Origin of the sequence: Lutimonas halocynthiae, assembly GCF_030409835.1 — a bacterium.
Classification (GTDB): Bacteria; Bacteroidota; Bacteroidia; order Flavobacteriales; family Flavobacteriaceae; genus Lutimonas; species Lutimonas halocynthiae.
In genome coordinates this window covers 57672-519044 of the sequence record NZ_JAUFQO010000004.1, presented here as the reverse complement: position 1 = coordinate 519044, position 461373 = coordinate 57672, and the positions used below count along the sequence as shown (strand labels likewise).

The 461373-nt window shown below is 36.3% G+C and carries 393 protein-coding genes, 6 tRNA genes and 1 other RNA gene (2 of these 400 running past the window's edge); 239 read left to right on the top strand and 161 right to left on the bottom strand.

Translation table 11 applies throughout. The annotated features are described in order from the left end of the window. From rsmA to QWY87_RS08080, 3 genes are all read right to left on the bottom strand, one after another. On the bottom strand, positions 1 to 629 hold the 5' portion of the coding sequence (gene rsmA / locus QWY87_RS08090; RefSeq protein WP_290290127.1) for a 16S rRNA (adenine(1518)-N(6)/adenine(1519)-N(6))-dimethyltransferase RsmA. It extends 148 nt beyond the left edge of the window; 629 of the gene's 777 nt are visible here — the first part of the coding sequence; the start codon lies at positions 627 to 629; its stop codon lies beyond the left edge, outside the window. Positions 630 to 641: 12 nt separating this feature from the next. Next, complete coding sequence (locus QWY87_RS08085) at positions 642 to 962, bottom strand: DUF4286 family protein (RefSeq protein WP_290290125.1); 321 nt, start codon at positions 960 to 962, stop codon at positions 642 to 644. 68 nt (positions 963 to 1030) lie between these two features. After that, complete coding sequence (locus QWY87_RS08080) at positions 1031 to 2824, bottom strand: tetratricopeptide repeat protein (RefSeq protein ID WP_290290123.1); 1794 nt, start codon at positions 2822 to 2824, stop codon at positions 1031 to 1033. Between the two features lie 220 nt (positions 2825 to 3044). On the opposite strand from QWY87_RS08080, the gene QWY87_RS08075 reads away from it, so the two are divergent. Then, positions 3045 to 3179 (top strand): hypothetical protein, encoded by a 135-nt coding sequence (locus QWY87_RS08075; RefSeq protein WP_290290121.1) that lies wholly within the window; start codon positions 3045 to 3047, stop codon positions 3177 to 3179. A 30-nt stretch (positions 3180 to 3209) separates the two neighbouring features. Here the strand turns inward: QWY87_RS08075 and serS are convergent, their stop codons facing one another. From serS to QWY87_RS08060, 3 genes are read right to left on the bottom strand one after another with little or no spacing between them, the layout of a single operon-like run. After that, a complete protein-coding gene (gene serS / locus QWY87_RS08070) occupies positions 3210 to 4484 on the bottom strand; it encodes a serine--tRNA ligase (protein ID WP_290290119.1) in 1275 nt (424 codons plus the stop codon). A gap of 53 nt (positions 4485 to 4537) precedes the next feature. Further along, positions 4538 to 5473, bottom strand: a complete 936-nt coding sequence (locus tag QWY87_RS08065; RefSeq protein WP_290290118.1) for a bifunctional riboflavin kinase/FAD synthetase — start codon at positions 5471 to 5473, stop codon at positions 4538 to 4540. A 12-nt stretch (positions 5474 to 5485) separates the two neighbouring features. Further along, entirely contained in the window at positions 5486 to 6007 is a 522-nt protein-coding gene (locus tag QWY87_RS08060) for a hypothetical protein (RefSeq protein WP_290290116.1), read from the bottom strand. Positions 6008 to 6323: 316 nt separating this feature from the next. On the opposite strand from QWY87_RS08060, the gene QWY87_RS08055 reads away from it, so the two are divergent. The 7 genes from QWY87_RS08055 (at position 6324) to QWY87_RS08025 (ending at position 18277) form a co-directional block, all read left to right on the top strand. Next, positions 6324 to 9074, top strand: coding sequence for a T9SS type A sorting domain-containing protein (locus QWY87_RS08055; protein ID WP_290290114.1), 2751 nt, complete (start codon positions 6324 to 6326; stop codon positions 9072 to 9074). 120 nt (positions 9075 to 9194) lie between these two features. Then, positions 9195 to 11978, top strand: a complete 2784-nt coding sequence (locus QWY87_RS08050; protein WP_290290112.1) for a TonB-dependent receptor — start codon at positions 9195 to 9197, stop codon at positions 11976 to 11978. Between the two features lie 20 nt (positions 11979 to 11998). Then, positions 11999 to 13540 (top strand): SGNH/GDSL hydrolase family protein, encoded by a 1542-nt coding sequence (locus QWY87_RS08045; RefSeq protein ID WP_290290111.1) that lies wholly within the window; start codon positions 11999 to 12001, stop codon positions 13538 to 13540. Positions 13541 to 13636: 96 nt separating this feature from the next. Beyond that, the gene (locus tag QWY87_RS08040; RefSeq protein WP_290290109.1) at positions 13637 to 14854 is read left to right on the top strand and encodes a cytochrome-c peroxidase; all 1218 of its coding nucleotides are present in this window, start codon (positions 13637 to 13639) and stop codon (positions 14852 to 14854) included. Between the two features lie 17 nt (positions 14855 to 14871). Continuing rightward, positions 14872 to 16359 (top strand): parallel beta-helix domain-containing protein, encoded by a 1488-nt coding sequence (locus QWY87_RS08035; protein ID WP_290290107.1) that lies wholly within the window; start codon positions 14872 to 14874, stop codon positions 16357 to 16359. 119 nt (positions 16360 to 16478) lie between these two features. After that, positions 16479 to 17987: a F0F1 ATP synthase subunit beta gene (gene atpD, locus QWY87_RS08030; protein ID WP_290290105.1), complete on the top strand. Its 1509-nt coding sequence runs from the start codon at positions 16479 to 16481 to the stop codon at positions 17985 to 17987. Between the two features lie 11 nt (positions 17988 to 17998). Continuing rightward, positions 17999 to 18277, top strand: a complete 279-nt coding sequence (locus QWY87_RS08025) for a F0F1 ATP synthase subunit delta/epsilon (protein ID WP_290290104.1) — start codon at positions 17999 to 18001, stop codon at positions 18275 to 18277. Between the two features lie 51 nt (positions 18278 to 18328). On the opposite strand, the gene QWY87_RS08020 is transcribed toward QWY87_RS08025, so the two are convergent. The 5 genes from QWY87_RS08020 to QWY87_RS08000 form a co-directional block, all read right to left on the bottom strand. Then, positions 18329 to 19960 (bottom strand): DUF6029 family protein, encoded by a 1632-nt coding sequence (locus tag QWY87_RS08020; protein WP_290290103.1) that lies wholly within the window; start codon positions 19958 to 19960, stop codon positions 18329 to 18331. Next, positions 19961 to 20461, bottom strand: coding sequence for a TlpA family protein disulfide reductase (locus tag QWY87_RS08015; protein ID WP_290290102.1), 501 nt, complete (start codon positions 20459 to 20461; stop codon positions 19961 to 19963). It abuts the gene before it with no gap. A gap of 2 nt (positions 20462 to 20463) precedes the next feature. Then, complete coding sequence (locus QWY87_RS08010) at positions 20464 to 21504, bottom strand: DUF3179 domain-containing (seleno)protein (protein ID WP_290290101.1); 1041 nt, start codon at positions 21502 to 21504, stop codon at positions 20464 to 20466. Between the two features lie 87 nt (positions 21505 to 21591). Then, positions 21592 to 22926: an RIP metalloprotease RseP gene (gene rseP / locus QWY87_RS08005; protein ID WP_290290099.1), complete on the bottom strand. Its 1335-nt coding sequence runs from the start codon at positions 22924 to 22926 to the stop codon at positions 21592 to 21594. Positions 22927 to 23015: 89 nt separating this feature from the next. Then, a complete protein-coding gene (locus tag QWY87_RS08000; protein WP_290290097.1) occupies positions 23016 to 24944 on the bottom strand; it encodes a M1 family aminopeptidase in 1929 nt (642 codons plus the stop codon). A gap of 39 nt (positions 24945 to 24983) precedes the next feature. On the opposite strand from QWY87_RS08000, the gene QWY87_RS07995 reads away from it, so the two are divergent. The 5 genes from QWY87_RS07995 (at position 24984) to QWY87_RS07975 (ending at position 29238) form a co-directional block, all read left to right on the top strand. Continuing rightward, positions 24984 to 25676: an SCO family protein gene (locus tag QWY87_RS07995; protein ID WP_290290095.1), complete on the top strand. Its 693-nt coding sequence runs from the start codon at positions 24984 to 24986 to the stop codon at positions 25674 to 25676. Between the two features lie 112 nt (positions 25677 to 25788). After that, the gene (locus QWY87_RS07990; protein ID WP_290290093.1) at positions 25789 to 26016 is read left to right on the top strand and encodes a FeoA family protein; all 228 of its coding nucleotides are present in this window, start codon (positions 25789 to 25791) and stop codon (positions 26014 to 26016) included. Positions 26017 to 26019: 3 nt separating this feature from the next. Further along, positions 26020 to 28131 carry a ferrous iron transport protein B gene (gene feoB / locus QWY87_RS07985; RefSeq protein WP_290290091.1) on the top strand — a complete coding sequence of 704 codons (2112 nt, stop codon included), beginning with the start codon at positions 26020 to 26022 and terminating at the stop codon, positions 28129 to 28131. Positions 28132 to 28135: 4 nt separating this feature from the next. Further along, positions 28136 to 28255, top strand: coding sequence for a FeoB-associated Cys-rich membrane protein (locus QWY87_RS07980; RefSeq protein WP_290290089.1), 120 nt, complete (start codon positions 28136 to 28138; stop codon positions 28253 to 28255). Positions 28256 to 28389: 134 nt separating this feature from the next. Continuing rightward, the gene (locus QWY87_RS07975; RefSeq protein WP_290290088.1) at positions 28390 to 29238 is read left to right on the top strand and encodes a porin family protein; all 849 of its coding nucleotides are present in this window, start codon (positions 28390 to 28392) and stop codon (positions 29236 to 29238) included. Positions 29239 to 29308: 70 nt separating this feature from the next. On the opposite strand, the gene dtd is transcribed toward QWY87_RS07975, so the two are convergent. The 3 genes from dtd to QWY87_RS07960 all read right to left on the bottom strand — a co-directional run bounded on the left by dtd (position 29309) and on the right by QWY87_RS07960 (position 32838). Beyond that, positions 29309 to 29761: a D-aminoacyl-tRNA deacylase gene (gene dtd / locus QWY87_RS07970; RefSeq protein ID WP_290290087.1), complete on the bottom strand. Its 453-nt coding sequence runs from the start codon at positions 29759 to 29761 to the stop codon at positions 29309 to 29311. Positions 29762 to 29772: 11 nt separating this feature from the next. Continuing rightward, a complete protein-coding gene (gene rsgA, locus QWY87_RS07965; RefSeq protein ID WP_290290086.1) occupies positions 29773 to 30720 on the bottom strand; it encodes a ribosome small subunit-dependent GTPase A in 948 nt (315 codons plus the stop codon). An 81-nt stretch (positions 30721 to 30801) separates the two neighbouring features. After that, complete coding sequence (locus QWY87_RS07960) at positions 30802 to 32838, bottom strand: dipeptidyl-peptidase 3 family protein (protein WP_290290085.1); 2037 nt, start codon at positions 32836 to 32838, stop codon at positions 30802 to 30804. A 147-nt stretch (positions 32839 to 32985) separates the two neighbouring features. On the opposite strand from QWY87_RS07960, the gene QWY87_RS07955 reads away from it, so the two are divergent. Further along, complete coding sequence (locus QWY87_RS07955) at positions 32986 to 34038, top strand: SRPBCC family protein (RefSeq protein WP_290290084.1); 1053 nt, start codon at positions 32986 to 32988, stop codon at positions 34036 to 34038. A gap of 3 nt (positions 34039 to 34041) precedes the next feature. On the opposite strand, the gene QWY87_RS07950 is transcribed toward QWY87_RS07955, so the two are convergent. Next, positions 34042 to 34620: a DNA-3-methyladenine glycosylase I gene (locus tag QWY87_RS07950; protein ID WP_290290083.1), complete on the bottom strand. Its 579-nt coding sequence runs from the start codon at positions 34618 to 34620 to the stop codon at positions 34042 to 34044. A 90-nt stretch (positions 34621 to 34710) separates the two neighbouring features. On the opposite strand from QWY87_RS07950, the gene QWY87_RS07945 reads away from it, so the two are divergent. Next, positions 34711 to 35163 carry a 3-oxoacyl-ACP synthase gene (locus QWY87_RS07945; protein WP_290290082.1) on the top strand — a complete coding sequence of 151 codons (453 nt, stop codon included), beginning with the start codon at positions 34711 to 34713 and terminating at the stop codon, positions 35161 to 35163. Positions 35164 to 35186: 23 nt separating this feature from the next. On the opposite strand, the gene QWY87_RS07940 is transcribed toward QWY87_RS07945, so the two are convergent. After that, positions 35187 to 37325 (bottom strand): prolyl oligopeptidase family serine peptidase, encoded by a 2139-nt coding sequence (locus QWY87_RS07940; protein ID WP_435389488.1) that lies wholly within the window; start codon positions 37323 to 37325, stop codon positions 35187 to 35189. 23 nt (positions 37326 to 37348) lie between these two features. Next, positions 37349 to 38233 (bottom strand): NifU family protein, encoded by an 885-nt coding sequence (locus QWY87_RS07935; protein ID WP_290290080.1) that lies wholly within the window; start codon positions 38231 to 38233, stop codon positions 37349 to 37351. Positions 38234 to 38317: 84 nt separating this feature from the next. Here QWY87_RS07935 and QWY87_RS07930 point away from each other — a divergent pair, with 84 nt between their 5' ends. After that, entirely contained in the window at positions 38318 to 38827 is a 510-nt protein-coding gene (locus QWY87_RS07930) for a gamma carbonic anhydrase family protein (protein WP_290290079.1), read from the top strand. An 88-nt stretch (positions 38828 to 38915) separates the two neighbouring features. On the opposite strand, the gene QWY87_RS07925 is transcribed toward QWY87_RS07930, so the two are convergent. From QWY87_RS07925 to QWY87_RS07895, 7 genes are all read right to left on the bottom strand, one after another. Beyond that, positions 38916 to 39422 (bottom strand): OmpH/Skp family outer membrane protein, encoded by a 507-nt coding sequence (locus tag QWY87_RS07925; protein ID WP_290290077.1) that lies wholly within the window; start codon positions 39420 to 39422, stop codon positions 38916 to 38918. 46 nt (positions 39423 to 39468) lie between these two features. Continuing rightward, on the bottom strand, positions 39469 to 40350 hold the full coding sequence (locus QWY87_RS07920) for an OmpH/Skp family outer membrane protein (RefSeq protein ID WP_290290075.1): 882 nt from the start codon (positions 40348 to 40350) through the stop codon (positions 39469 to 39471). 63 nt (positions 40351 to 40413) lie between these two features. Next, on the bottom strand, positions 40414 to 43080 hold the full coding sequence (bamA, locus tag QWY87_RS07915; protein WP_290290074.1) for an outer membrane protein assembly factor BamA: 2667 nt from the start codon (positions 43078 to 43080) through the stop codon (positions 40414 to 40416). Continuing rightward, a complete protein-coding gene (gene uppS, locus QWY87_RS07910) occupies positions 43061 to 43813 on the bottom strand; it encodes an undecaprenyl pyrophosphate synthase (protein ID WP_290290072.1) in 753 nt (250 codons plus the stop codon). The genes bamA and uppS overlap by 20 nt, the downstream gene beginning before the upstream one ends. A gap of 7 nt (positions 43814 to 43820) precedes the next feature. Next, on the bottom strand, positions 43821 to 44477 hold the full coding sequence (gene porG, locus QWY87_RS07905) for a type IX secretion system protein PorG (RefSeq protein WP_290290070.1): 657 nt from the start codon (positions 44475 to 44477) through the stop codon (positions 43821 to 43823). 110 nt (positions 44478 to 44587) lie between these two features. After that, positions 44588 to 45469 carry an NAD kinase gene (locus tag QWY87_RS07900; RefSeq protein ID WP_290290068.1) on the bottom strand — a complete coding sequence of 294 codons (882 nt, stop codon included), beginning with the start codon at positions 45467 to 45469 and terminating at the stop codon, positions 44588 to 44590. Between the two features lie 14 nt (positions 45470 to 45483). Further along, a complete protein-coding gene (locus QWY87_RS07895; RefSeq protein ID WP_290290067.1) occupies positions 45484 to 46143 on the bottom strand; it encodes a CBS domain-containing protein in 660 nt (219 codons plus the stop codon). Between the two features lie 109 nt (positions 46144 to 46252). On the opposite strand from QWY87_RS07895, the gene QWY87_RS07890 reads away from it, so the two are divergent. The 7 genes from QWY87_RS07890 (at position 46253) to dnaG (ending at position 53751) form a co-directional block, all read left to right on the top strand. Continuing rightward, positions 46253 to 46966 carry a pyridoxine 5'-phosphate synthase gene (locus QWY87_RS07890; protein ID WP_290290066.1) on the top strand — a complete coding sequence of 238 codons (714 nt, stop codon included), beginning with the start codon at positions 46253 to 46255 and terminating at the stop codon, positions 46964 to 46966. Next, positions 46966 to 47736, top strand: a complete 771-nt coding sequence (locus tag QWY87_RS07885; protein WP_290290064.1) for an alpha/beta fold hydrolase — start codon at positions 46966 to 46968, stop codon at positions 47734 to 47736. Before QWY87_RS07890 ends, QWY87_RS07885 begins: the two co-directional genes overlap by 1 nt. Before the next feature lie 27 nt (positions 47737 to 47763). Further along, on the top strand, positions 47764 to 48102 hold the full coding sequence (locus QWY87_RS07880) for a phage holin family protein (protein ID WP_290290062.1): 339 nt from the start codon (positions 47764 to 47766) through the stop codon (positions 48100 to 48102). Between the two features lie 151 nt (positions 48103 to 48253). Continuing rightward, on the top strand, positions 48254 to 49576 hold the full coding sequence (gene tig, locus QWY87_RS07875) for a trigger factor (RefSeq protein ID WP_290290059.1): 1323 nt from the start codon (positions 48254 to 48256) through the stop codon (positions 49574 to 49576). A gap of 174 nt (positions 49577 to 49750) precedes the next feature. Further along, entirely contained in the window at positions 49751 to 50413 is a 663-nt protein-coding gene (gene clpP / locus QWY87_RS07870) for an ATP-dependent Clp endopeptidase proteolytic subunit ClpP (protein ID WP_290290057.1), read from the top strand. Between the two features lie 39 nt (positions 50414 to 50452). Further along, the gene (gene clpX / locus QWY87_RS07865) at positions 50453 to 51691 is read left to right on the top strand and encodes an ATP-dependent Clp protease ATP-binding subunit ClpX (protein ID WP_290290054.1); all 1239 of its coding nucleotides are present in this window, start codon (positions 50453 to 50455) and stop codon (positions 51689 to 51691) included. 86 nt (positions 51692 to 51777) lie between these two features. Beyond that, positions 51778 to 53751 carry a DNA primase gene (gene dnaG, locus QWY87_RS07860; protein WP_290290052.1) on the top strand — a complete coding sequence of 658 codons (1974 nt, stop codon included), beginning with the start codon at positions 51778 to 51780 and terminating at the stop codon, positions 53749 to 53751. A 3-nt stretch (positions 53752 to 53754) separates the two neighbouring features. On the opposite strand, the gene nadE is transcribed toward dnaG, so the two are convergent. Beyond that, positions 53755 to 54543, bottom strand: coding sequence for an NAD(+) synthase (nadE, locus tag QWY87_RS07855; RefSeq protein ID WP_290290050.1), 789 nt, complete (start codon positions 54541 to 54543; stop codon positions 53755 to 53757). Positions 54544 to 54639: 96 nt separating this feature from the next. Here nadE and gldB point away from each other — a divergent pair, with 96 nt between their 5' ends. Together gldB and gldC are read left to right on the top strand one after the other, a co-directional pair. Next, complete coding sequence (gene gldB / locus QWY87_RS07850) at positions 54640 to 55578, top strand: gliding motility lipoprotein GldB (protein WP_290290048.1); 939 nt, start codon at positions 54640 to 54642, stop codon at positions 55576 to 55578. A gap of 68 nt (positions 55579 to 55646) precedes the next feature. Continuing rightward, a complete protein-coding gene (gldC, locus tag QWY87_RS07845; RefSeq protein WP_290290046.1) occupies positions 55647 to 55985 on the top strand; it encodes a gliding motility protein GldC in 339 nt (112 codons plus the stop codon). A 25-nt stretch (positions 55986 to 56010) separates the two neighbouring features. On the opposite strand, the gene folK is transcribed toward gldC, so the two are convergent. Continuing rightward, positions 56011 to 57150, bottom strand: a complete 1140-nt coding sequence (gene folK, locus QWY87_RS07840) for a 2-amino-4-hydroxy-6-hydroxymethyldihydropteridine diphosphokinase (protein ID WP_290290044.1) — start codon at positions 57148 to 57150, stop codon at positions 56011 to 56013. 190 nt (positions 57151 to 57340) lie between these two features. On the opposite strand from folK, the gene sppA reads away from it, so the two are divergent. Next, on the top strand, positions 57341 to 59107 hold the full coding sequence (sppA, locus tag QWY87_RS07835; RefSeq protein WP_290290041.1) for a signal peptide peptidase SppA: 1767 nt from the start codon (positions 57341 to 57343) through the stop codon (positions 59105 to 59107). 2 nt (positions 59108 to 59109) lie between these two features. On the opposite strand, the gene QWY87_RS07830 is transcribed toward sppA, so the two are convergent. Next, positions 59110 to 59982 (bottom strand): AraC family transcriptional regulator, encoded by an 873-nt coding sequence (locus QWY87_RS07830; protein WP_290290039.1) that lies wholly within the window; start codon positions 59980 to 59982, stop codon positions 59110 to 59112. Positions 59983 to 60187: 205 nt separating this feature from the next. Here QWY87_RS07830 and QWY87_RS07825 point away from each other — a divergent pair, with 205 nt between their 5' ends. The 3 genes from QWY87_RS07825 to QWY87_RS07815 all read left to right on the top strand — a co-directional run bounded on the left by QWY87_RS07825 (position 60188) and on the right by QWY87_RS07815 (position 62607). Continuing rightward, entirely contained in the window at positions 60188 to 60778 is a 591-nt protein-coding gene (locus QWY87_RS07825; protein WP_290290037.1) for a hypothetical protein, read from the top strand. Positions 60779 to 61095: 317 nt separating this feature from the next. Then, on the top strand, positions 61096 to 61686 hold the full coding sequence (locus QWY87_RS07820; protein ID WP_290290035.1) for a hypothetical protein: 591 nt from the start codon (positions 61096 to 61098) through the stop codon (positions 61684 to 61686). A 330-nt stretch (positions 61687 to 62016) separates the two neighbouring features. Continuing rightward, complete coding sequence (locus tag QWY87_RS07815; protein WP_290290033.1) at positions 62017 to 62607, top strand: hypothetical protein; 591 nt, start codon at positions 62017 to 62019, stop codon at positions 62605 to 62607. A 47-nt stretch (positions 62608 to 62654) separates the two neighbouring features. Here QWY87_RS07815 and QWY87_RS07810 read toward each other — a convergent pair whose 3' ends face one another. The 8 genes from QWY87_RS07810 to QWY87_RS07775 all read right to left on the bottom strand — a co-directional run bounded on the left by QWY87_RS07810 (position 62655) and on the right by QWY87_RS07775 (position 68710). After that, positions 62655 to 63149 carry a dihydrofolate reductase gene (locus QWY87_RS07810; RefSeq protein ID WP_290290032.1) on the bottom strand — a complete coding sequence of 165 codons (495 nt, stop codon included), beginning with the start codon at positions 63147 to 63149 and terminating at the stop codon, positions 62655 to 62657. A 17-nt stretch (positions 63150 to 63166) separates the two neighbouring features. Next, positions 63167 to 63523: a 2TM domain-containing protein gene (locus QWY87_RS07805; protein WP_290290030.1), complete on the bottom strand. Its 357-nt coding sequence runs from the start codon at positions 63521 to 63523 to the stop codon at positions 63167 to 63169. Between the two features lie 14 nt (positions 63524 to 63537). After that, complete coding sequence (locus QWY87_RS07800) at positions 63538 to 63756, bottom strand: hypothetical protein (RefSeq protein WP_290290029.1); 219 nt, start codon at positions 63754 to 63756, stop codon at positions 63538 to 63540. Between the two features lie 24 nt (positions 63757 to 63780). Continuing rightward, positions 63781 to 64605 carry a thymidylate synthase gene (locus QWY87_RS07795; RefSeq protein ID WP_290290027.1) on the bottom strand — a complete coding sequence of 275 codons (825 nt, stop codon included), beginning with the start codon at positions 64603 to 64605 and terminating at the stop codon, positions 63781 to 63783. Between the two features lie 156 nt (positions 64606 to 64761). Continuing rightward, positions 64762 to 66156: a NupC/NupG family nucleoside CNT transporter gene (locus tag QWY87_RS07790; protein ID WP_290290025.1), complete on the bottom strand. Its 1395-nt coding sequence runs from the start codon at positions 66154 to 66156 to the stop codon at positions 64762 to 64764. Between the two features lie 4 nt (positions 66157 to 66160). Next, positions 66161 to 66769, bottom strand: coding sequence for a bifunctional nuclease family protein (locus QWY87_RS07785; RefSeq protein WP_290290023.1), 609 nt, complete (start codon positions 66767 to 66769; stop codon positions 66161 to 66163). Positions 66770 to 66936: 167 nt separating this feature from the next. Then, positions 66937 to 67902 carry an electron transfer flavoprotein subunit alpha/FixB family protein gene (locus tag QWY87_RS07780; RefSeq protein ID WP_290290020.1) on the bottom strand — a complete coding sequence of 322 codons (966 nt, stop codon included), beginning with the start codon at positions 67900 to 67902 and terminating at the stop codon, positions 66937 to 66939. A gap of 61 nt (positions 67903 to 67963) precedes the next feature. Next, positions 67964 to 68710, bottom strand: a complete 747-nt coding sequence (locus QWY87_RS07775) for an electron transfer flavoprotein subunit beta/FixA family protein (protein WP_290290018.1) — start codon at positions 68708 to 68710, stop codon at positions 67964 to 67966. Positions 68711 to 68919: 209 nt separating this feature from the next. Here QWY87_RS07775 and QWY87_RS07770 point away from each other — a divergent pair, with 209 nt between their 5' ends. From QWY87_RS07770 to QWY87_RS07760, 3 genes are all read left to right on the top strand, one after another. Next, positions 68920 to 69897 (top strand): pyruvate dehydrogenase complex E1 component subunit beta, encoded by a 978-nt coding sequence (locus tag QWY87_RS07770; protein ID WP_290290016.1) that lies wholly within the window; start codon positions 68920 to 68922, stop codon positions 69895 to 69897. A gap of 177 nt (positions 69898 to 70074) precedes the next feature. Next, a complete protein-coding gene (locus QWY87_RS07765; protein ID WP_290290014.1) occupies positions 70075 to 70956 on the top strand; it encodes a helix-turn-helix transcriptional regulator in 882 nt (293 codons plus the stop codon). A 117-nt stretch (positions 70957 to 71073) separates the two neighbouring features. After that, positions 71074 to 73554: a DUF5686 family protein gene (locus QWY87_RS07760; protein ID WP_290290012.1), complete on the top strand. Its 2481-nt coding sequence runs from the start codon at positions 71074 to 71076 to the stop codon at positions 73552 to 73554. Here QWY87_RS07760 and QWY87_RS07755 read toward each other — a convergent pair. The 15 genes from QWY87_RS07755 to QWY87_RS07685 form a co-directional block, all read right to left on the bottom strand. Beyond that, a complete protein-coding gene (locus QWY87_RS07755; RefSeq protein ID WP_290290010.1) occupies positions 73551 to 75644 on the bottom strand; it encodes a gliding motility protein RemB in 2094 nt (697 codons plus the stop codon). The genes QWY87_RS07760 and QWY87_RS07755 overlap by 4 nt on opposite strands. A 64-nt stretch (positions 75645 to 75708) precedes the next feature. Continuing rightward, entirely contained in the window at positions 75709 to 76290 is a 582-nt protein-coding gene (locus QWY87_RS07750; RefSeq protein WP_290290008.1) for an acyltransferase, read from the bottom strand. 31 nt (positions 76291 to 76321) lie between these two features. After that, positions 76322 to 77182, bottom strand: coding sequence for an aldehyde dehydrogenase family protein (locus tag QWY87_RS07745; RefSeq protein WP_290290007.1), 861 nt, complete (start codon positions 77180 to 77182; stop codon positions 76322 to 76324). A gap of 2 nt (positions 77183 to 77184) precedes the next feature. Continuing rightward, the gene (locus QWY87_RS07740) at positions 77185 to 78651 is read right to left on the bottom strand and encodes an aldehyde dehydrogenase family protein (RefSeq protein WP_290290005.1); all 1467 of its coding nucleotides are present in this window, start codon (positions 78649 to 78651) and stop codon (positions 77185 to 77187) included. Between the two features lie 2 nt (positions 78652 to 78653). Next, positions 78654 to 79550 (bottom strand): deoxyribose-phosphate aldolase, encoded by an 897-nt coding sequence (deoC, locus tag QWY87_RS07735; protein ID WP_290290003.1) that lies wholly within the window; start codon positions 79548 to 79550, stop codon positions 78654 to 78656. A 99-nt stretch (positions 79551 to 79649) separates the two neighbouring features. Continuing rightward, on the bottom strand, positions 79650 to 80378 hold the full coding sequence (locus QWY87_RS07730) for an energy transducer TonB (RefSeq protein ID WP_290290001.1): 729 nt from the start codon (positions 80376 to 80378) through the stop codon (positions 79650 to 79652). 179 nt (positions 80379 to 80557) lie between these two features. After that, positions 80558 to 81277: an energy transducer TonB gene (locus tag QWY87_RS07725; protein WP_290289999.1), complete on the bottom strand. Its 720-nt coding sequence runs from the start codon at positions 81275 to 81277 to the stop codon at positions 80558 to 80560. A gap of 64 nt (positions 81278 to 81341) precedes the next feature. Further along, on the bottom strand, positions 81342 to 81734 hold the full coding sequence (locus QWY87_RS07720) for a VanZ family protein (protein ID WP_290289998.1): 393 nt from the start codon (positions 81732 to 81734) through the stop codon (positions 81342 to 81344). Beyond that, a complete protein-coding gene (gene gcvH / locus QWY87_RS07715) occupies positions 81700 to 82080 on the bottom strand; it encodes a glycine cleavage system protein GcvH (protein WP_290289997.1) in 381 nt (126 codons plus the stop codon). Before gcvH ends, QWY87_RS07720 begins: the two co-directional genes overlap by 35 nt. A gap of 15 nt (positions 82081 to 82095) precedes the next feature. After that, positions 82096 to 89115 carry a T9SS outer membrane translocon Sov/SprA gene (gene sov / locus QWY87_RS07710; RefSeq protein ID WP_290289995.1) on the bottom strand — a complete coding sequence of 2340 codons (7020 nt, stop codon included), beginning with the start codon at positions 89113 to 89115 and terminating at the stop codon, positions 82096 to 82098. A 51-nt stretch (positions 89116 to 89166) separates the two neighbouring features. Next, a complete protein-coding gene (ruvA, locus tag QWY87_RS07705) occupies positions 89167 to 89748 on the bottom strand; it encodes a Holliday junction branch migration protein RuvA (RefSeq protein WP_290289994.1) in 582 nt (193 codons plus the stop codon). A gap of 157 nt (positions 89749 to 89905) precedes the next feature. Then, positions 89906 to 92176 carry an NADP-dependent malic enzyme gene (locus QWY87_RS07700; protein WP_290289992.1) on the bottom strand — a complete coding sequence of 757 codons (2271 nt, stop codon included), beginning with the start codon at positions 92174 to 92176 and terminating at the stop codon, positions 89906 to 89908. Positions 92177 to 92239: 63 nt separating this feature from the next. Beyond that, on the bottom strand, positions 92240 to 93166 hold the full coding sequence (gene queG, locus QWY87_RS07695; RefSeq protein WP_290289991.1) for a tRNA epoxyqueuosine(34) reductase QueG: 927 nt from the start codon (positions 93164 to 93166) through the stop codon (positions 92240 to 92242). Positions 93167 to 93284: 118 nt separating this feature from the next. Next, a complete protein-coding gene (ruvB, locus tag QWY87_RS07690; RefSeq protein WP_290289990.1) occupies positions 93285 to 94307 on the bottom strand; it encodes a Holliday junction branch migration DNA helicase RuvB in 1023 nt (340 codons plus the stop codon). A 28-nt stretch (positions 94308 to 94335) separates the two neighbouring features. Next, positions 94336 to 94740, bottom strand: coding sequence for an SPOR domain-containing protein (locus QWY87_RS07685; RefSeq protein ID WP_290289989.1), 405 nt, complete (start codon positions 94738 to 94740; stop codon positions 94336 to 94338). A gap of 227 nt (positions 94741 to 94967) precedes the next feature. Here QWY87_RS07685 and QWY87_RS07680 point away from each other — a divergent pair, with 227 nt between their 5' ends. The 9 genes from QWY87_RS07680 to QWY87_RS07640 all read left to right on the top strand — a co-directional run bounded on the left by QWY87_RS07680 (position 94968) and on the right by QWY87_RS07640 (position 108944). Continuing rightward, positions 94968 to 96470 carry a c-type cytochrome gene (locus tag QWY87_RS07680; protein ID WP_290289988.1) on the top strand — a complete coding sequence of 501 codons (1503 nt, stop codon included), beginning with the start codon at positions 94968 to 94970 and terminating at the stop codon, positions 96468 to 96470. Between the two features lie 63 nt (positions 96471 to 96533). Continuing rightward, a complete protein-coding gene (locus QWY87_RS07675) occupies positions 96534 to 99572 on the top strand; it encodes a TAT-variant-translocated molybdopterin oxidoreductase (RefSeq protein WP_290289986.1) in 3039 nt (1012 codons plus the stop codon). A gap of 53 nt (positions 99573 to 99625) precedes the next feature. Next, a complete protein-coding gene (gene nrfD / locus QWY87_RS07670) occupies positions 99626 to 101014 on the top strand; it encodes an NrfD/PsrC family molybdoenzyme membrane anchor subunit (RefSeq protein WP_290289985.1) in 1389 nt (462 codons plus the stop codon). 35 nt (positions 101015 to 101049) lie between these two features. Beyond that, entirely contained in the window at positions 101050 to 101574 is a 525-nt protein-coding gene (locus QWY87_RS07665; RefSeq protein WP_290289983.1) for a DUF3341 domain-containing protein, read from the top strand. Between the two features lie 10 nt (positions 101575 to 101584). Then, a complete protein-coding gene (locus tag QWY87_RS07660; protein WP_290289981.1) occupies positions 101585 to 102148 on the top strand; it encodes a c-type cytochrome in 564 nt (187 codons plus the stop codon). Positions 102149 to 102180: 32 nt separating this feature from the next. After that, positions 102181 to 103509, top strand: coding sequence for a quinol:cytochrome C oxidoreductase (locus tag QWY87_RS07655; RefSeq protein WP_290289979.1), 1329 nt, complete (start codon positions 102181 to 102183; stop codon positions 103507 to 103509). A 168-nt stretch (positions 103510 to 103677) separates the two neighbouring features. Further along, positions 103678 to 104700 (top strand): cytochrome c oxidase subunit II, encoded by a 1023-nt coding sequence (locus QWY87_RS07650; RefSeq protein WP_290289978.1) that lies wholly within the window; start codon positions 103678 to 103680, stop codon positions 104698 to 104700. Between the two features lie 29 nt (positions 104701 to 104729). Beyond that, the gene (locus QWY87_RS07645; RefSeq protein WP_290289976.1) at positions 104730 to 106502 is read left to right on the top strand and encodes a cytochrome c oxidase subunit I; all 1773 of its coding nucleotides are present in this window, start codon (positions 104730 to 104732) and stop codon (positions 106500 to 106502) included. An 87-nt stretch (positions 106503 to 106589) separates the two neighbouring features. Next, a complete protein-coding gene (locus tag QWY87_RS07640; protein WP_290289974.1) occupies positions 106590 to 108944 on the top strand; it encodes a penicillin acylase family protein in 2355 nt (784 codons plus the stop codon). 26 nt (positions 108945 to 108970) lie between these two features. On the opposite strand, the gene cysM is transcribed toward QWY87_RS07640, so the two are convergent. The 5 genes from cysM to QWY87_RS07615 form a co-directional block, all read right to left on the bottom strand. Further along, entirely contained in the window at positions 108971 to 109858 is an 888-nt protein-coding gene (gene cysM, locus QWY87_RS07635) for a cysteine synthase CysM (RefSeq protein ID WP_290289973.1), read from the bottom strand. Then, a complete protein-coding gene (gene epsC / locus QWY87_RS07630) occupies positions 109848 to 110645 on the bottom strand; it encodes a serine O-acetyltransferase EpsC (RefSeq protein ID WP_290289971.1) in 798 nt (265 codons plus the stop codon). Before epsC ends, cysM begins: the two co-directional genes overlap by 11 nt. A gap of 71 nt (positions 110646 to 110716) precedes the next feature. Then, positions 110717 to 111439, bottom strand: coding sequence for a nitroreductase family protein (locus QWY87_RS07625; protein ID WP_290289969.1), 723 nt, complete (start codon positions 111437 to 111439; stop codon positions 110717 to 110719). A 66-nt stretch (positions 111440 to 111505) separates the two neighbouring features. Beyond that, on the bottom strand, positions 111506 to 112624 hold the full coding sequence (leuB, locus tag QWY87_RS07620; protein ID WP_290289967.1) for a 3-isopropylmalate dehydrogenase: 1119 nt from the start codon (positions 112622 to 112624) through the stop codon (positions 111506 to 111508). Between the two features lie 10 nt (positions 112625 to 112634). Continuing rightward, positions 112635 to 113810: a 2-isopropylmalate synthase gene (locus QWY87_RS07615; protein ID WP_290289966.1), complete on the bottom strand. Its 1176-nt coding sequence runs from the start codon at positions 113808 to 113810 to the stop codon at positions 112635 to 112637. Between the two features lie 155 nt (positions 113811 to 113965). On the opposite strand from QWY87_RS07615, the gene QWY87_RS07610 reads away from it, so the two are divergent. The 8 genes from QWY87_RS07610 to QWY87_RS07575 all read left to right on the top strand — a co-directional run bounded on the left by QWY87_RS07610 (position 113966) and on the right by QWY87_RS07575 (position 125901). Then, positions 113966 to 115504 carry a hypothetical protein gene (locus QWY87_RS07610; RefSeq protein WP_353959157.1) on the top strand — a complete coding sequence of 513 codons (1539 nt, stop codon included), beginning with the start codon at positions 113966 to 113968 and terminating at the stop codon, positions 115502 to 115504. Between the two features lie 344 nt (positions 115505 to 115848). After that, a complete protein-coding gene (ilvD, locus tag QWY87_RS07605) occupies positions 115849 to 117534 on the top strand; it encodes a dihydroxy-acid dehydratase (protein ID WP_290289963.1) in 1686 nt (561 codons plus the stop codon). Positions 117535 to 117561: 27 nt separating this feature from the next. Next, positions 117562 to 119295, top strand: a complete 1734-nt coding sequence (gene ilvB / locus QWY87_RS07600) for a biosynthetic-type acetolactate synthase large subunit (RefSeq protein ID WP_290289961.1) — start codon at positions 117562 to 117564, stop codon at positions 119293 to 119295. Between the two features lie 5 nt (positions 119296 to 119300). Further along, positions 119301 to 119825, top strand: a complete 525-nt coding sequence (ilvN, locus tag QWY87_RS07595) for an acetolactate synthase small subunit (protein WP_290289960.1) — start codon at positions 119301 to 119303, stop codon at positions 119823 to 119825. Between the two features lie 18 nt (positions 119826 to 119843). Beyond that, on the top strand, positions 119844 to 121319 hold the full coding sequence (gene ilvC, locus QWY87_RS07590) for a ketol-acid reductoisomerase (RefSeq protein ID WP_290289959.1): 1476 nt from the start codon (positions 119844 to 119846) through the stop codon (positions 121317 to 121319). 82 nt (positions 121320 to 121401) lie between these two features. Next, on the top strand, positions 121402 to 122655 hold the full coding sequence (ilvA, locus tag QWY87_RS07585) for a threonine ammonia-lyase IlvA (RefSeq protein WP_290289958.1): 1254 nt from the start codon (positions 121402 to 121404) through the stop codon (positions 122653 to 122655). 54 nt (positions 122656 to 122709) lie between these two features. Continuing rightward, complete coding sequence (locus tag QWY87_RS07580) at positions 122710 to 124323, top strand: NADP-dependent glyceraldehyde-3-phosphate dehydrogenase (RefSeq protein ID WP_290289956.1); 1614 nt, start codon at positions 122710 to 122712, stop codon at positions 124321 to 124323. A 123-nt stretch (positions 124324 to 124446) separates the two neighbouring features. Next, positions 124447 to 125901, top strand: a complete 1455-nt coding sequence (locus tag QWY87_RS07575) for a carbohydrate porin (RefSeq protein WP_290289955.1) — start codon at positions 124447 to 124449, stop codon at positions 125899 to 125901. Here QWY87_RS07575 and QWY87_RS07570 read toward each other — a convergent pair. Continuing rightward, the gene (locus tag QWY87_RS07570; protein ID WP_290289953.1) at positions 125898 to 126611 is read right to left on the bottom strand and encodes an RluA family pseudouridine synthase; all 714 of its coding nucleotides are present in this window, start codon (positions 126609 to 126611) and stop codon (positions 125898 to 125900) included. The two genes, QWY87_RS07575 and QWY87_RS07570, sit on opposite strands and share 4 nt — an antisense overlap. Positions 126612 to 126768: 157 nt before the next feature. On the opposite strand from QWY87_RS07570, the gene QWY87_RS07565 reads away from it, so the two are divergent. Next, a complete protein-coding gene (locus QWY87_RS07565; RefSeq protein ID WP_290289951.1) occupies positions 126769 to 127254 on the top strand; it encodes a hypothetical protein in 486 nt (161 codons plus the stop codon). Positions 127255 to 127265: 11 nt separating this feature from the next. Here QWY87_RS07565 and yihA read toward each other — a convergent pair whose 3' ends face one another. The 3 genes from yihA to QWY87_RS07550 form a co-directional block, all read right to left on the bottom strand. Then, positions 127266 to 127865, bottom strand: a complete 600-nt coding sequence (yihA, locus tag QWY87_RS07560) for a ribosome biogenesis GTP-binding protein YihA/YsxC (RefSeq protein WP_290289949.1) — start codon at positions 127863 to 127865, stop codon at positions 127266 to 127268. Positions 127866 to 127910: 45 nt separating this feature from the next. Further along, positions 127911 to 129080: a glycoside hydrolase family 130 protein gene (locus QWY87_RS07555; protein WP_290289948.1), complete on the bottom strand. Its 1170-nt coding sequence runs from the start codon at positions 129078 to 129080 to the stop codon at positions 127911 to 127913. Positions 129081 to 129149: 69 nt separating this feature from the next. Next, on the bottom strand, positions 129150 to 129920 hold the full coding sequence (locus tag QWY87_RS07550) for an alpha/beta fold hydrolase (protein WP_290289947.1): 771 nt from the start codon (positions 129918 to 129920) through the stop codon (positions 129150 to 129152). 232 nt (positions 129921 to 130152) lie between these two features. Between QWY87_RS07550 and QWY87_RS07545 the strand changes: the two genes are divergently transcribed. The 12 genes from QWY87_RS07545 to ftsZ all read left to right on the top strand — a co-directional run bounded on the left by QWY87_RS07545 (position 130153) and on the right by ftsZ (position 143559). Further along, entirely contained in the window at positions 130153 to 130626 is a 474-nt protein-coding gene (locus QWY87_RS07545; RefSeq protein WP_290290958.1) for a division/cell wall cluster transcriptional repressor MraZ, read from the top strand. Then, positions 130613 to 131509, top strand: coding sequence for a 16S rRNA (cytosine(1402)-N(4))-methyltransferase RsmH (gene rsmH / locus QWY87_RS07540; RefSeq protein WP_290289945.1), 897 nt, complete (start codon positions 130613 to 130615; stop codon positions 131507 to 131509). Before QWY87_RS07545 ends, rsmH begins: the two co-directional genes overlap by 14 nt. Positions 131510 to 131533: 24 nt before the next feature. Then, positions 131534 to 131860 (top strand): FtsL-like putative cell division protein, encoded by a 327-nt coding sequence (locus tag QWY87_RS07535; protein WP_290289943.1) that lies wholly within the window; start codon positions 131534 to 131536, stop codon positions 131858 to 131860. Between the two features lie 2 nt (positions 131861 to 131862). Next, positions 131863 to 133839 (top strand): penicillin-binding protein, encoded by a 1977-nt coding sequence (locus QWY87_RS07530; RefSeq protein ID WP_290289942.1) that lies wholly within the window; start codon positions 131863 to 131865, stop codon positions 133837 to 133839. Between the two features lies 1 nt (position 133840). After that, positions 133841 to 135304, top strand: a complete 1464-nt coding sequence (locus QWY87_RS07525) for a UDP-N-acetylmuramoyl-L-alanyl-D-glutamate--2,6-diaminopimelate ligase (RefSeq protein ID WP_290289941.1) — start codon at positions 133841 to 133843, stop codon at positions 135302 to 135304. 9 nt (positions 135305 to 135313) lie between these two features. Further along, positions 135314 to 136546 (top strand): phospho-N-acetylmuramoyl-pentapeptide-transferase, encoded by a 1233-nt coding sequence (gene mraY, locus QWY87_RS07520; RefSeq protein WP_290289939.1) that lies wholly within the window; start codon positions 135314 to 135316, stop codon positions 136544 to 136546. Between the two features lie 28 nt (positions 136547 to 136574). Further along, entirely contained in the window at positions 136575 to 137123 is a 549-nt protein-coding gene (locus tag QWY87_RS07515) for a glutamate ligase domain-containing protein (protein ID WP_290289937.1), read from the top strand. Between the two features lie 15 nt (positions 137124 to 137138). Further along, the gene (locus QWY87_RS07510; RefSeq protein WP_290289935.1) at positions 137139 to 138341 is read left to right on the top strand and encodes an FtsW/RodA/SpoVE family cell cycle protein; all 1203 of its coding nucleotides are present in this window, start codon (positions 137139 to 137141) and stop codon (positions 138339 to 138341) included. Then, on the top strand, positions 138325 to 139416 hold the full coding sequence (gene murG, locus QWY87_RS07505; protein WP_290289934.1) for an undecaprenyldiphospho-muramoylpentapeptide beta-N-acetylglucosaminyltransferase: 1092 nt from the start codon (positions 138325 to 138327) through the stop codon (positions 139414 to 139416). The genes QWY87_RS07510 and murG overlap by 17 nt, the downstream gene beginning before the upstream one ends. Positions 139417 to 139510: 94 nt before the next feature. Beyond that, entirely contained in the window at positions 139511 to 140239 is a 729-nt protein-coding gene (locus QWY87_RS07500) for a cell division protein FtsQ (RefSeq protein WP_290289933.1), read from the top strand. A gap of 5 nt (positions 140240 to 140244) precedes the next feature. Continuing rightward, complete coding sequence (gene ftsA / locus QWY87_RS07495) at positions 140245 to 141543, top strand: cell division protein FtsA (protein WP_290289932.1); 1299 nt, start codon at positions 140245 to 140247, stop codon at positions 141541 to 141543. Positions 141544 to 141570: 27 nt separating this feature from the next. Continuing rightward, positions 141571 to 143559, top strand: coding sequence for a cell division protein FtsZ (gene ftsZ, locus QWY87_RS07490; RefSeq protein WP_290289931.1), 1989 nt, complete (start codon positions 141571 to 141573; stop codon positions 143557 to 143559). 236 nt (positions 143560 to 143795) lie between these two features. On the opposite strand, the gene QWY87_RS07485 is transcribed toward ftsZ, so the two are convergent. The 5 genes from QWY87_RS07485 to QWY87_RS07465 all read right to left on the bottom strand — a co-directional run bounded on the left by QWY87_RS07485 (position 143796) and on the right by QWY87_RS07465 (position 153133). Further along, positions 143796 to 144668, bottom strand: a complete 873-nt coding sequence (locus QWY87_RS07485) for an OmpA/MotB family protein (RefSeq protein ID WP_290289929.1) — start codon at positions 144666 to 144668, stop codon at positions 143796 to 143798. Between the two features lie 274 nt (positions 144669 to 144942). Then, positions 144943 to 146400 carry a glutamate synthase subunit beta gene (locus tag QWY87_RS07480; RefSeq protein ID WP_290289927.1) on the bottom strand — a complete coding sequence of 486 codons (1458 nt, stop codon included), beginning with the start codon at positions 146398 to 146400 and terminating at the stop codon, positions 144943 to 144945. A gap of 2 nt (positions 146401 to 146402) precedes the next feature. After that, positions 146403 to 150914, bottom strand: coding sequence for a glutamate synthase large subunit (gene gltB / locus QWY87_RS07475; protein ID WP_290289925.1), 4512 nt, complete (start codon positions 150912 to 150914; stop codon positions 146403 to 146405). 165 nt (positions 150915 to 151079) lie between these two features. Beyond that, the gene (locus QWY87_RS07470) at positions 151080 to 151988 is read right to left on the bottom strand and encodes a TIGR01777 family oxidoreductase (RefSeq protein ID WP_290289924.1); all 909 of its coding nucleotides are present in this window, start codon (positions 151986 to 151988) and stop codon (positions 151080 to 151082) included. A gap of 5 nt (positions 151989 to 151993) precedes the next feature. Next, positions 151994 to 153133: an acyl-CoA dehydrogenase gene (locus tag QWY87_RS07465; protein WP_290289922.1), complete on the bottom strand. Its 1140-nt coding sequence runs from the start codon at positions 153131 to 153133 to the stop codon at positions 151994 to 151996. A gap of 82 nt (positions 153134 to 153215) precedes the next feature. Between QWY87_RS07465 and QWY87_RS07460 the strand changes: the two genes are divergently transcribed. The 10 genes from QWY87_RS07460 to QWY87_RS07415 all read left to right on the top strand — a co-directional run bounded on the left by QWY87_RS07460 (position 153216) and on the right by QWY87_RS07415 (position 163017). Next, positions 153216 to 154298: an anhydro-N-acetylmuramic acid kinase gene (locus QWY87_RS07460; RefSeq protein ID WP_290289920.1), complete on the top strand. Its 1083-nt coding sequence runs from the start codon at positions 153216 to 153218 to the stop codon at positions 154296 to 154298. A 19-nt stretch (positions 154299 to 154317) separates the two neighbouring features. Next, positions 154318 to 155550 (top strand): Glu/Leu/Phe/Val dehydrogenase dimerization domain-containing protein, encoded by a 1233-nt coding sequence (locus QWY87_RS07455; RefSeq protein WP_290289919.1) that lies wholly within the window; start codon positions 154318 to 154320, stop codon positions 155548 to 155550. 143 nt (positions 155551 to 155693) lie between these two features. Next, a complete protein-coding gene (gene nhaD / locus QWY87_RS07450) occupies positions 155694 to 157055 on the top strand; it encodes a sodium:proton antiporter NhaD (protein ID WP_290289917.1) in 1362 nt (453 codons plus the stop codon). An 82-nt stretch (positions 157056 to 157137) separates the two neighbouring features. Then, positions 157138 to 157839, top strand: a complete 702-nt coding sequence (locus QWY87_RS07445) for a MotA/TolQ/ExbB proton channel family protein (protein ID WP_290289916.1) — start codon at positions 157138 to 157140, stop codon at positions 157837 to 157839. Positions 157840 to 157855: 16 nt separating this feature from the next. Then, complete coding sequence (locus QWY87_RS07440; RefSeq protein WP_290289915.1) at positions 157856 to 158248, top strand: ExbD/TolR family protein; 393 nt, start codon at positions 157856 to 157858, stop codon at positions 158246 to 158248. Between the two features lie 8 nt (positions 158249 to 158256). After that, a complete protein-coding gene (locus QWY87_RS07435; protein ID WP_290289913.1) occupies positions 158257 to 159204 on the top strand; it encodes an energy transducer TonB in 948 nt (315 codons plus the stop codon). 2 nt (positions 159205 to 159206) lie between these two features. Then, positions 159207 to 160427: a bifunctional folylpolyglutamate synthase/dihydrofolate synthase gene (locus tag QWY87_RS07430; protein WP_290289912.1), complete on the top strand. Its 1221-nt coding sequence runs from the start codon at positions 159207 to 159209 to the stop codon at positions 160425 to 160427. 50 nt (positions 160428 to 160477) lie between these two features. Next, positions 160478 to 161290, top strand: coding sequence for a hypothetical protein (locus QWY87_RS07425; protein WP_290289911.1), 813 nt, complete (start codon positions 160478 to 160480; stop codon positions 161288 to 161290). A gap of 85 nt (positions 161291 to 161375) precedes the next feature. After that, positions 161376 to 161450: transfer RNA gene (locus QWY87_RS07420), tRNA-Val, on the top strand. A gap of 562 nt (positions 161451 to 162012) precedes the next feature. Then, positions 162013 to 163017 carry a sugar kinase gene (locus QWY87_RS07415; RefSeq protein ID WP_290289909.1) on the top strand — a complete coding sequence of 335 codons (1005 nt, stop codon included), beginning with the start codon at positions 162013 to 162015 and terminating at the stop codon, positions 163015 to 163017. 62 nt (positions 163018 to 163079) lie between these two features. Here QWY87_RS07415 and QWY87_RS07410 read toward each other — a convergent pair whose 3' ends face one another. After that, positions 163080 to 164564: a hypothetical protein gene (locus QWY87_RS07410; RefSeq protein WP_290289907.1), complete on the bottom strand. Its 1485-nt coding sequence runs from the start codon at positions 164562 to 164564 to the stop codon at positions 163080 to 163082. A gap of 167 nt (positions 164565 to 164731) precedes the next feature. On the opposite strand from QWY87_RS07410, the gene yiaA reads away from it, so the two are divergent. The 3 genes from yiaA to QWY87_RS07395 all read left to right on the top strand — a co-directional run bounded on the left by yiaA (position 164732) and on the right by QWY87_RS07395 (position 168011). Continuing rightward, on the top strand, positions 164732 to 165238 hold the full coding sequence (gene yiaA / locus QWY87_RS07405) for an inner membrane protein YiaA (protein WP_290289905.1): 507 nt from the start codon (positions 164732 to 164734) through the stop codon (positions 165236 to 165238). Between the two features lie 131 nt (positions 165239 to 165369). After that, positions 165370 to 166662 (top strand): MFS transporter, encoded by a 1293-nt coding sequence (locus QWY87_RS07400; RefSeq protein WP_290289903.1) that lies wholly within the window; start codon positions 165370 to 165372, stop codon positions 166660 to 166662. Continuing rightward, a complete protein-coding gene (locus QWY87_RS07395) occupies positions 166659 to 168011 on the top strand; it encodes a 1-acyl-sn-glycerol-3-phosphate acyltransferase (protein WP_290289902.1) in 1353 nt (450 codons plus the stop codon). The genes QWY87_RS07400 and QWY87_RS07395 overlap by 4 nt, the downstream gene beginning before the upstream one ends. Positions 168012 to 168024: 13 nt before the next feature. On the opposite strand, the gene QWY87_RS07390 is transcribed toward QWY87_RS07395, so the two are convergent. From QWY87_RS07390 to QWY87_RS07360, 7 genes are all read right to left on the bottom strand, one after another. After that, entirely contained in the window at positions 168025 to 168465 is a 441-nt protein-coding gene (locus QWY87_RS07390) for a hypothetical protein (protein WP_290289901.1), read from the bottom strand. Between the two features lie 149 nt (positions 168466 to 168614). Beyond that, entirely contained in the window at positions 168615 to 169409 is a 795-nt protein-coding gene (locus QWY87_RS07385) for a PhzF family phenazine biosynthesis protein (RefSeq protein WP_290289899.1), read from the bottom strand. A 52-nt stretch (positions 169410 to 169461) separates the two neighbouring features. Further along, positions 169462 to 169749: a DUF1330 domain-containing protein gene (locus tag QWY87_RS07380; protein WP_290289898.1), complete on the bottom strand. Its 288-nt coding sequence runs from the start codon at positions 169747 to 169749 to the stop codon at positions 169462 to 169464. Between the two features lie 17 nt (positions 169750 to 169766). Beyond that, a complete protein-coding gene (locus QWY87_RS07375; protein ID WP_290289897.1) occupies positions 169767 to 170588 on the bottom strand; it encodes an alpha/beta hydrolase in 822 nt (273 codons plus the stop codon). A gap of 18 nt (positions 170589 to 170606) precedes the next feature. After that, entirely contained in the window at positions 170607 to 172712 is a 2106-nt protein-coding gene (locus QWY87_RS07370) for a prolyl oligopeptidase family serine peptidase (protein WP_290289895.1), read from the bottom strand. A 292-nt stretch (positions 172713 to 173004) separates the two neighbouring features. Further along, on the bottom strand, positions 173005 to 173322 hold the full coding sequence (locus QWY87_RS07365; protein ID WP_290289893.1) for a hypothetical protein: 318 nt from the start codon (positions 173320 to 173322) through the stop codon (positions 173005 to 173007). A gap of 160 nt (positions 173323 to 173482) precedes the next feature. Continuing rightward, positions 173483 to 174052: a DinB family protein gene (locus QWY87_RS07360; protein ID WP_290289891.1), complete on the bottom strand. Its 570-nt coding sequence runs from the start codon at positions 174050 to 174052 to the stop codon at positions 173483 to 173485. A gap of 100 nt (positions 174053 to 174152) precedes the next feature. Here QWY87_RS07360 and nhaC point away from each other — a divergent pair, with 100 nt between their 5' ends. After that, the gene (gene nhaC / locus QWY87_RS07355; protein ID WP_290289890.1) at positions 174153 to 175610 is read left to right on the top strand and encodes a Na+/H+ antiporter NhaC; all 1458 of its coding nucleotides are present in this window, start codon (positions 174153 to 174155) and stop codon (positions 175608 to 175610) included. Between the two features lie 60 nt (positions 175611 to 175670). Here the strand turns inward: nhaC and QWY87_RS07350 are convergent, their stop codons facing one another. Continuing rightward, the gene (locus tag QWY87_RS07350; protein WP_290289888.1) at positions 175671 to 177230 is read right to left on the bottom strand and encodes an NAD(P)/FAD-dependent oxidoreductase; all 1560 of its coding nucleotides are present in this window, start codon (positions 177228 to 177230) and stop codon (positions 175671 to 175673) included. 47 nt (positions 177231 to 177277) lie between these two features. Then, a complete protein-coding gene (locus QWY87_RS07345; protein ID WP_290289886.1) occupies positions 177278 to 179248 on the bottom strand; it encodes a putative porin in 1971 nt (656 codons plus the stop codon). 94 nt (positions 179249 to 179342) lie between these two features. Between QWY87_RS07345 and rnhB the strand changes: the two genes are divergently transcribed. The 3 genes from rnhB (at position 179343) to QWY87_RS07330 (ending at position 181570) form a co-directional block, all read left to right on the top strand. Beyond that, positions 179343 to 179942, top strand: a complete 600-nt coding sequence (gene rnhB, locus QWY87_RS07340; RefSeq protein WP_290289885.1) for a ribonuclease HII — start codon at positions 179343 to 179345, stop codon at positions 179940 to 179942. Positions 179943 to 180000: 58 nt separating this feature from the next. Next, the gene (locus QWY87_RS07335; RefSeq protein WP_290289884.1) at positions 180001 to 180345 is read left to right on the top strand and encodes a protease inhibitor I42 family protein; all 345 of its coding nucleotides are present in this window, start codon (positions 180001 to 180003) and stop codon (positions 180343 to 180345) included. A gap of 172 nt (positions 180346 to 180517) precedes the next feature. Beyond that, positions 180518 to 181570 carry a nucleoid-associated protein gene (locus QWY87_RS07330; protein WP_290289883.1) on the top strand — a complete coding sequence of 351 codons (1053 nt, stop codon included), beginning with the start codon at positions 180518 to 180520 and terminating at the stop codon, positions 181568 to 181570. A gap of 25 nt (positions 181571 to 181595) precedes the next feature. On the opposite strand, the gene lipB is transcribed toward QWY87_RS07330, so the two are convergent. Beyond that, positions 181596 to 182300, bottom strand: coding sequence for a lipoyl(octanoyl) transferase LipB (gene lipB, locus QWY87_RS07325; RefSeq protein WP_435389487.1), 705 nt, complete (start codon positions 182298 to 182300; stop codon positions 181596 to 181598). Further along, positions 182300 to 182461 (bottom strand): YqaE/Pmp3 family membrane protein, encoded by a 162-nt coding sequence (locus tag QWY87_RS07320; RefSeq protein WP_290289882.1) that lies wholly within the window; start codon positions 182459 to 182461, stop codon positions 182300 to 182302. The genes lipB and QWY87_RS07320 overlap by 1 nt, the downstream gene beginning before the upstream one ends. A 206-nt stretch (positions 182462 to 182667) precedes the next feature. Here QWY87_RS07320 and lysS point away from each other — a divergent pair, with 206 nt between their 5' ends. The 7 genes from lysS to QWY87_RS07285 all read left to right on the top strand — a co-directional run bounded on the left by lysS (position 182668) and on the right by QWY87_RS07285 (position 191902). Beyond that, the gene (gene lysS, locus QWY87_RS07315; RefSeq protein ID WP_290289879.1) at positions 182668 to 184371 is read left to right on the top strand and encodes a lysine--tRNA ligase; all 1704 of its coding nucleotides are present in this window, start codon (positions 182668 to 182670) and stop codon (positions 184369 to 184371) included. A 63-nt stretch (positions 184372 to 184434) separates the two neighbouring features. Continuing rightward, the gene (locus QWY87_RS07310) at positions 184435 to 184896 is read left to right on the top strand and encodes a DUF2846 domain-containing protein (RefSeq protein WP_290289878.1); all 462 of its coding nucleotides are present in this window, start codon (positions 184435 to 184437) and stop codon (positions 184894 to 184896) included. A gap of 156 nt (positions 184897 to 185052) precedes the next feature. After that, positions 185053 to 187212 (top strand): S9 family peptidase, encoded by a 2160-nt coding sequence (locus tag QWY87_RS07305; RefSeq protein ID WP_290289877.1) that lies wholly within the window; start codon positions 185053 to 185055, stop codon positions 187210 to 187212. A 177-nt stretch (positions 187213 to 187389) separates the two neighbouring features. Then, the gene (locus QWY87_RS07300; RefSeq protein ID WP_290289876.1) at positions 187390 to 188661 is read left to right on the top strand and encodes an alpha/beta hydrolase-fold protein; all 1272 of its coding nucleotides are present in this window, start codon (positions 187390 to 187392) and stop codon (positions 188659 to 188661) included. Between the two features lie 168 nt (positions 188662 to 188829). Continuing rightward, the gene (locus QWY87_RS07295; RefSeq protein WP_290289875.1) at positions 188830 to 190347 is read left to right on the top strand and encodes an AsmA family protein; all 1518 of its coding nucleotides are present in this window, start codon (positions 188830 to 188832) and stop codon (positions 190345 to 190347) included. Positions 190348 to 190579: 232 nt separating this feature from the next. Next, positions 190580 to 191524: a nuclear transport factor 2 family protein gene (locus QWY87_RS07290; RefSeq protein ID WP_290289874.1), complete on the top strand. Its 945-nt coding sequence runs from the start codon at positions 190580 to 190582 to the stop codon at positions 191522 to 191524. 54 nt (positions 191525 to 191578) lie between these two features. After that, the gene (locus QWY87_RS07285; protein ID WP_290289872.1) at positions 191579 to 191902 is read left to right on the top strand and encodes an EthD family reductase; all 324 of its coding nucleotides are present in this window, start codon (positions 191579 to 191581) and stop codon (positions 191900 to 191902) included. A 72-nt stretch (positions 191903 to 191974) separates the two neighbouring features. Here the strand turns inward: QWY87_RS07285 and QWY87_RS07280 are convergent, their stop codons facing one another. Next, complete coding sequence (locus QWY87_RS07280) at positions 191975 to 192277, bottom strand: hypothetical protein (protein ID WP_290289869.1); 303 nt, start codon at positions 192275 to 192277, stop codon at positions 191975 to 191977. A gap of 201 nt (positions 192278 to 192478) precedes the next feature. Here QWY87_RS07280 and QWY87_RS07275 point away from each other — a divergent pair, with 201 nt between their 5' ends. From QWY87_RS07275 to QWY87_RS07230, 10 genes are all read left to right on the top strand, one after another. Then, the gene (locus QWY87_RS07275) at positions 192479 to 193096 is read left to right on the top strand and encodes an alpha-ketoglutarate-dependent dioxygenase AlkB family protein (protein ID WP_290289867.1); all 618 of its coding nucleotides are present in this window, start codon (positions 192479 to 192481) and stop codon (positions 193094 to 193096) included. A 58-nt stretch (positions 193097 to 193154) separates the two neighbouring features. Next, positions 193155 to 193934: an SDR family NAD(P)-dependent oxidoreductase gene (locus tag QWY87_RS07270; RefSeq protein ID WP_290289866.1), complete on the top strand. Its 780-nt coding sequence runs from the start codon at positions 193155 to 193157 to the stop codon at positions 193932 to 193934. Between the two features lie 5 nt (positions 193935 to 193939). Then, entirely contained in the window at positions 193940 to 194434 is a 495-nt protein-coding gene (locus tag QWY87_RS07265) for a GNAT family N-acetyltransferase (RefSeq protein ID WP_290289865.1), read from the top strand. Between the two features lie 87 nt (positions 194435 to 194521). Then, entirely contained in the window at positions 194522 to 195784 is a 1263-nt protein-coding gene (locus QWY87_RS07260) for a TolC family protein (RefSeq protein WP_290289864.1), read from the top strand. Positions 195785 to 195801: 17 nt separating this feature from the next. Further along, a complete protein-coding gene (locus QWY87_RS07255) occupies positions 195802 to 196704 on the top strand; it encodes an HlyD family secretion protein (RefSeq protein ID WP_290289863.1) in 903 nt (300 codons plus the stop codon). Further along, the gene (locus tag QWY87_RS07250) at positions 196701 to 197624 is read left to right on the top strand and encodes an ABC transporter ATP-binding protein (RefSeq protein WP_290289861.1); all 924 of its coding nucleotides are present in this window, start codon (positions 196701 to 196703) and stop codon (positions 197622 to 197624) included. The genes QWY87_RS07255 and QWY87_RS07250 overlap by 4 nt, the downstream gene beginning before the upstream one ends. A gap of 2 nt (positions 197625 to 197626) precedes the next feature. Continuing rightward, positions 197627 to 198355: an ABC transporter ATP-binding protein gene (locus QWY87_RS07245; protein WP_290289858.1), complete on the top strand. Its 729-nt coding sequence runs from the start codon at positions 197627 to 197629 to the stop codon at positions 198353 to 198355. 11 nt (positions 198356 to 198366) lie between these two features. Beyond that, a complete protein-coding gene (locus tag QWY87_RS07240) occupies positions 198367 to 199473 on the top strand; it encodes an ABC transporter permease (protein ID WP_290289856.1) in 1107 nt (368 codons plus the stop codon). Continuing rightward, complete coding sequence (locus QWY87_RS07235) at positions 199473 to 200588, top strand: ABC transporter permease (protein ID WP_290289855.1); 1116 nt, start codon at positions 199473 to 199475, stop codon at positions 200586 to 200588. The genes QWY87_RS07240 and QWY87_RS07235 overlap by 1 nt, the downstream gene beginning before the upstream one ends. A gap of 131 nt (positions 200589 to 200719) precedes the next feature. Further along, positions 200720 to 202969 (top strand): beta-glucosidase family protein, encoded by a 2250-nt coding sequence (locus QWY87_RS07230; protein WP_290289854.1) that lies wholly within the window; start codon positions 200720 to 200722, stop codon positions 202967 to 202969. A gap of 40 nt (positions 202970 to 203009) precedes the next feature. Here the strand turns inward: QWY87_RS07230 and QWY87_RS07225 are convergent, their stop codons facing one another. Beyond that, positions 203010 to 203780: an NUDIX hydrolase gene (locus QWY87_RS07225; protein WP_290289852.1), complete on the bottom strand. Its 771-nt coding sequence runs from the start codon at positions 203778 to 203780 to the stop codon at positions 203010 to 203012. An 86-nt stretch (positions 203781 to 203866) separates the two neighbouring features. On the opposite strand from QWY87_RS07225, the gene QWY87_RS07220 reads away from it, so the two are divergent. Together QWY87_RS07220 and QWY87_RS07215 are read left to right on the top strand one after the other, a co-directional pair. Continuing rightward, a complete protein-coding gene (locus QWY87_RS07220) occupies positions 203867 to 205849 on the top strand; it encodes a glycoside hydrolase family 3 protein (protein WP_290289850.1) in 1983 nt (660 codons plus the stop codon). A gap of 157 nt (positions 205850 to 206006) precedes the next feature. Further along, on the top strand, positions 206007 to 207908 hold the full coding sequence (locus QWY87_RS07215) for a beta-N-acetylhexosaminidase (RefSeq protein ID WP_290289849.1): 1902 nt from the start codon (positions 206007 to 206009) through the stop codon (positions 207906 to 207908). Positions 207909 to 208009: 101 nt separating this feature from the next. Here QWY87_RS07215 and QWY87_RS07210 read toward each other — a convergent pair whose 3' ends face one another. From QWY87_RS07210 to QWY87_RS07200, 3 genes are all read right to left on the bottom strand, one after another. Beyond that, positions 208010 to 209599, bottom strand: coding sequence for a phytoene desaturase family protein (locus tag QWY87_RS07210; RefSeq protein WP_290289846.1), 1590 nt, complete (start codon positions 209597 to 209599; stop codon positions 208010 to 208012). A 104-nt stretch (positions 209600 to 209703) separates the two neighbouring features. Then, entirely contained in the window at positions 209704 to 210435 is a 732-nt protein-coding gene (locus QWY87_RS07205) for a slipin family protein (protein ID WP_290289844.1), read from the bottom strand. Positions 210436 to 210636: 201 nt separating this feature from the next. Then, entirely contained in the window at positions 210637 to 211728 is a 1092-nt protein-coding gene (locus QWY87_RS07200) for an acyltransferase family protein (protein WP_290289842.1), read from the bottom strand. 391 nt (positions 211729 to 212119) lie between these two features. On the opposite strand from QWY87_RS07200, the gene aqpZ reads away from it, so the two are divergent. The 9 genes from aqpZ (at position 212120) to QWY87_RS07155 (ending at position 220765) form a co-directional block, all read left to right on the top strand. After that, positions 212120 to 212824, top strand: coding sequence for an aquaporin Z (gene aqpZ, locus QWY87_RS07195; protein ID WP_290289841.1), 705 nt, complete (start codon positions 212120 to 212122; stop codon positions 212822 to 212824). A 23-nt stretch (positions 212825 to 212847) separates the two neighbouring features. Next, a complete protein-coding gene (locus tag QWY87_RS07190; RefSeq protein ID WP_290289839.1) occupies positions 212848 to 213465 on the top strand; it encodes a DUF1572 family protein in 618 nt (205 codons plus the stop codon). Between the two features lie 109 nt (positions 213466 to 213574). Continuing rightward, a complete protein-coding gene (modA, locus tag QWY87_RS07185; RefSeq protein WP_290289837.1) occupies positions 213575 to 214339 on the top strand; it encodes a molybdate ABC transporter substrate-binding protein in 765 nt (254 codons plus the stop codon). Then, on the top strand, positions 214340 to 214738 hold the full coding sequence (locus QWY87_RS07180; protein ID WP_290289836.1) for a TOBE domain-containing protein: 399 nt from the start codon (positions 214340 to 214342) through the stop codon (positions 214736 to 214738). After that, entirely contained in the window at positions 214735 to 215415 is a 681-nt protein-coding gene (modB, locus tag QWY87_RS07175; RefSeq protein ID WP_290289834.1) for a molybdate ABC transporter permease subunit, read from the top strand. Before QWY87_RS07180 ends, modB begins: the two co-directional genes overlap by 4 nt. After that, positions 215408 to 216283, top strand: coding sequence for an ATP-binding cassette domain-containing protein (locus QWY87_RS07170; RefSeq protein ID WP_290289832.1), 876 nt, complete (start codon positions 215408 to 215410; stop codon positions 216281 to 216283). Before modB ends, QWY87_RS07170 begins: the two co-directional genes overlap by 8 nt. Positions 216284 to 216390: 107 nt before the next feature. Then, entirely contained in the window at positions 216391 to 217686 is a 1296-nt protein-coding gene (locus QWY87_RS07165; RefSeq protein ID WP_290289830.1) for a carboxypeptidase-like regulatory domain-containing protein, read from the top strand. A 103-nt stretch (positions 217687 to 217789) separates the two neighbouring features. Beyond that, the gene (locus QWY87_RS07160; protein ID WP_290289828.1) at positions 217790 to 218461 is read left to right on the top strand and encodes a hypothetical protein; all 672 of its coding nucleotides are present in this window, start codon (positions 217790 to 217792) and stop codon (positions 218459 to 218461) included. 54 nt (positions 218462 to 218515) lie between these two features. After that, positions 218516 to 220765 (top strand): transglycosylase domain-containing protein, encoded by a 2250-nt coding sequence (locus QWY87_RS07155; RefSeq protein ID WP_290289827.1) that lies wholly within the window; start codon positions 218516 to 218518, stop codon positions 220763 to 220765. Positions 220766 to 220782: 17 nt separating this feature from the next. Here the strand turns inward: QWY87_RS07155 and QWY87_RS07150 are convergent, their stop codons facing one another. Continuing rightward, complete coding sequence (locus tag QWY87_RS07150) at positions 220783 to 221028, bottom strand: hypothetical protein (RefSeq protein WP_290289826.1); 246 nt, start codon at positions 221026 to 221028, stop codon at positions 220783 to 220785. After that, positions 220997 to 222013 carry an endonuclease/exonuclease/phosphatase family protein gene (locus QWY87_RS07145; protein ID WP_290289824.1) on the bottom strand — a complete coding sequence of 339 codons (1017 nt, stop codon included), beginning with the start codon at positions 222011 to 222013 and terminating at the stop codon, positions 220997 to 220999. Before QWY87_RS07145 ends, QWY87_RS07150 begins: the two co-directional genes overlap by 32 nt. Positions 222014 to 222124: 111 nt before the next feature. On the opposite strand from QWY87_RS07145, the gene rpsU reads away from it, so the two are divergent. The 23 genes from rpsU to bioB all read left to right on the top strand — a co-directional run bounded on the left by rpsU (position 222125) and on the right by bioB (position 242729). Next, positions 222125 to 222322, top strand: a complete 198-nt coding sequence (gene rpsU / locus QWY87_RS07140) for a 30S ribosomal protein S21 (protein WP_290289823.1) — start codon at positions 222125 to 222127, stop codon at positions 222320 to 222322. Positions 222323 to 222477: 155 nt separating this feature from the next. Continuing rightward, on the top strand, positions 222478 to 223368 hold the full coding sequence (locus QWY87_RS07135; RefSeq protein ID WP_290289822.1) for a tyrosine-type recombinase/integrase: 891 nt from the start codon (positions 222478 to 222480) through the stop codon (positions 223366 to 223368). Positions 223369 to 223371: 3 nt separating this feature from the next. After that, positions 223372 to 223668, top strand: a complete 297-nt coding sequence (gene hpf / locus QWY87_RS07130) for a ribosome hibernation-promoting factor, HPF/YfiA family (protein ID WP_290289821.1) — start codon at positions 223372 to 223374, stop codon at positions 223666 to 223668. 155 nt (positions 223669 to 223823) lie between these two features. Then, positions 223824 to 223897: transfer RNA gene (locus QWY87_RS07125), tRNA-Thr, on the top strand. A 29-nt stretch (positions 223898 to 223926) separates the two neighbouring features. Further along, positions 223927 to 224007: transfer RNA gene (locus QWY87_RS07120), tRNA-Tyr, on the top strand. 32 nt (positions 224008 to 224039) lie between these two features. Then, positions 224040 to 224112, top strand: a tRNA-Gly gene (locus QWY87_RS07115). Between the two features lie 114 nt (positions 224113 to 224226). After that, positions 224227 to 224298 (top strand) — tRNA-Thr (locus tag QWY87_RS07110). Positions 224299 to 224367: 69 nt separating this feature from the next. Continuing rightward, on the top strand, positions 224368 to 225555 hold the full coding sequence (gene tuf / locus QWY87_RS07105; protein ID WP_290289819.1) for an elongation factor Tu: 1188 nt from the start codon (positions 224368 to 224370) through the stop codon (positions 225553 to 225555). Between the two features lie 153 nt (positions 225556 to 225708). Then, positions 225709 to 225781, top strand: a tRNA-Trp gene (locus QWY87_RS07100). Positions 225782 to 225797: 16 nt separating this feature from the next. After that, a complete protein-coding gene (secE, locus tag QWY87_RS07095) occupies positions 225798 to 225989 on the top strand; it encodes a preprotein translocase subunit SecE (RefSeq protein WP_290289818.1) in 192 nt (63 codons plus the stop codon). Between the two features lie 9 nt (positions 225990 to 225998). Next, complete coding sequence (gene nusG / locus QWY87_RS07090; RefSeq protein WP_290289816.1) at positions 225999 to 226553, top strand: transcription termination/antitermination protein NusG; 555 nt, start codon at positions 225999 to 226001, stop codon at positions 226551 to 226553. A gap of 66 nt (positions 226554 to 226619) precedes the next feature. Then, positions 226620 to 227066 carry a 50S ribosomal protein L11 gene (rplK, locus tag QWY87_RS07085; RefSeq protein ID WP_290289815.1) on the top strand — a complete coding sequence of 149 codons (447 nt, stop codon included), beginning with the start codon at positions 226620 to 226622 and terminating at the stop codon, positions 227064 to 227066. A gap of 4 nt (positions 227067 to 227070) precedes the next feature. Then, a complete protein-coding gene (gene rplA, locus QWY87_RS07080) occupies positions 227071 to 227760 on the top strand; it encodes a 50S ribosomal protein L1 (RefSeq protein WP_290289814.1) in 690 nt (229 codons plus the stop codon). Between the two features lie 19 nt (positions 227761 to 227779). Continuing rightward, a complete protein-coding gene (gene rplJ / locus QWY87_RS07075; RefSeq protein WP_290289812.1) occupies positions 227780 to 228298 on the top strand; it encodes a 50S ribosomal protein L10 in 519 nt (172 codons plus the stop codon). A 45-nt stretch (positions 228299 to 228343) separates the two neighbouring features. Beyond that, positions 228344 to 228718 (top strand): 50S ribosomal protein L7/L12, encoded by a 375-nt coding sequence (rplL, locus tag QWY87_RS07070; protein WP_290289811.1) that lies wholly within the window; start codon positions 228344 to 228346, stop codon positions 228716 to 228718. A gap of 111 nt (positions 228719 to 228829) precedes the next feature. Further along, on the top strand, positions 228830 to 232645 hold the full coding sequence (gene rpoB, locus QWY87_RS07065) for a DNA-directed RNA polymerase subunit beta (RefSeq protein WP_290289810.1): 3816 nt from the start codon (positions 228830 to 228832) through the stop codon (positions 232643 to 232645). A 73-nt stretch (positions 232646 to 232718) separates the two neighbouring features. Beyond that, entirely contained in the window at positions 232719 to 236987 is a 4269-nt protein-coding gene (rpoC, locus tag QWY87_RS07060) for a DNA-directed RNA polymerase subunit beta' (RefSeq protein WP_290289808.1), read from the top strand. A 49-nt stretch (positions 236988 to 237036) separates the two neighbouring features. After that, entirely contained in the window at positions 237037 to 237345 is a 309-nt protein-coding gene (locus QWY87_RS07055; protein WP_290289806.1) for a DUF3467 domain-containing protein, read from the top strand. Positions 237346 to 237392: 47 nt separating this feature from the next. Continuing rightward, positions 237393 to 238523: an aminotransferase class I/II-fold pyridoxal phosphate-dependent enzyme gene (locus tag QWY87_RS07050; protein ID WP_290289804.1), complete on the top strand. Its 1131-nt coding sequence runs from the start codon at positions 237393 to 237395 to the stop codon at positions 238521 to 238523. A 17-nt stretch (positions 238524 to 238540) separates the two neighbouring features. Further along, entirely contained in the window at positions 238541 to 239161 is a 621-nt protein-coding gene (gene bioD, locus QWY87_RS07045; protein ID WP_290289803.1) for a dethiobiotin synthase, read from the top strand. Further along, the gene (gene bioA, locus QWY87_RS07040) at positions 239161 to 240426 is read left to right on the top strand and encodes an adenosylmethionine--8-amino-7-oxononanoate transaminase (RefSeq protein WP_290289802.1); all 1266 of its coding nucleotides are present in this window, start codon (positions 239161 to 239163) and stop codon (positions 240424 to 240426) included. Before bioD ends, bioA begins: the two co-directional genes overlap by 1 nt. A 1-nt stretch (position 240427) precedes the next feature. Continuing rightward, positions 240428 to 241585 (top strand): beta-ketoacyl synthase N-terminal-like domain-containing protein, encoded by a 1158-nt coding sequence (locus QWY87_RS07035; protein ID WP_290289801.1) that lies wholly within the window; start codon positions 240428 to 240430, stop codon positions 241583 to 241585. A 52-nt stretch (positions 241586 to 241637) separates the two neighbouring features. After that, the gene (gene bioB, locus QWY87_RS07030; RefSeq protein WP_290289799.1) at positions 241638 to 242729 is read left to right on the top strand and encodes a biotin synthase BioB; all 1092 of its coding nucleotides are present in this window, start codon (positions 241638 to 241640) and stop codon (positions 242727 to 242729) included. A gap of 10 nt (positions 242730 to 242739) precedes the next feature. Here bioB and QWY87_RS07025 read toward each other — a convergent pair whose 3' ends face one another. Then, positions 242740 to 244602 (bottom strand): hypothetical protein, encoded by a 1863-nt coding sequence (locus QWY87_RS07025; RefSeq protein WP_290289798.1) that lies wholly within the window; start codon positions 244600 to 244602, stop codon positions 242740 to 242742. 135 nt (positions 244603 to 244737) lie between these two features. Between QWY87_RS07025 and QWY87_RS07020 the strand changes: the two genes are divergently transcribed. Together QWY87_RS07020 and QWY87_RS07015 are read left to right on the top strand one after the other, a co-directional pair. Further along, on the top strand, positions 244738 to 245412 hold the full coding sequence (locus tag QWY87_RS07020; RefSeq protein ID WP_290289797.1) for a DUF2461 domain-containing protein: 675 nt from the start codon (positions 244738 to 244740) through the stop codon (positions 245410 to 245412). Beyond that, complete coding sequence (locus QWY87_RS07015; RefSeq protein ID WP_290289795.1) at positions 245409 to 245729, top strand: Mpo1-like protein; 321 nt, start codon at positions 245409 to 245411, stop codon at positions 245727 to 245729. Before QWY87_RS07020 ends, QWY87_RS07015 begins: the two co-directional genes overlap by 4 nt. Before the next feature lie 68 nt (positions 245730 to 245797). On the opposite strand, the gene groL is transcribed toward QWY87_RS07015, so the two are convergent. The 7 genes from groL to miaB all read right to left on the bottom strand — a co-directional run bounded on the left by groL (position 245798) and on the right by miaB (position 252379). Continuing rightward, positions 245798 to 247432 (bottom strand): chaperonin GroEL, encoded by a 1635-nt coding sequence (gene groL / locus QWY87_RS07010; protein WP_290289793.1) that lies wholly within the window; start codon positions 247430 to 247432, stop codon positions 245798 to 245800. Between the two features lie 31 nt (positions 247433 to 247463). Beyond that, complete coding sequence (locus QWY87_RS07005; protein WP_290289791.1) at positions 247464 to 247742, bottom strand: co-chaperone GroES; 279 nt, start codon at positions 247740 to 247742, stop codon at positions 247464 to 247466. A gap of 134 nt (positions 247743 to 247876) precedes the next feature. Next, positions 247877 to 248218 carry a preprotein translocase subunit SecG gene (gene secG, locus QWY87_RS07000; RefSeq protein ID WP_290289789.1) on the bottom strand — a complete coding sequence of 114 codons (342 nt, stop codon included), beginning with the start codon at positions 248216 to 248218 and terminating at the stop codon, positions 247877 to 247879. Positions 248219 to 248226: 8 nt separating this feature from the next. Beyond that, the gene (locus QWY87_RS06995; protein WP_290289787.1) at positions 248227 to 249036 is read right to left on the bottom strand and encodes a DUF8458 domain-containing protein; all 810 of its coding nucleotides are present in this window, start codon (positions 249034 to 249036) and stop codon (positions 248227 to 248229) included. 3 nt (positions 249037 to 249039) lie between these two features. Beyond that, the gene (locus tag QWY87_RS06990) at positions 249040 to 249543 is read right to left on the bottom strand and encodes an LptE family protein (protein WP_290289785.1); all 504 of its coding nucleotides are present in this window, start codon (positions 249541 to 249543) and stop codon (positions 249040 to 249042) included. Positions 249544 to 249646: 103 nt separating this feature from the next. Beyond that, positions 249647 to 250888: a sigma-54 interaction domain-containing protein gene (locus QWY87_RS06985; protein WP_290289783.1), complete on the bottom strand. Its 1242-nt coding sequence runs from the start codon at positions 250886 to 250888 to the stop codon at positions 249647 to 249649. A gap of 54 nt (positions 250889 to 250942) precedes the next feature. Next, the gene (gene miaB / locus QWY87_RS06980; RefSeq protein WP_290289781.1) at positions 250943 to 252379 is read right to left on the bottom strand and encodes a tRNA (N6-isopentenyl adenosine(37)-C2)-methylthiotransferase MiaB; all 1437 of its coding nucleotides are present in this window, start codon (positions 252377 to 252379) and stop codon (positions 250943 to 250945) included. A gap of 230 nt (positions 252380 to 252609) precedes the next feature. Between miaB and topA the strand changes: the two genes are divergently transcribed. The 7 genes from topA to QWY87_RS06945 all read left to right on the top strand — a co-directional run bounded on the left by topA (position 252610) and on the right by QWY87_RS06945 (position 262391). Then, positions 252610 to 255099: a type I DNA topoisomerase gene (topA, locus tag QWY87_RS06975; RefSeq protein ID WP_290289780.1), complete on the top strand. Its 2490-nt coding sequence runs from the start codon at positions 252610 to 252612 to the stop codon at positions 255097 to 255099. 130 nt (positions 255100 to 255229) lie between these two features. After that, positions 255230 to 256387 (top strand): formimidoylglutamase, encoded by a 1158-nt coding sequence (locus QWY87_RS06970; RefSeq protein WP_290289779.1) that lies wholly within the window; start codon positions 255230 to 255232, stop codon positions 256385 to 256387. Between the two features lie 151 nt (positions 256388 to 256538). After that, a complete protein-coding gene (porK, locus tag QWY87_RS06965) occupies positions 256539 to 257942 on the top strand; it encodes a T9SS ring complex lipoprotein PorK/GldK (RefSeq protein WP_290289778.1) in 1404 nt (467 codons plus the stop codon). A gap of 52 nt (positions 257943 to 257994) precedes the next feature. Then, the gene (porL, locus tag QWY87_RS06960) at positions 257995 to 258627 is read left to right on the top strand and encodes a type IX secretion system motor protein PorL/GldL (RefSeq protein ID WP_290289777.1); all 633 of its coding nucleotides are present in this window, start codon (positions 257995 to 257997) and stop codon (positions 258625 to 258627) included. A 52-nt stretch (positions 258628 to 258679) separates the two neighbouring features. Beyond that, a complete protein-coding gene (gene porM / locus QWY87_RS06955; RefSeq protein ID WP_290289776.1) occupies positions 258680 to 260224 on the top strand; it encodes a type IX secretion system motor protein PorM/GldM in 1545 nt (514 codons plus the stop codon). Between the two features lie 13 nt (positions 260225 to 260237). Continuing rightward, complete coding sequence (gene porN / locus QWY87_RS06950; protein WP_290289775.1) at positions 260238 to 261134, top strand: type IX secretion system ring subunit PorN/GldN; 897 nt, start codon at positions 260238 to 260240, stop codon at positions 261132 to 261134. Between the two features lie 198 nt (positions 261135 to 261332). Continuing rightward, positions 261333 to 262391, top strand: coding sequence for an NAD(P)/FAD-dependent oxidoreductase (locus tag QWY87_RS06945; protein ID WP_290289774.1), 1059 nt, complete (start codon positions 261333 to 261335; stop codon positions 262389 to 262391). Here QWY87_RS06945 and QWY87_RS06940 read toward each other — a convergent pair. Beyond that, a complete protein-coding gene (locus QWY87_RS06940) occupies positions 262388 to 262762 on the bottom strand; it encodes a DUF983 domain-containing protein (RefSeq protein WP_290289773.1) in 375 nt (124 codons plus the stop codon). The two genes, QWY87_RS06945 and QWY87_RS06940, sit on opposite strands and share 4 nt — an antisense overlap. Positions 262763 to 262817: 55 nt before the next feature. Between QWY87_RS06940 and QWY87_RS06935 the strand changes: the two genes are divergently transcribed. Then, a complete protein-coding gene (locus tag QWY87_RS06935) occupies positions 262818 to 264731 on the top strand; it encodes an ABC-F family ATP-binding cassette domain-containing protein (protein ID WP_290289772.1) in 1914 nt (637 codons plus the stop codon). 31 nt (positions 264732 to 264762) lie between these two features. Here the strand turns inward: QWY87_RS06935 and QWY87_RS06930 are convergent, their stop codons facing one another. Then, positions 264763 to 265335, bottom strand: coding sequence for a DUF4136 domain-containing protein (locus QWY87_RS06930; RefSeq protein ID WP_290289771.1), 573 nt, complete (start codon positions 265333 to 265335; stop codon positions 264763 to 264765). Positions 265336 to 265475: 140 nt separating this feature from the next. Continuing rightward, positions 265476 to 265631, bottom strand: coding sequence for a C1orf53 family protein (locus QWY87_RS06925; protein ID WP_290289770.1), 156 nt, complete (start codon positions 265629 to 265631; stop codon positions 265476 to 265478). Positions 265632 to 265745: 114 nt separating this feature from the next. Here QWY87_RS06925 and QWY87_RS06920 point away from each other — a divergent pair, with 114 nt between their 5' ends. Together QWY87_RS06920 and QWY87_RS06915 are read left to right on the top strand one after the other, a co-directional pair. Further along, positions 265746 to 266669: a 1-aminocyclopropane-1-carboxylate deaminase/D-cysteine desulfhydrase gene (locus QWY87_RS06920; RefSeq protein WP_290289769.1), complete on the top strand. Its 924-nt coding sequence runs from the start codon at positions 265746 to 265748 to the stop codon at positions 266667 to 266669. Further along, complete coding sequence (locus QWY87_RS06915; protein ID WP_290289768.1) at positions 266666 to 267565, top strand: glucosaminidase domain-containing protein; 900 nt, start codon at positions 266666 to 266668, stop codon at positions 267563 to 267565. Before QWY87_RS06920 ends, QWY87_RS06915 begins: the two co-directional genes overlap by 4 nt. A gap of 67 nt (positions 267566 to 267632) precedes the next feature. On the opposite strand, the gene QWY87_RS06910 is transcribed toward QWY87_RS06915, so the two are convergent. Then, positions 267633 to 268067 (bottom strand): DUF4890 domain-containing protein, encoded by a 435-nt coding sequence (locus tag QWY87_RS06910; RefSeq protein WP_290289767.1) that lies wholly within the window; start codon positions 268065 to 268067, stop codon positions 267633 to 267635. Positions 268068 to 268265: 198 nt separating this feature from the next. On the opposite strand from QWY87_RS06910, the gene QWY87_RS06905 reads away from it, so the two are divergent. The 17 genes from QWY87_RS06905 to QWY87_RS06825 all read left to right on the top strand — a co-directional run bounded on the left by QWY87_RS06905 (position 268266) and on the right by QWY87_RS06825 (position 287327). Continuing rightward, positions 268266 to 269864: a sulfatase family protein gene (locus QWY87_RS06905; RefSeq protein ID WP_290289766.1), complete on the top strand. Its 1599-nt coding sequence runs from the start codon at positions 268266 to 268268 to the stop codon at positions 269862 to 269864. A 161-nt stretch (positions 269865 to 270025) separates the two neighbouring features. Then, the gene (locus QWY87_RS06900) at positions 270026 to 270889 is read left to right on the top strand and encodes a helix-turn-helix transcriptional regulator (RefSeq protein WP_290289764.1); all 864 of its coding nucleotides are present in this window, start codon (positions 270026 to 270028) and stop codon (positions 270887 to 270889) included. A gap of 65 nt (positions 270890 to 270954) precedes the next feature. After that, complete coding sequence (locus tag QWY87_RS06895; protein WP_290289762.1) at positions 270955 to 271599, top strand: hypothetical protein; 645 nt, start codon at positions 270955 to 270957, stop codon at positions 271597 to 271599. Positions 271600 to 271761: 162 nt separating this feature from the next. After that, complete coding sequence (locus QWY87_RS06890; RefSeq protein WP_290289760.1) at positions 271762 to 272346, top strand: DUF7486 family protein; 585 nt, start codon at positions 271762 to 271764, stop codon at positions 272344 to 272346. A 31-nt stretch (positions 272347 to 272377) separates the two neighbouring features. Then, positions 272378 to 273004 (top strand): class I SAM-dependent methyltransferase, encoded by a 627-nt coding sequence (locus QWY87_RS06885; RefSeq protein WP_290289758.1) that lies wholly within the window; start codon positions 272378 to 272380, stop codon positions 273002 to 273004. A gap of 13 nt (positions 273005 to 273017) precedes the next feature. After that, complete coding sequence (locus tag QWY87_RS06880; protein ID WP_290289756.1) at positions 273018 to 273719, top strand: GW dipeptide domain-containing protein; 702 nt, start codon at positions 273018 to 273020, stop codon at positions 273717 to 273719. Positions 273720 to 273807: 88 nt separating this feature from the next. After that, positions 273808 to 275325, top strand: a complete 1518-nt coding sequence (locus tag QWY87_RS06875) for a TolB family protein (protein ID WP_290289754.1) — start codon at positions 273808 to 273810, stop codon at positions 275323 to 275325. A gap of 27 nt (positions 275326 to 275352) precedes the next feature. Further along, entirely contained in the window at positions 275353 to 276216 is an 864-nt protein-coding gene (locus tag QWY87_RS06870; protein WP_290289752.1) for an alpha/beta hydrolase, read from the top strand. A gap of 225 nt (positions 276217 to 276441) precedes the next feature. Beyond that, positions 276442 to 277209 (top strand): outer membrane lipoprotein-sorting protein, encoded by a 768-nt coding sequence (locus tag QWY87_RS06865; RefSeq protein ID WP_290289750.1) that lies wholly within the window; start codon positions 276442 to 276444, stop codon positions 277207 to 277209. Between the two features lie 15 nt (positions 277210 to 277224). Beyond that, positions 277225 to 278448 carry an ABC transporter permease gene (locus QWY87_RS06860; RefSeq protein ID WP_290289748.1) on the top strand — a complete coding sequence of 408 codons (1224 nt, stop codon included), beginning with the start codon at positions 277225 to 277227 and terminating at the stop codon, positions 278446 to 278448. Positions 278449 to 278450: 2 nt separating this feature from the next. After that, positions 278451 to 279677 carry an ABC transporter permease gene (locus tag QWY87_RS06855; protein WP_290289746.1) on the top strand — a complete coding sequence of 409 codons (1227 nt, stop codon included), beginning with the start codon at positions 278451 to 278453 and terminating at the stop codon, positions 279675 to 279677. Between the two features lie 21 nt (positions 279678 to 279698). Next, positions 279699 to 280385 (top strand): ABC transporter ATP-binding protein, encoded by a 687-nt coding sequence (locus tag QWY87_RS06850; protein WP_290289744.1) that lies wholly within the window; start codon positions 279699 to 279701, stop codon positions 280383 to 280385. Positions 280386 to 280423: 38 nt separating this feature from the next. After that, positions 280424 to 281584, top strand: a complete 1161-nt coding sequence (locus QWY87_RS06845; protein WP_290289742.1) for a hypothetical protein — start codon at positions 280424 to 280426, stop codon at positions 281582 to 281584. A 19-nt stretch (positions 281585 to 281603) separates the two neighbouring features. Beyond that, positions 281604 to 282038, top strand: a complete 435-nt coding sequence (locus tag QWY87_RS06840; protein ID WP_290289740.1) for an SRPBCC domain-containing protein — start codon at positions 281604 to 281606, stop codon at positions 282036 to 282038. A 42-nt stretch (positions 282039 to 282080) separates the two neighbouring features. Then, positions 282081 to 283550, top strand: coding sequence for a M20 family peptidase (locus QWY87_RS06835; protein ID WP_290289738.1), 1470 nt, complete (start codon positions 282081 to 282083; stop codon positions 283548 to 283550). A gap of 71 nt (positions 283551 to 283621) precedes the next feature. Next, positions 283622 to 285559 (top strand): YgiQ family radical SAM protein, encoded by a 1938-nt coding sequence (locus QWY87_RS06830; protein WP_290289737.1) that lies wholly within the window; start codon positions 283622 to 283624, stop codon positions 285557 to 285559. Between the two features lie 97 nt (positions 285560 to 285656). Then, positions 285657 to 287327 (top strand): mechanosensitive ion channel family protein, encoded by a 1671-nt coding sequence (locus tag QWY87_RS06825; protein ID WP_290289735.1) that lies wholly within the window; start codon positions 285657 to 285659, stop codon positions 287325 to 287327. Between the two features lie 2 nt (positions 287328 to 287329). Here QWY87_RS06825 and QWY87_RS06820 read toward each other — a convergent pair whose 3' ends face one another. Continuing rightward, entirely contained in the window at positions 287330 to 288028 is a 699-nt protein-coding gene (locus QWY87_RS06820; protein WP_290289733.1) for a DUF4294 domain-containing protein, read from the bottom strand. A gap of 133 nt (positions 288029 to 288161) precedes the next feature. On the opposite strand from QWY87_RS06820, the gene QWY87_RS06815 reads away from it, so the two are divergent. Further along, positions 288162 to 289250, top strand: a complete 1089-nt coding sequence (locus QWY87_RS06815) for a M42 family metallopeptidase (RefSeq protein WP_290289731.1) — start codon at positions 288162 to 288164, stop codon at positions 289248 to 289250. Beyond that, on the top strand, positions 289250 to 290071 hold the full coding sequence (locus QWY87_RS06810) for a hypothetical protein (RefSeq protein WP_290289729.1): 822 nt from the start codon (positions 289250 to 289252) through the stop codon (positions 290069 to 290071). The genes QWY87_RS06815 and QWY87_RS06810 overlap by 1 nt, the downstream gene beginning before the upstream one ends. Before the next feature lie 11 nt (positions 290072 to 290082). On the opposite strand, the gene cobA is transcribed toward QWY87_RS06810, so the two are convergent. The 14 genes from cobA to QWY87_RS06740 all read right to left on the bottom strand — a co-directional run bounded on the left by cobA (position 290083) and on the right by QWY87_RS06740 (position 304872). Further along, positions 290083 to 290847, bottom strand: a complete 765-nt coding sequence (gene cobA, locus QWY87_RS06805; protein WP_290289727.1) for a uroporphyrinogen-III C-methyltransferase — start codon at positions 290845 to 290847, stop codon at positions 290083 to 290085. Next, complete coding sequence (locus tag QWY87_RS06800; RefSeq protein WP_290289725.1) at positions 290837 to 292945, bottom strand: ferredoxin-like domain-containing protein; 2109 nt, start codon at positions 292943 to 292945, stop codon at positions 290837 to 290839. Before QWY87_RS06800 ends, cobA begins: the two co-directional genes overlap by 11 nt. Positions 292946 to 292968: 23 nt before the next feature. Continuing rightward, on the bottom strand, positions 292969 to 293598 hold the full coding sequence (locus tag QWY87_RS06795; protein WP_290289722.1) for a phosphoadenosine phosphosulfate reductase domain-containing protein: 630 nt from the start codon (positions 293596 to 293598) through the stop codon (positions 292969 to 292971). Position 293599: 1 nt separating this feature from the next. Next, positions 293600 to 293833, bottom strand: a complete 234-nt coding sequence (locus QWY87_RS06790) for a DUF2061 domain-containing protein (RefSeq protein WP_290289720.1) — start codon at positions 293831 to 293833, stop codon at positions 293600 to 293602. 104 nt (positions 293834 to 293937) lie between these two features. After that, entirely contained in the window at positions 293938 to 294342 is a 405-nt protein-coding gene (locus QWY87_RS06785) for an RrF2 family transcriptional regulator (protein WP_290289718.1), read from the bottom strand. A gap of 122 nt (positions 294343 to 294464) precedes the next feature. Then, complete coding sequence (gene dsrP / locus QWY87_RS06780; RefSeq protein WP_290289716.1) at positions 294465 to 295679, bottom strand: sulfate reduction electron transfer complex DsrMKJOP subunit DsrP; 1215 nt, start codon at positions 295677 to 295679, stop codon at positions 294465 to 294467. Positions 295680 to 295697: 18 nt separating this feature from the next. After that, the gene (locus tag QWY87_RS06775; protein WP_290289713.1) at positions 295698 to 296750 is read right to left on the bottom strand and encodes a 4Fe-4S dicluster domain-containing protein; all 1053 of its coding nucleotides are present in this window, start codon (positions 296748 to 296750) and stop codon (positions 295698 to 295700) included. A 15-nt stretch (positions 296751 to 296765) separates the two neighbouring features. Continuing rightward, positions 296766 to 297389 (bottom strand): cytochrome c3 family protein, encoded by a 624-nt coding sequence (locus tag QWY87_RS06770; RefSeq protein ID WP_290289711.1) that lies wholly within the window; start codon positions 297387 to 297389, stop codon positions 296766 to 296768. An 8-nt stretch (positions 297390 to 297397) separates the two neighbouring features. Continuing rightward, positions 297398 to 298075 carry a nitrate reductase cytochrome c-type subunit gene (locus QWY87_RS06765; protein ID WP_290289710.1) on the bottom strand — a complete coding sequence of 226 codons (678 nt, stop codon included), beginning with the start codon at positions 298073 to 298075 and terminating at the stop codon, positions 297398 to 297400. A gap of 11 nt (positions 298076 to 298086) precedes the next feature. Next, positions 298087 to 300414: a molybdopterin-dependent oxidoreductase gene (locus QWY87_RS06760; RefSeq protein ID WP_290289707.1), complete on the bottom strand. Its 2328-nt coding sequence runs from the start codon at positions 300412 to 300414 to the stop codon at positions 298087 to 298089. A gap of 15 nt (positions 300415 to 300429) precedes the next feature. Continuing rightward, positions 300430 to 300663 carry a hypothetical protein gene (locus QWY87_RS06755; RefSeq protein ID WP_290289705.1) on the bottom strand — a complete coding sequence of 78 codons (234 nt, stop codon included), beginning with the start codon at positions 300661 to 300663 and terminating at the stop codon, positions 300430 to 300432. Between the two features lie 214 nt (positions 300664 to 300877). Further along, complete coding sequence (acs, locus tag QWY87_RS06750; RefSeq protein WP_290289704.1) at positions 300878 to 302788, bottom strand: acetate--CoA ligase; 1911 nt, start codon at positions 302786 to 302788, stop codon at positions 300878 to 300880. Positions 302789 to 302925: 137 nt separating this feature from the next. Next, positions 302926 to 304614, bottom strand: a complete 1689-nt coding sequence (locus QWY87_RS06745; protein WP_290289703.1) for a sodium:solute symporter family protein — start codon at positions 304612 to 304614, stop codon at positions 302926 to 302928. Positions 304615 to 304617: 3 nt separating this feature from the next. Next, a complete protein-coding gene (locus tag QWY87_RS06740) occupies positions 304618 to 304872 on the bottom strand; it encodes a DUF4212 domain-containing protein (protein ID WP_290289701.1) in 255 nt (84 codons plus the stop codon). A gap of 173 nt (positions 304873 to 305045) precedes the next feature. On the opposite strand from QWY87_RS06740, the gene QWY87_RS06735 reads away from it, so the two are divergent. Next, positions 305046 to 306686: a L,D-transpeptidase family protein gene (locus tag QWY87_RS06735; RefSeq protein ID WP_290289700.1), complete on the top strand. Its 1641-nt coding sequence runs from the start codon at positions 305046 to 305048 to the stop codon at positions 306684 to 306686. An 84-nt stretch (positions 306687 to 306770) separates the two neighbouring features. On the opposite strand, the gene QWY87_RS06730 is transcribed toward QWY87_RS06735, so the two are convergent. From QWY87_RS06730 to QWY87_RS06720, 3 genes are all read right to left on the bottom strand, one after another. Then, complete coding sequence (locus tag QWY87_RS06730) at positions 306771 to 307259, bottom strand: SixA phosphatase family protein (RefSeq protein ID WP_290289698.1); 489 nt, start codon at positions 307257 to 307259, stop codon at positions 306771 to 306773. Positions 307260 to 307358: 99 nt separating this feature from the next. Further along, positions 307359 to 308006 (bottom strand): pyridoxamine 5'-phosphate oxidase, encoded by a 648-nt coding sequence (pdxH, locus tag QWY87_RS06725; protein WP_290289697.1) that lies wholly within the window; start codon positions 308004 to 308006, stop codon positions 307359 to 307361. A gap of 21 nt (positions 308007 to 308027) precedes the next feature. Next, positions 308028 to 309497, bottom strand: coding sequence for a sodium:solute symporter (locus QWY87_RS06720; protein ID WP_290289695.1), 1470 nt, complete (start codon positions 309495 to 309497; stop codon positions 308028 to 308030). Positions 309498 to 309626: 129 nt separating this feature from the next. Here QWY87_RS06720 and recR point away from each other — a divergent pair, with 129 nt between their 5' ends. Continuing rightward, positions 309627 to 310244 (top strand): recombination mediator RecR, encoded by a 618-nt coding sequence (gene recR / locus QWY87_RS06715; protein ID WP_290289693.1) that lies wholly within the window; start codon positions 309627 to 309629, stop codon positions 310242 to 310244. A 29-nt stretch (positions 310245 to 310273) separates the two neighbouring features. On the opposite strand, the gene QWY87_RS06710 is transcribed toward recR, so the two are convergent. Beyond that, on the bottom strand, positions 310274 to 310744 hold the full coding sequence (locus tag QWY87_RS06710; protein ID WP_290289691.1) for a hypothetical protein: 471 nt from the start codon (positions 310742 to 310744) through the stop codon (positions 310274 to 310276). A gap of 84 nt (positions 310745 to 310828) precedes the next feature. On the opposite strand from QWY87_RS06710, the gene QWY87_RS06705 reads away from it, so the two are divergent. Then, positions 310829 to 311950, top strand: coding sequence for a glycosyltransferase family 2 protein (locus tag QWY87_RS06705; protein WP_290289689.1), 1122 nt, complete (start codon positions 310829 to 310831; stop codon positions 311948 to 311950). A gap of 11 nt (positions 311951 to 311961) precedes the next feature. On the opposite strand, the gene QWY87_RS06700 is transcribed toward QWY87_RS06705, so the two are convergent. Then, positions 311962 to 314019 carry an acetate--CoA ligase family protein gene (locus QWY87_RS06700; RefSeq protein ID WP_290289688.1) on the bottom strand — a complete coding sequence of 686 codons (2058 nt, stop codon included), beginning with the start codon at positions 314017 to 314019 and terminating at the stop codon, positions 311962 to 311964. A 177-nt stretch (positions 314020 to 314196) separates the two neighbouring features. On the opposite strand from QWY87_RS06700, the gene QWY87_RS06695 reads away from it, so the two are divergent. Continuing rightward, complete coding sequence (locus QWY87_RS06695; protein ID WP_290289686.1) at positions 314197 to 315354, top strand: aminotransferase-like domain-containing protein; 1158 nt, start codon at positions 314197 to 314199, stop codon at positions 315352 to 315354. 1 nt (position 315355) lies between these two features. Here QWY87_RS06695 and QWY87_RS06690 read toward each other — a convergent pair whose 3' ends face one another. Next, the gene (locus QWY87_RS06690) at positions 315356 to 315949 is read right to left on the bottom strand and encodes an indolepyruvate oxidoreductase subunit beta (protein ID WP_290289684.1); all 594 of its coding nucleotides are present in this window, start codon (positions 315947 to 315949) and stop codon (positions 315356 to 315358) included. Positions 315950 to 315960: 11 nt separating this feature from the next. Continuing rightward, on the bottom strand, positions 315961 to 317574 hold the full coding sequence (locus tag QWY87_RS06685; RefSeq protein WP_290289683.1) for a thiamine pyrophosphate-dependent enzyme: 1614 nt from the start codon (positions 317572 to 317574) through the stop codon (positions 315961 to 315963). A gap of 191 nt (positions 317575 to 317765) precedes the next feature. Between QWY87_RS06685 and QWY87_RS06680 the strand changes: the two genes are divergently transcribed. The 7 genes from QWY87_RS06680 (at position 317766) to QWY87_RS06650 (ending at position 325167) form a co-directional block, all read left to right on the top strand. Beyond that, positions 317766 to 318350, top strand: coding sequence for a precorrin-2 dehydrogenase/sirohydrochlorin ferrochelatase family protein (locus tag QWY87_RS06680; RefSeq protein WP_290289681.1), 585 nt, complete (start codon positions 317766 to 317768; stop codon positions 318348 to 318350). 65 nt (positions 318351 to 318415) lie between these two features. After that, positions 318416 to 319003: a DUF4202 domain-containing protein gene (locus tag QWY87_RS06675; RefSeq protein ID WP_290289678.1), complete on the top strand. Its 588-nt coding sequence runs from the start codon at positions 318416 to 318418 to the stop codon at positions 319001 to 319003. A gap of 127 nt (positions 319004 to 319130) precedes the next feature. Beyond that, positions 319131 to 319301 (top strand): ATP-binding protein, encoded by a 171-nt coding sequence (locus tag QWY87_RS06670; protein ID WP_353959165.1) that lies wholly within the window; start codon positions 319131 to 319133, stop codon positions 319299 to 319301. Between the two features lie 190 nt (positions 319302 to 319491). Further along, positions 319492 to 320811 carry a dihydrolipoamide acetyltransferase family protein gene (locus QWY87_RS06665; RefSeq protein ID WP_290289675.1) on the top strand — a complete coding sequence of 440 codons (1320 nt, stop codon included), beginning with the start codon at positions 319492 to 319494 and terminating at the stop codon, positions 320809 to 320811. Positions 320812 to 320847: 36 nt separating this feature from the next. Further along, a complete protein-coding gene (locus QWY87_RS06660) occupies positions 320848 to 321666 on the top strand; it encodes an exonuclease domain-containing protein (protein WP_290289673.1) in 819 nt (272 codons plus the stop codon). Positions 321667 to 321670: 4 nt separating this feature from the next. Continuing rightward, entirely contained in the window at positions 321671 to 322156 is a 486-nt protein-coding gene (locus tag QWY87_RS06655) for an ABC transporter ATPase (RefSeq protein ID WP_290289671.1), read from the top strand. Between the two features lie 104 nt (positions 322157 to 322260). Further along, positions 322261 to 325167 (top strand): serine hydrolase domain-containing protein, encoded by a 2907-nt coding sequence (locus QWY87_RS06650; protein WP_290289669.1) that lies wholly within the window; start codon positions 322261 to 322263, stop codon positions 325165 to 325167. Here the strand turns inward: QWY87_RS06650 and QWY87_RS06645 are convergent, their stop codons facing one another. The 6 genes from QWY87_RS06645 to QWY87_RS06620 form a co-directional block, all read right to left on the bottom strand. After that, positions 325168 to 326181 carry a lysophospholipid acyltransferase family protein gene (locus tag QWY87_RS06645; RefSeq protein ID WP_290289667.1) on the bottom strand — a complete coding sequence of 338 codons (1014 nt, stop codon included), beginning with the start codon at positions 326179 to 326181 and terminating at the stop codon, positions 325168 to 325170. Next, entirely contained in the window at positions 326178 to 327089 is a 912-nt protein-coding gene (locus QWY87_RS06640) for a bile acid:sodium symporter family protein (protein WP_290289665.1), read from the bottom strand. Before QWY87_RS06640 ends, QWY87_RS06645 begins: the two co-directional genes overlap by 4 nt. 22 nt (positions 327090 to 327111) lie before the next feature. Continuing rightward, entirely contained in the window at positions 327112 to 327786 is a 675-nt protein-coding gene (locus QWY87_RS06635) for a DUF4159 domain-containing protein (protein ID WP_290289663.1), read from the bottom strand. 11 nt (positions 327787 to 327797) lie between these two features. After that, entirely contained in the window at positions 327798 to 328511 is a 714-nt protein-coding gene (locus tag QWY87_RS06630; RefSeq protein WP_290289660.1) for a 16S rRNA (uracil(1498)-N(3))-methyltransferase, read from the bottom strand. Between the two features lie 62 nt (positions 328512 to 328573). Next, on the bottom strand, positions 328574 to 329701 hold the full coding sequence (locus QWY87_RS06625; RefSeq protein WP_290289658.1) for a GTP cyclohydrolase: 1128 nt from the start codon (positions 329699 to 329701) through the stop codon (positions 328574 to 328576). A 9-nt stretch (positions 329702 to 329710) separates the two neighbouring features. Next, positions 329711 to 330877, bottom strand: a complete 1167-nt coding sequence (locus QWY87_RS06620; protein ID WP_290289656.1) for a transporter — start codon at positions 330875 to 330877, stop codon at positions 329711 to 329713. Positions 330878 to 330972: 95 nt separating this feature from the next. Between QWY87_RS06620 and QWY87_RS06615 the strand changes: the two genes are divergently transcribed. The 6 genes from QWY87_RS06615 to wecB all read left to right on the top strand — a co-directional run bounded on the left by QWY87_RS06615 (position 330973) and on the right by wecB (position 337917). Continuing rightward, complete coding sequence (locus QWY87_RS06615) at positions 330973 to 331245, top strand: DUF4834 family protein (RefSeq protein WP_290289654.1); 273 nt, start codon at positions 330973 to 330975, stop codon at positions 331243 to 331245. 43 nt (positions 331246 to 331288) lie between these two features. After that, positions 331289 to 333700: a YfhO family protein gene (locus tag QWY87_RS06610; RefSeq protein WP_290289652.1), complete on the top strand. Its 2412-nt coding sequence runs from the start codon at positions 331289 to 331291 to the stop codon at positions 333698 to 333700. 11 nt (positions 333701 to 333711) lie between these two features. After that, positions 333712 to 334242, top strand: a complete 531-nt coding sequence (locus tag QWY87_RS06605) for a methyltransferase (RefSeq protein WP_290289649.1) — start codon at positions 333712 to 333714, stop codon at positions 334240 to 334242. 12 nt (positions 334243 to 334254) lie between these two features. Further along, entirely contained in the window at positions 334255 to 335457 is a 1203-nt protein-coding gene (locus QWY87_RS06600; protein ID WP_290289648.1) for a glycosyltransferase family 4 protein, read from the top strand. Beyond that, positions 335454 to 336725 (top strand): glycosyltransferase, encoded by a 1272-nt coding sequence (locus QWY87_RS06595; protein WP_290289647.1) that lies wholly within the window; start codon positions 335454 to 335456, stop codon positions 336723 to 336725. Before QWY87_RS06600 ends, QWY87_RS06595 begins: the two co-directional genes overlap by 4 nt. Before the next feature lie 112 nt (positions 336726 to 336837). Beyond that, positions 336838 to 337917, top strand: a complete 1080-nt coding sequence (wecB, locus tag QWY87_RS06590) for a non-hydrolyzing UDP-N-acetylglucosamine 2-epimerase (protein ID WP_290289644.1) — start codon at positions 336838 to 336840, stop codon at positions 337915 to 337917. Positions 337918 to 337982: 65 nt separating this feature from the next. On the opposite strand, the gene QWY87_RS06585 is transcribed toward wecB, so the two are convergent. Continuing rightward, positions 337983 to 339434: a pyridoxal phosphate-dependent decarboxylase family protein gene (locus QWY87_RS06585; RefSeq protein ID WP_290289643.1), complete on the bottom strand. Its 1452-nt coding sequence runs from the start codon at positions 339432 to 339434 to the stop codon at positions 337983 to 337985. 258 nt (positions 339435 to 339692) lie between these two features. On the opposite strand from QWY87_RS06585, the gene asnB reads away from it, so the two are divergent. Beyond that, a complete protein-coding gene (gene asnB / locus QWY87_RS06580; RefSeq protein ID WP_290289642.1) occupies positions 339693 to 341366 on the top strand; it encodes an asparagine synthase B in 1674 nt (557 codons plus the stop codon). 16 nt (positions 341367 to 341382) lie between these two features. Here the strand turns inward: asnB and QWY87_RS06575 are convergent, their stop codons facing one another. Next, on the bottom strand, positions 341383 to 343791 hold the full coding sequence (locus QWY87_RS06575; protein WP_290289640.1) for a TonB-dependent receptor: 2409 nt from the start codon (positions 343789 to 343791) through the stop codon (positions 341383 to 341385). A gap of 129 nt (positions 343792 to 343920) precedes the next feature. Then, on the bottom strand, positions 343921 to 345738 hold the full coding sequence (locus QWY87_RS06570; RefSeq protein ID WP_290289638.1) for a fasciclin domain-containing protein: 1818 nt from the start codon (positions 345736 to 345738) through the stop codon (positions 343921 to 343923). 184 nt (positions 345739 to 345922) lie between these two features. Between QWY87_RS06570 and QWY87_RS06565 the strand changes: the two genes are divergently transcribed. The 6 genes from QWY87_RS06565 (at position 345923) to QWY87_RS06540 (ending at position 351106) form a co-directional block, all read left to right on the top strand. Then, a complete protein-coding gene (locus tag QWY87_RS06565) occupies positions 345923 to 346810 on the top strand; it encodes a MerR family transcriptional regulator (protein ID WP_290289636.1) in 888 nt (295 codons plus the stop codon). Between the two features lie 315 nt (positions 346811 to 347125). Further along, entirely contained in the window at positions 347126 to 348589 is a 1464-nt protein-coding gene (gene crtID, locus QWY87_RS06560) for a bifunctional phytoene desaturase/3,4-desaturase (protein ID WP_290289633.1), read from the top strand. Between the two features lies 1 nt (position 348590). Beyond that, positions 348591 to 349430, top strand: a complete 840-nt coding sequence (locus QWY87_RS06555) for a phytoene/squalene synthase family protein (RefSeq protein WP_290289631.1) — start codon at positions 348591 to 348593, stop codon at positions 349428 to 349430. A gap of 26 nt (positions 349431 to 349456) precedes the next feature. Beyond that, on the top strand, positions 349457 to 349942 hold the full coding sequence (locus QWY87_RS06550; RefSeq protein WP_290289629.1) for a hypothetical protein: 486 nt from the start codon (positions 349457 to 349459) through the stop codon (positions 349940 to 349942). Positions 349943 to 349969: 27 nt separating this feature from the next. Continuing rightward, positions 349970 to 350419, top strand: a complete 450-nt coding sequence (locus QWY87_RS06545; RefSeq protein ID WP_290289628.1) for a sterol desaturase family protein — start codon at positions 349970 to 349972, stop codon at positions 350417 to 350419. Positions 350420 to 350422: 3 nt separating this feature from the next. Further along, a complete protein-coding gene (locus QWY87_RS06540; RefSeq protein WP_290289627.1) occupies positions 350423 to 351106 on the top strand; it encodes a lycopene cyclase domain-containing protein in 684 nt (227 codons plus the stop codon). Positions 351107 to 351132: 26 nt separating this feature from the next. Here QWY87_RS06540 and QWY87_RS06535 read toward each other — a convergent pair whose 3' ends face one another. After that, entirely contained in the window at positions 351133 to 351567 is a 435-nt protein-coding gene (locus tag QWY87_RS06535) for a GNAT family N-acetyltransferase (protein ID WP_290289625.1), read from the bottom strand. 18 nt (positions 351568 to 351585) lie between these two features. After that, entirely contained in the window at positions 351586 to 353526 is a 1941-nt protein-coding gene (locus QWY87_RS06530; RefSeq protein ID WP_290289623.1) for an AMP-dependent synthetase/ligase, read from the bottom strand. 99 nt (positions 353527 to 353625) lie between these two features. Between QWY87_RS06530 and QWY87_RS06525 the strand changes: the two genes are divergently transcribed. After that, entirely contained in the window at positions 353626 to 353961 is a 336-nt protein-coding gene (locus QWY87_RS06525; RefSeq protein ID WP_290289621.1) for a cupin domain-containing protein, read from the top strand. After that, complete coding sequence (locus tag QWY87_RS06520; RefSeq protein ID WP_290289619.1) at positions 353958 to 354185, top strand: DUF8828 family protein; 228 nt, start codon at positions 353958 to 353960, stop codon at positions 354183 to 354185. The genes QWY87_RS06525 and QWY87_RS06520 overlap by 4 nt, the downstream gene beginning before the upstream one ends. A 6-nt stretch (positions 354186 to 354191) precedes the next feature. Here the strand turns inward: QWY87_RS06520 and QWY87_RS06515 are convergent, their stop codons facing one another. Further along, a complete protein-coding gene (locus QWY87_RS06515; RefSeq protein WP_290289616.1) occupies positions 354192 to 356453 on the bottom strand; it encodes an endonuclease MutS2 in 2262 nt (753 codons plus the stop codon). A 41-nt stretch (positions 356454 to 356494) separates the two neighbouring features. On the opposite strand from QWY87_RS06515, the gene QWY87_RS06510 reads away from it, so the two are divergent. Further along, entirely contained in the window at positions 356495 to 357160 is a 666-nt protein-coding gene (locus tag QWY87_RS06510) for a uracil-DNA glycosylase (protein WP_290289614.1), read from the top strand. A 62-nt stretch (positions 357161 to 357222) separates the two neighbouring features. Here the strand turns inward: QWY87_RS06510 and QWY87_RS06505 are convergent, their stop codons facing one another. The 6 genes from QWY87_RS06505 to QWY87_RS06480 all read right to left on the bottom strand — a co-directional run bounded on the left by QWY87_RS06505 (position 357223) and on the right by QWY87_RS06480 (position 364609). After that, a complete protein-coding gene (locus QWY87_RS06505; protein ID WP_290289612.1) occupies positions 357223 to 358683 on the bottom strand; it encodes an aminoacyl-histidine dipeptidase in 1461 nt (486 codons plus the stop codon). Between the two features lie 11 nt (positions 358684 to 358694). Beyond that, entirely contained in the window at positions 358695 to 359339 is a 645-nt protein-coding gene (locus QWY87_RS06500) for an NAD(P)H-dependent oxidoreductase (protein ID WP_290289610.1), read from the bottom strand. A gap of 43 nt (positions 359340 to 359382) precedes the next feature. Beyond that, positions 359383 to 361212, bottom strand: coding sequence for an ABC transporter ATP-binding protein (locus QWY87_RS06495; RefSeq protein WP_290289608.1), 1830 nt, complete (start codon positions 361210 to 361212; stop codon positions 359383 to 359385). Positions 361213 to 361239: 27 nt separating this feature from the next. Then, positions 361240 to 362964, bottom strand: a complete 1725-nt coding sequence (locus QWY87_RS06490) for a phospho-sugar mutase (protein ID WP_290289606.1) — start codon at positions 362962 to 362964, stop codon at positions 361240 to 361242. Positions 362965 to 363099: 135 nt separating this feature from the next. Then, positions 363100 to 364065, bottom strand: a complete 966-nt coding sequence (locus QWY87_RS06485) for a glycosyltransferase family 2 protein (RefSeq protein WP_290289605.1) — start codon at positions 364063 to 364065, stop codon at positions 363100 to 363102. Positions 364066 to 364081: 16 nt separating this feature from the next. Beyond that, on the bottom strand, positions 364082 to 364609 hold the full coding sequence (locus QWY87_RS06480) for a DUF4199 domain-containing protein (protein WP_290289604.1): 528 nt from the start codon (positions 364607 to 364609) through the stop codon (positions 364082 to 364084). Positions 364610 to 364734: 125 nt separating this feature from the next. On the opposite strand from QWY87_RS06480, the gene ffs reads away from it, so the two are divergent. Beyond that, an RNA gene (gene ffs, locus QWY87_RS06475) (signal recognition particle sRNA small type) lies at positions 364735 to 364833 on the top strand. A gap of 86 nt (positions 364834 to 364919) precedes the next feature. Beyond that, positions 364920 to 365720 (top strand): SDR family oxidoreductase, encoded by an 801-nt coding sequence (locus QWY87_RS06470; RefSeq protein ID WP_290289603.1) that lies wholly within the window; start codon positions 364920 to 364922, stop codon positions 365718 to 365720. 6 nt (positions 365721 to 365726) lie between these two features. On the opposite strand, the gene QWY87_RS06465 is transcribed toward QWY87_RS06470, so the two are convergent. The 3 genes from QWY87_RS06465 to QWY87_RS06455 form a co-directional block, all read right to left on the bottom strand. Next, a complete protein-coding gene (locus QWY87_RS06465; RefSeq protein WP_290289601.1) occupies positions 365727 to 366416 on the bottom strand; it encodes a nitroreductase family protein in 690 nt (229 codons plus the stop codon). Positions 366417 to 366583: 167 nt separating this feature from the next. Beyond that, positions 366584 to 367225 (bottom strand): peroxiredoxin, encoded by a 642-nt coding sequence (locus QWY87_RS06460; protein ID WP_290289599.1) that lies wholly within the window; start codon positions 367223 to 367225, stop codon positions 366584 to 366586. Between the two features lie 81 nt (positions 367226 to 367306). After that, complete coding sequence (locus QWY87_RS06455) at positions 367307 to 367912, bottom strand: peroxidase-related enzyme (RefSeq protein WP_290289598.1); 606 nt, start codon at positions 367910 to 367912, stop codon at positions 367307 to 367309. Between the two features lie 200 nt (positions 367913 to 368112). Between QWY87_RS06455 and fsa the strand changes: the two genes are divergently transcribed. Both fsa and QWY87_RS06445 read left to right on the top strand, forming a co-directional pair. After that, positions 368113 to 368766, top strand: coding sequence for a fructose-6-phosphate aldolase (gene fsa, locus QWY87_RS06450; RefSeq protein ID WP_290289596.1), 654 nt, complete (start codon positions 368113 to 368115; stop codon positions 368764 to 368766). A 163-nt stretch (positions 368767 to 368929) separates the two neighbouring features. Then, positions 368930 to 369757, top strand: a complete 828-nt coding sequence (locus QWY87_RS06445) for a carboxylesterase family protein (protein ID WP_290289595.1) — start codon at positions 368930 to 368932, stop codon at positions 369755 to 369757. 51 nt (positions 369758 to 369808) lie between these two features. On the opposite strand, the gene QWY87_RS06440 is transcribed toward QWY87_RS06445, so the two are convergent. The 4 genes from QWY87_RS06440 to QWY87_RS06425 all read right to left on the bottom strand — a co-directional run bounded on the left by QWY87_RS06440 (position 369809) and on the right by QWY87_RS06425 (position 376469). Further along, positions 369809 to 372574 carry a T9SS type B sorting domain-containing protein gene (locus QWY87_RS06440; RefSeq protein ID WP_290289594.1) on the bottom strand — a complete coding sequence of 922 codons (2766 nt, stop codon included), beginning with the start codon at positions 372572 to 372574 and terminating at the stop codon, positions 369809 to 369811. Between the two features lie 113 nt (positions 372575 to 372687). Beyond that, a complete protein-coding gene (gene uvrB, locus QWY87_RS06435; protein WP_290289592.1) occupies positions 372688 to 374679 on the bottom strand; it encodes an excinuclease ABC subunit UvrB in 1992 nt (663 codons plus the stop codon). Positions 374680 to 374709: 30 nt separating this feature from the next. Further along, positions 374710 to 375546: an ABC transporter permease gene (locus tag QWY87_RS06430; protein ID WP_290289590.1), complete on the bottom strand. Its 837-nt coding sequence runs from the start codon at positions 375544 to 375546 to the stop codon at positions 374710 to 374712. A gap of 23 nt (positions 375547 to 375569) precedes the next feature. Further along, entirely contained in the window at positions 375570 to 376469 is a 900-nt protein-coding gene (locus QWY87_RS06425) for an ABC transporter ATP-binding protein (RefSeq protein WP_290289589.1), read from the bottom strand. A 143-nt stretch (positions 376470 to 376612) separates the two neighbouring features. Between QWY87_RS06425 and QWY87_RS06420 the strand changes: the two genes are divergently transcribed. From QWY87_RS06420 to QWY87_RS06410, 3 genes are all read left to right on the top strand, one after another. Then, a complete protein-coding gene (locus QWY87_RS06420) occupies positions 376613 to 377674 on the top strand; it encodes a hypothetical protein (protein WP_290289587.1) in 1062 nt (353 codons plus the stop codon). A gap of 44 nt (positions 377675 to 377718) precedes the next feature. Continuing rightward, positions 377719 to 378840, top strand: a complete 1122-nt coding sequence (locus QWY87_RS06415) for a helix-turn-helix domain-containing protein (RefSeq protein ID WP_290289585.1) — start codon at positions 377719 to 377721, stop codon at positions 378838 to 378840. Between the two features lie 142 nt (positions 378841 to 378982). Beyond that, positions 378983 to 381112, top strand: coding sequence for a DUF418 domain-containing protein (locus QWY87_RS06410; protein ID WP_290289582.1), 2130 nt, complete (start codon positions 378983 to 378985; stop codon positions 381110 to 381112). Between the two features lie 60 nt (positions 381113 to 381172). Here the strand turns inward: QWY87_RS06410 and QWY87_RS06405 are convergent, their stop codons facing one another. Beyond that, on the bottom strand, positions 381173 to 381952 hold the full coding sequence (locus tag QWY87_RS06405) for a hypothetical protein (protein WP_290289580.1): 780 nt from the start codon (positions 381950 to 381952) through the stop codon (positions 381173 to 381175). A gap of 119 nt (positions 381953 to 382071) precedes the next feature. Further along, complete coding sequence (locus QWY87_RS06400) at positions 382072 to 382575, bottom strand: IS1096 element passenger TnpR family protein (RefSeq protein WP_290289578.1); 504 nt, start codon at positions 382573 to 382575, stop codon at positions 382072 to 382074. Between the two features lie 91 nt (positions 382576 to 382666). On the opposite strand from QWY87_RS06400, the gene QWY87_RS06395 reads away from it, so the two are divergent. The 4 genes from QWY87_RS06395 (at position 382667) to menD (ending at position 386867) form a co-directional block, all read left to right on the top strand. Continuing rightward, complete coding sequence (locus QWY87_RS06395; protein WP_290289577.1) at positions 382667 to 383083, top strand: hotdog fold thioesterase; 417 nt, start codon at positions 382667 to 382669, stop codon at positions 383081 to 383083. A gap of 11 nt (positions 383084 to 383094) precedes the next feature. Beyond that, positions 383095 to 383970: an alpha/beta fold hydrolase gene (locus QWY87_RS06390; RefSeq protein WP_290289576.1), complete on the top strand. Its 876-nt coding sequence runs from the start codon at positions 383095 to 383097 to the stop codon at positions 383968 to 383970. Then, positions 383960 to 385075, top strand: coding sequence for a chorismate-binding protein (locus tag QWY87_RS06385; RefSeq protein ID WP_290289574.1), 1116 nt, complete (start codon positions 383960 to 383962; stop codon positions 385073 to 385075). The genes QWY87_RS06390 and QWY87_RS06385 overlap by 11 nt, the downstream gene beginning before the upstream one ends. 73 nt (positions 385076 to 385148) lie before the next feature. Next, positions 385149 to 386867: a 2-succinyl-5-enolpyruvyl-6-hydroxy-3-cyclohexene-1-carboxylic-acid synthase gene (gene menD, locus QWY87_RS06380; protein ID WP_290289572.1), complete on the top strand. Its 1719-nt coding sequence runs from the start codon at positions 385149 to 385151 to the stop codon at positions 386865 to 386867. Between the two features lie 7 nt (positions 386868 to 386874). Here the strand turns inward: menD and QWY87_RS06375 are convergent, their stop codons facing one another. Then, the gene (locus tag QWY87_RS06375) at positions 386875 to 388107 is read right to left on the bottom strand and encodes an alpha/beta hydrolase (RefSeq protein ID WP_290289570.1); all 1233 of its coding nucleotides are present in this window, start codon (positions 388105 to 388107) and stop codon (positions 386875 to 386877) included. Positions 388108 to 388257: 150 nt separating this feature from the next. Here QWY87_RS06375 and QWY87_RS06370 point away from each other — a divergent pair, with 150 nt between their 5' ends. From QWY87_RS06370 to QWY87_RS06355, 4 genes are read left to right on the top strand one after another with little or no spacing between them, the layout of a single operon-like run. After that, a complete protein-coding gene (locus QWY87_RS06370) occupies positions 388258 to 389097 on the top strand; it encodes a 1,4-dihydroxy-2-naphthoyl-CoA synthase (protein ID WP_290289569.1) in 840 nt (279 codons plus the stop codon). A 16-nt stretch (positions 389098 to 389113) separates the two neighbouring features. After that, positions 389114 to 389983: a formyltetrahydrofolate deformylase gene (purU, locus tag QWY87_RS06365; RefSeq protein ID WP_290289568.1), complete on the top strand. Its 870-nt coding sequence runs from the start codon at positions 389114 to 389116 to the stop codon at positions 389981 to 389983. A 24-nt stretch (positions 389984 to 390007) separates the two neighbouring features. Further along, positions 390008 to 390616 (top strand): fumarylacetoacetate hydrolase family protein, encoded by a 609-nt coding sequence (locus QWY87_RS06360; RefSeq protein ID WP_290289567.1) that lies wholly within the window; start codon positions 390008 to 390010, stop codon positions 390614 to 390616. Positions 390617 to 390619: 3 nt separating this feature from the next. After that, positions 390620 to 391093: a CYTH domain-containing protein gene (locus QWY87_RS06355; protein WP_290289566.1), complete on the top strand. Its 474-nt coding sequence runs from the start codon at positions 390620 to 390622 to the stop codon at positions 391091 to 391093. A gap of 36 nt (positions 391094 to 391129) precedes the next feature. On the opposite strand, the gene ahr is transcribed toward QWY87_RS06355, so the two are convergent. The 4 genes from ahr to QWY87_RS06335 all read right to left on the bottom strand — a co-directional run bounded on the left by ahr (position 391130) and on the right by QWY87_RS06335 (position 394867). Then, positions 391130 to 392134, bottom strand: coding sequence for an NADPH-dependent aldehyde reductase Ahr (gene ahr, locus QWY87_RS06350; RefSeq protein ID WP_290289565.1), 1005 nt, complete (start codon positions 392132 to 392134; stop codon positions 391130 to 391132). A 59-nt stretch (positions 392135 to 392193) separates the two neighbouring features. Next, entirely contained in the window at positions 392194 to 392727 is a 534-nt protein-coding gene (locus tag QWY87_RS06345) for a hypothetical protein (protein WP_290289564.1), read from the bottom strand. 4 nt (positions 392728 to 392731) lie between these two features. Beyond that, entirely contained in the window at positions 392732 to 393235 is a 504-nt protein-coding gene (locus tag QWY87_RS06340) for a hypothetical protein (protein ID WP_290289563.1), read from the bottom strand. Positions 393236 to 393370: 135 nt separating this feature from the next. Beyond that, positions 393371 to 394867: a M28 family peptidase gene (locus tag QWY87_RS06335; RefSeq protein ID WP_290289562.1), complete on the bottom strand. Its 1497-nt coding sequence runs from the start codon at positions 394865 to 394867 to the stop codon at positions 393371 to 393373. Positions 394868 to 394995: 128 nt separating this feature from the next. Between QWY87_RS06335 and QWY87_RS06330 the strand changes: the two genes are divergently transcribed. From QWY87_RS06330 to bshC, 7 genes are all read left to right on the top strand, one after another. Beyond that, positions 394996 to 396261, top strand: coding sequence for a competence/damage-inducible protein A (locus QWY87_RS06330; RefSeq protein ID WP_290289561.1), 1266 nt, complete (start codon positions 394996 to 394998; stop codon positions 396259 to 396261). A gap of 56 nt (positions 396262 to 396317) precedes the next feature. Continuing rightward, positions 396318 to 396557 (top strand): 50S ribosomal protein L28, encoded by a 240-nt coding sequence (gene rpmB / locus QWY87_RS06325; RefSeq protein ID WP_290289560.1) that lies wholly within the window; start codon positions 396318 to 396320, stop codon positions 396555 to 396557. Positions 396558 to 396563: 6 nt separating this feature from the next. Further along, entirely contained in the window at positions 396564 to 396749 is a 186-nt protein-coding gene (gene rpmG / locus QWY87_RS06320) for a 50S ribosomal protein L33 (RefSeq protein ID WP_290289559.1), read from the top strand. Positions 396750 to 396793: 44 nt separating this feature from the next. Beyond that, on the top strand, positions 396794 to 396946 hold the full coding sequence (locus QWY87_RS06315; RefSeq protein ID WP_290289558.1) for a DUF4295 domain-containing protein: 153 nt from the start codon (positions 396794 to 396796) through the stop codon (positions 396944 to 396946). Between the two features lie 137 nt (positions 396947 to 397083). Beyond that, a complete protein-coding gene (gene ftsY / locus QWY87_RS06310; RefSeq protein WP_290289557.1) occupies positions 397084 to 398040 on the top strand; it encodes a signal recognition particle-docking protein FtsY in 957 nt (318 codons plus the stop codon). A gap of 100 nt (positions 398041 to 398140) precedes the next feature. Then, on the top strand, positions 398141 to 399451 hold the full coding sequence (gene rimO / locus QWY87_RS06305; protein WP_290289556.1) for a 30S ribosomal protein S12 methylthiotransferase RimO: 1311 nt from the start codon (positions 398141 to 398143) through the stop codon (positions 399449 to 399451). A gap of 149 nt (positions 399452 to 399600) precedes the next feature. Continuing rightward, entirely contained in the window at positions 399601 to 401199 is a 1599-nt protein-coding gene (gene bshC / locus QWY87_RS06300; RefSeq protein ID WP_290289555.1) for a bacillithiol biosynthesis cysteine-adding enzyme BshC, read from the top strand. Positions 401200 to 401201: 2 nt separating this feature from the next. Here bshC and QWY87_RS06295 read toward each other — a convergent pair whose 3' ends face one another. The 3 genes from QWY87_RS06295 to QWY87_RS06285 form a co-directional block, all read right to left on the bottom strand. Then, entirely contained in the window at positions 401202 to 401633 is a 432-nt protein-coding gene (locus QWY87_RS06295) for an NUDIX domain-containing protein (RefSeq protein WP_290289554.1), read from the bottom strand. 73 nt (positions 401634 to 401706) lie between these two features. After that, the gene (locus tag QWY87_RS06290) at positions 401707 to 402231 is read right to left on the bottom strand and encodes a hypothetical protein (protein ID WP_290289553.1); all 525 of its coding nucleotides are present in this window, start codon (positions 402229 to 402231) and stop codon (positions 401707 to 401709) included. Positions 402232 to 402510: 279 nt separating this feature from the next. Next, positions 402511 to 402762 carry a type B 50S ribosomal protein L31 gene (locus tag QWY87_RS06285; RefSeq protein WP_290289552.1) on the bottom strand — a complete coding sequence of 84 codons (252 nt, stop codon included), beginning with the start codon at positions 402760 to 402762 and terminating at the stop codon, positions 402511 to 402513. A 138-nt stretch (positions 402763 to 402900) separates the two neighbouring features. Here QWY87_RS06285 and QWY87_RS06280 point away from each other — a divergent pair, with 138 nt between their 5' ends. Next, entirely contained in the window at positions 402901 to 403917 is a 1017-nt protein-coding gene (locus tag QWY87_RS06280) for a glutaminyl-peptide cyclotransferase (RefSeq protein WP_290289551.1), read from the top strand. A 5-nt stretch (positions 403918 to 403922) separates the two neighbouring features. Beyond that, positions 403923 to 405440: a hypothetical protein gene (locus QWY87_RS06275; RefSeq protein ID WP_290289550.1), complete on the top strand. Its 1518-nt coding sequence runs from the start codon at positions 403923 to 403925 to the stop codon at positions 405438 to 405440. Between the two features lie 12 nt (positions 405441 to 405452). Here the strand turns inward: QWY87_RS06275 and QWY87_RS06270 are convergent, their stop codons facing one another. Then, complete coding sequence (locus tag QWY87_RS06270) at positions 405453 to 406727, bottom strand: metal-dependent hydrolase family protein (RefSeq protein WP_290289549.1); 1275 nt, start codon at positions 406725 to 406727, stop codon at positions 405453 to 405455. A 51-nt stretch (positions 406728 to 406778) separates the two neighbouring features. On the opposite strand from QWY87_RS06270, the gene QWY87_RS06265 reads away from it, so the two are divergent. The 5 genes from QWY87_RS06265 to QWY87_RS06245 are packed head-to-tail and all read left to right on the top strand — an operon-like array spanning position 406779 to position 411924. Then, positions 406779 to 407471, top strand: coding sequence for an SDR family NAD(P)-dependent oxidoreductase (locus QWY87_RS06265; RefSeq protein ID WP_290289548.1), 693 nt, complete (start codon positions 406779 to 406781; stop codon positions 407469 to 407471). A 38-nt stretch (positions 407472 to 407509) separates the two neighbouring features. Then, on the top strand, positions 407510 to 408109 hold the full coding sequence (locus QWY87_RS06260) for a SprT-like domain-containing protein (RefSeq protein ID WP_290289547.1): 600 nt from the start codon (positions 407510 to 407512) through the stop codon (positions 408107 to 408109). A gap of 5 nt (positions 408110 to 408114) precedes the next feature. Further along, entirely contained in the window at positions 408115 to 409185 is a 1071-nt protein-coding gene (locus QWY87_RS06255) for a mannose-1-phosphate guanylyltransferase (protein ID WP_290289546.1), read from the top strand. 43 nt (positions 409186 to 409228) lie between these two features. Continuing rightward, positions 409229 to 410677 (top strand): DUF389 domain-containing protein, encoded by a 1449-nt coding sequence (locus QWY87_RS06250; RefSeq protein ID WP_290289545.1) that lies wholly within the window; start codon positions 409229 to 409231, stop codon positions 410675 to 410677. 32 nt (positions 410678 to 410709) lie between these two features. Continuing rightward, on the top strand, positions 410710 to 411924 hold the full coding sequence (locus QWY87_RS06245; protein WP_290289544.1) for a retropepsin-like aspartic protease: 1215 nt from the start codon (positions 410710 to 410712) through the stop codon (positions 411922 to 411924). A gap of 3 nt (positions 411925 to 411927) precedes the next feature. On the opposite strand, the gene QWY87_RS06240 is transcribed toward QWY87_RS06245, so the two are convergent. Then, the gene (locus QWY87_RS06240) at positions 411928 to 412689 is read right to left on the bottom strand and encodes an ABC transporter ATP-binding protein (RefSeq protein ID WP_290289541.1); all 762 of its coding nucleotides are present in this window, start codon (positions 412687 to 412689) and stop codon (positions 411928 to 411930) included. Further along, positions 412690 to 413430, bottom strand: coding sequence for an MlaE family ABC transporter permease (locus tag QWY87_RS06235; protein WP_290289539.1), 741 nt, complete (start codon positions 413428 to 413430; stop codon positions 412690 to 412692). 91 nt (positions 413431 to 413521) lie between these two features. On the opposite strand from QWY87_RS06235, the gene pafA reads away from it, so the two are divergent. Further along, on the top strand, positions 413522 to 415162 hold the full coding sequence (gene pafA, locus QWY87_RS06230) for an alkaline phosphatase PafA (RefSeq protein ID WP_290289538.1): 1641 nt from the start codon (positions 413522 to 413524) through the stop codon (positions 415160 to 415162). A 404-nt stretch (positions 415163 to 415566) separates the two neighbouring features. On the opposite strand, the gene QWY87_RS06225 is transcribed toward pafA, so the two are convergent. Then, entirely contained in the window at positions 415567 to 416907 is a 1341-nt protein-coding gene (locus tag QWY87_RS06225) for a DEAD/DEAH box helicase (protein WP_290289536.1), read from the bottom strand. Positions 416908 to 416987: 80 nt separating this feature from the next. Here QWY87_RS06225 and QWY87_RS06220 point away from each other — a divergent pair, with 80 nt between their 5' ends. Continuing rightward, positions 416988 to 417539 carry a hypothetical protein gene (locus QWY87_RS06220; RefSeq protein ID WP_290289534.1) on the top strand — a complete coding sequence of 184 codons (552 nt, stop codon included), beginning with the start codon at positions 416988 to 416990 and terminating at the stop codon, positions 417537 to 417539. A gap of 24 nt (positions 417540 to 417563) precedes the next feature. Here QWY87_RS06220 and QWY87_RS06215 read toward each other — a convergent pair whose 3' ends face one another. Next, positions 417564 to 417953: a DUF302 domain-containing protein gene (locus tag QWY87_RS06215; RefSeq protein WP_290289531.1), complete on the bottom strand. Its 390-nt coding sequence runs from the start codon at positions 417951 to 417953 to the stop codon at positions 417564 to 417566. An 826-nt stretch (positions 417954 to 418779) separates the two neighbouring features. On the opposite strand from QWY87_RS06215, the gene QWY87_RS06210 reads away from it, so the two are divergent. The 20 genes from QWY87_RS06210 to QWY87_RS06115 all read left to right on the top strand — a co-directional run bounded on the left by QWY87_RS06210 (position 418780) and on the right by QWY87_RS06115 (position 456375). Continuing rightward, a complete protein-coding gene (locus QWY87_RS06210; protein WP_290289530.1) occupies positions 418780 to 420408 on the top strand; it encodes a glycoside hydrolase family 16 protein in 1629 nt (542 codons plus the stop codon). A 132-nt stretch (positions 420409 to 420540) separates the two neighbouring features. Beyond that, positions 420541 to 423345: a helix-turn-helix and ligand-binding sensor domain-containing protein gene (locus QWY87_RS06205; RefSeq protein WP_290289528.1), complete on the top strand. Its 2805-nt coding sequence runs from the start codon at positions 420541 to 420543 to the stop codon at positions 423343 to 423345. A 281-nt stretch (positions 423346 to 423626) separates the two neighbouring features. Further along, positions 423627 to 426641, top strand: a complete 3015-nt coding sequence (locus tag QWY87_RS06200; RefSeq protein WP_290289526.1) for a SusC/RagA family TonB-linked outer membrane protein — start codon at positions 423627 to 423629, stop codon at positions 426639 to 426641. Between the two features lie 5 nt (positions 426642 to 426646). Further along, positions 426647 to 428110, top strand: a complete 1464-nt coding sequence (locus tag QWY87_RS06195; RefSeq protein WP_290289525.1) for a RagB/SusD family nutrient uptake outer membrane protein — start codon at positions 426647 to 426649, stop codon at positions 428108 to 428110. A 21-nt stretch (positions 428111 to 428131) separates the two neighbouring features. Continuing rightward, the gene (locus QWY87_RS06190; protein ID WP_290289524.1) at positions 428132 to 431335 is read left to right on the top strand and encodes a hypothetical protein; all 3204 of its coding nucleotides are present in this window, start codon (positions 428132 to 428134) and stop codon (positions 431333 to 431335) included. A gap of 29 nt (positions 431336 to 431364) precedes the next feature. Next, positions 431365 to 433005, top strand: a complete 1641-nt coding sequence (locus QWY87_RS06185; RefSeq protein ID WP_290289523.1) for a glycoside hydrolase family 16 protein — start codon at positions 431365 to 431367, stop codon at positions 433003 to 433005. Positions 433006 to 433134: 129 nt separating this feature from the next. After that, entirely contained in the window at positions 433135 to 434631 is a 1497-nt protein-coding gene (locus QWY87_RS06180) for a glycoside hydrolase family 30 protein (protein ID WP_290289521.1), read from the top strand. Positions 434632 to 434670: 39 nt separating this feature from the next. After that, positions 434671 to 436182 (top strand): sugar porter family MFS transporter, encoded by a 1512-nt coding sequence (locus QWY87_RS06175; protein WP_290289519.1) that lies wholly within the window; start codon positions 434671 to 434673, stop codon positions 436180 to 436182. Between the two features lie 66 nt (positions 436183 to 436248). Beyond that, entirely contained in the window at positions 436249 to 439707 is a 3459-nt protein-coding gene (locus QWY87_RS06170) for a 1,3-beta-D-glucan phosphorylase, GH149 family (protein WP_290289518.1), read from the top strand. A gap of 7 nt (positions 439708 to 439714) precedes the next feature. Beyond that, on the top strand, positions 439715 to 441001 hold the full coding sequence (locus QWY87_RS06165; RefSeq protein ID WP_290289516.1) for a glycoside hydrolase family 17 protein: 1287 nt from the start codon (positions 439715 to 439717) through the stop codon (positions 440999 to 441001). A gap of 43 nt (positions 441002 to 441044) precedes the next feature. Beyond that, entirely contained in the window at positions 441045 to 442073 is a 1029-nt protein-coding gene (locus QWY87_RS06160) for a glycoside hydrolase 5 family protein (protein ID WP_290289515.1), read from the top strand. A 64-nt stretch (positions 442074 to 442137) separates the two neighbouring features. Continuing rightward, positions 442138 to 443613: a glycoside hydrolase family 30 protein gene (locus tag QWY87_RS06155; RefSeq protein WP_290289514.1), complete on the top strand. Its 1476-nt coding sequence runs from the start codon at positions 442138 to 442140 to the stop codon at positions 443611 to 443613. Positions 443614 to 443650: 37 nt separating this feature from the next. Further along, a complete protein-coding gene (locus tag QWY87_RS06150; protein WP_290289513.1) occupies positions 443651 to 445999 on the top strand; it encodes an MFS transporter in 2349 nt (782 codons plus the stop codon). 2 nt (positions 446000 to 446001) lie between these two features. Further along, positions 446002 to 446889: a glycoside hydrolase family 17 protein gene (locus tag QWY87_RS06145; protein ID WP_290289512.1), complete on the top strand. Its 888-nt coding sequence runs from the start codon at positions 446002 to 446004 to the stop codon at positions 446887 to 446889. A 40-nt stretch (positions 446890 to 446929) separates the two neighbouring features. Next, entirely contained in the window at positions 446930 to 447859 is a 930-nt protein-coding gene (locus QWY87_RS06140; RefSeq protein WP_290289510.1) for a glycosyl hydrolase family 17 protein, read from the top strand. 20 nt (positions 447860 to 447879) lie between these two features. Further along, entirely contained in the window at positions 447880 to 448644 is a 765-nt protein-coding gene (locus QWY87_RS06135) for a glycoside hydrolase family 16 protein (RefSeq protein WP_290289508.1), read from the top strand. 152 nt (positions 448645 to 448796) lie between these two features. Continuing rightward, positions 448797 to 450305 carry a CotH kinase family protein gene (locus tag QWY87_RS06130; protein ID WP_290289507.1) on the top strand — a complete coding sequence of 503 codons (1509 nt, stop codon included), beginning with the start codon at positions 448797 to 448799 and terminating at the stop codon, positions 450303 to 450305. Between the two features lie 120 nt (positions 450306 to 450425). Next, entirely contained in the window at positions 450426 to 451883 is a 1458-nt protein-coding gene (locus QWY87_RS06125) for a sugar porter family MFS transporter (protein WP_290289504.1), read from the top strand. 417 nt (positions 451884 to 452300) lie between these two features. Beyond that, positions 452301 to 453914 (top strand): MFS transporter, encoded by a 1614-nt coding sequence (locus QWY87_RS06120; protein WP_290289503.1) that lies wholly within the window; start codon positions 452301 to 452303, stop codon positions 453912 to 453914. A 25-nt stretch (positions 453915 to 453939) separates the two neighbouring features. Then, positions 453940 to 456375 (top strand): glycoside hydrolase family 94 protein, encoded by a 2436-nt coding sequence (locus QWY87_RS06115; protein WP_290289499.1) that lies wholly within the window; start codon positions 453940 to 453942, stop codon positions 456373 to 456375. Positions 456376 to 456496: 121 nt separating this feature from the next. Here QWY87_RS06115 and QWY87_RS06110 read toward each other — a convergent pair whose 3' ends face one another. The 4 genes from QWY87_RS06110 to QWY87_RS06095 form a co-directional block, all read right to left on the bottom strand. Next, positions 456497 to 457369 carry a helix-turn-helix domain-containing protein gene (locus QWY87_RS06110; protein WP_290289497.1) on the bottom strand — a complete coding sequence of 291 codons (873 nt, stop codon included), beginning with the start codon at positions 457367 to 457369 and terminating at the stop codon, positions 456497 to 456499. A 291-nt stretch (positions 457370 to 457660) separates the two neighbouring features. After that, positions 457661 to 459166 carry a BCCT family transporter gene (locus QWY87_RS06105; protein WP_290289495.1) on the bottom strand — a complete coding sequence of 502 codons (1506 nt, stop codon included), beginning with the start codon at positions 459164 to 459166 and terminating at the stop codon, positions 457661 to 457663. Between the two features lie 151 nt (positions 459167 to 459317). Next, the gene (locus tag QWY87_RS06100) at positions 459318 to 460070 is read right to left on the bottom strand and encodes a head GIN domain-containing protein (protein WP_290289493.1); all 753 of its coding nucleotides are present in this window, start codon (positions 460068 to 460070) and stop codon (positions 459318 to 459320) included. A 159-nt stretch (positions 460071 to 460229) separates the two neighbouring features. Next, a protein-coding gene (locus QWY87_RS06095; RefSeq protein WP_290289491.1) for an adenylate/guanylate cyclase domain-containing protein crosses the window boundary here: on the bottom strand, positions 460230 to 461373 show its 3' portion. 554 nt of this gene lie beyond the right edge of the window; the window shows 1144 of its 1698 coding nt (coding positions 555–1698); the start codon falls outside the window, past its right edge; the stop codon is at positions 460230 to 460232.

The following is a 461373-nucleotide window of genomic DNA, read 5'->3' as shown; positions in this document are numbered from 1 at the left end:
TGATTAAAAGCGGTCTTAACCACTCTAAAGAAAAAGGCTACATCAACTTGTAATTGATAGTCTTTTTTTCTAACCAATCTGATAACACCAGAATCAACTCTTGGTGGCGGATTAAATACCGTTGGAGGAACAGAGAATAAGTATTCAACATCATAAAAAGCCTGGGTTAAAACAGAAAGGATACCATAGGTCTTGCTGCCAGGTCCTGCTGCAATTCTCAATGCTACTTCCTTCTGGAACATACCGCTGAATTCAGGAATTTGATCTCGGCAGGCTATAGATTTAAATACAATCTGAGAAGAAATATTATAAGGAAAATTTCCAATAATGGCTATCGGCTCATTGTTGAACTGAGCGGCCAAGTCCATTTTTAAAAAGTCTGCATTGATAATTCTATCCGATAAATGCAGGTAATGACCTTTTAAATAATCTATGGATTCAGGGTCTATTTCTACTACCCATATTGTTTTATCTTTTTTTAAGAGATATTTTGTTAAAACACCCATGCCAGGCCCGATTTCAAGTACGTGCTGGTATCCTTCAAAAGATAGGCTATCAGCAATTTTAGAAGCTATAGATTCGTCTTTTAAGAAGTGTTGCCCGAGGTGTTTTTTAGCTCTTACGCTCATGTTATCATTACATTATTTTTGAATAAATTCGCTCACAACTTTCATTTCAGTACGAAAGGCTCCGAACTTATTTCCAAATTTTTTAAATATGGCTTGTCTGAGTTGGGGAGCATCCTTTTGGTAATAATCGAATAAAAGTTCCTTTGATTCGCAGGTGAATTGAATGGAATAAGTAATTCCTCCCATGTCTTCTTTTACAAGAACCTGGCTCATAATGGCTTTTAAAAACTTGCCGGTTGCCATTACATTTGGGATGTGGTTATCCTGCATCCAGTTAAACCATTCATCATGAATGCTCTCGTCTACATTAATGGTTACATTATAAATATACATGTTGTTTTTTAAAAGTTTAAAGGTAGGGTTAATTGATCAATATTTTTAAAATCGCAGTATTGTAAATTCTAGATATCGTCTCCTCTGAGCTTTCTGTAATACTTCCTCGCATCAACTAAATAAATACTAGATGGAAATTCAAATATGATTTTCTCGAACATTTCCTGAGCCTTTTCTGGATCATTGAGACGGTCTCTATAAAGTATTCCCAAAGCAAAAATACTATCATCAATTAATAAACTTTCAGGATGGAAATTAAGGATAGTGAGTAAGTTGGCCTCGGCACTTGTATAGGCCTCAAGCTCTTGATAAAAAATAGCCTGAGTATATAAAGCATCATCTTCAATTTGCTGGCCTTTATATTGATTCAAAACATATGAAAGGGTGTCAATGGCTTGTTGATGTTTTTTTTGAAATCCCAATAATTCTGCCTTGGCATAAATTTTTAAGCCTTCATTGAGACTATCTTTGTCGCTGTTATTGCCAATTTTCAGGCTTAGTTCAAGCGCATCATTTGCAATTAGTTGAGACGTTGATGATTTTAAAACTTTTAATTGATTTTGTGACCATTGGAAGTCTCCTTTAAAATAAGAGGTTCTGGCCACTTTGAATCTTGCTTCCTGAGCTAGTTGACTATTCTTAAGGTCGTATTGGATCTGTGTATATAAAATCAACGCCTGGTTGAACTGGTTAGAAAAAACAAGAATGTCAGCAATTTTCATTTGAATAATTCCTTTTTCAAATGCTGATTCAGCGGATGGAATAATTTTTTCCAGATGTGCTATCGCTTTTTCCGGATCATCATAGTCAAAGGTCAGGAAATCAGCAAAAGATAAATGTAGCTCCAAAGTTTCTTTGCCCTGACCGTATATTTGAATTAACTCCTGGTACCTTTCTTCTATTTTACCTTTGTCTTTCTTCTCGCTAAAAGAGCGATTTTCAATCTTTAGCAAGTATATCTCAGCAAGTAATTTGCTTTCTTTATCAAGTAAGACCTCTTCGCTGTGGCTCAGCATAAACACGAATGCCTCCTTTGAAGTTTTAAAATCTTGTTTGTTAAATGACAGATAACCTATTTCTCGGACTCTTTCAAGATTCCCAGGCTTTCTTTTGTATAATGATTTTTCCTGAGTCAAGGCCTTGCTATAATCCTGTTCTTGCATAAATAGCCAACTCAAAAGTATGTTCCATGCATCTTTAGGATCTGATTGTGCTCTTTTTAGTAATAGTTTTTTAAACAAAAGATTGTTGCTGTCATTTTTATCCTCTGTGATAAAATTCCCAACATATCGCTGAACAGTTGAAAAATAATTGGCATTTTTATCGACTAGATCTAGATAAAGACTGAACATTTTTTCAAGATCTCCTTTCTCTCCATAAATTTGAGCCTCACTGATTTCAGTATTGAGTTTAGGATTCAGTTCTTTTGCAATTTGATACGATAGTAAAGCTTCATCGAGCAAATGATTTTGCCTGAACGACCTGCCAATCATGAATACGAAGCCCGGATTTTTTCGTACATATTCTATTGACTGTTCATAATACTTTTCGGCAATTTCAGGCTGATCTTGTAATTGATAATTGTATCCGAGTTCTATAAATAGATGCATTTGTTCCGGAAATCGCTGGATTTGTTCTTCGATAAGTGACTGTGATGCCTCATAAGACGCTACTTGCTGATAACAAGTAACTAATGACTTAAAGTAGTCTTGCCGAATTGGGTTATTCTCAAATAGAGGTTTATATAAAAGGATTGCCTTGTCATATTCTCCTTTTCGAAAATATGAATTGGCTAGTTCGGCACTTTGTGCATTTCCATAAATGGAGAACAGCACCGCTATGATGATTAAAAATGACCTCATAATATAATTGGCTAAAAATATACTTTTCAGTTCTATTTTTTTAAATTATCTAATTCGTAATAATAAATAAATTTATTACCAGAGTCTTAATATTCTCTTCGATTTTATTAGAATTTCTAAACAATGTTAAAATTTTAATAAAATAAATTCCAAAATGTAACGTTATTTAAAAATGTCAGTCTTAATAGTATAAGATTACAATAACAAAAACCTTACAGTTATGATCGAAGTAAAAACATTCTACGAAAGAGCTAAGCAAAGTGCAAAGAACCATATGAAAAATGGTCAGATAAACGATTATTTGAATGATTTGTTAATCATGAATCATTACAAAAAAATGATGGACGCTGCTTAGTCAGTGCTTTTAGATCGAATTAAATTAAACCTAATCGATCAGATCGAATCCGGTATAGGCCTGTAAAACTTCAGGAATTTTAATACCCTCTTCGGTTTGGTAATTCTCTAAAAGTCCGGCCAATACTCTAGGTAATGCTAGAGAGCTGCCATTCAGCGTATGTGCCAATTGACTTTTCCCATCTTTATTTTTAAAACGCAGTTTTAATCGATTTGCCTGGAATGTCTCGAAATTAGACACTGAACTAATTTCCAGCCATCTGTCCTGAGCAGTTGAGAAAACTTCAAAATCATAGGTTAAGGCAGAAGTGAATCCGAGATCGCCTCCGCAGAGACGTAAAATTCTATAGGGTAATTTCAATTCTTGTAGTATTCCTTTGATATGCTCAACCATACCTTCCATGGCCTCATAAGACTTATCAGGATGTTCAACTCTTACAATTTCCACCTTGTCAAATTGATGTAATCTGTTAAGACCTCTTACGTGAGATCCGTAAGAACCTGCTTCTCTTCTGAAACAAGGCGTATAGGCAGTGTTGCAGATAGGAAAATCACTTTCTTTTAGCAATACATCACGGTAAAAATTAGTTACAGGTACTTCTGCAGTTGGTATGAGATATAGATTGTCTACACCAACATGATACATTTGACCTTCCTTGTCAGGTAATTGACCGGTACCGAAGCCTGAAGCTTCATTAATCAATAAAGGAGGTTGAACCTCAGTATATCCTGCAGCAGAATTTTTATCCAAAAAGTAAGCGACAAGAGCTCTCTGTAATTTTGCTCCCTTACCTTTATAAACAGGAAACCCTGCGCCAGTAATTTTATTTCCTAATTCAAAATCAATAATGTCATATTTCTTGCAAAGGTCCCAATGAGGCGTTGCCTTTTCGTGCAATGTTGGGATATCTCCTTCACTGAAAACTATCTCGTTATCTTCTTCATTGCTTCCGGCCGGTACCAAAGCATGAGGAATATTTGGAATTTGATATAACAATTCATTTAATTCTTGCTCGACTTCTCCAAGATTATCAGAAAGATTTTTAGATTTTTCTTTTAATAACCCGGTCTTCTCTTTAGCAATATTCGCTTTTTGGACTTCTCCAGATTTAAATAGTTTCCCTATTTCTTTAGAGATCTTATTACTATCAGAAAGGATATTGTCTAATTCTGCCTGGATGGCTCTCCTTTTGCGATCAGATTCAAGAACTGATTCGATTAACGTATCAGCATTTTTGAAGTTACGAACAGCAAGTCCTTTGATAACCAACTCTTTATTGTCGCGAATGTAAGGTAATGATAACATATGTTATTTTTTTGACTTGCAAAGATAAGTAATGCCATTGGAAGAAGGAATGCTTATTTAATTTTCATAAGCCAATTTCTGGCTGATTCTTCATCTTTGCTTATTTGTGTTGCTAACTCTTCGATTGATTCAAACTTTTTCTCATCCCTTAATCGCATCAAGACTTCAATTTGCATACTGCTTCCATAAAGGTCATCTTTAAAATCCAAAAGATGTATTTCGATGGTTTGGCCTTTTCCTCCAACAGTAGGTCTAAAACCGATATTCATAATGCCAAAATTCGATTTATCATTAAAATTGGCCTTTACGATATATACACCTTTATTAGGAATCAATTTATAATCTTCAGCGATATGTAAATTCACCGTGGGGAAATTGATTTTTCTGCCAATCCCTTGACCTGTAATAATTTTACCGGTTAAAAGGTAGTTATAACCAAGGTACTTATTCGCCTTTTCCATGTCACCATTTTCTATGGCTTTCCTTATTTTAGTTGAACTTACAGAAACACTTTCTATTTCCTGAGCAGAAATTTCTTCTACTGAATAATCATATAATTCTCCATATTCAGAAAGTTGTTCAAAATTTCCTTCGCGATTTTTGCCGAAATGATGGTCATATCCAATTACCAACTTTTTGATATTGAGTTGATTGATTAAAATATTTCTAACAAAATCTAATGCGGATAATCTTGAAAACTCTTTAGTGAAAGGTTCAATAATCAAATCATCTAGCCCAAATTTCTCCAAAAGATATATTTTTTCTTCCATGGTCGTAAGCATCTTAATATCGTTGCTTTGATCAAGAACCATTCTGGGATGAGGATAAAAAGTAAGTATCATGGATCGTTCAAAGTCCTGACTTTTAATTTGATTTAGTCTTTCTATAATCTTTTGATGACCGATATGAACCCCGTCAAAGGTCCCAATAGTGAGCACTGATAAATGCTCCTTGTGATCATAATTTTCAACCGATTGATGAACCCTCACGAATGCTGCTATTTAAAATTTAATATTTTCATCTATTTGATCTATGATTTGAGGAACCTTGTTTATTTTAAAAGAGGTTCGTACATGAAGATTACCATTTGAAGTGAACAAAAACAAGTTACCTTCTCTTACCGGGAAGTACCCCATACTGCCCTTGCAATAACATATACGTCCGAAAACCATTTTCACCTTCTGAAGTTCATTGTCCTTTAATATAATTTGCTTGTCATTTGGGTCGAATTCAAAATAAACGTATTCTGAATAGCTGCTGTCCATTGCATTTTCAATAGTCTTTCTTTTGTAATGGTATTTTATAACAATTTTTTCTCCTTCCGTAACTTCGGGATACAATTTACCCGTGCTGTCATAGGAGAGATTTAGTGCAGAATTTTTAAAAACTTCAAACAAGCAGTCACCATTCTCAGGGCAATTTATATGTGGTGGTGGGAGCGACACCCTTTCATCACTTTTTTGCTCTTTAGTGACAGCACACGAAAGGGTTATAAATAAAAGGCTACATAAAATAAGTCTCATTCTTTTATATTGAGTAATTCAATTATAAGTTGCTTCAAGAAAAATAATCATCCTTTAGCACCATCAGATAAATGGCCACCTAATCAGGCAAAAATAAGTATTTCAAAGTTTCAAAGTAAGAATGAGCTTAAAAAATATAATTCATCTCGATTTGACCCTAGGTGTGTGCAAGATAAACTGGAATTCCAAGGTATTCTATTCATGCAAGTTAAGACAGAAAGATAATTCAAATGTTGAAAAGTTAGGCATAAATTAATGCTGCAAAGCTTGTTGAAAATTCATATTTTTGTCACCCTTCATTAATACGTGCTAGAAAATGACCAGAAATCAAATTAGATTTTTTGCAATCCTTTTTATTTTCTTTACAAATTTCATGGTTGCGCAACAGCGAAATCTATGGACAAGAATAGATGACAGTGGGATAAAGAAAGAAGATCTTAAACGCAAAGCGAATGTTGATAAACATAAGGCTTACAGGTTGGATCTTGAAAGATTGGAGAGAAACCTGCTGGACGCCCCTAAAAAAGAAGCGACTATTGGGAAGTCTAATAAAAAGGTCGTTTTTCCTGATGGAAGGGGAGGAATGATCACTTATTTGGTAAAGGAAGCTTCGGTAATGCATCCGGATTTAGCGAAAAAATATCCAAAGAACAAGTCGTATGTGGGTGTTTCTGAAAAGAACGGTTCCAAAAGAATTCGTTTTAGCATCAATGAATTGGGTTTGAATGCAGTGATTCGAGATGTTAATCAAAATGTACAGTATATAGAGCCTTTAACTCGTGACAAAAAGAACTATAAATTATTTTATAGAGACGATCTGAGTGGAGAAGGGAAATTTCAGTGTTTTACGGAACAAGAGTCGGAATTTCAAAAAGCTTTACAGGGATTAAAGATAACTGACGATGGGAAACTAAGAACTTACAGGCTGGCTTTGGCAACAACGGGTGAATACTCCCAGTTTCATATTGCGGATCAAAATGCAGAAGATAAAACAGATGAAGAAAAAACAGCGATTGTATTATCTGCTGTGACAACCGCTTTAACTCAGGTTAATGCTATTTATGAAACAGATCTTGCGGTTACTATGCAATTGGTAGCTGATAATGATGAATTAATATACCTGAATCCTGATACCGACCCTTATACGAACCTTACCGGTAGCTTGTTACTTGATGAAAATCAGTCTAATCTTGACAATGTCATTGAGGAGGATAATTATGATATAGGGCATGTTTTTAGTACTGGAGGTGGAGGTGTAGCAAGTCTTTCAGTTGTTTGTAGAAATGGGTCGAAGGCTCGTGGTACTACTGGATTGCCTGAACCAATTGGAGATTATTTTTATTATGATTATGTGGCGCACGAAATGGGGCATCAATTTGGTGCGAACCATTCTTTTAATGGAGATGATGGAAATTGTGCCGGTGATAACCGGAATGATCAAACGGCGGTTGAGCCGGGTAGTGGCTCTTCGTTAATGTCTTATGCTGGTCTTTGTGAATCTCAAAACGTTCAAAGCAGTGTAGATCCTTATTTTCACATTATTAGTATTGAGGAAATAAGAGGTTATATAACCAATGGTCAGGGCGGTAGTTGCCCAGTAGAGTCAAATTTGATTTTTAATGCCAATGCGCCAGATGTTGATGCCGGCGAAGATTTTACGATTCCCATCGGAACACCTTATAGATTAACTGCTACAGCGACCGACGCAGACGGAGATCAACTCTCCTTCTCTTGGGAACAGGTAGATAATCAAATTACTACAGTTCCCCCAAGTGGCACTTCAACTTCTGGGGCTTTATATAAATCGCACAAACCCTCTTTGGACCCTGTTAGATACCTTCCAAAATTAACAACCTTGGCTACTGGTGTTATTTCATCAACATGGGAGGTAACCCCTCTGGTTGAAAGGGAAATGAATTTTATTTTATCGGTAAGAGATAATCATGCCGAAGCAGGTCAGGTTTCTACCGATGATCTGAAAGTAAATGTAACGGCTTCAGCCGGACCGTTTTTGGTAACTTCTCAGGCAACTGAGGATCTCATTTGGACACAAGGTGAACAAGAAACAATTACCTGGGACGTAGCAGGAACAGACGGAAATGGTTTAAATGTGTCACAAGTCAATATATTATTGTCTACAGATTGGGGGAAAACTTATGCTACGGTTTTAGCTAGTAATATACCTAATAACGGTTCTCAAACTATTACTGTACCTGAGATAAAAGGTTCTCAATGTTTCGTAATGGTAGAGGCTATTGGAAATCACTTTTTTGCCATAAACAGTAAGAGCTTTTCAATTGGGGAGTTCAATGTTATATGTAATGAGTACGAATCAAATGATACGCCAATTGCTATTCCGGATGATGACCGCGAGGGTATTTCTTCAGTAATTGTGGTTCCTGAAGATATAAACGTGGAAAGTTTAAAAGTGAGTTTGATAAAGAAAGGAACTCCTGAATCAGGAGGTGAAGACGAGCCTGGAATTACGCATACTTATTTAGGAGATCTGTCTATCACACTTGAAAGTCCTGAGGGAACAATTATAGAATTAATCAGCAACGCTTGTGGTCCAAGAGAAGATATGCAGGTTGTCCTTTCGGATAATGGTGATCAAATTGATTGTAATCTAAGTAATCCCGGACTTACGGGAATCAGAAGACCCGTTGATGAACTGGCTATCTTTAGTGGGGAGAATGCCCAGGGTAACTGGATACTTAATGTAGTTGACGGGGCTCCGGATGATACAGGAAATATTGAAGCCTGGAGTTTGGAAATTTGCAGCTCTGAGGCAGTCTTAGGCGTTAATAATTATGTATTTGATAATTTTACTGTTTTTCCAAATCCTTCAGATGGTTTGTTTACCATAAAATTTGAATCGGAAGAAACAGGGGATGTAGATGTCATGATTTATGATCTTTTGGGTCGGACTGTGGCAAAGAAAACCTACAAGACTATAAGCTCTAGATTTGAGCAGGCACTTGATCTTCAAGGTGTTTCGGGTGGGATTTATATGCTAAGTGTTAAACGCGGCAACAAGGTGTCTGCGCATAAGATTAGAATCAAATAATCAACATTCCTTGATTTAGCAAGCCTTTTTTTGTCATTTTTATATTTTTTGTTAAAAATTTAGTGAAATTCGAAAAAAATTGTACTTTGCCACATTCTTAATTTACACAAATTATTTTATATGAACAAGATTTTAGTGGTGCTCGCATTATTTTGCGGGTCGTTTATGTTTGGTCAGACGTCATTTTCCGGTACGGTAACTGATTCAAACACACAAGAACCTATACCTGGAGTTAATGTCAAGGTAGTGGGTAAATCAATAGGGGCTTCAACTGATTTTGACGGAAAATTTAGTTTGAATGTTAGTGATGAAGTACCTTTTAGTATTGAAATAACTTCAGTTGGATACCAAAGTCAGATTTTGGAGATAACAGCTGATGATACAGAATTACAAATAGTGTTAACAGAAAATGCAACCTCTTTAGATGAAGTTGTTGTTTCTGCTTCCAGAACTCCTGAAAGCATTAGAGAATCTCCGGTTACTATCGAAAGAATAGGTATCAAGGATTTAAAAACTTCTACTTCTGCCAATTACTATGACAGTATGGAGAACTTAAAAGGGATAGATTTAAATAGAGGAAGTTTAACCTTTAATTCTATAAATACACGTGGTTTCGCAACTTTTTCAAATACGAGATTTGTTCAATTGGTTGATGGGATGGATACCGCCTCTCCAGCATTGAACTTCGTGCTTGGAAATCTGGCTGGTGTAAGTCAGTTGGATCTTCAAAGCGTTGAAATCATTCCTGGTGCTGCTTCAGCATTGTATGGAGCAAATGCTTTTAATGGGATTATGTTTATGACGACGAGAAGCCCTTTCGATGATCAGGGAGTTAGCGCTTATGCTAAAACAGGTTTGACCATTCAGAAATCGGCAGGTGATCATGTGTTTTATGATGTCGGGGTTAGATATGCTCATGCATTTAGTGAAAAATTTGCCTTAAAAGGATCACTTACTTATTTAAAAGGAACTGACTGGTACGCCGATGATACGTCAGAATACTCAAATGATTTTACTGCGGTTGGTGAACCTGATGAGATTTTACCTTTTAGATCAAGCCCAACCCATGATGGTATCAATATTTATGGAGATGAGGTTTCTTTAGGAGCGCTTGGTTTAAATTTTAATGAATTTGCTCAATTACTTGAGGCTGGCGGATTGATTCCTGCCGGTTCGAGCAATTTGATTCCTGCCGTTAATGTGGGAAGAACGGGTTATTTAGAACAAGCTTTTACAGATTATAACGCTGAAAGTTTAAAATATGACCTTTCCTTTCATTTTAGACCCAATGCAGATGACCTCGAAATTATTTTTAACACCAGAGGTGGATATGGTTCTACAATTTATCAGGGTACAAACAGGTACAATATCAAGAATTTCTTACTACAAAATCACAGACTTGAGGTTAGAAACGATGATTTTTTTGTTAGGGCCTATATGACTACTGAAGATGCAGGAGATTCTTATGATATGCGCTTTACAGGAATTAATATTGCAAAATACAAGGCGCAAGAGTGGTTTGGTGCCTATACTGGTGGATATTTACAAGCGATTCTGGGAGGTGCAAATAACGATCAAGCTCATGCTGCAGGAAGATTATTAGCCGATTCAGATGAAACTACTACGCCAAGACCGGGCTCAGACTTGTTCAACGAACTTTTTGACGAAATTACTTCAAACGGAGATTTATCCGAGGGTTCTAAATTTATTGATAAAACCTCAATGATTGTGGGTGAAGGAAATTACAATTTCGCCAGACTATTAGATGATAAATGGGATCTGCAAGTAGGTGGTTCCTACAGACGCTATTCTTTGAACTCCGAAGGAACTATTTTTACTGATTATGACGGGCCTATTAAATATAGTGAATATGGCGCATATGTTCAAGCCATCAAAAAATTGATGGACGATAGATTGAAACTACAAGCATCTATTAGATATGATAAGAATGAATTTTACGATGGTAATTTTTCACCTAGAGCTTCAGTTACATTTGCAGTTGATGAAGCTAGAAACCATAACTTAAGAACTTCATACCAAACTGGTTTTAGGTATCCTACTACGCAAGACTTGTTTATTGGTCTAGATTCTGGCCAGGGTATTTTGGTAGGTTCATCTCCTGATAATTTAGATAGAGATTTGCCTAGTACTGATCTTACTGGAAGGAAAGTGTATGGTGATTCTTATACCTTATCTTCAGTTCAAGAGTTTCAAGCAACAGGAAACCCTACGCTCCTTGTTCCAATAGAAACAGGATTGGTGCAACCAGAGAAAATTCAATCTTTTGATTTAGGTTACCGAGGTGTTTTTGGTAAAATATATGTAGATATCAATGGATATTATAGTAAATATGATGATTTTATCAGTAATACCTTCGTGGTCACTCCCAATGACGGAACAACCGCAGATGAAACGGGAATTGCTGATCTTATAAGTGGAAACGTTCAAGGATTTCAGACGTATACAAATTCAAAAGCGGATATATCGTCTTATGGTGCAAGTATGGGTTTGAACGCCAAAATAGTAAAAAAATTAGATGTTGGTTTAAGTTACACATTGGCCAAGTTTGAATTTGATCAAGAATCTGACCCTGACTTTGCTGCAGGATTTAATACTCCAGAACACAAGGTTAAATTTTCTTTGGGAAGCCAGAATATTATTGGCCACTTAGGATTTAATATCAACATAAGATGGAGCGATGAATATTTATGGCAGTCGACGATTGCAAATGCTGTTATTCCGCAAAGAACAGTTGGCGATGCGCAAATTAATTATGCTGTTCCCAAGATGAATTCCTTATTTAAACTTGGTGGATCGAACCTTGGAGGCAAGGAGTATCAAAGCGCACCGGGTTCACCCTATATTGGATCACAATTCTTTGTATCATGGGTATTCAATCAATAATAAAATTTAAAAAGAAAAAAATGTTTAGAATAAAATATTTATGGGCCTTATCACTGATTGTTGTGCTCGCCTCTTGTGAACAAGGGAAATATGATCTTGAGCCAGAGCCAGTAGTAGAACTGGTATCAGGTCAGGCTGATTTTACAAATTATGTAGCAATTGGAAATTCATTGACAGCTGGTATTTCTGACGGAGCCCTGTTTATTGCAAGTCAAACCAGTGCTTACCCAAATTTGTTGGCTGAAAAAATGGCTTATGCAGGTGGTGGTGAGTTTACCCAACCTTTGATGAATGATAATATGGGGGGCTTATTATTCGCAGGAAATCAAATTACTCCGAATAGATTATTTACAGACTTGGAAAACTTGATGCCTTTACCAGGTACTCCAACAACTGATGTTACTAATGTGATGGCTGGTCCATATAATAATATGGGTGTTCCTGGTGCCAGAAGTTACCATTTGGTGGCTCCTGGATATGGAGATGTAGCAAATGTACCTTTAGAACTTGCAAATCCTTATTATGCCAGAATGGCTTCCAGTTCAAGTGCAACAGTACTTGGCGATGCCATGGCGATGAATCCAACCTTTTTTAGCCTTTGGATCGGTACAAACGATGTTTTGGGTTATGCAACATCTGGTGGAGATGGAACTAGTGAAATTTCGAATCAAGCGCTTTTTGATGGTTCTATGACAGCGATAATAGGAACATTGGCAGCGAGTGGAGCTAAAGGTTTGGTCGCTAATATTCCGCCTGTTTTGACAGGTGCTTACTTTACAGCTGTGCCATACGCCCCTTTGGACCCTTCTATTCCAGAATATGCTGAACAGATTCCAACTTTAAATGCAGCTTATGCGCAATTAAATCAGGCATTTGCCTTTTTAGGTGTGCCAGAAAGGTCAGTTGTGTTTTCTGAAACTGAAGCAAGCCCTGTAGTTATTTTTGACGAATCTTTGGCAAACATACAACCACAACTTAATGCAGTACTTATTGGAGGAGGGTTAGATCCGCTCACAGCTGGTTTACTGTCTGCTCAATATGCACAATCAAGACAAGCGAATGAGAATGATATTTTAACCTTGCCAAGTAGGGCCGCTATATCTCAGGTCAATACAGAATATTTTCAGCAATTGGTAGCAATGGGAGTTCCAGCAGCAACGGCCGGACAATTGTCAGTCAATGGTTTGACCTATCCTCTTGCAGATACTTTTGTTTTGATTCCTACAGAACAGATGGAAATTAATGATGCCACAACACAATTTAACCAAACGATAGCTCAATTAACGACGAATGCCGGATTGGCAGCCTTTGATGCTTTTGGATTGATGAGTGAAATACATGAATCAGGATACTCTAGTGATGGATTTAATATTACAACAGAATTTCTTTTTGGAGGTTTATTCTCTTTAGATGGTCTTCATTTAACGGCTAGAGGTAATGCGATTGTGGCCAATGAAATGATGAAATTGATTGATGACACTTACGAATCAAACTTTGAAGAAGCAGGAATGCTGAATGATATTGGAGATTATCCTCAAATTTATTCACCTGTACTTCCATAGATGGATATATGAACTAAAATAATAAAAGATCCGTCCGAAAATGACGGATCTTTTTGTTATACGGATTTTTCTTAAAAACAAATTGAACAGTATACGATGAATCGTAAAGGGTGGATTTTAAAAGTGCCAATTGTATTGCATTTGATCCTTATGAGCTCTTGCAGCAACAAGAGCTCTGAGAAGGAGTTGGCGCCTTATGTATCCCTTTCATCTGAAACTATTCAATTGTCTACAAAGTGCCCACCTGGGTTTCTGTTGAATGAGAACAACGAATGTGTTGCTAAAAATCTTTATCAGCAATACGAATCATTACAAGACGTGGGAGTCGGTGGATTAAAAACAGCTTTGCCAGAGGTAAGAGATGGTTTTTCTCCTCAGCAGATTGATTTAGGGCGCTATTTATTTTTCGACCCTGTACTGTCTGTAAATGGAAAGGTTTCTTGTGCCACTTGTCACCAACCAGAAAAAGGATTCAGCGACGGAAAGGCTGTTTCAAAAGGGGTGAATGGTACAGCATTAACAAGATCTTCTCCGAGTTTATGGAACGTAGCTTATCTCCAAAAGTTTTTTTGGGATGCCAGAGCCACTTCGTTGGAAGCCCAATTGCAAGACCCCCTTTTTTCGGCTGATGAAATGGGTAATACTCCAGAAAATTTAAAACAGACTATGAATAGCATTCCTTTATACAGGCGCTTATTCAAGGATGCTTTTCCGAACAAGAATCAAAATGACAGCATAGAAGTATATGACATATATACAGCACTTGCGGCCTTTGAAACGTCTTTGATATCGTTGAATTCAAAGTATGATCAATATGCACATGGTTTTAAGGGAGCCTTAAATGAGAGAGAAATTGAAGGGTTGAATATTTTCAGATCTTTTGTTGCACGATGTGCTGAATGCCATACCCCACCTTTATTTACCAATCAACAAGTAGCGGTTATAGGAACTCCGGAGCCAGAAGGTAAAGCCAGGGATGTTGGTGCAGAAAAAACCTTTAACGACCCGAGTAGAAGAGGAGGTTTTAAAGTTCCCAGCCTACGAAATATAGAGAAAACAGCCCCTTATATGCATTCAGGTAAGTTTCAAAACCTTCGTGAGACGGTTGAGTTTTATACCAAGGGCCGGGGGCATGCGGTTCCAAAAGGTGAAAAATTGTATCTTCATTGGCATATTTGGGAACCGAACTTAAGTGAGAAGGAATTAGACCTTCTTGTGGATTTTTTAAAAACCTTAACGGATGAGTCTTTCATGCCTATGACACCTGATTTACTTCCATCGGAAATGGATAAATCTGTTGATATTAATTCTTAACATAAATATTTGACCTCATGTTTAAAAAAGTAATTCTAGCCCTTGTCTTTATCGCAGCAGGCGTTTTGATTGGCAAATATTTCCTAGGAAATTCACAAACTACTGTGATGCCTAGTCCAAATAATCTGTACAGAACAGTTTCTTCAGGGGATGATGCTAAATCTTTGAACCGAGCTTTTAGTGGTAAAATTCATGAGGTTAAAAATGGAGATCTGATTATGGATGCCGTTCGAAGCGCTGCACCTGGTGACCTCATCCGTGTTTATCCTGGAACATATAAAGAGACGGTATATATAGACAAAGATGATATTAGTTTTCAAGGGATAATAATAGAAGGTGAATGGCCTGTATTGGATGGTGAAAAAGAATTGAACGATGCATTTTTGTATTCAGGAAACGGAATACAAATTGAGAGTTTTAAAATCATCAATTACAAAGGAAACGGTATTATGGGACAGGCTGGTAATAATTTTGTCCTTAGAAATAATTGGATCATTGATGCTGGTGTGTATGGTATATTCCCGCAGTTTGGTAAAAATGGATTGATAGAACATAATGTTTTATCTGGAATTGAAGACGCAGCTATTTATGTGGGGATGTGCGATAATATTGATGTATTGAATAATGAGGTGTTTGGCAATGTGGCGGGTATTGAAATTGAAAATTCAAGACATTGTCTTGTTGAGAACAACCTGGCTTATGACAATACAGGCGGTATTTTGGCATTTATTACACCAGGACTACCTATCAAAACAACCTTTGACGTGATCATTAGAAATAATTTTATTACTAAAAACAATCATGAAAATTTTGGGGCACCGGGTTCTATTGTTTCTGGAATTCCTCCAGGTACAGGTATTTTGGTGATGGCTGCTGATGACGTGATTATTGAAAATAATATTATTTCAGGGAATGACAATGCAGGTATTATTATTACAGATTTCGCCAATGGTGGGGCAGAAGCTTCAAATGATCCGGATTCTGATCCTAACCCTGACAGGATTATTATTCTGGATAATTTTATGATTGACAACGGCAATAATCCTGTCGGAGAATTAAAGGCCTTGATGATGACACAGTTTTCTACTACCGGCCCTGATATTTTGGCTATCGGGGGAGGAGAAGGGAGCACGATCAGGGATGTCGAAAGATATAGAACCTGGGGCTTAGGTGACTTTGGAACACCCGAGATCAGTACTACCCAGGAAATCAAATCGTTGCTTTTAGACAGCCCTGCACAACCTCGTGAAATAAGTAAAGAAGATCTTGGTGAGATGACCTATTATGGGATTTGCTCCGGATGTCATGCTTTTGACATTCGTTTAATTGGTGTACCAACAAATGTGATTCAGATGATTTATAAGGATAATCCACAAGGTATCGTTGACTACATCAATCATCCTAAAAACCTAAGAGAGGATTACCCTGAAATGCCACCTCAGGATTACCTGTCCCAAGAGGCTAAAATGGCTGTGGCTGAGTATATTCTGGCTCTAAAAAAATAATAAAAAAAAACTTTAATTTTTGTATTAAAAACATATCTTTGCACCGCAAAAGAAAAATGCAATTAAATTGTTTCTGAGCAAAATCAGAAGGCATAAAGAATAATAAATATTTTATAAGAATGGCAAAGATCACAGGTAAAGTTTCTCAAATTTTAGGAGCGGTAGTTGATGTTGAGTTTTCATCAGATAGTCAACTTCCAAGAATATACGACTCATTGGAGATCAAGAGAGAGGATGGTTCTATTTTGATTCTTGAGGTGGAACAACACATTGGTGAAGACACAGTGAGATGTATCGCTATGGATTCTGTCGATGGATTGAGCAGAGGCGTGGAAGTTCTTTCGGAAGGAAATCCTATTAAGGTTCCTGTTGGGGGTGAAATTTATGGAAGATTGTTCAATGTGAATGGAGATCCAATTGATGGTTTGAAAGCACTTCCTAAAGACGGAGATAACGGTTTACCAATACACAGATCATCGCCAAAATTTGAAGAGTTATCTACTTCAACTGAGGTTTTGTTTACTGGAATTAAAGTAATTGACCTTATTGAGCCATATTCAAAAGGTGGAAAAATTGGATTATTTGGTGGAGCAGGAGTTGGAAAAACGGTTCTTATCCAAGAATTGATTAATAATATTGCTAAGGGTCATGGTGGTTTATCTGTATTCGCAGGAGTTGGTGAAAGAACACGTGAAGGTAATGACTTGTTAAGAGAGATGCTTGAGTCAGGTATTATCAAATATGGTGACGCTTTTGAAAAATCAATGGAAGAAGGCGGATGGGATCTTGACAAGGTAGATATGTCAGCCTTAAAAGAATCAAAACTTACTTTTGTATTTGGTCAGATGAATGAGCCTCCTGGAGCACGTGCACGTGTTGCTTTATCAGGATTGACAATAGCAGAATATTTTAGAGATGGAGCCGGAGACGGTCAAGGTAAAGATATTTTGTTCTTTATTGACAATATATTTAGATTTACGCAAGCAGGTTCTGAGGTATCAGCACTTTTAGGACGTATGCCATCAGCAGTAGGTTACCAACCAACATTGGCAACTGAAATGGGAGCGATGCAAGAAAGAATTACTTCTACAAAGAACGGATCGATTACATCTGTACAGGCGGTATATGTTCCTGCGGATGATTTAACGGATCCTGCACCAGCAACAACATTTGCTCACTTGGATGCTACAACGGTATTGTCTCGTAAGATTTCTGAATTAGGTATTTATCCTGCAGTTGATCCATTAGATTCAACTTCAAGAATTCTTAGTAGAGAGATTTTAGGTGATGAGCATTATGATACGGCACAAAGAGTAAAAGAAACGCTTCAAAAATATAAAGAGTTACAAGATATTATTGCGATTCTAGGTATGGAAGAATTGTCTGAAGAAGATAAGTTGATCGTACACAGAGCACGTCGTGTACAACGTTTCTTATCTCAGCCATTTCACGTAGCTGAGCAATTTACTGGTATTCCTGGTTCGTTAGTTGATATTAAGGATACGATTAAAGGTTTCAACATGATTATGGACGGAGAATTGGATAAATATCCTGAAGCCGCTTTTAACCTTAGAGGAACTATTGAAGAAGCTATGGAAGCAGGAGAAAAAATGTTGACTGACGCTTAAAACCAAAAACCATGTTTTTAGAAATTGTAACACCTGAGGCAAGTATTTTTCAGGGCGATGTTGACTCAGTAATTGTTCCCGGAGTAGTAGGAGAATTTCAAATACTGAATAACCACGCTCCGATTGTGTCTTTGCTTAAAGAAGGAAAAGTAAGAATTCGAGGTAGTTTTGCACTTGATGAAGCATTTGAAGGTAAATTTTCAAATGGTGATAACGGAACTAAGGTTTTGGATATCAATAGCGGAACTATCGAAATGAATGATAACAAAATCATTATTCTGGTAGATTGATATTAGAGTTGATTATATAAAAAAAACCTCATGCAAAGCATGAGGTTTTTTTTATATAAAAAGGTTCATTCCAAAACTAAGGCCGTTTGATTTAGGTACAAATCGGCAGACACCACCAACACAGATCAGCCCCCCTCTTTGTCGTCCATAGTTCAATGAGAATTTAGTCTTTTTATGCCTGAAGCTACCTCCGGCATTGTAATAATGAATTCGTTCAATTTCATTCTCGTTACCATAATTGTATTGGTCACTTACATAGACTGAGAATTTTCTTAAAAAATTGTACTCTATAAGCCCTCCAACCCAATTCTGTTTATCGTCTTTGGTCCAAAGATGCTCGAGCTGAAATCTCAGTTCATTCTTGTTATTAATAGTATAGTGCGAATCGATGGCTGCTATGTTCGTCGTGACAGTACCTGAAGAGGCCTCTAAACGTTCTTTATTGTAAAATTGGCGTATCCAGTACACTGAGCTTCGCCATTGCTTAGACCACTGATTCCTGACTTCCAGATTAAGGTCTGTATAATATTTATCGCCATATTTGAAGAAGTCTGCTGAATATTGTCGGTTTTCCAAATCAAAATCAGCATTTAAGCCATACCAGGCCGCGTAGTTCAAAGCCAAAACTGTTCCATATTTTTCTGCCCAACTATTTTTTTTAGTGAACTTATAATACAGGTCTATTTGTTGCCCAATTTCACCTGCCTTTCCTCCGGCAATAAAACTTAATTGGGGTTGAGACTGATAAACATAAATATTAGAAAGCCCTACATTGTGTTGTTTGGTGAGGGCTGGCAAATAATTTACGATGAGTTGGTTGTAAATATTAGCATATGATTCTCGATCTGTGTAAAAGGCCATATTTTCCATTCTTCTAAAAGTCAGATCAACACCAAATCCTGGTTTAAAAAACCCAATGTTAAAAGCAAGTGCATTTCCTGAGAACAGTCTGCTATCTATTACATTTCCGAATTCTACTAAGGCGTCATCGCCTTTGTACACTGCTTCTATATGCGTATACAGACTGCCAGATGTGTAGGTTATTTTTCCTGAATACAAATTTGTGAATTCCTTAAAATCAGGATTTGATGATTCAAAAGCCTGATAACGCCCTACGATTCCTAAATCAAGATTGAATTTTGTTCCTAAGGAGAAAATCGAGTTGAGGCCATAAAGCGTACCATCAGAAATATCAAAGCCATATTTTTGCTTACCAACAAAACTTTTTAACTGAATTTTGTTCGATAAATGAGCATCAATATTGATTCCTACTAAGGCATTATTAATTCCTAATTGTCTGTCTTCCCAAGAGCGATAAGTCATGCCGCTGCTAAATTGATCAAGAAGATACCCTCCTGACAGTTTTACATGCTTAGTGTTATAGCTTACCGAAGCCATTGAAAAGCCAAATTTTTGATCAAATTCAGGAGCATAACCTAATAAGGCTTCTTCAATATAAGATTCAAACTGAATTGAAGCATTAAGTTTATTTTTGAAATAATTAAATCGCAGGTAATTGTTTGATCTAAAATCAGTGTCACCAGGGTTGACTACTTTATCATCGTCAGTATAGTAAGTAATTTGAGATTCTAAACTGCCAGATAAATCATTAATAAACTGTGCCTTTAATGCATTGCTCGACGCCATGACAAATAGAAAAAGTATCAATAGCCTGTTATACATTTAGTCGCGATTTATGTCTTTTATTTTTGAAAAAAGTGTGATTTCATCACCATTAAGGTAACCTGTGCTCTCATATAGAATTTGATTCTGATAAATAAGTACTGTATGCGGTATGTTTATAATATTCAGAGTTCGTTTAACCTCCTGATTTGAATCAATGAAGACTTCAAATTTCCAGTCATTCCCATTCAGCATTGGTGCAATTCGCGAAATGGTGCGTGAATCGTCTATTGAAACCGCCAACACTTTTGCATTGAGATCATTTTCAATATAATCAAGGTTTTCATTAAAAGCATCCAATTCCTTTAAACAAGGTTCACACCAAGTTGCCCAGAAGCTAATTATCACAACTTTATCTAAACTGAGCTCGTTCACATTTGTTTGACTTCCATCAATTGCATGTAGATTTAATAAAGGCAATGTTTTCTGAGAAAAAGAAATTTGCACAGATCCAGCAATTAAAACCAAAAGTAAAATAAATTTAGAATCAGAAAATCTCATAATTATTCGTCAAAGGAGAAATTATCATAGAATTTCCCCCAAGCCCAGAATAGGGCAAAAAAGCCTGTATGCGATTGGAGTTGATCTCCTTGCCTTGGGCCTGAAATAGCTTGCCCAAAAACGTTCCACTGGTTATTATCACTATCTCTCATTACAATTGGAAAATTATTTTGAACTGCTTCAAAAGATGCATTTGAATCATTAATATAAGAGGTAATATAATGGTCACTTTTATTGCCGATGACCAAGGTTTTCTTATTGTTAATAATGACGGATTTCAGCGTAGTTGAAACGCCAAAATCATCATAATGATAGATAAATACTTTTGCAGTCTTACCGTTTACTGAACTTAAATTATTTCCGCCGATAATACCATATACCAGGTCTCCTATTTTCACGTCAGCTTTGTTGGCCGTCGATCCAGATTGTAATTCTGGGACACTGGAATTGGTAAACACTTTGGCATCAGGAAAGTTTTCTTTCACGGTTTTCCAAGTCATTTCGACAAAATTCAGTGTTTCACTAAATTCTCCTGCATAAGAACCTTTGATACATTGGCCCATCATTTGAGACCAATAGGTATCGCTCTTCTCATTCTTCAGTATTACGTTATCATGAAGCAGGTAGCCTGAGGCCCTTAATATAAAAGAGTCATTATTATACTCACCGTTGATGAGCAAGGCACTTTGAGTTAGCGGACAGTAAGTTATGGCATAAGGTTTACCATTAATCCTGTCATTGACTGACTCAAAATTATTTAAATAATTATAGGGATATATTTTGACTTCTCCATCGAGACTTACAGCAGCTACTAGAATATCGTCAGCTAAAAATTCAACATTTTTAGCTAGAAACATTACTGGGTCTTTAGCCAATGGGAATGGATTGTCAGAGCCATTGATCAGGCCCTTGTCGATTGTCCATTCAAATTCTCTTTCAACCGGAGGTGATACAGTGTTATTTGTTTCCGGAAAGTCATCAGACCCGCCACCACATGACAGCATCATACAAGCTATTATCACCAAAATAAATGGATACTTCATTTTCAGACTTTTGCCTTAAGTCGTTAAAATGATGTCTGTCTTACAAAAACATAAAAAAAGCAATAGATTGTTATAAAATCTAGCGGTCTAGAATTGACCGGTCAGCCATTTATAAATATCATTACCATTTGCAAAAAGCAGCAGAGAAATAAGAATTATAAAACCAGTGATTTGTGCGTACTCCAAAAATTTATCACTAGGTTTTCTTCCACTGATAATTTCAAAAAGGGTAAATACCACATGTCCTCCATCCAATGCTGGGATGGGCAATAGATTCATAAATCCTAGCATAATTGAAAGCAGTGCTGTAATGCTCCAAAATGCCTGCCAATTCCATTTCGATGGGAAAATGCTACCAATGGTAATAAATCCGCCCAACTGCGTTGCGCCTTTTTTAGTAAACACATATTTGAACTGACCCATATAATCTTTAAGCGTCCAGTATGCTTTTGAAAAACCTGGAACAATACTTTCTCCAAAACTATAATCCTTATGAGTTATGGCGATCACGTCTTCTGTATATCCTTTTGGATAAACGCCAAGTTTTTGTTCATCATTGGGAACGATTAAGAAAGATTCTGTACGCCCTTCTCTATCTACGGTTACTTTTATTTCTTTTCCTTTTGGATTATTCTTGACCACTTCAGTGAATTCATTCCAAAATAATACTTCTTGATCATTTACTGCAGTTACTACATCTCCTTTTTGCAAACCTACTAGTTCTGCAGGTGATTCAGCGATAACACTATCAAGAATAGCATGGATTCTCGGATTGAACGGATCCATATTCCCAGTTTGCCACATTTGTAAGCCAATATCTTCAGGTAACTCAATAATTTCGGAATTACCATCAACATGCGACACCTCAATATTATTCACTTCTCTCAAAAAAAGATGTTTGTTAATATCGAGAACATTGACAGGTATTTCATTATTGACCTTTACAATTTTATCTCCATCCTTAAAACCAAGGTCTTTGAATAGATCAGTAACTGAAAACCCTTCTTTGACATCTTGAGGCGCTACAAAGTCATTTCCCCAGGCATTAAACATCATGATATAGATGAAAATTCCAAGAATAAAATTCACGGTAACTCCTCCCAGCATAATGATAAGTCTCTGCCATGCCGGTTTTGATCGAAATTCCCATGGTTGTGGAGGTTGAGCCATTTGCTCTTTGTCCATACTTTCATCGATCATTCCCGAAATCTTTACGTATCCTCCTAAGGGAATCCAGCCTATTCCGTATACCGTATCACCAATTTTCTTTTTGAAAATAGAAAATTTATAATCAAAGAAGAGGTAAAACTTTTCAACTCTGGTTTTGAATAGTTTGGCAGGGATAAAGTGTCCAAGTTCGTGTAAAACAATGAGCAAAGATAAACTCAATAAGAACTGGGTAATTTTTATGTATGTTTCCATTGATAAATTTCAAAATTTTAAGGGTGACAAATGTACACTTTATGCATTGTATTAGGAAATATGAATTCTGAAAAAAAATGTTAATACTGTTATTTTTTCAAAATTGTCTTGTGCAGGCTCCCTTGATCAGTATCTATTACTATTAAATGCACTCCGAAGCTGAGTTGGTTTAAGCTTATTTGATTTGTTGGGTCAGCCATTTCTAACATTTTTTCGCCCAAAACGTTATAAATCGTAATTTTTTTGATGTAAATAATTCCATTAGTTGACAAATTTAGGATGTCACTTGCCGGGTTAGGATAAACTGAAATAATGTTTTGAAGACTCTCTGAGTCAAGTCCTAACACTGCTCGGTTGTTTTTTGAGATAAGTTGTGTTTCAGGATCAATCTGAACTGATACAACTTTGAAATTTAATTGAATGCTGAACAACTGTTCATCTTCGGATACTTCAAGGCGCAATTTTTCAGATTCACCTGAAGGACCAGTTACCGTTACAGGCAAGGGCATTTCAAAAAACGAAACGGAAGGGTGAGACTGATCTTGACTGACTTGAAGATGTATGATTTGATCTGAATCATTCTGGCTCCACACGAGGTCATATTCAGGATATCCCTGACCGTAAAACCAGTCGGCAAAAAATTCATCAAGGTCTACAAGGCTTGTAGCTTCTAAATGTCTTTGAAGATCTTTAGTTTTTGCATAAGAAAAGGCGAGTGTAGGGTCAGCTAAATAGTTTTTAACAGCAGTAAAAAAATGATCATCTCCAATTTTATACCTGAGCATATGAAGAATCATGGCTCCTTTTCGATACGTCAATCTGCTGTCAAATATTCTGGAAACAGAAGTTGTATCGGTTACGAATGTCGATCCTGAAGAAATTGAAGTGACACTGTTAACCACTGACTTTCTCCATTGTGAAAACGTTTCCTGTCCGTTAAAGTTTTCATAGACTAAACCATCTAAATACGTTGCAAAGCCTTCATTCAGCCAGATATCTTCCCAACTTCCGCACGTTATTTTGTTTCCAAACCATTGATGAGCCAATTCATGGGCTATAAGACCGCGACTCCATCCACCCATAAAAGTCATGGTAGTATGCTCCATACCGCCACCCCAACCAAATTGTGCATGGCCGTATTTCTCCTTTGAAAATGGATACATTTCAAAAAGATCATTAAAAAGAACCATGATATCTGGTGTAATTGCAGTACTGCTTTTTGCAGCATTCAATCCTTCTGGATAGACATAATTGACGATGTCAAAGGGTAATTCTGGTGCATTTTCTTTATAAACGGAGTAATTTGTAACTGCAATGGCAATTAAATATGCCGGTATCGGATATTTGTGACGCCAATGTGTAACGGTGTTAAACCCTTCAGCTTTTTCTGAAATCAATAGCCCGTTAGATGCCGCTTTGTATTGACTGGGGTGTTTGATCATGACATCAATAGAGTCAATTTTATCTATCAAATCCTGCTTGCAAGGCCACCAGCCTTTGGCGCCATAAGGTTCTGATAAAGTCCATAATACCGGTGTATTACTACTTCCATGAGTATTGATTTCGAATGATCCAAAACCTGAACTTACCGGATTTCCTCCATAAGATATGGTTAAAGAATCCAGTTTGCCTTTATTTTGTGTTATGGAAAGATCAATAACGAGCTCTTCATTATTTTGATTATAACTCAATGATTTTCCTCGCTGCATGATAGCACTTACCTGCATGTTGTCAGCTAGATCAAATACAATCTGATTCATGTCACTTAGAGCGGTATAATAAGTGGTTACTTCTCCTTTTATTTGAGCCTTTGTCGGGTCTACTTCCCAGTAAAGTCTATGGTAACTTATGTCGTAATTTGCAGTGTTTGGATTGGCTTTAAAGGCAATCTTATTTGCAGAATATTTTTCTTCAGAAGAGGAAATTTCCTTCAGATATTCGAGGTCAATTTCACCAGACTGTTGGGCACAGATAGAAACAGAAAATAATAGGAGAACATTGCGTAATATATACCTCATAAAGATTATTTTTGTAAGTCTGTTAGCAATTTTTTAGGAATGCCAAAGATACAAAATATGTATTTAATCCAATTTTTCAAGAAATCGAAATCGACTTTAATATTCTTATTGTTCTTTACAATTATCTTTGTTCCAATCCTTTATTTCCTTGTAAAGCCTAAAAGTCAACTTCCTGTTTATAATCCTGTTGATGTCAATCCAAGACTGGTAGATGATGCGGTTAAGCACATTAGCCGTGATCATAGAATAGGAGAATTTCATTTGATTAACCAGCAAGGAGACTCTATTGGTTCAAAAGATTTTGAAGGTAAAATCTATATTGCTGATTTCTTTTTCACCAGATGTCAGACCATTTGCCCAATTATGGCCATTAACATGGCCGAATTACAGGAATTTTATAAAGATGATATTGAAATGAAGTTCCTTTCACATTCGGTTACACCAGTAATCGACAGTGTTCCTGTATTACAAGCTTATGCTGTTAAAAATGGTGCCATAGATGGAAAGTGGGAAATAACTACTGGAGATAAAAAACACATTTATGAATTGGCCAGAAAATCATATTTTGCTGTATTGGATGAAGGCGACGGCGGGGAACAGGATTTTATTCACACCGAACAATTTGTGTTGATTGATAAACAAAAACAAATCAGAGGATTCTACGACGGTACCGATGCCGAAGAAATAGAGCGAATTAAAAAGGATGTTGCTATACTGCAATCAGAAGAATAATAAGCCTGCCATTTTACTGTCTATTTTATTTAGTCTTTAGTGATAATTATCAGTTTTAAACAAATAAATTTGCGTAATTTCGCATAGTATTTATAATTAATCTAAATAAAAATTGGCTACTAGCATCGCAAGTTTAAAGGTTGGAGAAAGAGGAATAATTGAGGATATTTCAATTGATAGTATTCCTTTGTCACTTCTTGAAATGGGTTGCTTACCCGGAGAAAGCGTTGAATTATTGCAAAAAGCGCCACTGAAAGATCCATTATATATACGTGTTAATGGTAGTCATCTCGCTATCAGAACAGAAACAGCTTCACAAATTCTGATCATCAAAGAATAATACATGCCGGAGATTAAAGCCATAAAAGTTGCTTTAGTAGGAAATCCCAATACAGGAAAAACCTCTTTGTTCAACACCTTAACAGGGTTGAATCAAAAAGTAGGGAATTATCCAGGAATAACTGTAGATAAAAAAGTAGGTAAAGCCCAATTATCTGAAGACATCAATGCCTCAATTGTTGATTTACCGGGAACCTACAGTATCAACCCGACCAGTATCGATGAGAATATTGTTTTACAAACTTTACTAAACAACAAGCATCAAGATTTTCCTGATGTTATTGTGGTAGTGGCGGATGTTGAGAATATCAAGAGGAACCTGCTTCTTTATTCTCAGATCAAAGATTTAAAAATACCAACCATACTTGTCATCAATATGGCTGATCAACTGAGCAGAAAAGGAGTTGACATTGACCTAGATGAATTAAAGAAAAAACTTAAAAGTGAGGTTGTTCTCATAAGTGCCAGAAAGAATACGGGTATTGATAAGCTGAAGCAAGCCATACTTGATTATAAAGATTTAAATACATCAGTCTTAGCTAATATTTCAGAAAAAATTGATAAAGACTATTTTGAAAAGATGGCGAATGATTTTCCGAATATGTCTCTTTATAAAACATGGTTGTGCATAACTCAATTAGATGATTATGATGGTCTGAACGCAAAAGAACTGGCATTAATCAATGACTATAAAAAGGACACATTAAAGTTAAAGAAATACCAGCATAAGGAAACTATATATCGTTACCAACAGATCAATGCAATTTTAAAAAAAACCTATAGGGTTGATAAATCAAAGGCGAAAGACCTGCGAACCAAGCTTGACAAAGTACTGACGCATAAAGTGTTTGGTTATGTGATTTTTGCGGTTATTCTGATGGTTATATTTCAATCAATATTTGATTGGGCGTCTGTTCCAATGGATTTTATTGATGCTTTTTTTGCAGAAATGAGTACCAAGGTAAAACAGGTATTGCCAGAAGGGCGACTCACTGATTTGATCAGTGAAGGTATCATTCCTGGTATAGGAGGGATTGTCATATTTATTCCTCAAATAGCGATCCTCTTTCTGTTTGTCTCTATTTTAGAAGAGACAGGCTATATGAGCAGGGTGGTATTCTTAATGGATAAAATAATGAGGCGTTTTGGGATGAGTGGAAAGAGTGTTGTTCCCCTAATTTCTGGAACAGCCTGTGCGATTCCAGCAGTAATGGCTGCTCGTAATATCAGTAGCTGGAAGGAAAGATTAATTACAATTATGGTGGTTCCCTTTGTGACTTGTTCAGCACGCCTGCCTGTATATGCCATTATTATTGCCTTAATTATTCCTAAAGAAAGAGTCTTAGGGATATTTAGTTTGCAGGGTTTGACTTTACTTGGTTTGTATTTATTAGGGTTTTTAACAGCAATGATATCAGGATACCTGCTTCATAAAACACTGAAGATTGAAAAAAAGAGTTTTTTCTTAATTGAAATGCCCGATTATAAGTTACCATCTCTTAAGAATATTTTTTACACTGTTATTGAAAAAACAAAAGCTTTTGTTTTTGGTGCAGGAAAAATTATTCTTGCTATTTCAATAATTTTATGGTTTTTGGCTTCAAATGGTCCGACAAAATTTGATTCGGCTGAAGTAGATTTTGCTTCCAGATCTGATATGAAAATGGCTGAACCTGAAACTTATAATGAAGCGCTAGCATCTTATAAATTAGAACAGTCTTATATTGGGGTGATGGGTAAAGCCATAGAGCCTGCTATTCGACCTTTAGGCTATGATTGGAAAATTGGAATTGCTTTAATTGCTTCCTTCGCAGCCAGAGAGGTATTTGTGGGTACCTTAGCAACTATCTATAGTGTTGGGAACGATGACGAGGAGAACACAACTATCAAACAGAGAATGTCTGAAGAAGTAAATGAAATAACAGGTGAAAAATTGTTTAATATTCCTGTTGGGATGTCACTCTTGGTGTTTTATGCATTTGCTATGCAGTGCGTCAGTACGCTGGCTATTGTGAAACGAGAAACCAATAGCTGGAAATGGCCGATGATACAGCTTTTTGGAATGGGACTAATTGCTTATGTAGCATCCTACATTACCTTTACTCTTTTAAGTTAGTATTATGGTCCAAGAAATATTAGTATACGCCGCTGTTATTCTTGCCTTACTTTTTTTGTTTAAAAAGTATATTTTTAAAACAAAAAAGAAAGGCGGTGATTGCGATTCAGATTGTAATTGTTGACCTTTTCATTATCAAAAACCACTTTTTCATAAACATTAATGTATAGGGTTTGTATTATTTTTCTATATTTAATCCATGCTAAAGGTTCATCATAACCATTTATAAAGCCAAAATCAAATCATTAATTCTTTTTCATGAAATCAACTACAACATTCAAATTTATACTTCTTGCTTGCTTCTTGCTAAGTCAGGCAATTGAAGCACAGATTAAGATCGGGGCAAAAGCCGGATATAGTGTAGGTAGACTTACCGACAATTCAAACAATATTTATACCGAAGATTATGAATCAACCTCAGGAATCGACTTTGGGATGACCCTCGAATTTCCGGTCTCGGAATTATTTTCGATACAAACTGAAGTTCTTTATACGCAAAGGGGTGGGACAAGAGAAGGCATGCAACCTATCCCTACAAAAGCATTAGAATCTTTTGGATCTATTGAACAGTTAAATTTTATGTTGGCACTTCAGGGAAAAGATCCGGTAAGTGATACAAATCCAATGTATGCCGATTTTACCAATGAGTCAGATCTAAATTATATTGAAATACCAATTTTAGGAAAATTAGGTTGGGGAGAAACCTGGAGGTTTTATGTAGAAGCCGGACCTTATGTAGGCTTTTTGGTGAGTTCAACTCAAAGAACCAGTGGATCAAGTTTAATCACCTTAGATGAGCAGGGAACTGATCCGCTTAGGGTTTTGAATCCGAATTATGTTCCAGGGGATCCTACTTCCGGACCACCATGGGTGCCGCTTCCTCCGCAAAGTTTCGATGCTGATACAGATACAAAAAGCGAGTTGAATACTTTGAATTTTGGGTTCCATGCAGGTGCCGGATTGATAAGAGAGATTTCAGACAAACATGAAGTATATCTTGGATTTAGAGGATCCTGGGGTGCCAAGACAATTCAAAAAGATAAAGTATACGGTGAAAGTCACATTGGAGGATTGGTCTTCTCCTTAGGTTACGCCTATACCTTATAAAGTTAAAAATAATAATAAAAAAAAGGAGCGGCATTTACCGCTCCTTTTTTTATGGCCCCTTGTTCCGGAACTATTGTTTATTTTCTGTATCAATTATGATGGTAACCGGCCCGTCATTAAGAAGGTCAATTTTCATGTCGGCTCCAAAGATTCCAGCGCCTACTTTTTTGTTGATAAGGGCTTCGGTTTTAGCAATAAATTCCTCATACAACGGAACCGCTATGTCTGCATTTGCAGCTTTTATATAGGAGGGTCTATTGCCTTTTTTTGTGCTGGCCATCAAAGTGAATTGGCTTACAATAATTAGATCGGCATCAACATCAATCACAGACTTATTCATGACGCCGGATTCGTCATCAAAGATCCTTAAATTGACAATTTTATTAGACAGCCATTGTATAGCTTCATGATCGTCAGTAGAGGTGATTCCAAGCAAGATTAAAAGGCCCTGATCTATTTGACTTACTACTTTATGATCAATGGTTACAGAAGCCCTGCTTACCCTTTGTATAACTGCTTTCATAATTATTAAATTTAAAAATCATAGCTGTTAGTTCGGTAATTTTCTTCATCTCCTTCAAGAATTTGAAGGTAACTTCTATATCTTGATTTTGCGATGTCGCCATGCTCTAATGCTTCTTTTACGGCGCATTTAGGTTCATTTACATGAAGACAATTATTAAATTTACAAAGGTGTTTTACTGCAAAAAATTCAGGAAAATAATCACCGATTTCGTGGTTTTCAAAATCGACAACTCCGAATCCTTTTATTCCGGGTGTATCAATAATATAGCTCTCCGGATCAGTGGGTAAGGCAAACATCTCAGCAAAAGTAGTGGTGTGCTGGCCTTGTTTATGTTGTGTCGAAACGATAGCTGTTTTTAATTGAAGCGTGTGATCTATAGCATTGATTAAGGTAGATTTTCCAACTCCTGAATGCCCAGAAAACATACTGATTTTACCCAGCATTAGTGCCTTTACCTTATCTATATTTATATTTTCAGTAGCAGATATTTCCAAGCACTTGTAACCTATATCCTGGTAGATTTTAATCAGTTTATTTTTTTTCTCTTCAAGAATTTCATCGTTGAGGTCCATTTTGTTGAATAATAGCACAGCTTCGATGTCATAAGCTCGGGCAGTGGCCAGAAAACGGTCTATAAAGGATGGGAAAGTTGGCGGATTATCAAGGGTGACAAGTAAAAAAGCAAGGTCTATATTGGCAGCAATGATATGTGTTTGTTTTGAGAGATTTACTGATTTTCGAACAATATAATTCTTTCTCTCGTGAATATTTGAGATGATTCCTGTATTGGAATTTAATTCCATTTCAAAATCAACATGATCTCCAACAGTCAAAGGACTGGTGCTTTTTATGCCTTTGGTCCTGAACTTACCTCTGATACGGCATTGAATTTGAGAATGTGAATCAGTTCTTACCCAATACCAGCTACCTGTTGATTTAACAATAACACCTGTCATAGATTCAATTAGTCTTTTAATATATCCAAAAGACCGTATCTAGTATTACGGTCTTTTGGCTTATTTTTTCCTTTATTAGGATTAATTATTGTCAGGTAAGGTAGTAAAGTCCTTAGCGTATTGCAGCATTTGGTCTGTAAAACTTTCAGGTTGAATTACTTCAATATCAATTATCTCATCGTTCTCATCCATTTTAGGAGATAAAACAGGATTAATAAAACCTGAGTAAGGTGCAGATTTAAACTGGCTATTTCTTTCAAGTACTTCTTTGTGTATTACCTGATCAACTTTTACCCCATATGTTTCAACCAGATTTTTACCGGATTCAAAATCGCCTTCTGATTTTATTCTTTGTATTTCTTTTAGAAGCTCTCCGAACAAGGCTCTTAACTTAACATAGTCATTGATCTTAAAATAGGTTTTTCCGTCTTTCTCAACTTTCTCTATCACATTGTCAGGGGCTCCTTTTTCGAAAGCCCATGCCGCAACTAATTGCCTGTTTCTCATGTGTGCTTCTTCTATATCGTCACCGAGGTTTAATCTAATTAATTGTGTCAGCAGACCATTTCTGATATACCCATCAAAAGCTGCTTTTCCGATACCATCGGCATTAGGAGAAATACCAATCTCTACTAACTTGTTATCTGGTAAGTAATAAAGACCAACAAGATCTGCTCTTGCTTCTTCCAGTGTAGAGGAATAATTTTTTAAAGTCTCCTTTGGTGTTCCAACGCCTGGGTTTAGTTTTCCACTGGCATGTCCAATTACCTCATGCAATGCGGTATGTAATTTATCGGCAAGCTGCCCGTATTCTTCCTCGGTTTTAATCTCTTCTTCATCAAAAGCAAACTCTTTTAACCTTCCACTGCTTCCGGCATTTGCATAGGCATGTATGATATTCCCTAATGAAACAGATTTGGATCCGTGTTGTTCTCGAATCCAATTGTTATTTGGTAAATTGATTCCGATAGGGGTAGAAGGAGATGCATCACCAGCTTCTCCGGCAACATTTACAGTCTTATAAGAAACACCGACTACATTTTCTTTTTTATGCGAAGGATCTAATGTAGAATTATCTTCAAACCATTGGGCATTTTCTGCCAATGCAGCCATTTTTTTAGACATTTCAAAATCTTTGATTTGAACAACTGATTCATAGGAACCCTTATAACCCTTAGGGTCATTATATACTTCGATGAATCCATTGATATAATCTATATCACCATCGGTTGATGTTGCCCATACAATATTATATTCATCCCATATTTTTAAGTCACCCGTAGCATAATACTCAATAAGTAGTTCAAGGCCTTTCTTCTGTGCATCATTTTCAGTTACTTCTTTCGCTTTATTTAGCCAATATATAATTTTGTCAATCGCAGCACCGTACATGCCATTGCTTTTCCAAATCTTTTCTATTACTTCACCGTTTTCTTTGACCAATTGAGAGTTTAACCCTTTTTCAATTGGTTGGTTTTTATCCACTTCAATCTGAGCATAAAATGCATCTACTTCTTCAGTTGTAAGGTCTTTACCATAGAAATTAATTGCAGACCCTTTAATAAGCCCAGTTGAGGCATTAAGGTTAACTTTTTTTAAATCCTCTTGGTTAAAGATTACTTCGAAAGCTGAATCCTCAAGTTTGACACGCGTTTCTTTCATAATCTCCTTTAAGTAATCAGCCGAAAATTTCGGAACAAATTTGTCATTCGCATAGTGATGATGTATACCATTTGCGAACCAAATCTTTTTCAGGTACGTTTCGAAATTTTTCCAGTCATCGGTATTTCTGTCTCCTTCATATTTTACGTAAACAACTTCAAGTGCCCTGCGAATTTTCAGGTTGTGTCTGTAGTTTTGATCATACATGATATCACGCCCTGATAAACCTGCCTGATTCAAATAATAGACATATTGTTTTTGTTTTAAACTAAGTTGATCGAAACCAGGAATTTGATACCTTAAAATTTTGATGTCATCAAATTGTTCTGAAAAGAAAGCAAAGGCTTGCTCATCGGTTTGAACCGGAGCTGAAATAGCTTTGTCTTCTGGTTTTGGTTGGCAAGAGCCAAGAATAAATACAATTGCGATTGCACTTATGATATATTTGAAATTCATGGAATAATTGTTTTAAATATTGTAGGTTCAAATTTATAGAAAAGTGGAGGGTTTACCAAATAAGCAAAGCTTATTAACACGCTGATAAATAATTAATTCTTAATTAATTATTATATTTGATTTCGTTCGTTACCAAACTTAATCCAAATGAGATTTTTAAAAAATATATTTCTTTTATTGCTTGCCGTGATCATTATTGCAGCATTGTATTTAGCCACTTTAGATGGTAGTTATGATATTAAACGAAGTAGGTTGATACAAGCTGATCAGATCTTAGTGTTCAATGAACTCAATGACTATAAAAACTGGCAAGAATGGGGGCCTTGGTTTGAAAAAGACTCTACAATTCGCGTACAATATAGTGACAATACAGTTGGTACAGGAGGAGCTTATACCTGGACTTCTGATATTGAAGGTGGCGGAAGAATGAAAACATTAGCTGTACATGAACCTGAACGATTAGATCAGGAAATTGTATTTGAAACTCCTTTTGGTGATATGATGTCAGATGTTTATTGGATGATTCAATCTTCTGACGATGGCACAAAGCTCACTTGGGGAATCAAAGGCGAAATGTCATTTTTCACAAGATTCATGGCTAGTGGTATGGAGGAGCAATTAGCACCAATGGAGGAAAGAGGACTTGAATTGTTTGATGAGAACCTTCAAAGAAAATTAAAAAAGCACAGTATAGATTCAATTGGAGTTGTTGATTTTAGCGGAGGGTTTTACTTATACCTTTCAACGTCTAGTAAAATAGCCAGCATGGATAATAAGTTGCAACCTATGATGCTCGAAATAGAACAATATATAGAAGATAATAGTATACGTGTTACAGGCAGCCCATTTACGATTTATCATAATTTTGATGAAGAAAATGGAACGACCATGTTTTCGATTGGTTATCCAATAGCTGAACGAATAGTGACGGTTGGATCAGATATACTTACCGGCTTTTTTGAAAGAGGAACATATTTCAAAACCGTATTAAAAGGCTCCTATGAAAATAGTAAACCAGCTTGGGAAAAAGCAATTTTCGATGCTTCCTCATTAAAGGAGTATAATTTTGTAGAAGCTGGAGAACCATTTGAGATTTATGTGAACAATCCTACCAATACACCTAACCCTGCTGAATTAATTTCTGAGATCTATTTACCGGTAGAAAAAATTAAGGTTTTAGAGTTACATGAAGATTATTGAAAATTAGAGCGCTTCTGATTTTATCTGCTCGTACCTGAAACAGGAACTAACATGATCATTCACCATTCCAATTGCCTGCATATATGCATAGATTACCGTTGATCCAACAAATTTAAAACCTTTTTTCTTAAGCGCTTTTGATATGGTGTCTGATAAGTCGGTAGTCGCTGGAACTTGACTCATATTATCCCATTGATTCGATATCGATTGGTTATCAGTAAAACTCCAGAAATAGTTGGAAAAACTGCCATATTCTTTTTGAATTTCAATAAATAATTGTGCATTGGAGATAGCACTTCTTATCTTTAGTTTATTTCGAATAATTCCAGTATTCATCAGTAACTCCTCATATTTAGCTTCATCATAATGAGCGATTTTTAAATAATCAAAATCGTCAAAAGCTTGTCTGAAATTCTCTCGTTTTCTCAGAATAGTTATCCAGCTCAATCCAGCCTGAAATGTTTCCAGAATTAAGAATTCAAATAAAATTTTATCTTCAAATAACGGGACTCCCCATTCATGGTCATGATAACTCATATAAAGCGGGTCGTTTCCACACCAATCACATCTCGATTTATCCATACTGATATTTTATAGGAACTAAGATAAATGCTTTTCATTAAAATGAGGTCGACGAAATAATTTTCTCTTATTTTTGACCAAATTATTTTTATGAGAAATCTGAAAGAAGATTTATTTGAAGCTTGTACGCTATTTGTTAATAGAAAGCTGAAGAACATAGAAGAGATCATGCACGCAAATCGAATGGGGCTTGAAAATGAATCAAAAAGCTCTGCAGGTGATAAACATGAAACCGGAAGAGCCATGCTGCATCTTGAAATGGAAAAAGCTTCACAACAATTTGAGGTCGTTAGCGCTATGAAAGATGTTTTGCAGAGAATAGATTTAAACACAACTGCCAATCATGTCAGACTAGGAAGCCTGGTTGATACAAATCAAGGATCTTATTTTCTTTCAATAAGTGCAGGCAAAATTGATATAGATGATGAAGTTTATTATGCAGTTTCTGCTTCCTCACCGATTGGTGCCTTGCTTATAGGTAAAAGCCAAGGTGACCAAGTAATATTGGGTACAAAAACAATACAAATAAGATCTATTCTTTAGCTTAGATATTCAAGTCAGATTCACTAATTCTTAATTGTCGCATTGAGGTCAGTAATACCCATGTTAAATAAGGTAAAACTGAATATGTCTGCATATTGATCAATGGTCTTTGATACCGGAGTTCCGGCACCATGACCAGCCTCAGTTTCTATCCTGATTAACACTGGATTATCGCCTTGTTGTTTATCTTGCAATTCTGCAGCGAATTTAAATGAATGCGCAGGTACAACTCGGTCATCATGATCTCCTGTTGTAACCAATGTTGCCGGGTATGATGTCCCTTTTTTTACATTGTGAACCGGAGAGTAATTATAGAGGTATTTAAACATTTCTTCATTTTGTTCTGAAGTTCCATAGTCATATGCCCACCCTGCTCCTGAGGTAAAAGTATGGTATCTGAGCATATCTAAAACGCCTACAGCTGGCAAGGCTACCTGCATGAGGTCTGGTCGCTGGGTCATTGTTGCTCCAACGAGTAATCCTCCATTTGAACCACCTCTGATAGCCAAGTATTTACTTGAAGTGTATTGCTCTTTTATGAGGTATTCAGCAGCTGCTATAAAATCATCAAAAACATTCTGCTTTTTTAATTTTGTTCCTGCATTGTGCCATGCTTTTCCATATTCACCACCACCTCTAAGATTTGCTACAGCATAAACACCGCCCATTTCAAGCCAACTTGCATTGACTATGCTAAAGGATGGGGTCAGGCTGATATTGAAGCCGCCATATCCATATAGAATGGTTGGGTTACTCCCATCTAATTTAGTTCCCTTTTTATAGGTGATGATCATGGGTACCTTGGTTCCATCTTTGGAAGGATAAAAAACCTGTTTGGACTCATAATCATCTGAATTAAATCCAACTTTTGGTTTTTTGAATAGTTTTGAAGTTCCTTTATCAGCGTCAAATAAATAAATGGATGACGGGCTGATATAATTTGTAAACGAATAATAAAGTGTTTTATCTTTTAGTTTCCCACTAAAACCAGCGCTACTGCCAATACCAGGTAATTCAATCTCTCTTATTAGTTTGCCTTTCAGGTCGTATTGATATACTTTTGAAATGGCATCTATCATATATTCAGCAAAGAAATAGCCTCCACCGCCTGAGATACTTAATACATTTTTGGTTTCAGCAATTAAATCCTTCCATTTTGAAATTTCATAATCCTTGATATCAAAAGTAACAACCTTTTTATTTGGAGCCTCCAGGTTTGTCGATACATAAATCATACTTCCTTTACTGTGGATAACACCATGGTCGTTCTCAAAATTATTAATGATACAAACCAATTCATTTTCCGCCTTACTTAAATCTTTGATATATAATTCATTTCCTGATGTAGAATTAGAAGCATTGATAACAAGGTATTTTTCATCCTCAGTTACGTATCCAAATACATACCGCCTCTTTTCATCGAGGCCAAAAATTACTTGGTCTTCACTTTGAGAAGTTCCTAGTTTGTGATAGTAAAGTTTGTGTTGGTCTGTTTTAGCAGACAATTCGCTGCCATCAGGTTTGTCATAACTCGAATAATAAAAACCTTCATTTTTATACCATGAAAGGCCGCTAAATTTCACATCTAGTATGGTATCTCCCAAAACTTTTTTGCTTAGAGCATCCATGATGATAACTTTCCTCCAGTCAGATCCACCTTCAGAAATAGAATAAGCAACCAGATTTCCATCTTTTGTGAATGAAACCGAACTCAATGAGGTAGTTCCATCTTTTGAGAACGTATTGGGGTTAAGAAAAACTTCTGCTTCTTGACCAGTTTTTTGTCGGTATAAAACATATTGGTTTTGCAGGCCATCATTTTTATAAAAATAGTCGAATTCACCATGAGTCGTTGGGGAGCTATATTTTTCATAATTCCATAACTGGGTCATCCTTTCTTTGATCTGGTCTCGATAAGGAATTTGACTCATATAATCTTGGGTTACTGAGTTCTGAGATTTTACCCAGTTTTCTGTTTCTTTAGAGCGATCATCTTCGAGCCATCTGTATGGATCCGACACCTCGTTTCCAAAATAATTGTCAGTAGTTTTTCCTTTGGTAGATTCAGGATAAGTCACATTTAATCCGGTTTTTTGCGCATACAAATTGCCAATCATAAGGCTAATTGAAACACATAAAATTAATTGAAGTTTGCTATTCATTGACAGCTAAATTATAAGCGATATTAATTTAAGGCATTTACTGCACCAATTTTACCAGGTAACAATTGTTTTAATGTCGCTTCAATCCCGTTTTTTAAGGTGATGGTTGATGAAGGACAGCCATTACAAGCGCCTTGCAGTAAAACATTTACTTCTTTTGTTGCAGGTTCATAAGAGAGGAATTGAATATTTCCTCCATCTCCAGCCACAGCAGGTTTGATATACTCCTCAAGAACGGCAATAATCTCTTTTGAAATATCATCATCAGTCGCTTGAAATTTCACATCGCTCTTTTGTGCTTCCTTTACTTTAGGGGCATAATCCTCAGCAACAATTCGTCTATCACTTTGAAGGTATTCCTTTAAAAAATCTCTCAAGGTATTGTTCACCTCAAACCATTCCAGGTCATTTGACTTTTGGATGGAAACATAATTATCTGAAATAAAAACCTCTTTTACAAAAGGAAATTCAAAAAGCTCATAGGCAAGCGGCACTTCATGTGCATCTGCCTGTTCACTTAATTCAATATGCTGATTACTCAGTAATTTATTGGTTACAAATTTTTGAACGTTCGGATTAGGTGTGCTTTCAGCATAGACCTCAACTAGTTGTTCATTTTTATCCTCTGAAAACACTGAGTCATTTTGTTGTAAATAAACTTCAAGTATTTCTTGCAGCTCTTTTTCAACTTCCTTCCATTCAAGGATGTCAAACTTTTCTAAAGCAATAAAATTAGCCGTTATAAAAACTTTTTTAACAAAAGGTAAATGAAATAACTGCTGCACCAAAGCTGAATTCTTGGCATCATCAATTGAATTGTATTCGTAACTGCTTTCAGTTAACATTTTATCTGAGATAAACTTAATTATAGCAGGATTTGAAGTGTATTCTATTTTAATTTTTGACATATCTATATGGGATCTAACTGCAAATTTACGAAAGTATTTTTTCTTACTTTTGATGCATATGTTAAATCAATCAAAAAAAGAATTATGATTTTACGAGAAGTCAATGGAAAGATGCCGATTAGCGGGAAAGATTGTTTTTTTGCAGAAAATTCAGTTGTAGTAGGTGAGGTCATTATGGGAGATCAGTGCAGTGTTTGGTACAATGCTGTAATAAGAGGAGATGTACATTTCATCAAGATGGGAAATAAAGTTAATGTCCAGGATGGAGCAGTGATTCATGCCACTTATAAAAAATCTCCTACCACGATTGGTAACAATGTGTCTATCGGCCATAACGCTTTGGTTCATGGTTGCACCATTCATGACAATGTACTAATAGGCATGGGAGCCATTATTATGGATGATTGTGTTATTGAAAGCAATAGTATCATAGCTGCAGGAGCTGTAGTGACTAAAGGCACCTTAGTGCCTTCCGGTTCAGTATTTGCCGGAATGCCAGCGAAGAAAATAAAGGATATTAACCAAGAATTGATTTCAGGAGAAATAGATCGAATTGCAAATAATTATATAAAATATGCGAGTTGGTACAAGTAATCAACTAAAAACGAAATAATTTAAATTTAAAGCAAAAAAAAACATCCTAGAACCAAGGATGTTTTTTTGTATTAGAGTGAAATTCTTTCTATTGAATTCCAAGTTTAGTTTTAACACTTGGCATAAGGTCTTCACCTTCAAAAACAATAAGTCCTTTTCCAGGAGAAGAATCCATTACATATTTGAAACCTTTTTCAGAAGCAACATCACTTACGGCTTTCTGTGCTTTTTCAACGATAGGCTTCAAAAGATCAAATCTTTTCTTTTGAATTTCTTGATCTGCTGTTTGAGCATATTTTTGAATCTTTTGCTTAAGACCTTCTACTTCAACTCTTCTTTCTTCATTTTTTGCATCTGTTTGCGTTGGAGCTTCAGTATCATACTTTTGTAATTTTGCTTGAAGTGCCGTTGCTTGAGCATTATACTCATCTGCATAAGTTTGTTGAACTTTTTTTAATTCTGTCTCCATCGCTTTTGTTTCTGGCATGGCCATCAAAAGTTGTTCGCTATCAATATGAGCAACATTTTGAGCCTGAACTGAATTAAAAGCCATTAAAAGTGCGACTGCCACGAATAAATTTCTAAATAATTTCATTTTTCAAATAGTTTGTTATTAATAATTTTTTTGTTTTTACTTCTTTTTAATTGTTGTTATCTATTGCTTCTTCTCTCTGTTTCTTTCGATTTTCAATTTCTTGTAACTTAGCGGCTCTTTTTTCTTCAGCCACCTGCTTAAGAGAATCTCTCATTCTTGCTCTCGATTCTTGTTGCGCTTTAATTCGCGCTTTTAGCTCTTCTCTTTTTGCGATTCTCTCTTCAAGCTTAATCTGCTCTTCAGTCTTGACTTCATCTACTTGAGCATCTTCTGTTTCTGCAGCTGGATCTGCCATATCATCTTCAATTCCTTGCTCAGCATCTTCATTTTCAAGCACTGTAGGGCTGGCAATCACTCCTGCCTTTACAAGTCTGTCAGTCTTAAGGTCTTGAACTGCTTGTCTTTTTCTATTTTTCACTATAGCATTAAGGACCAACTCACTGATATCATATTTACTATTACTATACAATAGTATTAAATCACTTGATTTGTCAAAAACAAAATCATAACGCTTCTTACCTGCAATATCTTGAATTGCATTATAAACCTGATCTTGTACAGGTTTAACAAGTTGCTTTCTCATTTGAAACAAGTCTCCCGTAGGACCAAAATAAGCCTGTTGTAACCTGCTTAATTCTTGTTTTTTTATATCTATATCTTCTTCTCTTTCACTAATCAAATCCTTCGTAAGCAAAGTCTTTTCATTGCTTAAATCAGTATTCATTTGCTCAATTTCTGCTGTAAGAACTTCCAGCTTTTTTTGCCAGGTTTTTACTTTAGAATCTAACTGAGATTGGGCATTTACATATTCCGGAACATTTTCCAGTATATAGTTCATGTCAATATAGGCAACGCGCTGTGGCTTTTGAGCATTAACAATAAAGTTAAAACATATAATGACGATAATTAAAACCCTATTTACTTTCATTCTATTTGTTTTCAAGAAAATATCGTGCCATTTCTTGATTTGGGGCAAATATAACAATTTAGCTTAAAACTGTTGTCCAATGATAAAATGTGTTTGCCACCCCGAAATTATATTGGATCCTGGTATCGTATCGAACCCGTATCCAAAATCAACTCCAAGTAAACCAAAGGCTGGCATAAATACCCTTATACCACCACCAGCTGACCTTTTCAATTCAAAAGGTCTATATTCTCTATATTCGTTCCATGAATTACCGGCTTCAAGAAAGGTCAGCGCATATATTGACGCTGAAGGCTTAAGTGTTATCGGATATCTTAGTTCAAATGCAACCTTGTTATATATTGTTCCACCAGTTTGTGATGAAAGACTGGAATTCGGATATCCTCTAAGTGCTACCGTTGTTCTACCATCAAATCTTCCTGTGGCTAAACCATCACCACCCACATAAAATCTTTCAAAAGGTGGTGCACCAATCTCATCATTATAATGTCCGAGAAAACCTAATTCCGCATTAGACATCAAAACCAGTTTTCCTGCAACCGGACTGTACCATTTACCGGTAAATACTATTTTATAGAACTCGATCCATTCATACTTCTCTTCATCAGGAAGATCTGTATAATCTCTGTCATTAAATAATGAATATGGAGGCGTAAGCTTTAACAAAATATTAAACTGCGAACCTCCTGAAGGAAAGACAGGGTTAGGTCCGGCAGAACTTCTTCCAAAATTCACAGCAAAGTTAAAGTTGTTAGAAATACCATTATCAAAATCAAATGATGAAATAGTATAATTTTGAAGCTTATACCTTTGATAATTAAATGAAGTTGACAGGGTAAAGAAATCATCAGGCCATTTTAAGCGCTGGCTCAAGCCAACTGAGGCACCAATAATATCCAGCAATTGATCTTTATCTACACTATTTGTGAATGGGTCATACCCAAATTGACTCGAATTATAGATAGAGAAATTAAACCCTTTTGGCTTTTTACCACCCATCCAAGGCTCTGAGAATGATAAACTATACGTTCTGTAGAATTTACTGACCTGTAGTCTAAGTGCTATATTTTGACCATCACCTCTAGGAACAGGTTTGTATTCTTCAAAGTTAAATAGGTTTTTAATCGAGAAGTTATTGAATGAAAGACCAAGTGTTCCAACAAAAGTACCTCCACCATATCCACCTTGTAATTCAATCTGACTAGATCCTTTTTCAGAAACTGAAAATTCAATATCAGCTGTTTTATCAGCAAAATTAGGCTGTACATCAGGAACAATGTTCTCAGGATCAATAAATCCTAATTGTCCCAATTCACGAATAGATCGAACAATATCACTTTTACTGAAAAGATCTCCTGGTTTGGTACGAAGCTCTCTATAAAGAACATGGTCATTCGTAACATCATTTCCTTTGACAGTTACCTTTCTTATTAAGGCCGGTTCATCTTCAATAATTCTGATTTCAAGATCGATAATATTATTTGCAGCACTTGTTTCAACTGCATTTACTCTGGAAAATAGGTAACCATTGTCTAGATAAGTATTGGTGATATCTTGAGATTCTGGAGTCCCATCTCCATATACTCTCTCATTAAGTGCTTTCCCGTTATAAGTAACCCCATTATCTATTCTTAGAATGTTTCTTAGCTGCTGATCCGTAAAAACGGTATTACCTAAGAAATTAATACTTCCGAATTTGTAACGCTCGCCCTGGGTCAAAAAGATATCCAAATTAATGGTATTGTCATCATTCCAGGAGATGGAATCCTTTATGATCAAAGCATCTCTAAAACCTTTTTCTTGGAATACGGAGACCACTTTATCAAGATCTTCTTCATATAAATCTTCTACAAATTTGGAAGGTGAGAACATTCTTGTAATCCCTTTCTCCTTTGTTTTTTTCATGATCTTTTTAAGCTTCTTATCAGTCAAAGCCGTATTCCCATGAAATGTAATATTCTTTATTTTTATTTTATTCCCTTTATCAATAACAATAAGTGCATCTTGAGTATTTGGAAAAGCCGTATCTTTTTTGGTATTAATCGTTACCTTAGTTTTCAGAAATCCTTTAGCTCGATATTTATCTTTGATATAGTTTTCAGTAGTGGTTATCAAATTTTCTGTCAACATCGAACCTGCCTGAAATTCTATTTCTTTTTGAAGTTCCTCAATTTTTGACTTTTTGAGCCCGGTAATCGTTAATCGTCCAACCTTATCTAATTCTTTTACATTAATTTCAAGGTATATCGCATCTCCATCTAGTTTCGTTACAAAAACATCAACATTTGAAAACAACTTTGAACTCCATAATCTCTTTATAGCAGAAGACAGCTTGTCACCAGGTATTTTAAGTCGCTGACCTGAATTAAGTCCAGAAAATATCAAAATTGACTGCTCAGAAATGGTTTCATTTCCTACAACTGATATTCCTCCTAATAAGTATCTTTTATTCTTTTCAAGAACAATAGGCCCCGCTGGAACCTTTTTTATAGTATCCTGTACTTGAGCTGTGGCACCCAACGAATCTGAAGGATTCAAGACAACAGGAGTTTTTATTGAGTCTGTTCTTTGTTGGGATAAGGGTATCGTATCCAATGCCTTGGTGGCAGGGATGGTATCTTGAGTAGCTGTGTTACTTTGGGAAGTATTTTGCCCATTCACAGTAACGCCGATTAAGATAAAAACTAACAGTAAAACTGTATACCTTAAATTATTTATTACTGTTTTCAATTTGTTCACTTGTTTTTCCAAATCGCCTCTCTCTTCTTTGATAATTCAGTATTGCTTCGTAAAAATCCTTCTTCCTAAAATCGGGCCATAAAATATCAGTAAAATACAATTCTGCATAAGCAATTTGCCATAATAAAAAGTTGCTAATGCGCATTTCCCCACTCGTTCGAATCAAAAAATCAACGACGGGCAAAGTAAATGTATATAAATGACTATTTATAATTTTTTCATCAATTTCTTCCGTTTTAAGTTCATTATTAACAATTTTTTTAGAAATGGATTTTACCGCCCTGATCAATTCTTCTTTAGCCCCGTAGTTAAGGGCAAGAGTCAATATCATGCCATCATTTTTTTCAGTCAAATTCATGACTTCTTTAAGCTGATTTCTTGCGATTAAGGGTAATTTCTCTAAGTTGCCAATTGCTTGGAGTTTGATGTTGTTCTTCTGAAAAGTAGCAATCTCTTTTTTTAAGGAGTTTACTAAAATACTCATCAAAGTATCTACTTCGATTTTTGGTCGTTTCCAGTTCTCAGTTGAAAAAGCGTAAAGCGTAAGCGCTTCAATTCCAAGTTCAACGCTGGCTTCTACAGTTTGTCTGACAGATTCCACACCTTTATTATGCCCAAAAACTCTTTTAAGGCCCTGGCTTTTAGCCCATCTTCCGTTACCGTCCATAATGACCGCAACATGTTTTGGTATAAAACCCTTATCTATTTGAGAAACTAAATCCATAATTATGTTAAAAACTTCCTGTATAACAACCTTCCCTTCCAAAAGCGAAAACTAAGGTGATTCCTGTAAAAACATACCAATCATTATTATTAGGATTGATCTGAACATTTTCACTTAAAGGGTCGTACGGGTAGCCATCTATATCATCTTTAAATGTGTATCTAAAGCCCGTTTCAAAAGCGATACCCACATTGGGTGCCAAAATTGTTTTGTATCCAGCTCCAAAGGGCATGGTAAAATTAAAGCTCCGTCCGTCATCTAATGTGCCGTAGTTCACCGTACCGGCTTCAAAAAATATATACGGTGTATGTGTATAGCCTATCTTACCAAGACTGTACTTGAAAAAATGATACTCTATACCGACTGCTAATTCATGAATATCATTGGTAAAACTGAGATCTCTATATTTTCTAAATGAATTATTAGTTTCAGAATCGCTCCCCGAAATTTTTGAATAATTATAGGTGGCTCTAATCGAGTAATGAGGATGCATGTTCCATTTATATATGGCCCCTACCACAAAACTATTAGGATATATAAAGTTTGTTCGCCCAATGTCTCCAATATAATTACTCCCTCCTACAAATATTCCAGCCTCATTTATTTGAGAAAAAACACCAGTTGAAAAGAAAGAAATTAGGATTACAATTACAATTTTTTTCATCATAAAAAATAGGTCGCAAATATAAAAAAATACATTTGCATTTAGTTGAAATGAATGTTCTTTTTTGATTAACAGATTTTTAAGCGTAAAATTGTATTATATCCTTTGATTTAATTGCGTTTATCCTCACCCCATAGAAGTTTTTCACGGAGTGTTTTTATAAAGGTTTGATCGTCTAATTGAAGGGTCATTATCGAAAAGGAGCATTTCTCAATAATTAGTTTTGATTTATTGTGCAAAGTATACATGCGTGAGTCTAATGTGAGTAACACTTCGTCTGCTCTGCTATCAATGTGCAATTCTATAACTGTCTGCTCAGGAATTACCAAGGGTCGAACAGCAAGACTATGGGGGGCAATTGGTGTGAGAACAATATTTTGCGATGATGGAGAAATGATTGGCCCGCCACAACTAAGTGAATAGCCGGTAGACCCTGTTGGAGTTGAAATGATTAAGCCATCACTCCAGTATGTCGTCAAAAATTCACCGTCTAACATCGTATCTACTTTGATCATAGAAGCGGTATTCTTTCTGGTGACGGTTATTTCGTTCAGCGCAAAATTTATTTGGTTTAATTCGCTGTTATCATTTTCAGTCTTGATGCCTAACAAAGACCTTTTTTGAACTATATATTGGCCGTTGATTATTTTATTGAAGGCTGCTGCAATGCTATCTTTTTGGATATTCGCAAGAAAACCAAGCCTTCCGGTATTAATTCCTATTACCGGGATTTCCAGATCTCTGATAAAAGTGATAGACCTAAGAAAAGTTCCATCGCCTCCAACTGAAAAAAAGTAGTCAAGGTCTCGGTCTAAATCGTTATATCCAGAAAAAGTGGTGAAATTTTTAGCGTCAATTAGTTGATCAAAGCCTTTATAGAAATTCTCTTCAAAGACTATTGCAACATCATGCTGTGAACATAGGTCAACAAGCTGGCCCACATATTTAATAGTGGTTTCATTATTGGATTGTCCGAAAATTCCTACTTTCATCGATTAATGCGCTCTTAAATATTTAAGTATTTTTGCAAGTAATTTGATCTGTCATTCAGCTCCTCTAGGTATTTATCCTTTTCAAATTCATTGAGAATCTCATAATTATATCTTCTAAAAGAATGCAAGGTGTTGTTGATATCGTGAAGGCTAAGTTTTAGGGTGATATGCGCAATTTCACTATCGATTTTAGACACAAAAGCACCGAATAGAGTAGCATTATTTGATTCGACTATTTGAGATATTTCACTAAATGAATAATCATTAACATTTTTTGACACTACGAGAATTACGCCTTCTTCATGTAAAAAAGGAGTGCATTTAAAAATGTTTAAAAAATCATCGAGTTCGTAATAACCTATATATTCTTTTTCAGCATTCAAAATGGGCATCAAATTGGTGTTGTGCGTAGCAAAATACTGCAAGACCTCGAACCAGTTCATATTCTCAGTGGCATAAAAAGGTTGCGCTAAATGCTTGAATTCATTCAGTTTTAGACTTTCAGGATTTAACAATTCAATTTCCTCATGAGAAATGGCTCCATAGTAAAGATTGTCATCGACCACTGGTAAATGAGAAAAAGGATATTGCCCAAAAGCCTCCTTCATTTGAGTGATATCATTCTTTAAATTAAAAGGTTGAATGTCGTTTAATATGTAAGTGATGGTTTGCATTAAAATAGATGGTTACTAAAGATAAAATTGTAATTTTGCCCCCTTAAGTATGCGAACTAGTTGGTAAAGATATAATATCTTTTGCATTAAAATTATAAATAAGGAAGTAATGACTAAATTAAGCGTCAATATTAATAAAATAGCTACCCTAAGAAATGCTAGGGGTGGAGATGTTCCAAATCTGCTGAAAGCAGCTACTGATATCCAAAATTTTGGAGCTGAGGGAATCACTATTCATCCAAGACCAGACGAAAGGCATATTAGATATCAAGACGCAAAAGATCTTCGCTCTGTTGTACATACTGAATTTAATATTGAAGGAAATCCGATCCCTGAGTTCGTTGATTTGGTATTAGGAATTAGACCAGAACAGGTTACACTGGTTCCTGATTCAATCGATGCAATTACTTCTAACGCTGGATGGGATACAATTAAAAATGCCAGTTTCTTAAAAGAGGTGGTTTCTGAGTTTAAAAGGAATGGAATTAGAACTTCCATTTTTATGGATCCGGATATTTCGCTCATAGCCGCTGCCGCTGATACAGGTGCTGACAGAATAGAGTTGTACACAGAATCGTATGCCGTATCTTATGAAAAAGATGATCTAAATGGAGTAAGACCATATGTAATTGCCGCTGAGAAAGCTATAGAACTTGGTCTTGGTATCAATGCCGGACATGACCTAAGTCTGTCTAATTTAAATTATTTTATAAAGAAAGTTCCGGGTGTAATGGAGGTGTCTATCGGTCATGCCTTGATTTCAGAAGCTTTGTATTTTGGGCTTCAAAATGTGGTAAGTATGTACCTTCAAAAACTCAAATAATGAAACTTTTACATTCTTTAGTTATAGGCAAAGGAGAGCCTCTGATAATTTTACATGGTTTTTTGGGGATGGGGGATAATTGGAAGACATTGGCCAATAAATTTTCTGCAAACTATGAAGTGCATCTTGTTGATCAGCGCAATCATGGACGTAGTTTTCACGATGATGATTTTTCATATGAATTGTTAGTTGCAGACCTTTTATATTACTTAGATCAGCATGAGCTAGATCGGGTACATATTCTGGGTCATTCAATGGGAGGTAAAACCGCTATGCTGTTTGCTGTGGAACATGGAAATAGAGTGGATAAACTTGTTGTAGCAGATATTGCACCAAAGTTTTATCCGCCGCATCATCAATATATACTCGATGCGCTCAATGATGTGGATTTTGGCAAGGTCTCGTCTAGAAATGAAGTGGATGAGGTTCTTCAAAGACATATACCTGAATTGGGTATAAGACAGTTTTTACTGAAGAACGTTTATCGAATTGATAAAGATAAATTAGCCTTTAGGTTTAATTTAGAAACCTTAGAATACAATATTGACGAAATTGGAGTAGCGCTGCCTCCAAGAACTCTTTTTGATGGCCCTGTCTTGTTTTTAAGAGGGTCTTTGTCAGGGTATGTTACTGATGAGGATGAAGGTTTGATTTCAGGACATTTTCCAAACAGCAGAATTGTGACAATATTTAAAGCGAGCCATTGGTTACATGCTGAAAACCCAACGGATTTTTACGATAATGTTGCCGGATTCCTCGAAAATGATTAATTTCCCTGAAGTATTTAAAATTTATATATGAATTACCTATTTAAAGTTTTGCTAACGGCTCTTGCGGTTTTGTTGATAGCCTATTTATTGCCAGGTGTTGAAGTTGATGATTATGGAACCGCTATCTGGGTGGCCTTTATTGTTGGTATTTTATTTTCTATTTTAAAGCCGATTCTGGTAATTCTGACATTACCCGTAACGATTCTTACTATGGGTCTGTTTCTTTTCGTCATTAATGCGGCCATGATTTTATTAGCAAATAGCTGGATAGACGGGTTTAGCGTTTCAGGATTTTGGACTGCTTTACTGTTTAGTATTCTGTTGTCATTTTTTGAGTCAATCCTTCATAAACTAATCGAGAAATAGGTTTTCAAGGAATTTATAGCCACACACTTTATCAATTTTAACATAAGATTAGCCAATTTTACATTTCAATTGGAATAATCATGGTTATAAATTAATCAAAAATCATTATTTTTGCATCCTCAATTTTAAAAAGAGATAAATATATTTTATAATGAAGATTACTAAAGAAGACATTGATGCGTTGAATTCAGTTGTTAAAATTGATATTACAGCGAATGATTATCAGGAAAAAGTTGATACCCAGTTAAATGATTATAGAAGGAAGGCAAACATACCCGGATTTAGAAAAGGGCATGTTCCAATGAGCCTGGTGAAGAAACAGTATGGGAGGTCTGTAATGATTGATGAAGTAAACAAGCTTCTTCAAGAATCTTTAAGTAAATATTTAGTTGAAGAGAAATTAGATGTTCTTGGAAATCCTTTGCCAAAAATGCAGGATAATTTTTCATGGGATGAAGATAAATTTTCTTTTGAATTTGAATTGGGATTAGCTCCTGAATTTGAGGTGAACCTAAAACCAAAAAAAGCAATTAATTCATATAAAATTGTTGCTGATGATAAAATGATTAATAATCAGCTTGAGAATATCAGAGAGCAATACGGTAAAATGATAACTCAGGATGCGATTGAAGATAATTCAAATGTTACCGGGACTTTTGTAAATGAAGAAAAGGAAATAGAGAAGAAGTCTACTTTCAAACTTGAAAAAATAAAAGGTAAAGCTAATCTAAAGAAATTTGTAGGATCAAAAGTTGGTGACGTTATCGAATTAAAATCGAAAAACTTGTTTACTGATGATCATATGTTGATGAATGTGTTAGGTCTTTCACATGATGATGCACATGATTTTGAAGCCCTTTTGACTTTTACTATTGAAGAAATAACACAAACAGAACTTGCAGAATTAAATCAAGAATTATTTGATAAATTATTCGGTGAAGGTCTTGTAAAAAGTGAAGAAGAACTTAAGACAAGATTGAAAGAAGATGCTGAGAAGCAATTCGGATCTCAGGCTGACCAGCAATTGCTTAACGCTGTAACAGAGAGTTTGATCGAGAACACCAATTTTGAACTTCCATCTGAATTCTTAAAAAAATGGCTTGCTGTATCAGGTGAAAAGCCAATGACGCCAGAACAAGCAGGTGAAGAATATGAAAGATCTGAGAAAGGTTTGAGATACCAGTTGATTGAAGGAAAGTTGATGAACGACCATAAATTACAGGTAAATTATGATGACCTTAAAGAATATACTAAAGGGTTTGTAAAAACGCAAATGGCTCAGTTTGGAGATAATAAAATTGAAGACAAGGAGTTGGAAGAAATCGTGGGCAGAGTTCTTTCAAATCAGGAGGAAGTTAAGAGATTATCTGATCAATTGAAAAATGAGAAGTTATTGACATTCTTTAAAGAAAATATTAAGATTAAGGCCAAGGAAGTTACATATGAAGACTTTGTAAAAGAAGTTTACAAATAAGCCTTGAGGATCATATAAAGCTCCATAATGATTAATCATTATGGAGCTTTTTGTATACAGCAAAACCGTATAGTGTAGAAAGGTCTAAAATTGCTGAGCGAGAAGATGATTAGGGATGAGGTACATCCTAATTAATTACTATATTTACATTCTTAACGATTAAAAAGAAGTTATATGAATATTGGAAATGAATTTAAAAAATTCGCTGTAAAGGATCAAGGTATTAACAGCCTTCATGTTGACCAGCTTGTCAGTAGTGTAACCCCATATATTATAGAAGAAAGACAATTGAATGTTGCTCAGATGGATGTGTTCTCAAGGTTAATGATGGATAGAATCATTTTTTTGGGAACAGGAATAAACGATCACGTAGCCAATATTATTCAGGCACAATTATTGTTCTTAGAAAGTGTAGATTCGTCTAAAGACATTTCGATCTATATCAATTCTCCTGGAGGAGGCGTTTATGCCGGACTAGGAATTTATGATACCATGCAATTTATCAAACCTGATGTTGCGACAATTTGTACCGGTATGGCTGCATCAATGGGAGCTGTTTTAATGTGCGCAGGAGAGAAAGGGAAAAGATCAGCACTTCCTCACTCAAGAATTATGATTCACCAACCTTTAGGTGGTGCGCAAGGCCAGGCTTCTGATATAGAAATCACGGCTCGCGAGATCATGAAATTGAAGGATGAGTTGTATGCAATCATCGCGAAACATTCTGGTCAGAAAGTAAAAAAAGTACATGACGATTCAGATAGAGACTATTGGATGAAGGCAGATGAAGCTAAGACCTACGGAATGATTGATGAAATTCTGACGAGGAACAAATAGGTATTGCAGGATGTATATCCTGTTTAAATTAAGAAGATTATGGCGAAGAAAGAAGAATTAGAATGTTCGTTTTGCAAGAGAAAGAAGGAAGAAACCAATTTGCTCATTGCCGGAGTAGACTCTCATATATGTGATAAATGTATTGAGCAGGCTCATGGGATTGTTTTGGAAGAATCCATTAATGAAAAGAAGAATTCAAGCACTGATTTTTTGGTAAAGAAACCAAGAGAGATCAAAGATTTTCTAGACCAGTATATCATCGGGCAGGATCAGGCTAAAAAAGTCATGTCAGTTGCGGTATATAATCATTATAAGCGTTTACTGCAACAGCCAACTACTACAGATGACGATATTGAGATTGAAAAAAGTAATATTGTTTTAGTAGGAGAAACAGGTACCGGGAAAACACTAATTGCCAGAACCATAGCTAAAATGCTTGATGTTCCTTTTGCTATAGTTGATGCCACTGTGCTAACAGAGGCCGGTTACGTAGGAGAAGATGTGGAAACTATTTTAACCAGGTTGCTTCAGGCTGCAGATTATAAGGTTGATAAAGCTGAAAAAGGGATTGTATTTATCGATGAGATTGATAAAATTGCTAGAAAAAGTGACAATCCATCTATTACAAGAGATGTTTCTGGAGAAGGGGTACAACAAGCCTTGCTAAAGTTACTTGAAGGTACTGTAGTGAATGTTCCGCCAAAAGGAGGAAGAAAGCATCCTGACCAGAAATTTGTGGAAGTAGATACAAAAAACATTCTTTTTATTGCTGGTGGGGCGTTTAGTGGAATTGATAGAGTGATTGGTAAAAGATTAAATATGCAAGCTGTAGGATACAGCGCTTCGATATCTGATGATAAAATAGATGAAGAGAATTTATTGCAATATATCATTCCTTCGGATTTAAAGAATTTCGGATTGATCCCTGAAATTATAGGGAGGCTTCCAGCGCTTACTTTTATGAGGCCTTTAGACAAAAAGACTCTAAGATCTATTTTGACAGATCCTAAAAATGCCATTATCAAACAATACACAAAACTGTTTGAAATGGACGGGATCACCTTTAAAATTGATGAAAAGGCGCTTGATTTTATTGTGGATAGGGCGGTAGAATACAAACTTGGTGCAAGAGGGCTTAGGTCATTATGTGAAGAAATTCTAACTGATGCCATGTTCGATATGCCTGGTGCTGATGAGACCAGTTTAAGAGTTACTAAAAAATATGCGGAAGATAAGTTGACTAAATCGACTATTAAAAAGTTAAAGGCCGTATCATAAAAGGCATTTAAAATATCAAATTGAAAAAAAACTGTCATCCTTTGACAGTTTTTTTATCTTTATATCCTAAAATCTTCGTTCAAAAAATGATTGCAAGAGAAACCATTGACAAAGTTTTTGAAACTGCTCGAGTAGAGGAGGTCATAGGTGATTTTGTAAACTTAAAGAAGGCAGGGGCTAATTACAAAGGCTTAAGTCCTTTTACAGATGAAAAGACGCCTTCTTTTATGGTGTCTCCAGTGAAACAAATCTGGAAAGATTTTAGTACCGGAAAAGGTGGGAATGCCATTACTTTTTTGATGGAGCACGAGCATTATTCTTATCCCGAAGCAATTCGCTATCTGGCAAAAAAATACCAGATTGAAATTGAAGAGACGGTCCAGAATGATGAAGAAAAGAAACGATCTGATGAAAAAGAAAGTATGTTTTTGGTTTCTGAATACGCCAAGACTTATTTTATGGATATCCTTTGGAAATCTGAAAAAGGAAAGGCCATCGGGCTTTCCTATTTTAAAGAAAGGGGATTCACGGATGAAACGATTAAGAAATTTGAATTAGGCTATTCTCTTGATGAATGGTCGGCCTTCACTGAAACAGCCGAAAACAAGAAATACGAGATTGAGTTTCTTGAAAAGACCGGCTTAACTATTGTTAAGGAGAACAGGAAATTTGACCGATTCAAAGGAAGAGTGATGTTCCCGATTCAAAGTATGAGTGGTCGAATACTCGGTTTTGGAGGAAGGACCTTATCTTCAGATAAAAGAGCCGCCAAATACTTAAACTCTCCAGAAAGTATTATTTATCATAAGAGTAAAATCTTATACGGCTTGTATCAAGCCAAGCAGAGTATTGCTAAAGAAGATAATTGTTATTTGGTTGAAGGATATACAGATGTGATATCTATGTGGCAATCAGGTGTAGAGAATGTCGTAGCATCTTCAGGAACCGCACTTAGTTCAGACCAGATTAGATTGATCAACAGGTTGACCAATAATATTACGGTATTGTTTGACGGTGATGCTGCAGGAATAAGGGCTTCTATACGAGGAATTGATCTCATTCTGGAACAAGGTATGAATGTTAAGGTTGTTGCTTTTCCAGAAGGAGATGATCCGGATAGTTTTGCCAAAGCAAGAACAACCGAAGAAATTCAGACTTATCTCAAAGAGCATTCCCAGGATTTTATACAATTTAAAACATCTCTTTTACTGGAAGAAACAAAAAATGATCCTATAAAAAGAGCTGAGTTGATACGGGATATAGTTTCGAGTATTTCCAAAATTCCGAATAATATCCAGAAGGAGATTTATGTGCAGGAATGTGCGCGTATCATGAATATTTCAGAAAGTGTTCTCTTTAATGAATTGTCGCAGATCTTAAAAAGAGGAGGGAAGGAAGCACATCCGTCATCTGTTCAGAAAACGCCATTCACCGGTGTCAAGAAGGAGACAAACAAGATCGAAAAGATTGATCAACTGTTTGAAATGGAGAAAAAAATAATAGAAATATTATTATTATACGGAAATGAGCAAGTAGATTTTATAGACTTTACGTCTGAAATTGGTGAGGATGGAAAAATAAAAATTGTGAAAAACAATTATTCTAATGTGGTCTGTAAAGAGATTTATATGCACTTGCAAGAGGATGAAATTGAATTTACAAACCCAATCTTTTTGAAGATATATTATGAAATTATTCATCTGCTGAATCAGGAACAAGGCATCACAGCAGATCTGTTCACCAATCATGAGGATGGTGATATTTCGTCAACTGTAACGGATATCCTTATGGAAGAAGAAAGACATATCTTAAGTAGTTGGGAAAAACATGATATTTTCGTCAAAAACAAAGAGAGTTACCTGCCAAAGTTGGTCATGGATGTTTTATATAATTTAAGACGTTTACTCATCGCCGAAAAGATACACTCTTTAAAAATAGACCTCCAGACAGGGCAGGAGTCTGCTACTGAAACGCTAGATAATAGTGACACATTAGAGTCAATCAGAGACTATACAGCTCTGAAACAACTCTTATTCGAAAAATTGAATCGGGTTATTTGATTTTTACTTCTTCAGGGCTTCAGGAACTTCACAAACCGGAATCGGAACCATTTTATGTATATTGGCATTATGCAATTTATTGTAGATGGCCAGCACTTTTGATTGTCTGTCATTTAAATTTTCTGTCAAACCCTGATCCATTGCCTTCATAGCCCATTCCAATTCGTCATAGCTTGCTCCGATTTGATCTTCATCTGTTCGATCATCACCCCAAAGACCATCTGTAGGCGCGGCTTCAATAATTTCCTGGTTTATACCTAAGTGCCTTGCAATTTCATAAACTTCACTTTTCATTAGGTCAGCAATTGGGCTAAGATCTACACCGCCATCTCCATATTTAGTAAAAAAGCCGACTCCAAAATCTTCGACTTTATTTCCGGTGCCTGCCACAAGTAGTCCTTTTAAGGCCGCAAAATAATACAAAGATGTCATTCTCAGCCTGGCTCTGGTGTTGGCTAAAGACATAAACCGCTCCTCTTCATTGTCAACTTTTGGTAAGGCATTAATCAGTCCATCAAAAACAGGGGTCAGGTTTACTTGAGTTAAACTGACATTTTTATAATTAGAATTTAACCAGTCAATATGATTTAAGGCTCTGTTTACTTGGGTCGGAGCCTGATGTATTGGCATTTCAAGACATAACAGTTCCAGCCCGGTCCTGGCACATAAGGTAGAAGTAACCGCTGAATCAATACCTCCAGATATTCCAATTACAAAACCATTGACGCCGGCTTTTGTGGCATAATCTTTTAACCAGTTCACGATGTGATTTGTAACTTTTTCAGTGTTCATTATTGCTAAGTATTTATTAGTTTTGCGAAAAACAAAAATATTAATTTTTATTGGCAATTATTTTAAATGAACATTATTAAATATTTTTTCCTTTTTATGATCCTTTTAAACCTTGTTGCTTGTGACAAGAATGAAAAGGAGGTGGTCGATGTATCAAAGATAGATGTCAATGTTGATGTGAGAAGATTTGAACAACGGTTTTATACTGCAGGCCCTGAGAACCTCTCGACATTGAAGTCGGATTTTCCTTTTCTTTTCCCTGAACCCAATCCAGATTCCGTTTGGACCGCTAAAATGAAGGATGAAGATGAATTGTTTCTTTATAAAGCTTCACAAGAAGTGTTTGGAGATTTTTCAAAAGAGAAAATAGGCTTGGCCGAATTGTTTAAGCACGTGAAATACTATTTTCCAAAATTTGAAGCTCCTCGGGTTATTACAATTCTTTCTAATGTGGATTATGACAATAGGATTATTTACGCTGATAGTTTGATGTTCGTTTCGCTTGATGTCTATTTAGGGCGAGAGCATGAAGTTTATGAGGATTATCCAAATTATATCAAACAGAATTTTACTCCAGATCATTTAATGGTGGATGCGGCCAGAGAGCTTGCAAATCCTGTTGTAAAACCGAACCCTTTAAAATCATACATATCAAAAATTATCCAAGAAGGAAAAAAAATGTACACAATAGCTGCTTTTCTTCCTGCCGAGAGTGAACAAGAAATTATGGGTTATTCGCCTGAGCAATACGAATGGGCAGTGCAAAGTGAAAGTAATATTTGGAAATATTTTATCCAAAAGGAAATGCTTTATTCCAATGATCCCACCCTTACAGAACGTTTTATTTCAGACGCTCCTTTCTCTAAATTTTATTTAGAAGTCGACAAGGATTCTCCGGGTAGGATAGGTGTTTGGTTTGGATGGCAGATTGTGAATTCATTTATGGAACATAATGATTTGAGTTTACAGGAAATGCTTGCCATTGATAATGAAGAGTTGTTTACAAAGTCAAAGTATAAACCCAAAAAGAAATAGAAATATCAAACCATTTTCTAATAGAGAATTATGGTATTTGAGGAATATTAATAAATTATTATTTAATTATGGCAGTAAAACATAGTTCAGAAATAAATATAAAGGTAGGCTTGGATGAAAATAGAGTACCTGAAGAATTAACTTGGTCTGCTGAAGACGGAGCTATAAATGACATGGACGCGAAAGCGATGTTGTTGTCAGTTTGGGATTCAAATGAGAAGGATACTTATAAAATAAACCTTTGGACAAAGGAGATGCCGGTCAATGAAATGATTCAATTTTTTCACCAGACTTTGACTTCTATGGCCGATACCTTTGAATCAGCTACCAGTGATGAAAAAATGAGCGCCACTATGCGTGATTTTTGTGATTACTACGCAGAAAAGATGGGAATCAAAAGGCAATAGGGCCTGGCAATGATTCATGAATGAATCAATTTGTTTTTGGATTGAAATCTAATATTTGCTTAAGGATTTTTCGGTAGTCATCGTCGTTATTTACGAAGTCAAGCTCTGAAACGTCAATAATCAATGGGTTTAACTCATCTTTTGAATTGATAAAAGATAAATAACCCTTGTGAATTTTTTCAAGGTAATCAGCTTGAATGTTTTGTTCGTAATCTCGCCCCCTTAATTTGATGTTTTCGATGAGTCTTTCGGTGTTTTGATAGAGAAAGACATATACATCGGGCTTGGTAATCTCCTTATACATGATATCGAACATTTTTCTATAAAGACTGTACTCTTCTTTGGGCAGTGTCACTTGAGCGAATATCAGCGATTTGAATATGAAATAATCGGAAACTATAAAATTTTTGAACAAATCAAATTGGGCCAGGCCATCAGTTAATTGATGGTACCTGTCAGCTAAAAAACTCATTTCCAAAGGGAAAGCATAACGATCGCTATCTTCATAAAATTTTGGAAGGAAGGGGTTGTCGGCAAATCTTTCCAGAACTAATTTGGCATTATAGTCGTCACCTATCCGTTTGGCCAGACTTGTCTTTCCTGACCCGATATTACCTTCTATGGCGATATAATTGAATTTTTCGACCAGAGATATAGGCCTGATGAGCGAGGCCGTTATCTTTTCAATAGCCTGACTGTCATTACAGTGCTGCAGGCAAATTAGGATTGTTTGTTTTGCAATAGGATGCATAACATTCGGCGCAATTTCAGTCAATGGTACCAAAACAAACTTTCTGTTTAACATCTCAGGGTGAGGTACCTTTAGATCGTTAAAAAAGATAATTTCATCATCAAACAGCAAAATGTCAATGTCGATAACCCGGTTGTGATATGTTTTCCCTTCATGTCTGGTCCTACCTAGTTTTTGCTCAATACCTAGAACAGACTGTATCATTTTTTCAGGACTTAAACTGCTTGATATTTCAAGACAGATATTGTAAAAATCATCTCCGTCAAATCCCCAGGACTTGGTCTTATAGACTGAAGAAATATGTTTTACATGCCCTATTACTTGATTTATTTCATCAATAGCATACTGCAGATTATTAAGTTTGTTTCCCTGATTACTTCCGAGGGATAAATATGTAGTACGAACTATTTTCAAGGTGAGCTCTTTTTTAAATCAAATCGTCGAAAAATTAACAATAACATCCTATATTGGCCTAAAATACTTTACTGGATTAGACCATTGCAAAGAAAACAAAACAGAAGCTGAATTAGAACGCGTTTTGGTTTAAGTTTTTAACATTTGTAACTTTGATTGGAAGTAAGCGACATATATAAAAATACATTGAATGACTTTTTTAAGAGAATTATTGGCGGCGATTTTAGGTGTTTTCATTTCATTTATGATCATGTTTTTAGTGTTAATCGCGATTGGTTCAGTAATCGGATCAAGTTTTGTAGATGATGGTAGTGTGGTGGTAAAGAAGAATTCTGTTTTGGTTCTGAAATTGGAGGATCTGATTAAAGATTATGCGCCTAAAAGTGACGATCCAATTGCCCAAATATTAGGCCTCGAAGAAAAGAAAATCGGATTGAATAGCATTTTAAATGCTATAGATAATGCCAAATACGATGATGACATTATTGGTCTTAGTATTGAATCACTAATGATTCAAGGAGGTATGGCACAGGTTCAGGAGATTAGGGATAAAATATACGAATTTAAAGAGTCAGGAAAGTTTGTAACGGCCTTTGCGGATGTCTATGAACAGAAGAATTATTATTTGAGTTCTATCGCAGATTCCATTTATGTTAATCCGGAAGGGCTTATTGATTTTCGTGGATTATCTGGAGAAGTATTGTTTTTCAAGGATTTTCAAGAAAAATATGGCATTAAAATGGAGGTGATCCGACATGGAAAATATAAAAGTGCAGTAGAGCCATTCTTGGCAAGTGAAATGAGTGAGGCAAACCGGGAACAAACAGAGGCTTTTTTAAATTCAATCTGGTCAGAAATGATCTCGGATATTGATGAGAGTAGAAAAGTTGAAGTTGAAGAGATCAATCATATTGCTGATGAATTGCTTGCTAGAACACCAGACCTGGCCATTGAAAATAAAATGATCACAGGAAAAATGTATAAGGATGAGTACGTTAAGATTCTTAAAGAGCTTGGTGGTCTTTCAGAGAATGCAGCTATTTATGCTGTCAGTGTTAAGAATTATATCGATTCAGGTAAAGGAAGAATTATAAATAAAGCTTCTGATAAAATTGCTGTAATTTATGCTCAGGGTGATATTATGTACGGGAAAGGAGATGAAAGTTATATAGGTCCTGAACTCATTATTGAATCCTTAAAAAAGGCTCGAAAATCCAAAGATATAAAAGCCATAGTGCTTAGGGTTAATTCGCCAGGAGGAAGTGCACTTGCTTCAGATATGATCTGGAGGGAAATAGAAGTTACAAAAGAGGATAAACCAGTTGTAGTGTCTATGGGTAATTTTGCAGCTTCAGGAGGTTATTATATTTCTTGTAATGCAAATAAAATTCTGGCTGACCCAACAACAATTACTGGTAGTATAGGAGTCTTTGGGATGGTACCAAATATGAGTGAATTTGCCGATCGAATCGGTATAAACGCTGAACAGGTGGGGACAAATAAAAGATCCATGAATTATAGTCTGTTTGAGCCTATGACGGATGATTTTTATAACGTTACCAAAGAAGGAATTGAAAGGGTGTATCATTCTTTCGTTACCAAAGTGGCTGATGGAAGGAATATGACTTTCGAACAAGTTGACTCAATTGCCCAAGGAAGGGTCTGGACCGGTGTTCAGGCACTTGAGAATGGCCTGGTAGATGAATTAGGCGGGTTGGAAGATGCTATTAAGGTGGCAGCTGATCTGGTTGATATTGACGAGTATAAAGTACGTAGTTATCCTGACTATAAAAAAGAGTTTAAGGATATGGTTTCCGGACCATTTGGAAGTGTAAAACAACATATTCTTGAAGATGAGATTGGGATAGAAAATGTAAAGATTTATAATAGAATCCAACAGTTTGGTGATTGGAAAGGCTTGCAGACAAGACTACCGTTTCTATTAGAAATCAGATAAATTTAATGAATCATTCTTTTCATTTCACTTCTGTATTTTGACGCACTTTTCCCAGTAAATTCTTTAAATAATCTATTAAAGTGTGAAAAGTTGTTGAATCCACATTCAAAGCAAATGTCAGTAATACTTGTTTGATTTTCTTGCAAAAGTTTAGTAGCATGAACAACTCTGTATTCATTTACCAATTTTGTAAATGTTTTACCTGTCGCCTTTTTAAAGTATCTACAAAAGGCAGGTGTCGTCATGCTGACAGTATCCGCAATTTCATCAAGACTGATATGTCTTTTGAAATTATTATTCACGTGTTTAAAAATAATGTCAATCTTTTTACTGTCTTGTGGTTCAGTTTCAAATGCAAATCCATCAACATTTAAAAGGGAATAGTCGTTTGCCAGCGACAAGTCGTTAAGAATTTCTAATAATTTGATAACTCTTGACATTCCCTGGCATTCTAAAAGCGTTTCAATTTTGGGACCAACTAATTTTTTGGTTTCGGGTTTAAAAATGATACCCTTCTTCGCTCTTTCGAAAAGCGCATTAATATTTCCCATTTCAGGGATGTTATAGAATATTTTGCCAAGAAAATCCAATTTGAACTGTACAATGGTTTCAGAACCATTAGTTGTAAGTCTGTCTACAAAGCCGTGATGTGGAAGGTTTGCACCAATTAGAATCAGCATGCTGTTATTAAAGTATGACAGGTGATTTCCAATATGTCTTTTACCTTGTCCTTGATTTACATATACCAATTCTACTTCTGGGTGAAAATGCCAGTAAGCGATGTTATTCTGAACTTCTTTATTATGTTGCTTAACCGAAATGCTGCTTCCAAAACTTGGGCTGATCTTTTCAAAACTCGGTTTTTTGTTAATCATGATAATAAGGTTTTATAATGCAAAAATAAACTAAATCAGTTTTGTATTCTATACGAATTTACCAATATTGTGTGTAAAATTACCCATTACGAGTGTTAAGTAATTGTAAACTGTTAATTATGTATATAAATTAGCCAATTAAGATGTTTTCTGACAATTAAAGTGAGCATACTTTTGCCATGTCTAATTTTAATAAATATATAAAATGAAAAATTTAGCAAGAAAGAGTTTAGTAGCGATTATGTTAACAATGTCTTTATCAATGCAAGCAAATGAGACTGAATTGACATCAAAAGAAAAAGAAAGAGTTGTAACCAATTTACACTTTGATAATGTAAAGCAAGGTTCTGTCTTAACGATTATAGATGCAAACGGATTGGTATTGTACAACGAGGCTATCAAGAAGAGCGGTGATTATTCTAAGGGATTTGATTTGACTACACTGCCAGATGGCGAATATTTTTTCGAAATGGATTCTGATCTAAAAATTATTGTCATTCCTTTTAATGTAAAATCGAATGAAGTAATCTTTGACAAGGAAGCAGAAAAGTCAATTTATAAACCAGTAGTTAGAGCTAAAGACCATATGGTCTATGTTTCAAAAGTAGCCATGGATGAGTCTCCTTTATCTTATAAAATCTACTTTGCAGATAATCGTGATCTCGTATATTCAGAGAAATTTGAAGCTGATGATGAGATTAAAAAAGTATATGATTTTTCAGCATCTCAAAAAGGAAGTTATCTTTTCGTATTTGAATCTAATGGAAGAAGATACACGAAGGTCGTAAAAATCTAAAAAATATTATTAATTAGTTATTGTCCAGTGATTTGTAAAAGTGAGCTTTCCCATAAGAGCTCACTTTTTTTATGCCCTATTGACCGATATTTTTTTGTTTACGAATAAGATAAACAGTTTACAGGTTCAATTAAGTTTATCAGGTTTTTAAAAATCAACTTTGAAGAGATTAACATCAATGTGTGTTAAATTACCCTTGCAGATAAACTTGATTAATTTTTGTAGATAAATGAGTATATAAATTGGCCAATAATGTTGTTTTACAATATTTATATGCCGCATATATTTGTCATGTCTAATTTTAATAAATATATAAAATGAAAAATTTAGCAAGAAAGAGTTTAGTAGCGATTATGTTAACAATGTCTTTATCTACTCAAGCAAATGAGACTGATATGACATCTAAAGAAAAAGAAAGAATTGTAACCAACTTGCACTTTGATAATGTAAAGCAAGGTTCTGTCTTAACTATTATAGATGCAAACGGATTGGTATTGTACAACGAGGCAATCAAAAAGACTGGTGATTATTCTAAGGGATTTGATTTGACCACCCTGCCTGATGGCGAATATTTTTTCGAAATGGATTCTGATCTAAAAATTATTGTCATTCCTTTTAATGTAAAATCGAATGAAGTAATCTTTGACAAGGAAGCAGAAAAGTCAATTTATAAACCAGTAGTTAGAGCTAAAGACCATATGGTCTATGTTTCAAAAGTAGCCATGGATGAATCTCCTTTATCTTATAAGATTTACTTTGAAGAAAATAGTGATCTCGTATATTCAGAGAAATTTGAAGCTGATGATGAGATTAAAAAAGTATATGATTTTTCAGCATCTCAAAAAGGAAGCTATCTTTTTGTATTTGAATCTAATGGCAGAAGATACACGAAGGTTGTAAAAATCTAAAGAATATTATTAATTAGTTATTGTCCAGTGATTTGCAAAAGTGAGCTTTCCCATAAGAGCTCACTTTTTTTGTATCCTTTTTACTAAGCGTTTTTTTTAGTTTACGAATAAGATAAGCAGTTGATAGCTATAATTCAGGTTATCAGATTCTTAAAAATCACCCTTGATATGATTATGTCAAATTAACTAGAATATGTGTTAAATTACCCTTTTAAATACGAATAACTAATATTGGGAGATAATTAAGTATATAAATTGGCTAATAATGTTGTTTTACAGTATTTCTATGCCACATATATTTGTCATGTCTAATTTTAATAAATATATATCATGAAAAATTTAACAAAGAAAAGTTTGCTCTTTTTGGTATTATTTGCGTCAATGATGACCTATGCAAATAATGAAATTAACACAGTTAAAGAAAGAGAGTCAAAGGTTACGATTGTCAGTTTTAAAAAACTTAAGCTGGGATCAAAGTTATCTATTAAGGATGTAAACGGTATTGTACTTTACAAGGAATCAATCATTAAAGCTGGTGATTATTCTAAAGGATTCGATCTTACAAGTCTACCAAATGGAGATTATGTTTTTGAGCTCGATACGGAGTTAAAAATAACGATCATTCCATTCAATGTAGTGTCTAATCAGGTAGCATTTAAGAAAGATAAAAAGTCAACCGTTTACAAGCCTTTTGTAAGAGTAAAAGATGATCGTGTTTATGTATCCCGATTATCTTTGGAAGAAGACCCAATTGAATGTAAGATTTATTATGAAAATAATTATGAATTGGTCTTGGCTGAGAAGTTTGAAAAAGAGTCTCAATTAAAAAGAATTTATGATTTTTCTACAGCCGAAAAAGGAAATTATGTTTTCGTATTTAAATCTAACGGAAGAACATTTACTAAAACCGTTAAAATTTAACGCTCATTATTAATTAGTTATTGTCTGTGAATAAAAGTGGGTTCTTATCAAAAGAGCTCACTTTTTTTATAGCTGACAAAACTATAATCATACTTGTGCTTTTCATCTGCCTTGAAATCTTCTCTGTATGATTCTTCCCATTTTGTAAAATCAATTTCTGGAAAATAAGTATCTGCTTCTTCAAATGAATGATGAACTAATGTAAGATCAAGTGCATCGGCGTATTCTAAGGCTTGTTTGTAGATTTCTCCTCCGCCAAGGATGTAAGGATTATCATCTTCTCTCGCAGCTATGATCGCATTCTCAAGTGAATTTACCACGATACAACCTTCTACTGAATAATTTACATTTCTGGAAATAATTATCGTTGTCCTGTTTGGTAAAGGTCTACCTAGTGATTCAAAGGTTTTTCTTCCCATAATAATATGGTGACCTAACGTAACTTTTTTAAAACGCTTTAAATCGTTGGGTAAACTCCAGATCAAATCATTATTTTTCCCAAGTGCATTGTTCTTTGCTACAGCGGCAATTATAGTAAGCATAGTATTGATTTAAGAATTTAGGATTTGCTATCCAATTTGTCAAATGCACCGGATTCTTGCAATTTTGACTCAAGTTTTTCAACTTTTTTCATATGCTTTTGAATTAGTTTTTCGGTTTGAAGTCTTTCCCATTCTTTTCCAAAAAACCTTGACATTACAAAAACATTAATAAAGTGAAGAATAAGAATTACGAGCCAGGCAGAAATAACCCAAACATACCAATCCAATTCAGGATGAAATTTTATAACCTTATTAAGTAAAATAAAAAAAACTGATCCAACAAGGAACAACACAAAATGAAAATACAATCTTTTCTTTTGCTTTGTTCGCTTTCTAGCCTTTTCGTAGTACTCGTGATCTAAAGTTGCATTCAAAATGAAGCTTTATTTTACATGTCTTTTACCCATTCCTTAATGTAATCGGTAAAATCCTCTTTATCGTTAAACTCAGTATCTTTATTATTACGCAATGAAGGAATTTCATTTAACGTATCATTATACAAACTTCCCGATGTGTTAAGAAAAGCTTGCATTCTTTGAAGTAAATTAACATCTTCAATTTGAGTAATATGTTTGATCAAATTTAATTTTAGTTGCGAGGCATTCATAGTTTTGATTGTTTTTTTGGGGGATTAGACCGATACAGTTCCTCTAATATGAGGATGAGGTTCGTAAGACACTAAGTTAAAATCATTAAATGAGAAATCAAAAATATTTTTAATCTCTGGGTTAATGATCATCTTTGGGAGTGGTTTTGGATCTCTACTAAGCTGAAGATTAATTTGTTCCATGTGATTGTTGTAAATATGTGCATCTCCAAAAGTATGGATAAAGTCACCATAACCTAAGCCAGTAACTTGAGCCAACATCATTGTAAACAGCGCATAGGACGCAATATTAAAAGGAACACCAAGAAAAATATCAGCGCTTCTTTGGTATAATTGACAAGAAAGCTTCCCGTCGCTTACATAGAATTGGAAAAAAGCATGACAAGGAGGCAAGGCAGCCTTTCCATTGGCTACATTTTCAGCAAAGCTTATGCCAGTGTCAGGTAAAACACTTGGGTTCCATGCCGAAACAATCATTCTTCTGCTATCCGGATTATTTTTAATAGTTTCAACTACTTCTTTGATCTGATCAATTCCATCTCCATTCCAGTTTCTCCATTGATATCCGTAAACAGGGCCTAGATCTCCATTTTCGTTTGCCCAGGCATCCCAGATTTTGACACCGTTTTCTTTTAAGTATCCAATATTGGTATCTCCTTTTAGGAACCAAAGTAGCTCGTATATAATTGATTTAAGATGCAGCTTTTTAGTAGTAACCATAGGGAAACCTTCATTAAGATCAAACCTCATTTGATAACCAAAAACACTTTTAGTTCCTGTACCTGTTCTATCTTCTTTGGTGATTCCATGATCGATCACATGCTGGATCAAATCTAAATATTGCTTCATATGCTAACCTGATATTATTAATTATTATCGAAAATACAGTTGATTAAAAGTCTGTATTGCTCAAAATACTAGTGACTTCAAAGATAAAATATTCTAATGTAATTTCGCTTATTGTCTTGTTAATATTCTTTTGAGTGTAGGAATTTAAAAAGAAGCTTATCCAATGATCATACCTGCAATTGTAGCCGATAGAAGGGAAGCAATAGAGCCCCCAATCAAGGCTTTCATACCAAATTCGGATAAGGTTTTTCTTTGTCCAGGGGCAAGTGAACCGATACCTCCTATTTGAATCCCAATCGAGGCGAAATTGGCAAAACCACAAAGCATATAAGTTGCCATGATGATAGATTTGCTATTGTTCAAATGAACGGCATTACTTATATCTTTTAATTCGGCAAGCTGTATATAGCCAACAAATTCGCTTGCAGCAAGTTTTATTCCTAATAATTGACCCATCATCATCATATCATTTTTTGCTACGCCTATAAGCCACATCAAAGGCGCGAAAACAGTACCGAGTATAGATTCAAGTGTAAACTTGGGGTAAGGCGTATTGGAGGCCATCCAGTCGTTTAACGAAGTAATATCGCCAATCCAGCCTAGAATACCATTGATCATCGCAATGAATGCTACGAAAACTAATAACATGGCACCGACATTGACGGCTAATTTTAGCCCTTCTGTCGTACCCTTAGATATTGCGTCCAATAGATTTGTTCCAATTTGTTGGGTAGACACCTCAACATCTGTAGAAATAGTTTCTGTTTGAGGATATAAGATCTTAGAAATTACAATTGCACCGGGTGCAGCCATTACAGAGGCAGCAAGAAGGTGTTTCGCAAATTTTAATCGTGCAACAGGATCATCCCCTCCTAAAAATCCTATATAAGCAGCTAAAACGGCACCTGCAACGGTAGCCATACCACCTATCATGACTAAGAGCATCTCAGACTTATTCATTTTTTCGAGATAAGCTTTGATTAATAAGGGAGCTTCAGTCTGGCCTAAAAATATATTCCCTGCAACACTCAAACTTTCAGCACCTGAAATCTTTAAAGTTTTAGATAAGAGCCAGGCCATAACTTTTACAACTTTTTGGATAATTCCTAAATAGTATAACAAAGAAGTTAAGGCGGAAAAAAATATGATAGTGGGTAGCACTTGAAATGCGAAAATATACCCGAAGGTATTCATGTCAACAACTAAACCTTCAAATAAGAATTTACTACCTGCTCTTGTATAATCGAGGACACTTACAAAGATTTGTCCCACAGCTTCAAATAGAGATTGGATAAATTTAATTCTTAATACACCAACAGCAATGAGTAATTGCAAGGTCAGTCCTATCCCGACTGTTTTCCATTCAATGGCTTTTTTATTCGCACTAAATAAATAAGCAATAAATATAAGTACCACCATGCCTAATACACCTCTCCAGATCGATTCGAATGAAGCTCCTTCACTTGGAGCAATCTGATCATTTACTTGTTGGGCTCTTAAAGGAATAGATAAAAGGAAAATAAAAATTAAAGAAAGTAACTTTTTCAGCATAGCCTTATTTTTGCTCTCTTTTAGAGATTTCATCTCTTAGCTTGGCCGCCAGTTCGTAATCTTCGTTATTCACTGCTTGATCCAATTGTTTATAAAGTTCCTCAATAGTCTCGTCTTTAAAAGTAGAGGTATCTTCCACAACATTTGCGACAAGATCTTCCATTTTGAATTTTGATTCTTCTAACTTTGATTCATCCTTTATTTTTAGAATGATACCTGCTTTATCAAGGATGTTTTCAAAAGTAAAAATTGGTGCCTTAAATCGCGTAGCGAGCGCTATTGCATCCGAAGTTCTAGCGTCAATAATTTCTTCTATTTTGTCACATTCACAAATAAGACTGGAATAAAAAACACCATCCACAAGTTTATGGATAATGACTTGCTTAACGATAATATTAAATCGATCTGCAAAACTTTTAAACAGGTCATGTGTTAGGGGGCGTGGTGGTTTGATCTCTTTTTCAAGAGCTATAGCAATTGACTGGGCTTCAAATGCACCAATTATGATGGGTAAAGTTCTCTCACCATCTTCTTCACTTAAAACCAAAGCATACGCACCGCTTTGTGTTTGACTATAGGATATTCCCTTTATATTTAGACGTACTAGACTCACAGGTTTGACTCTATATTTTATAATACCAGGTTTGAAAAAAAACTAAGTATTAGCCTTTTCAATTTACAAATAAAAATGAAAAAGACCATCAAAATCATAGACTAATGATTGTCACTAATTCTGGTAGCCTTTTTCAAGGGGGCAATTTACTAAAAAATAATATTGTTTTACAGGGAGCCTTTAAATTCTTTTAGTTTTTTGGTCAGTTCAGGCACAACTTGAAATGCATCTCCTACAATTCCATAATCAGCAGCCTTAAAGAACGGGGCTTCAGGGTCAGTATTGACGACAACCTTGACCTTTGAAGAATTAACACCAGCTAAATGTTGGATAGCACCTGAAATACCAATGGCTATATATAAATTAGAAGTTACCGGCTTACCCGTCTGACCTACATGTTCGCTATGTGGTCTCCAGCCAAGGTCAGAAACAGGTTTGGAACATGCGGTAGCAGCTCCTAAAACCTCCGCCAAATCTTCGATCATCCCCCAGTTCTCAGGACCTTTTAATCCTCTGCCTCCAGACACAACGATATCTGCATCAGCAATGGTTACTGTTCCTGTAGACTTATCTATTGACGAAGAAGTGATTTGAAAATCGGCATCGTTCAATTCAGGGCTAAACTCCTCTTCTACTGAAGTAACTTTTTCCTCAGTCAAGCCTACAGAATTCTTGGCCAGACCAAGTAATTTGTTTGTAGTTTGAATTTCAGTAAAATTATACCCCTTCGAAGAAAAAGCTTTTCGCTTTACTACAAATGGCGCAAAAGAGCTAGGAAAGTCAATCACATTTGAAGCGTATCCCGCTTCTAGTTTTACAGCTAGAATAGGTGCTAAATACAAACCATTGTTTGTTGAATCAACAGCAATTATATGAGCTGATTCTTTTGAACTGGCTTGATATATACAATCGGCATATGCTTTAGCATTAAAATTATCAAGTCTTGAATCTTGAATTTTTAAAATTTTGTCTGCGCCATAGTCTGACAGGGCGCTTGTGTCTTGAGCGTTTATAGTTAATACGACTAAAGTTGTCTCTGACTGTTTGGCGAGTTGCTTGCCAAATGAAACGATTTCGAAGGCTGTTTTTTTAAACTTTCCTTCTGAATTATCTGCAAATACTAATACTGACATATTATATTGTTTTAGACCTAAGAAAACACATATGAATTTTCTAGATTATTCTTTAAACTTTTTAAATCACTTTGGCTTCATTGTGAAGCAATTGAATCAATTCACCAATATTTCCGGCATCAACCATCTTACAAGCTCCTTTGGCTTCAGGTTTTTCATATTTTACTGTAGAGGATGTTGCTGTAAATTCAATAGGCGGAATCACTTTTAATGGTTTTTTACGCGCCATCATAATTCCTCTCATATTTGGAATTCTAAGGTCTTTTTCTTCAACCATCCCTTTTTGACCAGCTGCAACTAAAGGCAAACTACAAGCTAAGGTTTCTTTGCCACCATCAATCTCAATAACTGCAGTGACCGATTGGTCATCCACTTCAAGCCCGATGCAGGCATTTACAAAATTGAAGCCGAGAATTTCAGCCATCATTCCGGGTACCATCCCTCCATTATAATCAATGGATTCTTTTCCGGTTAAAACTAAATCGAAGCCTTCGGTTTTAACGACCTCGGATAATTGTCTTGCTACAAGGAAGCCATCGCTTGGTTCAGTGTCGATCCTGATAGCATCATCTGCACCAATAGCAAGTGCTTTTCTTAAAGTGGGCTCAACATTTGAACCACCAACAGTGGCAACAGTTACAGATGCACCTTGTTTTTCTTTGAACCACATGGCTCTTGTTAGTGCAAATTCATCATAAGGATTGATCACAAACTGCACGCCATTAGCGTCAAAATTGGTGTTATCTTCTGAAAAATTGATTTTGGATGTCGTGTCAGGGACGTGACTTATACAAACTAATATTTTCATTTTTAATGAGTTAAAATGATTGTTAAACTTTCTTCGCAACGAAGGTAAAAAATATTTTTAATATATTATGCATGCATAATATATTTTTAAAGTTAGCTCAATGACCTTTTAATAATGGCTAAATGCATTTTTTTCTATAAAAATTGTCTTTAGCACTCTGATGTTATTCATCAAAATTAGTTATTTTTGCAGTCCTTTATTACTAAAATATGAAAGTATTACAATTTAGAGAAGCTATTGCTGAAGCAATGAGCGAAGAAATGCGCAGAGATGAATCTGTTTACCTAATGGGTGAGGAAGTAGCTGAATACAATGGTGCTTATAAGGCGTCCAAAGGAATGTTAGATGAATTTGGAGAAAAACGAGTCATTGACACACCAATTGCTGAACTTGGATTTTCTGGGATAGCTATTGGTTCGGCAATGGGGGGAACACGTCCTATCGTTGAATTTATGACTTTTAACTTTGCTCTTGTAGGTATTGATCAGATCATTAACAATGCGGCAAAAATGAGACAAATGTCGGGTGGACAATTCAATATACCTATTGTTTTCAGAGGTCCTACAGGATCAGCTGGCCAGCTTGGTGCGACGCATTCTCAATCTTTTGAAAATTGGTTTGCAAATACACCAGGATTAAAAGTTATTGTTCCTTCTAATCCATATGACGCTAAAGGTCTTTTAAAAGCAGCTATACGTGATGATGATCCAGTTATTTTTATGGAATCAGAGCAAATGTATGGTGATAAAGGAGAAGTTCCTGAAGGAGAATATATTTTACCTATTGGCATAGCTGATATTAAAAGAGAAGGTACAGACGTTACTATTGTTAGTTTTGGAAAAATTATAAAGGAAGCATATAAAGCGGCAGATGAGTTAGAAAAGGATGGAATTTCAGTTGAGATTATTGACCTTAGAACGATTCGACCTATGGATCAAGATGCTATTTTAACTTCAGTTAAAAAGACCAACAGGTTAGTGATATTAGAAGAAGCTTGGCCTTTTGCAAGTGTGTCTTCAGAAATTACATATCTGGTTCAGGAAAAGGCATTTGATTTTCTAGATGCACCAATTCAAAGAATTACAACAGCTGATACACCAGCACCATTTTCACCGGTATTACTTGAAGAATGGATGCCGAATAAAAACGATGTGATTAATGCGGTTAAAAAAGTAATGTATCGTTAGATTTTAACGAGTTTACTATATAGAGCCATTTGATATTTCAAATGGCTTTTTTTATACACAGGCAGTTTTATATCGATAGAAGTTGAGATAAAATGAATTTATTTTATGTATATTTGAAGCGTTTAAAGCCTTTAAAATAAGGGAAAATCTCAATATTTTATTTAAATGATATAGGTAATGATTAATCAGAATGTCGATAAAAGTGTGTTGCTTGATAACAAGATAGAAGATGGATTTTACTTGTTGAAATTTCATAATGAAGAAGATCATACAATTGAAATTTTAAGAGATGTAGACAAGTCTTTTTTGCAGTTACACTTCTGCATTAAGAATTCAGCAGCACTTAAGTTTAACGGAGGTCATTATGTATTGGACCTGCCTGAAAATAAATCTTTTTTACTCTATAATCCAGAACAAGACCTGCCTATCAACCTCGAAATGAAGGCAGGGGCAAAGGTAATCAGCTTGTTAATTAGCATTGAAAAATTTCACGCCTTCTTTACCCAAGAGGCAGGTCTTATTCATTTCCTCAGTGGTGAAAATAAAAGCAAAAAATGTTATAGAGACAAAGAGCTGAACCCGAATGAAATGATGGTATTGAATCAGATTTTTCATTATGGCCTACATTCTTCACTTGAAAAACTCTATTCCAGAGGAAAGGTCTATGAATTGATCAGTTTGTATTTTCATAAATCTGACAATGAAGGGATACAAAATTGTCCATTTCTGGAAGATGAGGCCAATGTTGAGAAAATTCAAAAAGCGAAGCAGATTTTGATTGAAAGTATGACGGAGCCACCAACTTTAACGGAGTTAGCGAACCAGATCAATTTACCACTCCAGCATTTAAAAGACGGTTTTAAACACATATATGGCGAAACGGTATTTGCTTACCTTGTAAATTATAAAATGGAGTATGCAAGAAAATTATTGACGACAAGAAAATATAATATTTCAGAAGTAAGTTTTGAGGTTGGATATAGTACATCGAGTCATTTTATTGCAGCTTTTAAGAAGAAATTTGGAGCAACTCCTAAACGTTATATGAGTAGCCTCTAAGCACCTTAAGTACAAAAGTTATTTAACAAGTAATTACTAAGTATTTATGCTAAAATTAATATTTTTGTTCACCATTACTCCTTTCTTATTGAAAGGTTTTTTTATTTGATTTTGATAATGCAAAAGCATCTGGTTTATATATTATTCTTTTTTTCTGTTGGCCTTTCGGCTCAGATAAAGGTCAATGGTTTTGTTGTCGATCCATCAGATGACCCGGTACCCTTTGCAAATATCATATTTAAAGGATCTATTGAAGGAACCATATCGGATGAGAATGGAAAATTTTACCTTGAATCAGACATTACACATAAGGAACTCGAAATCTCATTTGTTGGTTTTGAGACCAAGGTTATTTCTTTAGATGGAGTAACTACGAATCTTCGCATCAAATTAGAGGAAGGAAGGGATCAGTTAAAGGAAGTAACAATTTATTCGGGTAGGATTGCTAAGAAGAATAATCCCGCGATTGATCTGCTGAAGAAAATTTGGGCTCAGAAGAGAAAGAATGGGCTTAATATGTACGACAGATATGAGTTTGACCGTTATGAAAAAATAGAGTTTGATCTTAATAATATTGATGAAAAACTCATGGATAAAAAAGTTTTTGACGGTATGGAAATGGTCTTTGATCAGATAGATACTTCAAAAATAACGGGTAAAGTCTATTTGCCCATATTCATTAATGAATCTGTATACAAAACGTATGGAAAAAATATTTTTCCAAAGAAGAAGAATAGCGTCATGCTTGCGAATAAAAATTCAGGGTATTCGGATAATCAGGCTTTGATTTCTTTTCTGAAACAATTATACGTTGATTTTGACATCTATGATAATTATCTTTTATTTTTTGACAAAAAATTCTCAAGTCCGTTGTCAAAATTGGGTCCTGATGTTTATAATTATGTTTTAACTGATAGTAGTTTTATAGATAATAAATGGTGCTATAATATTCTGTTTTATCCAAGGCGTAAAAATGAACTTACTTTTAAAGGAGATTTTTGGGTAAGTGATACAACCTTTGCGATTAAGGAAATTCAAATGTATGCCACCAAAAACGCGAATGTCAACTGGGTAAAGGATATCTATATTGAACAAGAGTTTGATGTATTAAACGATTCTGTTTTTCTCCTTAAAAGAGATTATATCATGACAGATTTCGCCTTGAATCAGAAGGATAAATCAAAAGGGGTGTACGGGAAACGAACCACCTTATTTGATAGGCATATCTTTAATGTGAAACGTCCTGAAGATTTCTATAAAGAACAGGTACAGGATAATGAATTGATGTATAGTCAATCAGATGATTTTTGGGAAAAGAACAGACAAGAAGAATTAAGCAAGAACGAGATAGGAATCTACGAAATGCTGGATACTTTGCAAACTGTAAAGCGATTCCAGCAAATTAATACTATAGGTGAAATTCTCGCATCTGGATATTGGAACTTTGCTAAAGGCTGGGATTTTGGCCCTGTTTTTTCAACCATTGGTTATAATGATATTGAGGGATTACGTCTTAAAGCAGGAGCTCGCACCTATTTTAGTCAGAATGATAAATGGCGTGTCAAGGGTTATTTGGCATATGGCTTTATGGATACCAAATTCAAATATGGTGTTGAAGGTAAGTACTTGTTTAAAGGAGACAATAGGTGGGTTATGTCTGTTGGTACCAGGAAGGATATTGAGCAGTTAGGGGTGAGTTTGACAACCTCAAACGAGGTATTGGAACGAAGTTTTGCAACAACTTCAATCTTTACCAGGGGAGATAATTCTAAACTATCGAATATTGATTTGACCAATATAAAAGTAAGCTTTGAACCCGTAAAGAATTTGGATTTAAGAATAGGGACTACTTTTAAAACTTTGGAATCGGCAGACCCAGAGAAATTTAATGTTGATTATTATGACGAAAATGGTGAAATTCAATCGGACATAGAACAGGTGGATGTTAGTTTTGCGATGCAATATACTCCCAAAAGAAAATCTTATGGGTTTGGAGTGGAGAGAAGTATCAGTAATCAAGGTAGGTATCCAACCTTCTTTTTAAGTTATACCAAAGGAATTAAAGGGGTCTTCAATAGTGATTTTGATTATCATAAGGTCCAATTCTTTTATGAGCAGCCCATACAATTGGGATTGTTTGGTAAGTTGAGGTCGACTTTTGAGATTGGTAAAACATTTAATGCGGTTCCGTTGCAGCTTTTAAATATTGTGCCTGGTAACCAGACTTTCTTCACTTCGAAAAAACTTTTTGACCTCTTAGATTATTACGAATTCATTACTGATGAATACGTTTCGCTGCATTTAGAACATAATTTTAATGGTAAAATATTTGCAAAAATTCCCTTTATCAGAGATTTACAATGGAGAGAAATTATAGGTATTCGGGGAGTGGTTGGGAGTATTTCACAAGCCAACAGAGATATTAATGCATCCGATACAATATATCGTGCTCCAGAGGATCTTTATTGGGAATACCATTTTGGTATAGGTAATATTTTTAAATTACTAAGAGTAGATTTTGAGTATAGAGGAAGTTACCGAGATGCTCCTGGTGCTACTAATTTTGCTGTAAAAGTTGGGTTCGGCTTCTATTTCTAAAAATCATAATACGAGTTGAATAGACTTGATTTGAAACCAATCGTAAACCATGTTGTATTGTCTTTAGAAATCACGTCACCATCAACATCAGGAGAAAAGTTCCTAAGAGTAACACCACCAAACAATTGTAAATTGTTTACGGGGTTTACCACATAGCCGCCTTGGAAATCTGCGATAAAGATATTTGTAGAATTCCCTTGACCTACATCATTACCTATGTCAGAAACACGATCATCATAAGAACGCCAAATGTCACCTCCATAGCTGCGATTATCCACGTTCTCATCATAATCAAAACCCTTCTTGCCAACAATTAATTTGGCACTTCCAAACCATCGATCTTTTTTATATCTTGCGATACCAATGATTTCGTAAAAATTTGCACCCCAAAGGTGTGTAATAGCTTGATTAAAATGCCCTGCATTTAACCCAGTATCAAATTCTTCAGGATTGTTCGGATTATTATCACCATGGGAATAGGTATAAGGTCTTACCCAGTTAAATTCTCCTTGTAGCATTAAGCCATCAATTTTAAACGCATTATAGTATTTGACACCTAGTTGGAAAGCAAATTTATTACCCCAATAACCAGTTCCATCGAAAACTCTTTTTGTTGTTAACTCGTCAATCAAAAACTGAGAATATATCGAAATATTATTTTTCACCTTATATTTCATATTTAACCCAACTTGAACGTTTCCACTCAAATCCCCTCCATTTGAGAATTCCACAGCACGATAAAAAATGATAGGATTAAAAAAGGAAACATCAAATCCATTATAACTATCTTGATTTGTTATTACAGCCTCAAATAACCCGATATTAAAATTTTTGGTCACGTTCCAGCTTAAATGATGCATAGCCACATATTTTCGAAAATTAGTCCCATAAATACTATTATCTTCATTTGTAATTCTTCTAACATCATCCATCCACATCCAAAGATTTGTGTATTTAATTTTCCAGAATTGTGTACTGATTTTCAGAAAAGGATACGGTGAGGCAACATCCGATAAAAAGAGGGAGCGGTAGCCATCTCCAATAAAATTCTTGCCATTTCCAAACTGGAAATTAAAGAATTTATTTGGTGTATAACTTAAATAAGCTTCTGCAACAGGATAGTCAAACCCTCCCTCTTTGAAACTCGTTGCTTTACCTCTACCATGAACAATAGCATTTGCACCAATTGGTGCTCCTAGCCTCCTAGTATCTTTGTTTACATATTCTGCAAACCTTCCTTGGCTTTCATAAAAAGAGGTTGAGAAACTAAATTTCTCACCTAAAGAACCTTGAATTTGTAAACCTCTGGTATTATTATAAGTATAATCAACATCTGAATTGTCTTTTCCTACTTGCAAATCAAATACCGGATTCAATGTAAACCAATAATTTTTCCCTTTAACCAATGCTAAATGCTCATTGTGTAATTTTCTACCTCCCCAGGTCTCTCTGTTTTTTAACAAGCTGGTTCTTTTGGCTTCTAAATCAATATAAGGTTTTACCTCATTGAAAAGGTATGGTTTTGAAGCCGTATGGGTATTTTCATCTTTATTCAGATTGTATATAATGTCATCGTATTCCTGATGTACAAATGGTATATTTAATTCACTCTGAAATTCTGGAAATAAAGTGTTTTGAAGGTCAGGTATTACATCTTCAATATCTTTTTTATCTTCAATAACGACAACTTTTTTGTTATTATCACTTAAAGGGATTGCCAGAGGAAACTGATAACGTTCATCGATGGCGCGCCCATTATAAGTAGGGGCTTGCACAGTAGGCAAAGTTTTGAAAACCCTGTGAACTTCATCTTCTAATTCCTGATACATGGCATTTATATAAAGAATTTCAAATTCACCTTCTTTGGTAATTACAAATACGATTTTAACTGTTCCCTTGTAATTTTCATTTTCGGCTATGGCAGGAACTTGAAACTCCTCCATTAAAGCTGCTTTTAGTTTGTTGTTAAAACAACCCATTAGCTCATTTAAGACTATGTCTTCACAACCTGGATATACAGGAGGTTTAGTTTCTTGCGCTTTTAATGAGAATGAAAGAAGTATCAAAAAGGATAAAAGAAAATGTTTCATATGAATTTGGTACAATTGTAAAAATATGTCAGTATCGGTTTTACTAAAAGTAAACGTTGCAAATCTAATTTATTTTACTAACAAGGTTATTTTTTAATTCATATTTTTCATTGCTTTCCGGGCATAAGGCTATGCCTTTTTCATCAAAGGTCAAACGATGGCCAAATTCACTAATCCAACCAATCTGTTTAGAAGGATTGCCCACAACAAGGGCATAAGGTTTGATCTCTTTTACTACTACAGCCCCAGCCCCTATAAAGGCAAATTCTCCTATATCATTACCGCATACAATAGTAGCATTAGCGCCAATACTGGCACCTTTTCTGACCGTTGTTCGCATATATTCACTTTTGCGATTCACAGCGCTTCTCGGATTTATAACATTTGTAAAAACCATAGACGGCCCTAGAAATACATCATCTTCACAATTTACGCCTGTATAAATTGAAACATTGTTCTGAACTTTTACATTCTTTCCTAAATGTACATCGGGTGAAATGACCACATTTTGGCCAATATTACAGTTTTCACCCATGCTGCAATTTGCCATGATATGACTAAAATGCCAAATTTTAGTTCCTTTGCCTATTTTACAAGGCTCATCGATTATAGCCGAGTCATGCGCAAAATATTCTTCAGTTTTCATAGAAATTAAATTATTTTATATAAGAAATAGACTAAACTTTTGTTGGATGCCAGGTCGTTTTGATCTCCAGTGTTTTTTCAATGAAATAGGGAGATTCATTATGATCTCCTAACCAATCATTTTTTTTATAGAGAACAACCCTTTTTATATTCTCGCTTGAAAGCTCAGAAATATTTTTAATTTCGTCTTCTGAATTTCCACTATAAACTATGGCATTTACATCCATATGAGAAGCCATATGAGAAACCAATTCTTTCCTTTCACCTGTTAGGATATTAATAACTCCTGGCGGTACGTCAGAAGAGTGTAAAACTTCGGCAAATGAAATTGCACTTAGTGGCATGCTATTACTCGCTAATATTACTGAAGTATTTCCACCGACTAATACAGGCGCAATAACTGAAACCAATCCTAATAATCCCTGTGATTCCGGAGCCACAATAGATATGACACCCGTAGGTTCTGGTGCAGAAAAATTGAAATGAGCACTTGAAACTGGATTTACAGCACTAAATATTTGTTGAAATTTATCGCTCCAACCCGCATAATAAACCAATCGATCGATGGAAGCTTCTACTTCCTCAGTTGCCTTTTTAGCACTGTACCCTTGGGTTTCAAGCTCTTTTATGAATTGGTCTTTTCTTCCTTCAAGCATTTCTGCAATTCTATATAAGATCTGGCCTTTATTGAGCGCTGTTGCATTCTGCCATCCACTTTGTGCCTTTCTGGCAACAACAACAGCATTTCTAAAATCTTTCCTTGAAGCCAAACACATATTCGCAAGGAGCTGCCCTTTTTTATTGTGAACCGGGAAATACCTGCCAGATTCTGTTCTAGGGAATTTACCTCCGATATATAATTTATAGGTCTTCATGATATCTATCCTACTCATAATTATTCAAATTTTACATAAGGTTTAAGGCCATGGAGACCTCCTTCTCTTCCAAATCCACTTTCTTTATAACCACCAAATGGTGATGTCGCATCAAATTTATTAAAAGTGTTAGCCCAAATGACGCCGGCCTTTAATTTTTGAGTGAGATAAAAAATCTTTGATCCTTTTTCAGTCCATACACCAGCCGATAAACCATAAGGTGTATTATTAGCCTTTTCAATTACTTCGTCAACTGTTCTGAAGGTTTGTATGGCTAAAACGGGGCCAAATATTTCTTCTTGTACTATACGATGTGATTGGGAAACATTGATGAAAAGAGTAGGTTTACACCAATTTCCTTTATCAGGAACCTGACATTCAGGTTGGTAAATTTCACCTCCTTCGTTTAATCCGATTTCAATATAGTTTTTAATTGTCTTTAATTGTTTTTCGGAATTAACAGCCCCTATATCAGTGTTCTTATCTAGTGGATCTCCAATCATTAAAGAATTCATTCTTTCTTTTAACTTATCAATAACCAATTTTGCTACAGACTCTTGAACAAATAATCTCGATCCTGCACAACATACATGTCCTTGATTGAAGAAGATGGCATTGATAATGCCTTCTACTGCCTGATCAATAGCTGCATCTTCAAATATGATATTAGCTCCCTTACCTCCTAATTCAAGGGTGAGTTTTTTATCTGTTCCTGCTATTGCTTTTTGAATATATTTTCCTACTCCTGTAGATCCAGTAAAAGCTATTTTCTGAATGTCTGGATGTTCAACTATCGCGGCTCCTGTTTTCCCTGCACCCGTTACAATATTTACCACTCCTTTTGGCAAGCCACTGTCTTTAATGATTTCGGCTAACTTCAACGCTGTCAAGGGAGTTGTTTCAGCTGGTTTCAAAACGACGGTATTTCCTGTAGCAAGGGCTGGGGCAATTTTCCATGCAGCCATTAATAAAGGGAAATTCCAAGGAATGATCTGACCAACTACTCCTAAAGGCTTGGTCTTACGATTGGGGAAGGCGTAATCAAGCTTATCCGCCCAACCCGCATAATAGAAAAAATGATTGGCGGCTAAAGGAATATCGATATCCCTTGATTCACGAATGGGTTTCCCTCCATCCAGGCTTTCAATAACGGAAAATTCTCTGGCTCTTTCTTGGATTAATCTGGCAATTCTGAAAATATACTTCCCTCTTTCTTTTCCCGATAATGCAGACCATTTTTTAAAAGCTTTTCCTGCAGCAACTACGGCCTTATCCACATCTTTTGAGGAGGCGTCAGCCACTTTAGAAATTAGCTCATGGTTTGAAGGGTTAATCGTTTCAAAATATTGACCTTCAACCGGAGAAGAAAACTCACCATTGATAAAGAGATCGTATTGTTTTTTAATTTGAATATGGTCGGTACTTTCTGGCGCTGCATCATAAGTCCAAGAAGCTTTGAATGCAGAGCTATCTGTTTTTTTTGTCATGGTTAATCCTTTGAAAAATAATTAGCGGATTGGTAATAACCTGTTTCCGATTTTACTAACTGCATTAAAATGTCATTTGCTAAACTACTGGCCCCAAACCTAAAATAGGTGCTGTTCATCCATTTTTCACCTAGTACCTCATTGAGCATGACTAAATATTGCAAGGCTATCTTCGAAGTTGAGATGCCACCAGCTGGTTTCATGCCGATAATTTTACCGGTATCCATGTAATATTTCTTGATGGCATCAAGCATCACATAGGTAACTGGCATTGTGGCTGCTGGTTGTATTTTTCCGGTCGAAGTTTTGATGAAGTCAGCTCCTGCATACATCGCAATTTCACTTGCTTTTCTCACATTATCCAATGTGTCTAATTCACCTGTTTCGAGAATGACTTTTAAATGTGCTGACCCACAAGCTTCTTTTACAGCTGCAATTTCATCAAATACAAAATTGTATTCGCCAGCCAAAAACGCACCTCTTGAAATGACCATGTCAATTTCATCGGCTCCTTGATCGACAGCGAATTCAGTATCCATAATTTTTGTATTCCTGCTTGATTGTCCGCTTGGAAAAGCTGTGGCAACAGAAGCTACTTGAATAGTTGAATTTTCTAATGCTTTCTTTGCTATTTTAACATAGGTTGGGTAAACGCAAATAGCCGCAACTGTTGGTATATTATCTAATTGATCGTGAAGATGCAGTGCCTTATAGCATAGCTGCTGAACCTTGCCCGGGGTGTCTTTCCCTTCAAGTGTAGTAAGGTCTATCATGCTAAGCGCTAATTTAAGCCCCTCTAACTTAGAAGTGTTTTTGATGCTTCTTTTGCAAAACCTATCAACACGTTCCAAAACTCCAACAGTGTCATAGGATGGTAAATTATTTATATTTGGAATCATTCATGTGAATTATAAATTCAAATTTACAAATTAATAATGATAAGTGCGAAGCAGTTTTATAAAGAATGGGATGAAACCTTACACGGTTAGAATAGTATATTATTGGATAACAACGAGTGTTACAGGTAGGGTATAGGATACACGAACTGGTTTAGTTCGTTGTTTCCCGGGTGTCATTTGAGGTAATAACTTGACAACTCTAATCGCCTCTTTTTCTAGACGGGCATGAGGGCCTCTGGCTCTAATATCTACGATTTCCCCTGTTTTATCGATTTTGAACTGTACATAAACTTTTTTCTTACCTTCAGTCAGACCAAGTTCTTGCGCAATTTGAGTCTTGAAATTTTTTTGAACATGTTTGTTAATTTTGTCTTGAAGGCATTTTTTTAATTCTTCTTTTGTGCCTTTGCACCCTGGATAAACAGGAGCTTCTTCAATAATGGCAAAGGGTATATCCTTGAGGATTTCTTCTTCTTCAATAATCTCATCGATATCCTCATATTCGGTCACTTCAACAAATTCGCTTTCATCCGTTTCAGTTGATTCCAAAACAGTTTCTATGATATCTTCATCATTGGTCACAATTTCTATTTTTTCAGGAGCAGGAGGTGGGGGAGGAGGTTTTATCTCTAAAATTCTTTGGGTAATTGGGATGTCGATAAACTCCTCTGTTTCCGTTGAAACTTGTTCAAGTTCACCAATATATCTTTCTACAGTTTTCCATTCCAATCCAATATAAACAAGTAGCAAAGTCAAAACCAGACCCAATTGAAAGAAAAGCTTTCGATAGGGAGACAACCTTGCCTTACTGCTTTTTTTTGCTAACATGATATGATGAATTGATAATACCTTCTAATTTAGGATATTAGTTCAAGAAAAAGAATGATTTTTATCATGTTTTCCTTAATTCAGTAGAATGAGCTATTATTCTGCTGAGATAGAAAAAAGCAAAAAAAAAGACCATCTGTCTGTTGACGGATGGTCTTTTTTTTATTTATAGAAAGTTATTATTCCACTACTAGTGTAATAGGTAGGGTGTATTTTACCCCTACTGGTCTTCCTCTTTGTTTTCCAGGTGTCATTTCCGGTAACAATTTAACAACTCTTACCGCTTCTTTTTCAAGACGTGCATGAGGTCCTCTTGCGCGAACATCTGTTATTTTTCCTTGTTTGTCAATCTTAAATTGAACATATACTCTTTTCTTTCCTGGACTCAATCCCAGATCCCCAGCCAGGCCAGTGTTATATTTTCTGTTTACGTGTTTGGAAATTTTATCAACCATACACTTTTTCTTTTCATCATTACTACCCTTACAACCTGGGTAAACAGGCACATTCTCAATAATAGCAAAAGGAACATCGTCAATGACTTCTTCATCTTCAACAATTTCTTCAATTTCCTCAACTTCTACCGCTTCAGATTCATCGGTCTCAGTAGATTCTAATACAGTTTCTTCTATATCTGACTCATCCTCAACGATTTCGATCTTTTCTGGAGCTGGTGGAGGCGGTGGCGGTGGTTTCACCTCTTGAATTCTTTCTGTAATTGGTATATCAATTTCTTCTTCAGCATTAATATCAGCCATTCCTAAATCAGCAACACTTCTTTCAAAGGTTTTCCATTCGATTCCTATATATATAAGAATCAAAGCAAGGGCTAAACCTAATAGCATGAATTGTTTGTTATGCTTTTCAAGATTCGCTTTCGGGTTCTTTTTTACTTCCATGTTCTCTTAATATTTTTATACTGCGCTAATTTAATGAAATAATCTGCACAAAAACAAGTAATTTTTAAATTGTCCTGTACCACTTTAATAATCGGTTGAAAACCAACAGGGCTACAATAACTCCTGAGGTGTTCGCGATGGCATCATAAACATCACCTGTTCTATAGGTAGTTAAGCCACTTTGTAATCCTTCAAGAATTATGCCATAAAGGATTATGGCTAAAGGTACAAAAAATTTAAACATCTTTTTGTCAATCCTATCCTTCAAGGCGAAATACCATAACAGGGTCAAACCAAAGTATGCTATGAAATGCAAGTATTTATCTCCAGATTTAATTCTAAGACCTAAATTTAGTTTGGGTACTGCACTAAGACTCAAAACAGCAAGAAAGAGGGTGGCAGCTATGGCAATAAATAGCGAATTACGCTCCAATAATTTCTTTATATCCTGCAGCATCTAATAAACCAGCGATTTCTGAGTCATTACTCATTTTAATTTTTATCATCCATCCATCACCATAAGCATCAGTGTTCACTTTTTCAGGAGCATCTTCTAGCAATTCGTTAAATTCAACAATCTCACCGCTCAAAGGCATGAATAAATCTGAAACTGTTTTTACAGCCTCTACGCTTCCAAACACTTCATTTTGATCGATGCTTTCATCAACAGTCTCAACATCTACATAAACGATATCGCCTAGTTCACCCTGAGCAAAATCGGTGATACCTACTGTAGCAATATCACCTTCAATTTTTACCCATTCGTGGTCTTTTGTGAATTTCAAATCTTCTGGTATGTTCATTTTAAAATCTTTAAGTTAATTTCCAATAATATATCTCACACTAATCCCCCCATTAATCGAAGTACGAGGATATGTAGTAGATATTGCAAATTTAGAATTATTATAGTCAAGGAAAAAGGAGGTGAGTAAATTTTTATTAAGAGAATAATCTGCAAGAAATTTAAAAGAAATCAAATTTTGCCCTCCAGTGATTTGATCATTGTCTATATCGTCTTCAAGTCCATAGGCTCTAACTATGGTTAGATTTTCACGAATTCCCATGTCTAGCTTTAAATTAATGTCTCCTTGAAAGGTAGTGGAACCTCCGCCACTTCCTGACTTGAATTTCATTTTTACATTTTTTATTCTGTATCCCATACCTAAAACGATCTCCTCACCTGCTACTTCAGTTACCGTATTATTATTGAAATTTAAATTCAGTGCTTTATCTTTATTAAACGCAGCCCTGACTGAGAGTGAATTTTTTAACTTGAAATCAACTCTGATCAAAGGTGAGAATTCTTCAATCATATTGACCCCATTATACAACTTTTCTGGATTGAAATTACCCGCGATATCTCTGTTTCCATCTTCATATGGATTGTCAGCATCATATTTAAGGTTATTCGTAAAAGACAGTACTGAATAGACAGATCGATAACTGTGTTCAAGCGTGAAGCTCCTAAAGTTGGTTTTTACCCAAGGAATTGCCATAAGCCCTTTATAGGATATTCTCCAATTGGGAACCGGCGTCTTTTTAAAGGCGGTTAATGAAACAGAATTCGCATCCTTGCCCGTATAGGCTGCAATAAAGGCAGGAAGTACGACATCTTGATTTGTGTCACCAAAACCATCAATATCTCCGCCAGTATCATCGGCTAGTCGCTGAGAGATGATCGAACGATTATCTTTAAATTCTTGGAACAATGTTCCGGGGTCAGCGAAAGAACTTCCTAGCATTATTTGCGAAATACTAAAATTCCCAACACCATTTTGAGGCGTAGGATTAAGCAATCCATTTACAACATCCAGCTGTTGATTAAAACTTTCAGTGTAGGTTCTGTTACCGAAAACTTCAATATCCAGATCTCTGGTGAATTTAATACTGGCAGAATAATCGAACTTATCGAAATGAGATCTGCTGTAGTTCTTTGCATAAAAATTTTCATTAGGATCTCTCGAAATAAGCCATCCATTAGTGAGTGCCTTATCCAAAATATCCACCTGACTACCAAAAGCAAAACCCAGGGACGGTGCCATGGAGCCTGAAGAACTACTTTGACCTAAGAATCCGAATTCTGGTATATAGCCAGGTAAAAATGTACCGTTGTTTTCAGTATATGAGAGCCTGATATTTTTTACCGAAGTCAAAATATCAACAGCAACCCTACCTACTTTTTGGCCTGTTGACAGGCTTTTTTTGGCTTTGAGTTGTTGCCCTGTTTCTGCGTCCTGTTTGACATCGACAGTTTTTCTTTTCGTGAATAATTTAGACAGCCCAATATAATCGTATAGTCTGTCCATATTCATGTCTGCCGTAAAATTATGTGTGTTGGCGTTTTGAATTGTATTACCCACATTATCGATGGTAGTAAAGGCTGGAGCCTGCCAGTCATAATCAGCAGTATAATTATAAGTACCGTTAATAAAACTAAGTGCAGGGAACTTATCAAATGGTATTTTATAGGTTACATTGAAGGTTTGATGATAGTGATCTGGTCTGCCAATCCTAAAGAAATTATCATAGATCTGAATGTCTTCATCTTCTTCAAATTGATCATAAACATAATTGTTCAAAGCTCTTAGTGAGAATTGAAGTGACTTGGTCAGATTGTAAGCCACAAGATAGTCCCAGTCAAACATAAAATTCCTTTGTTGCAATAAGGGAAGGTCGGGTAAACCTTCAACAAGTGATCTTGACAACTGTTCGTTATAGGTTCTGATAATATTTGAATTGATAGCAAAGGACGTAGGAAGTAGATTGATATTAAAATCTTTGATAAACTGCAGATAAGCTTTATCACTTACAAGCCCCCATGACTTGAATGGTTCAATAATTTTAGGCTGGAAACTATGCGTGTAATTGGCTGATGCCCTAACTTTTTGATCCAGGAATTTCTGGATATTATAATCCCGGTGATAGGTTTCATTATATAGAAAGGAGAGCGATAAATTCTCTACGTCGTAAAATCGAGGCTTAGCACTTTGCGAGGTCCTGTTTTTTCTAACATTTATAAAATTAAGACTTTTTCTTTGCGTATAATCTCTGGCCAGTTCACTATTGGTACTTCCGTTTTGGAATAGAACATCTTGGTAACGTGGGTCGTATTTAGGATCTCTATATTCTTCACCAAAACTAAAATTGATAGGAATACTCATGCTTGCTCTTCTCGGTAAAAGTTGACCAATATTAATATTGGTAACCAAACCATATTGCTTCATTTCATCCTGACTCCTTTCATTTACCATCTGATCAAGGCTACCAAAACCAATGGTGTGCATACTTCCCGTTAGAGAAATATCTGCAAAATCCGCAAAATTGGCATCCGCATTAACGATTGCCGCCCAACTAGATTTATTGTCAAAATCAGATACACGCAATTCATTGAACCACAATTCCATACTTTTTGGCGCCAGTGTTGCATTCTTTACACCCAACATGATGGTTCTAATATTGGATAGATTTGGATTCCCTTTAACCCTGATACGATAAAGAGGTTCCTCTCCAATTTGAGGCTGAGGATATAGTTCATTAATTGGAGCTCCAATATCGGATCGTTCTAATTTTAAATTTCCAAAATCTTTTATAGCTGCGTCTATATTGTTTTCCTCTGGCCATACTTCTTCTTGAGTCGTAGCGCTAAATGCAGAAATTTTTAAGGGGATTTCAATTTGATAATAGTTGTCGTCCGTATCACTCCCCAGTCGAATAATACCTAATAACTCATCATCTTTAACTTCCAGTTGTCCAATCTTGCTTTCAGCGTGAATAAACATTTTTAACTGCTTATACATCCTGATATCAAATGTTGTGTTTTTAAAGATTGCACGTGTATCACCAGGCTGCAGGTCATCAACCTTTATCAATACTGATTGTTCATTTTGCTGCTGAATAGTAGTGGTTCCCTGAAGTCTCTCTCTTTCAATTCCAGGTGGTAACCTGTAAGGTATAGGCTGTCTGTCTTCATTCTCCTCAATATTGACAACTCCAGTTTCAAATTTTTGATTTTCATCGGGTGTAATTTCCTGAGGTGGCTGCGTAGCTTCGTCAAGGGTTTTAGTATACCTTCTCCAATCTCCTCTTACCAACTGTAATTCACCAAAACGCAAAACAACCGGAATCTTAAATTTGGTAAGGAACATTCTCATGAATCTGATCGAAGTAAAGCCAGCCATATCGTTAATGATATTATTTGGATCTTCAGGTGTTGTAATCGGAATTCTAAATTGATACCAAGTAGTTGTTTGGGTAGTATTATTGGCCAATTGAACTGTAGTTACTCTCTTATCTACAATATTGTTCTTGCCCACAATCAAATCAGTTTTGTTTAAGGAAACCCTATATTGATAATAGCTTTCGATCGCACTCATCGTCTGATCTTTATTGATATCTTCTACATCCGGGAAAGTAGTTGATGAGGTTGGATAGCTTTCAGTAGAATTATTAATAGTGGGAGAGTTCCCTTCCGTTAAACTAAATTCCTTGTAACGCGTAAGAATCGATGCGTCTTCTGCATCGAAATCGGAACCCCTAAAATAATGAAAGTTATCCGCTGAGGGATCGTCTCCAAAAACAGCTCCGTATTTTGTGGTCTCATCCGCATCATTAATACCATCCAGACCGAGATCCTGATTTAACCTGGCTTCATCACTTTCAGGAAAGGCATATAAAAGAGACTGATCTGTTGGAATAGAAGACCAAGGTGTTGATTCAATATTAGACCCCGGAATCTGATCCCCATCAATTGGAAGTCCGTTTTCAAACATCTTACGGTCATCTCTTAAAATATCTTCAGAAATATTACCAAAATTAAAATATAATTCACCTTGCATGTCCTGAAGAGTCGGAGGAGTAGAAGGTCCGCCTTCATCGGGTTCTATAGAGTAATTCTCATAGGGGTCCATCAACCAAAATTGAACATATTCTATATTTGCCTGTTGAAAATTCGTTGTAGTAAGCGCCCTGGTGATTCCAGCCCACCTGTCTTCAGGGTCGATATACTTGCCATCAGCACCAAAACTATCATCATAGTTGTTAGTTCCCCGTTCAGCAGGATAATAAGCCAAATCTAGAGTTCTGATGATACTTGATTGGGTCACATCCAGATCTACCTGAGGAAATAATTCACTATAGTTAACCTGTCTTACTTCGGCCCTGGATAATTCGTCACTGTCGATGTTCGGCGGACGCAAACTGGATCCGTAAAAAATCTGATCAATATTGTACCACGAGAATTTTGATCTTTTTGCTCCGGTCTCGAGTTCAGGAGGTAAGCCAGGTGCAACATTACCGTTGGTAAAATCAAGATCGCCACTTTGCCCTAAAGGAGTACTTGCCGTAAACCACTGCTTGGGAGATTTAATATCCAAGGGTATCTGCGCTCCTTCAAAATCATCGATGTATGATGTTGCTGCCCCTTCTAAATCAATACCTTTTGGTGTACCAGGTAATAAGTAGGCTAATTCAGATCTTACAGAAATAAAGGATGGCACGTCAGTATTGATATTGGGTAAGGCATTCACCCATTTTGTCAATTTTGGAACTTCTGTTCGATACGTTACATATGCGCCTATGATGGTATTATTAACTGGCTCTGATCCAAACTGGGCTTTTTGCGTTAACGGTTTCTCATTTAAATTAATGATATTTCCTCCAACAGCTAGTTTTTCACTGAAAACGTGTAAAACGTCCACCCCCATATACCTTCTTCTTTGCTGGTTGAAGCCAATATTGTTTTCAACATCTACTTGAATCGGAGCATCTGAGGCAATCAGGGTAGGATTGATAATCTGTACATTTCCAATATTATAATCTACCACATAATCAACACCTTCGACTAGTTCTCTACCTCCTGTGGTCACTTTAACAGATCCTCTCGGAACATTGAAAGCTCCTAAAGGAATACCGCTCTTACCGTCAGATTTGAAATATCCTTTAAAAGAGTATTTGTCCTTTTGTTGAAAATCATTTTGCGCCTCTGTTTGTGTTCTATCATATAATTCACGGAAAATATAGACATCATCTTCTGGGTTTAATTGATCGTCTAAATCCTCACCAAATGGTTCTACGGTTGGGAATATGAAATACCCGTTGGGCGAATCAATGGTAATCCCTTCTACATAATCAAAGAAACCGTCCCCTTCAGGTTTGTTGTTATTATTCTGATCGAGTCGGTCAAGTTTAAGTAAATTCAGTAAGGTTCTGTCATTTATTCCCGGGGTTTGTGCGTTTTGCAGGATATTTATTGGTTCTCCTGTACTGTCATCATAGTACAACAATTCCAATCTAAAACCCTCTCTTTGCAACTGGAAGGCCCCTGGAATTTCATATACGTTTTTCATCAAAAGATCAAACATCGGTATGGTTGGATTGATGATTTCACTCCTTAACATTTTTAGCACTAAATTATCAGGAGCTATAACACCTGCATCTGTAAATTCACCTACTCTGTGTACTTCTGTTCCGTCCGAATATTCATAGGCAACAGCTAAGACATCACTATCAACGAGTCTTCTGTTTAAGGTGATAAACCCTAACTGGGCATTCATGGTAAAATCAACCCCTTGAACCAGTTTAATGGCGTTTTCCAATATGGTATAATCTCGACCCTGAGACATGTCGTAGGGTGTTAAGGCCTGACGAACTGAAGAGATATCTCTAATGGGGCCGTTTAAAGTCAATAGATTATTCAAGTCATTGGCTTCATTTGAAGGGTCTTTCCCTCCAGGAACTGGTGTTACATTTGCCGGACCAATATTATTTGGATCATTTTCTCCAAGATCAGCTAAGGCAACTATGTTTCTGGTTCCTGTTGTAGTCGCATTTCTGTTCGTAACCCAAATTTCTATCCTTGTAATGTTAATAGAACTATTGATTAAGGGGAAATTGGCTAAGGCATTATTGTATTTATCCCGAAATCCATGTGCGATAAAAAAGTGACGGTTATTGTCGTAATTACTGGCCTTAAAATCAAATTCATTCAGTACAGCGCCACCTTGAGCAGAAACGCTTCTGGTTTGGGATCGTTGTTGTGAAAAAATTCCTGTGACCGTTGTTTTACCAAATTGCAGTTCCATTTTGGCTCCAAAAAGATTTTGAGCTCCTGAAACCAGTGAGTTTCTTATAGGCATGGATACATTACCTACTTCGATTTTCCGAATGATATCATCTTCAGTTGGCGTGTATTCCAACTTTACCATGTTCTGAAAATTAAATGTAGACTGCGTATCAAAGTTGGCAAGAACTCTTAGACGGGTTCCTATTCTCGCATTTAAACTGGCATTGATTTCTTGGTCAAAATCAAAAGTGGTGCTTTGTCTGTTGTTTTCCGATAGTTGCGGGTTTTCAACTCTTTGGTAGATCAGTCCCATTTTAACTAAAATAGAACCTTGAACGTTTACATCGATATTATTTCCTCCAAAAACACTTTCAAAAAAGTTGGAATTGACATAATAAGTGGGCAATAGATTTTTTTGAACATCTGCAGCATCTTTTGATTTTCCGCTGATGGCATTTATTTTATCCTTAGAATATTCCAGCATATCTCTTTCAAGACGGTAGTCTTTATATTCCTCAGGAGTCATTTGGGTGGGATATTTGATGTAATAGTCACCTATTTTTTCCATCAAAATATAGTTGCCGGTTTTGGGGTCATAGATTACCTCAAGTTCCTTGTTGTCGTTAAGAAATAAGCTTCCGCTTTGGTTGTTAGTAAAAGAATATGGAAGTGGCTGAATTGTGTCGTTTCTGACTGAAGTAGTTGATTGACCGCTAGTTACTGAATTATTGTTTGGATTTATTTGAGCCGAGGCAAAAGTCGTACTTAATAAAAGCACAATTAATATAATAGGGAGATTATATTTAAATCGTTTTATTTTGATCAATCGTTACAAGTTTTTAAGCGCTTGTTTAATCAGTTCCTCCAGGCTTATTTCCGGAGAATTTTGTAAAATAACTTGTATAACTTTTTCAATTTTTTTTCTAGAAAATCCTAAGACTTCTAAAGCTGATAACGCTTCAATTTTAATAGTATTGTTCGAAACTGATAAATCTTCTGAAATTTCATAAGTTTTTAAGATTTTATCTTTCAAATCAACGATCACCCGCTGAGCCGTTTTTAGTCCAATTCCCTTAACAGATTGAATTTTTGAGACATCCTCACTACCTATAGCTCTTTGGATTTCTTCTGTGTCCATGGATGAAAGCATAGTGATGGCTATGCTTGGTCCCACGCCAGAAACCGAAATCAACATTTTAAATATTTCTCGTTCAGTTTTACTGTAAAAACCGAAAAGAATATGCGCATCTTCTCTAATCACTAGATGTGTGAATAATTTCAGGTTTTCCTGATCCGGAATGTTTGAAAAGGTTTGTAAAGAAATATGGATATGGTAGCCTAAACCATTGCATTCAACAACTACATGGTCGGGGTTTTTCTCGACCATTTTCCCTTGAATATGTGTAATCATAAATTTTGAATCGTGATGGATTCAAATGTAATAATTTTATGCACTTAAAATGAAAATGTTATGCTTAATTTAATAACATTATAAAGTCTAAAACATGACACTAATATGTGTGCTTTTCAGGACTTAAATCACTTCTTCTTTTATAAAAGAAACGGGTTTATTTTTTTCTGCTTTGGGCGTCAACCACAGCAATACAAACAATGTTGACAATTTCATCAACACTGGCGCCTAACTGAATTAGATGGACAGGTTTTTGAAGCCCCATAATGATTGGTCCAATCGAATCAGAGGAATGAATTTCTTTTAATAATTTATAACTGATATTCGCTGATTCCAGGTTAGGATAGATCAAGCCGTTTACTTTTTTACCTTGAAGTTTAGAAAAAGGAAATTTTTCATTCCTCATTTTTTCATTTAAAGCAAAGTCTGCTTGAAGCTCTCCGTCAATATTTACATTCGGAAAAAATTTGTGCAAATAGTTAACTGCTTCTGACATTTTTTTCGCAGAGTCAGATTTTGACGAACCAAAATTTGAAAACGAAACCATGGCCAGATTAGGCTTAAGGCCAAACATCTTCATGGTCTTATCAGTCATTCTGGCAATTTCGGTTAATTCTTTAGCATTAGGATTAATATTCATCGCTGTATCTGAAAGAAATAAAGGCCCTTTTTCAGTAAGCATTAAATTTGTTGCGGCAATTCTCCTGATGCCTTTTATTTTTCCAATAAGTTCAATCATGGGTTTGGCAACCGTTGGATAACTACGTGTATATCCTGTAACCAAAGCATCAGCGTGATTTTCATTGACCATCATAGCCGCAAAATAGTTGCGTTCACGCATCCATTTTTGTGCTTCCAATAAGGTCATTCCTTTACGTTGCTCTTTTTTCCAATAGATTTCGGCGAAGGCATTTCGTCTTTTTTCCTCAGATTTTGATTTTGGATCAATGATCGTAATATCCCCTTCAAACTGGATTTCTTTCATTAAACTTTCTATGGCTATCTGGTCACCTAGCAATACGGGAATAGCGATCCCTTCATCATATGTGATTTGGGCTGCCTTCAAAACATTTAGTTGATCCGCTTCAGCGAAGATGACTTTTTTAGGATCAGATTTAGCCCTATTCGTAATCAGTCGCATCAATTTACTGCCAGTTCCCAATCTTTCAATCAAAGACTCCTTGTAGGCCTCCCAATCTTTTATTGGCTGTTGTGCTACCCCAGACGCCATGGCTGCCTTGGCAACCGCTGGAGGAATTTCACTGATCAATCGAAGGTCAAAAGGCTTCGGGATGATATAATCTTTTCCAAAACTAATACTCTTTTTATTATAGGTGATATTAACCTGCTCTGGCACACTTTCTTTAGCCAAATTGGCCAAGGCATGAACAGCGGCCATTTTCATTTCTTCATTTATTTTTGTTGCTCTGACATCCAATGCCCCTCTAAAAATAAATGGAAAACCAAGTACATTATTTACTTGATTCGGATGATCTGACCTTCCGGTAGCCATGATAATGTCTTTTCTGGTATCAACAGCCAGTTTATATCCAATCTCAGGATTAGGATTCGCAAGCGCGAATACGATAGGATTGTCAGCCATGGACAAGAGCATTTTAGGCGTTACAATATCTCCTACTGAGAGACCGATGAGTACGTCGGCATTTGTCATTGCATCCTCTAAAGTATATAGATCTTTATCGGTCGAAAATTCCTTTTTTTGTTTGTTTAAGTCGTCGCGATCATTTCTTAAAACCCCTTTGCTATCGCACATAACGATGTTCTCTTTCAAAACACCCAATTTCTTGTATAAACGGGTGCATGATATAGCAGCAGCGCCGGCACCGTTAATCACAATACGCACTTCTGATGGTTTTTTTTCGGCTATTTCTAAAGCGTTTTTTAAGGCTGCAGCTGAAATAATGGCAGTTCCATGTTGGTCATCATGCATGACCGGAATATCCAGTTCTTCTTTAAGCCTTCTTTCTATTTCAAAGGCTTCAGGTGCCTTAATATCCTCTAAGTTTATGCCTCCAAAAGTAGGAGCGATGGCCTTTACAGTTTCAACAAATTTATCCACGTCCTTGGCATCAACTTCGATGTCAAAAACGTCAATATCAGCGAATATTTTAAAAAGAAGCGCCTTACCTTCCATTACTGGTTTAGAAGCTAAAGGGCCAATATCACCTAGTCCTAATACAGCAGTTCCATTTGAAATCACCGCTACTAAATTCCCTTTGGCAGTATATTTATAAACATCTTGGCTGTTTTTCTCAATTTCAAGACAGGGTTCTGCAACACCAGGTGAATATGCTAATGACAGATCTCTTTGAGTAGAATGTTTTTTTGTGGGAATCACTTGAATTTTTCCTGGCGTTGGAAATTCGTGATAATCTAAAGCATCAGTTTTTTTTATTTTGGATCCCATTATTTTGGTTTTAAGCCTAAGTGTACAAAGTTATATTTTTTCACAGAAGAAGGGCAGTGAATTTTATTTTTTTAGGAAGCTGATATTCCTTTTTAATCCCTCAAATTTAGTTCTTTTCACAGCGGATCTTCTAAAAATATCTTGAAAAACATCCTTTGTGATTTCTTGCCAATCGTTTTTGTCGTAATTCAACAAGCGATCATCTGGTTTAAACCTTGCTTCATGGTTAGGTTCTGAGAACCTGTTCCAAGGACATACATCCTGGCAAATGTCACATCCAAACATCCAATCGTCAAAATGATTCTTAAATTGTTTGGGGATTTCATCCTTTAATTCTATCGTAAAATAGGAAATACATTTGCTGCCATCAATAGTGTTGTTTGGTAAAATGGCTTGAGTAGGACAGGCATCAATACATCGAGTGCATGAGCCGCAATGGTCAGTTTTAAAGGCTTCATCATGTATCAGGTCAAGATCTAAAATGATTTCGGCCAAAAAGAAATAAGAACCTTTGCTCTTAGTAATGAGCAGCGAGTGCTTTCCGAGCCACCCTAATCCGCTTTTTTGCGCCCAGGCCCTTTCCATGATTGGTGCAGAATCAGTAAAGACTCTGGCGTGAAAATCACCGATTAGATCTTGCATAGAAGCGACCATTTCTTTCAGCTTATCCTTGATTACATGATGATAATCTTCTCCATATGCGTATTTGGAAATTTGGTAACTGCTTTTATTCTGCTTCTCTTCCGGAAAATAATTATATAATAAGGAAATTACACTTTTGGCGCCTGGTACAAGTAAACTCGGGTCAAGACGTTTGTCAAAATGATTAGCCATATAATGCATTTCTCCATGAAAATTTTTGCTGAGCCATTGTTCCAGGCGAGGCGCTTCATCCTTGAGGAATTCAGCTTTTGAAACACCGCATGCACTGAAGCCAAGGCGTTTGGCTTCTTCTTTGATCCACTGTGTATGTAATGCTTTGTTTGTCAAGAGTAATCCAAAGTACTGAATAAGACTTAAAAATATTGATGGCGTTTCATTTTAAGACATGCTTCACCATACTACATGTCTTAAATGGGTTAAATATGATGTGTTATTTTTATCGAATTTAAAACAATTCCCCTGGAGTGATTCCCTTGATTCTGCCGAGGTGTTTATAAGCCAGGTCAGTGACTTCTCTCCCACGTGGCGTTCTCATTATAAATCCTTCTTGTATTAGGAAAGGTTCATAAACTTCCTCAATCGTTTCTGCATTTTCACCAACTGCCGTAGCAAGGGTACTGATTCCTACAGGACCGCCTTTAAACTTATCTATAATGGTCGTCAGAATTCTGTTGTCCATTTCATCAAGACCGTGCTTGTCAACATTCAATGCATTTAAGGCATACCTTGCGATTTTGATGTCAATGTTCCCATCTCCTTTAATTTGAGCAAAGTCTCTAACTCTTCGAAGAAGGGCATTTGCAATTCTGGGAGTTCCTCGACTTCTTCCTGCAATTTCAATGGCTGACTCCATGGCATTAGAAACATTAAGAATTTTTGAGCTTCTTTGAACGATATGTGTGAGTAATTCTGTGGTGTAATATTGCAGCCTGCTACTGATTCCGAATCTAGCCCTCATTGGAGCTGTTAATAAGCCCGAACGGGTTGTAGCACCTATTAAAGTGAAGGGTTCGAGATTGATCTGAACGCTTCTTGCATTTGGACCTGACTCAATCATGATATCAATTTTGTAGTCCTCCATGGCAGAGTAAAGGTATTCTTCGATAACCGGACTTAAGCGATGAATTTCATCTATAAATAGTACATCTCTTTCTCCTAAATTTGTAAGTAAACCGGCAAGGTCACCTGGCTTGTCAAGAACGGGGCCTGAAGTAACTTTTATATTGGTTTTTAACTCGTTGGCAATGATATGGGCCAGTGTAGTTTTACCAAGTCCTGGAGGGCCATGAAATAAAGTGTGGTCTAAGGCCTCTTCTCTTTGGTTGGCGGCTTCAACGAAAATTTTTAAATTCTCCAGGACCTGATCCTGACCTGCAAAATCGTCAAACGACAAAGGCCTGAGTTTTTTTTCAAGATCAAATTCTTCGGGATTTAGATTTTGACTGGAGGCATCTAAATTTTCGTTCATTTTTGGGTTATCAGTTAAATAAGTTGTTTTATTCTATCTCAATTTCAGTTGCTAATACAATAGCCCCGGGATACTCTTTTTTTATATTTACCATAGCATGATCAGCTTCTAAGCGGGTCTTATAGTTGCCAATCTGAAGCTTCCATTGAGGTGTACTGAAAATTATAGATGTATCAATATCAGGGTATAAAGACGTGAATTCTTCTTTTATTTTATAACACTCTTTTTCACTACCGTAATAGATTTGTATTTTAAATCCTTCAAATTTTTCTAGCGTCTTATTATAATCTTTTTTCTGAGCAAGCATTTCATCAATATGAGCGCTGCTTTCAATGCGCACAGTAGCGTCGTTTGATTGCGCTGACAGATTAAACTGCCAGAATGCTATAAAAGCTAGTGTAATTAAGAATTTCAAGTTTGATGAATAGCGCATAAATCGTTTTTTTTTACAAATCTAAAAGAATATTTTAAGATAGGTGTTTTTTTCGTTATTTAGAATGATTATAAATTAATATTAACAGATCTTTAATACTTTGTCTATACGCAAGAAAATGTATTTTTGCACAATCTTTTTACTTTATATGATTTTTATCATAGGTTTAAAAGTGTTGGAATATTTTCACCCTGAAAAGTGATTTTAATATAACGTAAACAATGCAAATGAAAATTGTAATACCCAGCAGTTCATTTAAGAAATTCTTAGCTAGCCTTTCTTTCCTTTTTTTACTCTCATTTAGTCTTACTGCACAAGAAAGTGATCCCGCAAACGGGAAGAAATTATTCAATGCTAATTGTGCGGCATGTCATAAAATGGATAAGAAACTTATTGGTCCACCTTTGGGAGGTATCAATGATAGAAGAGAAAACGAATGGTTACAGGCTTGGATCAAGGATAACAATGCCTTAAGAGCAAGTGGAGATCAAGACGCCATCGATATATTCGAAGAATATAATGGTATGCCAATGACTCCTTATCCACAGTTGTCAGAACAAGATATTAATGATATTTTGGCCTATACTGATGGAGAACCAAAAGAAGCTGCTGCTGATGTGGCAGCCGCCCAGGAAGTAGATCCTAAAGTGGCTATTGGAAAGAAAATATTTCAAACCAATTGTGCTTCCTGTCACAAGCTTGACAAAAAATTGATTGGACCAGCTCTTGGAGGAATTGCAGACAAAAGAAGTGCAGAATGGTTAAGAGCATGGATCAAGGATAATAATGCCTTAAGAGCCAGTGGAGATCAAGACGCTATTGATGTATTCGAAGAGTATAATGGAATGCCAATGACATCGTTTCCTCAATTATCAGATGATGATATTGATGCGATTATTGCTTATACAACAGTAGGTGATATGAAACAAGTTGCTGCAACTGCAGGTGGTGAAGTCGTTGCGACTGCAAAAACTTCTACAGCTTGGATGAGTTACATTGTAGTCTTTGTACTACTTGGAATCATAATTTGGATTTATGTTGCCAGTAATAATGGATTCCTCAAAATCGCAGCAACAATATTTGTTATGATTCTTACAGGATATATTCTTTTTGATAGTTTGATGGATATTGGTGTTGATCAAGATTATCAGCCAATTCAACCGATAGCTTTTTCACATAAAATTCATGCCGGAGATAATAAAATAGACTGTCAATATTGTCATTCATCGGCGAAACACAGTAAGACTTCTGGAATTCCTTCTGTGAATGTTTGTATGAACTGTCATAAGAGTATCTCAGAATATACGGGTCCTACTACATCAGATAAGGATAAAGCATTTTATGATGAAGAAATTCAGAAAATTTATGACGCCATTGGCTGGGATTCAGAGAACCTTCAGTACATAGAAGGTTACGAGCAAAAACCAATCAAATGGGTTCAGGTTCATAAGTTGCCAGACTTCGCTTACTTTAACCATGCACAACACGTTACTGCTGGAGGCGTTGCCTGTCAAAAATGTCACGGTCCTGTAGAAGAAATGGAAGAGATATATCAGTTTTCACCACTTACAATGGGTTGGTGTATGGACTGTCATAAATCAACTGACGTTAACTTAAAAGGAAATGACTATTACGCTAAGATCCATGAAGAATTGGCAAGTAAGTATGGTGTTGAATCCGTAACGATTGCTCAGTTAGGTGGTAAAGAATGTGGTAAGTGTCACTACTAGAATAATGAAAATAGATGAACTGAACGCCGTTCAGTTTTAAAAAAATAAACAACAAGATTAAATATGGCATCTAACAAGAAATACTGGAAAAGTGTTGAAGAACTAAACGAAAATAGTTCTATTGTTGAAAAGCTGCAGAAAAGTGAATTTATAGAAGATTTACCCACTGATAAATTCTTAGGAGACAAAGAGACCTTGGAAGCAAGTGATACTTCTAGAAGAGACTTTTTGAAATATGTAGGTTTTTCCACGGCAGTTGCTTCTCTCGCGGCCTGTGAAGGCCCTGTAGTGAATTCCATTCCTTATGTGATAAAGCCGGATGATGTAATTCCAGGAATTGCTGATTATTACGCATCTACGATAGCAGATGGTTATGATTTTGCAAATATATTGGTAAAGGTTAGAGAAGGTAGACCCATTAAAATTGAGCCTAACAAGGATTCAATGAATGGAACTACTAATGCCAGGGTTCAAGCTTCTGTATTGTCTTTATATGATAACAACAGATTAAGAGGACCTCTTTCTAAAGGAGAAGAGACTGATTATACTACTTTAGATAAAGAGGTAATGGCTCAGTTGAATGATGCCAAAGCCAAAGGTTTGAAAATTGTGCTGTTAAGTGGCACGAAAGCGAGCCCGTCTTTGAATAATTTGGTTGGCGAATTTGGTCAATCTTTTGGAAATTTTGAACATGTTATATATGATGCGGTTTCAGAAGATGCTGCACTTAATGCTTTTGAGAAAATGTATGGAGTTCGCGCTTTAGCGGATTATCATTTTGGAAAGGCAGATGTTATTGTTTCTGTTGGTGCTGATTTCCTAGGAGACTGGCAAGGAGGTAGTTTTAGTACTTCTTACGCCAAAGGGCGCAAGCCAAAGAATGGTAAGATGTCAAGACATATACAGTTTGAATCTAATATGTCTCTAACTGGAGGTAATTCAGATAAAAGAGTAGTTGTAAAGCCATCTGAGCAACTTCAGGTGATGAGCAAGTTATACGAAGCTATCGTAAACGGAAGAAGTGCGGGTAACGCGACACCTACTGATGATGCGATTTCAAAAGCGGTTTCCCAGCTTAAAAAAGCAGGAAGCAATGCGCTTGTAGTGACAGGTGTGCAGGATGATAATGCACAATTACTTGCACTGGCAATTAACGCAGCGCTTCAAAGTTCTGTAATAGATGTAGTGAATTATAGAAATGTACGTCAAGGAAATGTATCAAAAGTACATCAATTGATCAAGGATATGAATTCAGGTACTGTTGGCGCAGTTATTATCGCCGATACAAATCCGGTTTATTCATTATCCAATTCTGCTGAATTCACAGCAGCACTTGGAAAAGTGCCGTTGAGCGTAAGTTTTGCCATGTCAATGGATCAAACAGCAGCAGCAAGTGCTTATGTTGTGGCCAGCCCACATTATTTAGAATCATGGGGTGATGTTGAGATCACACGTGGAAACTATAGTTTGATACAACCTACGATTCAGCCTTTGTTCAAAACACGTCAATTGGATGAAAGTCTTTTAAAATGGATGGGTAGTGATGGCACAAGCTATGATTATATTAAAAATTATTGGCAAGCAAATGTTTTAGGAGGACAATCTTGGAACAAGACGCTTCAAACAGGAACTTTTTCAAATGTTACTGAAAGCAGTTCAACTATAAACGAATTAGATTTTGCAGCCGCAAGTGCAGCCTTGGCTAAGACTAGCGGAAGCGAAATGGAATTAACTGTATATACTAAAACAGGTCTTGGAGACGGTCAACAGGCTAACAACCCTTGGTTGCAGGAATTACCTGATCCGATCACAAGAACATCTTGGGATAACTACTTATTGGTTTCAAGAATCGACGCTGAGACTTTAGGCTTAACAAACAGAACTGTTGATAATGGGGCCTTGAATGGTGACCTTGTAACAGTTACAGCAGACGGTGTTACTTTAACAGATGTGCCGGTTTATATTCAACCGGGCCAGGCAGCTGGATCAGTATCAATTGCAGTTGGGTACGGAAGAACAGACCTTAAAAAGGATATGAATGTTGGTGTAAATGCTTACCCGCTTTCATCTGGAGCATTTCATAACGTAAGTATTGAAAAGACTTCTGGAGAGCATAAGTTTGCCTGTGTGCAATTGCATCATACTATAATGGGTAGAGAAGGGGAGATTACGAAAGAAACCACTTTGGCTGATTTTGTAACCAAACCAAAAGAAGATTGGAATCAAGCTCCTTTATTCTCTTTGAACCATCAGGAAGTAACTCAAGACAAAGTTGATCTTTGGGAAAAATTTGATGATACTTTAGGAACTAAATTTAATTTATCGATTGACCTCGCTACATGTACAGGTTGTGCTGCATGTGTAGTAGCTTGTCATGCTGAAAATAACGTTCCAGTTGTTGGTAAGCATGAGATCAGGGTGAGTAGAGATATGCACTGGTTAAGAATTGACAGGTATTATTCAAGTGATATGACTGTTGAAAAAGGTAAAGAAGACGGGTCCTTCGGATCAGGAGATTTCTTTAAAGCACAAGGAGAGCCATCAGATGCTCCTGAAGTTGCATTTCAACCTGTAATGTGTCAACATTGTAGTCATGCACCTTGTGAAACAGTTTGTCCGGTTGCCGCGACATCTCACGGTCGTCAAGGTCAAAATCAAATGGCTTATAACCGTTGTATCGGTACGCGTTACTGTGCAAATAACTGTCCTTATAGAGTAAGAAGATTCAACTGGTTTAAATACGCTAACAACAATGAGTTCGATTTTAACATGAACAACGAGTTGGGTAAAATGGTATTGAATCCTGATGTGGTTGTAAGATCAAGAGGGGTAATGGAAAAATGTTCTTTCTGTATTCAGAAAACACAATTGACCATTTTAAATGCTAAGAAAGAAGGAAGACCTGTAGCAGAAGGTGAGTTTACAAGTGCTTGTTCAAGTGCTTGCCCAACTGGAGCTATGGTATTTGGAGATGTTAATGAACCAGAAAGTGAGGTTGCTCACTTAAGTGAAGATGATAGAAGTTTTAAACTTCTGGATTTCGTAGGAACCAAACCAAATGTTTTCTATCAGTTAAAGGTTAAAAATACCACGGAAGCATAAGCTGAATTGGTAATTGAATAAAAAAGAGAAATAAATTAATATTATAACATACTATGTCTCATTACGAAGCACCTATTAGACAACCATTAATTATAGGAGATAAGAGTTATCACGACATTTCTAATGATATCGCAGCGCCGATCGAAGGTAAAGCCAATAAATGGTGGTGGGCTGTATTCAGTTTAGCATTGATTGCCTTTTTATGGGGTATTGGAGCTATTGCTTATACCATAGGAACTGGAATTGGTGTCTGGGGTCTGAACAACAAGATCAACTGGGCCTGGGATATCACTAACTTTGTTTGGTGGGTTGGTATTGGTCATGCCGGAACCTTAATCTCTGCTGTACTTTTATTGTTCCGTCAGAAATGGAGAATGGGTATCAACCGTTCTGCTGAGGCGATGACAATTTTTGCAGTATTTCAAGCTGGTTTATTTCCGGTAATTCACATGGGTCGTGTATGGAATGGTTATTGGACCATGCCGATTCCAAATCAATTTGGAAACTTATGGACGAATTTTAATTCTCCATTATTGTGGGATGTTTTTGCGATATCAACATACTTAACTGTATCAGTAGTGTTCTGGTACACTGGTTTATTGCCTGATTTCGCAATGATTAGAGACAGGGCAACAAAACCATTTCAAAAGAAAATTTATAGTTTATTGAGTTTCGGTTGGACAGGTAGAGCTAAAGATTGGCAACGTTTTGAGGAAGTATCTCTTGTGTTGGCCGGTTTAGCAACGCCGTTGGTACTTTCAGTACATACAATTGTATCCTTTGACTTTGCTACTTCAGTTATACCAGGTTGGCATAGTACGGTTTACCCTCCATATTTTGTGGCAGGAGCTGTATTCTCAGGATTTGCAATGGTACAAACATTACTTATCGTGATGAGAAAAGTGTCTAATCTTGAAGCTTATATTACAAGAGGACATATAGAGAATATGAACAAAGTAATATTGGTAACAGGCGGAATCGTTATGGTGGCCTATTTATCAGAATTCTTTGTTGGGTGGTATTCAGGAAGTTCTTATGAAGACTTTACTTATCTTTCTGTAGGAGCAGCAACCGGACCATACTGGTGGGCATTCTGGGCTTTGATTTTATGTAATGGCGTTTTTCCTCAATTACTGTGGTTCAAAAAGCTGAGAACAAATTATACGTTTTCTTTTATCATGGCATTGATTATTAATATTGGAATGTGGTTTGAGCGTTTTGATATTATTGTAATTAACCTTAGTAGAGGTCATCTTCCATCTACATGGACACAATTTGAGCCTACTTTCGTGGATATAGGAATTTTTATGGGTACGATAGGATTTTTCTTTGTACTCTTTCTGTTGTATGCAAGAACGTTCCCTGCTGTAGCGCAGGCTGAAGTGAAATCTATCTTGAAATCATCAGGAGATAATTTCAAAAGAGCCAGAGATACTAAATAAAACATACAATTAATATAATTGATAAATTAAACAAGATGAGTGATAAAGTTATACATGCCATTTACGACGACGACGATGTACTGTTAAAGGCCGTTAAAGAGGTTCGTGAAGCGAATCATCACATTGATGAAGTATATACTCCTTTTCCGGTTCACGGGCTTGATAAAGCTATGGGATTGGCTAATACCCGAATAGCGATTACTGCTTTTTTATATGGGATCACAGGTTTGGGATTTGCTGTATGGATGATGAATTATATGATGATTGAAGACTGGCCTCAAAACATTGGAGGAAAGCCAAGTTTTAGTTATGCTGAAAACATGCCTGCTTTTGTTCCAATTATGTTTGAATTGACAGTGTTTTTTGCGGCGCACTTAATGGTAATTACTTTTTATATGAGAAGTAAAATTGGCCCTTGGGTGAAAGCTTCTAATCCTGATCCACGTACAACTGATAATATGTTTTTGATGGAAGTTCCTGTAACAGGAGATGAAAAAGAATTGGAAACGTTTTTAACTAAAACAGGGGCAGTTGAAACTAAAATTGTTGATAAGCACTAAAAGATTACTAATGAAGAATATATTCAATTTAGCGTTAACAGGTTTGATCATGGTATTACTTGTAGCCTGTGGGGATGAAAAACCAACAGAAAGAAGTGTACAATACATGGGTGATATTGATATGTATGAGTCAATACCTTACGATGGTTATACAGAAAATCCAGTCTTTAAAGATGGGTATACGTCTCAGTTACCAGTTGCAGGTACAATTGCAAGAGGTGCTTCGGTTTATGATTATCCAAATTCTGAAGAAGGTTATCAGATGGCAAAAGATTCATTAAGAGCGCCGTTTGAAGTGTCAGAAAAAAGTCTTGAAAAAGGAAAGGTTACTTATAAAATTTACTGCTCGTCATGTCACGGTGATACAGGAGACGGAATGGGAACTCTTGTGAAGAACGAGAAATTCTTAGGTGTTCCTAACTATAAAGACAGAGACATTACAGAGGGTAGTATTTACCACGTGATCATGCACGGAAGAAATTTAATGGGATCTCACGCTGGTCAGTTGACAGAAGCTGAGCGTTGGAATGTGGTTCAATATGTTGAGCACCTTAGAGCAGATCTTTTAAAGTAAAAAAATAAAGTAAAAAATAAATACAGAATATAATGTATACATTTTCAGGTAAAATAAAAACGGTTTCACTTGTCCTAATGATTATAGGTGCACTGAGTATTGGATATGGGTTTTTTAGCGCTCCAAAAACTACTCAGGATATAGAGCAGGCTATGGCACATGATGATGGAGGTCATGGAGAGTCGACTGCTCACGCAGAAGAAGGTCATGGTGAAGAGCACAGTGCTGAAGAGGCTGAAAGTCACTTGGAGCATTTGTTACATCAAGGACAAAATCGTCCTTGGGCAGCTTTTTTCATAGCAGCCTTTTTCTTTTTGATGGTATCAGTGTGTGTATTGGTTTTTTATGCGATTCAGTGGGCTGCTCAGGCAGGCTGGTCAATTGTATTGTTTAGAGTAATGGAAGGTATTACAGCCTATATTTTACCAGGTTCAATATTATTATTTGCATTCTTGTTATTTTCTGGACTTCACATGAATCATATTTATGTTTGGATGGCAGAAGGAACTTTTGATCCAACAAGTGAAAATTATGATGTGATTATTGACGGAAAAAGCTGGTGGTTAAACACTTCAGGCTGGTTGATTCGTAGTTTCATCTATTTATTTGTATATAATATTTTCAGATATATGCTGAGGAAAAATTCTTTAGCACTAGACGTAAGTGGAGACATTACTATCTATAAAAAGAATTTCAATTTATCGGTAGCATTCATCGTGTTGTTTGGAATAATTGAATTGTTCATGTCTTTTGACTGGTTAATGTCATTGGATCCTCATTGGTATAGTCAACTGTACTCTTTCTATGTGTTTGCAAGTGTACTGGTTTCAGCGATAACAACTATAGCATTGGTGACGATATACCTTAGAAACAAAGGTGTGTTGCCATTCGTGAATGATAGTCATATTCATGATCTTGCAAAGTACATGTTTGGATTTAGTATTTTCTGGACTTATTTCTGGTTTGACCAGTTTATGCTTCAATGGTATGCGAATATTCCTGAGGAAGCAGCTTATTTCTTCCCAAGATTAATTGGCTCATATCAATTGCCATTTATCTCAATGTTAGTGATGAACTTTGTATTCCCGATTCTTATTCTAATGAATAGTGATTTCAAAAGAGTACCATGGTATGTTGTGACAGCAGGATTGGTAATCTTGACAGGTCATTATATCGATATTTTCCAATTGGTTTCACCAGCTACAGTGGGTGATAGTTGGAGTATAGGGATACCTGAATTAGGCTCATTGGCTTTCTTTTTAGGTCTTTTCATATATGTTGTTTTTTCAGCAATTGCGAAGGCTCCTTTGCATGCCAAGGGGAACCCATTTATGAAGGAAAGCGAAATTTATCATTACTAGACTAACTACCTAAAATATAAAAGGTTGCCCATATATGGGCAACCTTTTTTTTTGTCCGAATAATTTATTGATTTTTTTTTGGCTTAAAGCTGATATAAGTCATGAAAATTAATATTTTTATTTATATTTGCGGCACATAAAATCCGCTTATAAACTTATATATCATTGATGAAGGCACTATTTTATATTCTTATATTTTTTGTAATTGCGACAGCATTTTGGCAATTTTTTAAATTATTGGGATTAACAAAGAAGGATCAGGTAGCAACGGAGGAAGAAAATAACATTAACGGATGGTTGATGTTAGGTTTAGGTGGTTTTATATACGGGTTGATGCTCTATTCTATGATTCAGGGAAGGGTGGTTTTATTACCGCGTCTTTCAGCTTCACTAGAGGGTGAGGATATCGACAAATTATTTGTGATTACGATGGGGCTTATACTTGTAGTCCAGTTTATCACACAATTTCTAATCTATTATTTCACATTTAAATACAGAGGTATTAAAGGACGTAAAGCTGTCTTTTATGCCGATAGTCATAAACTTGAAATGTGGTGGACGGTAACGCCAACTATTGTTTTGTCAGTTTTGATTATATACGGATTATGGACTTGGAATAATGTTCAGGATCTTTCAAATGCAGAAAATCCTTTGATCATTGAAGTGTATGCAAAACAATTTCAGTGGGAAGCAAGATATGCCGGAGAGGATAATGAATTGGGAGTTGGGCATGTAAATTTCATCAAGGGTATCAATACCATGGGTGTAGACATGACTGATAAAAATTCAGCAGATGACATTCCTGTTAGAGAATTACACTTGCCAAAAGGCAGAAAGGTGATCTTTAAATTTAGATCTCAGGATGTATTGCATTCTGCTTATATGCCTCATTTTAGAGCTCAGATAAACTGTGTTCCAGGTATGACTACTTCGTTTGGTTTTACACCAACAGTAACTACTGAAGAAATGAGACTTGATGAAGATACCAAAGCAAAATTTGATGCAATCAATGCTTTAAGAATTTCTGAAGGGAATGAAGAAACTGTTGAGTTTGATTATCTTTTACTTTGTAATAAAATTTGTGGTGCCTCTCATTATAATATGCAGATGAAAGTTGTGGTACAAGAAGAAGCAGATTTCAATAAATGGTTAAAGGAGCAAAAAACTTTGACTCAGGTTATCAATAACTAAGAACTAATCGAAAAACTTATTTAAGGAAAATGTCAGATCATCATCATCATAAAGAAACATTTATAACCAAGTATATTTTTAGCCAGGATCATAAAATGATTGCTAAGCAATACCTAATCACGGGTATGTTTATGGGGGTTATTGGAGTGTTTATGTCTATGTTGTTTCGTTTACAACTAGCTTATCCGGATCAAAGTTTTAGTATTATTGAAGCCTTTCTTGGAAAAGGAGGAGAAGGAGGTCAGATGACGCCTGATATGTATATGGGGCTGGTAACCATTCACGGTACCATCATGGTGTTCTTTGTACTTACAGCAGGATTGAGTGGTACATTCAGTAACTTACTAATTCCGTTGCAGATAGGAGCCAGAGATATGGCTTCAGGATTTTTGAATATGATTTCTTATTGGTTATTCTTCTTGTCAAGTTTAATCATGTTTCTTTCGATTTTCGTACATACAGGTATGGCATCAGCAGGATGGACTATTTATCCGCCACTTAGTGCCTTGCCACAAGCCATGTCAGGATCAGGACTAGGAATGACCTTATGGTTGGTTTCTATGGCAATTTTTATTGCATCTTCTTTAATGGGATCCTTAAACTATATCGTAACCGTTTTAAATCTTCGTACAAAAGGGATGAAGATGACGCGTTTACCTTTAACTATATGGGCATTTTTAATAACAGCTGTGATTGGGGTAATTTCTTTCCCGGTTTTATTGTCAGCTGCCTTATTATTGATTTTTGACCGTAGTTTTGGAACTTCTTTTTACCTGTCGGATATATTTATTCAAGGAGAGGTATTGCATTATAAAGGAGGTTCTCCAATTTTATTTGAACACTTATTCTGGTTCCTTGGGCATCCAGAAGTATATATTATTTTATTGCCGGCACTTGGGATTACTTCAGAAGTAATTTCTACCAATTCCAGAAAACCAATTTTTGGTTATCGCGCTATGATTGGTTCCATTATGGCAATTGCCTTTTTATCGACTGTTGTTTGGGGTCACCATATGTTTGTAACAGGAATGAATCCTTTCTTAGGATCAGTATTTACTTTTACAACCTTATTGATTGCAATTCCTTCGGCGGTTAAAGCATTTAATTATATCACCACACTTTGGAAGGGTAATTTGCAATTGAATCCTGCGATGCTTTTCTCTATAGGGATGGTTTCAACTTTTATTACCGGTGGATTAACAGGATTGATCCTTGGAGATAGTGCCTTAGATATTAATGTTCATGATACCATGTTCGTTGTGGCTCACTTCCACCTTGTAATGGGTATTTCAGCATTATTTGGAATGTTTGCCGGGGTTTATCATTGGTTCCCTAAGATGTATGGGAAAATGATGAATAAGGATATGGGTTATCTACATTTTTGGATTACTGCCATATCTGCCTATGGTGTATTTTTTCCAATGCACTTTATTGGACTAGCCGGATTACCAAGAAGATATTATAGCAATTCAGCATTTCCAATGTTCGAAGATTTATTACATATTAATAAAGTAATAACAGTGTTTGCACTTATAGGTGGACTAGCACAGTTAATTTTCCTTGCCAATTTCTTCTTTAGTATTGGAAAAGGTAAGAAAGCTGTTCAGAACCCTTGGAAAGGAAATACTTTAGAATGGACTACTCCTGTTGAACATATGCACGGTAACTGGCCTGGAGAAATTCCAGAAGTTCACAGATGGGCTTATGATTATAGTAAGATTGATGAAAACGGAGAACTTTGGGGAGGACAGGATTTTACACCTCAGACCTTGCCAATACGTGAAGGCGAAGAAGAATTTTAAAAGCTACTACTAATTAAAAAAATCATATTTTTAGACCTCAATTTTATTGAGGTTTTTTTTTACCTTTAATTTAAATAACTGCAGCGCATGTTAAAAAAAGTCGGCTATTTTATTTTAGCATTACTACTTCTAGTAGGGGTAATTTCATACATTTTTATACAAAATAACAAACCGAATTATAAGGGTACTATTTCAATCAATTCTTTGGATGATCCGGTAAGTGTTTATTTTGATGATTTTGGTGTTCCCCATATTTTTGCTGATAACGAAATAGATGCCTACAGAGCCTTGGGCTATGTGCATGCCCAAGACAGATTGTGGCAGATGGAATTAATCAGGAGGATTGCGGCGGGAAGATTGTCAGAGGTCTTTGGTAAAGATCTGGTAAAAACTGATCAATTCTTTCGAGGACTAGGTATAGATGCATCCGCGGATAAAACAATTGCTGAACTCGATAAGAATTCACAACCGTATTTATTAGCTATAGCTTATTTAGAAGGTATCAATCATTTTATGGATGAAGGAACAACTCCATTAGAATTTAAGTTGATCGGAGTTGATAAGGAACATTATTCTTTGAAGGATATTTATAATGTATATGGCTATATGAGTTTCAGTTTTGCTCAAGCCCATAAAACGGATCTGTTTTTAACTGATCTAAAAGAGTTATTAGATAACAAATATTTATTGGATCTCGATATAGATATAAGTCCTAAAACGACTCTTATCAAAAACTCAAGAGGTATGAAAAGGATGTCATCCAACATGGGTGCAGAGGTGTCGAAGTTTATGGATGGATTACCAGTACCACCTTTTGTGGGAAGTAATAGCTGGGTTATTGGTCCTGAAAGAACGAAAAATGGCAAAGTGATTTTTGCAAACGACCCGCATATTGGTTTTTCTCAACCCTCTGTTTGGTATCAGGCTCATTTAATCACACCTGAAAGGGAATTGTATGGATTCAACCTTGCTTTAAGTCCGTTTCCTTTGTTGGGACACAATTACGATTATGCTTATGGATTGACCATGCTTGAGAATGATGATATTGATTTTTATTCGGAATCAACAGATCAAAAATATGCGATTCGAAAAGAGGTTATCAAAGTGAAAAACGAAGATGATGTGAGTTTTGAGGTTAAAACCGGTGTCCACGGACCTGTTATGAATGACCTTCTAGATCAAATCGAAGGAGAAACCGCTATTACAATGGATTGGATATATACCAAGTTAGACAATGAAATGCTGGAAGCTTCTTATGCCATTTCTCATTCTAAATCCTTGCAGGAGTTTAAGGATGGAGTTAGCAAAATCGTTGCCCCTGGATTAAACATTATGTATGGTGATGCAAGGGGAAATATAGCCTGGTTTGCTGCAGCAAAATTATATGAAAGGGGAGAAGGTGTGCATTCGAAATTTGTGTTGGATGGCGCTAATGAAAATGATGATCAATATGCTTATATCGATTTTGAGAACAACCCGCATGCCATTAATCCTTCATGGCATTATGTATATTCTGCGAATAACCAGCCAGAAGAAGTGAATGGAAAATTGTATCCGGGCTATTATTTGCCAGAAGATAGAGCCAAAAGAATTGTTGAAATCATAGAGGCATCAGAAAAAGTGTCTTTAGAAGATATGGAAGAGATGATTAATGATGTACAATCATCTGTAACACCCGATTTGGTGAAAATTATGTTATCCAATATTTCTATTGTCAATCTTAATGAAAAAGAGAAAGAAGCACTGATAATATTAAAAGAATGGAAAGGCGATTATTCAAAGGAACAGATAGCGCCAACAATTTATTTTAAATTTATTTATTTGTTTTTGAAAAATACTTTTGAAGATGAAATGGGAGCAGCGTTATTTGAACAGTTTTTGCAAACACATTTATACAAAAGACAGATAGCTAAACAAATGAAATGGAATAGGTCTGTGTGGTGGGATGATGTGAAAACAAAAGAGGTTAAAGAGTTAAAGGATGAAATCATTACAAGGTCTTTTCACGAAACCATGACCGAATTAGAATTACAGTTTGGAGACGATCTAGAAGATTGGTCATGGTCTGAAGCTTTAACTGTTACCCACAAGCATGCCTTCGATAAAAACGGAACTCTAAGAAGCTTTTTTAATGTAGGACCTTTTACAACCGATGGTGGAATTGAAGTAATCAATAACCAATTGTTTAAGTTAAACCCAACCGGAATCTATGAAGTTCATGCAGGACCATCGACAAGACGGGTCATTGATTTTTCTGATGTAGAAAATGCCAAGGCTATTTTGCCTACAGGTCAGTCGGGTAATGTTTTTAGCAAACATTACAAAGACCAGGCACAAAAATACCTCGATGGTGATTTTGTCAAGATGATGCTAAATAAAGAAGAAATCAAGGCCTCTGAAGACATATTGGTATTGCTGCCAAAGAATGACAGCATTAATTAAGACTCGTTTATTTATGGTTTATACCTTCAGTCAAAAAGATCTGAAGAAAGATACCGATCTCCACGATCGCAGATGATGCAAACAATAACACCTTTATCAATTTGATTTGCAATTTTTAAGGCTGTCGTTACAGAACCACCGCTGCTCATTCCGGAAAATACCCCCTCATCTTTAGCAAGACGAATGCTCATTGCCCTTGCTTCATCTTCACTAACTTCTATGATTCGATCTACTTTAGACTTATCAAAAATTTTAGGTAAATACTTCTCCGGCCATTTTCTTATTCCTGGAATTCTAGAATTATCAGTAGGCTGGGCTCCAATTATTTCAATATCTGGGTTCATTTCCTTTAAAAAAGTTGAGACCCCCATTATTGTTCCCGTGGTGCCCATAGCAGATACGAAATGTGTAACTTCATGATTGGTATCTCTCCAAATTTCAGGACCGGTAGTTTTATAATGCGCTTTCCAATTGTCTGGATTGGCAAACTGATTAAGCATAATATAACCTTCTTCAAGCACTTTTTTATCAGCATAATCACGTGAACCCTCGATCCCTTCAGAAGCAGCGGTCAATGTTACTTTTGCTCCATAGGCTCTCATCGTTTGAACTCTTTCTTTAGTTGAGTTTTCAGGCATTACCAATTCAATATTGAGTTTGAAAATTCCTGCAATCATCGCCAGAGCGATTCCAGTATTCCCACTGGTCGCTTCTATTAGTTTGCTTTTTTCGTCTATTTCTTTTCTATCAAGAGCAGATTTGATCATGTTGTAAGCAGGCCTGTCTTTGACACTTCCTCCAGGGTTGTTTCCCTCCATTTTGAATAAAAGCTTGACGTCTTTATTTACGAGTAAGGTTCTGGAGTTAACAAGAGGTGTATTGCCTATAAGATCTAGAATTCCTTTAGTCTGCATGATCAGTTTTTTGTTTAAGTTTAGTATCTGTTCTTTGATAAACTATGGAATTAGCAGGAACCGATTGTGTCAGCCAAACATTACCTCCAATAGTACAATTTTCTCCAATGATAGTGTCGCCGCCTAATATGGTAGCACCAGCATAAATAGTCACGTTATTCTCAACTGTGGGATGTCTTTTTGTATTTTCCATTTCCTTAGACACTTGTAAAGCACCTAAAGTCACACCCTGATAAAGTTTCACACTATTCTTTATAATCGTACTTTCTCCTATTACAACTCCTGTTCCATGGTCAATAAAAAATGGAGAGCCAATAACAGCTCCGGGATGGATGTCAATTCCTGTATGACGGTGGGCATATTCACTCATCATTCTTGGGACAAGAGGCATTTGTAAATTATGTAAATTATGACTTATCCTGTAGACAGCAATGGCGTAAAATCCGGGATATGCGAGAATAACTTCCTCGACACTTCGAGCGGCCGGATCATGGAGATAAATACATTTGGCATCCTGATTTAATTGATTTAGCAGTTCAGGAAGACCTATCAAGAATTTCTTCCAAATATTTTCAACTCCAAGACCGCCGCTGTTATCAATCATCAATGCGATGTCGTTAAAGGAGTTCGCCAAATCGTCTATGTTTTCAGAAACAGATATTTTTGAATCAAAAAGTATATGGAACAGGTCATCGGTGAAATCTTCAGTTTTTGATTTAAGTCTAAAATCTACCAAATGATTCTGTTTGTTATTTCTGATGCTTTGAATGATTTTATCTATTGACATAACCTATTTATTTCTTGTACTTATCGCCTAAAGACGAATTAATCTGTAAGATATTACAAACAGTATTTTTGTTAGACCCTTTTATAAACTTCTTTAAAAGGAATTCTGAACCTTTCCCCATAAACTCCTTCGGGTTTTCTGATGCCACAGCTTATTACCATGTTTATTTCAGCCCCATAAGGCAGTTTTAGCAACCTTTTTATACGAAGAGAATCTATTCCTTCCATTGGGCAAGTATCATAATTGATATCTGCCATGGCAAGCATAAATGTTTGGGCGGCTAAGCCAGCACTTTTGTGTGCTACAATTCTCATATCACTATTGCGAGCCTGTCTGTATATAGGTCTGAAAAGCCCTATAATCCAGTAAAGGCCATATTTTATATATCCAAAAATCCCTAAGAAATCAGCATAACTAACTGGAATAATTGTTTTGTAATAGGTGAATGCAAATTTGGCTCGTTTTGACTGTTCCTTTTTTGGAAGGTCTCCAAAAACCTCTTTTAGATTTTGTTCATGGGCTTTTGCTCTTTTTCTCCACAAGTCTTTTCTGACCACCATGACGAGCATCTGCTGAGCGGATTTTGCAGCATTTTGATCAAAGCAAAACTTCGACATTTTATGAAGCGTATCTTTAGAGGTAATATGATAAAATTCCCATAATTGCATATTACTGCTGTTCGGAGCTAATACTGAAAGCTCAATACATTGCCTTACCTTTTCTGGGTCTATCGCTTTATCCGGATCATATTTTCTCACCGATCTTCTCCTATTGACCGCTTCAGTAAATTCCATGCTTTTGCTTTTTCATTTCGTACAGCACTTGTTCATATGAATCTATAACTGCGGCAATAAAGATAATTAAATGATCGTAGACTGCCCTAATGAAATATTCTCCACATGGTAAAGAATGTTTTTCTTATCCATAATGTATTCAGAAATAAATTCTCCGACTGTTGTCGTATGTGCAAATTTCTTGGTTGAATTGATATCAGGAGTTGTAATATGATGCTCTATCGATTTTTCAACGGCATTTTTAATGGCATCTGCTTCTTCATAGAGCTTAAAATGTTCCAATAATAAGGCAGTTGATAAAATGGTGGCTAAAGGGTTTGCGAGGTTTTTCCCTTTCATTTCCGGGAACGAACCATGAATGGGTTCAAAAAGAACTGATTTTTCGCCTATAGAGGTTGATGCCAACAGACCAATTGATCCTGAAATAACACTTGCCTCATCTGAGAGAATATCACCGAATAAATTATCAGTTAAAATAACATCAAACTGTCTTGGGTTGATAATAATTTTCATCGCAGCATTATCTACATATAAATAGTCTACAGCTATCTCAGGGTATTCTTTGGCAAGTTCTTTAACACGTTTTCTCCAAAGTCTTGATGTTTCAAGAACATTGGCTTTATCTATTAAAGTTAATTTTTTTCTTCTTGTCTTGGCAGATTTAAATGCCATATGCGCAATACGATCTATTTCTGATATACTGTAATTAGAAGTGTCAGAAGCCGCAGTTCCGTCAGAGTTGGTGCTTTTATCTCCGTAATAAATTCCTCCAGTTAATTCTCTAAAAATGACAAAATCAGTATTTTTTATTACTTTTTCTTTAATTGGAGATTTATGGATAAGTGGCTCAAAGACCTTTAAAGGCCTTATGTTGGCATATAATCCAAGTTCTTTTCTTAGTTTAAGCAGTCCTTGTTCAGGCCTGATTTTGATGTCGTTACCGTCTTCAAATTTCGGATCTCCTATTGCGCCAAAAAGGATGGCGTCAGAATTCTTACAAAGCTCAAGTGTTTCATCTGGTAAAGGAACACCTTTAGCAGTCAATGCACTACCACCAACAAGACCATTGGTGAAAGTAAATTTATGATTGAATTTCTTTTCTATGGCTTTAAGAACCTTTACACCTTGTGCACAAACTTCAGGTCCAATACCGTCACCTCCTAAAACAGCTATGTTTAATTTCATTGGATTTAAATTAGGAAGCTAATTTATCCAATTCAATCCGAACAAACTTGATAATTCTTTCAATATCCATATCATTTACTTCCTTCATCTGGTCAGCAGTCTTTAAGAACTCAGGATACACCTGGTCAAGCTCTATTTTTGTAAGATCAAATCCAATTTTTTTTGCTCTATATGCTAAGGCCGCCCTTCCACTTCTGGCAGTTAAGACAATTGAAGATTCATTAACACCAACATCAGCTGGATTCATGATCTCGTAGGTTCCTCTGTTTTTGATAACACCATCTTGGTGTATTCCAGAACTATGTGCAAATGCATTCTCGCCCACAACTGCTTTATTGGGTTGAACTAAAATCCCCATATGATGTTGAACCATTTGAGAAGTATCGTATAAAAGCTGGGTATTGATATTGGTATCAAGATTTAAGTATGGATGCTGTTTTAAAACCATAACCACTTCTTCAAGTGCAGTATTACCAGCTCTTTCTCCAAGCCCATTAATAGTACATTCTATTTGTCTGGCTCCATTTTGAACGCCAGCAATAGAATTGGCAGTAGCCAATCCAAGATCGTTATGACAATGGCAAGATAAAGTTACGTTTTCAATGCCTTTCACATTTTCCATTAAATACTTCATCTTGGCTCCATATTCTTCAGGCAAACAATAGCCCGTTGTATCCGGAATATTTAATACTGTTGCTCCAGCTTTAATTACCGCTTCACAAACTTGAGCAAGGTAGGCATTGTCAGTTCTACCCGCATCCTCTGCATAAAACTCTATATCCTCGACATAAGTTTTGGCATATTTAACGGCATCTACAGCTCTCTCAATAATCTTTTCTGGTGTAGAGGCAAATTTATATTTGATATGTGACTCTGAAGTACCTATGCCAGTATGTATTCTTGGTCTAATGGCATGTTTTAAGGCTTCTCCAGCTGCATCAATATCTTTCTTATTCGCTCTTGTTAAACCACAAACCGTTGCATTTTTCACTAATTTTGAGATTTCCACAACTGAATTAAAATCTCCAGGACTTGAGATCGGAAAACCTGCCTCAATAATATCAACTCCGAGTAGGTCCAGACGCTCTGCAATTATTAATTTTTCTGGCGTATTTAACTTACAGCCAGGTACTTGCTCCCCATCTCTAAGGGTTGTGTCGAATATTTGGACTTGATTCATGCTCATTATTAAATATTTTTTATCACTTTTGAATAATCAAAATTAAAGGGAAATCAATAAAGTTGAGGGTTTCCTTTTAAATGTTTACTACATTCAGATTATTTGAAGACCGTTTAAAGTCTTGATAATCATTTGTTTAAAGGTATTTTATTACGATGTCTATGGAAAAAACTGATGCGCTTTTTTTATTGGTCAAATCCTTGACGAAATCTGAAAAAAGACAGTTTAAATTATATGCTGGAAGACTAGGAGGAAATTCTGAGAAGAATTTTATTGCCTTGTTTTCTATTTTAGACAAGCTCGAAGAATTTGATGAAAAACAGATTCTGTCCAATACAAATATCAAAAAACAACAACTTTCGAATTCTAAGGCACACTTATACCGACAGATTTTGGTGAGTCTTAAGTTGAACCCCATTCACCAGAGCGCCAAAATGCAGGTTAGGGAACAATTGGATTTTGCAACGATTCTATATAATAAAGGGCTTCACAAGCAAAGTTTAAAAGTTTTGGATAAAGCCAAAGGAATCGCCTTGCTTAATGAAGATAATAACCTGGCCTTTAGTATTGTGGAGCTTGAAAAAGTAGTTGAGTCTCAATATATTACCAGGAGCTTGAGTAGTCGAGCTGATAATCTGATATCTCAATCCAAAGAGTTAGGTGAAAAGACTTTGATGCTTAGCAAATTATCAAACTTATCTTTGCAATTATATAGTATGCTTCTCAAAAAAGGCTATGTAAGTAATGATAAAGATTTTGAAGAGATACAAATCTTTTTCAAAGGTGCTTTACCCGAGTATGAGCTGAAAAAACTTGGTATTATAGAGAGACTTTATTTGTATAAGGCTTATTTGTGGTATAGTTTTATAGTTCAGGATTTTGTTTCGAGTTATAGATATGCTCAGAAATGGGTTGATCTTTTCTATTATAACCCGCAAATGAAAAGAACTAATCCGGTGTTCTATTTAAAGGGCATCAACTATTTGCTGGAATCTTTATTTCTCATTCAGCATCTCACAAGATTTCGATCAACCTTGAATTTCTTTGAAGAGGAACTCAACAATCAAAAATTTCTTTTAAACGAGAATACGGAGTCTCTGGCTTTTTTATACCTCTATCTCAATAAGATTAATTTGTATTTTCTACAAGGAGATTTTAATCTTGGTCTGAGGTTGATTCCAGAAGTGTTGGACGAAATAGAGACTCACAGGTCAAAAATTGATGACCACCATGTGATGGTTTTCTACTATAAATTTGCCAGTTTGTACTTTGGTGCATCGCAATATGACAAGTGTATTTACTATTTAGAAAGAATTATAAAAAACAAACAGTTAGGTATGAGAGAAGACTTGATGTGTTTTACACGAATTCTAAATTTAGTAGCCCATTATGAGGCAGGTAGAGATCAGAACTTGGAAGTGTTAATCAGATCAACTTATAAGTTTTTAATGAAAATGAATGAATTGCATTTGGTGCAACAAAAATTTATAAGCTTTTTAAGAAATTTAAGCAATATCTATCCACATGAAATAAAAAATGCCTTTAAAGAACTTCATAAAGAATTAAAGGTGTTTGAAAATCATCCGTATGAAAAAAGATCGTTTATGTACTTGGACATTATTTCCTGGCTTGAAAGTAAGATTGAAAACGTATCTGTTGAATCGATAATTAAGAAGAAATCTAAACAGGTTTATAAATAAAATATGTAGTTTTGATCCATATTTAACATCATGAAATATAACAATATAATTTTAGTCACTGTCATTATTTTAAGTTCAATTGGAATTGGATAGGAAGTGCTAATGTTATAAGATCATATGAACCTTCCTTATGGAAGGTTTTTTTTTTGTTAAACCTTGTAAATTAGAGTAATTAAGTATTTGAATATCAGTTGTTAAGTTGCTCTCTTGTTGTGTTGAATGTTGTAATAAAATAAATAAGAAATCAAGAAACGGTTAAAGCCTTTTTATTTTTGATGATTATTTAAAAAATAATTGATTTTAATAAAAGAATATCAATATAAACAAATAGACCTTACTTATTAATGAAGCGATTAAATAAGCACAGCCAAAGATTAACGCAAGATGCAACACAACCTGCAGCACAAGCCATGTTGTACGCAGTGGGCCTGAATGATGATGATATGCAGAAACCTCAGGTGGGTATTGCAAGTACAGGTTACGATGGTAACCCATGCAATATGCATTTGAATAATTTGGCAGCGGGTATAAAAGCAGAAGTAAACAAGAAAGATCAAGTAGGATTGGTTTTTAATACCATTGGTGTTAGTGATGGTATTTCTATGGGTACCAGCGGTATGAATTATTCCTTACCATCTAGAGATATTATTGCAGATTCTATAGAGGTAGTCATGAATGCTCAAAGTTATGATGCACTTGTATCTGTAGTAGGATGTGATAAAAATATGCCAGGAGCGATTATGGCGATGCTTAGATTGAACAGACCTTCTCTTATGGTTTATGGAGGAACGATAGCTTCAGGAAGTTACAAAGGACGTAAATTGAATATCGTATCGGCATTTGAGGCATTGGGCCAGAAGATATCAGGTGAGATATCTGATGAAGAATATAAAGATATAATTAAAAGTGCCATTCCGGGAGCAGGAGCTTGTGGAGGGATGTACACGGCTAATACCATGGCATCTTCAATCGAGGCTATGGGTTTTGCCTTGCCTTATAATTCATCAATTCCAGCAGAGAACCCTCATAAGGAAGATGAAAGTAGCAGAATTGCTGCGGCCATCAAAAATCTGTTAGAACTTGATTTGAAGCCTTTGGATATCATAACAAAAAAATCTCTTGAGAATGCCGTGGCTTTAGTTAATGCACTTGGTGGTTCAACCAATGCAGTTTTGCATTTCCTGGCCATTGCTCATGCTGCAGATATTGAGTTTACACTTGATGATTTTCAGCGCGTAAGTGATCGTACTCCCTTGATAGCTGACCTAAAGCCTAGTGGAGAATATTTAATGGAAGATGTGCATGGGGTCGGAGGTACTCCGGCTGTTATGAAGTATCTGCTTGACGGTGGATATTTGCACGGTGACTGTATGACTGTTACTGGAAAAACTTTAGCAGAAAATCTTAAGGATATTAAAGCACTTAGCTTTGAGGAAGACCAAAAGGTTATTCATTCAACTAAAGATCCGTTAAAATCATCTGGTAATTTACAGATCCTTTTTGGCAATCTTGCAGCTGAAGGTTCAGTGGCGAAGATCAGTGGAAAGGAAGGAAATTTATTCAAAGGAAAAGCCGTTGTTTTTGATGGTGAACAAGAAGCGAATGATGGCATAGGAGCTGGACGGGTATCAAAAGGTGATGTAGTGGTTATTCGCTACGTAGGACCTAGAGGAGGTCCTGGGATGCCAGAAATGTTGAAACCAACTTCAATGATTATGGGTGCCGGATTAGGAAAAACAGTTGCATTAATTACTGATGGTAGATTTTCAGGTGGTACACATGGCTTTGTTGTGGGTCATATAACTCCAGAGGCACAATCAGGCGGTCTGATCGGTTTATTGAAGGATGGAGATGTGATCACTATTGATGCTGCCAATAATAAAATTGACGCTGATCTGAGCGCCGAGGAAATCACAAAAAGGAAGTCAGAGTGGGCAGCTCCGGCTCCTAAACACACAAAAGGAATTTTATATAAATATGCAAAAACAGTCTCTTCTGCATCTGAAGGTTGCGTGACAGACAAGTTTTAAATAATAGAATCAATTAAATTGTTATCTATGGAAACAATAACAAAATCTACACAGAAAGTGACAGATAAAAAGAGCGTTAAAATAACTGGAGCCGAAGCGATAGTGAAATGTTTGCTGGAAGAAAATGTCGACCTTATTTACGGTTATCCCGGAGGTGCGATTATGCCGGTTTACGATGAGCTGTTTAAGTATGAAAAGGAATTGCAACATGTATTAACAAGACATGAACAAGGTGCTATTCATGCGGCTCAGGGATTTGCAAGAGTTACCGATAAAGTTGGCGTTGCGATTGCAACATCAGGCCCGGGAGCGACCAATTTAGTTACTGGAATTGCAGATGCGCAAATTGATTCTACTCCTCTTGTTTGTATTACAGGTCAGGTAGGTTCCCATTTGTTGGGTAGTGATGCATTTCAGGAAACCGATATAATTAGTATTTCGACTCCTGTAACCAAATGGAATTATCAAATAACCAAAGCCTCAGAAATTCCTGAGGTCTTTGCAAAGGCTTTTTATATTGCAAAATCTGGAAGACCAGGACCGGTATTAATAGATGTAACAAAGGATGCACAATTTGGAGAATTAGATTTCACATATAAACCTTGTAGGCACGTTAGAAGTTATAATCCTGTACCTCCTATGGAACCGGCAAAGATTGCAGAGGCTGCAGAGATCATTAACAATGCTAAAAAACCTTTTATTGTTTGGGGTCAAGGTTTGACTCTTGGAAATGCTGAAGCTGAATTCAAAGATTTTATAGAAAAAGCAGGAATTCCATCTGCATCAACACTATTAGGCTTGTCGGCTTTGCCTTCTGATCATGAGTTGCATGTAGGAATGGTTGGGATGCACGGAAACTATGCGCCTAACAAACTCACCAATGAATGCGATGTGCTCATTGCTGTGGGTATGCGTTTTGATGACAGGGTTACTGGAAGTTTAGCTACTTATGCCAAGCAAGCTAAGGTCATACACTTTGAAATTGATCCGGCAGAAGTTGATAAGAATGTAAAAGCGGATGTTGCAGTGTTGGGAAATGTAAAAGATACTTTGACTGCGATCTTACCTTTGATAGATAAAAAAGAATACAAAGACTGGGAACAAGAGTTTCAGGATTTATATGATATAGAATACAAAGAAGTGATTGATGGTCAGATTAATGTCTCTACCGATGGAATTACAATGGCAGAAACTATGATGGCTTTGAACAAAGCTACTGATGGAGATGCTGTGATTGTTTCAGATGTAGGGCAGCATCAAATGATCGCTAGCCGTTTTAGTAAATTTAATAAAGGAAGAAGTAAAGTGACTTCTGGAGGCTTGGGAACTATGGGTTTTGCCTTGCCTGCAGCTATAGGAGCTAAAATGGGAGCTCCTGACAGAGAGGTCGTGGCTATTATAGGAGATGGAGGTTTTCAAATGAATATACAAGAACTAGGTACCATATTGCAAACTAAGGCTCCCGTAAAAATTGTTGTTTTGAACAATCAGTTCTTAGGGATGGTTCGTCAATGGCAGGAATTGTTTTTTGATGGTCGCTATGCATCAACCGAGATGACAAATCCTAATTTTGTTAAAATCGCCGAGGGTTATAGTATTAAAGCAAGAAAGGTTACTGAAAGAGCTGAACTTTCTGAAGCTGTTAATGAAATGATCGCTTCTAAAGAATCTTATTTTCTTGAAGTGATGGTTGAAATGGAAGAAAATGTATTCCCTATGATCCCAACAGGTTCTAGTGTTTCAGATATCAGATTAAAATAAAAGCAATGAAAACAGAAAAATATACCATATCAATATATTCAGAAAACAATCTTGGATTGTTACTTAGAATATCAACTATATTTTTAAAGAGACATATAAATGTTGAAAGTTTGACCGTTTCAGGATCAGAAATTGAAAACGTATCAAGATTCATCATTGTAGTTGACATCACTGAAGAACAAGTTAAAAAAGTGATTGGTCAAATTGAAAAACAAGTTGAAGTAATTAAGGCATATTACCATACGAATGAAGAATGTATCTTTTTACAATCAGCTTTATTCAAAATAAAATCGAATCTTCTTTTTGAAGAGCGACAGATTCAAAATATAATCAAGAATAGTAATGCCCAAATCGTTACAGTTTCCCCCGAGTTTTTTGTGATTGAAAAATCAGGTCGCCGTGAAGAGATTGATGCCTTGTATGATGAATTATTGTCTTATGGCATTATGCAATTTGTGCGTTCAGGAAGGATTTCTGTAACCAAAGAAGAAATGAAAATTTCAGAATTATTAAGAAAACAATTAAATTAAAAAATAAATCAAAAGTTAATGGCAAATTATTTTAACACTCTTTCGTTAAGAGATCAATTGGCACAATTAGGTAAATGTAGGTTTATGGATCCTTCTGAATTCACAGAGGGCGTGTCAGCCTTAAAAGGAAAAAAGGTAGTTATAGTGGGCTGTGGAGCTCAGGGCTTGAATCAAGGACTAAATATGAGAGATTCTGGTCTTGATATTTCTTATGCCTTGAGAGAAGGAGCCATCAAAGACAAACGCCAATCTTTTAAGAATGCTTCTGATAATGGTTTCAGTGTTGGGACTTACGAAGAAATGGTGCCAACTGCAGACCTTGTTTGTAACCTTACTCCTGATAAACAACATACATCTGTTGTGGAAGCGGTAATGCCCTTAATGAAAAAAGGAGCGTCTTTAGCTTATTCTCATGGCTTCAATATTGTTGAAGAAGGAATGCAGGTAAGAGAAGATCTTACAGTGATCATGGTAGCTCCTAAAAGCCCAGGATCAGAAGTAAGAGAAGAATATAAGAGAGGTTTTGGTGTGCCAACACTTATTGCAGTGCACAACGAGAATGATCCGGAAGGAAGAGGTCTTGCCGAGGCAAAAGCATATGCCGTTGCCACTGGTGGTGATAAAGCTGGGGTTTTAGAATCTTCATTTATTGCTGAAGTAAAGTCTGACCTTATGGGTGAGCAAACTATTTTATGTGGTGTTTTGCAAACAGGATCAATTCTTTGTTTCGATAAAATGATCGAGAAAGGTATAGATGCCGGATATGCTTCAAAGTTAATTCAGTACGGTTGGGAAACCATAACTGAGGCCTTGAAACACGGAGGAATTACCAATATGATGGATCGTTTGTCTAATCCTGCTAAAGTGAAAGCTTATGCATTGTCTGAAGAATTAAAGGATATTATGAGACCATTGTTTCATAAGCATATGGATGATATTATGTCAGGAGAGTTTTCTAAAACGATGATGGTTGACTGGGCTAATGATGACAAAAATCTATTGAGCTGGAGAGCAGCAACTGGTGAAACTGCATTTGAAAAAACACCTGCAGGAAATGTTGAGATCTCTGAACAAGAATATTTCGATCACGGTGTTTTAATGATAGCAATGGTTAGAGCTGGTGTAGAACTGGCTTTTGAAACGATGACAGAAGCAGGAATTATTGATGAATCGGCTTATTATGAATCATTACATGAAACTCCTTTAATCGCAAATACAATTGCGCGTAAGAAATTATATGAAATGAATGCAACCATTTCTGATACAGCAGAGTATGGATGTTATTTGTTTGATCATGCTTGTAAGCCATTGCTAACTGATTTTATGAAAGAAATTGATGTTGATGTAATTGGAAAAGCATTTGCTGAAGGAAAAGGTAATGGAGTTGATAACCAGGAGTTAATTGCAATTAACGAAGAATTACGTTATCATCCGGTAGAAATTATTGGGTCTGAATTAAGAGAGTCTATGACAGCAATGATCAAAATTGTATAGTCTGGGAATCGAAAAATAACTTATTTTGTGAGTTAACCATCGATTTCAAGATCTTGAAATCGATGGTTTTTAATTTAATACCATGTTGAATACCTATATAGAAATTGCAAAAGTGGAAAAAGCAGCCAGCCGAATCAAAGATTTGGTAAGGCATACTCCGCTTATAAAAATGCCTAATTTCTCAGAGCGGTATGAGGCGGAGATCTACTTTAAAAGAGAAGATCTTCAGCGGGTCCGCTCATATAAAATACGCGGTGCTTTTAATAAGATCAGTTCGCTTGTTGAAAATAAGGAGGTTTCAACTGTAGTTTGCTCAAGTGCAGGAAATCATGCGCAGGGAGTGGCCCAAGTATGTCATTTTCTGGGTATAAAAGGTGTCATTTTTATGCCTATTACAACGCCTCAGCAAAAAGTGCAGCAGGTCAAAATGTTTGGAAGAGAACATATTGAAATACGGCTTATAGGTGATACCTATGATGCATCCTATAAAGTGGCTAGAGCCTACTGTGAAGACAAGAATTTTGAGTTTGTTCATCCTTTTGATGATGAAAAGATTATTGAAGGTCAGGCAACGGTTGGTCTTGAAATGCTTGAAGATTTAGATCAGCCATTAGATTTTTTATTTGTTCCCGTTGGAGGCGGAGGCCTAGTTTCGGGATTGATTAGTGTTTTTAAAAAGGCTAGTCCAAATACTAAAATTATTGCTGTTGAGCCTGAAGGAGCACCTTCTTTGAGTAATTCTCTTTTAAAAGGATCAAACACGACGCTTGATCATATCGACAAATTTGTTGATGGCGCTGCCGTTAAAAGAATAGGAGACCTTCCTTTTGCCATTTGTAAAAATGGGGTGGATAAAGTGTTAGTGGTGCCTGAAGGTAAAATTTGCTCTACCTTGTTGAGTCTATACAATGAGAAGGCCATAGTAGTAGAGCCGGCAGGAGCCCTTTCTGTAGCCGCATTAGACCAGTATAAAGAAGAGATAAAAGGAAAACGAATTGCCTGTATCATCAGTGGCGGAAACAATGACATCTCACGGATGGAAGAAATCAAGGAACGATCAATGCTGCATGAAGGCCTGAAACACTATTTTATGGTCACATTTCCGCAGAGGGCCGGCGCACTGAAAGAGTTTGTTGTAAATGTTTTGGGCGAGACTGATGATATTACTTATTTTGAATATGCTAAAAAGAACAGTCGTGCAAGAAGTACTGCGGTTGTAGGAATAGAATTGAAAAGCCACCAGAATTTTCAGCCTTTAATCGAGAGAATGAAAGAATTAGGGTTTTATGGTGAATACCTGAATGACAGCCCCCAATTATTTCAATTTTTAATATAATATCAAAAACCAAATCAAAAAAAATCCAAATTAAATAACCTAAAAATACGCATTATGTCTATAAAGACGATTTTCGATGATCAAAATGTACCTGCACCCTTTCAGGTCCCACTAAACCAAAAGTATGACACCTATTTGTTGAATGGAGAAATCAAGAAATGGCAAGGTAAAACGTCAGAAGTTCATTCTCCAATTTTCACTAAGAATGCAGAAGGTAAGTTAGAACCTACATTGTTAGGCACTGTGCCGGTAATGGGTGAGAAAGATGCCTTGGAGGCATTAGATGCAGCCAATACAGCTTTTAATAACGGAACAGGTCTTTGGCCTACGATGAAGGTTGCAGACCGCATCAAATGTGTAGAAAATTTTGCAGCTATTATGGCGACTAAAAGAGAAGAGGTCGTTAATTTTATTATGTGGGAAATTGGAAAAACACTTCCGGATGCTCAAAAGGAATTCGATAGAACAATTGAATACATTCATGATACAATTGAAGAATTGAAAGAGCTAGACAGGAACTGTGCCAAATTGAAGTTGCACAGTGAAGTCTATGCCCAAATCAGGAGGGGACCTCTAGGAGTTGTTTTATGTCTTGGGCCATATAATTATCCTTTAAATGAGACTTTTTGTTTACTTATTCCCGCTATTATTATGGGGAATACAACCGTATTTAAACCTGCTAAGTTTGGTGTTATTCTAATTACACCTTTATTAGAGGCTTTTGCAGAAGCATTTCCTAAAGGAGTAGTTAATATTCTTTTTGGTAGGGGAAGAGAAGTGGCTACACCAATCGTTAAATCCGGCCGGGTTGAAGTACTGGCATTGATTGGAAATAGTAAGTCAGCCAACGCTTTACAAAGTCACCACCCTAAACAAAACAGATTGAGATTGGTACTTGGCCTGGAGGCAAAGAATCCGGCAATTGTTTTGCCTGATACAGATATGGATTTGGCCGTTGAAGAATGTGTTTTAGGATCACTTTCATACAATGGACAACGCTGTACGGCTCTAAAAATGATCTTTGTACATGAGAATATTATAGAAACTTTTAACAAGAAATTTGTTGAACGCGTTAAACAACTTAAATATGGATTGCCATGGGAAGAAGGCGTGAAGCTAACTCCACTTCCAGAACCAGGTAAACCTGAATACATTAAAAGTCTGGTTGACGACGCGATAGCAAAAGGAGCGGAGATTATTAATGAAGGTGGAGGTGAATCTCATCATAGTTTTGTCTATCCAGCGATAATGTATCCTGTGAATGAGAAAATGGATTTATACCATGAAGAACAATTCGGACCTGTGGTCCCGATTCTATCGTTTAAAGACGTTCAGGAGCCAATTGATTCTATTGTGAATTCAAATTACGGGCAACAGGTAAGTTTATTCAGTGTAAATGCTGATACGTTGGCACCCCTTGTCGATAGTCTTGTGAACCAGGTTTGTAGGGTGAATATCAATAGCCAATGCCAGAGAGGACCTGATGTTTATCCTTTTGTAGGGAGAAAAGATTCTGCTGTTAGCACGCTTAGTGTTCGGGCAGCACTAAGATCATTCTCAATAAGAACATTGGTTGCTTGCAAGAATAACCAGCTTAATAAAGACATTTTGAATGACATGCTGGATAATAACAAATCAAATTTTGTGAATACCAATTACATACTGTAATAAATGCGAATGGCATATGGATTTAAAAAAGGAGGCTTCATGCCTCCTTTTTTATTGAGTTCGTTTTTTTATTTTTATAGAACGAGATAATTAGTATCTTAGATTATCACTAATCCCTCAGTTATGTTTCGCCAAACCAAGTCTTTGACCTTTAACCTGTTTTCTTGTCACGTATTTATTTTAGTGTTTTTTGTGGGTTTGTTTTCAGCAAGCAGCCAAATTCAGTATCAGATTTCTACGAATAAAAAAGTATCCATTGGTTCATATGGTAGAGCGGGTGTTGATTGGTCTTTTGAAAATGGAGGGTCGATAGGGAGAAGGCTAAACCTGAATAATATGGGGAGTATTGGAGGTCGCCTTGAAGAACAGGACTATTTAGAAGTGGCACCCAATTTTAATTTTACTCCTAAGGCAGGTGACAGTACATTAATCTATGCACAGATCAGATTGTCTATGTATTCGACTGGTGTTGGTAGTTTTGCAAATAGCACTTCGTCAAGTATTGGAGGTCTGGCTTTTGCTATGCCTGAAATTTTTGTGGAAGCAAGAAATATAAATGGGTCCGGAGTGAGTTTATGGGCGGGTTCTAGATTGTATCGTGGACCTGACGTTCATATTGCGGATCATTTTTATTTTAATGACCATTCTGGAGCCGGTTTCGGTGTTGAATTTAAAAATACCAGATTATCAACCGTATTTGTAGCTTCTACAGATACAACTTCTACACTTCCACCTTATTTCTATCTGAATATTAAAACAGGTACACCAAGTGCTGCATTAAGACAAAGAGTTGTTGTTGTTGCGGAGCATGATATTGATATTAATAAGAGTAATGGGATTACACTTTTGGGAGAATTTCACAGAATGGCGGATGCTGATGGAGAGGTTGATGTTGATTCGGTTGCAACGGCTTATAATTTCCCTTCTGATTATGGATTTGTAATAGGTGTCAAACACGAGCATAAAATAAGAAATTTAAAACCGGGCTCATTTAATGACTTCTCTTTGCGTTATGGAACGGGTATAGCCAATGGAGGTGATGGTGGATTGTCAAAAACCTGGCTTACTTTTGGAGCACCGGATACGATTGCTCAAAATTTTCAAGGGGCTTATTCCCTTGCTTTGGTGAATCACGCTGTTTTGAATTTTTCAGACAGATATACCATGAACGGTTATGTAATCCTAACCAAGAGTAAAGGAGGAGCCGATACTGACGGGTTATCAAAAACGTATTTTGGTAAAGAAGTATATAATCGAAAATTTGATTTTACCGTTGGAGTAAGAAACGAACACTACATTTCTGATTATTTCCATTTACTTACCGAAGTACATTATTCACAGCGAAAAGATGGTGTAAACCCTTGGGCCAGCATGTTAAAATTCAGTGTAGCCCCGGTATATGTGCCAACAGGTCAAAGGGATACATGGGCAAGGCCTCATCTCAGATTTGTTGCCTCTGCAGCAAGGTATAATGATTATGCCATGGAAACACTTTATTCCCCTTATCTGGAATTTACTGGAAGTAGACGATGGGGCTATTATTTTGGTGTTAAGGTTGAATGGTGGGTATGGAACTAAGTCTTTTTCTGGAGTCTTGTTTCCTTACTGCAAATATCCCATAAAGGATCGTTTGGAAGTGGGGCCTGAACTGTTATTTCTTCTTTTTTAACCGGATGTACAAACTTGATTTTTTTCGCATGTAAATGTATACCTCCATTCTTATTTGACCTTTTACTGCCGTATTTTAAATCTCCTTTGATCGGATAGCCAGTAACCGATAATTGACATCTAATTTGATGATGTCTGCCCGTTTCCAGGTTAACTTCGAGTAAGGAGTAGTTGTCTAATCTCAGCAAAGTTTTATAGTGTAAAACGGCTTTTTTACAGTCTTTACCTTCTTTACTGTACGCAGTTGATTTATTATTTTTAGGATTTTTCCTGAGATAATGTTGCAGCGTCTCCGCGTTTTCGTCTGACTGTCCTTCAACTAGTGCCCAATACGTTTTTTCTATTGTTTTTTCGCGGAGCATTTTATTCATTCTCTCCAAAGCCTTCGAAGTTTTTGCAAAAATCACAACTCCCGTAGTTGGCCTGTCTAGGCGATGAACAACCCCTAAAAACACTTTGCCGGGTTTGCTATAGGTTTGGGCAATATATTCTTTAACCACATCGCTCAAAGGTTTGTCGCCGGTTTTATCACCTTGTACAATGTCACCAACTTTTTTGTTGATAATGATCAAGTGATTGTCTTCAAAAAGGACCTCCAGATTATCTTTTGTACTGCGCATATACGAATCGATTGAGCTGTAAAAATACAAATAAAATGGGCTTGTTAAATCTTAACTTTTAGCATGTCAAGATGTGACATGGGTCACATTAATTTGCTCACTGAAAGTTCGAATAAACCGTATCTTTAAATGATCAATATAATTAGTTAATTTAAATATGAGAAACTATATCTATCTAATATTTAGCGGTTTACTTATTTTGTCTTGCACAGACTCGAATAAAGAATCGAATGCTATTACTTCTGAATTAAAGAAAGAAAATCAAGTTGAATCGTCACAGGGTCTTGATTTGCTTCAAAAACATTGTTATATCTGTCATAGTCCAGAATCTTCTTCGCATGATGAGATTATTGCCCCTCCTATGGCAGCTATAAAAATGAGGTATAAAATGTCATATGAAAACGAGCAAGAGTTCGTTGACGCTATTGTGGCTTGGACCATGAACCCAATAGAGGAAAATGCTTTAATGAGAGGAGCAATTGATCGCTTCAAAGTCATGCCAAAGCAGTTGTTTGATAAAAATGAGATGAGGCAATTGGCTATATATATGTATCAGAATGACTTAAGCGAGCCCACGTGGTTTGCGGCCCATCAAAAAGAAATGCATGCTAATGGAGGAAAAAGGCGTCAAGGGATGCCTTAAAGAAATTTATTTTATTTCATGCTCTCATTGACATTTTGAATAAAATCAAGAATTTCATCTCTTCCGGTTTTATCCGTGGAAGATGAAATAAAATAGGGTGGTAACTCTTCCCAATAAGTCAACAATTCCTTTTTATAGTTCGCAATGTTTTTGGGTAAGGTAGACTTATTTAATTTATCTGCTTTGGTAAAAATGATGCAAAACGCGATTCCGTTTGTTCCCAGAAATTCCATAAAATCCAGATCAATTTTTTGCGGGGAATGCCTGCTGTCAACCAGAACAAATGTACAAGCCAATTGCATTCGCTTATTGAAATAATCTCTGATAAAGCTTTGAAAAGTCTTTCTTTTATCCTTTGAAACTGAGGCGTATCCATAACCAGGAAGATCCACCAGAAACCAATTTTGATTAATAATAAAATGATTGATCAATTGAGTTTTTCCGGGCTTTCCAGATGTTTTAGCCAATGATTTGTGGTTGGTTAACATATTGATCAATGAAGATTTTCCAACATTTGATCGGCCTATAAAGGCATATTCAGGTAAGTTGTCTTTTGGACATTTTGAAACATCCGTATTGCTAATGACAAATTCTGCAGTTTTAATTTTCATAGTTGAAATTCATTCAAATTGATAAGATCAATATTGTTCAATAGTTTATTTATTGACTAGTTCAAGTGACTCACTAACAGCCACTGCAATTTTTGAATCACCCGTTCCGTAATAAAGAAACCATTTGTTCTTAAAAAACACCATACCCTCTACAAAGCAAACATTATTAACTTCTCCAACCAGCTCATAATCTTTATCAGGGAAGATAAAGTAATCATCTGTTCTGTCGATGAGCTTATAAGGCATGTCTGCATCAAATAAAGCCTGTCCGGCTGCATAAGTATATTGAGGCAAGTCTGGGTCATTAAAATTTAATGCATTGCTGGCATTATAGATGAGCAAAACACCTTTTTCTGTCATCAAAGCGAAAGGCCCAGGCTCAACGAGACGACTGTCAAAATAGCCTTGTCGTGGGTGCAATACTTTGATCATTTGATCATTCTCATTATTGATTGCGAGCTCCCAATTGATGAGGTCTTTTGAATAGGCCATATAAAGATTGGTATCACCAAAATACATCCAATAATAGCCATCAATTTTAACAGCGATCATTTTATTTCCTTGTTGCTCCACTATGATTGCGCCAGCTTTGGACCAAAAATCTTTAAAAGATGCATCCTTCATTACAAGACCGTGTTTCTTCCAATTGATCAGGTCAGTTGATGAAGCTAAGGCAAGCCTGGCTGTTTTCCCGTCATAGGCCGTATAAGTCATGATATAGGTGCCGTCTTCACTTTCAATTATTCTAGGATCTTCAGCTCCGTCAAAATAGCAGCTTACACAATCCTGATCTAAGCTTTCACCATTGAGTTTCATGTAATTCCATTCCAAAGACTGCATTTCATCTTCTTTAGGATAGAACACAGGGTTGCTGTTTTTTTTAAAATGAAGCCCGTCATCACTTATGGCTAATCCAATACGTGATGTGCCTTTAGCGTCTTGAGCACGATAAAATAGAAACACCTTATCATCCTTGACAATAGCGGAAGGATTGAGAACGTTTCTTTCTTCCCACTTCACTTCCTTTTTATCAATTGGGCAAACAAAATGTAGCGTATCTGATGGTTCAAGAATAGGGTTTACGGCATCTTGTTTTACAAAACCGTCAAGTGTCCAAGAAGGGTCATGATCAACTATGGGATCGTTTATTGTTTCTTTTTTATTGCAAGAAATGACCAATAACACAAGTAGATAATAAATTATGACTTTTTGCATGGAGCCGCGTGGGAGTCGAAAAATAAAGCTTAAGAATTTAATACTTTATCTGAATCCTTTGTAAAGATACTATTTTGTTCCGAAGTGTTTTGTAAGCCATGGCTCAAGCTTTTCATTAAACTCAATTGGCCTTTCCATCATAGGTGCATGTCCGCACTTATCTATCCAATGCAATTCCGAATTAGGTAGTAACTTATCAAACTCTTCAGCAACTTCAGGAGGCGTTACCGAATCATTTTTTCCCCAAATCAAACAGGTTGGCACCGTCATAGTAGGAAGGTCCTTCCCCATATTATGTCTTATAGCACTCTTGGCGATTGCAATAGTTCTAATGAGTTTGTTTCGATTATTTAATGTGTCAAAAACATCATCTATGATCTCAGGTGTCGCCACTTCAGGATCGTAAAAAACATCTTGCGCTTTCTTCTTGATATATTCGTAATCGCCTCTTTTTGGGTAACTTTCACCCATTGAATTTTCATAAAGTCCTGAGCTGCCAGTGAGCACAAGTCCTGTAACATTTTTTGGGTTCAGTTTTGTATGAAATAAAGCGATATGCCCTCCCAAGGAATTACCCATGAGGATATATTTGTCAAGTCCTTTGTATTTTACAAAATCCTTGATAAACTTAGATAAGTTCTTAACGTTTGTCTTTAAAAGAGGTAGTGTGTAAATAGGTAACTCAGGCATAATGACCTGATAACCCAAATCTGAAAAATGGTCAAAAACCCCATCGAAATTACTTAAATTTCCCATAAGGCCATGTAAAATGATGAGCGGAGTACCTTCCCCTGACTCGAGGTAAGAATAGCCATCTTCGTTTTTGAGGGTGTATTTCATTTACGATCTAAATTCTTAGCGATTTGCAAATTTAAATAATTTGGTTCAAAGTACTAATTTTCTCTGCATAAGTTCAGAATATTTTACACAAAAATAATCGATTCAGTTTAAGCTTCATTTAATCAGCTACTTACGCGAATATAAAGAAAGTTATCAACAAAGTGGTAAAAAATGGTAAAAAGTGGTAAAATTCTCTATATTTGTCATTATAAATCAACTTTCAGGGCTCAAAGTGGTAAATCTAATCGGTACATATGAATGTAAGGCAGACGTCAAAGGGCGTTTGATGCTTCCGTCTCCACTTAAGAAACAACTGTCCAGCATTCTACAAGATGGTTTTGTTTTAAAGCGCTCCGTTTTTCAGCCATGTTTGGAACTCTATCCAATGAAGGAATGGAATGAAATGATGGCGAAAGTAAACAAGTTAAACAGGTTCGTAAAGAAGAATAATGATTTTATAAGAAGATTTACTGCCGGAGTTAAGGTGGTGGAGTTGGATGTATCTGGAAGGATGTTGATTCCAAAGGATCTTCATTTGTTTTCAGGAATTTCTAAAGAAGTTGTACTCTCTTCTTCAGTGAATATCATTGAGATTTGGGATAAAGATAAATATGAGAAGGCCATTGATGATGCGGCAATTGACTTTGCTGATTTGGCTGAAGATGTAATGGGTAATGTAAATGATGACGATAATGAGTTATCATGACCCGGTTTTGCTCTTTGAAAGTGTTGGTGGTCTAGAAATAAAACCTAATGGTGTCTATGTGGATGTGACCTTTGGAGGGGGAGGTCACTCCAGACAGATACTAAAACAGCTTGGAGCTGATGGTAAATTATTTGCCTTTGATCAGGATGGTGATGCCTTGAGGAACGAAATTGAAGATGATCGTTTTGTTCTGATAAATGAGAATTTCAGATTTATTAGTCGTTTTCTCAGATTGAACGGCGTTAAAAAAGTAGATGGAATTCTGGCAGATTTAGGGGTTTCATCGCATCAGTTTGATTCTGCAGAGCGAGGGTTTTCTACCCGATTCGATGCAGATTTAGACATGAGGATGAACTCAGCGGATACCGTATCTGCTTTTGAAGTGGTAAATCATTATTCGGAGGAGGAGCTGTCACAGGTACTTTTTCAATATGGTGAACTGAGAAACTCAAGAGCACTGGCAAAAGAAATAGTACAGGCTCGAAGTGAAAATGAAATAAGAACAAGTTTTCAATTAAAAAGTGTTTTAAAGCGCTTTTTGCCGAAACCTAAAGAACATAAAATCCTGGCGCAAATTTTTCAGGCGATTAGGATAGAGGTAAATCAGGAAATGCAGGTTTTAAAAGAATTTTTATTGCAGACACCAGATTTATTAGTCGAAGAAGGAAGGTTGAGTGTGATATCATACCACTCTTTAGAAGACAGGTTGGTCAAGAGGTTTATGCAGTATGGATTGTTTGAAGGGGAGCCTGAAAAAGATTTTTACGGGAATGTGGAGGTTCCTTTAAAAAAAGTAGGTAAGCTGATCATTCCATCACAAGAGGAAATCAAGAAGAACAACAGGGCTAGAAGTGCCAAACTAAGAATAGCAAAAAAGAATTAATCATAATAGAAGTTAAAAGTCGAAATGTCAAAAGTCAAACAAACCTTGTATAACATCCTTAGAGGTAAATTTCTGATAGATGAAGATGCGAAGAAGAATTGGGGCTTTATCATATTTCTAACGACTCTTGCCTTATTAATGATAACAAGTTCCCATCAAATAGATAGGAAAGTCCAAAGCATTGCCACACTCAATAAAGAAAAGCGCAAACTCTATTCTGAATTTGTAGCTACTCGATCGGATCTTATGAAACTTAAAATGGAGTCAAGTATTTCGAAAAGACTTGCTGATAACGGATTGTATGTTTCGCAAATTCCACCTCAAAAAATCAAAGTCATTATTAATAATTAAACATGGCCGTAGAAAAGAAACAAATTTTAAATAAACTCTACCTTCTTACAGGGTTTTTGTTCTTGTTTGCTATAGCAATTGTATATAAGCTCATCGAGATTGAGCATATTGACGGTGATATGTATCGTGTTCAGGCTGAGGAAGGAACGGTAAAAACATTTGAGATCGCTGCAAATAGAGGCAGTGTATATACATCTGACGGAAGCTTGCTGGCTACTTCGGTTTCGAGGTTTGACGTAAGGATGGATGCGGTAACCATATCTGATGATGCTTTTGAGGCTGGGATAAAAGACCTGAGCCAGGCCTTGTCCGAAATGCTTGGAAAATCAGCCGGTTACTACGAAAACAAAATCAGAAAGGCACGCGTAAATAAAAACAGGTACTTATTTATTACAAAAAACTTAAGCTATAACGATTACCAGCGATTGAGAAAATTTCCAATTTTTAAACTGGGGACCTATCGTGGAGGATTGATTATCGAACAGCGAACGGTACGCGAGCATCCAATAGGTAAGATTGCTGAACGTGCCGTAGGCTATGATGATTACCGCGGGAGAGTTGGAATCGAAGGTAGTTTTTACGAATTTTTAAGAGGTAAGAAGGGGAAGCGTCTGAAGCAAAAGATAGCGAAAGGCCAGTGGAAGCCTCTAAATGACAATAACGAGATTGAGCCAATTGACGGAAAGGATATCATCACTACAATAGATCTTAAAATACAGGATGTTGCCCATCATGCCTTGTTGGCCCAATTAGAAAAGTTTGAAGCTGATCATGGGTCAGTTGTCGTAATGGAGACGAAAACAGGCGAGATAAAAGCCATTTCCAATCTTGGTAGAACATCAGAAGGCACCTATTTTGAGCAGCGCAATTATGCCATTTATGAATCTCATGAACCGGGATCTACATTTAAGTTAATGGGTATGGTGGTTGCTTTGGAGGATAAAGTAATTGATACGGCAGATATTATTGATACGGAAAAAGGTGTGATTCGTTTTCACGGTAAGCCTGTAAGAGATTCTCATCATGGAGGTTATGGCAAGATATCCGCAGCCAGAGTTTTTGAGTTATCCTCAAATGTAGGTATCGTAAAAATCATAGATGAGCATTATAAGGATAATCCTCAGAAATTCATAGACGGTCTTAATCGCATGAAAGTTGGGGAGAAGATTGGATTACCTATTAAAGGTGAAGGGCAGCCAAAGATTCCGGATCCTAAAAATAAAGATACATGGAATGGTCTGTCACTTCCTTGGATGGCTTATGGCTACGGTGTTTCATTCACGCCACTTCAAACTTTGACTTTTTACAATGCCATTGCAAACAATGGTGAAATGGTGAAGCCAAGATTTGTTAAAGAGATCAGAGCCCAGAGTAATGTGGTGACAAGATTCGAAAAAGAAGTGATGCATCCTCAAATATGCTCACAAGAGACCATTGATAAGGTAAAGGAAATGATGTTGAATGTGGTAAAAAGAGGGACTGCCGAAAATATATATGATAAAAACTTTTCAATGGCCGGAAAAACAGGAACCTGTCAGACTGAATACTGGACTGATGAAACCAAATATATTTCGTCGTTTGTCGGCTATTTTCCAGCTGATGAGCCAAAGTATTCTTGTATAGTAGTAGTGCATAAGCCAAATAAAAAGACGGGTTATTACGGCAATATCGTTGCAGCTCCTGTATTTGAGAGAATCGCAAGAAAAATTTACACAGATACGCCTGTAATCGAAGAGGTGAATTTTGCAGATCATCTACCAGAGGTGGAAAAAGAATATAAAGGTTATTACACCATGGCTAATGAAGTGTATTCAAAAGTCCCGGATGTGAGAAATATGCCAGGAATGGATGCTATTTCATTATTGGAAAATATGGGATTTAAAGTGAATTCAAAAGGTATAGGAAAAGTTAAAACACAATCTATAAAGGCCGGATCGGATCTGAAAAAAGGGGAATTAATCAAGTTAGACTTGTCATAAATTGAAAAAATTAAAAGACATACTGTATGGTGTTTCAGTTGAATCTGTAAAAGGTTCAACTGACATTAGCATTGCAGCCGTAGCGTTTGACTCAAGAAAGGTTGTGTCTGATACGCTTTTTGTTGCTCAAAAGGGATTGCTCTTTGATGGGCATACCTTTATTGCAACTGCAATTGAAAAGGGAGCAGCAGTGGTTGTTTGTCAGGACCTACCTGTTGAAATGCCTGATGGAGTGACTTTTGTTCAGGTAATCGATGCCAATGAAGCCTTGGCTATTCTTGCTTCAAACTTTTATGACAATCCTTCATCAGAATTAACCTTGGTTGGTGTTACCGGTACCAATGGCAAAACTACGATTGCAACCTTACTAGCTGAACATTATGACAAAGCTGGCTATAAAAGTGGATTGATCTCTACGATCAAAATACAAATAGGAGAAGAAGAAATCACAGCAACCCATACAACACCTGATTCTGTTACTATTAATAGGGTGTTACGTGATATGGTTGCCAAGGGTGTGAGTCATTGCTTTATGGAAGTAAGCTCACATGGAATTCATCAGAAAAGAACTTTAGGTCTTGATTTTAAGGGAGGAATATTTACAAATTTAACTCACGACCACTTAGATTATCATAAAACTTTTGCCTCTTATAGAGATATCAAAAAATCATTTTTTGATCAATTACCTGCTTCAGCTTTCGCCCTTGTGAATGCAGATGATAAGAATGGAATGGTGATGCTTCAAAATACGAAGGCTAAAAAATTGATCTATGCATTAAAAACAGAAGCTGATTATAAAGCGCGAATTATTGAGAACCAATTTAATGGTTTGCTTCTGAATATCAATGGTCAGGAAGTATGGACCAAACTTATTGGCTCATTTAATGCCTATAATCTTTTAGCGATATATGCAACCGCTGACTTATTAGGCGTGGATAAATTTGAAAACCTTAGGATATTGAGTGAACTGGATAATGTTTCTGGGCGCTTTCAGCATACGGTTTCAAAGGGAGGTGTTAATGCGATTATTGATTATGCGCATACGCCAGACGCTTTAAAGAATGTATTAGAAACCATTAATTCGATCAGGACTTTTAATGAGCAAGTTATTACAGTTGTTGGTTGTGGTGGTGACAGGGATCGCACAAAGCGGCCAAAAATGGGGAATATAGCGTCTAGCTTGAGTAATCAAGTTGTATTTACATCTGATAACCCAAGAGGTGAAGATCCGGATGAGATTATCAAAGAAGTCGAAGCAGGTGTTCGACCTGAGAATTATAAAAAAACGATATCTATTGTGGATAGAAAACAGGCAATCAAAACCGCCTGTAAGCTGGCTCAGCAAGGTGACATAATTCTTGTTGCCGGGAAAGGTCATGAAACCTATCAGATTATCGGAGATCAAAAATCTGGATTTGATGATTTTGAGATTACCAATCAATTACTAACTGAACTAAACAAATAAACAACCAGGATGTTATATTATTTATTTGAATTTTTGGATCAAAATGCGAGCCTTCCTGGTACGGGTTTGTTTCAATATATATCCTTTAGATCAGCACTTGCTTTTGCATTCTCACTTTTAATTTCGACAATTTACGGTCGTAAAATTATTGATAAATTGAGAAACATGCAGGTTGGAGAATCTGTTAGAGATCTTGGTTTAGATGGGCAAATTCAAAAACAGGGGACTCCTACAATGGGTGGGTTGATCATCATCCTCGCAACCCTGATCCCAGTCTTTTTATTTGCGAAACTAGATAATATCTACATCATTATTTTGATTGTAACCATGATCTGGATGGGGGCTATTGGTTTTGTAGACGACTATATCAAAGTTTTTAAAAAGAATAAAGATGGTTTGAAAGGTCGATTCAAAATAGTTGGTCAGGTGTCACTTGGAATTTTTGTAGGCTTGATGCTTTATTTTAATCCTGATGTAGTTGTAAAGGAAAAACTAAGACATGGGGAGGTCGTAATCAGCCAAGAAGTAACAATATCATCTAATAGGTTTAGTGATGCTGAAAAATCTACAAAAACAACAATTCCTTTTGTAAAAAACAATGAATTTGACTATGCCAATCTACTTACCTGGATGGGTGAATGGACCAAGGATTATGTTTGGCTATTTTTTGTGCTCGTCGTTATTTTTATCATAACAGCCGTGTCTAATGGGGCTAATTTGACCGACGGGATCGATGGTCTTGCTGCGGGAAGCTCCGCCATAATAGTCCTGGCACTTGCCATTTTTGCATGGGTATCAGGTAATATCATTTTCGCAGATTATTTAAATGTGATGTATATCCCGAATTCAGGTGAGATGACCATTTTCATCAGCGCATTTGTAGGTGGCTTGGTAGGATTCCTTTGGTATAATACTTATCCGGCACAAGTTTTTATGGGTGATACAGGAAGTTTGACGATAGGTGCTGTAATTGCCGTGATCGCCTTGTCTGTTCGTAAAGAGTTTTTGATTCCTATTCTGGCTGGAATCTTTTTAGCTGAAAATTTATCGGTTGTATTCCAAGTGTCTTATTTCAAATATACAAGAAAGAGAACAGGAGTAGGTAAAAGAATATTTCTAATGGCCCCGCTGCATCATCATTATCAAAAGAGAGGCTATCACGAAAGTAAAATCGTAACAAGGTTTTGGATTGTAGGCATTTTGCTGGCCGTCATTTCAATCCTAACATTAAAAGTAAGATAACAACAATAACAATTAAATAAAAAACCACATGAGTATTTCATCATTTGCTTTACAGACCAATTTTAATGTAAAGAATGCAATGGCATCTAACACCTTGTCTGATTTGATGAGAGTCCGAAAGGAAACCATACGAAGTTGTATGTCAGACTTTGAAAATGAAGAACACAAATTAGAAAATGTGTTGACCATTAATGGCTCCCAATATGTCAATGATTCAAAAGCAGTTAATGTAAATGCTACATATTATGCATTGGATAGCATGGAGCATGCTACAATTTGGATAGTGGGAGGAGTTGATGAAGAGAATGATTATGACATATTGTTACCGCTCGTAAATGAAAAGGTAAATGCCATTATTTGCTTGGGTCATAATAATGATAAGTTGATCAATACTTTCGGTAACGTTGTTGATTTTATGATCGAAACAACCTGTGTCAGAGATGCAGTTAAGATAGCGTATAAGTTGAGTAGAGAAGGAGAAACAGTTCTTTTTTCACCGGCTGGTCAATGTGAAAGCATGACAGAAGGTTACCAGGAAAGAGGAAAAAGTTTTAAAGAAGCAGTTAGACAATTATAAACAAGTGTAAACAGCATGTTCACAAGATTTTTTGAAAATATCAGAGGAGACAAGACGATATGGGCAATCATAGCGGCTTTGGCTATATTTTCGTTTTTGCCAGTTTATAGTGCAAGCACAAACCTGGTATATGTGGCAGGAAAGGGTTCTACTCTTGGCTATTTGATGAAGCATGCAATTTTACTGTTACTTGGTTTTGCTATTGTTTATACAACGCATAGAATACCTTATAGATATTTTAGCGGCTTATCGGTTTTAATGCTACCGGTGGTCGTATTACTTTTAGTATATACTTTAACTCAGGGCACTGTTATCAATGGTGCAAATGCAAGCAGATGGATTAGTATTCCATTTATTGGTATTGGTTTTCAAACTTCAACCCTTGCAGCAGTGGTGTTAATGATATATGTAGCCCGTTACTTGGCAAGAAATAAGGAAAAGGAAATAACATTTAAAGAAAGTCTTTTGTATATGTGGATACCAGTAGGTTTTGTTTTGGCTTTGATTCTGCCGGCAAATTTCTCTACAACCGCTATCACTTTTCTAATGGTTATGTTACTAGCTTACCTGGGAGGATACCCAATCAAATATTTAGCTTCTATTTTAGGTGTTGGCTTATTGTGTTTCACCTTATTCATTTTAACCGCAAAGGCCTTTCCAGATTCTATGAAGACTAGTCGTATCGGCACATGGTCAAGCAGAATAGAAAATTTCGCATCGGGTGAGTCAGAAGATAATTATCAAGCAGAGAAAGCAAAGATTGCCATCGCATCTGGAGAAATATATGGAAAAGGACCAGGAAAAAGTGTTCAAAAGAATTTTCTTCCACAGTCTTCCTCGGATTTTATTTATGCCATAATAGGTGAAGAATTCGGTTTGATAGGTGCCATTTTAATTATTTTATTTTTCCTTGGACTACTGTTCCGAATCGTAATAATTGCAACAAAATCTGTGACCATTTTTGGCACCTTACTCTGTTTGGGGGTCGGTTTGCCAATTATTTTTCAAGCCATGATCAATATGGGCGTCGCTGTAGGTTTATTTCCGGTAACGGGCCAGCCATTGCCATTAATCAGTACTGGTGGAACGTCAATTTGGATGACTTGTTTCGCAATTGGAATTGTTTTAAGTGTAAGCGCCTCTGACAGCACAGAACCTGTTAAGCAAAAAGAAAGTATGGATAACCCTTTAGATATTTTACATGAAGCCATCGGTTAACATATTGCTCAGCGGAGGGGGAACAGGAGGACATATCTATCCTGCAATAGCTATTGCAAATGAGTTAAAAGAAAGGAATCCGGGAGCTAAATTCCTGTTTGTTGGTGCTGAAGGAAGAATGGAAATGGAAAAAGTTCCTCAATTGGGTTATGAAATTCAGGGGCTTAATATCACAGGGATACAAAGAAGTCTGACATTAAAGAATTTGAGTTTCCCATTTAAATTGATTTCCAGTTTGATAAAGGCAAACAAGATTATAAAGAAATTTAAACCCAACGTCGTCATCGGCACAGGAGGATTTGCATCTGGGCCAACATTATATATGGCGAACAGGAAGCATATCCCAAGTTTGATTCAGGAACAAAATTCTTATCCTGGAATTACAAATAAAATGTTGGGGAGTAAAGTGAAAAAAATATGTGTGGCATATGACGGTTTAGAGCGATTTTTTCCATCAGAGAAGCTCATTAAGACAGGGAATCCTGTAAGACAAGATCTGCTGAATATTGATGAAAAAAGGGAAGAAGCCATTGCATATTTTGGTCTAGATAAAAATAAGAAAACATTAATCATAATAGGGGGAAGTCTGGGTGCCAGAGCCATCAATCATGCCTTAGAGAAGCATATACAAACAATTCTGAAAAATGATATTCAGGTGATCTGGCAATCAGGCAAACTTTACTATGAAGAATATAAGAAATTCAATGATATTCCTGGGGTACAAGTGAAGGAATTCATTCAAAGAATGGATCTTTTGTACGCAGCGGCGGATGTCTTGATCAGCAGAGCAGGAGCAGGGTCAATATCTGAACTTTGCATTGTTGGGAAACCGGTGATCTTTATTCCATCCCCGAATGTTTCGGAAGACCATCAAACAAAGAATGCAAGATCAATTACGGATAAGGATGCAGCTATATTGTTAATGGAAAGTGATATAGATGACTTGCCTTTGATCATAAAAAGATTATTAAAGGATAAAAAGGAACAGATTTCTTTAAGTACAAACATTAAAAAAATGGCTTTGCCGAATGCAACGAAACAGATTGTTGATGAGGTAGAGAAAATATTAAAATAAAATTATGTGCTAAATACTTTGCTAACTATGGCAACCCTCTTAAATAGTGAGGGGATTATTTAAAGGGTTGTCATAGTTTTTTAAAAACAAAAAAATGAAAAGATATAAATCGGTCATAAAATTTACTTCACTCGCAATTGTGATTGTGTTTTTATATGGGTTTGCTGCACATAGAAACGCTTTGAAAACCAATAAAGATGTAAAAGTTATATTCGAGAATGGAGAAAATCTATTTGTTAGTTATGAAACGGTTAATAAGTTGTTAATACAAAATTTAGAGGCCTATAAAAATCAATCGAAAGAAAATATAAATTTGAATAATTTAGAAGGATTTTTGCAGCGCAACGAAATGATTGAAAACGCTGAGATTTTTCTAACTTTAAGTGGGGAATTAGGGGCAATAATTACACAAAGAACACCTGTTTTAAGAGTAGCAAATGAAACGGAAACCTATTATTACGATAAGTTAGGTACAAGAATGCCTTTATCGGATAATTATTCTGCTAGGGTTCCTATAACCGCTGATACAATTTCTGGACAAGGGAATTTTGATATTATCAAATTGTCAAATACCATAAGGAATGATGATTTCTTACAGAAACAGATAATTGGTATTAATCTAATAGAAGGTAAAACAAAAGACCAGTTTGAGTTGAAAACAAGGGTTGGTAATCAAAAAATTATATTCGGAGATTTATCCCGAATAGATGAAAAAATTGCGAAGCTAAAAGTATTTTATCAAAAAATAATGTTGGATAGTACCATAACAGACTATAAAACAATAAACTTAAAATTTTACAATCAAATAGTTTGTGAAAAATGAAACTTATGGACAATAACAATATAGCAGTGGGTTTAGATATCGGGACAACAAAGATTGTTGCGATGGTAGGAAGGCAAGATGCTTATGGCAAAATTGAGGTATTAGGTACCGGTAAAGCCAAAAGTTTAGGTGTTCATAGAGGGGTTGTCAATAATATTACCCAAACCATACAATCTATTCAGCAATCTGTTGATGAGGCTGAAAGTGCTTCCGGAGAGAAAATAGGAACGGTAGTTGTAGGTATTGCCGGGCAGCATATTAGAAGTTTACATCATAGTGATTACATCACAAGATCCAATTCTGACAAGGTAATTGATGAAAATGATATTGAAAGGTTAATCAATCAGGTATACAAACTGGTTATGTTACCAGGAGAAGAAATCATACATGTTTTACCACAGGATTTCAAAGTAGATGGTCAGGCAGAGATTAAAACTCCTATTGGAATGTACGGAGGGAGATTAGAGGCTAATTTTCATGTGGTTGTTGGTCAGGTATCCTCGATAAGAAATATAGGAAGATGCATCAAGAGTGCAGGATTAGAGTTAGGAAATATTACACTTGAACCATTAGCTTCAGCGGATGCAGTTTTGAGTCAGGAAGAAAAAGAGGCAGGTGTCGCACTTATTGATATAGGAGGTGGAACTACTGACCTTGCCATTTTTAAGGATGGAATAATTAGACATACAGCTGTAATTTCTTTTGGAGGTAATGTGATTACTGAAGATATTAAAGAAGGTTGCTCAATAATTGAAAAACAAGCTGAATTGCTCAAGACGAAATTTGGATCGGCTTGGCCAGGTGAAAATAAAGAAAATGAAATTGTTTCGATTCCTGGACTTAGAGGAAGAGAACCAAAAGAGATAACGCTTAAGAATTTATCGAAAATCATTCATGCCAGAGTTATTGAGATCGTAGAACAAGTGTTTTTAGAGATTAAGAATTACGGCCATGAAGAAAGTAAGAAAAAATTAATTGCTGGTATAGTGCTTACCGGAGGGGGTGCTCAACTGAAACATATTAAACAATTGGTGGAGTATATCACTGGGATGGATACGCGAATTGGATACCCAAATGAACATTTGGCAAGTAATTCGGATAGTGAGTTGTCAAGTCCATTATATGCCACTGTTGTAGGTCTTCTTATGAAAGGCTTGAAAGAGAATGAGAAAAGAATTAATACGACACAGGAGATAGAGGAAGAGGCCTATAAAAAAGCCCCTGATGCCACTATGGAAGAGAAGAAAACCATTTTTGAGAAATGGGGAGAGAAGTTTAGAGACTTTTTAGATAACGCTGAATAACAATACAACCCGAAAAATAAAATAGTTATGAGTTTAGAATTTAGTAATATATCTTTTGATTTACCAAAAAATCAATCCAATGTTATCAAGGTAATTGGAGTAGGTGGTGGAGGAAGTAATGCTATCAACCACATGTACAACAAAGGAATTAAAGGAGTTGACTTTGTAGTATGTAATACCGATGAACAGGCGTTGCAGAGCAGTCCTGTTCCTCATAAAATCCAATTGGGTGCGACCTTAACTGAAGGGTTAGGTGCAGGTGCAAACCCTGAAGTTGGCGAATTGTCAGCAATGGAAAGTATGGAGGATATCAAAAATATGCTGAATACTAAATCAAAGATGTTGTTCATCACCGTTGGAATGGGTGGTGGTACAGGTACTGGAGCTGCCCCGGTAATTGCTAAGATCGCACAGGAACTTGATATTCTGACAGTAGGGATCGTTACTATTCCATTTTCTTTTGAAGGAAAAATGAGAAATGAACAGGCTCAAAAAGGGATTGAAAAACTAAGAGCACATGTAGACTCTTTGGTCGTAATTAATAATAATAAATTAAGAGAAGTTTACGGTAATTTAGGGTTTAAAGCCGGTTTCTCTAAAGCTGATGAAGTATTGTCAACAGCTGCAACAGGTATCGCTGAAGTGATCACGCATCACTATACACAAAATATTGATTTACGAGATGCTAAGACGGTATTGTCGAATAGCGGAACAGCTATTATGGGGTCAGCACAATCTTCTGGATCTAACAGGGCTCAGGACGCTATCACTAAAGCGCTTGATTCTCCATTATTGAATGATAATAAGATTGAAGGGGCTAAGAATGTATTGTTACTGATTGTTTCCGGAACATCTGAAGTTACTATTGATGAAATCGGAGAAATCAATGATTATATACAGTCTGAAGCAAAAACCAATGTTGATATTATCATGGGTGTTGGTGAAGAGGATTCTCTTGGAGATGCCATCTCAGTGACTATTATCGCCACAGGGTTTAACCCGGAACAGCAAAGTGAAATATCAAAGATTGAATCAAAAAAGATAGTGCATAAGCTCTTGGAGGAAAGAGAAGCAAAGGTGGTTGCTAAACCAGAACCAATTGTTCAGGCTCCTCAGGTTACAAGACACGTTTTACACGAAGATGACTTTGTTGAAGAAGTAAAAGCACCGAAAGCTGAAGTTGTTATAGAGCCAGTAACGCCTGTTACAACTCCTGAAATAGTGAATCAGCAAGTAACCTATGAGGAAGTTAATCCGGTAGCAGTTGAAAAGCAAGAGATAAATGATATTCCTGTAAGTTTCGAACACGTTCAATCTCCAGTTGAGCAAGATTTTGAAATTACAAATATCACTCCGACAGAAGCGCCTGCAGAGACTGTAAGCGACGATAGTGAAGATCAATTTTCATTCACATTTGATTTACCTATTCAAAATGTGAAAAAGGAAGAAGTAAAAGAAATACATACTTTAGAGAATTTCAACATCAATGATATTGAAATTGTTGGATTAGAAGTTATTAAGCCAGAGCCAGTTGAGCCTGCTATTGTGGTTCCTGAAATAAGTGACGACAAGATTCGCCATACACTCGAAGATGAATTTTCAGCTGAGATAAAAGCGCTTAAAAATATGTCAGAAGCTGAAAAGGTTGAAGATGAAGGAATGAATTTCGAATTGAAAGTAGCGAAGAGTGACGTTGTTGAGAATGATGTAGTGGAAGCTCTTGAGGATAAGGATGTCTCTCCAATGAACTTGACAATTGCTGAATTACGCAATAGAGCAGAGATTAGAAGAATGAAAATGAAAGATTTCAATTATAAGTTCATTAACAATATGAACCAGCATATAGATGAAATCGAAAGCGAGCCAGCTTATAAAAGAATGGGCGTTAATTTGGATGAGGTACCTTTTTCATCTGAAGCAGATAAGAATCAATCAAGAATGACCTTAGGAACGGATGATAATGATGATATCCAACTTAGGTCGAACAATTCTTTTTTACACGATAATGTTGATTAGTTTTAGTTTTAGTTAGTGGGAAAGTCCGGAGTGAAACAATGTTTTACTCCGGATTTTTATTTTCTCATCACCTCAGAACCCATCACCTCAGAACCCATCACCTCGGAGCTGATCACCTCGGAGTTGATCACCTCGGAGTTGATCACCTCACCTCCGAGGTGATGGATTTCCTTCCTGTCAGAGCAAAAAAAAAGCAGCCCTAAGGCTGCCTTCTTTTCGATTTTAAATCAATTCAACTAGTCTAAGCTTACTACTTCTTCTTCAACCATAAGGGCAAAGAATTTGTTAAGGTTAGGCATGATGATGATGTTTGTACGTCTGTTTCTAGCTCTGTTCTTGTAAGAAGAGTTGTCAGTTAACGGTACATATGAACTTCTTCCAGAAGGGATTAATCTTGCAGGATCAACTTTGTATTTGTTTTGAAGAACTCTTACAATAGCAGTAGATCTTTTTACACTTAAATCCCAGTTATCAACGATAGTTTCTGTATGTATACCCTTTGAATCCGTATGACCTTCAATCATTACATCAATACTTGGTTCAGCTTGAATAACATCAGCTAACTTAGATAATAATGAATGTGCTTTTGAACTTACGGTATAACTTCCAGATCTGAATAATAAACTATCCGCAACTGAAATCATTACAACTGTTTGGTCAATTTTCACATCAATGTCACCATCATTTTCAATGTTGTTTTCATTGATAGATTGCTCCAAATTATAGGCAATAGCGATATTCATAGAATCCTTAAGCGTTTTAGCTCCTTCTAAAGATTCAGTAGGTAATTTTGCCAAAGTTTCTTGAAGTTTAGCCTTCATGTTTTCAGACATAGGAGCTGAACCGTCAGCTAATAAATCTATTTTTTGGTTGTTACTTGCAGTTAAATCAGCATTGTCTGATTGCAAAGAATTTACTTGAGCGTTATATATTTCAACTCTCTTTTCAATTTTTGCCATTTTTGCTTCTAATTCTTCTTTCTCAATTGTAGTCTTCTGCAATTCTCCCCTTGTCTCTGTCAAGTCTCCCTCTAATTCCACGTATTTCTTTTTAGATACACATGACACAATTAAGGTAGTCATTACAATTAGTGCTAGAATTTTTTTCATCATAATTTAAATTTAGGTTACTTTAGTTTTAGTTTTTTTTTGAACAAAAATGTTGATTAGTTCCTGTCCATTATATTTTAATACGCAGCAAAAGTAACTGTGAATTCTGAAGAGAATCTTAATATTCTGTCCTTGTTGATAAAAACTTCTTCAATTCTTTAATTTAATTTTGATAAACCTATATGTTTCTGGCATAGGGAGATAGGAAAGTTAATAAAAAACGGACATGACTTGAAGTCATGTCCGTTTATTATGTAGATGGTGTTTCTGTTTTTTAAACTCCAGGTAGATCTCCTTGTCCTTTTATTGGAAGGTTGCTCGATCCCATAAGAAAGATATCAGCTTCACGAGCGGCTTCTCTTCCTTCATTAATGGCCCATACTATTAAGGATTGACCTCTTCTCATATCGCCAGCAGTAAATATATTTGGAACATTAGTTTGGTAATTACTGGCTTTGTAATTCGTTCTAGCGTCTAATTCTAATCCTAATTGACTGCTTAAAGTATTTTCAGGGCCAGTGAAACCGAGTGCTAATAAAACCAGGTCACAAGGCCAGGTTTTTTCAGTTCCAGGTTTTTCTATTAATTCAGGTCTTTTGCCCGGAGTTAATTTCCATTTTACTTCGACCGTTTTTAAAGCTATCAATTCATTCTTGTCATTCGTTACAAATTCTTTTGTATTGATCAACCAATTTCTGTCACAACCTTCTTCATGCGATGAAGAAGTCTTCAATTGCAAAGGCCAGAATGGCCATGGTGTAGTCTCGCTTCTTCCTATAGGTGGTTTTGGCATGATCTCAAAATTAGTCACAGATGTTGCACCTTGACGGTTAGAAGTTCCGACACAATCTGACCCTGTGTCTCCACCACCAATAACAATAACATCTTTTCCTTTGGCAGAGATCATTTCCCCCTCAAACTTACTTCCGAAAAGCGTTTTGGTTTGTTGAGTTAAAAAATCCATGGCCTGTTCAACACCTTTTGCATCTATACCTTTAGTAGGAAGAGATCTGGCTTTTGTGGCACCGCCACAAAGTACCATTGCATCAAAATCTTCCAGTTTTTCAACCGCGTAATTTTCACCAATATGTGTATTGGTTTGGAAAGAAATTCCTTCTTCTTCCAATATGGCGATTCGACGGTCAATGATTCCTTTTTCCATTTTAAAATTAGGGATACCATATCTTAAAAGGCCTCCAATCTCATCGTCTCTTTCAAATACGGTCACCAGGTGGCCAGCTCTGTTTAATTGTTGTGCAGCAGCCAGACCTGCAGGTCCTGAGCCAACTACGGCTACAGTCTTGCCAGTTCTCTCTTTTGGAGGATGGGCAATAATCCATCCTTCTTCAAAACCTTTTTCAACAATGTTTTTTTCAATGTTTTCAATTGAAACTGGATCTTCGATTAATCCAAGAACGCAAGCCTTTTCACAAGGAGCAGGGCATAGCCTACCTGTGAATTCAGGAAAATTATTAGTAGAATGCAAAATCTCTAATGCTTTTTTCCATTCTCCTTTATATATCAAATCATTGAAATCAGGAATCAAATTTCCAAGTGGGCATCCACTATGGCAAAAAGGTATGCCACAATCCATGCATCTTGATCCTTGTTTTTTAAGCTCTTCCTCAGGAAGTGGAATAGTAAATTCTTTATAATTACTTAGTCTTTCCTTTACAGCTTTATTTTTCTCATCGGTTCTTTCAAACTCAATAAATCCCGTGTTCTTTCCCATAATTAAACTGTTTGTTTTTCTTTTGATTCTTCAGCTAATCTTTCAAGTGCTTTTTTATAATCTGTAGGTATAACCTTTATGAAATGCTTCAATTGACTATCCCAGTTCTCTAGAATCATTAATGCCTTTGTACTTTCAGTGGCATGATAATGATTCTGTATGAGTTCAAATAATTCTTGTAAATCAGAAACAGAAGGCTTTTCAAGCTCCACCATTTCCATATTACAGAGGCCGTTTTCAAATTTCTTATCCGGGTTATAAACGTAGGCAATACCCCCGCTCATACCTGCCGCAAAGTTCCTTCCTGTTTTACCAAGAACAACAACCTTCCCACCAGTCATGTATTCACATCCGTGGTCTCCGACACCTTCTACTACTGCAGTGATTCCTGAGTTTCTTACACAAAATCTTTCTCCGGCTACACCGTTGATATAGGCTTCCCCTTTCGTGGCACCGTAAAAACAAACGTTCCCAATGATGATATTCTCATCCGCAATAAAAGTTGCTTTTTCAGGTTTCTTAACGATAATTTTAGCTCCGGAAAGGCCTTTGCCTAAATAATCATTTGTGTTTCCGTCTACATTTAAAGTGAGTCCTTTGGTTGCAAATGCCCCAAAACTCTGACCGGCTGATCCGGTGAAATTAATTTGCAGGGTATTACTAGGTAGTCCATTTGCCCCATAAATCTTAGAAATTTCGTTGCTGATAATGGCACCAACTGATCTATCTGTATTCGCAATAGGATAGTTTAACTGCATTTTCTCTTTACGATAAATCGCTGGATGCGCATCTTGAATGATACGGAAATCAATTGCATTTTCGATTTCATGATGTTGCTTTTCAGTGTTTCTGATCACTTTATCATGATAATCTGAAGGCTGGTATAAAATCCCGGAAAGGTCTAGTCCCTGCGCCTTATATTGATCTACAGCAGACTTGGCATTGATCTTTTGAGATTGACCAATCATTTCCTCAATCGTTCTAAATCCTAAAGAAGCCATGATCAATCGAAGTTCTTCAGCTACAAAATACATGAAGTTAATCACGTGTTCTGGTGTTCCTGTAAAATTCTTTCTCAATTCAGGATCCTGTGTTGCAATTCCTACCGGGCAAGTATTCAAATGACATTTTCTCATCATGATACAACCAGAGGCAACAAGTGGTGCCGTTGCAAAACCGAATTCTTCGGCCCCAAGCAAACAGGCAATTGCTACGTCACGACCAGTTTTTAACTGACCATCACATTCCAATACCACCCGACTCCTTAAATTATTTAATACCAAAGTTTGTTGCGCTTCAGCTATTCCAAGCTCCCAAGGAAGACCCGCATGTTTTAAAGAGGTCAAGGGAGAAGCTCCGGTTCCTCCATCGAAACCAGAAACTAGAATTACATCTGCTTTGGCTTTTGCAACCCCTGCAGCGATCGTTCCAACTCCTACTTCTGAAACTAGTTTCACATTAATACGCGCTTCTCTATTTGCATTCTTAAGATCAAAAATCAATTGCGAAAGATCTTCAATAGAATAAATGTCATGGTGCGGTGGTGGCGAAATTAGCCCAACATAAGGTGTAGAGTTTCTAACTTCTGCGATCCAAGGAAATACTTTTTCTCCTGGTAATTGTCCGCCTTCACCTGGTTTGGCTCCTTGAGCCATTTTGATTTGTATCTCTTTAGCGTTTGTTAAGTAGTTACTCGAAACTCCGAATCTACCTGAAGCTACTTGTTTGATAGCACTATTTCTACTATCGCCATTTAAATCTTTTCTAAATCTATTCAGGTCTTCTCCGCCTTCTCCTGAATTACTTTTACCACCAATACGGTTCATGGCAATTGCAAGATTCTCGTGTGCTTCTTTACTAATTGAACCATATGACATGGCACCAGTTTTAAAGCGCTTCACAATCTCAGTCCAAGGTTCCACTTCTTCAACAGGGATGGGGTCCAGATTTTGAAATTCAAACAGACCTCTGAGCGTCATCAGACTTTCACTTTGTTCATTGATCATTTTTGAATAATCGGCATAGCTCTCTGTATTGTTGGTTCTAACCGCTTGTTGTAATTTAGATACTGTGGTTGGGTTAAACATGTGTTTTTCACCATTTCTTCTCCAACGGTAATCTCCACCAATATCCAGTTTAAGATTTTGATCTATTTTGTTATTGAAAAAAGCATTCTTATGTCTTTTGGAAATTTCTCTTTCAATTTCATATAATCCAATTCCTTCTATCCTGGATGGTGTATTTGGAAAATATTTGTCTGTAAATTTAGTATTCAATCCAAGAATTTCGAAAATTTGAGATGCTCTATAAGAATGTAGGGTTGAAATTCCAATCTTATTCATGATTTTTAGAATTCCTTTACCGATCGCCTTGTTAAAATTTTGAACGGCTTCTTCAGCATCGATACCGGCAATGATTCCTGAATTAACTTTTTCTCGTATAATTTCATTTACCATATACGGATTGATAGCACTGGCACCATATCCAAATAGTGTGGCAAAATGGTGAGGTTCTCTAGGTTCGGCTGACTCTATTATGATTCCGAATTTAGATCTCTTTTTAGCATTATTCAACGAATGATGTAAGAATGAACAAGCTAAAAGTGCAGGAATAGGTCCGTTGACTTTATCTGCTCCACGATCTGAAAGGATGACAATATTATAACCATCATCTACAGCTAATGTCGCTTTTGAAACAATTTGTTCAAGGGCCTTTTCTAATGAATTTAGCCCCCTTTTGATATCATAAAGCATCGGTATTTCGATAGACTTATAATCAGGATGGTCGATGTTCTTTATCTTATCAAGATCGTCATTTGAGATGACCGGATTTTGAATTTTTAGTTTTTTACAATGATCTGAGCTGGTTTCAAAGATATTTCTGTCTTCACCAACAGCAAGACTTATGTCAGTAATGATCTCTTCTCTTATCCCGTCTAATGGCGGGTTGGTTACTTGCGCAAACAATTGTTTGAAATAATTATATAGTAATTGATGCCTGTCTGACAAAATAGCAAGTGGCGTGTCAGTTCCCATAGATCCTATAGTCTCCTTACCCGTTTTACACATAGGGGTAATAACGGTATCGATATCTTCCATGGTATAACCAAACATTCTTTGTCTGGTTCTATAAGGTGTAAGCTCTATTGGGCATTTGTTTCCGGTATAAGGTACATCAGCCAATGGCAATAGATTTTCGTTTAACCATTTTCTGTAAGGATGCTTCTTAGTCACATTATTTTTGACCTCTTCATCCTCGATGATCTTTCCGGCATTCATGTCGACTAAAAACATTTTTCCTGGCTCAAGTCTACCATGTCTAACGACATCTTCTGGCTTGATATCTAATACCCCAATTTCTGAAGACATAATTACATATCCTCCTTTGGTAACGGTAAAACGAGATGGTCTTAGGCCATTACGATCTAACAGCGCACCGATATAGTTACCGTCTGTGAAAGGAACTGATGCAGGTCCGTCCCAAGGCTCCATGATACATGAGTTGTATTCATAAAAGGCCTTTTTCTGATCAGGCATATTATCATCTTTCTCCCAGGCTTCAGGCACCATCATCATCATTACTTCTGGTAATGAACGTCCGGTCATAAGCAATAATTCAACCCCCATATCCATAGAAGCAGAATCGGATTTCTTTTCAAGTATGATTGGGTAAAGTTTCTTTAAGTCATCGCCAAAAAGGTCACTTTTCATCAATTCTTCTCTAGCCTTCATACGGCTAACATTTCCTCTCAGTGTATTGATTTCTCCATTGTGACACATAAACCTAAATGGCTGTGCAAGGTCCCAGGAAGGCGCGGTATTAGTGGAAAATCTTTGATGTACAAGTGCTAATCTTGTCACCACATCCGGATCAGATAGGTCAGTATAATAATTTCTGATATCTTCAGGAATTAATAATCCTTTATAAATTAATGTAGTAGTTGAGAAACTAGGAATGTAAAACTGCTTGGCATGTTTTAATTTAGAACCGTTAATTTTGTGTTCTGCAATCTTTCTGGCTGCATATACCTTGGCATTAAAGGCCAAAGTTGATAAATCCTGTCCGTTTTTACCTACGAATATTTGGTTAATCATAGGTTCAGTTGACTCAGCAATTTCACCTAAATGATTTGGATTTACAGGAACTTCTCTCCATCCTAATAACTCCAAGCCCTGATTTTTCACCTCAGTTTCCAACGCATCAAAACAATACCTGTATTGGTTGACTCCTTTTGGTAAGAAGATCATTCCAACCGCATATTCCCCTTGTTCTGGTAAGTCGAAATCACAAACTTTTTCAAAAAATTTATGTGGGATATCAATTAATATACCTGCTCCATCACCAGTTTTACCATCGGCGCTAACCGCTCCTCTATGTTCTAGTTTGATAAGTATCTCCAAGGCATCATGGATGATGCTATTGGTTTTCTCTCCATTAAGACTGCAAATAAAACCAGCTCCACAATTATCATGTTCAAATTCTGGTAAATAGACACCCTGCTTTTCGTACGCCATAATTATTTAATTTTCACAAAAATAGCGAAATCTCTAGTAAATAATCAAGGAAAAGTAGAAAACCAAAGAAGAAATGTAATATCGTAATTTTAGCCTCGTAAAAAGTGTGGATATGTTAATTTCGTCTTTAATTTTTGACAATATGTAAAGAATCAATAGTTCATTTTACCCCAATAGATCATGCAAAGCGGATTTCAGTTTTGGGAATTTGAAGTCAAAACCTGTCTGCATTATCTTCTCAGATGAAACCTTGCTGCCTTCAGTAAGCAGAATTGAGCGTTCACCAAGAATAATTTTCAATACAAATTCAGGAACATTTGGCAACCACATATTTTTATTTAGAATTTTGGCAATTGTTTTTGAAAATTCTAGATTATCAACCGGCTCCGGGGCACAACAGTTATAGGCGCCTTTCATGGAAAGTGAGTTGATGGAATGTAGTATAATTTCCTTAAGATCAGTTACATGAATCCATGGAATGAATTGCTTGCCACTGCCTAAAGCTGAACCAACATGATATTGAAAGGGCTGGATCATTTTTTCAAGAGCTCCTCCCTTTTTCATTAAGACAATGCCTATTCTCAGGTTCACGGTTCTCATGTTTAAAGCACCAAACCTATTTACGCCTTCTTCCCATTGTTTGCATACCGAAGCTACAAAATCATTTCCAGGAGCGTCTTCCTCTTTAAAGGTTTTCTCCGAAGTGATTTGTCCGTAATAACCCACTGCAGATGCTGAAATAATGCCTTTGACCTGATGATCATGAGAGGCAAGAAAATTATAAAGCAGGTTTGTCGTTTTGACCCTGCTATCCAGTATTTCTTTTTTTCGTTTTGGAGTCCATGCCGCATCTGCGATTCCTGCGCCCGCCAAATGAATGATATAATCGCATTTTTCAAAAGCTGCAGCCTCTATAAAATTCTCCTTAAGATTCCAAATGAAGGTTTTGTATTTAGAATTTTCTCGTTTTGTCCTGCTTAGGATTGTAACTTCCAATCCTTGTTCCGAAAGATGCTCGCAAAGTAAGCTTCCTATTGAGCCGGTTCCACCTGTGACTAAAACAGTAGTTGCCATGAAAATTATTTAAGTATTGACCTGGAAATCACTATTTTTTGTATTTCTGAAGTGCCTTCATAAATTTGCGTAATCTTGGCATCTCTCATCAATCGCTCAACGTGATATTCCTTAACAAAACCATATCCGCCATGTATTTGAACTGCTTCAACCGTGTTTCTCATAGCCATATCTGCAGCATATAATTTCGCCATTGCTCCAGAAATATCATAATTTCTTTTTTCATCTTTATCACAGGCCGCTTTTAAACAAAGTAATCTTGCAACTTCTATTTCAGTGGCCATATCGGCAAGTTTAAATGCAATTGCCTGATGTTTGCTGATTTCCTTTCCAAAAGCCTTTCTTTCCTTTGAATACTGAAGGGCTAATTCATATGCACCGGCTGCTATTCCTAAAGCCTGTGAGGCAATTCCGATTCTCCCACCTGCCAATGTTTTCATGGCAAAAGTAAAACCAAATCCATCTTCTCCTATTCGATTTTCCTTAGGAACCCTTACGTCATTGAACATTAAGGAATGCGTGTCAGAGCCTCTTATACCAAGTTTATTTTCTTTGGTCCCTACAACAAAGCCTTCCATATCTTTTTCGATGATAAGGGCGTTGATTCCTTTATGTCCTTTTTCAACATCGGTTTGACAAATAACCAGATAAACACTTGCTGTACTTCCGTTTGTAATCCAGTTTTTGGTTCCATTTACCAGATAGTGATCTCCTTTGTCAATAGCTGTAGTTCTTTGAGAAGTAGCGTCACTACCCGCCTCAGGTTCACTCAGACAAAAGGCGCCAATAATCTCACCTGTAGCAAGACGGGTTAAATATTTTTGCTTTTGCTCTTCAGTACCATAGGTTTGCAGACCCCAGCAAACAAGAGAATTGTTTACAGACATGACTACCGAAGCAGAAGCATCTATCTTCGAAATTTCTTCCATGGCAAGCACGTAAGAAACTGTGTCCATTCCGCCACCACCATACTCAGGGTCGGTCATCATACCAAGAAAACCAAGTTCCCCCATTTTCTTAATTTGCTCATGAGGAAATTGCTGTTTTTCATCTCTTTCGATGACACCAGGTAATAATTCAGTTCTGGCAAAATCACGAGCCGCATCGCGTATCATGATTTGTTCTTCTGTTAGGTTAAAATCCATGAATTAAAAGAGTTGATTAAATACAAATTGAATTGCTCAAAGATAGTCAAATTCTCAAAATGTATTTGTAATTTTACGAAATATGGCGAATAAAAAATGGTATGTTATCGGATTGATGAGTGGAACTTCACTTGACGGCTTAGATTTAGCATATGTTAAAATTGAGCTCAATATGGGTTATCATTTTGAAATATTAGAAACAGAATCGATTAATTATTCCGATATATGGAAAAAAAGGCTGAGCGAAGCATTTGATTATTCTGCTGAAAAATTGAGTTTTCTCGACGCTGATTTTGGTAAATTCTTGGGTCGTGAGGTTTTGAATTTCATTGAGAAGAATGACTTGGAAAAGATAGATTTTATTGCCTCACATGGTCACACTATTTTCCATAACCCTGCTGAAGGTTATACTCTCCAAATTGGAAATGGAGCGCATCTGGCAGCCATGGCAAACCAAAAAGTTATATGCGATTTCAGGACGCAGGATGTAGCCTTGGGCGGGCAAGGAGCTCCCTTGGTTCCGATTGGAGATCATTTGTTATTTTCTGATTATGATTTTTGTTTGAATCTTGGTGGCTTTGCGAACATTTCTTATGAAAAGGGTTTGTCGAGGATCGCTTATGATATTTGTCCTGCTAATATTATTTTGAACCATTTTACTAGAACCGTTGATCTCGAATTTGATGATAAAGGCCAACTCGCTGCAAAAGGATCAGTCGATTCAGCACTCTATAATGAATTGAATAACTTGGGTTTTTATAAAGCATCGCAGCCTAAATCATTGGGATATGAATTCATTGTTGAATCAGTGCTCCCAATCATTAAAAGCTATGATCTTTCTCTGGAAGATATATTGGCAACTTGCATCGAACATAGCGCGTATCAGATTTCTATCGAGGTCAATAAAACCATTGACCAGATTGAAAAAGACAGATTAAGGATGTTGGTTACAGGAGGCGGAGCGTTTAACGATTATTTAATCAGTCGTATAGCAGCTATGAGCAAAGTAGAGATCGTTATCCCTTCAAGGGAAATTATAGAATACAAGGAAGCATTAATTTTTGCCTTTTTAGGAGTGCTTAAGAATGAAGAAGAAATCAATTGTTTGAAAAGCGTCACAGGCGCGAGAATGGATCACAGCAGTGGCGTGATCTATAATTTTTAAATTTTAATAGCCTAGAATCATGAAAGAACTTTTAAAAAAATATGAGAATAAGCCACCTGAAATTGTATTTCACTGGAGAGATCGTGAGACAGAAGCTGAAGGTTGGACTGTTATTAATTCTCTTAGAGGTGGCGCAGCTGGTGGCGGAACCAGAATGCGTAAAGGTTTAGATATGAATGAGGTTTTGTCTTTAGCTAAAACTATGGAGGTGAAATTTACGGTTTCAGGACCCAATATAGGAGGTGCTAAATCAGGTATTAATTTTGACCCTAATGATCCACGAAAACGAGGAGTTCTTGAAAGATGGTACAAAGCGGTCACGCCATTGCTGAAGCATTACTATGGAACTGGTGGCGATCTTAATGTTGATGAGATTCACGACGTGATTCCCCTAACAGAGAATTCAGGCGTTTGGCACCCTCAAGAAGGTGTGTTTAACGGGCATTTCAAACCGACAGAGGCTGAAAAAATCAATAGAATTGGTCAATTAAGGCATGGGGTAATTAAAGTAATTGAAGACCAGCATTATTCTCCGGATCTATCGAAAAAATATACGATTGCTGATATGCTTACCGGTTTTGGTGTGGCCAAGGCAGTGAAACATTATTATGATATCTATGGTGGAGACATTAAAGGAAAAAGAGCCATAGTTCAAGGTTTTGGAAATGTGGGATCTGCTGCTGCATATTACCTAACCCAAGAAGGCGCAAATGTTGTAGGGATAATTGACCGGGTAGGAGGCGTAATTAACGAGAAAGGCTTTGACATGGAGGAAATAAGGACCATGTTTTTAAACAAACGTGGTAATATGCTGGTTGCCGAAAAGATGATGTCTTTTGATGAAATTAATGAGAAAATTTGGTCAGTTCCGGCAGAAATATTTATTCCGGCTGCGGCTTCAAGATTGGTTACTAAAAATCAGGTTGAGCAAATGATTGGTGCAGGTCTTGAGGTTATTTCGCCAGGCGCCAATGTGCCTTTTGCAGATCAAGAGATCTTTTTTGGATCTATCATGGAGTTCACTGACCAACAGGTTAGTTTGTTGCCAGATTTTATTTCGAATTGTGGCATCGCCAGATTGTTTGCTTATTTAATGGAATCTCAGATTGACCTGCCAATGAGTGATCATTCAATCTTTGAAGATACTTCAAATACAATCAGACTGGCTCTTGAAAGAACACATCGATTACATCCGTATAATACGAATATTTGTAAAACAGCATTTGAAATTGCCTTGCAGCAATTAATATAGTTGACTAAAGCTTGAAATTTCTATTGGATTTAAAAGCTAGTCTTTCATTTGCTAAGTTTTGAAGGCTTGTTGAGAATTTTTCTTGAATTTTAAGTCATTTTGAATATGAAAAAATATTATATTTAGCACTTAAAATTATTTAAATGGAATCACTGGTCATTATCGTTTTCGTATTAGGATATCTCGCAATTACTTTAGAGCACAATTTAAAAATAGATAAACTGATACCTGCGCTTGGGATGATGGCGATAAGTTGGGCGTTGATTTCATTAGGTCATTTGGATGTTTTTGAAGTGAATACGGAAATGCTCAGATTGGAGCCTACCCATTTAGATGAAATTCTTTTACATCATTTAGGAAAGACTTCTGAAATACTAATTTTCCTTATTGGGGCGATGACTATCGTTGAAATAATAGATTATTTCAATGGCTTTTCAGCGATTAAAGATTTCGTAAGAACAAATTCCAAAGTGAGATTGCTTTGGATTTTTTCAATTTTGGCTTTTATATTATCTGCGATCATTGACAATTTAACAGCAACCATCGTATTGATCACGATCTTAAGAAAGATCATTCAGAAAAAAGAAGATAGATTATGGTTTGCGGGTTTAATTATTATTGCAGCCAATGCAGGAGGAGCCTGGTCACCTATTGGTGATGTAACAACAACCATGTTATGGATTGGTAAGAAAGTGACCACCGTTAATTTGATCAAATATTTATTCATTCCTTCACTCCTTTGTATGGTGGTACCAGCGCTGATAGCGTCTAGATTACCTGCGTTTAAAGGAAATATCGAACCTATTGAAGGGGCTGAGGATGAAAAAGTTGATCAGTATAGTAAGATCATGCTTTATCTTGGTTTGAGTGCCATTGTTTTTGTGCCCATTTTTAAAACTGTTACACACTTACCACCTTATGTAGGTATGATGTTGTCGCTTGCAGTGGTAGCCATCTTTGCGGAAATTTATTCAAATGCGAGAATATCTTTTACAAGCGTTGATGTGGATTCAGAAGCTGCTGGGCATTACAGTCCGGTTCATAAGGCATTGTCAGGTATTGAACTTCCGAGTATACTTTTTTTCCTTGGAATTTTGATGGCAGTAGCAGCACTGGAATCACTAGGAATATTATTTAATTTTGCAAATGAAATGAATGCAGCAGTGCCCATGCTAGGTACCGAACCAGCAATTGATGGGTATAATGTATCTGATACTGTAGTCATGTTGATGGGTGTAGCTTCTGCTGTTATTGATAATGTACCATTAGTTGCTGCAAGTATAGGAATGTTCTCTGATCCTGTAGATAGTCCTCTTTGGCATTTTATAGCTTTTGCAGCAGGTACAGGTGGTAGTATGCTGATAATTGGATCAGCGGCAGGAGTTGTTGCGATGGGAATGGAAAAAATTAATTTTTTCTGGTATTTAAAGAAAATATCTTGGCTTGCATTAATAGGGTTTTTGGTGGGTTCAGCAGCTTTTATCCTACTTAGATCTTTTATTTAAAATTTTAAGGAAACTTTCACATTTCTTGTACAATTTACGTACGATTGTATCGTTACGATTTAACACTCATTAATTCAGGAATATGTCATTATTTTTACTTCAGGATCCCGAAACAACGCCTGAAAACCTTGAAGAAGTTGTCTCCGAAGAAAAGACTTTATCAATTTTTAATCTGATCATGGAAGGTGGTCTTGGAGGGCAGATAATTATTGCCCTTCTCTTTGCATTATTATTGATTGGCTTGTATATTTATTTCGAAAGATTTTTAGCTATAAAAGCGGCTACGAAGATCGATAAGAATTATATGAATCAGATTAGAGATAATATTCAGAGTGGGAATATTGAGGCTGCTAAAATTTTAAGTCAGAATAACAAATCGCCGGTTGCCCGTTTGATTGAAAAGGGAATTTCTAGAATAGGAAAGCCTCTAGATGATATCAATACTGCAATTGAAAATGCGGGTAAGCTAGAGATTTATAAGCTGGAACGAAATGTAAGTGTGCTAGCCACCATTGCAGGTGCAGCTCCTATGATTGGTTTTCTCGGAACTGTGATTGGAATGATTATCGCCATTCACGAGATTGCAAATTCTGGCGGACAGATAGATATAAAAATGCTTAGTGATGGTTTATATACGGCCATGACCACTACGGTAGCAGGGCTAATTGTAGGTATCATCACCTATATTGCTTATAACCATTTGATTGTTAGAACAAACAAAGTGGTATATCAGATGGAAGCGAATTCTCTTGAATTCTTAGATCTTTTGAACGAACCAGTATAACCACATACTTTACCAGATGAACTTAAGAGGAAGAAATAAAATAAATCCAAATTTCAATATGTCGTCGATGACGGATATTGTCTTTTTGCTATTGATATTTTTTATGTTGACCTCAACTTTGGTTACGGTAAATGCATTGGATATCATTTTACCCAAGGCACAGGGAAAAACCGAGAATAACAAATCAACTGCGGTGAGCATAACAAAAAAGCTCGATTTTTATGTAGATAAGAAGAAGGTAAAAGAGGCCGAAGTAGAACAATATTTACTAGACAGGCTTAAAGAGAGTGATCAACCTACTATTGTTTTAAGGGCTGAAGAAGGCGTGCCAATTGAAAAGGCAGTAAAAGTATTAGATATAGCTAATCGTAACAAGATCAAAGTAGTCCTCGCCGTAAGGCCCAAATAGACCATCATATGTCTTTTTTAGATACATCACATAAGCGTAAATCTGCTGTAATGACTTCAATTATTGCAGTGATTATGTTGTTATTGATGTTTCTTTTTGGCTTGACTTATTTTGACCCACCGAAAGAATATGGAATCGCAGTGAATTTTGGAACCACTGATTATGGTAGTGGTAACAAGCAACCAACTGAGGCTTTAAAACCAGCTGAACAATCTCCTGATGTAGCAGAACCTGTTGAACAACCGGTAGAAGAGCTTATGGAAGAAGTGATTGAAGAGGTTGCAGAACCGGATGCTGCTCCTGAGGAAGTATCTGAAGAGGTGATAACACAGGCCAATGAAGAAGCTATAGCTATCAAGAAAAAGGAAGAAGCAAAAAAACGTGAAGAGGCGGAAGCCAAGGCAATAGCTGAAAGAAAGGCTGAAGCAGAAAGAAAAGCAGAGAAAGAAAGACAGGCAGAGGTAGAGCGTCAAAGAGTTGCAGAGCAACAAAGAATAGAAAAGGATAGACAAGAGAAAGAAGCTAAAAGGAAGAACCTAGATGCTTTGATGGGAGGTTTTAGCGATAGCGACGGAAAAGCTGATGGTGGAGAAGGTGATGATAACAAAGCCGGGGATAAAGGAAAAGTTACAGGTGATCCAAATGCCAGTGGTTATTATGGTGTAGGAGGTGACGGTAGCGGAGGAAATTATAGATTGGGTAATAGAAACGCACTAAACAGACCAAAGCCTGATTATCCTTGTAATGAGGAAGGTAAGGTAGTAGTTACCATATATGTAGATCAGTCTGGAAATGTAGTCGCTGCGGAAGCTGGAGCGAAGGGAACTACAAATTCAGCTCCTTGTTTATTGAATGAAGCTAAGGAGGCAGCTCTCAAAACCAAGTTTAATAAGGACGCTAAGGCACCACCCAAACAACAAGGTGCTATTATTTATAATTTCTCTTTATCTGAATAATTTTGAATTACCAGGAAACTTTAGAATGGATGTTTTCAAGACTTCCAATGTACCAAAGACAAGGAAGTACAGCATTCAAGAAAGACCTTACAAACATCCTGGCTTTTTGCAACAGATTAAACAATCCACAGGAAAGATATCCATGTATTCACGTAGCCGGAACTAATGGCAAGGGGTCTACGAGTCATATGATTGCTTCCATTTTGCAGGAATCAGGCTATAAAGTAGGTCTTTATACTTCACCACATTTAAAAGATTTCAAAGAAAGGATTAGAATCAATGGAGTACCGATTCATGAGGAAGCTGTCATTGATTTTATCGAAGATCAAAAGGATTTCTTAGAACAGCAAAAACTGTCTTTTTTTGAATTGACAGTGGGGCTGGCTTTTGATTATTTTGCTTCAAGTCATGTTGATATTGCCGTTGTTGAAGTCGGTCTAGGAGGTCGGCTTGATTCAACAAATATAATTCAACCTTTGGTATCGGTTATTACAAATATAGGGCTTGATCACACGCAGTTTTTAGGGGAAACCTTAAGGGAAATAGCTTTTGAAAAAGGAGGCATTATCAAGCAAAATACACCCGTTGTAATAGGTGAGTATCAAAAAGAAGTTATAGGTGTGTTTAAGGAACTTTCAGCATCTCATAAAGCGCCTTTATCAATAGCAGAGCAACTTATTACAGATGCGTATCACACCGATTTACTCGGTGAATACCAGTTGAGAAATGTGAAAACGGCGGTTCAAGCCATAAAGCTTCTCGATCAAAGTGATTTTCAGGTGACATCAGAGAATATTGTCAAAGGACTTAATCATGTGGTACAAAATACTGGACTAAAAGGAAGATGGCAAGTGTTGCAGGAAAATCCAAAAGTTATTTGTGACACGGCCCATAATAATGAAGGGCTTCTATTTGTGATGAATCAACTTGGAAGAGAAAAATTTTCAAACCTGCATTTTGTTTTGGGAGTAGTGAATGACAAGGATCTTAAGAATATATTATCTCTTCTGCCCAAAAAAGCAACATATTATTTTTGTAAACCTGACATTCCAAGAGGATTAGATGCTGAAAAATTGAGAGATGAAGCAGTTAGTCAAGGACTCACTGGAGCTGTGTTTAAATCGGTGTCTGCAGCCTATGATCATGCTTTGTTAAGAGCAGGTGCTGATGATGTAATTTATATTGGAGGAAGTACTTTTGTGGTTGCTGAATTAGATTTGTAGTTTTTGACCAAAAAAACTTAAATTTGTACTCATTCAATTAACCCACTCTTATGAAGTTTAGATTAATCTCGCTTTCGTTTTTATTGTTTTTATTTATTAGTGTTAATGAAACATGTGCTCAAGAAGCAACCGAAGAAGACAGACCCGTTTTTGTAACGATAACAACGCTTCAAGGGGCCGATGGTTTTGATTTTGACGAATGGAAGGAGATTGAAGAAGAATATTTTACCAAAGTGACAAGCAAAATTGAATTGCTCGTCTCTAGCGAAGTGCTGATGAGTTATTTTGCACCTCAATTCGGTGAAATAAAGGTTATTAATGTAATCAATTCATGGGAGGATATTGTTACGGTTAATGAGAGAAGAGAGGAGTTGATTCAGGAGGCCTGGCCGGATGAAGCGGAAAGAGCTGCTTTTTTCGAAAAACAAAACAGTTTTTATAAAAGTAAACACAGTGACGAGATTTTTCTGACTGCTGACTTTGCTAAACAAATAGTTAAAGAGCCCGGGCAAAATGTACCTTATGTTTTTATGCTCAAGACGAATATACTTTCTGATACCGAAGATGAAAATTCATATGATAATTATAAAAAATACGTAAAAGAGGTAGTGTACAATAATTCTAAAATTCAGGCCTACTATCCATTTAATCATTTTTGGGGTGACGATAGCAGAGAATTTGTTGAAATATTTGTGTTAGACTCTTTTTCAGATGCTGAATTGTCTCAGTATGAGGCAAATGCCCTTTTGGCTAAAATGTTTGCCGATGAAGAGGCAAGAAAGGAATTCTTAGCTTCAATCTTTAGTGCAATTGAAAGTCAAAACACATCCTTTTATAAAAATATTCCATCCTTGTCAAAGTAAGACTTTTTATTCTTTTTAAAAGTCTAAAAATTATACTAGAAATGTTTGTCAATATGAAAAACTAAATTATATTTGCATCCGCTTAGGGCAATTAGCTCAGTTGGTTCAGAGCACCTCGTTTACACCGAGGGGGTCGGGGGTTCGAATCCCTCATTGCCCACATCAATCAGAATCCCGATGAATGAAAATTCATCGGGATTTTTTGTTTTTATTTTGTGTTGAGCTTGCTCATAAGCAAAAGAGAAAACAAAAAATCCGTCAATGCGCTTCAGCGCATTGGGATTCTATCCGCCTCCGGCCGACAGGTTTGCAGCCGAGGTCAACCAGGGATCATGAAATAATCCCAGCTTCCTTGAGCTTGCTCATAAGCAAAAGAGAAAACAAAAAATCCGTCAATGCGCTTCAGCGCATTGGGATTATAATTGCAGCCGCGGTCAACCAGGGATCACGGAGTAATCCTGATTGAATGTCGAAGTTTTATTATTGGAATTCTATCCGCCTCCAGCAGACAGGTTCGCAGCCGAGGTCAACCAGGGATCACAAAGTAACCCAAGTTGAATATCGAAGTATTGCCTATATACCAAAGCACAAGTATTATTTATAACAAAAAAGTAAAGACTTGTTACAAAATAAAGCAAAGGACATATTTCATTTACCAAGGGTCGATTATTTAATATGCATATGTTAAATTTGTCGCCTAGCTTTCAATAAAATAGGAACAGATGAGTCAGGTTATTACATTCGGAGAAGTGTTGATGAGAATTTCTCCCAGAGGAAATAAAAAATTCATTCAATCAAATATGGTTGAATATTACTTCGGTGGTACGGAACTGAATGTTGGCATTTCAATTGCGAATTTTGGTGGTAACGTCAAACATATAAGCTCTGTTTCTGATGACTTTATTGGAGGTACAGCGATTTCTTACCTCAATAAATTTGGCGTAGACACATCCTCTATAGTTTATTCAAAACGACCTTTAGGTGTTTATTTTTTAGAGGTAGGTGCTGTAATGCGCCCAAGTGCTATCTCGTATAACAGGTCTCATTCTTCATTTTCTGAAATCTTACCAAGCATGGTAAATTGGGATGATGCTTTAGAAAATGGCAATTGGCTGCACTGGACAGGTATCACACCTGCCTTATCTAAAGGGGCTTTTGACACATTGAAAGCTGGATTGATTTTGGCAAAAGAGAAAGGGATGATCATTTCAGCTGATCCTACGTATAGAAGTGGTTTATGGAAATATGACCAAGACCCTAAGGAAGCGTTGACAATCTTATTGAATTACTCTACTATTTTTATAGGGGGCATCAACGAGATAAACGAAGTCTTAGAGACCAGTTTTGGTTATTCTAATGAAGACTTTTTGGAGGCGAGTAAATTGCTGATGGAAAAATTTCCTTCAATTGAGAAAGTTTTTGATAAGATCAGAACATCTCTGAATTCATCATGGCATAAGATTAGAGCGAGAATGTGGAATGGAGAGGAGTTTAGGGAGACTGATGATTTAGACATTACTCATGTGGTTGATCGAATAGGAACAGGAGATGCCTTTGCAGCAGGTCTGATTTATGGATTACAAGAGTTTGATGATTATAAAGCTATGGAATTTGCGAGTGCGGCATGTGCTTTAAAACACACATATGAAGGGGATGTGAACCTGTCTACCGTTAAAGAAGTCATGGGCATTTTAGATGGAAATACTTCAGGGCGTTTCATAAGATAGGGTCAACATCCAGTTGATTTAGATATATTAAAGGGTTCTTCTTGAATGCAGCCTTTTATGCGTTATAGTTTATTAATATAGTTAAGACAAGTTGTATACGTATCCTCTGATTTCATTTTTGACCTTAGCCAGGCATAAAAACTAATCGCGAATATATCTTCCTCCCTATTCTCGATATCTAATATGGCATCTAGTTTTTTTTCAAACTCATCTGAATGGATAGATTGTTTATCGTGATAGTATGCCGCTATTAGATTGACATAGTCTATAATCCTTTTTTCATCGTGATCAATAAGATGCGCACTATGTTTCTTTCTAAAACTTTTTAACCTTGATTCCACCAAATCGATGTAATCTAATTCGATAAACAATAAAATTTCGAGCAGGTTCTTTTTGATAACCCATATAAAACCAACTTTCTTCGAGTACCATTTATCGCTATGGAAAAAGCCCTTGTAGGTGTTCAGGGCATCATGAAATCTTTCATTGAGAAATAAGGCAACGATAAGTGTTAGTTTTAGATCGTGAATATGTTCTTCTTCATTTTTGTATTTGTCATAATTAAATTGAGATAGCTTTTGGATAACTGGTTCTAAATTATCGGTATAGATGAGAAGCAGGTTTTCTATCAATACATATTGACAATAGAAAATGTTATAATATTTTTCATTTTGTAAGTACATGTGATCATGCATACGCTGAAGATAAGTAGCGGATTTTTCAAATTTTTTAATCCTGAAATAAGTATTAGACAAATAGTATAAAACTTGAATGTGATAATAAAGGTGCTCATTTTCAGCTCTTTCAGAAACTTCTATTTTTTTTCTGGCCTTCTCTATGAAATCGAGTACGTCATAATAATTTCTTGTGGCGTTGGCTACTTGGTTACTAATCTGTAAAATTTTAAAAAGAGATTGATAGCTTAAATTTTTTGTAATAGAAATATTATAGGTACTGAAGTTTCTTTCGATTATATCGGATAGCACAGGGTCTTTTTGACTGAGTTCATTTTGAATCGCTGCATAAAAAAGGTTCAAGTTTTCTTCTTGAAGTATCTTGCGTTTGTTCTTTTGAAATTTTTTCAGTACTCCTTGAAAGTTGAGTAGATCATTTAAATGGGCGTGTGCTAATTGAAGCTCATAGACTTCATTTAAGGTATTGTATAATGCATATTTTTTAGCAATCAATTCAGCTTTTGCTAATGTTTTAAAGGCAATAGCCACTTGCTGTTGTTGAAAAAAACTACGGCTCACCATTACCAGTTTTAAGGCATTCATCTCCGTAGAAGATTGTTCTTCAATTTTTTTTGATGCTATAAAATCGATAAGTGCATCATGAAGCCTCTTGCACAAGGCATGATAAGCTCCTTTAGCACTTTTCCCATAGAGTATGAGATCTAAATTTTCTTGTGATTCTTGCCTGTCCAAAAGCATGAACAGATCAATGTTCTTTGTGTCATTTCTCTTGTTCCTATGCTTGAGCCTTAGAACAAAATTCTTTTTATCCTCTGCTGTTAAAGTGGCAATAATCAAAGAAATATTGTTCATTTATATCGTAAGTTATTTTAGTCAAATATACTTTAATATATGATAATTTAATTTATTATTTTGAATTTATATCGTAAGTTATATTGAAAATTTGATTTTGTTGTTCAATTCAATTGCTGCAAATTTGAACTTAATAATGAAATAATTTAAACACTAAATTTATAATTATGGATTACAATTTTAAGAGTGATAGTACAGATGAGAAAGGCACAAAAATGAAATCAAAAGCTTCCATTAATAAAGAAGCTAAAGAATTTGATCAGAGTCCAACCCCGGCTTTTATCGGAGCCTCGTGGATAGCGCTCTTATCTGGTATCATATGTTATTGTACAGGTTTGTGGAATTCGGATATGATGCTTAATGAGCAAGGGTATTACTTTACCATTTTGCTATTTGGATTGTTTGCAGCGGTTTCAGTTCAAAAAAGTGTTCGAGACAGGTTAGAAGGTTTACACGTGACCGATATGTACTATGGTATCAGTTGGGTTTCAGTTTTGAGTGCTATTTTGTTATTAATTATTGGTCTTTGGAACGCAGATCTTTTATTGAGTGAAAAAGGATTTTATGCAATGTCTTATACATTAAGTTTATTTGCAGCCATTGCTGTGCAAAAAAACACAAGAGACAAAGCTTTTATTGAGAGCAAGATGGATGATCTTGAAGATAAATTATAATGTCAAAAACAGGTTTGGGTTTTGAATACGTCCTTTGTAATTCTAATCTTAAAAGGGTCGTATTCTAAACCTATTTTTTTTAAGTATATTGACCAATATTTAATTCCTAAACTGATTCTAATTCAAATATTATGCTCGAAAAAAACAATGCTAAACTTATAAATGCATGGGCTTCATTTGATTGGGCCAATTCAGTTTATAATTTGATTGTTACAACTGCTATATTTCCCATCTATTATTTGGGTACAACACAAGAGGCCTTTGGGAGTGAAATGGTTGAGTTTTTTAATATGAGTATTAAAAATTCAGTTCTTTATTCTTTTGCCATTTCTTTTTCCTTTTTGGTGATTGTATTTATATCTCCGGTTCTTTCAGGAATTGCAGATTACGGTGGCTTGAAAAAACGATTTATGCAGTTTTTTACATATCTCGGTTCTCTGGCTTGTATTGGTCTTTATTTCTTTACAGGAGAAAATGTTGAATACGGCATTGCCTGTTCAGTTACGGCGAGTATTGGTTTTGCCGGATCATTGGTTTTTTATAATGGATTTTTACCCGAAGTAGCATCTAAAGATAGAATGGATAGCGTTAGTGCAAGAGGATTTGCCATGGGTTATATAGGCAGCGTTATCTTGCTGATTATCAATTTGATATTGTATCAAAAATATGAAGTATTCGGCTTTGAGAATGGCAGTTCAGCAACTCGGTTTGGATTCATACTGGTTGGGGTTTGGTGGTTGGGCTTTGCTCAAATTGCTTTTTATTATTTGAAAGATAATAATAGTCGAAAATCAATCACATTTAAGATTTTGGGAAATGGGACTAAGGAACTAATGAAAGTATGGGAGGTAGTCAAAAATAAAAAAGTAATGAAGCGTTTTTTATACGCTTTCTTCCTTTTTAGTATGGGGGTACAAACTGTTATGCTGTTAGCTCCTTTATTTGCTGACAAAGAAATAGGCATGGGTGCTGATGAAATGATTTACATCGTACTTATTTTACAAATACTGGCTATTGGTGGGGCCTTCTTTTTTGCATGGTTATCTAAATTAAGAGGAAATGGCTTTGCGATTAGTTCGACCCTGTTAATCTGGATATTTATTTGTATTTCAGGCTATTTTATGCAAGATAAAATCTCTTTTTACACTTTAGCGGCATTTCTGGGATTTGTAATGGGTGGAATTCAGTCTATGTCTAGGTCAACTTATTCCAAGTTAATACCCACAGAAGCTAAGGATACGGCCTCTTACTTTAGTTTTTATGATATCACTGAAAAACTTGCTATCGTAATAGGCTCCCTGTCATATGGTTTTATCGATCAAATTACTGGAAGCATGCGTTATAGTATGGTTTTTATGTCATTGTTTTTTATCTCTGGTTTTATAGTGCTTCAGATTGCAAACCTTAAGAAGAATATGGCATGATTTACCATTTTCTGAAACAAGTTATAAGGGCTTCTCTATTTTTCTTTTTTAAGAAAATTTTGATCTCAGGAAAGGAGCACATTCCTGATAAAGGACCATTGATAATTGTAGCGAATCACCCCAACACGCTTATGGATCCATTACTCATTGCTGCCATAACAGGACAAAGGATTGGTTTCGTGGCAAATGCGGGCATCTTTTTGAATAAGATTATAACTAAAATATTTAATTATTTTCATGTGATTCCTGTTTATAGGAAAAAGGATATTCTACCCGGAGAAAAGCCAGATAACAAAAAAGCTTTTGTGAAATGCCACGAGTATTTAGACCAGCGAGGAAGCTTGCTTATTTTTCCAGAAGGCACTAGTTATTATGAATTGAAACTTCGTGAAATAAAAACGGGTACAGCAAGAATAGCGCTTAGCTATGAGGATTTAAAGGGTTTTAAAGGCAACTTGAAAATTATTCCGGTAGCTTTAGATTATTCCGATTCTATACAATTCAGGAGTGTTGTTTCTGTAACCATTTGCAAAGCGATAGAAGTTAAGGAGTATAAACAGGCCTATGAAGCGAATGAATTTGACGCAGTATTGCAACTTACCGAAGATATTCGAAAAGAATTCGCGGAGATAGTACCTCAAACATCCGGTAAGGAGCAGGAAGAACTTTTAGTCAATGCACATCATTTTTATACAACATTCTATTCTCCAACCGAGTCGCTTCAGAAAAACCCTAAACAATCTTTAGAATTGAGAACTCAGGTCTCTAAAGCCTTACAATTGTTGAAAACGAGAAATTTGGAATTATATCTTGATACACAATCGAAACTTACTCGATTTTTTAAAATAATGAAAGAGGAAAGAATTGATCCAGCATTAATTTCGGCGAAGATTATCAGCAAGTATAGTATGCCTGTTATTGTCATTCAATTTTTAGCCTTCCTTTTTCTTTTTCCATTCTATTTATTGGGAATGTTTTTTAACTATATCCCCTACATATTACCTGCAAAAATATTCAAAGCCATGAAGTTGGATATAGAGTATAGGGCACCTGTTCAAATGATCCTTGGATTGGTTTGCTTTCCGATTTATTATGGCTTGATCATTTATATGTACAGGGTCTTTATAAATGATACAATGTGGCAAAGCTTGATCCTTATAGTTATCATGCCTCTTATGGGTTATGTAAGTATGTTTTATTATGCTGAGGTAAAGCGCTTTTCCAAATTATGGCGCTATAAGTTTTTGATCGACAAAAGTAAGAAGCTTGAAATTGATGATCTTAAAGATGGTATTTTGAACAATATAGAATCAGCCAGGAGGAATTTAGAATTGCATATCCAAGATTGATAAAAATGTTAGATCAATTGCCACTCCATTCCAATGAAATACTATCGGCAGCTGCATAACTAATGCCTGCCAAAACACCAATTATCACAACAGGCACTGCAATGGAAACGAGAGTAGAAGCGGTATGATTTTTTAAGTGCACAGATGCAATATTGTGATCATATAATTGGATTTTAGCATACTTTCCATCAGCATCTTTTTGGATCATTTGACCAGATAACTCTTTAGCCGCAAGCGAATTCTTTTTTGCATATCCATAAACCAGGCTATCGATTTTAACAAGATGATCGAATTTATAAGTGTTCTGCTCTGGTGAGACGATTTTTACTTTGTCAGTAGATTTGATCGCTTCGTCAATAGTTGATGGAGAACTGTGGTATACACTACAACTTTGTAACAGGATCAAAAATGAAAGGGCAAAGGCCAGAAATTTTATGTCATATTGGTTTTTCATGATGACAGAATCATAAACTATCCCAAATATGTTGAATTATTCATTCAGAAGCAATGATTCCAATCAAGCTATTTTGTGATTATGATCAAGATGTAGCCGCCTTATTTTCCTATTAATTTTACATTATGGAAATGGAGTTTTTAAGGAGCTTAGAAATAGATTTCACCAACCAAATAAGTAACGGCTTTTCCAGATATTTTTACTCTTTTCCCCGCAAGTTCACAAGTTAGTTCTCCCTTTCTTTGAGAAAGCTGTTGGGCAGTTAGTTTCGTTTTTCCTAATCGTTTGGCCCAAAAAGGGGTTAAACTTGTATGCGCAGATCCAGTAACAGGATCTTCGTCTACTCCTGAACCAGGGGCAAAGAATCGCGATACGAAATCAACCTCATTCCCAGGAGCGGTGATGATGATTCCTCTTGCATCGCTATTTTTTAGAATGAAGTGATTAGGGTCACTTTCTTCAATATCTTTCTGATTCTTATAGAGAAGAAGGTAGTCGGTTTTCCCTTTATAAAATTCTATCGGTGCTTTTTTAAAGGCAGCGAGAATATCCAGAGGAGGATCTATTTTATTCAACTCATCTTGAGGAAAATTAAGCGTCAGCAAGTCATTGTTTTTAGTTACTGACAAATTACCGCTGTGTCTGGAATAGAATTCTATTGTGTTTTTTTCATATTTAAGATGTTCAAAAAGAACATGAGCCGAGGCTAAGGTAGCATGACCACAAAGAGCCACTTCAAGAGCTGGAGTAAACCATCTAATTTCGAAATCTGATTCTCGTTCAAGCACAAAGGCTGTCTCAGATAGATTGTTTTCAGCGGCAATACTTTGCATGATTTCTGGCTTTAGCCATTCGTTCAATATACAAACGGCTGCTGGGTTGCCACCGAATAGCTTATTTGAAAAGGCATCTACTTGATAGATTGATTGCTTTGAAGTTTTCATTTATGGTTTTAAATTAGTTTGATCATGCGTAATTGAAAATGAGCAGAACTGGTTAAACACCTTCAACGATAGTCATTCTGGTAGTAGCTGCTTTTTGTCTTATTTTTTTTGCATCAGTATATGCTTCAGAATGCCACCATGAATTTGCTGTTTCTAAACTGGGAAATTCTAAGATAACGACTCGTTTTGGCGATTTATCTCCTTCAAGAATAATAGATGCTCCTCCACGAGCTAAAAATTTGCCTTTATAATTGTCTATGGTTTTAGGCGTAAGTGCAGTATAAGACTTATAAAGAATTGGATCATGTATTTCAATTTCAACAATGACATATGCAGGCATAAGGGCGCAATTTTCAGTTAATTTTCTTTTTTATTAATTCTTTCCACTTCCTTCAAGAGTAAAGGAAAAGCGGGATAGGTCATCCCATGGTCATAGCCCTGCATTTCAAGAATTCGGGTTTCTTTATGTCCGGATACTTTCATCATACGCATCATATAGGCATTCTCTTCGTATCGCCCAAGCAATTCTAATTCACGATCACCGGTAATCAGCAAAAGAGGAGGTGCATCAGGTCTTACATGGTACAGTGGTGCATACTGGTCAATGATTGGTTGACTTCCTTCAATTCCTCTTTCTTCCCTGACTGTAAAATGTGTAATGGTATGACCGCTAAAAGGAATCAATCCTGCAATTTGATTGGCATCAACCTGATGTTTTAATAGATAACTCTTATCTAGGCCCACCATACTTGCTAGATAACCACCGGCCGAATGACCTGATAAAAAAATGGCATCCGGGCTTCCTCCAAAATCTTCAATGTTTTTAAATACCCAGGCAACAGCTGCAGCGGCATCTTCTATATAAATCGGTGCTTTGACTTTAGGATAAAGTCTGTAGTTCACGCCTATCACGGCATAACCCTTCTCCATAAGAGCCTTTGGGATTTCTTTTTCGCCAGCTTTTAAACCACCTCCATGGAACCAAATTATGGTGGCGAAGGAATCAATCTCTCTGGGATAGTAAAGGTCTAGAACGCATCTTTGATTGATATAATCATCTGATTCATTTATAGAATCATGATAATAGGATATCGTGTTTTTGAGTTCATATTTTGCCTCCTGACTGTAACCGACTGCAAAGCTTATTATGAACGCGACTTGTAAAAATCGGTATTTCATTTAAATGGATTTAATACTTTATTCTTTTGTTAGCGGTTTGTTATTTAATTTCATATTGAAATAGGTATAAATACTCGCCCACATTTCTGCCTGCTGTGCATTGGTAGATGCAGCTCCATGTCCTCCTTCAATCGTTTCGTGATAAATAAATTTGTGGCCCATATCTTCCATTTTTGCTGCCATTTTCCTGGCATGACCAGGATGCACTCGATCATCTTTAGTTGAAGTCACAAAGTATACTTCTGGGTAAGATTTATTTTCTGACAAATTATGATAGGGAGAATATTTTTTGATATATTCCCAATCTTCCGGTACATCAGGATTTCCAAATTCACCCATCCAACTGGCGCCGGCAAGAAGTTTTGAATAACGTTTCATATCTAATAATGGTGCTCCAATAACCACAGCATTATAAAGATCAGGTCTTTGTGTGAAAACAACTCCCGCCATGAGGCCTCCGTTACTCCAACCAAAGGCTCCTAAATATTCTGGGGAGGAAATTTTCTTGGTTATGAGATCTTCACTCACAGCATAAAAATCATCATAAGCATTTTGTCTCTTATCTTTCATTGCCGCTTGATGCCATGAAGGGCCAAATTCTCCGCCACCACGTATATTGGCTAAAACATATACGCCTCCTTGTTCAAGCCAGCATATTCCGGTTGTGGCGCTATAATTTGGTTGTGAAGAAGCATTAAAGCCACCATAGGCATAGATCATGGTTGGATTCATACCATTAAGTTGAATGTCTTTATGGTGGACCACAAAATAGGGAATCTTCGTTCCGTCTTTTGATGTTGCATTATATTGTTTAACGGTTAAATCTTTGGTATCAAAAAAGTCTTTAAGTTTTTTGACTGAATTCACGTCATCACCATTGGAATGAAATAATGTTGTAGGTGTGATGAAATTGCTATAGCGGAAAAAGAAGTCATTTGACTGATTGTTTGATGTAGTGAGGTAAATGCTGCCAAATTCAGGTGACTTAATTGGTTTTGACGACCACTTATCACCTGCTAATGAATATTTTATGAGTTTATTCTGAACATTTTCCATAATATTAACAACTAGAAAATCTTTGGACGTGCTTGCCGAAACAAAACTAGACCTTTCGTTAGGCACATAAATCGTTTTTATAGTTACCTCTTTTCCAATACTCTTTTCCAGATTCATACTAACTAAAGAGCCTTTCTTGAAGATTTCATTATTTATATTCCAATCAGACTGCAAGGCAATGATAATCTCACCTTTATGAAACCCTGAAACTTCGGCATCAATCGGATAAGGAACTTTCTCAAACTTAGCATCCTTGAAATAAAAAAGATTAGAATTAAAAGTACTTGTGGCTTCATACAGAAAAACATACTCTTTATTTTCAATATTAAAAGAAAAAGGGAATACTCCCAAATGAGTGGTGTCTGTTTTAAAAATGGTTTGGGCATTCTCAATTGATTCACCTCTTTTAAAAGCCTTTACCTCGCTTGGGTAACCAGAGGTTGTCATGGTGCCAGCTCCAAAGTTTCTTGCCACTAAGAGGTTGTCTTTGTCAACCCAGGCTGCTCCACCTTTACTAGAAGGAAAAAATAAACCATCGTCAACAAATGTTTTGGTCTTGACATTAAATTCTCTGATTACGTCTTCATCTGTTCCGCCATCTGATAATGAAACCAAACAGATTTCATTGTCGGTCTCTAGAAACGAAGCGCCTGCAAATACCCATTTTTTATTCTCTTTTTTTGATAAGTCGTCAAGGTTGATTAAGATTTCCCAATCAGTTTTGTTTTTTAAATAATCTGCCGTTGTCATTCTTCTCCATATCCCTCTTTCATATTCAGCATCCTGCCAAAGATTGTATACATAATCTCCTACCATTCTGGGATAGGCAATTCGATCTTTGTTATTATAAACTTTAAGTAATTTCTCTTCAAATTCAGGAAATAATGGATTGGAAGCCAAACTTTTTTCAGCCTTTACATTCTGAGTTTTAACCCAATCTAAAGAATTTTCGCCTTCAATTTCTTCGAGCCATAAATAAGGATCTTCAACGGTGTCAGACTGTCCAAAGAGGTTAGCGCTTATTAAAAGTGCGAAAAATAATAAGTAGGAGTGTATTGATTTCTTCATAAGGTTGGTTTTTTAAGAGGTGGATGAATAATGAAGTTCTTTAGAATTAAAGCTCTTAAATTGATTTTGAAAAAAAGTATTTCAAATTAACGGAGCTGTAGTTAGACTTTTATAAAGATAATGAAATTCCAGAAGTAACTTAAAGGAGATTGGGAGCAGCTGAAATCAAGAAATATTTTGATCCATTTTTTTTCTGGTTTTTAGGCACAAAAAAAGGGTTTGATAAATCAAACCCGATCTATAATCCTAAGATTAATCTTGAGTAAATGTTATGTCATCTTTGTTTTAAAAGCTAAAAAAAATAACTAAGGCTCCAAGGGCTTTTTCTTTCTTCCTTTGATTTGCCTAAATTTTTAACTTTCAATGAATGAAAATAAATTCTTCCATTCATTTTAATTTTTGCCTTGATTGCCTTCTTTCTATCATTACCTATTCCAAAGGCTTCGAAATCTCTTCCGCTATTCTTGTCAACCAAGATCATGTTTTTTCCCTTTAATTCGTTTAATTTACTCATTAAAGAGGCATAATCGTCTTCGATAAAAGTAATATCGACAAACTTGCCATTATCGTTATTACTCAAATGCTCCAATATAGAATATTCAAGTTTCATAGGTGGGGGATTTGTTTTAAAGATGGTATTTTAACTAAGGGGTTGCGTAAAGAATAGAAAAAAAGCAATATTTCTTCAAGATTTCAGTGTTTTAGGGGTTTTTCGCGATAAAAAAAACCGTTCTTTTTTTGAAGAACGGCCTAAATCTTAAAAAAAGGGATTAAAATGGTCTATAAGGCGGAGCATCGTGGCCTTTAATTCGCAGGGTTGTGATCGCCTGTCCTCTATGATGGGTAATATGGTCTCTAATGAATATAAAACCTTGCTCTTTTGTCAGTTCTGGTTTGTTTGGTGCAAAGCCAAAAACAAAAGTTGCCTGTAGATCTTCATCACTCATTGATTCAATTGTTGCAATTATTTCATCAAAATTCTCATTGAGTAGTTTAATACAATCCTCCTTAGAAGCGCCAACAGATTTTTCAAGTTTAGCACCCTCAGCAGGGTTGAAATCAACTTTTTCTCCTTTGATAAACATGGTGTTCATCAATTTTGATGATAAGGCAATATGCGCCATTTGTTCTCCAAAAGTTCTTACTGAATCATGAGGCTTGAATGTGTAATCTTCAGCGGGCATGTTTTCAGCTACTTCAAGTGTATAAGTCTTAGCACTTTTAAGAACGTCAGTAAAAGAATCGTGAAATCCTTTTTTTTCTTCTTTTTTATTCGATACAAAAGCAAATAATCCAACGGTTAATGCTCCAAGTAAAAAATAAGTAATTGATTTTTTCATGGTTGATAGTTTTAGGGTTAATTTGTGAAAATATGAAAATTATAAGGGTTTCCTATTGTCGTAGTTTTTATGTAACATTACAAAATCAATTGACTTTTTTATGGATGATAAGATTATTAGGAATAAAGAACTAAATATTTACGAGGCTCTTTTACCTGTATTAGTGTTGGTGGGCATGCTAGCCTACAACGTGTTTGTATATGGTGATGACGCATTAAGTGGATCCAATCAATTCATTCTTTTATTGGGGGGAGCAGTGGCAGCAATTGTTGGTTTTTTAAATAAGGTTACCTATAAGAAGATGATAGAGGAGGTGGCCAATAATATAAAATCAACAACTGGCGCTTTGCTAATTTTGCTTTTTGTTGGTGCTTTGGCAGGAACCTGGTTGATAAGCGGAGTGATCCCAACGATGATCTTTTACGGACTAAAATTATTGAATCCAACCATTTTTTTGCCAGCAACAGTTGTTATTTGCGCAGTGATCTCAATAGCTACAGGAAGTTCCTGGACTACTTCAGCTACGGTGGGAATTGCCTTGATTGGGATAGGTGGAGCTTTAGGCATTCCATTAGGTATGGTAGCGGGAGCAGTTCTTTCCGGTGCTTATTTTGGAGATAAGATGTCTCCTTTATCTGATACGACCAATTTAGCGCCTGCTATGGCGGGTACAGATCTTTTTACCCATATCCGTTATATGGCTTATACTACTGTGCCAACAATTTCAGTCACATTAGTGGTCTTTATTATTTTAGGATTTACTTTTGACACAACCGGAACAGCAGATACTGAAGCTATTTTAACTTCTATAGGAGAATCATTTAATATTAGTGGATGGTTGTTTCTAGTACCTGCTGCTGTAATTTTATTGATTATTCGAAAAACGCAACCTTTGATTGCTTTGCTTATAGGAACATTGTTGGGTGGTGCTTTTGCCATTATTTTTCAACCTGAAGTTGTGATGCAAGTGGCAGGGGCTGAGCAATTGGATTTTAAAGCGGCTTATCAAGGCATTATGAATGCGATTACTGTAGATACTTCAATAGAGACCAGTAATACTGAATTAAATGATCTCTTCTCATCAGGAGGGATGTACGGTATGTTAGGTACCATTTGGCTCATTATTTGTGCGATGGTTTTTGGAGGTGTTATGGATGCCATAGGTGCCCTATCAACTATTAGTGAAGCCTTATTGAAAATGGCACATACAGTTTTTGGTTTATTTGCCAGCACAGTAGCAACCTGTCTTGCTTTAAATGTAACAGCCTCTGATCAATATCTGGCTTTGGTAGTTCCCGGAAAGATGTTTAAAAAAGCCTATGAGGATAGAAATCTTGCACCAGAAAATTTGAGTAGAACGCTGGAAGATTCAGGTACAGTGACCTCTGTTTTAGTACCTTGGAATACATGTGGTGCCTATCAGTCAGGTGTGTTAGGAGTAAGCGTGTACGACTATTTTATTTATGCCATTTTTAATTGGTTAAGCCCATTTATGACACTTCTATTTGCAGGTTTTCAAATAAAAATCAAACAACTTTCAACGAAAGAAACCGTATAATTTAAATGTAACTGAGGGGGTCACTCCCCATCACCTCACTTCCGATCACCTCACTTCCGATCACCTCACAAGCGATGCCTTCACTTGCACGGCGCATTTTTCACCATCGATAGCAGCTGAAATGATACCCCCGGCATAGCCAGCTCCTTCACCGCATGGGTAAAGCCCTTTTATCTGAACATGCTCAAGTGTTTTGTTGTCTCTTGGAATTCTAACCGGAGAGGAGGTTCTTGATTCAGGGGCGTGAACCACTGCTTCGTTTGTCAAGTAACCTTTCATGGATTTGTCAAATTGTTTAAACCCTTCCTGAAGTGTATTATGTATGAAATTGGGTAGTAAAGATCCTAGTTCGACACTCGTTGTTCCGGGTTGATAAGAAGTTTTAGGAATATCTACGGATAATTTTCCTTGGGTAAAATCTACTAATCTTTGCGCAGGAACTTTTTGGGTCATGCCCCCAAGTTTCCATGCATTTTGTTCTATTTCTTTTTGAAATGCAAGTCCGCTTAAAGGACCAAATTCTTTATAGGGCTCAAAGTCTTTTAAATCTAAAGAAACAACGATTCCTGAATTCGAAGTGGGTTGATCTCGTTTGCTAGGAGACCAGCCATTGGTTACGACCTCGCCTGGAGCTGTTGCACATGGTGCAATCACGCCTCCCGGACACATGCAGAAAGAATAAACACCTCGATTGTTTACTTGTTTTACAACACTATAAGGGGCAGGTGGCAGGTATTCTCCTCGGCTGGGGCAATGGTATTGGATCTGATCGATGAGCTGTTGTGAATGCTCTACGCGAACCCCTAGTGCAAAAGGTTTGGCTTCAATATAAATCTCCTTTTTATAAAGTAATTCAAAAATATCTCGGGCAGAATGCCCAGTTGCTAAAATCACTTTGTTCGATGCAATACGGTCTCCACTTTGGGTAACGACTCCCTGGATTTCCTGATTCTTTATAGAAAAGTCTGTTACCCTTGTGTTAAACAGAATTTGACCTCCATAACTAATAATCGTTTCTCGAATCGCTTGAATGATTTTTGGTAATTTATTAGTTCCGATATGAGGATGCGCATTTACTGCGATGTCTTTGTTTGCTCCGTGCGCAATTAACAGATCAAGAATTCTATTAACATCACCTCTTTTTTTAGAACGTGTATACAATTTTCCATCAGAATAGGTACCGGCACCTCCTTCACCAAAGCAATAATTGGAATCTTCATTAACCAAATGGTGTTTCGTGATGGCGGCAAGATCTCGTCGGCGTTCTCTTACATCTTTTCCTCTTTCCAGTACAATAGGCTTTAGTCCTTGTTCGATCAGTTTTAAGGCGGCAAACAAACCAGCGGGGCCTGCTCCAATTACGATTACTTCCTGGGCTTTGCTCACATCATCATAATCAGGTAATTCTACAGTAGTAAAAACAGGATTCTCATTGATATAAGCCGAAACCTTAAGGTTAATCTTTATGGTCTTCTGCCTTGCATCGATTGATCGCTTTAAAATCTCTATATGTTGAAGATCCTTTTTAGGGATGCTATATTCCTTCGAAATAAAAGCATGTAATAATTCTTGGTTATGAGCAGTTTCGGGAGTAACCTGTATTTGAAATTCTTTTTGCATAATATCGTTGGATAAGTCAATTAGTCAAGGAGATGGAAACATTCATTTTATATGAAGAAGTTCCATACAAGCCCAAACCTGATTACAAAATCCCTGTAAGGGTATGTAGGAGCTGAATAGTAATTATTCTCGCTAAAACCAGAATTAAAATGCTCTAGTTTGAAAAAGACTCTCATGGTCTTTACTTTAAAATTAACAAAGAAATCCAATAGGGGGAAACCACCATATTCTCTATCGTTTTGTAAATAGAATTCCGATATTAAAGGGTTGTAACTATTCATCAAATATTTACTGAAATAACTAAAGGTTACACCTGCTTCAAGGTATAGCGGTTTTCCTTTAAATATGTGATTTGCGTAGTAAAAAGTGTTTCGTGTTATAAAATCAGGAACTCTTAGAACATCTTCGCCATTGGTTACTTTTTGATAAATAAATTGATTGTCAAGTGCAAATTTTCCAAACCTGATTTCCTTACTTAGTTTAACTTTAAAGTAATTCACAGATGCCGAAGCTTGTTTTGGAGCCGTCTGGCCGGTATTATCATCAAGATCAAAATAAGTAAAATTGTCAATATTGGTCAGGTGCGCTGCAGCAAATATCCATTTGTCAGAATCAAAGACGACATCTATTCCAGTGACCTCCTCATTCTTGAAATCATTTTGCCAATTGTATCTTTTGTAGTCACTTTGGTTAAGTAAAAAATTAAAATTGGGAGCTCGACTGTTGCTAAAGACCCTCCCACTAGCGATAAAAGTACTATCAGTCTTAAAACTTGCCATAGCTGAATAGGCATATCCTGTCAGGTTCCCTGAAACAACCTGAGAAGCGTCGACATCAAGATTAAACTTCTTGAATTTCGTATGCCATTCACCACCCACTGCAAAACTATTTCCTTCAAGTTTTGAATCAATAACGCCATCTTCTGTAATCACAATACTGTTGTAGCTGTAATTATATAGATAGTTATTCACTTTGAATCTTACTTCACCTAAAGTAATAGGAGAGTTCAAAGAAATATAAGCCTCGTTATATAATTTAGAATACTTGGCGTCATCATAGATGTCACTTTTAAATGCCGGACCGAAGATGATATTGGCATTATCCTGTTCGTATTCATAATGCTTTCTTTCAAAATTAAACTGATGTCCAATTTTTAGATCTGAAGGAATTGATTTTAAGCTATCTTTTTTGTCCCATAGCACATAAAAATGATCAAAATAATAACGGTTTCCTCTAATAGAATTCTGAGCGTCCGTGAAATTTGTCTCAAGTCTGGCCCTATCCTTGAAATTTGGATCTGCAGCTTCAAAATAACCAACAGATTCATCAGTTAGCCCACCATTTTGCTCATTATTTATATCTTGAGCAACGAGGTGGCCACGAATAAAATACCTTTTATTTTTTGTGTGATAACTCATCGTGATCCGCGCTGAACCGTGGTCACTCAGGGCATGTCTGTATTTACCAAGTGAGCGAATACTTTTAAAGCTAAGTGAGGCATTGAATTGTTTGGACATATTAAAAGTAAACATGGCATCAAGTAAATGCCCCTGTTCCAATACTGTTGACCACATTAATTCAGTTGTAGGTGTGGGAACGCTGTAATATTTAATATCCTCTACTTCGTAGTAATTATAGTGCTGGGCCCTTGCTCCAATTTTTGGGTAGGTGCTATTGTTATCGAAGGTATAGGCAAGGGAATTGTAAGACTGTCCGGGATTATGGAAAGACATCAATTCAAATGCATCTTTTCTTTCAACATTAAAGTTATAATATTTTTTCATGCTGAGCGTCGTGTCAACAAAAGTGGTGTCTAATTCAAAATCTATTATTTTATAATCCCGGTTATAGGTCTTGTCGCTTAATTCGATCTCAACTTCATCAGTATAGATCTTAGCAGTATCACCATATTCATCAACATATCTATTGTCTAAAGTATTGAGCTGACCATCATTGATCTGGGCCGAACCTATGGCTGAAATAAACAATAAAAATAAAATGGAGAGTTTCCTTAGCATGGATTATTTTAATTGATGACAAAGGTAAAATTTTTGAGCATATTATTTGACCCAAATTGCTTGGCGTTCCTTATTTTTGAAAAGTGATCATTTTATGTTAGCACTTAAGTATTCTTCCTATCAATTAGAAGCCGGAACAGATGAGGCTGGTCGGGGTTGTTTATCGGGGCCTGTAGTAGCGGCAGCGGTTATACTGCCTCCTGATTTCAAACATGGAATGTTGACTGATTCCAAACAACTTTCAGAAAAAAAAAGACAATTACTAAGACCGATTATTGAAAAAGAAGCTTTATCGTTCGGAGTTTCTTTTGTTTATCAGCAAGAAATAGATGAAATAAATATCTTGAATGCGTCAATACTTGCCATGCATAAATCATTGGATGAACTTAAATTGAGGCCCGAATTTATCATAGTAGATGGAAACAGGTTTAAAAACTACCAGGAGATTCCACATCAGACTATCGTAAAAGGAGATGCAAAATACCTTAGTATTGCTGCGGCATCAATACTGGCAAAGACATATAGAGATGATTATATGGAAAAATTGCATCTTGAATTTCCAAGCTATAACTGGGCAAGAAACAAAGGGTATCCCACCAAGGAACACAGAAGTGCAATAAAAGAATCGGGTCCAACGATTCACCATCGTCTTAGCTTTAAGTTACTTCCAGACCAATTGAAGTTTGACTTGTGAAAATTTAAAATGAAGCATTTTCTGGGATTGATTATCTTTAGTGAAAACTTTGATTAATATGAAGCACAGAATCTTAGTAGCTTGTACATGTATAATACTATTGTCATTTCAAAGCAGCGTGATGAGCGTTCGCACAGGAGAAGTATTCAAGGTGATTTTAAAATCAAACCGGTCTACCGGTTATTCCTGGCATTGGGAGAATAAAAGCGAAGCCAAAATCATCGACTCTATTTATGTAGACTATGTTTTAAAAGATAAAGCCATAACTGGCTCAGGAGGTAACGAGATCTGGGAGTTCAGGGCGAAAAGAAAAGGAGAACAGGAACTGATTATGGTTTACAAACGACCTTGGGAGGATGCTGATGGAGACGAACGAAAAACTTTTTTAGTCAAAGTGAAATAGACCCTTCAAAATTATAAATAACAGACTTTTATTTTGTAAATTTAAGTCTCCAATTAAATTTGATCTCACATACAAACGCTGTCAATGGTTAAATGTATGTGAGATTTTTTTACCTATGTTTCCCAATAAAATTATCTAAAGTTGTATCATTGCAGCTCCAAAAAATGATGAAATGATTAAAAGATCCAAGGCCAGTATTCCAAAGCTTATTATCCATAAAATTGGTAACAAATTCAATGATACGAGAAACGTTTTTTCTGAATCTCCTGTTGTTTTTGATGAAGACAGTTATAATTTAATGTTGCCTTATCTTTTGAAGCCATTTGGAAATTTGACAGAAAGCTTCAGATTTAATCATCATGCAGATATCAACTTGAATGAGATTAATAGCTACTCTCAAAAGCTGTTCAAGGAAGAGGACTTCTTTTTAGAAGCCGCAAAGAATATAGGGCTTCATTTATATGAACAATCTAACTCTGCACAAATCAAAACCGGAGATGTTATAATCGTGCTTTTTGATGGTATTGAATACAACGAAGTGCAAACAAGTGCTTTGGGAATATTTAAAATTGAAAGTAAAACCAATTTCTTCCAAACCTATATGGAAGGTAACAGCCTTGATGTGATTGTTCAAAAGGGAATCAGTACGAAAAAAATAGATAAAGGATGTTTAATCGTTAATTATCAGGACGATGAAGGCTTGGTTGTTTTAAGTGTAGACAATAACAATTATGATGCCCAGTATTGGATCAAGAATTTTCTGAATGTAAAGTTTGCCGATGATAAAAATAACCACACCCAGTCATATATCGAAATGTGTAAGGATTTTGGGGATGAAGTGCTCAAGGTTGATTACAGCACTCAGGAGCAAAGCCATTTTTTAGCCAAAACAGTTGATTACCTGAAAGAGAATGATACGGTAAATATTCATGACTTTAAAGATGAGGTATTTGAAGATGAGGATCAAAAGAACTTGTTTGATGATTATAAGAAGCTATTCGAAACGGATAAAGAAGTATTGATCAGGAATCAATTTCATGTGTCTGACTCTGTACTTAAAAAGCAAAAGCAAAAGCTAAAAACTGAAATCAAATTGGATACGCATATTCAAATAAAGATGGATGTAGAAGCTCCGGATGCATCCTCCGAATATCTCGAATTAGGATATGACGAAGAAAAGAAAATGAAGTTTTACAAAGTTTATTTTAATGAGGAGACAAATTAATTGTCTTTACGCTAATTAAGAAGAATTAAAACTTATCAGCAACTAGCTGGGCTTCGAACACTTCTTCAAAGTATTTGTTTATAAGTAGCTTCACTTCTTGAGTAGGCGTCTTTTTGTTGAGTTCAGCCTCCATTGATGTTACCGCTTTGCCTCTTATGCCACATGGGATAATATGGTCAAAATAACCCAGATTCGTATTTACATTTAGCGCAAAGCCATGCATGGTAACCCATCTTGAAGTTCTTACACCCAAGGCGCAAATTTTTCGAGCAAAAGGTGTTCCAACATCCAGCCAGACTCCTGTTTCACCATCACTTCTTGTTCCTTTTAAACCGTAGTGTGCAATAGTTCGGATGATGACTTCCTCGAGGTTTCTCATATACCACCTTATATCAGGTTTGAATTCTTCCAGGTCGATAATTGGGTAGCCAACAATTTGCTCAGGACCATGAAAAGTAATATCTCCACCTCGGTTGGATTTATAGAAGGAAATGCCTTTTTGTTTTAGCTGTTCCTCATTGAGTAAGAGATTCGATAGATCGCCGCTTTTTCCTAAAGTATAAACCGGAGGATGCTCAGTAAAAAGAAAATAATTAGAACTAAGTTCTTTTATTTCTTTTTTACGATTGGAAAGTTTGATATCAATAATGCCTTGAAAAAGCTCATTTTGATAATCCCATGCGTCCTTGTAATCCATTGATCCAAGGTCTTTAAAAAGCACCTGATTCATCAGCTGTATTTTGGATTATTTAATATGATCAAGGCAGCGATTACTCCTGGAATCCAGGCGCAAAGTGTTAGGATAAAAACGATAACAACACTTCCACACCCTTTGTCAATAACAGCCAAAGGAGGAAATAAGATTGATAACAGGACCCTAAATATGCTCATATTCAATAATTGTTTCAGGTTGCAAAATTCGGTATAATATTCCAATTACAGGACGCTATTTTTAGGTATTCGTTACAAATTAATATAGAAACCAAGATTAAAATGTAAGGGATTAATGTATTAAGTTCTTCTTTCGTTGTTTGGTGTTTCTTAGTTTCATTGTATCCTCGTATCTTTGCGACCTATTTTTCAAAACATATTTAACAATGCAATTATCAGAACAGGAAATAGTTCGTAGAGAGTCTTTACAAAAATTACGTGATTTAGGAATTAACCCTTATCCCGCAGCACAGTTTAAGACATCTTCATCAGTTCAGGAAGTACTCAATAATTTTGAGAGTCTTGAAGGAAAGGAACTCGTTTTAGCGGGAAGAATCATGAGCAGAAGAATTATGGGTAAAGCCTCTTTTGCTGAACTCAAGGATGGTTCTGGTAGGATGCAAATCTACATCAATAGAGATGAAATTTGCACTGGAGAGGATAAAACGATGTACAATGATGTCTTTAAGAAATTATTGGATATTGGCGATATAATTGGGGTAAGAGGAACAGTATTTAAAACCAAAGTAGGTGAAATCTCAATCATGGTGAAAGAGCTTACGGTATTATCTAAGGCGCTTAAGCCAATGCCAATCGTTAAGGTTGATGCAGATGGGAATGCACACGATGCATTTAGCGATGCAGAGATGCGATACCGTCAACGTTATGTTGATTTAATTGTTAATGATCACGTAAAAGAGACTTTTTTAAAAAGAACGAAGATCACTAATTCGATTCGACAATTCTTTAATGATAAAGGATATCTGGAAGTGGAAACACCAATTCTACAACCAATTCCAGGAGGAGCTGCAGCAAGACCATTTATAACACATCACAATGCATTGGATATGCCATTGTATATGAGAATTGCAAATGAACTTTACCTCAAGCGCTTAATCGTAGGTGGATTTGATGCTGTTTACGAATTCGCTAAAGATTTTAGAAATGAAGGGATGGACAGGACCCATAATCCTGAGTTTACTGTTATGGAGTTATATGTTGCGTATAAAGACTATAACTGGATGATGACAATGACTGAAGAGTTACTTGAAAAGGTGGCTATAGAGGCTAATGGGACATCACAGGCCCAAGTTGGTGATAACACAATCAATTTTAAAGCACCTTATGCAAGGGTGCCGATTCTATCAGCGATTAAAGAGCATACTGGGCATGATGTTGCCGGCATGGATGAGGTTGAGTTGCGAGAAGCATGTAAGCAAATCGGAATTGAAGTTGATGAGACCATGGGTAAGGGAAAAATGATTGATGAACTGTTTGGAGAAAAATGTGAACATCACTATGTTCAGCCTACTTTCATCACTGATTATCCAAAAGAAATGAGTCCTTTATGCAAGGAACACAGAGATAATCCTGAACTGACAGAAAGATTCGAACTTTTGGTGAATGGAAAAGAACTTGCCAATGCTTATTCAGAATTAAATGACCCGATCGATCAATTGGAAAGGTTTCAGGACCAATTAAATTTATCTGAAAAAGGAGATGATGAAGCCATGTTTATCGACATGGATTTTGTCAGAGCCCTTGAATACGGCATGCCTCCTACATCAGGAATTGGTATCGGAATAGACAGATTGGTCATGTTCTTGACAAATAATGCCTCCATACAGGAAGTATTGTTTTTCCCACAAATGAAGCCAGAGCAAAAGGCTGCACCGACAGTTGAACTCAATGAAGATGAAAAAGCAGTTTTAAAAATGCTTCAGACGGCAGAAAAAATTGAATTGGGAGCATTAAAAACCCAATCAGGCTTGTCTAATAAAAAATGGGATAAAACGATTAAAGGTTTGACCAAGAATAAGCTTGCAGCCGTAAATAAGACGGATGAAGGTTTGTTTGTAGAGGTTTTGTAAAATGGAGTCAAGTTTTTTGAATAATTTTCAGTACCGAATCTTAACGTAGAAGAATAATAAACCATGATTAGAAAGACTAGTTTTATTACAATAGCCTTTATAAGTATTACATTTTTATTTGGTTTTACTATAGAATCAAATTCTAACATTGAATCAACAAGTCCAATATTAGATACAATTCAGTCCCCTGAAACGGGAACTGTTTATTTGTATCGAGCAGGTAGAGCTGTGGGTATGGTATTGAATACTCAGATTAAAATAAACGGACAAGATGCTGGAGGTACTTCGAATAAATCTTATTTTGAATGGAACCTTGAGCCTGGAGTTTATGTGTTTTCATGTTTTACAAAAGAAAGTAACGGGGTTGTTGAAATTGATGTTAAACCTAATGAAAAATATTATCTCCGACAGGATGTAAGAATTGGATTTACCAATGAAGGAAGGGTAACTTTGAAGCAAGTGGATGAGGCAAAAGGAAGCAAAGAAATGAAGAAATGTAAGAAACTGATTTCTACATATAAATAAGCTCTTTTTGAAAATATTAGAGACTGGATCTCGCAAATTAAAAAGAAAAACTATGAAGTAATTTCTTTTTTTGTTTACAGCTGTTAAATAAGCATCTACCTAATTTACTTATCTTTATACAAATCTTTAATTAACTAACTTACTAATACTGCCGCCATGAAATCAATTTGCTATGTCTTAATTGCGTTTTTACTTTTTTCAATTTCTTGTAAAAAGGAAAGCCAGAAACCTTCAAAAATTATAACCCAAGGACCTGTTGCCAAAATAATTTCTGATACTTTAACGATGCATGGGGATAATCGAATTGACGATTATTTTTGGATGCGTTTAAGTGACGAGCAAAAAAATGCTGAGAATCCAGATGCCCAGGCACAAGATGTGTTAGATTATATTAAGGCTGAAAATGATTATTTGGATACAACGATGAGTCATACCAAAAATCTCCAAAAAAAGGTTTATGATGAAATTGTGAGTAGAATCAAGAAGGATGACCAATCGGTTCCGGTAACGGATAATGGATATTCCTACTATTCCCGATTTGAAGAGGGTGGTGATTATAGATTGTACTGTCGGAAAAAGATAGGCAGTGATGTAGAAGAAATTATGCTAAACGGACCTGAAATGGCAGAAGGCCATGCCTATTTCAGTATTAGAGGGCGCTCGGTTAGTCCTGATAATAAATTATTATCATATAGTATTGATACAGTTTCAAGAAGGCAATACACTATTTATGTAAAGAATTTAGACAGTGGAGAATTACTGAACGACAAGCTTGAGAATACAACAGGTAGGGCAACCTGGGCAAATGATAATAAAACTGTTTTTTACAGTACCCAAGACCCACAGACCTTGCGTTCCGATAAAATATACAAACATACCCTCGGAACATTACAATCAGAAGATGTGCTGGTGTATGAAGAAAAAGACGATACTTTTGGTTGCTATATTTATAAGTCAAAATCAAAAAAATATTTATTCTTAGGGAGTTATCAGACGCTTTCCACTGAATTACGTTATTTAGATGCGAATAACCCGGGTGGTGAATGGACAATTATTCAACCTAGAGAGAAAAATTTAGAGTATGAAGTGGCTCATTATGGTGGTCATTTCTATATTAGAACCAATTTAGATGCTGAAAACTTTAGACTTGTAAAAACTCCTGTCAAGGCAACTACAAAAGAAAACTGGACTGATGTTATTCCTCATAGCGAGGAGCGTTTTTTGCAGGGAGTTGATCTCTTTGAAAATTACTTAGTAGTTAGCGAAAGGATAAATGGCCTGCGCGCCTTAAGAGTAAAACCTTGGAAAGGCGAAGAACATTATATTGAATTTAATGATCCTGCATATCTGGCCTATACCACATCTAATCTGGATTTTGATACAGATATTTTGAGATATGGCTATACCTCATTAACTACTCCAAACAGTACTTTTGAATATAATATGAGCACAAAAGAACAAGTGTTGTTAAAGCAGGAAGAGGTTCTCGACGCTAGTTTTTCAGCTGATAATTATGTTTCTGAACGCATCTATGCTACAGCAACTGATGGAACAAAAATTCCTATCTCTTTAGTTTATAGAAAAGGGGTAGAAAAAAATGCGGCAACACCATTGTTGCTTTATTCTTATGGTTCTTATGGTAGCAGTACGGAACCCTATTTCTCTGGAAGCAGGTTAAGTCTTTTAGATCGAGGATTTGTTTATGCCTTGGCACATATTAGAGGAGGTCAAGAAATGGGCAGGTATTGGTATGAGGATGGTAAACTATTAAAAAAGAAAAACACTTTTACAGATTTTATTAATGCAGGTGAGTTCTTGGTTCAAGAAGGTTATACCAGTAGTGATCACGTGTATGCCTATGGAGGTTCTGCCGGAGGCTTGTTAATGGGAGCCGTTTTAAACATGAAACCAGAACTTTGGAACGGCGTTATTGCTGCAGTACCTTTTGTTGATGTCGTTTCAACCATGCTAGACGAATCGATACCATTAACAACTGGAGAGTTTGATGAATGGGGGAATCCGAAAATTGAAGAATATTATCACTACATGAAATCCTATTCACCTTATGATAATGTGGAAGCCAAGGCTTATCCGAATATCTTAGTAACTACAGGTTATTGGGACAGTCAAGTACAATATTGGGAGCCATTGAAATGGGTGGCAAAACTGCGCGCCTTGAAAACTGATGATAATTTGGTATTGTTAGATTGTAATATGGATAACGGCCATGGAGGAGCTTCTGGAAGATTTGAAGGGTATAAAAGAACTGCCTTACTTTATTCGTTTATGTTCGATTTAGAGAACATCAAAGAATAGCATTTATAAGTGTATGCGAGAAATGTAAGTTGTTCTTATTGCACTTTTAAACTCATTATTCTTTTGAAAATTAATATGATGCTTTTGGACATTAATTATATGGATTCGTCCAAGAACGTTTTATAATCCCGATAATAAAACCTTTATTTGGATCAATAACCCATTAAATCTCAAACCATGAACAAGTTCGCAGCCTTAATGATCATTTTACTCTTTGTCAATTGCATTGATAAAAAATCTGAAAAGGATTCACCTAATGCCTCAAATGAAATCTCTTTTGGAAAGATAGACAGCTTATATTCGGACGTATTAGGCGAATCAAGAAAAATATGGGTTCATATTCCAGCAGGAGCTGATAATTCTACATTTAGTACTAAGAAGTATCCTGTTTTATATTTATTAGATGGTCCTGGACATTTTTATTCTGTAGCCGGAATGATAAAACAATTGAGTACAACCAATGGTAATACGATTGTTCCGCAGATGATCATCGTGGCAATTCCAAATACAAACAGGACAAGAGATTTGACACCAACACATACAGACGAGAGCCCTTTTGGCGATGATGTTGCTTGGTTAAAAGATTCAGGAGGTGGTGAGACTTTTACAGATTTTATTGAAAAAGAACTCATTCCATTTATAGATGAAAAGTATCCAACATCTCCGTATAGAACTTATGTTGGTCATTCATTTGGTGGATTGACAGTGATCAACACTTTAATTTCAAGACCTGAATTGTTCAATAATTATGTTGCGATTGACCCGAGTTTATGGTGGAATAATCAAGGGACATTGAATGAAGCAAAGAAAACGATAGCAGAGGCTGATTTTGAAAATAAATCACTTTTTGTAGGCGTTGCGAATACGTTACCTCCTGATATGGATTTGGTACAAGCAAAAAAAGATACAACCAAGGAAACTTTTCATTACAGGTCAATTTTGAATTTTGTAGAAAGCGCTGAAGAACATAAAGAAAACGGCTTAACATTGTCATGGAAATATTACCCTGAAGATGATCATGGAAGTGTTCCATTGATTTCTGAATACGACGCTTTAAGGAGTATTTTTTCCTGGTACAGGTTCGATAAAATGGCAGATTTTTATGACCCTCAATACAATCCCGAACCTGAGGAGATGATAACCATAATTGAAGAACATTACAGTACACTAACAGATAAATTCGGTTATGAAGTGCTGCCTGATGAAGTACTTGTAAACAGTTTAGGATATGGTTTTATGAGTGATGGTAAACTGAAACTTTCTGAAGCAGCTTTTGATCTAAACATAAAAAACTACCCAAAAAGTTTTAATGTTTATGATTCAAAGGGAGATTATTATCTCGCAGTGAAAGATTCGATCAAAGCGCTGGAACTATTTGAAAAGGCCATAGAAATTTCTCCAAATGAATTCTCTCAGGAAAAAGCAGATATGCTAAAATCCAAGAAATAATTTTATTGATATATTATTTACAGCGTTTCGACTTGTTTGAAACGCTTTTTTATTAGGGGCTATTTGCACTTTTTTGATAGTGTGAAAACGGCTGTTTAGTTTTTCTTTTTGATTAACTTTGATCTGTAGTCTTTTCCTGTAAAGGTATCGTTGTCATTTGCTCAAATCATGTCAGAAAAATCGAAAAAAAACCCCAGCTTCATTAAAATTCTCAGAAGAGGTATTATCCTACTTATAGTTGTTCTGTTGATAGCTGTTATTTCGTTTTTTACTTATCTCAATATTAAAAAAAATGATATTAGCGAAGATTTATTAAGATTTGTTAACAAAGAATTGAAAGGCGACTTTTCTGTTTCGGGGATTTCTTTGGGTTCATTGTTTTCTTATCCAGATCTCGAGATTACAGTAAAAGGCCTGCGATTTCATGCCCCTTCTGGCCCGATTACACATAGGGAGCTAATTTTAGAAGTAAAACGATTAAAGCTTAAAGCCGACTTAAGTGATATTTTGTCAAAGCAGATTCTAGTTCAAGATGTGTTTATTACTGGTGCTAAATTGTATATAGAACGTGATAGTGCTGAGCAAATGGTTATTGGAGAAGGGTTTAAGCCTTCTCATGAACAAGCTACAGCAACAGATTCGACGAAACTTATTATAGATATTAGAAATATTCTGATAAAAGATTCAGAAGTTGTAATCATTGATCGGCCTACAAATCTTGAGCTTCCTTTTAAATTGGATAATGTAAAAGGGACTTTCAAGTTAAATGATAAGCTAATACAGGGAGTGGCTGATATAGATTTATTACCCTTAAATTTTGAACAAATAAAAGCCTTTTATCTCAACAAATTGCCGATCAACCTGGTGACAAATTATTCAGTGGATATTGATAAAGAGTTGGTGATGGTAAAAGGTAAGGAATTGTATATAGGAGATGAACACTATAGTGTCAATTACCACTATAACTACACTGAAAAACCGTTTATGGATTTTCAATTGGCCTCTTTAGATGCCGGGGTGAACTTATCAACGCTCTTTGTAGAAGAGATGGATTCAATTGATGATAATCAAAAAATAGAACTCCTTGGTCAAGGTCAGTTCAGAACTGATCTTCATTGGAAGCCTGATTCCAAAAAACCTTTTTTTGAGGCTATTAAAGCAGGCTTTGTTTTGGAAGGCAGGAATTTGAAGATCTATGGAATGGATCTTGACAATGTGATTGAAAAATTCAAAAGAAGTCAAGAATTTAATCTTGCCGATGTGAGTGCAGTTATGTTTGCAGGTCCTGCTGGATTAGCTGTAACCAAAGGGACTGACTTTGCACGCCTCGCGTTTGCCAAGGCAGGGGATTCAACACAGGTTAAACATTTTTTAGCCGACTGGCGCATGAATAAAGGGCTTTTAACAGCTGAAGACGTAGCTTTAAGTACTAATAAAAACCTGGTATCAACTTCGGGTTGGTATAATGTTCGAAGTGATAGTTTAGATTTTAAAATTAATATTTTAGATAAACGGGGCTGTGAATTGGTTAGTCAGCAGATTTCTGGGGATGCTCTTAATCCAGAATATGGGAAAGTAAAATTGCTCAAAACATTCTTAGGTCCGGTTAAGAACTTTTTCAGGAATATGGGCATTACCAAATGCGATACGTTGTACATCGGAAAAGTGGAGCACCCGAGCAAGTGAAGGGCTGACTTAAGTGAGGGGGTGACTTAAGTGAAACCTTTACTGGAATTTATCAACTACTTCAGCATGTCGCAATAATTTTTTATTCTAATGATCATTTTACGCTTCGAAAATTAAATAGGTACTTACGGACACTAAAAGCATCCATTCGTCCTTGCTTGATTGTCTGTGATTTTTGAATACTGTTTATTTATAGGGTTATTTCAAAAACATTAACCTAAAACTTATTAAAATGAAAAAATTAACTCTCATTTTGTTGATGACAGTCACTATGCTGGCTTATTCACAAAAGAAGAAAAACGGAACAATTTACTCAGAACATCCTGCCATAAATGTGGTAGAAGATTTTCAAAAGGCATTTATATCAGGAGACGCTGATAAGGTCATGAGTTATCTGGCCGATGACTACAAATGGTGGAATGGTACAAATTCCAATAAAGATGCTAAACCTGGAACAAAGGAAGGAGCCGGAAAAAACACAACCTGGTGGAAAGAGAATATTGCTTATTTAAGTATGGAACGCTCAGGAGAGGCTTATCCAGATGCCATAGAATATAAGGATGCAGAACAGAAAGATGTAGTATGGGTGCAAACCTGGGATCATATAAAAGGTGTTCATAATGAAACCGGCGTAAAAATAGATATGCCTATGCATCGCCTATATGTTGTCAATGCAGATAATAAAATTGAAACGGTAATTGATTACAGTGATCGTACAGTTTGGGACGAGTTAAGGCAAAGTTTTGAACCTAGAGAAAATGGTACGATTTATAATCATCATGATTATATCAATCATGTTAGAAGAATGATGGCGGCTCTGGAAAACCACGATATGGAAAAATTTCATAGCTATTTTGACGAAGAAGCATCGTTCAGAAATATACACATGGCGGTTGGTACAGAATCCATGACACTTGAAGATGACAAAAAAGGAATGAAGGAAATGATGGAGAATTTTGAAATTACCGGCATAGATGTGCAGGGTTATCCAGATTACTTGAATTACGGTCTTGGAAATGCCAAAGTAGTCCAGTCTTGGTGGAAATTGAGAATGACAAGAAAATCTGACGATAAAAAGATTGTTATGCCGCTTTTTGTTATTCACAATTTTAACGATGAAGGTAAGATTACCGCAGAGAACGCTTATTATAGTCAGGCTCTTATGACTGCTAAATAAATTATTAACTTATAGCTGCCTCTCAAAAGAAGAGGCTTAGAAAAAACCATTATTATGAAAAAAGGCACTATTAAAGTAAGTGTTTTATATCCTTCAGGAGAAGGTAAACATTTCGACATGAATTATTATAGTAACAACCATGTGTCGTTGCTTCAGAAATTATTAGGAAATGCAATAATTGGAGCAACAATCGAAAAGGGTTTAGGAGGATCAGCTCCTGGTGAAATCGCACCCTTTGAGGCCATAGGTAATTTATACTTTGAATCTATGGAATCATTTCAGAACTCTTTTGGTCCCAATGCTCCAGCTATAATGGGAGACCTGCCCAATTTCACCGATATTGAACCAATAGTTCAAATAGCGGAAGTAATTTTATAAATAAAGAAACCTCAAGTATCATCATCTGTGCATACTTGAGGTTTTTTTTTGACAAATTATTATAGTTGACTACTATGTGTCTTCATCAAGGTCTTCTACTGAATCTGAATCTGGTGTTAGTATTTCATCATCATCAGTGACATCATCTTCGTCATCATTAACGTGAAATTTCTCCATCGTATCGGCAAGATGTTTACTAATTTTAACCAGATAGGTAATGTCTTCAGTTTTTACTTCTACAGCTTCAATTAATTCATAATCAGCATTCCTAAATGTTATGATATCGTTATCAGCATATCCGCCAGGAAATTTTGAAACCAATAATTCCAATATGTCTCGATTTAATTTTTTGAAATCTACAATGACTCTTTTCATGATTCAAGTTCTTAAAATGGACTATTTAAAACAACTTACACCAGTATAATAGGCGACTTAATTGATAATATTTTACTTTTATTATTGAGGATTAAAGTTAGTTATTTTTTCAATTACTTATCATATCTTTAATTTTGTTATTGTTAAGAAATCATCTCTTAATGCAACAAAAATCAATCAGATTGTGTAACGTTTTCTGTTATGAAGCCAACAACTTTAGGAAAAGAAGTCTCTAAAAATTTGATTCCCTATGATGGGGAGGTATATTACCTTGAAAATTTTCTGGAAGACAAGTTGGCAAAGCAATTTTTTTCGAACCTTCGTAATAATATTTACTGGGAACACGATGAATTTCTAATGTATGGTAAGAAGATCATTACAAAAAGAAAAGTGGCTTGGTATGGATCTAAAGCATTTGATTATACCTATTCACATAAGACAAGAAAGGCCAGAGTATTTACGGATGACCTTATGAAAATAAGGCAGTTGATTCAGGAAGCATCTAAAGATGTTTTTAATAGTTGTTTATTGAACTTATACCATGGGGGTTCAGAGGGAATGGGATGGCATAGTGATAATGAAAAGGAACTAGAACCGCAGGCAACGATTGCTTCCTTAAGCCTCGGAGCAGAGAGGAGGTTCGCTTTTAAACATAAAATTACCAAAGAAACAATTTCGCTAACACTTCAGAACGGAAGCCTTCTGCTAATGAAAGGTGAGGTTCAGGAGCATTGGTTGCATCAATTACCAAAAACCAAAAAAATAACAGACCCTCGAATCAATCTTACTTTTAGAAGTATTATTGAAGATAAGGATTGAATATCAGTTTGAATTTGCACCTAACTACATTATATTTGATAGTCTTAAATCTACGTCTATGACTTCCAGAAATCCTGAATACCCATCACTTAGTTTAAAAAATAAAGTAGCCTTGGTTACCGGAGCTGGCAGAGGACTGGGCAGGGCATGTGCTTTGGCTTTAGCCAATGCAGGAGCCGATGTGGCACTTGGTCTTAGAGATATCAATTCCGCTTTGGATTTGGAGTCAGAGATTAAAGCCATGGGCAGGAGCGTGATAAGGGTTCAAATGGATGTGTCAACTGTGAAAGAGATTCAAAATGCTGTTGACCAGATTATATTACATTTTGGAAAGATTGACATATTGGTGAATAATGTGGGTATTGCACCGGGAAATGCGGCAGAGAATGTGACAGAAAAAGATTATGATCTTACCATGAATCTCAATGTAAAAGCCATGTTTTTTACTTCTCAGGCGGTAGCTAAACATATGATAGCACAGGGAGGTGGTCGCATCATAAATATGAGCTCACAGGCAGGGTCGATTACACTTGATGATGAATCAGTTTATTGCATGAGTAAGGCTGCGGTAAATCATATGACCAAGAATCTGGCATCTGAATGGGCAAAGTACAATATTCAGGTGAATGCCGTAGCGCCAACCTTTATAGAAACCCCAGGTACAGAACCCTGGTTGAAGAATCCTGAATTCAGACAAAGTGTTTTAGATAGAATTCCTCTTGGCAGGATAGGTAAACCCATGGAAGTTGCAGGTGTCGTGGTGTTTTTAGCTTCTGGCACAGCTTCTTTGATCACCGGCGAAATAATTATGATTGATGGTGGATGGACCCTTAAATAAGCTAAATGATGATTAATTTTCATGAAGTAAAAAGCGATAGCGATTTGTTACTGATAGAAAGCATGGCAAATACAATTTGGCATGAACACTATACTCCAATTATAGGTCATGAGCAAGTAGTTTATATGCTCGATAAATTTCAATCTGTCAATACAATGAAGGCGCAAATTGATGCGGGATATCATTATTTTATCATCAATAAGGATGATAAGCCTATTGGTTATTTGTCATTTAATAAACGAAACGAGGAATTGTTTTTGAGCAAGATCTATGTTTTAAAGGAATCAAGGGGAAAAGGAATTGGTAAAAAAGCAATGACTTTTGTTTTAGACATGGCCAAAGGATTGGATTGCATGAAGGTGAGTCTTACTGTGAATAAATATAATCATGACGCTATCAGGGCCTATGAAAGTATTGGTTTCATAAACATACAGGAATTGGTACAGGATATAGGTGGCGGTTTTGTTATGGATGACTATCTTATGGAAAAGTCATTATAATTAAAACGCATATCATTGCCTATTCATTATAAGAAAATATATAGTTTCCTTATATTTAGACATCGTATTAGCTTTCAAACCTTGTTTATGAAACATTTTTACCTGAGCGCATGCATTTTCTTTTTTATTCTCTTCAGTTCCTGGGTCAGTTATGGGCAACTGAGTATTGATTCCTGTCAGGCAAAAGCAAGAAGGAATTACCCTTTGATTCAGCAATTCAGTCTTATAGACCAGACTACAGAATTTACCGTATCTAATGCTAATAAGGCATTCTTGCCACAGCTGAGTTTTAATATAATTGGTGGTGTTGTTGATGGTTTTCCGAGTTTTGACGCACCAGGGGCCACAGAGAGTTCCTCATCAAGCATGCAACTTATAAGCGTGGTTCAGCTTAATCAAGCGATCTGGGATGGCGGAATTACAAAAGCAAATAAAGAACTTATAAAAGCTAACGCTGAAAAGGACAAAGCAGACATTGAAGTGGCTTTATATCAAATTCGAGATCGTGTAGATAATTTGTTTTTTGGGATATTGCTTATTGATGCCCAGCTGGAACAGCAAAGAATCTATTATACAAGCCTCGAACGAAACGCAGAACGCATAGAAATTGCTGTGCAAAATGGAGCAGCGTACAAATCTGACCTGGATGAGATCAAGGTTGAATTGCTTAATGCGGAAGAGCGAATGTTAGAATTAGACTACAATAAACAAGCATATTCGGAAGTGCTGGCTGCAATGATTGGGGAACCCTTGGCTAAACCAGCTAGATTGATGAAACCTGAAATAGGGTTTATTGATTTGAACAATGAAATTAACAGGCCGGAATTGTCAATGTTTGAGAATCAAAAGGCGATGATAGATGCTAAGGCAGGTTTAAACAGATCGAGTTTATACCCGCGAATTGGTCTTTTGGGATTTGGAACCTTCTTAACCCCTGGGATTGATTTTGGCGCTTCAGAGATCAATCGAATTTTAGTAGCTGGCTTGAGCGTTTCATGGGATATTACGGGTCTTTACAGAAATGGTAATAATAAAAAATTAGAGGAGCTTAGTTTAATGCAGATTCAAAATCAAGAAGAAACATTTTTGTTTAATACCAATCTTCAAATTAGCCAGACACAAATGGAATTGCAAAAGTATAAGGAGTTAATTGAAAAAAGCGAGGAGGTTTTAGAAATTAAGTCGCGAATTAAAAAAGCCTATGAGGTCAAGTATGAGAATGGAATAAGCACGATGACTGAACTCATGGATAAGACAAACGAAGAGAATCTTGCGAGTCAAAAACTCATCCTTCAAGAGATCCAATATCTGCAAAAAGTGTATCAATACAAATACAATTCAGGAAATTAATCCTTTAAAAAAAAGAAATGAAAAAATTATATCTAATACTATTGAGCTCCTGGATGTTGGTATTATCATGTGATGATGGAGACAATGGAAAGGACGCAACCGGGGTGTTTGAAGCAATTGAAATTATTGTTTCTGCGGAAGCTACGGGCAAACTTTTAAATTTTGAAGCTTATGAAGGTCAGCAACTGCAAAAAGGACACGTGCTCGGCCAAATAGACACAGTGCAGCTATACTTGAAAAAAATGCAACTCCAGGCAAATCAGTTGGCATTAAATGCAACCAAACCCGATGTTGCATCTCAAATAGGCAGTACAGAAAGAGAAATTGAGAAGCTAGAATTTGAAAAGAAAAGAACGCAAAAATTATTGGAAGGTGATGTGGCCACACAAAAACAATTAGATGATATCATCGCACAAATTGATGTGTTAAAGGCCAGGTTAAGAGCGCAGAAAAAAAGTTTGAATTCAAGTTCTGATGCCATAGATGCACAATACAATGCCATTGATGTGCAATTAGAACAAATGGATGATCAAATATCTCGTTGTAAAATTCAAAGCCCGATAGAGGGCACTGTTTTGGTAAAATATACCGAGGCCGGTGAATTTGTAAATACAGGGAAGCCTCTTTTTAAGGTTGCAAACATGCAAGAAATGATTATTAAGGCCTATGTTACAGCCGAACAATTGAAAGACCTGCAACTAGGTCAAAACATTAAAGTTTTGGCTGAATTTGGAGCTGAGGAGTTCAAAGAATATCAAGGCGAAATTACCTGGATTTCAGATAAGTCAGAGTTTACCCCAAAGACCATTCAGACGCAGGATGAAAGAGCTAATCTTGTTTACGCCTTGAAAGTGAGGGTTGAGAATGATGGCTTCCTGAAAATTGGTATGTATGGAGGCCTTAAATGGACAACAGAATGAAAGTAGTTTCCGTCAATAATATCAAAAAGACATATAAAAAAGTACAAGCGCTAAATGGCGTAAGTTTTGAAGTTGATAAGGGTGAAATTTTTGGCATTATAGGGCCCGATGGAGCAGGTAAAACATCGCTTTTCAGAATTCTTACTACGTTGTTATTGGCAGATTCAGGTACAGCCGTTGTTGATGGTAATGATGTTGTTAAAGAATACAAACAAATCAGACAAAAGGTTGGGTATATGCCTGGAAGGTTCTCCTTGTATCAGGATTTAACCGTTGAAGAAAATTTAAAAATATTCGCTACTTTATTTGGTACGACCATTGAAGAAAACTACCACCTAGTCGAAGCCATCTACAGCCAGATAGAACCATTTAAGAATAGAAAAGCAGGAGCACTTTCAGGAGGAATGAAACAAAAATTAGCTTTGAGTTGTGCTTTAATTCACGAACCGGTGGTCTTATTTTTGGATGAGCCTACTACAGGGGTAGATCCGGTGTCTAGAAAAGAACTTTGGGATGTGCTAAAGGAATTAAAACACCAGGGAGTGACCATCCTTGTTTCTACTCCTTATATGGATGAAGCAAATTTATGTGATCGGATTGCCTTGATACAGGATGGCTCTTTTATGAAAATTGACACGCCCCAACAAATTATAGATGACTATGATCAAATTCTATGGTCAGTTAAGAGCAAAGAGATGTTCAGGTTATTACACGATTTAAGAGAAAATAAAAATGTTTTGTCCTGCTATGCATTTGGAGATGTGCACCATATAACAATTGATCCTTCGGTTATGGAATTAAAGAATCCTTTCGGTGCTTCAGAATTAAGCAGTTATTTAAACGATAAGAAACATGAAGAAGTTGAGATATCGCCAATTAAGGCAAGTATAGAAGATTGTTTTATGCAGCTTATAGCCTGAATATGAAAGTAATTGAAACCACAGACTTAACTAAAAAATTCGGCAATTTCACAGCTGTTGATAATATTAGCTTTGACGTTGAAAAAGGGGAGATTTTTGGCTTCTTGGGTGCCAATGGAGCAGGTAAAACTACAGCTATGAGAATGTTGTGTGGATTGATACACCCAACAAGTGGAACAGGGAAAGTGGCAGGCTATGATATCCACAAGGATTCTGAGATGATCAAGAAAAATATTGGCTATATGAGTCAAAAATTTGCTTTGTATGACGATCTGAAAGTTTGGGAGAATCTAAGGCTTTATGCCGGGATTTATGGCATGAAGGATTCTGAAATCAATAAAAACATTGATGCCCTTCTCAAGCGTTTAGGTTTTGAAAAGGAGAAAAACACCATGGTGAGTTCTCTTCCGTTAGGATGGAAACAAAAACTGGCATTTTCAGCGGCTATCTTTCATAAACCCCAAATAGTATTTCTAGATGAACCTACCGGAGGCGTTGATCCGATAGCAAGAAGACAGTTTTGGGAGATGATTTACGAAGCAGCTGCATCAGGGATCACCATTTTTGTGACAACCCATTATATGGATGAGGCCGAATATTGCAATAGAGTTTCTATTATGGTAGACGGAAGGATAGAGGCCTTAGACACGCCTAGAAATTTAAAAGATCAATTCGAGGCCAAGAATATGGATGAAGTATTTACCAAACTAGCCAGGAAGAAACAAGATTAATAGCCGATACAATGAAGCAATTCTTAGTATTTACAGAAAAAGAATTCTATCATATCTTCAGAGATAGATGGACGTCTATTGTGCTATTATTGCTCCCTGTATTAATGATAATTTTGTTTGGCTTTGGGATCACTACAGAAATAAAAAACACCAAGTTTGCGGTTTTTGATCCTTCTAAGGATGTGAGTACTCAGGAAATTATTAATAAACTCCAGGTGAGCGAGTATTTTAGTTTTGAGAAGAATCTTGCTGACCCAAATGACATTGAACGGATCTTCAAAAAAGGAAGGATTGGTTTTGTGATTGTTTTTGGTGAAAAATTCTACCAGAATTTAGTGCAAACTGGTGAGGCCCAGATTTTATTGATCGCCGACGGGACAGATCCAAATACCGCATCAACCCTTACCAATTACGCATCTGGAATCATCAGGGAATATATGGTAGATTTAAATAAAGGAAGAGAAATACCGTATACAATACATACTGAAGTCAATCTACTATATAACCCTACTTTGAAAGGAGCCTACAGCACTGTTCCAGGTGTTATGGGGATGATATTGATGTTGATTTGTGCCATGATGAGTTCCATTTCAATTGCAAGAGAAAAAGAGTTAGGGACTATGGAAGTTATATTGGTGTCACCCATGCCTCCTTTATTGATTATATTGGCCAAAGTTGTTCCCTATTTTGTTATTTCTCTGATTAATTTCGCAACAGTAATATGTTTAGCAGTATTTGTCTTAGATGTTCCTATTGTGGGTAGTTTATGGTTGTTGATTCTAATTTCAGTGATTTTTATTTTTGTTTCCTTGGCCTTGGGTTTGCTAATTTCTTCTATCGTTGACACCCAGATTGCGGCACTATTGTTTTCAGTTATGGGATTGATGTTTCCGGTTATTATGTTATCTGGTTTGATGTTCCCAATAGAGAATATGCCTTTGATATTACAGGGAATAGCTCAAATAATTCCAGCCAAATGGTACATCAGCGCAGCTCGAAATATAATGATCAAAGGAGTTGGAATTTCTTCTATTGCGAAGGAATTAATTGTATTGAGTGTTATGGCGGTCTTTTTTATTGGACTGAGCCTGAAAAAGTTTAAAATCAGATTGGAGTAATGATGCTAAAATATTTGATAGAGAAAGAATTTAAGCAGATCATTAGAAATAGTTTTCTGCCAAGAATGATCTTGGGATTACCTATTGTAGCCTTGATCATTTATCCTTTTGCTGCCAATTTTGAGGTAAAAAATATTGCACTAAGCGTGGTTGATCACGACAAAAGCAGTTATTCACAAGAATTAATACAAAAAGTCCAGGCTTCAGGTTATTTTAAGATAACTGATGTTTCTGATGGATATGAAGAAGCGCTGAGAAGTATTGAACTCGATAAATCTGATATCATTTTGGAAATTCCAAGTAATTTTCAATCAGACTTTATCAGAGAAAAGCAGGCATCTCTAATGATTTCAGCCAATGCTGTTAACGGTAATAAAGGAGGCTTGGGGAGCGCCTATCTCAACGGTGTCATCAACGATTTTAATGCGGATATCAGAACTGAATTGGCAGGAGGGAGGTCAGCGTCAATTACGCAGGGCATTGAGGTCATCCCATTATACAGATATAATCCTACCTTAAAATATGAGGTGTATATGGTCCCTGCTTTGATGGTCATGATCCTTGCGATGATTTGCGGGTTTTTACCAGCTTTGAATATTGTAGGGGAAAAAGAAAGTGGCACCATTGAGCAAATCAATGTTACCCCGATAAAGAAATCAACCTTTATCCTATCCAAGTTGATTCCATATTGGATTATTGGCTATTTGGTGTTAACTATTGGAATGTTAATTGCCATGTTCTTCTGGAAGTTGATTCCTCAAGGAAGTGTTTTAACCATTTACTTTTTTGCTACACTCTTTATAGTTTCCTTTTCAGGTTTTGGACTGGTCATTTCTAATTATGCACTTACAATTCAGCAAGCGATGTTCATGATGTTTTTCTTCGTGCTGACATTTATTTTTCTCAGCGGTTTATATACACCAGTGGAGAATATGCCGATTTGGGCACAGCGCATCAGTGACTTTAGCCCATTAAAATATATCATTCAGGTGCTGAGAATGGTCTATTTAAAAGGCAGTGGGATAAGTGATCTTCTCAGGCCCTTAGCTGCCCTTGTATCATTTGCAATCTTCTTTTATTCATGGGCGATCTTAAGTTACAGGAAAACGGGCTGATTTCACAATAAACATAATGGCATCTTATTGAGGCAAATTTTCCACCAATTTTCTAAAATTCAAGCTCTATTTTTTTTATCAATTCGTACTTTTGTTGTAGTATTGTGTCATAAATACACAATAAATTATTGATGAAGAAAATTGCAATTAAAATCTTAAAGGGTTTTGGGATCGTTTTACTGTTAATTCTGCTACTCGCCGGAGGGGTATATTATAAAAGCGTCAATTATAATATGTATGATTTACAAGCCAATAAAGAGCTTTTGGTAGAACCATCAGATGAAGAGGGCTATGCGAAGCTGGCAGAAGATTTGGTAAGCCAAATGACACTTGAAGAGAAGATTGACCAAATGTATGGTGAGAAAATGTGGCAAATCCCGAAACTGGGTATTGGGTTTTTGTTAAAGGAAAGATTTCCTCATGTGTATGCAGGTGGAAACGACAGATTACATATTCCACCATGGGTATTGTCAGATGGCCCAAGAGGGGCAAGGGTTATGGATCATGGGATTTACAGCGTAACAACTTTTCCGGTTGGTATGGCCAGAGGTGCGAGTTGGGATGTTGATTTAGAAGAAAGGATCAATGAGGTGATTGCTATTGAGATGAGAGCCAATAAAGTAAATTATGCTGCGACACCTTGTATAAATCTTTTGCGCCATCCTGCATGGGGAAGAGCACAGGAAACCTATGGTGAAGATCCTTGGTTGCTGGGTGAATTTGGTGTGGCTGCAGTGAAAGGAATTGAAAAACACAATGTAATGGCCTGTCCAAAGCATTTTGCTTTGAATAGTCTTGATAATTCAAGATTTGTTGTCGATGTCAATCTTGATGAAAGAACCTTAAGGGAGGTGTATTTACCTCACTTTAAGAAAACAATTCAAGTAGGAAAACCTGCTTCCATAATGAGTGCTTACAATAAGGCAAGGGGAGAGTATCTTGCAAATAATAAGTATCTCTTGAATGATATCTTGAGAGAAGAATGGGGTTTTGAAGGATTCGTGTCTTCAGATTGGTTTAACGGAACCTATGATGCTATTGGTAGTGTAAAAGCAGGGCTTGATGTTGAAATGCCATACCAGCAAGTCTATAAATATGATGTATTAGAAGAGGGCATAGAAAATGGAGAAATCAGTGAAGCTGATATTGATAAAATCGTTACCCGGACCCTTAAAACCCGACTTAAATATGCTTTTAGTAATGACCAGGAAACTTATGGACATGAAGAGATAGAGAAGGAGTCGCATGTAACGTTGGCAAGAATTGCTGCAGAAAAGAGTATGGTCCTTATAAAGAACGATAAGGTGTTACCATTGACTTCTGAAATAGGACAAAAGGTGTTGGTACTGGGCAGGTTGGCGAATATGGAAAACACAGGAGATGTTGCCAGTAGTAATTCTACATCTTTGAATATAACAACTCCTTATGAAGGCATCAGTGCCTTAAATGAGAGTTTACAAAATGAAGTGGTATTATATGATGGGCCTGACACAAAAATAGCAGCAGAAAAGGCAAAAGAAGCAGATCAAGTAATACTTGTTGTGGGTTATACTTTCGAAGATGAGGGAGAATATATAAATATTAACGGCGATATGGAAGGGTCGGCTAAGGCCGGAAAGTTGGTTGGTAAAAAAGGAATTGGTGGTGACAGGGAAAGTTTAAAATTGCTGCCTGAGGATGAAGCCCTTATTCAAGCAGTTTCTGCGGTAAACAAAGACATTGTGGTTGTTTATGTTGGAGGAAGTGCTATCAACATGAATGCTTGGGAGCCAAACGTGGCCTCAATTGTTTTTGCATGGTATGGTGGAATGGAAGGAGGAACGGCACTCGCAAATGTTTTGTACGGGAAAGTCAATCCAAGTGGTAAACTACCTTTTTCAATCGCAAGAAACGATTCGGACTATCCTTATTTCAATCCCTATACGCTCAAAATTGACTATGGATATTATCATGGATATACTCTTTTTGATAAAAAAAATATCGAAGTGGCTTACCCATTTGGTTTTGGATTAAGCTATACTACTTATGAATACGCTAAGCTCGAGATCATGAATGCTGAATTAAACAAGGAAGGTGTATTGAAAGCCAAGGTGAATGTGACAAATTCAGGAGATGTGGCCGGAGAAGAAATAGTACAGCTTTATGTGGGCTTCAAGAACTCAAGTATAGACCGACCGGTAAAATTACTTCGAGGCTTTGATAAGATACGTCTTGAACCCGGAGAAACAAAAACAGTTGAGTTTGAGCTTAATGTTCAGGATATAGCTTGGTATGATCCGGAGGCTAAACAATGGAAGGTTGAAGAGATGGAATATGAATTATATGTTGGAGCTAATTCATTAGAAAGTAATTTGCTTACAGATTCATTTCAGATAAAATAAGCATAAAAAATTGAAATTAATAGTGAGTGGAAATTGAAGATCAAGAATTAAAACTAAATCCCTGTTCCAGAAGTTTATTATATTTTTCATGATCAAAAGAATATAAATAAGGCGCTTTATGGGCGCCTCCTTCCAAGTGTTTTTCGTGCCTGTTAAAGATATCTAGTTTGAGCATTTTTCTTTGGAAGTTACCTCTGTCCAGTTTTTTCTCAAGTATTGATTCGTACAATAATTGTAATTCTTTCATCGTAAACCTTTCGGGAAGCAAAGTGATTCCAATCGGTAAATAGTTGATCTGATTCTTTATAAAACTGATGGCCTTTTTTACAATGTGTTTGTGATCTAAGATTAGATTCGGTAATTCATCTAAGGCAATCCAATCTATCTTTTCACTAAGTATGTCTGGTCTCGGGTCACACTTTTTTATGTCAACAAGAGACACATAGCCTGTGGAGATAAACCGTTGATTCATCCATTCTATATGTTCTGGTGTTATGCCGTCAATCTTAACCTTTTCGAGAGCATTATTTCTCTTACCTCTGTCTAAGTTTCCAAAAGTTTTGAATTGCTCGAGAAAAGGAAGTTCAACCCCAGTTCGTTCTTTTAAGACTCGTATAGCTGCTTTATCCAAGTCTTCGTTTTTTAAAACAAAGCCTCCAGGTAGTGCCCAGCCATCGATATCTGAATTCCATTTAAGAATCAATATTTTTAATTTATGATCTTCAAAACCGATGATTACACAATCAACGGATAGGCCAGGAACAAAAAGTTCCGAAAAGTTCATAGTCAAAAGTGATGGCTTATTTTTCATAATAACAAATATATAAAAAAAAGATTGTGTCATTTGTACACAATAAAGCTTTTATATATATTTGTATCAGTAAAATAAATTATGAAATGAAAAAGATTTTCAAAATTATCGGGATAGTACTAAGTGCTGTGCTTGTTTTACTGCTTCTTGCCGGTTTTATAGGGTATAGCCGCACGTCTAGTAAGGCAAGTGACAATTACGCAAAATTGGGTAAAAAAGCCATTGAATTGAATATTGATGGGCATAAATTCAGAGATCTAAATAAAAATGGAAAACTCGATGCCTATGAAGATAGTAGATTGTCAGTTGAAGATCGGGTTAATGATCTCGTATCTCAGATGTCTTTAGAAGAAAAAGCCGGAAGTATGTTTATCACAATGATTGGAATGACCCCTGAAGGTCGCCCTATAGATAAACCGTTTTTTACATCAAACTCTTTAGATATTATGATGGCCACTTTGATGCCTTCGAGTTCTGAGATGCTGATTAACAGGAAGATGAATAGCTTCAATATCATACATGCACACCCAGCAAATATTTTAGCCAGATATAATAATAATGTACAGCTTATTGGAGAGAAAACGAGATTAGGTATTCCGATTACTATAGCTTCTGATCCCAGACATGGTTCGGAGCACAATCCCGGAGCTGGTTTAAGTACGCCAACCTTTTCACAATGGCCTACATCATTGGGTCTATCAGCTACAAGAGATACACTTTTAGTAAGGGAGTTTGGAAATATTGCTAGGCAAGAATATTTGGCAACCGGAATCAGATTGGCGCTTCATCCTATGGCCGATTTGGCAACTGAACCAAGATGGGGACGTTCAAACGGTACTTTTGGTGAAGATGCTGAATTATCGGCAATGATGACCAAAGCCTATGTTTTAGGATTTCAAGGAGATTCTCTTGGGTCTGAGAGTGTTGCTTGTATGACGAAGCATTTTTCAGGAGGGGGGCCTCAGGAAAAAGGAGAAGATGCTCACTTTCCCTATGGAAAGAATCAAGTGTATCCAGGAGATAATTTTGACTACCATTTAATACCGTTCGAAAAAGGCGCTTTTCCTGCAAAAACTGCACAGATCATGCCTTATTATGGTATTCCAATTGATCAGACTGATGAAAATGTAGCCTTCGCTTTTAATAAAACCATCATTACAACGATGCTAAGAGAGAAATATGGCTTTGACGGAGTAATATGTACAGATTGGAATATTGTCAATGGCACTGCCGTTGGTGATGCACGTGCCTGGGGTGTTGAGGATCTCAGTCCTTTGCAAAGAACTAAAAAAGTAATTGATGCAGGTTGTGATCAATTTGGTGGAGAGAGCAGTCCGGAATTGATTATTGAGCTCGTAAAAACAGGTCAATTGACTGAATCGAGAATTGACCAGTCGGTAAAGCGAATCATGAGAGATAAATTTAGATTGGGTCTTTTTGACGATCCGTATACAAATGAAGAAGCTGCAAATAAAAGAGCTGGTAAAGAAACGTTCAGAGAATTGGGTAGAATAGCTCAGGCAAAATCCACGGTGCTTTTGAAGAATGATAACATACTTCCTTTAAAAAAGGGAACCAAGATTTATGCTGAAGGCTTAATGGATAACAAGGTGTTAGGTGAATTCGGAGAGCTTGTTTCGAGTCCATTAGAAGCAGATGTGATTTTAAAAAGAATCAAAACACCATATGACGAGAGAGATGATTATTTTCTTGAAAGTTATTTCCATCAGGGAAGGTTATACTATAGCGAGGAAGAGAAAAAGGAAATTCTTGATTTGATATCGAAAAAGCCATCAATTGTTGTTGCTAATTTGGATAGAGCCGCCATTTTAACTGAGATTTCAGAAGCGAGCGGTGCCTTATTGGTCGATTTTGGACTGTCAGATGAGGTCTTAAATCAGGTGCTTTTTGGTCTACGAAGCCCTGAAGGGAAGCTTCCATTTGAATTGCCTTCTTCATGGGAAGCAGTAGAAAATCAAAAAGAGGATGTCCCTTATGATTCAAAAGATCCCTTATATGAATTTGGATACGGGCTTACGTATCAATTAGAGATAGTTGGTATGAATTAAAACAGAATAAGTTGATTAGATTAAGTGAGATTAGAGTGAAAAAATACAGGAAGGTATCGACCTGTATTTTTTTTGTTTCAAACTTTAGTTTAATTTATTGAATTCGAGTATTTTCACTGCGCAAAAAAAAATGTATTCGCACCAAATATTTAACTACATGAAAAGATTTTATTCCTTACTGATAATCCTATTGTTTTTTTCCCATTCAATGGTACGGGCCCAACATCAAATTATTCCTGCACCTGTTTCATATGAAGCCTCTGAAGGTAGTTTGATTATTGATCAAAACATGAGTCTTGTTCTCCTTTCTGAAAGCGATGATTTAAGCAGGCAAGTTGAATTTTTAAAGTCAGACCTTAAAGAAATTGGAATTAACCTGTCTCAAATAACAGGAGATAGTACAATTGTAAAAAGTTTGCGAATTGGATTTCATGAAACAGCTCTTGATACGCTTGGCAATGAAGGATACCAGCTCGTAATAGAAGAAGGCGGTATTCTGTTGATGGCCAATACAAAAGCAGGGACATTTAACGGTATTCAAACCTTAAAACAATTACTGCCACTTTCAAGAACAACATCAGAAGAAGGAGTTGTAGCTCCTATTGAAATTCAGACTTGTATCATTGAAGATTTTCCAAGATTTGGATGGAGAGGACTCATGCTCGATGTAAGTAGACACTTTTTTACTGTTGATGAGGTCAAGGCTTATCTGGATCAAATGGCAGCCTATAAAATGAATGTTTTTCACTGGCACCTAACAGATGACCAAGGTTGGAGAATTGAGATCAAAACTTTTCCAAAACTAACTGAAGTAGGAGCGTGGAGAGTAGAACGACATGGTAAATTTGGGGCTGGAAGGGCTGCACCTAAAAAATCTGAAAAAGCTACTTATGGTGGCTTCTATACGCAAGAGCAAATTAAGGATGTAATAGCCTATGCTGCTGAGAGAAACATTACTATCGTTCCAGAAATTGATGTACCAGGTCATAGCATGGCTTTACTGGCGGCTTATCCTCAGTATTCAACCAAGAAAGAATACAAAATGGTAAACCCGGGTGCAAAATTTGTAGACTGGTATGGTAATGGTAAGTTCAAAATGAATATTGAAAACACCTTAAACCCTGCTGATCCTGCTGTATATGCTTTCTTAGATATGCTCTTCGGAGAGGTTGCAGATCTGTTTCCAGGAGAATATATCCACATGGGTGGAGATGAAGCGTATCATGGGTATTGGGAAGAAGATGCAAAGGTGCAGGAATTCATGGCAAAGAATGGCATAGAAGATGGCAAAGCATTGCAAAGTTATTTCGTAAAACGCGTCGAAAAAATTATTAGTAGCAAAGGAAAGAAAATGATCGGATGGGATGAAATCCTTGACGGGGGGCTGGCCGATGGAGCAGCTGTTATGAGTTGGAGAGGAACTAAAGGCGGAATTGAAGCCGTGGGGCTTGGCCATAAGGTAGTCATGACGCCAAATGAATTTACATACCTTGACTTTACGCAAGGAGATTATAGCGTTGAGAATAAAATTTATTCTGATTTATCGCTTAAAAAAGCCTACAGTTTTGAACCGGTACCAGATTTCGTTTTAGACCCTGAATTGATTTTAGGCGGGCAAGGGAATCTTTGGACTGAAGCAGTTCCGAGTATTTCGTATGCATTTTACATGACCTACCCAAGAGCATTCGCCATATCTGAAGCATTATGGAGTACTAAAGAAAGTAAGGATTGGGAAGGCTTTGTTAGAAGAACAGAATCTCATTTTAGTAGATTTGACCAGAAGGGTATCAATGTGGCGAAAACAATTTATGAACCTGAAGTTCGGGTTTATAATGAAGGTAGAAAACTCATGTGTGAGTTAAAGAATCCGTTTGAAGATATTGAAATGTATTACGCTATTGACAATGCCTATCCAATAGCTACTGGAATTAAATATGAGGGACCTTTCGAAATTCCGGCTGGTGACCTTAGTTTAAGAGCCCAATCTTTCAGAGACGGAAATTCAATCGGAAGATTGTTGCATATTAGTCGTAAGGATTTGGAAGCAAGAGTTAAATAATCTCGAGGTGATCGGAGGTGAGGTGATCGGAAGTGAGCACCTCACCTCCGATCACCTCGCAAGTGAAGCCTTCGGAGGTGAAGGGTTCACCTCCGAAGGCTTCACGAGCCAACTATTTTCTTCATAAAGTTTTTACCTGTCATGGCGGAAGCTGTGAGGAGACCAGAAAATAAGGCACCCCCTACGCCTGCAGTGACGATATCTTGTCCGGTAAGGTAGAAGTTTTTAATGGGTGTTCTGGGAACCAGAAACTTTTGACGAAATCTTTTTGGACTGTGGTCTAGTCCATAAATCTCACCTTTTGAATAATTCATAAAGTGCTTTGTAGAAAGTGGTGTGCCCAGCTCGTAATGCGTTATTTTTCCTTTGACTTGAGGCAACTGTTCATATAATTTTTCAAGTAATCTTTGTGAGATTGTTTCTTTAAAAGTTTCATAATCAATTCCTCTTTTCATCCATTTGGAATCTTCCCAGGATGTGAAAATGTCATAGGGTAGTAAGGTTATGATATCGATTGTGCTTTTTCCAGGATATCTGTTGGTCCAATCCGGATCTTTAGCTGCCGGGAAAGATACGTAGATCACCGGGAAGTCTTGTTCAATATCCTCAAGGTAGCGGGCTACTATTTCATCGTGATTTTCTCCTTCTGGGTATATCCATAAATTTGTTTTGGGCAAATCTAAGGCATCAGGCTCTCCTTCAAGACCGATATATAAACAGGCATGAGAAACGGATGGGTTAATCTTTTGCAATTGAGATTTTAAGTCATGTTTTTTAACCAATTCACTTGGAATTAAACTTTCATAAGTGGTAATCAGTCCTGCACCGCTGACAATATTTGAGGCCTTAATCGTTTTGCCATCTTTCATCATTACACCAATGGCCTTATTCTTTTCAACTAAAACCTTATCCACATCAGCATTGATCACAATTGTTCCACCGGCATTTTCAATAATTGGGTCTATGGTTTTTACTATTTGGGAAGAACCTCCAACAGGAAAGCTACCACCGTCAAAATAATGTTTCACAACCGTACTGTGCATAAAAAAACTACTTTGCTTTGGGGATAGACCATAATCACCATACTGACCGCATAATACCTTGATCAGTTCTTCATTTTTAGTCAATTTTCTAATCACTTCATCCGTTGTCTGGTCAGAGAATTTGAAAAAAGGATTAGACATCCAATTATACAGAAGTTTACTCAATAGAGGAGGTAAGGCTTTATTCATATAGAATTTACCCGCTGTTCTATTTGCTGCGAAGATGAGGTCAATATATTTGTTGATAGCATCTTCTTCATCAGGGAAATAATCGATAAGCTGTTGCTTGAAATTTTTCAATCCTTTCACAAGGTTGTATGAACGATCGCCAATAATGATCTTATCATAAACAGGACCCATATCTGCCCACTTCAATTTTTTATCAGTGACATAGTCAAAGAGTTTCTTCATGGCACTTTTTTCGCGCTGCATATCACCTATATAATGAATGCCCACATCCCACTCAAATCCTTTTCTTTTAAAAACATGGGTAAAGCCTCCAGCAGTATAGTGTCGTTCTAATATAAGTACTTTATGCCCTTCTTTCGCTAAGATGGCTGCCGCCGACAGGCATCCCATGCCTGATCCTATAAAAATAGTGTGATAGTGATCGTGTAATTTTGGGTTTCTTTTATAAGTCTGGATCATTTTCTTGAATTAAAGCAACAAGATACAAAATGAGCGCTGTTCTAAAAGGATATTTCTGCCTTTGTGATTTTACATTTGCTTCTCTAATCTATAGGGCTAGGGAGCTATTTTTTTCGAGAAAGTGCCTCTTCGGGAAACGGAAATACAATGGTTGAGTTTTTCTCACTGGCTATGTTGGACAACGTTTGATACAATCTTAGCTTTATAGCAGATGGAGATTGATCAATGATCTGGCCAGCTTGAAGCAATTTACCGGCAGCCTGCTCTTCTGCTTCTGCTAAAATGATTCGAGCCCTTCTTGAGCGTTCAGCCTCTGCCTGATTGGCCATAGAGCGTTTCATGTTTTCGGGCAGTTCAATGTCTTTGATCTTGACATCCTGAATGGAGATACCCCATATTTTAGTCTCCAGTTCAACAATTTCTTTGATATTTCTTCCTATTTCCTCTCTTTCTGAAAGTATCGTATCCAACTCTACTTTTCCGCATACATCTCGGAGGGTTGCCTGAGCCATTTGAGAAATGGCAAACACAAAATCTTCTACCTGAAGTATCGCTTTGGTAGCATCCTCAATCCTGAAAAAAAGAACACCATTGATATGACAAGGCACATTATCTTTTGTCATGACTTCCTGTTTCTGGATGTTTATTGTAATAACCCTTATATCGACAAGTTGAATTCTGTCAACCACCGGAATGATCCATCTGAATCCTGGTTGAAGAAGGGAAATGTATTTACCAAACCTGAATTTAACAGCTCGCTTGTATTCATATACAATTCGAATACCGGATAGAAGAAAAACAACGACAATAATTAGAAAAAAATTGATTGGATTCATAATGAGTGGTTTTAAATGAAAACTAGATATTTATGCAACCCTATAAGTTACAAAATCATTGCGTTTTTTCAAAACCTTTCTCAGTAAAATTATCAACCATTCTTTTGTATTACAAGGACTTATCCTTGTTAATAACTAAAGCGAAACGCCAACCTAATGGTTGGCGTTTTGGATAAGGGAACTGTATTGGCTAAGAAACTTTTAGACCTTTATAAAGATCTTTTTCTTGTACATAATATAGGCTGGAATAAAGCAGATAAACATATAAAGAAAAGCCCATAAAGCGGAGGCTAATTTTGGAGCCATACCAACGTCTACCAAGCCATTAAAAAATAGTCCTTTGACGCCTAGAACACCATTTAGAAGTACCGGTAACATGCCCGCAAGGACATATATAGTGATGGCATTACTGCCATAGATTACACCAAACTTGGCGACTTTATTGTATCCGTGAACATCAACAATAAGAATACAAGCAGCAAAAGACATAAAGGCCCAACCCGACGTGAATAAGACGAAAGAGCTACTCCAAAGGTTTTTGTTAAAAGGAAATACCAAATCCCATGCATAACCTCCTAGTACACATACAAAGCCAATAAAAAACAGGTAATTTAATTTCTTTTCTATATCCATATCCTGTTTCAATAGCTGACCCGCCAACATTCCTGTAATACCAGTGGCAATGGCAGGAAGTGTGCTTAATAAGCCTTCAGGGTCCCAGGTTCCTTGATAAAGCCTTAACGGGATAACAACACTATCTATCCAGGCAGCAAGATTCTTTCCTGGTTCTAAGACACCAGCTCCAATACCCGGAACAGGAATTAGCATCATTGCTAACCAATAGCCAACCAATAAGAAAACAGCAATTTTCAATTGCCCTTTCCAACCAGTGGATAGTCCTATAAGAGCACAAACTAAATAAACAATAGCAATACGTTGTAATACGCCTGGAATTCTTAATTCCATAAAATTAAAGTCAGGAAATAAATTCAAAAAAATACCCAATCCAAATATTTTTAATGACCTGATCCATATTTTTTTTCTCATTTTCCCCTTATCTGCTCCGGCATCGAGTTGTTTTGAAGAAGAAAGAACTACTGAAACACCAACGATAAAAATAAAGAAGGGATAAACAAAATCTGTAATGGTAATGCCATGCCATGAAGCATGCGCAAGAGGCCAATACAAATGCTCCCATGACCCGGGGTCATTTACAACAATCATTAAGGCAATGGTCAAACCTCTTAACATATCTAAAGAAATTAATCTCTTGCTTGAATCAAATGTGCTCATAGTAATAATTTTAAAGAATTCAGGTTATTAAGGTCTACAGTTTCACATCATAAATAGATATGCCAGAACAGCGATGCAAATCTGGTTTGAAACAAATAAACCATGGTAATATTAATTAATTATAACGTTCAGAACAAGCTTATTCTGCTAATAACCTGTTTCTACATACTATTGACATCATACTGCACAGGAGACGTATTTTTAACTTTTTTAAACGCATAATTGATTTGTGATTTTATGGATATCATTTAAGGTGAATCACTCTTTAATTAGTGGCTAAGTAATATAGAAACCAATGGTTTAAAAAAAATGTTTAAATTAGTCATCAACTTAAACTCTCCGATCTTAAAGAAATAGATCTTAGAGATTTTATTAACTAAACTTTATTTGAATGAAAAAATTAGTAGCTGAATTTATTGGTACGCTTTGGCTCGTACTTGGAGGTTGTGGAAGCGCAGTTCTTGCCGCAGGAGTGGAAAATGTTGGGATTGGTTTAGTTGGAGTCTCACTGGCTTTTGGTTTAACGGTGCTGACAGGTGCTTATGCATTAGGACATATTTCTGGAGGTCACTTCAACCCTGCGGTATCCATAGGGTTATGGATGGGAGGTAGATTTGATAAAAAAGATCTTTTACCTTATATAGGAGCACAAGTATTAGGTGGAGCAGTTGGTGCAGCTATTTTGTATTTAATTGTAAGCAGTTCTGCTGATTTTACCGGGGTAGGATCTGATCCAGGTTCATTTGCGAGTAATTTTTATGATGCAAATGTATATGGTGTTAATTTTGGATTAATGGGAGCACTAATTACTGAAATAGTAATGACTTTTATGTTTCTAATCGTGATATTAGGTGCGACTCATAAAAATGCTTCTCCGGGATTTGGTGGGATGGCCATAGGGTTGGCTTTAACATTAATTCATCTGATTAGTATACCCGTGACTAACACATCAGTAAACCCTGCAAGAAGTACTGCAAGTGCACTGTTTGTTGGAGGTGATGCAATGGGGCAGTTATGGTTGTTTTGGGCAGCACCTATTATAGGAGCTATTCTAGCGGGCATTGTTTACAAATATTTATCTCCTCAAGAAGCTTAGGAATTATTTTTTACATTTTATAAATGGGGTCAGTAAAGGTCAAAAAGACCTTGGGCCTCATTTTTTATTTAAAACGTATGGAAGAGAATTATTTAATGGATATCAGAAAGCTATTTGCATACTATAAAGCCCTGGGTGAAGGTGCTATGCAGCAAGTTTCAGAGAAAGACCTATTCTGGCAATATGATTCGAATTCAAATAGTATCGCCATTATAGTAAAACACATCTCAGGGAATATGCTTTCACGCTGGACTAATTTTCTCAGCTCAGACGGAGAAAAGAAGTGGAGAGATCGAGATAGCGAATTTGATTATGACTTGGGTTCTCAGAAAGAACTTATGGGAGTCTGGAATAAAGGCTGGGATTGTTTGTTTGACGCTTTGGATAGTCTTCAGCCATCCGATCTCCAAAAAATAATTTACATTAGAAATACAGGTCATTCTGTGTCAGAGGCGCTTAATAGACAATTGGCGCATTATGCAGCGCATATTGGCCAGATTATATTTTTATCGAAGATGATCAGTAAAGAAAAATGGCAAAGTTTATCCATTCCCAAAGGGGCTTCAAAAGACTTCAATAAAGTTAAGTTTTCAAAAAACACCGAAAACCAGCATTTTACAGATGACTTGACTTCGTCCTAATTTAAAAAAATGGTTTGATCAGTCGAAACTAAGCTGATTTGTTTTCATTATTTTTGAATTTAAATTAATCAATACCCTTATTTTTACCCTTTATTATATTGATAAAAACATGTGTCGTAAAACTCTTGCATTCGTTTTTTTTATCTGTTTAGGTTTCTTTTCTTCTTGTAAAGCGGAAAAAGAGAATTCATTGCGGATAGCTGTTGCATCTAATCTACAATTTGTTATTGGGGAACTTGTAGCAGATTTTTCAGAAAAAACAGGGATTGACTGCGAAGTAATTATTGGCTCTTCCGGTAAACTTACGGCTCAGATTGTAGAGGGCGCGCCATTTGATCTCTTGCTATCGGCAGATGTTAAATATCCTAATGAATTGTATGATAATGGATTTACAATAGATCAACCCAAGATATACGCTTATGGCAACTTGATATTATGGACAGTTAGAGAAGGATTAAAGCCAAATTTAGATTCATTGGTGTCAAGGCGAATAAAGCATATAGCAGTGGGGAATCCCAGAACGGCACCTTATGGAGTGGCTGCGATGCAAGTATTAAAGAATACAGAGATTTATGATAGTGTAAGTGATAAAATAGTGCTTGGAGAAAGTGTTTCGCAAACCAACCAATTCATTATTTCTCAGGCGGCAGACCTGGGCTTTACTTCTAAATCTGTTGTTTTATCATCTAAAATGATGAACAGGGGTTCTTGGATAGAAATTGAAGACACCCTATACGAACCCATGGCACAGGCAATGGTGGTGCTAAAGAACAGAACGGCCTTTAAGTCAAAAGCACTTCAATTCAAGGAATTTATTCTTTCTGCTGACGGCAAGAAAATTTTGCATAAGTTTGGCTATAATGTAAAAGAATAAATGAATATTCTAAAGGGAAAAATATCGAGTATTAAAGTTAATGGAGATCTATCTATTGTTAAAGTGGATATTGGGAAAACTATCTTTTCAACCATATTAATAGATACACCTGATACGGCATCTTATTTGAGACTGGAGAATGAGGTCAGTGTTATTTTTAAGGAAACCGAAGTGATTCTAGGTGTGGGAGATATGAGTGGAATAAGCCTGAGAAATAAACTAGTTGGCAAGGTCATTTCTATAGAATCAGACAGACTGTTGAGCAAAGTAACGATAAATACTGACCTAGGGCCTATTACTTCGATTATCACTTCGAATGCCGTAACACAGTTGAAAATTGTTGTAGGACTTGAAGTTAGTGCCATGATTAAAACCAACGAATTGATGTTATCAAAATGATAGATTGGAATCCACTTTTAATAACCTTTAAATTAGCATCTATAACTACGATTCTATTGCTGGTGATTTCAATTCCTTTGGCGTATTGGTTGGCCAATACCCGATCAAAAATTAAACCTGTTGCAGAGACTTTAGTGAGTATGCCATTAGTACTTCCACCAACTGTAATTGGATTCTATATGTTGCTTGCTTTGAGCCCGTCCAATGCTTTTGGAAGCTGGTTAGATGAGTGGCTAGGACTTCGTCTTGTGTTTTCATTTGAAGGACTCGTACTTGGTTCTTTGATTTACAGTTTGCCATTTATGGTGCATCCCATTCAAGCAGGTTTTGCAAATTTATCACCCTCATTAAAACACGCATCTTATGTAATGGGGAAGAGCAAATTTTTGACCTTGACAAAGGTGCTGCTGCCCAATATGAAACCTTCTCTGATTACTGGAATTATTCTGGCTTTTGCCCATACCATTGGAGAGTTTGGTGTAGTCTTAATGATAGGAGGAAACCTTTCAGGTAAAACTAGAGTAGCTTCGATAGCGATTTATGACGAGGTGGAAAGTTTAAATTATGGGGCGGCTAATACGTATTCTATGATTTTATTTGGCATTACTTTTTTAATTCTCATGATGGTATACCTTATCAATGGGGGATATTTCAAAAAATGGAATGGAAATGATTGATATACAACTAAAGAAAATATTAAAATCATCTTCAGGAGAGATGCTGCTCAATGTTCAAACGAGTCTTGAGGAAGGGAAATTTACGACTGTGTATGGTAAATCAGGCGCTGGTAAAAGCACATTGCTGATGCTTTTGGCTGGGCTTTTAAAGCCGGATGAAGGTTTCTTGAGTGTAGCCGGGCAAACTTGGACGGATACAAGTAAAAGAATTCACCTTCCGCCTCAAAAAAGAAATATCGGCTATGTTTTTCAGGAATACGCGCTCTTCCCTAATATGACGGTAAGAGAGAACCTTCTTTTTGCGTTGGCTAAGAAACAACCAAAATCAATAATTGATAAGCTTGTTGAAATTATTGATCTTGGGCAATTGCAAGACCGCATGCCACTAACCCTTTCGGGAGGTCAGAAACAAAGGGTGGCCTTGGCCAGGGCATTGGTAAGCAAACCAAAGTTGTTACTTTTAGATGAGCCCTTATCAGCATTGGATCATGAGATGAGAGTGAAACTTCAATCGTATATTCTTGAAGTTCATCAGGAGTTTAAGCTAACTACTATTTTAATAAGTCATGATGTTTCTGAAATCATCAGGTTGTCAGATTTTATGATCGAGATGGATCATGGAGAAATCATTCGCAAAGGAGACCCAGCTTCAATGTTTACAAATGACAGGGTGAATGCAAAATTTCAATTTACCGGTGAAGTCATTAAAATGGTGAAACAGGATTTTATTGTAATTGTTACGGTCTTGATTGGCAAGGATCTCGTCAAAGTTATTTCTAATGATAAGGAGGCCGAAACATTGCAAATCGGAGATCGTGTTTTAATTGCTTCCAAAGCCTTTAATCCAATCATTCATAAAATCAGTTGATGATATTATGGATTATTAACTAAGGCGTATTTTAAGTTAAAATCCTTTTCTAATTGCACATTATTTTTTAATTTCAATGGGTGAAATTCACTTTAAATAAAGTTATCATGAGACTGAATATGAATAAGTTAAATAATCGTCTTGGCATTCTAATCACAAGTTGTATTTATGTTGTTGCCTTTTTGGTCATGCATCCTTCAATTATAGCTCAAGAGGTAGGATCTTCAGATTTTAAGGAATACAAAGGAGTTGTTGTGAATGCAAAAACTCAAAAATCATTAGAATATGCTTCTATTTCTGTGACGAATTCGAATATTGCTACAATTTCAAACTTAGAAGGAGTGTTCTTGGTTAAAGTTCCAAATTCTTTGAAAGGTGAAAATGTGGTTATAAGTTATTTGGGATATCAGAATAAAACAATTCCATTGAGCACGTTTAGTGATGCTGAATATAAAGTAGAAATGGAAGAGTCCTTTGAAAAATTACCCGACGTTAATCTTGTAGAAGCCAATCCGTTAAGTGTAATTAGAAAAGTTATAGAGAAAAGAAAGATGAATTCCTATAATGAGTCGACTATCGTGAAGGCATTTTATAGAGAATCTATCAAGAAAAGAAGAACCTATGCCTCACTTTCGGAAGCGGTGGTCGATATTTATAAACAACCAAGAGGGACGCAAAGCGATTATGTGATGCTTGAAAAAGCAAGGAAGAGTACAGATTATAGAAAAATAGATACTTTAGTTATCAAGCTTCAAGGAGGCCCTTATAATAATATGAGCATGGATATGATCAGAAATGAAGAGCTGTTTTTCTCTCCAGACATGTTTGATATTTATCGGTTTAGCTTTGACAAAATGATGACTTTAGACGATAGAAATGTTTATGTCATCGATTTTGTTCAAAGGCCTTCCATGGTGGAGCCATTCTACAAAGGGAAGTTATATGTTGACATGGACACCTATGCACTTGTGAAAGCTGTTTTTGGTTTGAATCTCGAGAACCTCGCCAAGGCGAAAAAGTTCTTTGTAAAAAAGAAACCTAATAATGCAGACGTAATTCCCATGGACACTAAGTACATAGTAGATTATAAGGAAACCGATGGGAAGTGGCATTTTAGTTATAGTCGAATTGAGCTGGTTTTCAAAATCAAATGGGATAAAAAGTTGTTTAATTCAATTTATAATGTCGCTATAGAGATGGCTATAACTGATTGGAAAGATAACGCCCAGGGTGAAAGTATTAAAAATAGGGATCGTATGAGAAGGAGTGTTATTCTTACAGAGCAGACTTCTGGTTTTACTGATCCAGAGTTCTGGGGAGAATTAAACGTAATAGAACCAGACAAGTCTATTGATAATGCGATTAAAAAAATTCAAAAAAATTATCAGAAAGAACAGTCTTAGCTAAACCAAGACCCTAAGTTTTAATAAAGTTTTAATAAAAAGGTAGGCATTAATTTGTAATTTGCCCGCCGTAAAAATGTTTTATTAAACGATTTATTAGCTTTTGAAAAGGATCTTATTTATTTCTTTGTTTTTATGCTTTACTTCAGGTCTTTTGGCTCAGATAGACCAGAATACAATAGAAGAAACTGATGCGTTTCAGTATCAGCCTGACAACAGTAATGTCATTGAAATGGCACCTCAAAATTCCGATAAAGAAGATATTAAGGCCGAAACCGTTACACTTTTTGGAGACCTCAAAGATATTGCCGATAAATTTCCTCAGTATAGTGTTATCCCTCAAAAGAAGAAAAGGAGTATGAGAGACCTTAGTCAGGCGGACAAGGATGTGCTCGTATCGAAATATTGGAATGGTAAAAATGTCAGTGTCAAAAAATTCCGAACTTCATTGGAACTTGGGAAAATAGAAACGGAGTCAAAATCAATTCGAATCATTTGTCGAGATCATAGTTATGTTGACGGAGATAGAGTCAAGTTATATGTCAATGAAGAGGTTATTCGGAGAAGCATTACACTTGAGGGGGGGTATTATAGTATTGATATAAATTTGAAAGAGGGGTTCAATAGAATTGATATTGAAGCTTTAAACCAAGGCTCTTCAGGGCCAAATACGGCTGAATTTAAAGTATTGGATGAGTTTGGCGTAGTATTGGCAGATAAAGAATGGAATATTCTAACAGGTTATATTGCTACCTTGGTTGTAATGAGAAAATAAGAACTTCCTACAGGATCTTTTTAGGGAAACATCAGAGATCTGCTACAAAACGTTATGAAAAAAAAGCTGCTTATATTTATTGGAAAGCTTCTATTGTTAGCCACGATGTTAATCGGGCTCTTCATTGGTTTCGTGTACCTGGGTGTTTTTGGGCATGTTTTTTCAGAAAAAGAACTCAAAGAATTCAAGAATGAAACAGCATCTTTAGTTGTTTCGGATAATGGGAAAATTATTGGTAAATTTTTCGCGGATAACAGAACCAATGTTGAATTTCAACAAATCCCCAAAGACTTGATTAATGCCCTTGTGGCCACAGAAGATGCACGCTATTTTGAACATGAGGGTGTTGATTCAAGAAGTTTGTTAAGGGTCTTGGTAAAGTCAATAATTCTTCAACAAAAAAGTGCTGGTGGAGGAAGTACCATCACGCAGCAGCTTGCTAAAAACATGTTTGGAAGACAACGCTATGGTTTTCTTTCGATGCCTGTGAATAAGACAAAGGAAATTATTTTAGCGTCTCGGCTTGAGCGTATTTATTCAAAAGAGGGTATACTTACATTATATCTTAACACCGTGCCTTTTGGGGAAAATGTATTGGGTATAGAAGCGGCATCTCACAGGTTCTTTAATAAAGGTGTTTCCTCCCTGAAAACGGAAGAATCAGCTGTCTTAATTGGAATGTTAAAGGCAAATACTTATTACAATCCCAGACTTTACCCAGATCATGCTTTAGAAAGAAGAAATGTTGTTTTGGACCAAATGGAAAAATACGGTTATATAGGCTCGGATGGGGCTGATGAACTTCAAAAATTACCTTTAGAATTAGACTATGCCAATCTTCAATCTGAAGGAACGGCTAATTATTTTCTTGTAGAAATTAAGAAGGAGGCTGCCGATATTATAAAAGAAATCAACCGCAGATCAAATACGATTTACGATCTTAATAAAAGTGGATTAATCATTGAAACTACTTTGGATTATCGATTGCAGCAATATGCATTACAAGCCTTTAAATCTCATCTATCCAAGATGCAGCAACGTTTAAATAAACAATATAGCAGAGGTCAAGACAAAAAGGAGTTAAATTCATTGGTGTCAAGGGAAATAAAAAGACTGAAACTTGAAAAATACGCTGATGAAACCAAAGTTCGAGAAATGTTTTCTTGGGAAGGATTCTATTCAGACTCTATTAGTATTCGTGACAGCATCGCTAAGAATTTAACGCTACTTCATGCGGGCTTTATTGCTATCAATCCTCTTGATGGGGCTATAAAAGCCTGGGTAGGGGGTATTGATTTCAGAACCCAGCCCTATGATCAGATTTTTGCACAGCGTCAAACAGCTTCTGCATTTAAGCCTATTTTATATGCCTCGGCACTTGAGCAAGGAGCAATGCCCTGTCAATATTTAGACAATGACCCTATTGTGTTAAAGGATTTTGAAAACTGGGAACCTCAGAATTATGATCGCTCCCTTGGAGGAAAGTATTCATTGGCTGCCTCCCTGGCTCGATCTATGAATATTCCAACCGTAAATTTATTTTTTCAACAAGATTTTAATGTTTTGCAGCATACCTGGGATAATTTAGGGTTCTCTCAGCCACTTATTTATAATCCGTCTATAGCCTTGGGTACAGCAACGGCCAGTCTTTATGAAATGGCCATCGCATATTCAGCTTTTGCAAATTCCGGGAAACGAATTGAACCAGTTATGATCAGATCAATCAAAACTGCTAAAGGTGAAGAATTGTATAGTAGATCTGGCATTCAATCTGGTGAAGCGGTTCTTACTCAATCAACCAGCGGTATGTTAAGCGCAATACTTCGAAAGGCTGTAAAAGAGGGGACCGGGCGATCTTTGAATTCTGTATATGGTGTTTCAGTCCCGATTGCTGGTAAAACAGGAACCTCACAAGATTACGGAGATGCCTGGTTTGTTGGGTACACTTCTAATCTGGTAATGGCCACAAGAGTCGGTGCTAGTTTTCCAATGATACATTTTAACAATGGGTCAAATGGGGCAGGAAGTACCTTGGCACTTCCTATCGTGGCAAAAACGCTTCAAAAAGTGCAAAAAAACACAGGAATGAAACGCAAGTACTTAAGAACGTCAAATTCTCAATATTATACCGACGCCTTGTCATGCCCTGATCACATTGACGATTCAGAATTCGAGAAGTTTTTTGATGATATTTTTAAAGATAAAAATACAACCTTTGAAAAAGCATCCAAGAAAGCCAAACGTCAAGCCAAGAAGGAAAAGAAACAATCGTGGTTTAAACGTGTTTTTGGTAAAAAAGATTAAACTTTCAGCCTATAGATTTAATTGAACATTTGGCTCATAATTGCTATTCCACCAAAAAGGAAAAGGAATGCAAAAGCTAAAATAAATCCGATTATCCATAATATTAAGGTGCCCTTCGCCCAGTTTTTTTTATGAATATTAGCATCTTCAGTAAAGGCCCAGATCAACAACATAATAATTCCAATAAGTGGTAAGGAAGAAATAAAGATTGTTATGGCCCATTCTTTGGGATCAAGGGGTCGGTTGTTGTCTACTAGTTGCATATAATTGGTCTTTAAGTTTAAATTTCATTAGTAAAGGTAAGTGATCTGAAGCTAAATCAAATTGTGTCAAAATTTCCGCATCAATTTCATTTATGAATTTCTTATTGTAGAAAATATAATCTAGACGTTCAGTTGGTGAGGCGGAGCTGAATGTGTTTTGTGCTGTATTAGGATCAAATGCAGCACATCCAGTATTTGGTAATTTGAGGAAGATTTGAATTCCAGCCTCATCATAATTAATGTCACTATTAAAATCACCTAAAAGAATTACGGGGTGTTTCTTGTAGTACTTTAAATAAATGTTTTTTACTTGTTGCATTTGCAATTTTCTTGTTTTTACATCATATGCTTCAAGGTGTACATTGATCAGTATTAAGGTTTGTTCTAGAATTTTAATTTTAGTCACTTGTGCCAGGCGATCAATATAAAAACTATCATAGTAAAAGGGGTTATCGGCATTTCTTTTCAATTCAATTCTTTCCTGATCTATAATGGGGTATTTACTCAATAGAGATTGGCCGGATAATACCTGGCCAAATTGTCTTGATATAGGATAATAAGGAAAGGGTACATATTTTTTATCCCAATTGATATTTTGCCCATAATAGGGATATCCTAGTCTTGATAGCTCATTTTGCTGATTGACTCTGTGTGACCTGCTTGAATTGTAATCTATTTCCTGAAAAGCAATGAAATCAGGATCAACTTTCTTTAATTCATAAATCACTTTGTTTAAATTTTTGTCAAAAAGAGATTTTGGTCTTTCGAGTGGCAGGTTATTGGTCATGCCACTGAGATAGCCAATGTTATAACTTACAATACTGTGAATACTGTCATTTGATGTGGTAGAAGCGACTTCGTATTGACCTGTCAGATTATAATCCTTAGGGCTCAGATTAGGCGATGAAGCCCAAAAATAAAACCCTACAATTACAAAGAACAGGGCAGCAACAACGTTGAAAATAACTTTTAGAATTCGCTTCATTCGAGGGGTGGAATAAAAATTAAATATAATACATTTTTTTAAAACATTTTCTTTGTATATTTGCAGCCCAAAAAATAAACTTAAAGTACATATGAAAGGAGGTGCCCAACTATGTTAATTATTCCAGTAAAGGATGGTGAAAATATAGACAGAGCGTTAAAACGTTTTAAAAGAAAGTTTGATAGAACGAAGACAATGAGGACGTTGCGCGAAAGAAAGGAATTTACGAAACCTTCAGTTGTAAGGCGAAAGCAGATTCAGAAAGCCCAGTATGTTCAAGCTATTAGAACTTCAGAAGAGAAAGGTTAATACCTTTTTAAAATAAATTAAGTCCCGCTTTTGCGGGACTTTTTTTTTGTTAATTATTTAAGTTTATGCTGTATTTTTTGTATTTTTGAAAGAAGCGGCATAGGTTCGGAAGCGCTAAAACTATTTAATTACTTATAGATAACTAAAGATCGATTTTGAGTATATCTCATTTTATAACCTATCTGGATTGCGAAAAAAAATATTCACCATACACTCTTACGGCTTATAGGAAAGACCTTAGCTCTTTCGAGGAATTTTGTGAAAGCGAATTCGAGATAGAAGAGATCTCAGGTGTTTCCTATCCAGTTATAAGAAGTTGGGTTGTTAAATTAGTGGAAGACGGTATTTCTAATCGGTCGATCAATAGGAAAATTAGTTCTTTGAGGTCTTATTTTAATTTTTTATTAAAATCGAAACAAATAGAGGACCATCCTCTAAGAAAACACAAAGCATTGAAAGTTGAGAAAAGAATCAATGTACCATTTTCTGAAAAAGAAATTAATGAGGTGTTGGATTTTTTTGATCAGGCTGATGGCTTTGAGCAAATAAGGGATAAGTTGATTATCGAATTATTGTATACCACGGGGATGAGAAGGGCCGAATTAATAGGTTTAAAAAACACATCGATTGACCTTTCACAAAGTATTGTTAAAGTGTTAGGTAAAAGAAATAAAGAAAGACAACTACCCTTACTTTTGTCTGTAGTAGGGACAGTTGAAAAATACAAATTATTAAGGAAGGATATCGTCTCCGAAACGGACTCATTTTTAATTACAAAAAAGGGAGATGAAATTTATCCAACGTTAGTGTATAGAATCATTAATGAGTACTTTAGTAAGGTGTCAGTAAAAGTTAAAAAGAGCCCTCATATTGTAAGGCATTCTTTCGCGACACATTTATTAAGTGAAGGAGCTGATTTGAATTCGGTAAAAGAATTGCTTGGACATTCCAGTTTGGCTTCAACTCAGGTATACACACATAGTAATTTGAAGGATTTAAAAATAATGTATAACCAAGCTCATCCAAGGGGCAATAAAAACTATTAACTTATGAAAATATCTGTTCAGTCTGTTAATTTCAACATTAGTAATGATTTAGTCGATTACATCGAAAAAAAAGTTAATAACCTAGAGAAATTTCACGATCATATTATTGGTGCTGAAGTGTATTTAAAGGTTCAGAGTACTAGCGAGAAAGAGAACAAATTAGTTGATGTAAAAATGAATCTTCCCGGTGTTGATATAGTTGCCAAAAAACAGTCGAAGACATTTGAAGAAGCGGCCAGTCTTGCTATCGATTCAGTAAAAAGACAATTGGTTAAACGAAAAGAAAAATTAAGAGCATAAAATTTTTTAAAAATATAGTCAAAAAGTTTTGTAGAACTGATAAAACTTTTTACATTTGCAAACCGTTAGAAAAAGCGGTTTGTTTTTTTATATAGGGATCCTATAAAGACAAATTAAAAACGATGCGTTTTTTTAGGAAATCATAAAGTAAAAAAGCCGATGTAGCTCAGCTGGCTAGAGCAGCTGATTTGTAATCAGCAGGTCGTGGGTTCGAGTCCCTCCATCGGCTCAGATCTTTGAAAAAAATAGTAAAATTGAGGGGAGATACTCAAGCGGCCAACGAGGACAGACTGTAACTCTGTTGGGAAACCTTCGCAGGTTCGAATCCTGCTCTCCCCACAAGTTTGTTTAAGGTAAAAAAAATTATTTAAGCGGGAGTAGCTCAGTTGGTAGAGCTTCAGCCTTCCAAGCTGATTGTCGCCGGTTCGAGCCCGGTCTCCCGCTCTAATTTTCAATATGTTTTAACGAATATATTGGAATGAATAAAACCTATTCCAGGTGATATTGTACTTAAGCCCTGAAGACAATGAAAAGGATCCGGTTTTTACAAACACTTAAGCCGGTGTAGCTCAGGGGTAGAGCGTTTCCTTGGTAAGGAAGAGGTCACGGGTTCAAATCCCGTCATTGGCTCTATTATAGATGCTTCAAAAATAGAATAAACACGAATATATATATAACTAAGATTAAAATTTAACAATCATGGCAAAAGAAACTTTTGATCGTTCAAAGCCCCATTTAAACATTGGTACTATTGGACACGTTGATCACGGTAAAACTACTTTGACTGCTGCCATTACGAAAGTGTTGGCAGATAAAGGACTTTCTGAAGTAAAGAATTTCGACCAGATCGATAATGCTCCTGAGGAAAAAGAAAGAGGTATAACTATTAATACGGCGCACGTTGAATATTCAACTGCAAACCGTCATTATGCACACGTTGACTGTCCAGGTCACGCGGATTATGTGAAGAACATGGTAACTGGTGCTGCACAAATGGACGGTGCTATCTTAGTAGTTGCGGCTACTGATGGTCCAATGCCACAAACTCGTGAGCACATCTTATTAGGACGCCAGGTTGGTATTCCTAGAATGGTTGTGTTTATGAATAAAGTAGACATGGTTGATGACGAGGAATTACTTGAATTAGTTGAGATGGAAGTAAGAGATCTTCTTTCTTTCTATGAGTATGACGGTGATAACGGTCCTGTTATTCAAGGTTCAGCTTTAGGTGCATTGAACGGTGAAGAAAAATGGGTGAATACAGTTTTAGAATTGATGGATGCTGTTGATTCTTGGATTGAAATTCCAAAGAGAGATATTGAAAAAGATTTCTTAATGCCTGTTGAAGATGTATTCTCAATTACTGGTCGTGGTACTGTTGCTACTGGTCGTATCGAATTAGGTGTTGCTAATACTGGTGATTCTGTTGATATTATTGGTATGGGTGCTGAAAAATTAACTTCTACAGTTACTGGAGTAGAGATGTTCCGTAAGATTTTAGATAGAGGTGAAGCTGGTGATAACGTTGGTATCTTATTAAGAGGTGTTGATAAAGAATCAATCTCAAGAGGTATGGTAATCTGTAAGCCAGGTTCAATTACTCCTCATGCAAAATTCAAAGCTGAGGTTTATATCTTGAAAAAAGAAGAAGGTGGACGTCACACTCCATTCCATAAAAATTACCGTCCTCAGTTTTACGTAAGAACAACTGATGTTACAGGAACAATTAACTTGCCAGATGGTGTTGAAATGGTAATGCCTGGAGATAACTTGACAATTACTGTTGATTTAATTCAACCAATTGCCTTGAACTTAGGTTTACGTTTTGCAATCCGTGAAGGTGGTAGAACAGTTGGAGCTGGACAGGTAACTGAAATCATTGATTAGTTATAATCGATTTCAGTAGAAATAATAAAATTTGAATATCAGGTGCTTCCTTTCGGAAGCGCCTAATGTTCTTTTTAAAAAGTATGTTTTTTATTGAAATATGCTGATTAATTGGGAGACAAATGAACTTGTAAAAGTGCATTTTCTGACCATACGGGTGTAGCTCAGTTGGTAGAGCACTGGTCTCCAAAACCAGGTGTCGGGAGTTCGAGCCTCTCCACCCGTGCGTAAAAAGATAATAAATGGGTATAGTGAATTACATTAAGGAATCATTTGGAGAGTTACAGCATAACGTTTCTTGGATGCCAAGGGAGGAAGCTCAAAAGAATACAGTATTGGTAGCAGTATTTACTGTGATTTTTGCAATCGCTGTTTTTTTAGTTGACAAGTTCTTTCAAATGGGCTTAGAAAAATATTTCAATATTTTTAATTAATATATCAATATGTCGGATTCTTCTGTAATGAAATGGTATGCCGTAAGGGCAATTGGTGGTCAAGAAAATAAGGTAAAAACTTATATTGAGAATGAAATAGCTCGATTAGGTTTGTCTGATTTTGTAAGCCAAGTGTTGGTGCCAACTGAGAAAGTGATCCAGATTCGAAATGGTAAGAAATACCATAAGGAGAAGGTTTATTTCCCAGGATATATTATGGTCGAAGCTAATTTGAGTGGTGAGGTTCCTCACGTAATCAAATCAGTTACTGGTGTAATTGGTTTTCTTGGAGAAACAAAAGGAGGAGATCCTGTTCCGTTGAGAAAGTCTGAGGTGAATAGAATGTTGGGTACAGTTGATGATCTGGCAGTTCAAAATGAAAATGTTGCAATACCATTTATTTCTGGTGAAACAGTAAAAGTTATTGATGGTCCGTTCAATGGATTTGACGGAACTATTGAAAAAATTAATGAAGAAAAGCGTAAGCTTGAGGTTATGGTGAAGATCTTTGGGAGAAAAACTCCTTTGGAACTGAACTATATGCAGGTTGAGAAAATATCATAAATGTTACGATATTATGTAAATGCATTAGCTTCCACTTAATGTGTTTTATTAATTAAAGTTAAAACGATGGCAAAAGAGATTAGTAAGGTAGTAAAATTGCAAGTTCGAGGAGGCGCGGCAAATCCGTCACCACCAGTAGGACCAGCATTAGGTGCTGCCGGAGTTAATATTATGGAGTTCTGTAAGCAGTTTAATGCTAGAACTCAAGACAAACCCGGAAAGGTTTTACCAGTTGTAATTAATGTTTACAAGGATAAATCATTCGATTTTGTAGTTAAAACTCCACCAGCAGCAGTTCAATTGTTAGAAGCAGCTAAAGTTAAAAAAGGTTCTGGAGAGCCTAACCGTAAAAGAGTAGCATCAGTTACTTGGGATCAAGTACGTACCATTGCAGAGGACAAAATGCAGGATTTAAATGCATTTCAAGTTGAATCGGCTATGTTAATGATTGCAGGAACAGCTAGATCTATGGGAATTCGTGTAAAAGGAACAGCTCCAGTTAAAACAGCATAATAAGATGGCAAAACTAACAAAGAAGCAAAAAGAATCTAGATCTAAAGTAGACCCTAAAGCATCTCATGATGTCTTAGCGGCTTCAACTCTAGTAAAGGAAGTAACCACCGTAAAATTTGATGCAAGTGTTGATCTTGCAATACGTTTAGGTGTAGATCCGCGTAAAGCTAACCAAATGGTAAGAGGTGTTGTAACCCTTCCAAATGGTACAGGTAAAGATGTTAAAGTATTGGCATTGGTTACTCCTGATAAAGAAGCAGAAGCTAAAGAAGCAGGAGCTGACTACGTAGGATTGGATGAATACCTTCAAAAAATTAAAGGAGGATGGACAGATGTTGACGTAATTGTGACTATGCCAAGTGTAATGGGAAAATTAGGTCCTTTAGGTAGAGTATTAGGCCCACGTGGTTTAATGCCTAACCCAAAGACTGGTACCGTTACTATGGACGTTGCTAAGGCAGTCAAAGAAGTTAAAGGTGGTAAAATTGACTTTAAAGTTGATAAAACTGGTATTGTTCATGCATCAATTGGAAAAGTTTCATTTGAAGCTGATAAAATTGCTGAAAATGCAAATGAATTGATCAATACAATTGTAAAGTTAAAGCCTTCAACTGTAAAAGGAGTGTATATCAAGAGTATTTTCTTGTCTAGTACAATGAGCCCTGGAATTGCAATAGATGCTAAAACAGTTTAAGCTGTAAAATTTTGAAATTATGACAAGAGAAGAAAAATCGCAAGTAATACAAGATTTGACTGGCAAGTTAGCTGATAACCCAGTGATCTATTTAGCAGATATCTCAGGATTGAATGCTTCTGATACCTCTAATTTAAGAAGAGCCTGTTTTAAGGCAAATGTTAAATTGGCAGTTGTGAAAAATACCTTGCTTGCAAAAGCAATGGATAGTAGTGATAAAGATTTTGGTGAATTACCAAATGTTCTTAAAGGAAACACTTCATTGATGATGGCTGATACTGGAAATGCTCCAGCTAAGGTTATCAAAGCTTTCCGTAAAGGAAAGCAAGAGAAGCCAATTCTTAAAGGAGCTTATGTTGAACAAGAAGTTTATGTTGGAGATGACCAACTAGATAACTTGGTTAACATCAAGTCTAAAGAGGAGGTAATTGGAGATATTATTGGATTGTTACAATCACCAGCGAAGAATGTTATTTCAGCACTTCAATCAGGTGGAGGAAAAATTCACGGTATCCTTCAAACTTTATCAGAAAAATAATAAACACACTAATAAACTAAATAATAAAATTTAAACAGTAGAAAAATGGCAGAGTTGAAAGATTTCGCAGAACAATTAGTTAACTTAACTGTAAAAGAGGTTAATGAATTGGCTAATATTTTGAAAGATGAGTATGGTATTGAGCCTGCAGCAGCTGCAGTTGCAGCAGCAGGACCTGCAGGTGGTGGAGAAGCCGCTGCTGAGGAAAAAACAGAATTTGATGTTATCCTTAAAGCCGCAGGTGGTTCTAAATTAGCAGTAGTTAAATTGGTTAAAGAATTAACTGGTTTAGGTTTAAAAGAAGCTAAAGGTATCGTTGATAGTGCACCAGCACCAATCAAAGAAGGTATCTCTAAAGATGAGGCAGAAGGTCTTAAAAAATCTTTAGAAGAAGCAGGAGCAGAAGTTGAGCTTAAATAAGTAGTTTAACTACTAAACAATTGAGGTTTAGGTCTTTGGGGTAATACCGCTTAGACCTAAACCATTTTGCATATATATTCGTTCTTATAATTTAATTTAAATTTATCTCCATTGGCAACGAAACAAAAAACCCAAAGAGTAAACTTTGCATCAGCTAAATTGTTAACCGAATATCCAGATTTCCTTGATATTCAAATAAAATCATTCCAGGACTTTTTTCAATTAGAAACTAAATCTGATGAAAGAAGTGACGAAGGTCTATATAAAACCTTCATGGAAAACTTTCCTATTACCGATACAAGAAATAATTTTGTTTTAGAATTCCTAGATTACTTTGTTGATCCACCAAGATATTCTATTCAAGAGTGTATAGAAAGAGGGCTAACTTATAGTGTACCTCTTAAAGCACGTTTAAAGTTGTATTGTACTGATCCTGAGCATGAAGATTTTGAAACTATTGTACAAGATGTTTATTTAGGGGTTATTCCTTACATGACACATAGTGGTACTTTTGTTATCAATGGTGCAGAAAGAGTAGTTGTTTCTCAATTACATAGATCACCGGGTGTATTTTTCGGTCAATCTTTTCACGCTAACGGAACAAAACTATATTCAGCAAGAGTAATTCCTTTTAAAGGTTCTTGGATTGAATTTGCTACAGATATCAATCAGGTGATGTTCGCCTATATTGATAGAAAGAAAAAATTACCAGTAACTACTTTATTTAGAGCAATTGGCTTTGAAAGAGATAAAGATATTCTGGAGATATTTGACCTTGCAGAAGAGGTTAAAGTATCAAAAAGTGGACTGAAAAAGGTGCTTGAAAGAAAACTAGCAGCTAGAGTTCTAAAGACTTGGTTTGAGGATTTCGTTGATGAGGATACCGGAGAGGTTGTATCTATTGAGCGTAATGAAATCGTACTTGACAGGGATACTATCCTTGAAAAAGAGCATATTGATGAAATTATTGAGTCAGGTGCAAAAACTATTCTTTTACACAAATTAGATAATGATGCAGGTGATTATGCTATTATTCATAACACGTTGCAAAAAGATCCAACAAATTCTGAAAAAGAAGCTGTTGAACATATATACCGTCAATTGCGTAATGCTGAGCCGCCAGATTATGAAACGGCTAAAGGTATTATCAATAAACTGTTCTTTTCTGAACAACGATACAATCTTGGAGAAGTAGGTCGTTACAGAATGAATAAGAAATTAGGTCTTGATGTAGATATCGAACAAAAGGTATTGACCAAAATGGATATCATCACAATTGTGAAGAATCTGATTAATTTGGTGAATTCAAAAGCAGAAGTAGATGATATTGATCACTTGTCAAACCGTCGTGTAAGAACTGTTGGAGAGCAGCTTGCAGGTCAGTTTGGGGTAGGATTATCAAGAATGGCGCGTACCATTCGTGAAAGAATGAATGTGCGTGATAATGAGGTGTTTACACCTATTGATTTGATCAATGCTAAGACTTTATCATCAGTGATTAATTCTTTCTTTGGTACGAATCAATTGTCTCAGTTTATGGATCAAACGAATCCACTTGCCGAGATTACACATAAACGTAGATTATCAGCCCTAGGGCCAGGTGGTCTTTCACGTGAAAGAGCAGGATTCGAGGTTCGTGATGTTCACTTTACCCACTATGGTAGATTATGTCCGATTGAAACTCCTGAAGGACCGAATATTGGTTTGATTTCTTCACTTGCAGTTTATGCCAAAGTGAATAATTTAGGATTTATTGAAACACCTTACCGTAAGGTTAAGGATGGTTATGTTGATACTACTGAGGAACCAATTTATTTGAGTGCTGAGGAAGAAGAAGGAAGAAAAATTGCTCAATCGAATCTTGATTTAGATGATAAAGGTAATATCGTTCTTGAGAAGTTAGTAGCAAGAGAAGATGGAGATTTCCCGGTTGTACCTGTAAGTGAGATCAACTATATGGATGTATCTCCTAACCAGATTTCGTCTATATCTGCGTCATTAATTCCATTCTTGGAACACGATGATGCGAACAGGGCTTTGATGGGATCTAACATGATGCGTCAGGCAGTACCTTTGATGCGTCCTGAATCTCCTATCGTTGGAACTGGTCTTGAGAGAAGAGTCGCTAAAGATTCGAGAATTTTGATCAATGCTGAAGGAAACGGAGAAGTAATCTACGTAGATTCTGACAAGATTGAAATTCAATACGAACGTTCAGAAAATGATAGAATTGTAAGTTTTGATAGTGATATTAGAATTTATGAATTGATCAAGTTTAGAAAAACGAATCAAGGAACCTCAATTAACCTTCACCCAATCGTAAGTAAGGGAGATAAAGTGGTTAAAGGACAGGTTCTTTCTGAAGGATATGCAACTGAAAAAGGAGAACTTGCCTTAGGAAGAAACATGAAGGTTGCCTTCATGCCTTGGAAAGGATATAATTTTGAGGATGCAATTGTAATATCTGAGAGAGTAGTACGTGAAGATATTTTCACCTCTATTCATATTGATGAATATGCACTAGATGTAAGAGATACCAAATTAGGAGCTGAAGAGTTGACTGCTGACATTCCAAATGTTAGTGAAGAAGCAACAAAAGATCTTGATGAAAATGGTATGATCAGAATTGGTGCTGAGATCAAACCTGGAGATATTCTTATTGGTAAGATTACGCCAAAAGGTGAATCAGACCCAACTCCTGAAGAGAAGTTGTTAAGAGCGATTTTCGGTGATAATGCTGGTGATGTAAAAGATGCTTCATTAAAAGCTTCTCCGTCACTTAGAGGTGTTGTGATTGATAAGAAATTGTTCCAAAGAGCGATCAAGGATAAGGCGAAGAGAGTTAAGGATAAAGAAGAAGTAAGTAGTCTTGAAATTGAATTCTCTGTAGAATATGATAAACTAAGAAATGTATTACTTGACAAACTATTTGGTTTGATCAATGGTAAAACATCTCAAGGTGTTCAGAATGACCTTGGTGAGGAAATTTTACCTAAAGGTAAAAAATTCACTTTAAAAATGTTGAATTCAGTTGCTGACTTTGAACATTTAACAAAAGGAGTTTGGACAACAGATAAAGAACTTAACGATCTTGTAAATAGACTTATACATAATTACAAGATTAAATTAAGTGATCTTCAAGGATCATTGAGAAGAAAGAAATTTGCGGTTACTGTAGGGGATGAATTGCCTAAAGGTATTATCAAATTAGCTAAAATTTACATAGCTAAAAAGCGTAAATTAAAAGTTGGTGATAAAATGGCGGGTCGTCACGGTAATAAGGGTATTGTTGCCCGTATCGTAAGACAAGAAGATATGCCTTTCCTTGAAGACGGAACTCCAGTTGATATTGTATTGAATCCATTAGGTGTACCTTCTAGGATGAACATTGGTCAGATTTATGAAACTGTTCTTGGATGGGCAGGTCAAAATCTTGGCGAGAAATATGCAACTCCAATTTTTGATGGTGCTCATATTGATGAGATTACTGCACTTACCAGAAAAGCAGGTATTCCAGATTTCGGTCATACTTATTTATATGATGGTGGAACAGGTGAAAGATTTGATCAACCGGCAACAGTTGGTGTGATCTATATCATCAAGCTTGGTCACATGATTGAAGATAAGATGCATGCTCGTTCTATCGGACCTTACTCATTGATCACACAGCAACCATTAGGTGGTAAAGCTCAGTTTGGTGGACAAAGATTTGGTGAGATGGAAGTTTGGGCTCTTGAGGCCTATGGAGCTTCATCTACTTTAAGAGAGATCCTGACGGTTAAATCTGATGACGTACTTGGTAGGGCTAAGACCTATGAAGCGATCGTTAAAGGAGATAAAATGCCTGAACCAGGATTACCAGAATCTTTCAACGTACTTATGCACGAATTGAAAGGACTAGGTCTAGATCTTAAGTTAGAAGAATAAATAGCAATCCATGTCCCGCCTTTATTAGGCGGGACTACAATATAATTTTTACATTTTAATTCTATCCATTACCATGGCAAGACAAAGAGAAAAATACACTGTAAAAAAATTCAATAAAATTACTATTGGTTTGGCTTCTCCAGAAATCATCCTTGAGAAATCAAAAGGAGAAGTTTTGAAGCCAGAAACCATTAATTACCGTACGCACAAACCAGAGAGAGATGGATTGTTTTGTGAAAGAATTTTTGGCCCTATCAAAGATTATGAGTGTGCATGTGGAAAATACAAAAGAATAAGATATAAGGGAATCATTTGTGACCGTTGTGGTGTTGAAGTGACAGAGAAAAAAGTGCGTAGAGACAGAGTTGGTCATATCAACCTTGTTGTTCCTGTAGCACATATCTGGTATTTTAGATCACTACCAAACAAAATGGGTTACCTGTTAGGTTTGCCTTCTAAGAAATTAGATATGATCATATACTACGAAAGATACGTAGTGATCCAACCAGGTATTGCAAAGAGTGAAGAAGGAGAACCATTACAAAAAATGGATTTCTTAACTGAAGAAGAGTATCTAAACATATTAGAAACGCTTCCTCAAGAAAATCAATATCTTGATGATAATGATCCTGACAAATTCATCGCCAAAATGGGTGCTGAGTGTTTGATTGAATTACTAGCAAGAATTGACCTTGATGCCTTATCTTATGAATTAAGACATAAAGCAAATACAGAAACGTCTAAACAACGTAAAATGGAAGCCTTAAAACGATTGAATGTCGTTGAAGCTTTCAGAGATGCAAATACGCGTAAAGAAAACAAACCAGAATGGATGATCATGAAGGTTGTTCCGGTAATTCCGCCAGAACTTAGACCTTTAGTTCCTTTAGATGGAGGTAGGTTTGCAACATCTGATTTAAATGACCTTTACAGAAGGGTAATTATCAGAAACAATCGTCTGAAAAGATTAATGGAAATTAAGGCACCTGAGGTGATCTTAAGAAATGAAAAGCGAATGTTACAGGAATCTGTTGATTCATTGTTTGACAACACACGTAAATCGTCTGCTGTTAAAACTGAATCTAACAGACCATTAAAATCACTTTCAGATTCACTTAAAGGAAAGCAAGGACGATTCCGTCAGAACCTATTAGGTAAGCGTGTGGATTATTCAGCACGTTCGGTAATTGTTGTTGGTCCTGAATTAAGATTATACGAATGTGGATTGCCAAAAGATATGGCAGCTGAGCTTTATAAGCCTTTTATCATCAGAAAACTGATAGAAAGAGGGATTGTAAAGACAGTAAAATCTGCAAAGAAAATTATAGATAAAAGAGAACCTGTAGTTTGGGATATATTAGAAAATGTTCTTAAAGGACATCCTGTATTATTGAACAGGGCCCCTACCTTGCACAGACTAGGTATACAGGCTTTCCAACCTAAATTAATTGAAGGAAAAGCGATTCAACTGCACCCATTGGTTTGTACTGCATTTAATGCGGATTTTGATGGTGACCAGATGGCGGTTCACCTTCCTTTAGGTCAGGAAGCTATTTTAGAAGCACAATTATTGATGCTTGCTTCTCACAACATTCTGAACCCTGCAAATGGATCTCCTATTACGGTTCCATCACAGGATATGGTTTTAGGTCTGTACTATATGACCAAAGAACGTATTTCTACACCTGATTTTAAGGTAAAAGGTGAAGGGACAACTTTTTACTCTTTAGAGGAAGTGAAAATTGCTTTTAATGAAAAGAAAGTTGATTTGAACGCCGGTATCAAGGTGAGAGGTAGAGATTTTAATGAGGATGGCGAATTAACTACACAAATCATAAAAACAACTGTTGGAAGGGTTTTATTCAATGAAGTTGTGCCAGAAAAAGCAGGTTATATCAATGATGTATTGACCAAGCGTTCTTTAAGAGATATTATTGGAGATATATTAAAAGTTACCGACGTTCCTACAACAGGAAGATTTCTTGATGATATCAAGAACATGGGATATAAGTTTGCATTCCAGGGTGGGTTGTCATTCAGTTTGGGTGATATCATTATTCCTGAGGAAAAATGGGGTATGATTGATGCTGCTAACAAGCAGGTAGATTCAATCATGTCTAGTTATAACATGGGTATGTTGACCAATAAAGAAAGATACAATCAGGTAATTGATATCTGGGGTTCTACTAATAACAGGTTGACTGAATTATCTATGAAACGTCTTAGAGAAGACCAACAAGGATTCAACTCTGTGTACATGATGCTTGATTCAGGTGCAAGGGGTTCTAAGGAGCAGATCAGACAGTTAACAGGTATGCGTGGATTAATGGCGAAACCGAAAAAATCTACTGCAGGTGGTGGTGAAATTATTGAGAATCCGATTCTTTCTAACTTTAAGGAAGGTTTATCAATTCTTGAATACTTTATCTCTACTCACGGTGCGAGAAAAGGTTTGGCGGATACGGCTTTGAAAACGGCGGATGCGGGTTATCTTACTAGAAGACTTGTTGATGTTGCACAAGATGTGATTATAAATATTGAAGACTGTGGAACGCTTAGAGGTTTAGAAGTTACTCCATTAAAGAATAATGATGAGATTGTTGAATCGCTATCTGAAAGAATTTTCGGTAGGGTTTCTTTACATGATGTATACAGCCCTAAGACAGATGAGATTATAGTTCATGCAGGTGATTTATTTACTGAAGAAGCTGTAAAGAGAGTTGAAGTGGCTGAATTAGATGCTATTGAAGTTCGTTCAGCACTTACTTGTGAAGCGAAGAAAGGAATCTGTACAAAATGTTACGGAGTTAGTCTTTCAACTAATAATATGGTTCAAAGAGGTGAGGCTGTAGGTGTTGTAGCCGCTCAGTCAATTGGAGAGCCTGGTACTCAGTTAACATTGAGAACCTTCCACGTAGGTGGTATTGCAGGAAACATTTCTGAAGATTCTCGTTTGGTTGCAAACTATGGAGGAAATATGGTGATTGATGACCTTAAAACTGTTGATGGAAAAGATAATGAAGGGAATCCTGTAAAAATTGTAATTTCAAGAACAAGTGAATTCAAAATTTTTGATAAGAATACAGGTATTGTTTTAAGTACAAATAATATTCCTTACGGTTCTCACATTTTTGTGGATGCTAAATCCAAAATCAAGAAAGGTGATGTGATTTGTCAATGGGATCCATATAATGGGGTGATTGTTTCTGAGTTTGGAGGTAAAGCTGTATTTGAGGATGTAGTTGAAGGGATTACTTACCAAGTTGAGATGGATGAGCAAACTGGATTTAAGGAAAAAGTAATTTCTGAAGCCAAAAAGCAGCGAGTGATTCCTACTTTAATGGTACAAACGAAAAAAGGAGAAACACAGCGTTCTTACTCTTTACCAGTAGGTGCTCACTTATTGATTGAAGAAGGACAGAAAATTGAGCCGGGTCAAATCTTAGTGAAGATTCCACGTAAGTCAGGTAAAGCTGGTGATATTACAGGTGGTCTTCCAAGGGTGACTGAATTGTTTGAAGCGAGAAATCCATCAAACCCTGCAGTTGTTTCTGAGATCGATGGTGTAATTTCTTTTGGAAAAATCAAGAGAGGAAATAGAGAGATTATTGTAGAGTCTAAATTAGGCGATGTTAAAAAATACTTGGTTAAATTATCTAACCAGATCCTTGTTCAGGAAAATGACTTTGTTAAAGCAGGAATGTCTTTATCAGACGGTGCAACAACTCCAACTGATATATTAAATATTATGGGACCTGGTAAGGTTCAGGAATATTTGGTAAATGAGATTCAGGAAGTTTACCGATTACAAGGGGTGAAAATTAATGACAAGCACTTTGAAGTTGTTGTAAGACAAATGATGCGTAAAGTTAAAGTTATTGATTCTGGAGATACAATTTTCTTAGAAAACCAATTGGTTCATAAAAATGACTTTATGAGTGTGAATGACAACATTTACGGTCTTAAAGTAGTTGAAGACGAAGGTGATTCTACAAATATGAAGGCAGGACAAATTGTTACCGCCAGAGCATTAAGAGATGAAAATTCAATTTTAAGAAGAAACGATAAAAATCTAATGGTTGCTCGTGATGCTACCCCTGCAACAGCAGAACCTATTTTACAAGGTATCACACGTGCTTCGCTTCAAACGAAATCATTTATTTCGGCTGCGTCCTTCCAGGAAACAACCAAAGTATTGAATGAAGCTGCTGTAAGTGGTAAAGAAGATTATTTAGAAGGATTGAAGGAAAATGTAATCGTAGGTAAAAGAATCCCTGCAGGTACAGGAATGAGAGAATACGATCACCTAATCGTTGGATCTAAAGATGAAATAGAAGGTTAATATTTAAAAGGCACGATTTACCGTGCCTTTTTTTATAAATTTTTAGCTAATGTCAGAAGAAACAAAACAGAATCAGTTAAATATTGAGATAGATGAGAAAACAGCAGATGGTACTTATGCCAATCTTGCGATTATCAATCATTCTATTTCAGAATTTGTAGTAGATTTTATAAACGTAATGCCTGGCTCGCCTAAATCAAAGGTAAAGTCAAGAATTATATTAACGCCTCAGCATGCAAAAAGGCTATCTAAGGCCTTAGCGGAAAACATTAATCGTTTCGAAGCTAAGAATGGTGAGATTAAAGATTATGAGCAACCGCCTATTCCCATGAATTTTGGGCCTACGGGGCAAGCTTAAAAGAAGATTAAAACGGGTTATTACCCGTTTTTTTTTATTTTAGCCTTATGAAGTTTCCTTCAAATTTGTTATTCAAATTAGACACTCGCCAAGAGAATGGAAGTTTAAGAAGTCTCTCACCCCAAAATGATCTGATCGATTTTTCGTCGAATGACTACCTTGGTTTTGCCAGGAATCCTATCATTTTTAAGCAGGTACAAGAAGATTTAGATTCATATTTTCCAAATAATGGCAGTACGGGATCTCGATTGTTGTCTGGTAATTTTAATTTCCATGAAGCTTTAGAGAAGCAACTGGCCTCATTTTTTAATGGAGAAGCAGCACTCTTATTTAATTCAGGTTATGATGCCAATATCGGATTGCTCTCTTCAGTACCCCAAAGAGGTGATTGTATTTTTTATGATGAAAGCTCACATGCTTCCATACGCGATGGAATCAGATTGTCTAATGCGAAATCCTATAGGTTTAAGCATAATGATCTTGATGACTTAAGGCAAAAACTTGAAAAAATGGGAACAGGTACCCAAGGGTATCTGGTTGTTGAATCCGTTTATTCTATGGATGGGGATGCAGCACCTTTAAACGGATTAGTTGAAATCTCAAAAGCTTATGATCTAAATCTGATTGTAGATGAGGCACATTCAACAGGCGTTTGTGGATCAGAGGGGCAAGGAATGGTTAATGATTTAGGTTTATCAGCCTTTGTCTTTGCCAGAATTTATACATTCGGAAAAGCGCTTGGCTGCCATGGTGCTGCCATAGTTGGTGATGCTTTACTCATTCAGTTTCTCATAAATTTTGCCAGATCTTTTATTTATACAACAGCTATGCCCGTTCACAATGTGTTGGCAATTAAAAATGCGCTGTTGTTTTTGAAATCTACGAAAGACAGAACAGTTCTTTCCGAGAAAGTCGCGCATTTCAGAGCAATGATTGTCAAGAATAAATTAGAAAATTTCTTTATAAAGAGTAACAGCCCTATCCAGAGTGCAATAATTGCATCGAATGAAGAAGTGAAGCGCATATCACATCAACTCAATGCACACAATTTTGACGTAAAACCTATATTGAGCCCAACAGTTCCAGCAGGTCAGGAACGCATAAGATTTTGTGTTCACAGTCATAATACTTCAGCAGACATTCAAGAAATTCTTTTTTTATTGAGTACTTTTGTCTAGATTTTTTTAAGTGTTTTATGAATAAATATTTCATTACTGGAATAGGTACTGACGTAGGGAAAACAGTTGTGTCGGCAATAGTTGTGGAGGCTTTGCAAGCTGATTACTGGAAGCCGGTTCAGGCTGGAGAACTATCGCATAGTGATACCCATTCTATAGAGGAGTTAATCTCTAATTCAAGGTCAGTGATGCACGGCCATAGCTATGCATTAAAGACGCCAATGAGCCCTCATGCCTCAGCTGAAATTGATGGGGTAAAAATAGACCTTAAGCAAATTATAGAGCCGAAAACAGATAATAACCTTGTAATTGAAGGAGCAGGTGGCCTATTGGTTCCGTTGAATGACAGAGAAACCATACTTGATATGATCAAGGATGATTATAAGGTCATTGTTGTATCCAGACATTATTTAGGGAGTATCAATCATACCCTGCTTACCTTGAGTCAATTAAGGGCTGAAGGTCTTGAAGTAGCCGGTATTATTTTTAATGGTGCAGTCCATGCAAGTACTGAAGACATTATAAAAAAGATGGGAAAGGTAAAAGAAATTGGCAGAATTGATGAGGAAGCGCTTGTTGATAAAACTGTAATCAAAAAGTACGCAAAGTTGTTTAAACCAAGATTGGAGGCATTATAATGAACCTGAAACAAAGAGACCGGAAGCATTTATGGCATCCATTGACGCAGCATAAATTACATCCCGAACATTTGCCAATTGTCAGAGCTGAAGGAGTTTGGTTATTTGATGATGAAGGAAATAAATATATAGACGGAATTGCAAGTTGGTATACCTGTATGTATGGGCATAGCAATCCAAAAATCATATCAGCAGTAAAGCAACAATTAGGAGTACTTGATCAGGTTGTGTTCAGCGGATTTACACATCCTCCTGCAATTGAACTTTCTGAAAAGTTGATGGATATTTTACCAGACAATATGGCTAAAATTTTCTTTTCAGACAACGGTTCTACTTCAGTAGATGTTGCCATTAAAATAGCTTTACAATATTATTTTAACAAGGGTGAAAAACGCAACAAAGTAATTGCATTACACAATGCGTTTCACGGCGATACTTTTGGTGCTATGTCAGTATCAGGACTGTCAGTTTATAATGGTCCTTTTGAAGATTTTTTACTGCGTATTGAAAGAATAGCTGTTCCAGATGAGCAGAATTGGGAATCAGTTGTCAAGGAATTTAAGAATTTACTGGATACGGGTGAGGTTGCAGCTTTCATTTATGAGCCTTTGGTGCAAGGAGCAGCATCCATGCACATGTTCGCTCCGGAACATTTAGATCAGCTCATAAGTATAGCTCAAAAAGCACAGGTGCTAACCATAGCAGATGAAGTCATGACAGGATTTGGTAAAACGGGTCTGAATTTCGCTTCTGAATACATGGAAGCAAAACCTGATTTAATTTGTTTATCCAAATCGCTAACGGCAGGAGTTGCTCCAATGGCGCTCACATGCTGCAGTCAAAAAGTATATGATGCCTTTTACGATGATGAGATCAGCAAGGGATTTTTTCATGGACATACCTATTCAGCAAACCCATTGGCTTGTACGGCGGCTATAGCCGGAATAGATCTTTTGTGTTCAGAGGAAATTCAGAATAATATTCAAAGGATAAACAAACGCCATCTTAAATTTGAGCGCCATATTAGCAATAACCCTAAAGTAAAATCAACCCGTGTACGAGGCGTTATATTTGCCTTAGACCTCAATGTTCAGATGGATAGGTACGGAAAATTAAGAGATCAATTATATGCTTTTTTTATGAAGGAAGGGGTTGTATTAAGGCCGCTTGGTAATACAGTTTATACGCTTCCTCCCTATGTGATCACTGATAGTGAACTTGACAAGATATATGAGGTGATTGAAAAATGTTTAGACATAATTTGATATGAACGAAAGAATTTCCATAGTTTCAATGGCTTCGGTATCTGCTTTAGGTGACTCAGAAGCTCAAATCTGGAAGCGTTATATCGAAGGGAAGTCTTTGATTGGCTGTAGCGTTTTTGATAAATTCTCTGCCCTAGTCAGTGGCGTTCCAGAAACCTGTCTGACTGAGATTGAACAGTTGAAGGCTGTTAAAAATTATAAAGATTTAGACCCTTCAGTCTTAATGGCGATTTATATTTCTAGGAAAGCGCTTGCTCATACAGACTGGCATCAAAAGGAGTTTGGTGTAAATATTGGCTCCTCCAGAGGGGCCACTCATTTATTTGAAAAATACTTTAAAGAGTTTAATGACAATGAAAAAGGTTTGGTGAATACCTTGAGTTCACCCACCACAACCCTTGGAAATATTTCGTCTTGGGTTGGGCATGACCTGCAAAGTAACGGTCCGGTAATTAGCCATTCTATAGCTTGTTCAACTGCTTTGCATGGTATATTAAACGGGATTGCCTGGATAGGGAGCGGCATGAGTGATCGTTTTCTGGCCGGCGGAAGCGAGGCATCAAACACGCCCTTTACTATAGCCCAAATGAAAGCCCTAAAAATTTATGCAAGACAGAATTCAGAATACCCTTGTCTTAGTCTTGATATGGAAAAAACCATAAATACATTTGTACTTGGGGAAGCAGCGGCTGTATTTTGCCTGGAAAAAGGCAGCCATAAAAATGCTTTGGCGATGATCGAGGGGATAGGCTATGCTACAGAACCATTAAAACACAATATCTCGATTTCAACAAATGCGGATTGTTTCCAGAAATCGATGAAGATGGCCACAAAAGATATTGAATTAGAACAAGTTGATGTCATTGTTACACACGCACCCGGGACTATCAAAGGGGATAGTTCTGAATGCAATGCTATAAAAATTGTCTTTGGTAATGATCATCCGGCGCTTACTTCCAATAAATGGATGATAGGCCATTCTCTTGGTGCATCAGGAGGGATGAGTTTAGAACTGGCAATTTTGATGATGAAGCACCAGCAATTTATAGAAGTGCCTTTTGGCAGTTTTAAGAAGAAGCCGAAGCAGATCAGGAAGGTCTTGGTGAATGCGGTTGGTTTTGGCGGAAATGCAGTAAGTGTATTACTTTCTTTAGATTGAGCTGAGGTTAATAGATAAGGTTTCCGTATTTTTGAATTTTTAAATAAACGAGATGAGAAGCTATTCCAAACAAGAAATAATAGATATATATAATAAGCCATTGATGGAACTCATCTTTGAGGCGGCTCAGGTACATCGTGAGTTTCACGATCCTTCGAAAGTACAGGTGAGCACCTTGATTTCAATCAAAACGGGTGGATGTCCTGAAGATTGCGGTTATTGTCCTCAAGCTGCCAGATATCATACTCAGATTGATAAAAATGACCTATTGCCTTACGAAACGGTTCTAAATTTGGCTAAAAGAGCAAAGGATAATGGATCTTCTCGTGTTTGTATGGGTGCTGCCTGGAGAAATGTAAAAGAAGGAGAAGATTTTGAGAGCGTCTTAAAAATGGTAAGCGGAATCAGCGAGCTAAACATGGAAGTCTGTTGTACTTTAGGTATGGTTACTGAAAGTCAGGCAACACGTCTTGCTGAAGCGGGCTTACATTATTATAATCATAATTTAGATACATCAGAAGAGTACTATAAGGAAGTAATCTCAACCAGGGGTTATGAAGATCGATTGGAAACGTTGAATAATGTCAGAAAGAGTGCTTTAAAAGTTTGTTCTGGTGGCATCATTGGAATGGGTGAAAAAATAGAGGATAGAGCAGGCATGTTATTAAGTCTTTCTAAATTAGATCCTCAACCAGAATCAGTACCTATTAATGCCTTAGTTGCGGTAGAAGGGACGCCACTTGAAGAACAAAATATAGTTCCTGTTTGGGACGTGATCAGAATGATTGCAACAACCCGTATCGTTATGCCTAAGACTACAGTAAGATTATCTGCCGGTAGAACGGAGATGAGTACTGAAGGCCAGGCTTTGTGTTTTATGGCCGGAGCCTCTTCAATTTTTGCAGGAGAAAAATTATTGACGACGCCAAATCCAGGTGAAGATAAAGATTCAGAAATGTTTTCTCTTTTAGGATTGATTCCTACTGAAAAGAAAAAGGATGATACTGGGAAATTCAAAATTAGAAAATCTCTCATGGAAGCTGAAGCAGGTCAAAAATGGAGCAGACCAGGTCATAAGATTGAAAGAAATGTCGTGGCAACCGAAAAGGCAAAAGAAATAAGAAAATCTCTTAAAGAGAGTTAATCCAATTCTATTAATCAGAAGACACTTTGATAAACCCTCTGTAAGTGCCAAGGTAGAAACTGTTATTAGGACCAAATGTAAAAGTGCCCCAAATATTGTTGAATACTTTTCGATCGTAATGCTTGTTGCCTAGCGATCCGGCTTTCATAAAAATATTGATATTGTCCTTAAAGTCACCTTTTTCAAAAAAGAGCTTGGAATAAACAACTCTGACACCTGTTCTAAAATCAATACCCGTAACTTGCCAATCTCTATGCCCTGTGGTGGTGTCTTCATCTCGATTATAGACATATAGCATTCCTGTGCGGGTTGATAACTTTGGTGTAGCAGTTTTACAGTCATATACACCGCTTGCTGGCCAACCTTCAACAGGTTCAAAATTCCCGGATTCCTCACTTAGATCAAATCGCATAATCCCTCCAGGTGTGGCATTGACCTTAAAAGGGTCGGAGTAGCCAAATGTATTGGCTACTATGTATGTATTTTCATATGCAACCGCTGAGTTTTCTACGGCGCTTCCGTTATTTCCAAATAAAGGTAACTTACTAACGAGTTCACCATCGTCTTGCCTGAAAATACATAAATTAATTTTTCCTTCATCATTGTCACAAATAGCAACAAACCTATCGTCCATTAATGTAGGTGTTGTACCACTGCCAGCATTTAAATGTCCGGGTTTGTTTTCCATATTATTATCATAGACCAATTCACCTTTTTTAAACGATTCAGCCCATTTAGGATCTAACTCAATATCTTTGGTTTCCTCATTGAACCGGAGTTTATAGAGGGCAATATTAGACACAATATAAACGCCATCTTTACCCACTGAAAACGAATTTTGAATTTCTTCGTGTGTATCCTTATCAATTTTTAAAGCGGTTCTCGCAATTCTGCGAGCCTCAGGGTTGATACTGTCTTTGTGAATATAAGGAAGCACTTTTTCAATTTCCGAAAGGGACTCAGGATAATGCTCCTTAATTTTTTCCTTTATTTGAAAATATCCTATAAACGTTGAATAAACTTTTGGACAGCCGTCTTTTGTTTTGTCTTCACGATGTATCAAACCAACCACGCCTTGTCTCGATGTGAACCAGATATTACCGTTGACATCAGGCATTAAGGCAGTCAATTGGTTCAATTTGTCTTTTTCAGACAAATGGGGTTCTACTAAATTACCAGCCTCAATTTGGGCCTTAAGATTTACCGATTCAACATCTTTAATAAATTTTCTGTCTTTTACAGTTACCCGCAAAATATTATTATTGGCTCCTGGGATGTAAATTCTATTTTTGTTAGAAATATAGGAATAGGCGCCTCCTGCGGTATTACTAAAAATTTTCCCTCTTCCTTTTTTTCCTGCTAATTCAAAGGCAGAACTTCCCCTTCCAGGAATGGGCAGGTGATCTAAAACCCGTATAGTATCTTTTATGTCTAAAAGTAATAGGGTAGTGTTAGCTCTTCCAAACGATAGGGTTGCCATGGTACTATCATTGATAAAAGCGAAAGTGGGGCACATCCCAGAAAAATCACCCCCTTTTTGTTTTACATGAAAATATTGCACTATAGGATTATTTTGGGTAGGTCCAGGTCTATTGGAAACATCTGAAGATCTTGGCCCTTCATGCATTGCAGCCGTATAGCCGTATTTCATATAAGGGTGATCCCATTTTGGTTGCGCTTTAAGAGGCTCAGGGATTTTTTTTACGCCATTAGTGTGTTCCAGCCATTCTGGGTACCAGTCAATTTCTATTTGTCCAAACTTTGGTTCGTACTTGAATTCTTTGGTTGTCGCCATATTTTGAACACTGCAGTTTTGTGCAAAACCAGCGGTGTTTATGACAAAAAATAGAATTAGTAACAATAGGTATCTCATAGAAAGTTAGTTGATTGTAAGGATGTTCTAAGTTAGAATTTTTTCTGAATTAAGTATAATCCTGCCGAAATTAATCCATTTATTGTGTTTCAATGATTTTTTGTATTTTTCAAAATCTTTAATAATTAGCTAATTATGCAATATTTTAGTCAAGATTATCTGGAGTTCTTTAAAGAATTGGCAGCAAATAACCATAAAGACTGGTTTGATCTAAATAGAAAGCGTTACGAGACTGAAGTACGTGAACCATTTAAAGTTTTTATTGGTGATTTGATTAAGGCACTGTCGAGAGATGATACATCATTGGCTATTGAACCCAAGGATGCTATTTTTAGGATCAATAGAGATATTCGCTTTTCTAAGGATAAAACACCCTATAAATTAAATAATTCAGCCATTATTAGCAGCGAGGGGCGTAAGGACAAAAATCATCCAGGCATTTATATAGAACTTGGACCAGAAAAACTAGCCTTTTATGGTGGCATCTATATGCCCAACACAAAACAAGTTCAAAAATTGAGATCTTATTTTAAACAACATAGCAGTAAATTAAATAATTTATTGGAAGACGCTAATTTTAAAAATGTTTTTGGGGATTTGCATGGAGAAAAAAGCAAGCGAATTCCTGGCGAATTTAAAGAAAGTGCAGAAGGGCAACCTTTGTTAATGAACAAGCAATGGTATTATTTTACGCATCTGCCTCCTGAGATTATAACAGCTAATAATTTAATGGAAACGATTTTGGAACTTGAACAAAAAGCAAGATCAATGAAAATATTTTTAACGAAAGCTTTATACAATACGATATGAATAGAATTAAAACATATACTGAGTTTTATCAATTTTATCTGACAGAGCATAAAAATAAGACATGTAGAGTTTTACACTTTATCGGTACATTTTTGGTTTTTGTCTTGGCATTCTTGGCGGTTTATTTAAGTGAGTCAGTGCTATGGTTTTTTGTTCCGGTTTTAGGTTACGGTTTTGCCTGGGTTGGGCATTTCTTTTTTGAAAAAAATAAGCCAGCTACTTTTTCTTATCCTTTATGGAGTTTATTATCTGATTTTAAAATGTTTTTTGATATTTTGTTGGGTAAGATTTCATTTGATGCAAGTAAGGACGCATAAAAAAAACACCTGTTTGATGACTCAAACAGGTGCTCTACTATATTTATTCTCTATAGAATATTGATGTTTTACATCATTCCTGGCATACCACCGCCCATTGGAGGCATGGCTGGAGCCGGAGAATCTTCTTTAATATCAACTAATGCACATTCAGTAGTAAGAATCATTCCAGCAACCGAAGCAGCATTTTCTAAAGCGATACGTGTCACTTTGGTTGGATCAATAATTCCGGCTTTATGCATATTTACAAACTCTTCTGTTTTCGCATTGAAACCAAAATCACCTTTACCTTCTAATACTTTTGATACAATTACTGACCCTTCGTTTCCTGCATTTTCTGCAATCTGACGTAAAGGCTCTTCAATAGCTCTTGCAACAATCTTAATTCCTGTAGTTTCATCCTGATTATCAGTCTTAATACCAACAAGTTTTTGTATAGATCTTACTAGTGCAACACCTCCACCAGCAATGATTCCTTCCTCAACTGCAGCTCTCGTTGCATGCAGGGCATCGTCCACACGATCTTTCTTTTCTTTCATTTCAATTTCACTGGCAGCTCCAACATATAATACAGCAACACCACCGGCTAATTTAGCCAAACGTTCTTGAAGTTTTTCTTTATCGTAATCAGAAGTAGTTGTCTCAATTTGAGATTTAATTTGACTAACTCTAGCTTTAATGGTATCAGAATCTCCTGCTCCATTCACTACAGTTGTATTGTCTTTATCAATACTAACTCTTTCAGCTGTTCCAAGCATGTCAATAGTTGCATTTTCAAGGGTAAATCCTCTTTCTTCAGCTACAACAGTACCACCTGTTAAAATGGCAATGTCTTCAAGCATTGCTTTTCTTCTGTCACCAAAACCTGGAGCTTTAACAGCTGCAATTTTAAGAGATCCTCTTAATTTGTTTACAACTAATGTAGCTAATGCTTCACCGTCAATATCTTCAGCAATGATCAATAAAGGCTTACCAGACTGAGCAACAGGCTCAAGAATAGGTAACAAATCTTTCATAGTTGAAATCTTCTTGTCATATAAAAGGATATAAGGAGATTCAAGATCAGCGACCATTTTTTCAGAGTCAGTTACAAAGTAAGGAGATAAATAACCTCTGTCGAATTGCATACCTTCAACAATGTCAACGTGTGTTTCGGTTCCTTTGGCTTCTTCAACAGTAATAACACCTTCTTTACCTACTTTATCAAATGCTTCCGCGATAAGGTTACCAACAGATTCATCATTATTAGCAGAGATAGAAGCTACTTGCTTAATTTTATCAAGCTTGCTACCTACAAGTTGAGATTGATCATGAAGATCAGCAATAATCACTTCAACAGCTTTGTCTATACCGTGTTTTAAATCAAGTGGATTTGCACCGGCAGCAACATTTTTCAGACCTTCTTTTACAATAGCTTGTGCTAAAACTGTAGCAGTTGTTGTACCATCTCCGGCAAGATCATTTGTCTTAGACGCTACCTCTTTCACCATTTGAGCCCCCATGTTTTCATGCGGATCTTCTAATTCGATTTCTCTTGCTACTGTAACACCATCTTTAGTGATCTGAGGTCCGCCAAAAGCTTTTCCAATCACTACATTACGGCCTTTTGGCCCTAGAGTTACTTTTACTGCATTCGCTAAAGCATCAACACCACGCTTTAAACCATCACGTGAATCTATATCAAATATTATATTTTTTGCCATTTTTATTGTTGTTTTAAGTTTTTAGTTAGGATTAAACGATAGCGAAAATGTCACTTTCTCTCATGATCAAATAATCATTTCCATCCAATTTTAATTCTGTACCTGCAAATTTGCCATATAAAACTGTATCTCCAATTTGAACAGTCATTGGCTCATCTTTGCTACCATTTCCAACTGCTACAACTTTACCTTGTTGTGGTTTCTCTTTAGCTGAATCAGGAATGTATATTCCGGATGCAGTTTTGGTTTCAGCCGCTAAAGGCTCAATAAGAACTCTGTCTGCTAGAGGCTTAATTGTTAATTTACTCATTATATAAATTTTAAGGTTATTAATGTTTTCTTGAATGATGCAAAAACATTGCCATTGTTCAAAAACTGACAAATGTTAAAAAAAAATGCCAACGTGTCATTACGTTGGCATTTTTATTTGATTTTTTGAATAGCTTAGTTACTGCTGTCTATCACTTTGTCAGTGTCTAAGGTTTGAGGTGTATCTAACACTTCTCTACTGTTGATGATACCTTCTGTTTCAGATTTTAGGTCAACTACATTGTTCCTTGGAATCGCAAAATTTGATAATAAAATCAAAGCGAACAAGGCAATAGCTAATCCCCAAGTACTTTTATCAAGGAAATTCGTAGTATTCTGCACACCACCAAGGTTTTGAGATCCACCACCTCCAAAAGAAGAAGAAAGACCACCACCTTTAGGGTTTTGTACCATGATAACAAGTATTAATAATACTGAAACAATAATTATCAAAATTAAGAATAAAAGATATGACATAACTTATTTTATTTTTCTTGTAATTTTTTGACTGCCTGAATTTGGTGTGCAAAGAAACTACTTTTTTCCGGATATTTCAAACTTAAAATAGTAAAAGCTGTAATCGCTTTTTTATACTTTTTTTGTTCCACATAAACATGTGCTAAAGTTTCGGTCATTAAGCTCTCGTTTTCTTGTACACTGTCCATGCCGACGTCGGTGTAACTATCATATAGAGAGGGGTTTATTTTAGGACTTGCGGCAATGAATTTGTCAATAAGGTCCATATTCCCAACTCCTTTATCTGCAGTATCAGGTCGCTTTTGAGATGGTATTTTTTCTTCTATTGGGGCAGTGACTGACCTGTTTATTGGTTCAAAACTGCTCAATTGCAACCATTCTCTAAATGAAAAAGTTTCATCACTTTTAAAATCTAAGGGTTGTCCAACCTTCAGGGTTTCTTCAGGTGTCGTTTCTTCCGGATGCACATCTGTAGGTATGACCTCATCTGATAGCTTATCGACTTCAGCGATGTCAGCTTCCTCCTTCACAGATGTGTCATTTTTTTCAACGATCAGATCACTGGGTGCAGGGTGGATATCAAGATCATCGGAAGTAATATTGTCAAATAGCAAAGAACGGTCTGTGGTATAGGCAGCTGTTTTTTTTAAATGATCATTGTATTTAAAACTGCGACGCTTTTTTAATCCTTTTAAATGAAGATAATGGGCAACTTGAAAATAAGGGTATTGTTCGGTGATTTGCTGTAATCCCGCTAGCTGACTTTTTTTGATCTGGTCAGGTCCGGACAATATTTCATTAAATTCAATTAAGTTCATAATCTACCATTTAGCAACAGCCGCATTAAATACATCTTGGGTTATTCTTTCAAAGATATCGTCATAGGCAGCTTCTAGTACAGAACCAGTTAACTGTAAACTTCCGTCATAATCACTATAGAAGGAAAAGGTTTGTTCAAAATTATCCTCTTCATTTAATCTATTGTAATACCTCACTCTTACACTTACAGTAAGTCTGTTTTGAGCAGCAGTCTGTTCAGCAGTGGCCGCAATAGGAGTAATCCTGTATTGAGTGATTTCACCTTCGAAATGCAAGTCACCGCCTGCATCAGTTAATTTTAGATTGGTTTGTCTTAAAAAGAGATCCTGAAGGGCCACCGTAAAGCTTTGACTTAAAGTGGGCTCAACAAGTATCGCCGTATTCGGAAAATAATCTATTTGTATGGTCTTTGCATCTCCTGTACTTCCTCCAGTAAATGAATACACTCCGCAGCCAACCGGGATAAGAAGTAAGATGCAAGCTAATCCAAATAATGTGTTTTTCATGATATACTATATGTGCAAAACCAAATGGTGATAAATTCGTAGTTCGACTTAAGGATGTCAAAGTCAAATTAAGATGAACAAATAAACAATTAAAGGATTGAAATCACAAATTATATTGGTTTATTTTTCTGTATAAAGTCCTTTCAGAAATGCCTAATTCTTTAGCGGCAAGTTTCCTTTTTCCTTTGTTTCTGTCAAGCGCTTGTTTGATCATTTCAACCTCTTTTTCTTGCAGCGAAACCGTTTCTTCTATGGTTTCAGCATCATCAAAAGAAACAATATTGGGATGAGGCTCAAAACTCTCTCTCTCATCTTGCGATATAATCTCCAGTGTATGTCCTTCGTCTGATTCTTCGTTTTCCCCGTAGATCTTATCTATCAATAACTGCGTGTTCTTCTCACTTTTATTCGGTGCCTCTTCACTTAGTAATTCTTTTGTTAATTTCTTAAGATCTGTGATATCGTTTCTCATATCAAAAAGGATTTTGTATAGAATTTCTCTTTCATTGGCAAAATCGCTTTCAGGCTTTTTATCTGAAATGAGAGCTGGTAAATTTTGATTATAATCTGGCAGGTAAGTGCGCAATAAGGCACCAGTAATATTTCTGTTTTGTTCAATCACCGAAATTTGCTCGGTCAGATTTCTCAATTGCCTTATATTTCCTTTCCATTGATTCGAAACCAATGCCTCAATGGCTTCATCATCAAGTCTAATTGTGGGCATATTGTATTTTTGAGCAAAATCAGCGGCAAACTTTCTGAACAATAAATGGATGTCATCAGGTCTGTTTCTTAGAGCGGGTAAATAGATTTCAACAGTACTAAGACGGTAGTAAAGATCTTCTCTGAATTTGCCTTTTTGGATGGCTTCAGGCATATTTAAATTGGTAGCAGCAACTATTCTAACATTCGTTTTCTGCACTTTAGATGAACCAACTTTGAAAAATTCTCCATTTTCAAGAACCCTCAATAACCTTACCTGAGTAGTAAGTGGAAGTTCTCCAACTTCATCCAGGAATATCGTACCTCCATCAGCTACCTCAAAGTAGCCGTTTCTTGTTTGAGATGCTCCTGTAAAGGATCCTTTCTCATGTCCAAACAATTCACTATCTATTGTTCCTTCAGGAATAGCTCCACAATTTACAGCTATATACTTGGCATGTTTTCTATGAGATAGATTATGAATTATTTTAGGAATAACTTCTTTCCCAACACCACTTTCACCGGTTACGAGTACAGAAATATCAGTGGGCGCTACCCGCATGGCTTTTTGAAGAGCCAGATTAAGTTGGTTGTTATTTCCAATAATACCGAATCGCTGTTTTATAGTCTGTAATGAATCCAAGCTGAACTATTTTTATTCCTGATCAAATCAGGTTTTGTTATCAATTTATCTAGATTAAGCTACTCTTGTTCCGATTAGTGTAGCTGATGTGCAATCATCAACGCGCACCATAACCAAATCTCCAATTTTCTCATCTGTTTTTGGGAAAACGGCTACTGCGTTTTGAGAATTTCTACCCATCCAGTGTTCTGAAGATTTTTTTGAATCACCTTCAATAAGGATCTCAACAGTCTTGCCAACTGCTTGTTGCATTTTCGATAAGCTAAGACGCTGTTGTAAGTTAATAATTTCTGATAGTCTTCTCTTTTTAATTTCATGAGGCACATCATCCTCCATTTTTTTTGCTGCAAGCGTTCCAGGTCTTTCAGAATAAGCAAACATGAATCCAAAATCATATTCCACATATTCCATTAAAGATAAGGTGTCTTGATGATCTTCTTCTGTCTCCCCACAAAAACCTGTTATCATGTCTTGAGAAATAGCACAATCCGGTATAATTCTTTTAACGTTGTCAACCAACTCCATATATTCTTCACGTGTATGCTGCCTGTTCATCCTCTCGAGCATTCTTGTACTACCTGTTTGAACAGGTAAATGGATATAATTACAAATATTATCAAATTTAGCCATGCTATGTAATACATCAACACTCATGTCTTGAGGATTTGACGTGGCAAATCGAATTCTCATCTTAGGAACAGCAAGTGCCACCATTTCTAATAATTTTGAGAAGTCAGTAGCTGTGGCCTTTGCAATTTCCGAAGCATTTTTAAAGTCTTTTTTCAAACCACCACCGTACCATAAATAGGAATCAACATTTTGACCTAACAAGGTAATTTCTTTGTATCCTTTTTCCCAAAGGTCTTGCGCTTCTTTTACAATGCTTTGAGGATCACGACTTCTTTCTCTTCCTCGCGTAAACGGAACTACGCAAAAGGTGCACATGTTGTCACAACCCCGGGTAATAGAAATAAAGGCTGATACGCCATTGCTATTGAGTCTTACCGGCGTAACATCACCATATGTTTCTTCTTTTGATAAGATAACATTAATGGCATCCTTCCCGCTTTCAATTTCCCTGACCAAATTTGGCAGATCTCGATAAGCATCAGGACCAACTACCAAGTCAACCATTTTTTCTTCTTCTAAAAATTTAGTTTTTAACCTTTCTGCCATGCATCCAAGAACACCGATTTTCATTCCTGGATTAATGCGTCTGACACGGTTATATTTTTGTAGTCTTTTTCTAATAGTCTGTTCCGCTTTCTCTCTTATTGAGCAGGTATTTACCAATACAAGATCTGCTTCTTCGAGTAAATGAGTTGTGTTAAATCCTTCCTTAGCTAGTATTGATGCTACGATCTCACTGTCGTTAAGGTTCATCTGACATCCGTAACTTTCTATAAAAAGTTTCTTGCTGTTACCATTAACTTTATCAGTGACTAAGGCCTGACCTTGCTTTTTCTCTTCTATGATATTTTCACTTGCCATTCTCAAATTTTTCGGTTTGCAAAGATACAATCAAAATTTGTTTTTATGACATTTTGACATAAAAAATGCATTGCGTTTAACGTTAAAATATCCCTAAAACGGACGATTTTTGGCTTTGAAAATTTTGTTTTAAAAATTTCTATATACTTTTGCAATCTCAAAATAAGGAATCACGTCATGTAGTTTAGAAAATCTTTCTTATGTTGCGTCCCGTATAAAAACAGATAAGAATGTCGAAGAATTTAGTAATAGTAGAGTCACCAGCCAAAGCTAAAACCATTGAAAAATTTTTAGGAAAAGATTATGTGGTAGAGTCAAGCTACGGGCACATTGCTGACCTGCCTTCTAAAGAGTTAGGGGTGAATGTAGAAAGCGATTTTAAACCTAACTATACCGTTTCAACCGATAAAAAAGCGGTGGTGAAGAAATTAAAATCACTAGCGAAAAAAGCAGATACGGTCTGGTTAGCAAGTGATGAGGATCGAGAAGGAGAGGCCATTGCCTGGCATTTATACGAGCAGTTAAACTTAACTGATGAGAATACAAAACGGATTGTTTTTCATGAAATTACTAAAAAAGCAATTCTAAAAGCAATTGAAAACCCAAGGAGTATTAATTATGATTTGGTCAATGCTCAGCAGGCAAGAAGGGTTTTGGATAGATTGGTAGGATATGAGCTATCTCCGGTACTTTGGAAAAAAGTAAAAGGAGGCTTATCTGCCGGAAGGGTACAATCGGTAGCTGTAAGACTTATAGTTGAAAGAGAGCGTGAAGTGGAGAACTTCACTCCTGAAGCTTCATACAGAGTTGTTGGGGAGTTCAGTAATGCAGACGGAAGAAAATTTAAAGCGAAACTACCTAAGAATTTTAAAACCAGGGAAGAAGCAGAACAATTTTTAAATTCCTGTGCAGGAGCGATTTTTAATGTCGATGACCTTACAACCAAACCTGCAAAGAAATCACCAACAGGACCGTTTACAACTTCGACTTTACAACAAGAGGCTTCCAGGAAGTTATATTTTCCTGTGGCAAAAACAATGGTTGTTGCACAAAGATTATATGAAGCCGGACTCATTACTTATATGAGAACAGATAGTGTGAATCTTTCTGAGGATGCTAAAACAGCAGCGCAGGAAGAAATAACTTCTTCCTATGGAGAAGCTTACAGTACACCAAGAAATTTTACGAATAAGTCAAAAGGTGCACAAGAGGCGCATGAGGCGATCCGACCAACTAATATGAGTACAAGAAGTGTTCAGGCGGAAAGTGATCAGGCAAGATTATATGAATTAATCTGGAAGAGAACGCTTGCTTCACAAATGAGTGATGCACAATTGGAAAGAACTAATGTTAGGATAATTAACGATAAGAATCAGGAGGTTTTTACATCAAATGGTGAAGTAATTACTTTTGATGGTTTCTTGAAAGTATACCTTGAAGGAGGAGATGACCAAGAAGATGACGAGCAGGACGGGATGTTGCCTAAACTTTCTGTGAATGAGATGCTAGATAATAGTTTTATCAATGCAACGGAAAGATATACCAAGGCGCCATATCGTTATACTGAAGCTTCTTTGGTAAGAAAACTTGAAGAATTAGGAATCGGACGTCCCTCTACATATGCACCAACCATCTCTACTATACAAAGAAGAGAATATGCAGTGAAAGGCACTATTGAAGGAAAAGAAAGAACCTATACTGAACTAACGCTTGCCAATGATCAGGTTGAAACAAAAACCTTAACCGAAAAAGTTGGAGCGGATAAAGGAAAAATGGTACCCACGGATATTGGTAAAATTGTTAACGACTTTTTAGTCGATCATTTTGCCGGAATCATGGACCTGAGTTTTACTGCCAATGTTGAAAAAGAATTTGATGATATTGCTGAAGGAAAGGGAAATTGGACAGAAATGATTAAAGAATTTTACGGATCTTTTCATGAATCTGTTGAACATGTATCTGAAAATGCCGAGAGAGCTAAAGGGGAACGTTTGTTAGGAGTAGATCCAGAGTCTGGGAAAAATGTGTATGCGCGTTTGGGAAGATTTGGTGCTATGGTTCAAATAGGAGAGGCAACTGATGAAGAGAAACCGAAATTTGCCAGCCTACAAGGCGAGCAAACTTTAGGGAATATCACTTATGAAGAGGCAATGGATCTTTTTAAGTTACCTAAGACACTTGGTGAATACGAAGAGGAAGAGGTAATTGTGGCCAATGGTAGGTTCGGGCCTTATGTGAGGTTTGGAAAGTCATTTGTTTCACTTTCAAAAGATGAAAACCCGATGTCTGTGTCTTTAGACAGAGCGATTGAATTGATTGAAGAGAAGCGAAAAGCAGATGCTCCTATTGCTGAATATGAGGAATTACCGGTTCAAAAAGGAGTTGGAAGATTCGGTCCTTTTATTAAGTGGAACAACATGTTTATAAATGTCAACAGGAAATACGATTATGACAATTTAACTTATGAGGATATCGTAGAATTGATTGAGGCGAAAAAGCAGAAGGAAATTGAAAAGGTTGTTCACAATTGGGAAGACGAAGGAATCAGAGTTGAAAAGGCCAGATGGGGTCGTCATAATATCTTAAAAGGGAAAACAAAAATTGAATTACCAAAAACTGTTGACGCTCAAGCGCTTAGTCTTGATGAGGTGAAGGGTATACTCGAAAAAAACGCACCTAAAAAGGCAGCTAAAAAGAAACGCGTTACAAAGAAAAAATAAGATTTTTTAAATTTTAAAGGAGTCCTTTCAGTTGAATTACTGAAAGGACTTTTTATTTTTTGTAAACACTAATTTCTTTCGATAGGAAATTTAATTACATTGCGGCGTTTTTTATCTTTAACAATTACATATGAGCCTAGAGCTTCTTTTACCTGTAGAGGAAATCGCAGTAGCACATACTGCCTTGCAATCAGATCTATCCTTAGGAAATAAAATTAAATTACACAGCAAAAAGGATGGTTTACCAGATCTAGAGAATATTCAGATTGCCATTATTGGGGTTACCGAAAGTAGGGGAGCCGTTGATAATGTCGGCACTGGAAAGGGTCTGGAGATTATTAGGAAATACCTATATCAAATGTTTCCTGGCAATTGGCATGTAAATGTTGCTGATCTGGGTAATGTTCCAACCGGAAGTGAAACGGGCGACACCTATTTTTTAGTGCAGGAAATTTTGGGTCAGCTTATAGAACAAAAAATTACTCCTATCATAATAGGTGGTAGTCAAGACATAACTTATGCAAATTACAGGGCTTATGATAGAATAGGGAAACCTGTTAATATTGTTTCTGTTGATAATAGGTTTGATATTGGAGAAATGGATCCAAGATTAAATTCTCATAACTATCTTCATTATATTGTTATGGACAAGCCGAACAACCTATTTAATTATAGCAATGTAGGGTTTCAAACTTTTTTTAATTCACAGGAGGAAATAGACCTCATGGATAAATTGTTTTTTGAGGCCTATAGGTTAGGAGGTATAACTAAAGACATTACTTCAGTAGAACCCATACTTAGAGATGCCGATATTGTAAGCATCGATTTAGGCGCTGTTAGGGTTAGTGATGCCCCCGCAAATAATAATGCAGTTCCAAATGGTTTTTATGGAGATCAAATTTGTGCGATTGCCAGGTATGCAGGAATCAGCAGAAAATTGTCATCCTTTGGTATCTACGAGTACAATTCGAAATTTGATCAAAGAGAGAACACGGCACATTTAATAGCCCAAATGATTTGGTACTTCATTGAAGGTTTTAATCTGAGAATTGATGAATACCCTTTTGAATCTAAAAAGGACTATAAAAAGTATATCGTTCTGGTTGATAATGAAACGATAAACTTTTATAAGAGCGATAAGAGCGAGAGATGGTGGATGGAGATTGACTTTAGCCATAATAATTTAGATAAATCTACGTTAATACCATGTACCTATCAGGATTATTTAACAGCGAATAATCAGATATTACCAGAAAGATGGTTAAAAACCTTTAGAAAATTAAATTAATACACACTAAACTCGGTTTTTTAGCGTTCTTAGGGAACAAAAGAATACATTTTGTGTGGAATTTTATTTGTTTTTTTTAAAATAAATGACCGATTAAATAGTAACAATGAGTTTTAAATTAACAATAACACTTGTTAGAAAAGTAAAAATTATGAAAAAGTTATCCCTAATCCTAACCTTATTTGTCCTTGCTTTCCTTAGCAGTTGTAAATCTGGAAATGACAGAGGCCAATTGGTAGGAGTTTCGGCAAATAAGAAGTTTTTTCCTGAAAAGCCCTTCGGAATGGTATTAATTCCTGGTGGCGCATTTACGATGGGTAAAGGCCAAGAGGATGTAGCAGGATCATTTAGTGCTCCCTCTAGAACAGTTACTGTAAGACCATATTATATGGATGATACAGAGATTACCAATAGTGAATACAGAGAATTTGTTTTTAGAGTTAGAGATTCTATCCTAAGAACAAAACTTGCTATTTTGGCTGAAGAGGCTGATATAGGTGGTGGAGCTCCAGTAGAACAAAACAAAGGAGATGTAAGCGGGATTTCAAAATATAAATTCAAAGAACAAGATAGTGTTGACAATGCTTATTATAAGTATATGATGGACAATTATGGTAGTTTGGGAGATATCAACTCACCTACTGAAGGACGTTATTTGAATTGGGATGTTGAATTGGTATGGAATACAAGTGAGTTTCCTGACCAATACTATGCTGAAGCAATGGATAGTTTATTCCTTCCAATTGATGAGGCCATGGAGAGAAAAAGAAAAATTGACACTAAAAAATTGAAATATGTTTACGTTACTTTCGATGGAGCAGCTGCTGCAAAGAATAGTGGAGGTAAAAAAGATTTCTTAAATAAAGTTGAAGTCGAAGTATATCCAGACACAGCAGTATGGGTTAAGGATTTCAATTATTCATATAATGATCCAATGCACCAGGATTACTTCTGGCATCAAGCTTATAACGAATACCCTGTAGTAGGTGTATCGTGGAACCAGGCAAAAGCATTTTGTAACTTTAGAAGTCAAAAGAGAAATGATTTCTTAGCCGGTAAAAAGAAAGGTACAGGTAGAGAACCTAGTTTCAGATTACCAACTGAGGCAGAATGGGAATATGCTGCAAGAGGTGGATTGGAATATGCAAAATACCCATGGGGTGGACCTTATACCACAACTGACAGAGGATGTTTCCTTGCGAATTTTAAACCTGAAAGAGGAAATTACGCAGCTGATGGAGCCCTTTATACAGTTGAAGCAAGATCTTATAATGCGAATGACTACGGTTTGTATAACATGTCAGGAAACGTATCTGAATGGACAAATACAGCTTATAACCCATCATCATATTACTTAGGATCTACCATCAACCCGAATGTTGTTGATGATGCGAATCAAAGAAAAGTAATTAGAGGAGGTTCTTGGAAGGATGTAGCTTATTTCTTAGAAGTTGGAACCAGAGATTATGAATATGGTGATTCAGCAAGAAGTTACATTGGTTTTAGAACTGTACAAGACTATATGGGAACTCAAATGAGTGATAAAAATAAATAATCAGAATAATCAATAAAATAGCTTAATCAATAAAAATCAAAAAATTTAAATTATGGCACAATCAAAAGCAAAAAAGAAAGCGTTTAACATGGCCTATGGTCTTGGAGCCGCAGTAGTAATTTTAGGAGCACTTTTTAAGATTGCTCACTTTCCTGGAGGAACAGAAATGTTAACAATAGGGATGATAGTAGAAGCAGCGGTATTCGCATTATCAGCATTTGAACCGGTAGAAGAAGATTTAGATTGGACAAATGTATATCCAGAATTAGCTGGAGGAACAGCACTAGATAAACAAGAGGCTGACGATGCTCAAGGATTATTATCACAAAAGTTAGACGATCTTTTACAAGAAGCTAATTTAGATTCAGAAAAAATAGGAAGATTATCTGAAAGTATCAGCAATTTTGCAGGTGCAGCAGAAGGTATGAAACCAGCTACAGATTCTATCGCCGCGTCAAACAGATATGCAGAACAATTATCAGTTGCCGCTATTGAATTAGAATCATTGAACAGTATGTACATTATTCAGAAAGAAAACGCTGAGCGTCAAGCTTCCTTAAACCAGGAAACTTTGGATAATGCTGAACGATTAAAGGAACAAATGGAGTCCTTAGCCACAAACCTATCTTCATTGAATGGAGTATATGGAGGTATGTTATCTGCTATGTCAAATAGAGAATCATAGAGTTATAATTCTTTTAACAACTCAATTATTAACCCTATAAAAACTATTTAAAATGGCAGGAGGTACGCAATCACCAAGGCAAAAGATGATTAACTTGATGTATTTGATTTTCATCGCTATGTTGGCAATGAATATGTCGAAAGAAGTTTTACAAGCCTTTGGATTAATGGACAACAAGCTGGTAGCCGCAAACGATGCTGCAACAACCAGAAATAGCAGATCCTATGAGGATTTAGCGATGAAAGCTATAGAACAAAGTGAAAAATATAGCGACGAGAATGCTAAAGCAAAAAAAATTCAGGAAGTCTCTGATGAGTATAATACTTATCTTGAAGGTCTTAAGGAAGAAATGAAAGGAACTGTTGATGATCCTACGGATTATGAAACTATGGATTCTGGTAAATTTCTTGACACTAAGTTCTTTAAAGGAAACGACGGAGTTTATAACGAAGCAGGACAGGAATTTATCGATAGAATGGATAAATACCGTAACGATCTTTCTGCAGCCATGGGCGAAGGAAGTGAGAACATCAAGAACGATGTTGCAACTAGATTTTCTACAGATAAAGTAACCAATAGAGAAGGTAAAGAAATCTTCTGGTTGGATTATAATTACAAAGGATTTCCTTTAGTTGCTTCAATTACTAAAATGACGCAAATTCAGGCGGATATTAAAACCACTGAATCTGAAGTTCTTGGAAACATGTTACAAGGTCAGATGGCAAGTGATGTTAGTATGAATAACTATCAGGCTATTTTGATTCCAAATACACCAGCAACTTTACAAGGTGAAAATTTCCAAGGTAAGATTGTATTAGGTAGATATGACGGATCATTAAAGCCAGAGAAAGTAGTCATCAACGGTAAAGAAATCACCAATATAAAAGATGGTGGCGCAATTCTTGACTTTCCAGCAGGAAATGTGGGAGAGAATGCGATCAAAGGGAAATTCATTTTCATGGAAAATGGAAAACCAGTTGAGATACCAGTTGAAACTTCTTACGCTGTTGTTGCAAAACCAAACAGTGCTGTAATTTCAGCAGATAAGATGAATGTAGTATATAGAGGTGTACAGAATCCAATTACTGTATCTGTGCCAGGTGTTGCTGATAATGCTGTAAAAGCAAGCGCTCCAGGTTTGAAAAAAGTAAAAGGAATTGGAAAATATGAAATGGCTCCTGGTAAAGGTAGAGAGGTAAAAATCACTGTAAGTGCAAAATTACCTGATGGAACACCAATTACTTCAAGCCAGATGTTTAGAATTAAAGATATCCCAGCCCCTGTTGCAGCTGTAAGAGGTGAGTTCGGAATGATCAAAATGCCAAAGAGTACCTTGCAAAAGGCTACGATTAGCTCAATGCTTCCAGACTTCGTGTTCGATCTTAAGATCAGTACAAACGGTTTTAGTGTCAAAGTGCCAGGCCAACCGACTGTGATCGTAAAAGGAAGTAAATTTGATGCTTCTGCAATCAGAGTATTGAACAAGGCTAGAAAAGGAGATGTTGTGATCATTTTTGATGTCAAACAAAAATTAGTGGGGAATTCAGGTTATTACTTGAAGAATGCTTCTCCAGTAAATGTTGAAATAACAAATTAATCCATATAGAATTATGAAATTGAGAAGTTTAATAATAGCAGTAATCGGTCTGCTTTCTGTAGGATCTGTAAGTGCTCAGGCAAATTTGCTGAACTCTAAGATTCCAGAACAGGTAGGTATGAAAACACCAGAGCAGTTAGCTGCTGATAATGATATGCCTCTGCCTTATGGATATATTGATGACAGAGATATCTTATGGTCAAAAGTAGTATGGGAATACGTTGATTTAAATGAAAAGATCAACATGCCATTTTACTATCCGGTAGATACGAGTAATATCAGCTCATCAAGAAGGTCATTGTATGATACTTTGTTAAGAGGAATCAAGAGCGGTGAGATCATAGATGTTTACGATGATTCGTATTTCGAAGACAAGTTAACACTTAAGGATATATCAGGTAGATTGGCTAGAATTGATACTTCAGATGCAGGTATAGAAAGATTGAATGCAGGTGAAATTCTTACTGACGAGTATGTTGACAGAAGAGACATCACTGCAGGTGATATCGAAGGATTCAGAATTAAAGGAGTGTGGTATTTTGACAAACGTCAAGGTGAGTTAAAGTACAGATTATTAGGAGTTGCTCCTGTTGCTCCAGATGTGAACTTCATTGATAGTGAAGGTTCTCATGATGAGTTGATCGAATTATTTTGGGTTTGGTATCCAGGCGCAAGATATAATACACATGATATGAAGGTATTCAATCAAAAGAATTCTGCTTATCCATTGTCGTATGATCATTTACTGAATGCCAGAAGATTCAACGCAATCATCTATAGAGAAGAGAATATTTATGGTAACAGAGATGTTGCTGAATATATAAAGGGAAATTCACTTTTTCAAGTTTTAGAATCAGATAAACTTAAAGAAGACATTCGAGATAGGGAGCTCGACATGTGGAATTACTAATTACTGAGTTAATAAGTGAAATAACCTCTACTGAAAAGTAGGGGTTTTTTTTATGCCTTGTTCTCGAGGTGATGGGAGGTGAGGTGATGGGAGGTGAGGTGATCGGAGGTGAACCCTTCACCTCCGAACCCTTCGGATAGTCTTTTTTCGACTTGAAGTAGTATCTTTGCCCCCAGATGGTTTGATAAAGCATTAATCATGTCAGAGAAAACAGTAGATTATATTATAGTAGGCTTAGGGTTGGCGGGAATTGCTTTTGCGGAAGAGCTCAAGAAACAACAGAAGTCATTCGTTGTTTTCGAAGATGTTTCCCAAACTTCATCTCTTGTAGCCGGAGGTATGTATAATCCTGTTATTCTGAAACGATTTACTCCCGTTTGGAATGCAAAGGAACAATTGGATGTTGCCATACCTTTTTATAAAATGCTTGAAAATAAACTGTCAGCTTCATTTGATCAGGTTTTTTCTATTTACCGAACTTTTAAAAGTGTTGAAGAACAGAACAACTGGTTCATCGCTTGCGACAAACCTGCTTTACAAGAGTATATGCATCCTGAAATTGTAGATGTAGCATCAGATAGTATTGTCGCTCCGTTTAGAGCTGGAAGGCTAAAACATACCGGAAGGATCAAAGTAAAAGAATTAGTGAATGCCTATCGAGATGATCTGAAACAAAGTGGAAGTCTGATTGAGGAGACATTCAGGCACGATAATATCATTACTTGGGAAACCCACATTGACTATAAGAATTTAAGAGCTGACAAGATTGTGTTCTGTGAAGGGAATGGTATTGAAAAGAATCGTTTTTTTAATAAATTGCCATTGAACGGAACAAAGGGAGAATTACTAACTATTTATGCTCCTGATTTAAAATTGAATGATGTTGTAAAGTCAGCTATTTTTATTTTACCCTTAGGGGAGGATCATTATAAAGTAGGCGCAACGTTTAACTGGTCAGATCAAACGAACACACCAACAATAGAAGGTCGCAAAGAATTGGAAGAAAAGCTACGAACAGTTATCAATTGTAAATATGAGGTTGTTGGTCATGAAGCCGGAGTAAGACCCACTACTGGTGACCGAAGGCCTTTGCTGGGATGCCATAAAGATAATTCCAGACTTGCTATTTTGAATGGCTTAGGAACAAGAGGTGTTATGATTGCGCCATTAATGGCTAAAAAATTATATCAATTTCTTGAGAATGATATTCCCTTAGATAAAGAGGTGGATATAAGAAGGTTTAAACAGAAGGGTTAGCTTGTTTCTTTTTTATAGTGGACAAACATATTGATATACAAAAGTCTGGATATCCTCATCGTTAACGGAGTTAATGATAGAAGAATTAAGACGATTGCGGCAAAAGAACCGATCAAACCTAAGCCTAAAAAATATCCAATAATAAAAATAGCCACTGCAAGCGCTACGGTTATTGCATAGGAAACATACATGGCGCCATAAAAAAAAGATGGCTCAATCATGTATCTTAATCCGCATGATTCGCAGGTCTTATGGGTGCTCAAATTCTTTTTAAAATTCAATGTACAGGCGTGTTTAAAGAATTTACCTTCCTGACATTGAGGGCATTTGTTGTTAAAAACACTGTATAATTTAGAGCCTTTTTTGAGCATTGCGGATTAACTATATTCAATTACTTTTGCAAAGATAAATTTTTAAGATAGAATAATGCTGAATGCCCACGATATTACCGTTTCATTTTCAGGAGAAGAATTGTTTTCGGGAATTACTTTTAAGTTAAATGCAGGAGATCGAATAGGACTGGTTGGAAAAAACGGGGCCGGAAAATCAACTTTATTAAAAATAGTTGCTGGTGAACAGGAATATGATCGAGGCTCAATGGCCTTTGATAAGGAAATTAGTTTAGGCTTTTTAAAACAAGACATAGATTTTGAAGAAGGAAGGACTGTGCTTGAAGAAGCGTATCAGGCTTTTCAGGAAATCAAGACTATAGAGAAAAAGCTGGAAGATGTCAATACTCAATTGGCTGAAAGAACTGATTATGAAAGTGAATATTATCATAATTTGATGCATGATCTTGATGAATTATCTCATCGTTATGAACTGATTGGAGGTTATAATTATCAGGGGGAGACAGAAAAGATACTTGTAGGGCTTGGATTCAAACAAGAGAATTTTCATCAAATGACAGACACCTTTTCAGGGGGATGGAGAATGAGGATAGAATTGGCAAAATTATTATTGCAAAAGCACGATATTCTCTTGCTGGATGAACCTACGAATCACCTGGATATTGAATCGATTATTTGGTTTGAGAATTTTCTAAAAGGATTTAGCGGGGCGATTATGATGGTTTCTCACGATAAGATGTTCCTCGATAATGTTACAAATAGAACTATTGAGATCTCACTGGGTCAGATTTATGATTATAAAAAACCTTATTCTCAGTATTTGTTATTGAGAAACGAGATCAAAGAAAAACAGTTACAATCTCAGAAAAATCAGGAAAAAGAAATCAAACAGACAGAACAGTTGATTGAAAAATTTCGAGCCAAAGCCAGTAAGGCTTCTATGGCGCAGTCATTGATCAAAAAACTGAATAAAGTGCAACGAATAGAAGTTGATGTAGATGATAATGCGGTGATGAACGTTCGTTTTCCAATTTCTGTAACACCAGGTAAGGTAGTTGTAGAGGCAGAAGGGGTTGCCAAGAATTATGGTGATAACCAGGTACTGCAAGGAGTGGATATGCTTATAGAACGCGGAAGTAAGATTGCTTTTGTAGGCCAGAACGGACAGGGAAAGTCGACACTGGCTAAGATTATGGTAGGAGAGATTGACTATGATGGTCAACTAAAATTAGGTCACAATGTGCAAATCGGATATTTTGCTCAGAACCAATCAGAATATTTGGATGGCGAATTGACCATACTAGAAACGATGGAGAATGAAGCTACTGATGGTAATAGAATAAGGGTTCGTGATATGTTGGGCTCTTTTCTTTTTAGAGGAGATGAGGTGGAGAAGAAAGTGAAAGTGCTGTCGGGAGGAGAAAGGAATCGTCTTGCCTTGTGTAAGATGCTTTTACATCCGTTTAATGTCTTGATTATGGATGAGCCTACCAATCACTTGGATATAGCTTCTAAAAACGTACTTAAAAAGGCCTTAAAAGAATTTGATGGAACATTGATTCTTGTTTCTCATGACAGGGACTTTTTACAAGATCTGGCGTCAACGGTTTTTTCGTTCAGAGAAGGTGGTATCAAACAATATTTAGGTGACATCAACTATTTCCTTGATCAACATGAATTAGAGGATATGAGGGCAGTTGAAATGAAGTCTAAAAAAGAGAAGGAGTCTGCAGGTTCAGTGAAAAGTGGTAAACAAGGACATGCTGATCAAAAGCAAAAGAAAAAATTACAAAACAAGCTGAGTAAGATTGAAAGTGAAATATCAGAACTGGAGAAGAAGATCAGTGGTGATGATATTGAAATCGGCCAGAATTTTGAAATTCTTCAGGAAAATGAACAATTCTTTAAAGCGTACCAACAGAAAAAATCTCGTGTCGAAGAATTAATGGCATCATGGGAAGAGATTCAGGAACAAATAGATCAAATATGACCTGTTTAATGTTGTAAGATATAAGTATCAGTTAGTTTGATGAGACTTCAATCTGAGGAGGATACTGTGTCATGATATTGGTCACAAATTCGTTAATTTTGGCCTCCTTTTTATCTACATTTTTATAATATGAAAGAATGCCAACGCCTATACCTTGCCATGCTAATTCCTTCTTACGGGCATCTATTAGGTCAATAAATAGGGTTCCTTCAGTCGAACTGGAAACGTTAGAGTAGCCAAATCCATAGCCACCACCACCATAATAACCACCATAACCATAATACCATGGGTACCAGCCATAATAGCTGTTATTATTGTAGATATCAATTTTTTCTCGTGATTTTGTAAAAATATTTACAAGAAGATCCGGATTGTCAGAAGCAACCATTCCTTTGGCTTTAAGTTCTCTTTCAATGGCTCTCAGTATCCTTTTTTTATCAAGATCAGATATCTCTACTTTGTCAATTCCTTTTTTATAAAACGCATAGGTTTTAAAACCGGTAAAATCTGTTGCTTTATCATAGTCGGAATAAACGCTTACTGAAGAACAGGAAACAACGACCATTAATAAAATCAGAGAAGCTAAAGCGTAAATATTCTTCATATGGGTGTATTTATATATATAGCACAACTAAGACTTTAGTAGCAATAATCATACCAAACAAATGATTAGCGTAAACAAGAATACATAAGTTATTTACATTAAAATCATGAAAATCAAGTGTTTAATGTGTATAATGGAGCTTAAGGTTTTTTGGGATCAAATCCATAAGGGCAATGTCTGCAATTATTTTTACAACAATAGCCTCTTTTTAGATGATACTTTTCGGTAAAGACTTTATAACCTTCGCGGCTGTAATAAAAATCTTCAGGTTCTAACTTATTATTGTTAAATTGCATAGCACAAATTCATTTTCTTTATTGTTTATGCAGATCTACAGCATATCTATTCTTTCTTTTTCTCACTTGGCTAAAATAGTGAAATATAGGAGATCAATCTATAATTTTGATTAAATGGAAAGTAGTAGAAATCAAATCATTAATAATAAACTTCTTGATGAAAAGGGTGTAACGCTGGTTATAAAGAGAGAAGATGAGATACATCCCTATATATCTGGTAACAAGTACAGAAAACTGAAGTACAATCTCGAGGAGGCCAAAAAACAGGGTCTGAAAAACCTTGTCTCCTTCGGCGGTGCCTATTCAAATCATATCAGTGCCTTATCATATGCCGGTAAAAAATATGGTTTTGAAACCCTTGGCATTATCCGAGGAGATGAATTAGGAGATGACTTGGAAAAGACCCTGGCTCAAAATCCTACACTGCGTTTTGCGCATGAAAACGGTATGAAGTTCAAGTTTGTTTCTAGAGAAGCATATAGAGAAAAGGACAATCCTGATTTTAAAAAGGCACTCCAGTCTGAATTGGGTGAATTTTATTGGATACCAGAAGGCGGAACCAATGATTTAGCTATTAAGGGATGCGAAGAAATATTGACAGATAATGATAAAAAGTTTGACTTTATTTGTGTCGCAGTTGGTACCGGAGGGACTATTTCGGGTATAATCAACAAGGCAAGCGATCAGCAAACTGTATTGGGGTTTCCTAGCTTAAAGGGAGAATTTTTAGAAGCCATTATCAAAGAAAAAACAATGCCAGGTAAGCAATGGAAATTGATCCATGCATATCATTTTGGAGGATATGCTAAAATCAACAAAAATTTGATTAGTTTTATCAACGATTTTTATCAACAAACTGCCATACCCTTAGATCCTGTCTATACCGGAAAAATGATGTTCGGTATCATGGACCTTGTCCAAAAGGATTTTTTTAATAGAAATAGTTCCATATTGATGGTTCATACCGGAGGTCTTCAAGGAGTTGAAGGAATGAATCAACGATTATTAAAAAAGAAATTACCATTATTAGACGTATGAAGCATTTGAGTAAACTCCCAATTCTTATCGTTGTTTTGTTGTTTTTGGTGTCATGTGGCAGCAAACAGGCAACATCTGGCAAATCCAAAAAGAAAGAAATTAATACGAGAGAATCGTATTTGTATGCTAAAAGTGATCAGATATTTGATTCGTATAAGAAAGAGCATAAAGGAAAGGTGAATGATTTTACGATTACTTATATAGGTACCTATAAGAATATTGCTATTGATAAAATGGAGAAGTACAAGATTCCTGCTAGTATTACGCTAGCGCAGGGTATCTTGGAATCTGGAAATGGACTGAGTACCTTGGCAAAGAAGTCGAATAATCATTTCGGTATTAAATGTCATTCAGGTTGGAAAGGTAAAAAGGTTTATCATGATGACGACAAGAAGGGAGAATGTTTTAGAAAATACCCAACACCGGAGGGCTCTTTTAATGATCACTCCAAATTTTTGACAGGTAGGGGGAGGTATGAGTTTTTATTTGACTTAAAACCAGATGATTATAAGGCGTGGGCGAAAGGTTTAAAGAAAGCTGGATACGCTACAGACCGAAAGTACCCAAAGAAATTAATTTCGTTTATAGAGACTTTTGAATTGTATAAATACGATGATTTGGTTTTGGATGAAAAGGGGTATAAAAGATCCCTAAAGGATGAGCAGTATGAATATAAAGACGATGACCGTAGCATAGCTAAGAATGAGAATGTCGATGATCGTTCTATTGCGGATAATGACATTACGGATGACGATGTATTTATTACCGTTGTTAAAGGTGATACCCTTTATTCAATTGCCAGAAGTAATAATTTATCTGTGGATGATCTGAAGCGGATCAATGGCTTGGATTCAAACGAGCTGAGCATAGGTATGAAGTTGTTAGTTACCAAATAGAAAACCACCCTAAAAGGGCGGTTCTCATTCAACTCAAAATTAATCTACTAATCTAAACTCAATTTTTTTAACCCTTTTGGCCTTTCTTTTGCCCTTGGGTCCCTTTATTTTTTGATCTATAATTCATTCTTCTGGATGATTCCTTCCATGTCTCATATTGTTCCTTATTCAAGATCTTTTTAATTTCCGCCTGATGTGCTATTTTGGTATCCAGGGCTTTATTCATCAAATCAAACTTTTGATCAGAGGTCATTTCCTCTTTGTTAAGTGATTTATGCGCCTCCCTAGTAGTCATTTTCTCCTGAATCCATGTTTTATTTAAAGTAAGAATCTGACTTTGCTGTGATTCGTTGAGGTCAAGAGCGAGTGCCATTTTTTTTGTTTTAAGAATAGCTTGTTGCTCAGGAGTGAAATCTGTATCAAATTTCATTTTTCTTTTTTCATTTTGACCCACAGCGATTACTGTTGTAGCCAATAGGAATACTAATAATAATTTTTTCATGATTTTATAATTTTCTATACTTATAAGACATGAACAATAGAAATAGGTTTAAACGGCAAACTTTAAAATTATGTTAAAACTAAAGATGCTTTTTTATTATGTGACAATTAGATTTCTATATCTTTGATTCAATCAGATCATGTTGCCTTTACAAATGCATCACTTCTTCAACCTGAAAATTAATTTAATTCGATCCTTATGAGGGGTACAATCACATTCCTGTTGGCCATACTATTATTGAATTCCTGTTCTGAAAAACAGAAGGAAGTGGCGAAAAGACCAAATATTTTATTCATCATGTCTGATGATCATGCCTATCAGGCTATCAGCGCTTATAGCGACAAATTGATTGAGACGCCAAATATTGATAGAATCGCAGATGAAGGGTTGCTTTTTAGTAATGCCTGTGTGTCCAATTCTATTTGTGCTCCTGCCAGAGCAACAATCCTGACAGGGAAGCATACCCATCTCAACGGAAAAATTGATAATAAAATGCCTTTTGATACCACACAGGTAACCTTTCCTCAATTGTTTCAACAAGCCGGGTATCAAACTGCTATGTTCGGAAAATTACATTTTGGAAACAGCCCGAAGGGGGTGGATGAATATATGATTCTTCCGGGCCAAGGACATTATATCAATCCGGATTTTATAACCCCACGAGGCGATACAACTATTACGGGTTATGTGACAGACATCATCACAGATTTAACCTTGGGTTGGCTCAAAGAAAAAAGAGACAAGGAAAAACCTTTTATGATGATGTACCTTCATAAAGCGCCTCACAGACCATGGTGGCCAAGTCCTGATAAGTTTGCAGAATTCAGTAAAAAAACTTTTCCTGAACCTGAGTCTTTATTTGATGATTATAAGAATCGGGGAACCGCTGCAAAAACAGCAGAAATGAATCTTTACAATCATATGATGTACAATCATGATAGTAAGGTCAGACCAGAGACTATAGCTTCGATGAATGGGGTAGTGCCCCAGGTAGTTGAATATAATAATGGTTTTTATGGGCCTTATGATCGAGCTAATGCAGCACAAAAGGCGAAATATGATGTTGTCCTTGACAGTATTAATGAAGATTTTAAAAATCATTGGCCATTGATGAACGCCAAAGAAAAAATGCGATGGAAATACCAGCGCTATATGCAGGATTACCTCGGAACAATTTCATCTGTAGATGATAATGTAGGCAGGGTACTTGATTATCTTGACGAAAGCGGCCTTGCTGAAAATACCATTGTGGTGTATACCTCAGATCAAGGCTTTTATTTGGGAGAACACGGATGGTTTGACAAGCGATTTGTCTATGATGAATCCTTTAAAACACCCTTGTTAATCAGATGGCCCAATGAAATAAAACCAGGCACAACGAATGATGAAATGGTTCAAAATCTTGATTTTGCACAAACTTTTTTAGACGCTGCCGGCATTACTGCACCGCAAGACATGCAAGGAGAAAGTTTGGTGCCACTTATGAAAGGAGATACTGCTTCATGGTCTCGAGAGGCGGTTTATTATCATTATTATGAATATCCTTCGGTTCATATGGTCAAAAGACATTATGCCATCGTAACCAAAGAATTTAAGTTGGTACATTTTTACTATGATGTGGATGAATGGGAATTATATGACAGGCTTAAGGATCCTCAGGAAATGAACAATGTTTATACAGATCCTGCTTATGCTGATGTTGTAGCTGATCTTCATGTAAAACTGGATGAATTAAGAATTCATTATAAAGACTCTCCGGAACTGGATCAGAAATTTATTGATATGTATCAAAATTGACAGGTCATTTCAATGCGAATAATAACGAAAACGAGGAATTATTCGAATAGGGTCAAAGATTAAATAATTGTTAATTTTAATAATTTTAGGACTTCAGACTGTAACCAAAGCTGGATTATTACGTCTTTTTAGTATAGAGACTAAGTAAACCATCTTATTACATGATCCTAGAACACAAATCCCTTGAATTATTTGGCAAGCACTTGTTTGAAAAAGCGGTTGTAAGGCCACCTTTAAGATTGCCGAATCCGATGGAGAATGAAGCCTGCTTCATTTTTGTAATTGAAGGCTCTGGTTCTGTACTATCATCTACTGAAATGGTAAAATTGAATTCTCAGGAAGCCGTTTTGTTAAAATGCGGTAACTATCTGGGAAAAATACATGTGACCGAACAGGATTCGAATTATCACACTATGGTGATTCATTTACTACCCGAAGTTTTAAAACAAATTTATCAAAATGAGATTCCTTCGTTTTTAAAAGTTGAAGAGAATGAAAAAGTTACAACTGAACTGCCATTGATCAAAGGCAATACACTGCTTATAAAGTATATTGACAGTATTTTGTTTTATTTCGAAAACCCATCTCTTGCTACTGAAGAGTTATTGGTATTAAAGATCAAGGAACTTTTTATGTTGCTAATGCATACAAAGAATGCACCCGATGTCAAGAGAATCTTATCTCAATTGTTCTCCCCGCAGACCTATTCTATTCGTGAAGTAGTCGATGCACATTTATATGATGACATTAGTGTAACAGATCTTGCACTTTTAAGTAATCATAGCTTGTCGAGTTTTAAGAGAAAGTTTAAAGAGATATATAAAGAAAGTACGGCAAGTTATTTGAAAAAGAAAAAATTAGAAAAAGCTGCAGGTTTGTTGCTTGGCTCTTCGAAGAATGTGAGTAAAATCGCATATGACTCTGGTTTTAATGATTTGGCCCATTTTTCAAGAAGTTTTAAAAATAAATACGGGATTTCCCCATCAGAATATAGAATGAACCAATCGGTCAAGGAATTGACCTAATTATCAAAAGTGTCTAGTGAATAAAACAAGAAATTTGTTTCATGATACCCCCTAAATATGAAACGATGAAAACATTAAAAAAAATGAAAACCTATTTACCTCTCTGGTTGATATTACTGCTAGTGACACAGTTGTCAGCTCAGCAGGTCATTGAAGGTGAAAAAATGAAATTTTTCGAAAATAAAGTAATTGTTAACAATACGCCTCAAGAAGTTTGGAAAGCCTTAGTTGCCTACGGAAATGTGAGTACTTTTCATTCAACCATTGATGAATCTATTGTATTGAATGGCACTGCAGAAGAAGCGATGTTAGGCGCTGAAAGAGAGATTCAGATTCCTGATGGGATCAATAACATCATTAATAAGGAAAAAATTATTAAGATCATCGAAGGTATTTATTATACTTATGATGTCTATGAATCCGAAAATTTCCCCATTAAAAAAATGCAGGTAACCTATGGTGTGAGATTAGACCATCATGGCAGAACGGTGTTGTTTAGTAAAACCTACTTTAAATTTAACAATGCTTTGGCAAATGGGCTTTTAAAAAAGAAGCTAGACAGAGCGAATAAAGATAGCTTGTTGGCTTATAAGAATTATATTGAGAACGGTGAGAAGAATACCGAAATCAAAGAATTGAGAAAAAGATATGACGAGAAAGACCATTCTGGTGACTTCGATTATTTGGTTTCACATCACATTATTAATTAGAATCTAACTAAATATTTAAATATAAAACTCCAACTATGTTGGAGTTTTTTTTTGAAAGAAGCTTACTTCAATAGTGTTTTAATCGACTATAAAAACTAACCAAAGTCATAGTAAACTGAAATTTTCATGCTTACATTTGTCTTAACTTTTAACAAAAATATCATGAAAAAAGCTCGGTATTTTTATTTGACTTTAATGTTGTTGGGAATTGCGTTTTCAACCAGATCTCAAAATCAGGATGCCATTACAGATACTACAGAAAACATAGCGCAAGATGTTATATGGCATGTTAAGGCACTTCATCCTGAAGGTTATACTATGGATGTAAAAGCAATAGATGAGCAGCATAACCAGTATGATATAAAAGCCATAGAGAATTCAGATCAACGCTATATCATGGATGTTAAAGCTTTTGTTGGAAAAGAAATTTTCCCGGTTAAAGTAATGGTGAGCGAAGAAGAATACAAACCTGTCGTAGCTATTGTTGGACAAGGTAAAACGTATGATTTAGTCGCTATTGATAAAAACGGTAAATACCTGAAGGTAAAGGGAGTAAGGAAGACAGGTTATATTATTCATATTAAAGCTGTTGGAGAAAATGGTGTGCTCTATGGTGTAAAGTCTATTTCCAAAAAAGGGAAATTAAATGATGTGAAGGGTATAAAAATGTATGACAAAAGGCTTGAGATAACCATGGAAGGCTTAGAAGTACATGCGCATGTTGTAGCCTTGCCTCAAGTTCAATAGTTGTTTTATAATAATCAAAAAACCGGTTCAAATGAATGAATTCCTGACCAAGAAAAATTACTGGGATACTATTTATCAAGAAAAACCTACGATAGAACTAGGGTGGTTTCAAGAGGTGCCTGCCATGTCATTGGATTTGATCAAGTCATCCGGTATCAAAATAGACGCAAAAATTATTGATATCGGCGGGGGAGATAGCTTATTGGTTGACCATCTTCTTGAACTGGGATATTTAAATATCACCGTACTGGATTTATCTAAAAGTGCCATTGAAAGAGCTAAAAGTAGGTTGGGATCAAAAGGATCTAATGTGAATTGGATCTGTTCAGATATTCGTGATTTTAATACAGATGAAAAGTTTGATCTATGGCATGATAGGGCTTGTTTTCATTTTCTAATTGACAATGCGGATATTCAAATTTACGCTTCAAAACTCAATCAGTTTCTCGCTGAAAAAGGAACCGTGGTTTTAGGAACATTTTCAAAAACCGGACCAAAAAAATGCAGCGGTTTGCCCATTAAGCAATATGACAGTAAAACCATAACTCAAATATTCACCCAAGACTTTCATCTTGAAAAAAACATGGAAGCAACACATATTACACCCTCTTTGGCAAGGCAGAATTATGTATTTTGTCGCTTGAAAAGAATAACTTAATAAATCTAAAATTATGAGAATTACAATAGTAGTATTCTGTCTAACCATTTTGATGTCATGTGACAATAAAAAGAAAGACTATGCGCCGTTAGAAAAAACAATTAATCAAAGTGAGGTCACTATAAATGAAGTGCTGCAAACAGGGGCGTACACCTATTTATTAGTGCAGGAAGGCCAACAAGAGTATTGGATGGCAGTTCAAAAATATGATGCAAAAGTTGGAGAGAAAATCTATTTTGTTGAGGCGATGGAAATGAGCAATTTTGAAAGTAAAGAATTGAACAGAGTTTTTGACAAGATCTTTTTCGTAGATCAAATCAGTAAAACGCCAATCGATGCAGAAACCCTCAAAGCTGAACTAATCGATAAGAAGCAAAAAAAGATGGAGCATTTGTTAGATAGTATAAAAATCAAACCAGTAGCTGGAGGACAAAGTATAGGAGAACTCTACAGTAATGCGGAGAAATTCAAAGAAAAAACTGTGACTATAAGAGGTCAAGTCGTAAAAGTCAATATGGATATTATGGACCGTAATTGGGTACACCTGGTTGACGGAACCAAGGGCGATGATAGATCTGACCTTACCTTCACGACCAAGGAATTGGTAAAAGTAGGGGATACCGTTGTGTTTAAAGGGATACTTGCCCTTGATAGAGAATTTGGAGCAGGTTATGTATATCCATTAATTGTTGAGGAAGCAGTTTTAATTCAATAGCATTAATATTGAGAGGTTTGTATATTTTTTTCTACTTTTAGTTATCTTAAAAAAAGTAAATTGATACATTCACTTCAAAATATTTATCATGAAAATAAAAACCTGTCAAATCTATTCTTTATTACTGCTTTTTATGGTCTTTCAATATAATATGTTGGCCCAAAATAACCCAATCGGTGTTTTTGATGATCATCAAGACATTGGAGCTGTTAAACATGAGGGTAATGTATCTTATCACAGTGATGATCAGGAATATTTAATTGAAGGCTCTGGAGCCAATATGTGGTTTGGTGATGACCAATTTCAATTTCTTTGGAAGAGTATACAAGGAGATTTTATCCTAAGGGCCAAAGTGAGCTTTGTAGGCGAGGGTGTTGATCCGCATAGAAAGTTAGGCTGGATGGTAAGAAATAATTTCCATGCTGATTCTGAACACATCAATGCCTCGATGCATGGAGATGGTTTGGTCTCACTTCAGTATAGAAAACAAAGAGGCGGAGACACTGAAGAAACCGTGTCAACTGATAGTTTGCCTGACATCATTCAACTTGAAAGGCGGGGGAATTCTTTTATTATGGGGACAGCTAAAATGGGGCAGCCTTTGCATAAGGTTACCGTGGAAAACCTTGATTTAAATAATGAATTATTTATAGGACTTTATGTTTGTTCTCACAATGCAGATGTTGTTGAGAAAGCTATTTTCAGCAATGTGAGAATCATCAAACCCTTTGATGATTCCAAAGAGCAATATGAAAATTATATTGGCAGTAGAATGGAAGTTTTAGATGTGGAGAATCTTGAAAGAAAAGTTCTTTTTTCTTCAGATCATTCAATTCAGGCGCCTAATTGGACAACTGATGGGAAGGCATTGATTTATAATTCAAATGGATATTTATATCGATATGATTTGGCAAGTCAAAAGACAACGATGCTGAATACTGGTTTCGCCAATAGAAATAATAATGACCATGTACTTTCATTCGATGGGAAGCAAATGGCAATTAGCCATCATGACGATGATGATAATGGTGATTCAGCTATTTATACCCTTCCGGTTGAAGGCAGTGATGCGCCAGTTCGCGTTACAAAGACAGGATTAGGAGCTTCCTACCTTCATGGATGGTCAACCGATGCCAAGACGTTATTATTTACAGGTAATCGAAACGGACAGTATGATATTTATAGTGTTGACATCGCTACTGGAGAAGAAACACAACTAACTGATACCCCAGGCTTAGATGATGGCCCTGAATTTGACCCTGCCGGAAAATATATTTATTTCAATTCGAACAGAACCGGAACGATGCAGCTTTTCAGGATGCTACCAGATGGAAGCAAAGTTGAACAATTGACTTTTGATGAACTTAATGATTGGTTTCCACATATTTCTCCTGATGGAAAAAAGATATTATTTGTAACATTCGGAACTGATGTAGATTCAGGCGATCACCCGTTTTACAAGCATGTATACCTGAGGATGATGTCTGTTGATGGCGGGGAGCCTAAAATATTAGGTTACCTTTATGGAGGCCAAGGAACTATTAATGTTCCGAGTTGGTCACCTGACAGTAAAAAAGTAGCGTTTATTAGTAATACTGATAAATAGATAAACATCGTTTTAATTTAGTAAGTCATGAAGAATAGTATCGCATTTCTATTGTTTTTTTTTACAGCGTATTCCGGTTATTGTCAGCATGGAAAAGTGTTTGATGACTTGACTATGAAAAGTGAAATTTTGAACGCTGATCGTAAGTTTGCCATTTATTTACCTCCTGATTATGAATCTTCGTCAAGAAGCTATCCCGTACTTTATTTATTGCATGGATCAGGAGATGATCAAACTGGTTGGGTTCAATTTGGAGAGGTACTTCGCATAACTGATAAGGCAATTAAATCAGGAAAAGCAACACCCATGATCATTGTTATGCCCGATGCTCATACCGGCCAAAGAGGTTATAATAATGATATTAACGGAGAATGGAATTATGAAGACTTCTTTTTTGAAGAGCTCATGCCTCATGTAGAAAAGCAATACCGTATTAAGAAAGAAAAAAGATTCAGAGCAATTTCAGGCCTATCTATGGGTGGAGGAGGTTCATTTATTTATGCTTTGCACCATCCTGAATTATTTTCTTCAGCGGCACCCCTGAGCGCTTATGTAGGGCCTTTAACTATAGAAGATTTAAAAGGAAATATCGAGGCAAACTCAAAAGCAACCTATTCAGATGAAGTATTACAAAATTATTTTGCTCAATACAATGCCGTTGAATTGGTTAAAAACATGCCTAAGGATAAGGTTTCATCGGTGAGATGGTATATTGATTGTGGTGATGATGATTTCCTTTTTGAAGGGAATAGTTTGGTGCATATTGAAATGAAAAAGAGAGAAATACCACATGAATATCGCGTTAGAGACGGAGCTCATAATTGGACTTATTGGAGAGAATCTCTTCCGAAAGTTTTAGAATTTATCTCTCAGGCTTTTCATCAATATTAATATTTTTTTCCGAAGGGTTCGCAGCTGAAGGCTTCACTCGCGAAGGGTTCGGAAGTGAGGTGATCGGAAGTGAGGTGATCGGAGGTGAGGTGATCAGTTGCGATCACCTCGCAAGAGAAACCGTCAATCTTCAGATTTTTATCGTAGGGTTTAAAGAGTGATTTCCCTAGGAATTAGTTCATTAAATCTTTATTTTTATACTTCATTATCTCAAGAAAGTTATCTATGAAGTTTACATCGCTTTCACTTACAATAGCCCTCTTCTCTATTTTTGTTCAACATATTCAAGTACTTAACTCACAGGAACTTTCCGCTATTGAAATTGTTCAAATGGCCGATGAGAAGGTAAGGGGTAAAACCAATCATTCTATCTTAGAAATGCAGATCATTAGGCCTACCTGGAACCGAACCATCTCAATGAAAAGCTGGTCAAACGGACTGGATTATTCAATGACCTATATCACCGCTCCTGCAAAAGATAAGGGGCAGGTTTTTATGAAAAGGGAGACTGAAATGTGGAATTGGATGCCGAGCATTGGTCGCATGATCAAAATTCCGGCCTCTATGATGTCTCAGGGTTGGATGGGCTCCGATTATACAAATGATGATATCCTCAAGGAAAGTTCAATCGTAAGAGATTACAATCATAGTATCGATAAAGAAGAGACAGTAGAAGGACTATTGTGTTATAAGATACAGATGATCCCCAAAGAAGAAGCTGCAGTTATCTGGGCCAAGGTGTATAAATGGATCACCAAGGATGAATTCATTCAGATAAAATCAGAATATTATGATGAGGATGATGATTTGGTCAAAAGCGATTTCGGTTATGAATTTAAAAAAATGGATGGCAGGCTGATCCCAACGAGAATAGAAATTGTTCCGGCGGATGGAGAAGGGAAAAAGACAGTTATCTTCTTGAAGGAAGTACAGTTTGATATTGAGTTACCAACATCCTATTTTTCGCAGCAGAATATGAAGCGAATTAGGTAAACGAATTAATTTGTAATGAATACGATTCTTAAAATAGCCTGGAGGAATATCTGGAGAAACAAGAGAAGGACAATGATTACTGTTGCTTCGATCATGTTCGCTTTGTTCTTTGCCATTATTATGAGGGGCTTTCAAAAGGGGTCATATGCCAAGATGAAGACCAATGCTGTTGAATCATATTCAGGATATCTTCAGGTACAAAACAAAGACTATTGGGATGATAAAACCATCAATAATACCATGGCAATTGATCAGGCTGTAGTTGATGATTTATCAAGTGATGAGCGTATATATGCAATTATCCCCAGGCTTGAATCTTTTGCTTTGGCTTCATCAGGTGAATCCACAAAGGGAGTAGCGGTAATGGGTATCGATCCTGATAAAGAAGACAAGATGACGAAGGTCAAGTCTTTTTTAGAGGAAGGAGAATTCATTAATGAAAACGATAAGAGCATACTTATTGCAGCTGGATTAGCCAGTTTTTTAGGAGTTGGAGTTAACGATACCTTGGTTTTGTTTTCGTCGGGTTATCACGGCGCGACAGCGGCGGGTTTGTATCCGATCAAAGGAATTTTAAAACTTCCCACTCCAGAAATGAACAGAAGTACGGTCTATTTGGCTGTAAAAGAAGCACAAGAACTATTTTCAGCCTATGACCGGTATACTGCTTTAGTCTTTGATTTAAAAGACATGGACCAGACTCCTGCAGTCGAAAAATATGTGAAACAGAAAATAGATCCTGATCAATACCAGGTTTTAGGTTGGGAGCTAATGAATAAAGAATTGATTCAAATGATTGAAACTGATAATGCCGGTGGCGTAATCATGATAGCAATTTTATATATGGTCATTGCTTTTGGCATTTTTGGAACAGTACTCATGATGACCAATGAAAGAATGCGAGAATTTTCAGTCATGGTTGCCATTGGAATGCAAAAAGCGCAACTGGCCAAAGTTGTTATTGTAGAATTATTTATTCTAACGGCCATGGCCGTGGCGGCTGGAATTATGATTAGTCTTCCGGTGATGTTATATTTTTATTATAACCCTATAGAATTTTCTGGAGACGCGGTTGAAGTGATGCAGGATTTTAATTTTGAACCCGTCATGCCTATGAGTATGGAGCCGAATATTTTTGTTTTTCAGGGAATTGCAATAAGTATTCTTAGTTTGATCGCTATGTCGTATCCTACCATTAAGATATTGAATTTAGAAGTTGTTAAAGGCTTAAGAACATAATTATGGTATTAATCAAGATAGCCTGGAGAAGTTTATGGCGCAGCAAGATGAGAAGTGCTGTGGTCATTTTCGCTATTGCCTCGGGTCTGGTTGGAGGTTTGTTTTCAAGTGCCTGGATGAATGGGATGGCACAACAGCGTGTAAAGAACACTTTTGCTTATGAGATAGGACATGTCCAATTACATAATCCTGTTTATGATGAAAACACTGATGTCAAAAAAACCATAAAAAACACAGCAGAAAAATTAAAGTATCTACAAGAGACAAAGGATGTTGTTGGCGTAACCGAGAGAATTCTTGTAACAGGTATGTCTGCAACAGCTAATAAGAATATGGGTGTTAATATTATTGGAGTAGATCCAATACAAGAAAAGCAAGTTTTTGAAATTTATAAAAAGATTGACACAGCTTCAGGTGATTTTTTTGAGGCCAAAAAGAAAAATTCTATAGTGATTTCCAGAGCCCTTGCGGATGAACTTAAAGCGCGATTAAAGTCAAAAATCGTACTTACTTTTCAAGATTATAACGGGGAGATTACAGGAGCAGCTTTTAAAGTGGTAGGTATATATAGAACCGATAATAATCCATGGGATAAAATGCATGTTTTTGTAAAAAATGATGATCTACGAAGGGTTCTTGCTTTGCCTAAAGATGAAGCACATGAAATTGTACTCTTGTTAAATGATTTCGAAAAAGCCGAGTTGCTGGCGGCTGAAATACAAAACAAATTTCCTGATGAAAAGGTAGAAGACTGGGCAGAGGTTTCGCCATACTTAAGCCTGATGTCAGGTTATATGGACACTATGATGGGCTTATTTATGATCATTATTCTGGGGGCCTTAGGATTTGGGATTGTGAATACCATGCTCATGGTTGTTTTAGAACGAACAAAAGAATTAGGGATGCTAATGGCCATTGGGATGAATAAAAGAAGGGTGTTTTTTATGATCATGCTGGAGACACTTTTTTTAGCACTCGTTGGCGCTGTATTTGGAGAAATCTTGAGTGTGTTGTTGATCAATTATTTCAATACGGCAGGAATAGATTTGTCTTCTTATGCAGAAGGAATGGAAAGTGTGGGTTATGCTGCAATCACCTATCCTATGTTGGAAGGATACAGGTATATTCAGATCACAGTTTTGGTCATTTTTACAGGTATCATAGCATCAATTTATCCAGCGTTAAAAGCATTAAAATTACATCCGGCAGAGGCGATAAGGTCCATTTAATTAATCAGGAAATTAAATATTATGAGCATCATTCAGATCAACAATTTAACGAAAACCTATCACGATACCGAAGTGCCGGTTTATGCCGTCAATGGTATTGATCTCAGTTTTGAGGAAGGCGAGTTTGCTGCTATAGTTGGCCCTTCAGGCTGTGGAAAGACAACCTTGATGAACATGATTGGAGGGCTGGAGGTTCCTAGTTCAGGAAATGTAGTTGTTGACGGAAGTGTGATGTCAGAGCTTTCATCGAATAATCTGATCGATTTTAGATTAAGAAACATAGGATTTGTTTTTCAGGCCTATAATTTGATTCCGGTTTTAAGTGCCAAAGAAAATGTAGAATTTATCATGCAGTTGCAAAACTGGGATAAAAAGAAAATGGATGCCAGAACGATTTCACTATTGGAATCTGTAGGATTGGGTGATAAATTACACAGTAAACCCAACCAACTTTCAGGAGGTCAGCAGCAACGTGTTGCGGTGGCCAGAGCATTAGCCTCAAAACCAAAATTTATTTTGGCAGATGAACCCACAGCAAACCTCGATTCAACGGCAACAAACCAGCTGTTAGATATCATGGAACAATTGAATAAAGATGAGCATATTACTTTTATTTTTGCAACTCACGACCAAAGGGTAATGGATAAGGCAAGAAGGGTGGTGAGTCTTGATGATGGCAAGGTCATTTCAGATGTTGTAAAACCCTGATTTATTTTCATAAATCCTGATTATTTAAGCGTTAAATTATGTTGAAAAAACAACTTTTTTTCATGATGCTCCTTCTAAGCTGTACTGCTTTAGCGCAAGAAAAATGGATGGTCAAAGGATATGTAAAGGGCATGGCAATTATGCAGACGGTGGGAGACGATGGTGAAATGGCCTTAGAGAATGTGATCCACAATCGATTTGATGTCAATTGGTATATCAGTGATAAATTTACTTTTACAGGAGGACTAAGAAATCGAATTATCATTGGCAATAATGTCAGTTTGATTCCAGGCTATGCAGACTATGTATCCAGAGATAATGGTTATTTCGACTTATCCTGGGTGTGGGCAGAAAACACTTCCTGGATAGGTCTGTCTCAACTTGATCGATTCATGTTAGATTATACAACTGGTAATCTGCAGGTCACAGTTGGTCGACAAAGAATAAACTGGGGGCAGACTTTTGTGTGGAACCCAAATGATCTTTTCAATACCTATTCCTATTTTGATTTTGACTATGAAGAAAAGCCAGGTAGTGATGCCGTCAGGTTACAATACTATATAGGCCAATCGAGTAAGCTGGAACTTTCCACATCCTTAAATTCAGAAAGTGAAATCACATCGGTATTGCTTTACAGGTTTAACACCAAGGGATATGATATACAGTTTTTAGGAGGGGTATACACTGAATCTGATTACGTTCTTGGTGGAGGGTTTTCAGGGAGTATTGCCGGAGGAGGATTTAGTGGTGAAATGACTTATTTTCATCCCATGGATAGTGACGATGATGGAGGAAAAGCCACAGCAACCATTCACTATGATTATACTTTTAAAAGTTCACTAAATTTACAATTTGAAACTTTGTATAACGGCTTTGGAGCAGAAAACTTTTCAAGCGGACTGGGAGAGATTTTATTTCAGGATCTAAGTCCAAAGAATTTGTTTCCTACCAAACTGGCATTTTTTGGGAGTGTAGCTTATGATGTAAGCCCCTTATTTAGAGTGATGTTGGCAGGAATGTATGGTCCTGAAGGCAATTTTATGTACGTTGGGCCAACCCTGACCTATTCTATTTCAGACACCATGGAATTGGCAGGTATCGGACAGTATTATAATATGGATGAAGTCGAAGATCAAGACGGAAATCCATTAGTTAGCAGTGGCACTGCAATTTTTATAAGATTCAAATGGTCATTTTAGGCTTTAAACAATCAGAATTATGAAAGAAATCAAAACTGAAATACTCATCAATGCATCTCCGGATAAAGTATGGAAAGTACTAACCGATTTTAAAGCCTATCCAGACTGGAACCCTTTTATCACTTCTGTACAAGGAGAAGTGTTTGAAGGGTCAAAATTTAAAGTTAAATTACAAACCCTTGGTTCCAGCCCAATGACTTTTGAACCCATTTGTTTAAGTTTTAAAGAAAACGTGGAATTTAGTTGGCTTGGAAAATTAGTGATGAAAGGGGTTTTTGATGGCAAGCATTGTTTTGAGCTGGTCGAACTGAGTGAAGGAAAAACAAAGTTTATTCAGCGAGAAGAATTCAAGGGAATGTTGGTTCGTTTGTTCTGGAAAAAATTAGATGTCAATACAAGATGGAGTTTTGAAATGATGAATGATAAATTAAAGGAAACTGTAGAAAAAATGTAAGTTTGCCCAAGCGTTTATCGCCCTTTTAAAGAACCTTGTTTTATGAAAATTACCAAATTAATATTTTTGTTTATTGTCTTGTTTATCATTTTGGCTTTAGGCTATATTTTGTTCAACACCTTTTCTGCAAAATCCAAACAAATTAATGCTTCGGCTGTTGAGAAAGTAATCTTGGAGCCAGATGTTGTGACTAATTTTTCTAAAGCACTTCAAATACAAACCATTTCTCCCGAAAATATAGCTGATTTTGATTCTTTACAATTTACAAAGTTTAATGCGTTTTTGAAGAAAACGTATCCGCTTAGCGATTCATTATTAGATCATCAAATAATTAATGAATTCAGTCATTTGTATTTTTGGAAAGGTTCTGAGAGTAATTTGAACCCCATTATTTTAATGGGACATCTAGATGTTGTGCCTGTTATTGATGCCAACAGGTCTTTTTGGAAACAAGATCCCTTTCTCGGTAAAATTGTAAATGATACAATTTGGGGAAGAGGTGCTATTGACGACAAAATTGGGGTAATTGGAATACTTGAGGCCGTAGAGTCGATGTTGAAGAATGGTTTCAAGCCTCGGCGAAGTATTTATCTTGCTTTTGGTCATGATGAAGAAATAGGTGGCGTTTATGGAGCAAAGGCCATAGCAACTCATCTAGCGGAACAAGGTATACAAGCCGAACTGATTATGGATGAAGGCGGTAGTTTGACTAGTGGTTTGGTGCCAGGCATTGAAAATGATGTAGCATTAATTGGAATTGCCGAAAAGGGATCAGTTTCTTTAGAATTATCAGTTGAAATTGAAGGTGGGCATTCTTCAATGCCTGGAAAAGAAACTGCTATTGATGTGCTCTCGGGAGCGATTCACAAATTAAAAACAAATCCTTTCCCTGCTTTGATCTCACCACCGGTTGAAGGTTTTTTAGAGTATTTAGGGCCTGAAATGCCTTTTGTCAACAGATTGGCTTTTGCAAATAAGGCGGTTTTTGAAAGTATGATTATTAGCATTTATGAATCTTCGGCGTCAGGGAATGCCTTGGTAAGAACCACAACTTCACCTACAATTTTCAATAGTGGGATGAAAGATAATATCATTCCATTAAAGGCCACTGCAACCATAAACTTTAGGATCATCACCGGGTCGTCAATTGCCGAAGTGAAAGACCATATTAATCAGGTTCTTGATGATGAAAGGATTGCCATAACTGAAGGTAATTTTAATACTGAGCCATCAAAAGTTTCCTCAACTGATGCAGCTGGTTTTAAAATGGTGCAGCAGACTATCGCTGAAATTTATCCTGAAGCTGTGGTGAGCCCATATATGGTAGTTGGAGCAACTGATGCAAGACATTTCACAGCCTTATCAGATCAGATTTATAGGTTTTTACCTATTAGAATGGACAAATCTAACATTAAATCTCTTCATGGTCTAAATGAGAGAATAGCCGTTTCAGACTTCGAAAATTCAGTGCGTTTTTATACCCAATTGATTAAAAACACTTCTCTTAAATAACTTTTCTCATTGTAAAATTGATCACTTATGTGAGATGTAGAGGATATTTAAAATAGGCTTACCTTTGCAAAATGCAAAAGACACCTCAATTAACAGATTGGTTGCCCACCACGAGAAGAGAAATGAAGATCAGAGGCTGGGAAGATCTTGATGTAATTATCTTTAGCGGAGATGCTTATGTTGATCATGCCGCGTTTGGTCCCGCAGCTTTAGGGCGTATTTTAGAAAGTTATGGCCTTCGTGTTGCCATAGTGCCGCAACCCAATGTTAATGATAACCTTCAGGATTTTGAAAAGTTAGGAACTCCTAATTTGTTTTTTGCAGTGACTTCCGGAGCCATGGATTCAATGGTTAGTAATTATACAGCGAACAAAAGAAGACGTGACAAGGATGCTTATACGCCAAATGGTGATAAAGGTTTTCGACCAGATTATGCTACAACTGTTTATAGTAAAATTCTTAAGGAGAAATTTCCGGATGTACCTGTTGTAATTGGTGGAATTGAAGCGTCTTTAAGACGTGTTACACACTATGATTTTTGGAGTGACTCACTTAAACCCAATATTCTTGAAGACTCAAAAGCAGATCTTCTGGTCTATGGGATGGGAGAACAGCCTTTAAGAGAACTGGTAAATTTGTTAAAAAAAGGGGTGCCATTTGAATCTATCAAAACGATAAAGCAAACAGCTTTTTTAGTAGAGGCTGGTGATAATTTACCTAAGAATAAACAATGGGAGGATAAAGAAATAAGTTCTCATGAAGCATGTTTAAAGGACAAGAAAACCTTTGCCGCAAATTTCAAGACCATAGAACAAGAGTCTAATAAGATTCATGGCAGGAGAATTCTTCAAAAAGTAGGTGGAAGAACTTTGGTAATCAACCCGGTTTTCCCGACCATGACAGAAAAGGAAATTGATGCTTCATACGATCTTCCGTTTACAAGATTGCCGCATCCGAAGTACGATAAGCGCGGCCCCATTCCGGCCTACGAAATGATCAAGTTTTCGATCAATACGCATAGGGGATGTTTTGGTGGATGTAGTTTTTGTACCATTTCAGCCCATCAAGGAAAGTTTATTGCCAGTAGAAGTCAGGAATCAGTATTGAAAGAGGTGCAGGCGGTTACAGAGATGGATGATTTTAAAGGCTATTTGTCTGATGTTGGAGGGCCTTCGGCTAATATGTATCAGATGAAAGGGAAAGTGCAAAGCATTTGTGATAATTGTGTAGCACCATCTTGTATTTCACCAGTTATTTGTCATAACCTGGATACCTCACATAAGCCCATGACAGATTTGTATCAAGCCATTGATAAAAACCCAAAAATCAAGAAGTCTTTTATTGGTAGTGGTATCCGATACGACATGCTCGTGCCCGAATTTAATAAGAATGCTGATCCGAAAGAGCTTGAAGATTATACTGAAGAAGTGCTTACTAAGCACGTTTCAGGCAGGCTTAAGGTGGCACCTGAACACACTTCAGATCCGGTTTTAAAATTGATGAGAAAACCTTCTTTCTCTTACTTTCATGAGTTTAAGAAGACTTTTGATAAGATTAACTTAAGAAAGAAATTAAACCTACAGCTCATACCGTATTTTATTTCCAATCACCCGGAAAGTCAGCTAGAGGACATGGCAAATCTTGCCGCAGAGACAAAAGATATGGGCTTTCAGTTGGAACAGGTCCAAGGGTTTACACCAACGCCAATGACGGTTGCTACCGTCATATACTATAGCGGTTACCACCCCTATACTTTAAAAAAGTCATACGTTCCTAAATCAAAAAAAGACAAAGACGAGCAACATCGTTTCTTTTTCTGGTATAAAAAGGAGAATCAAAACTGGATTAGGAATACACTTCAGAGAGTGGGAAGAACTGACCTTATGGAGCGCTTGTTACCCACAGAAAACAAAAGAGGCAATAAATCTGCTAAAAAAGGAAAAACTCAAGTTCCTCAAAGTGATGGTTATACCAGTGTTTTAAAGCAAAAAAGAAAATCTTCTCGATAGTAATTATAATTTTGATAATTAATAGATTAAATCAAAGTAGCGCAATCTGTTTTTGGTATAATATTATTACTTTAGCCCCAGTCAAAATTGTATTTTCATGAAAAAACTAGCCTATTTACTTCTTTTTGTTTCACTTTATAGTTACTCTCAAACTGAGGTTAAAGTGGATCTTAGGACTCCTAATTCGACTCTTTTTACTCATATTTATTTTTTAACACCTGAAAATTATGACTTGGCTAAGTCTGCGACCACAGTGAAAGGTGTCAAGCGAGCAGAAGCACAGTTCATTGCAAAAAGAATCAAAGAAATTTATGATGGAAATGGGTTAATTATAGATTTTAATAAAGTTCCTGTTGATGCCAAGTACATCGATACCGTAAATTTTGGCAGGCGAACTTTAGATCAGAATAAGAATCGCTACGCTCCGTTTCCAGTTCGATTGCCCGAGGTTTATATTGAAAAACGAGGAAGTTATTGGTATTATTCAGAAGAGACTGTTGAGAACTTAGATAAAATTTATAAGGATACTTTTCCTTTAGAATTTTCCTGGTTCAATGAAAAATTTCCTGAGTTTTTTAAAACAACTGTAAATGAGATATTGATCTGGAAACCCATTGCGGTTATTCTCACCATCATTATATGTATCATTCTTTTTTATGTCCTGGAACCCATTATGTTCTTTATTTTGAGATTAATACAACGCGTGTTTTTCAGGAAAATATCAGACGGTAAAACCATGGCGGTATTGCATGAATTGGCTAAACCAATTGTGTTTATTGTTATTATTCGATTTATTAAAAAGGTACTTCCTTCTTTGCAAATGGTAAAGTTAAATGCGTTGATGTTAACGGGTTTAAAGATTGCCGAGACGGTATTCTGGATCTTTGTTGTCTTGAAATTATTAAAAGTAGTATTAAATTTTTACCATGAACATAACCCTGAAGAAAAGACAAAATTAGACAGACAACTAGCGCCAATTTTGAATAAAGTACTGCAGGGAATCATCGTCTTAATCGGGTTTTTACATATATTGACGCTCTTCGGTGTAGATCCGACAACGGTTTTGGCAGGTGCCTCAATAGGTGGTGTAGCGGTAGCCTTTGCGGCACAGGATTCAGTAAAGAATTTGATTGGAACAATGGTGATCTTTTTGGACAAACCTTTCCAACTAGATGACTGGATTGAATTTGGAGGTGTTGAAGGATCTGTTGAAAGAGTAGGGTTTAGGTCAACTAAAATTCGAGGTGCTGATACAACCTTGTTTCAGGTTCCAAATAGTAAAATATCCGAGGCAGATATTAATAATAAAGGCCTAAGAGTTTTTAGGCGATATACTACTGAAGTAGGTGTAAGGTATGATACGCCGCCACAACTGCTGGAAGCTTTTGTTGAAGGCATTAAAAAATTAATAGCCTTACATCCATCAACAAAAAGTCAATCTTATAATGTAGATTTCATCTCATTTGGATCGTCTTCATTGAATATCATGATCAATGTTTATTTTAAAGGTCTTGATTGGGGGCAAGAGCAAGAGTCAAAACATATTCTACATATGGGTATTGTAAGACTTGCAGCGGCTTTAGGGGTGGAATTTGCTTTCCCTTCTACTACTATGATGATTGAACAGTTTCCGGGACAAGAATCATTGGCCCCTAAATATATGACCGAGAAGGCAACAATTGATAAACAGATTAAGAGGATTACTGATGAGTTTGATGATCGCGAGCATCGGATGGATCCTAATGCTTCTACCTTGCCTGGAGGTTGAATTTATTTCATGTACTTGTCAATATAATCAGTAATCTCCTTCTCTATATCGATGTCATGATATTGAGAGAGAAGCTGAAAATAATCAATATCAAGCTTGGGCTCTTGTTTTTCAAGGGTCCCATTAATGAATGACCTTTGTAAAATGTCTTCAACAATAAAATCGAGTCCTTCTTCGCTGGGTTTATATTCTTCTTTTAGTGACAACCTGAACATATTGGCCGTAGAATTATACCAGAAAGCCTTCCAGCCACTTCTGTATTCTTTAATCAATTCATACATGGTTTCACCCGTTTGCCTGTTTATAAGCTTGATCAGAATTCGACCCTCAGTACGTGTGAGTTTTTTCAATTGATCTGAAAATTCACCTTCCATATACTCCTGAATACTTTTGATCTTTTTTTTCCGCTTCCTTTTTGATTTTATTCCTGCAAGTTCCTCATTGATATGCAGAAGCGTATCAGAAGCCATTTTAGCAAAAGGGTAGGCTTTATGAACTTTTTTGTAATACCAATAGTAGTATCTACGCTCTTTTTTTGAATTAAAATCCCGCTTGTTCAACACCAAGACCTCATCTAAGGGAATGGTTAAAGAATCATTTTTTATAATATAGAATTCGTCAAGAGCCTTCTTGTTCTTCGTATTTTGAGAGAACAGCAGCATGGGGACGATTAAAAATAAAATACCAAAACTCTTTTTCATAAATTTAATCTCAATTCATTAATTTCTTGTTTGCAATTTGAGAGAATTAAATTGATATGCAAATTTAGGAATATGTATGATGTTTTCTCTTAATATTATGTGATATTTCTTAATTTCGTACAAAACTATAATAATGGCAAGCAAGACAGTTCTGAATAAAAAATCAATAGCATTTTTAGAAAAATATTTAAATAATCCTTCTCCTACCGGATATGAATCGGAAGGTCAAAAAATATGGATGGATTATTTAAAACCTTATGTGGATGAGTTTATAACTGATAATTACGGAACGGCAGTAGGTGTAATAAATCCAGACGCTGAGTTTAGGGTTGTTATTGAAGGACATGCCGATGAGATTTCATGGTATGTAAATTATATAACTGATGACGGTTTGATTTATGTAATCAGAAATGGAGGGAGTGATCATCAGATAGCACCATCAAAACGAGTAAATATCCACACAAAGAAAGGGATTGTCAAGGGCATCTTTGGCTGGCCTGCCATACATACAAGAGATAAAGGAAAGGAAGAGACACCAAAATTAGATAATATTTTTATTGACGTAGGTTGCAAAACTAAGGATGAGGTTGCCGCATTAGGTGTTCATGTTGGTTGTGTGATTACATATCCGGATGAGTTCATGATTCTCAATAAAAATAATTTTGTGTGCAGGGCCTTAGACAACCGGATGGGTGGTTTTATGATCGCTGAAGTGGCTCGTTTATTAAAAGAAAATAATAAGAAATTACCTTTTGGCCTATACATTACGAATTCTGTTCAGGAAGAAATTGGATTGCGAGGAGCCGAGATGATCACGCACACGATTAAACCGAGTATGGCAATTGTTACAGATGTTTGTCACGATACGACCACTCCTATGATCGATAAGAAGAAAGAAGGGGAAACCAAATCAGGTGATGGTCCTGTGATTTCTTATGCACCAGCAGTTCAAAACAATGTTCGTGAATTGGTCATTGAAACAGCGGAGAAGAACAAGATTCCTTTTCAACGTTTAGCAGCTTCCAGAGCTACTGGAACAGATACAGATGCTTTTGCTTATTCAAATGGAGGTGTTCCTTCAGCGCTAATTTCTCTGGCATTGCGTTATATGCATACTACCGTTGAAATGGTTCACAAGGATGATGTGGAAAACGTAATCAAATTGATCTATGAAACATTATTAGCCATTGACCCTAAAAAAGGTTTTAGTTATTTTGATTAATGGCAATTTATAAAAGATTTTTTCTGTTTGCACTTTTGATTTCGATATCTCTCAGCAACGTGAGTTATGGGCAAGACTCTTTGGTGAATAAAGCATCTAAATTGGAATTTTTAGATGACATTGATCAAAGAAAATGGCACGCGAAAGTTCCAATTTGGGTTCCTGGGTTTAGGGGTTCTTTTGCCTATGGAGGCATTACTCAGTTACCGGAATCAGGAGATAATAGTATAATTGATAGGCTTAATGGTGAACTTGGGGTAACATTTTACCTGATTGGAGATATTTCATATACACCTAAAAATTGGTTGTTTAATGTTGATGGTTTTCACACAACGTTGGCAAGTAACCTGACCTTCGAAAATATTGATAAGGTTCAGTTTAATGTTGATATAGAAGGGACGATTCTGCGTGGCCTTGCCGGTTATAAGGTTTATGAAAAATCAAATAAAGATTCCTATTTTAACTTTAAGATTTACCCATATCTAGGTGTGAGGTATATCAACCTTGATATCTATTCTGAAAATACAGCGTTGTTGGACCTCAGGCCTGATTGGTTTGAACTGCTTGTTGGTTTTAGAGTACCAATACAATATAAAAGATGGTTCTTTGCTACTAAAGCTGATATCGGTGGATTTGGTGTAAATAATCACACATCATGGTATGTCAATGGGGAAGCAAGCTACCGATTCAGTAAATTGTTTGCCTTGGGGCTTGGATATAGTGTAATTGATATCAACTATGATGGCGATTTTGATTATAAATATCTTAACCTTGGAATAAGGCTGGCAGGCCCTGTTCTAAATGTAGAGTTTCACTTTTGATCTTTGTATTTCTAGGAAGCTAAGTGGAGCTCTAAATTTTCCTGAAGTTTTTGTATTTCATTATTATTCTTAACAACCTCTCCAATAACAATTATTGCAGGAGAAGATAAATTTTTTGTTTTGACCACGTCTTCAATAGTGGACATTTCACCAATACCACTGTTTTGATTTTCTAGTGTGCCATTTTGAATTATAGCAACAGGAGTATCTTCCTTATCAAGTTCCTTAAAGATAGAAACGATTTGACTGAGTTTGTTCATACCCATTAGAATCACAACAGTAGCAGAAGACTGGGCTGCCAATCGCACATCCGAACTAAGTTCTCTGCTTGATGTGCAGCCCGTTATGACCCAAAAACTCTCTGACACACCTCTTTTGGTAAGTGGAATACCTATACTCGAGGGAACTGCGATACTGGATGAAATACCAGGAACAATATCGGTGTGCAGACCATAATTTTCGACATAATCAATTTCTTCTGAACCTCTTCCGAAAACAAAAGGATCACCTCCTTTTAGACGCACAACATGACCATGCTCGTAAGCATTTTCTACAATCTTCTGATTGATCTCGTCTTGCGTATAGCGGTGAAAGCCTTTTCTTTTTCCAACAAATATTTTAATGGCCTGTGGAGCATGTTCTAATAGCACAGGATTGATCAAGGCATCATATAAAATAACGTCTGCTGATTTCAGGGCATTGATTCCCTTTAAAGTAATCAATTCAGGATCACCTGGTCCGGCTCCTACAAGAGTAAGTTTTGCTTTAGGATTCATCTTTTAAGGCATTTGTTCTTAAAGCATCTATTAATTTATAAAAATGCTGCGCTTTGTCTAAATATTCTTTTGCAAAATCTGCAGATGCTTCTGTGTTCTTTATTTCATATACCAGCTCTGACAATGTTCCATCCATTTGGATTAATCCGTTACTGGTAAAGTAATGATCAAAATCTTTTACGATTCCAGCCTGGGTATTTGTTTTGACGTTTTCACCAATCAATACGGCTTTAGCAGTATTTATAATGCCAGTATAGCTCTGATAAATACTATCTGCCCACTTACCGGCTTCAAGGCTAAGTTTTGCGTTTTCTAGTTTCTCTTCAGTTTCAAATAATAGGGTGCTTACCAAATCAATAACCACTCCAGCACATTCTCCGACACCAATGGCTTTGATATAATTCTCGTTATGACCCCAATCTATAAAAATGTCTTTATTAACTTCTGAAATGTCTGCCAATGGCTTTAACAATTGATAGAAGTGCTCCTTGCCTATATCGAGGTAATAATCATTAAAGGACTGGTCGTTCAATTTGTTGTCTTCATAATCAAAAACTAACAGCCTTAAGGCATCAGGACCTCTTTTGCTTGGGATTTTAATAATTTTATCGGCAAAGCGTCCGTTGCCATCACCCAGGGTGCCGCCACCAAGTAATACTTGAAAAGCAGGAATTACCAGGTTGCCTTTTTTCATCGACATGCCATAGAACCCTATTTGAGCGATACTATGTTGCCCACAGGCATTCATACAACCACTTAGTTTAATGGATATATCTTTGTTATTGACATACATCGGGAATTCATCCGCTAAAGTTTTTTCCAACTCTCTTGCCAAACCAGTACTACTTGCAATTCCAAGATTACAAGTATCTGTACCTGGGCAAGATGTAACGTCTAAAGCGCTACCATAACCAATGTCTGTAAATCCTAATTCACTCAATCTTTCATAAAAGAATGGCAATAAAGATTCTCTAATATTTCTGATAAGAATACCTTGACTAATGGTAAGTCTCAGTTCATCTTCTGCATATTCTTTTATAAGGTCGGCCAAGATTCTAGCCTTGTCTGTATAGAAGTCACCCAAACGTACCTTGATGCCAATGGCATATAATCCAGGTTGTTTTTGCTCAAAAACGTTACTCTGTTTCCAACTGCTATAGGCGAATTCATCTTTAACCTCTAACTGAGGAACTTCAACTTCATTCAATGTTTCTATGCTTTCAGATTCCTCGGCTGAAATAGCTACCGTATGGTTTGATAATGCTTTGGTTTCTTCCTCTATATATTGAAGAAATTTATCCAAACCTATATTTAAGATCAAATGTTTAAGTCTGGCTTTTGCCCTTCTGTTCCGCTCTCCATATCTGTCAAATATTCTTAAGGTGCTTTCAATAAAAGGAATAATCTTATCTGTTTCAAGAAAGTCGAAAACAGCATCTGCTTGTCTTGGTTGTGCTCCAAGGCCTCCAGCCATCATCACTTTAAACCCTCTGACTTCCTGGCCATTTATAAGCCGTGTTTTTGCTATAAAACCAACATCATGAATAAAACTTAAAGCACTGTCTTTGTCACTGGAAGAAAAAGATATTTTAAATTTCCTTCCTAACTCCTGACAAATAGGATTCCTTAAAAAGAATTTAAAAACAGCATCTGCATATGGCGTTACATCAAATGGCTCATCAGGATCTATCCCTGCGGTTTCAGATGCCGTTATATTTCTAACAGCATTCCCACAGGCTTCTCTTAAGGTGATATCACTTTTTTCGAGTTCGGCCCATAATTCAGGTGTCCGGTCAAGACTCACATAGTGAATTTGTATGTCTTGCCTGGTGGTGATGTGTAACCTGCCTGTAGAGTATTCATCCGATACATCGGCTATTCTATGTAATTGTTCTGAATTAAGTCTTCCAAATGGAAGTTTGATCCGTATCATTTGAACACCTTCCTGACGTTGGCCATAAATACCGCGTGCCAGTCGAAGTGATCTGAATCCATCTTCATCAATTTTACCATTTTGATACAACTGGATCTTTTTATCCAATTCTATAATATCTTTTTGAACTAGGGGGTTCTCTATTTCAGTTCTGAAGCTTAACATTTGATTCTTTTTGATTAGTTATATTATAAGTGTAGTCCACATTCTCTTTTAGCCAAAACCTTGGTTGGGTCGTAATACCTTTTCTCATTTGGAAGCCCAAATTCTTGCAAGTATAATTCTAGCTCAAATTCAGAGTAATAGAAAAATGGGCTTACTTTTAAAATACCGTCTTTACCAATGTGCAGAATATCTAAAGTACTTCGGTGTTCATTTTGATCTGCTCGTAAATTTGTGAACCACACATCTGGCTGGTGTTCTTTTAAGGCTCTGTTGAAAGGCTCAAGTTTTACTTCCTCAGTAAATAATTCATGCTCAGGCGTATCAATAAATGGTATACCTTGTGAGGTATCCTTGTAAATTGAAGTCGATTTTGGCCTGTAAACATCCATGTTTAAGGAAAATCGATCTATTAAATGATGCGCATAATCATAGGTTTGTGAAGTGTTGTACCCAGTGTCACACCAAACTACATTAATGTTTTTATTGACTGTGTTCACTGCATGTATCAAACTGGCCGAATAAGGGCCGAAATTTGTAGTCAACATAGGATTGTCTGAAAAATTCATCATCCATTCAATAATTTCAATGGGTTCTAATTCTTTTAAAAATTTATTGGCTTTGGCCAAATCCAGTTGTAATACATTATTTTTCATTTCACTTCCATTTTATTAAGTTCCATAATCGCTCGTGTCCGTAATAGAGAAAAAATTTAGAGAATATTTCTATAGAACCTATTGATAAAGCTATTGCCAGCGTACCAGTCAACCACCAAGAAATAAGAATTGTGTCTATAGTTCCGATGATCCTCCAGCTAATAGCCTTGATAACACTTTTACTATGAGAATCATTCTCTTGGGGTTTTGACGAGTAGAATTTGTCGACTAACATACTTTAACTAAGTTTAACATTTAACTCCTATCGGATTACTAGGATAATGATGCAAATGTAAAAAAATAATTGATAGTCACAACTTTTAAGACGTTAAAATTGGATTATTTGAGATCTTCGAGCGTAGTATTTCTGAATACATGAAGGTTTGCATCCCTTACCTGGATCATCAATTTATTGAGGCTGCATGTAGTTTCATCGTCGCAGTCATCGCATTTTTCGTAGTAGTTTAAACTAACGCAAGCCACCGGAGCTATTGGGCCTTCGAGAATTCTCATTACATCGGTCATGTAAATTTCAGGAGCTTCTTTTAAAAGATAATAACCACCACCTTTTCCTTTTTTGGAACCCAAAAAACCAGCTTTTCTCAAAAGTAATAGAATGCTTTCTAAAAACTTATGCGGAATGTTCTCGTCTTCAGCAATTTGAGCAATAGGAACCATGCGGTCGTTATTTCGAGCGATGTAAGTCAAGGCTTTTAGACCATATTTGGTTTTCTTGGAAATCATGAATTAATGGTTGATTATTGAAATTCAATTCATGTAAAGATAAAAGAAATCCATGATTTTATTTATGCTTTAGTAGCATTGATTTCAAAAAAATATCTGAAGATAAAAACAATTACAGATTCTTATGATTTATCTTTAAAAGTGAGTTTACCCATTTCAATTGCGATTCCGGTGCGGGCTAATATTGAAAATATAAAAGCACCCATAGCCCATATTCCAATGGTAACACCCACTTCGATTAGGGTAGGGAAGTATTCAGCAATTTTTCCCCATGGACCTGGAATAAACCCAGGAACGATCAAACCAAAGCCTTTTTCAATCCATATGGCTAAAAAGAGTAAGCCACACGCTATATATAATATTGTCAGATTATTTCTTAATTTATGAAAACTCAAGGTAACAGTTGCCAGTACATTCATAGAAATGGCTGTCCAGATCCATGGAACTAACTTTGCTTTCCCATGTAGTCCAAAGTATAAATAATAAGCGCTTTCACTATGATGAGTTGGTGCGTAAAATTCTTTAAACAATTCAGAAATTAACATGATCAGATTAATTTGGGCCGCAACAGTAACCACCATTGCGATCTTTTTAATCGTCTTATCTTCTATTTTAAAATCTGTAAATTTTCTAATGACAGCCAATGCTATTATTATCAGAGAAGGCCCTGCAGCAAAGGCAGAAGCTAAAAATTTGGGACCTAGTAAGGCATTATTCCAGAACGGACGTGCCTGTAACCCTTGATAAAGAAAAGCAGTAACCAGGTGAATAGCAAAAGCCCAAAAAACTGATATAATGACGCCAGGAAGATAAATTTTAGGATTTGGTGTTTTACCCTGATAGCGTTGGAATAAGATGTAAAAAGGAATAGAAAGATTAATAAATAAGTAACCATTCAAAACAAGAACATCCCAGGTAAGCATGGAATTCGGGAAATTAAATACCCCTATAAACGGGATAATATGCCAGAGACGCGCCGGGCCTCCCATGTCTGCAACAACAAATGCCAAACACATTATTAACGCGGCAACAGCCATACCTTCTCCAATCAAGACGGCTTGCTTAAAGTCAATATCATGTAAGATATAAGTTGGAAGTACGAGCATGACAGCCGCAGCAGCCACTCCTACCAAAAAAGTAAAGTTTGAAATATATAGCCCCCAACTTACGCGGTCATTCATTCCGGTAACACTCAAGCCATGTTCCAACTGTAAAAAATAACAATACATTCCTACCAGCATTAATGCTGTAAGAACTGCCATCCAAATATGGTAATATATGCCACCATGGGTCATATAAACCACACTATCTTTCACTAATTTTTTAAGTACCTTCATGTTTTTCTATTCCAAAGATTAATCCATATAATACCAAAACTTAGGTTCTGTACCTAGATCTTCTTTGAGTCTAAATACTTTTTTGTTAGCCAATACCCATCTTATCTCACTTTCAGGATCCAGCAGGTTTCCAAATACTCTGGCTCCAGTAGGGCAGGCATCGACACAGGCAGGATTATCACCATTTCTACTTCGCTGTATGCAAAAAGTACATTTTTCCATCACACCTTTTTTCCTTAATCTGTTTCCTAAATAGTGCTGATTTTTATTCACTTCCTCTTCAGGAACTTCAGGCGTATTCCAATTGAATCTTCTTCCGTCATAGGGGCAAGCAGCCATACAATATCGACATCCAATACACCAGTCATAATCAATTACAACAAGTCCGTCTTCTTCTCTCCAAGTAGCCTCAACTGGGCATACTTCAATGCAGGGTGGGTTGTCACAGTGGTAACATTGAGTACCCATATAAAAATGACCCGCAGCTGGAACCTCGTGATAATAAGTATCATCTGCTTCTCCAAAGTTGAGACCCTGACCATCTTTCATTTCATGGATTCGTATATACTGCATTTCGGAATCCCTATCTTGATTATTCTCTTTAACGCAGGCGTTAACACAATCCATGTAGCCTTGACATTTTGAGATATTAAAGGCGTATCCAAACAGTACATCCGGATCAGCATCTTTTGAAGAAATATCTATTTTTTTACCAGTTCGGAGTTCATATGATCTGACGAGTCTATCAACAGTATTCTCCTTTTCACCTTCATCCATTAATTTATAATTCCCCTTAAAATACTCTTCCCATTCTATTTCAGATTTTTCTTTATGGGTATCATCAGCTGCAACTGAACACGATGCACTAGCTGCTCCGGCACCTATTAACAAGCCTGCTGTCAGTTTTCTAAAGGCTTGCCTTCTGCTCATATTCACATCAAACACCTGGTCAATACCATCTTTGGGTTTCGCAGGGGTGTTATCACAGGATCCACCAGAACAACCGCATTGCTTCTCATCTTTCTGACCCAGATCTAAGGTAAACCACTTTTTAAAGTCTTTGCTTATCATATTTTTTAATCCTGTTTATTTACGTTCTTCTACCATGGTAGCATTATATCTCGATGGCCATCTTTTGGCAATTTGTGGTTGATGTGGATTATGACATTCAACGCATAATTTTGATACTCGTTCACTTTTCCAACCGCTGATGTTTTTACCATGTGCCCCACCAACCCAGTCCTTTACTTCTTGATTATGGCATTGACTGCAGAGTTGATAACTCTTATTAAAATCGATTGGATCACCTGTGATGCTCTGCAGGTCATTCATATTTTCACCGTTATGACATGACAAACAAGCCATTGTTTTGGTGTCAGCATGATTGATGGTGATATCCCAATGCGCTTTTTTTCCTAGCCCTTCTTTATGTAATTGAGCAACGGGTTTAGAATGACATTCACTGCAAGCATATGACTTGATGTTGATCTTGCGGTTTTGTATGTAAAAATGGATGCCATTTTCTTCAATTGCAACCAACTCATCAATATCAAATGAATCGTTGTTTTGAATGCTATCTCTTTCATATTGAGCGCTTTGTGATTCAATTTTATGAATAAGATTATGGTATTCTTTTTTCTTTCCTTTGCAGGAAGAGACAAGAATTAATATGGTAATAGTCAATAATTTTAACTGTGAACTACTAAGCATATGGTTTATTATTTTATTTCTCTTTTAAACGTTCCAATGTCAACTGTTTTCTTCTCATTAATCACATGACATTGCCTGCAATTTATTCTATCCGGATGTGTTGTTCTGATCTCTTTAACGGCACTAGGCCCTGCATGACAAGACAAACAATTTTCTCTGAGTTGCAGCGAATGTGGAACAATAGGAGGGCTTCCTTCAAGAGCTTGATTTCCTGTTGCCGGAGGATGATTCTTTACCCAAGTCGATGGTACAAAAAATGATGTTGACTTGACTTGAACATGACATTGTACGCAATTCGATTTTTCGGGATGAGGGCTTACAGGTGTGTAGGCCTGAAACTTATCGACGAAGCCTCCATTTTCATGGCATTTCAGACATGCATTTGCACCAATACCTCCTTCTTCAATTTGATGAGGAATCGTTGGAGGCGCTCCGTAAAACGCTCTGTTGTCATAATAGCTGTTTAAATCTCTTTGATAATCCTCATCTATTGGCATAATAGCATATTCCATGGCAAAGTGAGATCTTTCAAACATACCTGCTTCTGAAGGTATAGATGAAGATTCACTAATTCTGTTGGTCTCTATTGTTGCTTCTTCATGAGATTCAAAGTAACTATAGCTCCATAGCCCTATGGTTGCCCCAAGGAGCAAAACGAATAAAAATATGATGAACAGTCTTTTCATGATGCTACTCCTTATACTTTTTCTATTTTAACTGCACATTTTTTATAATCCGGTTCCTTTGAAATCGGACAAAATGCATCTAAGGTCGTATCATTGATCATCATGTTTTCATCGAAAAAAGGAACAAAAACCTGACCTTTGGTAGGTAGTCCTCTTTCATTTATCGAAGCCGGAAGAATCGTTGTACCTCTTCTTGAAATGACCTTCACTTTTTCACCGTTGTTTATTCCGTATGCCGCAGCATCATCAGGATGTAATTCAACATAGGCATTCGGTACGGCTTGATGCAATACAGGTATCCTACGCGTCATTGAGCCAGTGTGCCAGTGTTCAATAACTCTTCCCGTATTCAGCCAGAATGGGTATTCATTATCTGGAGATTCAGCGGCTGGTTCATAAGGTCTTTGCCAGATCACTGCCCGACCATCTGGTTTTCCATAGAAATGAAATTGTTTACCATTTTCACAGGCAGGGTCATAAGTGGCATTATACCGCCATTTGGTTTCTTTACCGTCAACAAATGGCCACATAACCCCAGATTTTTCTTTTAAAACCTCTAAAGGTGCCATACCATGCTTTTTACCTTCATGGAATTGTCTGTATTCATTAAATATTTCTTCTTCATGGTTTTCCTCAGAATAAGGGAAAAGATCTTCAAATCCCATTCTTCTGGCAACTTCAATAGTTTGCCAGGCATCGGCCATAGCCTCTCCCGGAGGGTCAACCATTTTATTCCAATGCTGGGTTCTTCTTTCTGAATTTCCATACATGCCGCTTTTTTCAATATGCCAGGCAGCAGGAAGTATTACATCAGCAACATCTGATGTAGGGGTAGGGAAGACGTCAGAGACCACTATAAATCGATCTTCTTTTTGTGCCCCTTTGGTATACCTTCCAACATTTGGTAATGATACAAATGGGTTGGTAACCTGAGTCCACATAAATTTGATGTCTCCTCTATCAAGTGCCCTGAACATTTCAGTAGCATGATATGTTGGTTTTGCCGGAATTCTTTCAACAGGAACTTTCCATATTTTCGCAGCAAATTCTCTATTTTTTTCATTGGTAACAACTCCTTTTGGGAGTTTGTGCGTAAAGGTTCCAACTTCTCTTGCGGTACCGCATGCACTGGGTTGACCTGTAAGTGAAAATGGTCCATTGCCAGGTTGCGATATTTTTCCGGTAAGCAAATGGATATTATATATAAGGTTGTTCATCCAGGTACCACGCGTATGCTGGTTAACACCCATACACCAATAAGAAACCACCTTTTTATTCGGGTCACCATATAAATTAGCCAGGAATTTAATATCCTTAATTGAAACGCCAGACATCCCAGAAACTTTTTCAGGAGTGTAATCTTTTAAAAATTCTTTATAGGCTTCAAAATCAATTTTTTCAGGTTTGTCAGTGAAATTGAATTTGTCTTCAGTTCCGTAACCAATATTGGTAAGACCTTTGTTAAAGCTGCAATAATCTTCAACGAATTTTTGGTTTACCCAGCCATTATTAATGATTTCAGAGCAGATGGCATTTGCCACTGCAAGATCGGTTTGTGGATTAAATAAGATAGATCTATCTGATGCTGTGCTCGATCGGGTAGTTCTTGTAGCAAAATCAATTATTTGGGCGCCTCTTTTTAATTGTTGGTCAAGCATTCTTGAGAACAACACCGGATGCATTTCGGCCATATTATTTCCCCAGGTAATAAAAACATCAGCTTCATCGATATCATCATAGCAACCCATAGGTTCATCTGCACCAAATGAGGTTAGGAATCCTGTCACAGCACTTGCCATACATAATCTGGCATTACAGTCTAAGTTGTTGGTACCTATGGCACCTTTCATAAATTTTGAAGCGACATAACCTTCGGGAATAGTCGATTGTCCTGAAGTGTACATGGCCACTGAATCTTTACCATGTAATTCAATGGTTTCTTTCATTTTTGATGCCACTAGATCAAGGGCCTCTTCCATGGAGGTTTCTACATAAGTGCCATTTTTCTTAACTAGCGGTTTAGTCAGTCTGTCTTCGGCATACATACAAATTGTTTGATGGTATCCTTTAACGCAGCAAAGCCCTTTGTTCACTGAAGAATTAGGATCGCCTTTAACTGCCACAGCTTTATTATTTTCCATACCAATTAACACGCCACATCCAACTCCGCAAAACCTGCATGGCGCTTTATTCCAGGTAAGATCACCAAATGATTCCGCGTTGCTGATTTGCTCTTCTGCGAATACTATTCCCGGAAAAAATGAGGCGGCTGCAGTCATCGCTGATACTGCGCCCATCTTTTTTAAGAATGCCCTTCTGCTTGTAACTTTTTTAATCATAATAGGTTATAATTATTAAGAATCTACATCAAATCCTGAAACCATGGATAGCATCTTTAAACTGCCAATTGCATTGATCTGCGTAAGGAGTTTATTGTCTTCAATTTCATTAAGCGTATCAGTAACCAGAACGGCTATTTCCTGATTTGTAGACGGGATAATATCACAGCCATTTAAATGTGATAAATCATTAAGAAGTTCACTGAATTTGCCGTCATGCGGACGGGCTAGGTAACTTTTAATTGGCATGGTTAGGTTTTAATGTCACCTAAGTTACATAAAACCGATGAAAAATCGAAAAATATTCACGACAGGATTTAAAATAATTTGCAAAAGAAAGTATCTCACTGCTCATTTCTCATCACCTCACTTCCGATCACCTCACTTCCGATCACCTCACTTCCGATCACCTCGGGGATCACTATGATAAGTCATAAGTAAAAAGTCAGAATCTTAAATACTTTTAAATTACCCCTGCTTTTATCTCTTCAACCACCTCAGGATTTAAAAGCGTTGATATGTCTCCGAGATTGTCACCTTCATTAGAGGCGATTTTCCTGAGAATTCTACGCATGATCTTTCCTGACCTGGTCTTTGGAAGTCCTGACACGAATTGAACTTTGTCGAGTTTTGCAATGGCACCAATAGTACTGGCGATTAGCTTATTAATTTCAACTCTTAGATCCTCATCAGATGTTGTACAGTTATCATATTTGGTGACATAAGCATAAAGGGCATTTCCCTTCACATCATGTGGGAATCCTACCACGGCGCATTCAACAATATCAGCGTGTTCATCAATTGCATTTTCAATAGGAGCTGTGCCCAGATTATGCCCAGATACGATCACAACATCATCAACTCTACCTGTAATTCTATAATTACCACTTGCATCGCGATAAGCTCCGTCACCAGTGAAATACATATTCTTATAGGTTGAGAAATAAGTGTCTTTATACCTTTGGTGGTCTCCGTAAATGGTTCTAGCTATCGATGGCCACGGGGCTTTCATTGCCAATCTGCCCTCGGAAGGTTCCATGCTTTTTTGAGTAACTTCATTTCCATGTTCATCCATTAATACAGGTTGCACGCCAGGTAATGGGAGGGTAGCAAACGTAGGTCTTGTAGGCGTGATTCCGGCAATTGGTGAAATCATCATGGCTCCCGTTTCTGTTTGCCACCAGGTATCTACTATCGGGCACTTCGTTTTTCCAATATTGTCATTATACCAGTGCCATGCCTCTTCATTTATAGGCTCTCCAACTGAACCCAATACTTTTAAACTTGAAAGGTCATGCTTTTCAACAAGACTTAATGGGTGTTTTGCCAAAGCCCTGATCGCAGTTGGTGCCGTATAAAAATGCGTCACATTGAGTTTGTCAACAATTTCCCAAAATCTTCCATAATCAGGGAAAGAAGGAACTCCTTCAAACATCACAGTTGTTGCTCCTGCGCATAAGGGGCCGTAAATAATATAAGAGTGACCCGTTATCCAACCAATATCTGCAGTACACCAATAAATATCATCCTTTTTACATTGAAACACGTTTTCAAAAGTATACGTTGACCCTACCATATAACCTCCGGTGGTATGAACCATTCCTTTAGGTTTTCCTGTTGATCCGGACGTATATAATATAAAAAGTAAGTCTTCAGCATCCATAGCTTCTGCCTCACAAGATGTATCAACCTTTTGCAATTCATCAAACCAGAATTTGTCTCTTCCCGGAGTCATCTCAGTAGGTTCCACAGTTCTTCTGTAAACAATAACGTTCTCAACTGAAGGCGTATTTTTTAAAGCCTCATCACATACTTTTTTCAAATTAATAGGTTTATTACCTCTATATACTTCATTTGCCGTGATGAGCATTTTGCATTTAGAATCGTTTATCCTACTCGATAAAGCTGAAGAAGAAAAACCTGCAAAAACAATTGAATGAACGGCTCCAATTCTGGCACAAGCGAGCATCGCTATAGCCAATTCAGGAATCATAGGCATATATAAACATACGCGATCGCCTTTTTTAATGCCATTGTTTTTCAGCACATTTGCAAACCGAGATACTTTTACAAAAAGTTGGCGATAAGTAATGTATCTTGACTCTTCGTCCGGATCGTTTGGCTCCCAGATAATGGCAGTTTTATTTCCCAAGGTTTCCAAATGCCGATCGAGACAGTTTTCAGCAATATTTAATTTTGCGCCCTCAAACCATTTAATTTCGGGTTTAGAAAAATCCCAATCCAATACCTTGTCCCATTTTTTCTGCCATAGAAAATGTTCAGCAACTTCCGCCCAAAAGCCCTCTGGGTCAGTGACACTTTGTTCATATTTCTCTTTGTATTCTTTAAAAGTGTTGATTTGTAAGGATTTCATAAACGATATTTTAAATTTCTCAATCTCAGACTAGTGGATAAAGTATTATTTATTTTTAGCGGAATTGCAATGAGCAGCAATATAAAATTAATGATAAAATTTATGAAAAAAAATCGACGAACGACTGAAAAACCTGATTAATGATCCTGTGGCTTTCCTGAACCTGAAGGAATCCTGATATTTTCAACCAATTCTTGTATTTCCTGAGGAGGTTTAGGTGTCATGGAAGAAATGGTCAAGGAAACAATAAAGTTGATGATCATTGCCACCGTTCCAAAACCTTCAGGTGAAATGCCGAACCACCATTCGTCTTGAGTTCCACCCCCGAACCAATCAAATTTAAATTTCATCATATAATATAACATGCATAGCATGCCCACAACCATTCCGGCAACTGCACCTTCCTTATTCATTCTTTTGACAAAAATCCCTAAAATGATGGCAGGGAAAAATGAAGCTGCAGCCAGACCAAAAGCCAAGGCCACCGTAGCGGCTACAAAATCGGGAGGGTTTATACCAAAATATCCAGCAATGGATACGGCAATAATAGCAGATATTCTCGCCGCGATCAATTCCCCTTTTTCAGATATATTCGGATTAATCATTTTTTTGATGAGGTCATGAGATACAGAGGCAGAAATTACGAGTAACAATCCGGCAGCGGTTGATAAAGCGGCAGCTAAGCCACCTGCGGCAACTAAGGCGATGACCCAATTCGGTAAATTGGCGATTTCTGGATTGGCTAAAACCATGATGTCTTTATCAACTTCTAACTCATTGATCATAGGGTCTGCAACATACTGAACTCTTCCATCATTATTTTTGTCTGTAAAGCGCATGAGGCCCGTTTTTTCCCAATTGGCAACCCATGAAGGCAAATCTTTATAAGGCTTATCGGAAACAGTTTCAATGAGATTTGTTCTGGCAAATACAGCGATAGCCGGAGCTGTAGTATAGAGTATGGCTATAAAGAGCAATGCCCAGCCTGCCGACTTTCTGGCGTCACTCACTTTTTTAACGGTAAAGAATCGCACAATAACATGCGGTAATCCAGCGGTACCAACCATAAGCGCAGCAGTGATAAAAAACACATCCAGTTTAGATTTTGAACCGGACGTATATTCATGAAAGCCCAGATCTCGATGTAATTGATCCAGTTTATCGAGCAGATAAATGCCATCTGTACCGGTACTTCCGAATCCGATTTGTGGGATAGCAATCCCTGTCATCTGTATGGAAATAAATATGGCAGGAACCATAAACGCAAATATAAGCACGCAATACTGAGCAACTTGAGTATAAGTAATACCTTTCATACCTCCAAGAACCGCATAGAATAAAACAATGATCATTCCTATCAGAACACCTGTTGTAATATCAACTTCCAGAAATCTTGAAAAAACAAGTCCTACACCTCTCATTTGTCCTGCTACATAGGTAAAAGAAACAATCAGAGCACAAAATACAGCCACTGATCTTGCTACGTTTGAATAATAGCGATCTCCAATAAAATCAGGAACAGTGAATTTTCCGAATTTCCGCAAATAAGGGGCAAGGAGTAAGGCCAGCAAGACATAACCACCGGTCCAGCCCATAAGGTAAACTGAAGCATCATAACCACTAAACGAAATCAAGCCAGCCATGGAGATAAAGGAGGCTGCTGACATCCAATCAGCCGCAGTGGCAAGGCCGTTTGCCAAGGGAGAAACTCCACCGCCAGCAACGTAAAAATCTTTTGTTGATGAAGCTCGAGACCAGATAGCGATTCCTATGTAAATAGAGAAAGTGATGGCGATTAAAAGCCAGGTCCAGATTTGTAAGGTCATAATTTATTCGTTAACGCCGTATTTTTTATCGAGCTTGTTCATTAATCTTATATAAATCAGGATGATCAATACAAAAAAGTAAATGGATCCTTGCTGCGCAAACCAAAACCCAAGTTTAAATCCACCAAATTTTATTGAATTCAACTGGTCAACAAGAACAATACCCATTACGAATGAAACTAAAAACCATATGGATAAGAGGATTCCCAAATATTTCAGGTTGGTTTTCCAATACTTTTTAAGATCTTTTTTAGGCATTTCGTTGCTGCTTTGATAAGGTCAACTAATATAGAAAAATTTTTAGCTTGGAGCGACAGGTTAAAATAGAGATCTTAAAGTCAGCTATAATAGATAATGAAACTTAAGGGAAAGATCGTGTGCGTTTTTAAGGATTATTGAATATTTTTGTTTTTCATTCAACGAAACCTATCATGACCAAATTAAAAATTTTAGTACTTTTCTTTATTTTTATTAGCACATCGACTTCAATCAATGCCCAGGAACAAACTGTAGAACAGGTTCTTGAAAGCAAGGTTCTTTCAGAAGAGGGGCAAAACGTTGTAGCTGTTAATGGGATTGAGTTGTTTTCTCAAGAGGAACTTCCTCAATTTTATTCAAACAGAGATTTTGAACCAGCCTGGAACAATTCTAAAAATAAAAAAGACCTTATTGAGAGCTTGGAATCTTCTTTTGATGAAGGATTAAGCCCTAATGATTACCACCTTGAGATGATTAAGCTTCTTACGGATAAATCCAAAAAAGGTAAATTAAGTCATCAAGAACGTGCAGATCTGGACCTTTTAATGACGGATGCCTTGATTCTTTATGCATCCCATCTTATGGAAGGAAAACTAGAACAATCTGATCTCAGAAAAACCTGGGATGTAGAGCGTAATGAAGGCCCTTCAAATCCTGATAGTCTTTTGACCGCAACACTTCATAATAAAAGAATAAAGGTAGTCTTAGAAGAATTTAAGCCAACCCATTATATGTATAAACTCATGAAACTGCAATTGAAGAAATTGCGAACTGAGGCTGCAGAAGGGGGATGGCCTTTAGTTAGTGAAGGAGAAACATTAAAACCTGGTGATACATCGGCACGTGTAGTTGAGATAAGAAATTATTTAATGGCGGTGGGTGACCTAAAGAAATATTCGGTAGAGAATGAGGAAGTATTTGATACGATTGTTGAGGCAGCGGTTAAGGATTTTCAAGTCAGACATAAACTTACCAGCGATGGCGTAATTGGTAAAGGAACCATAGAACAAATGAGAGTTCCAATTGAAGACAGAATAGATATGATCATTTTGAATTTGGAAAGAACCAGATGGATTTTTCAACATCCTGATGATGATTTTCTAATAGTTAATATTGCTGGTTTTCATGTTAAGCGGATAACAAATAAAAAGGAAGTTTTTGATTCAAGAGTAATCGTTGGGAAGTTTCATAAAGAAACTCCGGTGTTTAAAGGTGTTATGAAATATATCGACATGAATCCTACTTGGACTTTGCCCTATTCTATTTCTACGCATGAGACCTTACCAAAATTAAAGAAGGACCCTGGCTATCTGGCAGCGAAGCATATGGAAGTCATGGATAGAAACGGAAAGATTTTAGATCCTTCTACCATTGACTGGAACCAGTATTCTAGGGGTAATTTCCCGTTTATCATAAGACAAAAAGCAGGTCCGTGGAATGCACTGGGAGAGGTTAAATTCATGTTTCCAAATAAATATGCTGTATACCTTCATGATACACCTTCAAGAGGATTGTTCAACCGACAAGACAGGGCATTTAGCCATGGATGTATTAGAACTGAAGACAAATGGGGATTGATGATGAGTTTGATGGATGACCCTGACGTCTGGAATATGGATAAGATAAATGAAATATTAAAGTCAGGTAAAACAACGACAATCACATTACCTAAACCTGTAAATATCTATCTGATTTATCTTACAGCTGCTGTAGATCAAGACAATAATCTCATGTTTATGAAAGATGTTTATAAACGGGATAAGGCAGTTATAACTGCTTTGAAGGAGCCGTTTCACTTTAACAAAGTGAGGTGATCGCAGGTGAGGTGATCGGAAGTGAGGTGATCGGAAGTGAGGTGATGAGGAATTATACCCTCAACCCTGAATCCAATGTTAAAATCACTTATAATATTTTGGGAATTCTGTGAATAAGGTTTTACCGTCCTTTATGTTTTTCCAATGTTTGGTATCAAATTCTATGGCTACTACTCCGCAAGTTGGAACGTGATGTATTTCTTTGTTTCCAAATTTATTCACAAAATCACTGATTCCGTGATCATGACTGAAGATAATGGCTGAATCAAAACCGTTGTCTAATGCTTTTACCGTTTTGATAAGGTAGCCATCGCTAAAACTATACAGCGATTTACTGATCTTTAAATTTGCTAGGGGATAGTTAAAGGCATAGCTGAAAATCATCGCGGTATGCAGCGCCCTGTTGGCACAACTGGCAACGAACACTGAAGGCGTTTCAATTTTTTTCTGTAATTCCCTGGAAATTAAATAGGCATCATTGATCCCTCTTTTTTTGAGGGGTCTGTCTATGTCTTTTATGCCTTCGTACTCCCAGGAGGATTTGGCATGACGCACAATGAATAGTGTTTTCATTTTTTAAGGTGGCAATGTTAATCAAATATAATAAAATTAGAGAACGATTGTTTTCTATTTATATTTTTTTTCCATTGTAAAAACTGAAACCCTTAGGAGCTAAGGCTGAAGCCTGGTGATTTTCCAATTATAATCTTCTTGCAGAGCATAGAGAATTCTGTCATGCATTCTATTGGGTCTGCCTTGCCAGAATTCTAATGAAACGGGCTTGACAATAAACCCACCCCAATAATCAGGTCTGGGTATTTCTTTATTTTCATAGTGTTTTTCCAGTTGTTTTAATTTGGAATCCATTTCGTCTCTTGACTGTATTTCCTGACTTTGATCTGAGGCCCAAGCTCCTAATTTACTGCCGTCAGGGCGGGATTCGAAATAGCCATCCGATAAGTTAGGCGCTATTTTTTCTGCCACACCTTTGATGATAATTTGTCTTTCAAGACCATGCCAAAAAAGATTTAAACATAGGTTTGGATTGGCCGTTATAGCCTTACCTTTTTCACTGTTATAGTTAGTGTAAAAAATAAAACCTTCCCAGGTGAATTTTTTGAGTAATACGATGCGCGTTTTAGGGAAGCCATCAAGCCCAATGGTCGAAACGCTCATCGCATTGGTTTCATCCAAGCCTTCAAATTCATCCGCTTCAAAAAACCATTTTTGAAATAATTCCATTGGGTTTTCCGGCAGATCTTCCCTTATCAAGGGATTGCGTTCATAACTTTTTCGATAATTACTCAGGTCTTTTTCCATGCTTCAAAAATACGTTAATTTTTAATTTGATTCGCTTTTACTGCGTATCAGATACAATCCAATAAAGGTTAATAAACCATTTACAATTAGAATTTCATAACCAAAATTATACCCATTAAATAGGCTTTGAGAGTATATATTTAGTGCATAACTAAGGCTCAATGCAGCAATGGCTACAAACCAAACCCATTTTTCATTCAACTTGTATTTAGTCAAGATTCCAAAAGAAAACAAACCTAAAAGAGGTCCATAAGTATAAGATGAAACTTTGAGCAAACTACTAATGACGTTGTCTTCAAGAATATACTGATAAGCAATAATGATGCCTACCAATAAAACAGAAAACAAGAGATGAATCCACTTTCGAATTTTCTTCTTATCTTTTTTTGGTTTAGAATCAATGCCTATAAAATCAATACTAAAAGATGTGGTCAAAGAAGTAAGCGCACTGTCAGCACTTGAATAAGCTGCTGCGATCAAACCCAATATAAATATAATGCCAAGTCCGTTTCCGAAATTTTGGTTTAAAGCAATCTCAGGAAATAATAAATCTGTCTTCATTTTCCCTTCTACAACAGGAATTTCTACCTGATTGATATTGGCATAAGTGAATAACAAGGCACCCAGGAAGAGAAAAATTAAATTCACTGGTATTAAGACCAAACCCAGAGAAATAACGTTTTTCTGCGATGCTCTCAGGTTTTTACAGGTCAGATTTTTTTGCATATTATCCTGGTCTAAGCCTGTCATGGCAATGGCAATAAACATACCTCCTAGAAATGATTTCAGCCAGTGTTTACGGTCATTAATATCATCATCAAAAAAGGTCTTACGGTAGGCTTTAAAGTCATCTGAATTTATAAATTCCATAAATGTAAATGGAAGCCTGTCTAAAAGGATGACAACAGCAAATATCACGGCTGCGATCATGAGAAAGGTTTGAAGCGTGTCAGTCCAGACGATTGTTTTTATCCCAGCTCTATAGGTATATAACCATATAAATAAGACTGAAAAGATCACAGTAAGTTCAAAGGGAATATACCATGTGTCAAGTATAAAATATTGTAAAACTGAAGCGACCAGGAATAGGCGAAACGAAGCAATTAATATTCGCGAAAGCAAAAAGAAAAAGGCCCCCATTTTATGACTTCTAGGTCCGAATCTGATCAGAAGGTATTCGTAAATAGAAGTGAGGTTCATCCTGTAATAGAGCGGAAGTAAGACCGCAGCAATAATAACGTAACCAAAAAAATATCCAATCACGATTTGCATATAACTGAATTGCGTACTGTCAACCCAGCCAGGCACCGATATAAAAGTGACCCCGGAAAGAGATGCCCCAATCATTCCAAAAGCAACCACATACCAGGGAGAGTTTCTATTGGCTTTAAAAAAAACTTCGTTGCTGTCATCTTTAGAAGTAAAATAAGTAATTGCAACAAGTACAGCAAAGTAAATGAGGATTATACTTAATAGTAAAAAGGGAGACATACAGAATAATTGAAATGTAAAAATAATTGTTTTTGTTGGGAGAAATGTGGAATTCAAATGAATATATTTTGTTTTTTTTGCCTCTCGGTTTTGATAGTAAAAATTTTAAAAAAACCTTACATTTGCTGCATGGATTTTTCTTCAAAACTTTTAGAAAATGCGGTCAATGAGATGGCCCAGTTGCCTGGAATAGGTAGGAGAACAGCACTTCGACTTGTCTTGCACCTATTAAAACAACCAAAAGAACAGACTCACTATCTTACTGAAGCATTGTCGAGTTTTAGAGACGAGATCAAGCTATGTAAGAATTGTCATAATATCTCTGACGTTGAATTATGTGAGATATGTAGAAACCCAAGAAGAGATCCGAGTGCAATATGTGTCGTAGAGGATATCAGAGACGTCATGGCCATAGAAAATACTTCTCAATTCAAAGGATTTTATCATGTGCTTGGCGGGAAAATTTCTCCTATGGAAGGGATAGGGCCGCATAATCTTACTATTGAAGATTTGGTCCGAAAAGTAGCTGATGGAGAAATTAAGGAAGTTATTTTAGCCTTAAGTTCGACTATGGAAGGTGATACAACCAATTTCTATATTTATAGACAACTGCAAAAGTTTGAGGTGAATTTAACCACAATCGCAAGAGGTATTTCAGTAGGAGATGAGATTGAGTATGCAGATGAGGTAACCCTTGGGCGTAGTATTTTAAATAGGGTTCCTTTTCATCAGTCACTAAAGCATTGATTTCTTCAGTAATTTACAATAGCCAAGACTTAGAATTCTTCTAATTCTCTGTAATAATCATATTGCAGGTCTTCATGAAGAAGGGCGGTCTTTTTTTTGCATTCTTGAATCAACCTGAGGTAGATGGTTTCCACTTTTCTATTTCTATGTATAGAAGGCTGGAATGATTTTAGTTTCTGAATAAAGTAAATGAGTAATTCAAGTTCTGTCTCTTTGTTTTGCGAGTAGCGAATATATTTTTTAGTGTGATTCAGAATGGTTCGAATACTTTTCTTGACAAAATAAGGACTTTTCCGGTTTACCTTTTCAAACTTTTCATCAATTTCTTCCTTAACACTTTCAATATACGTGGCCTCATCAGAAGCTTCAAATAGTAAATAGGTGAGTAACTCTTTATTCTCTTTTTTAAATCTAGACAGTCGCAGACATAATTCTAAAATCTCTTTTGGAGATCTTTCCTGGAGTTCTTTTTTTATTTCCCTTACAGTAGCTGATTTCATGACTGATTTATTATAGACACAAATATATAGCTAAGTCTTGACTAAATAATAAATTGTCATATTTTTACCAAAAATCTACACCCTGTGATTCGTATCTCAGTTGTCATTGTCAATTATAACGCCCGGTATTTTCTCAAGAATTGCATCTGCAGTATTCTAAGTTCTGATATTGCTATTGACATTGAAATCATAGTGGTTGACAATGATTCAAAGGATGGCAGTTGTGACATGCTAGATGAAGATTTCCCTAAGATTAAATATATAAAGAATTCAAAGAATGTTGGTTTTGGAAAAGCCAATAATCAAGGCGCGGCATTAGCGCAAGGAGACTATATCCTGATTTTGAATCCAGACACTATGCTAACGGAAACCACTCTTTCAGAAATGTTGCGTTTTAGTGAGAAGCAAAATAATTTCGGTGCGGCTGGGGTGCAGTTTATGGATGGCTCAGGGAAGTACCTTCCTGAGAGCAAACGAAATTTTCCTGATTTGAAGGTTGCCGGGGCTAAATTACTAGGTTATTCCAAATATTATTATGCCAATCATATTGGCAAGGATGAAATTGCTGAGATAGATGTTTTAACAGGAGCTTTCATGTTTATTAAAAAGGAGGTTTATGATAAAATTGCCGGATTTGATGAAGACTTTTTTATGTATGGCGAAGATATTGATCTAAGTTACAGAATAACAAAAGCAGGTTTTAAAAACTTTTATGTTGGTAGCAATAAGGTGCTTCATTTTAAAGGAGAAAGCACCATAAAAGATAAGTTCTATCTTGAAAATTTTTATGGGGCACTCAGTATTTTTCATAAAAAACATTTTCCAAACAGCGCAGGATTATATGGTATTGTGGATGGTCTTATCAGTATGATGATTTCAGTTAAATCGATGATAGGATCAAAAGAGACTAAAACTATTCCAGTGATGACTAATTGGATTTATGCAGGGAATGATAAGACTATATTTGATGCATTAAAGAAGAAATTTCCAGGCACTCAAGGCTGTTTAATGTCTCAGGTAGAGGAGGGTAATATAATTCAGGAAATCATTTTTTTTGACAGCAATTCCCAAAAGTATGGTCAAATAATTCATGAAATGCATCAGCCAGAACTTCATGAACTAAGAAAAAGGATCATCGCTCAAGATCACAGTTTTTATCTAGGAAGTGATACTTCAAATGAAAGAGGAGAGGTTGTGCCGCTGTGAAGCTAGCGCCATTATTTTTTAATCTTGATTCGGGCATCTACAGCCACGATATCTTTTTCAGATATTATTAATGGGTTGATGTCTAACTCAGCTATTTCTGGTGTAACCATCAGCAAGTTGGATATTTTTTTTATGGTTTCATAAAAGGCCTCCAGATTACAAGGTTCTTCGCCTCGTATTCCCTCTAAAATGGGTTTGATTGTTAATTGATCTACCATTTCTTTGGCTTCATTAATACCTACAGGTGCTAATGAATTACTGATGTCATGTAAGGCTTCGATATAAATACCTCCTGCGCCACATAAGATAAGCGGGGAGAAGCCCGATTCCCTTTTTGAACCTATAAATACTTCTTTACCAGAAATCATTTGTTGGATCATTACTGCCTTAACTCCCTTTTGTTTGATTAATTTTCTAAAATTATACATCAGTTCAGTAATATTAAGGACACTTGTTATGACTCCTTTTGTATCACTTTTATGAAGTGGTCCCACCACTTTTTGAACAACTGGATACTCCAATGATCTGGCTGCATTCAATAAATCTGATTCAGAGTGAACCAAGACCTGTTTCGCCATTTTTATATTTGCTGCTGTTAGCAGTTCATATACTTGTTCTGGATTGATAAAGCCATTTGTAAAATTTTTTATCAATGCCCGAATTCTATCAACATCTATGATATTTTCAGGCGATGATTTATTAATTTGAGGTCTTGCGTTTGTTATTATCGAGAGACAAGTTCCGAATAGGTATTCATCGCTAAAGGCTAGATTTCCTTTTTGAATGAAGTGTTGAATTTCTTCATGCACATTAACAGTTGAAGGTAAAATGGCGTAAATGGGTTTATGTGATTCCCTTATTTTTTGGTGAATCATTTGGAAGGCATCATTGACGCTTCCCAATCCAGGGCTGCCAAAAATAACAATAGTGCCCTCTATCTCGGTCAGTTCATTTTCACAATAATCAAGAACATCGCCTAGCTGTTCAGCATTACCTGTAGCAAGAATGTCAATCGGGTTCTTTGCAATGGCACCCGGGTATAATAGTTTCTTTAAATTTTGCTGATGATTTTCATTTAGATCCGGAATAATTAATCCATTACGGCTAAGTGTATCTGTTAAAATCACAGCGGGTCCACCGGCATGTGTTACGATGGCAAATTTCTTTGGTCTTTTGTTTGAAATTTGAAGTAGTGCTGCACAAGTCACTAATTCATGTCGGCTTTGACATCGTATGATACCAGCTTTTTTAAAGAGGGCTGAAACGAATAAATCGCTATTCACCATTGCCCCGGTATGCGAAGAGGCCGCAGCTTTACCTTTGTCAGTAATACCAGATTTTAAGGCTATTATTGAACAGCCTTTTTGTCTAAGAGATAGGCAATGTGTTAGAAGTTTTTCTGAATTTTTTATGCCCTCGATATATAGCATTTTAACAAGGCTACTTTCTCCGGGTACAAAAGACGTATCAAGGTATTCAAGCACTTCTTCAACTCCTACCTGTGCACTGTTGCCAACGGTAAATAAACTGGAGAATTTCAAACCTATTTGTTCTGCTACTTCCAAGGTGAAAACAGCAGTAGCTCCTGATCCCGAAATAAAATCGACTCCTTTTTTATCTATTTTGGGAATCGGCTTTGTGAAAACACCGGCATAATTCTGATTGATCATACCTATATTGTTAGGCCCCAAAAGACTGCCTCCTGCCTCAGTGATGCGTTTTGTTATTTTATCTTGCAGCTGGCTTCCGCTGTCGTTGAGTTCTGCAAACCCCGCAGCGTAAATTATAAAAGCTTTTGTTTCTTTGTCCTCTAAAAGTAATGTCACTACCGCTTCAATATCTATGGCTGGGATCGCGATAATTGCCAGATCAGTTTTGGGTAATAAGGAGGCGTCTCTAAAGGATATAACTTTTTGAACTTCGTCTTTTTTTGGATTTACCACATATAATTTCCCTTTAAATTGCTGATCAATCAGGTTTTTAAGCACGCTTCCGCCAATACTGTCTGTGTTATCTGACCCTCCTATGACAGCTATACTTGCCGGATTGATTAGTTTTGCATGCAACATAATCATGTGATATTGAATTGTAAATTAAGTCAAAAAAAATGATCAATTAGATGATATTTATCAAGTCATAATGCTTAAAAAAGTGCTTACTTTGAATAGTTAAATCTTAGTTCAGTTGGTATGTACGTATTCTCTCGAGCTGTTAATTCAATGCACTCCGAAGACATTAAACTTTTAATGAAACAATCTTCAAAAGATGGTTTGATTTCTTTTGCAGCCGGTATGCCAAATAATGATCTTTTTCCTGTAAAAGAAATCGATGAAATCCTGTCAAATTTGAGTGATGATATTAAGAAGCTATGCTTCCAATATGGTCCTACAAGTGGATATCCTCCACTAGTGAAGTCGCTTCAAAAGATGATGGAAAGAAAAGGGCTAAAATTAAGTACAGATAAGGTATTGGTAACAACTGGATCTTTACAAGCCATTAGTATTATTACACAAGAATTTGTTAACGAAGGTGATGTTATACTTGCTGAATGCCCTTGTTTTGTTGGTGCGCTTTCTGTTTTTGAAACCTATCGAGCAAAAATCATCGGAATCCCAATTGATGATCAGGGCATTGATATTCAAGCCTTAAAAGAAGCTATTGCTAACCTGACCCAGAAACCTAAGTTTTTATATATAACTCCAAATTTTCACAATCCCGCTGGTATTATTTATACCGAGGAACGTCGAAGGGCATTGTTGGAGGTTTTATCAGGAACTGATATCATTCTGATTGAAGATGATGCCTATGGAGATCTTTATTTTGATGATAAAACGGCGCCATTGACAAGACCCATAAAGGCTTATAAAGGATATGATGTAGATATTATTTACACCGGATCATTTTCGAAAATTTTGGGCCCTGGATTCAGATTGGGCTATATGCTATCTTCCCAGGAAATATTTGAGAAAGCCGAAACAATCAAACAGGCTTTAGACGCCTGTACTTCCAATTTTATGCAGATACTCGCCAATGAGTTTATCGAAAGAGGCTACCTAGAACCTTATCTTTTATTTCTCAGAAAAGAGTACAGTGAAAGATACGAGTTGCTCCATTCTAGTTTGAAAAAGCACCTTCCAAAAGGCGTTTCTTGGAATGTACCCAAAGGAGGTTTTTATGCGTGGCTCAAATTGCCTGAATCAATAAATGCTACGTCACTTTTTAAAGATTGCTTGTCACAGGGAGTCGTTTTCGTCACAGGAAGAACCTTTGACCCCGAGAGCAGAAAAGACAACCATTTAAGGCTGTCGTTTTCGAACATGCCAAAAGACAGCATAGAAAAAGGAGTTTTCCTTCTTGCCAATGTGATAAAAGAACATTTAAAAATCAAGAGTTTAATAATTTGATCTAATACGCAAACTCAACAAAATCTTTTGCTTTTTGCTGACCGATTTTAAATGCTTCAATATTTTTAAGTTTTATATTTTCACTTTTTTCTTTAAAAAAATAGTTGATGGCGCTAAAGAATTTTTCTTCCGGAATTGGGATGTATTCAGCAGCAGCACCAAGTAATATCATATTACAAACTTTAGAATTACCTATTTCTTTTGCACAACTCTTGGCACTAATAATGATGTGATTTTTATGGGTTTTAATTTGCTTGTACAAGTCGTGCTTATCAGGGTAATTCACAATGTTTTCAAATGTGCTCGAATCTGTAATGATCCACCCGTTTTTTTTGAGGAAAGGAAAATGTCTTAAGAGCTCCATGGGCTCTGCTGAAAGAATCAAATCAGCTTCCCCCTGAGGAATTAGATCAGAATAAATTTGTTTGTCGGAAATTCGAACATGGCATTGAACTGCTCCACCGCGTTGGCTCATTCCGTGCACTTCAGATTGTTTTACAAATAGGTCTTGGCTTAAGGCTGCAAGATCAATAATTGAGGCGAGAGTGAGGATCCCTTGTCCACCTACTCCGGATAGGATGATATTTGATTTCATGAATGGGGGTTTTAGTTTAGGGTGGCTATTTTTTGTTTGATTTGTTGTTTGCTGTCCCTGCTAAGCCTGATGCAGGGCCTCTCCGATATGATAACGGATACGCCTTTGTGCTTAACTTCATTTCTTAAAACTTGAAGGTTATGTTTGAAATTCTTTTTTAAGGGTACAATCATTTTTAGATGCTCAGGAACTACGCCCAATCCGAGACAAATCTTCTTTAAGCGACCAACCGCTAAAGAAGGTTGGGCTCCTGTCATAGCAACAGTCGAATTGTCTGAAATCACTACCGTAATGGATGTGTTTTCATTAACGGCTTCCAGCAGGCCCGTCATCCCTGAATGGGTAAATGTAGAATCGCCTATAACCGCAATGGCATTTTTTACTCCAGCGTCAGCAGCTCCTTTAGCCATGGTTATAGAAGCTCCCATGTCAATAAGTGTATTGATTGCATTTACTGGAGGCAAGGCACCCAAGGCATAACATCCAATATCACCAAACACTTTTTTAGGTCCTATTTCAGGTAGAATTTCCTGTATCACTTTAAAGAGATCGGTATGGCCGCACCCTTCACAGAGTTGCGGTGCTCTACCCACCACAAGATCTGATACTGGCTGGGGTTCTTTTCGGTAAAGACCAATGGCTCTTGCAACCAGATTTGGTGTTAATTCACCAGTTAATGGCAAGTCACCACTTAATTTACCAATGACTTTGGTACTGTTACCGAAATAGTCATGAATGAGTTCTTCTACGAGTGGATACCCTTCTTCTACAACAAGGACTTCGTCACATTCCTGATATAATTTTTTGACTTTTTCTTTTGGCAATGGATATTGAGAGATCTTTAATAATGAAAAGAATTCTAAATCTTCAGACAAATTCTCCATCACATAGTTGTATCCAATTCCACAGGCTATGATGCCTAAGGATCTGTCTTTGTGCTGTCCGAGCTTGTTAAAAGGTGATGTTTCTGAGGCAATAAGAAGGTTGGCCTTTTTTTCAACCAGCCTGTTGTATTGTTTTCGAGCATTTGACGGAATCAATGCGAAACGATCAGTATTTATGGGTAATTGAATTCCATTCTGGGCCCTTCTTTCTTTAAAAGTAACGCCAGATTTGGAATGAGATAATCTAGTTACAAGTCTTAACAGAACAGGAAGTTGCGTTTCTTCTGAAAGGTCAAACGCATAGTGCATCATATTATAGGCCTCTTGTTGATTTGATGGCTCAAGAATCGGGACTTTGGCAAATTTGCCATAAAATCTGGAATCTTGTTCATTTTGTGAAGAATGCATAGAAGGGTCATCTGCTACAACCACAACCAAGCCGCCATTTATTCCCGAAACGGCCATATTCATAAACACATCAGAAGCTACGTTAAGGCCAACGTGTTTCATTACTGTCATGGCTCTTTTACCGCTATATGACATGCCTAAAGCCGCTTCCATAGCCGTTTTTTCATTAACTGACCACATGGAATGGATCCCGAGTTCCTTCGCAATTTTTGAGGTCTGAATATATTCGGTTATTTCTGTCGAAGGCGTTCCAGGATAGGCATAGACTCCTGAAATACCAGCATCTATAGCGCCTTGTGCCAGCGCTTCATTTCCAAGGACTAAATTTTTCATGCAAGCTTTATTTCAAGTATTATGAAAAGTAAATGTAGGAGATAGACTTAGCAATTTTTATGATTTTCATCATACTATCTTGACTTTAGTAAATAAAATTGAAAAAGTTTGACAAGGTGTTTCGCAAAATCAATTATTTTTGATCAATTATTCATTATTCTTAAATTAAGAATTATTCAAAACGATTTAATTTGGAAAAGAACGAACTGTATCCTGTATTTTTAAAAGTTGCTGTCTTAGACGTGCTGATTGTTGGAGGAGGTAATGTAGGCCTGGAAAAATTGACCTTTCTTTTGAAATCCAGCCCATCTGCTAATGTTACTATGGTTTCTAAAGCATTTATTCCTGAAGTTATTTCTCTTGCCAAAGGATACAATGTTTCTTTAGTGGAGGAGGCATATAAAAGCAGTTTTTTAAAAGGAAGACAGATGGTGATCGCTACTACTGATGATCTAGACGTTAATCTGCAAGTGTATCACGATTGTAAAAAAGAAAATATACTAGTGAATTTGGCCGATAACCCAACCTATTGTGATTTTTATATGGGAGGGATCGTAACTAAAGGAAGTATTAAAATTGCGATTTCCACTAATGGGAAATCGCCAACTGCTGCCAAGAGATTAAGACAGTTTTTTGAAGAAGTTTTACCCGAAAACATGAACGAATTCGTCGAAAATCTCAATACCTATCGAAAGACCATCAAAGGCGATTTTGAAGAAAAAGTATCAAAAATGAATGAGATTACTAAAGAAATGATCAAGATTAAAAAAGGCTGATTATTCTAGATTGCCATCTTAATAAAGGATTTCTTATCTGTATAACTTAGATTACAATAAAACACATGATCGATTCTCAAAAGTTTGTAGCTGCTATTAATTTGTTCGACCAATCAAATGAAAATGATCCTAATAAAGAGTTGTTTGAAGGCAAAACGTTTTCCAAAGAACTTTTATATGCCAACCGAATGACTATGCGCTTAGATAAGTTTTGTCCGGAGGCAGAAACGTCTCTTAAATTGGCGGTAAGATGCCAGCATATAAGAAGATGGGAAATACCGAGAGAAGACTATGAAATGAATCGGGTAGGGTATTTAAAATGGAGAAATGACCTCAAGACTTTTCATGCTGATAAAGCTTCTGAAATTTTAAAAGATGTAGGATACGATGATGAATTGGTTGAATCGGTTAGATTTCTACTCTTAAAAAAGCAGTTGAAGCAGAATGAATTGACGCAGACCCTTGAGGATGTGATCTGTCTGGTTTTTTTAGAATTTTATTTTGAAAAATTTTCTAAAAAGTATAACGAAGAAAAAATGATCAACATTTTGCGAAAAACCTGGAAAAAAATGTCAGCCAAAGGTCAGGAGGCAGCTTTGAAATTACATTTATCAGTTGACTCTCAGGAACTGATTTCGAAAGCTTTGTCCTAAATTTTAAAGACGAATATGTTAAGGGATAACAATTAGGACTAAAGCCCATCAGGCTATTTTTTAAAGTTTCTAATACTTTCTTCATTTGCAAATTTATGAACTACTACGCTATAATTGTTAATAGGGCATTGATTTAAGCGATATTGAGGATACCGAAAAAGATTCTGGTTTAGGTTTGTTTTTTATGCGAGAGAGAATCAGTTATATCAATGGTAGGATTTTTATCAATTCAGAAAAAGGAAAAGGTACTAGAATAACGATTAACGTTGATCTTTCAAGTGCTTTGACATCTGGTTGATATATTTGAATTAGGCTTGTGAAAATAGTTAAAGGAGCTATGTTGAGCAGCTCCGATTCATTATCCCATGTGAAATTCGTAATAAATTGGCTTTTTTATTAATTTTTATTCAGTAAAAAGAAGGATAGTTAAAAACTCCTAAATAGTATCTATTTTATTTCTTAAATTTGCCCCTAAAATAGCCATCAAAATGTCAAAATTTGAGTTGAAATTGCCAAAAATGGGTGAAAGTGTTGCTGAAGCAACCATTACTTCCTGGTTAAAGGAAGTAGGTGAAACCATTGAAATGGATGAAGCTATCGTTGAAATTGCTACTGACAAGGTTGACTCTGAAGTGCCAAGTGAAGTAGAAGGAGTCTTGATAGAAAGGTTTTTTGAAGTTGATGAAATTGTCGGAGTAGGGCAGGTCATAGCAGTTATTGAGACAAATGGTAGTGGAGAAGTAGTTTCAGATGTAAAAAAGGATGTTGTAGAAACGGTTCCTGAAGACTTACCAACTGTAGAATCTGTAAAGGCTAAGACGGCGGAAGTAACTAATGTGGTTTCAGAATTGAACTCACCTAGTGGGAAGTTCTTTTCACCTTTAGTTAAGAACATTGCCAAAACTGAAGGTATTAGCCTTGCTGAATTGGAAGGCATTAAAGGAAGTGGAAAAGATCAAAGAATAACCAAAAATGATATCCTTGCCTATATTGAAGGCAATAGACAAACTGCTGTTCCTAAGAAAGAATCAAATGCTGCCCAGCCGGTTTCAAAAAGTGTATCGCAAGCTCCAGAGATGGTAACAGCTCCTCCGGCATTAGGCGATGAAGTCATCGAGATGACTAGAATGGGTAAGTTAATTTCCAAACATATGGTGGATTCTCTTAGAACTTCCGCTCATGTTCAAAGTTTTGTGGAAGTAGATGTTACTAATGTAGTAAGATGGAGAGAAAAAGTAAAGGATGAATTTTTAAGAAAGGAAGGAGAGAAGATTACTTTTACCCCAATTTTTATGGAAGCTATCGCTAAAGCTATTCGTGATTTCCCTATGATGAATATTTCTGTTGATGGAGATAGAATTTTAAAACATAAAGATATTAATCTTGGTATGGCTGCTGCCTTGGCAGATGGGAACTTAATTGTTCCTGTTATTAAAAGAGCTGATCAATTGAATCTTGTGGGCATGACCAAAGCAGTAAATGATTTGGCAAAAAGATCTAGAGCCGGGAAATTGAATCCGGATGACGTACAAGGCGGTACTTTTACTGTAACCAATGTGGGGTCATTTGGAAGTATTATGGGAACTCCTATTATCAATCAGCCTCAGGTAGGAATTTTGGCCCTTGGATCTATTCGTAAAATTCCTGCTGTTATTGAAACACCAGAAGGAGACTTGATAGGGATAAGACATAAGATGATTCTTTCACATTCGTATGACCATCGTGTTGTAAATGGCGCTTTAGGTAGTATGTTTGCTAAACGAGTTGGAGACTATCTTGAAGCCTGGGATATCAATACCAGCTTCTAAAATATCAAAAATTAATTTCAATATCATTTCATTAAGATGAATATTAAACTTGAAAAACCAATTGTTTTCTTTGACTTGGAAACTACTGGAATCCAAATAGCCACTGACAGAATAGTGGAGATCTCAATTTTGAAAGTATATCCAAACGGAAACAAAGAAAGTTGGACTAAACTGGTAAATCCAGAGATCGAAATTCCTAAGGAAGCGTCGGATATTCATGGTATTACAAATGAAAGGGTGGTTACCGAACCAAAATTTTCTGAATTGGCCGAAGAAGTAAGTAAGATCTTAGAAGGTGCTGACCTTGCTGGTTTTAATTCAAACAGGTTTGATATTCCGCTGTTGGCTGAAGAGATGCTTCGTGCCAAAGTGAATTTTGACATGGAAAACAGAAAGGCCATAGATGTGCAAGTGATTTTTCATAAAAAGGAGCAAAGAACGCTTGGTGCCGGTTATGCGTTCTATTGTGGTAAAACACTTGAAAATGCACACTCTGCTGAAGCAGATACAATGGCTACTTTTGAAATTCTGGAAGCACAGATTGCAAAGTATGATGATGTGCAGGATGATGTAGCTTTTTTAAGCGAATTTTCTTCTCATAATAAACGTGCTGATTTTGCTGGTTTCATCATATTAGATGCAGAAAATGTTGAGATCTTCTCCTTTGGAAAATACAAGGGTAGAAAGGTTGTTGATGTGTTTAGAGAGAATCCAGGTTATTATAGTTGGATTCAAAATGCTGATTTTCCACTTTATACTAAAAAAGTTCTTACTGGGATAAAAGAGACAATGAGTGCAAAGAAATCAATTAGTACCCTTGAAGACTTGCAAAATAAATTTAATAAAAAGATTTAAGAAGATGTATGTAGATTTTGATACGTTAAAGGATAGTTCTAGAGTTTGGGTTTATCAATCCAGCAGAGAATTTACTGAGGAAGAGATGGGTATTATTTCGTCAAAATTGACAGATTTTGTAAATGAATGGACCCGACATGGAGATGATCTCAAAGCATCTTTCTCGATCAAATATAAGCACTTTATCGTTTTGGCAGTAGATGAGTCTTTTAACCAGGTTTCTGGTTGTTCTATTGATGCATCGACCCATGTTTTTAAAAGCTTCGAAAACGAATTTAAGTTAGAGCTTTTGAATAAGCTGAATACAGCTTTTAAAAATGGTGAACATATCAATGTTGTTTCACTTGCCGATTTTCAAAAATATGTAAAGGCTGATAAGATACATCCTGACACATTGGTTTTTAATAATATGATTCAGAATAAAGGTGATTTAGACTTGACTTGGGAAGTTCCTGCAAATATGAGCTGGCATAGTCGTTATTTTAACTAATTTCTTTAATTTGCATAGCCAAATTAGCAAGCCTTATTTTTACTGTTAATAAATTATTAATTGGACCAAACCATTTAGTTATTTACATCCTTAAATTAGTTTCCATGAATAAAATTGTAGCACTATTGATGCTGCTATTGACCGTTCAGGTCCAGGCACAAAAAGACCCATTAAAGACTAAAGACAGTATCGCACAAGACAGGTGGGTTGACAGTATCATGAAAACCATGAGTGTCGAAGAAAAGATAGGACAGCTATTTATGGTGGCGGCCTATACAAATAAGGACGCCGAGCACGAAAAATTCATAAAAAATCTTATTACTGAACACCATATCGGGGCCCTGATATTTTTTCAGGATCAGGCGATCAAGCAGGTAGAATTAACAAATGAATACCAGAGTCTTTCGAAAGTTCCTCTTTTAATTGGAATAGACGGTGAATGGGGCTTGAGAATGAGGCTAAAGAACACCGTAGCTTTTCCTTATAATATGGCTTTAGGAGCTATACGCAATGACGATTTGTTATTTGACATGGGTAAACAAATGGGGACGCATATGAAAAGGGAAGGCGTTCATATTAATTTTGCTCCTGTTGTAGATGTAAATACCAACCCGCTTAATCCGGTGATTGGAAATCGTTCTTACGGAGAAGACAGACTCAACGTAACGCGCAAAGCGATAGCCTTCACCAAAGGAATTCAAAGTGAGAATATTATGGCCTGTGCTAAACACTTCCCGGGTCATGGGGATACGGCCCAGGATTCTCATAAAACCTTACCATCAGTTTTACATGATACGATCAGGTTAGATTCTATTGAATTATATCCTTATAAAGAGATTTTCAAGGAAGGGATTGGAGCAACTATGATAGCACATCTCAGTATACCGGCCTTAGAACCCAATGCGAATTTACCTTCTTCATTGTCTCACAATATCGTGACCGGATTGTTAAAAGAAAAGATGGGCTTTAAAGGTTTGATCGTTACTGATGCACTGAACATGAAGGGGTCAGCAGATTTCGCCTCTTCAGAGGAAATAAATTTACAAGCCATATTAGCCGGAAATGATTTATTAGATGTACCCTTGAATGTTGTGAAGTCAATTCAATTGTTTAAGAAAGCGATTAAAGAAGGAAAACTTACAGAGAGTCGTTTGGATGAATCTGTTGAGAAAATTTTGAAAACCAAATATTGGGCCGGATTACATCAATTTAAACCCCTGCAGGTTGAAAACTTAATGAAGGATCTTCATACAGTTGAAGATGATTTGTTGAATCGCAGGTTAGTAGAGAATTCTGTTACTCTGGTTCAAAACAAAAATGATGTTTTACCAATAAAGAACCTCGGGAAAAATAAGGTGGCGTATGTCAAATTTGGAAAACACAATAACAGCACTTTTGTAAATCGTTTAAAAGATTATACACAAGTCGATGTAATTTCTGGTCAAACAGCAGCTGAAATTTCAAAGAAATTGCAAGGATACGAGACGGTAATCGTTAGTTTTCACACGAGCCTGGGTGCCTATGCAAATTATAAAATTAAGGATAGCAACCTATTGATTCTTAAAGAGATCGCTAAGCATCATAAAGTTATTCTGGATGTGTTTGCAAGCCCGTATAGTTTACTGAAAATTGACTCTTTTGAGGATATTGATGGCGTGATCGTATCATACCAGAATACGGCATTGGCACAAGATTTATCTGCCCAGATGATTTTTGGAGCACTTGATATCAAAGGGGCATTACCTGTAAATATTAATGATCATTTTAAAGTTGGATCTGGTTTGCAATTAGCTGGAATAAACAGGTTGGGCTATTCAATTCCTAAAGACGTGGGCTTGGATCTTAAGAAACTTCAAAGAATTGATTCTGTAGCAACTGTGGTCATGGATTCGTCTATGGCACCCGGAATGCAGGTTCTGGTTGCCCGACACGGAAAAGTTGTGTATAGAAAAAGTTATGGGTATTATACTTATGACGAAAAAAAAAAAGTAGATAATAATAGTATCTATGATTTGGCTTCTGTAACGAAGATTCTAGGGGGTTTACCCATGATTATTAAAGCAGAAGAAGAGGGCAAATTTGATTTAGACGCTCCAATGGGCGATCTCATGCCTGTATTAAAGGATAGTAATAAAGATACTGTTACAGTGAGGGAAGCTTTAGCGCATTATGCAAAGCTAATGCCATATATTCCATATTATGTAACGATGGTTGAAGGGAAAGATAATACGCCTAAGAAGGAATACTTCAGTGATAAAAGTTCAACTAAATTCAGTATTAAAGTAGCTGAGAATCTGTACCTCAGAACTGATTACAAAGACACTATTTTCCAGTTAATTGCGGAGGCACCTCAGCGTGAAATTTTGGAATATAAGTATAGTGGCTTACCATTTTATCTATTCAAGGATTATATGGAACGGGTGTATGAAGAACCAATGGATCAGTTGAATCACGATAATTTTTATGGGCCTTTAGGAGCTACCACATTAGTGTATAATCCCTTAAACAAGTTTCCTAAATCAAGAATTGTCCCTACAGAAGAAGATGAATTTTTCAGACACCAACTTTTACATGGAACAGTGCATGATGAGGGAGCTGCTATGATGGGAGGCATTAGTGGAAACGCTGGCTTATTCGGAACTTCTAATGATGTGGCAAAGATGATGCAGATGTATTTGCAAAAGGGTTATTATGGGGGCGACAGTTACTTTAAACCTGAATCTTTTGACAAATTTAACCGTCGCTATTTTGAAGATAAAGGTGTGAGACGTGGTTTAGGGTTTGATAAGCCACAACTCGATGAGTCTATGGCTACTTGTGGCTGTATTTCCTTTAAAAGTTTTGGTCATAGCGGATATACCGGAACCTATACTTTTGCCGATCCAGAAACAGAAATAGTTTATGTATTTCTATCGAACAGAGTTTATCCAACAAGAGAAAATAATAAGTTAGGAGAGGCTGATATAAGAACCGTGGTTCAACAATTGATTCAAGAAGCTATAATTCAATAATCATTTTGATTTTACGAATAGATAGACGAATAAAAAGCTCATTACTAAATAGATCAGGCCAATTGTATTTCCAAAAAAATGACTGATCAAATAGGCCTGTAAGAGATAGACTAAAGGGAATAAGGTAATTCCAATTGTAAATCGAAAGGTTGCTATAAATTCTTCTTCTTTTATTTTAGGATAAAAATATTTCCAGAACAGAAGTGGGATAAAACTGTTCACTTTAATAAAAGGACTTAGTAAATTAAATTGATCACTTTCGTCATGTGTAGTACTGACTGGGAGTTGAATGTTTTGTATTTGTTTGTTGACTTCGACAGGATCCATAAAATGTTCTTCCTTAAACGATTTTTCTATATCATCATAATGGTCTAAATCTTCAATATGGCTGATCAATTCTTTTAAAGCCTCACTGACTTCATTTTTTAACTTGGAATTCTGACTTAAGGGGGCGAGATTATTTATGCTGATAGGATCTCCATAAATGAGATGCACACTTGAGCCATATTTTTTTGCATTGGTATAATTAATGCCGACGGGTACAACACATATTTCTTGCTCAGGATTTCTTTCAAGTGCACCAAAAACGATTCTTGTAAAGCCTTTACTAAGAACTCTTAACCTTCTTTTGATATTGTGATTCCCCTCAGGGAATATCAATACAGTTCCTTTCTTATTCAGAATTTTATGGCATTTTTGAAAGACCTCTTCATTCTTGGAAAGGTTGTTTCGACCATCTTTTATCCTGTAAATTGGTAGCATGTTAACCGTTGACAGGAGCATTCTTATCAATGGTTTGTCAAATACATCGGCTCTTGTTAAGAAATTCAACTCCCTTGGCGTTAAGGCTCCAATTAAAAGCGGGTCAACTAAGGCGTTTTGATGATTTGCGACAAACAAAACGGCTTTCTTTCTCGGAATATTTTTAACGCCACTTACTTGGATCTTTTTAAAATAAAAGGCAAAACCAGCTCGCATGTAGTATTTTACAAAAAGGTACCAAATCTTTTTCATGATGCCTTTATTTTCTTTTTATCAGACCAGAAATAGGCAATCAATAATCCGGATAGTATATCCCAAATAGCCCAAAAGGCAACAAGAAGCGCCATACCTCCCAAACCGTCAAAAAAACTAAAAACAAGTAATAAGCCAAGGCCAGAATTTTGTATTCCAGTTTCAATACTCAGTGTTTTTTGATCGAGATAAGTGAGTTTGTTGACTTTTGCAAAATAAAAACCGACCAATAATAAGACAGTATTATGAGCGATAACCAAAATAAAAACATAATGTATATGGGTTAAAAAGATATCGAGGTTATTGTAAAAAGCTCCGGCAATAAATGCCAGAAAGATCAAGATTGATATAGGTTTTAACAAGCGCGACGCTTTAGATGCAAAATTTGGGTGGTAATTATTGATGACCATACCTATAACCAAAGGAATACCAAGAATTAGTAAAACAAACCTGGCAACTTCCATCGGCGAAACTTCAACAGATTTAAGAATTTCAGACGTCGGTTCATAAAAGCTACCCCAGATTGCGAAATTTAATGGCGTCATAATAAGGGCCGCTAATGAGGCAAAGGCAGTTAGACTAACTGAAAGTGCCGTATTTCCATTTGCCAGCTTGGTCATAAAATTTGAAATATTCCCACCGGGGCAGGCGGCAACCATTATCATTCCTAATGCAACACTTGGATAAGGATCAATTACAATAATCATTAAAAAAGTGACTAGTGGAATTAAAATAAATTGAGAAATGATACCTACGATAACTGGTTTTGGGGATTTTAAAAGGTTTGTGAAATCAGACATTTTGATATCCAATGCCACCCCAAACATGACCAGTGATAAAGTGAGATTTACAACCCAGAGATTATCTGAATTAAAATGTATTTGTATATCATCAATAGTATCAACCATGTTTTATAGTATCAAATTTCAATTAGTTTTTAAAAGCGTATGAAATAATATTAGCTCCCATTTGAAGGGCTTTAAGTCTTACTTCAGGAGGATTGTTGTGGACTATTTCATCTTCCCAGCCATCGCTCAAATCGCTTTCATAATCATAAAAACAAATGAGCCTCCCTTCAAAAAACAAACCAAACCCTTGGGCTGCTGCTTGGTCATGTTCATGAATTTTTGGTAAGGTACTAAAATTATAGCTTTGATGGTAGATCGCATGGTCAAAGGGTATTTCTTGAAATTCAAGTTCAGGAAACACTTTTTTCATCTCTTTTCGGATAAAATCATTCAGCCCATAATTGTCTGAGATATGCAGAAAGCCACCTGAAATTAAATAATCTCTTAGATTATTGCTGTCCGTTTCAGAGAAAAATACGTTCCCGTGACCTGTTAAAAAAACAATCGGAAAATTGTATATCTCCTTGCTTTGTGTCTCTACATTTCGAGGCTTTTCATTGAGCTTGGTTTTTATATTTTCATTGCAAAATCGAATTAGATTCGGAACTGCGGTAGGATTTGCATACCAGTCACCACCACCTTCATATTTTAATATAGCCACTTCTTGTGCTGTACTGTGAATTATGGATAAAAGACAAATTAAGAGGAACAACGATTTTAAGTGGGCGCCTTTATTCTTATTAATTGTAGTCTTCATTGTCATATTTTTTATAGGATTTGGTTGAGTAATGCAGTATAACTGCAAGCAACGATGCCGGCAGTTTCAGTTCTTAACCTATTCTCACCAAAGCTCACCGGTTTGATGCCTTGTTGGAGGGCCAGCTCAATTTCTGAAGGAGAAAAGTCCCCTTCAGGGCCAATAAGAATCATGATCTTTTGCCGCATTGGGAAATAGGATTTCATATCTTTTTTAAGCCCATCCTCGCAATGCGCAATCAAGCCGAGATCCCAATCTTTTTTCGAAATAAAATCAATTAGTTTTTTAGGCTCATTTAAAATCGGAAGTTTAAATTTTAAGGATTGTTTCATCGCAGAAAGGATGACTTTTTCCAGGCGTTCAGTTTTTACTTGTTTTCTTTCAGAATGCTCACAAATAATTGGCGTCACTTCGTCAATTCCAATCTCTGTTGCTTTTTCAAGAAACCATTCAAAGCGATCGTTCATCTTGGTAGGAGCAATGGCGACGTGCAAATAATAGTCCCATGCCTTCGGTTTCTCTATCCATGATTTAATTTCAACTATGCATTTCTTATCATGTGCCTGAAGGATCTCTACTTTGAATAATTTACCTTTTCCATCAGTAATATTTAACTGATCTCCATCAGATTTCCGCAAGACTTTGACAATATGCCGACTTTCCTCTTTATTGAAAGAAAGCGTTTTCTGATCAGTGTTTATATGAGGGTTGTAAAAAAGCTGCATAGTGTACTAAACGACAAGTCTAAATGTAATTAATTCTGGTGACTTTGTGTCAATGCAAATTATCAATCTAAAATAATATCTTTCCGCATTGTGCATCTTCTTTTGTAGACATTAGGCTTAAAATTTTTCCAAATGAGCTGGATATCTTTGTTTTCCTCTAATTCGGGAGTAATTATCATTTCATGAACTCCTTTTTCTTTATAGGTTTTGAAAAATTCATCAAAAACAATGGCGGTAACCCCCTTTTTCTGATATTCGGGAAGTATTCCGATTAAGAAAAAAACAGAAGATTTAGAATGTTTTTTGGCCTTTAATAGATGCATAAACCCGGTAGGAAACAATTTGCCATTTGCTTTTTGGAGTGCTGTTGCAAAAGAGGGCATGGTAATCGAAAAGGTAATTAATCTGCCCTTTTCATCAACGATAAATTTGATATACTCAGGATTGATAAAACCGATAAATTTCTTTTTTAAATAGGCGATTTGTTTGTCAGTTACAGGCACAAAAGAAGAAAGATCTGCGTAGGCTTCATTAAACAGTTTGAACATTTCTTCAACATAGGGCAATACTTCTTTGGTCGAGTTAAAATTTATGGCCCTTAATTTATATCTTTCTCTAATAACTGAGGCATATCTTCTGTATTTGTTGATATCCACATCCTCCAGAAAAAACTTGGTTTCAATAAACTTTTGACCAGTGATCAGTCCATGTTTTTTATAATGTTCAATATAATATGGGTAATTATACCAGGTAATCATAGTACTTAATGAGTCAAAGCCTTCGGTTAGAACACCAACCTTGTCTAAATTAGAAAAACCAAGAGGTCCTTCAATAAACTCGAGGTTTTCTTTTTTACCTATTTCTAAAATTTTGTCTAAAAGTGCTTTGCTGACATCCAAATCATCGATAAAGTCGATCCAACCAAAACGCATTCTGGGTACTTTTTGAACATCAATCTCTAATTTGTTTACGATGGCGGCCACTCTTCCGACTATTTTTCCGTCTTTTAACGCGATAAAAAAGCGCGCATCTGCATGATCAAATACAGGATTTTTATCTTTGTCAAAGCTTTCTACTTCTTCACTTATAATAGGTGGAACCCAGTATTTATTAGCCTTGTATAAGGAAAACGGAAACTTAACAAATTGCTTAAGTTCCTTTTTCGTTGAAATCTCCTGGATTTTTATCATCCGACAAAATTAGTCGTTTTCTGATTTTTTATTGTATTTTTTTTGAGCTTTTTCTTTTTGTTTTTGTTCTTTGACCAGTCTGTCGTTTTGTTTCTTCCTTGCTTTTTGCGCTTTTTTGTTTACAGGAGCTTCAATATCTCTTGTTTTAACCTTAGAACTCTTTACATCACGCATTTTTCCATTATTTGAAGATTTGCCTCCTGCAAATAAGCCAAACGTAATGGTATTAAGGAAGCTTTTCTTTTCCTTGGCTGCGCCTTCTTCGTTATTGTCGGTTTTTCCAACGATTATTTTATCCTTGTGCTTATCGAGTCTCCATGATATCCCGCCACCGATAATATAAGTATTATCACCGCGTTCATCAAAGATCATTCGCCCAGAGAAATCGGCTTGCATGTTGGGATTGATCAGGTATGCACCTCCGGCTCCGAATTGATAATCGTTAGGAACATTTTTCCTATAAAAGCCCTGATTTTCTCCGAAAATTGACCATTTTTCGGCCAAGGTGTAAGTAACCGTAATGATATATGAGTTTTCGGCTTCATTGGTAAAAGCTTTATCAGCAATGAAATTCAATAAGACAATCAGCCTGTTTGAAAGATCATTCTGTGTGTAAAGTCCAAACCTAGGGCTGATTCCTTCTTGATTTTTATGTAATTCAGTCAATAAGTTCGTATTTAAACCAGCATAAACTCCTACTGCAGGAATAAGTCTTCTTTTGTCAAAACTATGTCTGGCTTCCCAACTTCTTATTTCTTTTGTTTTATCTGTATACTTAGGTTTGTAAACCATGTATTTGGCACCTAAGGTCAATTTACTAAATCCGAAGGCGGATTCGCTAACTTCATCTGGTCTTGTATAGTCTCTGCTTTCGCTGACAATTGCCATATCCAGAAGAAATTCTAATTGTTCGAAAAATTGGCCGGTTCTAAACGTAATATCTGAACCAAAACTGGAAGCACTATAATCAAAAGTTTCTTCGAGGATGGGGTCGTAATAGAGATACCCGCCGACATTTTTATAAAATAGACCTGCTTCAACCTGATAGACTTTGGTTCCCACACTATATGGACTGTCTGAATATCCCGGCCTTCGGGAGTTAATCACCTCTGTATATTGGGCATAAGAAAATTCTGCCAATAGCAGAAGGACTAGGGTCGTAAGAAAGGATTTCATGTTCAACTTATAATTTGATCAAAAGTAAGTTTTTCATTATATAAACGCTGAAGTTGTCTGCAAATTGTTATTTTTGAAAATTAAATTTGAAAATTATGGAGAAGGCCTCAATTCAGGGTTTATGGTTCATTTTGATCCTTATTCTTGGGTATTATGCTTTCAAATGGTTGGCGAGGGTACTTCTCCCAATACTGATGCAAAAAGTAGTCAGAAATTTTGAGAAAAAAGCAAGAGAGCAACAAGGGTATCAAAAGCCCGCTGATCATGTGAAAGAAGGAGAAACAGTTGTGGATAAGCAGCCAGTTCAAAGAAAAGAAAGTAATAATAGCGTTGGCGAATACGTAGATTTTGAAGAAGTTGATGACTAATCCAGCTAAGGATAGCAATAAATTTAGCGAATCACCCATAAAGATGAAGAGGTTCTTACCAATATTGGTGGCCGTACTCAGTTTTGTAATCATTTCATTGGCTTATTTTTCACCTGTTTTAGAAGGCAAGGAGCTTTTCCAGTCAGACATTGCTCAATTTAGGGGTATGTCTAAGGAAGTGAAGGAGTATAGAGATCAATATCACGAAGAACCTTACTGGACAAATAGGGCTTTTGGTGGCATGCCTACCTATCAGTTAAGTACGTACTATCCTAATGATTATATTAAAAAATTGGATGGCTTGCTTAGGTTTTTACCCAGGCCTGCGGATTATTTATTCCTATATTTTTTAGGATTTTTCTTGTTACTATCAGTATTAAAAGTAGACTGGAAACTTGCTATTGTCGGAGCTTTAGGGTTTGGTTTTTCAACTTATTTAATCATTATTTTAGGTGTAGGACATAATGCAAAGGCACATGCTATTGCTTATATGCCATTTGTCTTGTCTGGCCTTTTACTGGTCTTTCAAAAAAGATACCTTCTTGGATTTGTTTTGATGGCACTTGCTATGGCTTTAGAGATTAATGCAAGCCACCCTCAAATGACTTATTACCTGTTGTTTTCAGTATTGATATTTGGCGTAATTTATCTCATTCAGGCTGTTAAGGATAAAGAATTACCTGACTTTGCAAAACAAGTCGGATTGCTGATTGGAGCAGTTATTCTGGCAGTGGGAGTCAATGCGACGAGTTTGCTGGCAACCAAGGAGTATGCAGCACATAGCACACGAAGCAAAAGTGAATTAACGATTAACCCGGACGGTAGTCCGAAAGAAATATCTTCAGGATTATCTAAAGCCTATATAACTGAATACAGTTTCGGTTTGATGGAAACATTTGATCTGTTTATACCTCGTTTTATGGGAGGGTCAAATAATGAGAAACTGGATAAGGAAAGTTTTACGTATCGATATTTAAAGGATAAAGCCGGAAGGAAACAAGCCTTAGGATTTGCTGAAAACGCCCCTATGTATTGGGGAGACCAACCTATCGTTGCCGCGCCACCCTATATTGGAGCAGTTTTTATTTATTTGTTTTTCCTGGGAGCCTTTTTGATTAAAAGCCCCTTGAAGAAATGGTTGGTTGCAGCGACCATATTTTCAATAGTATTAAGCTGGGGAAAGAATTTTGATGTCGTGACTAATTTTTTCATTGACTACGTTCCGTTGTATAATAAATTCAGGGCGGTTTCATCAATACAGGTCATTGCAGAAGTATCAGTTCCTTTATTGGGAATTCTGGGAATTCATCATTTTCTGAATGATAAGTATAGTAAGGAAGAAAAGATGAAGGCGTTTAAATACGCTGGTATTATAGTTGTTGGAATTGCCTTATTCTTTACAGCCATTGGGGCCAATCTTTTTTCTTTCGAGAGTTATAGAGATGCAAACTATGAGCAAATGCTGGCTGGTTTGTCAGATGTTTTAATAGAAGATAGAAGAACGATCTTTTTTCAAGATAGCTTGAGAACTTTAGTTTTTGTGGTGATCATTGCGGCTATGCTCTGGTTATTTATTGGTAATAAAATTAAGAAAAACATCGTTATTATTGGCTTGCTGGTATTGGTTTTACTTGATTTAGTGAATATAGATAAGAGGTATGTCAACAATGATGATTTTATCAGTAAATCAAAAATTGAAAAGCCCTTTGAAATAAGCAGAATGCAATTGGAGATCCTAAAAGATAAAGGCCACTATCGTGTAATGAATTTTATGGTGAATCCTATGAATGATGGTAGCACTTCATTTTATCACAATTCTATTGGTGGCTATCATGCCGCAAAACCAAGACGCTATCAAGAATTATATGATTTTCATATTGGGAAGAATAATATTGACGTCTTGAATATGCTCAATACCAAATATTTTATATTTCCTGGTGAAAATAATATTGAGACGATTCAGCTTAATGAGGAAGCGAATGGAAATGCCTGGTTTGTAAACGAAATTGTATTTGTAGACACGGCAAATGAAGAAATTAAAGCCTTGGATAGCCTTGACACCAAGAGAAAAGTAGTTCTCAATCGAGTTTTTGAATCGAATGTGGAAGGAAATAGTTTTCAAAGGGATTCATTAGCTAAAATAGAGTTGCTGTCTTATAAGGCAAATGAAATGACTTATAAATCTGTCTCAAGCACAGATCAATTGGCTGTTTTTTCTGAAATTTATTATGAGGACGGATGGAATGCTTATATTGATGGTCAATTGGTACCTCATATGAGAGCCAATTATGTTTTAAGATCATTGTTGGTCCCGGCAGGTGAGCATGATATAGTGTTTAAATTTGAACCCAAGGTTATAGCAACAGGAAATATGATTTCTCTTATTTCTTATGGTTTCTTAATCCTCATTCCTTTGGGTTGGTATCTAAGAGAACGAAAGAAAAAAGTAGCATAAAACGCATTCAGATGGCTAATTTTAAATCGTATAAAACGGTTCCGAAAAAAAGATATAACCATACGCTAGCATTTTTACAATCTGTCTTGCCAGCACCAGCCACTATTTTAGACTTGGGCGTTCGAAACGAATTGAGTGAGATCCTTGAAGCCCATGGTTATACGGTTTATAATACCTCAGGTGAAGACCTTGATTTTGACTACAAAACTGTCTTGAATTATGAAGTTGACGCCGTAACCGCTTTTGAGATTTTTGAACACCTGATAGCACCTTTTAATGTGCTAAATACAGTTAAAGCCTCTAAATTAATAACAACAGTTCCTTTAAAACTATGGTTTGCCAGCGCTTATAGAAGCAAAACTGATAAATGGGACAGGCACTACCATGAATTTGAAGATTGGCAGTTTGATTGGTTACTTGAAAAATCAGGTTGGCATATCAAAAAAATAGAAAAATGGTCAAGCCCTGTTAAGAAGATTGGATTCAGACCTATTCTAAGAAAATTCACACCCAGATACTACGCCGTTTATGCGGAAAGATAGACTCCAAACGACATGAGAATTGGAATGATTTTAGACAAGACCTTTCCTCCTGATCCTCGGGTTGAGAATGAGGCCTTGGCATTAATCGAAAGTGGTCATAAAGTTTTTCTTTTTTGTCTCGGCTATAAACTGACTTTTGAGGAGGAGATCATAAATGAGATTGAGGTTAAAAGATATCCAAGTAATCAACTGGAGTACAAAGCTTCAGCCCTTGCTTATACTTTGCCGCTGTATAAGATAATGATGTCTAAAAAGGTTACTCATTTTTTAAATGAGAATCACATTGATATGATACATGTACACGACATGGTGATTGCAGATGCGGTTTTTAAAGCAAATAATAAATTACATCTTCCAGTAGTTTTAGACCTGCATGAGAACAGGCCTGAAATCATGAAAAGTTACCCGCATCTGGGTAAATTTCCAGGTAATATTTTGATCTCACCTGAAGCATGGAAAAGAAAGGAAGTCGAATTTGTTAAGAAAGCAGACAAGGTAATTGTTGTGACCAAAGAATCTAAAGAAGAATTAGTTGACAGAACTGAGCAATCAAAAGATAAATTTGTAGTGGTGCCTAATACAGTGAAGCGTTCTTTTTATGAGAATTATAGCACTGATTTATCAATATTAGAGAAGTATAAGGATAAATTCGTTTTACTTTATTTGGGAGATACTGGGCTCAGAAGGGGTTTGATCTCTGCCATTGAGGCCATGGGAATTTTATGTAAGGATAAAGAGATGAAGGACGTCATTAAGCTGGTTATCGTAGGGAAAAACTCATCCGATGAAATCCTTAAACAGAAAGTGGCCGAACTTGATTTGAATGAAGTGGTTGATTTTGAAGGATGGCAAGACGTGAGTCTTTTTCCCAGCTACCTGATGGCTGCTCATTTAGGGATCTCACCTTTGCATAGAAACCTTTATCATGACACAACCTATGCAAATAAATTATTTCAGTACATGAGCTTTTCGCTGCCCTTGTTGGTCAGTGATGTTAGGGCTCAAAAAAATTTGATAAATGAGGTGAAAAGCGGCTTGGTTCATAAGGAGAAGGATGCAAATGAGATAGCCGAGAAAATCATGCTATTATTTAATGATCCGAAATTATGCAATGAACTAGGACAAAACGGAAAGCACTTTATTGAACAGAAATTTTCCTGGGAAAAGGTCTCAAGAAATCTGAAGGACTTATATTTAGAATTTGAAAAGAGTTGAAGATTTTATTAATTACATATTATTGGCCGCCGGCAGGTGGTAGTGGAGTGCAACGCTGGCTCAAATTCATCAAGTATTTTTCTTGTTTTGGAATTGACCCAATAGTATACACCGTTGAAAACCCGAACTATGCTGTTGAAGATGAAAGTTTGCTGTCTGAGGTACCTGTTGATTTACAGGTGTTACGCGAGCCTATTTGGGAGCCGAACAACGTATTATCTAAGTTCAAGAATAATGAGAAAAATCAAAGCGCAGGTTTTTTAAATCCAGACCCTTCCTTTTTACAAAGGCAAATGCACTATATAAGGGCAAACTATTTTATTCCAGATGCCAGAAAGTATTGGATTAAACCTTCAGTACGTAAACTGACTGCCTTTCTCAAAGAGAATCCGGTAGATGTTATAATTAGTACAGGTCCTCCACATAGTGTTCACATGATTGGTGCTGAACTTAAAAGGATTTGTGGTGTCAAATGGCTTGCTGATTTTAGAGATCCTTGGACCAATATTGATTATTTTCATAATTTACCTTTGACAGATGGGGCTAGAAAAAAACATCATGAATTGGAAAATAAGGTGTTGATGGAGGCCGATGCGGTAATTGTTGTTGGTAAAACCATGAGGGAAGAATTTATTGACCGCAATCAAAATACATATGTTATAAGTAATGGCTTTGATGAGCAAGTTGAAGATAGTGAGGTGGCCATGGATACTAAATTTAGCATTTCACATATAGGAATGATGAATGCCGATCGAAATCCTAAAATATTTTGGCAGGCATTAAGGGAGTTGATCGACGAAAATGAAGACTTCTCAAGCGATCTCAGCGTTAAGCTTATCGGAAAATGTGATGATGAAGTGTACCAAAGTGTTGAGGCCTTAGGGTTGAATGATCATGTGAACTTTGTAGCGTATGTAGCGCATAAAGATGTGTTAAAATTTCAGCGCTCATCTCAATTACTTTTATTGGCGGTGAATGATGTACCATCATCACGATCAGTTATTACAGGAAAAGTATTTGAGTATTTGCAAAGTAAGAGGCCCATCATTGGAATAGGTCCTGTAGATGGCGATTTGGCTGAAATACTAAATAAGACAGAAGCGGGTCAAATGGTTGATTTTGATGACCTTTTGTCATTGAAAAAAATGCTGCTAAAGTATTATGAAGCATTTAAAACCGGGCAATTGTTAAACCATACCAAAAACATTGATCGCTACCACAGAAAGAATTTAACCAAAGAATTGGCTACTATTTTAAAGAGTCTGTGATATTTATTTAGAATTAGCTAAAAAATATAGATTATTGTTTAAGTTTATCTTAGAATTAGATAGGATTCAGAAGCATCAATCGAAAAACAAATCAGTTCATTAATTGGGAAATTTGAAAAAAATAGTAAGTATTTTAGGCGCACGTCCGCAGTTTGTGAAGGCAGCTGTATTAAGCAGAATAATAGCCGACAAGGAAGAGTTTTCGGAAGTGATTATTCATACAGGCCAGCACTTTGATGCCAACATGAGTGAAGTCTTTTTCACCGAAATGGAGATTCCTAAACCTAAGTACAATTTTGATATTAATGGAGTAGGGCATGGAGCCATGACAGGTAGAATGCTTGAAAAAATAGAAGAGGTCTTATTGATAGAGAAACCTCTTTTAGTTGTGGTCTATGGAGATACGAATTCAACGCTTGCAGGGGCTTTGGCCGCAAAAAAACTTGGTATTCGAGTAGCTCATATTGAAGCAGGTCTTAGGTCATTTAATATGGCCATGCCTGAAGAAGTGAACAGAATTCTAACCGATAGAATATCTGACCTGATGCTTTGTCCAACAAAAACGGCAGTTTCGAATTTAAAAGCTGAGGGATTTGATAATTTCAATTCGAAGATTGAACTAAGTGGTGATATCATGCACGATGCGGTTGAGTTTTATGGTAAGTTATCAGAAACGAGATCTGCCATTGTTGAAAAACTAGGCTTAGATGAGAAAAGGTTTGTTATGGCAACTATCCATAGGCAGGAAAACACTGACGATCGTCAACGATTAAAAGCCATCATCGAAGGCCTCAATAATATTTCTGATGTGGCGCAGGTAGTGATGCCATTGCACCCGAGAACCAAAGGATTGTTGAAAAAGTATGCACTTAACTTTACTGGTTTATTAATTGATCCAGTGGGTTATTTTGATATGCTGCAATTATTAAAGCATTGTAATCTTGTCGTTACAGATAGTGGCGGCCTTCAAAAAGAAGCTTATTTTAATGAAAAGCCTTGCCTTATTGTAAGGGAAGAAACGGAATGGGTTGAACTCGTTACTGAAGGGTATGCATCCATTGTTGGAAGTGATGCCGAAAAAATGTTACAAGAGAGCAAGCGTTATCTAGCTGAAAATGTTGACTTTAAATCAGGTTTATACGGGAGCGATGTAGGATTGTCTATTTATGAATCCATAAAGAAGCTCATGTAATTGCGCAACGCGACAAATCTTGTTAATTCAATTTGGATAGTGTTTCGCTTTTAAAGATTACAATTTTAGATTTTTTTGAAAAATAATTTCGTTTTTCTCAAGCAGCGCTCAATCATTTTTAAGGCCTGATCTGCCGCTTTAAGTTTGGTTCTAAAGGAAAGGATGGCAATGCGAATAACGAACTGTTCTTTTATCTTGGTTGAGCTTAAAAAGCTTCTTCCATCCTCATGAATAAATTCTAGTAATTTTTTGTTGAATTCGTCACGATCTGTTGCTTTTGTTTCAAACCAGAAATAGCTAACAGAAAGGTCAGGTTCAGGGCCAAGTGAAAATCCGAGTTTGTCAAGTTTTGATCTCATATACTGAAGGAGATAAATTTTTTCTTCTAAACAGGCTTTAAATGGTTCGACACCATGTAATTGAAGAGGTAGCCACATGCGCATACCTCGAAAATGTTTGGTGAGTTCAGGTGATACATCCGCAGGGTTGATAGGAGATGCTTCCTTCAAAGCGTCTTGCATATAATTGGCTGTTTGATGATGAGAGTGGAAGACGGCTTCTTTGTCTTTGATCAAAACCGCTCCAATACCATAGGGTAAAAAAAGCCCTTTATGCGGATCGACAACTAATGAGTCTGAAAGTTCAATGCCTTTAAAAGCACGTTTTTGCTTATCAAGCAACATAAAGAATCCACCATAGGCTGCATCTACATGAAACCATAAATTGTGTGTTTGGCAAATTTTAGCCATCTCTTCAAGAGGGTCGATTGCGCCAGTGTCTGTTGTCCCGGCTGAGCCTACTACTAAAAAAGGCAATAAGCCAAGCAAAATATCTTCTATAATGAGCTTTGTTAAATCAGATATAATTATTTTTGATCTAGGATCAATTTTTACATAGCGAATGATGATATCCTCCAGACCGATAATTCTTAAGGCCTTTTGGATACAATGATGCGTTTGTTCGCTCAGGTAGATGACACTTTTTTCAATTTTACTTCCCTTGATTTTATGCTTATCTCTTGCAGAAGTGAGCGCAATAAGATTGGCTATAGATCCCCCTGAAGTTAAATTCCCAATGCTTTTTTCAGGATAACCGAATATGGATGACATCCAACGAATTAATTCATGCTCCATGGCTACTCCGCCGGGAGATGCAAAATGCATACCTGCATATTCATTGCTAACTCCAACCATTACATCGGCCAGGGAAGCACTAAAAATTCCTCCGCCTGGTATATAACCTAGATGACTACCTGATGCAGCGTTAATACCCTTGTTGGCCACTTCATTCTCATAAGTGAGGATGATTTCTGCCATACCTATATTTTTGTCACCTATAGTAAAGCTGCTAGGATCAATTGCTGCTTGATTGTAAGCTTTTTTTGTTGTTAATGAATTGATAAAATCATGAGCAAATTTTTTAGTCTGATCAAAAAAGAGGTTTCTCTCTTTTTCGTTAGGCTCTAAGGCATTCGATATTTGCTCAAGTTCTTGTATTTTTTGTTCTAACTCATTCATGTGTAGCTGCATTTGTAGTCACTGGTAAACTTACTAGTTTTGAAAATTTATTCCTACTTAAGAAGGGCTCTGTTGCAATTAAAATTTTTACTGATTTCAGATTGTAAACTAATGAAATGAAATCAAAAGAGTTTGATTACATATTTAAACTTATATTAGCATTAAGGTGTTAAATTATAACTAATATTGATATTATGTTTACGTATTGAAATAATTAAATCATATTTGCATTCTAATAAACAATAAAACAGGAAAGAGATGTGTGGAATAGTATGTGCATTTGATTTAAAAGAGAAGGCTGAGGTTTTAAGACCACAGTTGTTGGAGATGTCAAAAAAGATCCGTCACCGCGGGCCAGACTGGAGTGGGATATATAGTAATGACAAGGCGATTTTAGCGCATGAGCGTTTGGCAATTGTTGATCCAGCATCAGGAAAACAACCGCTATTTAGTGAAGATAAAAAATTGGTTTTAGCAGCCAATGGAGAGATATATAATCATCAAGAGTTACGCCAGCAGTTTGAAGGCAAGTATAATTTTCAAACTGATTCTGATTGTGAAGTGATTTTAGCTTTATACAAAGCGAAAGGTGCTGATTTTATAGATGAGATGAATGGTATTTTTGGATTTGCCATTTATGATGTTGAGAAGGATGAGTATTTTGTGGCGAGAGACCATATGGGAATTATTCCATTGTATATCGGTTGGGATGCCAACGGCACTTTTTACGTAGCATCAGAGCTTAAAGCGCTTGAAGGCGTCTGTACTAAAATTGAATTATTCCCTCCAGGGCATTATATGTCTAGTAAAGATGGAAAATTAGTAAGATGGTATAACAGAGACTGGACAGAGTTTGATGCAGTTAAAGAAAACCAGACAAGTATAGATGAGTTACATGATGCACTTGAAGCAGCTGTTCACAGACAGCTGATGAGTGATGTACCTTATGGTGTTTTATTATCAGGTGGCTTAGATTCATCTGTAACCTCTGCTTTGGCAAAAAAATATGCTGAAAAACGAGTTGAGTCTGGTGATACACAAGAAGCCTGGTGGCCTCGTTTGCATTCGTTTTCTGTAGGGCTTGAAGGATCTCCTGATTTGGCTGCAGCTCAACTTGTAGCTGACCATATTGGAACCGTTCATCATGAAATAAAATTTACGATTCAGGAAGGATTAGATGCGATCAAGGATGTTGTTTATAACCTTGAAACTTATGATATAACAACGATTCGGGCCTCAACCCCAATGTACTTAATGGCAAGAGTTATCAAGTCTATGGGAGTAAAAATGGTATTGTCCGGAGAAGGAGCAGATGAATTGTTTGGTGGCTATTTATACTTTCATAAAGCGCCAAGTGCTGAAGAATTTCATAAAGAAACGGTGAGAAAGCTGGAAAAATTACACATGTATGATTGCTTAAGAGCCAACAAGTCCCTAGCGGCTTGGGGTATTGAAGGTAGGGTTCCGTTTTTGGATAAAGAATTCATGGATGTGGCGATGCGAATTAACCCTGAAGATAAAATGATCAACGGAGAGCGCATGGAAAAGTGGGTTATTAGAAAGGCATTTGAACAATACCTTCCTGAAAGTGTTGCCTGGAGGCAAAAAGAACAATTTTCAGATGGTGTAGGGTATAGCTGGATTGATACTTTAAAAGAAGTTGTTGATCAGGAAGTTTCTGACGAACAATTGGCTAATGCTAAATATAAGTTTCCAATTCAAACACCTACCTCAAAAGAGGAGTTCTATTACAGAAGTATATTTGCAAGTCATTTCCCTTCGGATACGGCAGCATTATGTGTGCCACAGGAAGCCTCAGTGGCTTGTAGTACAAAGATTGCACTAGAGTGGGACGAAAGCTTTAAAAACATGAACGACCCTTCTGGAAGAGCCGTTGCGAATGTTCATGAAGAGGCCTATGCAAAAAGCTAGGCATCATTAATTGTCATTAAAATTCTACCATAATTCCTATTGAAGGAAGAACCGTACCTGTCGTATTTTCGATCTCTTGAGTGAGGTAGCTGTCAGGATTGTTTGGATCTTCAATAGGATTTCCATTATCATCTCTAACCACATCTAAAAAGGGTTTGGTTTCTGTTTGGAAATTATAAATATTCTGTATGTCCAGATAGGCATTTAGCGCCCATTTTTTAAAGAACCAACGCTTGTCTACTCTCAGGTCAAGACCATGAGAATTCCCATTTCGCTGCGTATTTAAAAGATCCCAATCATTAATACCGCTATTTGTAACATCCCAGTTTTCTTTTTTAGAAGATTGTTCAATGTCATAAGGCGTATAGGGTGAGCCTCCAAGAAATCTGAATTTAGCACCAATTTCCCAGTTCTTTTTCAATTTTTTACCTGCTGTGATATTCAAAACATGTCTATTGTCCCAAGATGAGGCCACATAATTATTATCCTTATCTTCAAATTCACTTCTCACAAAAGTATAAGAGATCAAGCCATAGACGGTTGAGCTTAATTTTTGTTGGAGAAATACTTCTAAACCATAGCTACGTCCTTTTGAAATCGATACGGCTGGTTCATTTCCGATAACACCAAAATCACCACCTAGATTTGCCAATGAAATACTATCATTGGTCAAAAACGGATAGTCATCATATTTTTTATAAAAGGTTTCAACTGTGATCTTCGAGTATTTAGTAGGATTGTACTGAACCCCTGCTACAATATGATCACTTTGAATATAAGTGATTCCATTTTCTTTATTCACTGGGTTTCCGTCACTATCGGCATATCCCATTACGGTATAGGCAGGCAGCTGATAGTATCGCCCTAAGTTAAAACTGGCAGAGAATTTTTCAGTGAATTGATAGGATGCCGAAAATCTTGGAGATAATTGATCAAGTAAATTTGACATTTCATCTGAGTAACTATTTGCATCACTTCTTAAGCCAAGTGAAAGAGATAAACGCTCATTTAATACTGACTTGCTCACGTGGGTAAAAAATGAATATTTCTGCATTGTAAATTCAGAATCGAAATCAATGGTAGTAACGTCCCCATTGATCACTGTTTCCTTAAAGGTTGAGTTGGTATATTTTACATGCTCAAAGCCAGCTCCAATATTCCAGTTCCAGCCGTTCATTCTTTTGGTGCTTTCAACGCGGAGTTTGTTTTCGATTTCTTCTGAATTATAATCTAAAAGCAACAAATCCGGATCCTCGATATTGTCTTTGTATTTGGTAGAAGTATTGTTTAAATGATTTCTACTGACTACAACATTTTGAAAACTATTTTTTGAATAATGTTTCCAATTAGCACCTATAGTGTAATTCCATTGCTCACTAACGGGTAAATTACCAAGTATGTAATTGTTGCGGTCTATAGTTTCCTGGTCTGTTTCACCGTCATTTACTTCCGTATTTAATTCAAAATTATCAATGGCACCGAGACCGACAATTGTAAGTTGGTCTTTGTCTCCAAATTCGAAGAAGTGTTTGTACTGGAAATCATTATAGGTGGGTAAAAAAGGCAATTTAAGGGCTTGAAACAAGAATTGCAGGTAAGAGCGTCGGGCGGATAAAATAAATGAAGAATTTTTACCAGTTGGTCCATTCAGCGTCAGACCGACATCACTTGAGCCAAGCATAAAACTTCCTCCTAATTTTTCTCTGTTCCCGGTAACTTGTTGAAAATCCATAACAGAACTCAAGGCGTTCCCTCTATTCGCCGGGAAAGCACCGGAGTAGAAGTCTACATCACGTATAAAATTCACATTGATCATACCCACTGGTCCTCCAGAAGAACCTTGTGTGGCAAAGTGATTGATGTTTGGTATTTCGATACCGTCTAAATAAAAACGGTTTTCATTTGGTGCGCCTCCTCTAACAATGATGTCATTTCTGAAACTCACTGTAGTGGCAACACCGGGTAGAATTTGTATCACTTTTGAGATATCCCGGTTAGCGCCTGGATTTCTATAAATTTCAGTAGCGCCAATAGTCTGTTTACTTAAGGGGCTTTCTGCAGATTTTTCTATTCTATTGGTTTGTATAATTACCTGGTCTAAAAGCGCGCTTTCTTCTTCTAAAGCGATATTGATATCAGTAGTACTGGCAGATCCTATACTAATTTCATAGATATAGCTTGTCTTAAAGCCAACAAAGCTACAGGTAAGATTGTAAATGCCAGGTTTGATATTATCAATTTCAAAGCGGCCCTCTTCATCAGAGGTTGTGCCGATTTGCGTACTATCCAGTACGATGTTTGCAAAGGGTATGCTTTCGTTGTTAATCTCGTTGTATACACGTCCTTTAATGGAGCCTGTTTGTGCCAGCACATTGCTAACGGTTAATAAGGCTATAATAAGTAGTAGGTTTATTTTGGAAAACACTGTGATAAGTTTTATTAAAGGTAAAAAAGAATTGATGATTGACAGCTCTATTTTATGAAGAATGGACCGATGATTATAATAACCATCGATCCACCCATCCAAAATAAATCAAACTATCAAGAAATGATTTTATAAATTCGGTATTAAAACTTTGTCGATTGCATGAATAACTCCATTGCTTCCGTGAACATTCTTTATGATTATAATAGCATCGTCCGCGCCTGATTTGTCTTCAAGAATGATCAGATCACCAATGATACCTCCTACTCTCACATCTTGCAAATTGAGCATTGTAAGATTATCTCCTTCATTCAAATCTTCTGCGAAAACTCTTGCTCCGGCAGCGTGATAAGTTAATACTGATCTTACTTGCGCTTCGGTCAAAGTTGGTAGAAGATCTGCGATTTCACCGAATGCTGCATCTGTAGGTGCAAAAACTGTAATGTCATCGGCTGCAATTATTGCATCAGTGATGTCTGAGTACGCTGGGTTAGTTAAAAGACTTACCAAAACTGTAAACTCTGAAGCTTCACCATTATCCGCCAATGCTAACGCTATTTCAACTACATTAGGAGCTGGTGGAACTAAAGTTCTATCGATCACATGGATCACACCATTACTTTTTTCGATATCAACTTTATCTAATTTAATATATGTTAAACCATTGATCAATACTTCACCATTGAATAAATATCCCAGGTAAATGTTTTCTCCATTTAAAGTTTCAGCAATTCCGCTTGCAGGAAGGTCAGCAGCTTTCACTACAGCACCTAATACATGGTAAGTTAGAATAGGAGTCAAATCCTCTTTTTCTAAACCATCTAAAGATGTAATTCCAGCGGCAACAAAACCAGCGTTGTCAGGAGCGAAAACAGTTAAGTTATCTGTCTTAGCTACTGTTTCTAATAATTCAGCCTTTCTTAGAGCTGCATTTAAAATTGTGAAATCATTATTGAACTGTACTACTTCTGCAATAGTTCCTAAAGAATAAGTTATATAACTCGGTAATAAAACCGCATCAACTACATGAGCAACACCATTTACAGCCTTTAAATCAGCAGCAGTTACATTTGCAGTGTTTATTTTAACACCATCAGTAAGATCTACCGTTACAAACTCAAATTCAGGTCCGCCTACTATTCCTGGCAACAATGTATTTACGTCTCCATTTGCTAACTGATCAGAAGTAACTGCACCTCCTAAAATGTGGTAAGTCACAATTTCTTTTAATACTCCTACAGGAATTTCGTCAATACTTGTTTTTCCTAAGGCAGCTAAAACAGCTTCAAAAGCGGCATCTGTTGGAGCGAATACTGTAAGGTCACCTGTTGGGTCACTGGCTGCAGCAAGTAAGTCAGAAAGTTCTGGTTTTGCCAAAGCACTTAATAGGATAGTGTGATTTTCGCTTCCTGCTACGATTTGAGCAAGTGTCATTGAATAAAAATCTTCAGGGAACAAAACTTCATCTATAATATGTATAACACCGTTAGATGCATCAATATCTGCAGTGGTAACATTTGAAGAACCATTTAAGGTTACTCCATTTGAAATGTCAACCTCTACTGTTTGACCTGATAACAAGGTTTGTACTGGTCCGTTTGATAAATCTGTCGACTTTACATCTCCACTCACTACATGGTATTGTAATAGTGCAGTCAATAAGGCAGGATTCGCGATGATATTATTTAGAGCACCATCAGGTAGATTTTCAAAAGCTGTATTGGTAGGTGCAAAAACTGTAAAAGGCCCAGGTCCTGATAAAGCTCCTGTTAGATCTGCAGCTACTAAAGCGTCAACTAAAGTGCTGAGTTCAGGTGTTTGTTGAGCAATCTCAACAATGTTTTTGTCGTCTACGATGATATCATCATCGTCATCAGAACAACTTAACGTTAATAAAGGTAGCCCTATAAAGAGCATTAACATGGTAATTTTTTTTAGATAATTCATTTGGATAAAATTTAATTGTTTAATATTTAGCTATAAAAGTTCTACAAATATAAATGAAAAAAATAATACTGTCCAAGAAAAAAGTAAAAAAAGTGAACAAAAAAAATAATAACAGTGTATTTGCTTGGTTTACACGTTAATATTTTTATATATTTGTTCAACTTTTTAATTAAGATATATAAACATGGTTACATATTCAGTTGCTCAGGTTGAGGCACTAACAGGAATAAAAGCGCATACTTTAAGAATTTGGGAACGCCGTTATGATTTTCTTGACCCGATGCGAACACCTACTAATATTAGATACTATTCTGATGTTCAGTTGAAGCAACTTCTAAATTTTGGCATATTAGTAAGGAATGGTTATCGCGTTTCTAAGTTGGACAAAATGACTGATGAGGAGGTGTATGAAGAGGTGACCAAGGTTTTGGCTGATCCAGCCTCAGAATCAAGTGACGAGATGAAGGGCTTGACCCTGAGTATGCTCGAAATGAATGAAGAGGATTTTGACAATATTTTTGAAAGACAAGTAATTCGAAAGGGTTTTTTAAGAACAATAACGGAGTCTATTTATCCATTTCTTCAATATGTTGGGGTGTTGTGGACTACAAATAAGGCAATGATTGCCCAAGAGCATTATATGTCTAATTTAATAAGACAAAAAATTATTGCAGCTATTGAGCGATTGTCTATACCTCAAAAAGGAGCGCCTTCGGTTGTTCTTTTTCTTCTTGAGGGTGAAGAGCATGAGATTGGGCTGCTTCTAGCTAGTTTTATGGCCAAAGAAATGGGTTGGAATGTTTATTATTTGGGTCACGGTGTGCCTGTAGCTAATATTAAGAAGGTGATCGATATTGCTGAGCCTGACGCCATGATGACTATGTTTGTGACGCCTAAAGTAAGTAAGGTTAATAGTTTTATAGAATCTATTCTGGAAGGGAATGAGGTACCTTTTATTATTTCCGGAAGTGCTGAGAATTTGGATGCCGTGAAGGGTTCTGAAAGAATTGTTAAAGTGTCTTCGCCTCTAGAGTTTCAGGATCGCTTAATTGGTATTCAAAATAAGAAATAATTAATCTATTTTTAGATCCAAATCAGGTAAATACATTCTTTTTACTTGTATGACTCATTCTTTTATTTTTTTTGTTAAATTTAAAAACCTTGAAACAGGCTGTTAATTATGCGTTTGTTTCTCAGAATATAAATTTTCTTGGTTTGGTGTTTCTCGTCTTTTGCCGGGATTAGGACTGTAATTGTTGAAGCATAATTAGATCAAAAATTGATTTAGATGAACCATATAAAAGTTAAACAAATTTGTTTAAAGAAAATTTAAAAAAAGTTAGACAAAAAAATTGTTTTTTGCAGAAAAACAATTAATTTTGGCGTTATGAAGAAAAAAGTTGTAGTCATTGGTTCTGGATTCGCTTCTATTTCTGCGGCCTGTTATCTGGCCAAAGAGGGATATGAGGTTACTGTTTATGAAAAGAATGCGCAGCTTGGTGGTCGCGCAAGACAATTTGTGAATCAGGGTTTTAAATTTGACATGGGGCCAACCTGGTATTGGATGCCAGATGTGTTTGAAAGGTTTTTTGGTGATTTTGGTAGAAAGCCTTCTGATTATTATCAGCTTGAAAGATTAGGACCTGCTTACAGGGTTTATTTTGATCAGGCAGATTATCTCGATATTTCAGATGATCTTGATGAAATTAAGCAGACATTTGAAGATGTAGAGAAGAACGGCGCAAAAGCACTCACTGGTTTTTTGCAAAAGGCAGAAAAGAATTATGACGTTGCGATTAAAGACCTTGTGTATAAACCAGGTATAAGTCCTTTTGAGCTTGTTTCGAAGGATACCATTTTAGAAATTCCGCAGTTTATTTCTACGATCCATGATGTAGCCAAGAGAAAATTTAAAAGCCCAAGATTGAGGCAAATTATAGAATTTCCTGTGTTATTTTTAGGAGCAAAGCCTTCTATGACACCGGCTTTTTATAGTTTTATGAATTTTGCAGACCTGAGTTTAGGAACATGGTATCCAAAGGGTGGCATGAAATCTGTGGTAGATGGAATGATTCGTCTTGCTGAAGAATTAGGTGTTTCATTTAATATGAATTCAAATGTTTCAAAGATTACGACAGATGAGCGTCATAAAGTTTCTTCAATTACCATCAACGGAGTAGAAGTTGAGACTGATTTATTAGTTTCAGGAGCAGACTATGCACATACAGAAAGTTTAATGTTAAAAGAGAACAGGGTTTATAGTGATGCCTATTGGGATAAAAAGGTGATGGCACCTTCATCATTGTTGTTTTATGTAGGACTTGATAAGAAAATTAAAAATGTCTTGCACCATACACTGTTCTTTGATGTGTCTTTTGATGATCATGCTAAGGCAATTTATGATGATCCTGCCTGGCCCGAGAAGCCGCTTTTTTATGCAAGCTTTCCGAGTATCACTGATAATACTATTGCTCCTGATGGCAAGGAAGCAGCGATTTTTCTAATTCCATTGGCTCCGGACCTTGAAGATACAGAAGAATTAAGAGAAAAATATTTTAATATTATATTAGAGAGATTAGAAAAATTGACACAGCAAGAAATTAAATCTTCTATTATATTTAAGGAATCCTATTGTGTTCAAGATTTTAAAGATGACTATAACTCATTTAAAGGCAATGCCTATGGAATGGCTAATACTTTGTTGCAGACTGCATTTTTGAGACCTAAATTAAGAAGCAAAAAAATTAAAAACCTATATTTTACTGGTCAGTTAACAGTTCCGGGCCCAGGCGTACCTCCTTCGTTGATCTCCGGAAAATTGGTTGCCGATCTATTAAAAAAAGACAACTAACATGAAAGAATTATTTGACAAATTATCATATCGATGCTCGCATAGGGTGACTACGATGTACAGCACCTCTTTTTCACTTGCTGTTAAAATGTTGTCACCCAAAATACAAAAGGATATTTACGCCATATATGGGTTTGTCAGATTTGCAGATGAAATAGTTGATTCATTTCATGATTATGACAAGGAAATGTTATTGGATGAATTTGAAAGTGACCTTTATAACTCAATAGAACGAGGAATAAGTCTAAACCCTATTTTAAATTCGTTTCAGCAAGTGGTTCATAAACATAAAATTGATCATCATTTGATAGATCATTTTATGAAAAGTATGCGAGCTGACCTTAACAAACAGGAATATAAAAGTGTAGAAGAATATGAAGATTACATTTATGGCTCAGCAGATGTTGTCGGACTAATGTGTCTGAAAGTATTTGTTCAGGGAGATCAAAAACAATTTGAAGCGCTCAAGGCCCCTGCTATGAGATTGGGAAGTGCTTTTCAAAAGGTCAATTTTCTTAGAGATTTGAAAGATGATACTGAAAATTTACATCGCTCTTATTTTCCGCACATTCAGGGTAGTATTATTGATATGGATACTAAAGACAAAATCATTGAGGAGATCAACGATGATTTTCATGAAGCTTATATTGGAATCAAACAATTGCCAATTGAGGCTAAGTTTGGAGTTTATACAGCCTATATTTACTATAAGAAATTATTGAGAAAATTAAGTAAGACGGATGCCAGCGAGATAATAGAAAAAAGAATTCGTATCAGCAACCCAATGAAAATGTTTCTTTTGACCAAATCTTTTGTGAATTACAAGTTGAATTTACTTTGATAGCAAAGAATTTCATATTAATTTTAATGTTTATTAGCCTTATGCCTGTTGTGCAGGAAAGTGATACGCTTCGAGAATTCAGAGCCGAGTTTCAAGAAATTGCAAGTGAGGAAGATATTGATAAGATATTGAATTATAAGATTGATGAAGTTAGTCAGCGTGAGCAGGAAATCATAAAGGCTTATCAGGCAGCTGGCACCAGTATGATGGCGGAGTATGTTTTTTCCCCTATGTCAAAATTGAGATTTTTTAATAAAGGGAAAACGGCATTAGAAGGGCTAATTGAAAGTAGTAAGGATGTTGAAAAAGTTTATTTGAGGTTATTGATTCAGTTAAATGTGCCAAAAACCTTGAACTACCATAAGAATATAGAAGGAGATATCAGTTATTTGCAGGAGCATATGGCTGAGGCCCAAATTGAAGCTTCTTTTAAGAGTCTTATGATAAAAAATCTTTTGAGTATTACTAAAAAAGAGGAGCTCAAAGAAGCGATATTGGATATAAAATTATAGACGAGAGCTAACGAAAATTTTAAAAAGATGATGCTGTTTATTACAATTTTAATTACAACAATACTAATGGAAGGTGTTGCCTGGGGCATGCATAAATATGTAATGCATGGTTTGTTCTGGAACTTACATGAAGACCATCACGTGAGAGATAACCATGACTCATTTTTAGAGATGAATGATTCATTTTTTGTGTTTTTCGCAGTAATTTCAATAACTGCTTTTGCACTTTGGTCAATTTTTGGCTGGGAAATTAGCCTTGGTGTTGGGATAGGCGTATTTATTTATGGGGTGATTTATTTCGTTATACACGATCTTTTTATTCATCAAAGAATAAAAATATGGAAAAAAACAAAGAATCCTTATCTTTTGGCATTGAGAAGAGCTCATAAGATACATCATAAACACTTAGGTAAGCACGACGGAGAATGTTTTGGAATGCTATGGGTTCCAATGAAATACTATCAAGGAAAATACTAAACTATGTCGCTTTACTTATGGTTAGACCTGCTGTCATTGTCTGTACCATTTCTAGTTTCGTTTCACCCCAGAATCGCTTTATATAAGCATTGGAAAGCCTTGTCGCTTGCCATGTTCATTACATTGATTCCTTTTATTGTATGGGATGTTTATTTTACCCATCAAGGCTATTGGGGATTCAATGAGGTATACTTATCAGGAATTTATTATTTGCAATTGCCCATAGAAGAATGGTTGTTTTTTATATGCATACCCTACGCTTGTGTATTCACGCACATATCCATTTTAGAACTAAATCCGAAGCTTTCATTATCTGATAAAATGACAAAAAGAATTTCTATATTCTTATTTGTTCTTTTTGGAAGTGTATTGCTATTTAATTATGACAAAGCTTATACTGCAGTCGATATGGCTTTTGCCATCCTGGTTCTGGCAGCGGTAAAAAAGTTTAATCCAAAGTTATTGACATCTTTCTATATAACCTTCCTGTTTATGCTGATACCCTTTTTTATAGTAAATGGTATATTAACCGGAACAGGAATTGAAGGAAATATTGTTTGGTATAACGATGAACAAAATCTAGGGATAAGACTTGGTACGATTCCAATAGAGGATACTGCCTATGCATTTTCTCTTATATTGATGAACCTTTTTCTCTTTTATAAATTCAAGAAAAAGCTTATTTAAAATAAGAAAAATTGCTTGATAGAAGGTTATAAGCTCATGCGAAGATGTCGATGCACAACGCCTACTTCTTCGAATTCATCTCCGAAAGTCTTAAACCCTAAAGCTTCGTAAAATGAGGTGACTTCTGCTCTGGAGTGGATCACGATCTCAGTAAATTCTTTTGTTTTTGCAAATGCCACCAAATCCTTTACAAGTTTTTTGCCTACCCCTTTTCCTTGCCAATGATGATCTACTGCCATTTGAATAAGTTGGCCGATCTGTACATTTTCATCCAAAGGTACAAGAAGTACGCAGCCAATTACTTTAGCATCATCTATTGCAACAAAGTGCCATGATTTCGAATCATTCATTTCCCATCCATAATCAGGAACGCCAATAGGACGCAAGAGAATTTTATTTCTAAGTTCCCTTTCCTGTTGGTATAGAGGATGCTGCATGGCTATTCTGGTAATGTGTAACATAATCCTGAATAAAGGTTTTTAATCTAACGATACTAATTCTTTTAATACCTTAATATTTTCTTTCAAAGTGACCTCTTGTGCTTTTTTTACATACATCAAATCAAGTTTGTCTTGATATCTTTCCGTTATTCTATGTCTTACCATTTTCAGTGTAGAATTAATCAGTTGATTATCCTCTGAAAAGGCCTCTTTGATGACTTGAAAATTGGAAGGAATCCATTTGCCTGGAAATTTATCTTTAAATTCTATTTGTTTTGAAAACAAGAGCATTTCTTCTTTAAGCAGTTTGTTCAGTTCTTCGTAGGTATTGACATTCTCTTCCTTGATCAAATCGACGACTGCATTTTTGTTTAAAGTGATTAAAGCACTTGTAAATTTTTGATGATCGTTGTAAATCATAATTTGCTCGATGCAGGAAGAACAATTAATAATCGCTTCTTCAATTTCTTCAGGAGAATACTTTTCTCCATCTTCTGAGATTAGAAGTGCTTTTTCTCTGCCTACAACGACCAGAAATTCATCTTCATCCATATAGCCTAAATCTCCGGTATGTAGCCATCCATTCTTAATTGTTTCAGCTGTGGCAGTATCGTTTTTGTAATAACCTTTCATTACGTTATCTCCTTTTATGACAATCTCACCTTTTGTTCCTGTGGCCAATGCATTCCCATTTTCATCACAGATTTTACAACTGATTCCTTCGAGTACTTTGCCAGAAGTTCCCATTTTATGATTAAAAGGTGTATTAGTCGAAATGATGGGTGTCGCTTCGGTTAGACCGTATCCCTGGTATACAGGAATACCTATTGCTTTATAGAACTGTTGTTGCTTGATGTCAAGTAAAGCACCACCACCAACAAAAAATTCAATCTTAGGTCCAAAGATTAATCGCAAATTTTTGAAGATGAGTTTTTCAGCGATTAAATAATTGATATATGTACTGATTTGAACCCCTCTTCCTGGTTTCGAAAATCCATCACCGTTTCTTTTGACAGCAGCTTCAATCCCTCTGTTAAAGATGCCTTCTATAAAGGCACCTTTTGCCTTGATTCCATCTTTGAATTTTTGAATAAAATTACTGGTAAGTGCCGGAACGGTCAGAAGAAAATTTGATTCTGCCTCAACAAGATTTACTGGAATGTTCTTCAGCGCATTAACACCACCGCCTCTTGCATCCACAAAATGAAGTGAAAGTCCTTTTACCAGGGCCGTATAAATCCCTACGGTATGTGCAAAAGAATGATCGGTAGGAAGAATAAGAAGCGTTGAGATCTTTTCTTGGATCTGAAAAGTAGCAACGGCGGCATGGCTGTTCGAAAAATAGTTCAAATGCGTCAGCATGATCCCTTTGGGGTTACCAGTTGTGCCTGACGTATAAGAAATGGTGACTACTTCATCTTCTTTGGTGCCCTGTTCAATTTCAGATAACTTATCTGCGTTGTTAGGAATTTTTTCTTCACCAATTTTATAAAGATCAGCTACGAAAAGTAGTTCTTTTTCGTCAAAACCATATTTCTGGCACTGCTTACTTATTTTTTCTGAGGGTTTATCAAGAAGGATTAATCTCAGGCCCTTATGCTGGTATTTGTCCCATTGGCTGATTACCTTTTCTAGCGTATTCTCTGAAATGATAAATAAACTAGCGTCAGAATGATTGACTCTGAAGGGAACTTCTTCCGGAAGTAATTTTATAGAAAGAGGAACTGAAATACCTCCCGCATATAGTGCTGCGAATTCAGCAATGATCCAATCAGATTTGGCTTCCGATAAAATTGAAATTTTATCACCTGACTTTATACCCAATTCAAGAAAAGCAGATGCGAGCTTCCTTGCCTTTATTTTTGCCTCGCTAAACGAAGTCCTGACCCAACCCTGGTCGCTTTTAGTGCTTAAATAAGGATCATTGGCATATTGGACTGCTGCGCTGTCAAGCATTGAAAAAACCGTTCTTTGACTCATATGTTAGAATAAATTGTGCTACAAAAATACTTTTTTTTATGAAATGGTTGATTTTGATAAAATGATTAACTTCGGAAGCCGTATTCATTCTTATTAAACATGCATATAAATCTTAAACAAGCCCTTGAAAAATTGGATGATTCTTCAGATGAATTTATGGAGCTGTTTGGTCATGGATCACTTTCAGTTGAAATCTATAAACCGAATAAAGTAGATAAACAAACACCACATGATAAAGACGAGATCTATGTGGTTGCATCAGGAACAGGAGCATTTTTAAATGGTGAAGAAATCAGCGATATTGGGCCAGGAGATTTTTTGTTCGTAAAGGCAGGAGTGAAGCATCGTTTTATTAATTTTACAGCAGATTTTTCGACATGGGTATTTTTTTATGGACCTAAAGGAGGAGAGCAAACTAAAACTAAAGATCAATGACAATACCGAAATTCTTATTATGTGATAATACAGATCATCCGGATGATATTTTTATCATGCATACTGAATATCCTCAATTCATTATCAATCTACTAAATGATGAGATAGAATGGATGGATGAATTGCGTGGTGACGAAACAGAGATCGCCAATGAAATTGCTAGATTAATTGATGATGCGAGCGCTTTTTATGACCGAGAAATGGAAAGGTATACAGAAGAATAAGCGTATTTATTTTTTAGCTTTTTTAACCAATTCAATTTGAGAAATGTCTGTTTTAGCCGTAAATAAACCGTAGTTTATAGTGGCAGTATTTTTTTCTAATTTTTCGATAGTGCCCTTGGCATTTCCATCGACAAGACGCACCGTATCGTTAATTTTGAACTGGTAGTCTTTTATAAAAAGTGCCTTTTCTCTTTGAACTGTTTCCTTTTTAATTCTGATTTTTTTTACCTCTGGTAATACTTCTTTTTCAATTTTTTTCAGTTCAGCCTCTTTGAGCTGCTGTCTTTGTTTGAGTTCTTTATTGATCTTAGTCCTCTCTCTTTTTGACAAAGGTTTTTCTTTCAGATCATTTTTCTTGTTCAACTCTATAGTCAGTTTATTCTTTTTTAGCTGCTCGAATTTAGTTTGTTCAATTAAAGACCATTTTGTAAAATTCTCCCGAAGTTCTTTTTTATTCTTTGTTTGAAAGAATTTATTTAATATCTCATTGGTTTTCCTTCCAAATGAGAGCATTTTTTGATTGTTATCATATAGGTCTTGGAAACTCTCAATTTTATCCTGGATCTTTTGCTGTTGAACTAAAAGTTTTTTAGAACCGGCTTTTGCAGTCTCTTGCTCTTTGACTAAGCCATCAGCTTTTTTTTGTAATTCGTTTCTTTCATTTTGAAGTTTGGCAATGGTTTTATCCAGTCTTATTTTTTCTCTCTCGACTTTTTTCTTAGCTCTGTTAATCAGTCGAAATGGAATGCCATTTTTTTGAGCCACTTCAAAAGTGAAAGAACTCCCGGCCTGACCTGTATGTAATGTAAACAAAGGTTCTAAAGTAGATTGATCAAACTGCATGTTGGCATTGGTCACATTTTCTAACTCACTGGCGAGTACTTTTAAGTTTGAATAATGCGTTGTGATGATGCCGTATGCTCCTTTTTCATAAAATTCTTCAAGAAATATTTCTGCTAAGGCGCCTCCCAGTTCCGGGTCACTACCCGTACCAAATTCATCAATTAAGAACAGTGTATTATCATTACAGCGTTTAAGAAAATTACGCATATTCTTTAATCGGTAACTGTAAGTACTTAATTGATTTTCAATAGATTGGTTGTCGCCAATATCAGTTAGTATCTTGTCAAAAATACTTACCTCACTTCTTTCATGAACGGGTATCAGGATACCGCTTTGAATCATGATCTGAAGCAGTCCAATTGTCTTTAAAGTAATGCTCTTACCTCCGGCATTAGGCCCTGAAATGACAATAATTTGTTGCGTTTTATTGAGTTCAAGGGTTTGTGGAATAGTTGTAATGCCTTTTTGTTTATTTTCTAACCAGAGAATAGGATGGTAGGCATCCTTTAAGTATATTTTTTTATCGTTGACTATTTTTGGCAGGCAAGCGTTGATGGTTTGGGCATATTTGGCTCTGGCTCCAATACTATCAAGGTGGGATAGATAATCTTGGTAACTAACTAGCAAGTGTGCATAAGGGCGAATATCGTTAGTCAGATTTTTAAGTATTTTGACTACTTCTTCCTGTTCTTCGTATTTGATATTTTGTAATTCTCTGGACAATTGTAAAGTTGCTTCTGGTGCTATATAAACGATACTTCCTGTTCTGGAATTACCCATTATCGCGCCATTCACTTTCCTGCGATACATGGCTTGTACAGCCAAGACACGCTGATTGTCAACAACAGATTCTCGAATATCATCCAGGTATCCTAAGGATGCATAGTGCGCTAAGGCCTTATTAAAACTACCTCCCAGTTTCCCTCTGATTTTATTGATTTCTTTGCGTATGTGCTCTAACGAAGGAGAGGCATTGTCTACAACTTCACCAAAAGGCGATATCACATTCTTTATTTTTGTACTGAGAAATTTATTGAATTCAATATGCTCTGATTGTTCAAAAAGAGTAGGGTAGTACTCCTTGAACTTTTTATAAAACAATAACAGGTTATTGATATTTTCTGAGATGGAAGCAATTTTTATAAATGCTGTTCCTTCCAGAAAACTATCTTGAATTCCCAGAAGTGAGATTTCTGTGGAAATTTCCTCAAAATAGTGGCTGGGAATACGATTTTCATTTTCGAAAGAGGAGAGGTATTCATTTACCTGGTACAATTCTGCCTTTAATTCTAAAGAACGATTGATGGGTCTTATTTTTTTGACATGCTCTCGTCCCAGATCAGAAATACAATATTCCTCGACACTCCCTAAAACTGTAGAGAATTCGAGGTCATTTAGTGTTTTATCTGTTATATTATGTTGCAAAGTCCTAAATTTGTCACGGCAAAAATAACCAAATTTATACTATGAACATAAATATTTCGGATAGCTGGAAATCTATTTTAGAAGAAGAATTTAAAAAGGAATATTTTCATTCTTTATTAGATTTTGTTGAGGATGAATATAGGTCCCAGACTTGTTATCCAGATGCAGCTGAAATATTTGCTGCTTTCGATCATTGCCCATATGAAAAGGTAAAAGTAGTGATCATTGGTCAGGATCCTTATCATGGAGAAGGGCAGGCCAACGGGCTTTGCTTTTCTGTTCATGAAAACAAGCGGCACCCGCCTTCTCTTGTTAATATATTTAAAGAACTGGAAAAAGATATGGCTAAAGCATACCCTGAGAGCGGCGATCTAAGTGATTGGGCAGCACAGGGTGTTTTGCTATTGAATGCTACCTTGACGGTCCGTTCCGGAGAAGCTGGATCACATCAGAAAAAAGGATGGGAAAACTTTACAGATGCAGTCATTCAGAAGTTATCTGATGAAAAGGAAAATATTGTTTTTCTTCTTTGGGGAGGGTATGCCCAAAAGAAAGGGAAGAAGATAGATGCACTAAAGCATAAAGTATTGGTTTCGGGCCATCCTTCTCCTTTAAGCGCAAATCGAGGTTATTGGTTCGGAAATGCTCATTTTAGCGCAGCAAATCAGTATTTGAAGCAAATCAATGCTCCAGAAATAGAATGGTAGACTGCTTATTGAGCATGTTCTTCATACGGTTACGCTACGCGTACTAAAATAGTTATTTTAAGCTATCCTTTAAGGGGGATATTTTTTAAAACCAGTTTTAAAAAAATCCAGAATCTACCAGCAGAAGATATACTCGCCCTTTCATCTGGAGAATGCGCTCCTTTAATTGTCGGACCAAAAGAGATCATGTCCATATCCGGATAATGTGTACCGAGTAATCCACATTCCAATCCTGCATGACAGGCCACAACAGCAGGCTCACTTTTGAATAAATCAGTATAGATTCCAGTCAGTACTTTTAAAATTGGCGAACTGCGATTTGGGCTCCAACCAGGGTAGGACCCAGAAAATTTCACGTCAAATCCATTATTCTCAAAAGCGTCTTTTAGTGAATTCGCAACCTCCATTTTACCTGCTTCTACTGAGGATCTTGTTAAACAAGCAATGCTAATCAAGCCTTTGCCAAGTGTTACGCGCGCTATATTATTAGACGATTCTACTAAGTCTGGAATCTCTTGACTCATGCTATATACCCCGTTGATTGCCTTTTCTAAAGCTTGAATCAATTCATTTTGATCGTTTGCTGCCAAGGCTGATAGAGGTCTTTCTGCCTCTGAAAGCGAACATTTCAAATTAGGTTCTGTTTTTGCAAATTCAGCGAGAAGTAATTTACTTTGTTCTTCAAATTGTTGCTTTAACTGAGCTATCTTGTCATTATGGCAAGTGATTACGGCAAAGCTTTCTCTTGGGATCGCATTGCGAAGACTTCCGCCATTGATCTCTGCTATATGAATAATATCTTGATTTGCTTTAAGGAGTGCATTCATGATTTTATTGGCATTACCAAAACCTTTGTGAATGTCCATTCCCGAGTGACCGCCTTGGAGTCCGGTTACTCTAATTGTAAAGCCCTTAAAATCATCAGCAACGGGCATTTCTTTGTAATTTTTTGATGCGGTAATATCGATACCTCCTGCACAACCAATATCGATTTCATCATCTTCCTCTGTGTCGAGATTCAAAAGGATATCACCTTGTAAATAGCCAGCTTCTAAGCCTTGAGCTCCTGTCATGCCGGTTTCTTCATCTATAGTAAATAAAGCTTCAATTGCAGGATGTTCAAGATCCTGACTTGCCAGAACACTCATAATCGCTGCAACGCCTAATCCGTTATCCGCCCCAAGTGTAGTACCTTCTGCTTTCACCCAGTCTCCTTCGACCTTCATTTTAATGCCTTCTGTTTCAAAATCAAAATTTACGTCGGCATTCTTTTGATGAACCATATCTAAGTGAGATTGTAAGACCACACTTTTTCTATTTTCCATACCTGCTGTAGCTGGCTTTCGAATAATTACATTGCAAACCGGATCAACAATTGTTTCAAGACCTAATTTCTTTCCGAATTGAACCATAAATTCAACAATACGCTCCTCTTTTTTAGAAGCTCTTGGGATGGCATTGATATCGGCAAAATGATTCCATAATATTTTTGGTTCTTGAGACCTTACTGCTAAATTTTCCATAGTATTTTAAATTAATCTAAATCGATGACTACATCTTCTATTGGTTTTCTTACTTTTTTCATTCCGCTCATAATATCATCTTCGGCACGAAAACCAACAGGGAGTAATAAAACTGATCTAAGCTGTTTTTGTTCTAATTCGAGTATGGCGTCAAACTTTACTGGATTAAAGCCTTCCATGGGGCATGAATCTATTCTTTGCTCCGCGCACACAGTCATTAAGGTTCCAATTTTGATATAAGCTTGATTGATGGCTGACCCGTCTATTTGTTCCGCTGTTTTATTTTTAAAGATTGACTTCAGTTGGTTTCTAAATTTCCCTACGATTTCCTCAGAAGTGCCTCTAATGCTTTTCTCTAATTCAAAATAGGCATCAATTGAGCTTTCATCAAAAGCCGTGTCTATGCATATCACAAGTAGATGAGAACAGGTTGTAATCTGTGGTTGAAAGTAGGCATGAGGCAATAATTGCTCCTTCAAGGCATCTCCCTTAATAACAAGCATTTTAAGCGGTTGAAGTCCAAAGGAGGTAGCCGTCAAATTAAAGGCATGTTTTAAAATAGCCACTTGATCTGCATTTAGCTTCTTTGATTTATCGAATTTCTTACAGGCGTATCTCCATTTAAGACTGTCTATAATATTTGTATCTGAACTCATATGTTATTTGATAAGGTGGATTCGACTAAATGATTAAAACAATTTATGAGTTCAAGGACTGCATTTTGACCAAATTATAATAAACTCCTTTATTTTTTAATAATGCTGAATGCTTTCCTTGTTCTACAATTTTTCCTTTTTGTAAGACCACGATAAGGTCAGCATTTTGAATTGTGGAGAGTCTGTGAGCGATAACAACAGAGGTTCTGTTTTTCATCATTTTTTCCAAAGCGTCTTGAACCAGTTTTTCAGATTCAGTATCAAGTGCTGAAGTTGCTTCGTCCAGAATCATGATAGGTGGGTTTTTCAGAACTGCCCTTGCAATACTAAGCCGCTGTTTTTGACCTCCTGAAAGTTTGTTTCCACTGTCTCCAATATTCGTATCATACCCTTTTGGCATATCTTTAATAAACTCATGGGCATTGGCAATGTTTGCTGCTTCCAGAATATCTTCATTTGATTTATCAGTAACCCCTAAAAGAATATTATTTTTTATGGAGTCATTAAACAAAATGGAATCTTGCGATACCAAGCCTTGTAAGCCTCTCAATGACTTTTTGGTAATATCTTTAATGTCAACCCCATCAATTTTAATACTGCCGTCATTTACGTCATAAAACCTTGTAATCAGATTGGCAATAGTAGACTTACCACTACCAGATTGCCCAACAAAGGCAACTGATTTTCCTTTTGGAATTTCTAATGAAAAATCTTTAAGAACATATTCGTCTTCATATTTAAACGAAACATTTTGGATTGAAATACTTGAATTAAATCCATCTTTTACTAAAGCATTTTCACGATCTTTTAAAGGAGATTCAGTATTCAAAATTTCTAAGACTCTTTCAGCGGCTGCATCACCTTTTTTAACACCATAAACGGCTTTAGAAATAGCTTTGGCGGGTGTAAGAATATTGTAGGCCAAGCCCATATAAACAATAAAAGCATCCGGAGCCAAGGTTTTCTCTACCAAAACAAGAGAGCCACCATACCATAGTAAAATGGCAATAACAGCAATTCCTAAAAATTCACTTAATGGTGAAGCGAGATTCTTTCTATTTAAAAGTGTGTTCGAAAAATGATAAAAACGCGATGTAGATTCTTGAAATTTTGAATTAAAATAAGGCTCTGCATTAAAACCTTTAATCACTCTAAGGCCTCCTAGAGTTTCTTCGAGAATAGATAAAAAATGTCCTTGCTCTTTTTGTACATTATCCGATTGTTTCTTTAATGATTTACCTACTAAGGATATGATATATCCTGATACAGGGATAAAAATGAATACAAAAACAGTCAATTGAGGACTTAATGCCAGCATCGCAATAATCGTGAAAATAATGGTTAGCGGTTCTCTAACTATTAATTCAAGTATGGATAAAAACGAATGCTGAATTTCTAGTACATCAGTTGAGATTCTTGCAATCAAATCGCCTTTTCTTTTTTCTGAAAAATACGACAGAGGTAGGTCAACTGTTTTCTCATACAAGTCATTTCTTAAGTCTTTGAGTACACCATTTCTTAAGAAAGTGATAAAAAACAAGGCCAGGTATCCAAATATGTTTTTAAGTAAAAATGTTGCGATGATAATAAATATCATAAACATTAATGCCTTTAGCTCACCTTCATTATTTACCTTTTGAGTAATAAAATAATTGATATAACTTTCAATATAATCACCTAGATCTACAATCCCATTATAGACGGGAGGCGTATTAATAGGTTCTGAACTGTTAAAAAGAACCTTAAGCATTGGCATCAATGAGACAAATGCTAATGTTCCGAATAAGGCATAAAATATATTGCTAATGATGTTTAAAATACCATAACCTTTATAAGGTTTGGCATACATCATAATTTGTTTGAAATATTTCATCAATTGTTTCTTGACATATAAGCCAGATTAATTCAATTTACATTCTTTAATAATACTTTGAATTTTTTGATCTAATGCTGCTTCTACTTGTTTTGCATCAGCAACATCATTTAACCCAGTGTGAACGCTAAAGTAGAATTTAATCTTGGGCTCAGTTCCGCTAGGTCTTGCCGCCATCCTTGTTCCTTCAGTTGTTTGATAGATCAGCACATTTGATTTAGGTAAATCAATTACTGTCTCTTCACCTGTAATCAGGTCTTTGCAAACTGAGGTTTCATAATCAAACAAGTATTTTACTTTTTCACCGTGCATCTCTGTGATTGGCGAGTTGCGCATATCCACCATCATTTGCTGAATTTCCTGAGCTCCTTCAACACCTTTTTTTACAACAGAAATCAAGTGCTCCTTATAGAATCCATGATCTTTATAAAGTTGCAACAAGTCAGCATAAATTGAGCTTCCATTGTTTTTGGCGATTGCTGCAATTTCACAAGCAAGCAAAGTACTTGAAACGGCATCTTTATCTCTAACAAAATCACCTACCATAAAACCAAAGCTTTCTTCACCACCTCCGATAAACTCTTCAGTTCCTTCAGCCTCACGAATCATCTTGGCGATCCATTTAAAACCAGTTAAGCCAACTTTAGTAGCAACACCATAGCTGTTGGCAAGCACATCAATCATTGGGGTTGAAACAATTGTAGAGCCTACAAATTGTTTTCCATTAATTCGGCCTTCCTGTTTCCATTTTTTAAGCAAAGCATCTACCAATACGGCAAATGTCTGGTTTCCATTTAAAAGAACCAGTTCGTTCTCCAGATTTCGAACAGCTATTCCTAATCTGTCACAATCAGGGTCAGTTCCTATTACAATATCTGCGCCAATTTTATCAGCCAGATCAGTAGCCATTTTCAATGCAGCCGGTTCTTCCGGGTTAGGGGAGGCAACGGTTGGAAAATCACCATTTGGCTCTCGCTGTTCTTCAACAATATGTACATCTGTGAATCCTGCTAATTCTAAGGCTCTTGGAACCATGGTAATAGAAGTTCCATGCAGCGAAGTGAAAACAATCTTTAACTGATCTCTATTTTTAGTTTCTTTTGAGGTAGAATTGGCAACCGCTTCCACAGCAAATTTCTTGTCAATTTCTTCTCCTATAAGATGTATGAGCGCATTGTTTGCTTCAAATTTAATGTCTTCAAATTTCACCTTGTTGATTTCATCAACTATGGCTCCATCTTGAGGTGGAATGATCTGCCCACCATCATTAAAGTATACTTTGTAACCATTATATTCAGGTGGATTATGGGATGCAGTTAACACAATTCCTGCGTCACAATCAAGTTCTCTTACGGCATAAGATAGTTCAGGAGTAGCTCTAAGGTCTTCAAATAAATAAACAACAATGCCATTGGCAGAAAAAACATCGGCCACAGACTGAGCAAATGACTTGCTGTTATGTCGGCAATCAAAGGCAATGGCTACTTTAGGTTGCTTGTCTTTAAAGGTACTGAGTAAGTAGTTAGACAAACCCTGTGTATTTTTACCTAAGGTGTATTTGTTGATTCTGTTTGTTCCGGCGCCCATGATACCTCTCATACCTCCCGTTCCAAATTCAAGGTCTTTGTAGAATCTGTCGGTTAGGTCTTTAGAATCGGTATTTAGCAATTCTTGTATTTCGTTTTGTGTTGCTGAATCAAAAGGAGTTTTGATCCATTGTTTGGCTTTGTTGATGATTTCGTTGGTATTCATATTTTATTGATATTTAAGGGTACAAAGATAAACTTTTTAGGGTGAAATATTGGGCCTCAAAACCATGAGCAAAATTGCTGATGCGTTTACATTAAATCAAGCATCAATTGATTGATCAGCCATTGATTTTGACCTTTAGTCATTTGATAAATTTAATTTGTCACTTACCGAATAACGCTTTTGCTTCCTTTTGGATCTCAATATTAACTCACCTAAAAAACCAGCTAAAAATAATTGCGACCCTAATACCATACAAGTCAGTGCAATAAAGAACCAAGGGTTGTCAGTAATCAAAATGGCAGGTTTTTGCTGGTATAGTTTTATGATTTTTGAAACACCTATGATGATTGATGAAAGGAACCCAATAATAAATACCATGGTTCCAAGCAATCCAAACAAATGCATGGGCCTTTTCCCGAATTTAGTCAGAAAGTTGATCGTTATAAGGTCTAAGAAGCCATTGATAAATCGATCCATCCCAAATTTAGTGGTACCGTATTTTCTCGCCTGGTGGATCACCACTTTTTCACCAATTTTTTGAAAGCCGGCATTTTTTGCAAGAACCGGGATATAACGATGCATTTCGCCATAAACATCTACATTTTTTACAACGTCTTTTTTATAAGCTTTTAGACCACAATTGAAATCGTGAAGTGATAGGCCTGAGGTTTTTCTGGCTGCTGCATTGAATAATTTGGAAGGTAAATTTTTTCGAATTTTAGAATCGTAACGTTTCTTCTTCCAACCAGAAATTAGATCGAAATCTTCATCCTTGATCATATTGAACAAGTCAGGGATCTCATCAGGGCTATCTTGAAGGTCTGCATCCATAGTAATCACTACATCTCCTGAAACTTCCTTAAAAGCTGCGTTTAAAGCTTGCGACTTCCCATAGTTTCTTTGAAATCGAATTCCTTTTACCGACTTGTTCGATTTAGACAGCGCTTCAATAATTGCCCATGAGCTATCATCACTGCCATCGTCAATAAAAAGTATTTCATATGAAAAACGATTGGACTGCATAACTTTTGCAATCCAATCGTGTAATTCTTGTAAAGATTCTTCCTCATTTAATAGAGGAACAACTATGGATATATCCATTTGATAGTTTTATTTTTTAACCTTCTTCAGATTTTTTCATTATCAATCCGCCGATGAGTGAAATAATTAATCCAATAAACAAGCTGAAGATAATTGTCATCGTTATATTAGCGCCAGTATTTAAGAACATGGCAGAACCTTTTATAGCACCTTCTAATTCTTGATCAGTTAAGTTGGGGTATTTTTCAATGATGACTTGTTCCTGCACTTTTGCCATATCCTCAAAGTAAGTAGGTTCAATCATATTGTAAAAAATCAATAAGTAAACAATATAGACAAGAGCTGAAATCAGTGAAATACCCAAACCAGCTTTGATCGCATCACTAATTGACAAAAATCCTGAATTCGATTCTTTTATTTTTTTAATTCCAAGTATAATTATAGCGATAGTAATTACCAGCGAACCTACAATTAATGACCAGTGAGGCTGGTAGATATCACCAGCAACATAATTTATGAGTGCTATTATAATGGATGCAAATCCTAATAGCAATCCATAATTGAGCATAATTGATTTTTTCGAAACTTGAGGTTGGTCGTTCATGATTTTTAAATTAAAGGTTTAACAAATATATATAATAATATGTATTGATAATCATTAGTATTCCTTCAAAATAAAAAGTTACAAAAAAAAGCTTGTTTTATTGTAAAAGGATAGTATTTTTGCATCGGCAAGTCCTGCACAACCAGCTCCCTTTGAATCCTCCAGGGCGGGAACGCAGCAAAGGTATTAGGTCGTAGCGGTGTGATGCAGGTAGCTTGCCATTTTTTTTCTTCTTTGCTAAGAAAAAGATCTTCAAAAAGCACTCCAACTTTCATATTAAAATTTCATTTATTTATAGCATCTTTGCAATATGAGTAAGGTTATTTTTATTACCGGCGCCTCTTCAGGTATTGGGGCTATTACAGCAACTTATTTAAGCGAGCAAGGCTTTGTTGTTTATGGTACCAGTAGAAATCCTAAAGCAGAGAGCAGAAATTTTGAGCTGATACAACTTGATGTTTTGGATAAATTGAGCATTGATGCGGCAGTAGCACAGGTCATTGAAAAAGAAGGGCGGCTAGATGTATTGATTAATAATGCCGGCATTGGCATTACCGGACCAATTGAAGAAACGCCAACTGAGGAGATGCGCAAAGGGTTTGAAACAAATTTTTTTGGAGGCATCGAGGTCATTAAATCTGTTTTACCACAAATGAGGAGACAAGGGGATGGGCTCATTCTAAATGTTACCTCCATTGCTGGTTATATGGGCTTGCCATTTCGAGGGGTTTATTCGGCAACAAAAGGATCTATGGAAATTCTTACTGAGGCTTTGAGTATGGAAGTCAAGCAATTTGGTATCAAAGTAGTGAATGTGGCCCCGGGAGATTTTGCTACAAATATTGCTTCAGGGAGATACCATACTCCGGTGTTTAAAGGTTCTGCCTACGCCAAACTTTACCAGAGCAACCTTGATTTAATGGATGCCCATGTTGATTCGGGTAAAGATCCGATCATTATGGCGCATCGAATCCATAAAATAATTAACGACCCCAATCCAAAATTACATTATAAAGTGGGTGAATACATGCAAAAATTTTCTATCGTTCTTAAAAGAGTTTTACCAGACAGGATGTATGAAAAACTAATCATGAACCATTATAAAATGTAAGTGCATCTATTCATAAAACACAGCCACTTCATTCAAGTCTTTTCGTTTTAAATCAGGTACAAACACGGGTTGTTTTGGATATCCAACAGGCAATAATAAAAAAGCCCTTTCATTTTCAGGTCTTTTTAAAAGCCGGGTGAGAAATTTCATCGGGCTCGGTGTATGGGTGAGTGTTACCAGTCCAGCATTATGAATGGCTGTAATAAGCATGCCACAAGCAAGTCCTACTGATTCATTTACATAATAATTATTGACTTTGCTGCCATCGTCTTTATATTCATACGGGCGTTTACATGCAATTATAAGCCATGGGGCAATCTCTAAAAACGGTTTATACATATCTGTGGCTATCGGAGCTAAATCATTTTTCCAACGTTCTCCCATGCGATTCTCATAAGTTTCTTTTTCCTCAGCTTCGGCTGCTAACCTGATTTGATGTTTTAAATCTTTGTTTGAGATCGCACAGAATGTCCAGGGTTGTTTATGTGCACCAGAAGGTGCAGTTGAAGCCGTTTTTATAATATTTTCAATTACTGATTTGGGCACATTCTTATCACTGAATTCCCTAATGGACCTGCGTTGATTCATCCAGTCATAAAAATCTTCACTTTTTTGTTGCATTTGGTCATTGGAAAGGGAGCGGTGCTGGTACAAAATATGTCTGAAACCATCTATATTTATGTCTTTTTTATTCATAGTTATTAAGTTAAATCAAAAACGAATTACTTACCATATTTCAGGAGGTAAACCGAAGAAAATATCATAAGATCAGCATATAAATGTAGCACAAATAATTGAAGGAACAATTCTTTACAATTCTATTGACCTCATAAAAAAAGGCCTCTGAAAAGGCCTTTTTTGATCTAGTTTAAGTTTGGTTGCGGGGTAAATCTGAGATATGGTTTTATCTCTGTATATCCCTTTGGAAATAATGCTGGAATTTCCTCGTTGGTAACAGATGGCACAATAACACAGTCATCACCATTTTTCCAATTGGCAGGTGTCGCTACTTTTTCGTAGGCTGTTAGCTGAAGTGAATCGATGACGCGCAGCAATTCATCAAAATTTCGACCTGTAGAGGCAGGGTAAGTAATAATGAGTTTTATTGTTTTATCTGATCCAATAACAAATACTGACCTTACTGTAAATTTGGCATCTGCATTGGGATGAATCATGTCATATAATTCTGACACCTTCCTGTCTTCATCAGCAATAATAGGAAAGTTTACCGTAGTGTGCTGGGTTTCGTTGATGTCTTTGATCCAGTCGTGATGTGATGCAACACCGTCAACACTTAGTGCTACAACTTTTACGTTGCGCTTTTCAAATTCCGGCTTATATTTTGCAACAGTTCCAAGTTCTGTTGTACAGACAGGAGTATAATCTGCAGGGTGTGAAAACAAAACCCCCCAGCTGTCTCCCAGCCATTCATGAAAGTTAAGGTCTCCTTCTGTGGATTTTGCTGTAAAATCAGGAGCCACATCTCCAAGTCTAATGGTTGCCATATTAAATCGTTTAAAATTCTGATCTAAGTTACGAATTTTATAAAATTCACTTCGCCAAACAATGTTAAGATTTCATGAAATTTATTGATGTGTCCAGTTGTCTGCATCATTGCTGTCATTGGGTGAAAGCCCAAGTATATCTCCTTTTGTGTGCACACCCAAACCCAATACCGTCCTGTTGGCATAATTAAAATAGCTAACCACCTGGTTAATCTCAAGAACCTCTCCATCCGTAAATCCAACTGTTTTTAGATGTTCTACATCATTTTGACCAAGTTTAAGAGGGTTTAATGTTAGCATATTCGCATAGGAAAAACCCTTAAACCATTTTTTATCGAAGAAGTCTTGCAAGGAATTATGATGGAGTGCATCATAGAAGGCGGCAGATTTATCCTGATCATTCCAAAGTTTTTGCAATCCTGCAAAATGATGCTCAACACAATAATCGCAATGATTTAGAAAGCTAACATAAACACCTAGTGCTTCAAGATACCATTTGGGTAATGTGTTATTCGTATTATGGATCACATTTTTATATAATGCCATATGGCCTGTGAGGGTGTGAGGTCTCAGACTATGAACCATTAGAATATTGTCTACTTGATTATTCGGGCCCTTAACACGGTCGTATAACTTTTTTAATGATTTATCAGCCTCGTCGTAGGTCAAGTGTTTTATCCAGAACATAATGGGAATTTTATCAGTGATGATATTTCATATATCAATGCCCGTCAATTTACAAATATTTTTAGATGAAAGGGAATTCTTATTTTTATCGATAAATCAAAATCTTAAGTTTTTAACTGAATAAAATTGTTACATCATAAAATAATCTTGTTGATATCAAGTTTAATAAATTATATTTGCAAAAATGTAAAATCAAACAAATGAAATTTTTTATAGATACTGCTAATTTAGATCAGATAAAAGAAGCTCAGGCACTTGGAATACTCGATGGAGTAACCACAAATCCGTCTTTAATGGCGAAAGAAGGTATAACAGGAGCTGAGAATATTATCAACCATTATAAGGCAATTTGTCATGAAGTTGATGGTGACGTAAGTGCTGAGGTAATTGCGACTGATTTTGAGGGTATGGTGAGAGAAGGTGAAGCACTTGCTGCTTTGGATCCTCAGATTGTTGTAAAGTTACCTATGATTGCGGACGGGATAAAAGCGTGTAAATATTTTTCAGATAAAGGTATTAAAACCAATGTTACTTTAGTCTTTTCTGCCGGGCAAGCCTTGCTTGCAGCAAAAGCAGGAGCTACTTATGTATCTCCATTTATTGGAAGACTTGATGATGTTTCAACCGATGGTTTAGGATTGATTTCAGAGATCAGACTTATTTTTGACAACTACGGGTATACTACTGGAATATTAGCTGCCTCTGTGCGTCATACAATGCATATCATTGATTGTGCTAAAATTGGAGCAGACGTTATGACTGGTCCTTTAAGTGCTATAACTGGATTGTTAAAGCACCCTCTTACAGACATCGGACTTGCTAAATTCCTTGAAGATTTTAAAAAAGGAAATTAAGTTGAAATCAGGATTTGTTGCAATGCAACTAATCCTTTTTTAGAAGCAATTATTGTTATAAATTAAAGCTACAGCTTGCTGTAGCTTTCTTTTTTTAACATGATAAATTTTGGCTTCCGCTAATTTTATTCTAGATTTAAGTAAAATTAATGACTTCAAGACCATGAAAAAACTTCAATTTTACATAAGACCTATCCTTTTATTTACTGTTTTTTTACTGTTTTTTTCCTGTGGAGGAAGTGATGATGGGCCAGATCCAGATCCAATACCAGATCCGGTTCCTGAGCCAAGAACGAGTCAAGACGTTATTGATGATTTTAATGCCTTGACCATTAACGTTGGAACCAATGATTTGCAATTGGAATCTATTGTAGAAGGGGTTTTCTGGAACTTTAGAATTATAGTACCTGAAGCTGCATCGGATTCAAACCAAAGACCGTTGGTGATAAGATTGCACGGGGCTGCTCAGAGCGGTTCAGCAACTGCCCATCAAAGTACAGAATGCTTAGTAGAGCCTGCTTTTGAAGGCAAGGATGTGTTTATATTAAGTCCGAATAGCAACGGCGTATTATGGTATGAACAGGCTAATATTTTGCAAATTCTGGCATTAAGTGATTTGGTAGTTTCAAATTTGGATATTGATCCTGCAAAGGTCGTATTGACCGGTTATAGCGATGGAGGAAATGGTAGCTGGTTCTATTCTCAGTTCTACCCTGATCTTATCTCAGCAGCAATTCCTATGGCAACTTCATATAACACGAAAAGGAGTAATGGCGATCTTATTAAGATTGATGTACCCTTATATGTGATTCATGGTTCTGAGGATGATCTTTTCCCTCTTGACATTACCCAAGCTTTTGTTGACGAATCTATAGGAGCTGGTTCTGATATAACATTTGTTGTGGCAGATGGATTGGTTCATAACGAACCATGTACTTATGTTGACGAACTTAAAAAGGCTGTTACATGGCTGGAAACGGAAGTCTGGTAAGCTACAGAGAATAATAAAAAACTTAAAAGGCCGAATATATTTCGGTCTTTTTTAGTTACTGATTAAACTGAAATGTTTAACATAGGTTGTAGAGATGTCATCAGGGTCAGTCACAGTCATTGTAAACCAATAGTCATCAGAAGGTAAGGTTCTGCCGTTATAAGTGCCATCCCAATGCCCATTAGGTGGAATAGAAGCCAATAATTTCCCAAAACGATTAAAGATTTGTATATCGGAATATTCAAAATCTACCGGGTTCAAACCTTTTACTTCCCAGACATCAGCCTCACCATCACTATTTGGTGAGAAAAATTTTGGAAATCCAAAAATGAAAAACTTTTTTTCTACAACCTCACAATTTTTCCTGTCTCTGATAAATGCCGTATACGATCCTGGAGCCAGCTCATTAAATTCAGGATCCTGCTGATATGGACCAAAAGGACTTTCAAGAGAAAATTCAAAATCACCTTCATTTTCAAGGAAAACAGTAGCCCTATGAACGGTACCGTTATCTTCGAGTTTGATGTTTTTAACGATAGGTGCGTCCACCTTGCTAATAGTTATACTTCTTACAATACTGCAGAGCGTTTCTTTATCTGTTATGGTGAGGTGGTATTCTCCTTCACCTAAGGCTTCAATTTCATAAGTTTGCTCTCCGCTAAGCCATTCGTATGTATAGTTTTGTCTTTCAAATGAGTCAACACCTGCATTAATTCTAAATGGAAACGAAGCGGCGCAAATGCTCAATATTTCATCCTGATTTATTCGAGGTAAAATAGGCATGTCTAAGTCTATTGATCCGATGCCAGAGCAAATATTGTCATTTACCAATCGAATAAATATCGTACCGGGGCTGCCAATATAATTTTCATCAAATGCTTCATAACCTAGACTCGCTAAGTTTTTACTTCTGTGATATGTGGCTGTTGTGGTGTTGGGTAATCCCAAATCACTTACAATTGCACTTGTTTGAGTAGCCAAATCAAACAAAGCGGTACCATCTCCTTGATTACACCCAATCATTTTCTCGGCCACAAATTCAAATGTTTTGGTTGCTCGTAAAATTACATCAGCAACATTATAACAATCAGAACCAGATCTAATTACCTTGGCCAAAAGAGGTTCATTCGGAATTGTATTGGTATAGAAATAGGGTATCGCATTTATATTCAATGTGTCATTAGTAAGCGTATTTAAATCTTTATAATAGAAAACATCTACCTCATCCCCGCGACCCAAACTCACAGGGTCGTTTGCCAGTTCTAAGTTAAATTGAGTGATACCATCCTCTGGGTCTAAATCTGTATCGCATTCAATAAAAGTGTAAGGACTTGATATAACATCTATATTTCCTGTAATTTCAACTTTCTTCTTTAAAGGTTTACCGGTAAATCCATTAAAAGTGGTGGTAAGCGTTACTTCATATTCTCCTTCTTGAGTATATTGATGATAAGGTTCTGGCTCAGTACTTGTTGTTCCATCGCCAAAATCCCAAACCAAACTATCATATGGATCTTCAGATGTGATAAAGAAATGCGTTGCATCACCTAAGCATGTATATTTATAGTCAAAAGTTAGTATAAACGCCGATGAAATAAATGGAGGAAGACCGTAATTTGAATAAGTTCCGCCGGCCAGTGTAACAGCATTCTCAACATATCCTGCATCTCTTCCATTGAGTTCTGGTTTGGAGATGGCCGCCAGACTGGATTCTCCAATACCGGTGTCGGTTTTGTGTTTTGCCCTATATATTTTCCCGTCCAAAGCCAATTGAAGTGCGCCGGCAAGAAGGGTTGAAGATTTGTGTATTTCGAATTTACTGCCGAGTATATTCTGACTCTGCAGGTCAAATTGATAGACATTACTGCCTGTAAAAAATGACTGCCCTCGGTTGGTCACATATGTATTTGTTGAGACATATAGTTTTCTGGATTTGGGAGAAAACTCCACTCCATAAGGATAAGTACTGCTAATTAATCGGGTACCGTTAACAGATGTTTTCCCGGTCTCCGAATCAAAATCGTACAAAAACACCCTTCCCGACGTACTACTTTGTCCTGTAAAACTAAACGCAATGGCTATTTTTTTTCCATTGGGAGAGAGCTTCAAATAGCCGAGTGAAGATAAATTCACCAGGGTGGTGGAACTTCGGCCTACTGCAATTGGAATCACATCGTTGACAACCGTCTTTATTGGTTCTTCATTCAATCCGTTTATATCCAATTTAAAGGCGTAAAAAGTATCGACGAAATGGGTCAAAATCCAATAGGAAATACCATCGTAATGCAATGTAGCCGCTATCTTTTCAGAACTTTTCCATTCGTTTTGTTCCGCATCGTTTGGATTATAGGTCAGCAAATGTAAATTTTTTGACCCGGAAATGACATCTCCTTTGCCATTGTCAAGATTCATATCGACAATACTGTAGTTGATACCGTTTTTGACCTCACCAATCTCAATATATTCAGACCTGCTCACGGTGAAAACATAATAAATATTTTTGCTTTCGGGCATGGGAACGATAATGGCAGCCTGGGTACTCGATTTTTGCCCAAATAAGCCATCACCGTTAGGCATTATATCATGATTTCTGTTCCATATTGTAGTTCCGTCTGTGTAAAATAGCAAAGCCCCTTTCGCGTTCGATATGCTGGCACAACCTTCTAAGGTATTTAAACTCCCTTTTTGAGCAACCGGACTTCTGGTACTAAAATTCAAGCCGGCATATTGCCCAAAAAACCAATTGGCAGTTTCTTTTTGCCCATAGGTCAGCGCAAAAATAAATATGAATAATATGGATAGATAATTGTTTTTCAAAGCGTATAGAATTGGTGTATTCTAGTCGCAAGTTAATGATTTTTCAATAATAGATGCACGAATCTGAATCGGATTTGATTGATTCAAATTTGAAGTTTAGTCAGATTGATGAATTAGTGCAGGTGTTTTTGTAATTCTTTGATTTCATCTCTGAGTTTCGCAGCAATCAAAAAGTCAAGCGCTTTAGCAGCTGCTTCCATGTTCTTTCTGGTCTCCCTGACTCTTTTTTCTAATTCTGATTTGCTAAGATACTGTAAGTCATGTTCATTAGCCTTGGTGTTGGCTTCATCATATTGGTAAGTGGCTAACTGGTTTTTGGACAATGAATCATCAATATTTTTTTTGATTTGTTTCGGAGTGATGTTATGTTTTGTGTTATAATCTGATTGTTTTTCTCTTCTTCGCTTAGTCTCATCAATTGTCAATTGCATGCTTTTTGTGACCTTATCTGCATACAGTATTGCTTTTCCATTGACATTTCTAGCAGCCCTGCCTACAGTTTGTGTCAATGATCTATGACTTCTTAAAAAACCTTCTTTATCAGCGTCTAAGATTGCAACAAGCGATACTTCCGGTAGATCAAGCCCTTCTCTTAATAGATTTACCCCAATTAAAACGTCAAATAATCCTTTTCTAAGATCATTCATAATTTCAACTCGTTCTAGTGTGTCAACATCTGAATGGATATATCGGCATCGAATCTGAATTCTGGATAAGTATTTTGTCAATTCTTCTGCCATGCGTTTGGTAAGGGTAGTTACCAAAATTCTTTCATCAACTTCTATTCTTAACTGTATCTCTTCAATAAGATCGTCTATTTGGTTCGAACTGGGTCTGACCTCAATTTCTGGATCAAGCAATCCTGTTGGTCTTATAACTTGTTCAACAAAAACTCCTTCACTGTGCTGCAATTCATAATCTGCAGGTGTTGCACTAATATAGATTACTTGATTTTGTATCGCCTCAAATTCTTCAAACTTCAAAGGCCTGTTATCCATTGCTGCAGGAAGTCTAAATCCGTATTCTACTAAATTCTCTTTTCTTGATCGATCACCTCCGTACATGGCATGAACCTGCGGTATGGTAACATGGCTTTCATCAACCAGCATCAAATAATCATTCGGGAAATAGTCCAATAAACAAAACGGTCTTGTACCAGGTGATCTTCCATCTAGGTATCTTGAGTAATTCTCAATACCACTGCAATAACCCAGTTCGCGAATCATTTCAAGGTCAAACTCAGTTCTCTCTTTTAGTCTTTTGGCTTCTAAAGACCGTCCCGATTCAATGAAAAAATCCACCTGTTTCATCAGGTCATCCTGAATATCATGAATGGCATTTTGTAATACATCTGGTGAGGTCACGAATAAATTTGCAGGATAAATATTAAGTTGTTCAAATGATTCAATGATTACATTGTTAATCAGATCAAAGCTCTCTATCTCTTCAATTTCATCTCCAAAAAAATGAACTCTAAAACCATATTCTCCATAAGACGGGTAAATAGTGATGGTATCTCCTTTCACTTTAAATGTACCACTTTTTACTTCCTCTTCTGTTCTGGAATACAAACTCGTAACCAATTGATGTAAAAATCTGGTTCTGGCTATTTGCTCACCAACTTCAATCGTGATCACATTTTTTTTGAATTCCACCGGATTTCCTATTCCATATAAACAAGATACCGACGCAACAACCAATACATCTCTTCTTCCAGATAGCAATGATGAGGTAGTGCTTAAGCGCATTCTTTCAATCTCATCATTAATTGATAAGTCTTTCTCTATGTATAAACCTGTGGTTGGGATAAAGGCTTCCGGTTGGTAATAGTCATAATAGGAAACGAAATATTCAACCGCATTGTCAGGGAAAAATTGCTTGAATTCTGAATATAATTGTGCCGCAAGCGTTTTATTATGTGCTAAAACTAATGTTGGTTTTTGCACTTTTTCAACAACGTTTGCCGCGGTAAAGGTTTTTCCTGATCCCGTAACACCTAGTAAGACTTGGTATCGGTCGTTTTCTTCTATCCCTTTTATCAATTCCTTGATCGCTTTTGGCTGATCTCCGGTTGGTTTAAATTCAGATTTTAATTGAAATTGCATTTGGCAAAAATAGCATATTCCATCATTAATTTAAAGGTCTCTAATCTTTAATAAAAAGTAAGAGCCATAAATAAAGATAAAGGTCCAGCCAAGAACGATGGCTATTTCATACCAATGAACAGCATAGTCAGCACCTATATCTTCTCCAATTTGATTCGCAATGGTTCTTACCGCACCTAATCTTGAAAAAGGCTCGTGAATTAGATTCCACATTGAATTTAAAGGCGCAAATTGAAAAATATTATCCGCGATATCAGTACCTCTAAAAACGTTCCATTTTAGAAGATTATAACCAATTGTTTCGGCAATGAACCAGATCAACATGGCTCCAACGGCAAATGCTGAACGTTTGATGAGCATTCCCAGGAATAAGCCAAATGAAAAGAATCCCAGTAGTTTGACAAAAAAAGCAACCAAGTATTCTAAATCAGAAAAAATGATTGAGAATTCATTAAAATCAGAATAAATCAAACCTAATACAAGCGAGACAAAGAATACAAATACTGTTGAGATAAGTGCAAAAAGAAGTACTGTATAGAATTTACTCATGACAAATTCCTTTTTACTAAGACCATCAATAAGATTTTGCTTCAAGGTTTTATTACTGTATTCATTAGCCATCATAGACACAATTACCAATAGCAAAAAGAATTTAAAAAAAGCGGCTATAAAGGTGTTGAAATGCCAGATGAAAGGGAAGTTGAAGATACCTTGCTCGGCGAGATGAAATTGGACAGGTCCTATATCAAATTTTATTGCTGCTATAAGCGCAATTGACATTAATAAGGCAAAATAAGTAAGAATCAGAACTTTACTGGCCGTACTATTTTTTAATTTATGGATTTCTATACTGAGTAGTCTGAACATGATTATAGATCTTGGTTTATTGATCAGTGATTATTGGTTAAAGTGAGGAATTGTTGCTCAAGCGTAGGCAACCTTTTGATCAAATGTGAGAGCACAATGTCGCGACTCATTAAAAATTTATTTAATTCGTCACTTGAAACATCCTTGTTTAATTTTAAAAATATCTTGCCATTTTCTTCTGTAGAACTTTCAATTCCTTCGTAGTCTTTAAGGGCAGTATAAAGAGCCGTATTTGAACTGTTTGTGCTCAGTTCAATCACACCGAACGAGGAGGTCATTTGATCTACCCTTCCAGAATAAAGTTTGATACCATTTCTGATCACAACAACATGAGTACATACTTTTTCAACTTCATCCAGTAAATGAGAGGCAAGCAGAATCGTTGTTCCATTCGCAGCAATATTTTTTATGATGCTTCTTATCTCGTGGATCCCTTGAGGATCCAGACCGTTGGTTGGTTCATCAAGAATTAAAATTTCAGGATCATTTAATAAGGCAGAAGCAATAGCCAACCTTTGCTTCATACCCAATGAAAAGGTTTTGAACTTACTGTTTCTCCTTTCAAATAAGTTCACTTCTTTCAGTTTCTCATCAATTTTATCATAGGAAATTTCTTTGATTTTACAAACCAATTGCAAGTTTTGCCTTGCGCTCATATAAGGATAGAAATTTGGGCGCTCAATAATAGCTCCTACTTTTTTCAATGCTTCATGGGTAGATAATTTCCCATTAAACCAACTAAAACTCCCTGAAGATTTATTCACAACGTTGAGAATAATTCCTAGTGTAGTTGATTTACCACTCCCATTAGGGCCTAGTATACCATAAACATTTCCTTTTTGAATATCAAAAGAAAGATCATTAACGGCATGAATTCTGCCATATTTTTTGTCTAATTTGTTAAGCGATAAGATGGTTTCCAAGTTGTGTTTTTTGAATTGATATTAATAAGACGAACATAGCAAATAAATGTTACTAAAAAAATAAAGCTTCAATCGGAATGTTAGGTTCTAGGATTAAAGTTTATTAAATTCGTCGAAGATGTTATGATCATAATCAAGGAACTATGGATGAAAAACTAATTTCCAGAAAGAAACCGACTTTTCCAATAAATGAAGAGCTGTATCAATATTTGAGTACTTATAACAGGAGTATAAAGATTCCTGTTTTTTATGACGATCTCCTCCGGTTTTCAGGATCGGTTAACGTCTATGATAAGCATGATAAAGATACGCTATGGATCAGGGTATATTATCCTGAATTTGAACAAAAAGAGATTGATCTTAGCCTCAAACGAATGTATAATATTTTGCATGGAGATGGGAGTGAAGGCATATTGGAGAACTTGATTGTTGATGAAATTGATTATTGCACTTTCGGTAATTCTAAACCATTTAGGGTCAAGATCAGAAATATTCTGAATGACAATTATACTTATATTTATGTGAAGAAGGCAGATGCTTCGCGGGTGTATGGCCTTGAATTTGAGCACTTGCTTTCGCCTAATCACATAAATTTTTTAATATATAAGGATACCTTAATTGAGGAGCATGTTCTTGGGATTCCAGGTGACATGTTTATGGAAGAAAGTTTAGGTGATATTTCAAAAATTGAGAAACAAAGACTTTCAAAGGAGTTTGTAAAATTTAATGAGCGCTGTACGTTAAGGTTATTAGGAGACATGCGTGCTTATAACTACGTGATTGTGCCTACCTATGATTTTGATCAAGTGCAGTATAGAATAAGAGCCATGGATTTTGATCAGCAGAGCTTTGAGGGTAAATTAAAAGTATACAGGCCCCAATTTTTTAAAGATAATTTTGACTTTGTGAAAATGGTTGAGGAGAATTTGGGTAAAGAATCAGTTGAACAGTACAAAAAAGAAGAAAGATCTGCGCTGGCGAAAAGACTTAAAGCTACCGGAAACAGGATACGAAGGTTAATGGAATGCATGAAAAATGATCAGATTTCAACACCAGAGAATATTGAAATGCTCAAAAAAGACCTGATTGATTATACCCATGATAAAGACTTTAAAAAATGCAAAAACATGGGAGAAATTATCATGGTTGTTTTTAATTTTGTTGTTCGAAATTATGAAAGCGCGAATACGTATATTATTAGATAAATTAATTCTTAATTAAAAATTCTTTTTTATTGCCTTTTTATTGAATGGAAAAGATCATTAATACTGTTGTTTGGGCAGCTCTGATACAGGGCTTTATTTTAGCAATGCTTTATATATTTTCAAAAAAGCACAGCAGCAAGGCGAACGTCTTATTGGGACTATTTCTTTTGTGTTTTGTTTTCGAGGCCATGTCAATGTGGGTGCCTTATGACCATATAGGAGCATACCAGATCGCATATTATTTTAATCTGCCTGAAGTTAAGTTATTCTTTCCGGTACTGTTTTTGAACTATGTTCTTGAAAAGCTCGGCGTTACTTCACGCTATAGTAAACTTTTGAAACTTATTTATAGCCTCTCATTTGTTGTGGTTGGTATCACAGTAGTGAATTTTTTGATTTTTTTGATGAATGGAAAATCCATTCAGGAGTATCTTAGTTGGGATATTATCTCCAATGTTTTTATGGTGAACCAATACCTGGCCTTCTTTTTAACTATAGGAGCCATTGCTCTTGCGATTAGGGAAGTTTTGAATTATAAAACCCAGATAAGAAATGAGTATGCAGACCTGGATATGTTTAATATCAGATGGTTATGGCATTTTATTTTTGCAGTGATTCCAATTTCGTTTATGTGGGGATTAGAACTTCTTAGAATAGCACTAGGAGGTACCGGTATGTCTTCTTATGTTTTAATGACCTGGGGTTTTGTTATCCTATTTATTTATTGGATTAGTTTCAGGGCCTTTCAGCATAAAAATTTATTTGATGGATTACCGATAAATGAGCTTAAATCATCAAAAGAAATCAGGAGTATTGATACAGGTAAAAACGATTTTAAGGAACTAAGCAGGCAATTAACAAATGAGATGGAAGCAAACACATATTATTTGAATCAGGATTTAAATATTTATGATTTGTCTAGATCAATGAATACACCTTCAAGGCAACTCTCTGCCTGCATCAATAATGAAATGGGAGTTAATTTTAACGAGTGGGTTAATAATTATAGGGTAGAGGCTGCCTTAAAATTACTAAAGGATCAGTCTAAAGCGCATTATTCCATCGAAGGAATCGGAGAAGATTCAGGCTTTAAATCGAGGTCGGCAATGTATGCTGCATTTAAAAAGAAAACGGGCCATTCCCCTGGCCATTTCAGGAATCTTTGATGTGCTGATTTATGTATCAAGAACTGTTGTTTTGTCCTGAATACTGATTTTGCTACAACCTGTTACTGTCTAAAGTGAAATTCTGTAATAATTTTAAGTCTATGGTATATAGCAATATCGTAAATCATTAAAATTATTTATCATGGAATTTAAACCTACAACTAAAAAAAACAGAATAGAAGTGGTTGATGCACTAAGAGGCTTTGCCTTATTGGGTGTGTTTTTAGCCAACGTGCCCTTTGGAGACATCGAGGCAATTCAAACCAGTTTTGACCCTACGCTTAATTTTTTATATCATTTATTAATAGATAAGAAGTTTATTACCATCTTTTCTATGCTTTTTGGTTTCGGATTTTACATTCAGATGAGCAGGGCAGAGGAAAAAAAGATTCACTTTCAATCTTATTTTCTGAAAAGAATGGGGCTATTGTTTCTTATAGGAGCCATTCATTGTTTTCTATTGTGGAACGGAGATATAATTATGTCATATGCTTTCGGAGGGGTTTTTCTTTTATTGGTTAGAAAATTATCAAACAGGTCATTGTTAATACTGGCCTTGGTTTTTAATATTTTACTTACGGGTACCATATTTATAGGGAATTCAGCCTTGGGATGGCAATCTTATGGATATGATTTTGCCTTGGCAACTGAATTGCCTGTAACACAGTCATTTTTGAGATATTTAGAGATCAATTGGACCATTTCTCCATGGATAAACTTTTTAAACGACATGCCATTAACCTTAGCTTTCACATTTGGGAACATGCTGATAGGAATGTTGTTAGGCAGGATTAATTTCTTTTCAATGCCAGAAAAATTTAGAACCATGACCAATTGGTTCATTCTTTTAGGATTGACCTTGGGATTGGGTTCAAGTTATGCTTTACATATGATATTTTCCGGGGAATTGGAAATGGACCTTCCTTTGTTATGGTTGCCGTTCGTGATCCTTGCAGGAATGTTATTGCAGAGTATGAGTTATGTTTCGATCTTTATAAGATTGTATCGCTCTGTTCGGGTAAAAAAACTGATTGGCTTCTTTAATCCTGTAGGTAAAATGGCGCTTACAAATTATTTGATGCAATCTGTTTTCTATCTTTTGATTTTTTTTCATAGTCTTCCGGGTTTACACTTGTTTAATAAAATCACAGCGGGAGAAACTTATTTACTCACTCTCTTGTTATTTGCCTTACAATCGTTATTCAGTACCTTGTGGCTAAAAAAGTATCCACAAGGACCGATAGAATATGTATGGAGAAAAATGACCTACAGCGGAATAAGTATCGTAACAAGAAAAAAAAATAAAATGATGAGCAATTCTAAGTCAACCTTACTTTTAGTGATGGTTTTATGTGGCATGCAGTATGGCTATTCTCAGGAAAGGCATGCCGAGATTGTGAATTTCGAAAGCGGAGATGAAACGATAGAAGGAATTCTAATCCGCCCAAATTTGGATAACAATACGCCTGCGGTAGTTTTTCAACAAGGATCCGGGCCACATGCCTTTGATGGTTATGAAAAAGAAGCCTGGGGGCCTCATAAGTTCTATATCGAGGATGTTCTATTGGAATTAGGCTATGCCGTTATGTATTGCAATAAAAGAGGCCTTGGTAATTCCACAGGAAACTGGAGACAAAATAGTTTTGAGGGAAGGGCTAAAGATGCCTATGCTGCCGTTAGCTATCTAAAATCTATGGATTTTATCGATGCTGACCGAATTGGTGTTTCTGGTCATAGTCAGGGAGGATGGATTGCGCAACTTGTAGCATCTCAACATAGTGATATAGCCTTTGTTCTTAGTTTGGCAGGCCCAACAGTAGGCGTTCAAGAACAAGTTGATGACAATGACAGATCAAGATTTATTTGCGAAGGAATGACAGGAGACAAACTGGATAAAAAAATAGAGAAAAGAAAAAAATCACTTTCAAAATCAGCGAAACTAGGAGAAAAATCCGGCATCATAGGTAGTGCCAAACATTGGAATTTGATTCATGATTATGATAATGATCAAGCCCTGTTGTCGCTTACATGCCCAACGTTGCTATTATTTGGAGAATTTGATATCAACGTTGATCCTGAATTGAACGTGGAACATTTAAAAGAAATATTTAATGATGAAGTCCCGAGAAATATTAGCCATAAGACAATGCCTCTTGGTAATCATGGATTTTATAAAGTGGAGAACAAATGTGTAGATTGGGATACTGCTGCAAAGGGAAGTTTTGATGCTGAGTTTCAAAATGAAATTAAAGAATGGTTATCATCATTATAAAAATTATTGTATTATTTAAATGAAAAAGGCTTGTCATCGACAAGCCTTTTTTAGAATTTGTTATTCAGCAGGAGGTGGAGCTGACACCATTGTTACAATTCGGTACAGATCTCTATGTCTCGGGCCGGCCATATTGTCTTCAACACTACTTCCAAAATCATCTGGCCATGTGAAATCTTCAGTAAAATGACTTCCTAAGGCATCGCTAAGTGAAGAGAATAAATCGTAAGAACTGGTCCTATAATGGAAATTCCCTGATTCTGGTAAAATGACATAATCATTACCCCATCCTTTCATGGTTGTTTTTCCTTCTGCCATGGCTTTTTCAATCATTGGTTTCCATTCCTTTGATTCAAAGTCCATATGTTTTGCAACATCTTTAGGTTGGTGGTATAAGACAAAAACATATTTAAAATCTTTCTGTGGATCGGCATTTGGAGCAGCTACAAAGTTGTCGCCAGGTCTTAAAAATATAGTCGCAGTATTTTTCCCCATATTCCAGGTATCCATATCTTCCATTTTGGTGTCTGGAAAAAGTGCTTGTAAATTTCCCCATATTTCATTGGCTGTATCCATATTATTAAAAGTATTGACAATCAATATGTTAGCGCCTTTATCTTGATTAACGCCTCCAACTTTCTGAAGGATAGCCCAAAAGGTTAAGTTGCCCTTTGTCACTTCACTTTCGGCTAGTTTTTGCCAATAAGTAGTTTCTCTCTTGAGGTATTCTTGCATGTTTTCAGGTTCAACCCTTCTGTATTGATGGGTGATTACTGCCTGAGCAAATAGGGTAGGGATACAGAAGAGCATTCCTAGTGTAAATAAGAGTAATTTTTTCATAATAGATTGATTTTAGTTGAGTTATAAAGGTAACAAATAAAATCAATTCTATTTTTTGTAGCCGAAAAGACAAATATAGAAGGTAAAAATAAACTAGCTTGAAAGCAGTATTCAAATGTTTAATTATAGCTAAAATCACCAAATTCATCATCAAATTCTTCCAACTGATTCTCTTCAAAATCATCGGCCGAAAGGTCTTCAGATTCGAATTGAATTTCTGGAGCGTCATTGGGAACGACACCTAGTGAAAAGAGTAAACTTGGAAGTTCTGTGCTATCATGGATAAAATCAGACTGAATCAATTCAACGTAAAAAGACCACATATTAAAAAAGTCATATACATAGATCATTTTATCATTTTGGTTGATTAAAGCATCGCTTAAAATAACCTCTCGCATTTGAATCTTTTGGTCAACACCTTCTCCCATATCAAATAAAGGATGCTCCTCTCCTTGAACCCATGTTTCATCTGACCTGTAAAAAGAAGCCATTTCTTCTCCCGTAAAACCGAAAGAATTTGTTACGGCATTGTGCAGATCTTCGAGACTTGCTGAAGCATCAATAGCAATATCTCTAATCACGTCTTCTTCTGTATTTAATATTACCCTGATTTTATATACCATAACCAACCATTCTAATTTTTTGCAAAAATAATACTTTAATTCAAAAGTGTTACTTTTACCTTGTTAAAAATGTTATAATTATCCTTCTATAATGAAGTCTGCTGCGATCTTAGAAAAACTTAATGCCATTAATAAGGACACTTTAATGGAAACACTGGATATCACTTACACAGAAGTTGGAGATGACTTTTTGGTGGCTACCATGCCTGTCAACTCAAGAGTTCACCAGCCCATGGGCCTTCTTCATGGAGGAGCAACCGTAGCTTTAGCAGAAAGCGTGGGAAGCGCGGCATCATATTATCTTCTTGATCATGAGAAGCAAGAAGTTCGTGGTATAGAAATTAATGCAAACCACGTGCGGAGTATCAAGGAAGGTATTGTAAAAGCGACTGCCAGAATTCTGCATAAAGGAAGAACTACGGTACTGTATGAGATCAAAATAGAAGATGAAGAAGAGCGATTAATATCAATATGTAAGCTAACCTGTATCATCCTGACAAAGCGTTAAACCTTTTCAGTATGAATCGTAGATTAATCAAAAAGATTTTTAAAATTATTGGATGGACGCTCTTAGGGGTTTTTGTTATTGCCACTTATTTGATTTATACTTTTACAAGTCCTTCTTCTGAAGCTGAGATTATCGAGAAATTTGAGGATGATATAAGACAACCCACTATTAGTTATACGCTTTTTAAGGGACACAATGTGAGGCTTGTCGGTATGCAAAAAGAAATGGATTCTCTTTTGCCGACTCTTTTTTTTGTGCATGGTTCTCCAGGCTCATCAATGGACTTTAAACGTTATTTAAAGGATTCCACATTAAATTCGCTGGCCAATATTATAAGTTATGACAGAATAGGATATGGTCCTGAACGCACCGGAGAAGTTTTAAATACACTTCAGGAAGAGGTTGATTTACTTCATCAATTATTAGATGGAATGGATGTAACAAAGGTTGTGTTGGTTGGTTATTCTTATGGAGGAACGGTAGTAATGGCTTCTGATTTGCATTACAAGAAAAAGATAGCATTGGCCGCTGCGGTTAAGGGTGATCTCGAACCAATGTTTTGGGCCATGAATTTATATAGCTGGCAACTTACGAGGCCTTTAATTCCAAAAGTTTTTAGGGGAGCTAGTATAGAAAAATTCAGGCATGTTACCGAATTAAGTCAATATGCAGAAAGATGGGGTTTAAGCAAGTCAAAAGTCTTGTCTATCCATGGTAAGGAAGACTTTATTGTCCCGTTTGAGAATTCAATTTATCTACAAAATCAAATAGGGAAAACTAAGTTTACTTTAATTCCTCTTGAGGAGGGAAATCATTCGCTTATTTGGACTAATTTTGAGCTCATAAAAACAGAACTGATAAAAAGTTTAAGTAAAAATGAATTTTGAAGCGCTACTAAGAAAGATTCATAAAGCAAAAGATACGGGATTACCTTTTGTTGTTTACAGAAAGCCCGATGAGCAATTAGTGAGGGCTGTTATACAAAATGATGATCGCATAGTATATTCCAATGATTTTTTGTCTTCTGGTTTTATTATGGCCCCTTTTAATGCAAAGGAAAAAGCAATTCTCTTTGCTGACAAGCATTCAAATAAATTCAGCTGCCCGATTAGTGATGATGAATATGCTGATTTTAATGTCTCCGATAATGAAATGCAAGCCAGCTCGGCAGGAGAATCGCAAGAGCTCCATCTAAAACTTGTTAAAAGAGGAATTGAAAGAATTGAAAAAGGAGATTTTGTTAAAATTGTTCTTTCCAGAAGAGAAATAGTAAGGCTTAAGCATATTGATATCACAACAATTTTTCGAAGGTTAATGTCGAAGTATCAGTCAGCTTTTGCTTATGTCTGGTTCCATCCTGAAATTGGGCTATGGGCAGGAGCAAGCCCTGAAACACTTTTGAAAACAAAAGGTAATTCTTTTCAAACTATGGCATTGGCCGGCACACAAAAATATAAAGATGCAAGAGATGTGTCTTGGGGAGAAAAAGAAACAAGAGAACAGCAGATCGTTACTGACCATATTGTGGCTTCACTTGAAAATATGGAATTAGAAGTAAGTGATACTTATACAAGAAAGGCTGGGAACCTACTTCATTTATGCACTGATATAAAAGGTCAATTGCACGATGAGAATAGTTTGAAAAATCTGATAGGGAAGCTGCACCCCACGGCAGCCGTGTGCGGACTACCAAGGATCGAAGTACGCGATTTTATCTTGACAGAAGAGGCCTATGACCGGTCTTTTTATACTGGGTTTTTAGGAGAATTGAACTATTCTGATGAGAATTTGGAAAATTCTGATACGGGTATTTCTAATGGTCTTGAATCCAATCTATTTGTAAACCTAAGGTGTATGCAATTGAATGAGAAAGAAAATGCAGAGGCCATTATTTATGTTGGAGGCGGCATCACTTTAGATAGTGATCCACTCTCCGAATGGAATGAGACAGTTGATAAGAGTTTAATTATGAAGTCAGTAATCAACGCTTAAAATTACCTTCAGTTATTCCCTTAATAGTCCCAAAAAAATCACGTATTTTTGTTTGGTATTTTTAAGTCTTTAGATGCCCAAATATCCCAAAAAAAAACTCGCTCAGCTGCTTTTACAGGCTTGTGTAACGCATAATATTGATAAGGTAGTCATATCACCAGGTTCAAGAAATGCACCCTTAACACTAGGGTTTGTGAACCATACTGATATAAGCGCTTTTAGTATAGTGGATGAACGTTGCGCGGCTTTTTTTGCCTTAGGTCTTGCCCAACAATCTGGAAAAAGTGTTGCTTTGCTGTGCACCTCCGGATCAGCTTTGTTGAATTATTATCCTGCGATAGCAGAAGCCTATTACAGTAAAATCCCATTGGTAGTTATATCAGCAGACAGACCCGAACATCTGATTGATATTGGCGATGGTCAAACTATAAGACAAGCTAATGTGTTTAGTAATCATATTTGTTTTCAAACCAATCTCCAAACGCAAGGAGCCATGTCTGGAAGTGAGGGTCAGGATGAAATACTCGCTAAAAATGCCTTGAAAATAAATGAGGCACTTGATGTTTCAATGGAAAGGATGGGTCCGGTACATATAAATATTCCTTTTGATGAGCCTTTATATGAGACAGTTAACGATTTATATGATTTCAAATCGTTAATTAAAAGACAAGGTCAACTAATCTTGGATACTTTGTTGACTGAAGAACCGATTGCACTTGAAGTATTAGAGAAATATGCCTCAGTTTGGAACAGCGCATCGAAAAAAATGGTGCTTATAGGTAGTAATTTCCCCGATGAATTGATTGCTGTTCAAATGCAGCATTTGATAAAAGATCCTTCTGTTATAATTTTAACTGAAACGACTTCTAATTTATCAGGAAAGAAGTATATAAATTGCATAGATCAATTGATTTTTCCACTTGATGAGGATCAATTTCAAGACTTACAACCAGATATCTTGTTAACTTTCGGAGGAATGGTTGTGTCGAAAAGAATTAAACAATTTCTAAGAAACCATAAGCCTATAGAGCATTGGCATATTGATAGCCACAGGTCATTAGATACTTTTCACTCTTTAACGCATCATTTTGAGATCTCACCTCAATTGTTTTTCAGCCAGTTTTTCTTTTTGACCACTGTCACTGAAAGTAAATATCAAGCCAAATGGTATGCCGTAAACCAACTAAGAAAGTTGGCTCATAAAAAGTATTTAAGTGATGCTGAATTTTCTGATATTAAAGTATTTGACCTTGTATTAGATAGTTTGCCCGAAGTTTGTAACCTGCAATTGGCCAATAGTTCGATTATTCGTTATTCGCAATTATTTGATTTAAGGCCTGGAATAAAAGTCTTTTGTAATCGTGGAACCAGCGGAATTGATGGAAGTACCTCTACAGCGATAGGAGCTGCCCTGGGGTCTGTAGAACAAACAGTTCTGATCACTGGGGATATTAGTTTTTTCTATGATAGTAATGGACTCTGGAACAAGTATATTCCTGCTCATTTTAGGATCATTCTGGTGAACAATAATGGAGGAGGGATTTTTAGGTTTATTCCTGGTCCAAAAGCTTCGGATGCACTTGACTTTTTTGAAACAACGCATCAACTTAATGCTGCTAGTTTGTGCAAGATGTACGATTTCAATTATACAGCAGCCAGCAATGAAAATGAGTTAAATGAAAAGCTGGCAGAATTTTATAAGCCCTCAGAAAAGGCTTGCTTGTTGGAAATCTTTACGCCTTCTGAAAAAAATGACCTGATACTCAAGGACTATTTTAGGCAATTATCCTAATTAAAATTTACAGTCCATCCCCATCATTATTAGGCTCTTCTTCCTCCTCAGGGATTTGATCTCCATCAGAATAACCTAATCGTTCAGCTCTTTGCTTTTCCAATACGCGTTCAATATTTGCGTAATAACCATCTGAATCACGATTGTCTGAGCCTATTTTAGCATAGCCGTTTTTATAATGCTTCAGTGCTTTTTTATAATCAAAACCAGTCTCATAATACATCCCTATATAATAGTCACCTAGCGGTGTGTCAGGGTATAGCCTCATGATCATTTTTCCAAATTCCTCTAAATAATCACCATTAGCTTTGTCGATGATAATGGGTTCAATTTTGTATATGTCACTTTCTCTTATTGTTACATTAGAGCCATATAAGTATTCAATTTCTACATATTTTCTTTCCAAAAATTCTATGGCATCTCCAGGTGTCATATCAGCAATTTCCTGATCAAACTCCTCTTGAGAAATAGCAGCAAATTGTTTAAAGGTGAAGCCAATTGAGCTGGCTATAGATTGACCTATCGATGCTGTTTTACTAGCGTTGGAGAAGTCATCGTATTTGTACTTGAAATTAGGATTCTCAGATAACTTGAGTAAACTATTTGTGCTATTGATCCCTTTGGTTCTTTTTTCTGTATTGTAGTCTCCTCCACTTAAATAATAAAAATATTGGGTGATCAAACTCTGACTTTTCAACTCAAGTTTCTGATGAAGTTCTGGAGCAAAACTTGGGTTAATACTTATATAAGCATTGAAAACTGGTGTTTCTTCCAAAAAGAAATAATTGATAAAGTTTCCGGTAAGGGTTGTACCCATAACAGTCTTAAATAATGAGGTTGGATAATTATCGTCCATATAGGGTAGTAGCTCATCTCTTATGAAACCATAGAACTTTGAGCTTTCTTCATTAGGCAATCCAGTATCTTCACTATAATCACAGTCTGCATATCTCTCCTCATTTTGATTTTGATAAATGGCCACTACAATCTGTTCAGGAGCTTTGTCTCTGGCAGCAAATAATTTTGAATTGGCTACATAAACATCAAATAGAAATTCTCCATCCATTAAAATTGCAACAGGATAAGTGTTTTTTTCATTTTCCTGAAAAGAATCAGGAATGTAGATTTTTAAAATTCTCTCCTGATTTAACATAACGGAATTGAACTTTTTATAAATGATATTGTCCTGAGCTTGTCCAATAAAGGAAATAAAGAAAAATATTAGCACTAATTTTCTCATGAGATATGGTTTAAATTGTTTGTTGTTTGCATGACAAAAACGATCAACAAGAAGTTTAATCTCTAAACTTTTGTTAATTTCGCTTCGATTAATTAATTATCGAACGTTTAAAGGAGGTAATTATTTTGTAGAATTTGTAAAACTTATCAAATGAATCAACCTGATTGGCAAATTGTTAAAGAATATGAGGACATTACCTATAAAAAGTGTGATGGAATAGCCAGAATTGCTTTTAACAGACCTGATGTACGTAACGCTTTCAGGCCTAAAACTACCAAGGAACTTTACGACGCTTTTTATGACGCTCAGGAAGATGTGAATATTGGTGTTGTATTACTTTCTGCTGAAGGGCCTTCATCTAAGGATGGGGTATATTCTTTTTGCAGTGGAGGAGACCAAAAAGCGAGAGGACATCAAGGTTATGTGGGTACAGATGGTTACCATCGCCTAAATATTCTGGAAGTTCAAAGACTGATACGTTTTATGCCAAAGGCTGTAATTGCAGTTGTCCCGGGATGGGCAGTTGGAGGAGGACATAGTCTGCATGTGGTTTGTGATCTTACTTTGGCGAGTAAAGAACATGCCATTTTTAAACAAACAGATGCTGACGTAACTAGTTTTGATGGAGGATACGGATCAGCCTATTTGGCAAAAATGGTAGGACAGAAAAAAGCAAGAGAAATATTTTTCTTAGGAAGAAATTATTCGGCGCAAGAGGCCTATGAAATGGGAATGGTTAATGCAGTGATTCCTCATGATGAATTAGAGTCAACAGCTTTTGAATGGGGCCAGGAAATATTAGCTAAATCACCAACTTCTATTAAGATGTTGAAGTTTGCCATGAATTTAACAGATGACGGAATGGTAGGCCAACAGGTTTTTGCAGGAGAGGCTACAAGATTGGCCTATATGACTGATGAAGCCAAAGAAGGAAGAGATGCTTTCTTAGAAAAGAGAAAGCCAAATTTTGAAAAAAAATGGATTCCATAGGTTTAATAAATTATTGATGAAAGACCAAAGTATTACAGTTTTAATAAAATGTGAGGATCAAAAGGGCTTGGTGGCAAAAATAACCAATTTCTTTTTCAACGAAGGGTTTAATATTTTGAGTTGCCAGCAGCATGTAAATAAGCTTGAAAATAAATACTTCATGCGGATTCATGTAAAGGCTGAAGAAGTTGCCATTTCTAGGTCAGCACTAGAGCTTAAATTCGACAATTTGGCTCACGAACTTGAAATAGACTGGTCAATCAATTATGAGCGCACAAAAAAGAAGGTAGCGATAATGGTTTCTCATACAAGTCATTGTTTATATGATCTTTTAGAAAGACATCGCGAAGGTGGCTTGGATTGTTCGATTGAAATGGTGATCAGTAATCACGATAAACTGCGCGCTATTTCAGAAATGTTTGGCATTCCCTATTATCATCTTCCTGTAGATAAGTTACATAAAGAAGAGCAGGAAAAACAAGTGATGTCACTTTTAGATGAGCAGCAAATAGACCTGATTATTATGGCACGTTATATGCAAATTCTTACAGCTGATTTTGTTGGTACCTACCCTGAACGCATCATTAATATTCACCATTCATTTCTGCCTGCTTTTCAAGGTGCCAACCCATATCAACGGGCTTATGAAAGAGGTGTGAAATTAATAGGAGCAACAGCTCATTATGCAACCATAGATTTGGATGAAGGACCCATCATCGAGCAAGGTGTTGAAAGAGTCACGCATGAAAGTACAACCAAAACCCTCAAACAGATCGGTGCCGATATTGAGCGGCTTGTGCTTGCAAAGGCCGTTAAATGGCATTTGCAAAATCAAATTATCGTTTCAGATAACAGAGCAATCGTGTTTCCTGAGGCAGGAGAATAGTATCGTTTATTTAAAAGAAAGCTTATGAAAATTATTTGCATAGGAAGAAATTATGCCAAACATATAGAAGAATTGCATAATGAAAAACCAAAAGAACCGGTGATTTTTATGAAACCTGATTCTGCTGTTTTATTAAAGAAGAACCCCTTTATCATCCCGCCATTTTCTCAGGATATTCATTATGAGGTTGAGGTTCTGGTAAAAATCAACAGAATAGGAAAGTTTATAGATCAAAAATTTGCGCACAAATATTATGACGAGATTGGCTTGGGAATTGACTTTACGGCAAGGGATCTTCAAAGCAGGTTAAAAGAAAAGGGGCTTCCCTGGGAAAAAGCCAAAGCTTTTGATGGCAGTGCTGTTATCGGTAATTTTTATCCTAAAGACAGCTTGGATCTGGAGAATATTAAATTTCAATTGTTTAAGAATGATGAGCTGGTTCAAGATGGAGACTCTTCACACATGCTTTGGAAGATCGATGAATTGATCGCTTATGTATCGCAGTATTTTACACTTAAAATAGGCGATGTGATCTTTACAGGAACTCCTGCAGGGGTTGGAAGGGTAGAGGCTAATGATGTATTGAAGGGTACTTTAGAAGAGAAAGAAATGTTTCATATTAAAGTAAAATAGTCTTTGAAAAATCTTGAAATAGAAAGAAAATTTTTGATTCTTAACAATGATTTCAAAAAGGAATCATATAAGAAGGAACGCATAATTCAGGGATTTCTATCCTCCGTTCCTGAAAGAACGGTACGGGTAAGGTTGACAGGAGACGCTGGTTTTATAACCGTGAAAGGCATTGGAAACGAAGCTGGAACTACAAGATTTGAATGGGAAAGAGAAATATCAAAACAGGAGGCAGAAAGTTTGTTGGAGATTTGTGAAGCAGGCATTATCGATAAAGAACGCTATTATGTCAAAGCAGGTGAACACATATTTGAGATTGATGAATTTGAATTAGACAATAAGGGCTTGGTGATGGCTGAGGTGGAATTGAAAAATGAAGAAGATTCGTTTGAAAAACCAAAATGGTTAGGTGAGGAGGTCACAGGTCAGAAAAAGTATTACAATTCCAGTCTGGTTAAAAATCCATTTCAAAATTGGTAAAAAAAAAGGTGAATGATCAACATTCACCTTTTTTTATTAGTTCTTTAAAACAATTCTAAATCGGGCTTTACCTTCTTCAAGATGTGCCAAAGCTTCATTCACTTTTTCCATAGGAAATTCTTCAACAGTAGGATAAATATCATGCCTCACACAAAAATCTAACATTGTTTTGGTAAGCTCTGGGCTGCCAATAGGGCTTCCACCAACAGTCTTCTCACCCATAATAAGTGAAAAAGCTGGGATGGCCATTGGCTCTAAAACGGCACCTACCGTATGAAACTTTCCTTTTGGTTTTAGGCAAGTTAAATAAGAATTCCAGTCAAGTGTCACATTAGTCGTGTTTAATATAAAGCTTAGTTTTCCGGCAATGGCTTCGAGTTCTTCCGGAGATCTTGAATTAACAACTTTAGAGGCGCCCATTTTAAGGATCTCCTCTTTTTTATCAGGATTTGAGCTAAAAGCAATGACTTCACATCCCCAATGTTTAAGAAATTTAAGCGCCATATGCCCGAGACCACCAATTCCGATGACACCAACTGAATCCGTTGGTTTTACTCCTGCCAGTATGATTGGATTAAAAACGGTAATTCCGCCGCATAACAAAGGGCCTGCCTTTGATAAATCAATGGCGTCGGGTAAAGGAATAGCCCATGACCAATGACCTCTTACATAATCTGCAAAACCACCATGACGACCTACAATTGTCGCTTCATGAGTCGAACAAAGATGCTGATCTCCATCCATACATTGAGAACAGCTCATACAGGAGGCTGATAGCCAGCCTAAGCCAACTTTGTCACCGACTTTAAGGTTTTTTACGGCGTTGCCTGCGGCAACAACTTCACCGATAATTTCATGGCCAGGTACCAAAGGGTAAGACGTCATACCCCATTCATTATTGATCATACTTAAGTCAGAATGGCAAATGCCACAATGAGAAACTTTAATGTCAACCTGTTCAGGGCCTAACTGATCTAATTCATAACTAAAAGCCTCTAATTTTCCATTAGGCTCGTGAGCCGCAAATGCATTTACTTTCATTTTTGTTTTTATTTTCGGGGGTTAAATTCAATCTGACACATTGCATTGGCAATATGTTTTTATTTACATTTTTCTAAGACATGTGCTAATTCTTCTTCGGTCAAAGTCATAACATGATGAGGATTAGGGACGATCTGTTTAATCTCTCCCAGGGCACAGGAACAGTAAGAATCTGCATCTGCCTCAGCCACATCTTTTTCTTTTTGTGCTATTTTACAGTGTTCAAGAAATAATTGTTCAACTTCTTCGGTCCAAGGATCTTCTATTTTGATGAGAAGCAGGTCGTCAACGCATTTTGAGTTAACAAATAGTGATACGATTTCATTTTGTTCAAGTTCCATGGCAACCACTGGGTCTGGGTAGGCTTCAATGGAGGATTCCAGCAAGCAATCACAATATTTTTTGGCGTTTTGCACATCTTCGCTTTCGAGAAACCCAACACAGTTTCTTTCAAATTCAAGCATGTTTTTTTCAGTCCATTGGTGTTTGGATGCTTCAGCTTCTTTTGCTGAGGTCTCGCTTTTTTTCTCTTTCCCACAATTTGTCAAAAGAAAAAGGGTAAGTATAAATAATAGTGCGGTATATTTTTTCATAATATTAGAATTCAAAAATTTCACATTTGATTCTTTCTGTTTTAAGTTTTTCTCTTGAAACAAAATCGGAAACTACGTTGCCAGCAGTGGAGCCCCAGAAGATTACATCTCCGGCACTTCCTCCTACAGCGCTTCCTAAAAATTGCCCTGCAGTTGCTGCAATGGCCCTGGTTTCTCTACCCTTCATTTTTTTTTCATCAGGTCTGCCCACAGCGATTATGTTGTCAATGGGTATTTTTTTTCCAGCAATAGGCATAAACCTGGTACTTCGAGCATAATCAAAAACCCTGATTACGCCTCGATCTTTAAAAATACCGGTAATTTTTCCTTGAAAATAATGAGGGTTTTTCCCTTGTTTGGCATGCCCGATAATGATCAGGTCACCAAGCATAAATGTATCTATGCTTACTTCATTGTAGTTTGCGTCAAATCTCTTCACCAGCAATTCTTGACCAAAGCTGGGGAGACTGAATCCTACAATCAAAATACAGATTAAAAGTTTTTTCATGGATTCAATGTTTGGTTAATAAATCCTGTGAAAAACTAGATAAAGATTGAATCTTATTGAATTATTAGAATTTCATAGGGCTAAAAATCTTGTTACAACTCGATTTTTTTTAGCCCTATGAAAATACAAAAAATATTAATCCAATACAGTAGCTTCTTCTTTCTTTTCAGAATAAAGTTTTACACCCGCCTCGTAGTATTTATCACCTTCAGTCCAGAACGGTGTTTTTGGATCATTGGAGATCATTCTGCAAGTAAGGACATAAGATCTGAAGAATTTTTCCAGATAGTCGTAGTCAACTGTTTCGGGATTATCAGTAACCTGATGGTATGTTTTTGTTACCTCTTCATCAAACGCAGTAAAGCCTAAACTATAGGTTGGAGCTGGAATACCTTTTTTAGCAAAATTCACATTATCTGATCGGTCAAAAAGATTTTGCTCTGGAGCCGGATCATCTATAGCTTCGAGGCCAAATTCTTTGGCGCCGTCAATGATATGCTGAGCAACCGTTGTTCGGTTCAAACCAAAAATGGTTACTTTCGATGTGTCGTTATAACCTCCGTTGTCACTATTAAAACAGTATACCATCTTATTTAATGGTATCATCGGATTTTCAGCATAATAAGTACTGCCCAGTAATCCTTTTTCCTCACCGGTAAACAAAATAAACAGAGAAGATCTTTTTGTCGGATATTTAGCAAGGTTTTCGGCGGCACTCAACACAGTAACGGTACCTATTGCATTGTCTCTTGCACCATTATAAATAGAGTCATTTTCAGCATTTGGTTTGCCGATTCCAACATGATCATAATGAGCAGAGTAAATGATGAATTCATCTTTTAACTTAGGATCAGAACCTTCAAGATATCCAACAACATTTCTTGATGAGAATTCTTTGGCAGCAATTCCTTCTACTTTTAAATTGGCCGTGATTGATTTTGCACTGGCCATACTTGCGGCACCGGTCATGCCTGAATCGCCCACATAAATGTGAACAAACTTTTCAGTTTCTTCTGTGCTTTTAAGACCCGTCTTGTCCTCGTTAAAATAATGAGAATATCGATCCCACATGTTTTGATCAACTTCGATTAATTCTATTAATCCGGCTGCTCCAAAATTTTTAGCTCTTCCTCTTTTATCTCTTCCTGCCATTAATTTAGATCTCATGTTAGTTGATTCAGAATTTCCTGCTTTGGTAATAACGAGTTTCCCTTTCACATCAACTTTTTCAAAATCTTCCTTAGATCCAAAATCAAGAAATACTGCCTCTCCGTCATAATCAATATTTTTAACAGAAATTCCCAAGAATTGTTCACCTGTGATATCATTTAATTTTAGACTTATATTTGAAGGTGCAGACACTGTTTCCATCGGCACATTTTGGTAGAAACTTCCATTTTCACCAGCTGGTTTAACCCCGTATTTGCGTAAGTGATTCGAAAGATATGCCGCCGCAATTTTCAATTCGTCTGATCCTGTTTGTCTTCCTTTTAATTCGTCAGAGGCAAGGAAATATACGTGACTTTCAATGTCTCTTTTTAAAACTGTCGAAGTGACAAGTTCAGCATCTGATTGAGCCTGCATGCTTAGCCCAAGGCAAAGCGTAATGACAGATAGTATTGTTTTTTTCATGAATCGTTTAATTTAGTTTTAGCCGCTAAATATATAAATTAAAATTAGAAGCGTGAGAGAGAGTCTAGAGTTTCAATTATTTGTAGTTGTCAATGCCTATATTTGTTCTCCAAAATTTTAAAATATACATGAAGGCAGAAATCATCACTATTGGAGACGAAATTCTCATAGGGCAAATAGTTGATACCAACTCTCAATGGTTGGCTCAGAGACTCAATGAGATTGGGGTATCGATTTATCAGATCACTTCTATTCAAGATGATAGAGCGCATATTTTAAAGGCAATTGAAGAAGCCGAACAAAATGCGGATATAGTGATAATGACAGGTGGGTTGGGACCTACCAAAGATGATATTACCAAATTAACTTTGGTTGAATATTTTGATGATGAATTGAAATACAACAAAGAAATCGAAAATCATATCAAGCTTTTGTTTGGAAGGATAAAATACAATTTTACTGATATGGATCTTCAACAGGCGATGCTTCCTGCAAAAGCCACAATTATGAAAAACCATTTAGGAACTGCCTCCGGAATGTGGTTTGAAAGGAATAAAAAAGTTTTTGTTTCCCTTCCGGGTGTTCCAAATGAAATGAAAGGTTTGATAACTACTTCAGTATTGCCAAAACTTAGAGAAGATTATCATTTGCCTTTTATTGCACATAAAACCCTGCATACATATGGATTAGGGGAGAGCAGGGTTGCAGAAAGATTGACTGATTTTGAGAATAGCCTTCCTGATTCTATTAAACTGGCTTATTTGCCATCTTACGGACGGGTTCGACTTAGGTTAACAGCGAGAGGAGTAGAGGAAACATCTTTAATGTCAGACCTTGATGAAAACGTTGTAAAACTTAAGGTTTTAGTGAAGGACATTTTTGTTGGTGAAGAAGAAAATACTTCTATAGAAAGAACTGTCAATGAACTGCTGTCAAATAGTAAAGAAACTTTGAGTATAGCTGAAAGTTGTACAGGTGGTAATATTTCAAAAATGATCACAGCTATTCCGGGGGCGTCTTTATTTTTAAAAGGAGCAATGGTTGCTTATTCTGCTAAAGTAAAGGAGGAGCTTCTTCACGTATCTTCAGCGCTAATTAAAAGGCACTCTGTAGTAAGTAAAGAAGTGGCTATAGAAATGGCTACAAAAACACGTGATTTATTCTCTACTGATTATGCCATTGCAACTACAGGCAATGCCGGACCAACAACAGATGAAACGGATAAAAGTGTAGGCGTTGTTTTTATTGCAATTGCCAGCTCATCAGGAGTTTATGTTGAAGAATTTTTCTTTGGAAAGCCAAGAGCCAAAGTAATTGAAAGGGCATCTGTGAAAGCCTTGGAGCTGCTTAGAAAAGAAATTTTAAAAAACAGCTTAAATAGTTTGTCAGATTAGGAAAGAATATTTAATTTTGCACCTCGTTTTGAAATAAGAATTAAAACAGTCAGGAAATGTCAAGAGTATGTGAGTTAACGGGCAAGAGAGCAATGGTTGGAAACAACGTATCTCACGCTATGAATAGAACGAAGAGAAAGTTCAATGTAAATTTGGTAAAAAAGCGTTTTTATTTACCAGCTGAAGATAAGTGGGTGACTTTAAAGGTTTCTACGAGAGCTTTAAAGAACATCAATAAAAAAGGTGTTGAAGCTGTGATTGCAGAGGCAAGAGCAAATGGATTCCTAAAAAAATAAGAAGAGATGGCAAAGACTAAAGGAAATAGAATTCAGGTGATTTTAGAATGTACTGAACATAAAGGTTCAGGACAACCTGGTACTTCTCGTTATATTACAACGAAGAATAAGAAAAATACTCCTGATAGATTGGAAGTGAAGAAATTCAATCCTATCTTAAAGAAAATGACAGTTCACAAGGAAATAAAATAATTATAGATTTTCACAATCGTGAAATGTCTAATAAAAATTGACACATGGCAAAGAAATCAGTAGCATCGTTACAAACAGGGTCAAATAGATTGACCAAAGCTATAAAAATGGTAAGATCTGAAAAATCAGGTGCTTATACATTTGTTGAAAGCATTATGGATCCAAGTAAAGTAAATGATTTCTTGAGCAAGAAATAATACTTACTTTTTCTAATATACATAAAGCTACTTTCTTTTTGAAAGTGGCTTTTTTGCATTTTAAGACAAATGGTGGTCCCCTTAATTTTAGTTAACTTTGTGGTCGCTAAAAAAATTGAATTAATTAGAAACTAATCATGAGTTTGTTCAAAAATATATTTTCCAAAGAAAAGAAGGAGACTTTAGACAAAGGATTGGAAAAGTCCAAAACATCTTTCTTCAATAAACTTTCAAAGGCGGTTGCCGGGAAGTCTAAGGTTGATGATGATGTTCTTGATAATCTTGAAGAAGTGCTTGTGTCTTCAGATGTTGGTGTTGAGACAACCCTTAAGATTATTGAGCAGATAGAAGCACGTGTTTCAAAAGATAAATATTTTGGAACGGATGAGTTGAATCAGATCCTAAGAGAAGAAATTGCGGCCTTGTTGGCCAAAACCAACGTAGGTAATGAAACTGAATTTGGCATTCCTTCAACGGCTAAAAGGCCTTACGTGATCATGGTTGTAGGGGTTAATGGAGTAGGAAAGACCACCACCATAGGGAAACTAGCATCTCAGTTTAAAAAACAAGGACTTAAAGTGGTACTTGGAGCGGCTGATACTTTTAGAGCAGCTGCCATAGATCAGTTACAGATATGGGCCGATCGTGTTGATGTGCCAATGATTAGGCAGGATATGGGCAGTGATCCGGCTTCAGTAGCCTATGATACTTTACAGTCAGCTGTAAAACAGGATGCAGATGTGGTAATCATAGATACTGCAGGGCGTTTGCACAATAAGGTGAACCTTATGAATGAGTTGACGAAAATTAAAAGGGTTATGCAGAAGGTAGCAGATGATAAACCTGACGAAGTACTATTGGTGCTTGATGGATCTACCGGACAGAACGCTTTTGAGCAGGCAAAGCAATTTACCAAAGCAACTGAAGTGACGTCATTGGCGGTTACCAAACTTGACGGTACAGCAAAAGGTGGCGTGGTCATCGGAATTTCAGATCAATTCCAGGTACCCGTAAAATATATAGGAGTAGGAGAAGGTATAGATGATCTTCAGGTATTTAATAAAATAGAGTTTGTGGATTCTTTTTTTAAGTAGAAGTGGTTTGCCAACCTTCGGAGGTGAACCCTTCGGAAGTGAACCCTTCACTTCCGATCGGATGAGAAATTTTAAATGAAATCGAAAGAATCCAAGAATTATGCGAACAAAATCTTCCAAGAAAAATAAAATTAACGTTGTCACTTTAGGTTGCTCTAAAAATGTTTATGACAGCGAAGTGCTAATGGGGCAGCTGAAAGCAAACAATAAAGACGTTGTTCACGAGGATGAAAACGATGATGGTAATATTGTTGTCATCAATACCTGTGGCTTTATTGGAAAAGCCAAAGAAGAGTCTGTCAATACAATTTTGCATTATGTAGATAAGAAGGAGGCAGGATCTGTAGATAAGATTTTTGTAACGGGTTGTCTGAGTGAAAGGTATAAGCCAGATCTTGAAAAGGAAATTTCTGACGTAGACCAGTATTTTGGAACACATGACTTACCCAATTTATTAAAAGCACTTGAGGCTGATTATAAGCATGAACTTGTTGGTGAGCGTGTAACAACTACCCCTAAGCATTATGCTTATCTCAAAATTGCTGAAGGTTGTGATCGACCTTGTTCATTTTGTGCCATTCCATTAATGAGAGGCGGACATGTTTCAACGCCAATTGAAAATCTTGTTACTGAAGCGGAAAAACTTGCTTCTAATGGGGTAAAAGAATTGATTTTAATTGCCCAGGACCTTACTTATTATGGTCTTGATATATACAAAAAAAGAGCTTTGGCTGATCTTTTAAGGAAGTTGGTGAAAGTTGAAGGTATTGAATGGATCAGGCTTCATTATGCTTTTCCAACTGGATTCCCCTTAGATGTATTAGATGTCATGAGGGATGAGCCTAAGGTTTGTAATTATTTGGATATCCCTTTACAACATATTAATTCTGAATTGCTTAAGTCAATGAGGAGAGGAACGAGTTCTGATAAAACCATTGACTTGATCAAAAAATTTAGGCAACGGGTGCCTGAAATGGCTATTCGAACTACGCTTATTGCTGGGTATCCAGGTGAAACGGAAGAACAATTTCAGGAGCTAAAGGACTTTGTGACGAATACAAAGTTTGAGCGTATGGGGTGTTTTGCTTATTCTCATGAGGAAAATACACATGCCTATTTATTGAAGGATGATGTACCTGAAGAGGTTAAAGAGCAACGCGTCTCGGAGTTGATGGATATTCAAGGCCAAATTTCATTTGATCTTAATCAAGAAAAAGTTGGGAAGACTTTTAAATGTATGTTTGACCGCAAAGAAGGAAATTACTTTATTGGACGAACAGAATTTGATAGCCCAGATGTAGATAATAACGTAATTGTTGATGCAACTGCTCATTATTTGCAGGTTGGGCAATTTATTGATATTAAAATCACTGAAGCGACAGATTTTGATCTGTATGGTGTTCCTGCCTAATAAGCTTTGCTAGTTTTATGATAAGTTTTAATAGTTGAGTCATTTTTGTAATACGATCATCGTGTTTTCGTCTTAAAACAAGGTTAAAAAAATTGGACCTCCTTTTTTAAGATTAAAAAAGATGTATTTTTACTAAAAACTACAATTCATTGGGACAAGTAAACTCAACTATTAAATTTCAAGATACCGGTTATTTTTCTAAAATCATGTCTGATTACCTTGAGCAAAAGGAACCTGTCGAAGATTTTTATGGTAATTTCCCTGACATTGAAGGATTTCGAAAACAGATTGAGGAGAAATCAAAAGCCTTTGACGTTTCGACAAGAGCGGTGTTGACTTCTTGTTTAATGGAGCAAACTGAACAGCTTACACTTTCTGCTCTCACTAAGAAACATATTTCGCTTTTAAAAGAATCAAACACATATACCGTAACCACAGGCCACCAATTAAATCTTTTCACCGGGCCCTTATATTTTCTTTATAAGATCATTTCGGCCATCAACCTGGCTAAAGAGTTGAAAAAGAATTTTCCAGAGAATAATTTTATACCTGTTTACTGGATGGCTACAGAAGATCACGATTTTGAAGAGATTAGTTTCTTCAATTTTAAAGGTCGTAGAATCCAATGGAATAAGGATGTTAAAGGAGCTGTCGGAAGAGCCTCTACTCAAGATCTGGGGAAGGTTTATGGCGAAATAGATGCTATACTAGGTGAGAATAAGAATGCAGCAAGGTTAAGAACGCTATTCACTCAATCGTATTTGGAGCACGGTTCCTTAACTGAAGCAACCAGGTTTTTAGCAAATGAACTCTTTGGCGATTATGGTCTGGTTATTATTGATGGAGATGATAAGGGGCTTAAAAGTTTATTTAACCCGTATGTGCGAGAAGAGCTGATCAAACAGACTAGTTATAAAGAAGTTTCGAAGACAAATGAGGCATTGGGTGTGAATTATCCTATTCAGGTTAATCCACGTGAAATTAATTTGTTTTATTTAGATGATAACCTGAGAGAAAGAATTCTCTATGAAGAGGGCGTTTATAAAATTAACAATACTGATTTGGTCTTTTCACAAGAGCAGCTATTGGAATTACTTGACAGCGCACCTGAAAAGTTTAGCCCGAATGTGCTGATGAGACCATTGTATCAGGAAGTAATACTCCCAAACCTTTGTTATATAGGCGGAGGCGGAGAAATGGCTTATTGGTTGCAGCTTAAGGCTTTTTTTAAGAAAGTCTCTGTTCCGTTTCCAATCTTGCTGCTGCGTAATTCTGTTTTGCTTATTGATCAGAAGCAACGTAAAAAAATGCAGGGGCTTCATATTTCAGAAAAGGAAATATTTTTAAAGCAAAATGACCTGATTAAATTAAAGGTAAAGGAGATTTCTGATCTGAATCTTGATTTTACAGAGCAACGTAAAAATTTGCAAGCCATGTTTTCGGATTTAAAAGCCTTATCCGATAAAACGGATAAGTCATTTACCGGAGCGGTATTGGCACAAGAGAAGAAACAACTCAATGGGCTTGATCATTTGGAGAAAAGACTCTTAAAAGCCCAGAAAAGAAAGTATCGAGAGATCGTAAGCCGTATAACAAAGATTCAACAAGAACTCTTTCCTAAACAAAGTTTGCAGGAGCGGCAAGCTAATTTTTCGGAGTTTTATGAGATTTATGGAGATGAGTTAATACCACTATTAATCAGTATGTTAGACCCGTTGAAGCTAGAATTTGATTTAATAAGTCCGTAGACTTAAATCAGACCACATATTGTAAGCGCCTTTCTGTAGGCATCTGATCGATATTCATAGTTATAGGTTCCAATGTCTTGGGGATGTATCCAAATCAATTTATCAAATTCATCATCTTGAGGTATGATATCGGCATCAGGTCGGTGTTTGATTTTTACTATGGATAATTCCTGACCCATATAAACAGGGTGGCAATCAGGTGGAAAAGGGTATCTTACTTTTTCCTCATAGACTTCGGCAATGTATTCGTGATGTAGGAGGTAATTCAATTCTTCCTTCAGCTCTCTTTCGATTCCTTGAATAAGGTTTTCTTTTGCTTCTAATCCTCCTTGTGGAAATTTATAACTTTTATCACGAGGGGAGTAACCAATGAGAACTTTTGACTCTTCATTGATAATTACTGCCATTACCGCTTGTCTGTATATTTTTCCCATGTCATTACAAATTTAACAAAAAAAAAGATGACCGGAATCCGGTCATCTTCAAGTAATCTATTTTTATGTTAGCCTAAGAAATAAATAAAAAGGAAAAAAGCATGGCGAATTTTCCGACTTTTAAATTTTCAATATTGAAGAAACGGTTTCTTCTAGGCATTTTAACTTCAGGTTTTTGTGTTTGATCCGCAACCAATTCAGAAACCTCACCAATCAATTGGTAACAGGCGTTGATTAATTTCTCCTCTCTTGGGAGGTAATCATTCTGTGGATAAAGGATCAATAAGAAATCATCATTACTATCAGAAGAAGTAAAACTATCTTCCAGTGTAAATGCATCTTTATTTTCAACAAACTCCAAGTAGATCTCTCTGAACACAGATATTTTACTTTTATCTATGATTGAGAAATTTACTGAATCCATTAGGGCATCAACTTTTTGGCTAAATGAAAGTGCCTTATTATGATTTCCAAGAAATTCAGAGTTGATACTGTCAGTGATGTTTAGTTTTTCTGATAAGTAATCTGTAATCGTGCTCTCAACAAAAAGGGCAGACACAAAAAACTCATTTCTAACTTTTACCTCGCTTATCTCCATGATTCAATCTTTTAAATAATTAGATATAACGAATAATTAAATTCTATTATATATATTTAACGTTATGTGAGGGGAGTTATTATGAGGGTAATTGCAATTACTTTGCCAAAGCATTCTAAGTAATCTTAAAACAAAGTTAAAAATTAAAGTAACCTAACCTAATTAATTGTGAAAAATTACCCAGAAATGTTGATAAATTTCATGGTATACCATGAATAGAAAAAGCCCTTTTGATCATCAAAAGGGCTTTTTTGTAAATTATAAAAAATAGATAAATTCTTATTTTTTGAATTTAGCGTATTTGTTTTTGAACTTGTCAATTCGACCAGCTGTATCAACCAATTTCATTTTACCAGTATAATATGGATGAGAAGTACGAGAAATTTCCAATTTAATTAATGGGTATTCAGCACCTTCAACATCAATAGTTTCTTTTGAATTGGCAGTAGATTTTGTTAAAAAAACATCTCCGTTAGACATGTCTTTAAACGCTACCATTCTATAATTTTCTGGATGTATTCCTTTTCTCATCGTTAACTCATTTAAATTTTATACTTTCGCCTCTCTTAAAAAGAAGATTCAGCACTTGCCGAATTTGAGAGTGCAAATTTAAATAATATTTTTAAATCTCAAACATTATTTTAGTTATTTTAAGTAAAAAAAAATAATATGAATAAAATTGCGTCCATTTTAATGCTTGGATTACTGTTTTTCATGAATTCATGCGGCAATAAGTATCAATTAGTTTTGGAATCTCCCAAAAGTATTCAGATTGATAAACCTCTAAAAATTAATGTAAAAGAAAAGAGTGGTAATCCAATTGATTCTATTCAATACTTCATTAATGGTAAATTGATAGAAAATCCAGAGGCCATTGATATTAATGGGTTTAAATTAGGGAAACAGGCCATATCAGCAATGATTTTTTATGAAGGAAAGAGTAAAAGACTGAACAATACGGTTTACTTCCTGAATCATACACCTCCTGTGGTTTACACTTATGAAGTTGTTAATGAGTATCCGCATGATAGCGAGGCATTCACCCAGGGTTTTGTATATCATGATGGTTACTTTTATGAAAGTACCGGGCAAAATGGAAAATCAACTTTAAGAAAAACCGAAATCACTACAGGAAAGGTTTTGAAAAAAATAGATCTTGACAGACAATACTTTGGTGAAGGGATGACTATTAAGGATGGTAAAATTTATCAGCTTACCTGGAGAAAAAAAGTAGGATTTATTTATGACCTGGAAAGTTTTAAACTTGAGAATACATTTGATTACGGACAAAGTAAGGAAGGGTGGGGTTTAACGCATAATAATGATTTCTTAGTTAAAACTGATGGAACTGAGCGCATGTGGTTTTTAAATGCTGAAACTTTTGAAGAGGTTTCGTATATTGAGACTTATACCAATAAAAGGAAGGCGGAAAAATTAAACGAATTGGAATTTGTTAGAGGTAAAATATATGCCAATATTTGGCAGCAGAACTCTATTTTGATCGTTGAGCCGTCAACCGGGGCGATTGAGGGTATTGTGAGTTTAAAAGGCCTTCAATCTAAAGCTGGGCAAAAAGGTGAAGACAATGTTCTGAATGGAATTGCATATGATGCCGAGAACGACCGCTTATATGTTACAGGTAAAAATTGGAATAAGGTTTTTGAGATAAAATTGATTGAAAAGTAAATAAGATGCTTCGTAATATAGTTCTCATAATTCTTGGTTTTGTAGTCTTACATTCATGTAATGATGAAATTTTTGAAACCAGTCCCAGTACTGGTGAATTGATTTTTTCTCGTGACACGATTTTTCTTGATACCGTATTTACAAATGTGAGTTCAAGCACCAGAACTTTTAAAATATATAACAAGACCGGTAATCATATTAATATTCCAAATGTCAGTTTAGGAAGGGGAGCGCAATCTTTTTACCGACTGAATGTAAACGGGCAGTCGGGTAAGTCATTTGAGAATATTACGATCCTGCCAAAAGACAGTATTTACGTCTTTGTCGAGGCTACTATAGATTTTTCGAAAGTTACAGACCCACTATATACCGATTCAATCGTCTTTGATCAAGGAAGCAATCAGCAGGATGTGAAATTAGTGACATTAGTTCAGGATGCGCATTTTTTATTTCCAGAACGAGATGCTCAGGGGATCAAGGAAACGATAGTAATTGGAGTTGACGATGAAGGAGAGGATATTACTGTTGAAGGCTTTTATTTGGAAGGTAACACAGTTTGGACCAATGACAAGCCGTACGTTGTTTATGGTTATGTAGGGGTAAACAAAGGGAACAGCCTCACCATAGAAAAAGGAGCAAGGGTGCATTTTCATCAAGGCTCAGGTTTGCTGGTTGAAAAAGAGGGAAGTCTGAAAATTAATGGCACTTTGGATGAAAAAGTGATTATTCAAGGAGACAGGCTAGAACCATTTTATGAAAATGTGGCCGGTCAATGGGGTACCATTTGGTTGAGACCAGGCAGCAAGGAACACGTTATCAACCACGCAATCATTAAAAACAATACCATCGGTGTTTTGATGGATTCTTTGGGAAGTTCTGAAGAACCGACACTTAAAATTCTCAATACAGAGATTTATAATACTTCTAATTTTGGTTTGTTCGGAAGGGCAACGCATATTGTTGGTTCAAATTTAGTAATTGCCAATAATGGAAGGTCATCTTTGGCTTGTACATTAGGCGGGTCTTACAATTTCACACATACTACCCTTGCCAATTATTGGTCTGGCAGTATCAGGGAATTTCCCACTTTGTTGGTTAATAATTTTCAATTTTCAACTGATACAGATGAATTACTCGTAAATGATCTCTTAGCTGCAAATTTTACAAACTGTATCATCGAAGGTAATCAGAGTAGAGAATTTGTCCTTGATGAGAATATGCAGGCGGGATTCAATTTTAATTTTAAGAATAATTTGTTGCGTTTTTTTGATCCAAGCGGTAATTTCTTAGATGACCCCTTATATGATTTTGAAGATGAATCTAAATACCAGAACAATATATTCAACGGAGAATCTGACTTTAAGAATGTAGATGAAAATGAATTTATTATTGGAGAAGCTTCAGATGCCAATGCCAATGCTGATTTACCTGCAGCCCAAAAAGTTCCTTTTGATCTTTTGGGCGTAAATCGAACGTCTTTACCAGACATAGGAGCCTACCAGCACATTATTTTTGAAGAATAGATTTTTAGATTTCTAATTTTTGTAGACAATACCATCTTTCATTACAAATACAACATTCTCAAGGGTTTTGATATTTTTAGTTGGATCTTCATCAACCGCAATGATATCAGCGTAGTTTCCTTTTTCAATTGAACCTATTTGCTCATTTTTAAGAAGAAGTGCGTTTGTTATCGTGGCCGATTGAATGGCATGCATTTCAGTCATACCAACTTCTACCATGTATCGAAATTCTTTACCATTGATTCCGTGAGGAAATACGCCCGCATCAGTTCCGAAGGCAATCTTCACACCTTTCTTATATGCTTTTGCAAAAGTCCCCTGAATTTTTGGTCCGATATCCAAGGCCTTTGGAACAATGATGTCAGGATAATATCCTTTGATTTTAGCCTTGTCACTTACTTCTTTACCCGCCGTTAGGGTTGGTACATAGTAAACATCATACTCCTTCATCATTTCCATGGTTTTGTCACTCATCAGGGTGCCATGTTCAATGGTCTTAACCCCTCCTAAAATGGCACGCTGCATGCCTTCATCACCATGTGCATGCGCAGCCACGTGCATGTCATAATCCTTTGCTGTTTCACAAATTGCTTTAATCTCTTCAACCGTGAATTGTGGGTTTTGTCCGTTTTTTGCCATGCTTAAAACGCCTCCAGTTGCGGTAATTTTAATAAGATCAGCACCATTTTTATAACGCTGTCTTACCGCCTTTTTGGCATCTTCAGGCCCATTCACAACGCCTTCAGCTGGTCCGGGATCTCCCATGATTTCTTTTCTTACACCATTGCTCGGGTCTGCATGCCCTCCAGTTGTGCCAATAGCTTTACCTGCGGTATATACTCTGGGGCCTTCAGCAAAACCTTGATTTATGGCATTTCTCAGAGATATATTGGCGCCACTGCCTCCTAAGTCTCTTACAGTGGTAAATCCGGCTTGGAGCGTCTTTTTTGCATAGAAAGAGGCGCGCAATGCTCTGTCAGAAGTGTTTAATGTAAACTTTTGCAAATAAGATTTAGGATTAGATTCTCCTTCCAGATGCACGTGCATGTCTATTAATCCTGGGAGTACAGTTTTATCCTTAAGGTCAATAATGATATCCTGATCGGAACCTGAAGTTTTAAATCCATTTTCTACATTCATGATCATATTGTTTTCAATAATAATGGTCATGTTGTCAAGTACTTTTCCATTTTTTGTATCGACCAATTTTCCACATTGTAAATAAGTAGTTTGACCAATTGTAAAAGATGTGATCATCAAAAAGAAGAGGATGCTTAAATATTTCATATTTTTGGTGGTTTGATTGCTATAAATATAACAAGCTTAAATGAATAATAAATGAGTTCAAAGAAAATAGTGGTAACAGGAGCAAGTCGGGGCATTGGATTGGAGCTCGTAAAGAAATTGGCAGCAAGTGGTCATCAACTGCTCGCTTTGAGCAGGAATACAGCATCCATTGATCCAATTTTAGCCAACAGAGAGCAGGTCACATTTCTAGAGACTGATATAACTACAGGAGCCGGAATAAAAATGGTAGTGGGTTATGTTGAAGAAAACTGGGATAAAGTAGATATTGTTATTCATAATGCAGGAGCTCTTCTGCATAAGCCTTTTAAGGAAACAACAAGTGAAGATTTTCTGAGTATATACCAGGTGAATGTTTTTGCAGTTGCTGAGCTGACCAGAAGATTGGATCCATTTCTAGTTGGCGGTAGTCACGTTGTTGCCATTAGCAGTATGGGAGGCATTCAAGGCAGTATGAAGTTTGCCGGCCTTTCGGCTTATAGTTCGTCTAAAGGTGCTGTGATTACATTAATGGAATTACTTGCAGAAGAATATAAGGAGAGAGAAGTACAATTTAATGCTTTGGCCCTGGGAGCTGTTCAAACTGAAATGTTGAAAGAAGCCTTTCCTGACTATGAAGCCCCAATAAGTGCTGAGGACATGGCAGATTATATAGGTGATTTTGCCTTGAAAGGGAATGCTGTTTATAATGGAAAGGTGCTGCAAGTATCTAGTTCCACGCCATAATTAAAGAATTAAGATCTCAATCGCTAATTGATAACTGTTTGGAAACAAAAAGAGAAATTCTCGAAAAATACGTGCCTGATGAAGCGGTGGCTATGGTGCTTGACGTGATTGATCGTTATCCTTGTCATCTAAAAATTGTCAACAAAAGACGCAGTAAGCACGGAGATTTTAAGAGGTATTTTGATGGTAAAATTCAAATAACCATTAATAATGATTTAAACGCATATAGGTTTTTGTTGACGCTTATGCATGAGTTTGCGCATTTGGTTACTTTTCAGGAGTATAAAAAAGTCAAACCGCATGGAGTCCAATGGAAGCGGAACTTTAAATTACTGATGTTGCCTTTTCTTAGACCTGAAATTTTTCCAGAGGATATATTGAGTGAATTAGCTCATTATTTAATCAATCCAAAGGCGAGCAGTGACGGCGATGTTAAGTTGTCATTAGCATTTCGAAAATATGACAAGCAAAATGATAAAAAGCTTATTTTTGAAATTCCTGACAGAAGTAAATTTCAGTATCACAACAGAACTTTTATAAAGGGTGACAAAAGACGCACCAGATATGAATGTGTGGAGGTCCTGACAGATAGAAAGTACATTTTTCATCCTCATGCAGAGGTTGATATAATTAAATAAAAATTATGAACAAGAATTATTACGCAGTTATTATGGCCGGTGGGGTAGGTTCCCGATTTTGGCCAGTCAGTACGCCAGAAAATCCCAAACAGTTTCACGATATGTTAGGTACTGGTCAGTCACTTATACAACAAACCTTTAACCGATTGTCAAAATTGATTCCCGTTGAGCAGATTTTAATTGCGACAAACAAAAGGTATAAAGACCTGGTTATGCAGCATTTGCCTCAGGTTAGTGAAAATCAGGTTTTGTTAGAGCCGGCGATGAGAAATACATCACCTTGTATTTTGTATAGTGCGCTTAAGATTGCTGACCAGAATAAAGATGCAGTAATGATTGTTGCTCCTTCTGATCATTTTATAGAAAATGAAGAAGAATTTGTAAAAAATATTGAGTCTGCCTTTGAAACCTGTCAGAAAAATGATTTTCTAATGACCTTAGGAATAAAACCTACAGGACCAAATACTGGTTTTGGCTATATTCAACATGATGATTCAATTGAAGAAGTGAAAAAAGTAAAAAATTTCACTGAAAAACCAGATGTAGCAACGGCTGAAAAATTCTTGGCAGAGGGAAATTACCTTTGGAATGCAGGAATCTTCATATGGAGTGTGCAGAGTATTCTCAAATCATTTGAAAGTAGTCTTCCTTCCATGTATGCTTTATTCCAAAAGGGAACCTCCTGTTGGAATTCAAATGAAGAAGTAGGGTTTATAGAAGTAAATTATCCTAAAGCTGAAAATATTTCTATCGATTACGGAATTATGGAGAAAGCGTCAAATGTATATGTGATGGCTACTGATTTTGGTTGGAATGATCTGGGTACCTGGGGTTCTCTTTATGATAAATTATCAAAGGATGATAGTAATAATGCCCTTGTTAACGCCAAGGGGTATTTCATGGATGCAAAAAATAATATGGTTAGTACTCAAAGTGGGAAGCGAATCATTATCTCAGGAATCAGCGATTATATAGTTGTTGAGACAAAAGACACCATAATGATTTATCCTAAATCTGAAGAACAAGAGATTAAACAGGTGTCTAAGAAAGTAGATGAGTTATTTCCTGCTAACTAATTTTTAGTACATTTACTATGCAGAGTAGTAAGCGCCCAATTTTATGGATGAAAAAGACAAAGTTCAGTTAGAACAAGATAAAAAATTCAACGAGCACAAAGAGGATGTTCAAAAGGAATTTAAAGGTTTTTTTCAGAGTCTAAAGGAATATATTCCACAGCTTCTGAATATAAAAACCGGCACTGATAAAGAGGCTACGGCTAAAATTATAAGGGAAGGAGTTTCCATTAAAGGGCAAACAGCCTGGATTCTTGTTTTCTCAATTCTGATTGCATCGATTGGATTAAATGTGAGTTCAACTGCAGTTGTAATTGGAGCGATGCTTATTTCTCCCTTGATGGGTCCTATACTTGGGATTGGATTTTCAATTGGGGTAAACGACGTAGATACCTTGAAAGCTTCAGTGATCAATTTTGGGGCTATGGTTTTCTTGAGCCTTTTAACCTCGTTCTTGTTTTTTAGTATCCCAATTTTTAAAGAGGCGACTCCAGAAATATTGGCCCGTACAAAACCTGATGTAAGAGATGTGTTAATTGCCATGACTGGTGGTTTGGCATTAATTATTGCGATTAGCCGCCCAAAGGCGCAATTCAACACGGTAGCGGGTGTAGCGATTGCAACCGCGCTGATGCCACCTTTGTGTACTGCAGGCTTTGGTCTTGCTACAGGTCAGTTTAATTATTTTGGAGGTGCTATATTTCTATTTACCATAAACTCTATTTTCATTGCCCTGGCTGCTTTTGCGATTACCAAATATTTAAGATTTCCGATGCTTAAATATATTAACCAAGCCAAAAGAAAAAGAATTTCGAGAATTGCCTCATTGATTGCTGTTGTCGTTTTGGGTTTTAGTGTGTATCAATTCTATCTGTTGTATCTCATAAATGATTATGATACGAAAGCCGAAAGGTTTATCAGAGACCTGCAGGAGCAAGGAGTTAATATTATTGGCGATCCTAGTGAAAGTGTTGATTATCAATCTAAAGAGATTAAGTTGTACATCTTTGGGAATGATTATAATGCTGCTGACCGGGAGAGATGGCAAGTTGATATGGAGGAGCTGGGCCTAAAGGATACGAAGCTAACTATCTTGCAGAGTCAGGATGATTCCAGGTTGAGAGAGGATATTGACCAAATTAAAGACTTGTACATGGATAGTAACAGGATGTTGATTTCCAGGGATGAGACCATTAAAGAAAAGGAGATAAGGATAAGTAAATTGGAAAAAGATTTACGGAGATACTATGATAATGAAGTGCTGTTTGATCGTGTTGTTAAAGAGATTGGCATAAATTATAATGGTTTGAAAAAAGTGAGCTTTGCGCAAGAATTTGTTTCAGATTTCGAAAAAATTGACACGGCTAATATTATCTCTGTAAAGTGGAAGCCACTTGTCGGTAAAAAGCAACGGAGACAAGATGAAAAGAAACTGAAAGAATGGATGGAGGCACGATTAGATCTTAAAAACATTGAAATTAGAGAACTCCCATAAATCGTTTCATAAAAGTTAACTGAATATTTTTCATGAGAGCAACTCCTGTATGGCTGCTGATATTGTTTTTCTCCCTGCCCATTTTTGCGCAAAATGTCAATTTTAATAAAGGTAAAGCTGCTAAAAAGAACTACTACACTGAAGTTGCGTATACTGAATTAAAGAATAAAATTATTATACCGGTTAAGATTCAAGGTCAAACGTATCGGTTTTTATTTGATACAGGTGCTCCTAATCTTATCAGTCATTCTCTTAAGGATCTGATTCAAACTAAAGCCCTTCAAACCATTCAGGTAAAAGATGCTAACGATAAAAGGCGGCCATTGAATGTTGTCATGATTCCTTTGCTTGACATTGGTGGTGTAAGTTTTAAAAATTCTCCTGCTATTGTCAATGATACCATGAGTAATTTCCTTTTTGACTGTTTGAAGATTGACGGGATCATTGGGAGTAATTTAGTTCGAAATGCTATTGTTCAGATTGATGCAAAGAAAAAACAGATTATCCTGACTGATCAAGTAAAGAAATTGGGTCTTGAGGATTTGGATTATCTTAATATGGCTTTGAATAGTAATCAGAGCAGCCCTTATATTTGGATTAGGCTTAATGGAGAGGGCAGAGCAGGAGAGCAGGTATTGTTGGATACTGGAGCTGAAGGGTTTTACGATCTTTCATTTAATAGTTTTAAAAAATTGAAACAGCTTCAGGTTTTTAGCCATATAGATTCGGCTCAAGGATATAAAGGAGTCGGTCTGTTTGGTGTCTCTGAACCAACAACTCATTATAGGGTTCAGCTGCCCTCAATTGATTTTCTGGGCACTGAGTTCGCAAATGTTATAAGTATCTCTACAACGGCCGTTAAATCAAGAATAGGAGCTGATTTACTCAGTTATGGCAAGGCTACACTTAATTTTAAACAGAAGCGCTTCTATTTTGAAGCTTTTGATCATAAAGTTGATCTTCAGGAAGAAGTTTGGTCATTTAGTCCAACGGTCAAAAATGGCCAGGTTGTAGTTGGTATAGTGTGGGATGAAGATTTGTCGACAAGGTTGAAATCCGGAGATAGCATCATTAAAATTAATGAGCTCGATACCGCTTCTATGGATATTTGCGATTTATTGGTGAAAGCATCTCCTCTTCAAGATGACCATGAATTAAATATCATTGTTAAGGACGATTCGAGCAAAGCCAAGCAAATAAAATTAGAGAAATACTACTTAGCGCCAAATGTTCAAAAGGCAGATTAGTTTCTAGCCATTATTGTAAGCTTCCCTTACTTTTTTATAAAGATTTGAGGAATAAACAAAGTCTGTAACGGCCTCGTTATTAGTTTTAAAGATGGTTTTAAAAGAACCTTCCCACTCTTTAAGTCCTTGCTTGAGAAAAATAATTTTCTCTCCTATTTCCATGACAGAATTCATATCATGAGAATTGATAATCGTAATCATTTGGTATTCGTCTGTGATCTCTTGTATTAAATTATCAATGATGATAGCCGTTTTGGGGTCAAGCCCTGAATTTGGTTCATCACAGAATAAATATTTTGGATTCATAACAATGGCTCTGGCTATTGCAACCCGTTTTTGCATACCTCCGGATAGTTCTGCCGGAAATTTATTGTTGACATTTTCAAGATTCACTCTGTTCAATACGAAATTTACCCTGTCTCTCATTTCCTCATCAGTCTGCTTCGTAAACATCTTCAATGGGAATTTGATATTGTCTTCAATTGTTTCAGAATCAAAGAGCGCTCCGCCTTGGAATACCATACCAATTTCTTTACGCAGTTCTCTTTTTTCTGACAATGACATTTTACTATAATGCCTATTGTCATAACAGATATCGCCTTGTTCAGGTGAGAAAAGGCCTAGCAAACATTTTAAAAATACCGTTTTTCCAGATCCACTGGTTCCAATGATCATACTGGTATCGCCCTTGTGAAAAGTGGCTGAAATCCCTTTCAGGATTTCCTGGTCGCCAAATGATTTGTGTATGTCAGTAACTTCTATCATCTATCCTAAAAGCATTTGAGTTAAGAAATAATTTAATAATATGATAACGATACTGGTCCAAACCACGGCCTGTGTACTGGCTTTTCCTACTTCCAGTGATCCGCCTTTGACGTAAAAACCATAAAAGGAAGGTATCGTTGATATGCAGAATGCGAAAACCATTGTTTTAATGATGGCATATCTCACGAGATAAGGCTGAAAATCCATTTGGATACCTGTTATATAACTGTCTGATGTAAAGAGTCCTGTCATAAATCCTGAAACCCATCCTCCAAATATGCCTAGAAACATAGCCAATAGAACGATAAAAGGATAGAAAAATACAGCGGCGATCACCTTGGGTAAAACTAAATAATTTAAAGCATTAACTCCCATAACTTCTAAGGCGTCAATTTGCTCTGTAACCCTCATCGTTCCGATACTTGAAGTGATATAGGAGCCAACTTTACCGGCCAAAATGATTGACATAAAGGTGGGTGCAAATTCAAGGATTATTGATCTTTTCGTCGCAAAGCCAATGAGGTATTTAGGAATCCAAGGACTGTCAACGTTTAAGGCTGTTTGTATCGCGACAACGCCTCCAACGAAAAACGATATAAAAGCAACAATACCAATTGATTTGAGGCCTAATTCATCAACTTCCTTAAAAAGACTTTCTCTAAAAACTGATCTTTTCTGCGGTTTTTTAAAGACCTGGCCCAACATGATAAAATATAATCCAATATTTTGCAAGTATTTCATAAGCATTACTATAACGCTAAAATATTAAAATTTGGCAGACATATTCGCAATTAAAAAGCTTTTATCCTTAAATTTAGCCAAAAAAAAACAAATGATAAGAAAAGCGTTATTGGGATTATTCCTTTTATTTTCAAGTGTACAGAGTTTTGGTCAAGACATAACAACCGTAGACAGGCCGAAGCTAGTTGTTGGAATCATAGTAGATCAAATGAGATACGATTATCTGACCAGATTTTATGATCGTTATGGAGAAGAAGGCTTTAAAAGAATCTTAAGAGAAGGTTATAATTTTGAAAATGCCCATTTTAATTATGTTCCTACGGTCACAGCGGTTGGACATGCCTCTGTTTATACTGGTACCACAGGGAGTGGGCATGGAATAGTTGCGAATGATTGGTATGATAAGTATTTGAAAAAAATGATCTACTGTGTAGATGATTTTAATTTTAAAGCTATTGGTACTGAACTGCCTTATGAACAAAAATCTCCGGTTAGACTATTGGCAACAACCGTCACAGATGAACTTAGGTTGGCTCAGAATATGAATGGGAAGACCATAGCAATTGGGCTCAAAGATCGTTCGGCTGTATTGCCTGGAGGGCATACATCGAATGGCTCATACTGGTTCGTTGGGAAGGATGAAGGAAAGTTTATTACATCTGGTTTTTATATGGAGGAACTTCCAAAATGGGTAATTGATTTTAATAAAAAGGAGTTTCCTAGAAAATATATGAAAAATGATTGGGAGACTTTATATCCCATAAAATCTTATAAAGAAAGTATTGCTGATGATAATCCTTATGAAGGAGTTTTTGTAGGGGAAGAAAAACCGGTTTTCCCACATGAATTGAAAAAACTAAGTGAGCAAAACGGAAACTTTGATTTGATTAAAGAGACGCCATATGGGAATTCTATTTTAAAGGAATTTGCTATTGCAGCTATAGAAGGAGAAGAATTGGGGCAAAGAGATTATACAGATTTTTTAGCTATTAGTTTTTCAAGCCCTGATTATATTGGGCATAGGTACGGGTCTGATTCAAAGGAAATTGAAGATACTTACTTAAGGCTTGACTTAGAGATGGCTGAGCTGTTAAAATACCTTGATAAGAACTTAGGTGTTGATAATTATACATTATTTTTGACAGCTGATCATGCTGTGGTCCCTGTTCCTGCTTATCTTAAATCCTTAAAGATTCCAGCAGGATATTTTGACTATTCATTGTTCAGGGAGTATTTGAAAGATTTGGGAGAGAAGTATTATGGTGTGCCAGACCTTATCGAAAACTTTTCCAATTTCCAGGTTTTTCTGAACCGCGAGGTTTTAGATCGTCTTAAGCTTGATGCCAATACAGTGGCAGAAAAATTGGCCCAGGAAATCATTAATTACGAAGGTGTCCACAAGGTGTTGACAGCCAAGACGCTTCAAACAACTGATTTTCAGTCAGGGATATTGAGTTATGTTCAAAACGGTTACAATCAAAAATTTTCTGGAGATATTGTGATGATACCAAATCCAGCGACTATATATATGAGAGAGACGGGTACCACTCACGGCTCGGGTTATAATTATGACACGCACGTACCGATTATGTTTTTTGGTAAGGGTATTAAAACCGGTAGAAGCAGGGATTATGTCGAGATTATAGATATTGCGCCAACAGTTTCGAACTTGCTTCAAATTCAATTCCCAAACAGTAATACGGGGAAAGTTTTGAAGTCAGCATTGAAGTAAAAACCAGTAAATAAAATACTTTTTAAAAAGAAAAAACCCTCCAATTACTTGGAGGGTTTTCCTTCTTTAACAATAACAATTTTCCCTAGTTTTAAAATAAAAAAAAACTAATGAGATAATACAACGCAACAAAGTTTTTTATATTGTAAAGGCTTAAAAATAAATTGAATTTTTTTTAAATTAACACTTTAGGTTGGATCTAATTTAAGTCATGTAATCAGGAAAATAATAAGCATAAAAAAACTCTCCCTTTTACAGGAGAGTTCTCTTCTTTAACAATAACAATTTTCCCTAGTTTTAAAATAAAAACTAATGAGATAATACAACGCATATAGATTTCTTATATTGTAATGTGTCGAAAAAAAATCGCAAAAAAATGTAATTATTTTTTGAGTAGGATTCAACTATTTTTTTCCTTTCGTCTTGGGAGGTCTGGTTTTAGGCTTTTTATACTTTTTTTTGATTTCTCTTTTATAAGATCCGCCTAAATTTACTTTTCTATTTTTTTCGCTTTTTTCATGAAATGCCGAGCCCGGTTTTTCAATCTTTTTTAGATTACTGCCAATCTCTTTTTCTGAACTCTTGTCTTTTTCTTCCGGCATGAGTATTTTGGAGATCTCAACTTCTTCTGGCAGGCTTTTAATCGGAATTTCGGTTTGCATCAATATCTCAATTTCCAAAAGCGCTTCTTCTTCGCTTGGAATGAATAAAAAGATGGCTTCTCCACTTTTTCTTGCGCGCCCTGTTCTTCCTATTCTATGAATGTACTGTTCGGGGTATCTGGGTGCGTCAAAGTTTATGACATGGCTTACACCTAAGATGTCCATCCCTCTTGAAACGATATCGGTTGCAATTAAGATTCTCGCCTCACCACTTTGGAACTTTTCAATTGCTTGAAAGCGATAGTTTTGAGATTTGTTAGAATGTATAAGGTCTATTTCGTCCTTGAAATCTTCACTTAATTCTGTAAAAAGCCTGTCTGCAATTTTTTTATTCTTTGTAAAGACCAATACTTTATCGAGAGAATCTTTACGAAGTGTATGTCTGAGGTAGTTTACTTTGGTCTTGTAATTAGGTACAGAGATGCCTATTTGGGTTATTTTTTCCAAAGGAGTTCCAACCGGAACGATTTCTATTTTTTTCGGTCTATTGAAGAAGCCTTGAATCATTTCCTCTACATCATCCGTTATAGTAGCAGAGAACATAATGCTCTGGCGCTTTTTGGGTAATATGTCAAGGATGTTTAATAATTGAGGTCTGAAACCAATAAAAAGCATTTCATCAACTTCGTCAAGTACTAATTTTTGAATTGAGGCGAGTCGAAGAACCCCTGAAACGGCAAGGTCAAATAACCTTCCCGGTGTGGCCACTAGAATATCAAGTCCTTTGCTGACTAAGTCTTTTTGATTATTGATATTCACTCCTCCATAAACGCCTGCAATACGCACATTTTGATAAGCAGATAGTTGTTCGGCTACGGCAACTACCTGAGTTACCAATTCTCTTGTGGGAACAAGAATAAGAACTCTTGGGTGGATTTGTTCTGAATAGGTCAGTGACTTAAGTACGGGAAGGAGGTAGGCGAGTGTCTTTCCTGTTCCTGTTTGTGCAAGCCCTACCATGTCATTTCCTGAGTTAACAGCCGGTATTGATCTCTCTTGTATCGGGGTGGGTGATGTGATGCCCATATCAACTAAAGCTTTTAATTGTGGCTTGTTGATTTTTAAGTCCTCAAATGATTTCATGGTACATGTTTATTTTTTACAAAATTAATTATACATTCGGGAAATCTATCATTAGTTCGATAAATATTAGTTTTGATTATATGAATGGTCGAATTCTTTACGTTTTATTGCTGTTTTTTGCTTGCTTGAAGCTTTTGGTTTCATGCTCAAGCAGTGATGCTCCTGTTGAGCCAATTGTCAATGAGTATGTGCTTGATGGGGAGGTTTTTAGCATAACTGGTGAGATGTCATGGGTAAAAGCAGGTGGTGGGCAGGCTGAAGATCAATTAAGATTACTCGAGCCCATTCCAGAGTCTGATCTCTATGATTTAATCATTTTTAGCCCAAAATCAAGCTCATCATTACTCGAAGGCAGCTACGTTTATAGCCAAACGGGGGATGTGGGGACCTATAACTTGCAGTTTGTTCACGCCGCTGATGGTCAGGGCGAATCACAATGGTATACAAATGGCGATAACGGAGATCGCTTAGAAATAGAATTCTTTGGTGAAAAGGATGGTAGGGATGTTTATCGAGTCACTTTGTCTGGTTTTACTCTTAATTATGGCTATTGGGATTATTTAGCAGGCAAATGGGTTTCTTCGGGTCAAAAGCCTTTTAAATACGCTTATGAGGGCTTTATAGCCTTATAGGAATTATGCCCAATGAGTAAGGTCTTATAGTTTGTTGATGCAGTTTTCGAGTTTCATTCTGACTTCTGTTGCCAAGTCACCCAGATTTTGATTTTCTACAGCTTGCATGGAGGCCATAGGGTCAACTGCGGATATTTCTATCTCACCTTTGATTTTTTCCTGTACAATGACATTGCATGGTAGCATGGTTCCAATTTTGTCTTCTGCTTGAAGTGCTTTATAAGCGAATTGAGGGTTGCAGGCCCCTAGAATTTTGTAGTTATAAAAGTCAACATCCAATTTCTTTTTTAAAGTTTCCTTGAGATCTATAACGGTGAGTATGCCAAAACCTTCTGTCTTTAAAGTTTCCGTAATTCTTTCAATTCCTTCTTCAAAAGAAATGTTCTTTAATGTTTTATTGATATAGTAGTTCATGTTGATGCGTTTTTTTTAGCCAAATTAAGTGTCTTATAAAGTTACTATTTTTAGCGATCAAACAGGCCTGATTTTTTTATTATTTTTCTGTCTTTTATTATTTTTAGATGATTTGTATTTGTTTTATTTGATGGTTTTACTTTTGTAAAATTGCTGGTTAAGGATCAAAATAAATGGCACTGATTGTTATTGAGATAGAGGAGGATAACTGTGTGTTATTTCTTTGGAAATCATATTATTTTCACCTTGAGATTTCAAAATAGTTAAAAAAGTGCTTTATAATAGTATAATTAATATATAATATTGTTAATCAACACTTTAAGTATTATTTTTTCTTCACTATAAGATTTTTCTATAGTGAATATTATTGAAAAAATTAAATTTTATTATTTAGTTTAAAGATATATATACCAGTCTGTTAAATTGAATTATTAAAACAAATAGTTTTAATTTTTGTAAAATGATGAAATTTTCAATAAATTATTAAATGAGAGCCCTAATTTATATAAAATACACGAGAGTAAATAATCAAAATCAGATTTTTTGGATGATCAAAAACCTGCTGTTTGGCATGACTTTTATTTGGTGTAAATTATGAATATGCAAAAATCACTATTCGATAAAAAATATCTAAAATTAAATTTTATTGCCAGATTTTTAATCAATAAAAATGTAAAAATAAATCGATCATTTTAAGTGTGTCGAAGGTTTTTTTTTAGTTCAGAATAAGTAGAGAAATTTTTTATTTTAATCAAGAACAGATTGTGTCTATTTTTTTTATGAGGACTCAATTAGTTTTTTTAAATTTCAGAAAATTATAATTCTTATGAAAACTAACTTTTTGCTCTATATTTTATTAACTGGATTTTTGATGAGTTGTGGAGGGGATTCTGATCCCGAAATTCCCAAGACATTGCCTGTATCGAATCTCGTGGTGACAACTGATATTGTTGGAGCAACCGCGAGTAATCCCGAAGGTGATGGAAGTGGCGTGGTAAATTTTACTGCTACAGCTGATAATGCCAGTGGGTTTCGCTTAGAATATGACGGGTTATCTCAAGCCATGGTTAATGGTAGGTTATCACTAACTTTTGAGACTCCTGGGATTCAGGTCTATGATGTTAAAATTCAGGCGGTTGGTCAAAGTAATGGTGCGGTTAATAAGAATGTCATCATTGAAGTAAAGAGAGAATATGAGGTTCCAACAGATTTGTTATCATTATTGACAAATAATGGTTCCCAAAAGTGGAGAATAAAGAGCGAAGTAGGAGGACATATGGGAGTTGGACCATTAGGAGCATCAACACCTGAGTATTGGGCTGCTAAAGCCTTTGAAAAAGAGTATACAAGTATGTATGATGATACTTACTATTTTGTAACCGACAAATCGTTTGAGCATAAGACAGGTGGTGCTGTATATGGAAAAGAAGGGCCTTTGACCAATGACTTGGGTAGTTCTGCTGAAGCTCCAAATGAAGATGAAGAAATTGAAAACTATCCTTTAAGTGATTATAAGGAAGAATGGCAATATGCATCAATTGGCGGTGTTGAAAGTCTGTATTTATCCGGAAATGCGTTTCTGGGATTTTATATTGGCGGAACTCATGTTTATGATATTCTTGCAAGAACTGAAAAAGATTTGATACTTAGAACCGAAGGTGACGATGGGAATGGTTGGTTTTTTGTCCTAACAACAGAAGAAAAAGCCGAAATCCCTGCTGACCCGGAATATAAAAACCTTGTTTGGGGAGATGAATTTGACGCAGATGGATCTCCGGATGCGAATAAGTGGGCCTATGATATTGGAGATGGAAGTGGAGCAAATCAGCCAGGTTTGGGCTGGGGGAACAATGAGAAACAGTATTATACCGATAGACCTGATAATGTAATTGTTGAGGATGGAGTTCTTAAGATTATAGCAAAAAAAGAATCTTTTAGCGGATCATCCTATACTTCTACAAGGCTTAAGACACAAGGGAAATATAGTTTCAGGTATGGACGCGTGGATATAAGAGCAAAATTGCCATCTGGAGGTGGTACCTGGCCAGCGCTTTGGATGTTAGGATCTAATATTACTTCTGTTGGATGGCCAGCATGTGGTGAAATAGATATTATGGAATATATAGGGAACACTCCGGGGCATATTCAGAGCGCACTTCATACACCCTCGAGCTTTGGGAGTACCACGAATTATAAAAAGACAGATATCGAGAATGAGAATGATGCATATCATATTTATTCGATGATATGGTCAGAGGATCAAATTTCATTTTTACTTGATGGAGAAAGGTTTTACACCTATAATCCAGTGATTCAAACAAATGACAACTGGCCCTTTGATGCGAGTCAATTTCTTATTATGAATATTGCAATGGGAGGAAACCTAGGTGGCACTATTGATGCCTCATTTTCAGAATCAGAAATGATTATTGATTACGTAAGAGTATATCAATAATCTCTGACCTAGTTGAACATGCTTTCGGTCACAACGGTATAAAATACTTTATATTTGTCGGGATTGAACCTGTGAGCAGAAATAAACTTTCGTTAGTTCTAGTTAGGTATTATATATATCCGGTTACTAATTATGAGGAGAATTTATCTTGTATTGTTATGTATTTTTTTTGTTCAGGTCTTGTCTGCTCAGGAATTACCTCCTGTTCAAAATTATGGGCTGTTAGATTATGCCGCTGGTAATCAGAATTGGTCCATAACACAAAATGATGAAAAGCATTTGTTTTTCGGGAATAATAGCGGCTTGCTAGAATTTAACGGGGCAGTTTGGAAATTATATCCATCACCTAATGGTACGATCATTCGCGCTGTTTATGAGAAAGATGGATTGATATATTCTGGATGTTATATGGAGTTTGGTTTCTGGAAAAGAAACGAGCTGGGGAGTCTTGAGTATACCTCCTTACTGGATAAATTATCAAAACCCTTAATAGATGATGAACATTTCTGGAATATCACTTCTCGCGAAGAATGGGTTTTGTTCCAGTCTTTAGACAGGTTATATATCTATAATACGCTGGATGAATCCTTCGAAGTCATTGATTTTGTGATTCCCAGAGCAAAAATATTTAATCTTAAGGATAAACTATATATTCAAAAAGGCGATGGAGGCTTGTATAGCATTCAGAACGGAAATGTTGTCCTTGAATCAAATCACCCGATTTTTACAGATAACTTTATAGTTGGTTTATATCAGCAGGAAGGGAAACTTTTAATTTTATCGGAAAAAGGAAGGTTTTATTTCCTTGAAGATGATCGTGTGACGGAATGGGAAATTGATCGATCGAGCCAAGATTCAGATTTATTACTTTATTCAAGCCTGAGACTCAGGGATGGAAGTTTTGTGATGGGTACAATTTCAGGAGGATACATTCGAATTAGTAAAGAAGGTGTGCTTCTTGAGAAAATGAATCAGGAAAATGGACTGGCTAATAATACGATACTTACTGCTTTTGAAGATGAGGATGATAATTTATGGCTTGGTTTGGACAATGGGATAAGTGTGGTGAATCTGGAATCAGTTTTTAAAGTCTTTATTGATTCTAAGGGTGAAATTGGAGCTGTTTATGCAACATTGGAACACAATGACGTATTGTATTTAGGAACAAATCAAGGGTTATTTGCCAGGCGACTTAATGACGAGGGCAAGTTTAAATTAGTGAAAGGAACATCAGGTCAGGTCTGGAATTTAAAAAATATTAATGGGACGGTATTCTGTTCACATACAAGGGGAACCTTTATTATAAAAGGAGAAAAGGCCACTCCGATTTATTTGGAATCAGGAACGTGGGAAGTAAAGCCGGTTCCTGGCAATAAAGATTTATTGATTCAGGGAAATTACGGAGGGCTTAGCGTTCTCGAGAAAGTAGATGGGCAATGGGTTTTTAAGAACAATATTGAGGGATTTGATATGTCGTCAAAATCGTTCGTGTTTGCAGATAAGTACAAAATAGTTGTAAATCACGAGTTTAAGGGGATTCATGTTTTGGATTTAGAAAAAGAATATACGTCAATGAAAAATCTTGCGGTTTTGGGGCCGGTAGGATTTGATTCGAATATTTTCAGGTATCAGCATAAGATTCTGTATGCTTCGAATCAAGGCGTATATAATTTTAACCATAAAGCCACAACTTTAGTAAAAGACAGCCTTTTTACAGCGCTTTTTTTTAATAAGGATGATGCCGTTTTCGGGAAATTGAGTGTAGAAGAGGAGAATGGTACATTATGGGGGTTTTCTCCTCAGAACATTATTTACGTCAAGCAGGATAGTTTTGACGGCAAGCCAGAAAAAGAAACGATCTCTATCCCGAATTTTTTTAGGCAGAATCAAGGCTTAACCGGCTATGAGAACATTTCAGTGAGTTCTCAGGGCAACTTCGTTATAGGTACTGCCAATGGATATGCTGTACTTGATGTTCGCAAGTTTCAGGAAAAGGATTACACCATACAAATTGACGCTGTTCAGGAAAAATTTCAAAATGCTGAAAATAAAAATGTGAGCATCAAAGAATCGGGTGAATTTAGTTTTGACAGGAATAGTTTGATTGTATCCTATAGTATTGCAAACTATGATAAATATGCTCAAGTTTTATATCAGTATCAGCTGGTGGGCTTATATGAGGATTGGAGCAAGTGGATGAGCGAGCCTAACATCTCCTTAGAGAATTTACCTTTTGGTGACTATAAGATTAATGTTAGGGGTAGGGTTGGCAACCAACTCACCAAGAATACGGCTTCTTATAGTTTTAATATTGCAAAACCCTGGTACTGGTCTAATTTGGCTGTAATTTTGTATGTACTTACGGTTCTATTGATTTTGTTGGTTATTAACAGGATTTTTGTTCAATATTATAAGAACCAGAGGAATCGGTTGATTCAAGATAATAAGAAAAAAATAGAATTGTCGCAGTTGGAAAGTAGCCAGGAGATCATGAAGTTAAAAAATGACCGTCTCAAATCTGAATTAGAAAGTAAGAACAGAGAGCTGGCCACCACAGCTATGAGTCTAATTAATAAAAATGAACTTTTGCAGGGAATAAAAAATGATTTATTGCAATTGGAAGATACCGCATCAAGAAAAGAAGTGGCGAGAGTCATCGATAAAAACCTTAGTAACAATAGTGATTGGGAGTTTTTCAAAGAGGCCTTTAATAATGCTGATAAGGATTTTTTAAATAAGATGAAAAACAAGCATCCTGAATTAACCGCAAATGATTTGAAATTCTGTGCTTTTTTAAGATTAAATCTTAGCTCTAAAGAAATAGCTCCCTTGCTGAATATCTCGGTGAGAAGTGTGGAAATTAAAAGATATAGACTGCGAAAAAAAATGAGTCTGGAGCACTCAGTGAACTTAATTGATTATATTTTGGAAATTTAAGACCCTACAGGTGTTAACAATAAGTCAATTTTACTACAACATTACTACAACAAACACCAATTTCAGCCTTGTATAGGTGGTTTTTTATATTTTATTTTATTCTTTATTATTTCAATACCCATCTCTCCAAATACCAATTATATCGGTATTTTCGATACTATTTTGTCACTATTCTATACTCAATTATCTTAAAGCTGAATTGAGCCGTATGTTTTTTGTATAGGCTTTTTTTATTGAAAAGGTGTTCATGTCAATTAATTTTCAGATTCAAATTTAATTGTATGAAGTCAAAAATAATTTTTTTCGTTTTCCTTTTTATTGTTGTTTCGGCTGCGGCTCAAAATGTAACAGTAACAGGAGCGGTTAATGAAGGTGCTGATTCTCCTTTACCAGGTGTTAGTATTTTGATTAAAGGAACAAGTACTGGAACAGCCACTGATTTTGATGGAAACTTCGTTCTCGAAGATGTTCCTATTTCTTCAGTTCTCGTTTTTTCTTATATAGGCTTTGAAACCTATGAGGTTCAAATCGAGAATGCTGATGCGTTAAACATTACTTTAATCGAAGATGCGGAGTCTTTGGATGAAGTGATATTGATTGGTTATGGAACCCAGTCTAAAAAGGAGATCACCGGTGCAGTTGCAGTTGTGGGGTCTGAAACCATTGAGAAATTAAACCCGGTTAGGGTGGAACAAGCACTGCAAGGGCAGGTATCAGGTGTGAATATTACATCTAATTCAGGTTCTCCAGGTAGTTCCTCTAATATTCGAATCAGGGGTGTTACAACAAATGGTAATAATGATCCACTTATACTTGTAGATGGAGCTGTGATTGAAGACTTAAGTGTTATTAATCCTAATGATATAGAAAGTATAAATGTACTGAAGGATGCTACGGCAGGTATATATGGAGTTAGGGCTGCAAATGGAGTAATACTGATTACAACTAAATCAGGTACCAAAAGCAGTGACTTAAAATTTGATTTGGATACTTATGCTGGTATACAAGAAACAACCAGAAAAATTCCGTCTTTAAATGCAACAGAATATGGCGTGCTGGTTAATGAAAGTTATGCAGCAGGTGGAGATACTCCTCCATACAGTGACTTTACCACACTAGGAAAAGGAACTGACTGGCAAAATGAAATATTCCAGACAGCTCCTATTGCAAATGTAAATTTTGCAGTGAATAAGGGTTGGGAAGATTCAAAACTTTCTGTTGGAACTTCTTATTTGACTCAAGACGGTATAGTTGGTGGTAGTGATGCTAACTTCAATCGTTTTACAGGTAGGGTTAATTATAACTTGGATTTTTTGAAGAATTTCAAATTGAATACCTCTGCTATCTATACAAAGACGAACAGAAAGAATCTTTCTGAAAACGCTTTGGGTTCGGTTTTGTTTAATGCTTTGAATATGGCTCCAGATTTGACAGTAACAGATGCAAATGGAGAATACACCTTGGCAGAAGGCTTAGGAAATGAAGTAATTAATCCAGTAGCTCAAATTGAAAACACCTTTAATGAAACCCATGTAGACAAGATTACCGGAGTCGTTGGTTTGAACTATTCATTTTTAGAGCATTTTACTGCTGAATCAAGGTTTCAGTTCAACTATTCGGAAGTAACAGGAAAGGTATTTATGCCTGAAGTATATTATGGTTCAGGAAAGGTATTTAATGTTACTAGAAATAGTGTTAATGAATACCAGAATATCTACAGAGATTATACTTGGGACAATTTTGTAACTTATAAAAACAGTTGGGCGGATACACATAACCTTACAGCGCTTCTTGCGATGTCTGTATTTCAATCAACGGGTCAGTTTTCTGGATTTACAGGATTTGATATTCCTGATAACTCTTTTGAAAATGCCAGTATTGAGAATGCATCAGATGTTGTGGATAATTATATAAACGGAGGTGACACATATGATACAAGATTACTTTCGTATTTCACAAGAGCCCAATACGATTACAAAGGAAAGTATTTGATATCTGTTGTTTTGCGTAGAGATGCATCTACAAGATTTGGTCCTGAAAACAGAGCTGGTTATTTTCCATCGGTTTCAGCGGGATGGGTCATGACAGATGAATCTTTTATGGAGAAAACCTCATGGCTTAATTTCTTAAAATTGAGAGGGAGTTACGGAATCGTTGGTAATGATCGTATTCCTGATTATGGTTATGTCTCTCTTCTAAATGGAGAAGCTACCTATGTTTTAAATGATGAATTGATCTACGGTAAGGCCGAAGGAGCTTTGGCCAATCCAGAGATACAATGGGAAAAACAAAAAACACTTGATATTGGTCTTGATATGAAATTTTTGGATAACAAGATTGATGTCACGATGGATTACTTTAATAAAACGACAGATGATTTATTATTGGTTCCTCAGGTTTCAGGAATCTTAGGAGCAGCTGCTCCTGGTTCAAGACCGCCTATTGTCAATGCCGGGTCTGTTGAAAATAAAGGATTTGAATTTCAGATCGCTTATAGAGAAGATATCTCAGATGATTTTAGATTCAATATCAGTTATAACATGACGTATCTAAACAATGAAGTAACTTTTGTGTCAAGCGACAATGGTTTTGTTACCGGAGGTTCATTCGGTGTAGGACAAGAGCCACCATCAAGGATGGAAGTTGGTCAGCCTATTGGTTATTTCTATGGACTTAAAACCGATGGTGTTTTTCAAAATGAAGATGAAGTTGCTAGTCATGCTACGCAAACCAATGCTTCACCCGGAGACTTGCGCTATGTTGATACAAATAATGACGGACAGATTAACGAGGATGACAGAACTTATATTGGAGATCCGATTGCACCATGGACCATGGGTCTTAATTTAGGAATGAACTATAAACGTTGGGATTTTGGAATGTACTTTTTCGCTTCAATAGGCAATGAGATTGTCAGAAATTATGAGCGTAACCAACCCTTGACGAACAGAAGTGCTTATTTTTTGAATAGGTGGACTGGTGAAGGTAGTACTGATTCGTTCCATAGAGTTACTACAGGAGCCAATTCAAACGGATTGTTTTCAGACTTTTATGTAGAAGATGGTTCCTATTTGAGAATTCAAAATATTCAATTGGGCTATACATTTAACACAGATAATTCGAAGGGTATTGACAAATTCAGATTATACACTTCAGTTAATAACGCATATACATTTACAAAGTATACAGGATATGACCCATCGGCATCTACCGGTGAACCTATTGGAGGAGGTATAGATCAAGGATTTTATCCTGTTCCAAGAACCTATATGTTAGGTGTAAATCTTAAATTTTAATAACTATGAAAACACTTAAAATAACATCAATACTATTTGTATTTGTATTTACAATAGTTACGTCATGCAGTGATGATTTTGTGGATGTTGAATCGCAGGATCAGAATTCTGAAGACTATTTTAATAGCGAAGGTGACTATCAGGAGGCTTTAATAGGAGCATATGATCTTTTACAATCTTCATATATAAATGTCATGCTCGGAGAAATTGCTTCGAACAATACCTTAGCTGGTGGTGAAAGCGCAAATGATGTCGTTGGAATCCAAGAAATTGATGACATGATTCATACACCTGTTAACGCGCAACTCAGAGATATATGGAGTTGGATGTACGCAGGAGTAAATCGTGCGAATTATATCATGGAGTTTCAAGGCAAAACAGAATTTACCAATAAAAATGAAGTACTTGCTCAAGCCCGTTTTTTAAGAGCTTACTATTATTTTGAATTGGTCAAATGGTTCGGAGATGTTCCGTTTGCAGTTGATAAAAGAATTCAGTTTGGTGATCAGTTTGAATTAGACAGAACACCAAAAGCAGAAATTTATGCTCAGTTAGAGAGTGATTTGATTTTCGCTTCTGAAAATTTACCAGTATCATGGGAAGAAGCAGAAACAGGACGTGCTACAAAAGGTGCAGCTCAAGCGCTTCTGGGTAAGATCTATTTGTATCAGGAAAAATTTTCAGATGCAGCTGGTGCCTTTGAGCAAGTGATTGCCGGGCCTTATACTTTAACAACTGATTACAATACGATTTTTGAACAAGAAGGAGAAAACAATAACGAATCCATCTTTGAAGTGCAGTACACTGATAAAGAGGGAGCCGGGTTTGGATGTCTTCAATGTAGTGAAGGGAATGTAGCAGTTGGTTTTAACGGTATCAGAAACTATAGTGGTCCTACATTTGATTCAGGATTTAGCTTTAATGTGCCAACACAAGAAGCAGCTGATCAGTATGAAGCAGCTGACTTGCGTAAGGATGTTGCCATTCTTGATATTGTTGCCTGGTCTGCAGAAACCGGAGCAACTTATGCAGAAGGATATGAGCATACCGGATTTTTTAACAGAAAATATATAGCACGTCAAGGTGATTTGAATACAGGAGATGCGAATCTTACTAATCCTAATAATTACAGAGCAATTCGTCTGGCAGATGTATTGTTAATGGCTGCAGAAGCATATAATAGAGGTGGTCTTGATGACAGTAAGGCACTGCTTTATTTGAATCGTGTAAGAGTTAGAGCTGGATTAGCAGAATCAAATGAGACAGGTACATCATTAACAAGTGCCATTTATCAAGAAAGACGTTTGGAATTGTTGGGTGAAGGTCATCAATTTTTTGATCTGGTAAGAACTGGCAGAGCCGCACAAGAAATTCAAGGATTTACAAGTGGGAAACACGAATTGTTCCCAATTCCTTCAATAGAAATAGAATTAGCAGGAGATCGTTGGGCACAAAACCCCGGTTATTAAAAATAAATAAAAAGAAGAAAGATGAAATATTTAAAAACCCTTTTAGTATTAATTATTTTTGGATCGGCATTTATTGCTTGTGAAGATAACGAGGTCTCTTATGCTTTTCAAGAAATATCTGCTCCGACAAACGTCACGAGTGTTTTTGAAATCGCTCAGGATGATTCAGGACTGGTAACTGTAACTCCTTCAGGAGAAGGAGCACAAGAGTTTAATGTCTACTTTGGAGACGTTGAAGATGAAACACCAGAGGTGGTAACCCCAGGAGGTTCGCTTGATCACGTTTATGCTGAAGGTCAATTTAGCGTAAGAGTTGTAGGAGTTGGATCAACTGCATTGACAAGTGAGTTTACACAAGTGATTAATGTGTCATTTAGTGCTCCAGAGAATTTGGAGGTTACCATAGATCAAAGCAATCCTAATCCAAAATTAATAAAAGTAAGCGCAAGTGCTGACAACGCAACTATGTTTGATGTTTATTTTGGAGATGTGGAAGATGAAGAACCATCTCAATTGATGCCTGATAGCGAAATTGAGCATATTTATGAAGTATCTGGAGATTATACAGTGAGAGTAGTTGCCAAAGGGGCGAGTGCTGAAACATTGGAATACACTGAAGATATAACTATAGGAGATGCATCAGGAGCTATGGCTTTGCCTATTACTTTTGATGACCCAGCAGTGAACTATGCTTTTGGAACATTTGGCGGAACTACATTTGAAGTAGTTGACAATCCTGATTTATCAGGCGTAAATGCTGAAGCATCAAAAGTAGGTGCCGTAACAAATTCTGGTGTGAACTGGGAAGGAGTGGCTGCTGATCTTGGAACACCGGTTGATTTTGGTGGAGAAAACAAAACCATTACTATTAAATTTTGGTCAGACGTAACGCTACCAGTATTGTTGAAATTTGAAGGTGGTGTAGATGGTGAAAGAGAAAATGAAGTAACTGCAACCCATGGTGGTACAGGATGGGAATTATTGAGTTTTAATTATGCTACTGATGCAGTTAAGAGTTTTATAGACGGAGATGAAACTAATGGACAGCCATTTGTACCAACAGGTAAATATGGCACGATGGTTATCTTTATTGATGGACCTGGAGAATCAGCGGGTACATTCTATCTTGATGATATTGAACAAGAAGCTGCTGACTTGAATTGTGTTGAAGAAACAGAAGAGAATATTGATCCTGCAAATGGAGATATCAATTGGACCTTTAAAACAAAAGATATTGCGCATAGCTTTGAGCCATTCGGAAACATTGCTTCTGAAATAGTAGACAACCCTAAGGCCACAGGTATCAACGAAAGTTGTAATGTACAGAGTTATATTAAGACAGCTGGTTGCGAAACCTGGTCAGGTGTTGGTAAACCCCTAGCTAATGCGATAGATCTTACGAGCGCTCCTAATAAAGCATTTAAGTTGATGGTTTATGGTGAGTCTAAAACAACAACTGTTACGTTACAGTTAGAATTTGAACCTTTCCCTAACACAGATCCTCTGGTTGCGATTAATCAAGACATGTCTAAAGTAGGTGAGTGGGAAGAACTAACATTTGATTTCTCAGCACATTCAGATAAGACTTTCAAGAGTATAATTGTATACTTTGACAGAGATAATGCTTGTGATGATGCTGTTTATTATTTTGATAACTTAAAACAAGTAGCTGGTGATGATAATGGCGGAGGTACAGCAGGACCAACAAGCTTTCCTATAGACTTTGAAACGCCTGAAACAGGTGGAAGCTCTAAATGGGATGTTTTCGAAGCAGATACTCCTCCATTAGAAGTAATTGCTAATCCTGATATGTCAGGAGCCAATGCTACAGCAACTGTTGCTAAATTCACAGCACCATTTGGTGGGGCAGATTATGCCGGAACAGTAACTCAATTGAGTCAAAAATTCACGCTTGATGCATCAAATAGTACAGTATCCATCATGGTTTGGAAATCTGTAATTAGTGATGTAGGAATTAAATTTGAGTCAAATAAAGCATCTACTGGTGAAATAAAAATAAAAAACACCAAGGTAAACGAATGGGAAGAAATTGTATTTGATTTTTCAGGTAAAATAGGAGAGCCTTCTTCTACTGATATTGACGCAATCGTAGTATTTCCAGACTTCGATGCGAGAACGCAGGATAACATAGTCTATTTTGATAATATTACGTTGTCATCAAGTAGTGGTGGTGGATCTGACGAACCAACAACTGCTGCACCAACTCCAGGACAAGATCAGGCGAATGTTACATCTTTATTCAGCGATGCTTACACGGATGTTACAGTTGACACTTGGAGAACAGATTGGTCATCAGCTACGCTTGAAGATGTTACCATTGATGGAAGTGCAATGAAAAAATACAGTGCTTTAGATTTTGTAGGAATTGAAACGGTTTCTTCAACAGTTGATGCGAGTAACATGACTCATTTTAGAACTGATGTATGGTCTGCTGATTTTACAACTTTTAAAGTTAAGTTAGTTGATTTTGGAGCTGATGGAATGTTTGGAGGAGGAGATGATTCAGAACATGAAATCACTATTGACAATCCTTCTCAAGAAGAATGGGTTAGTTTGGATATTCCAATGAGTGAATTCACCGGATTGACTGCAAGAGGGCATATTGCACAGTATATATTTGTAGGTGCTCCAACGGGAAGTAATACGGTTTTTGTTGATAATGTTTATTTCTATAACGATGGTACCGGAGGTGGAACACCGGCAACAGAACCAACCACTGCTGCGCCAGCACCTGGAGTGGCAGCTGCCAATGTAATTTCAATGTTTAGTGATGCTTATGATGATGTTACAGTTGATACTTGGAGAACCGATTGGTCTTCTGCAACACTTGAAGACGTTGCTGTTGATGGTAATGCAACTAAAAAGTACAGTGCTTTGGATTTCGTAGGAATCGAGACTGTAACTGCTCAGATAGACGCTACTTTAATGACACAATTCCATCTTGATGTATGGTCTGCTGACTTTACTGAGTTTAAAGTGAAACTTGTTGATTTTGGAGCTGATGGTGGATTTGGTGGAGGAGATGATGTGGAACATGAAATTACGATTACCAGCCCTGCCCAGGGAGAATGGGTTAGTCTGGATTTAGATCTATCAGATTTCACAGGTTTAACGACAAGAGCCAATATTGCACAAATCATTTTTGTTGGTGTACCAACTGGAAACAATACTGTATATGTTGACAACGTATATTTTCATAACTAGAAATGTCTAACAGATAAAACGACTTTAATATGAAAACAATCAATAAAATCGTATTCTCATTGATAATGCTATTTATTATCAATGGATGTCAGGAGGAAGTACCTCAGCTGGGCACCTTATACGTCCCCACGAACCTGGGGTTGATAGCAGATGTTTCTGCTGATGGTTCTGGACTTGTCAACTTTCAGGCAACAGCTTCAGAAGCGCTGAATTACCACTTTTACTTTGGAAATAGCGATAGTGAAGATGCATTTGTTTCATCAAATGGTAAAGCTTCAAATTATTATAAAAAGACGGGTACAAATACGTATTTGGTCAAAATCGTTGCTTTTGGTGAAGGGGGAGTTTCCTCTAGTATCACAGAAGAAGTAGAGGTTTTTGTTGATTTTGAAGTTCCACAAGATCTTATTAAATCACTTACCAACAATAGTTCAAAGAAATGGTATTGGAAACAGGATGTTTCGGGCCATTTAGGTGTTGGACCACTGTTTAACGATGCGGGTGAAGTGGTATCTGACCCTACCTATTATGCTGCAGCTCCAAATGAAAAAGAAGGATTATGTTTATATGAAGATGTACTAACATTTTCTGATAACGGCGACGGAACTTATGGTTATACCTTAGAAAACCAAGGGAATACTTTTTTCCATGCTGATGAGATTCAGGATGCTATTGGAGAGCCTGGTCCAGGAGGTGATGCTTGTTATCCTTATGATACCTCTGGGAACAAAGAAGTATTGTTCAGCCCGATTAATTCAGGAGTAAATCCATCTACAGGAGTGAACATGGACTTTACTAATGACGGTTTTATGAGTTATTTTGTTAATTCTAGTTCTTATGAGATTATGTCTATTACGAATGAGGAATTGGTAGTACGTGTGATTCAGCAAAGAAACGAATTAGCATGGTACCATATATTTTCAAGCGTAGAGGCTGGAAGTGGTCCAGGCCCTGATCCAGAGTATTCAGATTTGATATGGCAAGATGAGTTTGATGTTGATGGAGCTCCATTAACAGCTAACTGGAATTATGATATCGGAACAGGAAACAATGGTTGGGGAAATTTCGAATCACAGTATTATACAGACAGACCTGAAAATGTTATCGTAGCAGATGGTTTATTAAAAATTACAGCGAAGAAGGAAAACTTTGAAGGAGAAGAATATACTTCTTCTCGTTTGAAGACTGAAGGAAAATTTGACTTTACCTATGGTAGAATGGATGTTAGAGCAAAATTACCTGGTGGAGGAGGAACATGGCCTGCCATATGGATGTTAGGCTCTAATTTTTCAATAGTTGGATGGCCAAAATGTGGAGAAATTGATGTTATGGAGTATGTTGGTAATAATCCAGGAACTGTGCAAAGTGCCCTGCATACCCCTTCGAGCTCAGGAGCCACGATTAATGTGAAAAGTACTTCGATTACAAATGAAACAACAGAATTCCACGTTTATTCAGTGATCTGGTCTGAGAGCCAAATAAGTTTTCTTATCGATGATGAAAGATTCTATACTTACAAACCTTCTGTTCAGGATGAAAGTACATGGCCTTTTAACGCCTCTCAGTTCTTGATATTGAATATAGCAATGGGTGGTAACCTTGGAGGAACGATTGATCCTGACTTTACTGAGTCAGTTATGGAAATCGACTATGTAAGGGTTTACCAATAAAATAGTTATTATTTGAAACGCAGGCAATGGGGGCCTGCGTTTTTTTGCTTTTGGTGATTGCCAATATAGTATCAATAGAATTTAATTATTAATATTAAATTTGGCATTGACTTAATAAATTGGAGCCATATGAGAAATAAAAAAAATATTTCAAAATTATTCTTGACAACAATGCTCATCATGTTAGTGTTAATTGCATGTGAAAAAGCCGTTAAGGAGTCGCCTGAAGTAGAAAAAGAAGCAACACCTATGCGTATTTCTGAAACAGCCGTTTATACTACGGCTCATCAAACAGATCTTAACCTTTCACATACAGGAACAGTAAGTTTTGAAAAATTTAAGCAACCTCTTGAAACCGAAGCTTCAATTCTTGTTAATAGAGATCGTTTACATCAAACTTTTGTAGGTATCGGTGCTGCTTTAACCGATGCTTCTGCTGAAACTTTTTACAAGCTTGACAAAGACCAGCAGGATCTATTTATGGAAGCTTATTATAGCATCGATAAAGGGATTGGATATTCATTGGCAAGAACCATTATCCATAGTTGTGACTTCTCTAGTGGAAGCTACACTTATGTGGAGGAAGGAGATGCTGAATTAAAAACTTTTAATATCGATCAAGATAGAAAATTTCGTCTGCCTTTTACCAAAAAAGCGATAGAAGCTGCCGGAGGAGAATTATTAATGTATGCCAGCCCGTGGAGTCCACCTGCTTTTATGAAAACAAACGGGAACATGCTTCAAGGCGGAAAATTAAAACCAGAATTCTATCAGTCTTGGGCTAATTATTACGTGAAATTTATTGAGGCTTATGAAAAAGAAGGTATTCCGATTTGGGGATTAAGTATACAGAATGAGCCAATGGCAACACAGCGATGGGAATCATGTATCTACTCGGCTGAAGAAGAAAGAGATTTTTTAAAGAATTTTTTAGGGCCAACTCTTGAGAAATCAGGAATGGGAGACAAAAAAGTAATCGTTTGGGATCATAATAGAGATTTATTGTTTGAACGGGCAAATGTGATTTTAAGTGATCCCGAAGCTAACAAATATGTTTGGGGAACAGGCTTTCATTGGTATGAAGACTGGAAAGACGGAACACCCATGTATAAAAACGTGGCAGGTGTAAATGATGCTTATCCTGACAAAAAACTTATCTTCACAGAAGGATGCAATGAAGGGTATGACCTTGAAAGGTTAAATGAGGATGATCCAAAGTTGGCAGAGAGATACGGAAAAGCCATGATCAATGATTTCAATAACGGGACTGTTGCATGGACAGATTGGAATATTTTACTGGATCAAACCGGTGGCCCTAATCATGTGGGTAATCTTTGTTTTTCTCCGGTTCATGGGAATACTGAAACAGGGAAATTGATGTTGACAAGGTCGTATTATTATATTGGGCATTTTTCAAAATTTATAAGGCCTGGTGCCAAAAGAATTTCAACAGGAACCACCGCTAATCATCTTAGTGCAACGTCATTTCTTAATACAGATGGAAGCGTGGTTGTAGTGGCAATGAATACAAGTGACGAAGCACTTAATTATATGTTGAGCCTCGATCAAAAAACAGCTAAATTGTCTATGCCCGCTCATGGGATACAGACTCTAGTCTTAAAATAGATAGAATGAACAATTAATCAAATATCCAATTCTTACATTATGAATAAATCATACACGCTGTTTATCAGTTTTATCGTTGCCTTGGGCGGATTCCTTTTGGGATTTGACAGCGCTGTAATCTCAGGGGCCATTAGCGGTATCCGAACCTATTTTGAAATGTCAGATTGGGAATTAGGTTTTTCAGTAGGTTGCGTCATATTCGGTGCTATGGCCGGAAATATTGTTGCAGGCCCTATGAGTGATAAATTCGGTAGGAAAAAAGTACTGCTGATCACAGCCATGCTTTTTACGATCTCAGCTCTTTGGTCAGCAACAGCTACAACTTATGTGTCTTTTGTAATTGCCAGAATTATTGGTGGTATTGGGATAGGTGGCGCAATTTTAATAGCACCCATTTATATTGCTGAAATAGCACCTCCTAAGCTAAGAGGAAGCCTGGTTTCATTGAACCAATTAAATATTGTAATCGGTATATCAGTTGCCTATTTTTCTAATTATTTCTTAAAAGATTTAGAAGGTGAAAGTTGGAGGTGGATGCTGGGAGTTGAAGCGATTCCTGCGATGTTTTATTTTATAGCACTTTTTGCAGTGCCAAGAAGTCCACGTTGGTTGATCCAAAGATTGAATTTAGTAAAGATCGCTGAAAAGGTTCTGATTAAAATTGGCGGGAAAGAATACGCCCAGTTAACGATTGAAGAAATCCAGAGAGGAATTGCTAAAAAAGAAGCTAAAGGAACTTTTTCAGATCTGTTCAGTAGCCGAATGAAAACCATAATGATCATAGCATTAGGGATCGCTTTCTTTCAACAGATTACAGGGATCAATGCCATTTTTTATTATGCCCCAACTATTTTTGAGCAGGCGGGAGGAAGTACAGATAGTTCATTCCTGCAAGCTATAGTTGTAGGATTAACAAATTTGGTATTTACTTTAGTTGCGATTAGATTAATAGATAAATTGGGTAGAAAGCCACTATTAATTATCGGTACCACCGCTATGACAATCGCCTTAACTATGGCCACTTTGGCATTTAATAATGCCACCTATGACATCAATTCTTCAACATTAGAAAAAATTGAAAACCAGGAAATGAAGACGGCTTTGACTGCATTAGAAGGAGAAACTTATAATTCTCAAAATGAAATATTTGAGGCTGTCGGCCCTTTGTTGAATGAGGCGCAATTATTTAGTTTTAAGCGAAACGAAATCAAAAACTTTATCAGTATTAATGCGACGATGGTATTAATCGCCATTCTGTTGTATGTTGCTGCTTTTGCCATTTCACTAGGTCCGGTTATGTGGACCCTATTATCCGAAATATTTCCAGGAAATATAAAAGGAATTGCTATTTCAGTTGTGGGATTCTTTAATTCTTTGGTAAGCTATACGGTGACACAATTCTTTCCGTGGGAACTGACCAACTTAGGCCCTACCGTAACATTTGCTATTTATGCAGGCATGGCGCTATTGTCTTTAGTGTTTGTTAAAAAATATGTGATAGAAACCAAAGGGAAAAGCTTAGAGGAAGTTGAAGAGCTGTTAACGAACTGATATTGAATACGTAAATAGGCATGTTGCGAAATAGATAAAAATTATAGATACTGAAAAATTATTGTAATGAGTGTAAATCAAATCTACGTAGGAAACAATAAAACTACATTTGGATCAAAAGAAATCAAAGGTGAATTAATATCCTTTGAGAATGAAGATTATTATAGAATTTCGAATAATGATGCCATGAGACCTTTTTTCATGAGTATTGTGAGCGATTCAAATCATTGGATGTTTATTTCGAGCAATGGAGGATTGTCAGCAGGTAGGAAAGATTCTGAATCGTCATTGTTTCCCTACTACACTGATGATAAAATAACAGAATCGGCTGATATCACCGGAAGTAAAACGATCTTACAGATTCGTAAGGAGGGTAAAACCTATTTATGGGAACCTTTTTCTGAAAGATATTCGGGTATTTACAAAATCCAAAGGAACTTATACAAAAATAGCTTCGGGAATAAAGTCATTTTTGAAGAAACAAATAGTGATTTTGGTCTTACTTTTAGGTATCAATGGAATTCAAGTGATAAGTTCGGATTTGTAAAAAAATCAACTTTAATCAATGATGCCTCTTCAGTTATTCAAGTGAGCGTTTTAGATGGGATTCAAAATATACTGCCTTATGGCGTTAATGCCGGCTTACAAAATGACAGGAGTAATTTAGTAGATGCTTATAAGAAATGTGAATTAGAAGTTGAAGCTGGTATAGGGATATATGCTTTAAGTGCGATCATAGTGGATAAAGCAGAGCCTAGCGAAGCTTTAAAAGCTACAGTAGTATGGTCAACAGGAATTGATAATCCTACTTATTTATTATCATCATTGCAAATTGATAATTTCAGAAAAGGAAAAGAAATTACTCAGGAAGTAGACGTCAAAGCTGAGAAAGGAGCTTATTTTGTTAGTTCAGATATAACTTTAGAACCTAATTCTAAAAAATCCTGGATGCTGGTTGCAAATGTCAACCAAACAATGGTAAACATCAGTGAAATTGCTGAATTGATTAAAAATGAAACAGATCTTAATGGTTTCATTCAAGAAGATATCGAATTAGGATCAAAAAATTTATTAGAGTTGAATGCCGCTTCAGATGCCATGCAATTAACCGCTGATAAATTAATGAATACAAGACATTTTGCCAACACGCTTTTCAATATCATGCGCGGTGGTATATTTGACGATGGCTATCAAATTGAAAAATGGGATTTTTTAAAGTATCTAGAGACTGCCAATAAAAAAGTATTTAAGAAGAAAGAAGACCTGCTTAAAAATCTTCCTGAATTGTTTATGCTAAGTCATTTAAAGGATTTGGCTAAGAATAATGAGGATAAAAACTTTAAGAGACTGGCTGCCGAATACATGCCACTTAAGTTTAGTAGAAGACATGGTGACCCAAGCAGGCCTTGGAATAAGTTTTCAATCAACACGACCAGTGAATTAGATGGTTCAAAAATTCTGGACTATGAAGGTAACTGGAGAGATATTTTTCAAAACTGGGAAGCCTTAGCGCATTCGTATCCGGAGTTTATTGAAAGTATGATTCATAAATTCTTGAATGCAACAACTTTTGATGGCTATAATCCATACAGGGTGACAAAGGATGGGTTTGATTGGGAGACAATTGAACCAGATGATCCATGGTCATATATTGGGTATTGGGGAGATCATCAAATCATCTACCTCTTAAAATTCTTGGAGTTTATTGAAGATTATTACCCAAATCAACTGGCTACCTACTTTGATCAGGAAATATTTGTCTATGCTAATGTACCTTATAGAATTAAGAGTTATCAAGACATTTTATTGAATCCAAAAGATACCATAGACTTTGATCATGAGGCAGATGAAAGAATTGCCCAAAAAAGAATTGAATTAGGTGCGGATGGGGCTTTACTTAGAGACAAAAACTTTTTTATCTATAAAGTAAATCTTATTGAAAAATTATTGGCAACTGTACTGGCAAAAATATCAAACTTTATTCCTGAAGGAGGTATTTGGATGAACACTCAAAGACCAGAATGGAATGATGCCAATAATGCCTTGGTAGGAAACGGAGTATCTATGGTGACGCTTTATTATCTGAGACGTTTTATAAATTTCTTTGAAGGAATAGTCCAAAATGCGTCGACTAAAGAAAATGAAGTCTCAATAGAATTAGCACTCTTTTTTGAAAAAGTGCTGGAAACATTCACTGAAAACAAACACATACTTTCAGGAACGGTTTCAGATAAAGATCGGAAAACAGTTCTTGACGGGTTGGGAATTGCTGCCAGTGATTATAGAACAGGAATATATGAAAACGGTTTTTCAAGTGATAAAGATTCCATTTCGAAAAAAGATTTATTGCGATTTTTAGAAATCTCGAAACAATTCTTAGACCATACGATAGTTGCCAACAAAAGAAAGGATAATTTGTACCATGCTTATAATTTGATGACGGTAGAGGGTAATTCTGAAGTATCTATTTCTTATTTACCTGAAATGTTAGAAGGCCAAGTGGCTGTTTTAAGCTCGGGATTCATTACAGGCAAAGACTCTTTAGAAGTTTTAGATGCCTTGAAGAATAGTGCTTTGTTCAGATCAGATCAATACAGTTACATATTGTATCCCAATAAAGAATTACCAAGATTTGATGTAAAGAATAATATCCCTTCCGGAAAAGTGAAGCGATCAGATTTACTACAGCAGCTGTTAAAAGACGGTAATAAACAGATTATCGAAATGGATGTGAATGGTATCTGTCATTTTAACGGAACATTTAACAATGCAGATAGTTTGAAGCAAGCCTTGTCTGAATTACCAGAAGAATACGAATCACTTGTCAATAAGGATACGCAGACCCTGCTGGATGTCTTCGAAGGCATTTTTGATCATAAATCGTTCACTGGAAGATCCGGAACATTTTTTGGTTACGAAGGCTTAGGTTCCATTTATTGGCATATGGTGTCAAAATTGGTTTTAAGCATTCAGGAAACATGTTTATTAGCTGTTAAGAATGACGAAGATGATGTTGTTGTCGGCAAATTATTAGACCACTATTACGAAGCCAATGAGGGAATTGGGGTTCATAAGTCTCCTGAATTGTATGGTGCTTTTCCAACCGACCCCTATTCTCATACTCCAGGAAGCAAAGGGGCACAGCAACCCGGGATGACAGGACAGGTAAAAGAAGATATTTTAAGCAGATTTGGTGAATTAGGCATATCTGTGTCAGAAGGTAAAATTATGTTCAATCCTCGTTTGCTTAGAAAAGATGAATTTCTAAAGGAACCTATGACTTTTTCATATTTGAATATAGACAAGGAATTAAAAGAGATTGAAGTTGATAAGAATTCTCTTTGTTTTACCTATTGCCAGATTCCAGTTGTATACAAGCTTTCTGAAAAAGAGGCTTTAAAAGTTGAATTTAATCGAGGACCTTCTTTAGAGTTTACCGACTTAAATATTGATTTTGACACAAGTAAGAAAGTTTTTAAAAGAACAGGGGAGATCAGTCAGATCATTGTTTCATTTAAAAAATAGGGATAAAATGAAAGTTAAATTAAGAAGTTTAATCATTCTTACCATACTGATTATGGCTACAGGATGTGTAAATAATACAAAAAAAGAAACAGAAACTGTGATTGAAGAAAAACAGATAACAGCTGCTGAAATATTAGGAAATCCCGATTATTTGGCCATGTCTTATGGAGGTTATAGAGATGTCGATCACGGCATTGAGCCTGCAATAGATGAGCTTAAAGAGGATATGAGAATTATGGCAGCAATGGGTGTTAAAATTGTTCGTACTTACAAGGTTCACTTGCCGCAGGCCACGAATCTCTTAAAAGCAATTTCTGAATTAAAGGAAGAAGATCCAAAGTTTGAAATGTATGTCATGTTAGGTGCCTGGATCGATTGCAAGAATGCATGGACGGGGTTAGAACCTGATCATGACCAGGAGAGTGAAGCCAATGAAGGACAAATATTGGTGGCTGCACATTTGGCAAGAAAATATCCTGATATCGTTAAAGTGATTGCCGTGGGAAATGAGGCCATGGTGCATTGGGCAGCAACGTATTTTGTTCAGCCTTCAGTTATTTTAAAATGGGTGAACCATTTACAAGGATTAAAAGAAGCAGGAGAACTTCCCAAAGACCTGTGGATCACCAGTTCAGATGATTTTTCTTCCTGGGGAGGAGGCGGTGCAGAGTATCACACCGAGGATCTTGAAAAATTATATAACGCTGTAGATTATATCTCGATGCACACCTATCCTTATCACAATACTCACTACAACCCTGAATTTTGGATTGTAGAAGACAATGAGAAGTTATCTGATATGGAGAAAATTGATGCTGCTATGATCCGTGCACAGGCTTTTGCAAAGAAGCAGTATGACAGTGTTTCAGGTTATATGAAAAGTATAGGGGTTAACAAACCTATTCATATTGGCGAAACAGGCTGGGCTACCGTTTCAAAACCCGGGGATTTCTATAGTTCCACGGGATCCAGAGCAACTGATGAGTATAAATCAGGCATGTATTATAAATTCATGCGAGAATGGACAAATGAAGCCGGTATATCATGTTTTTATTTTGAAGGATTTAATGAGCCATGGAAAGATTCGAAGAATCCGATGGGTTCTGAAAATCATTTTGGCTTGTTCACCAAAGAAGGTCAAGCGAAATATGCTTTATGGAATATGGTCGATAGTGGCATTTTTAAGGGATTGACAAGAGGTGGGAATCCTATTGAGAAAACTTATAATGGAGATGAGGAAAAATTGATGAATGATGTTTTACCACCCCCAACCCTGAATGAAAATGCTGAATAAGAATAATGAATAGGTAGTACACAGAATATTGAAAGGATAATAAATGAACAAAATTAATTTAATAAAATTCAGTAAAATCGCTCTTTTTCTTTTTGTTGGAACGCTGATTTGGTGCGGTTCACCTTTTACGAATCAATCTGTAGAGATATCAGGTCGTCAAATTATGGTTGATGGCCATCCTTATGTTATCAAAGGCATTTGCTACAACCCTGTGCCGAAGAATAGTGATGTCAGAAGTTTTGGAAATTTAACTCAGGATTTAGCACTTATGGTTGAGGCCGGAATAAATACGATAAGAGTATATGGGCCGATCGACGATGAAGCCGTACTGGATGAGATTCACGCTGCGGGTATAAAAGTGATCATTGGATTTGGTTACAATCAAGGCGGAAATTTTGATATTCTTTCGGGCACATTTATCGATTATGTAAATAAATACAAAACACATGAAGCCATTTTGCTATGGGAACTTGGTAACGAGTACAATTATCATCCGGAATGGTTTGAAGGAGATATCAAAAACTGGTATACAGCTATGAACAATGCTGCTAAAATCATTCATGAAAATGACGCGACCCACCCGGTAACTACTGCTCACGGTGAGTTACCTGATACATTAGCGCTTTCTTCATGTCCAAATATAGACGTTTGGGGTATGAATGTTTATCGTTGGGATAAACCAGGAGATATTTATGATCAGTGGAAGGCGGTAAGTGAAAAACCCATGTACTTATCTGAAGCTGGAGGTGATAGTTATATGACGATCTCAAAGGAAGGGTATGAACAAGGCGTAAATGAAAAAGCCCAGGCTGGAGCCAATGCCAAAATATTGGAAAGCGTTTTTAATAATATGGAAATATGTTCAGGTGTAACTTTATTTTCCTTTTCAGATGAATGGTGGAAAGCAGGGGATAATGCCTCACAAGATATTGGTGGATGGGCGCCTAATAGTACTGGTGTACCCTATGATGGAACTCCTAATGAAGAGTATTGGGGAATTGTTGATATAGACCGGAATAAAAAAGAAACATTTGATGTTGTAAAAACAATTTATAATGGATTATCCGAATAAAAATAAAAGGAACCATCGTACGACTTTGTTTAAATATACATATGTGAAACAGTTTAATTACTTCATGTACACCTTAATAATCATGACCTTGATGGGATGTAATACTAAACATATGGAATTAGAGGTAGCTGTTTATGAAACTTCAGCTGGAGGGAATAAACTTACACAGATAAAGGAGTTTTCTATAGGCGATGAAAAATCGTCTATACAATTATCACCTGAGGATACCTTCCAAACGATCACTGGATTTGGAGGCTCTTTTACAGAGTCTTCGGCATATCTATTAAACAACTTGAGTAAAGAAAATCGGGGAAAAGTTCTTGAGGCTTATTTTGGAGAAGAAGGAGCCAGGTATTCGCTCACTCGAACGCATATGAATTCTTGCGATTTCTCCTTAAGTAATTATTCCTATGCTCCTGTTGAAGGAGATAAAGACTTGAAAAGTTTTTCAATTGATGAAGACCGTGATGATTTGATCCCAATGATTAAAGACGCCATGGCTATATCAAAAGACGGATTTAAAATTCTCTCATCCCCATGGACTGCACCACCTTGGATGAAAGATAATAATGACTGGCGCGGGGGTAAATTATTGCCTGAATATAAAGATACATGGGCCTTATTTTTTTCAAAATATATAGAAGCTTATAAATCGGAAGGGATTGATATTTGGGGCTTCACTGTAGAAAACGAACCTTTAGGTAACAATAACAACTGGGAGAGTATGCATTTTACGCCAGAAGAGATGACTGATTTTGTTCAACATCATCTTGGGCCAAAACTAGAATCAGATGGTCACGATGTTAAAATCCTTGGCTATGATCAAAACCGAGGCGAAGAGTTGAAAGAATGGGCTGATGTAATGTTCAAAGACGAAGCGTCTTCCAAATACTATGATGGTACAGCAGTACACTGGTATGCAAGCACCTATGATTATTTTCCGGAATCACTTCAATATACACATGAAAAGGCTCCTGACAAATATTTAATTCAATCTGAGGCCTGCGGTGATTCTGAAATCCCTAAATGGCAGGATGATCAATGGTACTGGTCGAAAGAATCTACAGATTGGGGATGGGATTGGGCGCCGGAAGATCAAAAATATTTACATCCTAAATATGCACCTGTTAATCGCTATGCGAGAGATATAATCGGATGTATGAATAATTGGGTAGATGGTTGGATAGATTGGAATATGGTTCTTGATAAGCAAGGAGGCCCAAACTGGTTTGAAAATTGGTGTTTAGCACCGGTAATCGTGGATCCTGAAAATGACGAAGTTTACTTTACCCCGATCTATTATGCACTAAGTCATTTCAGTAAATTTATAAGACCTGGTGCAACGCGTATCGGATTTGAAAATTCAGATGAATCTTTAATGGTCACTGCTGCAAAAAATCAAGATGGTTCAATTGCTGTAGTGGTGTTTAATGAAGGAGATACATCGAAGAATTTCACTTTGTCCCTAGATGAAAAAACAATAGATATTAGCATAAATGAAAAAGCGATTCAAACAATATTAATACAAGGTCAACAGTAGGATCCATTCCTGTTGCTTACTAACTAAAACTAATTATATGTCTACAGTTTCTACAAAAGTCCCGTTCGGTCAAAAATTAGCCTTTGGGGTCGGAATGTTTGCCAATCAAATGTTTCCAGCTATTCTCGGAATATTTATGGTTTCTCTAGTGCAATCCTTTGGATTTAATGGATGGATGTGGTCTCTTGTTTATTTTTTTCCAAGAGTTTTTGATGCCATTACGGATCCTATAATGGGTTTCATTTCTGATAATACCAAATCGAAATGGGGAAGACGGAAACCCTATGTTTTAATTGGTGCGGTTATCATGGGCGTAGCATTTACTATTATGTGGCAGCTCTATGCAGATAATTCTTTGCAATATAATTTTTGGTATTTCTTTTTATGGTCGGTTGTTTTTTATTTAGGGCTTACCTTTTTTAGCGTACCCTATGTAGCTATGGGATACGAAATGAGTAATGATTTTCACGAGAGAACCAATATCATGGCTGTAGCGCAATGGATTGGGCAGTGGGCTTGGGTCATTGCTCCATGGTTCTGGGTGATTATGGATGATCCGGAATGGTTTCCATCTCAAGAGGTTGCGATTCGTGATTTAGCAATTTGGGTTGCAGTACCTTGTGCAATTGCAGCGATGGTACCTGCTATATTTATTAAAAGTAAGTCGACCCTTGAGGAAAATTATGAGCCACTGAATACCTCTAATATTGGAGGTAGTCTAATAAAAATTGTGGAAAGCTTTAAAGATGCGTTTAAAATAGCAGAATTTAGAAAGATATGTGGTGCCACATTTTTAATTTTTAATGCATTTAATACCGTAGCTGCCCTAACCTATTTTGTGATTGTATATAGATTATTTAATGGTGATGCAGCCGCTACCGGTATTTGGGTTGCATTGTTTGGTTGTATTGGAGCTTTAGGTACGACTTTTATCGTAATTCCGTTAGTTACTTGGATGTCAAAAAAAATGGGCAAGATAAAAGCATTTATGTGGGCACAGGGTATTTCTCTTATAGGCTACGTCATGATGTATTTTCTTTTTATACCCGGAAAACCTTGGCTTTACCTTATTGCACTTCCCTTTTTCTCTTTTGGTATAGGGAGCTTATTTACCATCATGATGTCAATGACAGCTGATGTAATCGATATTGATGAATTGAGGTCAGGTAAAAGGCGAGAAGGTATTTTTGGTGCCATTTATTGGTGGATGGTTAAAGTTGGTTTTGCAATAGCCGGTGCACTTAGTGGTGTAATTATTGGTGTGGTTGGCTTTAATCCAGATTTAGCAACGACAGATCAACAAGGAGCGGTTGATGGATTGCACGCATTCTTTTGCTTTTTCCCAATGGTAGGAACCATTATTGCCATGCTGATTATGAAGAATTATGATGTGACAGAAGAGCGCGCGAATGAAATTCGTACAGAATTGGATAAGCGCAATTCCACAACACCTACAAATGAATTAAGTGATCATTACCAAAGCGGTAAATTATTGTCACTAGCCTCTGTTGATTTGGATATTGGCTTAAAAACTGATATTGATTTTAGCACAAAATCTAAAACAGAAATCAAAAAACTCTATTCGCAGTCATTGAATGATGGACTATCAGGTATCTGTTTTAGCCCTTATGCAGAAGGTCAGGAAATTGGTGACATCTTGTCTGCAGAACAAATTCAAAAACGTATGGATATCATTACACCTTACACGAAAGGGGTTCGTTCTTTTTCTTGTACAGATGGAAATGAGATCATTCCAAAAACAGCGCGTGAAAAAGGCTTGAAAACAATGGTTGGTGCCTGGGTAGGGCATGATAAAGCTCAAAATGATATTGAGATTAACGCCTTAATTGATCTTGCCAAAAAAGGATATGTTGATATAGCCGTTGTTGGTAACGAAGTATTACTTCGAAACGATTTAACAGCGCAAGAATTACTGGACTATATTGAAAAAGTAAAAGAAGCATTACCAGATATTCCAGTTGCTTATGTAGATGCCTATTATAAATTTATAGAACATCCTGAGCTTGTTGAAGCCTGCGATATTATCCTGGTTAATTGCTATCCTTTTTGGGAAGGGTATCCTATAGATCAGGCAACTATTTATTTAAACCATATGTATAAGGTCACAAAAGGTATTGCAAAAGGCAAACCCGTAATTATTTCTGAAACTGGCTGGCCCAGTGAAGGAGGTTCAATCAACGAAGCAATTCCGTCTCAGGAAAATGCCCTGAAATACTTTATTAATGCTAATAAATGGGCAGATAAAGAAGGGGTGGAATTGTATTATTTCTCGTCGTTTGATGAATCTTGGAAAGTGCATCACGAAGGTGACGTAGGTCAACGTTGGGGAATTTGGGATAAAAATGAAAAATTAAAAAACATATAATTATGTCTGTTAGAGCAGGAAAAATAAGGTCATTAATTGGAATAGATCAAGCTGATAAAACCGATAAAGGGTTAAAGAATTTATATAAGAGGCTATTGAAAAATGGAATGCACGGTTTGTGTTTTAGCCCTTATGAAGAAGGTCAAGGGCCTGGAGATCAGATTTCTGAGGAGCAGATCAGGAGGAGGATGAAAATAATAAAACCTTATACGAAATGGATTCGTTCATTTTCGTGTACCGATGGAAATGAAGCAATCCCTCGTATCGCCCATGAATATGGTATTAAAACGATGGTTGGTGCCTGGTTAGGAGATGATCCGGAAATCAATAAACGAGAAATAGCCAACTTAATTAAATTGGCTAAAGAAGGATATGTTGATATTGCTGCGGTTGGTAATGAGGTAATGTATCGCAAAGACTTATCTGAAGATGAATTATTGGCTTTTATGCATCAGGTAAAAGAGGCGATTCCGGAAATTCCTATGGGCTATGTAGATGCTTATTATGAGTTTTCAAACCGCCCGAGAATTACAGAAGCTTGTGATGTGATATTGGCAAATTGTTATCCATTTTGGGAAGGATGTAGTTTAGAGTACTCCTTAATTTATATGAAGGAAATGTATAATCAGGCCGTTAAAGCAGCCAATGGAAAAAAGGTGATTATTTCTGAAACCGGATGGCCATCTATGGGAGGAAGTTTTCAGGGCTCACACCCTTCATTTACTAATGCGATGAAATATTTTATCAATACACAACTATGGTCAAATGAAGACGAGATAGATATTTTCTACTTTTCCTCTTTTGATGAATCATGGAAAGTAGGATCGGAAGGTGATGTTGGCGCTTTTTGGGGCCTTTGGGACAAAGATGAAAAACTAAAGAAATTTTAAATGATTTTTAAGGGTCAAAACGTTAACCAATAAACCAAAAATGAAATACACGACAGCATTAAACTTGGCACCCGGAAAAGCTATTTGTTATTCTGGCTTCCGAGAAGGTCAAAGGCCGGGAGGTATTGTACCCAGCTATGAAGAAATTAAAGAAGATCTTCTTATGCTTCATCACCATTGGCAATACCTACGCCTATATGACTGTGATCCACATGCTGAAACTGTTTTAGAAGTTATCCAAAAAGAGAACTTTAATTTTAAAATAATGCTCGGTGCTTATATAGTTGCTGAAGCTAATAATTATGGTTGTCCTTGGGGAGGAACTTATTCTGCAGATCAATTAGAAGAGAATAAATTGATCAATTTAAAACAGATTAAGAAACTTATAGATTTAGCAAATGAATATCCTGATATCATATGCTGTTTATCGGCGGGTAACGAGGCCTGTGTTGATTGGACAGATCATTATGTGCCGGTTCAAAACGTTATTGAGTATGTACGGATGATAAAAAGAGAAGCTAAACAACCTGTAACGTTTTGCGAAAACTATCTGCCTTGGCTGGATAAATTAAAAGATTTGGTTGAAGAAGTTGATTTTATTTCAATTCATACTTATCCGGTATGGGAATATAAGAGAATTCATGAGGCCATGGAATATACGAAACAAAACTACTACGCTGTTGCCGACACTTATCCAAATACACCCGTGGTGATTACTGAAGCCGGTTGGACAACTTTTTCAAATGGAAAAGGAATCTGTCCTAGCAATGTGAATGAGGAGTTTCAGCGAATCTACTATAATGATCTAATAGACTGGAGCAAGGATGCCAATATTCTTACTTTTGTTTTTGAAGCGTTTGATGAATCCTGGAAAGGTTCTAATGAAGCACTGGAACCTGAAAAGCATTGGGGGCTTTTTACGGTGAATCGTAAACCTAAAAAGGTTATGCAGGAGTTATTTGAAAGCTAATCAAAATTCTTTTAAAAATTATGAGACGCATTAATGCAATTCTTTTTTTCATTCTTATCTCAAGTGCTACTTTGTCTGCACAAGAAAGAGAACTTGTCTGGGAAGATAATTTTGATGGTGAGAACCTTAATAGTGAGATCTGGAATTTTGAACTTGGAGACGGCTGCCCTAATTTATGCGGTTGGGGAAATAACGAACTTCAGATTTATACCGAGAAGAACCATGAGTTAAAAGATGGTCTCTTAACACTTACAGCCAGGCATGAAAACGATGGCTATTCTTCATCAAAAATAAACACCCAAGGGAATCTAGAATTTCAATATGGCAAAATTGAAGTAAAAGCAAAATTGCCCACAGGGAAAGGTTTATGGCCGGCATTTTGGATGTTAGGCTCTAATATTAAAGAAGTGGGATGGCCTTTATGTGGTGAGATCGATATCTTAGAATACGTAGGAAAGGAGCCAGAGACAATTTTCACCACGCTTCATACTGCAGATAGTCATGGGTCTTCAATTAATACAAGAAAGGATGTAGTGAAGGGAATAGAAGAAGGGTTTCATATTTATGCAATCGACTGGACCAAAGACAAGATCGATTTTTATATTGATAAAAAACTTTTTTACTCTTTTCTACCAAAAAATAAATCTGTTGAAGTTTGGCCTTTTGATCAGCCTTTCTATATGATTCTAAATGTGGCAATAGGCGGTAATTTTGGAGGAGCTGAAGTGGATGACAGTATTTTTCCTCAGGAATTTGTAATTGATTATGTGAGGGTATATCAATAAATAAATTTCTAAAGTTTATATCAAGTGATAATTGTCAGAAGAAGAGTCAATAAAACAATTTATTTTTGGCAAGAATGAATCGTGTTGAAAAGTAAGATTTTTTTGCAATATCCAAAAAAGTGTTCCGTTAATTATTGTACATATTATTTGCTATGAAAAACATTTTGTCAGTATTGTTGGTCATCCCTATGATGATTTTATCGTCATGTAGTGACGACTCTACAAAAATTGAACCTGCAGTTGAACGAACAGAAATCACTGAGTTTTCTTTTTTACAATCCAGTAATCCTAAGATGAACTGGGATCAGTTTGCTGATATTGAAAATGAGATCATAAGTGGAAGACTGCCACTGGAGGCCGATATCGAAAATATGGTTGCCAGCTTTAAACATAAAGGCTCTGAAGTGCTGATCAATAATAAAGTGCAAATTAGTGGTCAAACTGCAAATGATTTTACAGAAGTACAAAACTACAGGGTAACGACTTCAGATGGTAAATCTGGTCAATATGAAGTGGATATAGCCTATTTTACTGGTTTGCCGATTATTTATCTGGAAACTAGTAATGGTGAGGAGATAGATTCTAAGGAAGATTATTTTACAGGATCGATAGCTATGAAGGGTGGTCGTAATTTTTCAGATTTAACTTCAACGGAAATGAAAATTCGCGGGAGGGGTAATTCAACTTGGGGTATTCATCCGAAAAAACCCTTTCAGTTAAAGTTCGATGATAAGACAGAAATGCTTGGAATGCCGCAGGATAAAAAATGGATATTCTTGGCTGAATTCTCTGATAAGACCTTGATAAGAAACAAAATCGCCTTTGAAATGGGTTATTTGAGTCAATTGGATTACACACCACAAAGTGTATTCACGGAAGTTGTTATCAACGGAACGTATAATGGCACTTACAATATCACGCAAAAAGTCGAGGAAAGTGATAATCGGGTTCAGTTGGGAGATACAGGTTATTTATTGGAAATTGATCAGTTGGAAAGGTTAGATGCTGATGATGTTTATTTCAGAACTGACGCATTTTTAATTAATATTAAAGAGCCTGATACGGAGTATAATAGCAATGAGTATATCTATGTAAGTGAATTGGTCAATGAGTTTGAGGATGTTTTGATGGGATCTCAGTTTACCGATCCTAATCAAGGATATGCCAAATACATTGATATTGATAGTTTTATTGACTGGTACCTTATTAATGAGATCACTAAAAATCAAGATTCCAGAAATTTTTCAAGCATCTTTCTTAATGTAATTCCTGGTGAAAAGATTAAAATGGGTCCTTTATGGGATTTCGATTTGGCCTTTGGAAATGTTTATTATTCTGATTGCCAATATCCAACAGGTTTTTGGGTAAAAGATCACGCTTGGTTTGACAGACTGTTTGAAGATGCAGCATTCGTAGAAAAAGTGAAGAGTCGCTTTCTTTATTTTAGAGATAACCAGAATTTTATTTTAGAAAAAATCGATTTTTATGCAACTCAATTGAGGTGGTCTCAGTATGAGAATGACCAGAAGTGGGATCTTTTCGGACGTTATGTGTGGCCTAATCCTGTATTTTTTGACACGCATCAAGCTGAGGTTGATCACTTAAAAAACTGGTATATTGAAAGAATGAATTGGCTTGATACTGCTTATAAGGAATTATAATAGCCCATGAAGCCTATTCATTTATCAACCTATGAGCCTTCAAAATCTTCATAAGTACTATTATTAATCAAAAATAACTTCTATCTTGCTGAGCAAATTTTTTCAAACTACTTACTAATTATGGGACAAACTAATACAAAAAGAATTAATATTTATTTCGTAACCATTGTCATTACCCTAGGGGGATTGCTTTTTGGATATGATACAGGTGTGATTAATGGAACACAGTTTTATTTTTCGAAATATTTTGAATTAACCGGTTGGTTAAAAGGATTTATAGTCAGTAGTGCACTTTTAGGAGCACTTTTAGGAGCCGCCTCTGCAGGACTTATTTCAAAGTCAATTGGAAGAAAAAAATCTTTAATCGTTTCTGCCGTTTTATTTGCTATTTCAGCTTGGGGATCCGGACTTCCAGCAATCTTACCCGAATCTATGACCTTAATGGTTATTTTCAGGGTTCTTGGAGGTATTGCTATTGGTATGGCATCAATGAATGCACCAATGTATATCGCAGAAATTGCACCAGCTAAAATTAGAGGAACACTGGTTACTTACTATCAAATGGCGGTGGTAATTGGATTTTTCGTAGTTTTTCTTGTTACTTATTTTATTGGTAACGGATTGACTGAACAAGAGAATATCGATTATGGATGGAGGTATATGTTCTGGTCAGAAATGATCCCGGCACTGGCTTTTTTCATCTTGTTATTTATGGTGCCTAAAAGCCCTCGTTGGCTGATGATTAAAGGAAGAGAAGAAGAAGCTAAGAATGTTTTAGTGGCGATTCACGGGCAGGAAATGGCTGATAAGGAGTATTTTGATATTAAAGAATCTATACAACAAGAAGGATCCGTTAAAAAGGCATCTATATTTCAAAAATCGCTGTTTCCTATTGTAGTAATCGGGACAGTGCTTTCAGTATTACAGCAATTTACAGGTATTAACGCCGTACTGTATTATGGTGCCGATATATTTGAGCAGGCACTTGGTTTTGGTAAGGAGGATGTATTATTACAACAAATACTCTTGGCGACTGTGAATTTGTTATTTACGTTTATTGCCATGTTTACAGTAGATAAACTGGGTAGAAAACCTTTATTGATTATAGGTGGATTTGGTATGTTACTCGGATTCTTAATCATGGGCTTTACCTTGTATTTGAGCGACTATTCAGCGGTGAATTCGGCAGGATTACCCGCAATATCTTCAACAGAAGGAATTATTTGTTTGGTGGGTATTCTTATGTTTATTGGTTCGTTTGCTATGTCTATGGGGCCGATTGTTTGGGTTTTATTATCTGAGATCTTTCCTAATAGTATCAGGAGTACAGCCATGGCAATTGCGGTTGCTGCACAATGGCTAGCCAATTATTTTGTTTCTCAATCCTTTCCAATTGTAGTTGAAAGTGACGCAAATAGATTGGTTGCCGACGGAGGTACCTGGAATAATTCATTACCCTACTTTTTATTCTCAGCCTTTATTGTTTTCATCATCTTCTTTACCTGGAAATGGATTCCTGAAACAAAAGGGAAGACACTTGAAGAAATGGAAGCTACCTTTAATCAGGGTAATAGCTAACAGACGATACAAAGCAAATAGTTGTTTTATACCGATTTAGTAACGGTTGGGTAATTCATACAGATTAGAATTTTACTTTATTAATTATAATTTATCAAGGCTAAGTGAGGCATCCTCACTTAGCCTTTTTTATTTTATAGCTGAGTAACTGTCAAAGTTTTTGAATTTTGTAATATCCATATTAATAAGTTTTTAAGGCGTGTAAGCTGTTGATTGAACCCTGACTAATAGCATTAAAAGACTGTAAATCAAATTATTAATTGAGATATAAAAAATAATTTTAGCTTTTATTTTGGAATTATAAAGGGATTTAGGTCGAAAATTTCCAAGAAAGGATTCGTTAATGACAAAATAGTATCAATTCCTTAATTGATAGATATGTAATTTTGGAAGGCAAATATTAAGATTTAGAGAATAATGTCAGACTTAAATAAATTATCCTTAAAAGAGAAATTGGGCTATGGCTTAGGCGATGGTGCAGCGAATATTGCCTGGAGAGGAGTCGCCACTTTTCTGTTTATTTTTTATACTGATGTTTTTGGGCTAAGCCCGGTTACTGTCGGGGTATTATTCCTAGTCGCTAGATTTAGTGATGGGATAAGCGACGTTTTGATGGGAGTGATCGGTGACCGTACGAAATCAAAATACGGAAAATTCAGACCTTGGATTCTTTGGACCGCCATACCCTTAGGAATTATTTTATCTATGCTATTTACAGCTCCTGACCTGAGCTCTTCAGGAAAGATCGTTTATGCTTATGTCACCTATATCTTTTTCACTTTAATATATACGGCTAACAATGTTCCTTATGGGGCCCTCATGGCAGTTATGACCGGTGACGATAAGGAAAGGACAAGTTTAGGTTCTTTTAGAATGGTCGGTGCTTTTGGAGGCGGGATGTTGGTGCAGGGAGCCTTACTTTTTTTAGTGGCCCATTTTGGAAACGTAAACCCGGATATTGTCATAGATAAATTAGAAGAAGAAAAGTTTAGAGTCACTGTATCTGCACCTGACAATGTGGAGAATGTCAATATCAAAACAGAGAATGGTATTGCAGACTTCATTTGGGATGACAATACTTTAAGTGCAGAGGATAACAAACCAACACATGGTAAAAGTTTTTCTATTGAGGCCAATGAAAAATATGCATTTATAGTAAGTGGTGAAGCGAATATAGAAGCTGCGAGTATTTCGCTCATCGATCAGAAAAAAGGATATAGTAACTCTATGTATATCATGTCTATCTTTCTGAGCTTGTTTATGTTCATAACATTTTATACAACAAAAGAACGTGTGCTTCCCCCAAAAGCACAGAAAAATAATTTAAAAAGAGATCTTAAAGATTTAGTAACAAACAAGCCTTGGCTGGTATTGTTGGTTATTGGATTATTATTCAATGTTTACAACTCTATTAAGCAAGGAATAGTAATTATTTATTTTACACATTATTTGAATAACCAATTACTGGCAGCCTCATTTTTAATAGCGCTTATGTTCGCTTCAATTGGAGGAGCCATGATTACCGCTCCTTTAGGGAAAAGATTCGGAAAACGCAACCTATTCATTGCTGCCCTTCTTTTTTCAGGAGCTGTGAATTCACTCTTCTTTTTTCTAGGCCCAACCGATTATGAAGCTGTATTTGTCTTAGGGGTTGTATCTGAATTCGCCTCAGCAATTTTCCCGACACTTTTCTTTGTGATGCTAGGTGATGCTGCGGATTATTCTGAATTTAAGAATGGAAGAAGGGCAACTGGACTGATCTACTCAGCGGGTTCATTTGCTACTAAATTTGGTGGAGGTATAGCAGGTGCTATAATAGGGCTGGTCTTGGGCGCATTTCACTATAATGGGCAGGACGCAGCCTCAATTGAAGGTGCGGTTCCGGGTATTATCATGCTGATGAGTTGGGTTCCTGCAGTTATTACTGTATTGGCGGCTGGTTTTATGCTCATTTACCCATTGAATCAGAAAAAAATTGATGAGGTTACTACTGAATTGAATAATAGAAGATTAAAAGAAAGTACCAATTAGAATTAAGTTATAAATTTTTGAACAAATGAAATACGGTCATTTTGACGATGCGAACAGGGAATACGTAATTACTAACCCTAAAACTCCTTACCCTTGGATTAACTATCTGGGTAATGAAGATTTTTTCTCTCTGACTTCAAATACAGGTGGAGGCTATACTTTTTATAAAGATGCAAAATTCAGACGTCTCACGCGTTACAGGTATAATAATGTACCCGTAGATGATGGAGGTAAATATTTTTATATCAAGGATGGTGATACCGTTTGGTCACCAGGCTGGAAGCCGGTAAAAACTGAATTAGATAGTTATGAGTGCCGACACGGTATGAGCTATTCAAAGATCAAAGGTTCTAAGAATGGTGTTACAACAGAAGTCCTGCAGTTTATCCCTTTGGGATTCTGGGGTGAGATTCAGAAAGTAAGTGTGAGAAATGACAGCACTGAAACTAAAAAATTAAAACTATTCTCTTTTGTAGAATGGTGCCTTTGGAATGCAGAAGATGATATGACTAATTTCCAACGGAATTTTAATACAGGGGAAGTTGAAATAGAGGATAGTGTTATCTATCATAAAACTGAATTTAAAGAAAGACGTAATCATTATGCTTTCTATTCAGTAAATGAAGAAATCCAAGGATTTGATACAGACAGAGAGTCATTTATTGGTTTGTATAACGGGTTTGACAGCCCTGACACAGTAACGAAGGGTGAACCTGGCAATACGATTGCCCATGGTTGGTCACCAATAGCTTCTCACTATCTGGAAATAGAATTGCAGCCAGGAGAGCAAAAGGACTTGGTTTTTATGCTGGGTTATGTTGAAGTGAATGAAGATGAGAAATGGGAGTCTAAAGGGGTAATCAATAAGAATCCTGCAAAGGCAATGATTGAAAAATTTGATACGGTTGCCAAAGTAGATGCTGCTTATGATGCTTTAGCCGCCTATTGGGACGATCTTTTATGTACCATATCTATTGAATCAGGGGATGACAGACTTGACCGAATGGTGAATATTTGGAATCAGTACCAGTGTATGGTCACGTTTAATATGTCTCGTTCGGCTTCATTTTTTGAATCTGGAATCGGAAGAGGTATGGGCTTTAGAGATTCAAATCAGGATCTGATTGGTTTTGTCCATCAAATACCGGAAAGAGCAAGAGAAAGAATTTTTGATATTGCTTCGACTCAGTTTGAAGATGGTTCATGCTATCATCAATACCAGCCATTGACTAAAAAAGGAAATTCTGCAGTCGGAGGTGATTTCAATGATGACCCACTTTGGTTAATACTTTCTACAACGGCCTATATCAAGGAAACAGGAGATTTCTCCTTATTAGATGAAATGGTCCCGTTTGACAATGATGCATCAAGAGCTAAACCTCATTTTGATCATTTAAAAGCTTCTTTTTATCATGTGGTTAACAACCTGGGCCCGCATAAATTACCATTAATCGGTAGAGCTGATTGGAATGATTGTTTGAATTTGAATTGTTTTTCAAGTGACCCGAATGAGTCATTTCAAACTACCGGAAATAAAAAAGGAGATACTGCCGAATCACTAATGATCGCCGGATTATTTGTGGTCTACGGGAAAGAATATATTGAATTATGTAAATACGTTGGTAAAGATACTGAAGCTGCAGAGGCCCAGACTCATGTAGATAACATGATCGCCGCCGTAAAAGCACATGGATGGGATGGAGACTGGTACCTTAGAGCCTATGATTATTATGGAAAGAAGATTGGGTCCAACGAAAACGAGGAAGGAAAAATCTTTATAGAATCACAAGGCTGGTGTACCATGGCTGAAATTGGTAAGGAAGAAGGCCTGGTTAAAAAGTCACTTGATTCAGTGAAAGAACATCTCGATTCAGAATACGGAGTTGTTCTTAATTACCCTGCCTTTACAAAGTATCATATAGAATATGGAGAAATTTCTACGTATCCTGCTGGTTACAAAGAAAATGGAGGGATATTTTGTCATAACAACCCTTGGATCATGATAGGTGAAACAATGATTGGAAGAGGAGATAATGCCTATGACTACTATACTAAAATTGCACCTAGTTTTCTGGAGGATATATCTGAATTGCACAAAGTTGAACCTTATGTTTATTGCCAGATGATTGCAGGTAAGGAAGCCTTTAAACCAGGGGAAGCTAAAAATTCTTGGTTGTCTGGTACTGCTTCATGGAATTTCTATGCGATTACTCAGTATATATTGGGTGTTAGGCCAGAATATGATGGCTTAAGAGTTGATCCTTGTATTCCTAAAAGCTGGGACGGTTTTAAAATGCAACGAAAATTCAGAGGAGCTACTTATCAATTGATTATTAAAAACCCGGATCATGTGAGTAAGGGCGTAAAAGAATTGATCATTAATGGTAAAAGCATAAACTCAAATGTAATTCCACTACTTGAGAAAGGTAAAAGTCATACAGTTGAAATAATTATGGGATAAAAGACTGCTATTTTTACCGAATGAAACTCCTGAAAGCCAAAACTTTTGGGAGTTTTTTTGTTCATAACCGAACCGTTCGGACGTGAAGCCTTCACTTCTCAAGCCTTCACGGGCGAGGCCTTCACAGTACCCTTTGCATACCAACAAACTCTTTCCTGAATTCGCTTGGCGTACAATCTTTGGACCTTTTAAAGATGCGATTAAAATTAGCAATATTATTGAATCCACATTGAAAACTGATTTCACCTATGCTTTTTTCAGATTCTATAAGAGCCCTGCTGGCATAGCTGATTCTTGTATCATTGACATAATTGATAAAGGTCTTCCCTGTTCTTTTTTTTATAAAACGATTAAACGAAACCGCACTCATATTTACGAGTTGAGAAATTTCCTCCAGTGCTATTTTACGATGATAGTTTTCCTGAATGAATTCATATACTTTCTTGATGCTTTCGCTATTCTGAAAGTCATTCATTTCAGAAAACTGTGTAGAGAGCAGTGTCTGGTCTTTGGAAATGGCCAATTCATTTAAAATTGAAATAAATTCTAAGAAGTAATTAATGCCATGTAATTTAGGAAGTGCCATTAACCTGGGCATGATCTCCATAGTTATTTCCTGAGAAAACAAAATACCATGTTTAGATCTGTTAAACATGTCTTTGATGCATTTGAAAATCCTTCTTGAAAGCATTTTGTCATTTAACAAGTCATGTTGTATGTGAATTGTGATCTCGTAGATTTCTTTACAGGTACATTTGTTAAGTTCCCATCCGTGAGTCAGATTAGGGCCCACCAGCACTAATTCAACATCATTTATTACGTTGGTGTGATCACCAATGATTCTTCTTACGCCTTCGCCTTTGTAAATAAAATTCAATTCATATTCAGGATGAAAATGAATTGGGAAGTCAAAATCGTCTTTCACCCTTTCATAAACAAGAAAACTATCTTCGGGGCTTAATTGTGTTATCTCTCTGTGTACGCTCGTTCTCATAACTCAATCTCTAATAATCTGTTTTCAATCTATTTTTGACAATATAGTATTAATTGTAATGAGATGCTTTATAACTTCATAAAATTTTTCAATAATCATTAACAGCTTCGCGCTATAGACCTAATCGCGGCGTTTAATTTCAAATTCGCATAAATTCTATACTTATAAATTTTGTCGATTATTAAAATATATTGACAGAAAGGAAAATAGAATTCAATTAAAACACAAAATATGTCGAAATAGGCTTAGTCCTTTTATTTAGACTAAATCAACATTAAGTTGATATAGAAATCACATTTTTTCTTTTGAATGAATTAGGCTTCGGATAAATATCCCGCTTATTATAATTGTTAAGAAAGCATAGGGGAGAGAGGTGATTACAATCAGCTTGGTCATGGCACCCAATAGGTCAAGGTTGGCTAATTTATTCCCTAAAAGCAACATAGAGCATCCAAAAATAGGAAGAAAGACTCCCCAGATATAACGATGCTTCTTGGCAGGACTTCTGTTGCCGCCATCGGTAAACATACTAAGTACATAAATAGCAGAATCCATTGAGGTAATTAAGAAGGTAAATAAAACAAGCACAACAAGTGAATTGATTATTGCCTGCATAGGATAGACTTCAAAAAAGATGAAGATAGAAGTAAAAACGTTTCCGAATTCATTATTGTAATTATCCCATTGTTCTAAACGTAAAAAGGCAGTTTCTCCAAAAGCCGTAAACCAAAAAAAGGTTCCCAAAGAGGGAATTAGCAGAATGGCAATGACAAATTCTCTAATTGTCCTGCCTTTTGATATCCGCGCAATAAAAATACCTGTAAATGGTGCCCAGGACAACCAGAAGGCCCAGTAGAAATAGGTCCATGAACTTAAAAATTCCTTTCCAGGATCGAAGGAACCCATAGCCAGACTCAAAGGAATAAAATCAATAATATATAAATACAGGGTTTTTATAAACCGGCTGAACATGAGCCACATGTCACCTTGTAAAAAAACAAATAAAAGCAGAAAAACAGCTATTGTAATATTGAATTTGGAGATGATATTAATTCCTTTGTTAACGCCGTAAGAGGCTGATATCAATGATATACTACTCACCAATATCAGAATAAATATGGTTCCCTTAAAATTTAAATCGAGTTCAGGCATCAGGTGATTTAAACCCCCGCTAATTTGAGTTACACCAAGTGCTACTGCGGCAATAACTCCAATAACTGTAATGAGAATGGTGAGAATGTCAATACTTTTGAGTAGATAGATATTGGAATTGATTTTTTTAACCGGAGCACTCATTAGAACAGGTGCTTTTTGCACATAGATATAATAACCAATGATTAAAGCAAAAAGGCCATACATGGCCCAAGGCGTAAAACCCCAATGATAAAATGTATATTCTAAAGCCAAAGAATTGGCATCATTTGAAGATTGAATAGGAGGGTTCTTTAGCATAAAAACAGGTTCCTGTACCGCTCTTAAAATCAAACCCGCTCCCATACCTGCACTAAACAACATCGCTGACCATGACCATAGGTCATATTCAGGTTTGTCATCCATGTTTCCCAGCTTTCTTTTTCCGATTGGCAATATGGCCAGGACGATCAAAAGCAAAACACAGGCCAAGCCCAAAACAAGATAGAATTGCCCAAAGTATTCTCTGACCCATAGGGATACTTCAGAGATAGTGGTTATAGCCCGCAGTGGGTCGAGCGAAATCCACAATGAAAATAGAAATAAGATGAATATAGACCAGCCTAAGAGGTTGTATTTAATAAATTGCTTTTTTAGGCTTTCCATTGAGATGTAGAATCATTTTTAATTTGAGGAAGCATAAAAGTAACACAATTATTATAGATTAAAAATGGGTTTAATATATTGAAAAATCCTGTATGTAGAGAAGATCTCAGAATACAGGATATTGATATATTATTTGTTTAAGCGAATTGATCTAGTTGATCTGATGAATATTGGCTTCTCCAATGACTATGCCTCGGTTCACCATCGGACTTCCTTTGTAGTGTATGGATGCTTCACCATAGGCAGTAACTTTTAATTCATCGGTAACGTTAAGTTTGACTTTCCCTTCGCCATATGCGGTTACTTTGGCGCTGGTGTTTTTAACACCAAAAGTATTTATTTCACCTTCACCATATGAAATAATGCGCTGGCGTTTGGCGATGCCCTCTTTGACTTCTAAATAAGACTCACCATACATAGTAGTGTAGAATTTTTCTACATCAATTTCACTCAGGTATACTTCTGATTCTCCATATATTTTAAGCGTCAATTCTTCGCCTTTCAAAACACTTTTAACTTTATGGGTTTCTTCTCCCCTTAAAGAGATTTCTTCTAAATCTTTAAAATATACTTTTGCAGAAACGACAGTTCCGTGATAAATAGCATCCTTTCCTTTATAATCGTCATAAACTACCTTTTCTGATTTTGTGTAAACCTTGGCATCATCAAGATAAATGTGCAGGGTATTTCCTTTTACTTCAACGTTGAGTTTGTCCATAGACACATCGATGTTTTCGATTACCACAGATTCTGTATCTGCTCTTTCAAAAATCACTTCAATATGAGGACTGATAATTACTTCATCGAATGAAGAGACGTCATAAGTTTTGTTCTGGGCTTCGGTCTGTTGTATTCCTAGCAACATGAAGGTTGCAATAAGCAAGGTTAAGTAGGATTTTTTCATGAGATTGTTGTTTTTTGTTAATTGTTTTAGACCAATTTTTGATCATTGGTTTCTATAAAGATATCCATAAAACAAAATTGTTACAGTTACACTCTTAATTATCGATAAAATAATTAAAAATCAGCGTGAATAACAAGATCTCTAATTTATCGTGTCAATTTATTTTTTGGTCATAGATTGAACACCTTCCCAGTTTTCATCAATCTCCTGAGTGATAAGGTGAGCTGCTCTATTAAGAAAAAGTTTGGCAGTAAGATCTTTAGTGTTTTGTTTGTATATCTGTTGAAAAGTTACCGCAGACATCGCGAATTCTTTATTAAAATAAAGTTCCATTCCACGGTTAAAAGTGCCCAGGGTCCTTAATTTATGATTGTAAAGTGTTTTTACATCCCCATTAATGCACTCGTATAATTTAACAGGTTTTTTCTTTCCTATTACTTGTACAGGGCCTAAATATCTAAAATTAAACTCTTCAGGGTTTGTAAGATTGGTCATGCATTTTCCTGTCATCAGTATGGATGTTCCGAAGTGCTTCGACAGACCCTCAATTCTCGAGGCTGTATTTACTGTATCAGAAATGATAGCCGCATCAAGTCTTTCAACATCCCCGGTAATCCCCATGATGAGGTCTCCATTTTGCATCCCTATACCAACTCTTACAGCTGACCTTTTCTTTTTTAGTCTAATTTTGTTGTAATCGTCAAGCGTCTTGTGCATCTCAATCGAAGCCCTTAAGGCATTTTGAGAACCACTAGGAAAGAGTGCCATAAATCCGTCTCCCAAGTATTGCATAATAAACCCTTTATTTTTTCTAATGACAGGGCCCATTCTCTTGTTAAAAGAATTTATAAACAGAAAATTATCCTTAGGACTCAATCCTTCAGAAAGCGACGTGAATTCCCTGATATCTACAAACATCACGGTCACTTCTTTTTCAGTCAGGTCGCCTAATGATACTTCCGTAAGTCTGTTTTTCCCCAAGGATTTAATAAATTCAGTCGGCACAAATTTCTGGCTGACCTGGTGAATTTTTTTGATGGCTTCCTCTCTTTCTTGGGCTTCTTTAAGTCCTTTTTGGAACAATTGTGCACTTTCAATGGCAACCGCTGATTGTAATGAAATGGTGGTCAATAGTTTTAATTCGGCTGCTCTGAATTCTCTTTCTTCGGCATGTCCTAGGATGACCATTCCTAGGGTGCGGTTTTTTACTTTTAATGGCGCGTACATCATGGCTTTTAAATGACGTAAGGCCGGGTTTTGTTGTATTCTTTCAACATCTACAATTGCTGAGGTTCCTTTTATG

Coding starts and splice junctions, on each gene's coding strand:
- QWY87_RS07025 (WP_290289798.1), bottom strand. CDS start 244,602: ATGAGATACCTATTGTTACTAATTCTATTTTTTGTCATAAACACCGCT.
- QWY87_RS06360 (WP_290289567.1), top strand. CDS start 390,008: ATGAAAATTATTTGCATAGGAAGAAATTATGCCAAACATATAGAAGAA.
- QWY87_RS07580 (WP_290289956.1), top strand. CDS start 122,710: ATGTCTATAAAGACGATTTTCGATGATCAAAATGTACCTGCACCCTTT.
- QWY87_RS06390 (WP_290289576.1), top strand. CDS start 383,095: ATGAATCGTAGATTAATCAAAAAGATTTTTAAAATTATTGGATGGACG.
- QWY87_RS06845 (WP_290289742.1), top strand. CDS start 280,424: ATGTTGAAAAAACAACTTTTTTTCATGATGCTCCTTCTAAGCTGTACT.
- QWY87_RS06775 (WP_290289713.1), bottom strand. CDS start 296,750: ATGATAAGCAAAGACTTTAAAAAGTGGTTTACCTTAGATCTGGGTCAG.
- QWY87_RS06820 (WP_290289733.1), bottom strand. CDS start 288,028: ATGAAAAAGAGTTTTGGTATTTTATTTTTAATCGTCCCCATGCTGCTG.
- clpP (WP_290290057.1), top strand. CDS start 49,751: ATGAATATTGGAAATGAATTTAAAAAATTCGCTGTAAAGGATCAAGGT.
- QWY87_RS07480 (WP_290289927.1), bottom strand. CDS start 146,400: ATGGGAAAGAACACGGGATTTATTGAGTTTGAAAGAACCGATGAGAAA.
- rsgA (WP_290290086.1), bottom strand. CDS start 30,720: ATGACAGGTGTTATTGTTAAATCAACAGGTAGCTGGTATTGGGTAAGA.
- QWY87_RS06660 (WP_290289673.1), top strand. CDS start 320,848: ATGAATATTAAACTTGAAAAACCAATTGTTTTCTTTGACTTGGAAACT.
- QWY87_RS07310 (WP_290289878.1), top strand. CDS start 184,435: ATGATTAGAAAGACTAGTTTTATTACAATAGCCTTTATAAGTATTACA.
- QWY87_RS06880 (WP_290289756.1), top strand. CDS start 273,018: ATGAGAATTACAATAGTAGTATTCTGTCTAACCATTTTGATGTCATGT.
- QWY87_RS08040 (WP_290290109.1), top strand. CDS start 13,637: ATGAATCGTAAAGGGTGGATTTTAAAAGTGCCAATTGTATTGCATTTG.
- QWY87_RS07740 (WP_290290005.1), bottom strand. CDS start 78,651: ATGACAAAAAAAACAGATAGCTCTGCATTCAAAGCTTCTTGGACTTAT.
- QWY87_RS07200 (WP_290289842.1), bottom strand. CDS start 211,728: ATGAGCACATTTGATTCAAGCAAGAGATTAATTTCTTTAGATATGTTA.
- QWY87_RS06465 (WP_290289601.1), bottom strand. CDS start 366,416: ATGAATAAAAAAGACATAAATATAGATGGTTTCAGACATATTTTGTAC.
- QWY87_RS06345 (WP_290289564.1), bottom strand. CDS start 392,727: ATGAAAAAATATACCGCACTATTATTTATACTTACCCTTTTTCTTTTG.
- QWY87_RS06165 (WP_290289516.1), top strand. CDS start 439,715: ATGAAAGTTAAATTAAGAAGTTTAATCATTCTTACCATACTGATTATG.
- QWY87_RS06375 (WP_290289570.1), bottom strand. CDS start 388,107: ATGAGAAAATTAGTGCTAATATTTTTCTTTATTTCCTTTATTGGACAA.
- deoC (WP_290290003.1), bottom strand. CDS start 79,550: ATGATTCCAAATATAAATAATTTACCATCCTATGACACTGTTGGAGTT.
- modA (WP_290289837.1), top strand. CDS start 213,575: ATGTGTCGTAAAACTCTTGCATTCGTTTTTTTTATCTGTTTAGGTTTC.
- QWY87_RS07900 (WP_290290068.1), bottom strand. CDS start 45,469: ATGAAAGTAGGAATTTTCGGACAATCCAATAATGAAACCACTATTAAA.
- QWY87_RS06745 (WP_290289703.1), bottom strand. CDS start 304,614: ATGACCTTACAAATCTGGACCTGGCTTTTAATCGCCATCACTTTCTCT.
- QWY87_RS06225 (WP_290289536.1), bottom strand. CDS start 416,907: ATGAAATCATTTGAGGACTTAAAAATCAACAAGCCACAATTAAAAGCT.
- QWY87_RS06825 (WP_290289735.1), top strand. CDS start 285,657: ATGAAAAAACTAGCCTATTTACTTCTTTTTGTTTCACTTTATAGTTAC.
- QWY87_RS06470 (WP_290289603.1), top strand. CDS start 364,920: ATGAGTAAGGTTATTTTTATTACCGGCGCCTCTTCAGGTATTGGGGCT.
- QWY87_RS06485 (WP_290289605.1), bottom strand. CDS start 364,065: ATGGATATATCCATAGTTGTTCCTCTATTAAATGAGGAAGAATCTTTA.
- QWY87_RS07980 (WP_290290089.1), top strand. CDS start 28,136: ATGGTCCAAGAAATATTAGTATACGCCGCTGTTATTCTTGCCTTACTT.
- QWY87_RS08075 (WP_290290121.1), top strand. CDS start 3,045: ATGATCGAAGTAAAAACATTCTACGAAAGAGCTAAGCAAAGTGCAAAG.
- QWY87_RS07625 (WP_290289969.1), bottom strand. CDS start 111,439: ATGGAATTTACTGAAGCGGTCAATAGGAGAAGATCGGTGAGAAAATAT.
- QWY87_RS07535 (WP_290289943.1), top strand. CDS start 131,534: ATGTCAAAAGTCAAACAAACCTTGTATAACATCCTTAGAGGTAAATTT.
- dsrP (WP_290289716.1), bottom strand. CDS start 295,679: ATGAAGGTACTTAAAAAATTAGTGAAAGATAGTGTGGTTTATATGACC.
- QWY87_RS07385 (WP_290289899.1), bottom strand. CDS start 169,409: ATGAAAACTTCAAAGCAATCAATCTATCAAGTAGATGCCTTTTCAAAT.
- rnhB (WP_290289885.1), top strand. CDS start 179,343: ATGTTAGCACTTAAGTATTCTTCCTATCAATTAGAAGCCGGAACAGAT.
- QWY87_RS07360 (WP_290289891.1), bottom strand. CDS start 174,052: ATGAAAAAATCAATTACTTATTTTTTACTTGGAGCATTAACCGTTGGA.
- QWY87_RS07975 (WP_290290088.1), top strand. CDS start 28,390: ATGAAATCAACTACAACATTCAAATTTATACTTCTTGCTTGCTTCTTG.
- QWY87_RS08060 (WP_290290116.1), bottom strand. CDS start 6,007: ATGAGACTTATTTTATGTAGCCTTTTATTTATAACCCTTTCGTGTGCT.
- QWY87_RS08045 (WP_290290111.1), top strand. CDS start 11,999: ATGTTTAGAATAAAATATTTATGGGCCTTATCACTGATTGTTGTGCTC.
- nrfD (WP_290289985.1), top strand. CDS start 99,626: ATGTCTCATTACGAAGCACCTATTAGACAACCATTAATTATAGGAGAT.
- rpoC (WP_290289808.1), top strand. CDS start 232,719: ATGGCAAGACAAAGAGAAAAATACACTGTAAAAAAATTCAATAAAATT.
- QWY87_RS06840 (WP_290289740.1), top strand. CDS start 281,604: ATGAAAGAAATCAAAACTGAAATACTCATCAATGCATCTCCGGATAAA.
- QWY87_RS07730 (WP_290290001.1), bottom strand. CDS start 80,378: ATGTTAGCAAAAAAAAGCAGTAAGGCAAGGTTGTCTCCCTATCGAAAG.
- QWY87_RS06170 (WP_290289518.1), top strand. CDS start 436,249: ATGAGTGTAAATCAAATCTACGTAGGAAACAATAAAACTACATTTGGA.
- QWY87_RS06800 (WP_290289725.1), bottom strand. CDS start 292,945: ATGTTAAGCTTCAGAACTGAAATAGAGAACCCCCTAGTTCAAAAAGAT.
- QWY87_RS08000 (WP_290290097.1), bottom strand. CDS start 24,944: ATGAGGTATATATTACGCAATGTTCTCCTATTATTTTCTGTTTCTATC.
- atpD (WP_290290105.1), top strand. CDS start 16,479: ATGGCAAAGATCACAGGTAAAGTTTCTCAAATTTTAGGAGCGGTAGTT.
- QWY87_RS06730 (WP_290289698.1), bottom strand. CDS start 307,259: ATGAAAACACTATTCATTGTGCGTCATGCCAAATCCTCCTGGGAGTAC.
- QWY87_RS06625 (WP_290289658.1), bottom strand. CDS start 329,701: ATGATAAAAATCCAGGAGATTTCAACGAAAAAGGAACTTAAGCAATTT.
- QWY87_RS07515 (WP_290289937.1), top strand. CDS start 136,575: ATGAGTATTTCATCATTTGCTTTACAGACCAATTTTAATGTAAAGAAT.
- QWY87_RS07995 (WP_290290095.1), top strand. CDS start 24,984: ATGCCAAAGATACAAAATATGTATTTAATCCAATTTTTCAAGAAATCG.
- QWY87_RS06770 (WP_290289711.1), bottom strand. CDS start 297,389: ATGCTTAGTAGTTCACAGTTAAAATTATTGACTATTACCATATTAATT.
- QWY87_RS07745 (WP_290290007.1), bottom strand. CDS start 77,182: ATGAGTAGGATAGATATCATGAAGACCTATAAATTATATATCGGAGGT.
- QWY87_RS07280 (WP_290289869.1), bottom strand. CDS start 192,277: ATGAAAAGAGTCATTGTAGATTTCAAAAAATTAAATCGAGACATATTG.
- QWY87_RS07550 (WP_290289947.1), bottom strand. CDS start 129,920: ATGAAATACACCCTCAAAAACGAAGATGGCTATTCTTACCTCGAGTCA.
- QWY87_RS07655 (WP_290289979.1), top strand. CDS start 102,181: ATGTATACATTTTCAGGTAAAATAAAAACGGTTTCACTTGTCCTAATG.
- QWY87_RS07960 (WP_290290085.1), bottom strand. CDS start 32,838: ATGAATTTCAAATATATCATAAGTGCAATCGCAATTGTATTTATTCTT.
- QWY87_RS06155 (WP_290289514.1), top strand. CDS start 442,138: ATGTACACCTTAATAATCATGACCTTGATGGGATGTAATACTAAACAT.
- QWY87_RS07780 (WP_290290020.1), bottom strand. CDS start 67,902: ATGTCAGTATTAGTATTTGCAGATAATTCAGAAGGAAAGTTTAAAAAA.
- ftsY (WP_290289557.1), top strand. CDS start 397,084: ATGAGTTTGTTCAAAAATATATTTTCCAAAGAAAAGAAGGAGACTTTA.
- QWY87_RS06535 (WP_290289625.1), bottom strand. CDS start 351,567: ATGTTACACATTACCAGAATAGCCATGCAGCATCCTCTATACCAACAG.
- QWY87_RS06905 (WP_290289766.1), top strand. CDS start 268,266: ATGAGGGGTACAATCACATTCCTGTTGGCCATACTATTATTGAATTCC.
- QWY87_RS07335 (WP_290289884.1), top strand. CDS start 180,001: ATGAAGCACAGAATCTTAGTAGCTTGTACATGTATAATACTATTGTCA.
- QWY87_RS06930 (WP_290289771.1), bottom strand. CDS start 265,335: ATGAAGAATATTTACGCTTTAGCTTCTCTGATTTTATTAATGGTCGTT.
- QWY87_RS07825 (WP_290290037.1), top strand. CDS start 60,188: ATGAAAAATTTAGCAAGAAAGAGTTTAGTAGCGATTATGTTAACAATG.
- QWY87_RS07640 (WP_290289974.1), top strand. CDS start 106,590: ATGTTAAAAAAAGTCGGCTATTTTATTTTAGCATTACTACTTCTAGTA.
- QWY87_RS06275 (WP_290289550.1), top strand. CDS start 403,923: ATGCTTCGTAATATAGTTCTCATAATTCTTGGTTTTGTAGTCTTACAT.
- QWY87_RS06925 (WP_290289770.1), bottom strand. CDS start 265,631: ATGCAATTTAACAATAATAAGTTAGAACCTGAAGATTTTTATTACAGC.
- QWY87_RS06250 (WP_290289545.1), top strand. CDS start 409,229: ATGGATGAAAAAGACAAAGTTCAGTTAGAACAAGATAAAAAATTCAAC.
- ilvA (WP_290289958.1), top strand. CDS start 121,402: ATGTTGAATACCTATATAGAAATTGCAAAAGTGGAAAAAGCAGCCAGC.
- lipB (WP_435389487.1), bottom strand. CDS start 182,300: ATGAATCAGGTGCTTTTTAAAGACCTTGGATCAATGGATTACAAGGAC.
- QWY87_RS07290 (WP_290289874.1), top strand. CDS start 190,580: ATGAAAAAATTAACTCTCATTTTGTTGATGACAGTCACTATGCTGGCT.
- QWY87_RS07445 (WP_290289916.1), top strand. CDS start 157,138: ATGTCATTATTTTTACTTCAGGATCCCGAAACAACGCCTGAAAACCTT.
- QWY87_RS06480 (WP_290289604.1), bottom strand. CDS start 364,609: ATGAACGACCAACCTCAAGTTTCGAAAAAATCAATTATGCTCAATTAT.
- QWY87_RS06525 (WP_290289621.1), top strand. CDS start 353,626: ATGCATATAAATCTTAAACAAGCCCTTGAAAAATTGGATGATTCTTCA.
- QWY87_RS07230 (WP_290289854.1), top strand. CDS start 200,720: ATGAAGAAAATTGCAATTAAAATCTTAAAGGGTTTTGGGATCGTTTTA.
- QWY87_RS07245 (WP_290289858.1), top strand. CDS start 197,627: ATGAAAGTAATTGAAACCACAGACTTAACTAAAAAATTCGGCAATTTC.
- QWY87_RS07260 (WP_290289864.1), top strand. CDS start 194,522: ATGAAACATTTTTACCTGAGCGCATGCATTTTCTTTTTTATTCTCTTC.
- QWY87_RS06315 (WP_290289558.1), top strand. CDS start 396,794: ATGGCAAAGAAATCAGTAGCATCGTTACAAACAGGGTCAAATAGATTG.
- QWY87_RS06330 (WP_290289561.1), top strand. CDS start 394,996: ATGAAGGCAGAAATCATCACTATTGGAGACGAAATTCTCATAGGGCAA.
- QWY87_RS08010 (WP_290290101.1), bottom strand. CDS start 21,504: ATGAAGTATCCATTTATTTTGGTGATAATAGCTTGTATGATGCTGTCA.
- QWY87_RS07190 (WP_290289839.1), top strand. CDS start 212,848: ATGGGGTCAGTAAAGGTCAAAAAGACCTTGGGCCTCATTTTTTATTTA.
- QWY87_RS06410 (WP_290289582.1), top strand. CDS start 378,983: ATGGAATTTAAACCTACAACTAAAAAAAACAGAATAGAAGTGGTTGAT.
- QWY87_RS06695 (WP_290289686.1), top strand. CDS start 314,197: ATGAAACAATCTTCAAAAGATGGTTTGATTTCTTTTGCAGCCGGTATG.
- QWY87_RS07815 (WP_290290033.1), top strand. CDS start 62,017: ATGAAAAATTTAACAAAGAAAAGTTTGCTCTTTTTGGTATTATTTGCG.
- QWY87_RS06215 (WP_290289531.1), bottom strand. CDS start 417,953: ATGAACTACTATATCAATAAAACATTAAAGAACATTTCTTTTGAAGAA.
- QWY87_RS07455 (WP_290289919.1), top strand. CDS start 154,318: ATGAAAGAACTTTTAAAAAAATATGAGAATAAGCCACCTGAAATTGTA.
- porK (WP_290289778.1), top strand. CDS start 256,539: ATGAAAAAGTTATCCCTAATCCTAACCTTATTTGTCCTTGCTTTCCTT.
- QWY87_RS07765 (WP_290290014.1), top strand. CDS start 70,075: ATGATTAATCAGAATGTCGATAAAAGTGTGTTGCTTGATAACAAGATA.
- QWY87_RS06245 (WP_290289544.1), top strand. CDS start 410,710: ATGAGAGCAACTCCTGTATGGCTGCTGATATTGTTTTTCTCCCTGCCC.
- QWY87_RS06765 (WP_290289710.1), bottom strand. CDS start 298,075: ATGAAAAGACTGTTCATCATATTTTTATTCGTTTTGCTCCTTGGGGCA.
- QWY87_RS07760 (WP_290290012.1), top strand. CDS start 71,074: ATGCAAAAGCATCTGGTTTATATATTATTCTTTTTTTCTGTTGGCCTT.
- QWY87_RS07940 (WP_435389488.1), bottom strand. CDS start 37,325: ATGAATAGCAAACTTCAATTAATTTTATGTGTTTCAATTAGCCTTATG.
- gldB (WP_290290048.1), top strand. CDS start 54,640: ATGATCCTTTTAAACCTTGTTGCTTGTGACAAGAATGAAAAGGAGGTG.
- QWY87_RS06610 (WP_290289652.1), top strand. CDS start 331,289: ATGAAGAGGTTCTTACCAATATTGGTGGCCGTACTCAGTTTTGTAATC.
- QWY87_RS07465 (WP_290289922.1), bottom strand. CDS start 153,133: ATGGATTTTAACCTAACAGAAGAACAAATCATGATACGCGATGCGGCT.
- QWY87_RS06935 (WP_290289772.1), top strand. CDS start 262,818: ATGCTGAATGCCCACGATATTACCGTTTCATTTTCAGGAGAAGAATTG.
- QWY87_RS07880 (WP_290290062.1), top strand. CDS start 47,764: ATGAATTACCTATTTAAAGTTTTGCTAACGGCTCTTGCGGTTTTGTTG.
- gldC (WP_290290046.1), top strand. CDS start 55,647: ATGGCAGTAAAACATAGTTCAGAAATAAATATAAAGGTAGGCTTGGAT.
- QWY87_RS06195 (WP_290289525.1), top strand. CDS start 426,647: ATGAAAACACTTAAAATAACATCAATACTATTTGTATTTGTATTTACA.
- QWY87_RS06120 (WP_290289503.1), top strand. CDS start 452,301: ATGTCAGACTTAAATAAATTATCCTTAAAAGAGAAATTGGGCTATGGC.
- QWY87_RS06875 (WP_290289754.1), top strand. CDS start 273,808: ATGAAAATAAAAACCTGTCAAATCTATTCTTTATTACTGCTTTTTATG.
- QWY87_RS07370 (WP_290289895.1), bottom strand. CDS start 172,712: ATGAAGAAATCAATACACTCCTACTTATTATTTTTCGCACTTTTAATA.
- rplL (WP_290289811.1), top strand. CDS start 228,344: ATGGCAGAGTTGAAAGATTTCGCAGAACAATTAGTTAACTTAACTGTA.
- rsmH (WP_290289945.1), top strand. CDS start 130,613: ATGAGTTATCATGACCCGGTTTTGCTCTTTGAAAGTGTTGGTGGTCTA.
- leuB (WP_290289967.1), bottom strand. CDS start 112,624: ATGAAATTAAACATAGCTGTTTTAGGAGGTGACGGTATTGGACCTGAA.
- bioB (WP_290289799.1), top strand. CDS start 241,638: ATGAGAAGCTATTCCAAACAAGAAATAATAGATATATATAATAAGCCA.
- QWY87_RS06255 (WP_290289546.1), top strand. CDS start 408,115: ATGAACAAGAATTATTACGCAGTTATTATGGCCGGTGGGGTAGGTTCC.
- murG (WP_290289934.1), top strand. CDS start 138,325: ATGAAGCCATCGGTTAACATATTGCTCAGCGGAGGGGGAACAGGAGGA.
- QWY87_RS08035 (WP_290290107.1), top strand. CDS start 14,872: ATGTTTAAAAAAGTAATTCTAGCCCTTGTCTTTATCGCAGCAGGCGTT.
- QWY87_RS06810 (WP_290289729.1), top strand. CDS start 289,250: ATGGCAATTTATAAAAGATTTTTTCTGTTTGCACTTTTGATTTCGATA.
- QWY87_RS07615 (WP_290289966.1), bottom strand. CDS start 113,810: ATGAGCATGAATCAAGTCCAAATATTCGACACAACCCTTAGAGATGGG.
- QWY87_RS07685 (WP_290289989.1), bottom strand. CDS start 94,740: ATGCGCTATTCATCAAACTTGAAATTCTTAATTACACTAGCTTTTATA.
- QWY87_RS07500 (WP_290289933.1), top strand. CDS start 139,511: ATGAAAAGATATAAATCGGTCATAAAATTTACTTCACTCGCAATTGTG.
- gcvH (WP_290289997.1), bottom strand. CDS start 82,080: ATGAACATACCAGAAGATTTGAAATTCACAAAAGACCACGAATGGGTA.
- QWY87_RS07675 (WP_290289986.1), top strand. CDS start 96,534: ATGGCATCTAACAAGAAATACTGGAAAAGTGTTGAAGAACTAAACGAA.
- QWY87_RS07895 (WP_290290067.1), bottom strand. CDS start 46,143: ATGCAAACCATCACTTACATATTAAACGACATTCAACCTTTTAATTTA.
- QWY87_RS06920 (WP_290289769.1), top strand. CDS start 265,746: ATGGAAAGTAGTAGAAATCAAATCATTAATAATAAACTTCTTGATGAA.
- QWY87_RS06135 (WP_290289508.1), top strand. CDS start 447,880: ATGAGACGCATTAATGCAATTCTTTTTTTCATTCTTATCTCAAGTGCT.
- QWY87_RS06970 (WP_290289779.1), top strand. CDS start 255,230: ATGAGCCTAGAGCTTCTTTTACCTGTAGAGGAAATCGCAGTAGCACAT.
- QWY87_RS06865 (WP_290289750.1), top strand. CDS start 276,442: ATGAAGTTTACATCGCTTTCACTTACAATAGCCCTCTTCTCTATTTTT.
- QWY87_RS06240 (WP_290289541.1), bottom strand. CDS start 412,689: ATGATAGAAGTTACTGACATACACAAATCATTTGGCGACCAGGAAATC.
- QWY87_RS07725 (WP_290289999.1), bottom strand. CDS start 81,277: ATGGAAGTAAAAAAGAACCCGAAAGCGAATCTTGAAAAGCATAACAAA.
- rimO (WP_290289556.1), top strand. CDS start 398,141: ATGCGAACAAAATCTTCCAAGAAAAATAAAATTAACGTTGTCACTTTA.
- rplK (WP_290289815.1), top strand. CDS start 226,620: ATGGCAAAAGAGATTAGTAAGGTAGTAAAATTGCAAGTTCGAGGAGGC.
- ruvB (WP_290289990.1), bottom strand. CDS start 94,307: ATGAACGAAAATTTAGATGCCTCCAGTCAAAATCTAAATCCCGAAGAA.
- QWY87_RS07610 (WP_353959157.1), top strand. CDS start 113,966: ATGGAAAAAACTGATGCGCTTTTTTTATTGGTCAAATCCTTGACGAAA.
- QWY87_RS07555 (WP_290289948.1), bottom strand. CDS start 129,080: ATGCAAAAAGTCATAATTTATTATCTACTTGTGTTATTGGTCATTTCT.
- QWY87_RS07425 (WP_290289911.1), top strand. CDS start 160,478: ATGAAGTTTAGATTAATCTCGCTTTCGTTTTTATTGTTTTTATTTATT.
- QWY87_RS07170 (WP_290289832.1), top strand. CDS start 215,408: ATGATTGATATACAACTAAAGAAAATATTAAAATCATCTTCAGGAGAG.
- rpmG (WP_290289559.1), top strand. CDS start 396,564: ATGGCAAAGACTAAAGGAAATAGAATTCAGGTGATTTTAGAATGTACT.
- yiaA (WP_290289905.1), top strand. CDS start 164,732: ATGGATTACAATTTTAAGAGTGATAGTACAGATGAGAAAGGCACAAAA.
- QWY87_RS06620 (WP_290289656.1), bottom strand. CDS start 330,877: ATGAAATCCTTTCTTACGACCCTAGTCCTTCTGCTATTGGCAGAATTT.
- QWY87_RS06420 (WP_290289587.1), top strand. CDS start 376,613: ATGGATGAAAAACTAATTTCCAGAAAGAAACCGACTTTTCCAATAAAT.
- acs (WP_290289704.1), bottom strand. CDS start 302,788: ATGAAATCCTTACAAATCAACACTTTTAAAGAATACAAAGAGAAATAT.
- QWY87_RS07235 (WP_290289855.1), top strand. CDS start 199,473: ATGATGCTAAAATATTTGATAGAGAAAGAATTTAAGCAGATCATTAGA.
- QWY87_RS06455 (WP_290289598.1), bottom strand. CDS start 367,912: ATGTTCTGGATAAAACACTTGACCTACGACGAGGCTGATAAATCATTA.
- fsa (WP_290289596.1), top strand. CDS start 368,113: ATGAAATTTTTTATAGATACTGCTAATTTAGATCAGATAAAAGAAGCT.
- nadE (WP_290290050.1), bottom strand. CDS start 54,543: ATGAACACTGAAAAAGTTACAAATCACATCGTGAACTGGTTAAAAGAT.
- QWY87_RS06385 (WP_290289574.1), top strand. CDS start 383,960: ATGAATTTTGAAGCGCTACTAAGAAAGATTCATAAAGCAAAAGATACG.
- menD (WP_290289572.1), top strand. CDS start 385,149: ATGCCCAAATATCCCAAAAAAAAACTCGCTCAGCTGCTTTTACAGGCT.
- sppA (WP_290290041.1), top strand. CDS start 57,341: ATGACTTTTTTAAGAGAATTATTGGCGGCGATTTTAGGTGTTTTCATT.
- QWY87_RS07955 (WP_290290084.1), top strand. CDS start 32,986: ATGAGATTTTTAAAAAATATATTTCTTTTATTGCTTGCCGTGATCATT.
- QWY87_RS06675 (WP_290289678.1), top strand. CDS start 318,416: ATGATCGATTCTCAAAAGTTTGTAGCTGCTATTAATTTGTTCGACCAA.
- QWY87_RS06570 (WP_290289638.1), bottom strand. CDS start 345,738: ATGAATTATCTAAAAAAAATTACCATGTTAATGCTCTTTATAGGGCTA.
- QWY87_RS07220 (WP_290289850.1), top strand. CDS start 203,867: ATGAAAAAGATTTTCAAAATTATCGGGATAGTACTAAGTGCTGTGCTT.
- QWY87_RS07950 (WP_290290083.1), bottom strand. CDS start 34,620: ATGGATAAATCGAGATGTGATTGGTGTGGAAACGACCCGCTTTATATG.
- QWY87_RS06690 (WP_290289684.1), bottom strand. CDS start 315,949: ATGAAATCAAATATCATCCTATCCGGAGTAGGTGGACAAGGGATCCTC.
- QWY87_RS07330 (WP_290289883.1), top strand. CDS start 180,518: ATGATTAAAAGATCCAAGGCCAGTATTCCAAAGCTTATTATCCATAAA.
- QWY87_RS07205 (WP_290289844.1), bottom strand. CDS start 210,435: ATGAATCCAATCAATTTTTTTCTAATTATTGTCGTTGTTTTTCTTCTA.
- modB (WP_290289834.1), top strand. CDS start 214,735: ATGATAGATTGGAATCCACTTTTAATAACCTTTAAATTAGCATCTATA.
- ruvA (WP_290289994.1), bottom strand. CDS start 89,748: ATGATTACACATATTCAAGGGAAAATGGTCGAGAAAAACCCCGACCAT.
- dtd (WP_290290087.1), bottom strand. CDS start 29,761: ATGAAAGCAGTTATACAAAGGGTAAGCAGGGCTTCTGTAACCATTGAT.
- QWY87_RS06790 (WP_290289720.1), bottom strand. CDS start 293,833: ATGTTAGTCGACAAATTCTACTCGTCAAAACCCCAAGAGAATGATTCT.
- QWY87_RS06550 (WP_290289629.1), top strand. CDS start 349,457: ATGTTTATTAGCCTTATGCCTGTTGTGCAGGAAAGTGATACGCTTCGA.
- QWY87_RS07295 (WP_290289875.1), top strand. CDS start 188,830: ATGTCAGAAAAATCGAAAAAAAACCCCAGCTTCATTAAAATTCTCAGA.
- yihA (WP_290289949.1), bottom strand. CDS start 127,865: ATGAAAATTAAAACTGCAGAATTTGTCATTAGCAATACGGATGTTTCA.
- pdxH (WP_290289697.1), bottom strand. CDS start 308,006: ATGGAAAAAGACCTGAGTAATTATCGAAAAAGTTATGAACGCAATCCC.
- QWY87_RS07945 (WP_290290082.1), top strand. CDS start 34,711: ATGAGAAATCTGAAAGAAGATTTATTTGAAGCTTGTACGCTATTTGTT.
- asnB (WP_290289642.1), top strand. CDS start 339,693: ATGTGTGGAATAGTATGTGCATTTGATTTAAAAGAGAAGGCTGAGGTT.
- QWY87_RS06110 (WP_290289497.1), bottom strand. CDS start 457,369: ATGAGAACGAGCGTACACAGAGAGATAACACAATTAAGCCCCGAAGAT.
- QWY87_RS07530 (WP_290289942.1), top strand. CDS start 131,863: ATGGCCGTAGAAAAGAAACAAATTTTAAATAAACTCTACCTTCTTACA.
- QWY87_RS07790 (WP_290290025.1), bottom strand. CDS start 66,156: ATGCTGAAAAAGTTACTTTCTTTAATTTTTATTTTCCTTTTATCTATT.
- tuf (WP_290289819.1), top strand. CDS start 224,368: ATGGCAAAAGAAACTTTTGATCGTTCAAAGCCCCATTTAAACATTGGT.
- QWY87_RS07565 (WP_290289951.1), top strand. CDS start 126,769: ATGAGAAACTATATCTATCTAATATTTAGCGGTTTACTTATTTTGTCT.
- QWY87_RS08080 (WP_290290123.1), bottom strand. CDS start 2,824: ATGAGGTCATTTTTAATCATCATAGCGGTGCTGTTCTCCATTTATGGA.
- QWY87_RS06265 (WP_290289548.1), top strand. CDS start 406,779: ATGAGTTCAAAGAAAATAGTGGTAACAGGAGCAAGTCGGGGCATTGGA.
- porL (WP_290289777.1), top strand. CDS start 257,995: ATGGCACAATCAAAAGCAAAAAAGAAAGCGTTTAACATGGCCTATGGT.
- ilvC (WP_290289959.1), top strand. CDS start 119,844: ATGGCAAATTATTTTAACACTCTTTCGTTAAGAGATCAATTGGCACAA.
- QWY87_RS06585 (WP_290289643.1), bottom strand. CDS start 339,434: ATGAATGAGTTAGAACAAAAAATACAAGAACTTGAGCAAATATCGAAT.
- QWY87_RS06640 (WP_290289665.1), bottom strand. CDS start 327,089: ATGGTTGATACTATTGATGATATACAAATACATTTTAATTCAGATAAT.
- bioD (WP_290289803.1), top strand. CDS start 238,541: ATGAATAAATATTTCATTACTGGAATAGGTACTGACGTAGGGAAAACA.
- QWY87_RS07890 (WP_290290066.1), top strand. CDS start 46,253: ATGACTAAATTAAGCGTCAATATTAATAAAATAGCTACCCTAAGAAAT.
- QWY87_RS06540 (WP_290289627.1), top strand. CDS start 350,423: ATGTCGCTTTACTTATGGTTAGACCTGCTGTCATTGTCTGTACCATTT.
- secG (WP_290289789.1), bottom strand. CDS start 248,218: ATGTCATATCTTTTATTCTTAATTTTGATAATTATTGTTTCAGTATTA.
- QWY87_RS06600 (WP_290289648.1), top strand. CDS start 334,255: ATGAGAATTGGAATGATTTTAGACAAGACCTTTCCTCCTGATCCTCGG.
- cobA (WP_290289727.1), bottom strand. CDS start 290,847: ATGAATCCTAAAGCAAAACTTACTCTTGTAGGAGCCGGACCAGGTGAT.
- QWY87_RS06490 (WP_290289606.1), bottom strand. CDS start 362,964: ATGAATACCAACGAAATCATCAACAAAGCCAAACAATGGATCAAAACT.
- QWY87_RS06160 (WP_290289515.1), top strand. CDS start 441,045: ATGAACAAAATTAATTTAATAAAATTCAGTAAAATCGCTCTTTTTCTT.
- ftsA (WP_290289932.1), top strand. CDS start 140,245: ATGGACAATAACAATATAGCAGTGGGTTTAGATATCGGGACAACAAAG.
- QWY87_RS07005 (WP_290289791.1), bottom strand. CDS start 247,742: ATGAGTAAATTAACAATTAAGCCTCTAGCAGACAGAGTTCTTATTGAG.
- QWY87_RS06185 (WP_290289523.1), top strand. CDS start 431,365: ATGAAAACAATCAATAAAATCGTATTCTCATTGATAATGCTATTTATT.
- QWY87_RS06830 (WP_290289737.1), top strand. CDS start 283,622: ATGCAAAAGACACCTCAATTAACAGATTGGTTGCCCACCACGAGAAGA.
- QWY87_RS07485 (WP_290289929.1), bottom strand. CDS start 144,668: ATGAAAAAAATTCTAGCACTAATTGTAATGACTACCTTAATTGTGTCA.
- uppS (WP_290290072.1), bottom strand. CDS start 43,813: ATGGATTTAGTTTCTCAAATAGATAAGGGTTTTATACCAAAACATGTT.
- QWY87_RS06125 (WP_290289504.1), top strand. CDS start 450,426: ATGGGACAAACTAATACAAAAAGAATTAATATTTATTTCGTAACCATT.
- QWY87_RS06605 (WP_290289649.1), top strand. CDS start 333,712: ATGGCTAATTTTAAATCGTATAAAACGGTTCCGAAAAAAAGATATAAC.
- QWY87_RS07050 (WP_290289804.1), top strand. CDS start 237,393: ATGAAGTTTCCTTCAAATTTGTTATTCAAATTAGACACTCGCCAAGAG.
- QWY87_RS07415 (WP_290289909.1), top strand. CDS start 162,013: ATGAGTCAGGTTATTACATTCGGAGAAGTGTTGATGAGAATTTCTCCC.
- QWY87_RS06720 (WP_290289695.1), bottom strand. CDS start 309,497: ATGTCTCCCTTTTTACTATTAAGTATAATCCTCATTTACTTTGCTGTA.
- QWY87_RS06565 (WP_290289636.1), top strand. CDS start 345,923: ATGGTTACATATTCAGTTGCTCAGGTTGAGGCACTAACAGGAATAAAA.
- QWY87_RS07145 (WP_290289824.1), bottom strand. CDS start 222,013: ATGAAGCGAATTCTAAAAGTTATTTTCAACGTTGTTGCTGCCCTGTTC.
- QWY87_RS06655 (WP_290289671.1), top strand. CDS start 321,671: ATGTATGTAGATTTTGATACGTTAAAGGATAGTTCTAGAGTTTGGGTT.
- QWY87_RS06520 (WP_290289619.1), top strand. CDS start 353,958: ATGACAATACCGAAATTCTTATTATGTGATAATACAGATCATCCGGAT.
- nusG (WP_290289816.1), top strand. CDS start 225,999: ATGTCGGATTCTTCTGTAATGAAATGGTATGCCGTAAGGGCAATTGGT.
- crtID (WP_290289633.1), top strand. CDS start 347,126: ATGAAGAAAAAAGTTGTAGTCATTGGTTCTGGATTCGCTTCTATTTCT.
- QWY87_RS07435 (WP_290289913.1), top strand. CDS start 158,257: ATGTCTTTTTTAGATACATCACATAAGCGTAAATCTGCTGTAATGACT.
- QWY87_RS07165 (WP_290289830.1), top strand. CDS start 216,391: ATGAGACTGAATATGAATAAGTTAAATAATCGTCTTGGCATTCTAATC.
- QWY87_RS07285 (WP_290289872.1), top strand. CDS start 191,579: ATGAAAAAAGGCACTATTAAAGTAAGTGTTTTATATCCTTCAGGAGAA.
- QWY87_RS07645 (WP_290289976.1), top strand. CDS start 104,730: ATGTCAGATCATCATCATCATAAAGAAACATTTATAACCAAGTATATT.
- QWY87_RS06405 (WP_290289580.1), bottom strand. CDS start 381,952: ATGAAAAAATTACTCTTATTTACACTAGGAATGCTCTTCTGTATCCCT.
- QWY87_RS08025 (WP_290290104.1), top strand. CDS start 17,999: ATGTTTTTAGAAATTGTAACACCTGAGGCAAGTATTTTTCAGGGCGAT.
- QWY87_RS06415 (WP_290289585.1), top strand. CDS start 377,719: ATGGAAAAGATCATTAATACTGTTGTTTGGGCAGCTCTGATACAGGGC.
- QWY87_RS06460 (WP_290289599.1), bottom strand. CDS start 367,225: ATGGCAACCATTAGACTTGGAGATGTGGCTCCTGATTTTACAGCAAAA.
- QWY87_RS06945 (WP_290289774.1), top strand. CDS start 261,333: ATGTCAGAGAAAACAGTAGATTATATTATAGTAGGCTTAGGGTTGGCG.
- QWY87_RS06180 (WP_290289521.1), top strand. CDS start 433,135: ATGAGAAATAAAAAAAATATTTCAAAATTATTCTTGACAACAATGCTC.
- QWY87_RS07055 (WP_290289806.1), top strand. CDS start 237,037: ATGTCAGAAGAAACAAAACAGAATCAGTTAAATATTGAGATAGATGAG.
- QWY87_RS07150 (WP_290289826.1), bottom strand. CDS start 221,028: ATGCAACTAGTAGACAACAACCGACCCCTTGATCCCAAAGAATGGGCC.
- QWY87_RS06555 (WP_290289631.1), top strand. CDS start 348,591: ATGAAAGAATTATTTGACAAATTATCATATCGATGCTCGCATAGGGTG.
- porN (WP_290289775.1), top strand. CDS start 260,238: ATGAAATTGAGAAGTTTAATAATAGCAGTAATCGGTCTGCTTTCTGTA.
- QWY87_RS06505 (WP_290289612.1), bottom strand. CDS start 358,683: ATGGAAAATTTAGCAGTAAGGTCTCAAGAACCAAAAATATTATGGAAT.
- feoB (WP_290290091.1), top strand. CDS start 26,020: ATGCCGGAGATTAAAGCCATAAAAGTTGCTTTAGTAGGAAATCCCAAT.
- QWY87_RS06335 (WP_290289562.1), bottom strand. CDS start 394,867: ATGAAAAAAACAATACTATCTGTCATTACGCTTTGCCTTGGGCTAAGC.
- nhaC (WP_290289890.1), top strand. CDS start 174,153: ATGGATGATAAGATTATTAGGAATAAAGAACTAAATATTTACGAGGCT.
- QWY87_RS07810 (WP_290290032.1), bottom strand. CDS start 63,149: ATGCTTACTATAATTGCCGCTGTAGCAAAGAACAATGCACTTGGGAAA.
- QWY87_RS07265 (WP_290289865.1), top strand. CDS start 193,940: ATGATGATTAATTTTCATGAAGTAAAAAGCGATAGCGATTTGTTACTG.
- QWY87_RS06700 (WP_290289688.1), bottom strand. CDS start 314,019: ATGTTGCATGCAAAACTAATCAATCCGGCAAGTATAGCTGTCATAGGA.
- QWY87_RS08020 (WP_290290103.1), bottom strand. CDS start 19,960: ATGTATAACAGGCTATTGATACTTTTTCTATTTGTCATGGCGTCGAGC.
- QWY87_RS07215 (WP_290289849.1), top strand. CDS start 206,007: ATGAAAAGATTTTATTCCTTACTGATAATCCTATTGTTTTTTTCCCAT.
- QWY87_RS06645 (WP_290289667.1), bottom strand. CDS start 326,181: ATGAAAAAGATTTGGTACCTTTTTGTAAAATACTACATGCGAGCTGGT.
- QWY87_RS06915 (WP_290289768.1), top strand. CDS start 266,666: ATGAAGCATTTGAGTAAACTCCCAATTCTTATCGTTGTTTTGTTGTTT.
- QWY87_RS07750 (WP_290290008.1), bottom strand. CDS start 76,290: ATGAAAACTGAAGAATATTTTGCGCATGACTCGGCTATAATCGATGAG.
- QWY87_RS08085 (WP_290290125.1), bottom strand. CDS start 962: ATGTATATTTATAATGTAACCATTAATGTAGACGAGAGCATTCATGAT.
- QWY87_RS06795 (WP_290289722.1), bottom strand. CDS start 293,598: ATGAAAAATAATGTATTACAACTGGATTTGGCCAAAGCCAATAAATTT.
- QWY87_RS07575 (WP_290289955.1), top strand. CDS start 124,447: ATGTTTCGCCAAACCAAGTCTTTGACCTTTAACCTGTTTTCTTGTCAC.
- QWY87_RS07375 (WP_290289897.1), bottom strand. CDS start 170,588: ATGAAATACCGATTTTTACAAGTCGCGTTCATAATAAGCTTTGCAGTC.
- QWY87_RS06910 (WP_290289767.1), bottom strand. CDS start 268,067: ATGAAAAAATTATTATTAGTATTCCTATTGGCTACAACAGTAATCGCT.
- QWY87_RS06870 (WP_290289752.1), top strand. CDS start 275,353: ATGAAGAATAGTATCGCATTTCTATTGTTTTTTTTTACAGCGTATTCC.
- QWY87_RS07365 (WP_290289893.1), bottom strand. CDS start 173,322: ATGAAACTTGAATATTCTATATTGGAGCATTTGAGTAATAACGATAAT.
- gltB (WP_290289925.1), bottom strand. CDS start 150,914: ATGGCGTACGAAAAGCAGGGTGTCTATTTACCAGAATTTGAACATGAT.
- secE (WP_290289818.1), top strand. CDS start 225,798: ATGGGTATAGTGAATTACATTAAGGAATCATTTGGAGAGTTACAGCAT.
- QWY87_RS06895 (WP_290289762.1), top strand. CDS start 270,955: ATGAAAACATTAAAAAAAATGAAAACCTATTTACCTCTCTGGTTGATA.
- QWY87_RS07410 (WP_290289907.1), bottom strand. CDS start 164,564: ATGAACAATATTTCTTTGATTATTGCCACTTTAACAGCAGAGGATAAA.
- QWY87_RS07255 (WP_290289863.1), top strand. CDS start 195,802: ATGAAAAAATTATATCTAATACTATTGAGCTCCTGGATGTTGGTATTA.
- QWY87_RS07925 (WP_290290077.1), bottom strand. CDS start 39,422: ATGAAATTATTTAGAAATTTATTCGTGGCAGTCGCACTTTTAATGGCT.
- QWY87_RS06340 (WP_290289563.1), bottom strand. CDS start 393,235: ATGAAAAAACTTTTAATCTGTATTTTGATTGTAGGATTCAGTCTCCCC.
- QWY87_RS06495 (WP_290289608.1), bottom strand. CDS start 361,212: ATGAAATATTTCAAACAAATTATGATGTATGCCAAACCTTATAAAGGT.
- QWY87_RS07250 (WP_290289861.1), top strand. CDS start 196,701: ATGAAAGTAGTTTCCGTCAATAATATCAAAAAGACATATAAAAAAGTA.
- QWY87_RS06995 (WP_290289787.1), bottom strand. CDS start 249,036: ATGAACTTAATTGAATTTAATGAAATATTGTCCGGACCTGACCAGATC.
- ftsZ (WP_290289931.1), top strand. CDS start 141,571: ATGAGTTTAGAATTTAGTAATATATCTTTTGATTTACCAAAAAATCAA.
- QWY87_RS07720 (WP_290289998.1), bottom strand. CDS start 81,734: ATGCTGCAGGATATAAAGAAATTATTGGAGCGTAATTCGCTATTTATT.
- QWY87_RS06885 (WP_290289758.1), top strand. CDS start 272,378: ATGAATGAATTCCTGACCAAGAAAAATTACTGGGATACTATTTATCAA.
- QWY87_RS06200 (WP_290289526.1), top strand. CDS start 423,627: ATGAAGTCAAAAATAATTTTTTTCGTTTTCCTTTTTATTGTTGTTTCG.
- QWY87_RS07665 (WP_290289983.1), top strand. CDS start 101,050: ATGAGTGATAAAGTTATACATGCCATTTACGACGACGACGATGTACTG.
- QWY87_RS06205 (WP_290289528.1), top strand. CDS start 420,541: ATGAGGAGAATTTATCTTGTATTGTTATGTATTTTTTTTGTTCAGGTC.
- QWY87_RS06270 (WP_290289549.1), bottom strand. CDS start 406,727: ATGAAATATTTAAGCATCCTCTTCTTTTTGATGATCACATCTTTTACA.
- QWY87_RS08050 (WP_290290112.1), top strand. CDS start 9,195: ATGAACAAGATTTTAGTGGTGCTCGCATTATTTTGCGGGTCGTTTATG.
- QWY87_RS06295 (WP_290289554.1), bottom strand. CDS start 401,633: ATGGGAAAAATATACAGACAAGCGGTAATGGCAGTAATTATCAATGAA.
- QWY87_RS06835 (WP_290289738.1), top strand. CDS start 282,081: ATGAAAATTACCAAATTAATATTTTTGTTTATTGTCTTGTTTATCATT.
- QWY87_RS06105 (WP_290289495.1), bottom strand. CDS start 459,166: ATGGAAAGCCTAAAAAAGCAATTTATTAAATACAACCTCTTAGGCTGG.
- QWY87_RS06175 (WP_290289519.1), top strand. CDS start 434,671: ATGAATAAATCATACACGCTGTTTATCAGTTTTATCGTTGCCTTGGGC.
- QWY87_RS07700 (WP_290289992.1), bottom strand. CDS start 92,176: ATGGGATCCAAAATAAAAAAAACTGATGCTTTAGATTATCACGAATTT.
- QWY87_RS06710 (WP_290289691.1), bottom strand. CDS start 310,744: ATGAAATCAGCTACTGTAAGGGAAATAAAAAAAGAACTCCAGGAAAGA.
- groL (WP_290289793.1), bottom strand. CDS start 247,432: ATGGCAAAAAATATAATATTTGATATAGATTCACGTGATGGTTTAAAG.
- QWY87_RS06545 (WP_290289628.1), top strand. CDS start 349,970: ATGATGCTGTTTATTACAATTTTAATTACAACAATACTAATGGAAGGT.
- QWY87_RS07225 (WP_290289852.1), bottom strand. CDS start 203,780: ATGAAAAATAAGCCATCACTTTTGACTATGAACTTTTCGGAACTTTTT.
- QWY87_RS07275 (WP_290289867.1), top strand. CDS start 192,479: ATGAAGCCAACAACTTTAGGAAAAGAAGTCTCTAAAAATTTGATTCCC.
- QWY87_RS07300 (WP_290289876.1), top strand. CDS start 187,390: ATGAACAAGTTCGCAGCCTTAATGATCATTTTACTCTTTGTCAATTGC.
- QWY87_RS07440 (WP_290289915.1), top strand. CDS start 157,856: ATGAACTTAAGAGGAAGAAATAAAATAAATCCAAATTTCAATATGTCG.
- QWY87_RS06130 (WP_290289507.1), top strand. CDS start 448,797: ATGAAAAACATTTTGTCAGTATTGTTGGTCATCCCTATGATGATTTTA.
- QWY87_RS06235 (WP_290289539.1), bottom strand. CDS start 413,430: ATGAAATACTTGCAAAATATTGGATTATATTTTATCATGTTGGGCCAG.
- topA (WP_290289780.1), top strand. CDS start 252,610: ATGTCGAAGAATTTAGTAATAGTAGAGTCACCAGCCAAAGCTAAAACC.
- miaB (WP_290289781.1), bottom strand. CDS start 252,379: ATGGCAAGTGAAAATATCATAGAAGAGAAAAAGCAAGGTCAGGCCTTA.
- QWY87_RS07390 (WP_290289901.1), bottom strand. CDS start 168,465: ATGAAAAACCAATATGACATAAAATTTCTGGCCTTTGCCCTTTCATTT.
- QWY87_RS07180 (WP_290289836.1), top strand. CDS start 214,340: ATGAATATTCTAAAGGGAAAAATATCGAGTATTAAAGTTAATGGAGAT.
- QWY87_RS07930 (WP_290290079.1), top strand. CDS start 38,318: ATGATTTTACGAGAAGTCAATGGAAAGATGCCGATTAGCGGGAAAGAT.
- dnaG (WP_290290052.1), top strand. CDS start 51,778: ATGATTGCAAGAGAAACCATTGACAAAGTTTTTGAAACTGCTCGAGTA.
- ilvB (WP_290289961.1), top strand. CDS start 117,562: ATGGAAACAATAACAAAATCTACACAGAAAGTGACAGATAAAAAGAGC.
- QWY87_RS06140 (WP_290289510.1), top strand. CDS start 446,930: ATGAAATACACGACAGCATTAAACTTGGCACCCGGAAAAGCTATTTGT.
- QWY87_RS06735 (WP_290289700.1), top strand. CDS start 305,046: ATGACCAAATTAAAAATTTTAGTACTTTTCTTTATTTTTATTAGCACA.
- QWY87_RS06190 (WP_290289524.1), top strand. CDS start 428,132: ATGAAATATTTAAAAACCCTTTTAGTATTAATTATTTTTGGATCGGCA.
- QWY87_RS06940 (WP_290289773.1), bottom strand. CDS start 262,762: ATGCTCAAAAAAGGCTCTAAATTATACAGTGTTTTTAACAACAAATGC.
- rplJ (WP_290289812.1), top strand. CDS start 227,780: ATGACAAGAGAAGAAAAATCGCAAGTAATACAAGATTTGACTGGCAAG.
- QWY87_RS06285 (WP_290289552.1), bottom strand. CDS start 402,762: ATGAGAAAAGGAATACATCCAGAAAATTATAGAATGGTAGCGTTTAAA.
- QWY87_RS07800 (WP_290290029.1), bottom strand. CDS start 63,756: ATGAATGCCTCGCAACTAAAATTAAATTTGATCAAACATATTACTCAA.
- QWY87_RS06740 (WP_290289701.1), bottom strand. CDS start 304,872: ATGCCTAAAAAAGATCTTAAAAAGTATTGGAAAACCAACCTGAAATAT.
- QWY87_RS06510 (WP_290289614.1), top strand. CDS start 356,495: ATGAACATAAATATTTCGGATAGCTGGAAATCTATTTTAGAAGAAGAA.
- QWY87_RS07470 (WP_290289924.1), bottom strand. CDS start 151,988: ATGGCAACTACTGTTTTAGTCACAGGTGGAACCGGCTCAATAGGAAGC.
- QWY87_RS06815 (WP_290289731.1), top strand. CDS start 288,162: ATGGCAAGCAAGACAGTTCTGAATAAAAAATCAATAGCATTTTTAGAA.
- QWY87_RS07920 (WP_290290075.1), bottom strand. CDS start 40,350: ATGAAAGTAAATAGGGTTTTAATTATCGTCATTATATGTTTTAACTTT.
- QWY87_RS07395 (WP_290289902.1), top strand. CDS start 166,659: ATGATTTACCATTTTCTGAAACAAGTTATAAGGGCTTCTCTATTTTTC.
- uvrB (WP_290289592.1), bottom strand. CDS start 374,679: ATGCAATTTCAATTAAAATCTGAATTTAAACCAACCGGAGATCAGCCA.
- rpsU (WP_290289823.1), top strand. CDS start 222,125: ATGTTAATTATTCCAGTAAAGGATGGTGAAAATATAGACAGAGCGTTA.
- QWY87_RS07015 (WP_290289795.1), top strand. CDS start 245,409: ATGAATAGAATTAAAACATATACTGAGTTTTATCAATTTTATCTGACA.
- QWY87_RS06150 (WP_290289513.1), top strand. CDS start 443,651: ATGTCTACAGTTTCTACAAAAGTCCCGTTCGGTCAAAAATTAGCCTTT.
- tig (WP_290290059.1), top strand. CDS start 48,254: ATGAAGATTACTAAAGAAGACATTGATGCGTTGAATTCAGTTGTTAAA.
- QWY87_RS06530 (WP_290289623.1), bottom strand. CDS start 353,526: ATGAGTCAAAGAACGGTTTTTTCAATGCTTGACAGCGCAGCAGTCCAA.
- QWY87_RS07020 (WP_290289797.1), top strand. CDS start 244,738: ATGCAATATTTTAGTCAAGATTATCTGGAGTTCTTTAAAGAATTGGCA.
- QWY87_RS07460 (WP_290289920.1), top strand. CDS start 153,216: ATGGCGAATAAAAAATGGTATGTTATCGGATTGATGAGTGGAACTTCA.
- QWY87_RS06685 (WP_290289683.1), bottom strand. CDS start 317,574: ATGAAAAATTTAGTCCTTGGAAATGAAGCGCTGGCACAAGGCGCTATA.
- QWY87_RS07400 (WP_290289903.1), top strand. CDS start 165,370: ATGCTCGAAAAAAACAATGCTAAACTTATAAATGCATGGGCTTCATTT.
- QWY87_RS06445 (WP_290289595.1), top strand. CDS start 368,930: ATGAAAAAACTTCAATTTTACATAAGACCTATCCTTTTATTTACTGTT.
- QWY87_RS06890 (WP_290289760.1), top strand. CDS start 271,762: ATGAAAAAAGCTCGGTATTTTTATTTGACTTTAATGTTGTTGGGAATT.
- QWY87_RS07830 (WP_290290039.1), bottom strand. CDS start 59,982: ATGATTAACAAAAAACCGAGTTTTGAAAAGATCAGCCCAAGTTTTGGA.
- QWY87_RS06500 (WP_290289610.1), bottom strand. CDS start 359,339: ATGAGTTCAGATACAAATATTATAGACAGTCTTAAATGGAGATACGCC.
- QWY87_RS07650 (WP_290289978.1), top strand. CDS start 103,678: ATGAAGGCACTATTTTATATTCTTATATTTTTTGTAATTGCGACAGCA.
- QWY87_RS06785 (WP_290289718.1), bottom strand. CDS start 294,342: ATGATTTCCAAGAAAACCAAATATGGTCTAAAAGCCTTGACTTACATC.
- QWY87_RS07570 (WP_290289953.1), bottom strand. CDS start 126,611: ATGCGCAGTACAAAAGATAATCTGGAGGTCCTTTTTGAAGACAATCAC.
- serS (WP_290290119.1), bottom strand. CDS start 4,484: ATGTTATCATTACCTTACATTCGCGACAATAAAGAGTTGGTTATCAAA.
- QWY87_RS07510 (WP_290289935.1), top strand. CDS start 137,139: ATGTTCACAAGATTTTTTGAAAATATCAGAGGAGACAAGACGATATGG.
- QWY87_RS06370 (WP_290289569.1), top strand. CDS start 388,258: ATGAATCAACCTGATTGGCAAATTGTTAAAGAATATGAGGACATTACC.
- QWY87_RS06650 (WP_290289669.1), top strand. CDS start 322,261: ATGAATAAAATTGTAGCACTATTGATGCTGCTATTGACCGTTCAGGTC.
- porG (WP_290290070.1), bottom strand. CDS start 44,477: ATGAAAAAAATTGTAATTGTAATCCTAATTTCTTTCTTTTCAACTGGT.
- hpf (WP_290289821.1), top strand. CDS start 223,372: ATGAAAATATCTGTTCAGTCTGTTAATTTCAACATTAGTAATGATTTA.
- ilvN (WP_290289960.1), top strand. CDS start 119,301: ATGAAAACAGAAAAATATACCATATCAATATATTCAGAAAACAATCTT.
- mraY (WP_290289939.1), top strand. CDS start 135,314: ATGTTATATTATTTATTTGAATTTTTGGATCAAAATGCGAGCCTTCCT.
- QWY87_RS06430 (WP_290289590.1), bottom strand. CDS start 375,546: ATGTTCAGACTACTCAGTATAGAAATCCATAAATTAAAAAATAGTACG.
- QWY87_RS06395 (WP_290289577.1), top strand. CDS start 382,667: ATGAAGTCTGCTGCGATCTTAGAAAAACTTAATGCCATTAATAAGGAC.
- QWY87_RS07035 (WP_290289801.1), top strand. CDS start 240,428: ATGAACGAAAGAATTTCCATAGTTTCAATGGCTTCGGTATCTGCTTTA.
- cysM (WP_290289973.1), bottom strand. CDS start 109,858: ATGCAGACTAAAGGAATTCTAGATCTTATAGGCAATACACCTCTTGTT.
- QWY87_RS07350 (WP_290289888.1), bottom strand. CDS start 177,230: ATGCAAAAAGAATTTCAAATACAGGTTACTCCCGAAACTGCTCATAAC.
- QWY87_RS06290 (WP_290289553.1), bottom strand. CDS start 402,231: ATGGAGATAAGCGAGGTAAAAGTTAGAAATGAGTTTTTTGTGTCTGCC.
- QWY87_RS07320 (WP_290289882.1), bottom strand. CDS start 182,461: ATGAGCATATTTAGGGTCCTGTTATCAATCTTATTTCCTCCTTTGGCT.
- porM (WP_290289776.1), top strand. CDS start 258,680: ATGGCAGGAGGTACGCAATCACCAAGGCAAAAGATGATTAACTTGATG.
- QWY87_RS06760 (WP_290289707.1), bottom strand. CDS start 300,414: ATGATTAAAAAAGTTACAAGCAGAAGGGCATTCTTAAAAAAGATGGGC.
- QWY87_RS06900 (WP_290289764.1), top strand. CDS start 270,026: ATGATCCTAGAACACAAATCCCTTGAATTATTTGGCAAGCACTTGTTT.
- QWY87_RS06280 (WP_290289551.1), top strand. CDS start 402,901: ATGAATAAAATTGCGTCCATTTTAATGCTTGGATTACTGTTTTTCATG.
- QWY87_RS07305 (WP_290289877.1), top strand. CDS start 185,053: ATGAAATCAATTTGCTATGTCTTAATTGCGTTTTTACTTTTTTCAATT.
- ilvD (WP_290289963.1), top strand. CDS start 115,849: ATGAAGCGATTAAATAAGCACAGCCAAAGATTAACGCAAGATGCAACA.
- pafA (WP_290289538.1), top strand. CDS start 413,522: ATGATAAGAAAAGCGTTATTGGGATTATTCCTTTTATTTTCAAGTGTA.
- ahr (WP_290289565.1), bottom strand. CDS start 392,134: ATGAAAGTAAATGCATTTGCGGCTCACGAGCCTAATGGAAAATTAGAG.
- purU (WP_290289568.1), top strand. CDS start 389,114: ATGAAAGACCAAAGTATTACAGTTTTAATAAAATGTGAGGATCAAAAG.
- QWY87_RS06635 (WP_290289663.1), bottom strand. CDS start 327,786: ATGAAGACTACAATTAATAAGAATAAAGGCGCCCACTTAAAATCGTTG.
- QWY87_RS07885 (WP_290290064.1), top strand. CDS start 46,966: ATGAAACTTTTACATTCTTTAGTTATAGGCAAAGGAGAGCCTCTGATA.
- QWY87_RS07345 (WP_290289886.1), bottom strand. CDS start 179,248: ATGCTAAGGAAACTCTCCATTTTATTTTTATTGTTTATTTCAGCCATA.
- QWY87_RS08015 (WP_290290102.1), bottom strand. CDS start 20,461: ATGAGATTTTCTGATTCTAAATTTATTTTACTTTTGGTTTTAATTGCT.
- QWY87_RS06220 (WP_290289534.1), top strand. CDS start 416,988: ATGAATGGTCGAATTCTTTACGTTTTATTGCTGTTTTTTGCTTGCTTG.
- QWY87_RS06860 (WP_290289748.1), top strand. CDS start 277,225: ATGAATACGATTCTTAAAATAGCCTGGAGGAATATCTGGAGAAACAAG.
- QWY87_RS06630 (WP_290289660.1), bottom strand. CDS start 328,511: ATGCAGCTTTTTTACAACCCTCATATAAACACTGATCAGAAAACGCTT.
- QWY87_RS06145 (WP_290289512.1), top strand. CDS start 446,002: ATGTCTGTTAGAGCAGGAAAAATAAGGTCATTAATTGGAATAGATCAA.
- rseP (WP_290290099.1), bottom strand. CDS start 22,926: ATGGAAACATACATAAAAATTACCCAGTTCTTATTGAGTTTATCTTTG.
- QWY87_RS07680 (WP_290289988.1), top strand. CDS start 94,968: ATGAAAATTGTAATACCCAGCAGTTCATTTAAGAAATTCTTAGCTAGC.
- QWY87_RS07380 (WP_290289898.1), bottom strand. CDS start 169,749: ATGCCTGCATATGTCATTGTTGAAATTGAAATACATGATCCAATTCTT.
- nhaD (WP_290289917.1), top strand. CDS start 155,694: ATGGAATCACTGGTCATTATCGTTTTCGTATTAGGATATCTCGCAATT.
- QWY87_RS06210 (WP_290289530.1), top strand. CDS start 418,780: ATGAAAACTAACTTTTTGCTCTATATTTTATTAACTGGATTTTTGATG.
- QWY87_RS07935 (WP_290290080.1), bottom strand. CDS start 38,233: ATGTCAAAAATTAAAATAGAATACACTTCAAATCCTGCTATAATTAAG.
- rplA (WP_290289814.1), top strand. CDS start 227,071: ATGGCAAAACTAACAAAGAAGCAAAAAGAATCTAGATCTAAAGTAGAC.
- QWY87_RS07795 (WP_290290027.1), bottom strand. CDS start 64,605: ATGAAGCAATATTTAGATTTGATCCAGCATGTGATCGATCATGGAATC.
- QWY87_RS07240 (WP_290289856.1), top strand. CDS start 198,367: ATGAAGCAATTCTTAGTATTTACAGAAAAAGAATTCTATCATATCTTC.
- bioA (WP_290289802.1), top strand. CDS start 239,161: ATGAACCTGAAACAAAGAGACCGGAAGCATTTATGGCATCCATTGACG.
- QWY87_RS07210 (WP_290289846.1), bottom strand. CDS start 209,599: ATGATCCAGACTTATAAAAGAAACCCAAAATTACACGATCACTATCAC.
- QWY87_RS08055 (WP_290290114.1), top strand. CDS start 6,324: ATGACCAGAAATCAAATTAGATTTTTTGCAATCCTTTTTATTTTCTTT.
- recR (WP_290289693.1), top strand. CDS start 309,627: ATGGATTTTTCTTCAAAACTTTTAGAAAATGCGGTCAATGAGATGGCC.
- clpX (WP_290290054.1), top strand. CDS start 50,453: ATGGCGAAGAAAGAAGAATTAGAATGTTCGTTTTGCAAGAGAAAGAAG.
- QWY87_RS06990 (WP_290289785.1), bottom strand. CDS start 249,543: ATGAAAAACACATTATTTGGATTAGCTTGCATCTTACTTCTTATCCCG.
- QWY87_RS06755 (WP_290289705.1), bottom strand. CDS start 300,663: ATGCCAATTAAAAGTTACCTAGCCCGTCCGCATGACGGCAAATTCAGT.
- QWY87_RS07270 (WP_290289866.1), top strand. CDS start 193,155: ATGACTTCCAGAAATCCTGAATACCCATCACTTAGTTTAAAAAATAAA.
- rpmB (WP_290289560.1), top strand. CDS start 396,318: ATGTCAAGAGTATGTGAGTTAACGGGCAAGAGAGCAATGGTTGGAAAC.
- QWY87_RS07155 (WP_290289827.1), top strand. CDS start 218,516: ATGAAAAAAAAGCTGCTTATATTTATTGGAAAGCTTCTATTGTTAGCC.
- QWY87_RS06400 (WP_290289578.1), bottom strand. CDS start 382,575: ATGGTATATAAAATCAGGGTAATATTAAATACAGAAGAAGACGTGATT.
- QWY87_RS06615 (WP_290289654.1), top strand. CDS start 330,973: ATGGAGAAGGCCTCAATTCAGGGTTTATGGTTCATTTTGATCCTTATT.
- QWY87_RS07820 (WP_290290035.1), top strand. CDS start 61,096: ATGAAAAATTTAGCAAGAAAGAGTTTAGTAGCGATTATGTTAACAATG.
- QWY87_RS06855 (WP_290289746.1), top strand. CDS start 278,451: ATGGTATTAATCAAGATAGCCTGGAGAAGTTTATGGCGCAGCAAGATG.
- aqpZ (WP_290289841.1), top strand. CDS start 212,120: ATGAAAAAATTAGTAGCTGAATTTATTGGTACGCTTTGGCTCGTACTT.
- QWY87_RS07660 (WP_290289981.1), top strand. CDS start 101,585: ATGAAGAATATATTCAATTTAGCGTTAACAGGTTTGATCATGGTATTA.
- QWY87_RS06100 (WP_290289493.1), bottom strand. CDS start 460,070: ATGAAAAAATCCTACTTAACCTTGCTTATTGCAACCTTCATGTTGCTA.
- QWY87_RS07775 (WP_290290018.1), bottom strand. CDS start 68,710: ATGAAAATATTAGTTTGTATAAGTCACGTCCCTGACACGACATCCAAA.
- QWY87_RS06665 (WP_290289675.1), top strand. CDS start 319,492: ATGTCAAAATTTGAGTTGAAATTGCCAAAAATGGGTGAAAGTGTTGCT.
- QWY87_RS07770 (WP_290290016.1), top strand. CDS start 68,920: ATGAAAGTATTACAATTTAGAGAAGCTATTGCTGAAGCAATGAGCGAA.
- epsC (WP_290289971.1), bottom strand. CDS start 110,645: ATGTCAATAGATAAAATCATTCAAAGCATCAGAAATAACAAACAGAAT.
- lysS (WP_290289879.1), top strand. CDS start 182,668: ATGCAATTATCAGAACAGGAAATAGTTCGTAGAGAGTCTTTACAAAAA.
- QWY87_RS06115 (WP_290289499.1), top strand. CDS start 453,940: ATGAAATACGGTCATTTTGACGATGCGAACAGGGAATACGTAATTACT.
- QWY87_RS07755 (WP_290290010.1), bottom strand. CDS start 75,644: ATGAAACATTTTCTTTTATCCTTTTTGATACTTCTTTCATTCTCATTA.
- QWY87_RS06850 (WP_290289744.1), top strand. CDS start 279,699: ATGAGCATCATTCAGATCAACAATTTAACGAAAACCTATCACGATACC.